This window comes from Pseudochelatococcus sp. B33, assembly GCF_053570585.1.
Map to the genome: position 1 here is coordinate 1 of NZ_JBSEFH010000001.1, position 431,542 is coordinate 431,542.

Here is a 431,542-nt window from a genome sequence, read left to right on the forward strand (position 1 = left end):
GCCGCTTGCCAACGGGCCGTTGTTATGGCATTTTCGCCAAGCCTTGCATTTTGCGCGAGACAGGGAGGGCTGGATGAAAATCATGATTGTCGTCGCCCTCTTCGGACGTTCCTTCCGTTAGGTAGGCCCGTGCCGTGGCCCACCGGGGGCTGCAATCCCGGTTTCTTCCCTTCGTGACAATTTTGACAGGTGGCGCCTTTGTGCGTCCATGCCTTTTTGGAGTCGGTGACCGCGCGTCGCCGAATGATTTTCATGTCCGTTCATCCCACGATCGGGCGGCAGGAGCCGTTCCGGGCCGTTCTCGGCTTCACGTTCCGTCACTGGGCGGGCCGCCCGGTGCTCGTTTCCGCCATCGTCGCGGCCGTCATGCTGATGACGGTCGCCAATCTGTTCGTGCCGGTCTTTTCCGGGCATCTCGTCGACGCGATCGCGCTGGGCGATGCGGACGCCGTTACCCGCGCCGTGCAGGCGCTGGCATCCATCATCGCGGTGGGCGTCGTTGCGGTGCTGTTTCGCCTCGTGGGATACCTCTGCATCACCCACCTGACGCTCGCCACCATGGAACAGGTGGCGCAGGATGCCTTCGCGCGCCTGCAGCGCTTCTCGACCGACTGGCATGCCAACAACTTCGCCGGCTCCACCGTGCGCAAGATCAGCCGCGGCATGTGGGCACTCGATCTGCTGACGGATACGCTGCTGATCGCGCTGCTGCCGTCGCTGGTGGTGCTGTTCGGCACGACGATCCTGCTCGCCTGGCGCTGGCCGATGATGGGGCTCGTCGTCCTCGTCGGCGCGCTGCTCTATGTGGGGGCGACGCTGGCGCTGACGCTGTGGTTCGTCGCGCCGGCGGCGAGGCTCGCCAATGCCTGGGATACGCGGCTCGGCGGCGCGCTCGCGGACGCCATCTCGTGCAACCCCGTCGTCAAGGCCTTCGGCGCCGAGGGGCGGGAGGATGGCCGTCTCGCGCGGGTGCTGACCAAATGGCGCCACCGTACCCGGCGGACATGGGTGCGCGGCACCTTCGCCCATTGCTCGGAGGACGGCGTGCTGCTCGCCCTGCACGCGGCGGTGATCGGCTGCGTGATCTGGCTGTGGACCCAGGGCGAGGCGACGCCCGGCGACGTCACCTTCGTGCTGACGAGCTACGCGCTCGTGCACGGCTATCTCTATGACGTCGGCCAGCACGTCCACAACCTCCAGCGCTCGGTCAACGACATGGAGGAACTCGTGGCCATGCACGCGCTGCCCTTCGGCGTCGAGGACCGCGCCGGGGCGCGCGCCATGCGGGTCGAGCGGGGCGAGATCGTCTTCGACGACGTCACCTTCCATTACCAAGGGCACGATGCGCCGCTCTACCGCGACTTCTCGCTGACCATCGCGGCGGGGGAGAAGGTCGGTCTCGTCGGGCGTTCGGGATCGGGCAAGACGACGTTCATCAAGCTGATCCAGCGCCTTTACGACGTCACCGGCGGCCGTATCCTCATCGACGGCATCGACATCGCAGCGGTGACGCAGGCGAGCCTGCGCGCCAACATCGCCATCGTGCAGCAGGAGCCGGTGCTGTTCCACCGCTCGCTCGCCGAGAACATCGCCTATGCGCGGCCCGGGGCGTCGATGGCAGAGATCGGGCGCGCGGCGCAACTTGCCAACGCGCACGACTTCATCGCCCGCCTGCCCAAGGGCTACGGCACGCTGGTGGGCGAGCGCGGGGTGAAGCTCTCCGGCGGCGAACGCCAGCGCGTGGCGCTGGCGCGCGCCTTCCTCGCCGACGCGCCGATCCTCATTCTGGACGAGGCGACATCGAGCCTCGATTCGGAATCGGAAGCGCTGATCCAGCAGGCGATCGAACGGCTGATGCAGGGCCGCACCACCATCGTCGTCGCGCACCGTCTGTCGACGGTGAGGGCGATGGACCGGATCCTGGTGTTCGACCGCGGCCGCGTGGTCGAGGAGGGCGGCCACGAAGCCCTGCTGGCGAAGCCGGACGGAGCCTACAAGGCCCTGTTCGAGCGGCAGGTGAGCGAACTGGGCAAAAGCCTGGTGGCGTAACGTCGACGCTCGGCGAAACCGCGGCAGCCGGTTCCGCCGAGCGTCCGAAATCCTGCCCTGCGCGGCACGCATGGTTTCTGCCATTGAAGTTTCATCGACCCGCTATATAGTTAGGATAACTAATCGAATGCCGCTGTTTCCCTCGGCCGCCTCAAGCGCTTTCCGATCGAATGGAATCATCTGATCGATCAGGATTCGTCCAAAGGCTGGAGCCGCCGGAAGCGCGCGATACGGACAGGGCCGCATGCCGGAAGAACCGGTGCCGAACGAGCACTTTACCGATGACGCCACGGCGGTCGCCGATCTTCTGCGACCGGCGCTCCTGCGTCTCAACCGCGATCTGCGCCGCGAGATCCGCACGGCGGCGGGATTGTCACCGTTTCAGACGCTCATTCTGGGAACGCTCCAGCAGGAGCCGGGCATCGGCGTCAACGAGCTCGCCGCGCGCGAGCGCATCAGGCCGCCCAGCATGAGCGCGCACATCAAGATGCTCGAGCAGGCGGGTTTTCTCGAACGCATCACAGGCGCGCATGCCGACCGGCGCCGGGTCGGCCTGCGCATCACCCCGGAAGGCGCGCGCAAGCTGGGCGAGGTCAAGCGCCTGCGCACAGCGTGGCTCGCCGGCCGTATCGCCCTGCTGTCGCAGGGCGAGCGCGAGAGCATCCGGCGCGCCATCGATCCGCTGATCAAACTGAGCGAGCCGCCCACATCATGACCTTGTTTCACAAATCGGAAGCGATGGAGCGGATAACGGAGCGCGTGTCGCGCTCGCGGTTCATCGTCCCCTATATCGTCGGTTTCGCGCTGTTCATGCAGCTCCTCGATTCCAACGTGGTGGCGATGGCACTGCCGGAGATGGCGCGCACCTTCGGCGAAGATCCGGTGCGGATGAACATCGTCATCACATCGTATCTGCTGAGCGTGTCGGTGTTCATCCCCGTCTGCGGATGGGTCGCCGACCGGTTCGGCGCGCGCAACGTGTTCGTGGCGGCGATCGCGCTTTTCACCGTCAGTTCCGTGTTCTGCGGTCTCGCCAACTCGCTGGTCGAGCTCGTCGCCGCCCGGCTGCTGCAGGGCCTGGCGGGGGCGATGATGGTGCCGGTGGGGCGCATCGTGATGCTGAAGTCGGTCAGCAAGGCGGACCTCATGCAGGCCATGGCCTTCCTGACCGTCCCCGCGTTGATGGGGCCGGTGCTCGGACCGCCGGTGGGCGGCCTCATCACCTCGCTCGGCTCGTGGCGGTGGATCTTCCTGATGAACGTGCCGGTGGGAATCGTCGGCGTCGTCATGGCCTGCGTGTTCATCAAGAACCTGCGCGAGGAGCGCGTTCCGCCGCTCGACTGGCGCGGCTTCCTGCTCATGGGTACTGCGCTGGCCTGCCTCGTGCTGGGGTTCGAGATGCTGAGCCACGGGGAGGGGTCGTGGCGGGTGAGCACGCTCGTGGTGGTGACGGGGGCGGCGGCGCTGTGGCTCTATGCGCGCCATGCGCGCCGCACGGAAGCGCCGCTGATCGATTTCAGCCTCATGAAGATCAAGACGTTCAGCGCTTCGGTGATGAGCGGCAATCTCTGCCGGTTCGACATCAGCGCCTCGCCGTTTCTGCTGGCGCTGCTGCTTCAGGTGGTGTTCGGCCTCTCGCCGGTCGCGGCGGGCGTGATAACGGCCTCGGGCGCCGTCGGTGCCATCGTCGCCAAGTTCCTCATCACGCCCCTGTTCCAGCACTTCGGGTTCAGGACCGTGCTCGTCGCCGGCGGCATCGCCTCGGGCTTTGCCATTTCGATCAGCGCACTGTTCACGCCGACGACGCCGCATCTCGTGATGATGCTCGTGCTCTTCGTCTCCGGCATATTCCGCTCGACCCAGCTCACGGGCGTCAACACGCTGACCTTCGCGGACATTCCGTCCGAGCGCATGAGCGCGGCCACGACCCTGTCGAGCATGATGCAGCAGCTGGCGTTCAGTGTCGGCGTCGGCATCGCCGCGCTCACCCTCCAGGCCAGCGTGGCCGCCCGCGGCGCCGAGAGCCTGACCATCGGCGACGTGCGCACGGGCATCGTCGTCCTCGCGTTGCTGACGGCGGCGTCCGCGCTGGGCTTCTCGCGCCTTGCGGCGAATGCGGGCGATGAGGTGAGCAAGCATCGCAGCAGGGATGGACGCGGCGGTCTCGACGATCCGGCCTCCGGCGCGCCCCACTGACGTCATCGATCCCGGTCCCCGACCGACGCGGAGTGGGGGTCGACGGATCGAGCCCATCGAGGCCGGGTATAAGGCATTGTCTCGGCGTGATTCCGCTTGAACGGCCGCGTCCCTCGCTTACGATGCGCCAATCAAGACGTTTACGACAGGGCAAGGATATGACGACACATCATCTGGCTGCTGCTTCGGCGATAGATCCCGTCAGGCTCGACAGACTGGCCGAGGTCGCCGTCAAGGTCGGCCTGCAGCTCCAGCCTGGCCAGGATCTGCTCGTGACCGCTCCCGTCGCTGCGTTGCCGCTGGTGCGGCGGGTCGCGGCGCATGCCTACGGCGCGGGCGCGGGCCTCGTCACCCCTTTCTTTTCCGACGAGGAACTGACTCTTTCCCGTTACCGTCTGGCCCCGGACAGCAGTTTCGACAGGGCCGCGGGCTGGCTCTACGAGGGCATGGCCAAGGCGTTCTCGCAGAACACGGCGCGTCTCGCCATCGTCGGCGACGATCCGCTGCTGCTCGCCGACCAGGACCCGGCGAAGGTGGCGCGCGCGAACAAGGCGACATCGGTCGCCTATCAGCCGGCGCTCGAAAAGATCGCCGGCTTCGACATCAACTGGAACATCATCGCCTATCCGGGCACGGCATGGGCGCGGCAGGTGTTCGCCGGCGAAGCGGAGGACGTCGCCGTCGCGAAACTCGCGGATGCGATCTTCGCCGCCTCGCGCGTCGACGCCGAGGATCCGATCGGCGCCTGGTCGGCGCACAACGCCGCCCTGAGGCAGCGCTCGACGTGGCTGAACGAGCAACGCTTTCACGCCCTCCACTTCAGCGGGCCGGGCACGGATCTCGTCGTCGGGCTTGCGGACGGGCACGAGTGGCACGGCGGCGCCTCGACGGCGAAGAACGGCATCACCTGCAACGCCAACATCCCCACCGAGGAAGTGTTCACCACGCCCCACGCGGCGCGGGTGGAGGGGCATGTCGTCAGCACCAAGCCGCTCTCGCACCAGGGCTCGCTCATCGACGGCATCGAGGTGCGGTTCGAGGGCGGCCGCATCGTCGAGGCCAAGGCGTCGCGGGGGCAGGAGGTGCTGACCAAGGTGCTCGATACGGACGAGGGTGCCCGCCGGCTGGGCGAGGTGGCGCTGGTGCCCCATTCCTCGCCGATCTCGAAAAGCGGCATCCTGTTCTACAATACGCTGTTCGACGAAAACGCGTCGTGCCACATCGCGCTCGGCCAGTGCTATTCGAAATGCTTCGTGGATGGCGCGAGCCTGTCGGCGGAGGATATCGCCACCCGCGGCGGCAACAAGAGCTTCATCCATATTGACTGGATGATCGGTTCGGACGAGATCGACATCGACGGAGTTCATGCGGACGGCCGGCGCGTGCCGGTATTCCGCAGCGGCGAGTGGGCCTAGAGCGCTTATCGTTCAAACAGAATGGTTTGAACGATAAGAATTCGCTCAAAATCAACAAGTTAGAGCATGTTGTCGTTTTCGTGAAAAGGCGACATGCTCTGGAGGATTTCGCCGTTTCCGTGAGACGGTGCAATCCTCTCACTTCTTTGTTTCGAGCGAATTCTGCTCGGCACGCGCTCTAGCCGGAAAGCGGTCCGCCATGCCGTGACGGCCGCGAGGACGATTCGCGCGGACAGGCTACCGAATTGTACGCACCGGCACGTCGGATGTGTGCGATGTTGCACTTTTCCATCCGCCCGGAGCACACGAACGACTGGAGAATACCGCGAGTCGCGGCTAGACACGGATTTGCGATCCGGAAAGCAAGCCGCGGGTTGAGATGCATGCGGAAACGATATGCCGGCTCATGCGCGCAAGCAGCCAGGCGGCAGCGTGGCAGCGGCAGGTGTGTGTTCCGCTCGCGGCCGCTGCACAGGCGCGGCATGGCCGGCCGGGGAGACCGTGCCGTAACGATCGGCCCACGAGCTGGGAAACAAGAACCAGAGAAATATGTCTTCAACGGATTGCGACATTCTTATCGTGGGTGGCGGCATCAACGGATGCGGAATCGCGCGGGACGCTGCGGGCCGCGGCTTCTCCGTCGTGCTGGCGGAAAAGGGCGACCTTGCCGGCGGCACGTCCTCGGCCTCGACAAAACTGATTCATGGCGGCCTGCGATATCTCGAGCACTACGAGTTCAGGCTGGTGCGGGAAGCGCTGGCCGAGCGGGAAGTACTGTGGCGCATGGCGCCGCATATCGTCTGGCCGCTGCGTTTCGTGCTGCCCTATCACAAGCAGCGGCGTCCCGCCTGGCTGCTGCGGATGGGACTGTTCCTTTACGATCATATCGGCGGGCGCGACCTCCTGCCGCCCACGCGCACCCTCGACCTGCGCGCGGACCCGGCGGGCGAACCGCTGCGGGGGACGTTCTCGCGGGCCTTCGAATATTCCGACGCGTGGGTGCAGGATTCGCGCCTCGTCGTGCTGAACGCGCGCGACGCCTACAACCGGGGGGCGCAGATATTCACCCGCACCGCCGTGACAGGCGTCCAGCGCCATGACGACCTTTTTCACGTCGACCTGCGCAACGAGTGCACCGGCGTGCGGACCCGCAAGATCGCGCGCCTCATCGTCAACGCTGCCGGCCCATGGGTGGACAACGTGCGCCGCCTGATCCGCGATTCCACCTTCACCCCGCGCGTCAGGCTGGTGCAGGGCAGTCACATCGTGGTGCCGAAGCTGTTCGATCACGGCCGATGCTACATATTCCAGCACGGCGACCAGCGCGTCATCTTCGCGATTCCCTATGAAGGGGACTTCACACTGATCGGCACCACCGATCGCGACTTCAAGGGCGATCCGGGCGACGTGGCGATCACCCCGGAGGAAGTCGCCTATCTGTGCGAGGCGGCGAACGCCTATTTCCGCCGGACGATCGCCCCGGCGGACGTGGTGTGGAGCTACGCCGGCGTCCGGCCGCTCTACGACGACAAGGCCTCGGCTGCGCAGGAGGCGACCCGCGACTACATCCTGGAACGGGATGAGGACGCGGACGGCGGGGTCGCGATCCATGTGTTCGGCGGCAAGATCACCACCTACCGGCGTCTGAGTGAGGCGGTGATGGGCATGGTGGAGAAGACGCTGGGCAAACGGGCGCCCGCCTGGACCGCCGACAGCCAGCTTCCCGGAGGGGACTTCCCGGTGTCCGGATTCGGGCATCTCGTCTCGCGCCTCAAAGGGCAGGCGCCGGATGTGCCGGAGAAGACGCTGGATCGGCTCGCCCGCCACTACGGCACCTTCGCACTGTCGATTCTTCGGAATGGATCGCTCGGGCGCATCTTCGGCGCCGACCTCGGCGAGAACGAGGTGCGCCATCTGGTCGAAAGCGAGTGGGCCATGACCGCCGAGGACATCCTGTGGCGGCGCACAAAACTCGGCTTGCGATTCAACGCCGCGGAAGCGGCCGCCCTCGCGCGCCATATCAAGGACGTCCGCAGAACCACGGCAAGCGATCGGCACGTCAACTTTAAGAGATAACTTTAAATTGTACCGATATTTATCTCTCATATATATAATTTTTCATTACCTGACCTGCCCGATCCATGGGCGCCGCGTCGGACCGGCCTTCCCATTCCTCGATGTCTGCCGACGGATCGCGGCGGCGCGCGGCAACGGCGACGCCACGACGGCCGCACCGCCGGGACCGGCCAGCACGCGCTGGCGTAGCGAAGCATAGAACACCCTGATAACAAATGATATTTTTTCTATGTGCCCTCTATTTTATGGCAATGCGTGTATATTTGCCCCGGTCTGCTGGATTGTTGAATCGAGCTGTTGTTATGATCAACAATGTGCGGTATGAGGCGCAGTCTTGCGTGGATTGTCAGGCTGCTGTCTCGGAAAAAATGCATGCTGGTGAGTGAGGATATGGCGGTTCGCCGGTGAATTGCCGTTTGGACTCACGGGCAGGGCGCGGGCGTGGCCGATGTGATGGATGGCAACCGAAGCGCGTTTCGGCCGGCTTTGGCCCGGACGGGACACGTCAGGCTGGATCGGGGTGATTTTCCGTCGGAAAACCATCCGGATCTTTCCATATTGATTGAGCATAGTGTTTCCCGGAAGGTGACAGCCGTTTTTCGGGATCGTGCTCTGGGGATCGTCGGGGCGACGGCCGATCGTCGATCGGGGCGTTGCTCCAGCAGTACTGGAGTAGGGCAACGTGAGCGAACAGGTGCAGCCGGATGATCTCGACACCTTGATGCAGCGTATCCGCGCCGATGTCGAGGCCCGTAAGGTGAAGGCGGATGCACAGGCGATCGGGACCAACGGCTTGCAGATTCTGCCTCCACCCATCGACTCAGGACGTCTGCAATACACCGCCGCCGAGCTGTTGGCCTTTTACGACGTAGTCTTCCTGCGCGCCGCGCATCTCGCCGTGCTCGGCCGCGAGCCCCGGGGCGAGGGCGCGGCCAAACTGCTGCAGCAACTGCGGCTCGGGCAGATCAGCCGCGTCGACGTCATCGACGCCCTGCGCGCGAGCGACGAGGCGCATGTGCGGGGGGCGCGCATTTCGGGACTGGGGCGGGAGCGCTTCACCGACGGCATCCGCCGCTCGCTGCTCGGGCGCAAGCTCGCCGCGCTCTTGCGCATCTCGCGCAACATTCCCCGGCTGGCGAGCTACATGAAGCAGGTCATTGCCCGCGTGGACACCACCGAGCGCAAGGTGCTGCAGCTCGAAGCGCAGCTCAACGAGGCGCTGGCGGCCCGCGAGGCCGCGGAGGCGCAACTGCTCGAGCGGATCGAAACCCTGTCGCGCCGCGTCGTCGAACTTGAGGGGCGTCCTGACGCCGCCGGACATGCCGGCGAACGATAACGACACGCTGCGCGAGATCGCCCTGCGCGAGCAGTGCGGGGAAGAGGCGCACAGGCGGGAGCGGGAGAACGCATGAAGCCGAAAGTAGCCATTGTCGCAGCGGGTTCCGGCTCCGGCGAAACGGGTGGGGCCGAACGTTTCTTCGTGGGGCTGCGCGACGCGTTGCGGGCGATCGGCCTCGACGTCACCCTGCTGCAGATCCCCTCCAACGAGGCCAATTTCGACACCATCAAGGAAACCTATCTGCGCTTCTACGATCTCGACGTCAGCGCGTATGACGGCGTGATCACGTCGAAGGCCCCCTCCTATGTCGTGCGTCATCCCAACCACGTCTGCTACCTGCAGCATACGATGCGCGTGTTCTACGACATGTTCGAGGTGGAGTTCGGCGCGGGATCGGAGGATCTGATCAAGCAACGGGCGCTCGTTCACGCTCTCGATACCGCCGCCCTGCAGCCGCCGCGCACCCGCAAGCTGTTCGCCATCGGCGAGGAGGTGGCGAGCCGTCTGCGCCAGTACAACGGCCTCGACGCCGAGGTCGTGCGCCACCCGACCAGCCTGACGGGCTTCAGGGAAGGGGCCTTCCGCCATCTGTTCATGCCGGGACGCCTGCATCGCTGGAAGCGGGTGGATCTCGCCATCGAGGCGATGCGCCATGTGAAGGCGCCGGTCGAACTCGTCATCTCGGGCGCCGGCGAGGACGCCGAACGGTTCAAGCAGCTTGCCGCCGGCGATCCGCGCATCCGCTTCACCGGGTGGATCAGCGACGAGGAGCTGATCGCCTGCTATCAGGATGCGCTCGCGGTCCTCTTCGTGCCCTGCCGGGAGGATATGGGGCTCATCACCTACGAGGCCTTTCACGCCGCCAAGCCGGTCATCACCAGCACCGACGCCGGCGAGCCGGCGCGCGTCGTCGAGGACGGACGGACCGGGTTCGTGTGCGAGCCCGACCCGGCCGCCATCGCCGCACGCATCGACCAGCTCGCGGCCGATCCCGCCCTGGCGGCGGCGCTCGGCCGGCGCGGCGCGCAAGTCGCGGCGGAGGTCACATGGGAGAAGGTGGCGGTTGCGCTGGCAACGGCCCTCAATCTGCCGTGCCGGGCATCCGGGCAGGGGGAAGCGGCAGCGGCGCCGGCCGACGCGGACACGCATCCCGCCCTGCCCGAATCGCGGCGGGCGCCCGCCATATGAGTTTGGGGAGCCATACATGGCCGGCTCCCGGATCGCGGAAGTCATCTGTGAGGCAAAAATGGCTGTAACGTTGCATACGACCATTCTGGATATGCAGCCCATTGACCCTCCGGTCGGCGGTGGACGGCTGCGTCTTCTGGGACTGTATCACGGCCTCGGCGCGCCTGCTGCCGGCCAGGATGCTGCAACGAGCGGCGCTTCCGGCGACGGACGGGCGGATGCCTCCGTGCGCCACGCAGCCCACTATGTCGGCACCTACGACTGGCGCGGCCCGGGCCTGCGCCGGCAGCAGCTCACGCCGGTCCTGTTCGAGGAGATCGTGCCGCTCACCGAGGCCCATTTCGCCGCTTCCGACCGGCTGGCCGAGGAACTCGGCGGCAAGAACGTCATCGATACCGCCTTCCACACCATGGCCCACCTGTCGCCGGACTTTGTCGAGGCGGCGCGCAAGGCGGCCGAGCGTGCGGACGTGGTCGTGTTCTCGCATCCCTGGATCTATCCGCTCGTCCGCGACGTGCTGCGCCCCGACCGGCAGCTGATCGTCTACGACGCGCACAATGTCGAGGGGGTGTTGCGCACCGAACTGCTGGACGACGGGGCGGGCGGGTCCGCGGTGGCGCGGGGCGTCGTGGAGGTGGAGAACGCCGTCTGCACCGCCGCCGATCTGGTGCTCGCCTGCTCCCACGAGGACGCCAGCGCCTTCTCCTCGATCTACGGCGTGCCGTTCGACCGGATCAGGGTCATCCCCAACGGCACTTTCACCCGCAAGATCAAGCCGCCGTCCGTCGAGGAAAAGCATCAGGCGCGGCAGCAGCTCGATGTCGAGGGACGGCCGGTCGCCTTCTTCCTCGGCAGCAACTACGGCCCCAATGTCGAGGCGGCGCGCTTCATCACCGATGCGCTCGCCCCTGCGCTGCCGACCGTGCTGTTCGTCGTGGGCGGCGGCGTCGGCGAGGGGCTGGAGCAGGTGACGCCACCCGCGAACGTGCGCATCACCGGCCGCCTCTCCGACGAGGAGCTGCTGTTGTGGCTGCGGGCCTCCGACATCGCGGTCAATCCGATGTTCGGCGGCTCGGGCACCAACATCAAGATGCTCGACTTCATGGCCGCCGGCCTGCCCATCGTCTCGACCGCCGTCGGCGCGAGGGGCATCGCGACCTCCGAGCGGGCCTTTCTCGTGGCGCAGGCTGACAATTTCGCCGAAACCGTCCGCGGCCTGCTGGCGAACGAGGACGAACGCCAGCAGCTCGCCCACGGCGTCCGCACGCAGGCCGACCGCTTCTACTCATGGGAGCGCATTTCCGACTATCTGGGCATTCTGCTGGCGCGCTGGGCGCAGGTCAGGAACGGGAGCGGCGAGGCACCGTTCTTCTCGGTGATCGTGCCCACCTACGAGCGCCACGCGCTGCTGACCCGGCTCACGGATTTCATCGCCGCGCAGACGTGGCGCGATTTCGAGGTGATCGTCGTCGACCAGAGCGCTCAGCCGTGGCCCGACCGCGACCGGGATTTCGGGTTCGACCTGCATTACATCCACACCGACCGCAAGGGCGCGGTGACGGCGCGCAATACCGGCGCGGGGCTGGCGCGCGGCAAGGTCATCGCCTTCACCGACGACGACTGCGAACCGAGCGAGGGCTGGCTCGCCGCCGCCCACAAGGCGTTCACCACCTCGGACATCGTCGGGCTCGAGGGGCTGATCAGGTCCGACCGGGTCGGGGATCCGGACTGGCGCCCGGTGACCAACGACGGCTTCGAGGGCATCGGGTTCATGACCGCCAACCTCTTCGTGAGGTCGGACGTGTTCCAGCAGCTCGACGGATTCGACATCGCGCTGGAGAAGCCGCACTTCCGCGAGGACACGGACCTCGGATGGCGCATGCAGGATCTCGGCGAGATCCCGTTCTCGCGCGATGCGTGGGTGTATCATCCGCCCCATTCGCGCGAGATCGAGCGGGAATCGATCGGCGTGCGCTCCACCTTCTTCCTCAATGATGCGATTCTGCTGCGCAAGCACCCGGAGCGTTACGCCGAACTGCTGCTGCGGGAGGTGCAGTGGCTGCACAACCCGCATTTCTGGGACCAGTTCCTCAAGGGCATCGAACTGCACGGCGTGGAATTGCCGCATCAGATCCGGGAGATCATGCGCGAAAACGCCGGCATCCATTACACCGGCCCGCTGAACAGCGGCGCGAACACCCTGGCGCATGCCGACACGCCCGCCGCGCACCCGCCGGCGCGGACAGGGGAGAGCGCGCATCCCGCCCAGCAGCAGCCGCCGACGTTGCGGGACACCCTGAGACGGTCGGTATCGTGGACGGTGCGGCCGGTCTGGCGCAGGGTATGGGCGCGCATCGAGGGACGCGTTCGCCCCATCGATCAGCGGCTCGACGCGACCCGCGAGGCGCTGCAGGAGCTGCAGCACACGACGGACGCGAGACTGAGCAAAATCGAGGCCGGCATCGAAGCGCTCGACAAGCGGCTGGCAAAGCTGCTCGATGGGGCGGAATTCGACGCCAGCAGGGGCGGCGAGCGGCAGCCGGGCACCGATGAGGTGGTGCGCGCCGCCTTGCTCGTGCTGCGCTATCGCGCCGAGCTGGAGGCGCTGCGCATGCCGCGCAAGGTCGAAGAGCAATCGCGGCGGCAAGCGCGCTCGCCTGCCTGACGGCCGGACCTTTCAAAAATCCGCGAATGTTTTTCCGGCCCGAAACCGTTATCAACCAAACCGATAAGAAACAAACCTCATAAAAATCTGAAATTTTTCGTCCAGTCAATTGATTTACAAATGATTCTTACATCATTCCCTTGCCGAGTGATGCCTTATTCAATGGCCTCGTCCGGGTAGACGCCCCAGAGCCGGTCCTGCTGAATGAAGCCCCGGAGGTTGCGCACCGACACGCGGCACCATGTGCCGTCGCAGGTGTCGATGTTGATGATGACCCCCGGTTGCAGGCGCGCCATCACCTTGACGTTCTCCGATGCCCGCTCGTAGAGCGGATAGGGCTCACCGTCCTTGTTCCGGGCCCACGGCGCGACCAGCGCCGTGCGCCTGCCGGACAGGAGGCTGTGAAGCACCCAGCCCTCGGCTCCCTCCGAATCACGGATGCGCCGCCACGTCGCGAATTCGGCCGTGACCTCGACCGGCAGGCCGGCGCGCTGATAGACCCACAATGTCCGATGGTCCTTGGCGGGGCCGGCGCGCAGGTTCACCCTGTCGGACTTGAGGCTGACGTAGCGCGGCACCGGCAGTCCGCTGCTGGCGCCGACCGTCTGGCCGGCTGTGGACTGCTGGGCGGCTGCAGGCACGGATGACAGAAGCGTGAGGATGGCGGCCAGGGCTGCGGCGGTCTTGAGCATGGCGGGCTTTCCGGTGGGCTTTCGGGCTTGCCTGCGGTAGGGCGCATTCCCGCCGCTTGCGAAGTTGGGGCTTGCGAAGCGGACAGGAATGGTATCATACCGACTGGATATGTTATCTGTTGCTGCAATATACATTGCATATGATATCTACTGCTCTTGTGCCCCAGCGGTCCTTAACGTGGGGTGAAATGGAGCGCCGGGATCGGAACTTTCGTCCATGAAGAAAAAGCCCCTTGTCGTCGTCACCCGCAGATTGCCGGAAAGCGTCGAGACGCGTATGCGCGAGTTGTTCGACGCCCGCCTGAACGTCGACGACAAGCCGCTGACGACGGAACAGCTCATCGAGGCCATGAAAATCGCCGATGTGCTCGTGCCCACTATCACCGACCGCATCGACGCCGAGCTCGTTGCCCAGGCGGGGCCGCAGCTGAAGCTCATCGCCAACTACGGCAACGGCGTGGATAACATCGACGTCGGCGCGGCGCTGGCGCAGGGCATCACCGTTACCAACACGCCGGGCGTGCTGACCGAGGACACGGCCGACATGACGATGGCGCTCATCCTGGCCGTCGCGCGGCGCATCCCCGAAGCGGCGCAGCTCCTGCCGAGCGGCGAGCCGTGGGCGGGATGGTCACCGACGGGCATGCTCGGCCGGCGCATCACCGGCAAGCGCCTGGGCATCGTCGGCATGGGGCGCATCGGGCAGGCGCTGGCGCGCCGGGCCAAGGCGTTCGGGCTGTCGATCCACTATCACAACCGCCGCCACGTCGCGCCGGAGATCGAATCCGCGCTGGAGGCGACGTACTGGGATTCGCTCGACCAGATGCTGGCGCGGATGGACATCGTGTCGGTGAACTGCCCCCACACGCCGGCGACCTATCACCTGCTGTCGGCGCGCCGCCTGCGCCTGCTCAAGCGCGACGCCATCCTGGTCAATACGGCGCGGGGCGAGATCATCGACGAGACCGCCCTGATCGAGATGCTGGAGGCCGGAGAGCTCGGCGGCGCCGGGCTCGATGTGTTCGAGGCGGAGCCCGCGGTCAATCCGCGCCTGCTGAAGCTCGCGCGGCGCAACGCCGTGGTGCTGCTGCCGCATGTGGGATCGGCCACCATCGAAGGCCGGACGGAAGCAGGGGAGAAGGTGATCGTCAACATCAAGACCTTCCTCGACGGCCACCGCCCGCCCAACCGCGTGCTGCCGAGCATGATCTGAGACATATCCGGCATGAACGAAACCGGCGCCCGCGAGAGGTCTTCCGCCATCGCCGTCGTCGTGGCGGCGGCCGTCGGCGCGGCCGGCGACGTGTTGTCGCCGCCGCTGCGCAAGGTGCTGTGGCGCTCGCTCGGCCTGACGCTGCTGCTGCTCTTCGCCATGGGTGTGGCCCTTTCGGCGCTCATCGAATGGCTGGCGGACCAGTCCGTCTGGCTGTCAGGCTACCCCTACGTCGGCACGGTCGCGGTGGTGCTGGCGGCGGCCGGGGTCTTCGTCGGCCTGATATTCCTCATCCCGCCGGTATCGGCGCTCGTCGCGGGCTACTATCTCGACGACGTGGCGGCGGTCGTGGAGGCGCGCTGCGATCCGGGCGGGCAACCGGGCACGCCCATGCCTGCGGGCGAAGCGTTGCTGGCGGGGCTGCGTTTCGCCGCGCTATCGCTCGGCGTCAACTTCCTGGCGCTGCTGTTGCTGCTGGTGCCCGGCGTCAATCTGGTGGCGTTCCTCGCGGCGAACGCCTACCTGTTCGGGCGCGAATATTTCGAGCTCGCGGCCGGACGCTATCGCCCCATCGAGGCGGCGCGGGCGCTGCGCCGCGACAACGGCGGCCTGGCGTTCCTGGGCGGCCTCGTCACGGCGCTGCTGGTGATGGTGCCGTTCGTGAACCTCGTCACGCCGCTGTTCGGCACGGCGCTGATGGTGCGCGTGCACAAGGCCGTCCAACGCAGCGGACGGCCTTCCGGCGGAGTTACGCCCGCACCTCGGTGAACTGGCCGGACTTGCGGAAGCGCCACAGGTAGTCGGACACGATCGCCTCATAGGCCGTCGGGGTGATGCCGAGCCCCTCCAGCGTGCGCCCCTCGGCGATCGCCTCCGCGGACACGACGTTGTCGTGGGCGAGCAGCTTCACCTGATCGCGGGTAATGACGAGCGTGTCCGGCAGCAGGCCGAACGTCAGCTTGTCGACGAACTCGATGACGCCCGCCTGGATGCGCGCCACGCCGAAGGGCAGGGATACGACGGGACGGCTGCGCCCGGTCACGGACTGCACGTAGTCGACGAGCTGGCGCAGCGTCTGCACCTGCGGCCCGCCGAGCTCATAGACGCGTCCGCCAGCCACGTCGCCGTCGACGGCGCGGGCGATCGCCTCCGCGACGTCGCCCACGTAGACCGGCTGAAACTTCGTCTGCCCGCCGACGATCGGCAGGACAGGCAGCGCGCGGGCGAGCGCGGCGAAACGGGTGAAGAAGCCGTCCCCCCGCCCGAAGACGACGGACGGGCGGAAGACGACGGCGTCCGGGACGGCCGCGAACACGGCCTCCTCGCCCAGCGCCTTCGTGCGCGCGTAGAGGGAGTTCGACGCCTTGTCCGCGCCGATGGCGGAGCCGTGGATCAGCCGCGCGCCCTGGGCCGCAGCGGCCTCGGCGATGGCGCGCGCGCCGTGCTGCTGCACCGCGCCGAAGCTCTGCCGTCCCACCTCCTGCAGAATGCCGACGAGGTTGATGACAACATCCGACCCCTCCGCCGCCCGGGCGACGGATTCACGAAAACGGACATTGGCCTGCACCGCGACGATCTGCCCCACCGCGCCGAGCGGCTGAAGATGCCCGGCAAGATCGGGACGGCGCACGGCAGCCCGGACACGGTAGCCCCGCTGCGCCAGCGCGCGCACCACATGGCGGCCCAGGAATCCCGACCCGCCGAAGACCGTCACGAGTTTCGCCGAAGGTGAAAACGCACGCGTCATCGGTATCTCCCACACTGGTCAACGATCGCAGCCAGCTGCCGCGGCACCGGTTGCCGCACGGCCCCTCGACCAAGACGACACGGACCGGCGAACTGCACGCTGAATAGCCAATTCACCGGTCCGTGTATAGATAGTGCAGAATGATTCAAGCCTGCGGCGGACGAAAAGGTCAAGTCGCGGAGAGGGCCGCCGCGCGGCGGCCTCGCGACCCCGGGTGCAGCCGACTGCCAATAATCTTGACTGAGCCGTTTCTGGCGTTATTTCGCCAGAATATCCTCGTACTGATCGTGATGCTTCTTCAGGAAGGAAGAAATGAAGGAGCACTCGGAGCGGATATGCGCACCGGCCTCCCGCACCGCGTCGAGCGCGCCGGACGCCAGCCGGGTGCCGACGCCCCGCCCGCCGAGCTCCGGCGGCACCACCGTATGCTCGAATACATAGACGGCGGCGCCACCGTCTCCCGCCGACTCGATTCGATAATTAATGAAGGCGACATGATCATCTACAGTTAATTCGAACCGCCGATCGGTTGTGTTGTTGGCAACTGATTCTGACATGATAGAATCCTCACGATAACTTGATCATAGCCAATGATGATTGCCGACTGGCCGGAGACGCAGGAGAAATGGTGCCGACGGGTCCCTTATACAAGATACGGATATCGCAAGCGCACTTATTCACAGCTTCATGAAAGAGGAAAGTGGCACTGTCCATCGGACCCATAGAAATGACACGCGTGTCGTCACATAATATTGTGCAGCGCGAAAAGAGGATGGGTTGCATCGCGGTAAAGTTAACATTTCGCGCAACATATCATCAATTGTGGCAATCGGCCTCGTGCCTACGTGATCATCAAACGGCGTGTTTTGCAGGCTGACAATGACATTTTTGTCGGAGCTGGAAGTATACGCGCTTGTACAGCGAGCCGCTTTCACCTTCAAGACATGCCCTTGGCGTCCCGGCTGTCGGGAATGTTCGTCGCTGCCTTGAGTTTGCCGCAAATGAGTATATTTTGGTGTTGCATAACTAATGGATATGAACTAAGAAAACTTGGAAGCAAAGCAATTTACTCTTTTTTATTGAGGATCTCCAGTGACTGACGACACCCAGCAGGCAGATAAGGTGAACTATGTCGAGCTCGCCGCCGACATTGTTTCTGCATATGTCGCGAACAATTCTGTTGCGGCGGTCGAGCTGCCGGCTCTCATCAACGAAGTCCACACCGCTCTGCGGCGCGTTTCCGTCGGCACGAGCGAATCGGCGGCCGAACCGCCGAAGCCGGCAGTAGCGATCAAGAAATCCATCACCCCGGACTATATCATCTGTCTGGAGGATGGTAAGAAGTTCAAGTCGCTCAAGCGTCATCTGCGCACGCAATACGACATGACGCCCGAGCAATACCGTGAGAAGTGGGGTCTTGCGCCCGACTATCCCATGGTCGCGCCCAACTATGCGCTGGCGCGCTCGCAGCTCGCCAAGGAAATGGGCCTCGGGCAGCAGCGCAAGCGCGATGCGGCCGTTGCAGCGCCCGCGCCCGCTCCGGCCAAGCGCACGCGGCGCAAGGCAACGGTCGACTGATCGGCGCGTCGAACGACTGACTGACGCATCAATATAAATTCGATGCGTTAACATAGGAATTCGGGTGGCGGATGGTATTCGTTTTGTCGTCCGCCGCTCGGCGGGTTTTTGCCAGATGAAGTGGCTTGGCCCGCAAGAATTCTCAAGCTCAAGAATTCTCAATCTGTCGGATCGTCGGGGCCATCCCGGCAAAGAGGCCGGAATGCGAAAGGCCGTCAGTGACGACAGTGCGGCGGGCGCGGCTTTTTGAAGCGCTCGTCCTTCAGGCGGAATCGTCCGAGCGGTCGGCATTCGCCCGAGATTGAAGGGCCGCAAATCCCAATCCATGCTTTCCGACAGTCGTTTGTGTCATTCGCCTGTTGCCGGCGTCTGCGCGTTTTTTGGTTTGTGAATTGATGAAGTGATTGTATGAAATCATTGTTCGTCAGGAAAAGCTTCTGCCAAGAAAAGCTTCTGCTTGGCAATTGCGGGGTCTTGGAAAATGAGGAGTCCTGGAAAAGAATAGCGGGAGCATGCAGCAATACTCGCGCGCCCGGGTTGCGGAACCGGACGGGACGCCCAAGCGGAGCGCCGGGGCCTGTCGGGAATGGACCCGAGGCGCAGGCAAATAGAGAGAATGCTTTCCGATTGATGGCCGCGATCCGGTTTATTGATCGATGCTTGTAATGTACCTTGGGCGATGCGGCGAAGCATGTTTGTAGTTGGTGCGCGATGACGGCCGAGTATCCAGAGTTCTCCGGCGACGCGACGGGCGGGGCGGCGCGGCTGCAGGACAGAAGCCGGATCCGGGATCAGAACCCGGCGTCCGGGTGGCGTGAATTGCCGGCCCGGATCGGGCGGGCGCTGCGCAGCATCTTCTCACGCGCTTCATCGAGCCTGACGCGCCGTATCGTGGTGCTCAATCTCGTGGGGCTCGTGGCGCTGCTGCTGGGGCTTCTCTACCTGAACCAGTTTCGCGCCGGGCTGATCGAGTCGCGCACCCAAAGCCTGCTCATCCAGGGCGAGATCATTGCCGGCGCCATCGCCGCCTCGGCGTCGGTGGATACCGATAACATCACCCTCGATCCGGACAAGCTGCTGCAGCTGCAGGCGGGGGAGAGCCTCGGCGTCACCGAGGAGATGTCCCCGCTCGAGTTCTCCATCAATCCCGAACAGGTCGCCCCCGTGCTGCGGCGGCTGGTGACGCCGACGCGCACGCGCGCCCGCATCTATGACCGCGAGGGCATGCTGCTGCTCGACTCGCGGCATTTCTATTCGCGCGGCGACATCCTGCGCTACGATCTGCCGCCCGTGGGCCACCGGCCCGGCGTGCTGGAGAGCGCTCTCGACTGGGTGCGCCGGCAGATTCGCCCCTACAGGTCTCCCCTGACGGAAGAGATCAACACCGTTGCCGGGCGCACGCTTCCCGAAGTCCGCCAGGCGCTGTCGGGAACGGCGGCCAGTACGGCGCGCGTCAACTCCCTGGGGGAGACGATCGTCTATGTGGCGGTGCCGGTCCAACGCCTGCGCACCGTGCGCGGCGCGCTGCTGCTGTCCACCCAGGGCGGCGATATCGATGCGACCATCGCCAGCGAACGCTGGGCGATGCTGCGTGTGTTCGTCGTCGCCGCGATGGTGATGACGGTGCTGTCCGTGCTGCTCGCCGGCACCATCGCCGGTCCCGTCCGCCGGCTGGCGGAGGCGGCCGAGCGGGTGCGCCGGGGCATCAAGTCGCGGCAGGAGATCCCGGATTTCACCGACCGTTCCGACGAGATCGGCCATCTGTCCGGCGCGCTGCGGGACATGACGCGGGCGCTCTACCGGCGCATCGACGCCATCGAGAGCTTCGCCGCCGACGTTGCCCACGAGTTGAAGAACCCGCTGACGTCGCTGCGCAGCGCCGTCGAAACGCTGCCGCTGGCCCGCAACGACGAGGCTCGCGGCCGGCTGCTCGCCGTGATCCAGCAGGATGTCAAGCGCCTCGACCGGCTGATCAGCGATATCTCCGACGCCTCCCGCCTCGATGCGGAACTGGCGCGCATCGAAGCGGAGCCCATCGACATGGTGCAGGTGCTCGAAGCCGTGGCCTCGGTTGCCCGCGGCGTGCACGACAATCAGATCGCCATCACCGTGGAGCCGACCGACGATCCCGGCCGCGACTTTCTGGTCCTCGGCCATGACGGGCGGTTGGGGCAGGTGTTCAACAACCTCGTGGACAACGGACTGTCGTTCTCGCCGCCGGACGGGGAAATCCGCATCGATCTCGGGCGCGAGGGCAACGACGTGGTCGTCACGGTGGAGGACGACGGGCCGGGCATCCCCGAACATGCCCTGGAGCGCGTGTTCGAGCGCTTCTACACCGACCGGCCGGAACAGAAATTCGGCCAGAATTCCGGCCTCGGCCTGTCGATTTCGCGCCAGATCGTGGAGGCGCACCGGGGACACATCAAGGCCTCCAACCGCATCGACGCCGACGGCAAGGTGGCCGGGGCGCGCTTCGAGGTGCGCCTGCCCGCGATCCTGCCCAACGCATGATGCCGCCCCCGAAGGCCGGGCGGCGATGACGCCGGCGCCCAGGGCGCAGCCCAACCGCGGAGAAGCAGCCATGGCGGGGAACGACGGCATCGCGGACGCACCCGGCGTGACCGTTCACGCAACCGCGATCGCCATCGGCGAGACGGGCGTGCTGATCCGCGGCCGGTCGGGCAGCGGCAAATCCACCCTGGCCCGCCAGCTGCTGGAGCGCGCCGCCCGGGCCGGACGGTTCGCCAGCCTTGTCAGCGACGATCGCGTCATCCTGGCGCGTTGCCACGGCCGGCTCGTGGCCCGCGCCGTGCCGGCCATCGCCGGCCTTCTCGAAGTGCGCGGCGCGGGGATCGTCGGGATGCCGTTCCTGCCCGCCGCCGTCGTGGAACTGGTGGTCGACGCGGACGTCAAGCCGGACCGGCTGCCGGAGACCTGCGACAAAATGACCACGATACTCGACACGCGCTTGCCGAGACTCGCCGCCGCGGGCATGACCGACGCGCCCGACGTGGTGTTTTGGCTTATTGCTCAAGGGCAAAGCACGAGTCTGTGATATTTATGGCTATACGATGACAAAATGATCTTAGAACCCTTGCACTTTTCCCCGCAATGCACAAAATGATCTCTCCTGTCATGGATCGTGACGGTGATACAGGGTTCTGAATGATCGGTCTCGTATTGGTGACGCACGGGTGTCTCGCGACGGAATTTCGCGCCGCGCTTGAACACGTGGTAGGTCCGCAGGCACAGCTTGAGACCGTAACAATCGGTCCGGAAGACGATATGGACGGCTGTCGGCAGGACATCCTGCAGGCGGTATGCCGGGCCGATGCCGGCGACGGCGTCGTGGTGCTCACAGACATGTTCGGCGGCACGCCTTCCAATCTGGCTATCTCCTGCATGAACGGCAGCAAGGTAGAGGTGATTGCCGGCATGAACCTGCCGCTGTTGATCAAGCTGGCCTCGGTGAGGGAAGACCACACTCTCGACGAGGCGGTGCTGGAGGCCCAGGAGGCCGGCCGCAAGTACATCAACGTCGCCAGCCACGTGCTTACCGGCCGATGAGTTTTGACGGTTCCGCGACCGGTCTTTACCATTTGGCAGTGAGCGTCTCGCATAGTAATTTGGCCCTCCGGCATTCGCCGGACAGGAGAACGGAAACGTTTTGCCTGTGTGCCGGCGCAAGGCGCGTTTCCCCGGGGCATGCGACGGTCCCGGCGGTTGGGCGCGCCCCTTTGGTATTTCGCGAAAGTGATTGGACGTGATCGACATTGCTGACGACAACGCGTCGCGCGGCGACGACGGATATGGTGGAAGCGCCGATATGATCTCCCACGAGGTGATCTCTCCCGACGCGGCCTCCCTTGCCACGCGTGAGCTGCCGATCATCAACCGGAAGGGATTGCACGCGCGCGCCTCCGCCAAGTTCGTGCAGACCGTCGACCGGTTCGAGGCCGACGTGAAGGTGAGCCGCGCCGGCGAAACGGTGGGCGGACGTTCGATCATGGGCCTGCTGACACTCGCCGCCGCCAAAGGCACCACCATCACCGTCACGGCCTTCGGCCCGCAGGCGAACGACGTGCTCGACGCCGTCGAGGCGCTGCTCGCCGACCGCTTCGGCGAGGACGAATAGAGCGCCGCCGGACCCGGCCATCCGATACATATATAAAGATTTCTTTATATCATTCTTGCCCTGTGCGCCTTACGCTGGTATAGAGCGCAGGCACCGGTGTGCGTTTTTGGCTTTCGGCCGGAACGTCGGGTGGTGCCAAACCCGCGCGGCGCGGGAAGCGCTTCACCATGCGCAGCCTGCCGGGCACCGGTCGAAGAACGGGGCCGATGGTATTATTCTTTCAGGATGGGACAGATGTCGCAGGATTATGTCGTCAAGGACCTCTCGCTGGCCGATTGGGGCCGGAAGGAAATCTCCATCGCCGAAACGGAGATGCCGGGTCTCATCGCCGTGCGCGAGGAGTTCGGCCCCACGCAGCCGCTGAAGGGCGCGCGGATCGCAGGCTCCCTGCACATGACGATCCAGACGGCGGTGCTCATCGAGACGCTGACGGCGCTGGGCGCCGAGGTGCGCTGGGCCTCGTGCAACATCTACTCGACCCAGGACCACGCGGCCGCGGCGATCGCGGCAAGCGGCGTGCCGGTGTTCGCCGTCAAGGGCGAGACGCTGGAGGAATACTGGAACTACACCCGCCGGATTCTGGAATGGGGCGACGGCGGCACGCCGAACCTCATCCTCGATGACGGCGGCGACGCGACGCTGCTGGTGCATCTCGGCCTGCGCGCGGAGCAGGGCGACGCGGCGTTCCTCGAAGATCCTTCCTCCGAGGAGGAAGAGGTGCTGTTCGCGCTGATCAAGCGCACGCTCACCGAAAAGCCCGGCTGGTTCGCGGAACTCGCCGCCAACATCAGGGGCGTTTCCGAGGAGACGACAACGGGCGTGCACCGTCTCTACATCATGGAGCGGGAGGGCAGCCTGCTGTTCCCGGCGATCAACGTCAACGACTCGGTGACGAAGTCGAAGTTCGACAACCTCTACGGCTGCCGCGAGTCGCTCGTCGACGGCATCCGCCGCGGCACCGATGTGATGATGGCCGGCAAGGTCGCCATGGTGGCGGGCTTCGGCGATGTGGGCAAGGGCTCCGCCGCCTCGCTGCGCAACGCGGGCTGCCGCGTGCTCGTGTCCGAGATCGACCCCATCTGCGCCCTGCAGGCGGCGATGGAGGGCTACGAGGTGGTGACCATGGAGCAGGCGGCGCCGCGTGCCGACATCTTCGTCACCGCCACCGGCAACAAGGACATCATCACCATCGAGCACATGCGCGCGATGAAGGACCGCGCCATCGTCTGCAACATCGGCCATTTCGACAACGAGATCCAGGTCGGGGCGCTGCGCAACTACACGTGGACCAACATCAAGCCGCAGGTCGACGAGATCACCTTCCCCGACGGCAAGCGCATCATCCTGCTGTCCGAGGGGCGTCTGGTGAACCTCGGCAACGCCACCGGCCATCCCTCGTTCGTGATGTCGGCATCGTTCACCAACCAGACGCTGGCGCAGATCGAGCTGCACACGAAGCAGGGCGAGTACGAGAAGAAGGTCTACACGCTGCCCAAGCACCTCGACGAAAAGGTCGCGGCGCTGCATCTCGCCAAGATCGGCGTCACCCTGACCAAGCTCACCGAGGAGCAGGCCACCTATATCGGCGTTTCCGCCAACGGGCCGTTCAAGGCCGGCCATTACCGCTACTGAGGCGGCCCCGGATCTGCGGGAAACGACAAGCGCCGGCCGCGCCCGTCCGGCGCGGCCGTTCTCGTGCGGCTGCACCGTCGCAACCCGCAACATAACCATGTCCGGCTATCTTCCTAGGATAGCTGGGGGAATCGGTCGTTTCCTTCCCGTTAACCACTTTCTGATGAACTGTCCGAGGCTGTAGAGTATTGATGATTCGAGGCTCGGTTCTTGCTGGATCGGGTGTCATCGGACTTGGTTTCTCGGGCGGGGTTTCATGAGGGCAAGGGCGCACACGCTTTGGCGTCAATGCGAGACTGTGTTGTCATCGTTTGCCCGGCCCGGTTCGGAAGCTGCAGCCCGCTCCGCCATCGTCTATGCGCCTGCAGGCGCCGGCAGGCCATGCGGCGCACGCGTGAGCCGGCGGATGCTCGCGGCCGGTTCCCTCCTCGCGTGCTGCGTCGCGGGGAGGGCGCACGCGCAGGAAGCGGCGGGCGCGATCACGCCATCCGATCCGTTCGCGGACCTCGGCCTCTCCTTCGCGCCCCATTCCATCATCATTCTGGCCGGGTTCGTCGGCCTGCTGTCGGCTTTCGCGATGGCGGCGCTGGCGCTGGGGCGCGAGAGGGCGAAGGCGCGACGCGCCCGCTCGGCGCTGGCGCACGAGCTCGCGCAGCTTCGCGCTCGCCACGACCGATACGCCACCCTGATCGCCTCCGAACCCCAGATCATCGTCAGTTGGCCGAGCCGCCACGGTGAGCCGGTGATCGAGGGCGACACCGACCTCGTCGCGCCCGGGCAGCCGGCCCGGCGCGCGCTGGCCTTCGGCTCATGGCTCGCGCCCTCGCACGCCCAGGCGCTGGACAATGCGCTCGACGCGCTGAAAAACGGCGGCGAGCGGTTTCATCTCGGGCTGCGCGCCATCGACGGGCGCTATTTCGAGGCCGACGGCCGGGCGATCAGCGGCCAGGCCGTGTTTCGCCTGCGCGAGACCACCGCCGAGCGTCAGGAGCTCGCCCGCGCCCGCGAGGCGCTGGCCGGCGCGCGCGGCGATCTTTCGGCGCTGCGCACGATGCTTGATGCGCTCGCCCAGCCGATCTGGCTGCGCGACCGGGACGGGGCGCTGCTGTGGGTCAACCTCGCCTATGCCGCCGCCGTCGGCGCGGCGGACGCGGCCGAGGTCGTCGCCCGCCAGACGGAGATCCTCGACGCCTCGGCCCGCGCCGCTGCGCGGGACGCCATCGCGCGCGGAACCGTCTATGCCGGGCGGGTGAAATCCGCCGTCCGGGGCGCGGAACTGGTGGTCGACGTGGTGGAGAGCCCCGGCGGCAGCGGCACGGCCGGCATGGCCACCGACGTGACCGCGGTGGAGCTCGCCCGCCGGGACCTCGCGCGGCTGAAACAGGCCCACGCCCGCACGCTTGACCGGCTGCCGACGGCAGTGGCCATCTTCGACGCCGACAAGCGCCTGGTGTTCCACAACGCCGCCTACCGCAAGCTGTGGGGCCTCGACGAGGCGTTCCTCGCCGCCGGCCCGTCGGACGGGGACATCCTCGAGCGCCTGCGCAGCGAGCGCAAGCTGCCGGAACAGGCGGACTTCCGCAAATGGAAGGGCGAGCTGCTGATGGCCTACCGCGCTGCGGAAGCGCAGGATCACTGGTGGTATCTGCCGGACGGCCGCACGCTGCATGTCGTCGTCACGCCCAACACGCCGGCCAAGGGCGGGTCGTCCCCGGGCGGCGTCACCACTGGCGGCGTCACCACCGGAGGCGTCACCTATGTGTTCGACGACGTCACCGAGCGCTTCAGCCTGGAGTCGCGCTACAACGCGCTCATGCGCATCCAGGGCGAGACGCTCGACTCGCTGCGCGAGGGCGTTGCGGTGTTCGGCTCGGACGGGGGCCTGAAGCTGTCGAACCCGGCGTTCTCGGACCTGTGGCAGCTCGACGACGACACGATCGCCGGCCGCCCGCACGTCGACGTCATCGCCGGCCATTGCGCGACGCTCTCGACGGACAAGGGCGTCTGGGCGGATATCCGCATGGCGGTGGCGGGGCTGCACGACAAGCGTACCCGCCACACCTTCCGGGTGACGCGCCTCGACGGCGCAACCCTCGACTGCGCCGCCGCGCCGCTGCCCGACGGTTCCACGCTGCTCACCTTCACCGACATGACGGCAAGCGTGGCCGTCGAGCGGGCGCTGACGGAGCGCAACGAGGCGCTGGAAACGGCCTCGCGCATCCGCGACGACTTCCTGCACCACGTGTCATACGAGTTGCGCTCGCCGCTGACCAGCGCCATCGGCTTCGCCCAGTTGCTGGCGGAGGAGACGGTCGGGCCGCTCAACGCCAAACAGCGCGAATACGCCGATCACATCACCCGCTCGTCCGAGAGCCTGCTGACACTCATCAACGACATCCTCGACCTTGCCACCATCGACAACGGCGGCGTGGAGATGACCTTCGGCGACGTGGACGTGGCGGAGGCCGTGGCGGCGGCCATTCGCGGCATCGAGGACAGGCTCGCCGAGAAGGATGTCCGGCTCCGCGTCGAGGTGCCGGTCGATATCGGCGCCTTCCAGGGCGACGCCAAGCGCGTGCGGCAGGTACTCTACAACCTGCTGTCGAGCGCGCTCGGCACGTCGGAGAACGGCGGCTCCATCACGGTCGTCGCATCGCGCGAGGCCGGGTACGTCCATCTTTCCGTCACCGATACCGGCCGGGGGCTGGCGGAGGCGCAGGTCGAGCGGCTGCTGTCGCGCACCGCCGCGCGGGCCGATGTCGGCCTGTCCGTCGATGTCGGGCTGTCGCTGGTGCGCGCCTTCGTCGAGCTGCACGGCGGCAGGATCGAGGCCTCGTCCGCGGCGGGCGAGGGCACGCGCATCGTCTGCATCTTCCCGGCCGCGCAGCCCGGTCTCGATCGCACGGGAAGCGGCCAAGGAAGCGGCAAGGAGGCTGCGGCATGAGTTCCCTCACATGAGTTCCCTCACATGAGTTCCGCCACATGAGTTCCGCCACCTGGGCCGTCCGGCTCACCGATCAGGCGGCGACGGAGCATCTGGCCGCCGTCCTCGCGCGCGAGGCGCGGCCGGGCGATCTGATCACGCTCTCGGGCGATCTCGGCGCCGGCAAGACCACGTTCGCGCGCGCCTTCGTGCGGGCCTTCGCCGGGGACGGCGAGCTCGACGTGCCGAGCCCGACCTTCACCCTGCTGCAAAGCTACGAATGCGCCCGCGGCACCGTGGTGCACGCCGACCTCTACCGCATCTCCGACCCGCTCGAACTCGATGAACTCGGCTGGGACGAGGCCATCGACGACGCGGTCGCGCTGGTGGAATGGCCGGACAGGGCGGGCGACTCGCTCAGCGAAAGCCGGCTCGACATCAACCTGCGGCTGGTGCCGGGCTTCGAGGGCGAGCGGATCGCCGTCCTCACCGGGCTCGGCGAGCACGCGCGCCGGCTCGCCGAGCTGAAGGCCGTGCGCACGGTGATCGACCGCGCCGGATGGGGCAACGCCGCGCGCGCGCCCATCTACGGCGACGCATCGAGCCGCCTCTACGAGCGGCTCACCCGGCCCAACGGCGAGACCGCCATCCTGATGATCTCGCCGCCGCGGCCGAAGGCGCCGGTGTTCCGCTCCGAAAAGCCCTATCACGTCGTGGCGCGGCTGTCGGATTCGGTCCACGCGTTCGTGGCCGTCGACCGGGGATTGCGGGCGCTGGGGCTGAGCGCGCCGGTCATCTACGGGCAGGACCTCGACGCCGGGCTGCTGCTGGTCGAGGACCTCGGCGGCGAGGGCGTGGTGGATGCGGCGGGCCCGATCCCGGACCGCTACGGGGAGGCTGCGCGGGTACTCGTCAAGCTGCACACTTCGCCCGTGCCGGACAGGCTGCCGGTGGTGGAGGGGGTGGAGCACGTCGTGCCGCCCTATGACGTCGACGCACTGATGATCGAGGTCGGGCTGCTGCTCGAATGGTATCTGCCCCATCGCGCCGGCCGGTTCGTGCCCAATTCGGGCCGGGCAGCGTTCAGCCGCATCTGGAGCGGCCTGCTGCGCGAGGTCAGCGGCGATCCCGACGAGAGCCTGACGCTCCCCCCGCCGGGATCGCGGATATCGGAGCATCAAACATCGGCATCCCGGACACCAATATCCCGGACTTGGGTGCTGCGCGATTTCCACTCGCCGAATCTGATCTGGCGGTCGGATCGCAAGGGGCTCGCCCGCATCGGGCTGATCGACTTCCAGGACGCGGTGATGGGCCATCCCGCCTACGACCTCGCCTCGCTGCTCCAGGACGCGCGTGTGACCGTGCCGCCGGAGCTGGAGCTGCGGCTGCTCGCGCTCTACGCGCGGGAGAGGCGCGCCCGCGATCCGGATTTCGACGTCGAGGCATTCACGCGTGCCTATGCCATCCTGGGCGCACAGCGGGCGACCAAGCTGCTCGGCCTCTTCGTGCGCCTCGACCGGCGCGACGGCAAGCCGGCCTATCTCGCCCATCTGCCGCGCATCGGCGCCTATCTGCTGCGCAACCTGAGACACCCGGCGCTCGCCGAGCTGAGCGGCTGGTTCGGGACCCATATTCCGCAACTGGCGGACGGCGTCGAGGGGTGAATACCCCGGCAGGCACGCGATTCCCGCCACGGTCCCCGGTTTTTCACCGATACTTATTGCTTTGTCATCAGCAGCCCGTAAAAAGGGCTGACGGCGGATTTCGGGAGCGGTAATGGGCCTTTCCCGTCATGTTCCTCATCGGTTGAATCGTCTATCATCGGAATGCGTCTTGCGCACCAGATCAGCAATCCTGTCATGACCGAACGCCCCGAGTTCATTCCCTCTTCCGCGATGGTGCTCGCCGCCGGGCTCGGCAAGCGCATGCGGCCCGTCACCGCAACCCTGCCCAAGCCGCTGGTGCGCATCGCCGGACGCTCGCTGCTCGACCGGGCGCTCGACCGGCTGGCGACGGCAGGCGTCAGGCGGGCCGTGGTCAACGTGCACTATCTGCCCGATCTCGTGGAGCAGCATCTGAGGCACTTCACCGGGCTCGATATCATCATCTCCGACGAGCGCAAGCAGCTCCTGGAGACCGGCGGCGGCACCAAGAAGGCGCTGGAACTGCTGGGGCCCGATCCGTTCTTCATCGTCAATACCGACGCCATGTGGCTGGAAGGCCCGGCATCGAACGTGGAGCGCCTGGCGAGGCGCTGGAACCCGGACGAAATGGACATCCTGCTGCTGCTGGCCAGCGCCACGAGCAGCATCGGCCACGACGGCGACGGCGATTTCAACATGACGCCGGACGGTCGCCTGAGCCGCCGCCCCGAGCGCGAGATCGCGCCCTTCATCTATGCCGGGGTGGGGCTGTTCAAGCCGGCGCTGTTCGAGGACACGCCCGACGGCCCGTTCTCGCTCAACCTGCTGTTCGACCGCGCCATCGCCGCGGACCGTCTCTACGGCCTGCGGCTCGACGGCGAGTGGCTGCATGTCGGCACTCCGGCCGCCATCGTGCAGGCGGAGGAGTACGTCGCGGCGAGCGCCAGGTGATCGCGGGGCAAGAGGTGACGACGGCGCGCCCGCAGGAGGCGAGGCGCGGGCCGCGTCACCCGCGCGTCTTCAATATCGCCACCGGCGTCCCCTTCCTGCCGACGCTCACTGATGCGCTGCTCGCGGGCCGCATCCTGCCGGGGTTTCCCGATGCGGCCGATCCGCTGTCGCTGTCGCGGGCGACGGTCTACCTGCCGACCCGACGCGCCGCCCGCGCCTTCGCCACGCTGCTGGCGGAGCGCTTCGCGCCGGCGCCGGTGCTGCTGCCGCGCCTCGTGCCGCTCGGCGACGTCGACGACGCCGAGCTGGCGCTGTCGGCCGATGGCGAGGCCCATGCGGAATCCGGCATCGCGTCCGATCTCGCCGCCGGCGTCGCGCCCGCGCTCGGGGACACCGAGCGCAGGCTCATCCTGACGCGGCTGGTGCTGGCGTGGGCGCGGGCGGTGGACCGGGCGCTGCTGCACCTCGACGAACGCGAGCCGCTGCTGGTGCCGGCCTCGCCCGCCGACGCGCTGGCGCTCGCCGGCGATCTCGCGCGGCTCATGGACTCGCTCACCACCGAGGACGTGCCGTGGAACGCGCTCAAATCGCTGGTGGAGGAGCGCCACTCCCGCTACTTCGCCATCACGCTGGAGTTCCTGAAGATCGCGGCGGAGCAATGGCCGGGCATTCTGGCCGGGCGCAACGTCAGCGATCCGGTGGCGCGCCACCATCTGCTGACGCTGGCGCAGGCGCAACGCTATCTGGACGAGTCCCCTCCGGAGCCGACGATCGTCGCGGGCTCCACCGGCTCGATCCCGGCGACCGCCAGGCTGATCGCCGCCATCGCCCGCCTGCCGCAAGGGGCGGTCGTGCTGCCGGGGCTCGACGATCTTCTCGACGACGGCACATGGGCGCTGATCGGCGGCGAGGGGGCCGATGATCGAGCTGCCGCAGGCCAACCGGTGGCGAGCCATCCGCAGGCGATCCTGCATCGGCTGCTCGCGACCATCGGCCTCGCCCGCGCCGATGTCGCGCCGCTCGGGGATGTCCCGCCGCGCATCGCGGCGCGCCGGCGTTTCATCAGCGAGGCGCTGCGGCCGGCGGAGACCACCGACCGGTGGCATCGGGAGCGCGCCCGCGTCATGACCGGCGCGGGCGGGGATTCCGGCCCGCTCACGGGCATCGCGCTGATCGAGGCGCCGGACGAGCGGACCGAGGCGCTGGCGGCGGCCATCGCACTGCGCGAGGCGCTGGAGACGGAAGGCCGCACGGCGGCCCTCGTGACGCCCGACCGGGCACTCGCCGAGCGCGTCGGGGCGGAGCTGCTGCGCTGGGGCATCGTGGCGGAAGATTCCGCCGGGGTGCCGCTGTCACGGACCTCTGCCGGGACGCTGGCGCGCCTCGTGGCACAGGTGGCGGTGACGAACGTCGCGCCGGAACCGCTGCTGGCGTTGCTGGCGCATCCGCTGGCGACGTTCGGCCTGCCGCGCGGCGAGGTCGAGCGCATCGCCGCCACGCTGGAGATCGGTCTGCTGCGCGGGCCGGCGCTGCCCGCCGGCATCGGGGGCATGCGGGCCGCGCTGCCCGTGCGCCGCGACGAGGCGGCGGACCGCCACGCCGCGCGCCCGCGCAAGGCGCTGGGCGGCGCGGACTGGCAAGCCGCGGCGGCGTTCCTGGACCGGCTTGCCGATGCCTTCGCCGGCTTCCTGCCGCAGGACCACGCGGATGAGGCCGATATCGATCTCGTCGCCCTGGCCGTCAGCCATGCCGCAGCGGTGGCAAAGGTCGCGGCCCCGGAAACCGGCGCGGCGCTGCCGGCCGGCGAGGGCGGGCCGGAACTTGCCGGGCTGTTCGACGATCTCGCCCTCACCGATGCGGGCGGCGTCAGCGGCCGCTTCGCCGACTATCCGGCTTTCTTCGACGGCCTCGCCGGCGAGCGCGTGGCGCGCCGGGAAACCGGCAAGGCCGCCCATCCGCGCATCAGGATCTGGGGCCTCCTGGAGGCGCGCCTGCTCAACGTCGACCGCATCGTGCTCGGCGGGCTGGACGAAGGCGTCTGGCCGCCGAAATCGCGCACCGACGCCTTTCTCAACCGGCCGATGCGGGCGATGCTCGGCCTCTCCTCGCCGGAGCGGCGCATCGGCCAGACCGCGCACGATTTCACGGAAGCGCTCGGCACCGGTGACGTGGTGATCACGCGCGCGCTCAAGCGCGACGGCGCGCCCACCGTGCCCTCCCGCTTCCTGCAACGCATGAAGGCGCTTGCGGGCGGGGACGCATGGCGCGACGTGACCGCAGCCGGGGAGCGTTACCTCGCGCTGACCGAAGCCGTGGATGCACCGCCGCCCGCGCCCGCCATCAGGCGCCCGGCGCCGAAGCCGCCGCGCGCCCTGCTGCCGAAGGGGCTCAGCGTCACCGCCATCGAGACGCTGGTGCGCGATCCCTATGCCGTCTACGCGCGCCACGTGCTCGGGCTCGATCCGCTCGACGCGATCGCGACCCCGCCCGGCGCCGCCGACCGTGGCACGCTGGTGCACGCGGCGCTCGGCAATTTCGCCATCCGCTGGCCGGACGCGCTGCCGGACGACCCGCTCGGCGAAGCGTTGCGGCTGGGGCGCGAGGCGTTCGCGCCGCTTGCGGTCTATCCCGATGTCACGGCGCTGTGGTGGCCGCGTTTCGAGCAGGTCGCGCGCGCCTTCGTCGGCTGGGAGATCGCCCGGCGGCCGGGCATCGGCAGGCTCACGGCGGAGATCCACGGCCGCCTCGACATTCCCGTGCCCGGCGGCGTGTTCGTGCTCTCGGCCCGCGCCGACCGCATCGAGGAATGGCCGGGAAGGACCGTCATCGTCGATTTCAAGACCGGCGCCGCGCCGAGTACGTCACAGATCTTCGCCGGGTTCTCGCCGCAGATGACCCTCGAGGCGGCCATGCTGAAGCGCGGCGCCTTCCCCGGCATCGCCGCCCCGGACGACATCGCGCTGCTCTACATGCTGGCGAGGGGCGGCCGCGAGCCGCTCACCGAAAAGCCGATCGACCAGCCAAAGAAAGAAACGCGGACGGTGGCGCAGGTGATCGAGGAGCATTTTGCGGGGTTGCAGGCGCTGCTCGGCCGCTATTACGGCGGCGATGCCGGCTTCATCTCGCGCCCCTTCCCGGAATACGCCAAGCACGAGGGGCCCTATGACCATCTGGCACGCGTGCGCGAGTGGTCCGTGCTCGCCGGGGCGGGGGAGGACGCATGAGCCGCTTCGTCGTTCCCCCAAAAACCGTCATCGACCAGCGCCGCGCCGCCGATCCCGCGGCCTCGGCCTGGGTGTCGGCCAACGCCGGCTCCGGCAAGACCAAGGTGCTGGCCGACCGGGTGCTGCGCCTGCTGCTCGACGAGGTGGAGCCGACGCGCATCCTGTGCCTCACCTTCACCAAGGCGGCGGCGGCGAACATGTCGAACCGCGTGTTCGACGAGCTCGGCGCCTGGGTGGTGCTCGACGATGCGGGGCTCGCCGAGAGGCTCACGGCGCTCGACGGCAGGGCGCCGGCGCGGGCCAGGATCGCGGTGGCGCGGCGGCTTTTCGCGCGCGCCGTCGAAACGCCGGGCGGGCTGAAGATCGAAACCATCCACGCCTTCTGCGAGCGTCTGCTGCATCTCTTCCCCTTCGAGGCCAACGTGCCCGCGCGCTTCGAGGTGCTGGACGAGGCGCAGTCGCAGGATCTGCTCGAACAGGCGACGCGCGAGGTGCTGACCGACGCCGCCACCGGCCGCTCCGCGATCGCCGATGCGCTGGATCAGGTGGCACGGGAAGCGGGCGACGAAACCGTCGGCCGTGCGCTGCGGACGGCGCTGCGCCACAAGCCGTTTCTGCGCGCGCATGCCGATCCGGCGGCGCTCGACCGGGTCTTCGCCGCCTTCGCCCGCGCCTGCGGCATCGCGGCGGACGACACGCCCGAGACCCTGCGCCGCGCCGTCATCGCCGGCGGCATCGCCTCCGACGAATGGCCGGCCGTCGCCGAGGCGCTGGAGGCCGGCGCGAAGACGGACAGGGACAAGGCCGGCCTGCTGCGGCGGGCATTTGCGGCCCGCGACGCGCTCGAACGCTTCGCGCTCTACCGCGACGTCTTCTTCACCCAGAAAGGCGAACCGCAAAAAAGGCTGGCGACGAAGGCCATCGACCCGGCGCTGACCGAACGCCTCATCGCTGAACGCGACCGCATCGAGGCGCTGCTCGACCGCATCAGGGCGGCGGAAGCGGTGGCGCGCACCCGGGCGCTGTTCTCGCTGGCGCAGGCGGTGTTCAACCGTCTCGAAAAGCTGAAAAGCGCCCGCGCGGCGCTCGATTTCGACGACCTCATCGCCCGCACCGTGGCGCTGCTCGGCAAGGCGGATGCGGCGTGGATCCTCTACAAGCTCGATGCCGGCATCGACCACGTGCTCGTCGACGAGGCGCAGGACACCTCGCCCGAGCAATGGGCCATCCTGCGCAAGCTGGTGGAGGAATTCACGGCGGGCGAGGGCGCGGGCGCGCGCCGGCGCACGCTGTTCGCGGTGGGCGATCCCAAGCAGTCCATCTACGGCTTCCAGGGCGCGGCGCCGCACGAGTTCGAGGCGAACGGCCATTATTTCCGCGCCCGCGCGCAGGCCGCCGGCATGGCCTTCGAGGACGTGCAGCTCACCGTCTCGTTCCGCTCCGCGCCCGAGGTGCTGTCCGCCGTGGACGCGGTTTTCGCACTGCCGCACCACGCCAAGGGGCTGACGCTGGGCGACACGGCCGCCACCCCGGTGCACGAGAGTGCGCGCCCCTCCTTCCCCGGCGTCGTGGAGATCTGGCCGACGATCTGGAAGGACAAGCCGCCCGAACCCGATGCCTGGAGCCTGCCGCTCGACGAGCCCGACGCCTCGGAGCCCGCCGTGCGGCTCGCCCGCAAGGTGGCGCTCACCGTCCGCCGCTGGATGGAGACCGGCGACGAGACCGGCCGGCGCATTCCGCCGGGCGACGTGCTGGTGCTGGTGCGCAAGCGCCGCACCTTCTTCGAGGCCGTGATCCGCTCCCTCAAGGACGCCGGCGTGCCCGTCGCGGGCGCGGACAGGCTCACCGTCGCCCAGCACATCGCCGTGCGCGATCTCGTCGCCGCCGGCCGCGTGGCCTTGCAGCCGCGCGACGACCTGACGCTGGCCGCAAGCCTCAAGTCCCCGCTCGTCGGCTGGGACGACGACGACCTCATCCGCATCGCCGCACCGCGCGCCGGCGACGTGCCGCTGATCGACGCGGTCGCGAAAGCCGCCGATGCGGGCGCGGGCGATCCCGCCGCAGCCCGCGCGCTCGCGACCGTGTCGTCGTGGCGGACGCTGGCGCGGGCACGCGGGCCGTTCGGGTTCTACGCCACCCTGCTCGGGCCGCAGGCGGGCCGGCGCAGGCTCGTGGCGCGGCTCGGGGCGGAGGCGGGCGACGCCATCGACGCCTTCGTGTCGCAGGCGCTCGCCTACGAGCAGCGCTTCGCGCCCTCGCTCGCCGGCTTCCTCAACGCTTTCGAGGGCACCACCGGCGACATGAAACGCGACATGGACGACACCCGCGACGAGGTCCGCGTCATGACCGTGCACGGCGCCAAGGGGCTGGAGGCGCCGGTGGTCATCCTGGCCGACGGCGGCGAGAAGCCCGACGGCAGCCACGATCCCGACCTGATCGAGGTTCCCCTTACGATCGGCGCGCGGGCGCTCGCAGTGCCGATCTGGTCGCCGGGGCAGCGTTTCGACCCCGCTCCGGTGGCAGAGGCGCGCGCCACGCTGCGCGAGAAGGCGGCGGAGGAGAACGCGCGCCTCCTCTACGTCGCGCTCACCCGCGCCCGCGACCGGCTGATCGTGGCCTCCGCCATCAAACGCGAGCCGAAAGCGGACGGCACGGATGCCGGCGCATCGTCTGCCCGGCCGCCGGACGAAAGCTGGTCCGGCATGGTCATCAACGGCATCGAACAGGCCGTCTCCGACGACGGCGGGCTGCGCGGCCGCCTGACGCGCGTCACGGACGAGACAGGCGGGGAGATCCTGCGCTGGTCGTCGCCGGAGAAGGCCGCTGCAGGGGGCGAGCCCGGCGGCGCATCGCCGCGCCCCGACATCTCCGTGCCCGCCTGGCTGACGGCACCTGTGCTCCCGGAGACGCAGCCCGCGCCGCCGCTTCGCCCTTCGAGCGCGATCGACGCGGCGGACCGGCCGCATCGCCCGGCCGAAGCCTCTGCGGCGGAAAGCGCGCGCCTGCGCGGCCAGCTCGTGCACGCGCTCATCGAACGGCTGCCCGCTCTTGGCCCCGACCGTCGCCGGCAGGCGGCGATCGCCTATATCGACACACGCGCCCCCCGGCTGGCGCCGGACGAGCGCCAGCATATCGTCGACGCCGCCCTCGGCATCGTCGACGCGCCGGCGCTTGCCGGGCTCTTCGGGCCGTCGAGCCGGGCGGAGGTCGCCATTGCCGGCCATATCGCGCTTGCGGACGGACGGACGCTGCCGGTCTCCGGCCGGATAGACCGGCTGGCCATCATCGACGACGAAGTCCACATCGCGGATTTCAAGACCGGCGCTCCCGGCGCGGTGCCGGCCGATGCGCCCGATCACGCCCATCTCGCCCAGCTCGCGCTCTATCGCGCGCTGCTGCGCAAGTTGCTGCCGGGCAGGGACGTGCGGGCTTTCCTCGTCTATACGCGGGGGCCGGTCGTGGTGGAGGCCGAGGGCGCGCAGCTGGACCGGGCGCTGGCGGAGATCGCCCCAGGAATCTAGACGCCTCAGTTCGTCATCCGTGCCGGGATGCGGTACTGCCCCGGCGCGCCGTTCTCGAACGCCTGCGCGACCATCGGGTGGCGGACGGGCTCGCCGGAGGTGTCGGCCACGAGGTTCTGCTCCGAGACATAGGCGATGTACTCGGTTTCCGTGTTCTCGGCGAACAGGTGATAGAACGGCTGATTGCGGTCCGGCCGCCTGTCCTCAGGGATCGCCTGATACCATTCCTCGGTATTGTTGAAGCACGGATCGACGTCGAAGATCACGCCCCGAAACGGATAGATACGGTGCCTGACCACCTGTCCCAGGTCGAATTTCGCCGTCCGCATGCCGGAAAATCGCAGCTTGTCCATCAGTAAATCAAACTGCGGGGACAGGTAGTTGTCAAGCCCGACCCCCGGCGGATGCCTCCGCCCGCCGATCACATCTCCGATGAGATCCAAACCCCCTGCCGATCGGGGCTTCTCCATGGGCTTTCCACCACTGTCCCCTGGCTGGTTCCCCGGCTGTCCTCCTGACTGTGGAAAATTGTTAAGCATTCTGCACAAGGCCACTAGACTCTGAACATTATAAGAACATAATATGATCTTGTTGGAACGAATGGAGGGTATAACGATGTTCAAGGCTGTAATAGAGGATATGGTCGAGCTGACGTCGCTGCTGCTGTTCGTCGCTCTGGTCGGCGTCGTTGCCATGGCCGGCGGCTCCGCGTAGACAAAGCCGGGGATGGGGGAGGCGGGCGCGAGTCCGCATCCCGTTTCGTGTTAGGATTTCGGGTGGATGCAGCGGCGTTTCGATTCGCATGGATCTGGATCTGCAACCGGGGGCGGCCATGGACGGATTGATTGAGAAGGTCGGGTTCGTTCATCTCCACGTGCACTCGTCCTATTCGCTGCTCGAAGGCGCGCTGACCATCGGCGCGCTCGCCAGGCTCGCCCGCGCGGACGGCATGCCCGCGCTGGCGCTCACCGACACCAACAACCTTTTCGGCGCCCTGGAATTTTCGGAGGCACTGCATCAGGCCGGCATCCAGCCGATCGCCGGCTTGCAGATGGCGGTGCGTTTCGAGGCGTCGGAGCCGAATGCGCGCCAAGTCCAGCGCCAGTTCCCGCATGTGGTGCTGCTGGCTGCCGACGCGGCCGGCTACGGCAACCTGATGGCGCTCTCGAGTGCCGCCTTTCTCGGCAACGAGCCGGGGCTGGGGGCGCATGGGGCGCATGTCGACATCGGGCTGCTGGCCGACCACGCCGAGGGCGTCATCGCGCTCACGGGCGGTCCCGGCGGGCCGCTCGACAGCGCACTGGCCGCCGGCCGGCCGGAGCTGGCGGCGGCGCGTTTCGCCCGGCTGATGGACAGCTTCGGCGACCGCCTCTACGTGGAACTGCAAAGGCACAACACGCCCGAGGAGACGCTCACCGAGCCGGAGCTCCTGCGCCTCGCCTATCGGCACGGCGTGCCGCTGGCGGCGGCCAACGAGCCGTTCTTCGCCGCCGCGGACGATTATGAGGCCCATGACGCGCTTCTGGCGATCGCCGAGGGACGGCTGGTGTCCGACGATCAGCGCCGCAAGCTCGCGTCCTCCCATACGTTCCGGTCGCGGGCCGAAATGGCGGCGCTGTTCGCGGATCTGCCCGAGGCGCTCCGCTCCACGGTGGAAATCGCCGTGCGGTGCGGTTTCCGGGTGCCCACCCGCAAGCCCATTCTGCCTCATTTCACCGGCAAGGGCGCCACCGATAAGGGTGCCACCGGCAACAGCGCCGTCCCGGATTCCGCCGGCGCCGATCACGAGGACGACGAGGCGCGGGAGCTGCGCGCCCAGGCGATGGAGGGGCTGGAACAGCGTCTTGCAGCGCACGGTCCGGCGGAGGGTCTAGCGGAGGAGGACTACCGCACGCGGCTCGACTACGAGCTTGGCGTCATCGAGCGGATGAAGTTTCCCGGCTACTTCCTGATCGTTGCCGACTTCATCAAGTGGGCCAAGGCGCGGCGCATTCCGGTGGGGCCGGGGCGCGGTTCGGGCGCGGGGTCGCTCGTCGCCTATTCGCTGACCATCACCGATCTCGATCCGCTGCGTTTCGGCCTGCTGTTCGAGCGCTTCCTCAATCCCGACCGCGTCTCGATGCCGGACTTCGACATCGACTTCTGCCAGGAACGGCGCGAGGAGGTCATCGGCTATGTCCAGCAGCGCTACGGCGAGGACAAGGTGGCGCAGATCATCACCTTCGGCACCTTGCAGGCGCGCGGTGTGATGCGCGACGTCGGCCGGGTGCTGGAAATGCCCTACGGGCAGGTGGACAAGCTCACCAAGCTCGTGCCGCAGAACCCGGCCAATCCGGTGACACTGGCGCGCGCCATCGAGGACGAGCCCAAGCTGCAGGCGGCCGCCGAGGAAGACCCCGTCGTCGCGCGCATGCTGGCGATCGCGCGCAAGCTCGAAGGTCTGCACCGTCATGCCTCTACCCACGCGGCGGGCGTGGTGATCGGCGACCGGTCGCTTGAGAAGCTCGTGCCGCTCTACCGCGATCCGCGCTCCAACATGCGGGTGACGCAGTTCAACATGAAATGGGTCGAGAAGGCCGGGCTGGTCAAGTTCGACTTCCTCGGCCTCAAGACGCTCACCGTGCTCAAGATCGCGGTCGACCACATCCACAAGCGCGACCCCGGCTTCGATCTCGACCGCATTCCCCTCGACGACCCGCTCACCTTCGAGCAGATGGGACGCGGCGAGACGGTGGGCGTGTTCCAGGTGGAAAGTGCCGGCATGCGCAAGGCACTCGTCGACATGCGCCCCGACCGCCTGGAGGACCTGATCGCCCTCGTGGCGCTCTACCGGCCGGGCCCGATGGCCAACATCCCGGTCTACTGCGACCGCAAGAACGGACGCGGCGAGCCCGAGAACACGTGGTATCTGCACGAGGCGCTGGCGCCGATCCTGCGGGAGACCTTCGGCATCATCATCTATCAGGAGCAGGTGATGCAGGTGGCGCAGACGCTCTCGGGCTATTCGCTCGGCGAGGCCGACCTGCTGCGCCGGGCCATGGGCAAGAAGATCAAGGCGGAGATGGACGCCCAGCGCGTCCGTTTCGTCGAGGGAGCCACGGGACACGGCCTCTCGCGCCAGCTGGCCGACGACATCTTCGACCTGCTGGCCAAGTTCGCCGACTACGGCTTCAACAAGAGCCACGCAGCCGCCTATGCGCTCATCGCCTACCAGACGGGCTATCTGAAGGCGAATTTCCCGGTGGAGTTCCTGGCCGCCTCCATGACGCTCGACATGGACAACACCGACAAGCTGGCCGAGTTCCGGCGCGAGGCGCAGCGGCTCGGCATCCGGGTCGATCCCCCCTCGGTGCAGCGCTCGGGCGTGCGCTTCGACGTGGTGTACGAGGCGGACGGCAAGGGCGTGATCCGCTATGCGCTTGCGGCCGTCAAGGGTGTGGGCGAGCAGGCCGTGGCCTCGATCGTGGCCGCACGCGCTGACGGTCCCTTCAACGATCTCGGCGATCTCGCGCGGCGCATCAACCCGCGCCTCGTCAACCGGCGGACGCTGGAGGCGCTGGTGTCGGCCGGCGCGCTCGACGAGCTCGAGCCGGACCGGGCGCGGGCGTTCGCCGCCATCGATGCCGTTCTGGCGGTGGCGAATCAGACGGCGCAGGCCGAGGCGGCCGGGCAGGGCGACATCTTCGGCCTCTCCCTCGCGCCCGATCCGCTGCGCATCCCCGAGCATGAGCCATGGCTGACGTCCGAGCGCCTGCAGCGCGAGTACGACGCCGTGGGCTTTTTCCTCTCGGGCCATCCGCTCGACGAATACGGGCCGCTGCTGGAGCGGCTGAATGTGCAGCGATGGGCGGATTTCGCGCGCGGCGTCAAGCGCGGCGAGAGCATGGGCCAGCTCGCGGCGACCGTGCTCGACCGCACGGAGCGGCGGACCCGCAGCGGCTCCAAGATGGGCATCATCAACCTGTCCGACCAGAGCGGGCATTTCGAGGCCATCGTGTTCTCGGAGGGGCTGGCGCAATACCGCGACCTGCTGGAGCCGGGACAGGCGGTCATGCTGCTGGTGCAGGCGTCGAGCGACGGCGAGGACGTGCGGGCGCGCATCCAGCGCGCCGAGCCGCTCGACGCCGCCGTGGCGCGCCACCAGAAGGGCATGCGCATCACCGTCAACGATCCCCGGCCGATCGACATGATCGCCCGCCAGCTCTCCACCCATGGCGAGGGGACGGTGTCGATCATCGTCGATATCGAGGGCCGGCAGGAAGTGGAGCTCGAACTGCCCGGCCGTTTCGCCACCTCGCCGCAGATCGCCGGCGCGTTGCGCGGCCTGCCGGGTGTCGTGGAGGTGGAGCTGCGATGACGGACGTTTCGATCCCGCGCGGCGCTTTTTCACAGGCGCGGCCGGTGGCTTTCCGGCCGCCGCTTTTAGCCTTGCAATTGTCGGATACGGGTATTATAAGGCGCGCCATTCCACACGCGGAGCGGGCTTATTGGCTTCCGGTGGCCGGGTTTCCGGCCGGAGCTCCGCGGAGGCTTGAACCGGAGAGACATCATTATGGCACTGCCTGAATTTTCCATGCGCGAGCTGCTCGAAGCCGGCGCCCATTTCGGTCACCAGTCGCATCGCTGGAACCCGAAGATGGAACCCTACATCTTCGGCGTCCGCAGCAACATCCACATCATCGACCTCGCCCAGACCGTGCCGGCGCTCTATCGCGCGCTGCAGGCCGTTTCCGACACGGTGGCGGCGGGTGGCCGCGTGCTGTTCGTCGGCACCAAGCGTCAGGCGTCGGATTCGGTCGCCGACGCGGCGCGCCGTTCGGCGCAGTATTTCGTCAATTCCCGCTGGCTCGGCGGCATGCTGACGAACTGGAAGACGATCTCGGGCTCGATCCAGCGTCTGCGCAAGGTAGATGAGACCCTCGCCGGCGGCGCGGCCGGCCTGACGAAGAAGGAACGCCTGCTGCTGCTGCGCGAGCGCGACAAGCTGGAGCGCGCGCTGGGCGGCATCAAGGACATGGGCGGCACGCCCGACCTGCTCTTCGTCATCGACACCAACAAGGAACAGCTTGCGATCAAGGAAGCCCAGCGCCTGGGCATTCCGGTCGCCGCCATCGTCGACACCAACAGCGATCCCGACGGCATCACCTTCCCCGTGCCGGCGAACGACGACGCCGGCCGCGCGATCAAGCTCTACTGCGATCTGGTGGCGCGCGCGGCGATCGACGGCATCTCGCGCGGTCAGGGCGATCTCGGCGTCGATCTCGGCGCGTCGGACGAACCCTTCGCCGAGGATCTTTCGGGTGAGGGCGGTTCCGAGGGCGCTTTCGAGCGTCTGGTCGCCCCGCGCGGCGCGCCCGACGAGCTTTCGGCCCTCGCCGGCGTCGGCCCCGAGGTCGAGAAGAAGCTCAACGAAGCCGGCGTGTTCCACTTCTGGCAGCTTGCGGCGCTGACGCCGGCCGATATCGCGACCCTCGACGCCGAACTCAAGCTCGGTGGCCGCATCGAGCGCGACGGCTGGATCGACCAGGCCCGCGCCCGGCTGGAAGAAGTCGCGATCTGAGCGCTTCCCGGTTCCTGACGGAACCCGGCGCGTAGAGACGTTTACCGGTTGGCCCGGCTCCTCTTGCGGGGATGCCGGGCCTCCCCTGTCCGTAATATGAGGATAACCATGGCGAACATCACCGCTGCTCTCGTGAAGGAGCTCCGCGAAAAATCCGGCGCCGGCATGCTGGACTGCAAGAACGCGCTGACCGAGACGGACGGCGACATCGAGGCGGCGATCGACTGGCTGCGCAAGAAGGGCCTCGCCCGCGCGGCCAAGAAGTCGAGCCGCGTGGCTGCCGAGGGCCTGGTTGCGCTCGCCATCGAGGGCAACAAGGGCGTCGCGGTGGAGCTCAACTCCGAAACCGACTTCGTGTCCCGCAACGAGCAGTTCCAGGCGCTCGCGACCACCATCGCGCAGGTGGCGCTCGGCGTCGGCGGCGACGTCGAGGCGATCAGGGCCGCTGCCTTCCCCCAGGGCGGCACGGTCCAGGAAACCATCACCAGCGCCATCGCCACGATCGGCGAGAACATCGCGCTTCGCCGCGCCGAGACATTGTCCGTCGGCGAGGGCGTGGTGGCGGCCTATGTCCACAACGCCGCCGGCGACAACCTCGGCCGCATCGGTGTGCTGGTCGCGCTCGAATCGGCCGGCAACAAGGACGAACTGACCGTTCTGGCGCGCCAGATCGCCATGCACGTCGCGGCGACGAACCCGGTCGCGCTCGATGCCTCGGGCGTCCCGGCCGAGACCGTTGCGCGCGAAAGGGCGATCCTGCTGGAGAAGAACGCCGGCAAGCCCGAGCACGTGCTGGAGAAGATCGCCGAGAACGGCCTGAAGAGCTACTTCAAGGAAGTGACCCTCGTCGAGCAGCCCTTCATTCACGACACGTCGAAATCGGTCGCGCAGGCGGTGAAGGAATCGGAAGGCAGGGCCGGGGCGCCGATCAGGCTTGCGGGCTATGTCCGGTTCGCCCTTGGCGACGGCATCGAGAAAGAGGAAACCGACTTCGCCAGCGAAGTGGCGGCGGCCGCAGGCGCCGCCTGATCGATCCTCAAGGCGGCGCCAAGGCGCCGCCTTTTTTATGAGATTGGATGGGACGGCGATGGCGACGCCCGTTCGTTCCTGATGTCGGGAGAATTGGAATGCGGTTCAAACGGGTGCTGGTCAAGTTGTCGGGAGAGGCTTTGGCGGGCCCGGGAGGATCGGGCCTGCACGGCGAGACGCTGACTGCGATCGCATCCGACATCGCGGCCGCCGCAAATGCGGGACACGAGATAGCCGTGGTGGTCGGCGGCGGCAACTTCTTCCGCGGCGTACAGGGGCTGAACAAGGGGCTCGACCGGCCCACAGCCGATTCGATCGGGATGCTCGGCACCGTCATGAACGCGCTGGCGCTGGAGCACGCCATCGACACGGCGGGCGTTGCGGCGCGCGCCATGTCGGCGGTGCCGATGCCCTCGCTGTGCGAAAGCTACGCCCGCAAGCGGGCGCTCGACCACATGGCCCACGGCAAGGTGGTGGTGATCGGCGGCGGCACCAGCAATCCCTATTTCACCACCGACACGGGTGCTGCGCTGCGCGCGGCGGAACTCGCCTGCCACGCGCTGCTCAAGGGCACGAACGTGGACGGCGTCTACACCGCCGACCCCAAGGTCGATCCCGAAGCGAGGCGCTACGATCACCTCACCCATGACGAGGCCATCACCCGCAATCTCAAGGTGATGGACACGACGGCGTTTGCACTGGCGCGCGAAGCGGGATTGACGGTGGTGGTATTTTCCGTTTTGGATGCTGGCGCGATCGGTTCCGTTCTGGCGGGAACGGGACGGGCGACGCTCGTGACGCCCTGATCGCGGCGGAGCGCGTGCAGGACCGGTCCACGGCACCGCCCTGGAGCGCGCAGGATGTGACAGCCGAGTGACGGGATTGTGTTTGACGGTTCCCCGCGCTCACCGGGGCGTTCCTCAAACCGGACTGGACGGCGCGACAGAATCGGTATCTTGATCCGGCAAGATCATGATGACAGCGGGTTATAGATAAAAGGCATTGGCAATGGCTGGAAGCTTCGACCTCGACGATATCAAGCGGCGCATGCAGGGAGCGCTCAACGCGCTCAAGCACGATCTCGCCAGTCTGCGCACGGGGCGCGCGTCGCCGAGCATTCTCGACCCCATTCAGGTCGAAGCCTATGGCACGCCGACGCCCATCAGCCAGCTCGCCACCGTCAGCGTGCCCGAGCCGCGCCTGCTCAGCGTGCAGGTGTGGGACCGCGGCGTTGTGGCGTCGGTGGAGAAGGCCATCCGCGAATCCGACCTCGGCCTCAATCCGCAGACCGAGGGCCAGGTGATCCGGCTGCGCATTCCCGAGATGAACGAGCAGCGGCGCAAGGAACTGGTGAAGGTGGCGAACAAGTATGCCGAGGAGGCGCGTGTTGCCGTCCGGCATGTGCGCCGTGACGGTCTCGACACGCTGAAGAAGCTGGAGAAGGACGGGCTGAGCGAGGACGATTCCGCGCGGCACGCCGATCAGGTGCAGAAGGCAACCGATCAGACGATCGCCGAGATTGACCAGACGGTCGCCACCAAGGAAAAAGAGATCCTGCAAGTCTGACGGCCCGAGTTTGACGGCCCGTTTCGGGCGATGTCGACGGCGCGCACAGGGAGAGTGTCGATTGACCATTATACCCCGCCTGCTGGGGAAAGCTGAAACGGCAACGATACCTTCGCCGGCGGGAGAGACTCGCGCCGCGTGTCCGCAGGGCAGGGGCATGGCGCCCCAGGCCGCCCCCGCCCAGACGACGTCCACGCAGACAATGCCCGCCCATGTCGCCATCATCATGGACGGCAACGGACGCTGGGCCAACGCGCGGGGCATGCCGCGCGTCAAGGGGCATCACAGCGGCGTCGAGGCGGTGCGGCGCACCGTCAGGGCCGCGGTCGAGCTCGGCATCCGCTATCTCACCATCTACAGCTTCTCGTCGGAAAACTGGCGCCGGCCCGCCGCCGAGGTAGCGGAGCTGATGGGGCTGCTGAAGCTGTTCATCCGGCGTGATCTGGCCGATCTCATCCGCAACAGCGTGCGTGTGCGCATCATCGGCGACCGCGCCGGCCTGCCGGCTGACATCGCCGCGCTGCTCGACGAGGCCGAGGCGCGCACCGCTGGCAATGCCGGGCTGACGCTGACCGTCGCCTTCAATTACGGCGGACGCGAGGAAATGGTGCGCGCCGCGCGCACGCTGGCGCGCAAGGTGGCCGCGGGAGACATCGCGCCCGACGACATCACCGAGGAGATGCTCGGCCGCCATCTCGACACCGCCGATCTGCCCGATCCCGACCTGTTGATCCGGACCTCCGGCGAGCAGCGTCTGTCGAACTTTCTCCTGTGGCAGGCGGCCTATGCGGAGCTCGTGTTCCTGCCGATCTACTGGCCGGATTTCGACCGCGCCGCGCTCGAAGCCGCCATCGAGGAATTCCGTCAGCGCGAGCGCCGCTTCGGCAGCGTCAAGGCCGACGCGCAGGACCGTGCGGGTTGAAGCGTTCGACATGATCAACCAGCACGAGCAGCCCGGAGCTCCGCCCCGCCGAATGGCGCTGGCCGACCGTTCGGCATTCGCCCGAAACAGGGAAACGCGGAACCCGACACACCCCGGCGTGGCCGGATCGGGCTCCGGCGTCATCGCCCTATGACGGGCTCCCGTCCTGCAGACCCGCCTTCCGTCGGCGACAGACGGCGATCCGAACTGCGCCGGCGCGTCGTATCCGCCGTGACGCTGGCGGCGGCGGCGGTCGCGGCGACATGGTACGGCGGCATTCCGTTCGCCGCGCTATGGGCGGTGGCGGGCACCTGCGTCGTGGCCGAATGGTTCGCGCTGATCGCTCCGAACGCCGACGCCGCATCGGCCGGCGGCGACTGGCGCTCCGGGGCGCCTCGCCTGCGGATATTGCGGTTTCTGACCGCCGCGGCAGTCGGCGCGTTGCCGCTGCTGACGGCGCTCGAACTGCGCACGGCCGCAGCTGTGAGCGCCGCGGCGGCGCTGATCGCGGCCGCCGGCTGGGTCGTGCTCGCCCGCGGGCAGGGCTCTGCCGACGCGAACTGGCGGCAGCGTTTCGGCGATCAGATCGTGGTCTGGGCCCTCAGCGGCCTGCTGTGCGGCGCGCTCGTGGGGCTCGTCCCGGTTCTGGCGCGGGCGACGCCGGCTGGCGCGATCCTGGTCGCCTGGATGTTTGCGGTGGTCTGGACAACGGACATAGCGGCCTATTTCACCGGCCGCGCCATCGGCGGGCCGAAGCTCTGGCCGCGCATCAGCCCCAACAAGACCTGGGCGGGGTTCTGGGGTGGCGCCGTCGGTGGCTCTCTCGCGGGATGGCTCGTTTCGCTGGCCGCCGAGACCGGGACGGGCGGCGCGCCGCTGAGCGCCGGCGGTGTCCTGGCGCTCTCCTTTCTGGCGTCTATCGTCGGGCAGGGAGGCGATCTGGCGGAATCGGCGCTGAAAAGGCGGGCCGGCGTCAAGGATTCAGGCTGGATCATCCCCGGTCACGGCGGCGTACTCGACCGGGTCGACAGTTTTCTCGCCGTTTGCCTGCTTGTGGCGATCGGCCTTGCATCGGGCGTTCCGGTGGCGCACTAATGCATCGAACCAAAAAATGGGACCCATTTTTTGTATAAATTTGGTGCACAAACAAAGAGATAGAGCAAAATGGGATTTGGTGCATTTTGCTCCGGAACGTCATCCTAAAGACGGCGTCGCCTTTGGGACGGGATCATGCGTAAACAAAAGGGCGGAGCGGGATGGTGCAAGCGCAATGCCATTCCGATCCGGACACGGGCGGCCCGGGAGCGGTCATGAAAACGCGTATCGTCATATTGGGAGCGACCGGATCTGTCGGCGGCTCCGTGGCCAGCGTGATCGCGGAGCACCGCGAGCGGTTTCAGGTCGAAGCGGTCGTGGGCGGGTCCAACCCGGTGGCCCTGGCGCGGACGGCGCGCAATGTCGGCGCCCGTTTCGCGGCGATCGCCGATCCGGCGCAGGGCGAGGCGCTGAAAGGCGCGCTCGCGGACATCGGCCTGCGGATCGACAGCGGCGCCGGCACCGCGGCCGTCGATGAAGCGGTCGACCGCGACTGCGAACTCGTCGTGGCCGCCATCGCCGGAACCGCCGGACTGCGCCCGACCCACAGGGCGATCCGGCCCGGCCGGCGCATCGCGCTCGCCAATAAGGAAACCCTGGTCTGCGCCGGCGACGCGTTCATGCGCGACGCGCACGCCGCCGGCGTCACGGTGCTGCCGCTCGATTCCGAGCACAACGCACTTTGGCAGGCGCTGGGCGGCGCATCGGTCGAAGAGATCGAGAGCATGATCCTCACCGCCTCCGGCGGCCCGTTCCTGCACTGGTCGGCCGAGGCCATCGCGGCGGCGACACCGGAACAGGCGCTCAAGCACCCCAACTACGCCATGGGCGCCAAGATCTCGATCGACTCCGCGACCATGATGAACAAGGGCCTTGAGGTGATCGAGGCGCACCATCTGTTCGCAATCGCGCCCACGCGCCTGCAGGTCCTGGTGCATCCGCAGCAGATCGTGCATGGGCTGGTGAGCTTCGCGGACGGCTCCGTCGTTGCCGGCATGGCCGCGCCGGACATGCGCATTCCCGCCGCCCATTGCCTCGGCATCGGCAGCGAGACACCGCCGCGGACGAAGAGCCGGCTTGCAACATCGCTGCCGCGCCTTGACCTAGCCGCAATCGGCAGGCTCGATTTCGCCAGCCCGGATACGAAACGTTTTCCGGCTCTCGCGCTTGCGCTCGACGCTCTGGCGGCGGGAGGCGGCCTGCCGACGGTGCTGAATGCGGCAAATGAAATAGCGGTGGAGGCCTTCCTGCGGCGGCGGATAAACTTCGGCGACATCGTCACGCTGGCGAGGCAGGCTTGCGATTTCTTCACGAAAAATGTGAACAGAGAGCCAGAAAGCATTGAGGCAGCAATTGAAATAGATCAGCAAGTGCGAGACTGGGCGCGCAGCCGCCTGGAGCACGATCCCCAAAAGTGGATACCGCTTTGAAGATTGGTTGCGTGATGGCGTGTGCATAGGGAAGGTACAAGTATGGAACTGCTTGGGGGAATGATCGAGGGCTTCGGCGGGGCGGTCACGGGCTTTGCGTTGACGCTGGTGGCGTTTCTGTTCGTGCTGACGCTGGTGGTTTTCGTTCACGAATACGGGCATTTCATCGTCGCCCGCTGGTGCGGCGTGAAGGTGCGTGTCTTCTCGATCGGATTCGGCAACGAACTGTTCGGCTGGTACGACCGGAAGGGCACGCGCTGGCGCTTTTCCGCCGTTCCCCTCGGCGGGTACGTCAAGTTCGAAGGCGACGCCAATCCCGCAAGCGTGCCCGATTTCGATGCAGTGCACACCATGACCGCAGCCGAGCGCGAGGGCAGCATCTTCCACAAGACGGTGGGGCAGCGGGCGGCCATCGTGGCGGCGGGACCGGCCGCCAACTTCATCATGGCGATCGTCGTGTTCACCGCCATGGCCTACTTCAACGGCCGGCAGATCCTGCTGCCGCGTGTCGAAGCCGTGCAGTCGGCAAGCGCGGCGGAGCGGGCGGGCTTCCAGCCGGGCGACCTGGTGCTTTCCATCGGTGGAAGGAGCATCGACAGTTTCACGGATATGCAGCGCATCGTCAGCATGAACGCCGGCGAGACGCTGACCGTGACCGTCGATCGCGGCGGCACGCGGGTGGAGCTGAAGGCGGTGCCGGACCTGCGGGAAGTGACCTCGCCGCTCGGCGCGCAGCGGGTGGGCGTGCTCGGCGTGCAGGCGGCCAGCGACGCGTCGAGCTGGCGCACCGAATATTATACGCTGCCGGGGGCGCTGCGGGCGGGCGTGGGCGAAACGTGGCAGGTGGTGACGCAGACCTACCATTATCTCGGCCGCCTCGTCACGGGCAAGGAAACGACGGAGCAGCTTTCCGGCCCGATCCGCATCGCGGAAGTCTCCGGCCAGGTCGCGCGGCTCGGTGGGCTCACGGGACTGCTGAACCTCGCGGCGCTGCTATCCGTCTCTATCGGATTGATTAACCTCGTTCCCATTCCGATGCTGGATGGCGGGCACCTGCTGTTCTATGGTATAGAGGCGGCGCGCGGCAGGCCGCTCAGCGAACGGGCGCAGGAGTTCGGCTTTCGGGTCGGGCTTGCGTTCGTTGTCTTGTTAATGGTGCTGGTGACATGGAACGATCTGGTTCATATCGGCGGAAGGCTTGGTCTGGGGAGGTGACGCTCTCCTGCCGGGGCCAAAGGCGTGACCAGAACGCAACGGCGCGTCGGGAAATGGTCTCCCGGCGGGTCTGGGGCGTTTGCACCGGCGCATATTGGCTATAGAACCATGTCCTAATGGGACTTCCGGATGCCGGCGGAATGGCTGGTCTTATCGAGTTCAAGTGAAGGGCGGCACCTGATGACGCGGAGAATGACGAACAGCCGGACCATGGCGCTGGCGGGGGTTTCGACCTGCCTTCTGGCGTTGATGATGACGGCCGGGCCGGCCAGTCAGGCGATTGCCCAGGCTGGCGCGGGGCAAAGCCAGACCCGTTCCGCCGAGGGCGAGCGAATCAACCGCGTGGTGTTCGAGGGCAACAGGAAGCTCAGCAGGGAAGTCCTCGGCGACGTCGTCGCGTCGCAGGCCACCAATCCCTACAACCAGGTGACGGTGAACGCCGACGTCGAGCGCATCCGGGATGCCTACCGCCGGGCCGGCCGGTCCCTGGCCTCGGTCACCCCCCGCACCGTCGAACTGCCCAACGGCACGATCGATGTCGTGTTCTCGATCAACGAAGGCGACAAGACCGGCGTCAAGGAAATCAATTTCGTCGGCAACGAGGCCTATTCGTCCTACAAGCTGCGCAACATGATCTCGACGACGGAGTCCAACTTCCTGTCGTGGCTGAAGTCATCGGACGTCTACGACCCGGCCCGTATCGCCGCGGACGAGGACACCATCCGGCGCTTCTATCTGCGCAACGGTTACGCTGACTTCCAGATTCTCGCGACCGATGTCGTCTTCGACCAGCAGCGCGAGGGCTATATCGTCACCTTCACGCTCTCGGAGGGGCAGCAGTACCGGATCAGCGACGTCACCGTCGATTCGCTGGTCGGGAGCGCGCCGTCCGAAGAGCTTCAGCCCCTGGTGCGCACGCGGGCGGGCGACATCTACGACGTCGAGGCGGTCGAAAAGTCGCTGGAGCGCATCACGACGGAAATCACCAACGAAGGCAACCCCTTCGTGCAGGTGCGGCCGACCGGGCTGCGCAACCCGGAAACAGGCACCGTTTCGCTGCAATACATCGTCGATGACGGACCGCACGTGTACATCGAGCGCATCAACGTGCGCGGCAACAGCCGCACGCGCGATCATGTGGTGCGCCGCGAGTTCGACATCGGCGAGGGCGACGCCTACAACAAGGTGCTGATCGACCGGGCCGAGCGCCGGCTGAACAACCTCGGCTACTTCAAGTCGGTCCGCATCACCAACGAGCCCGGCTCCTCGCCCGACCGCGTGATCGTGAACGTGGACGTCGAGGATCAGTCCACCGGCCAGTTCTCGGTCTCCGGTGGCTACTCCACGTCCGACGGCTTCATCGGCGAGGTGGCGGTGTCCGAGTCGAACTTCCTCGGCCGCGGCCAGTTCGTGCGTCTCGCCGGCTCGTGGGGCCAGTACTCGCAGGGCGTCGACTTCTCGTTCACCGAGCCGTACTTCCTTGGCCAGCGGATGGCGTTCGGCTTCGACGTGTTCTCCAAGTTCACCGACAACAGCCGCTACTCGCGCTACGAGGACAGGGTGACCGGCGGCCAGCTCCGCCTCGGCCTGCCGATCGACGAGGCCACGACGCTGACGCTGCGCTATTCGCTGTATGAGTCGCGCATCAAGGTGCCCAACGACTGGCGCGACCCGTACGGCGACTGCTCGGTGCCGCTGCCGGGCTACACGCTGCTCAACCCCGACGGCAGCGCCACCTATCCGAATTGTACCTTTGACGGCGAGGCGTCGCTGGCGATCAAGGAGGCGGCGGGCACGACGCTGACCTCGCTCGTCGGCGCGACCCTGACCTACAACACGCTCGACAACACGCGCAATCCCACCTCCGGCATCTACGCGGAGTTCAAGCCGGACGTCGCCGGCCTCGGCGGCGACTCCCGCTTCGTCCGCGCCTCGGTCGACGCGCGTTACTATCACGAGCTGTTCGACGAGGTGGTCGGCTTCGTGCGCTTCCAGGGCGGTCACATCCGCTCCTTCGGCGGCAAGGACCTGCGCATCGTCGACAACTACTTCCTCGGCCCGTCGCTGGTGCGCGGCTTCGCGCCCTCCGGCATCGGCCCGCGCGACATGTCGGGCGACTTCCAGAACAACGCACTCGGCGGCACGACCTACTTCGGCGGCACGCTCGAGGTGCAGTTCCCGATCCTGGGCCTGCCGCGCGAGATCGGCCTGAAGGGCGCCGTGTTCGCCGATGCCGGTACGCTGTTCGGCTACGAGGGGCAGAAGGACTTCGCCACAAGCCTCGGCGTGCCCACGAACTGCCTCGGCCTGCCGGGCTACGACCCCGCCCGCCAGCCGACCTGCGTCGACGTCAAGGACGACAAGTCGATCCGCTCGTCGGTGGGTGTCAGCCTGCTGTGGGCGTCGCCGCTCGGCCCGCTGCGCTTCGACTACGCCTTCGTGCTGTCCAAGGTGCGCGGCGACCAGACGCAGGCGTTCCGCTTCTCCGGCGGCACCAGCTTCTGACGGCCCGCCTGTCCGGGCTTGAGCGAAGCCCGCACGCGGCCGGCCGAAGAGCGTCGGTTATTGGGGAGATCGACGGGGATGGCCTTGCGCCGTCCCTGTTTTTTTGCGAAACGGGCGAGCATGAGCGATCCTGTATTCTTTCCCGGCGCCGGCTCGGTCAGTCTCGACGACATTGCGGCATTGGCGGGCATCACGCTGCCGGACGGTGTCGACGGAGCGCGGACCTTCTCGTCCGTCGCGCCGCTCGAGAGCGCCGGTCCCGCGGATCTCGCCTATATGGACAACCCGCGTTACCGTGACGCGCTGGCCGCGACCAAGGCCGGCGCATGCCTCGTGTCGCCGCGTTTTGCCGGCCGGACGCCCCCCTCGACCATCGCGCTCGTGACGGCGCAGCCGTATCACGTCTTCGCGCGGGTGCTGGCGCGCCTCCATCCCGCCGCCGTGCGTCCGCAGCCGCTGTTCTCGGCTTCGGGCGTGTCTCCCGGCGCCGTCGTGCATCCCGATGCGCGGCTGGAGGCCGGTGTCGCGGTCGATCCCGGCGCGGTCATCGGCGCGGGCGCCGAGATCGGCAGCGGCACGGTGATCGGCGCCAACGCGGTGATCGGCGTTGGCGTGCGCATCGGGCGCGATTGCAGCGTCGGGCCCAACGTGTCGCTGTCGCACGCGCTCCTCGGCAACCGCGTGATCATCCATCCCGGCGCGAGCATCGGCCAGGACGGTTTCGGCTTCGCCATGGGCGCGGGCGGGCACGTGAAGGTGCCGCAGATCGGGCGCGTGATCATTCAGGACGACGTCGAGATCGGCGCCAACACGACGATCGACCGCGGCGCGAGCCGCGACACGATCGTGGGCGAGGGCACCAAGATCGACAACCTCGTGCAGATCGCCCACAACGTGGTGATCGGCCGCCATTGCGTGATCGTCTCGCAGGTGGGCATCTCGGGCAGCACCACGCTGGGGGATTTCGTCGTCATCGGCGGACAGAGCGGCGCGATCGGCCACATCCACATCGGCAGCGGCGCGCAGCTCGCGGCGCGCAGCGCCGCTGCGGAGGACGTTCCGCCCGGCGCGAGATGGGCGGGCACGCCGGCCCGGCCGATCAGGGAATGGCTGAAAGAGGTGGCATGGTTGAAGACGATGATCGCCGGCCGTGGCGCGCGCGGTCGCAACCCGGCCTCCGACGAAGGCGACGGCTCGCCGTGACGCGGATCACCTCATGAGCAATCGACAGGGTGATCCTGCCCCCGAATGCGCGGGCGGGATCAAGGGAGCATCTTTTACATGACCGACGCGCCGTCGCATCTGAACACCGCCGACATTCTCCAGATCCTGGGCTATCTGCCGCATCGATATCCGTTCCTGCTGATCGACCGGATCATCGACATGGACGGCGACAACAGTTGTATCGGCATCAAGAATGTGACCTACAACGAGCCGCAATTTCAGGGCCATTTCCCGTCGCGGCCGCTGTTTCCGGGGGTGTTCATGATCGAAGGCATGGCGCAGACTGCAGGCGCGCTGTGCGTCGCCTCCAAGCTCGCCGAGAAGGCGCGCCCCAAGGAAGTGTATTTCATGACCATCGACAAGGTGAAGTTCCGCAGGCCCGTCGAACCGGGCGACGTGGTGCACTATCATATGACGAAGCTCGCGAACCGCCGCAACATGTGGTGGTTTCGCGGCGAGGCGAAGGTGAACGGCGTGCTCGTGTGCGAGGCTGAACTCTCCGCCATGCTCGTGATCGAGTGAACGGGACAATCCTGATGAGCAAGGCGGATACGGCCACGATACATCCCACGGCGGTGGTTGACAGCGGCGCGAGGCTCGGCGCGGGCGCGCGCATCGGGCCATTCTGCGTCGTTGGCGCGGATGTGGAGCTTGGCGATGGCGTTGAGCTCGTGAGCCACGTCGTCGTGGCGGGGCGCACGCGCATCGGCCCGCGCACCCGGCTCTTCCCCTTCGCCTCCATCGGCCACCAGCCGCAGGACCTGAAGTACCATGGCGAGCCGTCGACGCTCGTCATCGGCGCGGAATGCCTCATCCGCGAGGGTGTGACCATCAATCCCGGCACCGAGGGCGGCGGCATGAAGACGGTCATCGGCGACCGCTGCGCCTTTCTCGCCAATTCCCATGTCGGCCACGACTGCCGGGTCGGCAGCAACGTCATCCTGTCCAACAACGTGATGCTGGCAGGGCATGTCACCGTCGGCGACCACGTCATCATTGGCGGCGGCGCAGCGGTCATCCAGTTCGCGCGCGTCGGGCGGCATGCCTTCATCGGCGGCCTGTCGGGGCTGGAGAACGACCTCATTCCCTATGGCATGGCGCTCGGCAACCGCGCCTATCTCGGCGGGCTCAACATCGTCGGCCTGCAGCGGCGGGGCTTTTCGCGCGAGGAGATCCACGTGCTGCGCCGCGCCTACCGGCTGCTGTTCGCGGACGAGGGCACGCTGCTGGAGCGCGTCGACGACGTGGCCGCCGCGTTCCCCGATTCGCCGCTGGTGGACGAGGTGCTGACCTTCATCCGGCATACGGGCAAGCGGTCCATCTGCGTGCCGAAAGACGGGCACGGGCACTGACCGTGGAGCGGCGCGCGCCCGTTGCCGTGCTGGCAGGCGGCGGCGCGCTGCCGGGAATGCTGCTCGACGCGCTGGCCGCACGGGGCGTGGACACGCGGGTGCTGGCGTTTCGCGGCTTCGCCGGCGCGGATATACGCCGGCGCGCCGATGCCACGGTCAGCATGGTCGACGTGCGCCGCGCGCTCGCGCTGCTCGCGCAGTGGCAGCCGGCATGCGTCGTGATGGCGGGGCCGGTGAACCGGCCGCAGCCTTCCGTCGTGCTGAGCGCCTTCGCCGCCTACCGCAACCGGCGCGAGCTTGCGGCGCTGATGGCGCTCGGCGACGACGGCCTGCTCGGCGGCGTGGTGCGGCTGCTGGAGGATCAGGGGCACCGGGTCGTCGGGGTCGACGAGCTGGCGCCGGAACTGCTCGGCAGGGCGGGCGTCCTCACGGCGCGCGCGCCCGATGCAGCGAGTGCCGGCGCCATCGCGATCGGCATGGACCTGCTGCATGCCGTCTCACGTTTCGATGCCGGCCAGGCGGCGGTGGTCGGCGGCCGGCGGGTGGTCGCGCTGGAGGGGCCGGAGGGCACCGACGCCATGCTGCGGCGCGTGCGCTGCATGCGCTTCACCCGGCGCTGGCGGGCGGAGAACCGGGGCGTGCTGGTGAAAACGACCAAGGAAGGGCAGGATTTTCGTATCGACCTGCCGGCGGTCGGCCCCAGGACCGTCAGGAACGCCGCGAAAGCGGGCCTCGACGGCATCGCCTACGGCGCCGGACGCACGCTCGTCATCGACGAGGCCGAAATAGTGCGGGAGGCCGACCGGCGCGGCCTTTTCGTCATTGGCGTGGAACCGGGGCGGCGGAGTTGACGAAGCCATGAGTGACGAAGCCATGAGCGATCAGCGGGAAGCGGGCAGGGCCGTGCATGTTTTTCTGGTGGCGGGCGAGGAATCCGGCGATCAGCTCGGCGCGCGCCTGATGCGCTCCCTGAAGATGCGGGGCGACGTGCGCTTCTCCGGCGTCGGTGGGCACGCCATGGAACGGGAAGGGCTCACGAGCCTGTTCCCGCTGTCCGACATCGCCGTGATGGGGTTCGTCGCCGTCGTGGCGCGGCTGCGCACCATCGTCCGGCGCGTTCACGAGACGGTGGCGGCGGTGCTCGCGGCGGACCCCGACGTGCTGGTGATCATCGACAGCCCCGACTTCACCCACGCGGTCGCCAAGCGGGTGCGCGCCGCGCGGCCCGGCCTGCCCATCGTCGACTACGTCAGCCCGAGCGTCTGGGCGTGGCGGCCGGGCAGGGCGCGCAAGATGCGCGGCTATGTCGACCATCTGCTGGCGCTGCTGCCGTTCGAGCCGGAAGCGCACCGGAGGCTCGGCGGCCCGCCGTGCTCCTATGTCGGCCACCCGCTGATCGAGCGGCTCGACAGGCTGCGCCCCGCTGACGGCGAGCGTGTGCCCTTCGCGGATGCGCAGACGCTCGAGGTGCTCGTGCTGCCCGGCAGCCGCCGCTCGGAGGTCGCGCGCCTGCTGCCGGTGTTCGCCGAGACCTTGCCGCTGCTCGCGGAACAGGCCGGGCGACCGTTGCGGTTCGTGCTGCCCGCGGTGGCGCACGTCGCGCCGATGATCCGCGAGGCGGTGGCGCAGTGGCCGGTGAAGCCCGACATCATCGACGGCGAGGCGGAAAAACATGCCGCCTTCCGGCGCGCGCACGCGGCGCTCGCGGCGTCGGGCACCGTGACGCTGGAGCTCGCGCTTTCCGGCGTGCCGATGGTCGTCGCGTACAAGGTATCGTGGCTCGAATCCCAGGTGCGGCATTTCCTCACGGTGACGACCGTGACCTACGCCAACCTGATTCTTGACGAACATGTGATCCCGGAGCGCCTGCAATGGGACTGCACGCCCGAAAAGCTCGCCGAGGCGCTGCTGCCCCTGCTCGGCGACACACCCGACCGCAACCGACAGGTTGCGGCGTTCCGGCGGTTGGAGGAGGCGATGGCGATCGGCGACGAGGCGCCCAGCGATCGCGCCGCGCGGATTGTCCTTGCCGAAACCGCCGCATCCGGCTGATCGGAAACCGCGGGCAGTCGGCTAATCATATGCAGTGAAAGCTGGGCAATTTCGTGCGCTAACAGGCCGAATACCCGACAAATACCCGACCGGGAAGCGGGATGAAAAATCGTACAGACTTGAACTGTTCATTGTTTTCCAACCCGGTTTTGCTTGCTCCGACCTTCGCCTGATTGACAGCGGAGAAATTCCGGATAATGCTGCCAGCGCATGGCTAGGCAATGTTTACTGCATGTCTAGGTTGCATATGCAATTGTCAGATGTCCGGACCGATCGGGCAAAGCCCGCCACCAACAATCAAAGATACACGCAGGGGGAACGCCGGATGCGCGCCGATGTGATTCTGGCAACACGCGATCTGACAATCGAGTTCAAGGGTTTCAAGGCGGTAGATGGGGTCAATCTGAACATCGAACAGGGCACGATCCATGCCCTCATCGGCCCGAACGGAGCGGGCAAGACGACCTGCTTCAACCTGCTGACCAAGTTCCTGACGCCCACGCGCGGCACGATCACCTACAAGGGCAACGACATCACCGCCATGAAACCGGCCGACATCGCCCGGCTCGGCGTGGTGCGCTCGTTCCAGATTTCCGCAGTCTTCCCGCAGTTCACGGCGCTCGAGAACGTGCGCATCGCGCTGCAGCGCCGGCGCGGGGATTCCTTCGATTTCTGGCGCTCCGAGCGCCTGCTCAGCCGCTACGACCGCGAGGCGAGGGAGCTGCTCGAGGCCGTCGGGCTCGCCGACTATGCGGCGAGGCGGGCAGGCGAACTGCCCTATGGGCGCAAGCGGGCGCTCGAAATCGCAACGACGCTCGCGCTCGATCCGGCGATGCTGCTGCTCGACGAACCGCTCGCGGGCATGGGCCACGAGGACGTCGACCGCATGGCGGCGCTGATACGGCACGTGTCGGCCAATCGCACCATCCTGATGGTGGAACACAATCTTTCCGTCGTCGCTTCGCTGTCCGACCGCATCACGGTGCTGGCGCGCGGCAAGGTGCTGGCCGAAGGCAGCTATGCCACGGTCTCCAGCGACGAGCGGGTGGTGGAAGCTTATATGGGAGGCATGCATGCCTGAGGCGGCTTCGCGCGTCCTCGAAACGCCGGCCGCGGCGACGGCGCTGCTGTCGGTGAGGAACCTGCAGGCGTGGTATGGCGAATCCCATGTCCTGCACGGCATCGACTTCGACGTCGCGCCCGGCGAGGTGGTGACGCTGCTCGGGCGCAACGGCGCGGGCAAGACCACGACCCTGCGTTCGATCATCGGCATCCTGCGCAAGCGCACCGGCTCGATCACGTTCGGCGGCCAGGAGACGATCCGCATGCCGGCGCGCCACATAGCCCGGCTCGGCATCGGCTATGTGCCGGAGGAGCGGGGGATTTTCTCCAGCCTCTCGGTGGCGGAAAATCTCGTGCTCCCGCCCGTGGTGAAGCCCGGCAGCGGCATGACGCAGGAGCAGATCTTCACCCTGTTCCCGAATCTGCGCGAACGCCTGTCCAGCCAGGGCACGAAGCTGTCCGGCGGCGAGCAGCAGATGCTGTCGATCGCGCGCATCCTGCGCACCGGGGCCAACCTCCTGCTGCTCGACGAGCCGACCGAGGGGCTCGCCCCGGTGATCGTGGAGCAGATCGGCCGCACCATCGCCCGTCTCAAGCAGGACGGTTTCACCATCGTGCTGGTGGAACAGAACTTCCGCTTCGCGGCAACCGTCGCCGACCGCCACTACGTGGTCGAACAGGGGCGGGTCATCGACATGATCCGCAACGACGAACTCGACGCCAACATCGACAAGCTGCACGCCTATCTGGGCGTCTAGAGGCTGTTAGTGACCATGGATGGCGTCATGACGACCTTTCCGGCCCGGCCCGCGGCCGGAACAAGAGCAAGAACAAGAACACCGACAATCTCGACTATGGCATCTTGCTTGGTTTGTCTCTTACATAGGGGGATACGATGGGCATCAGAACATGGCTGCTCGCCACTACCTTCGTCCTTGGCGCGCTCAATGCGGCTCAGGCGCAGATCGCCGTCAAGCTCGGCGTGTTGAACGACCGCTCCGGAGTCTACGCCGATCTGTCGGGCGAAGGCTCCGTGCTCGCCGCCCGCATGGCGGTGGAAGATTTCCAGGCGGCCGAAAAGGGCATCAAGGTCGAGATCATCTCCGCCGACCACCAGAACAAGCCGGATGTCGGCTCCAACATCGCGCGGCAATGGTACGATCAGGACGGCGTTGACGTCATTCTGGACGTTCCCACGTCCTCGGTGGCGCTGGCGGTGTCCCAGATCACGCGCGAGAAGAACAAGATCCATATCAATTCGGGCGCCGGCGCCACCGATCTCACCGGCAAGCAGTGCTCGCCGAACACGATCCACTGGACCTACGACACCTATGCGCTCGGCAACGGCACCGGCACGGCCCTGGTCAAGCAGGGCGGCGATACGTGGTACTTCATCACCGCCGACTACGCCTTCGGCCACGCGCTGGAACGCGACACGGCGGAAGTCGTGAAGAGGGCCGGCGGCCAGGTGCTCGGCCAGGTGCGGCATCCGTTCCCCGGCAGCGATTTCTCGTCCTTCCTGCTGCAGGCGCAGGCGTCGCAGGCCAAGGTGATCGGGCTCGCCAACGCGGGCGGCGACACCATCAACACCATCAAGCAAGCGTCGGAATTCGGCATCGTGGCCGGCGGCCAGACGCTCGCGGGGCTCCTCATCTTCCTGTCCGACGTGCACGCCCTCGGCCTCGAGGCGGCGCAGGGACTGGTGCTGACGGAAGCCTTCTACTGGGATCAGAACGACGGCACGCGCGAGTGGTCCGAGCGCTTCGCCGCACGCCATGGCGGCGCCAAGCCGACCATGGTGCACGCCGGCGTCTACTCGGGCACGCTGCACTACCTCAAGGCGGTCGAGGCCGCGAAGTCCAAGGACACGGCCGAGGTGCTCAAGTGGATGCACGAGAACCCCTCCGAGGACCCGCTGCTCGGCAAGGGCGAGATCCGCGTCGATGGCCGCCACGTCCACGACATGTATCTGTTCGAGGTCAAGAAGCCGGCCGACTCGACGGGACCGTGGGACTACTACAACCAGCTGGCGGTCATCCCGGCGGCCGAGGCGTTCCGTTCGCTCGAAGACGGCGGCTGCGATCTGGTGAAGTAACCCTCGCCCCAGTCCGGGCGGCAGGATCCCCCGCCCGGACTGGGGTTTGAAGTCTGCATGTTGATGCGGCATCGTGATGTCTTCGATCATGTTGTCGCACCAACATATTGCAATAGATCATAATTCTGATCTTCATCCGATGCCGTCTGCCGCTGAAAGGCGTATCGATGTTTGAACTTCTCGGCGTTTCGTCGCAGGTCCTGTTCGGCCAGCTTCTGCTCGGGCTGATCAACGGTTCGTTCTACGCCGTGCTCAGCCTCGGGCTCGCGATCATTTTCGGCCTGCTCAACATCATCAATTTCGCCCATGGCGCACAGTACATGATGGGGGCCTTCGTCGCCTGGATGCTGCTGCAATATGCGGGCGTCGGCTACTGGTGGGCGCTGCTGATCGCCCCGCTCATAGTCGGGGTCACGGGCGTGATCATCGAGCGGCTCTTCCTGTCGCGATTGCAGAACGTCGACCATCTCTACGGCCTGCTGCTGACGTTCGGCCTGGCGCTCATCATCCAGGGCGCGTTCCGCAACCAGTACGGCGTCTCGGGTCTTCCCTACGGCATTCCGGCCGAGCTCACGGGCGGGCGCAACCTCGGCTTCATGTTCCTGCCCAATTACCGGGCCTGGGTGGTTGTGGCGGGGCTTACGGTGTGCCTCGGAACGTGGCTCGTGATCGAGCGCACGCGCCTTGGCGCCTATCTGCGGGCGGCGACGGAGAACCCGACGCTCGTCGGCGCCTTCGGCATCAACGTGCCGCTGCTGGTGACGCTCACCTACGGTTTCGGCGTGGCACTCGCCGCCTTCGCCGGCGTGCTGGCGGCGCCGATCTACGCGGTGAACCCCAACATGGGCGCGGACCTGATCATCGTCGTCTTCGCCGTCGTGGTCATCGGCGGCATGGGCTCGATACTGGGGTCGATCGTCACCGGCTTCACGCTCGGCGTCGTCGAGGGGCTGACGAAGGTCTTCTATCCCGAGGCCTCCTCGACCGTCATCTTCGTTATCATGATCCTGGTGCTTCTGGTGAAGCCTGCTGGCCTGTTCGGGAGGGCTGCCTGATGACCATCCATGACCTTGCGGCCCCCAAGGAGAGCGCCGACGCCGACGACATCGTCGACATGGCAGCGCGTTCCTCGTCCCGGCTCTACGGCGTGCTGTTCGCGGCGCTCGTCGTGGTGCTGCTGGTGGCGCCTTATATCCTCTATCCCGTCTTCCTGATGAAGGTCCTGTGCTTTGCGCTGTTCGCCGCCGCGCTGAACCTGCTGCTGGGCTATGGCGGCCTGCTGTCCTTCGGCCATGCGGCCTATTTCGGCTTCGCGAGCTATGTCAGCGCCCATGCGGCCAAGGTTTGGGGGCTGACGCCCGAGTTCGCCATCATCGCGGGCACGGCTTCGGCCGTGGTGCTGGGTGCCGCCTTCGGCGCGCTGGCGATCCGCCGTCAGGGCATCTATTTCGCCATGATCACGCTGGCGCTGGCGCAGCTCGTCTACTTCATCTCGCTGCAGTCGCAGTTCACCGGCGGTGAGGACGGCATCCAGGCGGTGCCGCGCGGCGTCCTGTTCGGCGCGCTGCCGCTCGCCGACGACCGGACGCTCTATTATGTCGTCGCGGCGATCTTCCTGTTCGGCTTTCTGCTGATCTTCCGCATCATCCATTCGCCCTTCGGGCAGGTGCTGCGCGCCATCCGCGACAACGAGCCCCGCGCGATCTCCCTCGGCTACCGCACGTCGCAGTACAAGCTCGCGGTCTTCGTCCTCTCGGCCGGGCTCGCCGGACTGGCCGGCGCCACGAAAGCCATCGTCTTCCAGCTCGCGTCGCTGACCGACGTGCACTGGACCATGTCCGGCGAGGTCGTGCTGATGACGCTGGTGGGGGGCATGGGCACGATCTTCGGCCCCGTCATCGGCGCGACGATCGTGGTGTCGATGCAGAACTATCTGGCGACGTTCGGCGCATGGGTGCCGATCATCCAGGGCATCGTGTTCGTCATCTGCGTGATGCTGTTCCGGGAGGGCATCATCGGCGTTCTCTCGCGGTGGATCAGGCGCCCGCTGTGATGTGACGTTTCGCATCCCGGCGCCACCGGCGACATGATAGCGTTGCATCATCACTCACCCACGCCACACGGGGCAATGTCATGGCGCAGGCAGCGAGCGGCCGGAAACGGATGGACCTGGAACCGATCGACCTCTACTACTGGCCGACGCCCAACGGCTGGAAGATCTCCATCATGCTCGAGGAGGTCGGGTTGCCCTACCGGGTTCACCCGATCAACATCGGCAAGGGAGAGCAGTTCCAGCCGCATTTCCTGGCGATTTCGCCCAACAACCGCATTCCGGCCATCGTCGATCCCGAGGGGCCGGACGGCAAGCCGATCTCGGTTTTCGAGTCGGGCGCGATCCTGCAATATCTCGGCCGCAAGACGGGCAAGCTCTATCCCGGCGACGAACGCCGGCGCATGGAGGTCGAGCAATGGCTGTTCTGGCAGGTCGGCGGCCTCGGACCGATGGCCGGTCAGGCGCATCATTTCCGCATCTTCGCACCCGAAAAGATCGCCTACGGCATCGATCGCTATACGAAGGAAGTGGCGCGGCTCTATGGCGTGCTCGACCGGCGTCTGGCGGACCGGGAGTACATTGCCGGGGAATACTCGATCGCCGATATCGCCAGCATCGGCTGGAGCAAGCATTGGGAACGCCAGGGGCAGGACATCGCGGCCTTTCCCCATTTCAGGCGCTGGCTTGAGACCGTTCTGGCGCGCCCCGCGGTGCAGCGCGGCCTTGCGATCTCGGCGGACCAGCCGCGGGAATGACGCCGGCCGCGCGGTCGGGCCATAAAAAACGTGACAGGAAGGCTACTTTCGCCGTTTCGGCGCACCGGTCGTCTTGTCGCTGACGTCATGTACCGCTATAAGCCGCTCACAATTCGCCAACACAAGGTTTTAGACGGTATCCCATGGCTCTTGAGCGCACTTTTTCCATCATCAAGCCCGACGCAACCGAACGCAATCTCACCGGCGCGATCAACGCCGTCATCGAGCAGGCGGGCCTTCGCATCGTCGCGCAGAAGCGCATCCGCCTGACGCGCGAACAGGCGGAGACGTTCTACGCCGTGCACAGCGCACGTCCGTTCTTCGGCGAACTCGTGGATTTCATGATCTCCGCCCCAGTGGTCGTGCAGGTGCTCGAAGGCGAGGACGCCATCGCGAAGTATCGCGAGGTCATGGGTGCGACCAACCCGGAGAATGCGGCTGACGGCACCATCCGCAAGCTGTTCGCCAAGTCGGTCGGCGAGAACTCGGTGCACGGCTCCGACTCCCCCGAGGCGGCACAGGTGGAAATCGCCCAGTTCTTCGCGGGCAACGAAATCGTCGGCTGAGACGCGAGCGCGGCGGACGGCAACGGGATCGCCGCGCTGTCTTTTTTCCGCATTCCATCTATCCCAAAATACACGCACTTTTCGGTTCGCTGCGTCAACGCCCCACCGATTGAGCGTGGCCTGCAATCGCGGCCGCGCTTTTTCGCGGGCGCGGGCTACAGAGGCATTGCAATGAGCATGTCGGGTCTCATAGAGGTCATTGGCTTGAAAATGACGGATTTGAAGTTTGCCGACTTCAGGCTTGCCGGTCTGGCGGCCGCCGTATCCATCGCACTCGCGGGTGCCTATCCGCTGCCGGTGGTGGCGGGGGCAAGCGCGCCGCAACAGCCCGGCGGCGCCAACCGCGTCGATCTGAGCAACGCCAGCGCCGACGAGATCCGCACCCACATTCTCGACGCCTGCGTGATCCGGCAGTGGGGGACGTCCACCTCGTCGAAGGACAGCTACGCGGAGCGTTGCGGGTGCTATGCGCGGCGGGTCACGCAGACGCTCAGCGACGACGAGCTCGCGGCCTTCCGCCGGTCGGCCGTGTTCAGCGACACGGCGAGGCCCAAGGCCCAGGCCGCGCAGGCCGCCTGCAAGCTGTAGGCCTGCCTTCGCCTCAATCGTCCTTGACGAGTTCCAGCGCCTCGCAGGTGCCGCGTCCGACCGGCACCTGACGGTAGAAGCACGAGCACCGGCCCGTGTGGCAGCAGCCGCCGTCACCGGCGACGCGTACCTTGATCCAGACCGCATCCTGATCGCAGTCGACACGCATCTCCACCACGGTCTGGATCTGCCCCGACGTATCGCCCTTGTGCCACAGGCTTTGGCGCGAGCGGGACCAGTACCACGCCTCGCCGGTTTCGATGGTGCGCCGCAGCGATTCGGCGTTCATATGCGCCACCATGAGCAGACGGCCGGTGTCCGCGTCCGTGGTCACGCAGGTGATCAGTCCGTTGGCATCGAAAGCCGGTGTCAGCGCGAGCCCTTCCTCCACCGTCTGCTTGTCGGCGGGAGGGGCCGGGAAGGGGCCATCACTCACGATAAGAGCCTTTTGATTTTTATCAGGGGGTTATGCCGACATGCTCATGCGTTGCTTCATTCACGCACGAGCATGAAGAAGCGCGCCTGCAGGGCGGGGTCCTCCTGGAACACGCCGCTGAAGCGCGTGGTGATGGTGGTGGCGCCCTGTTTCTGGATGCCGCGCATGGCCATGCACATATGCTCAGCCTCGATCATGATCGCGAGGCCGCGCGGCTGCAGGGCGTCGTTGACGGCATCCGAAATCTGCGCCGTCAGCGCCTCCTGGGTCTGGAGGCGGCGGGCGAACAGCTCGACCACGCGGGCAAGCTTCGACAGGCCGACGACCCCCCGTTCGGGATAGTAGGCGACGTGCGCCCTGCCGATGATCGGCACCATATGGTGCTCGCAATGGGAGAAGAACGAGATATCCCGCACCAGCACGATGTCGGAATAGCCCTCGACCTCCTCGAACACGCGATCGAGCACTTCGATGGGGTTCTCGTTATAGCCGGAAAACAGTTCCTCATAGGCCCGGACGACGCGCTTGGGCGTGTCGACAAGGCCCTCGCGCGAGGGATCCTCGCCGATCCAGCGCAGCAACGTGTGCACGGCGGCTTCGGCCTCCGCTCTCGTGGGTCTATCCTGACCTGGCTTGTCGGCGTTGGCATATTCTGCCTGACGCGCGGACAAGGGCTTAACCACGGCATCCATGTGGTGCCTCCCGCTGTTCGACCGGCCCGGACAAGGACGGCTTTTCGCATTCCTGTATGGGGTCTTCTTCCCGCAAGGATTTACCTTATATAGGAAACGGCCACGACACCACAACGCATGGCCAGACATTGGGGTATTGACATAGGATCATGGAAGAGAACGGCGCGCAGGGACATATGCGACATATTCAGGGTAACCGCGGCATGGGCGCAGGTGGCGGAACCTGTCCCCGCCATTCTCAAGACAAAGAAACGGAGCGTTTCGACGTTTCCATGAAACGATGAAACGCTCTCGTGCGAGAAAGAGATGTTGAACGAGATCTACACCCGCCAAATCCTGGTCCTTGCCAGTGACATTCCGCACCTCGGTCGCCTCGCCAATCCCGATGCGACGGCCACCGCGCACTCGAAGCTGTGCGGATCGACCGTCACCGTCGATCTTGCGGTGTCAGGCGACACGGTGCACGACTTCGCCCATGAGGTGCGCGCCTGTGCGCTCGGCCAGGCTTCCGCTTCGGTGATGGGCCGTCTCGTCATCGGTTCCACCTCGGCGGAGCTGCGGGAGATCCGCGAGATCATGCGGCGCATGCTGAAAGAGGGCGGCGCGCCACCATCGGGGCGGTGGGAAGCGCTTGCCGCGCTGGAGCCGGTGCGCGACTATCCGGCCCGCCACGCCTCCACGATGCTCACGTTCGACGCCGTCGCGGACGCGCTGGCGCAGATCGAAAGACGCCACAGCGCGCCGGCGCAGCGCGGGGGGATCGTCGTTCCCGATTCCCTGTATCGGACACCCGAAGCCGTGGGTCAGTTGACCCCGAAGGAGTAGGCGGCGCTGAGGCCGAAGTTGAACTGGTTTCGGTCTCCGAGCCGGCGCACGATCGGGCTCTTGCCCGCATCCCCGACGAGGCGGTTGTAGGAGGCCTTGGCCGTGGCGCTCCACTGGTCGTTGAACTGGTAAGCGAGAGACGCGGCAGCGCCGCCGCTCTGGATTCCGGCCTGGGGCTTGAAGGCGTAAAGACCGTGCTGCGGGAACACCAGATTGTTCAGCGCCGCCTCGTGTTCGGTGACGCCGAACGTGTTGCGCGCCGTCTTGTCACTCACCCAGCTCACGCGCGGGCCGATGGTGAACGTGAACTGCCCGAAGGACTGCACGAAATCGCCGCCGAAATCGATGACCCAGCCGTCCTCGTCGCGGAACCCGTGGCGCACCTCGGCGCGGGCGCGCAGGTTGTGCGTCGGCCACACCTCCACGAACGCGCCGGCCTCGATGGTCCACGGCAGCTTGCGCAGGCCGAACAGCTTGCGGTCGTCGGCGAAGTAGCGGCCGCTGCGATAGCGGGCCACCGGCCCGAGACTGATGAAATCGTGGTTGAGCAGGTCAAGGCTCGCCCCGTCACCGGGGATGGCGGGACGGCGCGCCTGTCCGCCGCGGCGGATGCCGATCAGCGGGTAGGGGGTGATGGTATATTTGTCGGACCCGCGAAACGAGGGGCCGACGTCGGCATTGGCGCTGACGGTCAGAATCCACCGGGCGGAATCGACGGGCACCGTCGAAAAGTAAGGGAAGGCCGAACCGCTCGCCTCCTGCGCGTAGGGGTCGTACCCCAGGTCCTGGGCGAGGGCCTCTGTCGAGACTCCGGCAACGGCGAGGCCCAGCGCCCCCGATATGGCGGCCAAACCCGGGATGGGACGGGATGTTTTACGCAACACGACATTCCTCCACTCTCTACATGCCTGAACATGCCGCATAAATTTCACCAATTGGTTAGCGCCGCCACGGCGGCCCCAAGGGTACAGCCTCAAGGGTTCGCCAACTCTCCGGGCCTGCCAGCTCCCCCACAGGTTCATGGTATAGTCGATTCGGTAACACGGATATCTTAGGCAGTCAGGTTAAATGTGGTGACGGGCAAGAGTCCGATATCGTCCGCTTTGAGACGTCCCGGCGTGTTCGCGGCGCGTGTGCTGATCCGCACCTATCAGCTCACCCTTTCGGCCGTCTTCGGCCGCCATTGCCGGCATTTGCCGAGCTGCTCCTTTTATACCGATGAGGCGATCGACCGCTATGGCCTGTGGGCTGGCGGCTGGATGGGCGTGGCGCGCATCTGCCGGTGCCATCCGCTGGGGACGCGCGGCCTCGATCTCGTGCCGGACGCGTTGCCCGAAGGCAGCCGATGGTATAAGCCGTGGACCTACGGGCGCTGGCGGGGCACCAACGCGCCGCCCATGGAAGAAACCGCCATGATCTGCGAGGCCGTCGAATCGGATGGCGACGAAGCCTCGAAGCCCGGACTGAACACCGTCCGCTGACCCAGGCCGCCGGCGATACCAAGCCGCGGGCGGCCTCAAGTCGCTTACCTGCGCTGTGTGCAGGAGTGAGCCGGAGACTTTGTTGATGATTACCCTGACATTTCCCGATGGCGCGGCGCGCCAGTACGCCCCCGGCACCAGCGGCCGCGAGGTGGCCGAGAGCATCGCCAAATCGCTCGCCAGGCGCACGGTCGCCATGGCGCTTAACGGCGAGGTGCGCGATCTCACCGACGCGATAGACGCGGATGCCCGCATCGAGTTCATCACCCGCGAGGACCCGCGCGCGCTCGAGCTCATCCGCCACGATTGCGCCCACGTGCTCGCCGAGGCGGTGCAGCGGCTGTGGCCCGGCACGCAGGTGACCATCGGACCCGTCATCGAGAACGGCTTCTACTACGATTTCGCCCGCAACGAGCCGTTCACTCCCGAGGACTTCGCCGCCATCGAGGCGGAGATGAAGAAGATCATCGCCCGCGACGCCCCCTTCACCAAGGAGCTGTGGACGCGCGAGGAAGCCAAGGACTTCTTCCGCGCCAGGGGCGAGCATTTCAAGGTCGAGCTCGTCGACGCCATTCCCGAGGGCGAGGATCTCAAGATCTACCGTCAAGGCGAATGGCTCGACCTGTGCCGCGGCCCGCACATGACGAGCGTCGGCAAGATCGGCAACGCCTTCAAGCTGATGAAGGTCGCGGGCGCCTACTGGCGCGGCGACGCCAACAACCCCATGCTCACCCGCATCTACGGCACCGCCTGGGCGACGCAGGAGGAGCTCGACAATTACCTGCACCAGCTCGAGGAGGCTGAGCGGCGCGACCATCGCCGGCTCGGGCGCGAAATGGACCTGTTCCATTTCCAGGAGGAGGGACCCGGCGTCGTGTTCTGGCACGACAAGGGCTGGACCATGTTCCAGCAGCTCCTCGCCTACATGCGCCGCCGGCTGCATGGCGACTATCGCGAGATCAACACGCCGCAGATCCTCGACAAGGCGATGTGGGAGACCTCCGGTCACTGGGCAATGTACGGCGAAAACATGTTCGTCACCCGGACCGAGGACGAGCGCGTCTTCGCCATCAAGCCGATGAACTGCCCCGGCCATGTGCAGGTGTTCAAGCACGGCCTGAAATCCTACCGCGATCTGCCTATGCGGCTTGCGGAATTCGGTTCCGTCGCACGCTACGAGCCATCGGGCGCGCTGCATGGGCTTTTGCGCGTGCGCGCCTTCACCCAGGACGACGCGCATGTGTTCTGCACCGAGGGCCAGCTTGCCGGCGAGTGCCTGAAGATCAACGACCTGATCCTCTCCACCTATGCGGATTTCGGCTTCGATCTCAACAACATCGTCGTGAAGCTGTCCACGCGGCCCGAAAAGCGTGTCGGCAGCGACGACCTGTGGGACCACGCCGAGGACGTGATGGGCAAGGTGCTGGAGGAAATCCGGGCGCGATCGGGCAACCGCATCCGCACCGAAATTTTCCCGGGCGAGGGCGCCTTCTACGGGCCGAAGTTCGAATACGTGCTGCGCGACGCCATCGGCCGCGACTGGCAGTGCGGCACAACGCAGGTCGACTTCAATCTGCCGGAACGCTTCGGCGCGTTCTTCGTCGACCACGACGGCCAGAAGAAGACGCCGGTCATGGTGCACCGGGCGATCTGCGGCTCGATGGAGCGCTTCCTCGGCATCCTGATCGAGCACTATGCCGGCCATTTCCCGTTGTGGTTCGCGCCGGTGCAGGCGGTGATCGCCACCATCACCTCGGACGCGGACGTCTACGCCCGCGAGGTGGCGGCAGAGGCCGAGAAGCGGGGGCTGCGGGTGGAAACCGACCTGCGCAACGAGAAGATCACCTACAAGGTGCGCGAACACTCGCTTACCAAGACGCCGGTGCTGCTCGTGGTCGGCAAGAAGGAGGGCGAGCAGCGCACCGTCTCGATCCGCCGTCTCGGCTCGCAGGCGCAGCAGCAACTGCCGCTCGACGAAGCGCTCGACGCGCTGGTGGCGGAAAGCCTGCCCCCCGACCAGCGCCGCGCGCCACAGGCCGAGCAGTCGGCCGCATAGAGGATCACCTTAGAGCATGTCGTCTTTTCACGGAAACGACAACATGCTCTAACTTGCTGATTTTGAGCGAATTCTTATCGTTCAACCGATTCCGTTTGAACGGAAAGCGCTCTAGGGCTCCATGACGGGCGTGGCGCTTCCGGCGTCGCGCCCATTTCGCGCCAACCTCTTCGCTCCGACTGCTTCCAAGCCGCGCTCTACGCCTCCAGCCCCTTGGACGGCCGGTCCCCGGCGAGCTTGCGCAGGCGCGTGCGGTTGTGCACCCGCGTGTATTCGGGGCGCGAGCGGTCGAGCGTGGCGATGACGACCGAAGCCATGCGGCGCCGGTTGCGGGCGAGAAAATTGCCGTCCGGCCCGATGACGCCGCCGGGGAGCCCCATGCTGGTCTCGACCGCCGTCGCCAACCCCAGCCAGAGCGCGTTGATCGACGCATGCGCCTGCGCCTCGATGGCGAAGATGGCCTCTTCGGCATAGGACGACAGCAGCACCGCATCCGCCGACAGCCGCTCATAGGCCGCGAACAGTTCAGGATAGTGGACCTCCGTCGACAACGCGCAGCCAAACCGGTAGCCATCGACGACAAAGGTCGTCGACGCGAAACCCGGCGTGTACCACAGGCTGGAGCCGTCGCTGGCGCACAGGCGCTTGTCGTAGCGGGTGACGATCACGCCCTTGTCCGAAATGACGTAGAGGCTGTTGTGCGGCGGGTTCGGCGGCGGCAGGCGGTGATTGCAGCCGACGACCGTCCACAGCCTGAGCCTGCGGGCGAACGCCGCCGTCTCGGTGAGCTCGGCGTCGAGCGCCTCCCAGTCCACGCGGTGCCAGTTGTTGATGTGGTTGCGGGCGCGCCCCGACAGAGCGCATTCGGTGAACTGGATGAGACGCGCGCCCTTGTCGCTCGCGCGCTGCATCAGCGCGCGCACATGCCGGCCATTGGCGTGGATATCGGCGGTTACGTGGCTCTGCGCCACGGCTATGGACAGAGGACTCAGGAGATTCGTCATGGCTGAATCGTGACGTTTTTACGACATCCTGCCAAGCCCATCCGGCGCATGCCACACGAAAAATAATTCATGGCAAAGACAAACATAAAACGCCGAATCAATTGAAATTCAGACACCTCCTGGGAAATTGATACTTTTGCAACTAAAATGTATCTTCGATGAGCGCACAATCATGAAGATGGAGCGGCATTTTCTATTATTATAAGTTTATTTTTCGTCTACATGCCTGACAGGCGCACAATACGGCATGGTACGGCACACCTACCGCCGCGGGGGGCGAGATACGACCGGCGGATCCGCGATCACTGCCGCCCGACGATCTCGATTGCCGCATCGACGCCGCTGTCGACGGTGAACTCGCGCGTGTAGACTTGCCCTTCGTGGCGCGCGACGACGACATAGTCGCCCTCGGCGAGGATCAGCGAGGGGAACGCGCCCACTTCCTCGTGGATGGTGTCGCCGCCCGGCGTCAGCACGCTGAAGGCGGTGCCGGCGAACGCCTCGGCGCCCTCCATGGCGACGAGCTTCAGCGTCACCCTGGCGCCGCGGTGGTTGATGGTGGCGTCGGTCACCTTGCCGACCTCGACGCTGAGATCGGCACGGGATATCGCGTTCGCCGTGCCGTAGCTCGACACGACATGGTAATCGCCCTCCGGCAGCCGCAGGGTCTCGCCCGAGGGGATGTGCGTCGCCACCAGACGGGCCTCGGGGTTGTTGTGCTCCGGCAGATAGACCGAATAGGTCAGATCTTCGTTCGGTACCGGATCGGTGCCGATCACGCCGGTGACGCGCAGCCCGCCCGCCGAGATCGCCAGCCGCGTGACCGAATCGGCGCGCAGCGCCACGCGCGCGATCGCGCTGGCGTAGCCGTACGAGACGTGCACGATGTAGTTGCCCTGCGGCAGGGATTGGCGCGGCGACGCATCGTCGAGCTCCGAGATGAGGGTGGGGTCCCCGTCCGGATTGACGGCGTAGATGCGCCACATCAGCCCCGACTGGATCGGCATCTCGCTGCCGGCCAGCGTCGCCGTGAGCGACAGGGAGTGAACCGTTGCCGCGTTGCCCTGCAACGTCCCCGGCAGCACGCGCGGCGGCTCGCCGAAGGCGCTGCCCTCCATGGGGAGCGCAGGCGTGATGGGAATGGCCCTCGGGGCCTCGTAGCGCTGCTCCTGATCCTGCGCCCGCGCCGGGATCATGGCGACCGCGAGCGCCAGGACGGCCGCCATGGCGGCTTGCACGGCCGCTCGCGGCGATCCCCGGCGCTTCGGCGTTTCAGGGCCGCGCAAGGTCAGTATCCGAACTGGGCGCGCAGGATGCGCTCGTCGAGGCTATGGCCCGGATCATGCAGCATGACGAGGTCCACCGATGGATCGAGGGCGATGTCGACATAGGCAACGGACAGGATTTCGGTGTGGTCGGCAACCGCGCTGACCGGGCGCTTCTGCGCCTCCAGCACGTCGAAGCGCAGCCGGGCGTGGTCGGGCAGCAGCGCGCCGCGCCAGTGGCGGGGGCGGAAGGCCGAGATCGGGGTCAGCGCCAGCAGGGGCGCGTTGAGCGGCAGGATGGGGCCGTTGGCAGAGAGGTTGTAGGCCGTGGAGCCGGCCGGCGTCGCCACCATGATGCCGTCGGCGATGAGTTCGCCGAGGCGCACCTGGCCGTCGACCCAGACGCGGATCTTCGCCGCCTGATAGGTCTGGCGCGACAGGAACACCTCATTAATGCCGTAGGCGCTGAAGGATTGCCCGTGGATGTCGTGCGCCTGCATCAGCAGCGGATGCACCACAGAGCGCTGCGCCAGCGCGACGCGGGCGAGCAGATCGTCCTCGCGGAATTCGTTCATGAGGAAGCCGACGGAGCCGCGGTTCATGCCGTAGATCGGCTTGGCTGCCCCCTTGGCCGTGCCCAGGAAGCGGTGCAGCGTCTGCAGCATGAGCCCGTCACCGCCGAGCGCGACCACAAGGTCCGCGGTTTCGGGATCGCGCGCGCCGTAGCGCGCTTCCAGGCGCTCCTTGGCCGACTGCGCCTCGGGCGTATCGCTGGCGACAAACGCGATGGAAGGAGCTTCGGCGATCGAGGGTGCTTCATTCATGCGGGGAATTTACGTCGCCCGCGCCGCGCTGGCAATCCGCGTTGTCGGCGGATGATCGGGGCTCAGCGCTCTTCCTCACGCCGCCTGTCGGTGATGACGATGTACTCAGCGTCGACGATGTCGTCACCGTCGGAACGGCGCCGGGCCGGGTTGCCGGCCACGGGGGCGCCCCGCCTGTTGCGCCAGCGGGCGACGAGCCCGAGAACGAGGCCGGCGATCAGCACGACGGGGAACAGCAGCAGGAATGCGCCCGCCGCCACGACGACCAGCGTCAGCACCAGCGTGACCGCCAGTGCCGAGATCAGCACCACCTGCCATTTGGGAAGGCGCACGATGCGCACACGCGCGAAGCCGAACGGATCGCGGCGAAAAGGGTCATTCGTCATCCATACCTGCCATTGGCACCCAAAGAAAGCATCCTGGAAAGCATCCTGCGTGAGAACTTGCACGGCGGGCGCATCCGGCTCGCGCCGAAAACCCCCTCCGAAATGGATGTGGTTGCCGGGCGGCGGCTTGACAAGGGCAGGGCGCAAATAGGGGACAGGGCGCGAACGGTGTTCACACGCGCGTCGGCACGGTGCCGTCGTCGCTAGGGAGGATGTCCAGCTCGGGCGCCTTCCCCGCCTGCTTCAACTCGCCCGACTCGAGCGTCTTGCGCCATGCGTCGATAATATCGACACTGGCATTGACGAAATCGTTGAAACGGGCCTGATCGAGCCCGATGAGGGAAATCGAGTTGGCGAAGATCACCGCCCGGTTCTCCCGGTCGAGCCCGATGGAGCCCGAATTGTGCAGGATGCCGACGAGATTGAGCTCCAGCAGGCGGGCGTAGACCTCGATGTCCGGCTCGACCTCGCGATTGACCAGCGGTGAGCTGATCAGGATGATCTTCCGCTCCTCGTCGTGGAGGAAACGCACGGCGATGGCGTCGAACAGCAGCAACGCCTCGCCCTCGTCGTCGAAAGCGACATCCGCAAGCCCGACCGAACGGCCGTAGCCCGCAAGCAATTCTCTGGGATCTGCAACGAAGGACATGACGGATGCCGCCTCATGTTATGGAGATGGCCGGTCAAAGGAGAGCCTTTGACCGGCCATGGTTCACTTAAATATGATCAATCACAAGATCCCGCCCCGCATTACCGGTGTTCGACGTTGGATCCAGCAGATCACAATTATCAAGGCCGGTATTTGCCCGCCGCAGAGAGGGGGGACGGGTCAAACCTGGCTGCGAAGCGGCATTCTCGGCATCGGCTTGCTGTAACCGGCGTATGAAAGTCTCCCGCCGCTGAGGATCTACCTGGAGCACCTTGAGCACCAAGCTGAATGCCGTCCGACTCACAACGCCGCTGTTTCTCAGCATCTTGATCAGCAATCCGCCGGCCTGCTCGGGTGAAGCTGCGTCGACCTGTTCAGGGATGATCTGACGCCCGTCCCCCATGGTCGGCAGTTCGGCAGCCTTCTCCGCCCGCTTCGCGAGAATTTCGCGATTGGCTTTCAGGTGCCCGACGACCCAGCCGATGCACTTGCCGATAGCGCCGAATATGGTGCCAAGAGCCACGCCGCCGGCCAAACCACCGGCAACCGCGCCGGCCACCATGCCGGGAGCGAGACCAGCCACGCCGAAGATAGCGCCCCCGATGGCTCCCAGAGTCGCGCCTACGACCGCTCCGATGCCGGCACCCCACTTGGAATAGTCCTCGCTGAGGGCGTTGCGCCTGTCGCGCCGATACTTCCGCTCGGCTTCCGTATACTCATCGTCCGCCAGCTTGGTGGGGACAGCGAAAACGTCTCTGCCCGACGGATCCCGTCCGCTCGAGGTCGAAGTCCGCCGCCGCGTGAGATCGAGCAGCGCCACATCCTCCGAACCGCCAACAGCAAAAGAATCGCCATCCTGAGAAGGATACGAATCGGCTCTGGTCAGGGGAACCCTCTCAATTTCAATAGCGCTCATAATTTTTTACTCCATCCCGAAAATCCGAAAATCTCAATTATTTTGTGAATACAGATCAATATCTCATCACCATTCACAACGACGGGCCCGCACGTCCACCCGCGCAGCCCGGACAGCAGCCCGCGCGGACAATCGAATCGGCTGCAAAATCAATGACTTTGTGGCCGGAATAGTGAAAGATCGGAGATCCATGTTTACAACCGGCTCCGCGACCATGAGGATACGTTCCGGAACAGCCCCAAGCAATCCTGAAAACGTCTCATAATATGTCTCTAATCAATAACCTAGAATGAATTATGTGACCAAGTATAGCGCAAATCCATGGAATGAAAAGCGGATTCTTCGACCTCCGGAAAAGGCGCCTGCGCCCCCTCTTGCCGGCCTTGGGCGGGGAGGCCGCGCGGGTTCTGGAGGCAAGCGACAGGCAGTATCTCCGGACAGTCCTGTTGAAACGCGCGACGCCGCCCTTATGCAAGAGCGGCGCGAAACGGCCCGCCTGCCTTACCGCATGGCGATCAGCGGCCACGAACCTGCGGGCAGAAGCCGGCGACCGCCAGGAGCCGACCGGCGGCCCCAGCCGCAACGCGGACGGCGTCAGCTTTCATCCGCCGCGATTGTTGCGTCTTTCACGAAATTCCTATGTTTATGCGCAAGTTCGAAAGCACTGTCGGTATCAGGAGAGGAGACGGCAACGGATTGGACAAACAACACGCCCTCATCCCTCAACTTTTGCACCTCCTCCGGCGTCAAAATTCTAATGTTTCCGGCAGGAACGCGCATCGGCGCGTTCCCGGCATTCGTCTGCGCGTTCACCAAAGCCTGTCCGGCACTGCCGAAATTGTTGGCGGTATTGGCCGCAGCATCCGAGCGGTTCTCCCTGGTGGAGCCGAACAGCCAGCGGCCAATTCCGGTGAGTGCGCCGCCGATCGTGCCCAGAATTCCGCCCACCGCGGCGCCCGCCAGGCCGAGAAGCCCCCCGGCGAGGGCAATGACCATGCCCGGGAGGTACGTGATAGTCGTCCCCACGGAGAAGCCTTCCTCGCCTTCCCCCATCAGATTCCGGCTCGCCCAGTCGGCAATTCCGAAGCCGGGAGCCGACCCCAGTTTGGCCCCGCCCGAGGCTCCAGACCCAACGGTTCCCAGGAACGTCACCGACCGGCCTGCGGGATCATGGCCACCGGTGCTGACCTGCGGCCTCTGCGTCTCCCCGCCTTGATCGACGTTTTCCGTCCGGATCGGGGCGTTCGGCCCGATCCATCCTACGCCATCCATCTTCCGCCCTCCATGCCGTCTCGCCGTCTCGCCGTCTCGCCGTTCGTTTCCGTTAAGGCGCACCCGCACCGCACCGCCACACACCTGCCCGCGCCGGCACCGTGACAAGACGAGGCGCCCGTTGGGGGGACCCGAATTGTTGTGCAGACGGCAGGAAATCTGAATAAAAATCACCTGCTACATGCACAATGCGCAGATAAAATGAATAAAAATTCCTGAATTCAAATGAACTATGTAAATAATTCATAATAACCTCTCAAAAAACGGCAGGAAACACACCCTGTATGGAAAGTATAACATAATCATGCAGAATGATAAGCCAATTTTTGCCATCGTTCTGGAGACGGATTCTGCTGCATGACACACGGCGAAGGTGTGTCCGGACGCCTGTGCGCCATGGCATCCGGGCACTGGCGGCCCGGATCGGCCCGTCCCGGCGTTGCTTGAAAATCGCCGCATTTATGACACGATACGGCGCAACGGCGCATGTCATCGTTTCACGGAAGTGCTGAAATGCTCCAACTTTCTGGTTCGGCGCGTTTTCTTCACGCGAACCGGTATCCGCTTCGCTCGAAAACGCTATTGCATCAAACCGAAAAACGGGTACCGTTTTTGGGATAAATTTGATGCATGAACAAAGAGATAGAGCGAAATAGCGATTCGTATTCAATGCATTTTGCTCCATGGCAGGGAGACAGCCTTGACCGACGATCCCATCCGCCCGCGCCCCACCGACAACGCCTTTCTGGGCGACCTGCGCGGCGGATCGCACGAGCCGACCTATTCCGGCGCGCTCTCCTTCATGCGCCGGCGCTTCAGCCGCGACATCGAGGGCGTGGACGTCGTCATCTGGGGCGTGCCTTTCGACGCCGCCACCTCGAACCGGCCCGGCACGCGCTTCGGCCCGCAGGCGTTGCGCCGCGCCTCGGCGATCTTCGACGGCGATCCGCAGTTCCCCTCGGGCCTTGACCCCTTCGACACGCTGACCGCAGTCGACTGGGGCGATTGCTCGTTCGACTACCGCCATCTCGATCAGGTGCCGGGGCTGATCGAGGCCCAGGCGGTCGATATCCTCGCGGCGGGCGCGCATCTCGTCACGCTCGGCGGCGACCATTCGATCACGCTGCCGCTTCTGCGCGCGCATGCCAGCCTGCACGGACCGCTGGCACTGGTGCAGTTCGACGCCCATCAGGACACGTGGGAGGACAACGGCGGCCAGTCGCACGGTGCCTTCGTCACCCAGGCCGAGGCCGAGGGGCTCATCGACACCGGGCGCTCGATCCAGATCGGTATCCGCACCGTGGCCCCGGACGATTTTGGCATCGAGATCATCGACGCCTACGAGGCGCGCGGGCTCGGGGCCCTCGGGCTCGCCGCGCGGGTGCGCGAGCGGGTAGGGGGCGCGCCGGCATACCTGTCGTTCGACATCGACGCGCTCGATCCCGCCTTCGCGCCCGGCACCGGCACGCCCGTCGCCGGCGGGCTCGCGTCCATCGACGCGCTGATCGCCCTGTGGTCGCTGCGCGACCTCGACTGGCGCGGCATGGACATCGTGGAGGTATCGCCGCCCTACGACCACGCCGACATCACGGCGATCGCAGGCTCGGCCCTGGTGCAGCACTACCTGCAGATTCTGGCCGAGAAGGCCCGTTGAAGCTCACCCGTCGACTGAATACTTGACATCGAGCGCAGACGCGCATCAATGCCGTTCGTCGTCTCAACGAGGATAGAGCCATGTCCGGTCAATCAGCCACCATCTCGGGCACGAAGCCCCGCGTCTTCATCGACGGGGAGGCGGGCACGACCGGGCTCGGCATCCGCGCGCGCCTCGACGAACTCGGCCTCGTCGACGTGCTCAGCATCGATCCCGCCCGGCGCAAGGATGCGGACGCGCGGCGCGAACTCATGGCCGCGGCCGACCTGATCATCCTCTGCCTGCCGGACGACGCCGCGCGCGAGGCCGTGGCGCTCGCCGCCTCGCTCGGCGGAGACGCGCCGCGCGTGCTCGACGCCAGCACCGCCCACCGCGTGGCCGAGGGCTGGACCTACGGCTTTCCCGAGCTCGACGCAGGGCAGGCGGAGGCCATCGCCGCCGCATCCCATGTCGCCAACCCCGGCTGCTACGCCACGGGCGCCATCGCCCTGCTGCGGCCGCTGGTGAAGGCGGGGCTCGTGCCGGCCGATTTTCCCGTCAGCATCAATGCGGTCAGCGGCTATTCGGGCGGCGGCAAGTCGATGATCGAGGACTACGAGGCCGGGCGTGCGCCGGCGTTCGAGCTCTACGGCCTCGGCCTTGCGCACAAGCACATCCCCGAGATCGTCGCCTACGGCCTGCTGGCGCGCCGGCCGATCTTCGTGCCCTCCGTGGGCAATTTCCGCCAGGGCATGCTGGTGAGCCTGCCGCTGTTCCTGGACGAACTGCCGGAAAAGCCCGCCGCCGCCGATCTGCATGCCGCGCTCGCGCGCCATTACGGCCAAGGAAGCGCGGCGGACGGCGGCACGGTGACGGTCGCGCCGCTCGACGACCCGCAGACGCCGGGCCGCATAGAGGCACTGGCGCTCAACAACACCAACACGCTCGGCATCCACGTCTTCGCCAACGAGGCGCAGCGGCAGGCCGTGGTGGTGGCGCGCCTCGACAACCTCGGCAAGGGTGCCTCGGGCGCGGCGGTGCAGAACCTGCGGCTGATGCTGGGGGTGTAGGCCATCAGCTAAGCCCGGCGGCCTTTCGCAGCGCCTCGTTGATCCGCGACTGCCAACCCTCGCCCTGCGCCTTGAAGGCGGCGATCACGTCCCGATCGAGGCGGATGCTGATCGCCTGCTTGGGATTGGCCGACGTCGACCGCCCGCCGAGGTTCTTCCGGGTCTCGGCGGCAAGCTCGGGGAACGCCTCGGCGAAGGGGCGGGCCTGGGCAAGCTGTTCGTCCGTCGCTTCCGGGCTGTCAACGGAGTCCCAATCTTCCTTGGTGTAGCCGTGCCCTTCCTCGGAGGCGGCTCTTGTCTTATGCTTCACGGTCATCGAGAAGCCTCCATTCACTTGCACTGGCCAGCCGCATCGAGATCACCGAAATACCCTCGGTGCCGAGAAGGGCGAACACAATGGCAATTGTGCCATCAGCCGGTTCCCGTGACGCCTACGACTGCGCCAGCACGTAAGCGCCCGGCGCGTCGGCGAGGGGCTTGAACTTGCCCTTGGCGGGATCGCGCGCCGGGACGCGCTCGGGCGCCTGCGCCTCGAGCCAGCCGAACCAGTCCGGCCACCACGATCCCGGATGCTCGTTCGCCGACGACAGCCAGCCGTCGAGTTCGCCGTAGAGCGGCAGATCCGACGTCCAGTACTGATACTTGCGGCGGTCGGGCGGGTTGACGACGCCGGCTATGTGCCCCGAGCCCGACAGCACGAACCGGACCGGCCCGCCGAGCAGCTTGGCGCCGATGAACACCGATTCAGCGGGTGCGATATGGTCCTCGCGCGTCGCCAGCTCATAAACCGGAACGGTGATCTTCTTGGGATTGAGCCTGACGCCGCCGATCTTCAGCTCGCCGCGCGCGAAGGCGTTTTCCAGATAGAACTTGCGCAGGTAGTAGGAGTGGTTCGCGCAGGTCATGCGGGTGGAATCGGAATTCCAGTGCAGCAGATCGAAAGGGAAAGGCGACTGGCCCTTGAGGTAGACGTTGATGATGTACGGCCAGATCAGATCGTTGGGGCGCAGCGCATTGAACGCGCCGGCCATGACGATGCCCTCCAGATAGCCGTTCTCGGCCATGCGCTCCTCGAGCCGCATGAGCTGGTCGTCGTCGATGAACACCTTGAGGTCGCCGGCCCGGTTGAAATCGATCTGGGCGGTGAGCAGGGTGAGGCTGTCGATGCGCCGGTCGCCGTTGGTCTGGAGATAGGCCTGGGTCATCGCGAGCAGCGTTCCGCCGACGCAATAGCCGACCGCCGCGAGGCTCTTCTCGCCGGTCGCCTTCAGCACGACGTCGATGGCCTCGAGCAGGCCCTCGCGCATGTAGTCCTCGAAATCCCTCTCGGCGAGCGAGGCGTCCGGGTTGACCCACGAGATGCAGAACAGGGTCGCGCCCTGTTCCACCGTCCATTTGATGAACGATTTCTCCGGGGTGAGGTCGAGGATGTAGTATTTGTTGATCCACGGCGGCACCAGCAGCACCGGGCGCTTGAGCACCTGCGGCGTCGCGGGGGAATACTGGATCAGCTCGAACAGGTCGTTGCGGAAGACGACCTTGCCCGGCGTCGTGGCGAGGTCGGTGCCGACCTTGTAAGCGTTTGGCGGCGTCTGGCGGATCTTGAGCTCGCCGTTGCCGGCCGCGATGTCCTCGGCCAGCATGCGCATGCCGCGCACGAGGTTGGCGCCGTTTTCCTTGATGGTCTCGCGCAGGACGTCGGGATTGGTGGCGAGGAAATTGGTGGGGGAGAGGGCGCTCGAAATCTGCTTCACGTAGAAGCGGGCCTTGCGGCGCGTCTCCTCGTCGAGTCCCACGGCGCCCTCGACGAGGTTGTCGGCCCAGGCGCTGGTGATGAGGTAGACCTGCTTGAGAAAATCGTAGACGGGATGCTCCTGCCAGTCGTCGCTGCGAAAGCGCCTGTCGCCGGGGCGGGGGCTCGCCACCGGCTGGACCTCCTCGCCGTTGAGGCGCTTGAAGGTCGACGCCCACAGATCGATGAAGCCGTTGGCGAGGCTCATCTGCGCCTCTATGATCTTCTCGGGGGACGAGATCCATTGTTCGGCAAGCAACCCCAGCGTCCTGACCATGTCCGAAATGTCGGCCGGGCCCTTGGGCGGCGCGCGCCCGGTCTCGATGGGCTTCAGGAATGCGGCTGTCGCCCTGCCGGTTTCCTCGACGAGCTTGGCCATGTTGTGCGATAACACCTCCAGATCGGGGATCGGAAATTCGGGCTGAGGGTTTGCACTTTTATTGGACATACTATTCGTTTCCTCGTCGAGACCGAAGCGGTCCTCCATCCGTGACAGCGGGAGGATCTTGCCGCCCCCGCCAATCGGAATTTATAGGACACGGGCCTTCTTTTAGGTCATAAGCCTTCTTGGCCTTCGTTGCGATGACCCCGGCGCAACGCTTACCATGAAAGTTGCCGCATTTGACACGAAAGTCACCATCCATGAACGATATCCCGCGCCGATCGTCGCAGGCGGCGGCACTGCTGTTCGTCATGCTGACCTGTGCTGGATGCGCCGCCGACGGGCCGGTGCACGGCGTCGCGAAGGCGACGGGCTTCGCCACCGATACGCCTGAGGCCGCCGACTTCGTCCAGGCCACCCGCGCCGAGCAGCTCGACTACAGGCCGGTCGGCGTCAAGCCGCCGGATCGCGGGCACGCCCCGCTGACGGCGGAAGAAATCGACGCGCTGAAGGCCGACCTCGACCAGAGGCGTGCGCGTAACGAAAGCGAGGCCGCCACCGCCCGGGCGCTGGGCAATACGCCCATGGCCCAGCCGCCCGTCATTCCGCCGCTGCAATAGGAGCGCCCCACCAGGCCGGCGAAAGGCGGATGGCGCGCGGTTGAAATGTCGCGCGCGGGCGGGCGGGGGCGACCGTTTGTTTCGGAAAAACAATCGCAAGAAAACATTTCCAAGAAAACGGCGCCGATGATAAACAGTCCCTTTACGGCTGAGGGCGCACATTGGCGTGACGCACAGGCCGTGAGACAGCACCTCGCAGGCGAGCGAGACGAGCGTTTCCACGGCTGCGGCATCGACGCGGCAGCCCGATCAACCCCGGAATAACAACCCATGACCGAATTTCATCGTATCAAGCGCCTTCCACCCTATGTGTTCGAGCAGGTCAACCGCGCCAAGGCGGCAGCTCGAGCCGCAGGCGCCGATATCGTCGATCTCGGCATGGGCAACCCCGATCTGCCAGCGCCGGCGCATGTCATCGAAAAGCTGGTTGAAACCGTCGGCAAGCCGCGCACAGACCGCTATTCCGCCTCGCGCGGCATCGCCGGCCTGCGTCGCGCCCAGGCGGCGTACTACGACCGCCGCTTCGGCGTGAAGCTGAACCCGGAAACGCAGGTCATCGCGACGCTGGGCTCGAAGGAAGGCTTCGCCAACATGGCGCAGGCCATTACCGCGCCCGGCGACGTGGTGCTGGTGCCCAACCCGAGCTATCCCATCCACGCCTTCGGCTTCCTGATGGCGGGCGGCGTCATCCGCTCCCTCCCGGCGGAGCCGACGCCGGCGTTCTTCCCCACGCTGGAGAGAGCCGTCGCGCATTCGATCCCGAAGCCGATCGCCCTCGTGGTGTGCTACCCCTCGAACCCCACCGCCTATGTCGCCTCGCTCGATTTCTATCGGGATCTGGTGGCCTTCGCGAAGAAGCACGAGCTCATCCTGCTCTCGGACCTCGCCTATGCCGAGGTCTATTTCGACGGCGAGCCGCCGCCCTCCGTACTGCAGGTGCCCGGCGCGGTGGATGTGACGGTCGAGTTCACCTCGATGTCGAAGACCTTTTCGATGGCGGGCTGGCGCATCGGCTTCGCGGTCGGCAACGAGCGGCTGATCGCGGCGCTGGGGCGGGTGAAATCCTACCTCGACTATGGCGCGTTCACGCCCGTTCAGGTGGCGGCGACGGCGGCGCTCAACGGGCCCGACGACTGCATCAACGAGATGCGCGCCACCTACAAGCACCGCCGCGACGTGCTGATCGATTCGTTCGGCCGCGCCGGCTGGCCGATCCCGGTGCCGCGCGCGTCGATGTTCGCATGGGTGAAGATCCCCGAGCCGTTCCGGTCGCTGGGCAGTCTGGAATTCTCCAAGCTGCTCGTCGAAAAGGCCGAGCTCGCAGTGGCTCCCGGCATCGGTTTCGGCGAGCACGGCGACGAGTATGTGCGCATCGCCATGGTCGAGAACGAGCAGCGTATCAGGCAAGCGGCCCGTAATTTGCGACGTTTTCTTGAAACCGCGGATAAAACGTTGCACAACGTGGTTCCGCTCGCAGCTCATCGCTGAGATACGTACTCACTCGCACCCGGTTCTGATATGGCGCAAGTTTTACGGGTCGGCATCGCCGGCCTCGGCACGGTCGGCGCTTCCGTCGTCCGCCTTCTTGGTTCGCAGCGCGAAACCCTGTCTCTCCGGACGGGTCGGCGCATCGAGGTCACCGCGGTCAGCGCCCGCAACAGGAGGCGCGACCGCGGCGTCGACCTCGACGGCGTCGAGTGGTACGATGACCCGGTCGCGCTGGCGCATTCGCCGGACATCGATCTGTTCGTCGAACTGATCGGCGGCGAGAACGGCCCCGCCAAGGCGGCGGTGGAAGCAGCGCTCGCTTCCGGCAAATCCGTGGTGACCGCCAACAAGGCGCTGATCGCCTATCATGGCCGGGCGCTCGCCGGCCTCGCCGAGGAAAAGGGCGTGGCGCTCGCCTTCGAGGCATCGGTCGCCGGGGGCATTCCGGTCATCAAGACGGTGAAGGAAGGGCTTGCCGGCAACAGCATCTCGCGCATCTACGGCATCCTCAACGGCACCTGCAACTACATCCTGACCCGCATGGAGCGGGAAGGGGACAGCTTCGCCAAGTGCCTGAAGCAGGCCCAGAAGCTGGGCTACGCCGAAGCCGACCCCACCTTCGACATCGGCGGCTACGACACCGCGCACAAGCTGACCATCCTCACGGCGCTCGCCTTCGGCGTCGAGGTGAACATCGACGCGGTCTATGTCGAGGGCATCGAATCGATCGACGCCATCGACATCCGCATGGCCAAGAAGCTCGGCTACCGCATCAAGCTGCTGGGCGTCGCGGAGCGCTCCGATTCCGGCATCGAGCAGCGCGTGCATCCCACCATGGTGCCCTCCGACTCGCCGATCGCGCGGGTGATGGGCGTGACGAATGCCGTCACCATCCAGGGCGACGCCGTGGGCGAGCTGACGTTGTCGGGCCCCGGCGCCGGCGGCGACGCGACGGCCTCCGCCGTGCTCGCCGACATCACCGACATCGCGCGCGGCGCCATCAGCCCGCCGTTCGGCAGCCCGGTGGCAACGCTCGGGCGCGCCGTTCAGGAGCCGATCAAGCGGCACGAAGGCGGTTACTACATCCGCCTCACGGTCGCCGACAAGCCGGGCGCGGCGGCGTCCATCGTCACCAGCTTCGCGGATCTGGAGATCTCGCTGGAGAGCATCATCCAGAACCGTTCCGAGAGCGCCGCCCAGCTCGACCCTACCGGGCGATCCGGCGCGCCGGTGCCTGTGGTGGTGATCACCTATGCCACCACCGAGGCCGCCGTCCGCAAGGCGGTTGATAAGGTGATTGCGGAGGGGTATGTCGTCGAAAAGCCACAGGTCATCCGTATCGAACGCGAATAGGTGTTCGCCGTTGCTGGCCAGTGCAACGCCGAGCCTGCCCGTGCCGATCATCCGGATGCAACCCTCAGGAGCGATTTCTCATGTCCAACGAAGGCGGATTGAAAGCCAGCCACTACATCGACCGCATCTTGACGCTGGAGCTCGTTCGTGTGACCGAGCGGGCTGCCGTTTCGGCCGCGCGCCTGAGGGGCAAGGGAGATGAGAAGGCTGCGGACCAGGCGGCGGTGGACGCCATGCGCCGCGAACTGAACCGTCTGTCGATCGACGGCACCGTCGTCATCGGCGAGGGCGAGCGCGACGAGGCGCCGATGCTGTTCATCGGCGAGACGGTCGGCAACAAGTCCGGCCCCAAGGTCGACATCGCCGTCGACCCGCTCGAGGGCACCACGCTGTGCGCCAAGGACATGCCGGGCGCCATCGCCGTGATGGCCATGGCGGAGGGCGGCTCGCTGCTCTATGCGCCCGACGTCTACATGCAGAAGATCGCCATCGGCCCCGGCTACCCGCAGGGCGTCATCGACCTCGACGCCACGCCGGAGCAGAACATCGAAGCGCTGGCGAAGGCCAAGGGCGTCCAGCCCTCCGAGATCACCGCGCTGGTGCTCGACCGACCCCGCCACGCCGAGATCATCGCCGGCGTGCGCCGCACGGGCGCTTCCGTGCGCCTGATCACCGACGGCGATGTCGCGGGCGTGATCTTCACCGCCACCTCGGGCGAGACCGGGGTGGATATCTATATCGGCACCGGCGGCGCGCCCGAGGGCGTGCTCGCGGCGGCGGCGCTGCGCTGTGTCGGCGGCCAGATGCAGACCCGGCTCATTCTCGATACGCCGGAGAAGCGGGAACGCGCGAAGGCGATGGGCATCACCGATCCCAACCGCAAGTATTCCATCGAGGAGCTGGCCGCCGGCGACGTGGTCGTGTCCGCCACGGGCGTGACCGACGGCGCGCTGCTTTCGGGCGTGCGCTTCGGCCAGGAGCTGATCGAGACGGAGACCATCGTCTACCGCTCCGCTACCGGCACCGCACGCCGCATCCGCGCCGAGCACCGCGATTTCTCGAAGTTCCATCTCGACTGATCCGATCAGGAGTGGACAGCGTCTTTCCCGGGGTTGCCGATGCCGGGGCAGGCGCCATAGACTCGTTCAGGATGATGACTGGCGCATGATCCCCGGAAGCGGAGGCAGCTTTCGGGAAAAGATTGCGCGAAAACAAAGAAGTAGGGCAGGATGGCGATTCACTCTGCCACCTTCGTTCTGGTCGGGTTCAGGTGCTTCAAGCCGCTTATTCCGAAACGCATTATTTTCTGGGCGTGAGCCGTTCCGTCCTGGGGCGCGCCTGGCGGGACCGCTGCTCGGATGCGGAACGCGCGGCGGCGCTCGCCATGGTGCAGTTGCACGGCCTGCCCGACATCCTGGCACGGGTGCTCGCCGCGCGCGGCATCGCGCCCGATGACGCCGGGGGCTACCTCGCGCCGCGCCTGCGCGACCTGATGCCCGATCCCGCCGTGCTCGCCGATATGGAAGCCGCGTCCGCCCGCATCGCCGATGCGATCGAGCGCCGGGAAAAGGTCGCGATCTTCGGCGACTACGATGTCGACGGCGCCTGCTCGGCGGCGTTGGTCGGCACCTATCTCACTGCTGCGGGAACGCCGTTCGTCGTGCGTATTCCGGACCGGATCGTGGACGGCTACGGCCCCAACGTCGCCGCCATCCGCGACCTGCACGCGGCCGGCTGCCGGCTTCTGGTGACGGTCGACTGCGGCGTGGCGAGCCATGAGCCGCTCGCGGAAGCCGCCCGGCTCGGCATGGACGCCGTGGTGCTCGACCACCATCAGGCGACGGCGGACTTGCCCGCGGCGCACGCCATCGTCAACCCCAACCGGCAGGACGACCTGTCCGGGCTCGGCTATCTGTGCGCGGCGGGCGTGGTGTTCATGACGCTCGTCGCGGTCCAGCGCGAGCTGCGCCGGCGCGGCTTCTGGAGCGACGCGGCGCGCATGCCCGATCTGCTCGGCGACCTCGATCTGGTCGCGCTGGCGACGGTCGCGGATGTCGTGCCGCTCGTCGGCCTCAACCGCGCCTTCGTGCAGCAGGGGCTTGCGATCATGCGCCAGCGCCGGCGCGTGGGCCTCACCGCGTTGATCGACGCCTCCGGCCTCTCCGGCCCGCCGGAGGCGTGGCATCTCGGCTTCCTGCTCGGGCCGCGCATCAACGCGGGCGGCCGCATCGGCGATTCAGCCCTGGGCGCGAGCCTGCTGATGACCCGCGACACGCTCGAGGCGGCGCGGATCGCGGCCGAACTCAACAATCTCAACAGCGACAGGCAGGTCGTGGAGCGGCTCGCGGTCGAGGAGGCGGTCGCCATGGCCGATCGCCAGCGCGACGAGCGCGATCCGGCCGTGCTGGTCGTCGGCTCGCCTGACTGGCATCCAGGTGTCGTCGGGCTCGTCGCGGCCCGCATGCGCGAGCGCTTCAGCCGCCCCGCTTTCGCCTTTGCGATCAACGATCTGGGCGGCGCCACCGGCTCGGGGCGTTCGGTTCCCGGCGTCGATATCGGCCGGGCCGTGCGCCGGACGGTGGAGGAGGGCGTCGCCGTCAAGGGCGGCGGCCACGCCATGGCGGCGGGCGTCACGCTCGCCCCCGGCGAATTGCAGCGTTTCGCGGACCGGCTCGCCGCCATTCTGGCGGACGATGTGGCGCGGACGGATGTGGGCGAGGCGCTCGGCATCGACGCGGCGCTCACCGCCGGCGGCGCATCGCCGGATCTGGTGGCGAGCGTCACGCGCGCCGGGCCTTTCGGCTCCGCCAATCCCGAGCCCGTGTTCGCCTTCGGCGGCCATTTGCTGACGGAAGCGTCGGTGGTCGGCGCCAACCATGTCCGCATCCGCCTGCGCGCCGGCGACGGCGCGTCGCTCGGCGGCATGGTGTTCCGCGCCGCCGACCAGCCGCTGGGGCAGGCGCTTCTCGCCATGAAGGGGCAGCCCGTGCACGCGGCCGGCACGCTCGCGCTGGACAGCTGGGGCGGCCGCACCCAGGTGAGCCTGCGCCTTCTCGACATCTGCCGCGCGGGCTAGGGGCTGTTAGTGACCATGGATAGGGTCTGGACGTCGGCGATTGGACCCGGAATGTGGAAAACCCCGAAAAACCAAAACACCCCTTGCGGGATCGGACGAACCTCTCTATAGGTCACGCCACTTGCCGGCAACGGTTGTTGCGCCCATCGTCTAGCGGTCTAGGACGTCGCCCTTTCACGGCGAAAACAGGGGTTCGAGTCCCCTTGGGCGCGCCATTTTCAATCATACGCTTAAGGCGTCGATTTTTAGGTAAATCCCGGACGAATTTTCCCGGCGCGTACCTGCATGTGTACCCCAAAACGTACCTGCCGGGTGGCAATATAGCGCGCGCGAAAGATGTTTAGCTCAAATATCATATCATGTAGGTTCCGCCAAAATATCGATATGATCGCTTCCGCGCGCCCGGAAAGCCGACATGATAGCTTCAATATCGCCGTTGTGACTGATCCGTTCCCCATTTGGCGCGACGACCGAAATTGCGTAACCAAGGTCGGCTAGGAAACCGAGATATTCCTCCCCTGTACACCCTGAAAAATAGGGCAGGGCAAGCGGGCTGAACTCGCTGACTATTATCGGCTTATGCAGGGATAAGGTCTCGATCATACCAGAAAGTGCCAATTTCTCCGCACCCTCGACATCGATTTTCACGAAATCAATTCTCCTGGAACGCGGAATCAGATCATCCAGCCGAATTGATGGCACAAGTGTTGCATTTTTAAGTAAATCGGGATTGTTAGATAGAGTAGCCGTTGTGCCATTAGACTCGCCGGCGTTCAAGATCAGGAGCCCGTTTCTATTGCTGGCTGCCATCAGCGCGATCTCCAGATGTTCGAAACCATTGGCCCGCCTGCTGATCTCAAGTAATTTAGCATTTTCCGAGTTCGGCTCTACGGCGAGCACATGTCCCGAGGACCCCACGATGTCAGCGGAAATAATTGAAAAATAGCCAATATTGGCGCCAATATCCACAACGTTCATGCCTTGCTTTACGTATTCCTGGAATAAAGACACGATCTCTGGCTCGTATTGCCCCTCGATCACTGCTTTCCCGATGACAGGATCACGAGGCGGGGCATATATCGTCGTACCGTTGATGGAAGCTGCCTGGATATCCTGAAGGGTTGATTTCTCCACCAGTTGCCGATGAGAAAACTCGAGCGAGCCAAGATAGGATTTGACGACGTCGGCCAAGTTTGCACCGGACCTGGTCATATGGCTTTGCCATTCTTCCGCGCTAGGCAGTCGGCCAAGCAGCAATCTGAAGCACCAGAATATGTCCGCTGGCGTAGCGCAGTCAGTCCAATCCGCGTCGAAAGGAGCACTATTCAAGTCAGTCTGTTTCCGCTGTTCATGCACCGCGAGCAACCGCGCCATCTCCGCCGCCGTGCTTTCAAGCTGGCCGTTCAGCGCTTCAAAACGCGCGAGCTTGTCCTGCAACGCAACGTCAAGCAATCTCCGCAAGTGAGTGGCGAGGTAGGTCTTTGCGGAACTTAGGGCCACGCTCAATCTCCATCGCACACCACGGATGATACAGAATCTTTGTTGGCAATAGGCTCCCGGATACGAACGTCACGGACCTATGTAACCTGTGCGCTACAACAAATCTAGCTAGAATATATACTCTACACTCATTTGCATCTGCCGGTCAGGACATTCTGTATAAGTGATCCTCACGAAACCGCCTAAAGTACTGATACATATGGTTGCGACCACTATGAACCTATTGTCGATATCGCGTCTCGGTTGAGCATGGGACATGCGAAAGCGACAAGATGAATGTCTGCGAGCGTCTCGACTCATCGCTCGCTTGCAGCCACGCTGGCCTTCCGTGCCGGCGTGACAGGCAGCGGCAGCCTTCGCGCGGTAGGGGTGCGCTCTCGGTTCTTCCATGTGCCGCACAGAAACCGGCATGGACAGGCCGGAAGCCGCTCATGCCGCCGGTGCGTGAAGCGCGACGCTGTGCCGATAAGCCACGTTATGGAACGTGATTGGAGATGCGTTTGTGAGGCGGGCGGGCCCGACGGTGGACCGCCGTTGGGACGCTGGGCACTGCCCCGTCCGACTGTCTTCAGGCTACGTCCAACTGACCCCATGATGCAGGCGGGCCATAGACGGGAATGTCGGGGGCAGCCTCGCCCGCGGCCTCCGCGGCCCGGCATGATGGCCGTCCGGTCAGTCCCGCCTGCTCCGCCCGGCGCAGACGCCGAGGAGCGCGATGAGCGCGAGGCCGAGCGAGATCGGCACGTTCCAGCCCGCCAGCGACAGGCCGGCGAAGCGCCAGGCCGCCTCGCTGCAGCTCACGATCTGCACCTTCTGCAGGCGCTGCAGGAACTCGTCGGCGTCGCTCGCAACCGTGAAGGAGCCGGAGCAGCTTTCAGGCCCCGGCCAGAATTGCCACTCCACGCCGGCATGATAGACCGCGACGCCCGCGCCCGCCAGGAAGCCGAGCCCGACGAGGGCGAGCAGGAGCCGCGAGGCGGTGGGCGCGCGCTGATGCGTCCACGCGGCGGCGGCGGATGCGGGGATGGCGGCGTAGAACGGCCAGCGCTGGATGAGGCAGAGCTGGCACGGCGGCAGCTTCAGCACGTATTGGAAATAATACGCGCCCGCGAGCGCCAGAACCGCAGCCGCGAGCACGAGGACCGCGGCCCGGAAACGCCCGGCGTCTCCATTGAGCCACGACAGGCCGTCATCCAGCAAACCCATTGGGCATCACTCTCAAACTACGAATTTCAGAATACGAACTTCACCGCCGCGAAACCGGCCACCACGAAAACCGCCAGCACGCCGATGACAAGGCCGAAATGCCGTTCGACGATCTCGCGGATCGGGTTGCCGTAACGATGCAGCAAGCCGGCCAGAAGATAAAACCGCAGGCCGCGGGTAATCAATGACAACACCGTGAACCAGACGATGTCGTAGCCGGCGAAGCCGGACGTGATCGTCACCAGTTTATAAGGAATCGGCGTCACGCCCTTGATGAGGATGATCCATTCGCCGTACTGCGCGTAGGCCTGCCGGAACGCCTCGACATTGTCGCCATAGCCGTATGCGGCAATCAGCCACTGGCCGAGGGAGTCGTACAGAAGCGCGCCGATCGCGTATCCCGCCACGCCGCCGAGCACCGAGGAGATCGTGCAGACACCGGCATAGAACAGCGCCCGGTCGGGCCGCGACAGCGCCATGGGCAGCAGCAGCACGTCGGGCGGCACGGGAAAGAAGGAGCTCTCCGCAAAGGACACCGCCGCGAGCGCCCACACGGCATGGGGACTGGCGGCGAGAGAGATGATCCAATCATAGAGACGGCGGAACATGACGATCCAATCAGAAACTGCACACCACAGCGCCCGCGTTTCGCGGACATCCGCGATACGTTACGGGCGAATCGTGGATGTCCGGTTTCCGCCGCGACGATATCCGGCTATTTTTGCGCCATGGGTCTCGCATACCTCCCGCGCCAGAACAACCGCCGATTGACGGCAACCCGTCGATTTGACGCACGGCCGGGCAAGACGATATCCAGTCGGCAACGGGCGACCGCCCCAAGGCGGAATGCATTCGACGACGGAATGCGTCGGACGGAACGCGCTGGCTGCTCCCCGGGGGACGGATGAACGAGGAACACGTGACAGCCAAGGACGAGAACGTAAAAACGGACGCCAACGCCCGTGAAGCCAAAGCCCATGAAGCCGGAGATCATGAGGCCGGCACCCATGAGGCCGGCACCCACGAGGCCGGCACCCACGAGGCGAAGCCGCGTGACACCAAGACGCAGGTCCTCCCGATCGGCCGCCAGCAGCGCGCGGCGAGGCGTATTCCGGAGGGCGCGCCGGGCGATCGGTATCACGACATCATTCAGGCAGCGGCCATCCTGTTCGCCGAACGCGGCTACCTCGCCACCTCCATGCGCGACATCGCCGAGCGCGTGGGACTGCTGGGCGGATCGCTCTATCACCACGTCCGCTCCAAGGAGGAGCTGTTCGTCGCGGTGCACGACTTTGCGCTGCAGCATGCCTCCGAGCAGATCGCCGAGGCGATCGTGGGGCTGGACGACCCCTGGACGCGCCTCGAGGCCGCGTGCGTGCGCCAGCTCGAAATCCAGCTCGATCCCGATGTCGTGGCGATACCCTTCCTCACCGATTTCCGCAACGTGCCGCCGGAGATCCTCGAGAAGCTGATCGCGCGGCGCGACGTGTTCGAAAAAGCCTATGTGGAGCTCGTGGACAGCCTGCCCCTGCCCGCCCACATCGACGCATCGCTCTATCGCGTGCTGCTGCTGAGCCTGATCAACTCCGTCAGCGCCTGGTATCGGCCGGGACGCATGACGCCCGCCGAAATCGGCCGCCAGATCGTCGCCATCTTCCGCCATGAAACCGGCGCCGGCCCCGGCCCGGAGTAAGCGTGCCCCGCAAAACCTCGCGGGGCCGGCCGGCTCCTTTGGCACGCTGGGCGCGGCCCAGTGCCGCAACAACGCCCGTGCCCGGCGATTTCGCCGTTGATTCCAATTTGGAATTCATTCAACTTCGTCGCCGACAGGCCCCATCGCAGGGCTTGACGACGCCTCGGGCTTCTGGTTTGACCTAGTCACCAAACAGTTGTTTGGCCACGGTGACCGCTCCGTTATGCCTGCGGCTGGGACGTCGATCCGGGGGACGGATACCGTTTTCCGGATAAATCTGATGCATATACAAAGCGATGGAACGGTGGCGTGACTCCGGTTTTCTGTCCGCCGCTCTATCGCGCGCCTGAGGGTTTGGGAGAGGAAGACGATGACGGATGCGGGCGACAGCCGCGAATCGATGGATTTCGATGTGGTGATCGTGGGCGCCGGGCCGGCGGGTCTGGCTGCGGCGATCCGTATCAGGCAACTCGCCGAGGAAAGCGGTTCCGAGATCAGCGTCGTCGTTGTCGAGAAGGGATCGGAAGTCGGCGCGCATATTCTCTCCGGCGCGGTGATCGACCCCTCCGGCCTCGACGCGCTCCTGCCCGACTGGCGCGAGGCGGCGGACCGCCCGCTGACGACGCAGGTCGAGGCCGACCATTTCTATCTGCTCGGCCCTTCCGGCGGCATCCGGCTGCCCAATATCCTCATGCCGCCTCTGATGCACAACGACGGCAACTTCATCGGCTCGCTCGGCAACGTGACGCGCTTTCTGGCCGCGCGCGCCGAGGCGCTCGGCGTCGAGATCTATCCGGGCTTCGCCGCCGCCGAGGTTCTCTACGGCGACAACGGCGAGGTGGCGGGCATCGCCACCGGCGACATGGGCATCGACCGCCACGGCGAGCACCGCGCCGACTATACGCGCGGCATGGAATTGCGGGGCAAGTACACGCTGTTCGCCGAGGGCGCGCGCGGCAGCCTGACGAAGGAGCTCATCGCCCGCTTCGGGCTCGACGGGAATCGCTCGCCGCAGAAATTCGGCATCGGCCTCAAGGAGCTGTGGCAGGTCGATCCGTCGAGGTTCCGTCCGGGGCTGGTGCAGCACAGCTTCGGCTGGCCGCTCGATGCCGGCACCGGCGGCGGCTCCTTCCTGTATCATTTCGAGGACAATCTGGTTGCCGTGGGCTTCGTCGTCCACCTCGACTACAGCAACCCGACACTGTCGCCCTTCGACGAGTTCCAGCGCTTCAAGACGCATCCGATGATCCGCGAGACGTTCGAGGGCGGCAAGCGCCTGTCCTACGGCGCGCGTGCCATCACCGAGGGCGGCTGGCAGTCGGTGCCGACGCTGGCCTTTCCCGGCGGCGCGCTCGTCGGCTGCGCGGCGGGCTTCGTCAACGTGCCGCGCATCAAGGGCAGCCACAACGCCATCGCCTCGGGCATGCTGGCGGGGGAGTCGGTCGTCGCGGCGCTGGCGGCGGGGCGGGCCAATGACGTGCTGCAGGATTACGAGGACGGCTGGCGCACGTCGAGCATCGGCCGGGACCTCAGGCCGGTGCGCAACGTCAAGCCGCTGTGGTCGCGCTTCGGCACATTCCTCGGCATCGCGCTCGGCGGCATCGACATGTGGATCAACACGCTGACGGGCCTTTCTCCCTTCGGCACGCTGCGCCACAGGAAGCGCGATGCGGATTCGCTCAAGCCCATCGACAAGGTGAAACCCCTCACCTACCCCAAGCCCGACGGCGTCCTGACCTTCGACAAGCTCTCGTCCGTGTTCATCTCGAACACCGCGCACGAGGAGGACCAGCCGGCCCATCTCAAGCTGACCGATCCGTCGATTCCGATCGCCCGCAACCTGCCGCTCTATGGCGAGCCGGCACGGCTCTACTGCCCGGCCGGCGTCTACGAGGTTGTCTACGCCGACGAGGAGACACGCACCGATCCGCGCTTCGTCATCAACGCGCAGAACTGCGTGCACTGCAAGACCTGCGACATCAAGGACCCGGCGCAGAACATCACCTGGGTGCCGCCGGAAGGCGGCGGCGGCCCGAACTATCCGAACATGTAGGCCGCAGGCATCGTATGCGGATGAATTTCCTATAATAAAATGACGACGAATAAAAAGGATCATCCGTAACCGATGCCGACGCTCCATGCGGCACAAACTATTGGTGCATGGGAAAACGCGAATTCACGTGTGCCTCTTCTCCCGTTGCTTGATATGACGCATAGTCGGGAACGGAGGACACCTGCTAATCCATTCCCGAATAATACCGATCAGGAGCGCCTGCCATGTCCGACTATACGCCGCCAATCGACGACATCGCCTTCTTATTGTCCGAGGTGTTCGCCATCGACGACCTGGCTGCCACGCTGCCCGCGTTCGCAGAGGTCGACGCCGGTTTCGCCGCCAGCATTCTGGAGGAGGCGGGCCGGTTCTTCGCCGAAACCATTCAGCCGCTCAACCTGTCCGGCGACGAGGAGGGCAGCCGTCTCGTCAATGGCGCGGTGCACACGCCGAAAGGATTTGCCGAGGCCTATCGCACCTTCGCGGAAGCGGGGTGGTCGGGGTTGTCGGGCGATCCCGCATACGGCGGGCAGGGATTGCCGCGCGTGCTGCAGATCATGGCGGACGAGTTGCTGTCGGCCTCGAACCTGTCGTTCGGCCTGTTCCCCGGGCTGACGCGCGGCGCGACCGAGGCCATCGGCCATCACGCCAGCGACGAGCTGAAGGCGACCTACCTGCCGAAAATGATCAGCGGCGAGTGGACCGGCGCCATGGCGCTCACCGAGGCCGGGGCCGGCACCGATCTGGGGCTCCTCAAGACCCAGGCCGAGCCCCAGGCCGACGGCTCCTACAAGGTGACCGGCAGCAAGATCTTCATCTCGTCGGGCGATCACGACTTCGGTGGCAACATCATCCATCTGGTGCTCGCCCGCCTGCCCGACGCCCCCAGCGGCGTCAAGGGCATCAGCCTGTTCCTGGTGCCGAAGTTCCTCGTCCATGAGGATGGCTCGCTGGCTGAGCGCAACACGTTCTCGGTCGGCTCGCTGGAGAAGAAGATGGGCATCCATGCCCAGCCAACCTGCGTCATGAACTACGACGGCGCCGTCGGCTGGCTGGTGGGCGAGCCCAACAAGGGTCTTGCCGCCATGTTCACCATGATGAACGCGGAGCGGCTCTTCGTCGGCATCCAGGGGCTCGGCATCGCCGACGCCGCCTACCAGAAGGCCGCCCGCTACGCCAGGGAGCGCCTGCAGGGCCGCGCGGCCGACGGCAAGACGCCGCTCGTGCCAATCATCGAGCATGCCGACGTGCGCAAGATGCTGCTCACCGTGCGCTCGTTCGTCGAGGCCGCGCGCGGGCTCGCCATCTGGACGGCGCTGGAGATGGACAAGGCCGCCGGCCTTGCCGACCCGGCGGAGCGCGCCATCGCGGACGGCAACGTCGCGCTGCTGACGCCGGTCGTCAAGGCGGCCTTCACCGATCTCGGCTTCGAGGGCGCGGTGCTGGCGCAGCAGGTGTTCGGCGGCCACGGCTACATTCACGAATGGGGCATGGAACAGTTCGTGCGCGACGCGCGCATCGCCCAGATCTACGAGGGCACCAACGGCGTGCAGGCGGCCGATCTCGTCGGGCGCAAGCTCTCTATCGACGACGGCGCCCTGCCGAAGCACTTCTTCGGCCTGATCGAAGCCGATCTCGCCGCAGCAGACAGCGACATCGCCGATATCGCGGAACCGGTGCGAGAGGCCTTCACCCTGCTGCAACGCGCCACCGAGCGCCTGCATGCGCAGGCCGCCGCCGATCCGGCCGCACCGGGCGCGGCCGCGACCGACTATCTGCGGCTCTTCGCGCTGGTATCGCTCGGCTGGATCTGGGTGCGGATCGCCGGCGTAGCGGCAGCGAAGGCCGAGGCATCGGCGCTGCACCGGAACAAGCTCCAAGTCGCACGCTTCTTCGTAGCGCGCGTCCTGCCGCAGGTCCACGGGCTCGATCGCGCGCTTGCGGCCGGCGCGCAGCCGATCACGGCGCTCCCTTCGGACGCATTCTGAACGACAGCGTTTTTCAAGCGGAGCGGACACCAGTTCGCGTAAGAAAACGCGTTAAAATAAAGAGTTGGCTGCCCGGCAACAAAAAGGAGGGGCAAAGCCCCTCCCCAACATTACCGAACCGGATCCGCCGTCAGGACTTGCGGCCGTCAGGACTTGCGGCGCAGCCGCACGACGACGTCGACGCGGGCAATTTCCATGTCTTCCGGGACATCCGGCAGTTTCTCGAGGGCCAGACCGGAGTGCGGGATATCCACCAGATCGTCCTCGCCTTCGACGAAGAAATGATGATGGTCCGACACGTTGGTATCGAAATAGGTCTTCGACCCGTCCACGGCGAGTTCGCGCAGCAGGCCGGCCTCGGTGAACTGATGCAGCGTGTTGTAGACCGTCGCGAGCGAGACGGGCACGCGCGCGCGCGTCGCCTCCTCGTACAGCATTTCCGCCGTCACGTGGCGATCGCCCTTGGCGAACAGCAGCCACCCCAGCGAGATGCGTTGCCGGGTGGGACGCAGGCCCGCGCGGCGCAGTTCCTCACGCAGTTGGTGAACCGGGCAACCCTTGCTCATCCCCTGCGGAACGCGGCTGCCGACAACCGCGCCCGGAACCGGCGCGTCCTGCTCCGGATCCTCCACTGCGATCGTCCTGACCTGAATATTCGCCACCTTCGCCATCTCCCGCCTGCACGTCACGGATCAAATATTTGACCTATCATAAGAATGGATTGCAATTGCTGCAAGAGCCGAAGCGCCTCGCACGCCCAATACGCTTCATGCCCGCCTGCGCCCCGCGCATGGCGGAGCAATTTCCGGTTGCGGTCTAGGGCGTTGTCATAATACTGAAATGCAGCGCTTGTGCCATGATCTGATGCAACCTAAGAAGGAGGCAGGCATGGGGCGGTTCCGGTACGGGCGAGGAGCATCGGATGGCGCGTCAATCTGACACATTGCTGCTCATCGTCGATGTGCAGAACGATTTCATCGCGCAGGGCAGCCTCGCGGTCGGGGGCGGCGAGGAGATCGTGCCCGTGGTCAACCGCCTGGCGCGCCAGTTCGAGCATGTCGCGCTGACGCAGGACTGGCATCCGGCCGGGCACGCATCGTTTGCCTCATCGCATCCGGGCAAGGTTCCCTACGACACCATCTCCCTACCCTATGGCCCGCAGACGTTGTGGCCGGACCACTGCGTGCAGGGCACCGACGGCGCCGGGTTCCATCCGGCACTCGACGTGCCGCATGCGGAGCTCATCATCCGCAAGGGCTACCACCGCGATATCGACAGCTATTCGGCCTTCTTCGCGGCCGACCGCACCACCCCGACCGGCCTTAACGGCTATCTGCGCGAGCGCGGCTTCGCGCACGTCGTCCTGGCGGGCCTCGCCACGGACTTCTGCGTCGCCTGGAGCGCCCTCGACGCGCGTCGCCTCGGCTTTGCCGTGACGGTGGTGGAGGACGCCTGCCGCGGCATCGATCTCAGCGGCTCCCTCGCCGCCGCGTGGCGGGAGATGGCCGGCGCCGGTGTGGAGCGCATCACGTCGGCGGCAATCGGTTAACTAAATCGTTATGGCATGTTGAAATAGTAGCAGAACTCGTCTTTTCGAGTAGGTTACCGCTCACCATCTTGGACTCGCCTGCCTGCACGGGATCGGTTCAGCAATATGTCCAGACGCCTCATACTGCTTCGTCATACCAAATCGGACTGGCCCGACGGCATCGCCGATCACGAGCGCCCGCTTGGTCGGCGCGGTCTCGCCGACGCGCCGCGCATCGGCGCCTATATCGAATCGCACGGCCTCATCCCCGACTTCGCCGTCGTGTCGACCGCTCGCCGCACGCGCGAGACATGGGATCTGGTCGAGCAGGAGTTCAGCCGTTCGGTGCCCGTGCGCTTCGACAGGCGCATCTACGAGGCCCGGCCCGGCGCCCTGCTCTATATCGTGCGCGAGGTGGAACCCTCCGTCGGCACGCTGCTGCTCGTCGGGCACAATCCCGGCTTCGAGGATCTCGCGCGCTTCCTGATCGGCGGCGGCAACGCGGAGGCACGCCGCCTGCTGGCGGAGAAATATCCGACCGGGGGCCTCGCGGTTATCGATTTCGACATCGAGGACTGGCGGGACATCGAAACGCGCTCGGGCAGCCTCGACCGTTTCGTCACCCCGCGCAGCCTCTCCGACGACGACGATTGACGGTGGCGCTACCGCATCAAACCGGAAAGATGGCGATTCGGATTCAATGCATTTTGCTCTAACGGGACAAAGCGCGTAGTCTGCGCGCTCGCTCTTGAGTTCGGACAGCGCCTGTTGTGAAAGTCCCATCGTCATTCGACTCCACCGTCGATCTGCTGCGCAATCTCGGATCCTATGCCTCCAATGTCGTGTCGCCGCGCGTGCGGCTCGGCGTCACCGGGCTGTCGCGTTCGGGCAAGACGGTGTTCACGACGGCGCTCGTCCACCATCTCGTCGGCGTGACGCCCATGCCGGTGTTCCGGGCCTCCAGCGAGGGACGCATCAAGCGCGCCCTGCTCGACGACCAGCCGGACGACGCCGTGCCGCGCTTCCCCTTCGAGGAGCACCTCGCCATGCTCGGCGGACCGCTCCGGCGCTGGCCCGAGTCGACCACCCGGATCGCGGAGCTGCGCGTCCTCATCGAATACGAGCGCAGGATGGGCTGGCGCTCGGGCCCGGCGAGCCTCGCCATCGATATCGTGGACTATCCGGGCGAATGGCTGGTCGATCTCGCGCTGATCGACAAGAGCTTTTCGAGCTGGTCGCGCGAGACGCTGACCGCGAGCCGCATGCCCCTGCGCGCGGCGAGCGCCGCCCCGTGGCACGCGGCGCTCGCCGAAATCGACCCGCGGGAGCCGGCGAGCGAGCCCGAGATCGCGCGCCTCAGCGCGCTGTTCAAGGATTACCTCGCCGCCCTGCGCGAAGGGCCGGAGCGCGTCGCGACGACACCGCCCGGCCGGTTCCTGATGCCCGGAGACCTCGCGGGGTCTCCCGCCCTCACCTTCTCGCCGCTCGATATCCCGCCGGGGCGGGAGCCCGCGCCCCGCAGCCTGCACGCCCAGATGGAACGGCGCTTCGACGCCTACCGCGCCCATGTCGTGCGTCCCTTTTTCCGCGATCATTTCGCCCACCTCGACCGGCAGATCGTGCTCGTCGACGTGCTCTCGGCGCTCGATTCGGGGCCGCTGGCGCTGGCGGAGCTCGAAGAAGCGCTCGATCAGGTGCTGATCGCCTTTCGCGCCGGCAGCAATTCCCTGCTGAGCCAGCTCTTCGCGCCGCGCATCGACCGTGTGCTGTTCGCCGCCACCAAGGCGGATCACCTGCACCGCACGGACCATGCGCGGCTCGAGGCCATCCTGCGGCTCCTGGTCGATCGCGCCTTGCGGCGCACCCGGGGCGCGGGCGCGCGGGTCGATACGCTGGCGCTCGCCTCGGTGCGCGCCACCCGCGAGGGCAGCGTGCGCGCCGGCCGCGAGACCCTGCCCGCCATCATCGGCACGCCCGAGGCGAATGAGCGCATCGGCGACGACGTGTTCGACGGCAACACGGAGGCCGCCGTCTTCCCGGGCGAGCTGCCGGAGGACCCCCACGCCGTCTTCACCGGTGGCATCGCGCCCGGCGCGCTGCGCTTTCCGCGTTTCCGCCCGCCGCTGCGCACGCCGGACGCGGCCGGCCGGCTGCCGCCGCTGCCGCATATCCGCCTCGATCGCGCGATTGAATTTCTCATCGGCGACCGGCTGTTGTAGGACTTGTCGACCATGAGCCGAGCCCCGCGCGCCTTCCGCCTCGATCCCGCCGACGACCGTCCGCCGGGGCAGGAGCATGCGTCCGAGGACGCGCACGAAACCCGGCTCGACCGGGACACCGTTCTGGTGGAGGAGCCGGACACGCCCTACGAGGAAGCGCTGCCCGCGCCGCCGGCGCGCAAGCTGCGCGCCCCATGGCTCGGCCTGCTCGTGTCGGCGGTCGGCGGGCTGCTGCTGCTGTGGATCGTACTCGGCGTCGAGCGCATGGTGTCCGAGCTTCTCGTCACCGCGCCGGCGCTCGGCTGGGCGGCGCTGGCGCTTGCGGCGATCGCGCTCGTCGCGCTCGTTGCCGTGCTGCTGCGCGAGCTGCGCGGCATCCTGCGCGAGCGGCGCATCGAGGCGCTGCACCGCAAGGCGGTTGCCGCGCGCGAGACCAACGACGACAAGGCCGCCGCCGCCGTGGTCGACAGCCTGCTCGCGATCTATGCCGCGCGCCCCGAAACCGCCCGCGCCCGCGCCGCGCTCGCAGCCATCGGACCGGATACGATCATCGACGCGGCCGACAGACTGACGGTCGCTGAACGGGAATTGCTGGCGCCGCTCGATCGCACGGCCCGCGGCATCGTCGCCACCAGCGCCAAGCATGTGTCGCTGGTGACGGCGGTCAGCCCGCGCGCCATCATCGACGTGGTCTTCGTCATCTATGCCTGCGCGCGGATGGTGCGCCGGATCGCGGCGCTCTACGGCGGCCGGCCGGGCCTGTTCGGCTTCCTGCGCCTGTCCGGCAACGTGCTCTCGCATCTCGCCGTGACGGGCGGCATCGCGGTCGGCGACGACATCATCCAGCAGGTGCTGGGGCTGGGGCTCGCGGCCCGCCTCTCGGCCAAGCTCGGCGAGGGCGTGCTCAACGGACTGCTGACGGCGCGCGTCGGGCTTGCGGCCATCGAGGTCTGCCGCCCCCTGCCCTTCGCGGCGGTTGAGCCGCCGCGCTTCACCGACGTGGCCGCCGGCCTGTTCGACAGCGGCAAGGCCGCGGCGAACGGTTCCACAGCCGCCGGGTAAAATCTATTGCGGCGGCGTGCCGTTGGCAGCCAGCACGTCGCCGGCGAGGTAGAGCGAACCCGCGATCAGCACGCGCGGCGGACGCTCCCAGACCGTGTCATGGATCGAGGCCAGCGCCGCCTCGACGCTGCCGAAATGCGAGGCCTGGAAACCCGCCTTGCGCGCGATCTCCGCGATCTGCTCGGGCGGACGCGCCGCCACCTGCGACAGGATGGGCACCGCCAGCACCTCCTTGACGAGGCCCCGGAACGGTTGCAGAAAGCCGTCCGAATCCTTGGTGCCGAGCGTGCCGCACACCAGCACGAGCGGCGCGGGGTTCCTTTCCTCGATCTCCGCCATGGCCGCCGCCAGCACCCGCCCGCCGTCCGGATTGTGGCCGCCGTCGAGCCACAGGTCCGCGCCCTCCGGCAGCAGCGTGATGAGGCGTCCGCGCGCCAGCCGTTGCAGACGGGCGGGCCAGTCGACCCGCAGCATCCCGGCCTCGAAGGCGCTCACCGGCAGGTTGCCGAACCCGGCCGCCCTGAGCGCGGCAATCGCCGTGCCCGCGTTCACGTGCTGGTGCCGGCCGGAAAGGCGCGGCGTCGGCAGGTCGAGCAGGCCCCGTTCGTCCTGATAGACGAGGCGACCGCTCTCCTCGTGCACGGTGAAATCCTGCCCGCCGACGAACAGGCGCGCGCCGATGCGGTCCGCCTCCGACTCCAGCACGGCGGCGGGCTCCGGGTCCTGCGGCGCGATCACGGCGGGCGCGCCGCGCTTGAAGATGCCGGCCTTTTCCTTGGCGATCAGCGTCACCCTGTCGCCGAGGAAATCGGCGTGGTCGAGCGACACCGGCGTCACCACGGCGGCGGCGGGCTCGGCGATGACGTTGGTCGTGTCGAGGCGCCCGCCGAGCCCCACCTCCAGCAGCAGCACATCGGCGGGATGGGCGGCGAAAAGCACCAGCGCGGCCGCCGTCGTCATCTCGAAGAAGGTGATCGGCTCCCCGGCGTTCACCGCCTCGCAGTGACGGAACGCCTCGACCAGAGCGGTCTCGCCGACGAACCGCCCGCCGCCCGGCCGACCCAGCCGGATGCGTTCATGAAAGCGCACGAGATGCGGCGACGTATAGACATGCACGACGAGCCCCGCCGCTTCGAGGATGGCGCGCATGAAGGCGATGGTCGAGCCCTTGCCGTTGGTGCCGGCGACGTGGATGACCGGCGGCAGCCGCTGCTCGGGATGGCCGAGCTTCGCCAGCAGGCGCTCGATACGCTCCAGCGACAGGTCGATGACTTTGGGGTGCAGCGCGAGGAAGCGCGCCAGCAACGCCTCGGACGATTCCATTCAAACGCCTCCGGCCCGGATCGCGAACACCCCGGCGGCTGGAAAACGCGGCGTGCGCATCATGACGGGCGGCTGTCGGCCGCCGGCAGGGCGGCTTCCAGCTCCGCCTCGACAACGGCCTCGTCGTCGTCCTGCGGCTCGGGCTCCGCGACGACGGGCTTCGGCTGATGGGTGAGCAGCCGGCAAAGGCGCGCGAGGGTCGCTTTCAGCTCATGGCGATGCACCACGAGATCGACCATGCCGTGCTCGTGCAGATATTCGGCGCGCTGGAAGCCTTCCGGCAGCTTCTCGCGGATGGTCTGCTCGATGACGCGCGGGCCGGCGAAGCCGATGAGCGCGCCCGGCTCCGCGATATGCACGTCGCCGAGCATCGCGTAGGAGGCCGTCACGCCGCCGGTGGTCGGGTTGGTCAGCACCACGATGTAGGGCAGGCGCGCCTCGCGCAGACGGTCGACCAGGATGGTGGTGCGCGGCATCTGCATCAGCGAGAGAATGCCCTCCTGCATGCGCGCCCCGCCCGAGGCGGTGAAGATCACGAACGGCGTGCTGCGCTCGATCGCGGTCTCGGCGCCCCTGATGAAGGCCTCGCCCGCGGCAAGGCCGAGCGAGCCGCCGATGAAGTCGATATCCTGCACCGCGACCGTCACGGGCGATCCCTCGATCGCGCCGACGCCGACCTTGATGGCGTCCGCAAGGCCCGTCTTGGCGCGCGCGTCGCGCACACGGTCGGTGTAGCGCTTCTCATCGCGGAACTTCAGCGGGTCGAGCCCCACGTCGGGCACCGCCACGTCCTCCCACACCCCGTCATCGAAGGTGATCTTCAGGCGCTGCAGCGCGCCAAGGCGCATGTGATAGTTCGATCCGGGAATGACGTTGAGGTTGGCCTCGACATCCTTGTGGAACACCATCTGCCCGGTCTCGGGGCACTTGATCCACAGGTTCTCGGGCACCTCGCGGCGAAACAGCGTCTTGATCTTCGGCCGAACGACGTCGGAAATCCAGTTCATCGCAACTCTCTCTCAAGGTGCTTCGGATCAGGCCTTGCGTTTGGAAACGGAACGCACCCCGTCCGCCAGTTCCCGCACCAGCGCCGTGATAGCCGGCACGGTGCCCGCGCCCGCCCGCCCCTCGGCATCGAGCGAGCCGCGCAGCGCATCCACCACCGCCGAGCCGACCACGACGCCGTCCGCGCCGCGCGCGATGGCCACCGCATGCTCGCCGGTGCGCACGCCGAAACCTACCACGACAGGCAAGTCCGTATGACGCTTGATGCGGCCGACGGAAGCCGTGACGGCCTCGAAATCCGGCACCGCCGTCCCCGTCACGCCGGTGATGGAGACGTAATAGACGAAACCGCTCGTGTTGGCGAGCACCGTGGGCAGACGCGCGTCGTCGGTGGTCGGCGTCGCGAGGCGGATGAACGCGAGCCCTGCCCTGAGCGCCGGCAGGCACAGCTCCTCGTCCTCCTCGGGCGGCAGGTCGACGACGATGAAGCCGTCCACGCCCGCCGCCTTCGCGTCGGCCAGGAAGCGCTCGACCCCATATATATAGATCGGATTGTAATATCCCATCAGGATGACCGGCGTTTCGGCGTCGCGCTCGCGCAAGGCGCGCACGAGATCGAGGGTGCGGGCAAGCGTCTGGCCGCCCTTCAGCGCGCGCTGCGCCGCGAGCTGGATCGCCGGCCCGTCCGCCATGGGATCGGTGAACGGCATGCCGAGCTCGATGATGTCCGCGCCCGCCTCCGGCAGCGCCCTGATGGCGGCGAGCGACGTCTCGTAATCCGGATCGCCCGCCGTGATGTAGGTGACGAGCGCGGCGCGCCCTTCCTCGTTGAGCCGCGCGAAACGGCGTTCGATGCGGCTCATGCTCCGGCTCCCTCCCCGGCGGAGGCTGCGAGGCGCTCCGATACCTGGTCGATGTCCTTGTCGCCGCGGCCGGACAGGTTGACCACCATGACGTGCTCCCGCGGGCGCGCGGCCGCGAGATCGGCCGCCCGCGCCAGCGCATGGGACGATTCGAGCGCCGGAATGATGCCCTCGAGCCGCGACAGTTGCTGGAACGCCGCCAGCGCCTCGTCGTCGGTCGCGGACAGATAGGTCACGCGGCCGGTCTCGTGCAGCCAGGCGTGTTCCGGCCCGATGCCGGGATAGTCGAGCCCGGCGGAGATGGAATGCGCTTCGGCGATCTGGCCGTCGTCGTCCATCAGCAGATAGGTGCGGTTGCCGTGCAGCACGCCCGGACGCCCGCCGGCGAGCGAAGCCGCGTGCGCGCCGGAATCGAGCCCGTGCCCCGCCGCCTCGACGCCGAAAATCTCCACCGACGGATCGTCGAGGAAGGGATAGAACAGCCCCATGGCGTTCGAGCCGCCGCCGATGCAGGCGACGAGCGAATCGGGCAACCTGCCCTCCAGCGCCTGCGTCTGCTCGCGCACCTCGCGCCCGATCACCGACTGGAAATCGCGCACCATCGCCGGATAGGGATGCGGCCCCGCCACCGTGCCGATGCAGTAGAACGTGTCCGCGACGTTCGTCACCCAGTCGCGCAGCGCCTCGTTCATCGCGTCCTTGAGGGTGCGCGCGCCCGACTGCACCGGCCGCACCTCGGCGCCGAGGAGCTCCATGCGCACGACGTTCGGCCGCTGCCGCGCGACATCGACCGCGCCCATGTAGACGACGCATTGCAGGCCGAAGCGCGCGCACAGCGTCGCCGTCGCCACGCCGTGCTGGCCGGCGCCGGTTTCGGCGATGATGCGCTTCTTGCCCATGCGCAGCGCCAGCAGGATCTGGCCCAGCACGTTGTTCACCTTGTGCGAGCCGGTATGGTTCAGCTCCTCGCGCTTCAGATAGATCTTGGCGCCCTGCCCCGCCGGTGCGCGGGCGCGGACCTCCTCCGTGAGCCGGTCGGCGTAATAGAGCGGACTGGGGCGGCCGATGTAATGTGTCTGGTGCGCAGCGATCGCCGCGGCGTAGGCCGGATCCGCCTTCGCCTCCTCGTAAGCCTTCTCGAGCGACAAGATGAGCGGCATCAGCGTCTCGGCGACGAAGCGGCCGCCGAAGATGCCAAAATGGCCGTGTTCATCCGGCCCCGCGGTATAGGAATTGGGCTTGTTGCTCACGCTGTCAGATCCTCGGGACGTTTCTGGAGGCTTCATGGCACGGTCACGAAGGGACATACTGTTATTGTCCGGCCGTGTCCAATGCTTCCCGCGCCGCCCTTGCGAAAGCGTGGATCCGTGCGATGTCCTTGACGCCCGGCGCGGACTCCACGCCCGACGACACATCGACCCCGCCGGGCTTCGTCAGTGCGATCGCCGCGGCCACGTTTTCCGGGGTGAGCCCGCCGGAGAGCAGGAACGGCAGCCCGAACCCCTGCCCGGCGATCAGGCGATGGTCGAAGGGCACGCCGTTGCCGCCCGGCAGCAGCGCATCGGGGGCGGGCCTCGCGTCGAGCAGCAGCCTGTCGGCCACGATCCTGTAGTGGCGCGCTTCCTCGATGTCGGACGCATCGCCGATCCCGACGGCCTTCATCACCAGTGCGTCGAACTGCCCCCGCACCAGCGCCGCCCGGGCGGGCGGCTCGCTGCCGTGCAACTGAAACCAGTCCGGCGCGATGCTTTGCGCGACGGCGGTCAATTCGGCGTCGGAGGCGTCGACCGTCAGCGCGACGACGGCCACCGCGGGCGACAGGCGCCGCGCCAGCGCGGCGAGTTCCGCCGCCCGATGATAGGTGACATGGCGCGGGCTTTTCGGAAAGAACACGAAGCCGACCATGTCCGCCCCTGCGGAGACGGCCGCCTCGACGGACTCGGGGGTGCTCAGACCACAAATCTTGATCACGCCCCGCGACGGTGCGCCCGGGCTACCTGGATCAGTGGACATTGGCTCGCGCGGGCGGTGCGAGAACGCCGGCGGACGACGGGCCGGCCGCCGGCCGGATGGCTTGCGACTGGGCCGCCGGCGCCCAGGAGGACTGGCGCTGATGCGCAGCCTCGGCCCGGACGCGGTCGAGTTCCCGCGCCCGCTCGCGCGCCGCGCGACGGTACCTCCCCTGCGACCACCACACGGCGAGCCCGCCCCAGACGACGCCCACCGCCGCCGCAACCAGCAGAACAACGAACAGCGGCGCTGAAAAAGCCACGAGCGGAGCCGCCCCGGAGAACGGGTCGAGAGACACCTGCACCGGCGTCCGGTTCGCCACCGCCAGCAGGATGATCACAAGCGCCAGCGGCAGGACAATCAATACGCGGACCAGTGTCTTCACTTGCTATGCCTCATCTCTCACGCGTGCCGTCACCGGCGTACCCGTCAGTTCCCGGCGGCCTTGCGGCCGGACGCCGCCGAAGCGTCGTCATCAAGGGCGTCGCGCCCGCCGTTCAGCCGCAGCCGCATCTCCTTGCCCGTCTTGAACACGGGGATCATCTTGGCCTCAACCTCCACCGTCTCGCCGGTACGGGGATTACGGCCAACACGCGCATCGCGCTTCTTGACGGAAAAGGCGCCGAATCCACGCAATTCCACCCGGTCGCCACGAGCCAACGCACGTGTGATCTCTTCCAGAATGGCATTGACGATGTTCTCGACGTCACGCTGGTAGAGATGGGGATTTTGCTCCGCAATCCGCAGAACCAGTTCGGATTTGATCATCAACCCCACTCTTTTTGATCGTTTAATTGGATAGGCACGGATATCTACTTGAAAAAATGTTATTTTTCGATCTCAGGGTGCCAGAGCGAAAGCAGGCCGTCAAGCCGGCGGGCGCTCATCCCACCCCCCAGCCGGTCGACCGCCGCCGCCAACCGCTCGAAACCCGCGACCTCGGCGACGAAAGCCGCGCTGCCGATGAGATCGAACCTCTCGCCGCGCGATCTGCGTCTCCACTCGCGCACGGGGAGATCCCGCGCTATCGCGCGCTCGGCCGTCAGCCAGGTCACCGCCTCGCGCTCGCCTCCCAGCTGGTCGACGAGCTTGAGCTCGATCCCCTGGCGGCCGGTGAAGACGCGCCCGTCCGCCACACGCGCGAGTTGCGCATCGTCGAACCCACGCCGTTCGCGCACGAGGCGCTTGAACCAGTCGAAGCTGTCCTGCACCAGGCTTTCGAGAGCCGCGCGCGCCTCGGGCGAGGTGGGCGTGAGGCCGCTCGGCGCCGCCTTCAGGGGGCTCGACTTCACCTCCTCGACATTGACGCCGATGGAGTCGAGCAGCTCGGTCACGTTCGGATACTGGAACAGCACGCCGATGGAGCCGACGAGCGACGTCTCCCGCACCAGGATGCGGTCGGCGCCGAGCGCGGCGATATAGCCGCCGGAAGCGGCGAGCGTATCGACCACCGCCACCACCGGCTTTTCGCCCGCGAGCCGCCGCAGGGCGTCGTGCACCGCCTCGGATCCGGCGGTGGTGCCGCCGGGGCTGTCGATGCGCAGGACGACAGCGCGCACCGCGCTGCTGCGCCTCACGTCATTGATGAGATCAATGGTGCGCTGGTCGCCGGTGATCAGGCCGTCGAGCTTCACGCGGGCGACGTGCGGACGCGAGCGCGACACCCCGTCGCCGAACAGCGCCAGACCGCCGGACACAACCAAGGCGAGCAGCGCCACGAACGCAAGCACACGCCAGACGGTCACGCGCCCGCGCAACCGACGGCGATCAGCGATGAGATCCGCCTCGTAACTCATATCCGTCCTAGCCTGAACCGAGAATCGGCTCTCACTCATGAAGATCCGATCCAACACCGGGCACAGATTAGAGCAATTCCCCCGCTTTTGAAAACCCTATTTTTGATAAGTAATTGATATGCCCCGCCTTCATACAGCTTTTACGTGGATGTGCTTAGCGCAATGAAGCAACGTCCATCCAGCATGTCTCGCACATCACTCCCTCAAGACGGATACCGTGCCTAGGGTCAATTTGATGCGAAAACAAAAAGATAAAGCAGCATACAGAAAAATGGGCACCGCTTTTCGGATAAAGCTCATGCGCAAGACAAGAGACGGCGCGGCGGCACCGATGCATGATTTCCTTCTATCGCGCCAGCGCGCCGGCCGTGGCTTCGGTCCCCTGCCCCGTCAGACATGCATTTCGGCGGGTCTCTCCTTTCGGCAAGCTCCTCGTCGTCCGATCCATCCGCGGCATGGTTCCGACAGTCAATTATGGATAACTCGTTGCTGTAAACTGCAGTACAATTGACGAACTCGTCTCAGTATAGGACAAATCATGCGCAGTCTGCGGCGGGCAACGTGACGCTGCGGTCATGTTCATACAGATGCACGCTGCCATTGCCGTCGAAACAATCCATGGGGACGGAATCGCATATGAGTACGAACGGCATTTCTGCGTGGCGAGGGCGGGACTTCTGGAATCATTCCGGGAATCATATTGCCGTCGTCGCGTTGGCGTGTGCTCTTCTGGCTCCCGCTTCCGCCCGGGCCATCGCGCTGAACGACCTGGCCACCGAAGCCGCGGGGGGAATCGAGAACTTCTGGGATCGGGAGAACGCGCTGCCGGGCGTCGTTTCGCTGGCCTTGCCGGTCGGCAACAACTGTACGGGCACGTTGATCAATTCCCGTACGGTCCTGACAGCCTCGCACTGCATCGTGGCGGATACGAATTCCCTGCAGGCCATTGTCCGCAATAATCAGTACACGATCCGTTTCGCGCCCGACCTGGCGGCCGGAGCGACGGAGCACGACAGGTCCCTGTCCGGCGCGCTGGCGCATCCGGATTATCAAGCCGGTCTTGTCGGCCGGGGCGACATCGCGCTGCTGTCCCTGAGCAGCCCGGTGACCGGGGTTGCGCCGGTGCGCGTCTACCGGCCCGGCGACCCCTTGCCGGAAGTGGGCTCGCTCGTGACCATCGCCGGATACGGCTTCGCCGGCACCGGAACCGAGCCCGCTGCGCTCTATGATAACAAACGGCGCATTGCGCAAACACGCATCGGCGGCGGAACCGACGGCGGCGGGGTCGCCTATCTCGCCCAGTTCAGGGATCCGCTGTCTCCGGACGATCCGGATTTCGCGGATCTGGACGCGCTCGGCTTCCCGGTCCCCTACCTCCAGGGCGAGCCGGGCGCGGGCGACAGCGGCGGGCCGATGTTCCTCGTCACGGAACAGGGGCTGATCCAGATCGGCACCGTCATCGGCGGCAGTGACGGCTATGGATCGTTCAATTTCTGGACACCCATCCCCGATCATGTCGACTGGCTGGCACGGGAAAATCCGCTCCGGGACGTCGTTTCGCTTGAAGGGCGGCACTTCTGGAGCGACGGTCTCGGCTGGTCCGGTGACCCGCCGTCCAACGTCGACGGCAACTTCGACGGCTGGGGCCGCCTCGGACGCTACTACAACGTCACGATCGGCGATCGTTCCGCCGTCACGCTCGATGTCGACCCGGTCATCGATTCGCTCCGGGTGGCGGGCGACGCGGCGCGGCTCGATATCACGGCGGCGCACAGTCTGACCTCGCTTCTCGGCGTCGCCGTGAGCACCGGCACGGTCGTGGTGGATGGCGCGCTGATCGCGGGCGCCGGCGTGCATCTTTCCGGCGGCGAGCTGCACGGGTCCGGCAGGATCGACGCCTTCGGCGGCGTGTTCAACACCGGTGGCATCGTCGCGCCGGGCGGCCCCGACGCGGTGGGCACGCTCACCATCGACGGGTCGTATCGGCAGGGCGCGGCGGGCAGCCTGTCCGTGGATATCATCGGGGGCGAGGCGGACCGCCTCGCCGTCTCCGGCCGGGCGGACCTCGCCGGCACGCTCGCCCTGAACGCCCATATCGACCGGTTCGACCCTGACCGTCGCTACACCCTCGTCTCGGCCGGCAGCGGCGCTCATGGACAATTCACGACGGTTACGGACGACGGCCATGCCTTTATCGCGCCGTTCGTCTCCTATGGCGCGCAGGCCGTCGACGTCCGCTTCGGACGCAACGACGTGGCGTTCGCGAGCATCGCCCTGACCCGCAACGCGCAAGCGGCCGCGCGGGCGCTGGAGAACGTGGACCGGGCGAGCGCCCTCTTTCAATCCGTCGTCCTGACCCGGACCGAAGACGTCGGCGCGCTGCGCCGTTCGCTCGATCTTCTGACCGGCGAGGCGCATGCGTCGGCGGTGTCCGTGGGCTATGGACAGGCTCAGGCGCTGCACGGCGCGCTGCTCGGCCATCTGCGGGGTCCGCTCGCTGCGCCAGCAGCGGACGCGGCGCTCCGCCCCCGCGCCTTTGCCCCGGCGGCGGGCGGTGCGGCCGACAGGATCGATCCGATCGCCGCGGCGCTGGCGCCGCCGGCTCCGCCGCCGCGGTTCGGCTTCTGGGGCACCGGCTTCGGCTCCTGGGGCCAGACGCGCGGCGACGGCAATGCGGCGACGCTCGACACCGCAACCGGCGGCTTCGTCATCGGCGGCGAGGCCGCGCCCGGCGACAACTACCGCCTCGGCGTGGCCGGCGGCTACGAGCGCACGACCTTCGATATCGACAGGCGTCTGTCGTCCGGCGTTGGCGAGGGCGTGTTCGGCGCGCTTTACGGGTCGGCCCGCTGGGGCACGCTGTCCCTGCGCGCCGGCGGCGCCTACAGCTTCAATACCACGCAGGTGCGCCGCAGCGTGCTGCTGCCGGGCTACCGCGACGGCGCCTCCGTCTCCTATGGCGGCAACACCCTGTCGGCATTCGGCGAGATCGGATACCGCATCGCGCTCGCCGGGGGCGAGATCGAGCCCTTCGCCGGCGCGTCGTTCATCCGCCTCCAGACCGACAGCTTCCAGGAGCGCGGCGCCGCCGCCGCACTGTGGGGACCAGCAGGAACCTACGATCTCGGCACGACGACGCTCGGCGTGCGGGCGGAAGCTTCGGTCACTGACGCGGTTCCCCTGCGCGTGCGCGGGCTCATCGGCTGGCGTCACGCCTTCGGCGACGTGAGGCCGGAGGTTCTGCTGTCGCTCGGCGGTATCGGCAACGCCTTCAAGGTCGAGGGCGTGCCGGTGGGCGAGAATGCGCTGGTAGCCGAGGCGGGGTTCGACTGGCAGCCTGTGGAGGCGCTGACGGTTGGCGTGTCGATCAGCGGCCAGATCGGTCCGAAGAGCCAGACCCACACCCTCAAGGGCAATCTCGTCTGGAAGTTCTGACGCTGCGCGGCACTGCCGCCGCGAGCCCAATCGAAAAAGGCCCGCGCGGCGTACCGCGCGGGCCTTCTCCATTTTGCTGCCGGACCGGACCGGGGCTTACTTCTTCTCGGTCGCCTTCTTCAGCGCGGCGCCGAGGATGTCGCCGAGCGACGCGCCCGAGTCGGTCGAGCCGTACTGGGCGATGGCTTCCTTCTCCTCGGCCTTCTCCAGCGCCTTGATGGAGAGCTGGATGCGGCGCGCCTTGCGGTCGAACTGAACGACGCGCGCGTCGACCTTCTCGCCGGGCGAGAAGCGCTCGGGGCGCTGGTCGTTGCGGTCGCCGGCGAGTTCGGCGCGGCGGATGAAGGCGGTGAGGTCGGTGTCGACGATCTTCACCTCGATGCCGGCGTCCTTGACTTCCAGCACCTCGGTGGTGACGGTCGAGCCCTTCTTGATGTCGGAGGCGTCGGCGAAGGGGTCGCCCTCGAGCTGCTTGATGCCGAGCGAGATGCGCTCCTTCTCGACGTCCACGTCGAGCACGACGGCGCGCACGACGTCACCCTTCTTGTACTCCTCGATGACCTGCTCGCCGGGACGGTTCCAGTCGAGGTCGGTGAGGTGCACCATGCCGTCCACGTCGCCGTCGAGGCCGATGAACAGGCCGAACTCGGTCTTGTTCTTGACCTCGCCCTCGACCTCGGTGCCGATCGGGTTCTTCTCGGCGAAGGCTTCCCACGGATTCTGCAAGGTCTGCTTGAGGCCGAGCGAAATGCGGCGCTTGACCGGATCCACCTCGAGGATCTGCACGTCCACCTCCTGCGAGGTGGAGACGATCTTGCCGGGGTGGACGTTCTTCTTGGTCCACGACATCTCGGAGACGTGGATCAGGCCCTCGATGCCGGGCTCGAGCTCCACGAACGCGCCGTAATCGGTGATGTTCGTGACGCGGCCGGTGAAGCGGCTGTCAACCGGATAGCGCTCCGCGATGCCTTCCCACGGATCGGCGAGGAGCTGCTTGATGCCAAGCGAGATGCGGTGCGTCTCGTGGTTGATCTTGACGATCTTGACCTTGACCGGCTGGCCGATGGTGACGACGTCGGTCGGGTGGTTGACGCGCCGCCATGCCATATCGGTGACGTGCAGCAGGCCGTCGATGCCGCCGAGATCGACGAACGCACCGTATTCGGTGATGTTCTTGACCACACCCTCGATGACCTGCCCCTCTTCGAGGTTCGCCACGAGTTCCGAACGGGCCTCGGCGCGCGTCTCCTCCAGCACCGTACGGCGCGAGACGACGATGTTGCCGCGGCGGCGGTCCATCTTGAGGATCTGGAACGGCTGCGGCACGTTCAAGAGCGGGGTGACGTCGCGCACGGGACGGATGTCGACCTGCGAGCGCGGCAGGAACGCCACGGCGCCGTCGAGGTCGACCGTGTAACCGCCCTTCACCTGGTTGAAGATGACGCCGGTCACCTTCTCGTTGTTCTCGAATGCCTTCTCGAGCTTGACCCAGCTCTCCTCGCGGCGTGCCTTGTCGCGCGAGATGACGGCCTCGCCGAGCGCGTTCTCGACACGCTCCAGATAGACCTCGACCTCGTCGCCGACGCTGAGCGTGCTCTCGCGGCCGGGGCCGACGAATTCCTTCAGCGGCACGCGGCCCTCGGTCTTCAGGCCGACGTCGATGACGGCGACGTCCTTCTCGATGGCAACGACAACGCCCTTGACGACGGACCCTTCCTGGGACTCCTGACCGCCGAACGATTCCTCGAGAAGAGCGGCGAAATCCTCACGGGTGGGGGCATGGTTAACGGATACGGACATGAAAACTCCTGACCAACGACGCCGACGGCTCGAAAAACGGGCCGTCCCCGCCTGCCGGCGCCGCGCGGCCTGGCAAGCCCACGCGATCTTCCGCTGAAGCCAGCGGGTCGGCGCCTCGTGGCCGACAGTAGGGAACAGTTCCGGCAGGATGCGGCGGGAGACAGGGGCGCGGGCGCCGTCGGACGACATCCCCACAACACCAATCGCGACCAACACCAAAAGGGCGCGATTGACGCGCCCCACCATCACCAGCGGGCGATGACTGCCAGACGGGGTGAACCTACACGTGAAACGCCCCGTTCACAAGCATTTTCAACGCACCCGCAGCGGATATCGGTTCAGTAGGTGAGCAGCGGCGGCAATGCCTTCGCTTCCTCTATCCACTTCTCGACCACTTTCTCGCTGGGCAGCGCGCGCACGAAATTGCCCTTTTCGTTGGCCTCGGCCAGCGCCTTGGTGAGATTGGCGGCGTTGCGGTGCTTGAGTTCCTTGACGGTGTCGACGCCCGCGGCCTCGAGCAGATCGGAATATTCCTTGCCCACGCCGTGGATGCGCAGCAGATCCGCGATGTTCACCCACCGGAGGATCAGCCCATCGTCGATGCCGGTAGCGGCCACCAGTTCCCTGCGTCCCTTGGGATCGTGCCCACGCTCCAGCAGCGCCTCGGTCGTCGCGACGCCCGCGGCCTTCAGCGCTTCCACGTGGTTTTCTCCGATGCCCTCAATACTGCCGATTGCATATGATGTCACGACTTGCCCCCTTCACATCCGATACCAACAGACGGTTGCACAGAGCGGCAATTTCTCGCGTGAATAACAGTTCGGCTTGCAGAAATCGCCTGCTAGACCATGACGCTATGCCGGCATCAGCTTGGACGCAACAGCAAACAGGGCGAAAGTGCGAGATCCGCTCCAATATTCCCGCCGCATTGGCGGCCCATAACGCAGGCGCCCTCGCCGGGATGCGACCGGGCGGGCCGATGCCGGCGAGACAAAGGGCTGCGGATGAATGCGGATTGGTAGCAGTGGGCAGACTTGAACTGCCGACCTCCGGGTTATGAATCCGGCGCTCTCACCAACTGAGCTACACTGCCGTGGCCGAAAACCGTAAAGACGTTCCGGCCGCGCAACTGCGTCGCGCACCTGACCCCGCGGATATAGGAAATAGCCGCCACGTCTGTCAAGGCGCTTGATGGCTCCGGCCGCAATCTCGGCCCGGATGCCACCAGACATATATTGCTATCGGTTGACCATGCACGGAATGGACGCTCCCTCGCGCAGAACGAGCCCCGCATATTCATAGGGGCGCCGCGCACCGAGGAAGCCGCATCTCGGCACGGTTCACTGTGCCGGGGAAACGCGCAGGATGCGGCCGTCGTCGCTGTCGGTCAGCAGATAGAGATAGCCGTCGGGCCCGGTGCGCACGTCGCGGATGCGCTCGTTCAGCCCGGTGAGCAGGCGCTCCTCGTGGGTGACGGTCTCGTCCGCCACCTCCAGCCGGACCAGCGCCTGCCCGGCCAGCGCGCCGACGAACAGGCTCTCGCGCCAGGGCACGATGCGGCCGCCGCGATGGAACGCCAGGCCGGATGGCGCGATCGACGGCACCCAGTAATAAACGGGCTGCTCCAGCCCCTCCCGCGCCGTGCCGATGCCCACCGGCGCGCCCGAATAGTCCACGCCGTAGGTGATGATCGGCCAGCCGTAGTTGAGCCCCCGGCGGACGATGTTGATCTCGTCGCCGCCGCGCGGGCCGTGATCCGCAATCCACAGCTCGCCGGTGACCGGGTGGAGCGCCGCGCCCTGGGGGTTGCGGTGTCCGATCGACCAGATTTCCGGCAGCGCGTCGTCCTGGCCGACGAAGGGATTGTCGATGGGGACGCTGCCGTCGGTATTGATGCGCAGGACCTTGCCGAGATGGCTGTCGAGATCCTGCGCCTTGTCCCGCGTCGTAAACCGGTCGCCGATGGTGATGAACAGCAGGCCGTCCTCGGCGGGAACCACGCGCACGCCGAAATTGGCCGTGCCGCTGAACGTTTCGTTCTGGCGGTAGATCACCTCCACCTGCGAGAGCGCGCGGCTCGGCAGATCGACGACGGCCCGAATCAGCGCGATCCCGGATCCGCCGTCACGGGGCTCGACATAGGCAATGTACACGACGTTGTTGGCCGCGAATTCCAGATCGAGGGCGATGTCGAGCAAGCCTGCCTGCCCGCGCGCGAAGACCGCCGGCACGCCGGCGAAAGGCGCCGAGAGGCTGCCGTTCGCCTCCACCCGGCGAAGCCGCCCCGGCCGTTCGGTCACCAGAAACGAGCCGTCCGGCAGGAAGGCGATACCCCATGGATGCTCCAGCCCCGAGGCGACGGTCGTGACGGTGATCTCGGCCTTTTCCGTGCGTTCGCCATGCGTTGCGGTTTCCTGCGCACCAGCCGCCGCGACGGCAATGGCCGCCAGCGCCGTCGCAAGCCCGCCCGCAGGCAGCAGGGCGAACGCGCCTGCGACCACACCCCGACGCATGCCGTCGGCAATCTTGCGCAGCGCCATGAAACCCTCTTCGAATATGGCGACGGTCAGGATGCCCGCGGCAGCACCAGAACAGCCGAAGGCGCCTGCGCCTGATGAGGCGGCGTGGACAGCGCACCGGCCGCCACAGCCAGCGTGGCCATGATAATCGCGCCAGCGAGGATCGCCGAGATCCTGAATTGCCGCGCGGCTTCATTCGGCGCGAAGGCTACCACGCGCCTGTGATGATAATCCGACATACGGATCGGATCAGTTTTTCCCATGTCCGGCTCCCGTCGTTTCTATCCGCGCTGTCATCCTGCCCGTGCGGCCACGTGCTGCGCACTCTGGCAGAAATCGCCGCGCGGCGCCTGCTCAGGTTAACGACTGGGTTAACGATAGGTTCCACGGCGGGCGCGGCCCCGCGCGGCGTTTCCGGCTTGCCAGTTCCGGCTGGCGGGACTAGGTTTCACGCCTTGGGAATTCAGCGTTCCCGAAGCGGGCGGCGTTCGCCCGCCATCCAAGCCACTCTCAAGGAGCTTTCGATCATGGCCTTTCTCGCCGATGCTCTGTCACGCATCAAGCCGTCCGCAACCATCACGCTGACGCAGAAAGCCCGCGATCTCAAAGCCCAGGGTCGCGACGTGATCTCGCTGTCGGTCGGCGAGCCCGATTTCGATACGCCGGACAACATCAAGAACGCGGCCATTGAGGCCATCCGGCGTGGCGAGACCAAGTATACCCCCGTGGCCGGCATTCCGCAGCTTCGCGAAGCCATTTCGCGCAAGTTCAAGCGGGAGAACGAGCTTGACTACAAGCCTTCGCAGGTCATTGTGGGAACCGGCGGCAAGCACGTGATCTACAACGCATTTCTTGCCACCCTGAACCCCGGCGACGAGGTGGTGATTCCGGCCCCCTTCTGGGTGAGCTATCCCGAGATCGTGGCGCTGACCGGCGGGACGCCGGTCATTGTCGAGACCCGTATCGACAAGGGCTTCAAGCTGCAGGCGGAAGACCTGGAGCGCGCCATCACGCCCAAGACCAAGTGGGTGGTGCTGAATTCGCCGTCGAACCCCTCCGGCGCCGCCTATACGCGGGACGAGCTGAAGGCCGTGACCGATGTGCTGGTGCGCCATCCCCAAGTCTGGGTGATGACCGACGACATCTACGAACACCTCGTCTATGGCGACTTCGAGTTCGTCACGCCGGCGCAGGTGGAGCCCAATCTCTACGAGCGCACGCTGACCATCAACGGCGTGTCGAAGGCCTATGCCATGACCGGCTGGCGCATCGGCTACGCCGCCGGCGCGGAGACGCTGATCAAGGCCATGGACATGGTGCAGGGGCAGCAGACGTCGGGAACCTCCTCGATCTCGCAATGGGCGGCGGTGGAGGCGCTCGACGGGCCGCAGGATCATCTTGCGGTGTTCAAGAAGGCGTTCGAGGGCCGGCGCGACCTCATCGTCTCGATCCTGAACCAGACGCCGGGCATCACCTGCCCCACACCCGAGGGCGCATTCTACGTCTATCCCTCGGTCGCGCCGCTGATCGGAAAGAGGGCGCCGTCGGGGAAGGTCATCGAGACGGATGAGGACTTCGTGCTCGAACTGCTCGCCGCCGAAGGCGTGGCAACGGTGCACGGTTCGTCGTTCGGCTCCGGCCCGAACTTCCGCGTCAGCTACGCCACGTCGAACGACAAGCTCGAACAGGCCGGCCACCGCATCCAGCAGTTTGTCAACAGCCTGAAATAATCATTTGATTTTCCGATCGTTTCCCGTTGGCAACAGCGGGAAACGATACGGCGAGGCCGTCGCGTGCGACGAACGAGCCGGGCAGCGCGGCGTTCAGCCTGTCGTTGTAGAGCCCGAGACGCTCGTCGTTATGGCGGGGGTGCAGATGGAAGGCCGCCATCGCCTTCGCCTTGGCGGCGTCGCACAGCACGAGCCCCGCCTCGCAGGTCGAATGGCCCCATCCCTTGCAGCGGGCGTACTCCTCGACCTCGTACATCGCGTCGAAGATCACGAGATCGGCATCCGCCACGAAGGCGGTGAGGTCTGCCGGCGGCCAGTTGGTCCCGTGCTCGACGTCGCTCACATAACATACCCGCCGGCCGTGGAAGTCGAAGCGATAGGCGCTTGCCCCGTCCGGATGGAACAGCGGGCAGGTCGCGACCTTGAAGCCGTCATCGAAGTTGAGGGTCTCGCCGGCGCGAAAACCGACATACCGGAACTGCGCCGGCAGATCGTCGAGACGCACGGGAAACAGCGGCGGCGAGAACAGGCGATCGAGCGCCTCCCGCCCATCGGCGCCGCCGAGATTGCCGACATGGAGGCGGATGGTGTTCTGGCGGCCGAGGGCGGGGGCAAAGAACGGCAGGCCGATGACGTGATCGAGATGCAGATGGCTGAGCAGCAGGTCGATGACGCTTCCCGGCTCGTCGTCCGCAGGGCATTTGCCGCCGGTCAGCGCGTTGCCGAGGGGCGCAATGCCGCTGCCGGCGTCGACGACGAACAGCCGCTCGCCGCAACGGACCTCGACACAGCACGTCCTGCCGCCGAAAACGGCGTACTCGGGCCCTGAAACCGGCAACGAGCCGCGTACCCCCCAAAAACGCACCGACAACATATCGGCTGGAGGGTGCTGCACGGCTTGGGCAAGAGAGCCCGCCACAGGTTGCGTCAGTGCACTCATGAAAAGCAGCCTATCAGCATTCGCATCGGCAAGGCGTGCGATACTGCACCCTATAACTGTTCGACAATATAATCGAACCTGTCCACCCTGCGCCGCCGGTTTTTCCCCGGGAACACGGATGCCATGACCGTATCGAAGCAGAAAGCGCGCGCATTGTCCGGTTCGATGCGCAAGGGGAAGACGTGACGCCGGCTCTATGCTCTCGGCTCTGTCCCATAATCCGCCGGAGATCGGAACGTGCCTCGCCGGCCGGTCGTCGGGGGGCAGGCAAAAAACAGCCCGGCAGCCTGAGAACGGGAGGGGGCACCGCGGACGGTCCGCTCTACAGGCTGCCGAGCCAGGCACCGACGTGCATGACACGCCGGCGACAAGGGATCACTGAAACGCGGGGCGCGAGGTACTCGCGCCGAGCGGCTTCACTTCAATGGTCACTGAAGTAGCATTATTGACACGAATCATCAGTGCGTTGCCGCACGTGTCACTTTCACGACATCTGGGGCATGATTCCGCTAAGGAAATCCGCGAGATCGGTCGTGTGGTGCGCCACGTGGACGGCCGTGGACCGCGCCTGTTCGTGGGCTTCCCGGTGCGGATCGAGCGTCGCCGGCAGCACGAGCACCGTCTGCATGCCGAGCTGGTGCGGCACGGCGAGGTTGGCGGAAAGATCCTCGAACATGGCCGAGCGCGTCGGATCGATCCCGAAGCGGTCGAGGAAGCGCGCATAGGTCTGCGCTTCGGGCTTGGGCACGAATTCGGCGTCGACGATATCGAATGTGTCCTCGAACAGCCCGGTGATGCCGAGCCGCGCCACCACCGCGCCGGCATGCCCCCTGGAACCGTTGGTGAGGATGAACCGCCGGCCGGGAAGCCGTGCCACCGCCTGCCCCAGCCGCACATTGTCGGCCAGGGCCGAGTAGTCGATGTCGTGGGCGAAATCGAGGAACGCGTGCGGATCGATGTTGTACTCGTGCATCAGGCCGCGAAGGGTGGTGCCGTAGCGATAATAGTAATACTTCTGCAAGGCGCGCGACGAGATGGCGTCAAGCCCGAGCAGCGCGGCTATATAGAGCGTGATGCGGGTGTCCACCTGCGGCCAGAGGCCCGATTCGTGCGAGTAGAGGGTATTGTCGAGATCGAATATCCAGGTGTCGACATGCGCGAACCTGGCGGCTGCAGAAACGCCGTTTGCCTTCTCCGCCATTCCCGATTTGCGCTCCCTGTTGACGTTTCGGCCGATTCGCCGGGCGAGACCGTGCCCGCCGGGGCCAACCAAGATGATGCAGGCGGGCGACGTTCTCAAGGGCGGCGAGCGGACCGTGGCCGCAACAGCTCCGGCACCCCGCGCAATAGCGGAATCGTGAGCTGAACAGCTTCGCCAAACCTCGATCCCGGCCTTGACCCCGGCCCCGTTTCCGACTCCGATCTTGCAGAATCAAGCCTGTAGGACAACATAAACTCGCCTGCGCCGCTTTCAGGCGGGCGGGCAATATGTTAGGAAGCGCCGAACGAGGCAGCGTGCAAAAAGGCCGGAATCGTCCGGCGCGCCGCTTCTATCGATGCAACAGTTTGAATTCGCGCTGCAATTTCAGATTCGCCGTCAGGTGCCGCTCCAGGGTAGGAGTCAAGGGCATTTGCATTCTGAACGATGACGAAAAGATGAAAGGAACGACCGGGGGACATGGAGCGCCAGTCGAGTTTTGATTATGAGCAGCTTCTCGCTTGTGGGCGGGGAGAACTGTTCGGTGCCGGCAACGCACAACTGCCCCTGCCGCCGATGCTGATGTTCGACCGTATCACCTCCATCACCGAAGATGGCGGCGAGCACGGCAAGGGCGCCGTCACGGCCGAGCTCGACGTGCGGCCGGACCTGTGGTTCTTTTCATGCCACTTCAAGGGCGACCCGGTCATGCCCGGCTGCCTCGGCGTCGACGCTCTCTGGCAGCTCGTCGGCTTCTTCCTCGGCTGGCTCGGCGCGCCCGGGCGCGGGCGGGCGCTCGGCGTGGGCGAAGTGAAGTTCACCGATCAGGTGCTGCCCAACATCCGCAAGGTGGTCTACGGCGTCGACCTCAAGCGGGTTTTCCGCTCCAAGCTGGTTCTGGGCATCGCTGACGGCTGGCTGGAGGCCGACGGCAAGCGCATCTACACGGCCAAGGACCTGCGGGTCGGGCTGTTCACGGCCGACGACACGGCCGCCGCCGGGGCCTGAGCCCGGAAACGCGGCAGGGTGCGGCGACGGATGCGGATTCGGCGTTCCGGAACACATTGAGCCGGAACCATGAGCAACTCCACACCGCGCCGGGTGACTGGACACCGCCCTGCCCCGTCGCCATATGGCGCGATGTGGTTCGCGGCCCGCGACAACACGGATGTGCCGTGCGTGCGCGTCCGCGGTTGCGCACGGCGGCCCGCAGTTTATATGGTTTCAGCAGTTTGCGCCCGCCGCCGACGTCGGGTATCGGGAAAGTGGCCACCGGCTGCAAACGCTTCATAAGGCAATAGAGGGAAATTTCGCGATGAGACGTGTCGTGGTGACCGGGGTGGGGATCGTCTCATCCATCGGCAACAACGCGCAGGAAGTGCTGGGTTCGTTGCGCGAGGCGCGTTCCGGTATCGTTTTCGCGCAGGAATATGCCGATCTGGGTTTCCGCTGCCGGGTGCACGGCGCTCCCACGATCAAGCCCGAGGACTACGTCGACCGGCGCGCCATGCGCTTCCACGGCGGCGGCACGGGCTGGAACCATATCGCCATGGATCAGGCCATCGCCGATTCGGGTCTCGAGACCTCCGATATCTCGAACGAGCGCACCGGAATCATCATGGGTTCGGGCGGTCCGTCGGCGCGCACGCTGGTGGAGGCCGCCGACATCACCCGCACCAAGGGGCCGAAACGCGTCGGCCCCTTCGCCGTGCCGAAGGCGATGTCCTCGACGGCTTCCGCCACGCTCGCCACCTGGTTCAAGATCAAGGGCGTGAACTATTCCATCTCCTCCGCCTGCGCGACGTCCGCCCATTGCATCGGCAACGCCGCCGAGATGATCCAGTTCGGCAAGCAGGACGTCATGTTCGCCGGCGGCTGCGAGGAGCTCGACTGGACGCTCTCGGTGCTCTTCGACGCCATGGGCGCGATGTCCTCGAAGTACAACGACACCCCGCAGATCGCCTCGCGCGCCTATGACCTCAACCGCGACGGCTTCGTCATCGCCGGCGGCGCGGGCGTTCTCGTGCTGGAGGAACTGGAGCACGCCAAGGCGCGCGGGGCCAAGATCTACGCCGAGATCGCCGGCTACGGCGCGACGTCGGACGGCTACGATATGGTCGCGCCCTCGGGCGAAGGCGCGGAGCGCTGCATCCGCCAGGCCCTGGCGACGGTGAAGGTGCCGGTCGACTACATCAACCCGCACGCCACCTCGACGCCCGCCGGCGACGGGCCGGAGATCGACGCCATCCGCCGCGTCTTCGGCGCGGGCGAGGCCTGCCCGCCGATCTCGGCCACCAAGTCCCTCACCGGCCACTCGCTGGGCGCGGCGGGCGTGCAGGAGGCGATCTATTCGCTGCTGATGCTCAACAACGGTTTCATCGCCGAGAGCGCCAACATCGAGGAACTCGATCCCGCCTTCGCGGACATGCCCATCGTCCGCGAGCGGCTCGACAACGTATCGCTCAACTGCGTGATGTCGAACTCCTTCGGCTTCGGCGGGACGAACGCCACGCTCGTCCTCAAGCGTCTCGAAGCCTAGGAGACGCGAACGTGACAACGGGTTTGATGCAGGGAAAGCGTGGCCTCATCATGGGGGTCGCGAACGATCATTCCATTGCCTGGGGCATCGCCAAGGCACTCCATGAGCACGGCGCGGCGCTGGCCTTCACCTATCAGGGGGAGGCGCTGCGCAAGCGCGTCGCGCCGCTCGCCGAACAGGCCGGTTCGGACTTTCTCCTGCCCTGCGACGTGGAGGACCTCGCCTCGGTCGACGCCGTGTTCGCGGCGCTCAAGGAGCGCTGGGGCAGCATCGACTTCCTGGTGCACGCCATCGCCTTCTCCGACAAGGGCGAGCTCAAGGGCCGCTACGCCGACACCACCCGCGAGAACTTTGCCCGCACGATGCTGATCTCGTGCTTCTCCTTCACGGAAGTGACGAAGCGCGCGGCGGCGATCATGCCGGACGGCGGCTCCATCGTGACGCTGACCTACGGCGGCTCCACCCGCGTGATGCCGAACTACAACGTCATGGGCGTGGCCAAGGCGGCGCTCGAGGCGAGCGTGCGCTACCTCGCCAACGATTTCGGCCCCGACGCCATCCGCGTCAACGCGATTTCGGCCGGTCCCGTGCGTACGCTGGCGGGCGCGGGGATTTCGGATGCGCGGCTGATGTTCTCCTACCAGAAGGCGAATTCGCCCCTGCGGCGCACCGTGACCATCGAGGAGATCGGCGGCACGGCGGCCTATCTCCTCTCCGACCTGTCCACGGGCGTGACCGGCGAGGTCCACTACGTGGATTCGGGCTACAACATCATCTCCATGCCGCGCACCGAGACGCTCAAGGCGCTCGACGCGACGGAAGCCGCCACGGAAGCGGCGGGGAAATAGCCCTCTCCCATCGTCGTCAAAGCGCCGGAGCCTTCTCCGGCGCTTTTTTGTCTATACGATTTGCTTGACCCTTGCCATCTGATTGTATATACACATAGGTGTATGGTTTGCTTTCGAAAGAGACGAACGCGATGTCGCAGAACGTGGCATCTCGCTTGCCCGAGCGGTAAGCCAGCGGCGCGCTCACAGGAAGGGAGTTAACCCGCTATGCCCCGGAAAGTGGTCTTTGACGACGACAATCCGGAATGGGCCGAGGAAGACTTCAAACGGGCGCGTTTGCCACATGAGGCCCTGCTGCATGAGGCCCTGCCGCCCGAAAGTCTCGCCGCGTTCCCGAAAACCCGCCGTGGGCCGCAGAAGGCTTTGAGGAAGGTGCCCGTCTCCATCCGGCTGAGTGCGGAGGTGGTTGCGCATTTCAAGGCCACCGGCCCCGGCTGGCAGCGCCGGATCGACGAGGCGCTGAGGCGGGCCGCCGGCCTCGACCGCTGACTGTCTGCGTCGCCCGGCCGCCTGCTTTTCCGCCTCCCGCGCCGCGGGCTTTTTTCCGGGCTGGGCTGTCCCGGACACATCCCGGCCTGTGGGGATGTGCTATTAATCCGGTTCCGGCCACGGCCGGTCTGGCCGATGGCGGGATCTGACCGCCGCCGACGCATGGAGGCCGCATGGGACTGGCGACCCGGTTCATGAAACTGGTCTGGCTGTCGTTTCGCCGGTTCGACGCCCACGACGGCTGGGCCATCGCCAGCCACATCGCGCTGTCGGCCCTGATGTCGCTGTTTCCGTTCGTGATCCTCATCACCGCCATCGCCTCGACCTTCCAGGCGGAGGGCCTGGCCGATTCCGTCACCGAACTGATGCTGGAGGCATGGCCCAAGGAGGTCGCCGGGCCGATCGCCCGCGAGATCCACCAGGTGCTCACCGTCCAGCGCGGCGATCTGCTCACGGTGGGCGCGCTGCTGGCGCTCTACTTCTCGTCGAACGGCGTCGAGGCCCTGCGCGTGGGCCTCAACCGCGCCTATGACGTCACCGAGACGCGCTCCTGGTGGCTGACGCGGCTGGAAGCGTTCGGCTACGTCATCGGCGGCGCGGCGGCGCTGATCGTGTTCTCGTTTCTCGTCGTGCTGGGGCCGCTGCTGTGGCGGACACTCGTGGAATACATCCCGGCGCTTGCCCCCTTGCGCGGGGTCGTGTTCGCGGCGCGCTTCTCGGTGGCGACGCTGGTGATCATCGTCGCGCTTTTCGTCGGCCATCTCTGGCTGCCGAGCGAGCGGGCGCGCGGGCGGGGCAAGCGCATCGGCGGCCGGCGTACGCTGACCGCCGTCCTGCCCGGCGTCGTAGTGACGCTGGTGCTGTGGCTCGTCGGCGGCACGGCGTTCGGCATGTATCTCGACAGCTTCGCCCGCAACTATGTCTCGACCTACGCGGGTCTGGCCTCGGGCATGATCGTGCTGGTGTTCCTGTACATGCTGGCGGCAATCTTCATCTACGGCGCCGAGCTCAACGCCGCCATCATGGTGCTGCGGGGCGAGGCGCGCCGGCCCGCCGGGCCGGAAGCTCACGCGCGCGCGGCCGCCAACATATAGTTCACCGACAGGTCCGCCGCCTGCCGCCACTCGTCGCGCAGCGGGTTGTAGACGACGCCGGCCCTGTCGGTAACGGCGAGCCCGTGGCGGGTGATCGCGGCGGCGAGTTCGTCCGGCGTCACGAACTTGTGCCAGTCGTGCGTGCCGCGCGGCAGCCAGCGCAGGATGTATTCCGCGCCGACGATGGCGAGCGCGAAGGATTTCAGGGTACGGTTCAGCGTCGCCATGACGAGCAGGCCGCCGGGCTTCACCACGGCGCAGCTCGCTCCGACGAAGGCATCGACATCCGCCACGTGCTCGACCACCTCCATCGCCAGCACGATGTCAAAAGCCTCGCCGCGCGCGGCCACGCTTTCGACCGTCTCGGGGCGGTAGTCGACGGAAAGCCCCTGGCTCTCCGCGTGCGCCCGCGCCACGGCGAGGTTCCTCTCGGCCGGATCGAGCCCGGTGACCGAGGCGCCGAGCCGCGCCAGCGGCTCCGACAGCACCCCGCCGCCGCAGCCAATATCGAGCACGGACAATCCGGCGAGCGGAGCCTCGGCGCGGCTGTCGCGCCCGAAACGATTCGCGGCGAGATCGCGGATGAACGCCACCCTGACCGGGTTGAACCGGTGCAGCGGACGCATCGGCCCGCGCTCGTCCCACCACGTCTCCGCCAACCGGTCGAAGCGGGCGACCTCCTCGGCGTCGACCGTGCCGGACACCTTGTGCGGATCGCCTCCCGCCCTCTCCTGATCGCCTGTCATGGGTCCTCCAGCCGACTCGCTCGGCAGTGTCAAGACAAAATGCATTCCAATGCAGCAGTCACCTCGCCCGCGCCATTGACACGGCGGGCCTTGCTCGGCATCTATACACGCCTTTCATGCCGTCTTCATCGGCTGAATGTCAGTTCCCTTCGCCGCATCGCAAGCGGCGGTATTGCTACGGAAAGCGAACCTGAACCCATCATGGCCCGTCTGGTGTTGAAGTTCGGCGGTACGTCCGTCGCCAATATAGATCGCATCCGCAACGTGGCCCGGCATGTGAAACGCGAGGTGGATGCCGGGCATCAGGTCGCGGTGGTCGTATCAGCCATGTCGGGCAAGACCAACGAGCTGGTGGAGTGGTGCCGCGAGGCGTCGGCCATGCATGACGCGCGCGAATATGACGCGGTCGTCGCCTCGGGCGAACAGGTGACGGCGGGGCTGCTGGCGATCACGCTGCAGGCCATGGGCCTCGACGCGCGCTCGTGGCTCGGCTGGCAGATCCCGATCCTGACCGACGGGGCGCACGGCGCCGCCCGCATCACCGGCATCGAGGGCGCAGCACTGATCGAGGCGTTCGAGAAGCATAACCAGGTCGCGGTGATCGCCGGCTTCCAGGGCATCCACGAGACCACGGGGCGCATCACGACGCTGGGGCGCGGCGGCTCCGACACCAGCGCGGTCGCCATCGCCGCCGCCGTCCGCGCCGACAGGTGCGACATCTATACGGACGTGGACGGGGTCTACACCACCGATCCGCGGGTGGTGCCCCACGCCAGCCGGCTGGACCGGGTGTCCTTCGAGGAAATGCTGGAGATGGCGTCGCTCGGCGCCAAGGTGCTCCAGGTGCGCTCCGTCGAGCTGGCGATGATCCACAACGTGCGCACTTTCGTGCGGTCCAGCTTCGACGACCCGGATGCCCCGCGGCCCGGAACCCTGATTTGTGATGAGGAGGATATCTTGGAACAACAGGTCGTAACCGGCATCGCCTTCTCGCGCGATGAAGCGCAGATCACGCTGCGTCGCGTTGCCGACCATCCGGGCATCGCAGCCTCGATCTTCGGCCCGCTCGCGGACGCGAACATCAACGTCGACATGATCATCCAGGTCGCGTCGGACGACACCACCACGACCGACATCACCTTCACGGTGCCGGCATCGAGCTATGAGCGCGCGCGCAGGATCCTCGAGGAGCATCGCGACGTCATCCAATACGCCACGCTTCAGGGGGCCACCGACGTGGTGAAGATCTCCGCCATCGGCATCGGCATGCGCAGCCACGCCGGCGTGGCGGCGAAAGGTTTTCGCGCGCTGGCCGACAAGGGCATCAACATCCGCGCCATCACGACGTCGGAGATCAAGTTCTCGGTGCTCATCGATTCGGAGTATACCGAACTGGCGGTGCGCACGCTGCACTCCCTCTACGGGCTGGACAAGAAGCCGGAAGGCAAGCCCCAGCCAGCGCGGGACAGCGCGGCAGGTTGACGCATACCGCGCACCCTGCCCCGGCGCGTGCCCCGAAAAGGGAATGCCCTTTTCTGAAAAAGATTTGGAAAACAGGACAATGGAGCGGGACGGCTTTCATGCGAAAAACGCCATCCCGGCCCACGCAAGCGGCAGTTGTGCCGGAAGGTTTGCCGGAGCAATATCATCGTCTCATCGGTCATGCGTGTAGTGCCAAGCCGTCAGCATTCCGCGCCGTTGGGATATACTGGGTTACAGGCGGTTCGAAGCAGATCCGGGAAGCACTTGTTGCCGTATATTTGTGAAATTGCAGCAATGCGTTGCCGGGAATTCTTTTCATGCGGCTGCTTGCAGGGTTGCATGAACCTTGGTTATACCCCGAGAAACGAATGCTGGAGGTCCGCGTGGTGAGTCGCGGGTCGGGACCGGCGAATGACGGCCCGGCGTTAACGGGCGGAATGGGAACGGGCTGATGCGGGGAGCGTTGGGGAGCCCACGATTGCTTTTGCGTCGTCTGCGTGAGGTCATGGCGGAACCGGTCAGCGCGCAGGAGCGGCTGGACAAGGTCGTGGTCGTCATTGCGTCCAACATGGTGGCGGAAGTGTGCTCCGTTTACGTGCTGCGCGTCGACGGCACGCTTGAGCTTTACGCGACGGAGGGCCTCAATCCGGAGGCCGTCCACCTGACGACCATGCGGCTCGGCGAGGGCATCGTCGGCACCATCGCGCGCGATGCGGAACCACTGGCGCTCTCCGACGCCCAGCAGCACCCCGCCTTCTCCTACAAGCCGGAGACCGGGGAGGAGATCTACCACAGTTTCCTCGGCGTGCCGATCCTGCGCGCGGGCAACACGCTCGGCGTGCTCGTGGTCCAGAACCGCGCCCAGCGCATCTACACCGAGGAAGAGGTCGAGGCGCTGCAGACCACCGCGATGGTGCTGGCCGAGATGATCGCCTCGGGCGAATTGCAGGCGCTGGCGAAGCCGGGCGCCGATATCGCCGTGCGCCGGTCGCTGCATCTGCACGGCGTTGCGCTGGCCGACGGCGTGGGCCTCGGTCACGTGGTGCTGCACGAGCCGCGCGTGGTGGTGAAGGACATCATCGCCGACGACCCGCAGCGCGAGCTGATCCGCCTCGACGAGGGCATCGCCACCGTGCGCGAGACCATCGACCGGCTGGTGGAGCGCGGCGACATCGCCCACCACGGCGAGCACCGCGACGTGCTCGAGACCGTACGCATGTTCGCCAACGATCAGGGCTGGATACGGCGCGTGCGCGAGGTCGTCACGACCGGCCTCACGGCGGAAGCCGCCGTCAAGCGGGTGCAGTCGGACGTGCGGGCGCGGATGCTGCGCCAGACCGACCCCTACCTGCGCGACCGGCTGCACGATCTCGACGAGCTGTCCGACCGGCTGCTGCATGCGCTTGCCGGCGAGCAGTTCGGCGTCTCGCGCGATAATCTGCCGGAAAACGCCGTGCTGGTCGCCCGCTCCATGGGGCCTGCGGCGCTGCTCGACTACGACCGATCGCGCCTGCGCGGCCTGGTGCTGGAGGAAGGCGGAGCGGGAAGCCACATCGCCATCGTCGCGCGCGCGCTCGGCATCCCGGCGGTGAGCGAGATCGCCGGCATCACCGGGCTCGTGGAATCGGGCGACGCCATCATCGTGGACGGCTCCGCCGCCGATGTGCAGGTGCGTCCCCAGCCGGACGTCGAGGGCGCCTATGCCGAGAAGGCGCGCCTGCGCGCCCGCCGGCAGGAGCAGTACAAGGCCCTGCGCGAACTGCCGGCCGTGACGCTCGACGGCGAGCGCATCTCGCTCAACGTCAACGCCGGACTGCTGGTCGACCTGCCCCACGTGTCGGAGACCAACGCCGACGGCGTGGGCCTGTTCCGCACCGAGTTGCAGTTCATGATCGCCGAGCGCATGCCCTCGACCAGCGAGCAGGAAGCGCTCTACCGGCAGGTGCTCGACGAATTGGCCGGTGCGCCCGTCACCTTCCGCACGCTCGACATCGGCGGCGACAAGGTGCTGCCCTACATGCAGACCGTGGACGAGGAAAACCCGGCGCTGGGGTGGCGGGCGATCCGCATCGGCCTCGACCGTCCCGGCCTGCTGCGGGCGCAGGTCCGGGCGCTGCTGCGCGCCTGCGGCGGGCGGGCGCTGAAGGTGATGTTCCCGATGGTCGCGACCGTCGAGGAATTCATCCGGGCCAAGGCGATCGTGACGCGCGAACTCGCCTACCTGCGCAAGCTCGGCCATGTGGAGCCCGCGTCGATCGCCGTCGGGGTGATGGTGGAGGTGCCCTCGCTCGTGTTCCAGATCGACGAGCTGGTGAGCGTCGCCGACTTCCTTTCCATCGGCTCGAACGATCTCATGCAGTTCCTGTTCGCCGCCGACCGCGACAACCGGCAGGTGGCCGAGCGCTTCGATCCGCTGAGCGCGCCGCTGCTGCGCGCGCTGAGAACCATCCACAACGCCGCCGACACCGCCAACAAGCCGGTGACGCTGTGCGGCGAGATCGGCGGCAGGCCGCTGGAGGCCATGGCCCTGATCGGGCTCGGCTACCGGTCGTTCTCGATGTCGCCGGCCTCCATCGGCCCGGTCAAGGCGATGCTGCTGTCGCTCGACGCCGCCGCCATCTCGGCCGAGATCAACCGGCTGCTGAGCACTGCAGGCGACCGGGGCACGCTGCGTCAGGCGCTCGCCGGCTTCGCCGCCGCCCGGGGCATTCCCGTGTAGCGTGGAACCGGCCGCTTTGCCTCGTCACAGGTTTTTTATCGATCCGCATGTCTGACATCTCCACTCCGCCGCCAGAGCGTCTGGCCGCCATCCTCGATCGCCACGCGGTGCTGACCGCGACGCTGGCGGCGGGCGCCGATTCGGATTCCTTCGTCGTCCTGTCGCGCGAACTCGCGGAACTCGATCCGGTGGTCGAGGCGATTCGCGTCTATCAGGCGGCGGACCGGAACCTCGCGGACATCGAGGCGCTGATCGCCGATCCGCAGACGGACCGGGAACTGCGCGCCTTCGCCGGCGACGAGCGGCCGCAGGCCGTCGAGGAGCTCGCGGCGGCGGCGCGCGAACTGACGATCATGCTGCTGCCCAAGGACGCGGCCGACGAGAAGAGCGCCATCCTGGAAATCCGCGCCGGCACGGGCGGCGACGAGGCCTCCCTCTTCGCCGGCGATCTGCTGCGCATGTACACCCGTTACGCCGCCTCGCGCGGCTGGTCGGTGGAGATCCTGTCGGAAAGTCCCGGCGCCTCGGGCGGCTACAAGGAAGTGATCGCCGAGGTCAGCGGGCGGGGCGTGTTCGCGCGGCTCAAGTTCGAGTCCGGTACGCACCGCGTCCAGCGGGTGCCGGAAACCGAGGCGTCGGGCCGCATCCACACCTCCGCCGCCACGGTCGCCGTGCTGCCCGAGGCCGAGGACGTGGACGTCTCCATCGACGAGTCGGACCTGCGCATCGAGACCATGCGCTCGGGCGGCGCCGGCGGCCAGCACGTCAACAAGACGGAATCAGCCATCCGCATCACCCATGTCCCGACCAACACCGTGGTACTGGTGCAGGACGAACGCTCGCAGCACCGCAACCGCGCCAAGGCGATGGCGATGCTGCGCGCCAGGCTCTACGACGCCGAGCGCAGCCGCGCGGACGCGGCGCGCGCCGAGGACCGCCGGCTGCAGGTCGGCTCCGGCGACCGGTCGGAGCGCATCCGCACCTACAACTTTCCGCAAGGCCGCGTCACCGATCACCGCATCAACCTCACGCTCTACAAGCTCGACGAGGTGATGATGGGGGACCTCGACCAGTTGCTCGACGCGCTGATCGCCGAGCATCAGGCGGCGCTGCTCGCCCGCCAGCATTGAGGGCCGGCGGATGCGCCAGGATGCCGTACCCATATCCCGGCAAGACGCCCTGCGCGACCTGACGGCGCGGCTTGCCATGGCGGGCATCGATACCCCGGCGCTCGACGCGCGCGTGCTGCTGATGCACGCAGCCCGCCTGTCCGCGACGGACCTCTACGCCTGGCCCGACGAGGCGCTGCCGCCCGACGCGCTGGAACGGCTCGCCGCCGCGGCGGCGCGGCGGCTGGCGCGCGAGCCCCTCGCCCGCATTCTCGGCGAACGGGAATTCTGGGGGCTGCCCTTCGCCCTTGCCCCCGCGACGCTCGTGCCCCGGCCGGAGACGGAACTGATCGTCGAGGCGGCCATCGCCGAACATGCCCGTATCGCCGCCACCCGTCCCGGCGAGGCGTTCCGGTTCCTCGACCTTGGGACGGGATCGGGCTGCATTGCGGTCGCACTCATGCACGAGCTGCGCCGGACGGGCAAGGCCGGCGACGCCCGGGGCGTTGCCGTCGATCTGTCGCCCGAAGCGGCGGCGACCGCGCGCCGCAACGCCGACAGAAACGGTGTCGGCGACGGCCTGTCCTGCGTCGTCGGCTCCTGGGGAGCGGCGCTGGCGGGGCGCGGGTTCGACGTCATTCTGTCCAATCCGCCCTATATCGAATCCGCCGCGATCGCCGGCCTCGACGCCGAAGTGCGGGAGCACGATCCCTGCCTCGCCCTCGACGGCGGCGCGGACGGGCTCGACGCCTATCGGGCGATCTTTGCCGAAGCCCCCCGCCTGCTGCGCGCCGATGGCGCGGTGATCGTCGAATTCGGCCGGGGACAGGCGCCGACTGTCGCCGGCATCGCAGCCGCGCACGGCTTCAGCGTGGCCGTGCCGGTCGCCGATCTTGCCGGAACGGAGCGCGTCATTGTTGCCACATTCTCGTGAAAATGATGCGCGTTAGCGCATGGGCCGTAGAAAACGCTTGGCGCGACTGCGGCAAGGCGATAATGTTTCGCTATGAATCAGGCTCGGCTGTCGATCTGAGGCCTTTTAGATGCTTTCGGCATCTTGGGGTGTGGCCGGTTTTCGTCCTCTGTTGAGCTGAACGCATTCGATCGATGAATGTCGCCAGCAGGCCGGAACGTTGCGTGATCAATCGAGGCAACTGTCTGTCGTTGGTATACGCGCCGCCTTTCGGGCAAGCAGCGATAGAATGCGCCTTGCGGGGAGTAGGACGCTCCCGCGGGCGGGGTTGATACACTTTAGTTGCAGTGAGCCTTATTCGCTACCTCTTGAACAGGGTTTTCAGCATGTCTGGAAGTTGTGCGCGCGTGTACCCGGCCAGCGCCCGGTCCTGGGACACGGAAATACTTCGATCGCCGGCTGGTAAATGATGGCCCGGCTGACCATGTAAACCTTGTTCCGGTCCCTGAAGATGGCCTGGATAGTCGGAACTCCTCTTGATCCATCGCTTTCGGAACAGATGCATATCCGACCAGTCCGGACTTCGCCGGTTCGATACGGTCGCCGGCCGTTGCCGGTGGCGCGTCTTTCCAGCCGTCCTCATCGGAACCGTTCATTGGCGCACCGACCCAGGGAATGGATGCCGTTTTCTGGATGAATTCGATGCAGAAACAAAAAGATAGAGCGGGATGGCGGAAGAGCGAAAGGCCGCCTCGCGCGAGGGATGGAAAGACCGTCGCGCCGGTCCGGTATCGCCGGGACAGTGCTGCGGAAATGGAGCGGCGGCATCTGAGAGAAAATGAAGACGTCGCTTTATCTTTCTGATTTGACGCCGGATTTTCCCGAAAGGCGCGAACTGCGCTTCGGTCCGGTGTTCTGGCGGGCACAGGTGTGCCGTATGGGGGCGACGATCCCCCTCAATTGTAGCTCCCGAAGAGATTAATCTTATGAGACCAGGTCAAAACAGGCGTATGCGCAACCGGGGACGGAAGGCCCCCAATCCGCTGACGAAGACGTTCGAGTCGAACGGACCCGACGTCAAGGTTCGCGGCACGGCGCAGCATATCGCGGAAAAATACACGCAGCTTTCGCGCGACGCGCAGGCCTCGGGGGACCGAGTCGCCGCCGAGAACTACCTTCAGCACGCTGAACATTACATACGCATCATCCTCGCCGCCCAGGCGCAGTTCCAGCAGAACTTCGGCTTCCCGCGCCAGTTCGACGACGAGCAGGACGATCTCGTCGAGGAGAACGGCATCGGCTACGGCGTACAGGACTACAGCACGCCCCAGCCGTCCGCGCGCTTCCCGCTCGCCGATGACGAGGCCCAGCCCATCCTGCCCGCGCGCGGCCAGCAGGAGCCCCGATCGCACGAGCCCAGGACGCAGGAGTCCAGGACCCAAGAGCCCAGGACCCAAGAGCCCAGAACGCAGGAGCCGCGCAATGCGGAGCGTTTCGAGCGCCCCGACAGGCAGGAGCGTCCCGACAGGCAGGAGCGGCGCGAGCGTTTCGCAAGGCGGCGCGAGGCCGCCGCGAACCGGTATGCGCAGGCAGCGCCGGCCGATGACGCGGGTTCCGCGCAGCAGCCGATCCTGCCGGCCTTCCTGACCACGCCGGTGCGCACGGTTCCCGGCAGCGACGAGCAGCCGGTCATCCTGGCGCCGGAGCTTCCGGAGGTGAACGAAGAGGCCGCCGTCGAGCCCGTTGCCGCACCCGCCCCTGCCGCACCCGCCCCTGCGGCCGACGACACCGTGGCCACGGAGAAGCCCGCGCCGCGGACACGCCGCCGCCGCACCGTTGCAAGCGCCGCGGAAGGCGACGCCGCAACCGAGGGAACGGAAAACGGAGCCGAACAGCCGGTTCGGAAACCCCGCGTGACGCGCACGCGCCGCAAGAGCGTCGACGACGTCTCGGTCGCCGAGTAGCCGGAGCGCCGCACGGCGGCGCCTCGCTATCTCTTTGCCCACGCATCGGATTCGTCACGGGAACGACGGCCGTTTTCGGTGCGATGCGACCGATATGTGATTGACAAAGCCGCCGAACGCGCCGACATTGTCCCCATTCCGAGGGGTGCCCCGCGAGGGGGCTGAGATTCCGTCGAGGATTGTCCGCAGCTGTTCGATCGCGGGCAATCCGCCATGGTGACCCTTGAACCTGATCCGGGTCATACCGGCGGAGGGACGGGACCATGTCGGCGCCAAAGCCCTATCTTTATCTGCATGCCTGTCAGTCGCCCCGTGCCCGGATTCTCATTTCCGGGAGGAGCGGACGACATGACACCATCGACACAATCCACATCATCGAAACGCCCGCGTGACGGCATCGCCGCCGTGCCGGCCGGCGTCACGACCGGTCCCATCCACGGCTCGCGAAAGATTTACGCCAGTCCCGAGGGCCGGCCCGATATCCGGGTGCCGTTCCGCGAGATCGGGCTCGATCCCGCCTGTGGCGAGGATCCGGTGCGCGTGCCGGACACGTCCGGCCCCTATACGGACGGCGATGCGGCCATCGATCTCGAGCGGGGGCTCGTGCCCGTGCGGGCGGAATGGCTCGTGCGGCGCGGCTTCGATGCGGTCGCCCCGCGCCCCGTGAGGCCGGAGGACAACGGCTTTTCGGGCCCGGACATCCCCTCGGGCCGCCTCGTGCCGGCCTGCCCCGCCGCGCATCCCGTGCTGGAGGGGCGTCACGGGCAGCCCGTGACCCAGCTCGAATTCGCCCGCGCCGGCATCGTCACCGACGAGATGATCTATGTCGCCCACCGGGAGAACCTCGGCCGCGCGACCATGCTGGCGGGGGCCGAGCGGCGGCGCGCCGACGGCGAGGATTTCGGCGCGGCGATCCCCGCCTTCATCACGCCGGAATTCGTGCGCGAGGAGATCGCGCGCGGGCGCGCCATCATCCCGGCCAACATCAACCATCCGGAGCTCGAACCCACGATCATCGGCCGCAACTTCCTGGTGAAGATCAACGCCAATATCGGCAATTCCGCCGTCACCTCAACGGCCGCCGAGGAGGTGGAGAAGCTCGTCTGGGCCATCCGCTGGGGTGCGGACACGGTGATGGATCTCTCCACCGGGCGCAACATCCACAACATCCGCGGCTGGATCATGCGCAACTCGCCGGTGCCCATCGGCACTGTGCCGATCTACCAGGCGCTGGAGAAGGTCGACGGCGAGCCCGACAAGCTCACCTGGGAGGTGTTCCGCGATACCCTCATCGAGCAGGCCGAGCAGGGCGTCGACTATTTCACCATCCATGCCGGCGTGCGGCTCGCCTATGTGCCGCTCACGGCGAGCCGCGTCACGGGAATCGTCTCGCGCGGCGGCTCGATCATGGCGCGCTGGTGCCTGTCGCATCACCGCGAAAGCTTCCTCTACGAGCGCTTTGGCGAGATCTGCGACATCATGCGCCGATACGACGTGTCGTTCTCGCTCGGCGACGGCCTGCGTCCGGGCTCCATCGCCGACGCCAACGACGCCGCCCAGTTCGCCGAACTGGAGACGCTCGGCGAACTGACGCAGATCGCCTGGGAGAAGGGCTGCCAGGTCATGATCGAGGGGCCCGGCCACGTGCCGATGCACAAGATCAAGGCCAACATGGACAAGCAGTTCGCAACCTGCGGCGAAGCGCCTTTCTATACGCTAGGGCCGCTCACGACCGACATCGCGCCGGGCTACGACCACATCACCTCGGCGATCGGCGCGGCGATGATCGGCTGGTTCGGCACGGCGATGCTGTGCTACGTCACGCCGAAGGAGCACCTCGGCCTGCCCAACCGCGACGACGTCAAGACCGGCGTGATCACCTACCGCATCGCGGCGCACGCCGCCGATCTCGCCAAGGGCCATCCGGCCGCGAAGCTGCGCGACGACGCGCTGTCGCGGGCGCGTTTCGACTTCCGCTGGAACGACCAGTTCAACCTCGCGCTCGACCCCGACACCGCCCGCGCATTCCACGACGAGACCCTGCCCAAGGAGGCGCACAAGGTGGCGCATTTCTGCTCCATGTGCGGGCCGAAGTTCTGCTCGATGCGCATCACCCAGGACCTGCGCGCCGAGGCGGAACGGCTTTCGGGGCTTGACGGCAAGGCGCAGGAGTTCAAGGACACCGGCTCGCAGATCTACGTCCCGGCGGCGGAATGACCGGCGCACGTCCCCGGAAGGCGGATGCCGCTTTCCGGGGACGCGACTCGACGAAAAACCGCCCCCCTCCCGCCGGCGGACACACGACCGGAATCCCCTCCGCCACCGGCCCGGTCCGCGGCCGGTGGCGGACCGGGGGACTGATTATGAGTCGTAAGGTGCTGGCGTTTCGTATTCAATGCCTCTATAGTTCCCGCCCGCAGCCCCCTTGCATGTCGGCTAAATGCATCGGGGCCGGATGCATGGCGGCCCGGCCGCTTCTCTCTTGTGATTACGCAGGCCGGTTTCCTGACACGGTCCATAATAAACGAAATACTTCAGAGGGCAGGACGATGACCGACTATTTGCTTTCGCAGCCGCACACCGAGCCCGACCTCGTTCCGCCGATGGCGCAGGCGCTGCTGGAGGCCTTCGGCCGACACATCGGCGTCTCGACGCTGGGTTTCGACGCCAACGGGGAGTGCGGCCTTCAGGCGGGCGAGCACGTCGTCACGATACAGGCCGAGCGCGACAATGAGGCGCTGGTGCTGCGCGCCGAGGTCGCCGAGGCGCCGGCCAAGGCCAGCGAAGCCTTTCTCGCCCGCCTGCTGGTGGGCAATTTCAGCACCGCCTTTGCCGGTTTCGGCACGCTGGCGCTCGACGCCGCACGGCGCAGGGTCGTCCTGCTCAGCCGCCTGCCCCTCTACGGCCTGACGCCCGCCCCCCTGCAGGAGGCGGTCGAACGGCTGGCGACCGGCGCCGGCTTCTGGAAGCGCGAACTGGAGGCCGCACAGGCCGGCTCGCCGGACAACACGCCGGCCTGAGACGGCCCGCCGGCATCCCGACAAACGCTCATCCGTATCGATGCAGGCTGCTGCCGTGGCGCTTGAGCCAGGCTTCCGCCTCGTCGGTGCCGGGGCAGAGCCGGTACGTCAGGCGCCAGAAGCGGTCGGAATGGTTGAGTTCGGCGAGGTGCGCCACCTCGTGCGCCGCCAGATAATCCAGCACCATCGGCGGCGCGAGGATGAGGCGCCACGAAAAGTTCAGCCTTCCCTGGGCGGAGCAGGACCCCCACCGGCTGCGTGTGTCGCGCAGGGTGATGCTGCGGGCCGGCACGCCGAGAGAGGCTGTGTGCCGCGCCACCGCCGCCGACAGATCGCGGCGCGCCTGCCCGAGCAGAAAATCCTTCACACGGCGCGGCACGTGGGGCGCTTCGCCGGCAACGGTGATGATCGGCTGCCCGGCCGCGTCAAGGGCTGCGCCGACGCTGCCGCGCACCGCGCTCCAATGGACGATGCGGTGCGGTTCGCCGCGCAGCGGCACGATCGATCCGGCCTCGAAGGGCACCCGCAGGGGCACACGCTGCATCCGCTGCGCGATCCAGCCGGCATGGGCATCGAGAAACCGGCGTGCGGCCGCCATGTCGCTCTGCTCGGGCATGGTGAGCACCGCCTCGCCCGTCGCCATCGACACCCGCAGTGTAAACCGTCTCGCGCCCGGCCGCGGACGCAGACGCACGCTGAGTGCCTCGCCCTCGTGCACGACGTCGAGGCGTTCCGGCACGGATGGCGCGCGCCTGCGAAACAGAACAAGCGGCATCGTCGGATCCCGAATGAATGATCTTGTCATCAGCGACGATTCAGCGCCGCCTGTCAACCGCCAACCCGCAGGCCGCGCGCCCATCGGCCGGCGGGACCGGCGAAGGCCCTCATGCCGAAGGCCGATGAGCCAGACCCATCGGCCTTCGGTCGAGCCTGCGCGGCGTGGGCGGGATACCCGCCCGGCACCTGTCTGAAGAACGGGGCCGCCGGAATTACGCCACGACGGTGAGATTGCCCCGCGCCGACGACCGGCCCCGGGAGCCTGCCGGCTTCCAGCCCTGCGCCTGCTCTGCGTGATGCGCCTCGACCCTGTCGATGAAGGCGCGGATACGCGGCGCGATCTCGTTGACGAAGCGCCTGCCGTTGAACACGCCGTAGTGGCCCACGCCCTCCTGCAGGTGGTGGTCGCGCAGTTGCTCCGGAATGCGGGAACACAGCTTCTGGGCCGCCCTGGTCTGCCCGACGCCCGAGATGTCGTCGCGCTCGCCCTCGACGGTCATCAGCGCCGTGCGCCTGATGGCGGAGAGATCGACGCGCTCGCCGCGGTGCGTCAGGCCGCCCTTGGGCAGCGCCTGCTCCACGAAGACCTGCTCCACCGTCTGCAGGTAGAACTCGGCCGTGAGGTCCATGACCGCCAGATACTCGTCATAGAAAGCGCGGTGCTTTTCCGCCGAGTCGCCGTCGCCGGCGACGAGGTGCCGGAACATGTCGTGATGGGCGATCAGGTGGCGGTCGAGGTTCATGGCCATGAAGCCCGAGAGCTGCAGGAAGCCCGGATAGACCTCACGCATGAAGCCGGGGCGCGTGAACGGCACCTTGGTGATGCAGTTGCGCTTGAACCAGGCGATGCCCCGCTCCTGCGCCAGATTGTTGACCTCGGTCGGGTTCTCGCGCGTGTCGATCGGCCCGCCCATGAGGATCATCGACCGCGGCGCCGCCGGATCGCCCAGCGCCTCCATGCGCGCGACGGCGGCGATGACCGGAACCGCCGGCTGGCATACGCCCATCACGTGGACGTCGGGCCCGAGCTGGCGCAGCATCGAGATGACGTAGTCGATATAGTCGTCCAGATCGAAGGCGCCGGCCGACAGCGGTACGCCGGAGGCGTCGAGCCAGTCCGTGATGTAGACGTCATGGGTTGGCAGGAACGCCTCGACCGTGCCGCGCAGCAGCGTGGCGTGGTGGCCCGACATCGGCGCCACGATCAAAAGCTTGGGCTGAGATTTCCTCACGCCCGGCCGTTCGAAGCGGATCAGCCGGCAGAAGGGCTCCTCCGACAGGACGCGCTCGCGCACGGTGACCCGGCGCCCGTCGACCTCGATGCAGCCGAATTCGAATGCCGGCTTCGCGTAGCGGCGCGTGGTGCGCTCGAAGAGCTCGCATGCCGCCGATATCGTCCGCCCGTAAGCCGTGTAGCTCAGAGGGTTGGCAGGGATACTGAATGCATATTGCGTGGCGCTCGACACCGTGCGCGCCGGACGCGCGAAAGCGTAAGCAGCCTCATACCAATAGTAGGCGAGATTCATTTATTCCCGACCTCCTTGTTGTAGCGCACCCGGCTCATCGCCCTGGGCGCGCGTCGTCCCCGAAATGGCCCCGGCTCCCTCAACGCTGCCATCGCCCGCCACACAAATTCCCTCCGGACCGCCCGAACAGGGATATGAACGTAGTTGTTCCAATCACAGAAAACAATTTTAGCAATTGCGAAACAAGGATGATATTTCACTGCATGAACAGTTTCACGCGTAACCATTAACAGTGACTTAAGAATATTTCTCTGGAAATCGGCCGTAATGCCCTGTCGATAAGTCCGGCGGATGCGAATTCCGGCCGAATCAGCATCGAAAGCAGACAACGCAGGTGATTCGGGCGTGTTTTTGCCCGATCCCAGCGTCAGGTATCCCTTGGCGGCGTCCGCGCCCGTGACTCGGTCTCGCCATTGCGCGTTCTCCCGCAGGCGGATACACGGAGGGAAGCCCGCATGGCGCGGGCTTGCGACGCAATGTCTGGCGGAGAACGGATTGTTGGCGGAACCGGGGCGCATTCACGCCGAGCGCAACGCCCATCGGCTGCGGGTCGACACGCTGGTGCGGCTGCGGTGGCTCGCCGTGATGGGCCAGAGTGCGACCGTCGCGGGCGTGCATTTCGCGCTCGGCTTCCCGCTTCCCTTCTCCGCGTGTTTTACCGTCATCGCCTGCTCGGCGCTGCTGAACATCGGCCTGCGCATCCGCTATCCCGTCAGCCAGCGGCTCGATCCGGGGCTGGCGGCACTCATTCTGGGCTACGACATCCTGCAGCTGTCGGTGCTGCTGTTCCTGACCGGCGGTCTGCAGAACCCGTTCTCCATTCTCGTCCTCGCGCCGGTGATGATTTCCGCCACCGCCCTGCCGCCGTGGCGCACGCTGTTTCTCGGCGCATTCGCGACGGCGCTCACCACGGTGCTCGCCTTCTTTCACCTGCCGCTGCCGTGGCTGCCGGGCCAGAGCCTCGCGCTGCCGCTGACCTATGTCACCGGCATCTGGTGTGCGATCCAGCTCGGCCTCGGCTTCACGGGCGTCTACGCCTGGCGGGTCGCCAAGGAGGCGCGCCAGCTCGCCAACGCCCTCGCCGCGACCGAACTGGTGCTGGAGCGCGAGCAGCATCTCTCGCAGCTCGACGGGCTCGCGGCCGCGGCGGCGCACGAACTCGGCACGCCGCTCGCGACCATCGCGCTCGTGGTGCGGGAGCTCGACCGCTCGGTCGGCCGGGACCATCCCATGGCGGAGGACCTCACGCTCCTGCGCGAGCAGGTCGCCCGCTGCCGCGAGATCCTCGCCAAGCTGACCTCGCTCGGCACCGACGGCGCGGGGCCGCTCGACCGGCTCACCCTGTCGCATCTCATCGAGGAGGTCGCCGGCCCCCAGCGCGGCTTCGAGGTGCCGATCACCATCAACCGCGAGGGCGAGGGGCCGGAGCCGGTGACCGCCCGTAACCCGGGATTGCTCTACGGGCTCGGCAACATCATCGACAACGCCGTCGATTTCGCCGCCTCGCGCGTCCATATCGAGGCACGATGGAACGCCTCCGCCGTCACGCTCGCCGTGCAGGATGACGGCCCCGGCTTCACGCCCGATATCCTGCTGCGGCTCGGCGATCCCTATGTCACGACGCGCGGCACGGAACGGCGCGGCATCGCCCGGCGCAGCCGCGACGACAATGCCGAGGGACACGGGCTTGGCGTGTTCATCGCCAAGACGTTGATCGAGCGCACCGGGGCGCAGATAACCTGGACGAACGAGCCCGCGCCCGGCAACGGCGCACGAGTAGAGGTATCCTGGACGCGGGAGGCGTTCGAGCAGGGAGCGAGAGGCGGCCCGGCCCCATGACGCCCACACGGAGACGCGCCGGCGGGCATTGGCGCTACCAAATATTGGTATATAATCGGCGGGCAATGAGGCCCGATTCCAATAGGGCTTGGTTCATTGAGGAGACCCGCTCATGGCCAGAAACACCTCCGTTTCTCTCGGCGATCACTTCACTGATTTTATCGATACCCAGGTGCGGACCGGCCGCTACGGCTCGGCGAGCGATGTCGTGCGCGCCGGCCTGCGCCTGCTTGAAGAGCATGAAGCGAAGGTGAAGGCGCTCGAGGCCGCCTTGATCGCCGGCGAGGAATCCGGCCCGCCGCAGCCGTTCGACAATGAGAAATTCTTGAAGAGAATGCGCGACAAATATGTCAGATAAGCAGTCAGTCTATTCGCTGTCGCCGCTGGCTGAGTCGGACCTTGAAGAAATCTGGTCATACAGCTTCAAAACGTGGTCACTGGAACAAGCGAACCGCTATCACGCCGATCTTGTGGCCGCATTTGTCGATCTGGCTACCGGGCAGAGGTCGGGGCGGTCCGTTCACATACGAGATGGCTATTTCAAATACGCTGCGGGCTCCCATTTCATATACTACCGCCGATCCTACCCCGGCATTTTCATCGTCCGCATCCTGCATCAAAAAATGGATGCGGGACGCTACCTTTAGTTCATTTTATGTGACAGTTCTCCCATCGATTGCTACACCATGCCACCTGTCGGCAATGCCGGCCGAGCGTCGGCGCATCGATTGCCATCTCCAGAAGGGAGGAGCACCATGGCGAACGTAGACAATCCGGAAACGGACGCAGCCGAAGACCGCAGCCTCATCATCATCGATGATGATCACGCCTTTCTGAGCCGCCTCGCGCGCGCCATGGAGCAGCGCGGCTACGAGGTCCGCACCGCCGACACGGTGGCCAAGGGCATCGCCCTCATCGAGGAGCGGGCACCCGCCTATGCGGTGATCGACATGCGGCTCACCGACGGCAACGGGCTCGACGCCATCACCCGCCTCAAGGAGCTGCGGCCGGACGCGCGCGGCATCATCCTGACGGGCTACGGCAACATCGCCACCGCCGTTACCGCGGTGAAGCTCGGCGCCTTCGACTATCTCGCCAAGCCGGCCGACGCCGACGAGATCCACGCCGCCCTCCTCGCCAGCGCCGGGGAGCGGGTGGAGGTGCCGGAAAATCCCATGTCCGCCGACCGGGTGCGGTGGGAGCACATCCAGCGCATCTACGAGGCGTGCAACCGCAACGTTTCCGAGACGGCCCGCCGGCTCAACATGCACAGGCGCACGTTGCAGCGGATCCTGGCCAAACGCGCGCCGCGATGAGCCGGCGCGGAGGCCCTCTCCGCTCTAACTTTTTGTTTGCGCATCGTCTTTACCCAAAAGCGGCATCCACTTTCGGGGATCCTGCGCCAGGACCGGACATTGACAATCCGCGCCGGGAGACGGATACCCCCTCGCATGACCAGAACCGCCATCCGCTCCTCGACCGGTTTCAAGAAACTGCTGATCGTCGTTCACGACCTCGTGATGACGGGACTGGCGGTGGCGCTGGCCTTCATCATGCGCTTCGACGGCGTGCGGCTCGCAACGCGCATTGACGCCTTGCCGATGATCCTGCCGGGCTTCGTGCTCTATGCCGGCGTCATCTACTGGATCTTCTCGCTCTACAAATCGCGCTGGCGTTTCGCCTCGCTGCCCGACCTCGCCAACATCATGCGCGCGGTCACAGTGCTGGCGCTGACGCTGCTCGTCGTCGACTATGTGCTGGCGTCGAGCACGTTCTACGGCTTCTTCTTCTTCGGCAAGATCACCATCATCCTCTACTGGATGCTGCAGCTCTTCCTGCTCGGGGGGCCGCGCCTCGCCTATCGCTACCTGAAATATGCCCAGTCGCGCCAGACGCTGGTGCGCGAGGGGGCGGTGCCGGCGCTCATCCTGGGGCGCGGATCGGACGCGGAGGTGCTGCTGCGCGCCATCGAATCGGGGGCGCTGCGCAAGATCGAGGCCAAGGGGATCCTAACCCCGCGCGCCACCGATCTCGGCCAGTCGATTCGCGGCGTGCCGGTGGTCGGCGAATTTGCCGATCTCGAACAGGCGGTGGCGGAATCCACTGAGCGCGGCCACAACATCCGCCGGCTGGTGCTGGCGCCGAGCGCGCTCGGGCAGGAGGCCGAGAGCGAGCACATCCTGGCGCGCGCGCGCAAGCTCGGCCTGCCGCTGTCGCGCATCCAGGGGCTCGACGCCAGCGCCGGCGAGTTTACCGGCGGCATCGCCTCGCTCGCTCCCGTAGAGATCGAGGACCTGCTGCTGCGCCCCACCGTCGAGATCGACCACGAGCGCCTTGCCCGCTTCATCCGCGGCAAGCGCGTGGCCGTGACCGGCGGCGGCGGCTCCATCGGCAGCGAGATCTGCATGCGGGCGGCGGCCTTCGGCGCCTCCGACATTCTGGTCGTCGAGAACTCCGAGCCGGCGCTGCACCAGATCACCGAGGACCTGCGCGCGCTCGACGACGGCCCCGTGGTCCATGGCGCGATCGCCGACGTGCGCGACCGCGGCCGGCTGCACCGGGTGCTGGCGGCGTTCCAGCCGCATCTCGTGTTCCACGCCGCCGCCCTCAAGCACGTGCCCTATCTGGAGCAGGACTGGGCAGAGGGCGTGCGCACCAACGTGTTCGGCTCGGTGAACGCGGCCGATGCGGCGCTCGCGGCAGGCAGCCGCGCCTTCGTGATGATCTCCACCGACAAGGCCATCGAGCCGGTATCGATGCTGGGCGCGACGAAGCGGTTCGCGGAAATGTACGCGCAGGCGCTCGATGCCGAGAACGCGGCCGACCCGCAAGCGCCCCGGCTCATCGCCGTGCGCTTCGGCAACGTGCTCGGCTCAAACGGCTCCGTGGTGCCGAAGTTCAAGGCCCAGATCGCGCGCGGCGGGCCGGTCACCGTGACCCACAAGGACATGGTGCGCTACTTCATGACAGTGCGCGAGGCGTGCAACCTCGTCATCACCGCCGCCTCCCACGCCGATGAGGACATGCGCGCGGGACCGGCGGCGAACCGCCCGGCCGACAAGCCTTCCGTCTACGTGCTCAAGATGGGTCAGCCCGTGCGCATCCACGACATGGCCGAGCGCATGATCCGCCTCGCCGGCTTCGAGCCGGGCACGGACATCGAGATCGCCATCACCGGCGTCCGGCCCGGCGAGCGGCTTCACGAGATCCTGTTCGCCCACGACGAGGCCATCACCGAGACCGGCATCGACGGCGTGATGGCCGCCAAGGCCGTGTTCCCGAGCCGTCTCCAGCTCAATGCCTGGCTGGCGAAGCTGGAGGACGCGGTCAACCGCTACGACCGGGCCGCCGCGGAAGCGGTTCTCGACGCCGCTATTCCCGATTACGCCCGGCGACAGTCACCCCCGCAGCCAGCAGCGCTCCCAACCGCCGAAGCCCCTCCCGGGACGAAACGTTCGGCGTGAAGCCGCTCTCGGCAAGGCGCGTGCCGCCCGCCACCAGCGGACTGTTGAGGCGATCGAGCAGTTCGGCGCGCCCTGCAAGCCGCAGCGCCCCGCGCAGCACCGATACCGGCACCGGCACGAGCCCGGCGCGCCGCCCAAGCCCTTCCCGCAGCGCCGCCAGCATGCCGGCGACGTCGATCGGTTCCGGGTCCGCGACGATGAAAGGCCCCGACAGGGGCCGGCCGGCGGCATCGTCCGTGGTCAGCAGATGCTGCGCGGCGTCCGCCACCGTCTCGACCGCGACCAGCGAGCGCAGGGCGTGCAGTGCCCCGAACGGCAGCGGCACGGGCAGGCGGGCGAGCCGGATCAGCGCCCCCATGTTGCCGCGCACGCTCTCGCCGTAGACGAGCACCGGCCGCAGGGCGGCGGCCGGCAGGTCGTCGATCTCCGCAAGGCCGCGCTCGGCGGCGAGCTTCGAGCGGCCGTAGTCGTCGGTCGGATGCGGCTCGTCCGCTTCCGTCAGCACCGAGGGCGAGGACGGACCCGCCTGGGCGCGCACGGACGACATCAGGACGAACCGCCCCGCCCTGCCCCGCGCCGCATGCGCCAGATGCAGCGTCGCGGCGTGGTTGACCCGGTGATAGTGCTCGCTCGCCACCCCCGGCCCCGCATGCGCGATACCGGCCGCGTGGATCACCGCGTCGACCCCGGCGAGCGCCGCCCGCCAGTCGGGCAAGCCGCCGATATCGCCCACGACGGCGCGCTCCACCGCGCGCCCGGTATCGCCCGCGAGCGGCCGCTCGTCGCGCAGCGCGACCCGCACCGCATGGCCCTGGCGCACCAGCGCCTGTGTCAGGTGGCGGCCGATGAAACCCGTTGCGCCGGTGAGCAGAACGCGCATGTCAGCCTCCTTGCTTCGACACCGGCACAGGGCGGGAAAACCGCATGAGCGTCGCGGCCACAAGCCCGAAACCGGCGAGGACGGCCCCTGCCTGCGCGGGAACTGATGGAAAGGCGAGGCTCGCCGCCGCCAGCGCCGCCAGCGCGACGTTGAGGCCGGCCACCTGCCCGACGACGGCGGGCACGGTCCAGCCGTTATCGGTCGCACGCTGGTAGAAATGGCTGCGATGCGCCTCCCAGACGCGCTCGCCGCGCGCGAGCCGCCGCAGCAGCGTCACGGTAGCGTCGGTCAGATAGTAGAGCGGCAGCAGCACCGCCGCCGCGAGCCCGCTCTCACCCGCGAGCCGATAGAGCAGGAAACCCGCGATCAGCCCGATCGGCAGCGATCCGACATCGCCCAGAAAAAGCCGCGCCACCGGACGGTTGAACGGTGCGAAGCCGACGAGCCCGCCAAGCAGCCCTGCCGCGATCAGGCCGTCTGCGGGATCGAGCCAGCCGGCGAGCGAGAAGAGCACGAGCGCCGCCGTCACCGGCGCCATTTCGGCAACCGTCATCCAGTCGAGGCCGTCCATGAAATTGACGAGATTGACGAACCACACGCCCGCGAGGCCGATCAGCACCCCCTCCACAGCGAAGGGGACAGCGGGAAACAGCCGCCCCACGCCCGCGCCGGCGATCACCGCCGCCACGGCAAGGGCCTGGAACATGAGCCGCAGCACGGGCGGCAGAGGCCGGATATCGTCGATCGCGCCGATCACGCCAAGGCCGACCGCGCCCGCCGCCAGCACGGCGAAGCCGGGCAGCGCGTCGTCGAGGCCGGAGAGCGCCAATCCCGCCGCCGCGCACGGCAGCGCCGCCGCCACGACGGCGATGCCGCCGCCCTGGGGCGTCGGCATCCGGTGGCTCGAGCGCGCGTTGGGCCGCGCCAGCGCATAGCGCTGCAGCAAGGGCTTCAGCAGGACGATAAGCAACGCCGACAGACCCGCGGCGGCAAGCACGACGCTGGTGATGCCCGCCACGCTCATGCCCCGTTGCCGCCGCTCACGCCGTGATAATCGCGATACCAGTCCACGAAGCGGCCGACGCCTTCCGAAAGCGGCGTCACCGGCGAGAAGCCCGTATCGCGCGCCAGATCGGCGATGTCGGCGGCGGTCTCCAGCACGTCGCCGGGCGGCAGCGGGACTTCGGTGCGGCTCGCGGACCGGCCGACCGCCTGCTCGATGAGATCGATCAGCCGGTTGAGCTCCTCGGGGCGGTTGTTGCCGATGTTGTAGACGCGATGCGGGGCGGCGGACGTCGCTGGATCGGGCTTGAGCGCGTCCCAGGCCGGGTCGGGCGCAGCCGGCCTGTCGAGGATGCGCAGCACCCCCTCCACCACGTCGTCGATATAGGTGAAGTCGCGCCACACGCGCCCGCCGTTGGCGACCTTGATCGGCAGCCCGCGCGCGATGGCGTCGGTGAAGATGTAGACGGCCATGTCGGGGCGGCCCCACGGCCCGTAGACGGTGAAGAAGCGCAGGCCCGTGGCGGGCAGGCCGTAGAGATGCGCATAGGCATGGGCCATCAGCTCGTTGGCCTTCTTGGTGGCCGCGTAGAGGCTCACCGGATGGTCGACGTTGTCGCGCTCCGCGAAGGGCACCTTGCGGTTGGAGCCGTAGACCGAGCTCGACGAGGCGTAGACGAGATGGCCGATCCCGCCGTGGCGGCTCGCCTCGAGCACGTTGAGGAAAGCCACGATGTTGCTCTCGACATAGGGGTGGGGCTCGATCAGCGACTGGCGCACGCCGGGCTGGGCCGCCAGATGCACGACGCGCCGCGGCGCGACCTCCCGGAAAACCTCCGCCGTGGCGCGCGCATCGGCGAGATCGATGCGCCGGAACGAAAACCGGGGATCGCGCCGCAGTTGTGCCAGCCGCGCCTCCTTCAGCGCCGGATCGTAATAGGACGTGAGGCTGTCGATGCCGACGACGTCCTCCCCCCGCGCCAGCAGGCGCCGCGCGACATGAAACCCGATGAAGCCGGCGGCCCCCGTCACCACGACGGGCGGAGCAGCACGCGCAACCGGGGCAGGCTCGGAAGAAACGTTCGACAAGGCAACATCCGTTCAGGTCGCGATTGGCGCAGCGTGCAGAAAAGTGGGGACCACTTTTCGTCGACAAAGCTGCGCAAACTCAAGAACCCAGAGCGCAGGTTCCGATTCCGTCGGAACGTCCGGCGCTCTAGATGCCGGGACAATAAAGTATTTTTCGGGGAATGGGAGAGCGAATCCGCCGTTTCGCAGCCATTGCCGCCAGCATCGCACACTTCCCAAGGAACATTTCAGCGCAGGCAGCGTTTTTCGGACGCGCGCACATTCTACCCAGACAATACGAAGGAGAAATTGATGGGTACTGCAGAAAACACATGGGACAGGATTCAGGGCAACTGGAAGCAGTTGACCGGCCAGGTCAAGCAGCAGTGGGGCAAGCTCACCGACGATGACCTGACCGTCATCGACGGCAAGCGCGAGGAACTCGCGGGCAGGTTGCAGGAGCGCTACGGCTATGCCAAGGAGCAGGCCGAGCGCGAAATAGACGAGTGGACCTCGCGTCAATAAGCGCACACCCGTTTCTGCGAACATCTGATAAAGTATTCCGGCGCTTCCCGCACGCACGAACGCCCTCGACGCGTGAGAGAAATGCCCGGAACCCGGCGCCAGTTGCTCCCCCGAGTGCTGGCGCCGGTGCTTGAGCTCCAAACCAGGCAATACGTACCGTATCGGGATCGATCCGACGCGTCGGCAAAGCGATAAAGCGGCGGGGTGACGCCGGCGCGCGATTGCCCCCACTTTTCGACAACATCCGTTTTCTCAAGAGGACACACCGATGGCTGACAAGACCGAAAACAACATCAATTCCGAAATCGAAGCGCTGCGCAGCGAGCTCAAGGGCCTGACGGACTCGGTCGCCGATCTGGTGCGCCGGGAGACGGAGCATGCCCGCGCCAACGTCAAGGGCCTTGCGGACGATCTCGCCGACAACGTTTCCTCGGCCGCCCATTCGGTGGGCGCCACCGGCCAGCGCCTGGCCGCCGATGCCCAGGAGGGCGTGCGCTCGGCGGCGTCCAAGGTCGAGGCCTGCATCGAGAGGAACCCCGTGCAGTCGGTGCTGGTTGCCGCCGGCGTCGGCTTCGTGCTCGGCCTGCTGAGCCGCCGCTGATGTTCGGGCTTCTGCGCGCTCTCATCGGGGCGCAGGTCTTCTCCGCGCAGGTCGGCCGGGTGCGCCGCGAGGCGCGCCAGGCCGTCGCGCGCATCGTGCTCGGGATCGTCGGGGCGTTGCTGGTCATCGCGGCGGCGGGCTTCTTCACCGCGGCCGGCCATGCCACGCTCCACCGCGTCCTCGGCCCGGTCAGCGCGTCGCTCATCGTGGGGGGCGTCTATCTGGCGCTCGCCCTGATCGTCTGGCTTGCCAGCGCGCTTCTCGCGCGCAGGCCGCCCGCCCCGGCCGAGACGCCGGACCTCGCGGCGGCCGCACAGACGGCGCTCTACGGCATAGGCCAGAGCGTGGGAGACGCGGCCCGCAAGATCGATCCGCAGGCGCTGGCCACCGAGGGCGGGCGGAAGCTCGCCCGCACCGTCGGTCCCCTGACTCTGGCGGGGATCGCCGTCGCCGCCGGCTATCTCCTCGCCCGCCGGCTGGATCGTTGAGAGGCCGCGCCGGAGAGGCCCGGCCATCGGCGAAGGGCGGCAGGCGGCCGCCCTTCGGGCCGTTTCCGCCTATCCGGCCGCGGCCAGCGCCGCGCGCGGCTCGGCCCTCTGACCGAAGAACAGCGCCTGGCTGATCACCGCGCGCACGGCCTCGACGCTGAACGGCTTGGTGATCAGGAACGCCGGCTCCGGCCGCTCGCCGGTGAGCAGACGTTCGGGATAGGCGGTGATGAAGATCACCGGGATCAGCGAGTTGGCGAGGATGTCGTTGACCGCGTCGAGCCCCGAACTGCCGTCGGCGAGCTGGATGTCGGCCAGCACGAGCTGCGGCTGATGTTCCGAGACGGCGGCGAGCGCCTCGGCGTGGGTGCGGGCGATCCCGGTGACCTTGTGGCCGAGCCCCTCGACCAACGCCTCGATGTCCATGGCGATGATCGGTTCGTCCTCGATGATCAGCACGTCGGATGCGATCTGCTCGGAGATCTCGCGGCTCGCCTGCTGGACGAGCGCGTCGGCCTCCGCCGCGTCGACGCGGAGAGCCTGACCGATTTCCTCACGCGACAGCCCCTCCACCACTTCGAGAAGGAACGCAGCGCGGGGAAGGAGCTGCAAGGCGGAGAGCGTGCGCTGGGCGTTGCGCTCGGCGCCCGCAACCTCTCCGGCCTCGCCGCCCGGATCGGCTGCCGCGCCATTGCCCGGCACCCGCCGCCAGATGTCGAGCAGCACCCGATAGAGGGCGACGCGGGGCGCGATATCGCGCTGCAGCAACGCTGGATCGGCGACGAGCGCCTCCAGCGTTGCGACGGCGTATGCGTCGCCGCCGGCCTGGCTGCCGGTGAGGGCGCGGGCGAGCCGCCGCAGATATGGCAGATGGGGGGCGACCAGTTGGGAGAGAGACATCGGAAAGACCCTTCTTCGAGCTCACGGACAACATTCCGGCGAGGATATGACATCAGCCAATGCGCGACGATCAAAATCGGAATAGAATTGGATGAGGTTTGCCGGGTGTGCCGGTATCGTTTCCTTAACTTTGAGCAACGGAAAAAGTTCCTCGCGGTGGAACTTCACCCAAGCTCGGGCGTTCCACGGGTGATGCACAAGGCAGTTCAATTTGATAGGGCAACATGCCAGGCGGCGGAAGTCGGCGAAATGAAATCGAATGAATGTCTCCGCGCCGGATATGGCGGCTGATCCGGGGCGTTCGACATTGGAGGCCGTGATGAAGGAAACCGGACGATCTCCGGGCAGGAAAGCGATGACTGGAACAGCGATGCCCGATACCGACGCTGTGCGCGTGGCAGACAGCCAGGTGGCGGACACCCCGCTGGCGGACAGCCAGGTGGCGAACCTCAAGGTCGCGGATGTCGAGGCGAGAGCCGCCGGCATGCCGGGCGCGGATCCCGCCCCGCGGCCCTCACGGCGTGCGGGCCGCGCGGGCAAGCCGTCCCGGCCGGACAGCGCCGCCACCCGAAACAGGAGAGCGGCAGCGGCGCTCACTCCCGAAATCCAGAACCGGATCGGTTCGCAGTTGCAGTCGCTCTATAGCGACCTGCTGGCGGAATCGACGCCCGACCGCTTCCTCAAACTGCTCGAGGACCTCGACCGGAAGTCATAGAGCGTCAAACCGGACACGGATGCCGCCTTGGGAAACCGCCTTGGGACACCATTGGATGCATGGATAGGAGATTGGGCAGCGGCGGGGCTTCGATTGTCTGTCCGCAGCCCTAGCCGCCTCCATCCCGGGCGCATCAACGACCATCGCCCGTCCTCCGCCGGGGAGTGGGCAGGCAGCTCCGCCGAGGCCAGTTGCGTGAGACGATCGAACGGAGTAGCCGCCAGTGAACGAACGACAAGAATCTGTTCGCACGACCCGGACGCTCCCCGCCAGACTGCTCTTGCGCCCCAGGGCGTCCGACCGCACCCGGCAGCGAAGCCGCAGAGGCGGCCTTCGCAGCAAGATCATGGTGGCGCTCGGCATGGTGCTGATCCCCGCCGCCGTGATCGCCTGCATCTGGACCGTCATGCAGGACCGGCATCTTCACGACATCAAGCTCGCAATGGCGGCACGCGCCGCGCAGCAGGCGGCGCAGGACATCAACGTCTTTCTGCGCGATGCGACTCTGGTGGCGTCGACGCAATTCTCGGCCGAGGAGCCTTCCTTGACCGATCCGGAACGGTGCCAGGAACGGATGGGCGACATCCTGCGCGAACGGCGGGACTACGGCTTCGGGGCGCTGGTGGTGGATGACGCCCTCGTCTGCCTCTACGATACCGGCCGCTATCTGCCCACCGGCGAACGGGCGGCGATGGCGGTCGACACCATCCAGGGCGCGATGGCCGATCAGTTCTCGCGCTCCGTCAACCCGGCATTCGCCCTTTCGCCCGACGGCCGCTATCTCCTGCTCGGCGTGGCCCTGCCGCCCAACGGCGGGCAGGTCGCGGGCGAGACCCGGAAGGTGCAGGTCCTGCTCGCCCTGCGCACCGACATTCTCACCTACACCATTGCGGCGACACGGCTCGGCATCGACGGGGGCACGGCGATCGTGACGCGGCAAGGCGAGGTCATCGTCCAGTCCTCCTCCATCGCGTCGACCGCCGACTGGTTTCCGGAGGACGATTCCATTCTGCGCCAGATGCTCTCCGCGCCGTACCTGAGCGAGCCGGTCAGGGCGCAGGCCGGCTCCGGCGCACCGTCCCACTTCTTCGCCGCGGTGACGACCAATCCGGACATGCTGGTGCTCACCGGCTATCCGGACACGCTGCTGTTCGCCACGGAGCGGTCCATCCTGCTGGGCTCGCTGCTGCCGCCGCTGATCATGCTCGTGGCCGCAGCGGCAGGCGCCCTGTGGGCGGTGGAGCGGCTCGTGGTCCGCTGGATCAACTACCTGCAGCGGGTGACGCGCGTCTACGGCAGCGGGCGGCTGTCGGCGCGCGCGCTGCACATCGGCGACGCCCCGGGCGAGATCGCGGAACTCGGCGTGGCCTTCAACCAGATGGCCGACAACATCGCCAATCACGCCCTGCAGCGCGAGCGGGCGGCCGAGGAAAAGGAAACCCTGCTGCGCGAGCTGCACCACCGGGTGAAGAACAATTTCCAGGTCATCGTCAGTCTGCTGAACCTGAAGAAGCGATCCGCCCTGTCGGACGAGGGCGGATGGTCCACCCCCGACGGCGGGCTGCGCTTCATCGAAGACCACGTGCAGGCGATGTCGGTCGCCTACCGCGTCGGCTACAGCTCCGGCGATCTGGGAGACGCGCCCCCGGCCGAGCTGATGCACGACGTCATCGACTGCCTGCGCCGTTCCGCCGGGCTGACGGAAAACGACATCATCGAGGAGCCGCCGGAGGCGGGGCATTCCGTCGATCTCGACCGCGCGATCGGCATCGCGCTCTATTTCGCCGCGGCGCTGCCGGCCTATCTCGACGCGGTCGGGGGCGGAGCGCCGGAAGAGCAGCGCCCGAAAGTGCGGATCAGCGCCGTCGTGAACGCAGCCGGACAGGACCCCGGGACGCTGAGGCTGTCGTTCGCGCTGGTTCCGCCCCGGCAGGTCGAGCCCTCGCCGCTGCAGGACCGGCTGGCACGTGCCTACATCAGGCAGCTCGACGCGAGCCCGGTCCCGGGCGACGTGGAGGGCGAACGCATCATTCTCGTGCCTCTCAACGGCGTGGGCGCGTAACTGGAAGGCCGGAACCGATGGATTTCGAGGAACAATCCGGCCGCTGGCGCGTTCATCGCTCGAACGCAACTGTCAGGCACAAGATCAGGCGAGGCGCCCAGCGCCCTTGTTTGCGAAACACGGTAGTGGCCAAACTCAAGCAATCCGTATCGGCAACGTACGCACCGGCCATGCTGGAACAGAACCTGAAAAACAGGGATAGCAATGATGCCGCAAACGGTTGACATCGGTTATGACGAAGACGCGCCCGCTGCGCCGAGCCAGACGGCGGGTGCGGCCAGCGAACGCGTCCGGCAGGACCTGGTCAGCGCCATCCCCCATCTGCGCGCTTTCGCGATTTCACTGTGCGGCAATGCCGACCGCGCCGACGACCTCGTGCAGGAAACCCTGATCCGGGCATGGTCGAAGCTCTCTTCTTTCACCGAAGGGACCAATATGGTGGCGTGGCTCTACACCATCCTGCGCAACGTGTTCTATTCGGAATACCGCAAACGCCGCCGCGAGGTCGAGGACGTGGAAGGCCGCATCGCCGCACGCCAGGTCGCCCCGCCGGCGCAGGCCGCGCACATGAACATGCGCGATTTTCGCGAGGCGCTGATGCAGCTGCCCCACGACCAGCGGGAAGCGCTCGTGCTCGTGGGCGGCGCGGGCCTTTCCTATGAGGAGGCAGCGGAGGTCTGCGGCTGCGCGCTCGGCACGATCAAGAGCCGCGTCAACCGCGCCCGCAAGCGGCTGGCCCAGCTTCTCTTCATCGACCACGTCAACGAGATCGGCCCCGATCCGCAATGGCAGGGCCTGCTCGAACAGACCGCGAGCCCCGGCGGCGGACGGTAAGGGCGCGATCCGGCCGGACGGATCGCGCCATTGATGGCCGTTTCCGGCCCACATTATGGCGATTGACAGCCAATTGCGGCAAGGCTATGATACGCTATGTAAGGTTGATTATTGTTTCGCGTCGTTTTTGTCGCATGGCGTTTCATATTGTCGTGTTTTGAAAGAATTTGAGTCTGCAATACTGTCGCAAACTTATTTTTTATTCAGGATTTTGATATGATCATTTTATTCGTACGGCGTTCCGCTTTTCGCGGACAGGTCGCCATGGCTGCATTGCTGTTTGCCGCGACTCTTGCTCCTTCCTCCTCATTCTCCCAGGGGCTTCCCTCCGGCGGCGAGGTTGTCGGCGGCGCGGCAGGAATCAGTGCCGCCAACGGCCGGCTGGACGTGAACCAGACGTCGCCGACGGCCATCATTTCCTGGGAAGACTTCTCGGTCGGCGAAGGCGCGCACGCGCATTTCCACAACGGCAACGGCGCCACGCTCAACCGTGTTCGCGGCAACATCGCTTCCCGGATCGACGGCAGGCTCACCGCCACGGGATCGCTGTACCTCGTCAACCCGAACGGTGTCGCCGTGGGTCAGAACGGCACGGTGGAGACCGGCGGCAGTTTCGTCGCCACGACGCTCGACCTGTCGGACGACGAATTCGCCAGAGCGGCCAGGGGCGAGAGCTACACGCTCACCGGCACCAGCAACGCGCGCATCGTCAACGCCGGCAAGATCGGCGCCCTGGGCGGCGACGTCGTGCTGGCGGCACGCGAGGTCGAGAACGGCGGCGACATCGAAGCGAGTGCCGGCGCGGTCGGCCTGCTCGCGGGCAACGAGGTGCTGATCAGGGACCGCGAGAGTTTCGACGGGCGTTTCCTGGTCAAGAGCCGCAGCGCCGACACCAGCGTGAAGAACACCGGCAACATCAAGGCGGTCGAGGTCGAGCTGCGCGCCAACGGCGGCAACGTCTACGCGCTGGCGGGCAACAGGGGCGGCATCGTCACCGCCACCGGCTCCGCGACCCGCAACGGCCGCATCTTCCTGACCGCGGACGAGGACTATGGCGTCGACCGGGGCAAGGTCGAGGTGACCGGCACGCTCAACGCCCGCCAGCCCTCGAAGCGCGCCGGCGCGGCATTCGACGGTGGGCAGATCAGGGTTCAGGGCAGAAGCGTCAAGATCAGCAGCAAGCTGAACGCCCACGGCTCCGTGGCCGCGGCCGCTCCCGAAATGCTGCCCCCGCCACGTCCGGATGATCCGCTGCTGAACGGTGACGGCGGCATGGTCATGGTTTCCGGTCGCTGGGAGGGCTCCGACATCTCAGCCGCGTCCGTCAACGTCGCGGGCGTTACCGCCGGCAATTACCGTATCGCCCTCGAGGATATGCCGCCGGGCGGAGGTGCTTTTCCGCCGCCGCCGCCCGTCGTCATCGAACCGCCGCCGCCCGACGAGGAACCCGCGCCCCTTCCGGAGGAGCCTCCGCCCTCCGTGGAAGAGCCGCCCCCGACCGCCGAGGAGCCCCCTCCTCCGGTCGACGAACCCGCACCCGCCGCGGAAGAGCCTCCGCCACCTGTGAAGGAGCCCGCTCCGCCCACCAAGAAGCCGGTTGTCCCGGCCGAGAAACCCGCGCCCGTTTCGGAAGAGCCTCCGCCGCCGGTGGAGGAACCGGCGCCGCCCGCCGAAAAGCCGCCACCGCCCGCCGACGAGCAGTCGGTCGCCCCGGCCGGCCCGACGCAGCAGGACAAGAGGACTGCGGAGAATGCCGGAACGGTCACGGAGCCCGTCACGGCCGAGCGCGAGGTTGCGGAAGCCCAGCCCGCGGCACAGGAGGCGCCGGCATCCGAAGCCGTTGCTCGTCCGCCGGCCCCGACGCCCGTTCGCGGCGAGTGCGGCATGGCGATGCCGCGCAGTGTCGACATCGGTGCCGGCGGGGCTGTGGCCTCTGTCGACAGGGCATCGGCGGTGACACTCCGCACGGTCTGCGACGTGGATCTGCAACAGATCGTCCGGCAGCATCGGAGCCAGTAGCACGGCGACTGGAGCGCGTTCCGATCGAATGGAATCATTTGATCGATAAGAATTCGATCAAAATCAAAGCGTTAGAGCATATCAGCGTTTCCGTGAAATGATGACATGCTCTATAAGCCCCGGCCTCCCCGCCATCCGTCGAAAACAACCGTTCCGCCGGGGCCCTCCCCGGCGGAATGCCGTTCTCGCGGCTCCCGCTCTCGGCCTCTGGCCTGCCAGACGCCAGAGAAGCAGACAAGAACCTGATCGCGCCGCTGCTCTATCTCTTTGTTTACGCATCAAATTTAACCAAAAAATGATATCCATTTCTGGGTTTGATGCTGTAGAAGGCCGCCATTGCCACGCGTTTCGGGAACGGGATGACTTGTCGTCGAGTCGCCGTCCCGCGCCATCTTTTTGTTTGCGCATGACCTTTTCCCGAAGGCGGTGCCGCATTGGGGGATCGACCATGCGCCAGCCGGGAAAGCGCCGATGTTCTTCGCCCTGTCCAAGGTCGTGTGGTTCTTCACCAGCCCGACCAATTTGCTGATGATGATGCTCATCGCCGCGTGCCTGCTGCTGTTCACGCGGTTCGCGAAGGCGGCGCGGGTGGTGGCGCTCGCCATCGCCGTCGTCCTGTTCGTCGTCGGGGTCTCGCCGTTTTCGCGCTTCTTCGTCCAGACGCTGGAGAACGTCTACCCCGACATTTCGCGCGATCCGGGGCGGGTCGACGGCGTCATCGTGCTGGGCGGCGCGACCAGCTTCGCGCGCGGGCAGTTGCGTATCGGCAATGCCGGATCGCGGCTCGTCGCGGCGCTGGAGCTCGCCCGCGCCCACCCGCAGGCGCCGGTCATCTTTTCCGGCGGCAGCGCGCGCCTGCTGATCGCGGAAGAACGCACCGAGGCCGAGGGCGCGCGCATCTTCTTCGATCTCGCCGGGCTTGCCCCCGACCGTGTCATTTATGAAAATCAGGCGCGCAACACGTTCGAGAACGCCGTCTACGCCAAGCGGCTCGCCGACCCCAAGCCCGGTGAGCGCTGGCTGCTCGTCACCTCGGCGTTCCACATGCCCCGTTCCGTCGAGACGTTTCGCCGCGCCGGCTTCGAGGTCGTGCCCTATCCCGTCGATTTCCGCTCGGACGGGCGGCTCAGCGACGACTTCCGCCCCTTCGCCATCGCGCCCGAGGGGCTGCATCTCGCCGATATCGCCGTCAAGGAATGGGTCGGCCTCATCGTCTACTGGCTGCGCGGATATTCCCGCTCGCCCTTCCCCGGCAACTGACCGTTCGCTTCACGCGGCCTGCACGCTGCGGCGCACGGGCAGTTCCACGACGGCGGCCTCCTCGCCGTGCAGGCGCTGGGCGGAGAGGATGAAGTTCAGCAGGATATCGTCGACTTCCGCCGCCTCGCGGACGATCTCATGCGCCACCCGGAGCGCCGTGCGCGTCGGCCCGCCCGCCGCGCCCAGCGACGAGACCACCCAATGGGCGTCATCGCCGCGCACGACGCCGGTCGGCCGCTCGCCCCACACCACGTAATCGACGAGCAGCGTGATCAGCACGTCCGCCCAGGAACCGCAGGGATTGGGGATATACCGGTCGATCGCAATCAGCGCGTTCGCCTCTTCACGATTTGCGATCCCGTCCGGGAGCACATGACGCAGTAACGTGCGAACGTCCCATTCGGTAATTGCACGATCATCGTAGGCTTTATCGATGAATGCACGCAGTTTACTATTTATCATCTCTCAACGCCCTCCTGACCTTTGCAAGGGTCAGCGATTTACCTTTGATACGTTGAGTATTGCGCGGTCCGCACCACGATCGGGTTAACGGGCAAATCTGAATCCTTGTTCAGGTTAAGCGTTGCTAACCCGGCTTGGTTGATGATTCATAACGAACGGGCGAAACCGCAAGCCTGCCTTGGCCTGCGGCGTTTTCCCGCCTTTCCGCGAGCAGCGCATTTTTACGGTTGGGTGACCATCTTTCATGTCGGAACGCCGCATCATCTGCTTCACGCCGGACCGGAATTTCTTCCCGACGGCCGTTTTCGCCGCCAAAAGGTTACTGGCCGAGGGACTCGACCCGGACATCACGGTCGCCATCGCCTGCACGCCGGACGACATCGACGAAACGGCGCTGCAAGGGGCCGACCCCCGACTGGTAATCCTTTCGTACTCCTTTGATATGGATGGGGAATTGTCTCTTGCGCAGCTCCCGCTCGGCCGCCATCTCACTGCCGCCGCATGGCGGCGCCTGCTGCTGCCGTATATCATGCCGGACGGCTTCGAGCGCATCGTCTACCTCGATTGCGACACGCTGGCCGTGCGGCCGGAGCTCGGGCGGCTGATGACGCTCGATCTCGGCGGCCTGCCGTTCGCGGCCGGGCTCGACATGATCCTGCTGAAGGATTTCGAGGACGGCCCGCTGACGGCGGAGTTCCAGGCCTATCGCGCCGGTCTGGGGTTTGCGCGCGACACGCCCTATTTCAATTCCGGCGTGCTGCTGATCGACCGCAGGCGATGGCTCGAGGCGCGCCTGAGCGAGCGTGCTATCGCCTTCGCCCGCCAATACCCCGGGCAGTGCCGCTTCCAGGACCAGAGCGCGCTCAACGTGGTCGCGCGCGGCGAGTGGGCGGCCCTGTCGCCGCGTTTCAACTTCGTGGGCGACTTCCTGCGGCTCGACCTCATGCGCGAGATCGAGCCGGTGGTGCTGCATTTCGTCAACGATCCGAAACCCTGGCAGCGCAACCGCTGGCGCGGCCCCGCATGGATGCAGGCGCTCTACGACACGCCGCGGGGCGCGCTCCCGGCCCCCGGCGGCGAGCCGCTGACGCTGGCGTTTCAACGCTTCCGGGAGCGGCTGCTGGCGTTTCTCGCCACGCAGCGGTTCGTCGACGGGTTCACGCTTCCCACAGGTGATGCACCAGCGTCGCGGCGGCCGTGAACTCGGTGAAGCGCGCGGCGCGGCGCGCCTGCGCCTCCGCGTCGATGCCCCAGATCTCGGCCTGCACGTCCTCGTCGACATGGGCGGCGCGCCACGCGTCATCGATACCGAGATGGCGATGCGCCAGCGCCAGCGCGATCAGAACGGACCCTGCAAGGCCGGTGAGCACATGCAGCCCGCCGATGACATGGGGCGACGCCTGCGCCGTGACGGCACGGCGCACCGCCTCCACGCTCGCGGGCGGCTGCTCGACGAACATCACCCCCTCCGCCAGGATGAAGCGTGCGCCGAGCCGCTCGTGCGCCCAGTCGAGCACGGGGTCCCACAGATCGGCCTGCCGCTGCACCAGACGCTCCGGATAGCCGGCGCGGTAGCACAGAAGGTCGGAACCGGCGAAACGCACGATCTCCTCCACCACCTCCGCCCGCGTCTGCGACACGCCGTCGATCACGGAATTGACGAGCCGCGTCATCGGCATGGTGGCCGGGTCGATCTCCTCCGCCTGTGCCAGCCATTCCCGCACCAGCGCGTCGGCGATGGCCGGATGGGGCGCGGCGAGAGGATTGCGGCCCGGGGTGCGGGCGGGGCGCCCGTCGAGCAGCAGCGGGTAGACGCCGTCGCTGAACGGCGCTTCCGCCTCGCGGTAGAAGCGCTTCGGCAGCACGGGCTTTTCCGGGCGGATCGCGGGCGGCTGGCGCTCCTCGCGCCCGGCTTCGGGAGAGGCAAACGGCCCCTCCGGCAGATCACGGCTCATGATCGGGCTCCTGTGTCCCCGCCCCCGGCTGCGTTGCGGCGGCGTTCCCTGACGATCAGCATCAGGTTGCGGATGTAGATGAACACGCTCAGCGACTGGCCGAGGATGATCACCGGCTCGCGCTGGTGCAGACCGTAAATCAACGTAATCAGCCCGCCGCCGATGGAAAAGAACCAGAAGGCGATCGGCACCACGCTGCGCCCGGCCCTTTCACTCGCGATCCATTGCACCAGGAAGCGCGCCGCGAACAGCCCCTGCCCGAACAGCCCGAGCGCCAGCCAGATGCTGAACTTCTGGACGAAGACTTCGTAAAGGTAGCCGCCGACGTCCTGCGACAGGGTAATCAACATCAGTGCTCGTCCTCAGTCACGACCGGCAATCCGCCGCGGCGGGCGATCAGCCAGCGCACCCCGGCGAGATCGAGAATGCCCACCCACAGCCGGTCGAAGAATCCGTAGTTCGATACCCCCGTCAGGCGCGGCCGGTCGACCACGTCGACGAGCAGCACCCGGTAGCCCTCGCGCGTCACCAGCGCCGGCATGAAGCGGTGCAGCGCCTTGAAGAACGGCAGCGACAGATAGACGGAGCGGTAGAACACCTTGAGCCCGCAGCCGGTGTCGCGCGTGTCGTCGCGCAGGATGGAGCGGCGCACGCGGTTGGCGATGCGCGACTGCATGCGCTTGAAGCCGGTGTCCTTGCGCCCCAGCCGCTGGCCCTGCACCAGACCGGCGTCGCCGGGCCCATTCTCGAGCACCCGCACCATTTCGGGAATGAAGGCGGGATCGTTCTGGCCGTCGCCATCGAGGGTGGCGATGACGGGCGCGCGCGCCGCGATCACGCCGGAACGCACCGCCACGCTCTGCCCGCAGGAGCGGTCGTGATGCAGCACGCGCAGATGCGGCCTCTCCGCCTGCAGCCGCGCGAGCTCCTCCGCCGTGCCGTCGCCGGAGCCGTCGTTGACGTAGATGATCTCGAACGGGGCGAGCGGCGCGCAGGCGGCCTCGATCTCGGCGACGAGCGGCGCGATGTTGGCGACCTCGTTCCTGACCGGCACGACGACGCTGAGGCGAAACGACACGGCGTCCTGCACAGGATTGTCTTGCTCAGGATTGTCTTGCGCCGGGGCGTCCTGCTGTTGCTGCGATCCCATTACTGACCTTGTGCTGCCGGCGGGACCGTCACCTGCCGGTTGTTCCTGTAAACGCCGATATCAAGCCGGCGGCCGCCGTTGATGTTGAAGCCCTGAACCCGCGTCACCAGCGCGGGCGTCAGGCCGAGCGCAGCCGCGTGCGCCTGGAACGCCTCCCCGTCGGCAAGCTCGACGAAGGCCATGCGGCAGGCGCCCTCGGCGAGAAAGTCGGCGGCGCCCTCGCCGTTTGTCAACACGAGGTCCGTGCGGGTGAGGAAGATGAGGCTCGGCTCCCGGTAGCGGGTGGTGGCCAGACGCGGATCGGCGCAGTCGAGGCTCGCCGCAGCGGCGGCGAGCCTGGGCGAGAGCCGGAGCGAGGGGATGAGCGTATGCGCGACGCCGAACACCGACACCGACAGCACCAGCGAAGCGGCGACGCCGAGCAGCGCCGACGACACGACCCGATCCTGCAGGAACGCGCGCCAGCTCCACAGGGCAAAGCCGATGGAGAGCAGGAACAGCGGGAACGCCGGATAGAGCAGCGCGCCGTCCTGCGTATAGGCGAAGACGCCGAGCCCGATGGCGATGGCAGCTGGCACGAGCGGTATCAGCACCGTCGCCGCTTTCACCAGCGGGCGGCCGGGGTGGATGTCGCCGCTGACGAGCGCCCGGGCGGTGAGGATCGCGATCGCCGGATAGAGCGGCAGCACGTAGTGCGGCAGCTTGGTCGGCAGCGCCTCGAACACGAGCCACGACGGCACGATCCAGGCGAGGCAGAATGCCACCCACGCCACCCGGCGCTCGCGCCAGAACGCGTGCACGCCGATGGCGGTGAGCACCGCGGCGGGCCAGAACGTGCCGAAGAACGCCAGCAGATAGGCTCCGGGCGGTCCCCAGTGGCTCTCCTGCCCGCTGCGCGCCTTGGCCAGCATGTCCTGGCCGACGGCTTCCGCGAAGAACGCCCCGCCCGTCTTGATCCAGATGGCGACGAACCACGGCAGCACCAGCGCCGCGACGATCGCGAGCCCCCACAGCGGCCGCAAGGCGCCGAGCCAGCGGATCGAGCGGTCGCGAATCGCCAGCACCAGCACCGCAAGCCCCGCGACCATCAGCAGCAGCGGCCCCTTGATCAGCACGGAGAGGCCCACCGCGACCCAGAACAGGCCGACGAGCCCCGCAGGCAACGGCCCGTCGCGTTCGAGCCAGGCGCGCGCCAGCACCGCCATGGCGACGACCGAACAGGCGGCGAGCGCGGCATCCGTCTTGGCGAGCCGCGCCTCGACGCCGAGCAGGATCGAGCCCGCCATGAACGCACCGGCGAGGAACGCCACCCGGCGCTCGACCGCCTGCCCGCTGCCGGAGAGAATCACCAGCCCCGCCCAGTAGGTGGCGAGCACCACCGCAACCGCACCGGCGAGCGACGGCAGCCGGTAGAGCCCGATCGACGTGCGCGCGCCCTCGACGCCGAGCTGCTCCGCCGCCGACACGACGGCGGTCTGCAGCCAGTAGATGCCGACGGGCTTCTTGTGCCGCCCCTCGTCCTGAAAGCGGATATCGATGAAATCGCCGCTCTCCAGCATCTGCTTGGAGGCCTGGGCGAAGCGCGGCTCGTCGCGGTCGAACGGCTGCAGCGAGGCGATTCCCGGCACGAATGCCAGCAGCGCCAGCGCCACCAGCACGGCAAGGGCGCGGGCATGGCTTTGCGTCACGAAGGCCAGCAGGCGTTCCCCCCATTCCGGCGAGCGGGCGGGCGGCGGATAGGCTGAGGATGTCATGCGTCAGGGTGTTCCAAATTGCATCGGCTCTCTTACCTCATCCATGCGGGGGTGCACAATCGACAACACCCGCCGCGACAACACCGCCCGCACGGACGATCCGAAAGATCCGCCTGAGGAAAACCTGTCGCCCACCGGCATGAATGGGGCTATCGGCCGGAACACATCTTGCATCCGGGCCGACAACTCACTAGGAGATGGAGAGATAGGGACGGCGGCGCGGGGCATAGCGCAGTCTGGTAGCGCATCTGCTTTGGGAGCAGAGGGTCGCAGGTTCGAATCCTGCTGCCCCGACCATCCGTTCGTATTATAGTCGATGACGGACGCGGGCGGCGGCGCCGTCTTCCGCGGTCCGGCAGCGTCACCCGGTGTTTGGATATCAGAACGATGGCAGCAACCGCACGCATCTACAAGCCGACACGCAACGCCATGCAGTCGGGCACGGCGCGCCAGCGCTGGCTTCTGCAGTTCGAGCCCGCCCGCGCGCGGGAGATCGATCCGCTCATGGGGTGGACGAGCTCCGCCGACACACGCCAGCAGTTGCGGCTGTGGTTCGACACCAAGGAAGAGGCGATCGAATACGCCACCCGCGAGGGCATCCCCTTTCGTGTGGAGGAGCCGAACGAATCCCGCCGGCGCATCATCTCCTATTCCGACAATTTCAAGTTCAACCGCGTCGGCGCGTGGACGCATTGATGGCCCCGGGGACGGCCGGAGGCCGCCCGAATGACAACCCTTGGACGGCCCCGGCCGTCCGCAAGCCTCGCGCGGGTCATCCGTGCCATCATGTCGCAATGATGGAGAGTTCCCGGATGGAGAATTCCCGGATGGAGAGTTCCCGCGCCGGGCGAAATCAGCAACAGGACGTCCCCGGACGTCTTCCGGTTCGGCCCCGTAGCTCAATTGGATAGAGCACTCGCCTTCTAAGCGAGTGGTTGCGTGTTCGAGTCACGCCGGGGTCGCCAACCTCCAAGCCGTTGTCCGCCAAGCCCGTTGTCCGCCAAGCCCGTTGTCCGCCAAGCCCATTGCTCGCCAAGCCGCCGCTTCATGCCGCTGGCAGTCCGTCTCAGCGATCGTTGGAGTCGGTGAGCGACGCCTCGACCTGCGCCATTTCGAGAAAATACGCCACGGTATCGAGCTCGCGGGCGCGGGCCAGCGCGGCGAGTTCGCTGCTCAGGGCGGCGAGATAGGCCGCGACTTCCTTGCGCGACATGTCGCCATCAACCCTTCCGGCTGGGTGGCCGACAGCTTGCCCCATCCCGTCAGCGAGCGGTGCTTCCATTCTGCTAGTGCGGTTCTCAGAAGAAAACGCCATAAAAGCCGCCTGATCAATATTGCCCAACGACACAACCAATGTAGGGAGGGCACAGCGCTATCTCAAGTTGTAGTTCCCGCACTTTTTCTCCTATAAATTGCATCGAGTTCATACGTCCTGCTGTGCGAGGTACGCCAGCCTGTCCAGCACCCCTTGCAGGATATAGGCGGCGGCGAGCTTGTCGACCAATTGCTGCCTGCGTGCGCGCGACGTATCCGCCTCGAGCAGGGTGCGGGTGACGGCGACCGTCGTCAGCCGCTCGTCCCACAGCACGAAGGGCAGCGGAGTCAGCCGCTCCATGTTGCGGACAAAGGCGCGCGTTGCCTGCACGCGCGGCCCTTCGGAACCGTCCATGTTGAGCGGCAGGCCGATGACGAATCCGCCGACGTCATGCTGCTTCACAAGTTCGAGAATTCGCGCCGCATCGTTGGTAAACTTGGTCCGTTTCACCGTTTCCAGTGCGGTGGCGATTCGCCGCTCGATATCGGAGAGTGCAAGCCCGATGGTCTTCGTGCCCAGATCAAGGCCCATCAGCCGTTGGCGGGGCGGTAGCACGCTGAGGGTTTCGAGCGGTACGATGTTTGTCATCGACGTCCCCTAACATGGACGGTCCGGTCCGTCATCTTACTGATCATTCAGGAGAAGCGTTGCGATGAAAATCACCTGGTTCGGCCACTCCGCATTCCGTCTCGACTTCGGCGACAAGGTCGTGCTGATCGATCCCTATCTCTCCGGCAATCCGGCGTTCACGGGGGATCGCGTCGAGGCCGTGCGCGGCGTCACCCATATCCTCGTCACCCACGGCCATGGTGACCATTTCGGCGACACCGTCGCCATCGCCAAGGAGACCGGGGCGACGGTGGCCACGAACGCCGATCTCTCCGCCTGGTTCGCATCCAAGGGCGTCGGGCGCATCGAGCCGATGAACACGGGCGGCACCATCGACGCCGGCGGCTTCTCGGTGACGCTGGTGCGCGCCGACCATTCAGCCGCCACCATCGAGGACGGCGTCAGCCAGGCCCTCGGCAGCGCCAACGGCATCATCGTGAAGGCGAACGGCGAGCCCACCGTCTATCATCTGGGCGACACCGACATCTTCAGCGATCTGGCGCTGATCGCCGAGATCCACAAGCCGGACATCGCCTTCATTCCGATCGGCGACCGCTTCACCATGGGCGCGGACACGGCGGCGCTCGCCGTGCGGCGCTTCCTCAAGACCGAGCGGGTGATCCCGATCCACTACGCTACCTTCCCGCTGCTCGCCCCCAATGCGGACAAGTTCGTCGCCGCCCTCGACGGCGATCCGACGCAGGTGATCGTGCCGGAGAAGAATACCGCGGTGGCGCTTTGAGGCGACAGGGGCCGGATCGCACCGGCCCCGTTCGTCGGCCGCTAGAGCAGAATCCGATCTGATTGGATCGGATTCTATCGATCAAATGATTCCATTTGATCGGAAAGCACTCTACTCGATGCCGAGTTTGGCCTTCAGCACCTCGTTGACGGCCTGCGGGTTGGCCTTGCCGCCCGTCGACTTCATCACCTGTCCCACGAACCAGCCGAGCAGGGTAGGCTTCAGCTTCACCTGCTCCACCTTGTCGGGATTGCCGGCGATGATGGCGTCGACCGCTGCCTCGATGGCGCCCGTGTCGGTCACCTGCTTCAGGCCGCGCTCCTCGACGATGACGCGCGGATCGCCGCCTTCCGACCAGACGATCTCGAACAGGTCCTTGGCGATCTTGCCCGAGATCACCTGCTCGCCGATGAGGTCGATGATGCCGCCGAGCTGCGCCGCCGACACCGGCGAGGCGGCGATGGTGTGGCCTTCCTTGTTGAGGCGGCCGAACAGTTCGTTGATGACCCAGTTCGCCGCAGCCTTGCCGTCACGTCCGCGGGCCACGTCCTCGAAGAAGTCGGCGGTGTCGCGCTCGGCCACCAGCACGTTGGCGTCATAGGCGGACAGGCCGTACTCGGCGATGAAGCGCTCCTTCTTGGCGTCCGGCAGTTCCGGCAGCGCGGCCGCGAGGTCGTCGACGTAGGTCTGGTCGAAGGTGAGCGGCAGGAGGTCGGGATCGGGGAAGTAGCGGTAGTCGTGCGCCTCCTCCTTGGAGCGCATGGAGCGCGTCTCGCCCTTGACGGAATCGAACAGCCGCGTCTCCTGGTCGATGCTGCCGCCGTCCTCCAGGATGCCGATCTGCCGGCGCGCCTCGTATTCGATGGCCTGGCCGATGAAGCGGATGGAGTTGACGTTCTTGATCTCGCAGCGCGTGCCGAGCGGCTCGCCGGGCCGGCGCACGGAGACGTTCACGTCGGCGCGCAGGTTGCCCTTCTCCATGTCGCCGTCGCAGGTGCCGAGATAGCGCAGGATGGTACGCAGCTTGGTCACATAGGCCTTCGCCTCCTCCGACGAGCGCAGGTCGGGCCGCGAGACGATCTCCATCAGCGCCACCCCCGAACGGTTGAGGTCGACATAGCTCGATCCGGGGGAAAGATCGTGGATCGACTTGCCCGCGTCCTGCTCCAGATGCAGGCGCTCGATGCCGACGACGATGCGCCGGCCGTCGAGCAGGTCGACGATCACCTCGCCCTCGCCTACGATCGGATGCTTGTACTGGCTGATCTGGTAGCCCTGCGGCAGGTCGGGATAGAAGTAGTTCTTGCGGTCGAACACCGATTTCAGGTTGATCTGCGCCTTCAAGCCGAGCCCCGTGCGCACGGCCTGGGCGACGCACTCGGCGTTGATTACCGGCAGCATGCCGGGAAACGCCGCGTCCACCAGCGACACGTGGTCGTTGGGCGCGCCGCCGAATTCCGTCGAGGCACCCGAGAACAGCTTCGACTGCGACGATACCTGCGCATGGATCTCCATGCCGACGACGATCTCCCAATCGCCGGTCGCGCCCTTGATGAGATTGTGCGTGGCCACTGGCGCGTTCATCTCGTCTCTCCGTCGTCCGGGACCGCGTTCAGACGCCGGTCCTCGTATGCAATCACCCAATCCATCATCGCCCGCCACACGGTTTCCGCAAGATCGGGCGGGGCGCCGGCTGCCCCGGCACGCCGGCGGACGTGGTCCGCCACCTCCTCCACCCGCTCGGGGATGAGCGCGGGCAGGGCATGCCGCTGCTTGGCGACGATCACCCGGTCCACAACCGTCATGCGCCTCGCGAGCAAGTGCACGATCTCGGCGTCGATGGCATCGATCTCGGCCCGGAAGGCGGCGAGGACGCGCTGGCGGTCATCCGTCACGGCTCACCCCCACCAGCGCGGCGCGTCGAGACGGCCGGCCGCCTGTTCGATGGCCTCGCCGAGCGCGAACAGCGTCTCCTCGTCGAAGGGCCGGCCGATGAGCTGCAGGCCGAGCGGCAGCCCCTCCGCGCCCAGTCCCGCCGGCACGGCAAGGCCCGGCAGGCCCGCCATGTTGACGGTGACGGTGAAGACGTCGTTCAGGTACATCTCGATCGGCGACGCGTTGACCTTCTCGCCGATGCCAAAGGCCGGCGTCGGCGTCGCCGGCGTCAGGATGGCGTCGACACCCGCGGCATAGACGTTCTCGAAATCCTGCCGGATGAGCGTGCGGATCTTCTGCGCCTTGACGTAATAGGCGTCGTAATAGCCGGCCGACAGCACATAGGTGCCGATCAGGATGCGCCGCTTCACCTCGCGGCCGAAACCGGCGGCGCGGGTGTTCTCGTAGAGCTCGGCGATGTCCCGGCCCGGCACGCGCAGGCCATACCGCACGCCGTCATACCGGGCGAGGTTCGAGGACGCCTCCGCCGGGGCGACGATGTAATAGACCGCGAGCGCATAGGACGTGTGCGGCAGCGACACCTCGACCACCTCGGCGCCCGCGTCGCGCAGCCATTCCGCGCCGCGCTGCCACAGGGTATCGATCTCCGCCGACAGGCCCTCGAGGCGGTACTCCTTCGGAATGCCGATCCTGAGCCCCCTGACGGAACGGCCGACGGCGGCCTCGTAGTCGGGCACCGGACGATCGACGGAGGTCGAATCCTTCGGGTCGAAACCGGCCATCGACCGCAGCAGGATGGCGGAATCGCGCACCGTGCGCGTGATCGGCCCCGCCTGATCGAGCGACGAGGCGAAGGCGACCGTGCCCCAGCGCGAGCAGCGCCCGTAGGTGGGCTTGATGCCCACCGTGCCGGTGAAGGCCGCAGGCTGACGGATGGAGCCGCCCGTGTCGGTCGCGGTCGCACCGAGCGCGAGCCCCGCCGCCACCGCCGCCGACGAGCCGCCGGAGGAGCCACCCGGCGTCAGCCGCGCATCCGAGCCCGCCTTCCGCCACGGGTTGATCGCCGGGCCGAAATACGACGTCTCGTTCGACGAGCCCATGGCGAACTCGTCGTTGTTGAGCTTGCCGAGCATCACCGCGCCGTCGCGCCAGAGCTGCGCGGTGACGGTCGATTCATAGGACGGGACGAAGTTTTCGAGGATGCGCGAGCACGCGGTCGTGCGCACGCCGTCGGTCGCGAACAGGTCCTTCACGCCGAGCGGAATGCCCTCGAGCGGCCCGGCCTCGCCTGCGGCGATGCGCGCGTCGGACGCCTTCGCGCCCTCGAGCGCCTTTTCGGGCGTGACCAGCACATAGGCATTGAGCGCCTTCGCTGCCTCGATGGCGTCGAGATGGGCCTGCGCCAGCTCGGCGGCGGAAAAGGCACCGGCCTTCAGGCCGTCGCGCGCCTCGGCCAGGGTGATCCGGGTCAGATCCGTCATCATTCCACCACCTTCGGAACCACGAAATAGTTGTCCTCGGACTGGGGGGCGCTCGCGACGATGCGCGCCGCATAGCCGCCGTCCGTCACCCCGTCCTCGCGCTGGCGCAGCGCCATCGGCAGCACCGACGTCATCGGCTCGACGGCGCTCACGTCCACCTCGTCCAATTGGGCGACGAAATCGAGGATGGCGTTCAGTTCGTTGAGCAGATGCGGGACTTCTTCGTCGGTCACCCTGATGCGCGCCAGATGCGCGATTCGGCGCACGGTGTTTTCGTCAACGGCCATGGAATCCGGTCACTTTCGTTCGTTTCAGGCTTCGTCGTACCAGCCCCGGGCTATAGCATCGACGCGAACAGGGTCGCAAGGTCAAGTGCGCGTCGGCAGCGTCTCGTTCGAATGTCGACCTCAGTGGAAAATCGGACAATTTCCCCTGATTCCGTGGGGGCTTGGCCACTTCACATCGAGGCCGCGAGTTCGACGAGCCTAGCAATCGTGTTCATGTTCCGGGCAGTGCCATTCGCGGCGGCAGGAATCTTGAGCTTCGAACGGCCCATGCCCGCACCGTAAACCACATAAATTTCTCGCTTGCCCAAGCGGACCTCTTCGTCCTCTACACCCTGCAGCATGTCAAGCGTGTCAGCGAGTGGGGGATCATCGAGAAAAATCGCGACGGTCCAGTTTGGCGGAGAGTGGGGGAATGGATTCGATTCCAGAACGCCCGCCATCTCCTCCGCCGTGCGCACGATGACGCCCACCGATTTGCCGGCGAAGACTTTCAGGCGTTTCTCGAGTGCCGTCTTGACCTCCAACTCGGATTGGTCCGTGGAGAAAACCACATTGCCGCTGGCGATATAGGTCTGAACCTTTGCGAAACCCTCGGCAATGCACATCCCCTTCAACTCGGACATCGGCAGCTTTCCCGTCCCGCCGACATTGACGGCGCGCAGCAGTGCAACGTATGAGGGCATCCGGTCTCCTTTGAATTTCGAATCTTGCACGACCGTCGAAAGCGACGGAAACATCGGCTTCGGCCATTCGCGTGGCGGCGTAGAAAAAATGAATGCCTTGTCTGCTATTGGCGCGCATGGCATCCGGGTTGGGTCGAAACCCGACATTCAAGCCGAGACACTACCGGCACGTCAGGACGCAAGCAAGGACACCCGGTTGCCCGGATGGCGGGCGATGCGCCCGGCGAGCTCCAGGTCGAGCAGCGCCATGTGGACGACGCGCACCGACAGGCCGGAGCTGCGCACCAGTTCGTCGATGTCCACCGGAGCGGCACCGAGCAGCCCGGCGACGATCCGCGCTCCCTCGTCCATCTGGGCCGGGAAGCGGCCGCGCTCGTCCGCCGCCCCCTTGCCGCCGTCGTAGAGACCGGGGTCGTAGGCAGCGCGGTGGGCGACCGGCGGCGGCTCGATCTCGGGCCAGTCGAACTCGTCCCACAGGGGTTCACCGGTCTCGTTGACGTCGTCGGCGTCGAACAGCGACTTCTGCGCCGGGCCGCTGTCGACGAGCGGCGCGAGCGCGGTCACGACATCCTCCACCCCCGTGCACAGCGTCGCGCCGTCGCGGATCAGGTCGTTGGGGCCGTGCGCGCGCGGGTCGAGCGGCGAGCCCGGCACAGCGAACACCTCCCGCCCCTGCTCGGCCGCGAAGCGGGCGGTGATCAGCGAGCCGGACTTGCGCGCCGCCTCGACCACCACCGTGCCGAGCGCAAGGCCCGACACCACGCGGTTGCGGCGCGGAAAGTCGCGCCCGCGCGCCGTCCAGCCCATCGGCATCTCACAGATGGCAGCACCCCGCTGGACGATCTGCATGAGGAGCGGCTCGTTCTCCGGCGGATAGACCTTGTCGTGCCCGCCGGCGAGCACGGCGACGGTGCCGGTCGTGAGGCTTGCGGCGTGCGCCCGCGCATCGATGCCGCGCGCGAGCCCGGACACGACGACGAATCCCGCCTCGCCGAGCCCCCGCGCCAGGCGCTCGGTGAAGGTCTGGCCGTTGGCGGAGGCGTTGCGCGAGCCGACGATCGCCACCATCGGTCGCGCCAGCACGGCCAGATCGCCGCGGACGGCGATGATCGGCGGCGCGGAATCGATGGTGCGCAGGGCCGCGGGATAGTCCGGCTCGCCGAGCGCGACGAAGCTCACGCCGAGCCGTTTCGCGGCAGCGATCTCGCGCTCCACCTCCTCGACGGTGGCGATGCGCATAGTGCGCCCGCTCTTGCGCGCAAGCTCCGGCAGGGCGGCGAGCGCAGCGGAGGCGGTGCCGAAGCGGGCGATCAGCGTGCGGAACGTGCGGGGGCCGACGTTGTCGGAACGGATGAGACGCAGCCAGCCAAGCCGCTGCTCGTCGTCGAGCCGCACACCATGTGCCATTCTCACTCCCGCCCTCTCATACCATCGGCCCGGTCTCCGACCGATGCCGAATGGGATTTCGCTCAATCGCCGCATGGGCTTCGCCCATGGCCGACGAGACATGCTCCCCGGCCATGGGGCGTCACTGCCTCTTCTGGCCGATGCGCGGCTCGGTCCTCGCGGCGAGGCGGGCGACGTTCTCCCGGTGCCGGATCCACAGAATCGCGCTGAGCACGCAATAGAGCACGGCAACCTTGCCCTGACCTGTCTGCCACAGCACGATCGGCATCGACGCGCTGGCGACGAGCGCCGCGAGCGACGAGTAGCGGTAGATGGCGGCGGTGATCAGCCAGATGGCGGCGAACAGCAGCGCCGCCACCGGCGCCAGGGCGAGGAGGCAGCCGAGGAAGGTCGCGACCCCCTTGCCGCCCCTGAACCGCAGCCACACCGGAAACACGTGGCCGACGAACGCGCCCAGCGCCGCGTAGAGCGACGCGTCGACGCCGAGGTAGACTTCCGCGACGAGGACGGCGGCCGCACCCTTCAGCATGTCGCCGAGCAGGGTGGAGGCCGCGAGCGCCCGGTTGCCGGTGCGCAGCACGTTGGTGGCGCCGATATTGCCCGAACCGATGGCGCGGATGTCGCCGAGCCCGGCGAAGCGCGTCAGCAGCAGGCCGAAGGGTATCGAGCCGAACAGATAGCCGATGAACAATGCCAGAAGACCTTGCGGCCAGAAGATCGCAAGCACGTCAGCCATGGGAGTTTCCGTCTTATTGTTCGTCTTGTTCGTCGTATTCGTATATGAGGCGGCCGGCGATATAGGTTTTCAGCACCCTGCCGGTGAGACGCGCTTCGTCGAAAGGCGAGTTCTTGCTTTTCGAATGCAGCTTCATCTTGTCTACGACATACGGGAAATCGATGTCGAGAATAATAAGATCGGCCGGCTTGCCGGCGGAAAGCGCGCCACCCTGCAGCCCGATGAGCGAGGCCGGGCGGTGCGACAGCGCGGCCAGGAGGCGCGGGAGGGTCACATGCCCGGATTCCACCAGCCTGAGGCCGGCGGACAGCATGGTCTCCAGCCCGAGCGCGCCGTTCTCCGCCTCCGAGAAGGGCTGGCGCTTGGTTTCCACGTCCTGCGGGTTGTGGTCGGAGACGATGACGTCGATCACGCCCTCGGCCAGCGCCACGATCACCGCCTGCCGATCCGCCTCGTCGCGCAGCGGCGGCGAGAGGCGCAGGAAGGTGCGGTAGTCGCCGATGTCGAGTTCGTTCAGCGTCAGGTTGTTGATCGACACGCCGCATGTCACCGGCAGGCCGCCATCCTTGGCGCGGCGGACGATCTCGACCGAATCGGCGCACGAGATCATCGCCGCGTGATAGCGCGCGCCGGTGAGCCGCGCGAGCCGGATGTCGCGCTCCAGCACCACGGTCTCGGCCTCGCGCGGGATGCCGTGCAGGCCGAGCAGGCTCGCGCGCGCGCCCTCGTTCATCACGCCCTGCCCGACGAGGTCGGGGTCCTCGACGTGATTGACGACGAGCGCGTCGAAATCGCGCGCGTAGGTCAGCGCCCGGCGCAGCACCTGCGCATTGGTGACGGAGCGCGTGCCGTCGGTGAAGGCCACCGCGCCCGCCTCGCGCAGCAGGCCGATCTCGGTGAGTTCCCGCCCGTTCAATTCCTTGGTGAGGGCCGCGGCGGGGTGCACGTGCACGATGGCCGTGTCGCGCGCCCGGCGCAGCACGAAGTCCACGATGGCCGGCTCGTCGATCGGCGGGTTGGTCTCGGGCATGCAGACGATGGTGGTGACGCCGCCCGCCGCCGCCGCCTCGCTCGCGGTCTTCAGCGTCTCGCGGTGCTCGGCCCCAGGCTCGCCGATGAAGGCGCGCAGGTCCACGAGGCCGGGCGCGAGCACGTGGCCGTGGCAGTCCGTCTCCCGCGCGCCCTCCGGCCCGCTGCCGCTGACGACATGCGGCCCGACATCGACGATGAGCCCGGCGCGCACCAGCACGCCGCCGCGCTCGTCCCGGCCCGTGGCCGGATCGACGATGCGCGCGTTGTGGAGCAGGTGCGGCGGTGAGAAAGCGCTCATTTCGGCCCCCGGTTCGGCAGATGCTGCGCCAGCGCCTCGAGCACCGCCATGCGCACGGCAACCCCCATCTCGACCTGCTCGCGGATGAGCGACTGCGCGCCGTCCGCCACGGTCGAGGAAATCTCGACGCCCCGGTTCATCGGGCCGGGATGCATCACGAGCGCGTCCGGTTTCGCATAGCCGAGCTTTTCCTCATCCAGCCCGTAGAAGCGGAAATATTCCTTGACGGAGGGCACGAACGACCCGTTCATGCGCTCGCGCTGCAGGCGCAACATCATAACGATATCAGCGCCTTCGAGGCCGTTCTTCATGTCGGTGAAGGTATCGACGCCAAAGGTTTCGATGCCCGCGGGCAGCAGCGTCGAGGGGCCGACGCAGCGCACCCGCGCCCCCAGCGCCTGCAGCAGGATGATGTTGGAGCGCGCCACGCGCGAATGCAGCACGTCGCCGCAGATGGCCACCGTCAGCCCCTCGATGCGGCCCTTGTTGCGGCGGATGGTGAGCGCGTCGAGCAGGGCCTGGGTCGGGTGCTCGTGCGCGCCGTCGCCGCCGTTGATCACCGAGCAGTCCACCTTGCGCGCCAGCAGGTGCACCGCGCCCGCCGCGTGATGGCGCACCACGATGATGTCCGGGTGCATGGCGTTGAGCGTGATGGCGGTGTCGATCAGCGTCTCGCCCTTCTTCACCGAGGAGGACGACACCGCCATGTTCATGACATCGGCGCCGAGCCGCTTGCCGGCGAGCTCGAACGACGACTGGGTGCGGGTGGAGGGCTCGAAAAACAGGTTGATCTGCGTGCGGCCGCGCAGGGTCGCCCGTTTCTTCTCCACCTGGCGGCTGACCTCGACGGCCTTGTCGGCGAGTTCGAGCAGCGCCTCGATGTCGGGGCGCGACAGGCCTTCGATACCGAGCAGATGCCGGTGCGGAAAGAGGGGGGTGTGATGCTCGCTCATTCTGAAGGCACCCCTATAGAGGATTCTGCGCCGCTTGAAAATCGATCAACGCAGCCGTACAGGCCAAGCCGTGCAGATTTCAGGGGACTATTCGGAGGCGGCGAACCTTCTCGGCGAGAATTGAGAAAAGAGTTATTTATATTTCAATATAATATATGGAAAACATGATCTAACGGATCAACTCCTGCTCGCCCCCAGAATCGTCTCGTAGACCTGGCGCACCCTTGTCCGCGTCTCGTCGAGGTGGAGCGCCAGCACCTTGCCGTCGGGCAGGCCGACGGCGTTGGCGATGCGGGTCACCACGGCCGGCGGCACCTTTTCGGGGTCGAACCGGCCATCGACGGTCAGGCGCTGCCACTGGAACACGTCCGACAACAGCCGATAGCCGGTGCGCAGCGTCTCGGTCGTCTCCTGCGGCACGAGCCCGAGCGCGCCCGCGACGTCGAAGACGCGGGCGGTGCCGACATCGGCCGTCAGTTCCGCGTGATCGGCGGCATGGGCCAGCACCAGATACTGCGCCAGGAATTCGAGATCGAACAGGCCGCCGCGGGCGAGTTTCAGGTCCCAGCCGTCGGCCTGCCCCTTTTCGAATTCGATCAGCGTCCGCATGTCGCTCACCGCCTTGGCGAGCGCGGCCCGGTCGCGCTTCTGGCGCAGCACGCTGCGGATGGCCTCGCCCACCTCGCGGGCAAGGCCGGGATGGCCCGCGACCGCCCGCGCGCGCGTCAGCGCCATGTGCTCCCACACCTCCGCGCGCTGCGCGTAGTAGTCGACGAAGCCGCGGAACTGGGTCGCGACCGGCCCCTGGCTGCCGGAAGGCCGCAGCCGCATGTCGACCTCGTAGAGCCGCCCCCGGCGCGTCGGCACGGTGAGCGCGCTCACGAGCCGCTGGGTCAGGCGGGCGTGATACACCACCGCGTCGAGCGGGCGCTGGCCGTCGCTGCGGCTGTGCTCGGGATCGAAATCGTAGAGCGCGACGAGGTCGAGGTCAGATGCCGCCGTCATCTCGCGCGCGCCGAGCCGCCCCAGTCCGAGCACGACCATGCGCGCGCCCGGCACCGTGCCGTGTTCGGCGGCAAAGGCCCTGTGGACGTTGTCGAGCGTCACGTTGACCAGCGCCCCGGCGATAGCCGCGTAGGCCACGCCTGCGGTCTCGGGCGCGATGATGCCGGAGATGAGCCGCGCGCCGGTGAGAAAGGTCTCCTGCCGGGCGGCGTCGCGCGCCCTGTCGAGGAATTCCTCGAACGCCCCGACCGCGGCTCCCGATTGCCCCACCGCCACGAGGCCGCGCACGCGCTCGCCCACGGTGCGCGCGTCGACGGCGGCGGAGAAGAAGGCCGGGTCGATCACCGCATCGAGCACGTGCGGGCTTTGCGCCACGATATCGGTGAGGCGCGGCGCGGAGCCGAGCAGATCGGCGAACAGCGCCAGCAGCTTGTCGTTGGAGCGCAGGATCGACAGCAGCTCGACCACGGCCGGGATGCGCCCGAACGCCTCGTCGAGCGCCCCGAGCGCCGCATCGGGGGCCGCCGTGCGCCCCAGCGCGGTGAGGAGCGCCGGCGTGATCTCGGTCAGCACCGCGCGGGCGCGGGCACTGGTGACGGCCTTGCGGCGGCCGAAATGCCAGCCGCGCACGGTCTCGGCCACGCGGGACGGCTCGCGGAAGCCAAGGCGCTGCAATGTCTGCAATGTTTCCGGATCGTCCCCCGCGCCGGTGAAGACGAGGCTGCCGGCATCGGCCGCCAGTTCCGGCGCCTCCTCGAACAGGAGCGCGTAGTGCTCCTGCACGATCTGGGCATGATGCGTCAGCGCGGCCGCGAAGGCTTCAAGGGATGCGAAGCCGCAGAAACGGGCGAAACGCTCCAGTTCGGCCGCGTCGGTCGGCAGGCGCTGGGTCTGCTCGTCGGCCACCATCTGTAGGCGATGCTCGATGGTGCGCAGGAAGACATAGGCCGTGGTGAGGTCGTCGCGGGCTTGCGCGGTGATCCAGCCGTCCTCGGTGAGCGCCTTCAGCATGTCGAGCGTGCGCCGGCCGCGCAGCGAGGGACGCCGGCCGCCGAACACGAGCTGCTGGGTCTGGACGAAGAACTCGATCTCGCGGATGCCGCCGCGCCCGAGCTTGATGTCGTGCCCCGCGACCGCGATCTCGCTGTGGCCGCGCACGGCATGGATCTGCCGCTTCATTGCGTGGATGTCGGCAATGGTGGCGAAATCGAAATATTTCCGCCAGATGAAAGGCTTGAGGTCAGACAGGAACCGTTCGGCAAGCGCAAGGTCGCCGGCGATCGCGCGCGCCTTGATGAAGGCGGCGCGCTCCCAGTTCTGCCCCACGGTCTCGTAATAGGTGAAGGCGGTGGGCAGCGCGACGGCAGGAGCGGTCGAGCCGGGGTCGGGCCGCAGGCGCAGGTCCACCCGGAAGACGTAGCCGTCGCCGGTGCGCTCCTGCAGCAGCTTGACGAGATCGCGCGCGAGCTTGACGAAGAACGCCGGCGGCGCATCGCGCCCCGTGACCGGCGCCTCCGGATCGTAGAACAGGACGATGTCGATATCGCTGGAATAGTTGAGCTCCCTCGCCCCGTGCTTGCCGAGCGCCAGCACCACGAGGCCCGAATCCCTTTCGGGATCCTGGCGGTCGGGCGGGCTGAAGCGCCCGGCTTCGACCGCATTGAGCAGGATGAAGCGGACGGCGCTTTTCACCGCCGCATCGGCGAAGGCCGAGAGCGATTCGACCACCGCCTCGAGCGGCCACACGCCGCCGAGATCGGCGAGCGCGACGAGGAGCGCGTGCTCCGCCCGCGCGCGCCGGATGCGGCGCATGAAAGCGGGCGCGTCAGTCTCCGCCGCTGCCTGCGCCACCTCGGCCAGGATGCGGTCGCGGCTGTCCTCGGCGCCCAACGCCAGCAGCCGCTCCAGCCGTGCGCCGTCGTTGACGGCAAGCCGCCACAGAAACGGCGAGTGCTCGCCAAGCCCTGCAATGAGCCTGCGCACCACGGGCGGCCACCGGTCGCTCGCCTCGATCTCGCCGAGATCCGCGAGCGCCCGCGCCTCGTCGGCGAGCACGGGCGCGCGGCCTATCCGCGCGATGAGCGGCTGCAACCCGGATGGCGCTGTCTCCGAAGACGCGGTGTCTGTCACGTGAGGTGCTCCATCGCCGCCTCCCCCGATGCGGGCGGCGGAGCGATCGTGTCAGAAACGGGCGCCAGCGGCAAGGCGAGCACGACGCGCAGTCCCGGCGCGTTGTCCGTCAGCGTCAGCCGCCCCTCGTGCATGCGCACCACGGCGGCGACGAGGCTGAGCCCCAGCCCGAAGCCCGGGCTGGTGCGCGACGATTCGAGCCGCGTGAAACGCTCCAGCACGTGCTCGCGCTCCTCCTCGGGAATGCCTGGCCCGCGATCCGCCACCTCGATCACCGCCATCTCCCGCCCGTCGGCGTCGCGGTCGCGCCGCGCGGCGATGACGATGGGCGGGGTCGGGGTTTCCTCGCACCTGCCGTATTTCAGCGCGTTGTCGACCAGATTGGCGAGCGCCTGGCCCGCGAGCTCGCGGTTGCCCGCGACCGGCAGCGCGAGGTCCGGCGCGATCTCGACCACGACCGGCGTGTGGGCCTCGTCGGCGACGGCCTCGTAGAGCTCGGCGACGGAGCGCGCCGTTTCCGCCAGATCGAACGTCGCGCCGTTGGCGGGGGTGTTGCCCGCCTCGAGGCGCGCGATGGTCAGCAGCGCGTTGAACACGCTGATGAGGCTGTCCGATTCCTCGATCGTATCCTCGAGCGCGCGCACGTATTCCTCGGTCGTGCGGGCGCTGCGCAGGGCCTCCTCGGCGCGGTTGCGCAGACGGGTGAGCGGCGTCTTGAGGTCGTGGGCGATGTTGTCGGACACTTCCTTCATGCCGGTCATCAGCTCGTTGATGCGGTCGAGCATGGCGTTGAGGTTCAGCGCCAGCCGGTCGAGCTCGTCGCCGTTGCCGGCGACCGCGAGCCGCCCGCCGAGATCGCCGGCCATGATGGTGCGCGTCGTCTCCGTCATGGCGTCGACGCGCTTGAGCACGCGGCCCATGATGAACCAGCCGCCGATGCAGGCGAGGATGGTGACGAGCCCGAGCGACAGCAGCAGCGCATCGCGGATGACGTTGTCGATGCGCTCGCGCTCGCCGAGATCCCGCCCCACCAGCAGCCGGAAGCCCCCCGGCAGGATGAAGACGTGGGCCATGGCCTCGCGCGAGCGCGGCTCCAGCTCGTCGCCGGGGCTGTAGAAGGTTTCGTGCACCCCGGGCCGGTCGAGGATGTCGAGCGGCACCGAATCGACATTGCCGGTCAGGTACTCGCCCGCGAAGGTGGTCACCAGATAGAGCGAGGCGCCCGGCTCGCGCGTGCGCCGGTCGATGACCGTGACGAGGCGGCGGATGCCGCCGATGCGGTATTGTTCGGAAAGGCCGCGAATCTCCGCCGCGATGGTGTCACGGATCTGCCCGTCCATCACCTGCCGCGTGTTCCAGCCCACATAGCCGATGACGAAGCCGGCGAAGAGCACGAACAGCAGCAGATACATGGCCGACAGCTTGAACGCCGTCGTGCGGAAAAGCTTACCGAGAGCCGTCACGGATCATGTACCCCGCGCCGCGAACCGTATGGATCAAGGGGGTAGCGTGACCCTTGTCGATCTTGGAGCGCAAGCGCGACACGTGCACGTCGATGACGTTGGTCTGCGGGTCGAAATGGTAGTCCCAGACGTTCTCCAGCAGCATGGTGCGCGTCACTACCTGGCCGGCGTTGCGCATCAGGTATTCGAGCAGGCGGAACTCGCGCGGCTGCAGCACGATCTCCTCGCCCGCGCGTGTCACGTTGTGCGACAGGCGGTCGAGCTCGAGATCGCCGACGCGATAGACGGTGGCCTCGCCGGCCGGGCCGACGCGCCGGCGCGCCAGCGCCTCCACCCGCGCCAGCAGCTCCGAGAAGGAGTAGGGCTTGGCGAGGTAGTCGTCGCCGCCCGCGCGCAGTCCCTTCACCCGGTCGTCGACCTGCCCCAGCGCCGAGAGGATGAGCACCGGCGTCTCCACCTTCTGCTCGCGCAGCGACCGGATCACGGACAGCCCGTCGAGCTTCGGCAGCATGCGGTCGACCACGAGCACGTCGTAATTGCCCTCGCGCGCCAGCGCATAGCCCTCCAGCCCGTCCGCCGCGTGATCGGCGAGATGGCCCGCCTCCCGCAACGCCTTGGTGATGTAGCCCGCAGCGTCAAGATCGTCTTCGATAACAAGAATTCTCACAGTCACGAGAATAGCCCCCCCTTTCTCCAAAGAAAAGCGGCTGCGTCCACTCCGCGGAGAAGACACAGCCGCGATGACAGCATTCTGGATGATAGCGTCTAAGTGCGGATCACCCGCCTGCGGATCACTCGCCCGCGGATCACTCGCCCGCAGATCACTCGCCGACGGGCAGCGCGATGAAGCGCGTGCCTTCCTGCGACTGCACGCGGAACAGCACCGCCCGCTTGCCCTCCTTGCGCACGGCGGCGACCGCCCTGCGCACGTCGGCGGGGCTCTCGACCTTCTGGCCGGAGACCTCCAGGATCACGTCGCCGGTGCGGAAGCCGCGCTCCTCGGCAGCGCTGTCGGGCTCGACGCCGACAACGACGACCCCCTCCTTGCCCGCGCCGCCGACGCTGCCGGCCGGCGCAAGCCGCAGGCCGAGGCTGCCGCCTTCACGCTCCTCGGCAGCGGCGGTGCCGCTGTCGCCGGGCAGTTCGGTGAGCCTCACCTCGAGGGTGCTCTCCTTGCCGTCGCGCCACACCTTCAGCTCCACGGTGGTGCCGGGGTTGAAGCCCGCGATCTCGCGCGACAGCTCGCGCGCGTCCTTCACCGGCTTGCCGTTGACGGCGGTGATGGCGTCGCCGGTTTTGACGCCGGCCTTGTCGGCGGGGCTGTCGTTCTCGACGCGGGCGACGATGGCGCCCTCGGCCCTGGAGAGACCGATGCTCGACGCGATGTCCTCCGTCACCGGCTGGATCTGCACGCCGAGGAAGCCGCGGCGCACGGTGCCGTGTTCGCGGATCTCGCCCACCACCTTCTGCACGGTCTCGGCCGGGATGGCGAAGGCGATGCCGACGCTGCCGCCGGACGGCGAGGCGATGGCCGTGTTCACGCCCACCACGTTGCCGGCGAGGTCGAAGGCGGGGCCGCCCGAGTTGCCCCGGTTGACCGACGCGTCGATCTGGAGGAAGTCGTCATAGGGGCCGGCGCCGATGTCGCGGCCGCGCGCCGAGACGATACCGGCCGTCACCGTGCCGCCGAGGCCGAACGGGTTGCCGACCGCCAGCACCCAGTCGCCGACGCGCGGCAGGCCCTCCGCGAAGGCGACGAAGGGATAGGGCCCCTTCTCGTCCACCTTCAGCAGCGCGATGTCCGTGCGCGGATCGGTGCCGATGACCTTGGCGGTGAGCGTCTTGCCGTCGTCGGTGCGGACCTCGACCTCGGAGCTCTTCTCGACCACATGGTTGTTGGTGACGATGTAGCCGTCTTCCGAGATGAAGAAGCCCGAGCCCTGGGCCTCGCCGAAGCGGCGCGGACTGGGACCGCGGCGGCCGGGGCGCTGCTCCTGATCGGGCGGCGCGCCGAAGCGGCGGAAGAACTCCTCGAACGGGCTGCCGGGCGGGAAGCCGAACTGCTGCAGCGACGGCGTCTGCTCGCTCTGCTCGACGGCGATCTTGACCCGCACCGACACCACGGCCGGCTTCACGCGGTCGACGAGATCGGCGAACGAGGTCTGACCGGGTACGACCACAGGCGCCGAAGGCTCGGCCGTCACGCTCTGGGCGTTGGCGGCGGTCGGCGGCGTGAAGGCGAAGTTGGCCAGCGTGCCGGTGCCCGCGAGCGCCGCAAGCGCAACCGCGCCGAGCAGCATCGAGCGGATGCGGGGGCGCGATGCGGGGGATTTCGTGGTCTTGATATCGGGCATCAATCTCTCCTGACAATCGATTCGGGCGGGGCTACGCGACACACCGAACCCCGCCGTGTTGATGACGACTATGGAGAGGCGACCCTTACGAGGGTATCAACGCAGCATGAAAAATCGGTAAGGTCGCCTTCACTTGCCGCAGGCCCATCCGCCGCAGGCTCACTCGTCGTCCTGGCGCAGTACGGCGTCGAGCTGCGCCTTTTCCTGCGCGCTGAGCGCTGTCGCCTGCCGCCTTCCGCCCTGTCCGGCAGAACGCAGCACGACGAGCGCGCCCAGCAGGAATATCGCGACGGGTCCGAGCCATAACAAGAGCGTGTGCGCACCGAACACCGGCCGCAGCAGCACGAACTCGCCGTAGCGCGCGACGATGAAATCCGTCACCTCTGCGTCGCTGTCGCCGGCCTTGAGCCGGTCGCGCACGAGAAGGCGCAGGTCGCGCGCCAGCGGCGCACTCGAATCGTCGATCGATTCGTTCTGGCAGACGAGGCAGCGCAGCTCCGCCGATATTTTTCGCGCGCGACTCTCGAGGGCAGCGTCCGGCAGCACCTCGTCCGGCTGCACGGCGGCGGCCGGCGCCGCCAGCGCCAGGAACAGGAGGAGGAAAGCCAGCCAGCGCATCGCCCGCCCTCACGAAGCCGCGGATGCGGCGGCGACGGCCGGCTTCACGCGGGCACGGGCCTTCCGGGGCACGCCGATGCGCAGCCGCCGGTCGGTGAGCGAGAGCGCGCCGCCGAACGCCGTTATCAGCGTGCCGATCCAGATCAGCAGCACGTAGGGCTTCCAGTAGAGCCGCACGCCGATGCCGCCGCCCGCATCCGGCTCGCCGAGCCCGACGTAGATCTGGCCGAGGCCGCGCGTCATCAGGCCGGCCTCGGTGGTCGCCATGCCGCGCGTGGCGTAGAAGCGCTTCTCCGCCTCGAGCGGGCCGACGGGAACGCCGCCGCGCAGCACCGAGAAGCGCGCCACCTCGGCCCGGTAGGTATGCTGCGTGCGCGGCGTCACCGCCTCGAGGCGCAGCGTGTAGGGACCGGCGGCGATGGTCTCGCCCGGACGGACGACGGCGAGCGTCTCCACCCCCCAGGCGGTCGCCGATATGCCGAGCACCACGACGCCGATGCCGGCGTGGGCCATCGCCGTGCCCCAGGCGGAACGCGGCAGGCCCCTCGCCCGCCGCCACGCGGTGGCGAGCGGCATGCCCCGCGTCCAGGAGCGCGTGACGATCTCGGAGAGCGAGCCCGCGAGCGCGAAGAACCCCAGTCCGACGCCGACGAGCGCCAGCACCGGCCCGCCGCGGGCCGCGACGAGGACGATCAGCGACAGGACGAGCGCCAGCGCGAGGGCGCCCAGCAGCCGCTGCGCCGCGCCCAGAAGGTCGCCCCGCTTCCAGGCGAGCGTCTGGCCGAGCGGCATGATGGCAACGAGCGGCATCATGATCGGCAGGAAGGTCGCCTCGAAATAGGGCGGCCCGACGGAAATCTTGTCGCCGGTCAGCCCCTCCAGCGCCAGCGGATAGAGCGTGCCGATGAACACCGTGGCGCAGGCGGTGGACAGCAGCAGGTTGTTGAGCACCAACGCCCCCTCGCGCGAGACGGGCGCGAAGATGCCGCCCTGGCGCAGCATGGGCGCGCGCCAAGCGAACAGCGCCAGCGAGCCGCCGATGAAGAACGTCAGGATAGCCAAGATGAACGTGCCGCGCTCAGGATCGGTGGCGAAGGCGTGTACCGAGGTGAGCACGCCCGAGCGCACGAGGAACGTGCCGATCAGCGACAGCGAGAACGTGATGACGGCGAGCAGGATGGTCCACACCTTGAGCGCGTCGCGCTTCTCCATCACCACGGTGGAGTGGATGAGCGCCGTGCCGGCGAGCCACGGCATGAACGAGGCGTTCTCCACCGGGTCCCAGAACCACCAGCCGCCCCAGCCGAGTTCGTAATAGGCCCAGTAGGAGCCCATCGAGATGCCGAGCGTCAGGAACACCCAGGCGGTCAGCGTCCACGGCCGGGCGGCGCGCGCCCACACGGCGTCGATGCGCCCGTCGATGAGCGCGGCGGCGGCGAAGGCGAACGAGATCGAGAAGCCGACATAGCCGAGATAGAGCAGCGGTGGATGGACCGCGAGGCCGATGTCCTGCAGCAGCGGGTTGAGGTCACGCCCCTCGAACGGCGCGGGATCGAGCCGCGCGAACGGGTTCGAGGTCAGCAGGATGAACAGCAGGAACGCGATCGTCACGGACGCCTGCACGCAGAGCGTCAGCGCCTTCAGCCGCTCGGGCAGGGATGGCGACAGCGCCACCAGCGCGCCGAACAGCGCCAGGATCAGCACCCACAGCAGCATGGAGCCCTCGTGATTGCCCCACACGCCGCTGATCTTGTAGATCATCGGCTTCAGTGAATGCGAGTTCTCGACGACGTTCAGCACCGAGAAGTCGGAGACGACATAGGCATAGGTGAGCGCCGAGAACGACAGCAGGAGGGTGGCGAAGGTGGCGATGGCGGCGGGTGCGGCCATGGCCATCAGCGCGCCGTCGCCCGCCCGCGCGCCCCAGAAGGGCAGCACGCACTGCACCAGGGAGAGGCCGAGCGCCAGCGTCAGCGCATAATGTCCAATCTCGACGAGCATTCAGACCCCGATGCCGTTGATGCCAAACGCTGTCCGTGTCACTGCGTCAGGGAGGGAGCGGCGGCATCCGCGACGCCGTCGGCATGCTGCCACAGCCCCTTTTCCTTGAGCGCGTCCGCGACCTCGCGCGGCATGTAGTTCTCGTCGTGGCGGGCGAGCACGCTGTCGGCGGAAAAACTGCCGTCGGGCGTGAGAACGCCCTCCGTTACCACCCCCTGGCCCTCGCGGAACAGGTCGGGCAGCAGGCCGCTGTAGCTCACCGCGATCTCGCCGGCGCCGTCGGTGACGACGAAGTGCACGCTCTGCCCGCCGGGCTTGACGACCGAGCCCTCCTTGACGAGGCCGCCGAGGCGCATGCGCGTGCCGGGCGCGATGCCCATCTCGGCGACGTCCGAGGGCGAGCGGAAGAACACGATGGTGTCGCGCATGGCGAACAGCACCAGCCCCAGCGCCGTCCCCAGCACCGCAAGCCCACCGGCGATCAGCGTCAGTCGGCGCTGCTTTCTCGTCATTGCCCGCTCTCCCCCTCAGGACGTGCGGCCGGCTCCGCCGGCGCCCGCTCATCCGTGATCTGTAGTTCGCCCGCCAGCGTTTCAACCGCGCGCAGGGCCTGCGTGTCCGCGGCAAAACGCGCGCGTGCCGACGCCACGGTGCGCGATGCCCCGGCGCGGTCGCCCAGAACGGCGTAGGATCGTATCAGCTGCAGCCAGTCGTCAAGCGAGGCCCCGTCGTCTGCCTCGACGCGGGCGGCGAGCTGCGCCACCATCCCGCGGATCGCCTGCATGCGCTCCTCCGGCGCGAGACCGGCGATGGCGCGGCCGGCGTCCGTCCGCGTCGGATCCTCGAGGGCCGCGATGCGCGCCGCCACCATGGACCGCCACGGCGCATCGGCCGGCGCGGAGGCCACGAGTTCGCGCAGCCGCGCGAGCGCCCCCGCGCGGTCGCCGTCCTGATCGGCAGCGATGGCGAGATAATAGGCGGCCTTGACGTTGGCGGGGTCGGCCTTGAGCGCGCGGTCGAAAGCCGCGCGCGCATCGGCGGTCACGACGCCATCGCCTGCCATCACCAGCGCCTCGCCCAGATTCGCGAGCCGGTTCGACGTCTCTCCGTTCAGCCGCAGCGCCTCGCCGAAGGCGCGCACCGCATCGTTGAAGCGACCGGCGCGCATGTAGATGGGGGCGAGCACCTCCCAGCCGCGCCCGTCGTCGGGCTGGCGCGCGAGATGCCCCTCCACCCGCGCCACCGCCTCGTTGAGGCCGAGCGCGCGCGGGTCGTCGACCGTCATGCGGCCGGCGAGCGGCGCGTCGGGAACGTCCGGGTGGCCGAGCGCGCCGTAGAGCGTCAGCGCGACGAGCGGAATGGACGAAATCGCGATCGCCGAGGCCGCGCGCCTGCGGCGCAGCGCCGGTTCGCCTTTCTGGTCGCCGTCATCGGGTTCTTCGGAGACGGCGCGCAGCAGACGCCGGGCTGCCTCGGCGCGAGCGGCCTCGCCTTCCGCCGCCGGCATGAGCCCGCGCGCCACCTCGCGCTCGATATCGGCGATCTGGTCGCGGAAGAACGCCGCGTCATCGACGCCGCCGCCCGCCGTCCGCGGCCTGCGCGACAGCGGCAGCAGCACCGCGAGAATGACTGCGCCCGTCATTAGAGCGAATAAAAACCAGATGGTCATGTGCCTTCATATCATCAGCTTCGCGCCCGCGCTGACACGTGTTCGCGGCGACATATGGTCACGGGCGGCCCGCGCGCGTCCGCAGCCGCGCTCCCATCCGCCGCACTCACTGCGGGCTCCGGACGTCGGGGCGAATGTCGAGGGGAGCGGGGATGGTCGGCGCGGGAGGGGAAGGCGCGCCGGTATCCGGCCCGTCCGTGTCTTCAGCCGCGTTTTCGGCCGGGTTTTCGGCCAGGTTTTCGACTGCCTGGGCCGCCAATGCCTCCAGACGCGCCCGCTCGGCCTCGGCGCGCTGTCTTTCCTCCTCCTGCTGCTGCCGTGCCCTCTCCTGCCGTTCCTTCTCCCGCCTTTCCTCCTCCCGTCTCTGTTCTTCCCGCCGCGCCCGCTCCTCCCGCTCGCGACGCGCCTTCTCGACGCGCTCCCGCGCCTCCGCCTCCATCCGCTCGATGCGGTCGAGCTCGCGGGTGAGGCCGATGGCGGCAAGACCGTTGGCGACGCTGCCGGCCTCGACCCGGCGCTCCAGGGCATCGAGCGGCCCGCGCCAGACGACGACCGCCTGCGGCGACGCGCCGCTCCAGCCCTCGGGAACGGCCACGCCGGAAAGGTGGGCGCGGGCGTCGAGCGTCAGGCCGGTGAGGTCGAAGCTGCCGCTCAGCCCGGCCCGCGCCCCGCCGGCTTCGAGCGCCAGGGGGCCGAAACGCAACGTGCCGCTCGCCAGGGTCAGGGGCGCGGCAAGCTCCCCGATCGGCCAGGCGCCCTTGTCGAGCTCTTCGGCCAGATGCGCGGCCACCTGCATGGTGTCGACATCCACCGTCGCGCTGTCGACGAGGGCCACGAGCGTGCGCTCCAGCGCGCTGGCGTCGAAACGCGGCACGGCGGAACCGGTGATGCGCAGTTCGCCGCCGCCGGCCAGATTGCCGACCAGCCCGGCCACGCTCTCGGCGGAGGCGCCGAATTCGAGCTGGCCCGCCGCCTCGCCGGCGATCCGCTCCTGCGTCAGCGCCGGAAGCGCCCTTTGCAGCGCCGTCTGGAGCGCCACTTGCCGCAGCGCGACACTGCCGCGCAGGTTGACCTGCGCGCCGAGGCGCTGCAGCACGATCTCGCCCTGCGCCCGCCCGCCCCCTTCCACGCCGGTGTCGGCGACCGCCACCGTCAGGGCCTCGGGCGAGACGTCGACCCGCAGGGACGCGTCCGTGAGCGCCAGCGCCGAGGTGACGGCGAGATGCCTCGCCTTCAGTCCGAGCGAACCGGTGAGCGTCGGCGCGGCCGTGCCCAGCCGCTGTGAGGACCAGATCTGCCCCGCCTGCGGCCGCGCCCCGGGGCCGAGCCAGAGCGCCAGCACGTCGGCGAGCGCGAGCTGCTCCAGCGCGATCTCGCCCTGAAGGCCGTCGCCCGCCAGCGACAGCCGCCCCGCCACCGGGCTGCCCGCCACGGTGCCCTTGAGGTTCTCGACGGCAAGGGCATCCGGCCGCCATTGCAGCGCGCCACCGAGCGAGGCGGCGACCGGCCCTTCCGTCGCGGGCAGCGGCCGGCGCAGCAGCGCCGCGAGCGCGCCCGCGTCCCCGGTTTCCAGTTGCAGCGGGCCGGACAACGACGCGCCGCTCGCGTCGGTGCGCCATCGCCCGTCGAGCGTCAGACGGCTCGTGCCCGCGGACAGGCTGGCGCGCCCGTCGAGCTGCGCGAACGAATTGCCCCGTGCGGCAATGGCGAGTTCGCCGGCCATGGCTGCGGGCGGCGGGCCGCCGTGCTCCGCGAGTCCGAGCTGCCGCAGCAGACCGCCGGCGTCGGGCGAGGCGAGCCGCAGATCGATGACGGCGCGGTCGCCCGCATCGCCGCCCGGATCGCTGACGATCCGCCCCTCGACGTCCGTGCGGGCGGCGCGGCCCTTCACCACCGCGACGAGCGGGCTGCCGGCGCCGGGGCGCGCGACCGTCGCCTCGAGGTTCAGCGGGCCGATCGCGGGCGCCGCGCGCTCAAATGCTTCCCCCCAGCGGGCGGGCAGGAACGGCCGATAGAACGCGAGCAATGCCGCGGGATTCTCCGCCTCCATGGTGGCGGCGATGCGCCCGCCCTCCTCGCCGATATGGCCGGAAGCCGCAAGCCGCGCGCCGTCGGGGTCCTTCAGCTCGAACCGCTCGATCGTCACCCCGTCCGCCGATGTCGAGAAGCGCGCCGCCATCCGCCGCCCGTCGGAGGCGGGTACCGTGCCGAAGCGCAGCCGCCGCGCCTCCAGCTCGATATCCAGATCCACGCCGCTGTCGATGACCGCCGTCGGATCGAGCTTCGGCAGCGCCGCGAGATCAACGCCCTGCAGGGCGAGCCGCGCATCGGCGCGCGCCCGTCCCCCTTCCGCGGCATGGGTGTAGAGCAGGTCGCCCGACAGCGCGCTCTCGCCCGCCGATACGTCGAGAGCGCGCACGGCGACGCCCGCCGGCGAGACCTCGACATGGCCGCGCAGCACGAGCCCCGGCCAGTACCGCAGGGTCTGGCTGAAACGCATCATCAGGCCGAGCTCGTCCACCGTCGCGGCGTTCGCGGCCGCGTCCTTCACCGCGTTGGCGAGCCTGCCGACGTCCCCGGCGGTGAAGCCGACCGTTCCGACGAAGCCCGATCCGGAGCCGAACGTGCCGTCGACCACCTCCAGCCTGCCGCCGCCCGGCAGCGCGAGATCGACGCGCGGCAGCGACACGCTCATGCCCGCCGGGCGAAGTTCGGTCCGCAGCACAGCCGAGGCGGGGCCGAACTCCTCGCCCGCGTAGGCCACACTGCCCACAGCGAGGGACAGATCGACCGGCAGGCCGCCGAGCAGGCGTTCCGCCGCTCCGGACAAGGCGTCGTCTCCCTGCGTCCACGCCGCCACGAACGGGCGGATGTCGATCCGCCGGCTGTCGAGATCGAGCGCCACGCGCGGCAGTCCGCCATCCCGCAGCACGCCCGCGTCAAAGGCGCCCTCGCCGTTGAGCACCACTGCACCGGCCCCCTCGCCGGAGCGGATTTCGAGATTGGAGGCGGCAAAGCGCCATCCCTCGCTGGCGATATCCGCCGTGGCGGTGAGGCGGTCCGGGTCCGCGCCGGCGGGCCGTGGCAGCGGCAGGGAGAGCGCCAGGCGCCCGGCGACGCCCGGCCGATCGCCCGGCTGCAGATGGCCGTCGAAGTCCGCCTGCGCGCCGATGTCCGCGTCGGAGGCGCGCAGCTTCAGCCGCAGACGCCCGTCCGCGCTCGGCGTGCCGGTGGCGGCATACACGGTGTACGGGCCGTAATGGCCGTCGACGCGCCACGGGCCGAGAAGGGCGGGCGCGCTCGCCGTGGCGTTGACGGGGCCGATGACGTGTTCCGCCGCAGCGCCCTCCGCCGCTCCCATGATGCGGATGGTTCCCTGCTCGACCTCAAGCCGCGCGACGCCGGCGGATTCGATTCCCGAGAGCGGCGCGCCGACCTGCGCCGGCAGGCGCAGCGCGCCGTGTTCGTCGAGGGCGATTCGCAGTTCGGGACGCACGAGCCGGGCGCTGGTCACCTCGATGCGGCCGCTCATGAGCGGCGGCGCTTCCAGCGCCACGTTCAGCCCCTCGGCGGTCAGGAAGGGCGCTTCACCGCCCACCGTGATCCGCTCCAGCTCGAGGCGCGGCGTGGGCAACAGCCGGACGGTGATCGCCCCTTCGGTATGAATGTCGACGCCGAAGGCCCGGCCCAGCGCCGCCTCGACATCTGCCCGCCGGTATTGCCAGTCGACGAAATAGGGCACCGCCAGCGCCGCGCACAGCACGGCAACGAGCAACACCGCGACAACACTGAACAGATCGCGCACCCTTAGCCGACCTATCGTTAGAGCATGATCCCGAAAAGTGGATACCACTTTTGAAAAAGATTATGCGCAAACAAAGCAGCGGAGCGGATGGCTTTTCAATGAAAAATCATCTCGCTCTGGAGACGGGAGATCAGCAGCCCGCCGGCCAATCCGGTCCGGACGGCGTTCCGCCCGCCGGAAATCGTCCTGTCGATGTTTATGCATGCGCACGCTCCGGGGCAATGCCTTTGCTGCGACAGGGCCACAGTTTCGGCTCTCGCGCGCGCACGAATCCGTTACGTCGCGGTAGGCCGGCCCATTCGCCGAATGGCAGCCATCCACCGGCGGTCGTTGCAATGGGGCTGCCGCCGCGCCACCATGGCCCCTATCAGCGACGGAAACGGCGCCGCCGGCCATCCCGCCGCCCGCCCCGATCGCGTCAAGCCTGTTCCCGTGGAGTCCGATTGCATGCGTGCCGAGAACGCCCCCCTCATCCGTCTCGAAGACTACCGGCCGACCGACTACCTGATCGACACCGTCGATCTTACCTTCAGGCTGCATCCGACCGATACCCGTATCGTCTCCCGCCTGTCGCTACGCCCCAATCCCGCCGGCCGGCCGGGTGCGCCGCTCGCGCTCGACGGCGACGAGCTGAAGCTCGTTTCGATCCGCCTCGACGACGCGCCGCTCGCCGCCGGCGCCTACACGGCGGCGCCCGACGGCCTCGTCGTCGCCGCGCCGCCGCAGCGCCCCTTCACGCTGACGGTGGAAACGGCCGTCGATCCGACGGCAAACACCAAGCTGATGGGGCTCTACCGCTCGAACGGGGTCTATTGCACGCAGTGCGAGGCGGACGGCTTCCGCCGCATCACCTATTTCCTCGACCGCCCCGACGTGCTCTCCGTCTACACCACGCGAATCGAGGCCGATGCCGACACGCCGCTGCTGCTCGGCAACGGCAACCCCGTCGAGACCGGCACGCTCGAAGGCGGACGACACTTCGCCGTGTGGCACGACCCCTTCCCCAAGCCGAGCTACCTTTTCGCCGTGGTGGGCGGCGATCTCGACAAGATCGAGGACGTGTTCACCACCGCGAGCGGCCGCGAGGTGACGGTTGCCGTCCACGTCGAGCGCGGCAAGCGCGAGCGCGCGGCTTACGCGCTCGATGCGCTCAAGCGCTCCATGCGCTGGGACGAGGAGGTGTTCGGCCGCGAGTACGACCTGGACGTGTTCAACATCGTCGCCGTGTCGGACTTCAACATGGGCGCGATGGAGAACAAGGGCCTCAACATCTTCAACGACAAATACGTGCTGGCGAGCGAAGACACCGTCACCGACGGCGACTATGCCAATATCGAGGCGGTCATCGCGCACGAATACTTCCACAACTGGACCGGCAACCGCATTACCTGCCGCGACTGGTTCCAGCTCTGCCTCAAGGAAGGGCTCACCGTGTTCCGCGATCAGGAGTTCTCCTCCGACGCCCGCTCGCGCCCGGTGAAGCGCATCGCCGACGTGCGCGTGCTGCGCTCGGCCCAGTTTCCGGAGGATGGCGGCCCGCTCGCCCATCCGGTGCGCCCGCGCGCCTACAGGGAGATCAACAACTTCTACACCGCCACCGTCTACGAGAAGGGCGCGGAGCTGATAAGGGTGCTGAAAACCCTTGTCGGCGCGCAGGACTTCCGCCGCGGCATCGATCTCTACTTCGACCGCCACGACGGCACAGCCGCCACCATCGAGGAGTTCGTCGCCTGCTTCGCGGACGCGAGCGGGCAGGATCTTGCCGCCTTCTCGCAATGGTACGAGCAGGCGGGCACCCCGCGCGTGAGCGCGCGCGGCGCCTATGACGCAGATGCCCGCACCTACCGGCTGACGCTCGCCCAGACGACGGCGCCCACCCCTGGCCAGCCGGAAAAAAGTCCCATGGTGATCCCGGTCGCGCTCGGCCTCATCGGTGACGACGGCCGGGAGATCGCGCTCGACACCGCCGACGGCTCGGTCCGAAACGGCGTGCTGGTGCTGGACGGGGCGGAAAAAACCGTCACCTTCGCCAATGTCGACAGGCCGCCCACGCCCTCGCTGCTGCGGGGCTTTTCGGCGCCGGTCATCCTCGACGCGGATCTCGCGGACGAGGATCTGCTGCTGCTCTTCGCCCACGATACGGACGCCTTCAACCAGTGGCAGGCGGCGCAGACGGTCGCGACCCGCATCATCCTGCGCACCGTCGCAGACGTGCGCGCCGGCCGCGCGCCTGAAGCGCCGGAAAGCCTCGCGCGGGCGCTCAGTGCCTTCCTCGACTCCCGCGCGCCGCAGGACCCAGCCTTCGCCGCCCAGGTGCTGGCGCTGCCGGGCGAGGCCGACATCGCCCGCGAGATCGGCAGCGATATCGACCCGGACGCCATCCACACCGCCCGCAAGGCCGTCCGGCAGACGCTGGGGCAGGCGCTGGCGGACAGGCTCGCCGGGCTATACGAAAAGCTCGCCAGCGACGCGCCCTATAGCCCGGACGCCGGAGAGGCGGGGCGGCGCGCGCTGCGCAACGCCGCCCTCGACCTGCTGACGGCGGGGGACGGGGCGCGCGGCGAGGCGCTGGCGCGGGCGCAGTTCGAGGCCGCCAACAACATGACGGACCGCATCAGTGCGCTCGCCACGCTGTCGCAGGTTCCCGGCGCGGCGCGCGAGGCCGCCTTCGCCGCCTTCGCCGCGCGCTATGCGGAGGATCCCCTCGTGCTCGACAAGTGGTTTTCGCTGCAGGCGACGATCGCGGAGCCGGAGACGCTCGACCGCGTGCGCGGCCTGATGGCGCATCCGGCGTTCTCGCTGTCGAACCCCAACCGCACCCGGGCGCTCATCGGCAGCCTCGCCATGGCCAACCCCACCCAGTTCGCGCGCGCCGACGGCGAGGGCTTCGCCTTCCTCACCGACATCATCATCGGTCTCGACAAGACCAATCCGCAGCTCGCCTCGCGCCTCGCCACCGCCTTCCGCACCTGGAAGATACTGGAGCCCGGCCGCAGGACCCACGCGGAAGCGGCGCTCAAGCGCATCGCCGCCATCACACCGCTGTCGGCGGACGTGGCGGATATCGTCGGCCGGTCGCTGGCGTAGACGACATCGCGGAGCGGGGCCGATGCTCCGCTCTTTTCATGTCATGACAGACGGTTATGCCGATTTCCAGATAATGTGGATGAGAACAGGCCGGCCCTTCACGTCGCAGGCTCCGCGGCGATGGCCGCGGCGTCCCTGCCGACGACGTCAGCGAGTGCGACGTTTTCGCGCTGGAGCCTTTCGAGGAGGCCGCTCTTGATCTCGCCGACGAGGCCCGGCCCCTTGTAGACCAGCGCCGAGTAGAGCTGCACCAGCGTCGCCCCGGCGCGGATCTTGGTCCAGGCCGCCTCGGCGGAATCAATCCCGCCGACGCCCACGATCGGGAACGCCCCCTCGACGCGCAGACAGGCCTGCGCCAGCACCCGTGTCGCGAGCGGGAACAGCGGCCGGCCGGAAAGCCCCCCGGCCTCGCCGGCATAGCGCACGTCGATGAGGCGCGGCCGGCTGACAGTGGTGTTCGAGACGATGAGGCCGTCGATGCCGCGCCGGCGCGCCACCGTCACGATGGCGTCGAGTTCCTCCTCCGTCACGTCGGGGGCGATCTTGAGCAGCAGCGGCCGGCGCGGATGGTCGCGGGACGCCTCGTCGCGGGCCGCGATGGCGCGGGCGATCAGATCGTCGAGCGCCGCCTCCTGCTGCAGGTCGCGCAGGCCGGGCGTGTTGGGCGACGACACGTTGAGGGTGAAATAGCTCGCGACAGCCGCGAAAGCCCGGATGCCGGCCACGTAGTCGGCGGCACGGTCGGTCGAATCCTTGTTGGCGCCGATATTGACGCCGACGATACCCGGCCGCCCTGCCCGGCCCTGGAGCCGCTTCAGCGCCGCCGCGTGGCCTTCATTGTTGAAGCCGAGACGGTTGATCACCGCCTCGTCGCGGACCAGCCGGAAGATGCGCGGGCGCGGATTGCCCGGCTGCGGGCGCGGCGTCACCGTGCCCACCTCCACGAAGCCGAAACCGGCCGTGAGGATCGCGTCGGGCGCTTCCGCGTTCTTGTCGAAGCCGGCGGCGAGGCCGACCGGATTGGGGAAGCGCAGCCCGAACGCCTCGACGTGCAGCACCGGATCGTCGGGCGCGGGCACCGGCAACCGCGCCACAGCGAGGGCACGGATCGTCAGCCGATGCGCCGTCTCCGCGTCGAGCGCGAACAGGATGGGCCGCACGAGCCTCTCCAAACCCCGCATCTGGCAATCTCCCTCGAAAAAGCGTCCGGCGCGGCGATACGCGCCCGCCCCTGTATGATCCGGACCTGCGGCAAAAACAAGCCGCGCGCCCGAAACGGCGTGCGCGGCGGGATATACGGACCGTGAACCGCGTAATATGAAATATGAAGCCCCGCTATGGCAGTTTATCTTGCAGGGAATGCGTTGCGCATACCAATGAAATGAAATATGTCCTGTATTAAGAAAATCATCCTAATATGGTGTTGCGGGATGGGAGCGTGTTTTCCGATGTCGTTCTGCCCGAACACATTCAGGGCGGCGGCTGTCGCGGGGAAGCGCCACCGCGCCGGGCAGTGACGCCTTGCCGGGAACGAGACGGGAATGGAGCGGGGGCATGGATGGAGCGAGGCGTATATGATGCTGTCTCATGACCAGATCTGGTCGGCTCTCGACGCCTTCGCGGCGCGCAGCGGGCTGTCGCCATCGGGGCTTGCCCGCAAGGCGGGGCTCGATCCCACGACCTTCAACCGCTCGAAGCGCCTGGCGCCGGACGGGCGGCCGCGCTGGCCCTCGACGGAATCCATCGCCAAGGTGCTGGAGGCGACCGGCGCCTCGCTCGACGAATTCATGGCGCTCGTCGCCCGGCACGGCAAGTACAGGCCCGCGCGCAACCTGCCGCTGATCGGCTTCGCGCAGGCGGGCAAGGGCGGCTTCTTCGACGACGGCGGCTTTCCGGTCGGTGGCAGCTGGGACGAGGTCGCCTTTCCGGACATGGGCGAGGACAAGGTGTTCGCGCTCGAGATCACCGGCGATTCGATGCTGCCGATCTACCGCGACGGCGACATCATCATCGTCTCCCCCACCGCGACCCTGCGCCGCGGCGACCGGGTGGTGGTGCGCACCGCCCAGGGCGAGGTTCTCGCCAAGGAACTCAAGCGCCGCACCGCGAAGACCGTGGAGCTGCGCTCGCTCAACCCCGAGCACGAGGACCGGGTGCTGGCGGAGCAGGACATCGCCTGGATGGCCCGTATCGTATGGGCGAGCCAGTGAGGATCGCGGCCTCCTTCGAACGCGAGCTGGCGTTGGCCGGCGAGGGCTATGTGTGGATCGCGGGCATCGACGAGGTGGGGCGCGGCCCCATCGCCGGCCCGGTCGTCGCGGCCGCCGTGGTGCTCGATCCGCGCGCCCTGCCCTTGGGCCTCGGCGATTCCAAGATCCTCCCCGAACGCCGGCGCGAGGAGCTGTTCGAAGAGATCGTGCTGAGCGCCCATATCGGCATCGCCAGCGTGCCGGCGGCAGAGATCGACCGCATCAACATCCGCCAGGCGACGCTTGCCGCCATGGTCCGCGCCTTCGCCGCCCTGCCGGCCCCGGCTGGCCTTCCGGCTCACCGGATGATCGCGCTCGTCGACGGCAACGATCCGCCGCCGCTGTCCTGCCCGGTGGAGACCGTCGTGGGGGGCGACGCCCTCATCGCCTCGATCGCGGCCGCGTCCATCGTCGCCAAGGTCACCCGGGACCGGATCATGCGCCGCCTGGGGCTCGACTATCCGGCCTACGGCTTCGCCAGCCATGTCGGCTATCCGACGCCGGCCCACAAGAGCGCGCTCGCGCAGACCGGCCCCTGCCCGTTCCACCGGCTCAGCTTCGCGCCGCTGAAGACGCGATAGCAGGCCCCGGTTACAGATTGTCGAGAATGTTTTCGGCGCTGGCGACCTGCACCTGTCCCGCCGCTTCCTCGATATACAGCGACTCGACCACGCCGTCGTTCGCCACCAGCGCATAGCGCTGCGAGCGCGGGCCGAGGCCGAACCCCGAACCGTCGAACAGCAGGCCGGTGGCACGGGCGAATTCCGCGTTGCCGTCCGACAGGAACTCCACCTTGCCCTCCGCGCCGAGCGCCTTCGCCCAGGCGTCGAGCACGAACACGTCGTTGACGCTGGTGATGGCGACGGCATCGATGCCCTTCGCCTTGAAGGCGTCGACGTTGGTGACGAAGCCGGGCGCGTGGTTGCGGTGACACGTCGGGGTGAATGCGCCCGGAACCCCCACCAGCAGCACCCGCCTGCCTTTGAAGATGTCGTCCGTGGTGCGCGGGGTCGGCCCGTCTGCGGTGGTCACGCGAAAAGTGGTCTGAGGCAAACGATCCCCGACGGCAATGGTCATCTTCATAGTCCCTGATTGTTCCAGTGGGGGTACGATATCACCCGCCGTCGCCATGTTTCAATGGCGGAAGTGGCGGTATCCCGTGAACACCATCGCAAGGCCCGCCTCGTCGGCGGCACGGATGACCTCGTCGTCGCGGATGGAGCCGCCGGGCTGGATCACCGCCGTGGCGCCCGCCGCCGCCGCCGCGAGCAACCCGTCGGCGAAGGGGAAGAACGCGTCCGAAGCCACGACCGCGCCCCTGGCGAAGCTCTCCGCGCTGCCCGCCGCGGTCGCGGCTTCCCGGGCCTTCCAGGCGGCGATGCGCGAGGAATCGACGCGGCTCATCTGGCCCGCGCCGATGCCGACCGTGGCCCCCTCGCGCGCGTAGACGATGGCATTCGACTTCACGTGCTTGGCGACGCGGAACGCGAATCGCAGATCGGCGAGTTCCGCGTCCGTCGGCGCGCGGCGCGTGACCACCCGCAGGTCCATGTCCTCGACGACGGCATTGTCCCGCCCCTGCACGAGGAAGCCGCCCGCGACCGTGCGCACCGTCTGTCCGGGACCGCGCGGATCGGGCAGCCCGCCGGCCACCAGCAGCCGCAGGTTCTTCTTTTCCGCCACGATGGCGATGGCCTCCTCGCTGGCGTCGGGGGCGATGATCACCTCGGTGAAGATGCCCACGATGCGGCGCGCCGCCTCGGCGTCGAGCGTGCGGTTGAGCGCGACGATGCCGCCGAAGGCCGATACCGGGTCGCAGCGCAGCGCCTTGTCGTAGGCCTCGGCCAGCGTCGCGCCCTCGGCGACGCCGCACGGGTTGGCGTGCTTGACGATCACCACCGCCGCCGTGCGTGCGGGGTCGAACTCCGCCACCGCCTCGAAGGCGGCATCGGTGTCGTTGAGATTGTTGTAGGAGAGCTGCTTGCCCTGAAGCTGGCGCGCCGTCGCCACCCCCGGCCGCGTGTCCGCGGTGGCGTAGAAGGCGGCCGTCTGGTGCGGGTTCTCGCCATAGCGCAGATCGAGGCCGCGCTTGCCGCCGATGGCGCGGAACACGGGCGTCTCGATTCCTTCCGCTGCGGCGAACCAGTTGGACACCGCCGCGTCATAGGCGGCGGTGCGCCCGTAGGCCTTCTGCGCCAGGCGCTTGCGCAGCGCCGACGTGGTGGCGCCGTCATGGGCCTCGAGCTCGGCCAGCAGCGCGGCATAGTCCTCGGGATCGACGACGACCGCCACGTCGGCGTGGTTCTTGGCCGCGGCCCGGATCATCGCCGGGCCGCCGATGTCGATGTTCTCGATGCAGTCGTCGAACGACCCGCCGCGCGCCACCGTCGCCTCGAAGGGATAGAGGTTGACCACCACGAGGTCGATGGGCGCGATGCCGTGCGCCAGCATCGCCGCCTGATGCTCGGGATTGGCCCGCACCGCCAGTACGCCGCCGTGGATGGCCGGATGCAGCGTCTTCACACGCCCGTCCATCATCTCGGGGAACTGCGTGACCTCGGAAACGTCCTTCGCCGCAAGCCCCGCCTCGATCAGCGCCTTGTGCGTGCCCCCGGTCGAGACGAGCTCGATGCCCCGCTGGGCAAGCGCCGAGGCGAAGCCGATCAGGCCGGACTTGTCCGACACCGACAGCAGCGCCCGCGTCACCCTCTTGCGGTCGCCGGGCGGCGAGGCGTCCGGCCCCTTCGGCCGGAAAGACGTCACATCGTTGGAGTTCGCATTGTTGGAGTTGGCATCACGCGACATGGCCGGTTCCCGTTTCAGGGTCATCATGCGGACTGTGCCCATACGCGGGACAGGAATCCGCTCCAGCGCGTGCCTAGCCGATTTTGCGGGGCACGAAAACGAAAAAACGGCCCGAAAACCGAAATGCCCCCCGGTATCGGCCGTGGCGGGGAGGACCGAACAGACCTGCGGGGGCGCTTTCCGATCCCATGATTCCATTCGCCCGATCAGAATGCGCTCACAAGAAAGAAGCGGAAAGGTTCGCTGTTTTCATGCAGCGGTGAAACCCTCCAGCCGCGAGAAGCGCCAGCGCAGCAGCCGCACCTCGGTGGGATCGACCCGCACCACGATCTGCTCGCCCCGGCGCGCGCCGTCGGGAGCGGACAGGAACACGCTTTCCTCGACCGACACCTCGCCGTGCTCGGCCTCGAACGACCATCCCTGTCCGTCCGGCAACAGCAGCAGCACGCGGTATCCGTCGCTGGTGTGGCCGGTGCGCACAAGCGGATGCAGATGGAACCGCACCACCGCCGGCAGGCCCTCGGGCGGGGTGTCGACGGCGATGAAGGCGTCCTCGCCGTCGAGCACACCCCGCTCGCCGTCAAGCCGCAGGCGGCGCTGGTGGATGAAGCCGAAGCGCCTGCGATAGCCGTCGTGCGCGCCTCCCAGCGTCTGCACGATGGCGTCGGGTGATCCGCGCGTGACCTCGACGTTCTCGACACCGCCGATGATGGGCGTGCCGAGCCAGCGGCCGAGCCGGCGGTCGAAACGCCCCAGCAGCGACGTGCCACCCCCCGCCCCGGCGAACAGGCACGACGACGCCTCGCCGACGGTGACGGTGCTGTGGGCGGCGGTGGAGCGCGCCGCCAGCGGCGGGATGGCGCTGCCGGTGCGCGGCGTGCCGCAGTTGACGATCAGGCGCGAGCGGCCGACGCTGAGCTCGAACGACAGGCATCCCGCATGCGCCCGGCCGGAATACGCGGGCGGCGGCGGCGGGCCCACATCGGCAATGAGCAGCAGGTCGCCCGCCGAAAGCCGCTCGTAGCCGGAATGCGGCGCATGCTGGATGGCGCGCGAGCGCGTGTCGTCGTAGGCGAGCAGCGTCGCGATCAGATCGACCTGGGTACGGCCCATGCCGTTGAACAGCGCCAGCGACCCCTCGCCGTGGCGGAACATGCGCAGCATCGGCATCATGCGATCGATGGCGCCGAGCAGTTGCGGCGGCGGCGACACCCCGCGCGCGGCATAGACCTGCCGCAGCGGCAGCAGCTCCGTCAGCAGCATCACCACCACCTGGGGATTGCGGCTGATGTGGCCGCCGTCCGGCAGGATCTGGCGCGCCAGTTCCTCGCCAAGCTGCCGGGTGGCGTTGCGCTGCAGGCGCCCGAGATTGTCGAGGCACAGGCCGGCCATGGCCAGCGCGATGAGCGCCAGAAGCCGGTTCTCGCCCTCGAGATCGCCGGCGACCCGGCCCGAAAGCTGCCGGACGCCGCGCGAGAGCGCGCGCATGAAGCGGCGATAGAAGGCGTGGTCCGCCCCCTCCAGCACCAGCGGCGACTGGCTGAGGAAGGCGAGCAGGCGGCGCGCCGCGACCTCCGGGCGCACGGCGATGCCGTGGCGGTCGAGCTTCGCGATCAGGAAATCGTCGACGAGGGCGCGCGCGTTCGCCCGCGCAAGCGCGGAATCGGCCGCGCCGAGATGCCGCAGCCAGGTGAAGCTCGCCAGCGCCCTCGCCCATGCCTCCGACGGCGGGATGACCTCGAAGGGCGAGCGGCCGCGGCAGTCGACGCTCTGCCCGGCGAGCGAGAAATAGCCGGCATAGATATCGGACGCCTCGGTGGGATCGGCCGTGCGCAGGTCCTGCGGCGCGATGACGACGCGCTCGGGAGAGCGGCGGCGCAGCATGGCCAGCACGCTGAGGATGGAGCCGACACAGCCGAGGAGCCGGCGCCCCGCCTGCGCGAGCCCGAGGCCATAGAGCCGCCAACGCTGTTGATCCGCACTCACGGCCTCGAATAGCCCCTTCCATGCACGACACCACCCGGGCAGGCGAGCGCCTGCCGGCTGCGGCGATCCACCCATAGCACCAAACCGAAAAGCGTGCGCACTTTCCGAAAAATTTGATGCGTTAACAAATGGATAGGGCTGCGGTCCGGTTCATGCTCCATGGCCGCGGCCCCAGCGCACACGCCCGCACATGCGCCCCGAGATATGACATTAGGCGAAAAAAGTTAACTGAACCGTACAAGGCTGTTGCAGCTTGTGAATATTGTCGCCGCCGCGCCCGGATGGAGATTCGGCTTGACAAATCCTCTCCACGCTGTAGCAGATACCCTGCCAGGGAGGCGGTGTTCAGGCCACCCCCGGATGGCATGCCGAATCGGCATGCTCGATTGGCGCGTTCAGTCCGGCAGGCAGGCGGATACAGGCGATGGCTCGCATCATTATCAAGAAAGCGAAAACCATCATCGAAGTCGCGACGATAACGACGTCGACGACACGCTGACCCCCTGCGCTCGTTCCCGGACCTCTCTCCCCCAGGCACGAGAGAGGGAAGATGCCCTGAAGGAGTGACGCTCCGGGGCATCGCGATCCGGGAGAGACCGAACAGGAGACACCTCGCAATGGGCTTCAAGATCGCCGTGGTCGGTGCCACCGGTAATGTGGGCCGTGAAATTCTCGACATTCTGGCCGAGCGCGCCTTTCCCGTGGGCGAGGTCGTGCCGCTCGCCTCGCGCCGCAGCCTCGGGCAGGAGGTCTCCTTCGGCGACAAGACGTTGAAGACCCGGGATCTCGCCACCTATGACTTCTCCGACACCGATATCGTGCTGATGTCGGCGGGCGGCGACGTGGCGCGCGAGTGGGCGCCGAAGATCGCCGCGCAGGGCGCCGTGGTCATCGACAACTCCTCCGCCTGGCGCTACGACGCCGACGTGCCGCTGATCGTGCCCGAGGTGAACGCCGATGCGGTCGTCGGCTTCTCGAAGCGCAACATCATCGCCAATCCCAATTGCTCCACGGCCCAGCTCGTCGTCGCGCTCAAGCCCCTGCACGACGCCGCCACCATCCGGCGCGTGGTCGTCGCCACCTATCAGTCGGTGTCGGGCGCGGGCAAGGAGGCCATGGACGAGCTGTTCTCGCAGACGCGGTCCGTGTTCACCACCGGCGAGGTGAAGTCCGAAAAGTTCACCAAGCGCATCGCCTTCAACGTCATCCCCCACATCGACGTGTTCATGGAGGACGGCTACACCAAGGAAGAGTGGAAGATGACGGCCGAGACCAAGAAGATCCTCGACCCGGCCATCAAGCTCACCGCCACCGCCGTGCGCGTGCCGGTGTTCATCTCCCACTCGGAGGCGGTCAACGTCGAGTTCGAGAAGCCGATCACGGCCGACGAGGCGCGCGAGATCCTGCGCCAGTCGCCGGGCCTCATCGTCGTCGACAAGCGCGAGAACGGCGGCTACATCACCCCCCACGAGGCGGCCGGCGAGGATCCCACCTATGTCTCGCGCATCCGCGAGGACCCGACGGTGGACAACGGCCTTTCCTTCTGGGTGGTAGCCGACAACCTGCGCAAGGGCGCAGCGCTGAACGCGGTGCAGATCGCGGAAGTGCTGGTCAACCGCAAGCTCATCAGCCCGCGTGCGCAGGCGGCCTGATTCGGTCCGAGATCCCGAACAGCGGAAGCGCCGTCCCTGTGACGGCGCTTTTTGCTGAGGCGGTACGAGGCGGCTTCCTGAACGCGGACGGCCATCCCGTCAGGTCCGGCCAAGCGGTAAAAGGCGGACCGCGCGCCGCGTTATCCCGCTCTCTTGACGGTCCTTACCTTCTTCAGCGCGTAGCTCTCTGCCACGTGGGCGACCACCGTATCGAACCAGTTCGATGGCAATTGGCCGACTACGCAGGAGTCGCGGGCGGATGGAAGGCTTGAGAGCCAATTTCCGGGCCTGGGATCCGGCCCTGGCCAGACGAGGATGTTGACTTGGTCCGTGTAAACCCATGCGGGTTCCTCGTCGAGCCCCAGCCAACGCTTCAGCTTGCGCGGGATCTCCAATGCCCTTTCGTGATCCAGTGGGGGTTTGTGGGAGACGCCGACGGCATAGGCGAGCGGAGTCGGTCCGACGTCCCGCTTGGCGAGAATGATAGCCATCGGATAGACCTTCTCTCCGTCCTCTCGGACGTGCTCCTTCGAGTGCCATAGGTATTCGTAGGCGATCAGGTGACCGACAGGGGGATCAGCGGGAATTTTCACTACCGAGCCTCAGGTGCGAGGCTTGGAGGGCCTCTCATTCTCTTCAATGTCGGGAATGTCCCCGAGATCGTAAGGCTGATCGGTTGCGACCCTGGATTTACGGATCAGCGCGATATCGCCTTCGCTCAGAGCTTCAACAGGCAGGGCCTGACGGTACGACGACCACAGCTCCTCGAAAAGGCGTGCGGAAACGAGGAAGGCGGTGGTGCGACCGTATCGCGTGATTTCGACCGGCCCCTCATGCGCCCGGTCATGCCATTCGCCAAAGTTCTTCTGAATTTCAGACGCAGGAAGCGATGCCATGGAACAACCCTCAAATCTTCCGTAAATTACGTAAAAATGTTAAGGTGTGGTCCTTGCTACCGGATGCCGCTTTTTCCTCGCAGCCTTTCAGCCGCCTTCTCCTGCTTCGCTCGTGTGGCGTGCCAGCGCCTCCGCCAGCGTCACCAGCAGCGCCAGTTCCTTCTCGGGCAGAGCCTGCGCCACGAATGCGAGCCGGTCGGTATAGTCGGAGCGGAGCGTGGCCGGGCTGTCGTCTAACGACAGACCGAGCAGCCAGTTCGGCGTGGTGCCAAGCGTGCGCGCAATCCGCACCAAGGTGGCGAGATCGGGCTCCCGCCTTCCCGAGATATAATGACCGTAGCGTCGTTCATCGAGGCCACAGCGGCGCGCGGCTTCTGCATTCGATATGCCAAGCTGCCCGGCCCGCTCTTTCAGCCTTGTTCCGAGAATTTCCATAGGAACAATTTGTTCCTGAACGACACCTTTCTTGCTATCGGCGTTATGGTGCTATATTTAACTACGAAACGCCGATAGTCGCCATTCGTAACATTGTGACTCGTTGCATGACATATGAAGAAACCGCCATCTGGATCGTTGCTCTGGCGCCGCCGGGCATCGTGCTGCTGGAGGGCTTCTGGGATTTCCACATCCGCCCGCACCTGATCCCCATGCGCCGCATCGCGGCCATGACCGACCTGATGCTCGCGACCTTCGGCCCCTATGCCGAACATGAGGCATTCCCGCGCCAGCAGGATGCCTGGTATCGTGGTGACCGGCTCGCCCAAGGCGTCTGGATGCGCATCCGCCGGCGCCTGCGGCGCCGCTGGGCGCGGGGCGAGATCGAGCTTTACGATGGAGAGGAAGTCGCCATGCGGCCGCGCCGCGAGGCCGTGTCGTCTCCGCGCGATGCGTAGGAGCTGTTTACAGCTTGACGAGCCGGCGTATCGTGGCCATCGGCAGAAACAGCCGCAACCCGCTTGCCGCGAAAGGAATGAATCCGTATTTTTGATAAAAGGCCGCTGCTGTTTCATCGCGCGCATCGACGATCAGCGCATGGACGGCAATCGTCTGGCTCGCAAGCAGCACCCGATGCAGGGCATCCAGCAGCATGATGCGCCAAGCCCCCTGCCCTTCGCCGCGCCTTCGACAACCAGACGCCCGAGCAGCGCAGCCGGCACGGGATAGCGCGGCAGGCGCTTCGCCTGATCAGCGGGCAGATCATCGCGCTGAAAGCTCGCGGCGCTCACGCTATAATAGCCGCACACCGTCGTCCCGCCCTGAAGCGCGACGAACACGCGGGCAATACCGCCGCGCTTCACACCCTGCGACGCATGCTCCCGGATGTACTGATCGAGCTCGGGAGCACCACTCGAAAAAGTTGTCCGGTCATGCCGACTGCCGTCAGGCGGGGCGATCAGCCACGGCCCAGAGGCCGCGGTCATCCGCCGTCTGCTCGTATTTCGCGAACGCATCACGCAAGGCGGCATTGGGCGCGGGAGGATCGATGAGGGCATCATAGAACGTCTCCCAGTCCGGACTGGACAGGGTAACGGTTTCGTTCTCGCGAATGACCTTTTCCGCCTCCGCCACCGCGGTCGCGAGCAAGAACCGACTGACGGTCTTATGGCGACAGCGCGCAGCCCGCCGCAGCAGATTCTTTGTCTCGGCATCAATGCGGACCTGAAGCCGCTCGCTCCTTGGGCCCGAAATCGGCGCCAAGGCAGGCTCCCGAATTACTTTCGGCACCATATGTACTCACAAACGGAGCACATTCCAACCCATGCCGCGATACCGCGCCCGTCAACCGCCGCGCGTCAGCCCTTCGAACTGCGCCACCACCTGCTCATACACCGGCCGCTTGAAGGGCACGATCAGTTCCGGCAGGCGCAACGCCTCTTCCCAGCGCCAGGCGTCGAACTCGGGCGGGAAGGCGCCGCCGCCGGGATTGAGCACGTCGATTTCCGCCTCGTCCCCGGTGAAGCGCAGGGCGAACCATTTCTGCTTCTGCCCGCGATACTTGCCCTTGAGCGCGACGCCGATCAGGTCGCCGGGCAGGTCGTAGGTCAGCCAGTCCGGCGTTTCGGCCAGCAGGTCCACCGAACGGATGTTGGTTTCCTCGAAGAGCTCGCGCCGGGCCGCCTCCAGCAGATCCTCGCCGTCGTCGACGCCGCCCTGCGGCATCTGCCAGACGTGGTCCGGCGGCAGGCTGCCCTCGTCGTAGTCGTCCTTGCGGCGCGAGCCGATGAACACCCGGCCCGCACCGTTGAGCAGAAACACGCCCACGCAGGCGCGGTACGGCAGATCGTCCGCCCGCACCTTGCCCGCGTCTCTCTGGCCGCGCCCCTTGTCCTTATGCGACATCGCCCCGCCCCGTCAGCGCATCGGCCAGACCACGGCCGGCCGGCTCACCGGGCCGGCTTCTGGTCGGAAGGCTTAGCGTCCGCGTCTTTCCGTTCTGTGACATTGGCGGCGGATTCGGTCTTCGTGCCGGCTTCCGTTTCACTGTCCGCCGCCTTCTTGACAAGGGCGGGGTTCGGATTGCCGCGCAGCAGGTCGAGAGCGGCGTTGAGCTGGGTGTCCTGGGCCGGATCGGTGGGCACGTAGGCGGAAGACCCCTTGGGCTCCTCCTTGTTCCCCTCGCCGGCGGCGGTCGTCTCCTGCGAGGATTCCTCGCCGTTCCTGAGGTGGCCGCGCAGGCCGGCCTCGCCCTGGATCTGGTCCTTGCCCTTGAGCTCGTCGGGAATGACTTCCTCGACCACGAAATCGGGGTCGATGCCCTTGGCCTGGATCGAGCGGCCCGACGGCGTGTAGTAGCGCGCCGTGGTGAGACGCAGCGCGCCGTTCTGGCCGAGCGGGATGATGGTCTGCACCGACCCCTTGCCGAACGAGCGCGTGCCGATCAGGGTCGCGCGCTGGTGATCCTGCAGCGCGCCCGCCACGATCTCGGATGCCGAGGCCGAACCGCCGTTGATCAGCACCACGATCGGCTTGCCCTTGCTGATGTCGCCGGCGCGGGCATTGAAGCGCTGCGCCTCGTCGAGATTGCGCCCGCGGGTGGAGACGATCTCGCCCCGCTCCAGGAACGCGTCCGACACCAGCACGGCCTGATCGAGCACGCCGCCGGGGTTGTTGCGCACGTCGACGATGAAGCCCTTCAGCTTGTCGCCCGGAACCTGCTTGAAGATCTGCTCGACCGCGTTGTTGAGGTTGTCGAAGGTCTGCTCGTTGAACTGGGTGATGCGCAGATAGCCGACATCGTCCTTCACCTCGAAGCGCACCGAGCGGATGCGGATGACGTCGCGCTTGAGGGTGAGCTCGAGCGGATCGGTACGGCCGGCGCGCTGGATCCGCAGCGTCACCTCGGAGCCGACCGCCCCGCGCATCTTCTCGACCGCCTGTTCGAGGGTCAAGCCCTGCACCTGCTCGCCGTCGATGGCGATGATGAGGTCGTTCGCCAGAACGCCGGCGCGGGCGCCGGGGGTCTCGTCGATGGGGCTCACCACCTTGACGAGCCCGTCCTCCATCGTGACCTCCAGGCCGAGGCCGCTGAAGGAGCCGCGCGTCTGCACCTGCATGTCGCGATGGCTCTTGGCGTCCATGTAGCCCGAGTGTGGATCGAGCGACGACACCATGCCGGAGACGGCCGCTTCGATGAGCTTCCTCTCGTCCAGCGTATCGACATAGTCGCTGCGCACCTTGTCGAACACGTCGCCGAAGAACGTCAACTGCCGGTAGGTGTCGACGGAGGCGGCGACGGCGCTGGTGCTCGTCAGCAGCCGAGACTGGGTGCCCACGATCGCCACCCCAGCGCCGATCACCGCACCCACCATAATCAGAGAGAACTTGCGCATTATCCGCGAACCTTTTCGCCTTTGGTCTTCGCCCACCATGGGGACGGATCGATGGAACCGCCGTCCTTGCGAAACTCAACATATAGAATAGGACCGTTCGCGCCACCCGCAAGTGCGGTTGCCGAGAAGGCATTCGCGCCGGATGGTAAAGCCTTGCCCATCAACGCTACCGGTTCGCCGGCGAGCACGAACTGTCCCAATGCTACGTTGATACGCTCCATTCCCGCCAGCAGCACATAGTATCCGTCGCCGGCGTTGATGATCAAGAGTTGTCCGAAGGATCGGAACGGGCCAGAATAGACGATCCAGCCATCGGTGGGCGAGGAGATCACCGCCTCCTCGCGCGCAGCGACGGAGATGCCCTGCGTCGTGCTGCCGAATCCGTCGGGCTCGCCGAAGCGGCGAACGATCTCGCCGCGCACCGGAAACGGCAGCAACCCCAGCGCCTTCGCGAACGACACCTTGGGTTCGAGCCGCGCCGGATCGCCGAGCGGGGCCGCCGCCAGCCGGTCCTCGACCGCCTTTTCTCGCGCGCGGGCGGCCGCCTCGGCCTCCGTGGCGGCACGGCGGGAGGCGGCGATCTCCCGTTCCATCCGCCCGATCAAATCCTTGAGACTTTCGGATTTGCTGGCGAGATCGGCCACGCGCGCGCTTTCGCCGGCGTCCATCTTCTCCACCTCGCCGATGCGCCGCTGCCGCTCCTCGATGAGGGCCGCGAGCCGCTCCTGCTCGCCCTGCAGGGTGGCGATGTCGGTCTTCAGCGCCTCGCGGTCGGCGGCGATCTGCTTGCGCAGGCGCGCGAGCTCCGCGAGGTCGGAGGCCAGCGCCTCGGCCTCCTCGCGCAATTCCGGCACCACCGCGCCGAGCAGGATGGCGCTGCGCAACGCGAGCAGCACGTCCTCCGGCGCGACGAGCACGGCGGGCGGCGGATGGCGGCCCATGCGCTGCAGGGCGGCGAGCACCTCGGCGATGATGTCGCGGCGGCTCTCCAGCGAACGGCGAATCGCCTGCTCGCTGCCGTCGAGCGTCGCGAGGCGCTGTTCGAGGGCGGTGACGCGGTCTTCCGCCGCGCCGATGCGCTCGGTGGTCTCGATGAGGACGCGGTTGAGCTCCGCCCGGTCAGCGCTCAGGCCGTCGATTTCCGCACGCAGAGCCTTGCGCCGCTCCTCGCGGGCGGTGAGATCGGCCTCGACCGCCTTGAGCTCCTGCTGACGCCGGTCGCGGTCGGCCTCGGTCTGCGACAGGGCGGGATCCGGCGGCGGCGCATCCTGCGCGCGCACGCTGTCCACCGTGGCGACGAGCGCCACCAGCGCGACGCTCGCCGCGAGGCGGCACGCCCTGAAATTCCCCGTGAACTGAAAACCAAATGCCATCAGCGCCTGTAGCGTTTTCGAGCGAAGTGGACACCGGTTCGCGTGAAGAAAACGCGTCGAACCAAAGAGCGAGAGCGTTTCAGCGTTTCCGAGAAACGATGAAACGCTCTATAGCGCAAAATGAATGAAACCTGAATCGCTATTTTTCTTTAACCATTTGTTAACGCATCAAATTTCTGGCACGTCCAAAGCCGATCCGGATAACCCGGCCCTCAAACGCGATGGTAGGGATGACCTGCGAGAATCGTCAGGCAACGGTATACCTGCTCAAGCACCAGCGCACGCACAATCTGGTGAGGCATGGTCATCGCCCCGAACGACAGCACCAGCGCCGCCGCCTTGCGCACCTCGGCATCGAGCCCGTCCGGCCCGCCGACGACGAGATTGATCGCCGCCTCGCCGTTGTCCCGCCAGGCGGAAAACCTGTGGGCGACATCCTCGCTGGTGCAGCTTGCGCCGCGCTCGTCGAAGACCACGAGAGGCCCCGGCAGGCAGCGCGCCAGCAGCGCCCGCCCCTCTTCCGCCTTGCGCTGCTCCGGACTGCGGGCGCCGCTCTCGGCGAGTTCCGCCATATCGACGCCGCCGAAACCGAGCGTACGCGCCAGCGGTGCCGCGCGCTCGGCGTAGCGCTCGACCAGAGCCCTCTCGGGGCCGGCCTTCAGCCGCCCCACGGACAGGACAAGAATGCGCACGCCGCTCAGCCGACGAGCTGCTCTTTGGGCCGATCCGGGCTCCAGATCTTCTCAAGATTGTAGAAGCCGCGCACCTCGGGCCGGAAAATGTGGACAATGATGTCGCCCACGTCGATCAGCACCCAGTCGCAAGTCGGCAACCCCTCGACGCGCACGGGCCCGAAGCCGGCCTCCTTGAGCGCCGTGACCACCTTTTCCGCGATGGCACCCACGTGTCTGTCCGACCGCCCGGAGGCGACCAGCATGGTGTCGGCGATCGACGTCCGGCCGACGAGATCGATCTCGACGATGTCCTCGGCTTTCATCTCCTCGAGCTGAAAGCGTGCGATGCCCGCAGCCTGGATGACGGCGGCTTCCGCTCGTGCCTGCGCGGACTGCGTTGCGTCCTCTCCCGTCCGCGCGCCCGGCGCCTTCTGTGCGCCGTATTCCGATAACTGGCTCAGTGCCTGCCCCTTATGGTGCCGGAGCGCCCCATTGCGCTCCTCTGCTGAAGATAGTCGCACAATTTCGACGCTTCAACGACAGCCGTTGTCGAAACAGCCGATTTGGGCAGGAAAATGGAACAATTCCATTGTCATGCGCTATCCGGCCCCCTCCGGATCGTGCCGCACGGTCTGCGCATCGCGGATCTGGGTGGAGGACAGCGGCGAGCGCGGGCCGTGCAGGAAGATCCACGCCGGCCGCGGCGCGGACGCCAGCAATCCGGCATCGGTTTCGGTGAGGCGGCGGCGCGCCAGCACCGTCGCCGTCCGCGAGCGCGCCGCCCTCAGCGTCGAGCCGGGGCGATCGATGATCGCGATCGGCACGAGGTCGGCGATCTCCCGCCAGCGCTGCCAGCGGTGGAAGCCGTTCAGGTTGTCGGCCCCCATGATCCAGACGAAATGAACCTGCGGGCAGCGCCGCTTGAGATAGGCGATGGTGTCGTAGGTGAAATGGGTGTCGATCTCGGCCTCGAAGCCGGTGATGTCGATGCGCGGATGGTGAGCCAGCGCCGCCGCGGCCGCCATGCGCTCGGCCTGCGGCGGCAGGGCCGAATTGTCCTTCAGCGGGTTGCCGGGCGTCACGATCCACCACACGCGGTCGAGCTGCAGCCGCTTCAGCGCGATGAGGCTCGCCAGCCGGTGGCCGGCGTGGGGCGGATTGAACGAACCGCCGAACAAGCCGATGCGCAGGCCCGGAGCGTGCGGAGGCAGAACAGGCACGGGCCGCGTCATCGCGCGGCCTCGAAACCGTTCGACGCGATCAGCCTGCCATCTGCGATCAAGGCCGGGTCTGCCCGTTGCCGTGGATGCGGTACTTGAAGGACGTCAGCTGCTCCACGCCCACCGGCCCGCGCGCGTGCATGCGGCCGGTGGCGATGCCGATCTCGGCCCCGAAGCCGAACTCGCCGCCGTCGGCGAACTGGGTCGAGGCATTATGGGCGACGATGGCGGAATCGACCTCGCGCTGGAAGCGCGCCGCGGCACTCTTGTCGTCGGTGATGATCGAATCGGTGTGGTGCGATCCGTAGGTCTCGATGTGGTCGATGGCGGCCGCGATATCGTCCACCACGCGGGCGGAGATGATGGCGTCCTCGTATTCCGTGCGCCAGTCCTCCTCGACGGCGGGCTTCACGCGCGCGTCGACGGCCTGCGTCGCCTCGTCGCCGCGCACCTCGCAGCCCGCGTCGAGGAGCGCCGTGACCAGCGGCTTCAGATGCGTGTCCGCCACCGCCCTGTCGACGAGCAGCGTCTCGGCCGCGCCGCAGATGCCGGTGCGGCGCATCTTCGCGTTGAGCAGCACCTTGCGCGCCATCTCCAGGTCCGCGTCCTTGTGGACATAGACATGGCAGATGCCGTCGAGGTGGGCGAACACGGGCACGCGCGCCTCGGCCTGCACGCGGCCGACGAGCCCCTTGCCGCCACGCGGCACGATCACGTCGATATTGCCATCGAGCCCGCCGAGCAGCAGCCCCACCGCGTCGCGGTCGCGCACGGGGACGAGCTGCACCGCATCCGCCGGCAGCCCGGCCCGCTCCAGCCCGGCCCGGATCGCGGCCACGAGCCGCACGGCCGAGCGGAAGCTCTCGGAGCCGGCGCGCAGCACGGCGGCGTTGCCCGCCTTCACGCACAGCGAGCCGGCGTCGGCGGCCACATTGGGCCGGCTTTCGAAAATCACGCCGATCACGCCGAGCGGCACGGCAACACGCTCGATAACGAGCCCGTTGGGGCGCTCGAACGTCGCCAGCACGCGCCCGACGGGGTCCGGCAGATCCGCGACCTGCTCCACCGCCTGGGCGATGGCCTCGACGCGCGCGGGCGTCAGTTGCAGCCTGTCGATGAAGGCCTCGATGCGCCCGCCCGCCCGCGCCTCGGCCACGTCCTCGGCATTGGCCTCCAGCAGGCCGGCGACGTCCTCGCGGATGGCCTGCGCCGCGCTTTTCAGCGCAGCGGCGCGCTCGGCATCGGACGTCAACGCCAGCACGCGCGCCGCCTTGCGGGCGCGCCGGCCGATATCGAGCAGCAAATCCTCAAGTGGAAAGGCAGCCCCTGCCCCGTCGCGAGACCCGCCGATGCCGACAGCAGCGCTTGCCATGATCATGCTCCTCCGCCCCGGCAGCCGCCGCAACACAGGGCGGCCGCCATCACTCTATAGTCCATTGACTCCATTTACTACGCATGCGCGCCGCCCGGTCAAGCGGCACCGCCGGTCACGGCTCCTCTGGAGCCTCGCGTCCGAACAGCACGAGGTCGTCGCGGTGCACCATGGTCGCCCGCCCGCCACGGCCCAGCAGCGTCTCGATGTCCTGGGTCGAATGGCCGGCGATCAGCCCCGCCTCGTCAGCGTCGTAGCCGATGAGCCCGCGCCCGATCTCGCGTCCGTCCGGGCCGCGCACCGAAACCGCGTCGCCGCGATGGAAATGGCCCTCGAGCCGCCGGACCCCCGCCGGCAGCAGGCTCGCGCCGCGCCGCAGCGCCCGTTCCGCGCCCGCGTCGATATGCAGGATGCCGTGCGGCTGCAACGTGCCGGCGATCCACTTTTTCCGCGCGGTGACGGGGTTCGAGGGCGACAGGAACCACGTGCAGGGCGCGCCGTTGATCACCGCGGCCACCGGGCCCTCGACCCGCCCGTCGGCGATCAGCATGCAGGCGCCGCCGGCGGTGGCGATCTTGCCCGCCTCCACCTTGGTGCGCATGCCCCCGCGCGAGATCTCCGACGCCGCGCCGCCCGCCATGGCCTCGATGGCCGGCGTGATTTCCTCGACAAGCGGGATGTGGCGTGCGTGCGGATTGCCGTTCGGCGGGGCGGTGTAGAGGCCGTCGACATCCGAGAGCAGGATCAGCAGGTCCGCGCTCACCATGGTGGCGACACGCGCCGCCAGCCGGTCGTTGTCGCCATAGCGGATTTCGCTCGTCGCGACCGTATCGTTCTCGTTGATGATCGGCACGGCCTTGAGTTCCAGCAGCTTGCCGATGGTGGCGCGCGCATGCAGATAGCGCCGGCGCTTCTCGGTGTCCGAAAAGGTCAGCAGGATCTGGCCGGCGATGATCTCGTGCACGGCGAGCGCCTCGGTCCAGCGCCGCGCCAGCGCGATCTGCCCCACGGCCGCCGCCGCCTGGCTCTCCTCCAGCTTCAGCGGGCCTGCGGGCAGTTGCAGCACCGTGCGCCCGAGCGCGATCGCGCCGGACGAGACGACGATCACCTCCGCCCCCCTGTCGTGCAGGCGGGCGATGTCCTGCACCAGTGCCGCGAGCCAGCTGCGCTTCAGCCGCCCGCGCTCGCGGTCCACCAGCAGCGACGAACCGACCTTGATGACGACGCGCCGGAAGCGGCCGAGATCGGGCGCGCGAGCGGATGCAGCGGATGCGACGGGAACGGCGACAACGTCGGTCATGATACTCTGTCAACCGGAAGAAGAAACCACGCCGGATACTTATCCGACATACGCGGGAAGGAAAGCGAAAACTCGCGGTCCGCTCCTCACGGCTGCCATTCGGCCGGCGCGTGCCTGTCCGTTTCCTCGGCCTTCGCGTCATCGATGATGCGCGCGAGGCGGCGCAGCGCCGTCTCGACGCCCTCGCGCGAGGCGGAGGACAACAGCAGCGGCTCCTGCCCCGCCACCGCCGCGAGCGCCGCCGCACGCTCGGCGCGTGTCTCCTCGTCGAGCGCGTCGACCTTGGAGAGCGCCAGCACCTCCGGTTTTTCGGCAAGCCCGCCGCCATAGGCCTCGAGCTCGGCGCGGATGATTTCATACGCGCCTGCGACATCCTCGGACGTCGCGTCGACGAGGTGCAGCAGCACGCGGCAGCGCTCGACGTGGCCGAGGAACCGGTCGCCGAGCCCCGCGCCCTCATGCGCGCCCTCGATCAGCCCGGGAATGTCGGCGAGCACGAACCCGCGCCCGTCGATGCCGACGACGCCGAGATTGGGGTGCAGCGTCGTGAACGGATAATCGGCGATCTTGGGCTTGGCCGCGCTGACCGCCGCCAGGAACGTCGACTTGCCGGCGTTCGGCAGGCCCACGAGCCCCGCGTCGGCGATGAGCTTCAGGCGCAGCCAGATCCACATCTCCGTGCCTTCCTGGCCCGGATTGGCCCGCCGGGGCGCCTGGTTGGTGGAGGACTTGAAATAGGCGTTGCCGAAACCGCCGTTGCCACCCTTCGCCAGCACGACGCGCTGGCCGACCTCGGTCAGGTCCGCGAGCAGCGTCTCGTTGTCCTCGGCGAAGATCTGCGTGCCGGCCGGCACTTTCAGCACCACGTCGGCACCGCGCGCGCCGGTGCGGTTCTTGCCCATGCCGTGCTGGCCGGGGCGGGCGCGGAAATGCTGCTGGTAGCGGTAGTCGATCAGCGTATTGAGGCTGTCGACGCATTCCACCACCACGTCGCCGCCCCGCCCGCCGTCACCGCCGTCCGGGCCGCCGAACTCGATGAATTTCTCGCGACGGAACGACACGCAGCCCGCCCCGCCGTTGCCGGAGCTGACATAAACCTTCGCCTGATCGAGAAACTTCATCGCTGTCCGAACCTGTCATGAAAACGGCGATGAAGCGGGACGCCGGTTCGCATCCCGCTTCATCGGCTTGATGGGACGGGCTTCCGTTAAAACAGCAGCACGTCAGAGCATGTCATCATTTCACGGAAACGATGACATGCTCTAAGTTTTTGATTTCGAGCGAATTCTTGTCGATCGGACGATTTCCGTCTGATCGGAACACGCTCTAGGCGGCGCAGGTCTGTATGCGGCGCTCGCGCCCGAGAACCGTATCGAAGCTAGGCAGCGTGCGGCGCTGGGACTTCGAATACAGCGGCGTCTCCCCCACGACGACGAAGCCGAGCTTCCTCTGCACCCGCAGCGACGCCTCATTGCCCGCGAACGCCCCGGACGTGATGTGCACGACGTCGTTGCAGGCGAAGAACGCGTCGACGAACGCCTCCGCCGCCTCGCTCATGAACCCATTGCCCCAGAAGGGCTCCCCGAGCCAGTAGCCAAAATGCAGCGCGCCGTCCCGGGGATGAAGCGCGATCACGCCGGCAACGGCGCCACCGCGCTCGATGGCATGCACCACGCCCCTGCCTGTTGCGTTCTCGTCACAAGCGCGCCTCGCGAACGCTTCCGTGTCCTCCAGCCTGTTCGGCCAGGGCACCGAAGCCAGCCAGCGCGCCACCTCCCACGTCAGCAGGGAGTTGAGCGTCGGCGCGTCGTCCCCCCGCAACGGCCGCAGGACAAGCCGATCGGTTCTGATCGTTTCATTCAGCATGACCGCCTCCCCGTTCGCGTCGCTGCATAGACCGGGAATGGGGCGCGAGTGAGATCGCGCCCGTCATATCGGTCGAGCGATACGGAAACGGGGAGGTGTTTCGGCCAGCCTCGATGGGCCATGACCGGAGCAAGCTCCCAGATGCGGCCATTGGCGCCGACCGCATCGACACGGGCGGCCCGTTGCACGCGGCCCGCGAGGCGGACGACGGCGTTGGCGGCTTCAGCGATGATGGTGCGAATGGTCATCTTTCTGCTCCGATCCTGCCTGCGCGGGGGCAGGCTCAAACGACAAAAGGGGAAATGGCATCCCATTTCCCCGGTCGGTGGATCGCAAGCCGAAGCACAACGAGCCTCGCCGGGGTATGGAATACCGGCGAAAGCCCTTTGTCGGACTGCTTTCGCCTGTTTATTCTGCTGCTTCCTGTACCGCGTTGACGCGTACATAGGAGCGGTCGTGGCGGGTGAGGAACTCGACATGCCCCTCGACGAGGGCGAAAAGGGTGTGGTCCTTGCCGATGCCGACGTTGTCGCCCGGATGAACCTTCGTGCCGCGTTGGCGCACGATGATGTTACCCGGAATGACACGCTCGCCGCCGTACTTCTTGACGCCGAGGCGGCGGCCGTCCGAGTCGCGCCCGTTGCGGGACGAACCGCCTGACTTTTTATGGGCCATGATAAACTCCCGAAATCCTGAATGTCGCTACCGGCCTTCCGGTTCCACGCTTTCTGCGCGCCTGCCCGGAGGGCCTGAAATCCTGGTGGCCGCGTCGCCGCCTTATTCGGCGGCCTCGGCCTTCGTCTCGTCTTCAGCGGGCCGCGGAAGCGCCTGGCCGCCGAGCAGAATGTCGGTGATGCGCACCACGGTCAGCTCCTGACGGTGGCCGCGCTTGCGCTTCGAGTTCTGGCGGCGACGCTTCTTGAAGGCGATGACCTTCTTGCCGCGGGTCTGCTCGACCACCTCGCCGGCGACCGAAGCGCCAGCGACGACGGGAGCACCGACCTCAATGCCGTCCGCGCCCTTCGAGAGCACGAGCACGTCGTCGAACGTCACCGAAGCGCCCGCCTCGGCGGTGAGCTTCTCGACGGTGATGACGTCGTTGGCGGCAACGGTATACTGCTTGCCGCCAGTCCTGATGACTGCGAAAGTCATGTGTCTGTCCTGTTCACGGTCCTCTCTTGCCGGAGCGCGCCCCGCGGGACGGCCGATCGACAGAGCGGCTTTTTCTCGATTTTTAAGAACCAAAGGGCGCCAGGCAGACAGCGCCGACGCCCACGGTTCCGATGGATGCGGAGTACCCCTGCCGGAATATCCTGCATTGAAGTATTCCGCTTAATCCCGCGCCCCCTGATTGTCAACGAAAATCCGGAAAAAATCGCTTTTCCGCCTCTTGATCTTCGCGGCGACTCGGCTATTAAGGTCACCACCGCGAGCGGAGAGGTGGCAGAGTGGTTGAATGCACCGCACTCGAAATGCGGCATGGGGGCAACTCCATCGGGGGTTCAAATCCCTCCCTCTCCGCCATTTTCCTTGATCTCACGCCAGTTCGCTTCGCTCACCGCTCCGATGGGGTGCGCTGACCGCGCGACGCCTGGTCGGGCTTGCGAAGCCTGCGGGTTCGGGTGACCTCCCGAAGCTGTGAAGCGGCGCAGGGAGACCGGTGACGCTCTCGCCCCCGAAGGGGCGGTTCAGCAGCGCGCGCTGCGGGCGCCGGCCATGATGATCACCTCGGCATCGTTCTCGTCGCCTCCGTATGCTGCTCGTCCAATAAAGCCCGAACCGGAAAGTGCGCCCGCTTTCCGGAAAAATTTGATGTGCAAACATCATGCGGCGGCAGCGATCCGGATCTTCCGTCCGCCGCGCTGGCGGCCGTTTCGATTCGCGCCCGCCCCGGCCGATCGCCCGCGATAGACCAGTATCGGCCGCCCGGCCCTCCTTGCATTCGGACAATTTGACTTCGCCCGAACCCAATCTATGGTCACTAACGGCCTGTAGGTTGCGGTGGCGATTTGGTTTATATCAGATCCGCGCCCCCAGCGCGGGCCGGGATACCCGTCTGGCACGATCGACAACGAGGGGACAACAGCATGGCGCGCCGCCCCGAACGCCTCAGGGCCGCAGGTCCCGCCGGACTGCTGCAGATTCCGCTGATGTGGACGTCGTTCGCGTTCAGCACGGCCGGGAAAATCGCCTCGTCCATGGCGCGAAACCTGTCCTCCGCCCCGAGCGCGCGCCGGAACGACCCGCCGTTGCGCTGGACCACCGAGCACCAAGTGGCGCTCGAACTGGAGGCGGTCACGCTGCGCGACTTCTCCGCCGGCAGGCCGGCCGACGGGGCCACGCTCATCTGCACGCCGCTTGCCTTTCACCGCGCCACGATAGCGGACTTCGCGCCCGGCCACAGCCTCGTCGCGGCTCTGCGTGAAGCGGGAATCGGCAATGTCTTCGTCATCGACTGGCTGCCGGCGACGACCGAGATGCGCTACAAATCGCTCGACAGCTATTTCAGCGATCTGAACGTCCTGGTCGACAGCCTGCCCCAGCCCGTGGACATCGTCGGCCTGTGTCAGGGCGGCTGGATGGCGCTCGCCTATGCGGCGCGGTTTCCGCACAAGGTGCGCAAGCTCGTGCTCGCCGGCGCGCCGGTCGACGTCGAAACGGCCACGAGCTCGCTGTCGGCGCTGGCGTCGCGCGTGCCCGCCGACATGTTCGAGCACTTCGTGGAACTCGGCAACGGCACCATCTCCGGCGCGCGCGTGCTGGACATCCTCGCCCCCGCCGGCATCGACGAAGCCTATATGCTCCACACGCTCCAGATACCGCGCGGCACGCCGCCCCAATGCACCGCCGCCCTGCGCGAGGCCTTCGACATCTGGTTCTGGACCACCATCGACATCCCCGGCAGGTACTATCTCGACGTCGTCAGCCGCATATTCAAGCAGAACCAGCTCGCCACCAACCGGCTCGAGGTGCTGGGACGGATGGCCGTCCTGTCGAGGGTCGAGGCGCCCTTGCTGCTGCTCGCCGCCGAACACGACGAGTTCGTGGCCCCGGAACAGATCTTCGCCGCCGAGCGCCTGACGAGACCCCCGGCCGGCGCCGTTCGCAAGATCACCGTTCCCGGCAACCACCTCGGCCTGTTCCTCGGCGGCAACACCATCCGCAAGACCTGGCCGAAGATCGCGCGCTGGCTTGCCGCCGCGCCGGCGTGAGCCGCGCACCCCGTCCGCCGGGATGCGCCGCCCCGTCGGGACAACCCGCGGCAATCAGAAGTCGCGCTGGAGACGGACCCGGCCGGTTACGGCGTCTTCCGACTTGAGCCCCCTGGCCAGGATCTCGTTCTGGAAGGTCTTGCGCTCCACCTTCGAGTAAAGAACCTCGACGCCGATATCGAAGTCGCTGACCGGCGACCAGATCACGTTCGACCCCACGCTCCAGGCGTCGAAGTTGCGCAGGTCGACATAATCGACCTTGACGGCATTGTCGTAGGAAACGCCCGTGTAGCTGCCGAACAGGCTCTGGCGCACCGAGGGCGTCCAGTAGTGCAGGAAGGCAGCGGTGGCGTTCCAGCCCCTGGTCTTCTTGATGTCGCCGTTGATGATGGCGCCGTCCGTCACGAGGGAGGTGTAGTCGGCATAGGCGACATCGCCGACGCCGAGATAGCTGAGCGCACCGTCGGCATAGGCTGCCTGCAGCCACAGCACGTCGCCCGCGGCGAGCGTGGTGAGATTGAGCTTGACGCCGCCCTGCACGGCCCAGCCGTAGGTCGTGTCGACGCGCTGGCCCCACTGCCCGCCCCAGGGTGCATGGATCGACGCCGAGCTGAGCTGATGCAGCGCGCCGGACAGCTGCGCCGCGCCCCAGTCCTGATCCACGTTCAGGTTGGCGACGATATCGGGCAGGCGCTGGCCGGCGGCATCGTACACGTCGGGATTGACGCGGCGTGCATTGGCATCCTCGATCGACAGCGTCGCCGAGAAGCCCTCGCCGAAAGTCGCCGTATAGGCGAAGACGTTGGTCGAGAGGTCGGAGCCGAACGAGGTCTCGAAGCCGTTGCCCCAGTTCAGGTCGTTGGCGTAGAAATCGAAGAACGACTGGACCTGGCCGGCCGTGATGCCGGCCCACTGGATGTAGGCCTTCTCGAGCAGCGCACCGCTGTCCGTCGCGTCGAATATGCCCGAATTCTTGTCGATCTCATACCGCAGGAAGGCGCGCAGCGTACCGTAGTCTGTCGGCGTGCGCACGTCGACGTCAAGACGTCCGCGCGCGCGGATCCCGGTGACATCCTGACGACGCCCGTCCTTCCATGCCGCCGTGACGTTGCCGAGACTGTCGGTCTCGACGACCGTCCCGCCCTTGGGCTGCTGATAGCCGAATTCAGCCCTGACGCGGCCGCCGATCCTGATGCACGTGTCCGTTCCCGGAACGTAGAAGAACCCCTCGCCATGCGTGCTGCACACGCGCACGTATTCGACCGGGGCGCTCTTCGCGATGGGAAGATCGGCGGCCAGAGCAGCAGGCACCACCACAAGACCGGCGACGCCGCCGATCAGCATCCCTTTTACAGACGTCACCATGCTGCGCTCTCCTATCCTGCTGCGCCATAGCGTCACTGCACCGCTCGTCCCATATGGAAGATCGGGAAATGTATTCATCCCGCCTCTGCTGCGGGCATGCCACCAAACTTAGGCAGCGAATCCAGCTATTTGCAATACGAAATCGCACAAGCCTCACAACGAATATTTATACCTACAGTAAAATAAATTTAAATTTGCCATTTTCTTATTCAAATACATAGCCAATAAGGCATATGCACAAGAATTGGTCAAATTCTGTTTGTCGATGACATCGATAGCAAAACGCGATGGCTCAACGGCCGGCGCGACGCAGACCTGCGCCGGCTCGCGTTTTCCGGCCGATTGCGGCGGGAGGTTACAAATACCTTCACACGGCGGGTGTTATAAGGCGAAGATGGCGTTGTCCTTCGTCAACATTGCTCCAGGGAAGGCGATCCGATCGATGGCGATAACTCACGTGGACTATCTTCTGCTGGGCGGTGGCCTTGCAAGCGCAACCGCCGCCGAGACCCTGCGGCATGAAGGCGCTAAGGGCGAGATTCTCATCCTCTCCGAAGAAAGCATCTCCCCCTACTACCGCCCGTTCCTGTCCAAGGAATATCTCGTCCAGCATCAGGACCGCTCCAAGCTGCAGATCTTCCCCGAGTCCTTCTACGCCCAGCAGGACATCAGGCTGGCGCTCAACACCACGGCGGTGAAGCTCGACACGCAGGCCAGGAATATCGTCACGAGCGCGGGGCAGGTCATCGACTACGACAAGCTGCTCATCGCCACCGGCGCCAAGCCGAAGCCCGTCCGCATTCCGGGCGCGCATCTTGCCGGCATCTATTCCCTGCGCCGGCGCAGCGAGGGCGAGGCCATCCGCCGGGCCGCCGCGAACGCCAAGCGGGCGGTCGTCATGGGCGGCAGCTTTCTGGGCATGGAAATCGCCATGTCGCTGCATCACCTCGGGCTTCATGTCACCATCGTCGAGCTCGGCGACAGGGTGCTGACCCACCTCGAGTCGCCGCGGCTGTCGGAGCATTTCCGGGCCTTCGCGGAACAGCAGGGGCTCACCCTGCACTTCGGCGACTACGTCACAGCCCTTGAGGGTGACGAACACGTCCGGGCGGTCGTCACGCACAACGGCCTCACGATCCCTGCCGATCTCGTCGTGGCCAGCATCGGCGTCGACCCTGCGACCACGTTCCTGCAGGACACCGACATCGAACTTGACAGGGGCCGCGTGCTGGTGAACGAGTTCATGGCCACCAACGTGCCGGGCGTGTTCGCCGCCGGCGACGTCACCACCTTCTACGATCCCGTCTTCCGCACCCGCCGCCATATCGAGCACGCCGACAACGCCATGCGCCAGGGGCGGATCGCCGCGCGCAACATGCTCGGCAAGCGCCAGCGGTACGAGCAGGTGTCCTATTTCTTCTGCGAGGTCGGGGAACTCAGCTTCAGCGCGCTCGGCGTCTCCGAGGAGGCGGACGAGTGGGTCGAGCGCGGCAACCTGGAGGAGCGCTCCTTCGCGATGTTCTATCTGCGCGAGGGCGTGGTGCAGGGCTATTTCTCCATGGGCCGCCCCGCGAGCGAGACGCGCACCGCCGAGGGGCTGATCCGCTACCGCGTCAACGTCTCCGACCGCAAGGAGCGCATCGCCGACGCGAGCACGCCGCTCGACGACATCCCGACGCAGAACGTCTTCGTGCTGCAGGGCGGCGGCGCGCTCGGCGCGTTCGAGACCGGCGTCGTCCGGGCGCTCGAGGAGGACGGCATCTATCCCGATATCGTCGCGGGCGTGTCGATCGGCGCGATCAACGGCGCGGTCATCGCCGGCAACCCGCGCAACCCGACGCGGGCGCTGGAGGCGTTCTGGAAGGACCTCACCGTCGCCGCGCCCAGGCTGCTGCCCGACGACGTGCGGCGCACCGCCGTCTCGCTCCAGATCCTGGCCTTCGGCGTGCCGCAGTTCTTCCGCCCCCGCTGGTTCCCACCCGCGTTCGACCCGCTGCAGCCGCCGCTCAACTGGACGAGCTATTACGACACCTCGCCGATGAAGACCCTGCTCACCAAGTACGTGGACTTTCCGGCGCTGAAGCACAGCCCGGTGCGGCTGCTGGTGAGCGCCGTCAACGTGACCACGGCGGAACTCGAGATCTTCGACAGCTATGTCGACGACCTCACGCCGGACCACATCCTCGCCAGCGGCAGCCTGCCGCCGAGCTTCCCGTGGACCTACATCGACGGCAAGGCCTACTGGGACGGCGGCATCATCAGCAATTCGCCCCTCGACATCGTGCTTGATCGCTGCGGGCCGGAGGGCAAGCAGGTCTATGCGGTCGATCTCTTCGCCTCGGCGAAGCCCCTGCCGCAGAACATGATCGAGGTGCGCTCGCGCCTGAGCGAGATCATCTATTCCGAGCGCGTGCGCAACGACATCCGCATCCGCGAGGTGGTCAGCGCCTATCGCGGGCTGATCGAGCACGTGCTGAGCCATGTCGAGTCGGAAACCGCCGCCCGCATCCGCCAGCGTCCCTACTACATCCAGCTCATGGGTGACGGGGCGCCGATGAAGATCACGCGCTTCCTGCGCATGGGCACGCCCGGCGAGCCGTCATCGCGCGACTACGACTTTTCGGACCTCGGCATCCGGCAAAACCAGAAGGAAGGCTACGAACTCGCCATCCGCACCCTGCGCGAGCAACGCCAGCAGGCTGTGGAGGAAGACGACGTGCCCGAATTCATCGCCGAAGCCTCGGAATGACGGGCAGCCCCGGGACGGGGAGGCCTACTTGCCGGCTCTCACTTGCCGGCTCTCATTTGCCGGCGACGCGCGCCCGCAGCCGGTCGGCCACGCGGGCGGGCACGAAATGCGATACGTCCCCGCCCATCTTCGCGATCTGGCGCACCAGCGTCCCGGTGATCGGACGCATCGCGGGGGACGCGGGCAGGAACACGGTCTGCACATCCGGGGCCATCGCGCCGTTCATGCCGGACATCTGCATCTCGTAGTCGAGGTCGGTGCCGTCGCGCAGGCCGCGAACGAGCAGCGACGCGCCGAGGCGGCGCGCCGCCGACACCACCAGATCGTCGAAGGTCACGACGTCGAACTCGACGCCGGCCGCGGCCGCGAGCGGCGCACATTCCTCGTGCAGCATCACCGCCCGTTCCTGGGCGGTGAACAGCGGCGTCTTGCCCGGGTGGATGCCGATGGCGACGACGAGCTTGTCGGTGAGCAGCACCGCGCCGCGCACGATGTCGATGTGGCCGTTGGTCACCGGATCGAACGTACCTGCGTAGATCGCCACACGCGCCATGCCCGCCTCCTCCGCAAAGCAACTTGCGTTTAATTCGAGACTCGAATTAAACGCAAGTTGCGGTAATACATCAAATCCAGAGCGCTTTCCGTTCAAACGGAATCGTTTGAACGACAAAAATCCGCTCAAAATCAACAAGTTAGAGTATGTTGTCGTTTCCGTGAAAAGACAACATACTCCAAGGCGATTGCACAACGGACCGTGCTTCAGCGACAACGCAAATCGCTTCAGACCCGATCAGACCTCCGGAACCTCCGCCTCATCGCCGTCCTCGCCCTCGTCGCTGATGCGCTCGACCGAGACCACGCGCTCGTCCTCGGAGGTGTTGAACACGATCACGCCCTGGGCCGAGCGGCCGGTCATGCGGATGCCCTCCACTGGCACGCGGATGAGCTGCCCGCCGTCGGTCACCAGCATGATCTGATCCGAGGGCTCGACCGGGAACGAGGCCACGAGCTGGCCATTGCGCCCATTGACCGCCATGGCGACGATGCCCTTGCCGCCGCGCCCGGTCACCCGGTATTCGTAGGCCGAGGTGCGCTTGCCGTAGCCGTTCTCGGAGAGCGTCAGCACGAACTGCTCGTTGGCGCTCAGCTCCGCGTAGCGCTCCTGCCCGAGGACGATCTCGCGGGCGATTTCCTGCCCCGCGTCCTCGCCGTCTACGGCCGCGCCGTTCCCGTTCGTCTCCTCGCCCTCCACCGCATCGCCGTTCAGCGCGCGCCGCGCCGCGTTGGCGAGCTTGAGATAGGTGGCGCGCTCGTCCGGGCTCGCCTCGACGTGGCGCAGGATGGAGAGCGAGATCACCCGGTCGCCGGGGACAAGCGCGATGCCGCGCACGCCGGTGGAATCGCGGCCCTTGAACACGCGCACTTCCGGCGTCGCGAAGCGGATCGCCTGGCCGGAGGCCGTGGTGAGCAGCACGTCGTCGGCCTCGGTGCTGATCTGCACGTCGACGATCTGGTCGCCCTCGTCGAGCTTCATGGCGATCTTGCCGGCGCGGTTCACCTGCACGAAGTCCGAGAGCTTGTTGCGCCGCACGTTGCCCGCGCGGGTAGCGAACATCACGTCGAGGCTGTCCCAGGTGGCTTCGTCCTCGGGCAGCGGCATGATGGTAGTGATGCGCTCGCCCTCGCTGAGCGGCAATATGTTGACGAGCGCCTTGCCGCGCGCGTTGGGCGCGGCCAAGGGCAGACGCCACACCTTCTCCTTGTACACCTGCCCGCGCGAGGAGAAGAACAGCACCGGCGTGTGCGTATTCGCCACGAAAAGCCGGGTGACGAAATCCTCGTCGCGCGTCTGCATGGCCGAGCGGCCCTTGCCGCCGCGCCGCTGCGCCCGGTAGGTCGAGAGCGGCACGCGCTTGATGTAGCCGAGATGCGAGACGGTGATGACCATGTCCTCGCGCTGGATGAGATCCTCGTCCTCGACGTCGGAATCCCAGTCCGCGATCTCGGTGCGGCGCGGGGTGGCGAAGGCGTCGCGCACGGCGATGAGCTCATCGCGCACGATGCCCATGATGCGCACGCGCGATTGCAGGATGTCGAGATAGTCCGCGATCTCGGCCGCGAGCTTGTTGAGTTCGTCGGCGATCTCGTCGCGCCCCAGCGCCGTGAGGCGCTGCAGGCGCAGGTCGAGGATGGCACGCGCCTGCGTCTCCGACAGGCGGTAGGTGCCGTCCGCCTGCACCAGATGGCGCGGATCGGCGATGAGCACGACGAGCGCCTCCACGTCCCGCGCTGGCCAGTCGCGCGCCATCAGCGCCTCGCGGGCGGTGTTGGGATCAGGCGAGGTGCGGATGAGGCGGATCACCTCGTCGATATTGGCCACCGCGATGGCGAGGCCGACCAGCACGTGCGCCCGGTCGCGCGCCTTGTTGAGCAGGAAGCGCGTGCGCCGCGCCACCACCTCCTCGCGGAAATCGACGAAGGCCGAGATCATGTCGCGCAGGGTGAGCTGCTCCGGCCGGCCGCCGTTCAGCGCCACGATATTGGCGCCGAAGCTCGATTGCAGCGCCGTGAAGCGGTAGAGCTGGTTGAGCACCACGTCGCCCACCGCGTCGCGCTTGAGCTCGATGACGATGCGCATGCCCTCGCGGTCGGACTCGTCGCGCAGCTCCGCGATGCCCTCGATCTTCTTCTCGCGAACGAGCTCGCCGATGCGCTCGACCAGCGTCGCCTTGTTCACCTGATAGGGGATTTCGGTGAAGATGATGGCTTCGCGGTCCTTGCGGATCTCCTCGATGCGGCTTTTCGCCCTGAGAATGATGGAGCCCCTGCCCGTGGCGTAGGCCGAGCGGATGCCGGCGCGCCCGAGGATCGTCGCGCCGGTGGGGAAATCCGGCCCCGGCACGATCTCGATGAGCTGCTCCAGCGTGATTTCCGGATCGGCGATATAGGCCACGCAGGCGTCCACGACCTCGCCCAGATTGTGCGGCGGAATGTTCGTCGCCATGCCGACGGCGATGCCGCCGGCGCCGTTGACCAGCAGGTTGGGGAATCGCGCCGGCAGCACGACGGGCTCGAACTTCGACTCGTCGTAGTTGGGGCGGAAATCGACGGTGTCCTTGTCGATATCCTCCAGCAGCGCCATGGCGGATCTGGCCAAGCGCGACTCGGTGTAGCGCATGGCCGCCGCCGGATCGCCGTCGACGGAGCCGAAGTTGCCCTGCCCGTCGACGAGCGGCAGGCGCATGGAGAAGTCCTGCGCCATGCGCACGAGCGCGTCGTAGATGGAGGCGTCGCCGTGGGGGTGATACTGACCCATGACATCGCCGACGATGCGGGCGGATTTGACGTATCTCTTGTCCGGCGTATAGCCGTTCTCGTGCATCGAATAGAGGATGCGCCGGTGCACGGGCTTGAGGCCGTCGCGCAGGTCCGGCAGGGCGCGGCTGACGATCACGCTCATGGCGTAATCGAGATAGCTGCGCTTCATCTCGTCGATGATCGAGACGGGCTTGATATCGCTTTCGGGAACGCCCGAGCCGGAATTGTCCGGGCCGGGCTTGTCCAAGCCGTCGTTGTCGTTGTCGTCTGCCAAGGAAATCGTCCAGATACAGATTAAGGAAAAAGGAAAACCGTCAGATATATATGTCGCGGCAGGCCCGACTGAAACGGGCCCGTTTCCGTCTAAACCATCGCGGCGCAAAATGCCACCGCCGCGGGCGGAAAGACGCAAGTTGCCAACGCAATAGTTGGTGCGCCCCGGCATTCCCGCCGCGCCCCCGCGGCGGACACAGTTTCGCAGGACGGCGGACACGAAAAACGCCGAATCCGTCCCCGCTGTGCCGAATATCACACCCGGAGCTGACAATCCGTGCTTTTGTGAGCGGGAGTGGAATGGTCATACGGGAGGGAATGCCCTCGTCGGTCAGTCTCCCGGATTTATATGAAGCGATACGAGCGGCGATATTTTTCGATTTGTTCTTTGCAGCAGCTTTGAATATATTATAGTTATTCATGGAGATATATTATGGGCGGTATTACACCTCCATTTTTGGACGCGACTCCTTTCTTTTATCTTCCCAAGGTTCCCGAGCGCGTGAACGCGCCCCCGCAGAGTGTTGGCACGCCGCGGGCATACGAGCGCAGAAATGCGGTCCTTGCCAACACGGTGAGCCCTTTCGCCAGCCAGACCGACACGGCGCAGACCGTCAAGCAGCTCGTCGTCGATGTACCCCCCAGCGCGTCGGTGCTTGTGGACGGGACCGGCAGCACGGTGGTCAGGGCCGCGGGTAGCGGCTCCCCCGTCTCGGGGCTCGAAGGGAACGACGACAATCGCATGCCGCCGCCTCCCGGCGTGGGGGCCGATACCGTGATAAAGGACGCGGCCGTTCTGCCCGACCCTGTGCCGAGCGCCGCCGCCCGCAAGGCCACCCTGCTCTCGGCCTCGGCTTTCGATGGCCTGAGAAACCTCGGCTACGGCGGGGTCGCGGGCATATTCTCCGCCAGGACCGCAGAGGAGGCAGCAGGGGCTGTCGGCTGGACGAACAGATTGCTGGACAAGGTGGCCGATGCGGCGAACGACCGTCTTGCCAAGGATTCCGCTTCCCTTCTGGGCCGCTTCCTCAATTTCGTGGTTTCGAAGCTGCGCGACAACAGCGCGAATTCGCAGGAAGCCGCGAAGACGTTTTTCCACGCCGTGCATGGCAAGGGCCGCGTCGAGGCGTTTCAGGCGCTGCGGGAAATGGTCCGGCCGGAGGAACGACATCATTTCAAGCTGAACGTGTTGGAGCACGATACCGGCGAGTGGCAACTTCAGATGCTGGCTGGAGATCTGGAGCTTTTCAAGAGCGGAAGGCTTCCGGCGGAACATCCGGCGCGGCCGCAGATCGAAGACGCGCAGCGGATCGCAGAGGTTTCCAACATGCTGGGCGGGCTCAATCCCCCCGTCGACGCGGAAAAGGAGCTGCGCCTCATGCAGGCAAACGGCGACATCCGGGCGTTCCAGGCATTGCGCGCCCGGCTCGCGCCTGCGGATCAGGCTCTTGCCAAGGTCATCGAGACGTCCGACGCCGCGGGCTGGTACTACACGCTGAAGGTCGGCGGGACGGAAATCTTCAGCAGCACGGCCCTGTTGGACGACACCCTGACGCATGCCGATAAGTCACAATTGACCGGCGCGGGACCGCTGACCGAGGTGCAGACGGAAACGCTGCACCACAAACTGGAAAATGCCGTCTTGGCGACAAGGATCTCCCGCCGGCTTTTCGAGAGCCCCCGTGACGATGGCGCAGTTCCAGACATCGGCGACCTTGAGGCGATTGAACGGGACGTGGCGAAGACCCTCGCCGACAAGACGACGACGTGGGAGAAGTATGCGGCAATTGCGGAATTCGTCGTCGCACGGACGAGCCCGGGGATGTGCATGTCGTCGAAGCAACATCCAGATGCGGTGGAGCTGAAGGTCGAAGCAGGCGCGGCCTATACACTGCTTGTGGACGGACAGCCCATGCACACCGCCATTGCCGGCGACGATGACATGGCGCATATAGCCGCCGCGACGATCCGGATCGACATATGCGGGAAGCTGGCTGCTCGTTTCATCTCCGATGGCCATACCGTGGACAACTTCCGGCAGGCCAATATCCAATGCATGAGCGACGATCAGGCGGTCCGGGATTTCATCAGCGCGAATCTGAATGATGCAACCTATTCGAGCGACCGGTTCCTGAGGATCGAACAGCCGCTCGATGCGGACGGAAACGTGGCGGCTGAATTTTCCGCTGTATTCCGGTCGGATGACGGAAGCGAAAAATCCATCACTTTCGCCAACCGGATGAGCTCCAGAAACGAGTTACGGGGCGGTATCCTGAAAAGGATGCTTGACGACAAAACCGAACCTTATCGCCACTTGGCCGATTTGACGGCGCGCGGGTATATGTCTGCAACGGATAGCGTATTGCTCTATGCGCTAATGCCGGTGACCGGAGTCATCGCCGAGGAGGCCCTGAGGCTCTCCGAGCTCGGCATCGATACCGGGAAAGGCTCGGAATTGCTGCTCGCAACCGGGAAGGTCGCGGTGGGAAATGGGGTGACGGTGGGGGGCATGTTTCCTCACAGCGTGGGCCTCTGAACAGCGGGGGCCTCTGATTAAAAGCCTGTCGCCGGACACGACAGGCCTTCGCTGAACCGCAAGTCCGAGACAAATCTTGGCGGTTCCCGCGCATTGCGCTCCCGCCCCTGACATGCTACGCGCCTGACACGTTTCGTTAACCCCGTGTCCGGTGCGCAGCATGTCTTCGCTTTTGATCGCCCCTTCCATCCTCGCGGCCGACTTCGCGCGTTTCGGGCCGGAGGTCGAGGCCATTGACCGGGCCGGCGCGGACTGGGTGCATGTCGATGTCATGGACGGGCATTTCGTGCCCAACATCAGCTTCGGCCCCGAAGTGGTGCGCGCCATCCGGCCGCTGACGCAAAAGATCCTCGACGTGCATCTGATGATCGCGCCCGTCGATCCCTACCTGCCCGCCTTCGCCGACGCCGGTGCCGATATCATCACCGTCCATGCGGAAGCCGGGCCGCACCTGCACCGCTCGCTCCAGACCATTCGCAATCTCGGCAGGAAGGCCGGCGTCGCCCTCAATCCCGCGACGCCCGCGAGCGCGCTCGAATACGTGCTCGACGATCTCGATCTCATCCTGGTGATGAGCGTCAATCCGGGCTTCGGCGGCCAGTCCTTCATCCCCTCGGCGGTCGACAAGGTGGCGCGGGTGAAGGCGCTCGTCGGCGAGCGGCCGATCGTCATCGAGGTCGACGGCGGCGTGACAGCCGAGACCGCGCCCGCCATCGTCAAGGCCGGCGCGCGGGCGCTCGTCGCGGGCTCGGCCGTGTTCAAGGGCGGCGAGAGCGCCTATGCGCACAACATCGCCGCCATCCGCAGGGCGGGCGAAGCCGCCATCGGTGAATGGGTCTGAGCCGTGCTCATCCCGCCGTCTCCCCGGTCATCGCCGCTATGTCGGCTTTCAGCCCCTTCAGCCGATCGAGCAGGATTGACGTCACGACGGCCACGGCCTCACCCGCCTTCCGATGCCCGCCATACGCAACGCCATCGGCAATGAACCCGAGGGCCTCGGCGAGGCTCACGACCGTGGATAGCTCGTCATAGAGGTCGTGAAGGGACTTGGCGGTCATGCCGCGCCTCCGGTTGTTGCTTTGACATTAGACGAATAATATAAAGTTACACTAACAATAAAGTCAACATCAAAAATGTAAAGTTGCACTTTTAATGTCGATCACAGCTGCCCAATGCCGCGCCGCGCGGGCTCTTATCGCATGGTCGCAGGATGAGCTTTCCGTCGCGTCAAAGGTGGCGAAGGCAACGATCGCCAATTTCGAGGCAGGCAGGAGAGTGCCCTATGATCGAACGCTGAACGACGTCCGCACGGCCCTCGAAGCCGCCGGCGTCATCTTCGTCGATGAAAATGGCGAGGGACCGGGTGTGCGGCTGCGCAAACAGCAGGCTTCGCATGGGGGTTGCTCCGGTTAATATGGAACACGCGATGTGATACGAATTCGATCACTAGATTACATTTGATCACATGTCAATCAAGAGATATGAAATTGATCACAGGTCGTCAAATTGCTGCAGCGCGCGCGCTGTCAAAAATCAGCGCGGAGGAGCTTGCGAAGCTTGCCCAATTGGGGGTCGCAACGGTTCGCAGGGCAGAGGCGGCCGACGGCCAACCCAACATTACCGCGGCGAATCTCGCTGCCATCCGCACGGCCCTTGAAGCCGCCGGTGTCATCTTCGTCGATGAAAATGGCGAGGGGCCGGGTGTGCGGCTGCGGAAACGGGTAGAATGAACACTGCGTTTGCTGATATCGCGATCCAGCACCAAACCGAAAACGGGCACCGTTTTCTGGATAAATTTGATGCACAAACAAAAGGTTAGAGAAAAATAGCGATTCGTGTTCAATGCATTCTGCTCTAACATGACACGTGACAGAGGTTTGAAGAGATGATCCCGCGCTACAGCCGCCCCGAGATGGTCGCCATCTGGTCGCCGGAGACGAAGTTCCGCATCTGGTTCGAGATCGAGGCGCACGCCACCACCGCCCTCGCCAATCTCGGCGTGGTGCCGAGGGAGGCGGCTGAAATCGTCTGGGAAAAGGGCTCCAAGGCCACCTTCGACGTGGAGCGCATCGATGCGATCGAGCGCGAGGTCAAGCACGACGTCATCGCCTTCCTGACGCATCTCGCCGAGATCGTCGGCCCCGAGGCGCGCTTCGTGCATCAGGGCATGACCTCGTCGGACGTGCTCGACACCTGCCTCAACGTGCAGCTCGCGCGCGCCAGCGACATCCTCATCGCCGACATCGACGCGCTGCTCGCGGCCTTGAGGCGCCGGGCGTTCGAGCACAAGCTCACGCCCACCATCGGCCGCTCGCACGGCATCCACGCCGAACCGGTGACGTTCGGCCTCAAGCTGGCGCAGGCCTATGCCGAATTCGCGCGCAACCGCGAGCGGCTGGTGAACGCGCGCAGGGAGATCGCCACCTGCGCCATCTCGGGGGCGGTCGGCACCTTCGCCAACATCGATCCCTCGGTGGAAACCTATGTCGCCGAGAAGCTCGGCCTCGCGGTGGAGCCGGTGTCGACGCAGGTCATCCCGCGCGACCGGCACGCGGCCTATTTCTCGACGCTCGCGGTCATTGCCTCGTCCATCGAGCGGCTGGCGACGGAGATCCGCCACCTGCAGCGCAGCGAGGTCTACGAGGCGGAGGAGTTCTTCTCCGAGGGGCAGAAGGGCTCGTCCGCCATGCCCCACAAGCGCAACCCGGTGCTGACCGAAAACCTCACCGGCCTTGCCCGCATGGTGCGCGCCTACGCCCTGCCGGCGCTGGAGAACGTGGCGCTGTGGCACGAGCGCGACATCTCCCATTCCTCGGTCGAGCGCATGATCGGCCCCGACGCCACGGTAACGCTCGACTTCGCGCTGGCCAGGCTCGCGAACGTCATCGACAAGCTGGTGGTCTACCCGGAGAACATGCGGGCCAATCTGGACAAGCTCGGCGGGCTCGTGCATTCTCAAAGGGTGCTGCTTGCGCTGACGCAGAAAGGCGTTTCGCGCGAGGACGCCTACCGGTTCGTGCAGCGCAACGCCATGCCCGTATGGCGCGGCGAAGGGGATTTTTTGAGTTTGCTCAAGAACGACAAGGATGTTCGCGCCGCGCTGACGGAGGCCGAAATCGAGGAGAACTTCGATCTCGGCTATCACCTCAAGCACGTCGATACCATCTTCGAGCGCGTGTTCGGAAAGGCTGAGCCTTGAGGGAAGCCGATGCGCATCTCCGAATGTGACGTCCTCATTGTCCCGGGCCTCCACAACTCGGACGAGGAGCACTGGCAGTCGCGCTGGGAGAGCCGTCTCGTGTCCGCCTCGCGCGTCGTGCAGGCCGACTGGTCCCGGCCCGATCCCGACGCATGGGCCGGGAGGCTGCGCGAGCGGGTCGAGGCCGCGACGCGGCCTGTCGTGCTGGTGGCGCACAGCCTGGGCGTGCTGACGGTGGTGCGCGCCGCGCCGCTGCTGCCGCCGGGCAGGGTCATCGGCAGCTTCCTGGTCGCGGTGCCCGACCCGGAGAAGACGGACGGCCAGCCGCCGGCGGTCGCCCTGTTCGCGCCGGCGCCGACCGATCCCCTGCCCTTCCCGTCGCTGCTGGTCGCGAGCCGCAACGATCCCCATTGCAGCTTCGAGCGGGCGCAGGCCATCGCGCTCGACTGGGGCGCGGCGCTGGTCGACGCGGGCGAGAGCGGCCACATCAACGCCGCCTCGGGTCATGGCCCGTGGCCCGAGGGCCTGATGCGGCTGGGGCATTTTCTCGGACGCCTCGGGTGAGCGGCGTCATCCACCGCCAGATGAGCGACACCCGGCCTGACGACCGATTAATCGGTTCTCCGGGCGTGCTTTTTTGCCCACCAATCATTACATTGGAATAGCGATTCGGCGGCATGCCGTCGCCTGTTCGTTCCCGGCCCGAGTGCCCCCCGCATGTACTTTAAGGAAGCGTAATGTCCGAACCCGCCCGCGAGCTTCTTCCCGACGAATACGGCGCCGATTCCATCAAGGTGCTGAAAGGGTTGGACGCCGTGCGCAAGCGTCCGGGCATGTACATCGGCGACACCGACGACGGCTCGGGCCTGCATCACATGGTCTATGAGGTGGTCGACAACGCCATCGACGAGGCGCTCGCCGGCCACGCCACCGCCGTGACCGTCACGCTCAACGCCGACGGCTCGTGCACGGTCACGGACAACGGCCGCGGCATCCCCACCGACATCCACCCCGGCGAGGGCGTGTCGGCGGCGGAGGTGATCATGACCCAGCTGCATGCGGGCGGCAAGTTCGACCAGAACTCCTACAAGGTTTCCGGCGGCCTGCACGGCGTGGGCGTGTCGGTCGTCAACGCGCTGTCGTCCTGGCTCAAGCTGCGCATCTGGCGCGGCGGGCGCGAGCATTTCCTGGAATTCCGCCACGGCGAGGCGCAGGCGCCGCTCGCCGTCGTCGGCGACGCGCAGGGCAAGCGCGGCACGGAGGTCACCTTCCTGCCGAGCTCCGAAACCTTTTCGCTGACGGAGTTCGACTACGCCACGCTGGAACACCGGCTGCGCGAGCTCGCCTTCCTCAACTCCGGCGTGCGCATCACGCTCACCGACAACCGCTCGGCCGAACGCAAGGTCGAGGAACTGTTCTACGAGGGCGGCATCGAGGAGTTCGTGCGCTACATCGACCGCGCCAAGCAGGCGCTGATCGCCCGGCCCATCGTGGTGCGCGGCGAGCGCGACGGCATCACCGTCGAGGTGGCGCTGTGGTGGAACAACAGCTACCACGAGAGCGTGCTGCCCTTCACCAACAACATCCCCCAGCGCGACGGCGGCACGCATCTGGCCGGCTTCCGCGCCGCCCTCACCCGGCAGGTGAACGGCTATGCGGAAACGTCCGGCATCGCCAAGAAGGAGAAGGTCTCCCTCACCGGCGACGACTGCCGCGAGGGGCTGACCGCCGTCATCTCGGTGAAGGTGCCGGACCCCAAGTTCTCGTCCCAGACCAAGGACAAGCTCGTGTCGTCCGAAGTGCGCCCGGTGGTCGAGAGCGTGCTCAACGAGACGCTGGCGGCGTGGTTCGAGGAAAACCCGGCCGAGGCGAAGGCCGTCGTCGGCAAGGTGGTGGAGGCGGCGGCGGCGCGCGAGGCGGCGCGGCGGGCGCGCGAGCTCACCCGCCGCAAGGGTGCGCTCGACGTGGCCTCGCTCCCCGGCAAGCTCGCCGATTGTCAGGAGCGCGATCCGGCGAAGTCGGAACTCTTCCTCGTCGAGGGCGACTCGGCCGGCGGCTCGGCGAAGCAGGGCAGGAACAGGGAATATCAGGCGGTTCTGCCGCTGCGCGGCAAAATCCTCAACGTGGAGCGGGCGCGCTTCGACAAGATGCTGTCGAGCCAGGAAATCGGCACGCTGATCACGGCGCTGGGCACCGGCATCGGGCGCGATGACTTCAAGCCGGAGAAGCTGCGCTACCACAAGATCATCATCATGACCGACGCCGATGTGGACGGCAGCCACATCCGCACCCTGCTGCTCACCTTCTTCTTCCGCCAGATGCCGGAGCTGATCGAGGGCGGCCATATCTTCATCGCCCAGCCGCCGCTCTACAAGGTGGCGCGCGGCAAGTCGCAGCAGTACCTCAAGGACGAGCGGGCGCTGGAGGACTACCTGATCGAGGCCGGCACCGAGGGCGCGGTGCTCAAGGTAGCGAGCGGCGAGGAACGGGCGGGCGCGGACCTGCGCACGCTGGTCGAGGAGGCCCGCGTGGTGCGCCACGTCCTCGACCATCTGCACACGCGCTACAACCGGGCGGTGGTCGAGCAGGCGGCCATCGCGGGCGCGCTGCGTCCGCAGATCGCCGACGATCCGCAACACGCACAGGCCACGGCCGACTACATCGCCAGGCGGCTCGATGCCATCTCCGACGAGACCGAGCGCGGCTGGGAAGGGCGCGTGGCGGAGGGCGGCTTCGTGCTGTCGCGTCTGGTGCGCGGCGTCAAGCAGGTCGCGGTGCTCGACACCGCCCTGCTCGAATCCGCCGACGCCCGCCGTCTCGACGAACTCGCCCCCCACCTGCAGGACGCCTACGGCAAGCCCGCAAGCCTCATCCGCAAGGGCGAGACCCTGCCGGTCACCGGCCCCGTGTCGCTGTTCGAGAGCGTCACGACCTCCGGCCGCAAGGGCCTGCAGATGCAGCGCTACAAGGGCCTGGGCGAGATGAACCCGGATCAGCTGTGGGAGACGACGCTCGACCGCGACAACCGCTCGCTGCTGCAGGTGCGCATCCGCGAGGTGGCGGCGGCCGACGACATCTTCGTCAAGCTGATGGGCGACACCGTGGAGCCGCGCCGCGAGTTCATCCAGGACAACGCGCTGAACGTGGCCAATCTGGACGTGTGATGCCGCCAGCGCAGCCGCGCCATGTATGAAGCGCTCTTGCACGCTCGAGCGTCTGACGGCACCCTCCGCGCGCGGCGGCCATCGCCGACTCCGTTGGCATGAGAATTTGATTATGACCTCCGTCCGCACGTCCTCACCCGGGACTGCCGAGCCTGCGCCGCGCGCCTTCGGCCTCGGCACGGTGCTCGCCATGGCGGCGGTCTGCGGCTTTGCGGTGGCCAACAATTACTACAACCAGCCGATGATGGTGCTGATGGCGCTCGACCTCGGCGCGTCGACGGATTCCGCCGGCTTCATCACCACTGCAACGCAGGCGGGCTACACCGTCGGCGTCGCGCTGCTGGCGCCGCTCGGCGACCGTTTCGAGCGGCGCGGCCTCATCCTGCGTGTGACCGGGCTGCTGGTCCTGGCGCTGCTGGCGGCGAGCCTGGCGCCGACGTTTCCGCTGCTGCTGGTGTCGAGCTTCTTCGTCGGCATGTTCTCGATCGTGGCGCAATACACCATTCCCCTCGCCGCCGCGCTCAGCGCGCCCGACAGGCGCGGCAGCGTCATCGGCATTCTCATGGCGGGACTGCTGACCGGCATCCTGGGCGCGCGGGCGCTGGCGGGCTTCGTGGCCGAACATGCCGGATGGCGGGCGATGTTCCTGATTGCGGCCATGATCATGGTGCTGGTCGCGGGGCTCGCGCGCCTCACCTTCCCGAAACTGGCGGCGACGTCCTCGCTCGGCTACGGCGCGCTGCTGCGCTCGCTGCTGCCGCTGTGGCGGGCGGAGCCGGTGCTGCGCGAGGCGACGATCGTCGCCGCCTTCGCCTTTGCCACGTTCAACGTGTTCTGGGCGACGCTCACGCCCCATCTCGCCAGCCCGGAACTCGGCTACGGCCCGACGGTGGCCGGACTGTTCGGCCTCATCGGCCTCGCCGGAGCGCTTACCGCGACCGTTGCCGGGCGCCTCGCCGACCGTTTCGCACCGCGCGCCATCGTCGGCGCGGCGGTGGCGCTGCTGGTGGCCTCCTTCCTGCTGTTCGGCGCGAGCGGACATGTCATTCTGGGCCTCGTCGCCGGCGTCATCGTGCTCGACATCGCGTTGCAGGGGGTGCAGATCGCAAGCCAGACGCGCATTTTCGCGCTCCAGCCGAATGCCCGCAGCCGGATCAACACCATCTTCATGACCGCCTATTTCATCGGCGGCACGTCGGGCTCGTTCATCGGCACGCTGGCCTGGCGGCATGGCGGCTGGGCGGGCGTGTCGCTGGCGGGCACGGGGCTTGCTCTCCTCGGCCTCGCCATTCATCTGCTCGGGCCACGATTGTTCGCCGTTCGCTCTTGACGCTCATCCAGCATCTGCCAAACTCCCTGCAACTGGAAGGAGAGACGCATGCGTGGCAATCTATTTGCGGCGGCCGTCGCAGTTTCGCTGACCATGTTCGCCGGCGCGGCAGACGCCGCCTGCCAGGGTGGGGCCGGTTTCGGATCCTGGCTGCAGGGTGTGCGCAAGGAAGCGCTCGCGGCCGGCATCTCGCCCGCCGCCGTCTCCGCCGGGCTCGACGGCCTGACCTACGATCCGGGTATCGTCAAGCGCGACCGCGGCCAGGGCGTGTTCGGCCAGAGCTTCCTGCAGTTCTCCGACCGCATGGTGTCGAGCGGCCGGCTCCAGCAGGGCCGCAGGCAGATCGGCGCCCATCGCAACACATTCGGCCAGGTCGAGGCGCAATACGGCGTTCCCGCTTCCATCATCGCCGCCTTCTGGGGGCTGGAAACGGATTTCGGCGCCAACAACGGCAAGTTTCCGGCGCTGCGGTCGCTCGCCACCCTGGCCTACGATTGCCGCCGGCCGCAGCTTTTCCGCCCGCAGCTCATCGATGCACTGCGCCTTATCGAGCGCGGCGATCTCGCGCCCTCCCAGTTCGTCGGCGCATGGGCCGGCGAGGTCGGGCAGGTGCAGTTCATGCCCTCGGACTACCTGCGCTACGCAGTCGATTTCAACGGCAACGGCAGGCGCGACCTCATCCGCGACACCGCCGACGCGCTCGGCTCCGCCGGCAATTACCTGGCAAAACTCGGCTGGCGGCGCGGGCAGCCGTGGCTGGAGGAGGTGCGCGTGCCCGCGCAACTGCCGTGGGAGCAGACGGGCCTCGACCGCGCGCAGCCGCGCTCGCGCTGGGCAAGCCTCGGCGTGACCCGGGCCAACGGCTCTCCCCTGCCCGCCGACGGCCTGTCGTCCTCGCTGCTGCTGCCGATGGGCAAGGACGGCCCCGCCTTCCTCGCCTATCCGAATTTCCATGTGCTGCTGAAGTGGAACCAGTCGTTCATCTACGTGATCACGGTCGGCTATTTCGCCAACCGCCTCGACGGCGCCCCGCCGGTGCGGCGCGGCGGCAAGGTCGACCATCTGGGGCCGAAACAGGTGAGCGAGGTGCAGCGCCTGCTCAACGCGCGCGGCTTCGGCGGCGGCAAGGTCGACGGCATCATCGGCGCGGACACGCGGTTGGCGACGCGCGCGGCGCAGCTCAAATACGGCCTGCCCGCCGACGGCTACCCCACGGCCGCGCTGCTCGCGAGGCTGCGCGGCGGATAGGGCCGGCGGCCCAGGCAACTCGCGGCCAAGGCACCCGACAGGCCCTTGCATTACGCGCCGTTTCGCGCGACAAGCGGCCTTCGCCAATTTTCATGCATGCAATGACCGACACAGAAACTCAGCAGGTTCGGACCCCGCAGGCCCGCCGCCGGACCTTCGCCATCATCTCGCACCCCGACGCCGGCAAGACCACGCTGACCGAAAAGATCCTGCTTTTCGGCGGCGCGATCCAGCTTGCCGGCGAGGTCAAGGCCAAGAAGAACCGTGTCCAGACCCGCTCGGACTGGATGGGGATCGAGCGCGAACGCGGCATCTCGGTCGTCACCTCGGTGATGACGTTCGAATACGGCGGCTACGTCTTCAACCTGCTCGACACGCCGGGCCACGAGGACTTTTCGGAAGACACCTACCGCACGCTGACCGCCGTCGATTCGGCGGTGATGGTGATCGACGCCGCCAGGGGCATCGAGGCGCGCACGCGCAAACTGTTCGAGGTGTGCCGGCTGCGCGACATCCCGATCGTCACATTCATCAACAAGCTCGACCGCGAGATTCGCGACCCGTTCGACCTGCTCGACGAAATCGAGAAGACGCTGGCGCTCGACACCGCGCCGATCAACTGGCCGATCAGCCGCGGCAAGTCCTTCGCCGGCACCTACAATCTCGCCGAGAACACGGTGCGCCAGATCGACAGGGACGGCCCCGCCATCGCGGTCGACGGCCCGGACGACCCGACGGTTCTGGCCCTCGTGCCGGAATACGAGCGCGACGCGTGGCTGGAGGAGATCGAGCTCGCCCGCGAGGGCTGCCGGCCGTTCGACCTCGCCGCCTTCCGCGAGGGACACCTGACGCCGGTGTTCTTCGGCAGCGCGCTGCGCAACTTCGGCGTGAAGGACCTCATCGACGCCATGGGCCGGTTCGCGCCCCCGCCGCGCGAGCATGAGGCGCAGACCCGCACCGTGCGGGCGGACGAGCCGAAGATGACCGGCTTCGTGTTCAAGATCCAGGCGAACATGGACCCGAACCACCGCGACCGCATCGCCTTCATGCGCATCTGCTCCGGCAAGCTGTCGCGCGGCATGAAGGCGAAGCTCGTTCGCACCGGCAAGCCCATGAGCCTGTCCGCCCCGCAGTTCTTCTTCGCCCAGGACCGCGCCATCGCCGACGAGGCCTATGCCGGCGACGTCGTCGGCATCCCGAACCACGGCACGCTGCGCATCGGCGACACCCTGACCGAGGGCGAGGACATCGTGTTCCGCGGCGTGCCGAGCTTCGCGCCGGAGATCATGCGCCGCATCAAGCTCACCGACGCCATGAAAGCCAAGAAGCTGCGCGAGGCCCTGCAGCAGATGGCAGAGGAAGGCGTGGTGCAGCTCTTCATCCCGCAGGACGGCTCGGCCCCGATCGTGGGCGTCGTCGGCGCGCTGCAGCTCGACGTGCTGAAAACCCGGCTCATGGGCGAATACGGCCTGCCGATCGACTATGAGACGACGCGCTTTTCGGTGTGCCGCTGGGTCGACAGCGACGACCGGCGGGAGCTGGACAAGTTCATGAACGCCAACGGCTCGGCGCTCGCGGTCGACCTCGACGGCGCGCCGGTGTTCATGGCCTCCACAGCCTTCTCCCTCAACTACGAGGTGGAGCGGTGGCCGGAGATCCGGTTTACGGACATCAAGGATTATCAGGTGGAGCGGACGTGAGGTCCGTGGATGCGGCTGTCGCTCACGCCAGATCGGTGTGGGCGAAATCGTTGCCCTTGTAGAGCAAGGCGACCTTCAACTCTTTGGCACAGGCGTAGGCGAAGCAGTCGCCGAGATTGAGGCTGGCGGCATGTCCGATACTCTTGCCATAGGCCGCGCTTGCCTCAATCGCCCGTCTGCCGATTGAGGCCGAGAGCGCTACTTCCTCGGCATCAATCGCTGCGACAAATTCGTCTACAGCCGCCTGCGCCTGCAACAAAAACTGCGGGATCCGCTTCACAGCCCCTACCTCACCGGCCTTCTGTCGCGCAAGGGCAACGACAGCCTCAAATCTGACCAGCGGCGAGATGAAAAAAGGCCCGTCGGCGTCCTCCAGGCGTTTTCTGATCTCCTCGTAACCCGGCTCGCGCCAGAGGATGGCGACGATGACGGACGCGTCCACAAACATCAGCAGCCCCACATCTCATCCATGTAGGCCTTCATATCGAAGTTGGGATCGCCCGGCCCCATCGCATCGGCGAGCGCGATGGCGCGATCGAGGCGTTCCCGCAACGGCTGTGCACGGCGCGCCTCGGCGAGCTGCGCCTGCAATGCGCGGCGAACGGCCTCCGTCTTGGTTTTCGCCTTGGTAAGCTTGCGGACCTCTTCCGCGAGCGCATCGACCTCAGGATCGCGAATGAACAGCGCCATGAGATATCTCCTTTGGATATTCATATATCACGAAGGAGATATCATGACGAGTCCGCCTTCAATCCCCCGCCATCACCAGCGCCCAGTACACCTTGTATTTCGACCCCGGCGCGTAGGCCGTGGCGATGCCGAAGCGGGTGGCGGATTGTTGCAGCAGCACCCGGTTGTGCTGCGGCGACTCGCGCCAGCCGGAAAACGCCTCGGCCAGCGTCCGGTATCCGGCCGACAGGTTCGCGCCCGGCTCGCGCACCCCCTGCCCCGCGAGGCGGCGCTTGAGCGCGTCGGCGGATGCGGGCCTGTCGGCGCGCGCCGCTGCCGTCGCGCTCGCCGAGGCTTCACCGGCGAGCGCGGGGTCGAAGCGCACCGGCCCGAGCCCGTGGTTGCGGCGATAGGCCGACAGCACTTCCGCCGCGGCATCGGCGTCGACCACCGCGCCGGCGTGGTCGAGCGTGCGGTAGAAGGGCGCCACACCCGTCGCGGGTGGCGTCGAGCAGCCGCCGAGGCCCAGCAGCAGGCAGACCGTGGCCGCGGCCTTGGCCGAAAACAATCCCGCTATCGTCATGGTGTCGTCCCGTCATTGCCCTGATGCAACTGGTGGCTGTGGAGCGCGTCCCCGCCCACCGTCGTACTCCTGCCCGAAGCCCACTCCTCCAGCGCCATGGGCCGCACGGGCACGAGATCCTTGTCGCGCAGCGCGCGCAGCACGGCGAAGCTGAGCTCGCTCGACACCGACAGCCTGCTCTCCACATTGCCGATGAAGCAGCGCAGCTCGAAGCGCAGCATGGCGGGCTCGAAGGCGCGCAGCAGCACCAGCGGCGCCGGCGTTTCCAGCACCTGCGGGTGGTCTTTCGCGCATTTCAGCATCATCTCCCGCACCTCGTCGGGATCGGCCCTGTAGCTCACCCCGACGGATATGATCACCCGGCCTATCCTGTCGCGATGCAGCCAGTTCACCACCGTGCCCGAGACGAGGCTGGAATTGGGCACGATCACCGCCGCCCGGTCGAAGGTCTCGATCTCCGTCGCGCGCACGTTGATGCGCTTCACGTAGCCTTCGTCCTGCCCCACCACCACCCAGTCGCCCACCTTGATCGGCCGCTCCCACAGCAGAATGAGGCCCGAGACGAAGTTGTTGACGATGGATTGCAGGCCGAAACCGATACCGACCGACAGCGCGCCCGCGACGATCGTCAGCCGCTCCAGGCCGAGGCCGAGGCTGGCGCTGGCGAGCCCCGCGGCGAGGAAGAAGGCGAGATAGCCGACGCCGGTCGCGATCGAGTTGCGGATGCCGGGGTCCATGCCGGTTGCCGGCAGAAAACGCGTCGAGAGCCAGCCCTGGATCATGCGGCCGATGGCCAGCGTGACGGCGAAGGTGAACACCGCGCTCAGCAGCGCGACCGGCGACAGGCGCACCTCGCCGATGGAAAACCCGTTCTGGATGAAGTTGAACAATGACAACGAGAACACATCGTTCGACTCAAGCCCCCACGGCGCCAGGATCAGCAGAACGCCGATCGCGAACAGCAGCAGCTTGGCGACGCCGGCGAAGAGAATGCCGATCTGCTCCAGCGTCCGCCGCCTCAGGCCGACGCTGGTCTGCAACACGAGCGACACGCGCGTGTTGCGCTTGGGCATCTCGATCGCGATCTCGTCGACCAGGGTCGCGACGATGAACAACAGGCCGATGACCGACGCGTACCACACCATCTGGTCAACGAGGAACGCGGCGAAGGCGATGAAGCCCGTCAGCACGGCGGCGATGATGACGAGCGTCGCGAGCCAGGCCGCGACGCGCACGAGCGTCCACACCTGCGGATCCGCCGACACATAGGGACCGAAATCGTCCTCGACCGGCCTGACGCGACGGCGCAGCCCCTGCAACGACCAGAACATCACCAGAGCGACCGCAAGCGTCGACAGTCCCTCGACCAGCGCCACCAGCGCCAGACTGGCGTCGATCGCCCCCACGACCACCTGCGCGAGCTCCCCGGCCAGAATGACCAGCGTCAGCCTCACGCTCGAGCGATAGAGGTGCCGGGCGGTGTCGTCGTCCATGGGGAAAAGGCGCCACTGCGGCACGTTGGGCGCGAACAACGCCCGCGCCAGCGCGCGCATGAAGACGACGAAGCCGCCGCTGAAAAGCAGCCAGACGACCACCACCTCCATGCGCCCTTCGGTCAGCCCCTGGGCGTCGAGCCCGGCGAAGACCGCCAGGAAAGCCAGGATGATCGGCAGGGACACGCCCACCATGAGGCTGAGCGCCTTCAGCGCCCGCCGCAACCGTGGCGGATCGGCCTCGTCGCGCGAGCGGTTCGTCATCTGCGGCAGGAACCGGCGCTGCAGGAAGGACAGGCCCGCCCACACGACCAAACCCGAAAGCGACGTCCAGGCCACGCCGTCCCTGGCGCGCTCCTTGGCCTTCACCAGCCATTCACCGAATATCCGCCGGCCGTTCGCAAGGCTCTCGGGCAGGCCGGCGGCCGCGTCCACCCACAGCCGGGGCGACAGCAGGCTGTAGGTGTGCGCGAAAACCTCGTTGGCGAAAGCCTCTCGGCGCTGGTCGTTGATGGCCGTCGCGACCTGGGTCGCCCGCACCAGCGTGGCCTCGGCGAGATTGATGGTGGCCTGCAGCTCCGCCAACGCACGTGTGCGGTCCTCGCGCTCGTGGGCGGTGGCTTCCGCCTCCGGCGGCTCGCCCTCCGCCGGGCGCGGCCCCAGTTGCGCCAGTTGCGCGTTCAGCGCCGCGGCGCGCGGCGACAGTTCGGCGATCAGGCCACGGATCTTCCCGCTGGTGTCGACGACACGGGCGCGCAGCTCGGAAAGCTGCTCCTCGGCCAACGAGCCGGCGGCCATTCGGGCTTCGAGCTGGTCCAGCTCCGAACGCACGTTGTTGAGAATCTCGTGCTGCAGCGCCCGCCGCGATTCGGAGCCGCCATGGACGGCGGGCGGCGCATCGGCGATGTCGCTGCGCGCCGCACCCGGCGCGATGCAGACGGCGAGCAGGACGACCATCAGCAGGCCCGCCACAGCTGCCGGCATGGTCCACAACCGCACCGATTTCCGCATCTCCCCCGCCATCACGCACCGTCGGAAACGAGTTCGTCCCGCAGGAACGCGCGCACGTCATCGCGCGCCACGTCACGGGCGATGAAGCTTTCGCCGATGCCGCGCGCCAGGATGAAGGTCAGCGCGCCGCGGCGCACCTTCTTGTCCTGGGCCATGGCATCGAGCAGGCTGTCCGCGTCGCCGATGTCGCCCGGCACGTCCTGCAGACGCGTCGGCAGGCCCACGGACCGCAGATGCCGCGCCACGCGTTCCGCGTCCTGCCCGGATGCGAGGCCGAGCTTTGCCGAGAAGCGGAAGGCAAGCGCCATGCCGATGGCGACCCCCTCGCCATGCACCAGCCGCGCGCCGTCGTAGCCCACCGCGCGCTCCAGCGCGTGGCCGAAGGTATGGCCGAGGTTGAGCAGCGCCCGGTCGCCGTTCTCGTGCTCGTCGCGCGCCACGACGGCCGCCTTGGCAGCGCAGCTCGTCGCCACCGCATGGGCGCAGGCATCGCCGGCCTCGAACACCGCCGGCCCGTTCGCCTCGCACCATTCAAAGAACGGCCTGTCGTCGATGAGGCCGTATTTCAACACCTCGGCGTAACCGGCGCGGAATTCGCGCTCGCTCAGGGTGTCGAGCAGCGCGAGATCCGCCACCACGAGCGAGGGCTGATGGAAGGCGCCGACGAGGTTCTTGCCGTGGGGCGAGTTGATGCCCGTCTTGCCGCCGACGGAGGAATCGACCTGGGCCAGCAGGGTCGTCGGCCATTGCACGAAACGCACGCCCCGGCGCAGGCTGGCGGCGGCGAACCCGGCGAGATCGCCCACCACGCCGCCGCCCAGCGCCAGCACCAGATCGCCGCGCTCGATGCGGGCGGCGATCAGCTCATCGCACACGCGGGCGAACTCGGCGTAGGATTTCGACCCCTCGCCCGGGGGCACGGCGACGCGCGCCACCCGAAGCCCCGCAGCCTCGAGCGCCGAGACCACCGCCGCGCCGTGCAGATTGCCCACCGTCTCGTCGGTGACGACGGCAACGGCGCCGCCGGGCGCGAGCGCCGCCACGCGGCGCGCGCCTTCGCCCAGGATGCCGCGGCCGATCACAATCTCGTAAGCGCGTTCTCCGAGCCGCACGGGAACGGTGACGAGTCCCGCCTCCGTGTCGGCATGAGCGGGAGCGGGGGAATCGGCGGTCATGGAAAGGCTCCGATCAGGGTCTGGAAACGGTCATATCCTTGAACTAGCCATGGTCCGCGGACACGCATAATGCTGGCTGGGCCTGTCTTTTATAGGTTGGCGTCGAGAAGCGCCACAAGTTCGTCAACGATCAGATCGTGCGGCGCCTCGTGCGACACCAGCGTCAGGTCGGCCTGGGCGTAGACGGGGTAGCGCTCATCCATCAGCCGCCGCAACGTCGCTTCCGGATCCTCGGTCTGAAGCAGGGGGCGGGTCGGGCGCTTGCGCACGCGCCGCAGCAGGGTCTCGACGTCGGCCTTCAGCCACACGGACACGCCGGCCTCGCCGATCCGCGCCCGCGTCTGCGGATTCATGAACGCGCCGCCGCCGGTCGCGAGCACCTGCGGCCCCTCATGCAGCAGACGGTCGATCACCCGCCGCTCGCCCTCGCGGAAATGCGCCTCGCCGTGCACGCTGAAGATATCCGGAATGGCCATGCCCGCGGCGGCCTCGATCTCGTTGTCGGCGTCGACGAACGGCAGGCTGAGGCGCTGGGCGAGCCGGCGGCCGATGGTGCTCTTGCCCGCGCCCATCATGCCGATCAAGCTGATCGTGCGCCGCCCCAGCCGGGAGAGGATCCGTTCCACCACGGCCGGGTCGTCCTGCGCGGGATGAGAAGCCCCGTTGCCGCCGACACCACCGATGCCGGCGGCATTCGCATCGCCGCCATCATCCGCCCCCACCGGTCGTTCCTCCTGCATGCCTTTCCCCGCCGATCCCAAGCCAGCAACATGCGACAGATGCCCGTGCTTGTCGATCATATGCCGTTTACTATCATGGGATAAATGTCAGTCATCGCCCCGGGCCGGTGATACCGTCCGGGCGAAAGGTCTGCCTCCAGGGAGGCGCAAACGCCCCGGACAGGGACCGGCGGCGCCGGAGCGGGAGCACCCGAGCCGTCAGAGAACGCGAGCCGCTGAAAGACTCATGCCGCTGGAAGACTCATGCTGCCGGAGAACCTATGCCGACGCTTTTTCGCCTGCTGATCATCCTGGGCATTCTCGCCGGCCTCGGCTACGCCGGCATGCTCGCCATCGTCACCTTCCTGCCGCCCGAGAGCCGCGAAATCACGGTCACCATTCCGGCCGACCGTCTCCAGCCCTGATACATCCCCGCCGCGCCGGATAACCCCCATGCCGATGCCCCTCTCCCCCGCCAGTCTCTCCGCCGACGATGCGATGGCGCTCTATCTCGACATGCTGGCCTCCGAACGCGGCGCGTCGCGCAACACGCTCGATGCCTATCGTCGCGACCTTGCCGACTATACCGGCTTCCTGCGCGCGCTGCGCAAGACGCCGGACGAGGCCACGTCCGATTCCATCCGCGCCTTCCTCGTCGATCTCGACGAACGCGGGCTCAAGGCGACCTCGGCGGCGCGAAAACTGTCGGCGGTGCGCCAGTTCCACCGCTTTCTCTATACGGAGGGGCATTGCCGCACCGATCCGGCAGCGGCCATCGAGGGGCCGCGGCGCGGGCAGGCCCTGCCCAAGGTGCTGTCCATCGCCGAGGTCGACAACCTGCTGGCGCAGGCGCACGCGGGCGTCGACAACGAAAACCTGCCACTGGCGAAGCGCCTGATCCGCGCCCGCATGGCCTGCCTGCTGGAGACGCTCTACGCCACCGGCCTCAGGGTGTCCGAGCTCATCTCGCTGCCGGTCTCGGCGGCGCGCACCCGCGAGCGCTTCCTGATCGTGCGCGGCAAGGGCGGCAAGGAACGTCTCGTGCCGCTCACCGACGCCGCCCGCGACGCGGCCCGCGCCTTTCTCGCCCTGCGCGAGAGCGGCCCGCTCGAGGCGGCGCGCTCGCCGTGGCTGTTTCACGCCGACAGCGCCTCGGGCCATATCACCCGGCAGGCATTCGCGCGCGATCTCAAGGAGCTTGCCGTGAACGCCGGCATCGCGCCGGGGCGCATCAGCCCGCACGTGCTGCGCCACGCCTTCGCCAGCCATCTGCTCCACAACGGCGCCGATCTCCGGGTGGTGCAGGAGCTGCTCGGCCATGCCGACATCGCCACCACCCAGATCTACACCCACGTGCTCGACGAACGCATGAAGGAGATGGTGCGCGACCTGCACCCGCTGGCCGACGGCCGCGCCGGCGATGCCCGGCCGGAAAATGCATAGCTGACGCTATCTCCCCCCGTCGATATTGCGCACGGTCCCGCCGGCATGCGATGCTACGGATCATCGGGCAGCGGCGGGAACCCACGCATCGGCGTGGCCGGACGGGCGCGGCGGGGCGGGCCAGGGGAGATCATGGCGGGCGTTGAATCGGGGTGGGGCGACGTCGTCGGACTGGCCGCGGTCGTTTTTCTGGTGTTTGCCAACGGATTCTTCGTCGCGGCGGAATTCTCGCTCGTCGCGGTGCGGCGCAGCCGGGTGGCCGAGCTCGTCAAGGCCGGACGGCGCAACGCGGCCACGCTCCAGCGGGCCGTCGAGCATCTCGACGGCAATCTCGCCGCCACCCAGCTCGGCATCACCATCTCGTCGCTGGCGCTCGGATGGATCGGCGAGCCGGCGCTGGCGCATCTCATCGAGCCGTGGCTCTCCGGCCTTCCCGGCAGCCTCGGGACCATCGGCTCGCACACGCTGGCGGTGGCCATCGCTTTCACCTTCATCACGGCACTGCACATCGTGCTCGGCGAGCTCGCGCCGAAAAGCCTCGCCCTGCAGCGCAGCGAGGCGACGGCGCTCGCCGTGGTGCACCCGCTCAACATCTTCCAGTTCTTCTTTCGCCCGGCGATCGTCACCCTCAACGGCATGGGCAACCTCGTCCTGCGGCTCGTGGGCCTGCGTAGCGGCGAGGGCGAAGGGGCGAACTATTCGCCCGAGGAGCTGAAGCTGCTGATGGCCGCGAGCCAGCGCGCCGGCGTGCTGCAGCAGGCGCAGCTCGAGGTGGTGGAGCGCGTCATCAACCTCAGCAACCGCCGCATCGGCGATTTCATGACCCCGCGCCTCGATGTCGAATGGGTCGATGCCGACGACCCGCCCGAGGAGATCCTCGACACCATCCGTGAGTGCCGCCACGCGCAGATGCTGGTGAGCCGGGGCGCGCTCGACGAGGTCATCGGCATCGTGCTGAAGGAGGACCTGCTCGACAGCGTCCTCGACCGCCATCCGCTCGATGTCGCGAAACTCGCCCGCGAGCCGCTGGTGGTGCACGAGGCTACTCCCTTCCTGCGCGTGCTGGAGCAGTTCAAGCAGCGGCCGGTGCGGCTCGCCGTCATCGTCGACGAATACGGCGGTGTGGAGGGCATCGTCACCCAGACGGACCTGCTGGAGGCCATCGCCGGCGAGCTGCCGAGCGTGGACGACGAGGAGCCTTCCGTGGTGGAGCGGGCGGACGGCTCGCTGCTCATCGACGGCATGATGCCCGCCTATGAGGCGTTCGAGCGCCTCGGCCTGCGCGACCCGCCGCCGGGGGGCGACTTCCACACCATCGCCGGCTTCGTGCTGCACGAGCTCGGGCGCATCCCCAATGTCGGCGACGCCGTGGAGTGGCGGAACTGGCGCTTCGAGGTCGTGGACATGGACGGCCGGCGCGTCGACAAGCTGCTTGTCGCCCGCACGGACGTGTAGGACGGTTACGGTTACTCCTTGCGGATCGGGGCGCCGTCGTCGCGGGTCGGCACCTTCCGGCGCACGAAGCTCCTGCCGGTAGGGGCCGGTTCGCCGTTCGCCGCATCGGGATGCGCTTGCGCTTCCGACGCCGGAGGCGCGGACGCAGGCCCCGCCTCTCCCGGCGCCCCGTTCTCGCCGCGCGCGCGGCGTCCGCCCACCGGCAGCGTCACCGCCACCGGCCAGCGCGCCTTCGGGCGGCTGGTGCGGAACTGGCCGTGCGCGATGGCCCAGAAGGCGATGATGGTCACGGCGAGCGTCGTCACCCACCACGGAAAGGCGACGCCAACCCCGAAGCACGACAACGCGAAGGCGCTCGCCACCGTCGCCAGCAGGCCGGGGACGAGCAGGCCCGATCCCGCAGGCCCGCTCGCCAGCCCCGCAAAGCTGCGCACCACGAAATAGAGTGTCAGGGCGGCAAATATCGCGCCGACAGCGCCCAGTTCGAACCACAGCTCGAACGGCAGGCCCTGGGGCGTGTGCGCCGGGATGCTCCCGTCGAGGCGGGCCGGCAGCAGGGTGTCGAGCCCGTGGCCGAGGATGAAGCCGCCGGGTTCGCCAAGGATCAGCGTCTGCCAGGCGGCGAGTCCGCCGCGCAGCGCATGCTCTTCCGCCAGCAGCAGCCCGGCCAGCGGCGACAGCAGCACCGCTATCAGCGGCGCGACGAGCAGGATGCCCGCCGTGCCCCAGGCCACCACCCGGTTGCCGGCCACCGGCCGCCGCAGCGCCAGCGCGTAGATGACGACGCCCGCCGCGAAACCGCCGAGCGGCACCCACAGCCGGGCGGCGATGAAGGCCGCCGCCGTCACCACCGCCAAGGTCGCTGCGAGCCCCCGACGACTGCGCGATTCGAGCCACGCCACCGCCGGCCAGAACGCGACCGTAAGCCCCGTGAGGCCGCGCTCGAAGGTCGCCGTCTCGCCGAGCAGCACCTCGCGCGGGCGGGTGGCGAGCAGCGCCAGCGCCAGCAGCGCGGAGGCGGCGACGCCGATGCTGATGAGATAGAGATTGGACGCGCGCACCCGCTGCGGCAGCAGCGACACCCCGAGCAGCGCCAGCAGGAGGGCCTGCACGATGTTGAACAGCTTGTCGAACGCCTCGCCCCGATCGGGCGCCCAGAATATCGACAGCGCCGTCCACGCCAGCAGCAGCAGCCCGGCTATGCCGGCAGGCCGCGAGAACCACGCGCCGGCGGCGCGCCCCAGCCCGCGCGGCGGCGCCTCGATCACGCTCGAGACGATGAGCAGCGACACCCCGACCGGCGCGAGCACAACCGTCGATCGGCGCGACAGAAACGACGCGAGCGGCAGCAGCACCGTCAGGATCGCGAAGCCCAGGCGGCGCAGCAGGGCGGCTGCGTCGGCTGCCGGATCGAGCGGGGGCGTGCGGGTGTGCGTGACCATACCCAGAAACATTTCCAAAACCGGCGGGCCCGATGCACGCCTCCCTCGTTCACCGTAGCTTGTGCGCGGCGCGGATGCTGTAGGGCGAATGCAACACTGCCGCGGAATGCTGCGCATGCGAGCGGGCGCCGCTTTTCCCAATCGGGCCAGTCCCATGCCGAAGGCACTTCACGCCGGCGGGTGGCCGCGGCGCGGGCGCCGGATACGGCAGCCGGCGCGACATTCATGGAACTGTCACGGGGCGGATGCAAACAGGGCGCTCACGTCCGACTTATTCTCCACCGGAAGATTCGCCGCCGGAAGCGCCACATGGCCATATCGCTCGCCAACGTCAGCCGCCGGTTCGATGCGGTGCTCGCTCTCAACGACGTCAGCCTAAACGTCGAGGACGGCGCGTTTCTCGCCCTGCTCGGTCCCTCGGGCTGCGGCAAGACGACGCTGCTGCGGCTCGTGGCCGGCTTCGAGAAAGTCAGCGCCGGCACGGTGTTCCTGAACGGGCGTCAGGTCGCGGGGCCGGACCTCCACGTGCCGCCGGAGGAGCGGCAGGTGGCGATGGTGTTCCAGTCCTATGCCCTGTGGCCGCACATGAGCGTGGCCGAAAACGTCGCCTTTCCGCTGTCGGTCGCCCGCGTCCCCGGCCCGCAGGCCGAGCAGCGGCTGTCGCAGGCGCTCGAGGCGGTCGGGCTCTCCCACCTGTCGCAGCGCCGGCCGGATGCGTTGTCCGGCGGACAGCGCCAGCGCGTGGCGCTCGCCCGCGCACTCGTGCAGGATGCCCGCATAGTGCTGTGCGACGAACCGCTCGCCAATCTCGATATCCACCTGCGCGCGGCGATGCTCGACGAGTTCCGCCGCCTGCACCGGGAAACAGGGCGCACGTTCGTCTACGTCACCCATGACCAGGCGGAGGCGCTGGCGCTCGCCTCGCAGGTCGCGGTGCTGAACAGCGGCGTTTTGTCGCAGATCGCCTCGCCGCAGGCCATCTACGCCGAACCGGCGAATATCGAGGTGGCGCAATTCGTTGGCGACGGCGTCATCATCGACGCCATGGCCGAAGGTCCCGCGTCGGATGGCAGGGCGACGGTGCGGATCGCGGGCGAGCAGATCCGCGTCCGCGCCCTGCCCCGGGCCATATCCGGTGCCCTTCCCGCTCCCGTTTCCGTGCTGGTGCGGCCGGAGGCCGTGACGCCGGGCGGCAGCCTCGCAGCGCGCGTCACGGGCGCGACCTACCGCGGGCCGGTGCATGCGGTGACGGCCGTGCTCGACGACGGCCAGAGCCTGCAATTCCATCTGCCGCACGCGCCCGCGATCGGCGAAACCGTCCCCGTCGCGATCACCGACGGCTGGGTGATCCCGGCCTGATCCACTCTCGCCGGAAGCCTATTCCCGCCAGGGCAGGATGCCCGGCGGCAGGCGCGGCGCCAGCGCATCGAGGACCGCCATGATGGCAGCAACCGCCGCGACCGCGGTCAGCGCCACGGCGGCGGCGGGCGAGGCGAAGCCGGCCTCCTCCAGGCTGAACAGCACCACGCCGATGGTCTCGGTGCCCGACGACCACAGCAGGGCGGACACGGTCAACTCGTTGAAGGCGAAGAGAAAGACGAGCAGCCCGCCGGCCGTGGCCGCGGGCGCGACGACCGGCACCACGATGGAGCGCAGCCGCCGGGAGAATCGGGCGCCACAGGCCTGTGCCGCTTCCTCCAGCTCGATCGGCAACTGGCCCACCGCCGCCGACGGCGCCTTGAGCGCCACCGGCAGGAACCGCGCCGCATAGGCGAACAGGATGATGAAGGGGGTCGCATAAATGCTGACACCGAGGATCGGCAGCGGACGCAGGAACAGCAGGATGCAGGCAATGGCCAGCACGATGCCGGGCAGCGCGTAGGGTATCTCGATCACCCCCTCCAGCGTGCCCCGGAACCGCCCGACCCGCCGGTCGAGCGCATAGGCGAGCGGCACGGCGATCAGGGCGAGGAACAGTGAGGCGGAAACCGCGAACAGGAAGGAGTTGCGGAAGGCGCGCACGGTCACGTCCTGGCGCATGAGGACCTCGGTGAAATTGTCGAGCGTCACCGTCGCCCATGTCAGCGGCACGCCGTATGAGGGCACCAGCGCCGCGGCGACGAGGGATGTCAGCGGCAGCACCAGCGCGACCGCCACCACAAGCCACAGCAGTGCCTCGACCACGAGCCGACGCTTCGGATGCCAGACGACGCCGATCGGCCGGCCGCGCGAGAAGCGGGCGGAACGTCCCCCGCCCGCCTCGCTGCGCCCTGCCCGCTTCAGCCACCACGCGGCGAGCCAGACGCCCACGCCCGCGATCAGCGCCACGAGCAGCGACAGCGCCGCCGCGTCGGCGATGATCGAGGGGCCGAAGCTCACCATGCGGCGGTAGATGAGCGTCGGCAGCGTCAGGTAGTTGACCGGCACGCCGAGCAGGGCCGGGATGCCGAAATTGCCGATCGCCGCCACGAACGTCAGCGCCAGCGAGGCGATGAGATACGGGCGCAGCAGGGGCAGCATGACGCTGCGCATCACCCGCCAGGGCCGCGCGCCGGCCGCCAGCGCCGCCTCGGCGAGATCCGCCGGCAGGCTTCGCAGGCCGGCCCTGAGCGTCACGAAGGCGAGCGGCGCGTGGTGCAGCGCCAGCACCAGCATGATGCCCTCGCGGCTCATCAGCGGGTTGTTGCTGCCCGGCGGTGGGGCAAGCCCCAGCGCATTGAGCAGCGGCGACGAAGGCCCCGCCAGCGTAAAATACGCCAGCGCAACAACTTGTGGCGCGATCATCATGGAAAGGATGAAGCAGAACGCGATTGTCCGCTTGGCCCGCACGTCGGTGAGCGTCAGCGCGAAGGCGAGCCCCGCGCCCAGCAGCGTCGCCGCGACGGCCGACACCACGCCGGTCTCCAGGCTGTGCCACGTCGCCCGCATCGCGGCGCGGCCGGCAATCTCCGCCAGCATGGGGCCGGGGTTGAGCTGGCCGCCCGGCGCGACGGCGGCCCAGATCAGCCGCCCGAACGGCAGCACCGCGAACAGGGCCGCCGCGAGCAGCAGCACCGCGACGATCCAGGCGCCCTCAGGCAAACGGCGCAGCCTCGCCGCGCCGCCGATGGTTCGCGCGCCGATGACATCCGTCATTCGGTGCCGTCACTGGCCGAAGATGTCGGCGAACGCCTTCTTGTTCTTCTCCTCGTCCGCGAGCGCCTTGGCGGCATCGAAGGCGAGCACCTTGATCACCGAGCGGTCGGGGAAGCCTTCGGGCAGCGCGACCTCGGGATGGGCCGGGATGTAGCCCTGCTGGCGGGCGAGGTCCTGCCCGTCCTTCGACAGGATGAAATCGACGAACGCCCTCGCCGCCTCGGGGTTCTTCGTGCTGCTGAGGATCGCCACCGGCTCGGTGACGGCGGACACGCCCTCGGTGGGGAACACGAACTCGATCGGCGCGCCCTTGGCCTTCTCGCGGATCGGCATGTAGTCGACGATGACGCCGTAGAGCTTCTCGCCGCCCGCGACCGCCTTGAGCACGACGCCGTTGCCGCCCCCGGCGAGCGCGTCGTTCTCCTTCAGCGCCTCGTAATAGCCCCAGCCTTCCGGCAGGTTGCCGGTGAGCGTGGCGGCGTGGATGAGCGCGGCCCCGGAAGCGAGCGGGCTCGGCATGGTGAGCTGGCCCTTGACCTCGGGGCGCTCCAGGTCCGCCCACGACTGCGGCTTGAAGTCGGCCTTGGTGTTGTAGGTGATGCCGGTGGTGATCAGCTTGGTCGCGAACCAGAACTTCTCGGGGTCGTGCGTGCCGGCCGGATAGGCGGAGACGTCCGCCGCCTCATACGCCGCGAGGCGGCCTTCCTTCTTCAGGCCCTCCATCGTCACGCTGTCGGCGATCAGCAGCACGTCAGGCTGCGGCTGGCCGGCCTCGAATTCGGCGCGCAGCTTGGCGAGCAGCGGCGGCGTGCCATCGCGTACAAAGCTGATATCGACGTTCGGATGCTTCGCCTTGAAGGCGTCGATGGTCTGCTGCGCGTCGGTGTTCGGCTGGCTCGTGTAGAGCACAAGCCTGCCCGACACGTCGGCCGCGAACGCGGCGGCGGGCGACAGGACGGCGGCGGAAACAGCGGCAAGAACGAGGGCGGCGACAGGTTTCATCGAAAAGCGCTCCCAAAGTGAGGCGAATACACCGCCGGCAGCCGGCCCACCGGCGGCCGCGGCCTTTTCCGTCAGGAATGATGACCCCGTTGCCTAGACTTCTGCCATGACGCTGATATGACGCATCCGATTCCCGGCGATTCCGGGCGCCCGGCCCGCCACGACGGGTTGCATCCGCCCCGCCGTGGCCTGTACTGGTAATTGAACTTGCACCGGCGCATCGTCCGTGCTCCAACACGGGCGCGGGGCATTGCCTCGGAAACCCGGTGCAAGCCGTTGGAGGACAGGCCACAATGGCCTCGCCGTCAGCATCCGGATTGCCAGCGTAAGGAGCGGCCCGATGGCCTCGAAACTCGATCAGCTCAAAGCCGTTACCGTGGTCGTCGCCGACACCGGCGACATCGAGACCGTCCGCCGTCTGCAGCCGCAGGATTGCACGACCAACCCCACCCTGCTGCTGAAGGCGGTCAAGTCCGGCGACTATGCCGGCATCGTCGACGAGGCGCTGGCGTGGGGCGGCAGGCTCACCGGCGAACGCGACGAGATCATCGCGCGCATTGCCGACAGGCTGGCGGTGAGCTTCGGCGCGGAACTCGCCCGCATCGTGCCGGGCCGCGTCTCGACGGAGGTGGACGCGGACCTGTCCTTCGACACCGGGGCGACGGTGGCCAAGGCCCGCGCGATCATCGCCGACTATGCGGACCGCGGCATCGGGCCCGAGCGCATCCTGATCAAGATCGCCGCCACCTGGGAGGGGATCCGCGCGGCGGAGATCCTGCAGAAGGAGGGCATCGACACCAATCTCACGCTGCTGTTCTCGCTCGCCCAGGCCGCCGCCTGCGCCGACGCCGGCGTGTTCCTGATCTCGCCCTTCGTCGGCCGCATCCTCGACTGGCACGTGAAGAACGGCGGCGGCCCCTACACGGGTGACAGCGACCCGGGCGTGTTTTCCGTGTGCACCATCTATGCCTACTACAAGCGCCACGGCATCGGCACGGTGGTGATGGGCGCCTCCTTCCGCAACGCCGGCCAGATCGAGGCGCTCGCGGGCTGCGACCGGCTCACCATCTCGCCCGCCTTCATCGACGAGCTTTCAGCCGGCGAGGGCGAACTGCCGCGCCGGCTGTCGCCGGGCAATATCGCCAACGCACCGGAGCGGCTTCATCTCGACGAGGCGGCCTTCCGCTTCGCGCTGAACGAGGATGCCATGGCGACCGAGAAGCTCAGCGAGGGCATCCGCGCCTTCGTCAAGGATCTGCGCAGCCTGCGCGCGCTCATCAACGACCGGCTGGAGCGCCAGGCGTTCTGATGGAATCGGAACGTGCGCTCCAGGTTCTTGAGTCTGCGCAGCCTTGTCGACGAAAAGTGGCACCCGCTTTTCCGCACGCTGCGCGAGAATCCGTTGGTAACCATGGATAGGAAGCTCGGCCATGGTCGACATCGCAACACGGGTCTATAACCATAAATGGAAGATCGATCCGATCGTGCGCTCGCTGCTCGACACGGATTTCTACAAGCTGCTGATGGCGCAGATGATCTTCCGCCGCCGGCGGGACGCACGGGTCACGTTCTCGATCATCAATCGCTCGAAGCACATCCGCCTCGCCGATCTCATCGACGCGGGCGAACTGCGCGAGCAGCTCGACCACGTGCGTTCGCTGTCGCTGACGCGCGGCGAGTCGACCTGGCTGCGCGGCAACATGTTCTACGGCCGCCGGCAGATGTTCGAGCCGGAGTTCATCGCCTGGCTCGAGTCCTTCCGCCTGCCGCCCTACGAGCTCGAGGAGAAGGACGGCCAGTACGAACTCACCTTCGACGGGCCGTGGCTGGAGACGACCTTCTGGGAGATCCCGGCGCTCGCGATCCTCACCGAACTGCGCTCCCGCGCCGCGCTCAAGCACATGGGCCGCTTCGAGCTGCAGGTGCTCTACGCCCGCGCCATGGCGCGGCTGTGGGAGAAGGTCGAGGAGCTCAAGACGCTGCCCGATCTCTCCATCGCCGATTTCGGCACCCGCCGGCGCCACGGCTTCCTGTGGCAGGACTGGTGCGTGCAGGCGCTGATGGAGGGGCTCGGGAGTGCCTTCACCGGCACGTCGAACTGCCTCATCGCCCTGCGGCGCGAGCTGGAGGCCGTCGGCACCAACGCCCACGAGCTGCCGATGGTCTACGCCGCGCTGGCGCCCGACGACGCTGATCTGCTGAAGGCCCCCTATAGCGTGTTGGCCGACTGGCAGGAGGACTATGACGGCAATCTGCTCGTCATCCTGCCCGACACCTACGGCACGACGGGGTTCCTGAAGAACGCGCCGCCGTGGCTGTCGCGCTGGACGGGGCTGCGCGTCGATTCCAAGGACCCGATCGAGGGCGGCGAGGAAGCCATCGCCTGGTGGCAGGAGCGCGGCACCGATCCGCGCTGCAAGCTGATCGTGTTTTCCGACGCCCTCGACGTGCCGGCGATCAAGCGGATACACGCCCATTTCACCGGCCGGGTCCGCTTCGCCTTCGGCTGGGGCACGCTGCTGACCAACGATTTCCGCGGCTTCGCTCCCGATGCCCTGCTCGACCCGTTCTCCATCGTCTGCAAGGTGGTGTCGGCGAACGGCGTGCCCACCGTCAAGCTTTCCGACAACCCGGCGAAGGCGCTGGGGCCCCCGGAGGAAATCGAGCGATACAAGCGGGTTTTCGAGGTGGGCGAACAGATCGAGCGTGAAGTGGTGGTGTGATGGCGGACGACAGGCAAAAGACGGGCAAGGATGAGGCCAACGCCAAGGATCAGGCCAACGCGATGTGGGGCGGCCGCTTCGCCGCTTCGCCCGCCGCGCTGATGGAAGCCATCAACGCCTCCATCGGCTTCGACAAGCGACTCGCCGACCAGGACATCCGCGGATCGCTCGCCCACAGCGACATGCTGGCGGCGCAGGGCATCATCGGTGCGGCGGACCACGACGCCATCCACGCCGGCCTTGCCGCCGTCAAGGCCGAGATCGACGCGGGGACGTTCGAATTCAGGACCGCGCTCGAAGACATCCACATGAACGTCGAGCAGCGGCTGAAGGAGATCGCCGGCGAGCCGGCCGGGCGCCTGCACACCGCGCGCAGCCGCAACGATCAGGTCGCGACCGACGTGCGCCTGTGGGTGCGCGAGGCGCACGACCGCGCCATCGGCCAGATCACCGGCCTGATGCGGGCGCTGATCGCCCAGGCCGCGCGCCACACCGACACCGTGATGCCGGGCTTCACGCATCTGCAGAGCGCCCAGCCGGTGACGTTCGGCCACCACCTCCTGGCCTATGTCGAGATGCTCGCCCGCGACCGCGGCCGGTTCCGCGATTCGCGCAGGCGCCTCAACGAATGCCCGCTGGGTGCCGCCGCGCTTGCCGGCACGTCGTTCCCCATTGATCGCCACGCGACCGCGAAAGCGCTCGGCTTCGAGGGGCCGACGCGCAACTCGCTCGATTCGGTGTCCGACCGCGATTTCATTCTGGAGTACCTGTCGGCGGCCTCCATCTGCGCCCTGCACCTGTCGCGCTTCGCCGAGGAGATCGTGCTGTGGATGACGGCGCAGTTCGGCTTCGTGCGCCTCTCCGACCGTTGGACCACGGGCTCCAGCATCATGCCGCAGAAGAAGAACCCCGACGCCGCCGAGCTCGTGCGCGGCAAGACTGGGCGCGTCTACGGCGCGCTCATCGCCCTGCTTGCGGTCATGAAGGGCCTGCCGCTGACCTATTCCAAGGACATGCAGGAGGACAAGGAGCAGCTCTTCGACGCCGCCGACACGCTCGAGCTGGTGCTCGCGGCCACGACCGGCATGGTGGAGGATCTCGAGGCCATACCCGCGCGCATGGCTGATGCGGCGGGCGCGGGCTTCTCAACGGCCACCGATCTGGCAGATTGGCTGGTGCGCAGCCTCAACATGCCGTTCCGCGACGCCCATCACGTCACCGGACGGCTCGTCGCCGAGGCGGAGCGGCGCGGCGTCGGGCTCGAGGATCTGCCCATCGACGCGTTCCAGGCGGTCGAGGCGGGCATCACCTCCGATGTCTATGCCGTACTCGGGGTGCAGAATTCCGTGCGTTCGAGAAAGAGTTTCGGCGGCACCGCGCCCGATCAGGTCGCGGCCCAGATCGCGTGGTGGAAAGACAATCTATGAGCCCCGCACTGGTGCGGGCCGTTCCGGCGGTCTTTGTCGTCATCTGGGCTACCGGATTCGTCGTGGCGCGGCTCGTTGCCCCCCATGCCGACCCGATGACGTTTCTGGCGCTGCGCTGCGCCCTGGCGGCGGTGGTTTTCACGCTGATCGCCTTCGCGGTCGGCGCCAAATGGCCGGCGACCGCGCGCCACTGGTTCAACGCTCTCGTCGCCGGGGTGCTGATGCAGGGCATCTATCTGGGCGCGACCTTCTGGTCCGCCAAGCATGGCCTGCCGGCGGGGATCATCGCGCTGGTCATGGGCTTGCAGCCGCTGCTGACGGGCGTGCTGTCGGTGCCGCTGCTGGGGGAGCGGGTTTCCGGGCAACGCTGGCTCGGCATCGTGCTGGGCTTCGCGGGCGCGCTGCTGGTGCTGTTCCCGCGGATCGGCGAAGCTTCCGCCGCGTTGCCGTTCGCGGCAACCGCCGTGGCGTTCTCCGGCATGATCGCCATGACGCTCGGCACCATCTGGCAGAAGCGCACGGCCTCGGCGTCCGACCTGCGCACGAACGCCGCGGTCCAGTTCTTCGGGGCCGTCGTGGTGCTGGCGCCGCTCGCGCAGCTGACCGAGGACCTCCACCTCGACGGCTCGCTGGAGATGTGGATCGGGCTGGCGTGGGCCGTCCTCGGCCTGTCGCTGGGCGCGATCACGCTGCTGCTCTATCTGATCAGGCAGGGAGCCGTCGCGGGTGTGGCGACGCTGCTTTATCTCGTGCCGCCGGTGTCGGCGATCATGGCGTTCTTCCTGTTCGGCGAGACACTGGCGCCGGTGCAGATGATCGGCATGGCGGTCGCGGCCGTGGGGGTGGCCATCGCCAACCGGCCCTGACCACCGGCACCTCCCGCCATCCGGCCCCGAAGCAATCCGGGCCGCCCGGCCCCATCCTCAATTGGTCGCCGTATCCGAACGCCTGGACTTCGTCCTGATGGGCGCCGCCGTCTCCACCTCCGCGCTGGGCAGGGCCAGGGTGGGAGCGCCTTTTCCGGTGTAGCGCCACATGGTGTTGAAATTCCAGCCGCTGACGTCCTGGAAGACCTCGGGCTCTTCGAATTCTTTCGATTTCAGGCCCTTCAGGTTGATGTTCTCGTTCTGCGCGTCGCTGACGATGCCTTCTTTCTGCAAGGTGGTTTCCGTGTTCCAGAAACTCGAAATCACGACCCCCTCTTCGTCGTAGCCGACGAGGCCCGCGACATCTTCCTTGCCCCGCACGATGCCGGCGGCGTAGGTGTTCTTGATGACGCTCAGCGTGTTCCAGCCGATCAGGCCGCCGACGCTCTCCTCCCCCTTCACGTCGGCATTGGCGAGAGAATCGTTGATCACCGCCCCCTCGTCCGTGTAGCCGGCGAGGCCGCCGATGCCCTTCTCGCCGGAGACCGTTCCCGCCGTCTGCACCTTCTCGATGATGCCGGCGGTCACGAAGCCCACCAGGCCGCCCGCGGCCTCCGCGCCCTTGACGGAGCCTTCGGCGGAGACGTTCTTGATGGTGGTATCGAAGCCGAAACCCAGCACCGGCCCGACGAAACTCCGTCCCACGACGTTCACCCGCGTCATATAGAAGTTCGATATTTTCGCCCCGTCGGCGGCGCCGAACAGGCCGACCGCCCCCTGCTGGGGCCGCGCGATCGTCAGGCCGGATATGGTATAGCCGTTGCCGTCAAAGGAACCCGTGAAGGGTTTCGCCTCGGTCCCTATCGGCTCGAACCCGCGGCCGTCGTCCCATCGGCTCGTCTCCGACGCGTCGATATTGTTGGCGAGGGTGTAGGACCCGTTGAGGTCCAGCGACATCCTTTGCAGCTCCTGCACCGTCGTGATCCTGTAGGCAGGGGTGGCGCCTTCCGGGGCTTGTTGCGCGGGCTGCTGGACGACGCCGGACGGCAGCGCGGACTGCGGCGATGCGACGACGACATACGCCTGCGGGACGGCGCCGCCCGCGGCAGCCGGAGGCGCCTGCCCGGTCACGAGCTGGTTGACGCCGACGACGCCGCGATCGACGAGATCGATCAGTTTCGGATTGAGAACGACAGGTACACCGGCCAGCACAGCGGCGCCCGCGAAGGCGCCCTTCTTCACGATACCGCCGAGAGACATTGGATACGCCTCCAGTCCTACTGGGATGCAAATAAAATCCCATCGATTATGTCGCACGTACAGGAACAAATTCCAAGAAAAAATAGCGCATTTACCCCGCAGACGAGCAACTTATATCTAGCATGCTATCAATATTGCGCTATTTTTTCAACCGTTATAGATTCACTGTTAGAATCATACTTACTTTTTCTGTCTGTATAGACATCTCTTGCTTTCGATGGACATCGAATGCTCCGGCCGGTAATGCAATTCACTCACCCACGGTGCGCCGGACTCGTGACCCCGACTGCGACATAATGCCGCGCACCGCCAGGACTGGCGACGCGGGTCAGGCGGCCGACGTTCCGAATTGCGCGCAACCCGCAACAGGCCGGGACGATTGCAAAACCGCCCCGTCCGTGGGTCGCGCCGCGCTTCCAGGCACGAATTTCACGCCGGCCGTGCCCCGCAACGGGCGCCGGACAGCACCCCCGGCCGGAATATCCTGTGCAGGCAAGCCGGAAACGCACCGGCACCGAGGCCCGCATAAATATTCATGTAATAACCGATAAAAAAATAATAATATGATCATTAATTGATAATAAAAATATAAAAATTAACTATAAAATAATAAAATTAATATAATATTATTATGTATAATATCATAATTTTACTTATATAAAACTTACTTGATAACCAATTAATATTCAATTATGATGTAACAATCTTTCAGTTCTATGTTTAAGGCGTTTGGAGCGTAGACGATGAACAGGCTGTTCTTGGTCGGCTTTCTTGCTGCGACTCTTGGATTGGGCAGTCCGGCCTTTGCTCTCGATTACACGATCATTGCGCCCGCGGCGCGGGGCGGCGGGTGGGACCAGACGGCCCGTTCCCTGCAGAAGGCGCTGAGGGCTTCCGGCATCTCGCGGACGGTCCGTGTTATCAACGAGCGCGGCGCAGGCGGCATCAACGGCCTGAGGAAATTCGCCCTTCTGGCGGAAGGCAACCCCAAGGCCCTGCTTGTCAGCGGCTATGTCATGGTCGGCGCCATCGTCGCCAACAAGTCGGCGATAACGCTCTCCGACGTCACGCCCATCGCCCGCCTCACCGGCGAGCCCGTCGCCATCGTCGTTCAGGCCAACTCCCCGATCCAGAGCATCGCCGATATCGTCGCCAAACTGAAGGAGGACGTCAAATCCATCTCGTGGATCGGCGGCTCGGAAGGCGGGGTGGACCATATCACCGCCGGGCTCATCACCAAATACGCCGGCGCCCCCGCAAGCAAAATACGTTACACCGGCTTTTCGGGCGGCGGCGAGGCCATATCGGCCATTTTCGAGGATCCGAACGCCGTGGCGCTGTCGGGCTACGGAGAGTTTCGCAACGAAATCAACGCCGGACGGCTTCGGCTCCTCGCCGTCTCGGGCGATACGCGCCTCGAGGGCGTCGACGCGCCGACCTTGAAAGAGGCAGGGGTCGATCTTGCCATCGAGAACTGGCGCATGGTCGCAGCGCCCCCCGGCCTCAGCCCCGAAGACGAGACACAGGTCAAGAGCGACATCGAAAGGCTGGTCGCCTCACCGGCATGGCAGAACGAGCTGAAGGAAAACAGCTGGATCGACACCTATCTCCACGGCGAGGAATTCGAAAGGCAACTCGCCATTTCCATCCAGGATACGGAAGCCGTTCTGAAAGACCTGGGCATCGTGCGCGAATGAACCGCCCGCGCGCCGCCAGCCCTGCTGCCACGCGACGCGGACGCCCGGCTGCGACGGGGCGGCCCGGTCATGGCACGGATATCGACTTGACGGAGACCCTGCGCGATCGGACGGATAGATCGGGATGGCTTGCCGAATGCAAGCCGTCCCGATCCGACGCCCCGGCCGTCGGATGACACGTTCTGATCGATCGGAATTGTCGCGCGAGTTCCGGGGAAGCGCTGAGCGCGCTGCCCGCACCTTCCGCCCGCCGCGCCGGAGAACGAGCGGAAAGCGCCCCGGTCGCGAAGCGGGCCTTACACCCCGAGCGGGTTGAACGTCGTGCTCCCGCGGAAGATCTGGTTCAGGAAGCTCTGCTCCGCGCCGCTCGTCGGCGTGGTGCGGCTGATGAAGTCGAACACGACCCCGTCCTTGAGGCCATAGTGGGCGACGCGCTCCACCCTGAACGCCTGGTTGAAATAGACCGCGACGACGCGCTGGTCGACGATTCGCGGCTCGATGAACTGGACGGTGCGCTCCAGCTTCTGGCTGATGTAGTAGAAGGTCTTGTTGCCGACCGTGGAGACGGTCGAGGGCGTGCCCAGGATCTCGAGCACCTGATCGACGCCGGTGCCGGGCGTGATGCGGGCGAGCGCATCCTCATTGATGACATAGCCGCGCGAGATCGTCTCCCGGCTGCCGCACGACGCAAGTCCGAAACCGGTGAACCCGGCCAGCAGGATCGCCGCCACGACGGAGCTTCTGGACGCAGAGCGTTTGGCGCTGGAATTGCTCACCCGATGGTCTCCTGACTATTGCGCGACCGCCGCTGTTGCGCCAACGACGCGCTTGCATAAAACCCCGCACAGGCCTAACCCGCGTTTTGCGGATTTGCAAGGCGCTATGGCAAGGTACTTCGGCGGGCATAACGGAAAAGCACCCCGGAAAGAGCGGAAAAAGATGTTGTTCGGGCTTTTTGGACGCAAACGCGACACGAGCGCCGTCGAGCGGCTCTACAAGCACGTCGCCGCCGCCTCGCGCGCGCCTTTCCTTTATACGCATTTCGAGGTGCCGGACACGCTGCAGGGCCGCTTCGACTCTCTCACCCTGCATGCCATGCTGGTCATGCGCCGCCTGCGCGCCCTGCCGGCGCCCGCCGGCGACGTATCGCAGGATCTTGTTGATATCCTGTTCCGCGAAGTGGACCGCGGCCTGCGCGAGATCGGCATCGGCGATCTCTCCATCCCCAAGAAAATGAAGCTCTTCGCCAAAACTTTCTACGGCCGGGCAAGGCTGTTCGACGAGGCGCTCGACGCCGCCGACGAGGCGCTGCTGTCTGACGCGCTGGCGCGCAATGTCGGCGCCGACGCGCAGCGTCTGTCGCAATTCGCCCGGCATATCCGCCACGTTGATGCAACAATGGCTAACTACGATCTTCAGCGTATTCTGTCCGGGGCGCCCCTGTTTCCGGACGCGCCGCGTGACTGATAACGACACTACCGACGCCGTATGGCGTCTAACCGGCCGTCCAGGCAGCCTTGCTCCAGGCAACCTCGCTCCTGGCAGCCTCGCTCCTGGCGGCCCCATCCGAGGGAGGTCCATCATGACCGAGACCGAATCTTTTCCTCTGCGACACATCTTCAACGTGGCCGACCTGAAGCCCGAAGGCGTGAACGTGACCGTGGAGACCACCCCGGAGGAGCGCGCGGCGCTGGCGAAGTTTCTCGATCTGCCCGCCATCCACCGGCTGGAAGGCACCTTCCGGCTCACCGGCAACGAGCGCAGGGTGACGGTGCGGGGCGACGTGCACGCGGCCATCGTGCAGATCTGCACCGTGTCGCTGGAGCCTTTCGACACCACGGTGCACGAGGAGGTCGAGGTGGTGTTCGAGGACCCCGACGTCGTCTCGCTGGGCTCCCGCGCCAAAGCGTCCGGCGCGGCGGACAGGGCGGACGACGCGCCCGACCTCGAATCAGAGCTCGACGCGCCCGACGACCTGATCGACGGCAAGATCGATCTCGGCGCGCTCACGGCCGAGTTTCTGGCGCTGGGGCTCGACCCCTATCCGCGCAAGCCGGGCGTCGAATTTTCCTACGACGACGGCGCGGCGGCGAGCGAATCGCCCTTCGCCGCCCTCTCCGATCTCAAGGCAGCCAGGCCCGCCGGCAAGAAGTAGCGCAACGGGCGCGCGCGGTCCGAAACCGGCCCGGCGACGTCGGTCGACAGGGCCGCGCGGCCCGGGTTGAGGATGGCTGCACCTGGAATGGGGATACCGTACTTGACAGACGCACGCACGAGAGCGTGTATCTGTTGCATATGATATTCGGATCGCGGCCCGCCGGCGCGCCATCCGCCGGGAGTACGACGCATTCACTATGGCTGCACCGATCACGATTGCGCTTGACGCCATGGGCGGGGATTACGGCGCGTCCGTCGTCGTGCCCGGCGCCGCGATCGCGCTGGAGCGGCGGCCGGATATCCGCTTCATCCTTCACGGCGATGAGAACGTCATCGCGCCCTTGCTGGTGAACCATCCCGCCCTGCGGGCGGTATCCGAGATCCGCCATACCGACGTGTTCGTGAAGATGGACGACAAGCCGAGCCAGGCGCTGCGCTCGGGCCGCTACAAGTCGTCGATGTGGCAGGCGATCGAGGCGGTGAAAACCGGCGATGCGCATGCCGCGGTCTCGGCCGGCAACACCGGCGCGCTGATGGCCATGGCCATGTTCTGCCTCAAGACCATGGCGCCCATCGACCGCCCGGCGATCGCCGGCATCTGGCCGACGCTGCGCGGCGAGAGCATCGTGCTCGACATCGGCGCGACCATCGGCGCGGACGCCACCCAGCTCGTCAACCTGGCCCTGATGGGGGCGGCGCTGGCGCGCGCGGTCTTCGACATCGAACGCCCGAGCGTCGGCCTGCTCAACGTCGGCGTGGAGGAGATCAAGGGCAACGAGGCGGTCAAGGAGGCCGGCCGGCTGCTGCGCGAGAACGAATCGCGGCAATTCATCTACCACGGCTTCGTCGAGGGCGACGATCTTGGCAAGGGCACGGTGGATGTCGTCGTCACCGAGGGTTTCGTCGGCAACATCGCGCTGAAGGCGGCGGAGGGGACGGCGCGGCAGATCGCGAGCTACCTGCGGGCGGCCATCGAGCGCTCGTTCTGGGCGCGCATCGGCTATCTGTTCGCCCGCGGCGCATTCGAGGCGCTGAGGGAGAAGCTCGACCCGCGCCAGGCCAACGGCGGGATCTTTCTCGGCCTCAATGGTATTGTCATCAAGAGTCACGGCGGCACGGACGCCTACGGATTTGCGGCTGCGGTCGAACTCGCCTACGACATGGCGCGTTTCGGTCTCATCGACCGCATTCGCGATGCGCTGCCCCAGTCGCAGCCGTCCGAAGCCGAGGCGGTGTAGCCGGACACGGCCCAGCGCCACAGATCAATTAAGGGGAGTTCATCCTTGCATCTCGCCAATCTGAGATCCGTCGTTCGCGGTTGCGGCGCCTACCTGCCGGAGCGCGTTCTGACGAACGACGAACTGTCCCGCGTCGTCGACACCTCCGATGAATGGATCGTCCAGCGCACCGGCATCCGCCAGCGCCATATCGCGGCGGAGGGGGAGACGACCTCGCAGCTCGGCGTCCGGGCGGCGCAGGCGGCGCTCGACGCGGCCGGGCTGAAGGCCGGCGACATCGATCTCGTCATCTGCGCCACGTCGACGCCCGACTTCACCTTTCCCGCGACCGCCACCATCATCCAGCACGCGCTCGGCATCGCCCACGGCGTGGCCTTCGACCTGCAGGCGGTGTGCTCCGGCTTCGTGTTCGCGCTCACCACCGCCGACAAGTTCCTCACCTCCGGCTCGCACCGGCGGGCGCTGGTGATCGGGGCAGAGACCTTCTCGCGCATCCTCGACTGGGAAGACCGCAGCACCTGCGTGCTGTTCGGCGACGGAGCGGGAGCCGTGGTGCTCGAGGCCCGGCCGGGCACGCAATCGGTGAAGGATCGCGGCGTGCTCACGACCCATCTGCGTTCCGACGGCCAGCACCGCGCCAAGCTTTTCGTGGACGGTGGCCCCGGCTCGACACGCACCGTCGGCCACCTGCGCATGGAAGGGCGCGAGGTGTACCGCTTCGCGGTGGGCATGATCACCGACGTGATCGAGGATGCCCTCAACGCGCTCGGCCTCACGCCCGCGGACATCGACTGGTTCGTGCCCCACCAGGCCAACAAGCGCATCATCGACGCGAGCGCGCAGAAGCTCGGCTTCGCGCCGGAAAAGGTCGTCGTGACCGTGGACAGGCATGGCAACACCTCGGCAGCCTCGATTCCCCTCGCCCTGAGCGTCGCGGCGGCGGACGGGCGCATCGCGCAAGGCGACCTCGTGCTCATCGAATCGCTCGGCGGCGGCTTCACCTGGGGCAGCGCCATCATCCGCTGGTGACGGCAGAGACCATCCTCAGGGCATGCGCAGACGGGTGAATCATAATACTTGCACCATTGACCGCTATTGGTGATCGGAATAGCGTTAATGTTCCGAGCGGACGACGCCGCCAACCATCGGAGAGCATATGCTTTTCGGCCGGGTGGCATTCGGTTCGTACCCGGTGACGCGCATGCGGCGACACGGCCGGGCTCCTTCCGGGAGGCCGGTGCAAAACGGGTGCAAGAGGAACAATCGGGCCGGCAGCGGCCCGCAGCGAGGGGCGCGGTCGCCGCGCGAGTGAGAGACCATGGCAGGACGGACAGTAACACGAGCGGACCTTTGCGAGGTCGTCTACCAGAAGATCGGGCTCTCGCGCACGGAGTCGGCGGCACTGGTGGAATCCGTGCTTTCCGAGATTTCCAACACTCTCGCGCGCGGCGAAACAGTGAAGCTGTCGTCGTTCGGATCCTTCATCATCCGCGACAAGGGCCAGCGCATCGGCCGCAATCCCAAGACCGGCGTCGAGGTGCCGATCGAGCCGCGGCGGGTCATGATCTTCCGCCCCTCCAACGTCCTGCGGGCCCGCATCAACGGCGAGGAACCGACCGCGGAGGACTGAGAGCGCCCGACAAAGCCTCTCGGGATCGACCGGCAAGCGCTTTCAACCTCCGCTCCCGGCCTCCGGCTCCGTGGCCGATCCTCACTGAAGCTGCCGGCATCGATGGCGTCCGGCTCCTTGCGGGAGGACCGCGGTCCCCCGGCCATCCTCGACCCGGCGGTTCGCACGACTGTGGCGCGGCGGTATAAACAAAGAGATAGAGCAAAATGGCGATTCAGATTTAATGCTCTGACGCCGTCTCCCGCCGACGACATCCCCCATCCCGGCTGTAACCGCCCTCGCCCGAATCACGCCAGCGCAAGGTTGGCGTGAGGCGATCGCAGCCCCCATCCAGGGCGACGGGCTGGCCGCGAACGCGGCCTTCGCCGTCCTACCGTGAAAGATTTGCTGTTTTCTTCCCGTATTACGTTAAAAATGACGGCACGGATGACAGCCTGGCGACAGTTTCGCGTGGCATAACAGTTTCACGCAACACCCAACCAGCGCAACGCTGGAGCACGGCGCGGATGCCGCCGCCGGCGAGGGCATGATGCCGGGAAGTAGACGCCACTTTTTGGAAAAATTATGTTCGATCAATGGATAGATCGGGACAGCTTGTCGACGATAGGTTATCCCGATCCGGCGGGCGCGGCGCAGGCAAGTTCGACATGTTGCGTGGAGGAGTGACAGGTGACCAAGGGACCAGACGCCTTTCGCACCATCAGCGAAGTTGCGGAAGAATTGAACGTTCCCCAGCATGTCCTGCGTTTCTGGGAGACGCGCTTTCCGCAGATCAGGCCGCTGAAACGCAGCGGCGGCAGGCGCTTCTACCGGCCGGACGACGTGGCCCTGCTGCGGGGCATCCGACATTTGTTGTACGGCGCGGGCTATACGATCCGCGGCGTACAGCGCATCCTGAAGGAACAGGGCATCGCCCACGTCCAGCGGATAGCGCCGGCATCCGAGGACAAGGCTGACGGGCTGGCCGACATCGCCCAGATCGACATCGCCCAGGCAGACATCGCCCAGGCAGACATCGCCCAGGCAGACATCGCCCAGGCAGACATCGGCCAGACCGACGATCCGGCAGCGGAGGACTTCGACCGCGAAGAACTCCCCGAACGGGAAGAGGACTTCGACGACACGGCAGCCGACCCCGCCGCCATCGCCGACACCACAGCGGAGGACGACGGGCCGGCCGGCAGCGTGGACGACCTCTCGCGCGGCGTCCGCCCCCCGCTCGCCCCCCCCTACGATACTCATGTCCGGCCCGAGTACGATACTCATGTCCGGCCCGAGGCCGTGGCGCGCACCGCGCCCGATACCGCCGCCGGTGATCAGGGATGGAGGGACGCGGGCGCGGGCCGCGAACCGGCGGGCGATGGCGCCCCAAGGTCCGGACAAGCCTCCGGGCATGACTCCGGATATGCCGGCGGATGGGATGCGGGCGCGGACGACAGCGCATCGGCAGACAGCGCCGGACATGCCGCGCCGGCGCCGCAGGCCGGGGCGATCTCGGCCATCGATCCGATGATCAACCGCTATGCGCCTGGGCCGTTGTCCTCGCGCCTGGAGCGGACCGGCGCGTCACGGCCGGAGGCCCCGGACAACCAGATCATCCAGCCCCAGTATCGCCTGACGACCGATACGCGGGAGCATCTGCAAGCCGTTCTCGACGAGATCCGGGAATGCCGGCGCCTCCTGAACAGTGCCCTCAGCCGCCTGCAGGACTGAGGCCGGGAGAAGCCGACGACATTCCGGGAAACCGGCACACCCACCCGGCCCGCTCGCCCGGTCCATTGCCCATGCGCGTCGCCCCGCCTCGCGCGCGGGGGGTGACGAACCTTCCGCAACGCCCCATATTAGTCTCCGACTGTGCGGTCCATGTCGCTTGCAATGCCGGCGGCGTGGGTGACAACAACGGCGGCACGGCAGGTATTGGGAGCAGGATATGGGTGACGTTCCGGCCATTCACACCCCGACATTCGACACGCGCGGCGTGCTGGCGTCGCGCTTCTTCGCCTATCTCGTCGATGCCGTCGTGATCTTCGTGCTCACCTTTTTTCTGGGGTGGATCATCGCCTTCCTCGGCGTGGTGACGTTCGGTCTGGCATGGCTGCTGTTTCCGCTGCTGGCTGGCACCGGCGTCATCTACAGCGCGATCACCGTCGGCGGCGAGGCGCAGGCGACGATCGGCATGCGCTGGCTCGGCCTGCGCGTCGTCGGCCAGGTCGGCGGACGCGTCGACTGGCTGACAGCGGCGGTGCATGCGATCTTCTTCTACATCGCGATCGGCACGTTCATCCTGTTCGTGCTCGACATCATCACCGGCCTCGTCAGAAGCGACCGGCGGCTGCTGCACGACGTGCTGACGGGCCTCACCGTCGTGCGGGCGTGAGCCTTCAAACGCCGGCCTCATAGTCGACGCCGACGAGGTAGAGTCCTTCGGCGGGCGCCATCGGCCCGCAGCGGGAGCGGTCGCGCGCGTCGAGCGCCGCGCGCACGTCCCCGGGCGCCCACTTGCCCGCGCCGGCCAGTTCGAGCGTTCCGACCATCGAGCGCACCTGATGGTGCAGGAAGGAGCGGGCCGAGGCGAAGACGCGGATTTCCTCGCCGATTCGTTCCACATCGAGCCGCTCCAGCGTGCGTATCGGGCTCGACGCCTGGCAGTCGGCGGCGCGGAAGGTGGTGAAGTCGTGCTTGCCGATGAGCGACTGCGCCGCCGCGTGCATCGCCGCCGCATCGAGCCGGCGCGGCACGTGCCAGACGCGGTGGCGCTCCAGCGCCGGTTGCGGCCGGCGGTTGAGGATGCGGTAGAGATAATGCCGCCGTACGGCGGAATGGCGGGCGTCGAACGTGTCGTCCATCACCCGCGCCGCCGTCACGGCCACGCTGTCGCCCTGCAGCTTCAGATGCGCGTTGGCGGCGTCGCGCACCTTGTCCGCCCGCCAGTCGCGCACGAGATCGACATGCGCCACCTGATGCGTGGCGTGGACTCCGGCATCGGTACGCCCGGCGCATTGCACACGCGGGTTCTCGCCGGTGAAGGCGTTGAGCGCCTCCTCCAGCGCCTGCTGCACGGCGCGCCCGTTCTCCTGCCATTGCCAGCCCACATAAGGCGTGCCGTCATATTCGACGGTCAGCTTGTACCGTGGCATTCAGGGGAGTGCTCCGAGCCGCGCGCCCTTCTCCAGCCGCACGCCGTTGAGGAAATCCGCAGCCGTCACCGCCGCCTTGCCGGCGCGCTGCACCTGCAGCAGCCGCACCGCCCCCTCGCCGCAGGCCACCGTCAACTGATCGTCAAGGATCGTGCCGGGCGCGCCGCCGCCCTCGACACGCGCGGTACGCAGCACCTTCAGCCGTTCCTCTCCCTTGCCGAAATCGGCGAGCACGAAAGCCCCCGGAAACGGCGACAGGCCGCGCACATGGTCGTGCACCTTCTGCGCCGGCCATGAAAAGTCGATGCGCGCTTCCTCGTTGGTGATCTTGCCGGCATAGGTCACGCCCTCAAGGGGCTGGGGCGTGAAGGAGAGCGCCCCGCGGGAGAGCGCCGCGAGCGCACGGGCCATCAGGTCCGCGCCGAGCCGCGACAGCCTGTCGTGCAGTTCGCCCGAGGTCTCGTCCGGGCCGATGGCGACGCGCTCCATCATGCCGACAGGCCCCGTGTCGAGGCCCGCCTCCATCTTCATCACCGCGACGCCGGTTTCCGCGTCGCCCGCCATGATCGCCCGCTGGATGGGCGCGGCCCCGCGCCAGCGCGGCAGCAGCGAGGCGTGCAGGTTGAGCGCGCCGAGCGCCGGCGCGTCGAGAACGGCCTGAGGCAGGATCATGCCATAGGCGACGACCACCGCCACATCCGCGCCGAGCGAGCGGAACGTCTCCACCGCCGCCTCGTCGCGCAGCCGGGCAGGCGTGAACACGGGAAACCCGAACCTGTCGGCCATGGCATGCACGGGCGAGGGCTGCTCGGCGAGCCCCCTGCCGCGCCGCGCCGGTGCGCGCGTGTAGACGGCGACGACCTCGTGCCCCTGCCCGACGATTTCCGCGAGCGTGGGCACGGCGAAATCCGGCGTTCCCATAAAGACGATGCGTAGCGACATGACACCCTGACAGCCTTGGTTTCATCACGCTCTTAAAACGTCCACGGCCGAGGCGCAAATCCCGAATGGGCCGGCCATGCGGCACACGATTGCGTGAAGACGCGGATTGAGGGACATCATTGCGCCGTCACGACGTTCGGGTTGCATGGGCGGGCCGTTCAACTGTCCGCTGAATCGGTTTATCTTTTTTCGCCCGCCGCAAGACCTGGCGGAAACCGGCACGACGCAGCCCCGACGATCCAGATCCGCCAAAACCGCGCCGATGAGGTTTCATGGACGCCATCCCACCAGCACAGCCCGTCCCTTCCGATCCCGCCCATCCGCCCCCGTGGCACGCCCTGCCGGCCGACGTCGTGCGGGATGCGCTGGCAACCGGCGACGGCGGCCTCGACGAGGCGCAGGTGGTCGAGCGGCGCGCCGTCTACGGTCCCAACCGGCTCCCGCAGCCGCCGCGCCGCCATCCGGTGCTGCGCTTCCTGGCGCAGTTCCACAGCGCGCTGATCTACGTGCTGCTCGGCGGCGCGGTCGCCGCCGTCGTGCTCGGCCACCTGATCGACGCCGTGGTCATTCTGGCGGTCGTCATCGTGAACGCCGTCGTCGGCTTCGTGCAGGAGGGCAAGGCGGAGGCGGCGCTCAGCGCCATCCGAGACATGATATCGCCGCGGGCGAACGTGATGCGCGCGGGCGAGCGCATCAGCATCCCGGCGGAGGATATCGTGCCCGGCGACATCGTGTGGCTCGAGGCGGGCGACCGGGTGCCGGCGGACCTGCGCCTGACGCGGGCGCGCAACCTGCTGATCGACGAGGCCATCCTCACCGGCGAATCGGTGGCGGCCGAAAAGCACGACGCGCCCGTGGCGGCCGATGCGCCGCTGGGCGATCGCTCCGGCATGGCCTTTTCCGGCACCATGGTGGCGGCCGGACAGGGAACCGGCATCGCCGTGGCGACGGGAACCGGGACCGAGATCGGCCATATCTCGACCCTGCTCGCCACCGTCGAGCCGATGTCGACGCCGCTGTTGCGCCAGATCAACGTCTTCGCCCGGCGGTTCACGGCATGGGCGCTCATCTTTGCCGCCGCGCTGTTCGCCTTTGCCGTGTCCATCCGCGAATACGGCTGGGCCGACGCGCTCATCGCGGTCGTGGCGCTCGCGGTCGGCGTCGTGCCCGAGGGTCTGCCCGCCGTGATGACCATCACGCTCGCCATCGGCGTGCGCCGCATGGCGGCGCGCAACGCCATCATCCGCCGCCTGCCCGCCGTGGAGACGCTGGGCGCGACATCCGTGATCTGCTCCGACAAGACGGGCACCCTCACCCGCAACGAGATGACCGTGCGGCGCATCGTCACCGCCGATGGCGCGCTCAGGGCATTGGGCGCGGGCTACGCGCCCGATGCCGGCACGATCACGCGCCTCGACGGCACCCCGGCCGATCTCGCGGACGACGACACGTCGCCGGCTGCCAGCCTCGTGCGCGCCGGAGCGCTCTGCAACGACGCCCGCCTCTATGTCCGGGACGGCCGATGGGTCGTCGACGGCGATCCCATGGAAGGCGCGCTGCTGACGCTCGCCCGCAAGGCGGACACCGATCCCGCCGAGCTGCGGGAGGCGTGGCCGCGCAGCGACGAGATCCCCTTCGACTCCACCTACCGCCTCATGGCGACGCTGCACCACGCGCCGGACGGCAGCAGCGTGATCTTCGTCAAGGGCGCGCCCGAGCGTCTGCTCGACATGTGCGCCCTCCAGCGCGCCGGAAACGACCTCGACGCCATCGGTCCCGATTACTGGCGGGCGGAGATCGACAAGGCCGCCGGCGACGGCGAGCGCGTGCTCGGCTACGCCATGCGCCGCCTGCCGACGCTGACGAGGCGCCTCACCTTCGACGATCTGCGCGACGATCTCGTGTTCCTGGGCGTGACCGGCTTCATCGATCCGCCGCGCGACGAGGCCATCGCGGCCATCCGCGAATGCCACGCGGCCGGCATAGCGGTGAAGATGATCACCGGCGACCACGGCACGACCGCCGGCGCCATCGCCCGCCAGCTTGGCCTTGCCGAGCACCCCGTCGTCGCGCTGGGGGCGGAGGTCGACAGGGTGGCCGACGACGAGTTGCCGGGGCTTGCCGCGCGCACGGACGTGTTCGCCCGCACGAGCCCCGAGCACAAGCTGCGCATCGTCAAGGCCCTGCAGTCGACCGGCGCGGTGGTGGCGATGACCGGCGACGGCGTCAACGACGCCCCGTCGCTGCGGCAGGCGGATGTCGGCATCGCCATGGGCCGCAAGGGCACGGAGGCCGCCAAGGAGGCATCGCAGATCGTCCTGCTCGACGACAATTTCGCCTCCATCGTCGCCGCCGTGAGCGAAGGCCGCACCGTCTACGACAATATCCGGAAGATGATCGCCTGGACGCTGCCCACCAACGGCGGCGAGCTGCTGGCGGTCGTGTTCGCCATTCTGGTCGGGTTCGCCATGCCGCTGACGCCGGCGCAGATCCTGTGGCTCAACCTCGTCACCACGGCAACGCTGGGTCTCGTGCTGGCGTTCGAGCCGGCGGAGCCGGGCGTGATGGCCCGCAAGCCGCGCGACGCACATGCCTCGCTGCTGTCGCCGTTCATGCTGTGGCGGGTTTTTTTCGTCTCGGTCCTGTTCCTGATCGCGATGCTGATCGTTTTCTTCACCAGCGCCGGGCGCGGTGACGAGCTGGAAATGTCGCGCACCCTTTGTGTCAACATGCTCGTCGTGCTGGAGATCTTCTATCTGTTCAACGTGCGCTATCTCAACATGACCTCGATCACCTGGCGCGGAGCGCTCGGCACGCCGGCCGTGCTCATGGCGATCGTCGCCGTGACGGCGGGGCAGTTCCTGTTCACCTACGCTCCCTTCATGCAGGCCGCCTTCGACACCCGCCCGGTCAATCCGGTCGACGGCGCGATGCTGATACTCCTCGGCGCCGCCATGATGGTCATCCTCGAAATCGAAAAGGCCATCCTGCGGCGGTTCAAGCTGCTCGGCATGGGATGAGATCCGGGCGGCGGCGGGGCTCGTCACCCTTGCATCAGCGTGGAGACATGCGCCGCGACGGAACGCGACAGCCCGACGAGATCGTACCCTCCCTCCAGGATCGACACCACGCGCCCGCCGCAGCAGCGGTTGGCGATGTCGAGCACGGCGCGGGTCGCATGGGCGAAATCGGCTTCGGTCAGGTTGATGTTCGCCAGCGGATCGCGCCAATGGGCGTCGAACCCGGCCGAGATGATGATAAGGTCGGGCGAAAACGCCTCGATGCGCGGCAGCACGCACACCTCCAGCGCCTCGCGGAAGATGCCGCTGCCGTCGCCCGCCTGCAGCGGCACGTTGACGATGGTGTCGTGCTCGCCGGTTTCACGCGCCGCGCCGGTGCCGGGAAACAGCGGCATTTCGTGGGTGGAGACATAGAGCACGCTCTTGTCGGCCCAGAAGATGTCCTGCGTGCCGTTGCCGTGGTGCACGTCCCAGTCGAAGATCGCCACGCGCCCGACGCCGAGTTCCTGCTGGGCGTAGCGGGCGGCGACGGCGGCGTTGTTGAACAGGCAGAAGCCCATCGGCTTGTTCACCTCGGCATGATGGCCGGGCGGGCGGATGGCGCAGAACGCGTTGTCGACCTTGCGGGCCACCACCTCGTCGACGGCGTAGCGGCAGGCGCCGAGCGCCCGCATGGCGGCGTTCCACGATCCCGGCGACAGCACCGTATCGTCCGCGATGTCGACGGTGCCCTCATGCGGCAGCGCCTCATAGAGATCGCGCACGTAATCCTCGGGATGGACGCGCAGCGCCAGCGTTTCGTCCCCGCGCGGCGCCCCCTCGCGCAGCAGATTGCTGAACGCCTCCTGCTCCAGCGCACGTTCGATGACCAGCAGGCGGTCGGCGCGTTCGGGATGTCCGAGCAGGGTCTGATGGTCGAGGCAATCGGGGTGGGAAAGGTAAAGGGTTGTCAACTGGCGTTTCCTGCTTTGGTTCCGGACCGCGAAACCGCAGGCGTTCCTGCAGTCCGAATGCCGCATCGTTTTGTGCGAGCATAGACGGTTTTACACCGGCGGCACGCTCTTTTTAGCCGGAAACAGACCAAATCTCGGCTGCCGGGCGCTGACGATCCGCGGGGGGCGAGGCTCGCCGCCCCGTCAGCCCGCCCGAACGGCGGGCACAGGCCGTCGGGCGCGGGCGGCGTATTCCCTGTCGGAAAGTGCGGGAAAAACAGCACATAGACGCCGGAAACAAGTTCCAGCATGTTTTCGTTTACCATTTCATCTAATTGTCAGCGCTAAAAATATGATTATCGACGCGAAGCCCGAATCATCTGGCCAGGGGGCGGGCCGAGAGAGGGCGGAGCGCCGGTGACGATGCGGGCCGATTCGCCATGTTCCCGCGCCCGGAGCGCGTTCCCACCGACCGGAAAGCGTCTCGGACGGACAGGTGCGCGAGATCGTGGAGGCGGGCCGCACGAAAGCGGATTGTCAACTGTTCCTGATTGCCTCTATCAACCCTCATCTCAAGCGACATGCCGTTCGCCCGGAATCGCGGTCGCGCCCTCTGCGGAAGGACGAAAGAATGGTCTGGTCACGGATTAAGCGCGTGGTTCGCCCGCTGCTGCTCGCTGTGGGCTTGGGCGCGGCGGTTGCCGGCTGTACCTACAAGAGCGTGCCAGACCCCTCCGTCTCGGCGCGCGACGCCGAATGGATGGCGCAGATGCCGAAGGCGGACGTCGATCTGCAGTTCGAGCGCTATCTCACCGACGATCCGACCGGCGAGGCGCCCGGCACGATCGTCGTCGACCAGAGGAACAAGCTGCTCTACTACGTCATGCCCGAGGGCAAGGCCATCCGCTACGGCGTCGCGGTCGGCGACGAGGCCTACGGCTGGACGGGAGAGGCGACCGTACAGCGCAAGGCCGAATGGCCGAACTGGAATCCGCCCGCGGAGATGGTCAAGCGCTGGCCCCATGTCCGTCCGGTGCAGGGCGGGCCGCACAATCCGCTGGGCGCGCGCGCGCTCTACCTCTACGACGCGAACGGCCGTGATACGCTGTACCGGATTCACGGCACGAACGAGCCGGAAAAGATCGGACGCGCCGTTTCCTCGGGTTGCATCCGCATGCGCAACATCGATGCGATCGACCTTTACAACAGGGTCGAGCTCGGTGCCCGCGTGATCGTCAAGTAGAGCCGGGCGGCAGTGCGGATCCGGAAGACGGCGGGCCGTCTTCCAGGGCCTCGGTCAGCTATTGTGCGGCTGACGCAGGAAAGGAGGCAGGTCGCGCGGAGCCTCGGCGGGCTTCTTCTTGGGCACGCTGCGCGTCGCAGCCGCGAGGGCTGGGATACCGAGTGCGCGGAACGGAGGCGTGATCTGCTTCGGCTGCCTGGCGCCGACTTCGACTTGGGCGGCGGGGGTGGCGGCGGGGATGCTGTCGGCCTTGCTTTGCTTGCTGGTCATGATACTCACAACGTGTTGGAAAAGAAAGCTGCTGCCTGTCGTCGGACGACATGATCGCCGACGTCTGTTCACGATGTCCGATAATAACGTCGGAGTGTTGTTAGGTTGATGGCAAAGTCGTGGCGGATCATGCAAAGCGCTAACAATTTTGTCGCCGTCGCTAACGAAGGATTAAAGCGGGGCGCATACAAGGCAGGCCAGCGGTTACCTTATCTCTCTGAGAGAACAGGTTTATTTCGGGTCGTCCAGCCCCGGACGGTGGATCATGCGACGTCTGGTCATTGAAGAGCCCGTCAGCCGGGCGGCGATCTGGGGGCGGCGCGTCGCGCTGTTCAGCGTGCCGGTGTTCGCAGGGGGCATCCTGTTGACGCGCCAAGGCGGTGACGACCTGACGTCGGGCCTTGCCGTCATCTGGGCCGCCGCCCTGCTGGCGGTCGTGGCGCTGGCGCTGGGGGTCGCTGCGCTGGCGCAGATCTGGCGCGAGGGCCGCAGGGGGCTGGAGGGGGCGATCCAGACGCTGCTGATTTCCGCCGCCGTGCTCGTCCTGCCGGGGTTCTTCGCGGTTCGGCTTCTCGCCACGCCCTATTACGCCGACCTGACGACGGACACCGTGAACCCGCCGGCCTTCTCCCGCTCGTCGGCGGCGCTGGCGGCGCGTGGCGGCCTGGCGCCGCCGGCCGTCCCGGCGGGGGCCATCGTCGAGGAACTGGCGGATCTCATGCGGCAGTTGGCGCGCGACCTGCCCCTGCCCGCCTCCGATCCGGCGAGGCTGCGCGACATGCAGCGCCGCGCCCGTCCGGAATTCAGGCCGCTGCGCACCGACCTCCCGCCGGAGGAGGCGTTCAGCCGCGCCCTGAAGACAGCCGAGGCGGAGGGGTGGGCGATCGTCGACCGGATACCGCCGGGCGGCCTTTTCGGCATCGGGCACCTGGACGCCGTCCAGTATACCAGCCTACTGCGGTTGCCCGTCGACGTGACGGTGCGGCTGCGTATCCACGCGGAGGGAACGACCGTCGACGTGCGCAGCGTTCCGCGTTACCGGCTGTTCGACATCGGCACTGGTCCGCGCCGGATCGAGCGCTTTCTGGAGAGCATCGCCCCCGCCGAAGGGTAGCACGTCGGCCGGCATGAACACGCTAAATCAAAAAGATGGAGCGTCCTGTTGATTCAATAGCACAGCATTCTACGCCAACAGCCTTTAGCGGCGCACGAAACGGCCGTCGAGATGCACCGGCCCTTCAGTTTCGACCAGTCCGCCGGCAACCAGGCTTTCGATGTGCGCGAGCACCGACAGGGACGCCCCTCCCCACAGGTCGGGATCGACGCCGGCATAGAGCTTCTCGACGATGGCGGGGATGGTGGCATCGCCCGCCTCGATGCGGGCGAGGATCGCCGCCTCGCGCTGCCGGCGGTGGTTCAGCAGGGCCCGCACGTAGCGGCGCGGGTCGTCGACCGGGCCGCCGTGGCCGGGCCAGTAGATGCGGTCGTCGCGTTCGCGCAGTTTCTCCAGCGCCTCCATGTAGGCGACCATCGAACCATCCGGCGGCGCCACGACCGTCGTGGACCAGGCCATGACGTGGTCGCCCGAGAACAGCGCGCCCGTCTCCTCCAGCGCGAAGGCGAGGTGGTTGGCCGTGTGGCCGGGCGTCGCCACGGCCGTCAGCGTCCAGCCGTCGCCCGCCAAGCGCTCGCCGTCGGCCAGCACCCGGTCGGGCGTGTAGCCGAGATCGGCGGCCGATTCCCTGCGCTCGAACGCGTTGGGCGCGCGGGCGGAAAAGTGCGGCGCACAGCCGACGACCTGCGCCCCCGTGGCGGCCTGCAGCGCACCGATGCCGGCCGTGTGATCGCGGTGGGTGTGGGTAACGACGATATGCGACACGCGTCCGCCGCCCGCCGCGCCGAGCAGCGCCGCCAGATGCGCCGCGTCGTCTGGTCCGGGATCGATGACTGCCACATTTTCGCCACCAACGAGATAGGTGCAGGTCCCCGTATGCGTGTAGGGGCCGGGATTCGGCGCCACGATACGGCGCACCAGCGGCTCGACCTGCACAACCATACCGGGTACCGCCGTCTCATCGCGGGAGAAGGGTATGTCCGACATGCAATCTTGCTCCCCAGAATCTGTCAGTAACGATGGACAGGGTTCGTCCGCCGGCGATTGTGCCCGAGCGCCAAGCGCTTGTCACGGACAGGCGCCCGGCGCGCAGCGCCCCCGTGCGCGGCGCTTTTTCGGCCCGGAGGACCGCTTTTTGGCCCGGAAGGCCGCGTTGCACCCTCCCGTGCGGCATTGCGGGCCGATGAACGTCGGCCGGCGCGCCGCATGGCATAGCACAACGGCCGGCCCGGAGACGGGCATTCGTCGACGCCCGACAGAAAACCACGGGCGGGCCGGCGACGCAACCGGCACGCACCGCAAGCCCCTGGCATGCCCGTCCGATCGAACATATACAATCACAGGTTGTATTTGCTGATAATATGTGTATCGTCGCCGCGACGAAAATGGCACATATCGCCTTTTTTTCGCGGATCGACGCAATTTTTGCCCTTTTTGCGACCAAAATAAGTATCGGGCTAACACGTCGATCATCATGACAAGCAGTGCCCGGCGGAAAAAACCGGATCTGCTGGTCCCAATGAAAGTGTGTGGAAAATGATGGACATGAGCTTAAGTGAGAGACTGGACTACGTCCAAAGCGAATCCAGCAACATATTGATAATCAATAATAACTCTCTCCTCCCCACTGGAAGCCAACTGGCTATGCGGAGCACCGAGCCGGCGGTGTTCAACCGCGTTTGCGGACCGCTGATCTCGGCGACCGCCGATCCCGCCGACCGATCGTTCTCGACGGAGGTTGGCATCTCGGCCGAGATGGTGTCCATTTCTGCCACATTTTCCAGACAGATACGGCATATCGCTGCACCGCACTGCACGAGCAATCCGTCCGTGATCGTGCTTTTCTCCCGTCGCGGAGCGGCATCGCTGCGGGTCGGCGGCACCCTGCATCCGCTGGACGTCGCCATTGTCGGATCGGACGTGGATTTCACCGTCCGGGCGGAAAGGCCGGGCGATGCCTGCGCCATCGGGTGTATCGCCTTGAGAATCATACCCGATCTCGCCGCGCGAATGCCGCGCTCGCTGATCGTCCCCCGGGCCGCGAACGAGGGTGCGCGGGGCGACGGGCTGGAGGGACTGCGCCGCTTCCGCGAGCGCATCATCGAATGGATTCCGCTGTCCGGCACCCACACGCGCGACCCGCTCCAGTTGGGGCACCTGATCCGCGACCAGCTCGCGTTCGGCGAATGGACGGAATACATCGTCTCCGACACGCCGGGGGGCCGCGACGGCGGGCGCGACATCGTGGCCGTGGTGCAGCGCTATCTGCGCCAGTACGCCAGCGACGCGGAACTGACGCCCGACCGCCTCGCCCGTCATTGCGCCGTTTCGGTGCGCAAGCTCTACAACGCCTTTGCCGCGGCGGACATGTCGCTGCGCGCCACGGTGCTGAGCTACAGGCTGGAGGAGGCCCGCCGCCAGCTCCATTCGCGGACCGTGAAGAAGGTCACGTCCATCGCCTACGACACGGGTTTCAGGGATGTATCGACATTCTATCGCAACTTCCGCCGCGAGTTCGGCTTTTCGCCCCGCCACAATGGCGACACCTCCCCCCCTGAGGCCGGCAGCGCCGCCGCCGGGGCCGACAGTCCGCGCGCCGAGGACGTGCATTTACCGTGCGCCGGCGTTCACGGCCTGAACGTTCCGGTAGCCCCGGCCTTCGAGAAGACGCAGCCCCACCAGAGGATCGTCCATGAGGGTTCGGGCCATGATCCCGCGGACGCGATCCGCCTCGGCAGCCCGTACGCCCCGGTGGACAGCATCCCCCTGCCCCGGAACACCCTGTTCCGGCACCATTCGCCCCGCCCCGGACAGACATCACCAGCCCTGAAACGGCAGCCGAAGCGGCAGATGGAAAAGCCGGAGCCGCCGCCGCGCTAGAGCGTGTCGACGTTTCCGTAAAACGACGACACGCTCCATAGAGCGGCGGGCGTTCGACTTGAGTCGTGCCGCCGCCCTAACCATTTGTTGACGCACCAAATTTATCCAAACAATGGCGATTCAGATTGAATGCATTTCGCTCTATTTCTCCAGCACCGTGGTGCGGCTGATGGAGATGCCGAATCCCGACAGGCCGACATAGCCGCGCGCCGAGGTGGCGACGTTGTCGATCGAGGTAACGCCGAGATCGCGCAGGATCTGCGCGCCGAGCCCCACCTCGTGCCACTGCCGGGCGCGCTCGGCCTCGGTGCCTTCCAGCGCGTCCGGGCGCTTGACGGGGACGCCCGCCGTGCCGTCGCGCAGATAGACAAGGATACCGCGTCCTTGCTGGCTGAAATAGTTCAGCGCCCCGTGCAGCGCCCTGCCGCCGAAGATGTCGCTGATGACATCCGCCCGGTGCAGCCGCGCCGGCACATCCTCGCCGTCGCCAACGCCACCATAGACGAAGGCGAAGTGCTGCACGTCGTCGAACGGCGTGATGTAGGCATAACCCGTCAGCTCACCGATCTCCGTCTGCACGGGGAAGGTGTTGACCCGCTCCACGAGCTTTTCGCGCGCCTGCCGGTAGGCGATGAGATCCGCGACCGAAATGCGCCGCAGGTTGTGCTCGCGGGCGAAGGCGTCGATCTGCCCGCCCTTCATCACCGTCCCGTCGTCGTTGGCGAGTTCACAGATCGCGCCCACCGGCGGCAGGCCGGCCAGGCGGCACAGGTCGACCGCGGCCTCGGTATGGCCGGAGCGCATGAGCACGCCGCCGTCGCGCGCGATCAGCGGGAAGATGTGGCCCGGGCGCACGAAATCGTTCGGCCCCATGTTGTGGTTGGCAAGCGCACGCACGGTGTTGGAGCGCTGCTCGGCGGAAATGCCGGTGGTGAGCCCGTGGCGCACGTCGACGGTGACAGTGAAGGCCGTGCCGAGCGGCGCGTCGTTCGAGGCCACCATCGGCTCGAGCCGCAGGCGCCGCGCTTCGTCCACGGAAACCGGCGCGCAGACGATGCCGCAGGTGTGGCGGATGATGAACGCCATCTTTTCCGGCGTGCACAGCGAGGCGGCACAGATGAGGTCGCCCTCGTTCTCCCGGTCGTCGTCGTCGGTCACGATGACGATTTCACCCCGGCCGAAAGCCTCGATGGTCTCTTGAACCGATTGGGACATCAAACTCTCCTGAAGGTCGGACTCCCGCAGCCCGCACGGCGCGCCGAGAAAATCGTTCGGCGTCACGGCGCCACGCGTTTCCCGCAACACCAGTTCCGCCGTCTCGCGCGACAGCCAGCCGGCGCTGTTGTTGCACAACTGCGTCACCGCCGCCGGCGAAACGCCGATGCGTCGCGCGAACTCCACCCGGGAGACGCCATTGGTGTCGAGCCATTTCGCCAGTTTCATGAGAGGATGCTAGATCATGAGCCATTTTAGTTCAACTAAAATGGTTGCAGCGTGCTCGCAACGTGCGTTTAAGCACGATTTAAAGAAACTTCATCGCCCTCGCCGGGATCGGCATTGCCGGGGTCGGTGTGCCCGAATCCCGCGTGAGCAGGCGGCCAGGCCGAGGCTTTCCCCACCTGCGCGCGGTGGCGCAGGTAGTGGTCGGCGATGGCGCAGGCGACCATGGCCTCGCCCACCGGCACGGCCCGGATGCCGACGCAGGGATCGTGCCGGCCCTTGGTGAACACGTCCGTCTCCGCGCCCAACCGGTCGACGCTGCGCCGCGGCGTCAGGATGGACGACGTCGGCTTCACCGCGAACCGCGCCACGATCGGCTGGCCGGTGGAGATGCCGCCGAGGATGCCGCCGGCGTGGTTCGACAGGAAGGTGGGCGCGCCGTCGTTGCCGGCCCGCATCTCGTCGGCGTTCTCCTCGCCGGTGAGCGCCGCGGCGGCGAAGCCTGCGCCGATTTCCACCCCCTTGACGGCGTTGATGCTCATGAGAAGCGCCGCGATGTCGGCATCGAGCTTGCCGTAGAGCGGCGCGCCGAGGCCGGCGGGCACGCCCTCGGCCACGATCTCGATGACCGCGCCGATGGAGGAACCGCTCTTGCGGATGCCGTCGAGATAGGCAGCGAACGTCTCGGCCGCGACCGGATCGGGCGAGAAGAACGGATTGCGCACCACCTCGTCCCAGTCGAACCGGCTGCGGTCGATGGTGTGGGGGCCGATCTGCACCAGCGCCCCGCGCACCCGCAAGCCCGGCACGACCTTGCGCGCGATGGCGCCCGCCGCAACCCGCATCGCCGTCTCGCGCGCCGACGAGCGGCCGCCGCCGCGATAGTCGCGGATGCCGTATTTCGCGTCATACGTATAGTCCGCATGCCCGGGCCTGTAGGTGTTGCGGATGTCGCCGTAATCCTTCGAGCGCTGGTCGACGTTCTCGATCACGAGGCCGATGGGCGTGCCTGTCGTCACCTGCTCCCCGGTTTCGGGGTCCGCGAACACGCCCGAGACGATGCGTACCCGGTCGGGCTCCTGCCGCTGGGTCGTGTAGCGCGACTGGCCGGGGCGCCGGCGGTCGAGATCGGCCTGGATGTCCGCCTCGGTGAGCGGAATGCGCGGCGGCACGCCGTCCACCACGGCGCCGATCATGGGACCATGGCTCTCGCCGAAAGTGGTGACGCGGAACAGATGCCCGAAAGTGTTATGCGACATGACGACCAACCCACACGAACCTTGCCCTCCATAGACGATGCTGCTCGCCGACGATAGATCTGCCGGCGGAACGGCGCAATTTTTGTTGGTCCGCGGGGACTAGGACACGCCCCCTTCCGGAAGGCCGCGCGCTGCGAGACCGGGGAGGCCGGCGACACAACAGCGCCATTGGCGCAAAATGCAGCAATATTGCCTGTCGAAACTATCGAAACGCGTCAATCTGCCGCCCTTGTAATCAGCCCCCGGCATGCCGCCGATGCATAATGCGGCAATTGCGACAGGAACCATGTCCTATCAGTAAATCCAACCCATACAACGATTCCGGCGTGAGCGTGGCGGAAGCGGGAAACAAACACGACTTTTTCGTCGCCAGGACGCAATCGAGGTATTCGAAATTTGCATGCACAACCCCTTGCTATATTCCCCAATCCGGGTATTGTTGCATTGCGACATGGCGTTGCCTGTCGCTGCCCTTCTTGGGCGTTTCCTCCCTAGACTTGGGCCGCATGTTCCGCATGTGGCCCTTTTTTCTTGTCTACCCGTCATCCGGCCGGTTCGGGCAGGGCCTCGATGATGACGAAAGCCTGCGCCAGCGGCGGATCGTCGGTGAGGGAAACGTGCACCACCGCGCGGTGTGCCTCCGGCAGCAGCGCCGCTAGCCGCGCGGCCGCGCCGCCCGTCAGCCGCATCGTCGGCTTGCCGCCGGGCAGGTTGACCACTTCCATATCCCGCCAGAACACGCCGTGCGACATGCCGGTGCCCAGCGCCTTGGCGCAGGCCTCCTTGGCGGCGAAGCGACGCGCGTAGGAAGGCGCGCGCGCGGCGCGCCGGTCGGACCGCGCCCGCTCGCCCTCCGTGAATACGCGATGGGTGAAGCGCTCGCCGAACCGCTCCAGCGTCCGGGTGATGCGGTTGATGTCGCACAGGTCGGATCCGATGCCGACGATCATGGGGCGTGTTCCTCTTCGTCGCCGTGTGTCTGTCGCTCTTCTATATATGGAGTGCGCTTGTATACCTGCCGGACGCAGGCGAACACCCCTGCCGCCCCTCTCTGCCGAACACCCCTGCCCGCCGGCGGGAAAAGGCGCCGCGCGGCAAATTGCCCGCGAGTAAGGCTTGCCACGCGCCATCGCGTCGTGTATGAGGCCGTCTTCGCGTTCTCTCCGGCTGGGGGCTGAACGGACGGTGCCGTTTCGGCATGAGGGCTTCGGCCCTGTCGTCCCGTGTCTCCGCCTTCGACGCAACACCGCTCGGGCCTTGGTGACGGGGCTCGGAGGGCTTTGCGCCGGAAGGACGTTCCGTTCTAGATTGAAAGGCCACGAATGTCTCTTTACGAGCATATTTTTCTGGCGCGCCAGGATGTGACGGCGCAGCAGGTCGAGGCGCTTGTCGAGCAGTACAAGGGCGTCATCGAAACCCACGGCGGCAAGGTCACCAAGATCGAGCCGTGGGGCATCAGGTCCCTCGCCTACCGGATCCGCAAGAACCGCAAGGCGCATTTCACCCTCCTCAACATCGACGCTCCCGCCGCCGCGGTGGCGGAGGTCGAGCGCCTGCAGCGCCTCAACGAGGACGTGCTGCGCTCGCTCACCATCCGCGTCGAGGAACTCGAGGACGGCCCGTCCGTCGTGCTGCAGAAGCGTGACCGCGACGACCGCCGCGACCGTGAGGGCGGCGGCTTCGAGCGTGGTGGTGGCCGCTTCGACCGTGGCGATCGCGGCCCCGGTGACCGTGGGCCCGGCGATCGTGGCCCTGGTGACCGCGGCCCGCGCCGCGAGGCCGCCCGTGACGACGCCGACGCCGACGATTCCGAGGAGAACTGAGCATGACCACTGGAGCCGCCCCGCGCCGCCCCTTCTTCCGCCGCCGCAAGACCTGCCCGTTCTCGGGCGCGAACGCCCCGAAGATCGACTACAAGGACACGCGCCTGCTGTCCCGCTACATCTCGGAGCGCGGCAAGATCGTTCCCTCGCGCATCACGGCCGTTTCGGCCAGGAAGCAGCGGGAGCTGGCGCGCGCCATCAAGCGCGCCCGCTTCCTCGGCCTGCTGCCCTACGTGATCGCCTGATCATCAAACGATGACGGCCGCGCCATGGCGCGGCCTCGCACCCATGAACAGTCGCCCTTCCGTGCGCACACCGTGAACGGCAGGAAGGGCTTGTTGGGGCGCCGGAGCGGTTTTCGATCGCGCGTGATCGGAAAATGTCCGAGCGGCCTCTAACCCTGCGAACGCAGCGGGACAGCGCGACGATGGCAACGATCTTCCTTATCGGCTCGGGGGCGGGCCTCGTTTCCGCCCTTCTGTTCGGCATCCCGATCTGGTTGCCGGTGGAACAGTTGCTCGCCTTTGCGGACCAGCTCCCCAGAGGGTTTGCGACTCTCCTGGTCGTCGCGCTCTTTATCGCGTCCTATTTCGCTCCGATTCCCGTCCTGATCGCCGCGATTCGCTGGAATCACCGGTCCGGCCTCGTCGCTGCCGTCGTCGGTGCGCTCGTCAGCACCACCTGGGCGGCGCCGTCGGCGGGCGCGGTCTTCGCCGTGGCGGTGGCGCTGCCGGCATGGTGGCTCGCCTATCTGGCGCTGCTCGGGCGCAGCGACGAGGCGGGACGGATGGAGTGGTACCCGCTCGGCCGCATCCTGTTGTGGATCGCGGTCATGGCGGCGCTCATCACCCTGATCGGGGCGATCGCGTTCGGCCCCTCCTATACGGACTACCGGGCCGCGATGGAGGAGCTGATCCGCGCCATGATCGGGGAGGAACCGATCGCGGCCCTGCCGGATCAGACCGAGGCGGAGCGGTTCGTGCGCGTTGTCGCGGCCGCCGTGCCGGTCGTGGCCGCCGTGACCATCGTCTACATGCTCACGGTCAACCTGTGGATTGCCGGCCTCGTGTTGCGCGCGTCGAAGCGGCTGCCGCGGGAATGGCCCTCGATCCCCGACACGATGATGCCGCGGGTGTCGCTGCTCGTCGCCGGCCTCGCCGCCATCGGAACCGCCATGCTGCCCGAATACCCGGGCCTTGCCGCCGCCGCCCTGCTGGGCGCCATGGGAACGGCGCTGTCGCTGCAGGGGCTCGCCGCGATCCACGTCGCTACGCGCGGCAACCGGGTGCGCCCGCTCCTGCTCGCCCTGCTCTACACCTCGCTGCTGCTGCTGTCGGTATGGGCTCTCGCGATTCTCGCCGTCGTGGGCGCCGTCGCGATCGCCTGGCAGCCCCGCCCCGGCGGGCCGCCGCAACCCGGATGAATCAACCTCGCACCCACTTGAATCTGCATATGGAACTAAGGAGAAATACAATGGAAGTCATCCTTCTCGAACGTGTGGCCCGTCTCGGCCAGATCGGCGATACCGTCCGCGTCAGGGACGGATACGCCCGCAATTTCCTGCTGCCGCGCGGCAAGGCGCTGCGCGCCACCGAGGCCAACAAGCAGCGCTTCGAGAACCAGCGCGCCCAGCTCGAGGCCCGCAACCTCGAACAGCGCAAGGAAGCGGAGGCCGTCGGCGAGAAGCTCGACGGGCAGAGCTTCGTGCTCATCCGCCAGGCGGGCGAGTCGGGCGTGCTCTACGGTTCGGTCGCGACGCGCGACGTGGCCGAGGCGCTGACCGCCGGCGGCTTCACCGTCAACCGCCAGCAGATCGTGCTGCACACGCCGATCAAGACGCTCGGCCTGCACACCGTGCCGGTGGCGCTGCACCCCGAGGTCGAGGTCTCGGTGACCCTCAACGTCGCCCGCAGCCCCGAGGAAGCCGAGCGCCAGGACCGCGGCGAGGAGATCGTCACCCGCGAGGAGCTCGACCTCGACGAACTCGGCCTCGAAGTCGGCGCGGCGCTGGCCGACGCCGCGGGCGAAGGCGAGGAAATCTGATCCGACCGCTTCGCAGGTCAGGTTCGGCGACCGACCCCGGCGGTCAAATACGATCCGCGGGATCGCCAGTATTCGATACCGACAGGGGACGCGACAGCGTCCCCTGTTGTTTTTTGTTGCAATGGCATTACCTTGATGACTGAGGGGGTATTGAGGAGGGACTCCAGTATTGACTGGCGTCCCTAGCGGAGAAACAACTGAATCATTCGGGGTCGCCCATGGACAAGTGGTTGCGGTTCGCTCTCAGTCGTTTGATCAGGCAAGGATCTCTCACGGTCACGGTGGCCGACGGACCGCCCTTTTCGGTGGGCGACGGTTCCGGACCGCCCCTCTCCCTGCATTTCCGCGACAAGCGCGCGGCGCGGCGCCTGCTGCTCAACCCGGATCTGGCGCTGGGCGAGCTCTACATGGACGGCGAGGTCGAGATGACGGCGGGCGACATCGGCGAGCTGCTGGCGCTTGCCATGCGCAACGTCAATGCCGGCGACTCCTTCACCCCCATCCGGCTGCGGCGGCTGTGGCGGCGGCTGTTCCGGGTGTTCGGCCAGCTCAATGTCAAGAGCCGCGCGCGTCGCAACGTCGCCCACCACTACGACCTCGACGGGCGGCTCTACCGGCTGTTTCTCGACCCGGACCTGCAATATTCCTGTGCCTATTTCGATTTCCCCGTCGATAACCGCGCCGGCGGCGTGTGCACGCTGGCGAGCCGCGACGGCGCCGCGCTGACGCCCGTTTCCCCCGCTGACGGGCTCGACGCGGCGCAGCTCGCCAAGAAGCGCCATATCGCCGCCAAGCTGCTCGTCGAGCCGGACCACAAGGTGCTCGACATCGGCAGCGGCTGGGGCGGGCTCGGGCTCTACCTGGCGCAGAACTGCGACGCGGACGTCACCGGCGTGACGCTGTCGCAGGAGCAGCTCGCCGTCTCGAACGAGCGGGCCTCCGCGCTCGGGCTCTCCGAGCGGGTGCAGTTCTCGCTCACCGATTACCGCAGCCTTTCCGGCCGCTTCGACCGCATCGTGTCCGTGGGCATGTTCGAGCATGTCGGGGTGCCGTATTTCCAGGCCTATTTCGACAAGGCGGCGAGCCTGCTCGCGGACGACGGCGTGATGCTGCTGCACGCCATCGGCCGCACGGACGGGCCGGGCAGCACCAACGAGTGGATCGCCAAATACATCTTTCCCGGCGGCTACATCCCGGCCCTGTCGGAAGTCCTGCCCGCCATCGAGCGTTCGGGCCTCGTCGTCACCGATATCGAGATCCTGCGGCTGCACTACGCCGAGACCCTGAAGGCGTGGCGGGCGCGCTTCCACGCCCGGCGCGACGAGGTCGAGGCGCTCTACGACGCACGCTTCTTCCGCATGTTCGACTTCTACCTCGCCGCCTCCGAGATGTCCTTCCGCCACGACGGGCTGATGGTGTTCCAGATCCAGCTCGCGAAGCAGCAGGACGCCGTGCCGCTGACGCGCGACTACATGCCCCGCCGCGAGGAGGCGCTGCGCCGGCGGGAGACCGCCCTGCCGGCCCCGGCGGAGAAGGCGACGCGCAGTGCAAAGCGGGGATAGATTATCCGCCGATCGCGAATCGCATGCGCCGTGTGTAAGGATCTGTTTACTATCGGAGGAACGGCGCCGGCTGCATCGAGCCGGTGGTCGCTGGGGGATTCATGAGCATCGTCAATACGCTCGCTGGCCGGCTTGAGACGGCGTCCGAGCCTCGATACCGGCAGGCGCCGCACAACATCGACGCCGAGCAGGCCTTGCTCGGCGCGATCCTCGTCAACAACGACGCCTATTTCCGTGTCTCCGACTTTCTCGAGGCGGCGCACTTCCAGGAGGACATCCACCGGCGCATCTTCGAGGTCGCCTCGGCCCTGATCAAGGCCGGCAAGGTGGCGACGCCGATCACGCTGAAGACCTTTCTCGGGGAGCACGACCTCGGCGGCATCACCATTCCGCAGTACCTCGCCCGGCTCGCCGCCGAGGCGACGACCGTCATCAACGCCGAGGACTACGGCCGCACCATCCACGATCTCGCGGTGCGCCGCGAGCTGATCGCGATCGGCGAGGACATCGTCAACACGGCCTACGACGCGCCGGTCGACGCAAGCCCGCGCGACCAGATCGAGGAGGCCGAGCAGCGCCTCTACAAGCTCGCTGAAACCGGCCGCTACGACGGCGGCTTCCTGCGCTTTTCCGATGCGCTCACCTCGGCGATCAACGTCGCCGCCGCCGCCTACAAGCGCGACGGCAACCTCTCCGGCCTCGCCACCGGCCTCACCGACGTCGACCGCACCATGGGCGGCCTGCAGTCCTCCGACCTCGTCATCCTCGCCGGGCGTCCCGGCATGGGCAAGACGGCGCTCGCCACCAACATCGCCTTCAACGTGGCCCGGGCGTACCGGGGCGAGAAGCAGCCGGATGGCTCGGTGAAGACAGTCAACGGCGGCATCGTCGGCTTCTTCTCGCTGGAAATGTCGGCCGAGCAACTCGCCACCCGCATCATCGCCGAGCAGTCCGGCGTGCCGTCCTACAAGATCCGGCGCGGCGACATCGCCGAGGAGGAGTTCTACCGCGTCTCGGACGTGGCGCGCGAGATGCAGATGCTGCCCTTCTACATCGACCAGACCGGCGGCATCTCCATCGCCCAGCTCGCGGCGCGCGCGCGCCGCCTCAAGCGCCAGCGCGGGCTCGATTTGCTGGTCGTCGACTATCTGCAGCTCCTCTCCGGCTCGTCGAAGCGCGGCGACAACCGCGTGCAGGAGCTGACCGAGATCACCACCGGCCTCAAGGCGCTCGCCAAGGAGCTCGCGGTGCCGATCATGGCGCTCTCCCAGCTCTCGCGTCAGGTGGAAGCACGCGACGACAAGCGGCCGCAACTGTCGGACCTGCGCGAATCGGGCTCCATCGAGCAGGACGCGGACGTGGTGCTGTTCGTGTTCCGCGAGGAATACTACCTCAAGAACAAAGAGCCCAAGATGGGCACCGAGGAATATTTCAAGTGGCAGGCGGAGATGGACCAGGCCCACGGCACGGCCGAGCTCATCATCGGCAAGCAGCGCCACGGCCCCACGGGCACGGTGCGCCTCGCCTTCCAGGCGGACGTGACCCGCTTCGGCAACCTCGCCAGCGACGACCACCTGCCGGACCACATATAACGGATTGCTCTTTTGGCGAAGTCCCCCTCCTACATCTGCCAGAGCTGCGGCGCGGTGCACACGCGCTGGCAGGGCAAATGCGACGCCTGCGGCGCGTGGAACACGCTGGCGCAGGAGGCGGCGGCCGCGCCCGTGGCCGGGGCGAAGCCGAGCGCACGCGGCAAGGGGCGCGTGTTCGCGCTCGAAGGGCTCGCGGGCGCGAGCCGCGAGACGCCGCGCATGGTCTCCGGCATCGCCGAACTGGATCGCGTCACCGGCGGCGGCTTCGTGTCGGGATCGGTGATCCTGATCGGCGGCGATCCGGGCATCGGCAAGTCCACCCTTCTCACCCAGACCTGCGCGGCGCTCGCCGCGCGCGGCAGCCGCGTCGTCTACATCTCGGGCGAGGAGGCGGTGGCGCAGGTGCGCCTGCGCGCCGAACGTCTCGGGCTGACGCGCGCGCCGGTGGAGCTTGCGGCGGAGACCAACGTCGAGGACATCGTCGCGACCCTTGCCGCCGGCGCGCCGCCGGGCCTCGTGGTGATCGACTCGATCCAGACCATGTGGAGCAGCGCCATCGAGGCGGCGCCAGGCACGGTGACCCAGGTGCGCGGCAGCGCGCAGTCGCTGATCCGCTTCGCCAAGACCACGGGCGCCACCGTGATCCTCGTCGGCCACGTCACGAAGGACGGCCAGATCGCGGGTCCCCGTGTGGTCGAGCACATGGTGGACGCGGTCGTCTCCTTCGAGGGCGACAGCGGCCACCATTTCCGCATCCTGCGCGCGGTGAAGAACCGCTTCGGCCCCACCGACGAGATCGGCGTGTTCGAGATGACCGGCCAGGGCCTTGCGGAAGTCGCCAATCCGTCGGCGCTGTTCCTCGCCGGGCGTGACCTTTCCGCACCGGGGGCGGCTGTGTTCGCCGGCATGGAGGGCACGCGCCCGCTGCTCGTCGAGATCCAGGCGCTCGTCGCGCCCTCGTCGCTCGGCACGCCCCGGCGGGCGGTGGTGGGGTGGGACCCCGCGCGCCTCTCCATGGTGCTCGCCGTGCTGGAGGCGCGCGGCGGCCTCAAGCTCGGGAGCCACGACGTCTATCTCAACGTCGCCGGCGGCCTCAGGGTCAACGAGCCCGCGGCCGACCTCGCGGCGGCGGCGGCGCTGATATCCTCGCTCGCCGGCGCGCCGCTGTCGCCGGAGACGGTCTATTTCGGCGAGATCGGCCTTTCGGGCGCGGTGCGCCCGGTGGCGCAGGCCCCGGCGCGGCTGAAGGAAGCCGGCAAGCTCGGCTTCTCGCGCGCCGTCGTGCCCGCGAATCTCAAGGATGCAGCTGACGGTGCGCCGCTCGCGCTCGCGAGCGTCGGCCATATCGCCGATCTGGTGGCGACGATCGCGGCACGGCGTCCACAGGTGGCGCGAGAAAGGCGCGTCCCGGCCCTCGACAGGTGACGCGGGCCGATTATGCCGCTATACACACCGTCGTTTTCGGTTCACTCTCTGCCCCCAATGTCTCAAGGTGCCGGCCCATGCCCATCGCTCTGCTTGATCTGATCGTCATCGGCATCGTGCTGATCTCGTCGCTGCTCGCCTCCGTGCGGGGCCTGACGCGCGAGGTGCTTGCGATAGCCTCATGGGTCGCGGCCGCCTTCGCCGCCTTCTACCTGCATCCCTTCGTGCTGCCGCATCTCGCGCCCTACATCTCCAACGCCACCGTGGCGCAGGTGGCCTCGATCGCCGCCGTGTTCATCGTCACGCTGGTGCTGGTGTCGTTCGTCACCGTGCAGATTTCCGACCTCATTCTCGATTCGCGCATCGGCGCGGTGGACCGGTCGCTGGGCTTCGTGTTCGGCGCGTTTCGCGGCATCCTGATCTGCGCCATCGCCCTGCTGTTCCTCAACTGGCTGGTGAAGCCCGAGACGCAGCCCGAGTGGGCGCGCGACGCCAAGTCGCGGCCGCTGCTAGAGAGCACCGGCAACCAGCTTCTCGCACTGCTGCCGGCCGATTTCGGCGACAAGATCATGCAGAGAGTCTCGCCCCAGCGCACGGGCGACGACGCCGCGCCCGCCGATACCGACCCCGGCCAGCGCGACGGCGCGGGCGACTCCATCCAGAACCTGCTCAACGCGCCGGCCGACCCGCAATGAGGCGGCAGGCGCGCGGCCGAGAACCCGAGAAATAGGTGTCGCGCGCGTGCCCGTATGCTGTATGACAATCCGGTGAAGCAGGTCTGTCTTGCGCCGGGGGACTGGCAATTTGGCCGCATATCGCGCACATGAGGCTGGCGCATATGGGCTGTCGCGAACGAGCCGGGCGGCGGGGGCGATGCGCGCCTTTCCGGTGTCCCGCAGGGGTGACGCCGTGCGCAAGCATGTCAACGGGCAGTTGCTGCCGGGGGAAATGCAATGGTCAATTGTCGATCCGCGGATCTGCATTCCGATTACTGTTTCGATCTCGATGGCGATACGCTGCATGAGGAGTGCGGCGTTTTCGGCATAACGGGCCACCCCGAGGCCGCCACCGTCACGGCTCTCGGCCTGCACGCCTTGCAGCACCGGGGCCAGGAAGCGACGGGCATCGTCTCCTTCGACGGCGACCGCTTTCATTCCGAGCGCTATCTGGGGCTCGTCGGCGACAACTTTTCGGACCCCGGCGTGATCGCCCGGCTCACGGGCAACTCGGCCATCGGCCATGTGCGCTACGCCACCACCGGCGAGACGATGCTGCGCAATGTCCAGCCCCTGTTCGCGGAACTGTCGGGCGGCGGCTTCGCGGTGGCGCACAACGGCAACCTGACGAACGGCCTCACCCTGCGCCGCGAACTCGTGAACCAGGGCGCGATCTGCCAGTCGACCAGCGACACCGAGGTCATCCTGCACCTCGTCGCCAGAAACCGGCACAAGCGTTTCGTCGACCGGTTCATCGACGCGCTGCTGCAGGTCGAGGGGGCGTATTCCTTCGTCGGCCTGACCAACAAGAAGCTCATCGGCGCGCGCGACCCGCTCGGCATCCGGCCGCTCGTGCTCGGCCGGCTCGACGGGCGCTACATTCTGGCCTCCGAGACCTGCGCCCTCGACATCATCGGCGCGCATTTCGTCCGCGACATCGAGAACGGCGAGGTCGTGGTCATCGACGAGAACGGCATCGAATCGATCAAGCCGTTCGTGCCGCAGCCCATGCGCCCCTGCATCTTCGAGTACATCTACTTCGCGCGGCCCGATTCGATCGTCCACGGGCGCAGCGTCTATGACGTGCGCAAGAAGATGGGCGCCCAGCTCGCCCTCGAGGCGCCGGCGGATGCCGACGTGGTGGTGCCGGTGCCCGATTCCGGCGTGCCCGCCGCCATCGGCTACGCGCGCACCTGCGACATTCCCTACGAACTCGGCATCATCCGCAATCACTATGTCGGGCGCACCTTCATCCAGCCGACGCAATCGGTGCGGGAGCTCGGCGTGCGCATGAAGCACTCGGCCAACCGGGGTGCGGTCGAGGGCAAGCGCATCGTGCTTGTCGACGATTCCATCGTGCGCGGCACGACCTCGAAGAAGATCGTGCAGATGATGCGCGACGCGGGCGCGCGCGAGGTGCACTTCCGCATCGCCAGTCCGCCGATCACCCATCCGGACTACTACGGCATCGACACGCCCGAGCGCGACAAGCTGCTCGCCGCGACGCACACCGTCGAGGAAATGCGCGCAATCATCGGCGCCGACTCGCTGGCTTTCCTGTCGGTGGACGGGATATACCGCGCCTGCGGCTATCAGGGGCGCAACCCGGTGATGCCGCAGTTCACCGATCACTGCTTCACCGGCGACTATCCGACACCCCTGACCGATATCGAGGGCGAGGCGCCCCGCCGCGCGGCGCTGCTCGCCGAAGCCGGCTAGCTTGGCATTGATGGGAACGAGATGACTGGAGCCGCCTCCGACAGATCGTTGACCGACCGCGTGGTGCTGGTCACCGGCGCGTCTCGCGGCATCGGCCGGGCGGCGGCGCTGGCGCTCGCCCGCGCGGGTGCGCATGTGATCGCGCTGGCGCGCACCACCGGCGCGCTGGAGGAGCTCGACGACGCCGTCCGGGAAGCCGGCGGCTCGGCCACGCTGGTGCCCGTGGACATCAAGGACTACGATGCGCTCGACCGGCTCGGCGGTGCTATTTTCGAGCGCTGGGGCCGGCTCGACGGCCTGCTGGCGAACGCCGGCGTGCTCGGCACCATGACGCCGCTGGCGCATCACGAGCCCAAGCGCTGGGACGAGGTGATCGCCGTCAACGTCACTGCCAACTGGCGGCTCATCCGCTCGCTCGACCCGCTGCTGCGCGCTTCCGACGCAGGGCGGGCGGTGTTCGTGACATCCGGGGCTGCCCACAAGTTCCGCGCCTTCTGGGGCTCCTACGCGGTCTCGAAGGCGGCGCTGGAGGCGTTGGCGCTCACCTATGCGTCGGAGACGCAGACGACGCCGGTGCGCGTGTCGCTCGTCAACCCCGGCCCGCTGCGCACCCGCATGCGTGCCACCGCCATGCCCGGCGAGGACCCGCTGACGCTGCGCACGCCCGAGGAGCTCGCGCCCCACCTCGTGCGGCTGCTGTCGCCTTCCTGGACAACGACGGGCGCGATCTACGATTTCCCGCAGGACAAGCTGCTGTGGCCGTCCCCGCCCTCCGAGACCCAAACCTCGCTGCCCGTGGCCTGACCCCGTTCAACCGACAAAGACCGGACACATGACCGAAGCATCCCACGACAAGATCCTCATCGTCGATTTCGGCAGCCAGGTGACGCAGCTCATCGCCCGGCGCGTGCGGGAGGAGCGGGTGTATTCGGAAGTCGTGCCCTACACGCGCGCGGCGGAGGCGTTCCGCTCCCTGAGGCCCAGGGGCGTCATCCTGTCCGGCGGCCCCTCCTCCGTCACAGAGGATTTCAGCCCGCGCGCGCCGCAGGCAATTTTCGACGCCGGCGTGCCGGTGCTCGGCATCTGCTATGGCCAGCAGACCATGGTGGCGCAGCTCGGCGGCGGGGTGGAGAGCGGCCATCACCGCGAATTCGGCCGGGCGGAGGTCGACGTCAAGGCGAAAAGCGCGCTCTACGCGGACGTCTGGCGCGTCGATGAGGCCTATCCGGTGTGGATGAGCCACGGCGACCGCGTCACCCGGCTGCCGGAGGGCTTTTCGGTCGTCGCGACGTCCCAGAACGCGCCGTTCGCGGTCATCGCCGACGAGACGCGGCGGTTCTACGGCGTGCAGTTCCATCCGGAGGTGGTGCACACGCCCCACGGGGCAGGCCTCATCCGCAATTTCGTGCGCCGCATCGCCGGCTGCACGGGCGACTGGACGATGGCCGCCTTCCGCAACGAGGCGACGGCGCGCATCCGCGAGGAGGTCGGCGCGGGCCGGGTGATCTGCGCGCTGTCGGGCGGCGTGGATTCGGCGGTGGCGGCGGTGCTGATCCATGAGGCGATCGGCGACCAGCTCACCTGCGTCTTCGTCGACCACGGCCTGCTGCGGCTCGGCGAGGCCGAGCGCGTGGTGCAGCTTTTCCGCGATGCGTACAACATCCCGCTGGTTCATGTGGAGGCGCAGCAACTGTTCCTCGACGCGCTCAAGGGCGTCACGGACCCGGAGGTGAAGCGCAAGACCATCGGCAAGCTCTTCATCGACGTGTTCGACGCCGAGGCGCAGAAGCTCGAGGAGCGCGACGGCAAGCCGGTGGAGTATCTTGCCCAGGGCACGCTCTACCCCGACGTCATCGAGAGCGTGAGCTTCACGGGCGGCCCGTCGGTGACGATCAAGAGTCATCACAACGTCGGCGGCCTGCCCGAGCGCATGCACATGAAGCTCGTGGAGCCGCTGCGGGAGCTGTTCAAGGACGAGGTGCGCAACCTCGGCCGCGAGCTCGGCCTGCCGGAAGTGTTCGTCGGCCGCCACCCCTTCCCCGGCCCGGGCCTCGCGATCCGCTGCCCGGGCGAGATCACGGCGGAGAAGCTCGACATCCTGCGCCATGCCGACGCGGTATATCTGGAGGAGATCCGCCGCGCGGGCCTCTACGACGACATCTGGCAGGCCTTCGCAGTGCTGCTGCCGGTGCGCACGGTCGGCGTGATGGGCGACGGACGCACCTACGAGCACGTGCTGGCGCTGCGCGCCGTGACATCGGTGGACGGCATGACCGCCGACTTCTACCCCTTCGACATGGGGTTCATCGGCCGTGTGGCGACCCGCATCATCAACGAGGTGAAGGGCATCAACCGCGTCACCTACGACATCACCTCCAAGCCCCCCGGAACGATCGAGTGGGAGTGATTCAGGCCCGTCTTTGGCGAGTTCGGGGAGAAGTGGCTGGCCAACGGCCCGATGGCGGACAGCACGAGAGCGATGCGCCGCTCGATCTTCGAGCGTGAGCTACTGCCCGTATTCTTCAGGGATACTCTCAAGCAGATTTACGGCTTTGCGATCCTGCACGGGGAGAAGGCGGCGAAACCGGCAAGAAAGCCCCATCCGAGCTATAGGATTGGGGCATAGAATCAATATAGCACCCTCGCGGGATCGGCAGCCAGCATAAGGAAGGATTATCAGTTCTTCGAGGCGCCGTTGCCTGCCGGTGCCGGCCAGGTCTATTCCAAATGAAGGGGGGCCGGTGGGCCGAGGAAGTTCTGGTCGATCGCAGTCGCCTCGCTCCTGCGGCCCCTGAGCCGCCCTTCTGCAATGGCGAGATCGACGTGCTCCTTCAGCATTCTGGTCAGCTCGACCATCGCAGGCGTGATCGGGCGGCTGCGTGCATAGGCGATCATGAAGCGGAGTACGACGTCCGGAGCGGTGACCCGCCGGATGACGAAGGCGGGATCGTCGAATTCGGTGAGGATGGCGCCGTGCGGTAGCACCGTAGAGCCGACGCCGGAGCGGACCAGCTCCTTTACGACGCTCAACGAGTCCACTTCCACGAAGACATCCAACTTCAGGCCTTGCTCGCGAGCGACGGTCTCCATTTCGCGTCGAAGCCCGTGATGTCGCCCGGGCAGCATCAAACGGTCGGCGGCAACCTCATCGAAGGCGACCACGCCCTCATCCTGCCCACAAGGAGGCACGCATTTTCTGCTGGCGATATGGAAGACGTCGAGCTCCAGCAGCGGGTCCATGTATATCTGGGCTGACCGCCTGGCATTGTTGATGACCGCCACGTCGAACCGGCCGTCGACCAACAGCTCGTTGAGATAGCCGCTGAAGGCGCTGATTATGTGCAGGACGACGTCCGGAAACCGGTCGAGGAACGACCTGATCAGGCGCGCGCCGATAAGCGCGCTGATCGAGGGCGGCATACCAAAGGAAAGCGGGCCTGCCAGGGCAGTCTCGTTCGCGAGATCGGCCCTCGCCCGCAACAGGTCATGGATGAGCGGAGCGATCGCCTCGCGAAACCGCAGCCCCTCGCTCGTGAGCCGGATCCCGCGTCCATGCCGATAGAAAAGCGGCTTGCCGAGTTCCTTCTCGAGCCGCTGCAACTGCCGGCTGAGAGCCGGCTGGGCGACGCCGAGCACGCTTGAAGCCTTGGACAGGCTGGTGGTACTGGCAATGGCGAGAAAATACTGAAGCTGGCGCAGTTCCATCACCGTCCTGCCAGGGCATCCGCCCGTTTTCGAGCCCTCTGATATACCGACTTAGTATAGCTGTAAGGCCATGTTACATATAGCACGCCGCGTGCATGAGGGCTATGATCTTGAAAACGTGCATCGATCTCAAGCTGAGATAGAGGCAGAAAAACAAGAAGCGTAAAATATACCGCGAGGTATATTGCAATATTAATTGCAAAAAAACTTACATACCTTATCCGAAAAGAGAAAAAAACATGAATGGGAAGAAAAGTTTCAAGGAGAGGCTTTGGGGAGGAGATATCGTCCTCGGAACTCATACCTATTCTGCGAGCCCGGCGAATGTAGAGATCATTGGCAGGGCAGGTTTCGATTGGGTGATGATCGATTGCGAACATGCACCCGTCGGCCCGTACGACACTCTGCTTCTCGAAAACCTGCTGCGCGCAGCGGAACTGTCCGGCGCCACACCGCTCGTGCGGGTTCCCGAGAACAACGAGACGATGATCATGAAGGTCCTCGACTCTGGTGCCGCCGGCGTCGTGGTGCCGCATGTGAGTACGGCGGAGGCAGCGCGTCGTGCGGTTGCTGCGACACGCTACGGACCGGACGGTACCCGTGGCTGTTGCAGCAACACGCGCGCTACCGGCTACTATTCCAGGCTGATGGAACAGGGACGCGCATTCTGGAAGACCGCGAATGACAGCGTCGTGACCATCATTCTCGTTGAGGAATACGAGGCGGTGGAGAACATCGAGGCCATTGTCGAGGTGCCGGGCATCGACGCCGTCTATATTGGTCCCCGCGACATGGCGATGACGATGGGCGAGGAGGATATAAACGCCCCACGCGTCAAGGAGGCCATCGCTCACCTGACGCGGGTGATCTCGTCCAAGGGCATCGCAATCGGGCGTCCGTTCTACTACCCGGATCTCAACTCCGCGGCCGATCTGGTTAAGGAGGGGGTGACCTTCCTCGCCTGCACATCGGACATCCGGATCTTCTTCACCGCATGCTCGCAGATCACGGGCGGCGTGAAGGATGCCCTCTCGAAAGAGACCGGCAGCTTCCGGTCGGCGGCCAAGAATTCTGCCTGAGAATAATGTTCATGAGGGAGGTGATTCCGTGGATAGCGCTACAGATTCCGCAACGCATACCATGGCGGGAACGATCGACTCGGTCGTCTATGTCCGCCTCGGCCCGCAGGCTGATCTCTACAAGGAGCTCAAGCGCGCCTGCGTGGAGAACGACATCAAGACCGGGGTGGTGATGACCATCACCGGCGGGCTGGAGCGTGCCAGGCTGCAGTTGCTGACGACCGGAAAGGTCAAGACCGGCACGCCGGAGATCGTCGAGTTTGAAGGTCCGTTCGAGGCCAGCGGGCACGGGCTGATCGGGCGGATGGCCCAGGGCGACAGCGGCGGCATCTTTGCGGGAGAGGAGGCCGGCAGCCCCTACATCCACGTTCACCTCACCGTGACCGTGGGGTCGGGCGACCAGACCCGCACCGTATGCGGCCATCTGATGGAGGGATGCACGGTGCGCTCCAACCATCCGATTTCGCATTTCACCGTTGTCCTCGCAAAGGTCGGCGGCATGCACCTCAATCTGGTAGCGGACAAGAGCCACAGCCGGCCCGGCTACAAGGACGGGTTGCGCTACCACACACTGACGCCGGCCTGACCGGCAACGATTCAAAATTATATCCAAGGTCAATTAATCCAAGGTCAAGAAAATGGGGACGTAAACGTCCCCGAAACGGGGGGAATACAATGTCCGGACGAAAGAGCCGCTTTAGATTGTCGTTTGTCGCTTCGTGTCTGGTTGCCGCGAATGCGCTCCTTGTCGCGCCCGCCCTGTCGCAGTCGGACCAGGTGGTCGTCGCCATCCGCGGCGGAATACTGGGCGATTACTACATCAACGTTCTAGGACCGATGTTCCAGCAGAAGTTTGGCCCGGCGGTGCGCTTCATAGTCGATACTTCCGGCCCGGCGCTGGCAAAAGTTCGCGTCGAGGCGAAGAACCCCCAAACCGACGTGTTGTGGACGGTACCATCGATTCAGTTCGAAGGTCAGGAACTCGACCTCTACGAGAAGATGGACTACTCGAAGATCCCGAATGTGGCCGACATCGACCCATCGCTGGTGGATCCCGACGGCTACTTCATCGCCAAGACGGTGCAGGCAATCGGTATCGCCTACAACACCAAGGTGTTTGAGGCGCGCGGCATCGAGCCGCCGACGTCGTGGCGAGATCTGTTCAAGCCGGAGTTCCGCGGCCGTGTCGCCATCGAGACGCCTGCCGACAGCTTCGGCCAGGCGACGATCGGCGGGCTCGCCACCGTCATCGCCGGTGGGCAGAACGACGAGGCAGCGGATGTCATCCTCCAGCAACTCGTCGATGCCGGCAACGACATCCTGTGGGCGACGTCTCCGTCCCACATGGCGCAGCTTCTGACGCAACAGGATGTTTGGATTGCCGCGTTCGGCGATTCACGCACCTGGGATCTGATCGACCAGGGCGCGCCGTTCGAGTTCATCATTCCGGAGGAAGGCGCCTTCCCAATCCCATCCTACTGGGCGCTGATCAAGAACTCGCCCAACCCAGAAGCTGCCTATCAGTGGATCAACTGGCAGTTGAGCCCGGAAATTCAGGCGCTGGAGGCCAAGGAAGCGTTCCGTTTTCCGGTCAACAAGAAGACCGCCGCCCTGCTCCAGAGCGCAGGCGGGGCTGACTCGCTGGTCGCCAAGCGCGTCGGCGGTGAAGTTCCCATGGTCAGCGTGGACTGGGAGTGGGTGAACGCGGCCTATCCCGGCTGGGTGCGCCGCCTGCAACTCGGACAGTGAAGGGGCAGGCAGGTGCTCGATACCGCAGCAGACACCGTCAACACCCGGGCCCCCGCGAGGCCCGGGAACAATCCGGCCAGCCTCGAGCTGGTCGGCTTGAACAAGCGCTTCGGAAATCGCTGGGCAGCCCGCGATTTCAACCTCGTCCTGCCGGCAGGCAAGCTCCTCGTCCTGCTCGGGCCGTCTGGGTCCGGGAAGACCACGACCCTCAACATGATTGCCGGTTTCATATCGCCAGATCGTGGAAGTATCCTGCTTGACGGCAGCGACGTGACCCCGATACCGACCCACCGGCGCAATTTCGGCATGGTCTTTCAGGCGAGCACGCTGTTTCCGCATCTCACGGTCGCCGAAAACATCTGCTACGGCCTCAAGCTCCGCAAGGTTCCGAGCGAGATGCAGAAGCGCAAGCTCGCCGAGATGCTCACGCTGATCGATCTGCCCGGCCGCGAAGATGCCTATCCGGCCCAGCTTTCAGGCGGCGAACAGCAGCGCGTCGGGCTGGCGCGCGCCCTTACGCTGGAGCCGCGGCTGCTCTTGCTGGACGAACCGCTCAGCAGCCTTGACGCCAAGCTGAGGCGTCAGATTAGGGAGGAGATCAGGTCGATTCAGCTCCGTCACGGCATCACGACAGTGATGGTGACGCACGACCAGGAGGAAGCGCTGGCAGTCGGCGATGTGGTCGCCGTCATCGATCAGGGGGCTCTGCAGCAGGCTGACACGCCCGAGAACGTCTACCGGGATCCCGCGAACGCGTTCGTTGCCGGCTTCGTGGGTGAGAACAACCTGCTCCCCGGCGTCATTGCCGCCGTGGAACCGCACACGGTAAAGGTCACCGTCGACGGCGGCTACGTCGTGACAGCGGCACGTCCCTCCTCACATGCAGGCCAGGGAGACAAGGTGCTCGTGGTCGTCAGACCCGAGAACATGACGACGCGTTCGTTGAACGGCGCCAATGCCGCGACTGGGAAGCCCGGCGAGAACGTCGTCACCGGCACCGTCCGGGTCGCCCAGTTTCTCGGCACCAGGAAACGGTGCGTGGTCAACCTCGATGGCGGGGGTCCAAACCTCAACGTCGACGCGCCGCCCTATGCCGACATCCATCCCGGCTCGAAGGCCGAGATCAGCTGGCGCGGCGACGATTCGCGCGTCGTCACTAGGTGAGGTGGCTTCGATGCTTAGAGACCGGCTGCTACTCCTCGCCACTCCGTTGACAGTTTTCAACGTGCTCGTTTTCGTGGCGGCAATGAGCTACGTGTTCATGCTGAGCCTCGTGGGCGCAGAGTATTTCCTTGGCAATTATGTCGAGGTTCTTTCTGATCCGCTCTTCCAGAGCGTGCTCGGCAGGACCCTCTGGATCAGCACCATCAGCGCGCTCATCTCGGTCGTCCTCGGCTACATCGTCGCATATCATATGTGGGTCAGCCCCGGGCGCATGCGCGCCTATCTGACGCTGATCGTCGTATCCCCCCTTCTCATCAGCGTGGTCGTGCGTACGTTCGGATGGATCGTGCTGCTTGGCGGGTCCGGACCGCTCGCGTCGACGCTCGAATTGCTCGGGCTGCCGCCAATCAGGCTCCTTTATACGACCTCGGGCGTCATTATCGCGCTGGTGCACATCCATCTGCCCTATGCGGTCATCGGCATACTTGCGGCGCTGGACGGCATCAATCCGCTGCTCCTGCGCGCGTCGAACAGCCTCGGAGCCCGTCCGCATACGGTCTTCACGACGGTGGTGCTGCCCTTGTCCATTCCGGGTGTCGTCGTCGGCGGGCTGCTCGCCTTCGTGCTGAACCTGGGCAGCTTTGTAACGCCGCTTCTGATCGGCGGGCCGAGGCAGCTCACGCTGGGCGGCTACGTCCACCAGGAGGTGATGCTCTTTTTCAACGAGGGAGTCGGCTATGCGAGCTCGGTGATCGTGCTCGTGCTGGCCGTCGCCCTGACGCTCGGCGCATCGCAACTCGGCAGGCGACGCGCCTGGCAGACGGCGACATTCGGATAGGTGCCATATGCGATTGCTGAACATTAGTGCGTGGGCCATCTACATCTTTCTGCTGGCGCCCATTATCGTCGTTCTGGGTGCCTCGCTGACGGCAGGAAACTTCGTCGGTTTCCCGCCGCAGGGCCTCAGCTTAAGGTGGTACATCCGCGCGTTGGAACACCCGCAGTTCCTGGCGTCCTTGCGCCTGTCCCTGATCGAAGCGAGCCTCGTCACACTCCTCACCCTGATGCTCGTGATTCCAGCCGTGGTCAGCATGACCAGGGGCAACTACCGCGGTCAGGCTGCGCTCGGCGTGTTCTTCCGTCTGCCCCTCTATGCGCCGCGCGTGGTGGTGGCGGCTGCGTTGCTCGGCTTCTTCGTGCTTGTGCCACTGCGCGGAACCCTGGCGGGCCTCGTCCTCGGTCACACTCTGATCGCCTGCCCGCTTGCCTTCTGGATCCTGATGGCCGCCTTCGCCGGCCAGACGCAGAATCTCGAACGCGCTGCAATCGTGCTCGGTGCGCCACCGGCATGGGCGTTCTTCACGATTACGCTGCGGCTGGCGCTGCCCGCCATTATCGGGGCTGCCACCATCGCCTTCATGGAAGCGTTCGACGACGTTCCGATCGCCCTGTTCCTTTCGTCCCCGGAAGTCGTGACGCTGCCCGTGCGCATCTACACCTTCGTTGACCAGTCGCTGACTCCGCTCGTGCCGGCGGCGAGTTCGATCCTGGTGCTGATCGTCACCATCGCGATGGTGGTGATCGACAGGGCGGTCGGCCTCAGCCGCGTGTTCGGCATCAAACCACCCACCTGAGGGCATTTCACTCATGCAAGGAACGAGGTCGCCATGACTGCAGCAGATGCGGGATCCACCCGACAGCCGCTCGACGTAATGGGCATCTTCCCGGAGATCGCGCAGATCACGGACGAGGGTCTGCGGCGTGCCGTGATCGAGGTCTGGGAAGAGCTCTGGGCGATGTCGCCCTGGCACGACATCGATGAGGTTCCTACCAACGTTGACATCCCCTATCCGACCCGCCCGCACAACCAGTGCGTCATGTCGATGGCGCTGGCGGTCGCCGACGCGATCGAGCGGCACCACGGCATTAGCGTCAATCGCGACCATCTCATCGCCGCCGCCGCTCTCCAGGATGCGAGCAAGGTCGTGGAATATCAGCCACCCGAACTTGGCGGGCGCCACACCGAGCTCGGCAAGACCTATCCGCATGCGTTCTGGGCCGCGCATCTTGCGCTCAGCAAGGGAGTGCCGGACGCGGTCGTGCACATCATCCTCACCCATACGCCGCAGTCGCCAACCTTCCCGACGTCCCTGGAAGGCAAGATCCTCTACTACGTCGACCAGATCGACGTGCTGGCGATCCACAAGGACAGATGGCGCAAGGAACTCTTCATCACGAAGTAGGAGCCGCAATGGCGCGTTCCATGTTCAGCCTCGGCCACCGGCGGTGGCTCCTTCAATCCTAATCCTGGTCCGAAGAGGATATCGTCCATGAGTCCCTGCATACCGACCACGTTGATCATGGGCGACGGGATCGGCCCCCAGGTGGTTGGAGCCGCCGTCGAGGTGCTGGAAGCGCTGGGCGCGCCGTTCGAGTGGGATCTGCAGGAGGCAGGTCTGGGAGCATTCGAGCGGACCGGCGATGCCTTGCCGCAGCCGACGATCGACAGTATCCGCCGCAACCGTTTGGCTCTCAAGGGGCCGCTGACGACGCCGATCGGCGGAGGCTTCAGGTCGGCAACGGTGAGGATGCGGCAGGCGCTCGACCTGTTCGCCAACGTCCGACCGACCCGCACGCTGGTGCCCGGCCGCTACGACAAGGTCGACATCGTCGTCATCCGCGAGAATCTGGAAGGTCTGTACGCCGCCTCCGAAAGGTACGTACCCGAAGCGATGGACCCGGGGGCCGTTGCCATCGCCACGGCCTTCAACTCCCGCGCCGAATGCCATCGGGTCATGAGATTCGCGTTCGATTACGCGGTCAGGCATGGACGCAGGAAGATCACCGTCGTCCACAAGGCCAACATTCTCAAGGCGTTCACCGGAATTCTTCTGGAGGCAGGGCGTGCTGTCGCAGACGAGTACAGAGGCAGGGTCGAGCTCGACGACCTCATCGTGGACGCCTGCGCCATGCATCTCGTTCTTGATCCGCAGCGGTTCGACATGATCGTTACGACCAACCTGTTCGGGGATATCTTGTCGGATCTCACCGCCGGCCTCGTCGGCGGACTGGGGCTCGCTGCGGGTGCGAACATGGGTGAAGGCGTTGCGGTGTTCGAGGCAATCCACGGTTCTGCTCCCAGCCTCGCGGGAACGGGCAAGGCGAATCCGGTCGCCCTGCTGCTGGCGGCGCAGGCCATGCTCGATCATGTCGGGGAAAGCGAACGCGCGGAGCGGCTCGGCAGGGCAATCACCTTCGTCCTCAACGAGGAGCGTGTGCTGACGCCCGATCTTGGCGGCAGCGCCAGGACCGAGGACGTGACCCTCGCCGTCAAGCGCAGGCTGTAGCGATCGCAGCAGTTCGGGAAACGGAACGCGGGGCCGCGGCCGCGCCGGCGAGGCATGGCTGCGAGGCGCAGAGATGGATGTGAAAGCACAGAGCAGGGTCGTCGAAACCTGCATGCATTGAGTGGGGTTCTTCATGCCGACCGTCGGTGAATTCATTGTCAACAGCCTCGTAGCCAATGGCATCAACAGACTCTTCTGCGTGCCGGGCGAAAGCCATCTTGCGCTTCTCGACGCCATGCACGGACGCGACGATTTCGACACCGTCGTCTGCCGGCACGAAGCCAGCGCGGGCTTCATGGCGCTCGCAGATGCGCGCCTGACGGGTCGCCCCGGCGTCGCCCTCGTCAGCCGGGGGCCAGGTGCCTGCAACGCCGCGATCGCGATGCATTGCGCGCAACAGGATGCAGTGCCCTTCATCCTGCTGATCGGGCAGGTGCCGATCTCCGATTTGCGTCGCGACGCTTTTCAGGAGATTGACTACGGCCAGATGTTCGGCCGGATTGCCAAATGGACCTTCGAACTGACCAATCCGCAGCGGGCGCCGGAGATGATGCTCCGCGCCATCCAGGTTGGGCGGACCGGCATCCCTGGACCGGTGGCGATCGCGCTGCCGGAGGACGTGCTGCCGCAGGCTGTGGCCGCTTCGGCCGTGCTGCCTCAATCCCCGATCCGCGCCGCGCCCGACCCGCGTCAACTCGAGACCCTGCGGCAATGGCTGGCGACGTCGGAACGCCCGCTGATCATCGCGGGCAGCGGCTTCGAGCGAACAGGCGGGAGCGCGGCGCTCATGGCGATGGCGGAGAGCTGGAATGTGCCGGCGGTGACCTCGTTCCGACGCCAGGACATGTTCCCAAACCGACATCCCCTCTATGCCGGGCATATGGGCCTGGCGAATCCCGAGCATCAGATGGCAGCGTTTCGCGATGCCGATCTGCTCGTCGTGCTCGGCGCGCGGTTGAGCGATATCACCACTCAAAACTACACCTTCCCGCATCTCGTACAGCCGGAGATGAGACTGGTTCACGTGCATTCCGATCCGGGCGTCATAGGTCTGCACTTCGCTGCCACGCTAGCGGTTGCCTGCGATCCGATCACCTTGTGCGAAGCTCTAGGCACCCCGCAGCAACGTCCCTCGCGGGACGGCTGGATCCGGCGGCTGCAGCAGATACGTGAGGAAATTGCCCGCCCTCATGTCCATGCGGTCGACGACGGCGTGCCGTTCGAGACCGTCGTCGACGTGGTCGGCCGCAACCTTCCGGCCGATGCAATCGTCACCGTCGACGCCGGCACCTTCGCCGCGCCCGTCTACCGCATCATCCCGTTCAGGCCGCCGCAGCGACTGCTGGCGCCCATATCAGGGGCGATGGGCTACGGCGTTCCGGCTGCCGTGGCCGCATCCCTGCGCTGGCCGGACCGGCTGGTCGTCTGCTTCGTCGGAGACGGGGGGTTCCTCATGACCGGCAATGAACTGACGGTGGCCAAAGAGCGCAAGCTGCCACTCAAGGTCATCGTCTCGGAAAACGGCTCCTATGCGTCGATCCGCATTCAACAGGAGCTTCACTATCCCGGACGGCCTTCCGGGACGCATGTGACGAACCCGGACTTTGATGTGCTGGGGCGCGCCTACGGCTTTGGTGTGCATCGCATCCGTACGATCGCGGACCTCGATCGCATGGCCGAAATACTAAAGGCCCCGGGGCCGGAATTCATCGTTGTCGATACCAGCCTGAAAGCCGTGCTTCCACGGCATTTGGAGGCAATCCCAGCATAACCTTGATTGCGCATGACTCCTGGGTGCCTTTCTGTCCGCCATTGCCTGCGGCTTGCTGTCCGTCGTCGGATGATTTGAGACTCTGGCAGCCGTTTTGGAAGAGAGGCCCGGCTCGTCAGGAGTTAATGCCAAGCCGCATTTGTGGCGTGTTTCAATCGGCGCTTCCTAGAGGTGCGTCCAGTCGCCGGCCTGAGGAGCGCGTCAGACCGTAACGCCGAACAGGTCCGGCCTGAAGTTGTAGACGGCGAAAAGCACGAGGATCAGGATCAGCGCCCCGTACACGAGGCCGGCCCAGAAGCGGACGGTGTGGTAATCAGCGATGCTGTTCCTGATCGGCTGCTCGCTGAATTCCTCGATTTCCGACGGGGTAAGGACCACGTTCAGCGCCTGGCGCCACACCCGGCGCGCAGCGTCCTGGTTCCTGAAGAACTTGCGATTGATGAAGATCTGGGTGCCGTAGGAGAAGGCGACCAGCAAAGCGGCCGCGACCGCCATGGCGCCGGCGATATAGCGGTTCTGCGCCCGCGCGGTATCCGGGAGCAGCTTCAGGACGAACGGAACCGCAGCCACGGCGGCATCCTTCCACAGACCTGTCGCGAGATCCTGGGCTTTCTGGCTGGTCTTCTGGGCTTCGTCGATCACCGCCTTGCGCAGTTCCGCCAGTGCCTTCAGCGTCTCGCGGCTGCTCGCCTTCACGTAGGCGGCGTAGGCGTTTTTTGCCGATTCGAGACTTCCGCCGCCGAAGTGGTCGAAAACGCTGCTGCGATGGCTGCGCGCCAGTTCGTGGGCGAACAGGAGGTGGCGGGTGTCGGTATCGCGCCCTTCCGTGAAAACCCACTTCGCCCCCTCGTTCAGGTGCCCGAAAACGGTGAGGATCTCCTCGACCGACGGGCTGATGACGCGGGACGGCGGGCCGCTGAAATGATAGCCGACGCCTTGCGGCAATTCCGACACACGGTTGGCGAGCGCGGCAAGGAGGCGCGGACCCGAGAGCCGCGTCCAGGCCTCGTAGGCCGGCCCCCTCCCCCTCGGCGCATCGCGTTGCAGCCAGGGGCGCAGATCGTCGGGCACGAGATGCTGCCGCGTGAAGTCGGTCGACAGGCTGCGCGGGTCAGGCAGGGGCTCGGACGGCGCGTAGGGCTCTGCCGGCTCGCCGCTCCAGAGCTGAAACCGGCTGCGAAACGAGGCGAACGTCTGGTCCTCCCCCATGTCGGCGATCTGCACGCAGCCGACATGGGGGAGTTCGGCAACCGCGTTGGCGAGCGAGCGCCCGAGGAACAGGCGAAGCTCGCCGTCGACCGCAACCGTTTCGACGACGATCCGGAAACGGATGTCCGATACCGGTTCGTCCTCCTCCAGGGGCGTGTCCGAGCCGGCCTCCGTGATGGTGACCGAGACGATGAACGCCGGCGGCGTCCGGCGCAGCGCAAGCCACTGGTTCCGGATATCCGCGTCCGACAGCGCCGCCTGCAGGATCGCAAGTCCCGGCCGCTCGTCGATATCGGACCGCGCCGCGGTGCGGGTGATGAGTTCAGCGACGCGTGTCGGTGTCATCATACTGTTCTTCGAGCACGTCGTTGATGATGATCCGGTTCTTCTCGACGACGACAACCTTCTTCAGCTCGGCGGGCACGCGGATCTGAATGCCGTTGACGGTGTCATAGCGCAACACGGACGGCGGACTGACGTTGCTCACGTCGAACTTGATCGGCGTCCCGTCGAGCCGATGCTTGCGCAGCGCGCTCTGAAACTTGTCCACCAGGGGATGGTCGGGCGGCAAAGCCTGGCCGACCACAGTGTCGAGGAAGGATTTCTGATCGTCCACCCCGACCTGACCGCCCGCGGCCGCGGCCTCGAAAGCGCGTTTCGTCACCTCCTGATACACCCGGAGCGGAACGAGATCCTTGTTCTCCCGAATGACCCGCCGCGTCACGTCGACCATCTTCCGGGTCGCCTCCGCATCGTCGAAGCGGCGCACGGCATCGAGGAAATTCTCGAAATAGCGGGCGACGTTCTGCTGATTGCGGCGATCGAGGACCGTCAGTTCGCCGCCTTCATCGGTCAGCTTGACCAGCGCGGATTTCTGCAGCGCATCGCGATTCTGGACGAAAGTGCGCTCCAGCGCATCGAGGCTCACCCTCTTGCGGCCGTCCCTCCCCTCCGCGAGCTCATAGGCGAGGACGGTCTCATCGTCATATTTCAGCAAGGCGAAAAATTGCTCCCCCGCGACATCGAGCAGGAAAACCAGAAAGGCCCCGGCCGCCGCGCTGCCGCCATGCAGCCGCTGGAAATCCTCGGCCAGCCGTTCACTTTCCACCTGGAAAAGCGTCGTGTCCTCGGCGATCCGCCGCAAACGCTCGCGCGTCGACGAAGCATCGGAAAAGACATAGGGCAAACCATTGTTGACGGAGCGGATGCGGTCGATGAAGAAGCTCGAAAAAGGACCTGGATGTATCTCCTCCAGCCGGACCATATCCTCAGGTCTTGGCCCAACGAGATGAAAGACCATCCGTGTGATGGACAATGCTTGTGCCTGATGTTCCTGGAAGAACGCCACCGTGATTCCCCCGATGAAAGCTATGTTTACGATAGCAGAAAATCGGGTTGCTTGAATTCAAAACAATAACACGACGATACCGCCCCCGCAGCACGGCGGCCTGGCTCGATCCGCCATCGGCAAAATACGACGGCCCGCTGTTCCGCGGTTTGCGCTCTTGACGCCCTGATATTCTAGAGACATAATCTTGGAATATCAGAGAGGCGGATTTCGCATGAGCTTGATACGCAACCAGGTGTTCGAGAGGATCCGAAGGGACATCCTTTCCTGCGCCCTGATGCCGGGTGTCGAGCTGCGCGAGGCGGATCTGGCGAAACGTTTCGGTGTCTCGAAATCACCGGTGCGCGACGCCATGCAGAAGCTGGAGTTCGAGGGGCTGGTGGAGATCGAGCCCCGGCGCGGACACCGGGTGCGGCCGATCTCCCTGAAGGATGCGGAAGACATTCTGGATCTGCGGCTCATCCTCGACATGGGGGTGGTGCGTCTGATCGTCGACAATTGCAGCGATCAGGAGCTGTCGGAACTCGACCGCTTCAGGACCGCCGACATGAGCTCGAAGACGGCCTTCGCCGCCTATAATTACGAATTCCATACATTCCTCGCCCTCATGACGAAGAACCGCCGGTTGACGGAGGAATGCCGGCGCGTGATGGCGTTCTATGATCGCCTCTGCATCATCTCGCTGTCCGCGCTGACGAACGGCACGGGCTTCGAGGGGCCGCTCGCCGACCACATCGCAATCATCGACGCCTTGCAGGCCAGGAAGGCGGGCCTCGCCTCGACCCTGCTGCGTCGGCACATCGGAAGATCGCGCACGCAGATCATGCGGGCGCTGGAAAACAGGCCGGTGGTTGCCTGATCCCGCCCTCGCGGGGGGCGCAGGGCTCGAGTCCGGCTGAAGATCGGGAATGGTTTCCGTTGCGCTGCGGGCAAACGCGGATATGGCCTTCGCGTTTCGAAAGCGCCCTCGAATAAGAACGTCGCCGCCTCGATGTTGCCGCTCAGCGTCGATGGGGTCGCGAGAAGCCATACCCGGAAAGAAAAACGCCGCCGCAGGTGCCTTGCAGCTCGAAGCTCCCCGCTTCGCGCGCAGGCGGGACGGACAGGCATTCGGGAGGAAACAGATGAATTCGATTGCAGTCGATCTGCCGAATACCTTGCATCCAGAACCGATCATATCGAAACGTTCCTATATTTCCGGCCGAGGCCTCACGAAGATATACGGTGACGGGGCCGTTGTCGCGCTCGAGGGTGCCGATTTCGATATCGAGGAAGGGGAGTTCGTCTCGCTCGTCGGGCCGTCCGGTTGCGGCAAGTCGACCCTTCTGCGCATCCTCGCCGGCCTCCTGCCGAGGAGCGCCGGCAGCCTCAAGGTCAAGGGCGAGGAAGTGGTCGAGCCGCGGGCGGACATCGGCATGATGTTTCAGAAGGCGACGCTTCTGGACTGGCTGACCGCGGCGGAGAACGTGCTGCTGCCCACCGAGCTGATCCGCAAGCCGCGGCCGGAAGACCGCCGCCGGGCCATCGACCTGCTCCACATGGTGGGCCTCAGGGATTTCGAGTTCGCCTTCCCGCGCCAGCTCTCGGGCGGCATGCAGCAGCGTGTCGCGCTCGCGCGTCTGCTCCAGACCGGGGCGGACATCCTGCTGCTCGATGAGCCGTTCGGGGCGCTCGACGAGTTCACGCGCGAGCGTCTGAACGTCGAGCTGATGCGCGTCGTCAGCGAGGTGCACAAGACTACGCTCTTCGTCACGCACAATATCGCCGAGGCGATTTTCCTCGCCGATCGGGTGATGGTGATGACCCCCCGACCGGGGCGGCTCGCGGCCATCGTGGACATCCCGCTGCCGCGTCCCCGCGACGTCTCGATCCAGCAGACACCGGAATTCAACGACCTCGTCGGCGAGGTTCGCGAGATTCTGGGAGGGCACTGATGACGGCGATCAACGAAACCGTCGCTGTCCGGCGGCCTTCTCCCCGTTCCCGCGGCAGGCTCAGGTTCGGGCGGGCGATCAACCATGTGGCGATCCTGATCGCGCTGCTGCTGGTATGGGAACTTTCCGCCCGCACCGGTGTCGTCGACGAGCTGACGCTGCCCGCGCCCAGCGCGATCGTGCTCGCCTTCTACCGCCTCTACGTCCTGCAGGGCAACATCTACTTCCACCTCGGCATCACGCTGGGCGAGGTCGCGGCCGGCTTCCTCGCCGGCTCGCTGCTCGGCATCGGCCTTGCCGTCGCCATCGGTCTCAACGAGGCGGCCCGGCCGCTGCTGAAGCCCTACATCATCGTTCTCGAAGCAACCCCGCGCATCGCCGTCGGGCCGCTGATCATCGCATGGCTCGGCTTCGGCTGGAGTTCGAAGATCACCATCGTGATGCTGGTGTGCTTTTTCGCGCCGTTCGTCAACACGCTGAGCGGCATGCTGAACGTCGACATCGAGGCGCATCAGATGTTCCGGTCGCTGCGCGCCAGCAAATGGCAGACTTTCACCAGGCTCATGCTGCCGGATGCCATGCCGGTCATCATGGCCGGGCTGCGGCTCGCGATGGCGTCGGCGCTGGGAGGCGCGCTGGTGGCGGAGTTCATCGCCGCCAACGAGGGGATGGGCGTGCTGCTGAAAACCTATACCGGCACGCTCAACATGCCGGCCGCCTTCGCCTGCCTCCTGACCCTGACGGCGCTCGGCTTCTTCATCTTCCGGACGATGGAAGCGATCGACCGGCATGTCGTCTTCTGGCGCGGCGGAGAGCGCATGGATGCAGTCGCACGAAGACGCGCCCGGCGCTGGCGCCGGGCGTCCGCCAGCGGGAGTGACGTCCGATGAGCACGATCTCCATGCGCGCCGGCGGCGGCCGCCGTTTCCCCGTGGGCCTCGCGCTGCGGCGCTTTCTGCCCCACCTGCTGCTGTTCACGGCGCTCGTCGGTCTGTGGGAAGCGGCGGGGCTCATGGGGCTTCTCAACGAGTTCCTGGTGCCCCGGCCAAGCGCCGTGATGCAGTCGATCGGCAAGCTCTATGTCGTAGACGGCACGATCTACCGGCATTTCTTCGTCACGCTCTACGAGGCGGTCGCGGGCTTCGCCATCGGCGCCGCCGTCGGCATCGCGCTCGCCGTCGCGTCGGCGCTGAACGACGGCTTCAAGCGTTACGTCGCTCCCTATGCGGTCGTCCTCAACGTCACGCCGGGACTGGCGCTGACCCCGATCGTCATCGCCTGGTTCGGTTTCGGCTGGAGCTCGAAGATAGCGCTCGCCGCGATCATCTCCTTCTTCCCGGTCTTCGTGAACACGCTGGCCGGCCTCTCGCACACCGACGAGGATCGCCTGGAGATGTTCCGGTCGCTGCGCGCCACACGCCTCCAGACATTCATGCGATTGAGGCTGCCCGGCGCGGTGCCCGTCGCCTTCGCGGGCATGAAGGTCGGCATGACCACGGCGCTCGTGGGCGCGATCGTGGCCGAGTTCGCCCAGGCGAGCGAGGGAGTCGGCGTGCTCATGCAGCGTTACTCGTTCGCGCTCGACATGAGCGCGGCCATTGCGACGCTTCTCAGCATGTCGGTGATGGGCCTCTTCCTCTTCACCCTGATGGAATTCCTCGACGACCGTATCGTCTTCTGGCGTCACGACGGGCGGCTGGCGGCGAAGGCGCGTCGGCGCGCACGCATCTGGAAAAAGGCCGAGGGCCGCGGGTCCGGAGCGTGTTCCGATCGGACGGAATCGTCTGATCGATAAGAATTCGCTCAAAATCAAAAACTTAGGGCATGTCACCGTCTCCGTGAAATGATGACATGCTCTAAGCCGATCAACGGTAAGCAACGATAAAGAAAGTGGAGGAAACGATGAAGATTCTGATCAGCTCGCTCCTTGTGGCGGCAATGGCAATGCCCGCTTCTGCAGCCGTTGCCCAGGAGGTCAAAACCCTCAATATCATCATGCCGCTGCCGCGTTCGGCCAACTTCTATCCGCTGATCGTCGGCGAGGCGCTCGGCTACTTCGAGGAGGAGGGTGTGAGCGTCAATCTCCTGCCCTCCTCGACGACCATTCCCTATGTCGCCTTCGTCCAGAACAGGCAGGCCGATCTTGCGATGCTGGATCCGCCGCAGACGTTCCAGGCCGTATCGGCAGGCGCTGACGTCAAGGTCGTCTACGAGGCCATGCAGCGGGCGCCGGAAGGGATCGCCGTTTCCGGCGACAGCCCGATCCAGAACGTCTCGGAACTCAAGGGACAGACGATCGGGCTCGTTTCCGACCGCGACCGGGTCACGCTCGCCATCGCCCTGGGCACGGCGGGCCTGACGCTCGACGACGTGACGACCGTGGTGGTCGGCGAGGCGGGACCGACGCTGGCCAATGCCTTCCGCAACCAGACCGTGTCGGCCATTGCCGGCGCCGTTCCCGACTGGCTGGCGATCCAGGCGGCGGGGATCCCTATCCGCCTCATCACCCCGCCGGAGCTCGAGGATCAGCCGGCCAACGTGTTCGTCGCCGCAACCGGGCGGCTGGACGAACTGGCGGCCCCGCTGGAAGGCTTCTTCCGCGCCTGGTCGAAGGGCATGCGGGTGGCCGAGTTCGCCCCGGACGTTGTCGCCGCCATGTCGAAGGCAGCGGTGCCGGAGGAATGGGAGAACGAGGAGTTCGGTCAGGAGTTCCTCGATGCTTCGATCCCGATGAACGTCTCGGTGACCGAGCGGGCGGGCGACCTTCAGCCCGGTGTCTGGGCCAAGGTGCAGCCGCCGATGGTCGAGCATGGCGCCATCGCGCGCGAGGTCGACCCCGCGACATTCCTCGACGACCGGTTCATCGCGGCGGCGAACGACTGGGATCTGGATGAGGTCAAGGCCGAGGTCGCCGCCTGGAAGGAGAAAAACCTCCCGACAACCGCGCAATGACCCGCGGCCGCGACATCCGGCAAGGCGGCCGGAAACCCCTTTCACTCCGTTCGACAGGATAGCTTTATGGCTCATTCAGCAATTGATACCACCGCGCTTGGAGATGACCTCAACCGCTACGGTCCGACTGCCGCGCGCGGCGTCGGACCGGGCACCGGCCGGCCCCGCACCCGGACGGTCGATGTCCATTCGCACATCGCGGTCCCGGAAGCCGCGGCATATGTCGCGCCGCACCTTGATCCTGCCGATATCGCGATGGTGAAATATTCCAGCGATGAAACGAGGGCGATCAACCAGAAGCAGGACGAGGACCGCAAGCTGGCGATGGTCGACCTCGAGGATCGTTTGTGGGTGCTCGACAAGCTGCGCATCGACTTCCAGCTCGTCGCCCCCCCGCCCTTTCATTGCTACTACACCTTGCCGCCCGAGTATGCGGTTCCGGCGAGCCGGATGGTCAACGACGGCGTCGCGGCCTCCGTGGCGAGGCGTCCCGACCGCTTTGCCGGCCTCGGGACGGTCGCGCTGCAGGACCCCGGCGAGGCGGTTTCGGAGCTCGAGCGCGGGGTGCGCGAGCTGGGCCTGAAGGGCGTGCAGGTGCTCACCAACGTCAACGGCGAGGAGCTGGCCGAGGCGAAGTACGAGCCGTTCTGGAGCAAGGCCGAGGAGCTCGGCGCGCTGGTCATGATCCACCCGAACGGATTCACGGACGGGGACCGGTTCCGGAATTTCTATTTCTCCAACGTCATCGGAAACCCGCTGGAGACGACGGTCGCCCTGCATCATCTGATCTTCGGCGGCGTGCTGGAGCGCCATCCCGAGCTGAAGATACTGGCCGTGCACGGCGGCGGCTTCCTGCCGGCCTATTCCGGCCGCATAGACCATGCCTGGGGCGCCCGGCGCGACAGCCATGCCGGCCTGCCCAGGCCGCCCACGGAATACCTGCGCAAGATCTACTTCGACAGCGTGGTCTTCACCCCGCACCAGCTCGCGTATCTCGTGAAAGTCTATGGCGCCGACAAGATCGTGATGGGCACGGACTATCCCTATGACATGGCGGACTACGACCCGGTCGGCCATGTGCTCGGCACGGCCGGCCTTTCCGAGGAGGAGGTCGCGAAGGTCTCCGGACTGACGGCATCGAAACTGCTCGGCCTCGACACCTGACCGCGGGTGGAACCGGCGGTGCCCGAGACGGTCTCCCCGCGCTGCCTTGCAGCTTGGGGAGACCGCCCTGCCCTTCTTTCTAGAGCGCCGATTGCGAGGTCGGCAAACGCCGCGAGCGTGTCTCGGAGGCCGCACGCGCAGGCATCCAGCCGGCTTGCTGACGCGGGAATTTCTCCAGGCGTTCCAGCTCCCTCTCCACCAGGACCCGATAGGGACCGTCCACCTGCATCAGATCGTCCGGAGGACCGTCCTGAACGATCTTGCCGTCGTGCATGACAAGCATGCGGTCGTAGTTGCGCAGTGTCGACAGGCGATGCGCGATCGTGATCACGGTCCGTCCTTTCATCAGCCGCTCCAGGGCGTCGCGGATGAGCTCTTCCGATTCGGAATCGAGGGCGGAGGTGGCTTCGTCCAGGATGAGAATCGGGGCATCCTTGAGAAAGGCGCGCGCGATGGCGATGCGCTGGCGCTGGCCGCCCGACAGCTTGAAGCCGCGGTCGCCGACAAGGGTATCGAGGCCTTCCGGCAGATTTTCCACGAAGCGCTCGCAATGCGCGGCTCTCACGGCGTAGTTGACTTCGTCGATCGTGGCGTCCGGCCGGCCATAGCGGATGTTTTCGAGCAGGGTGCGGTTGAAGAGAGCGGTATCCTGCGGGACCGCCGTGATGACCGCCCGCAGGCTTTCGTCCGTCACCCGGGCGATATCCTGCCCGTCGATGAGGATACGCCCGCCCTGGCCGTCGTGAAAGCGCTGGAGCAAGGCCACGAGCGTCGACTTGCCGCCGCCCGATTCGCCGACCACGCCCACACGTTGGCCGGGCTTGATGTCCAGATTGAGGTGCTCGAAGACCGGGCGCCCGGTCGGATATCGAAACGAGACATCGTCGAAAGTCACGCTGACGCCGGACGGCACGAGAGCGGATGCTTCCGGATGGTCGCGCAGTTCGTGCGGCGTGAGCAGCGTCAGCAGCGATTCGGAAAGCCGCGCCATGTGTTGGGTGACATCGACCAGCGCGATGGCCAGATCGCGCGTCGCACTGAGAACGGCAGTGCCCAGGGTGCAGACCAGGACCACATCCCCGATCGTCGCCCGCCCTTCCCGCCAAAGCCAGATGGACCAGCCCAGCAGCCCGATGGTGATCGTGACCACGATCATGGCGTGCGTCAGACGCAGTCTTTCCAGGTAGAGCAAGCTGCTGCGGCGCGCATCCATCTCCGAAACGAGGCTGGTATCGAAACGCCGATGCTCGCGCGAGATGCCCGCGAAAGCCTTCACCAGCGGCATATTGCCGATGACATCCAGCATTTCGCCATCCACGGCGGCCGCCTTGGCCGCGAACTCGTGATGCAGCGGGCGGCCGGCCGCCGCCATCCTGAACATGAGAACGATGACGAAGCCGGAAATCACGGCGAGCGTCATGGCCACGGGCACGCTGACCGCCGTCAAGAAAAGGATGGCGCCGACTGTCGCGGCACAAGGCGGCAACACATTCCAGCAGAACATGTTTTCCATCTGGAACATGGCGTTCGAGGTCGCCGTGACCCGGCTCGTCAATACCCCCGGCAGGCGATCGGAGAAGTAGCTCGGAGCGTGTCCCGTCAAGTGCCGGAAAAGGTCGGATCTGAGATCGCCCGTCACCCCCACGAAGGCATAGCTCGCCACGAAGGTCGCGACCCGCCAGAGAAGATTGTCCGCGGCAATGAAGGAGACGAGAACAGCAAAGGCCACCCACGGACCGGCATCACTCCCGCCGGCGGAACCGGAGAGCGTATCGACAAGAAATTTCACCCCGTACTGGGTGCTGATAGAACAGGCGACCGCGCCCAATACGCAAACGACAATAATCGAATGCATAAGCGGGCGACGACGAATATATCGGAACAGGAAATCTACGGGTCGATCTGCGTAAAAGAAAAGAGATTTGTCCCCCATATGATCTGGCCCTCTTCCAGCTTTTGAAGGAGTGCAGTCAGCGCGAGCGGAATGACGCATTACTAAAGAATCCTTTGTTCACACTCACATCTGACACATTTATGTGGCCAGAAATTGGAGCCTCGCTTCACAGAAGCAGCTTTCAACCCACGAACACGGATCAAGAAGGACAGTGGCCGATGAGAATTGCTCAAATTGCCCCCCTAACTGAAGCCGTGCCCCCGACCTTTTATGGAGGCACAGAGCGCGTGGTGTCATGGTTGACGGAAGAGCTCGTTGCGATGGGCCATGACGTGACACTCTTCGCCAGCGGTGACTCCAAAACGGCGGCGACGCTGGAAGCGGTCTGGCCGCGGGCACTGCGTCTCGACGGCACGGTCCGGGACGCCAACGCGCTGCACATGGCAATGATCGAACAGGTATTTCGCAGGTCGGACGAGTTCGACGTCCTCCATTTTCATCTGGACTACTACCCGTTCTCGCTCATGATGAGGCAGTCGACGCCTTTCTTGACCACACTGCATGGCAGGCTCGACCTGCCGGAGCATCAGACACTCTTCCGCGTCTTCGACAAACCGGGCATGATCTCGATATCGGACGCGCAGCGATCGCTGGTGCCAAGGGCCAACTGGCTCGCGACCGTGCATCACGGGGTACCGCAGGATCTTCTGCGCCCCGTGGACACGCAGCCGCGCTATCTCGCGTTCCTCGGCCGCATCTCGCCCGAGAAGCGCGTCGACCGGGCGATCCGGATCGCGGAGAAAAGCGGCATGCCCATCAAGATCGCCGCCAAGGTCGACCGCGTGGATCAGGACTACTTCGAGGAGGCCATCCGACCGCTTCTCTCCTTGCCGCATGTCGAGTTCATCGGTGAGATCGCCGATGACGGGAAGGCGGAGTTCCTCAGCGGGGCAGCCGCCCTGCTTTTCCCCATCGACTGGCCCGAGCCGTTCGGCCTGGTCATGATCGAGGCGATGGCCTGCGGCACCCCCGTCATTGCTTTCAACCGCGCCTCGGTTCCGGAGATCGTGGAACACGGGGTCACCGGCTTCATCGTGGAGAACGCCGATGCAGCGGCCGCGAAGGTGCGCGATATTGGCCGCCTCTCCCGAAAAACCATCCGCCGCCGGTTCGAGGAGCGTTTTACCTCCCGTATCATGGCGGAGAACTATCTCATGATTTATGAGGAGCTGACTGCCAGGAGACGACCCGGCTTGCGCATCAGAACGGCCTGACTGCCGGGGCATGATCGCGGATGTGCAGCGGGGGCTGCATCCGCCATTGGCGGACGGGGGTCGGGTCCACGTCATCCGCGATGAAAGCGCCTCCATCATGTGCATCAGGAACTCTTCGACTGTCCGGGGCCACGACTGTCCAAGGCCACGACTGTCCGAGGCCCCGCGGATCGTAGCCGCGCCTAAACCGCTCGCTCGATGCGGGACTTCGGAAGCGATTGACGGCGCGGCCAAGGCTCGCGGGCTGGCTCGCTGTGCGTTCCTCGCGAACGCAGCACGCAAAAATGTGCGTCCCACCGAACGCAGGCGCCGGATTTTCCGCCACAATCGCGGGCGACAAATAGAATCTCGGCATGTTTGCATGGGAGGCATTGAGCGATGATTACGCGTCGCGTGCTGTTTGCAACGCTGCTTGGCGCCGTTGCCACTCCGCTTACCCTTTCCCGGGAGGACACGGCCTCTGCCCAGCACTACCCTCCGCGACCAGGTCCGCGGCGGCGCGGGCGCCCACCGCCGCCTCGACCTCGGTACGAGCGCAGGCCACGGCCTAGAGCGGGATGGGTATGGGTCCCCGGCAGATGGGTATGGGCCGGACCGCGCAGAGGGTATGTGTGGCGGGGCGGGCATTGGGCCAGACGCCGGCGCCGGTGAGGCCGCGCCCAAGATCGCGTCGAACGCCTCCGGCGGAATCAGGTAGGGCTGGGCGCCTGGAGCGCCGGACGTTCCGATGGAATCGGAACGTGCGCTCCGGATTTTAATCCGGTTCGGCCAAGGGGTGCTCGGCCAAGGGATGCTGAGTGTGTAGATCCTGCGTTCTCAAGCTGGCTGGTCCCTGGTCTATTCCGTCTGGCGATCCTGCCGCCCGGATCGGCCCGGACGGCAACCGCCTGCTCGGCCTCGCTCCGGTCCGGCTGTTCATTCGCATCGTTATAGCCCGCATAGTCGTCGTCCCCCGTCGCTTGCACGATCAGGTGGTGGCGACGCGATAACAGACCGACATTGTTGCAATAGAAGCCCAAACGGATGTCCGGCTGCGGAACCAGCCAAGCCAGTGGCCCGCGCACCGGAATGACGGAGGCGTCCTGCCACAGGTCACGGGCCCCATGCCCGGTCGCGTCGATGACGGACGGACTATGCCATCGCGGCGACATCGTTTCCGACAGCTTTGCCGGCTCGGGCCCCGCCGCACTGGCAGCGGGAAAGGTAGAACTCGCACCCGAAGATCATCCGCATAAGCCCGCGCCATCGCCGTGTCCCCTTAATGAGAGGGCGAATCGTGAAACAGCTCCTCATGTCACCTTGCTCGCGACCCGGTGTTCAACGGACACACTCTATATTAACGTGGAAGGTGTCGCATGCGGGCATTCAGCCATGGCGAACCATATGAATATCCTCTCAGTTTGCCGAAGAGGGCGGCAAAGCGATGCCGCCTTCCGGACCTTCTGGTTGTAGCCGCCAGCCTGACCGAGGTTCGGCTTTTTGGGGAGAAGAGCATGAACCTGCGGCACCTTGAGGTAATACGGGCGGTGATGCGCGCGCGTTCAACAGTTGGCGCAGCGCACGATCTGGGCATGTCTCAGCCTGCGGTCAGCAATGCGATCAAGGCTGCGGAGACAAATCTGGGGTTCGCTCTTTTCCGGCGACAGAACAGGCGACTGATCCCCACGGACGAGGCTTACGTTCTGATGGCCGAGGCCGAACCGCTTTTCCTTATCAAGGAGTCAATCAGCCAGATCGCGACGAGGCTGAAGGCCGGGCGGAGGGGCTCCGTAAAAATAGTCGCGACGTCGGAGCTTTCCGATTCGCTGCTTCCGGCAACTCTGGCGCGCTTTCTGAGCAAGTACCAGGGCATCGAGATAACGCTGGAAACCCTCCCCGTCGAAACGCTGCTCGAATACGTCGCGATAGGCGCCTGCGACGTGGGTTTCGCCATGCGCCCGCCGGATCGGCACAATCTCGAATTCGTCCACCTTGCCGACCTCAACATGGTATGCGCCTTTCACCAGTCCAGCCCGCTGGTCGGGCGTGAATACGTGACACCGGCCGACCTTCTCGACCTGCCTCTCATAAGCACGAGGGGCATGGCCAGGAAATTGATCGAGGATGCCTTCATTGCGGCCTCGGTTCCTTTCCTCTCGATGATCGATGTGCGATTCATGAATATTGCCGCGAATCTGTCCGAACAGGGCCTCGGAACGACCTTCATGGACGCGCTTACAGCGTCCGGAAAGCTGCGGACAAAGCTGCGCAGCGCACCATTCAGGCCCATGATAACCATTCCCCTGAAAGCGATCGTCTCCAGCGAAAGCAGTCAAAAGAAGCTTATCGCCGAGCTTATCAATTGCGCAAAGGAAGAAGTAAAGCTGATAATCGACGATCCCCAAACAAGACAATGAAAAATATCTCGATAAACCCGCAAGTGAACAGAGTCAAAGAATAGGATAACGGGCAATGTACGAGAAATTTGCCGGAATTTACGCCTCCACCATCGTGCCGATGGACGATCGCGAGCGGATCGATCGGGAGGCCCTGGCGCGGCACATGGCGGACGTGGCATCGACTACCGGAATTCGCGGTCTTCTGATCAATGGCCATGCGGGAGAGAACGCCACCTTGACTGCGGCGGAGAAACAGATCGTCGTTGAGATCGCTCGCGAGGCCGTCGGCGACGGCGTCATCCTGATATCGGGCGTCAATGCCGAGGCGAGCGCCCAGGCCGCGGCGGATGCCGCGGCAGCGGAGGCTGCCGGAGCCGATTCCTTGCTGGTCTTCCCGCCTTTTTCCTGGGCACTGCCGCAAGGCCCCGACGTGGCGCTCATCCATCACAAGGCTGTGCTGGCGGCGACCGAACTGCCCATTATGCTCTATCAGGCGTCGATCGGAGCGGGATCTCTCGCCTATTCTCCCGACACCCTGAAGCAGCTGCTCGCGCTCGGGCGCATTGCGGCGATCAAGGACGGAAGCTGGGAAACGTCCCGCTACGAAGCCAATTACAGGTTGGTCAGCCGCTGCGCTCCCGAGGTGTTGATGATGCCTTCCGGCGACGAGCACCTGCTGACGACTTTCATTCTCGGTGGCAAAGGAAGTCAGGTCAGCATCGCGGCAATCATCCCCGAGACGGTCGTTGCCTTGCGGGATGCCGTCGCCACGGGGGACCTCGCAGCAGCGCGCAACGCTCACGAGCGGATCTATCCGCTGGCAAAGGCGGTCTACGGGACTGCCCCGGCCAGCAGAGCCACGGCCAGGATAAAAGCCTGTCTGCACATTCTGGGACGCATCCCGACGTCAAGAACGCGCGCGCCTATTTCCTGCGCCGGCGAGGAGGAAACCGCCATGCTGGAAAAGGCGCTTGAGGAGAGCGGGATTTCGGCCTGAAAGGGCGACTTTTGCGCGTCCGGGAACCTTGCTTTCTCCGCCGTTCTCCGCTCCTGCCGACCAACAGACGTTGCCGCGAAACGCCGGTTCAGAAGGATCCGGTTTTCCGGGACCACAGCAGCCAGTCGCCCAGGGCGATTGACAAGCAATAAAGCGATGGAGAGAGTGGGGGTTGTCGATCCGGTCTAGGGTCGCGTTAACCCGGTCGAGGATGCGTCGAAGCACGCGCATCCGCGTCGTACGGCGGTGTGGACACCCGGGGGATATCGACGTTATTGCGCCGATGGCGAGCTTCAATGAAGAGGAAACCCCGACTTTCCGGGCCGTTGCCGCTCCCGGCCCTGTTTCCGCGCACTGCGGAAGGCGCTCGGGAATCCCGCCCAGTGCCGATCGCGTGGGCAGGAACCAATATCGGGGGAATGACAGAGGTGGGAAGTCAGGCGATGACAGTATATGACACGACGCGCGCCTATCGCGTGCTCATTTGCGATCTGACCGGTCCGCGGCTCGACGAATCCGGTCAACCGGACTGCAGCGAGGTCCGGGCGCATATCGTCGACGCGGGCGAGATATTTCGTTCCGGGCCGTTCCGGGACCAGGAACCCGCTCTGCGGCCCGGTGTGGCAGGCGGGGTGGCGCCCGCGGTTGTCGGGGCCGGTCTGGCGGAAGGTGTAGCATGAGCGCTGCATCCGCACCTGCCCGATCGATCGTCGTCGAGCCGCTCACCGGCGACGCGTTCGCCCCGTTCGGTCAAGTTATCGAAATCCCGACGAGCGGCGGCAAGAGCGCGAACGACGGTACGGCGATGCGGTTCGACGACGTCGCTGCACTCGACCTGTCGCAAGAAGGAGGTCGGCCGCTCCTCAGCCTGTTCCGCGCCGATCCCTGCCGGCTTCCTCTGACAGTCGGTGTGCTGGAACGCCATCCCCTGTCGTCCCAGGCATTCCTGCCCCTGAATGGCCGGCCATTCCTCATCGTGGTGGCGCCGCCCGGCGACGCGGTTTCGCCAACCGATATCCGTGCCTTCCGGGCAACGCCCGGCCAGGGCGTGAATTACGCGCCCGGCGTCTGGCATCATGCCCTGCTCGCGCTGGAAGACGTATCCGACTTCGCCGTCATCGGCCGTGCGGCGCCTGATACGAACTGCGACTTTCTCCGCCTCGACGGGCCGGTCGTCGTGACGGCGGCAGCCTCGCTGGAGCCACCCGCGCCGTAGAGGGGCGTGAAGCCATATCGATCGCTTCTGCGGAATCGCTGTCCTCGGCGAAGCAATGTGCAGCGGCCCTTCTGCCGGGGCGGCTGATGTGTGCTGCGCCGAACCGTTCCTGCTGTCGCAGACAATGTATCATTTTTGATTATTAAATATGCGAATAAATAATAATCGGCTATCTTGTTTTCCGATGCAAGACGGACGTACAGTCTTAGCAAGCACCGGCTGTCAAATGCCGGGCAAGAAGAATGCAAAACATACAGAACCTTCCAGAGAGGTCTCAATCGATGAGTGCTTGTCACTTCCAAACGTAAGGGCGCGTGCTACGCGTTCCGCCGTGTTATCGCCTCCACTATCGCCTGCGCCTGGCGACGGCGCCGTGCAGGGCTGAGATACTTGTGCCCCGGAAATCGATGCTCACCGGTGGGGATAATCACCTGTGGGCTGACCACGCGGGGAATATGTATTGATGCATCACGACATCGGTTTCAGACCACGATGAGGGGATTAAATGGTCTGTTTTTGAGCGATCGGTGTATTCCATGCGGTTGAACATACGCGTCATCAGCTTTTGTCATTACCTCCAGGGGCCTGCCTGCAGCCAATACTTGGCGGACATGGGGGCAGACGTCATCAAAATCGAACCGTTACAGGGCGCTTTCGAGCGACACTGGTCTGGCGGAAAATCGACCGTCAACGGCGTCAGCGCCTTCTCGTTGGCCGTCAACCGGAACAAGAGGAGCATCGCGATCGACCTCAAGCACCCCGAAGGGCTGGAGATCGCCCGCGATCTGATCCGCGACGCTGATGTGCTTGTCGAGAACTATCGACCGGGCGTGCTCGAACGGCTTGGATTGGGCTACGAGGCCGTCAAGGCTACCAATCCCGCTATCATCTATGCATCGGCGTCGGGTCTGGGTATCGATGGTCCCGATGCCGCACGTCCGGGGCAGGATCTGCTCATGCAGGCGCGCTCCGGCCTGATCGCTGCGACGGGCGGCGGCGACAAGGGCCCCTGCGTGGTGGGCGCGGCGGTCGTCGACCAGCACGGCGGGGCATTGTTGGCAATGGGCATTCTCGGCGCTCTGCTGCGCAGGCAGCAGACCGGCAAAGGCGCACGCGTCGACACCAGTCTCTTCGCCGCGGCGATCGATCTGCAGGTTGAGGCCTTGACGAAGTACTACGCCGCGCCGGACCGCCGGTCGCGCATGCAGAGGGGCCCCGATCTCGGCAGCTGGTATCATGACGCCCCATACGGAATTTACCGGGTCGCGGACGCTCACCTCGTTCTGTCGATGAACGACGCCGGGCGCCTTGCGGAAGCACTCGATAGCGACGAATTGCGCGCTCTGAAGGATATCGATCGCTATAGCGAGCGGGAGCGATATGCGGAGGTGGTGGCGCGTCTGTTGCGACCGCGGCGTTTTGCGGAACTGGCAGAGCGCTTCGACGCCCATTCCATCTGGTATGAGCGCGTGCGCGACTATGAGGACCTGTACCAGGACCCGCAGGCCATTCACAACGGCGTTTTCGGATCAATCGACGTGAACGGTCGCCCGGCCACGTTGATCTCCCACCCGTTGCGCTACGACGGAAAGCTGCCCGGCTGTGTCAGGATGCCGCTCGCGCCGGGCGCGGACAGCAAGGACATTCTTACCGAACGCGGCATGCCCGCGGACAGGATAGCGGATCTCGTCGCACGCAAGGTCATCGGGACGGGCGACAACCCGGCGACACGCAGCCCTGCAACTGCGACGGAGAACATGGAATAGCAACATGATTGATTTCTCGATCCCCGAAGAAACACGGCTACTGACGGAGACCGTCAGGAAATTCATCGAAACGGAAGTCCTGCCGCTTGAAGACGAGGTAGAGCGAACCGGCCAGGTCCCCCCCAAGGCATTGGCTATCGCGAAGAACAAGGCGCGTGCGCTCGGCCTGTTTGCCATGAACATGCCGGCGGATGTCGGCGGCGGCGGACTGACATGCGTCGAGCACTGCCTCGTCGAGGAGGAACTCGGCAGAACGTCCGATGCGCTGATCCGCCGTATCTTCGGCCAGGTCTATCCGATGCTGATGGCATGCAGCGGATCGCAGATCGACGCCTACCTCCTGCCGACCATCAGGGGCGAGAAGATCTGCGCCATGGCGATCACCGAACCCGGCGCGGGCTCCGACGCTGCCTCGATCAGCACGACGGCGCGCAAAGAGGGCGACACCTGGGTTCTCAACGGCACGAAGCATTTCATCAGTGACGGCGACATCGCGGACTATGCGATCGTCCTCGCGGTGACCGATGCGGAAAAGCGGGCGCGGGGCGGCATCACGACGTTTCTTGTCGACAGGGGAATGCCCGGATTTTCGGTGGCGCGCACACAGCCGATGATGGGGCATCGCGGTTACGGTCATGCCGAGCTCGTCTTCGATGATTGCAGGATCCCCGCCAACGCGGTGCTCGGCGAGGTTGGTGAAGGCTTCAGGCTGATCATGCGCAGCATTTCAAACGTGCGTCTGGCGCATATCGGCGCGCGGGCGGTCGGGATGGCGCGGCGGGCCTTCGAGATGATGCGCCTTTACGCCACGGAGCGGCGCCAGTTCGGCCAGCCGATCGGCGACTTCCAGATGGTTCAGAAGCTCATCGCGGATTCCGCGACGGACATCTTCGGCGTTCGGATGATGGTTCTCAACGCCGCATGGGAGGTCGATCAGGGCCTCGATCCCCGCACCAAGGTGTCAATGATCAAGGTCGCGGCCTCCGAAATGCAGGGGCGGGTCGTCGACAGGGCGATCCAGGTGTTCGGCGGCATGGGCTTCAGCAAGGATCTTCCGCTCGAGCGGATGTACCGCGATGCACGCGTGACCCGCATCTATGACGGGACGTCAGAGGTTCACCGCATGCTCATCGCCCGCGCGACAATGCGCGAAGGCTTGACGATATAGGAGAATGAAAATGCCGCAATCGGCTCCATCCGAGCTCACAGTTGGCCGCACCCTCTCGTTCCGCAAGACCATGACCGTCGCCGAACAGGCGATGTTCACGGGCATAAGCGGCAATATGGGCGGGCTCTATGTGGATGCAAAGCGCGCGAAAGGCGCGGGCCTGCCGGGCATGGTCGTCTTCGAGCTGGCACTCGGCGCGCTGGTGACCACCTGCCTGTGGCACCTCGGCGGCCCGGGGCGGCGCATCGGGGAAATCCAGCTCGAATTCCCCGAACCGGTGTTCGTGGGCGAATCAGTGGAAGCGCAGGCGGAAGTGATCGCGCTGAGCGGTGAGACGGTCCAATGCCGCATTGTATGCGTGCGTACGCTGCCGACGGAGGGGGGGGTGATCGCGCAAGGCCACGCCACTCTGGTTCCGGTGCGGGAGGATGCCGGGGATGTATGATCTCAAGCCTTTCGAGTCTCTCAGCGTCGGCGACAGAGCGATCATCTCGAAAACGATCACCGAGGCCGATGGTGCCCTGTTCATCGCCGCGGTGGGGGATTTCGGTCCCGTCCACATCGATGAGGCCTTTGCACGTACGACGCGCTTCGGGCGGCGCCTTGCACCCGGGATTATGATCGCGGGCATATGCACGAGCGTGCTCACGAGCGAGCTCGTGGGCATTGTCGGCGTGTCGATCGAGGACCGGTTCTGGTTCACCGGCCCGGTCTTCTACGGAGACACGATTGTATTCGAGGTCTGGATCGCCGAATGCCACGCGGAGAACCGCACGATTGTCTGGGAGGCGAGCGCCCGAAACGAGGATGGCAACGAAGTTCTCAAGGCGAGAGCCACGCTCAAATTTCCGCGTCGCAAACCCGTATGAGGCCGAAGATGAAGAAAGTGGATTTAAGAGGCGTTACGGTTGCTACTGTTTTGCCTTTCGACCGCGACTTGAAGATCGACTGGGACGGTTACAAGCGCCTCCTGGACTACTGCGCAATGCCCGAAGGGATTGCCGCGGTGTTCGTCAATGGTCATGCTGGAGAAGGCGCGACGCTCACGGACGAGGAACGCGGCGAGGTCATTGAGCGCACACGTCGTCACATCGGCAGCAAGCCGTTGCTCTCGGGCATCATCGCCAACTCGACCGATGAAGCCATCCGTCAGTGCGAGCTTGCGCGCCAGGCTGGTGCCGACTGCGCCGTTCTGTTTCCGCCCTCGTCTCTGGGAGGCGGGGCTTCCGCATCAGCCAGGGCACCGGTGGATTTCGTGCGGCGTATCGCGGAGGCGACCCACATGCCTCTGTCGATCTTCCAGTATCCCGTGCCGTCCGGGTTCGGTTTCACGACTGAGGCGCTTGTCGAGATCTCTGGCATCGAAGAAGTCCTGGCGATCAAGGAAGGCAGCGATCTCATGCTTTCCTATGAGGAGAACTGGAGGGCGGTGAAAGCCGCGAACCCGGACGTTCTGATCCTGCCATCGAATTACAACTGGTTCCTGCCTCAACTCGCGGTGGGCGGCGATGGCATATTGTCCGGCCTCGTCAGCCTGGTGCCACACCTTTTCATCGAGCTGTGGGACGCAGCCTGCGCGACTGATCTCAGCGCGATGCGCAGCGCCAGCGACCGGCTCCATCCGATCGTGCGCCGCATTTATGGCGAGGCGCCTCTCGTCGACATGCACACGCGCATCAAGGGTGCGCTGAAGGCGCTCGCCATCATCGAGAACGCCGATCCGAGGTCGCCGTTGATGCCCTTGCTGCCCGAGGTTGCGCGAAAGGTCGGTGAGCTCGCGATCGCCGCGCGCGACAATGGAAGTATAAAATTGGCTAGATGAAGATTGTGGAACATAGAGACGATGGAAGCGAATATCATTCATATTGTCCGTCTGAATATAGATCCGGCTTATGAGAAGGAATTCAACGAATGGTATGACAGCAAGCACTTGCCGGATATCCTGTCCTGCCCTGGATGGCTCTCAGGACAGCGTTTCCAGACACTTGGCGAGGGACCCAAATATGCCGCGATCTATGAGGTTGCAGGAGACTGGGCCTTCGATACTCCGGAATACCATCGAGTGACCGGGTTCTTCGAATTCACGCCGCATGTGCGTGACTTCTCCCGTATCCAATTGCGGCCACTCAATGGCAAGAAAGTCGAAGCAGAGGAGACAGATTCGTAACTTATAACAAATAATATGAAAGGGAGATATAACTAATGCGGAAGGGAACTTTGCACTTTTGTGCAACAATTATCGGGAGAAATTCAACATGAAAATGATATACACTATCGCAGTGGCTCTTGCGGCATATGTGTCCCCGTCGATTGCCCTCGCCTGTACACCGGCTATCAGCGACAGCGACCTGATAAGCCCCGGCAAGGTCCAATTGTCCATCAATCCGACCAATCCGCCGGCCCAGTTCGTGGACAAGGATGGCAGGCTGCAGGGTTTGAACGTTGAACTCGCCGCTGCACTCAGCGAAAAATTGTGTCTGGACATCGAGTTGGTCCGCATGGATTTCCCCGCCATGATTCCGGCCGTCACCGCTGGCCGGCTCGACGGCATGAACACCGGCATGTTCTGGACGGAGGAACGGTCGAAGATTCTTTATATGGTGCCGTACGGGACCGTTGCCGTTGGCATCTTCGTGCCGCCGAACAGTACTTTTGCGCCTGCCAGTGTTGAAGATCTCGCCGGCAAGTCGGTAGGCGGGGAACTGAATGGTGCCCAGACGAACTGGCTGATGGCTCGCGACAAGGAGCAAGTCGCCAAGGGCTTGCCCGCAATGAATATCCGCACGTTCACGACCGCGACGAACGTTGTTGCAGCAACCCTTGCGGGGCAGGTAGATGCCGGCGCCGTCACGGACTTCACCGCTCGAATCATGGAATCCGAGGGCAGGGTGAAGGTTGTGCTCAATGATCTCGGCCCGACGCCTATGGCCATGGCGTTCGGAAAGAGAGCTGTGGCTGATGCCTTCGTCAAGGCACTGAACGAGGTCCGCGAGGACGGCAGCTATGACGAACTTTTCAAGAAGTTCAAGATGACGCCGCTGCAGGCCGATCAGGTCATCGCCATTCGTGGGCCCGGTCCGAAATAGTCGCCCCTGCTTCCCATCCGTTTGGAGATAAGCTCGTGGCACATTTCGATACTACGGCTTTCATAGGCTACCTGTTCAATGCATTCCTGCTGGGCGGAATCCCCGTCACTGTAGGGTTGACGGCCGCTGCCATCGTCGGCGGGCTTATCCTCGGCATGATACTTGCGTTCATGCGTTCTTCTCGGAACCGATTGTTATCGGGGTTTGCGAAGTTCTATATCTGGTTCTTTCGTGGAACCCCGCTTCTTATCCAGCTTATAATAATCTACTCGGGCCTTCCCGTGATCGGCCTGAGGATGAACGTTCTCACCTGCGCCCTTGTAGGCCTTGTGCTCAACGAGGGCGCCTATCTTGCCGAGATCGTGCGTAGCGGATTCCTCGCCGTTCCCAGCGGGCAGAGGGAGGCGGCGTGGGCCTTGGGGCTGTCCAGGTCCAAGACTTTCTCCAGCGTGACGTTTCCCCAGGCCTTCCGCCTGATGATCCCTCCGCTGGGGAACTCGATCAACGGTCTTCTGAAGGCAACATCGCTGGCATCCGTCATATCCGTCGAGGAAATACTGCGAAGAAGCGAGATGCTCATGCAGCAGGATTTCCAGATTCTGGAAGTATACGCTGCAGCTACCGTCTATTATCTTGCTCTCACTTCCATCTGGGATCTGTGCCAGGAACGCCTGGAGCGGCATTTCGGGCGCTCCCAGCTTGCCGGAAAGGCGACAGACAGTCACCGATGAGCCGATCCACCAAGCTGTTCCCTCGTTCTGACCTGTCAGGAGAAATCGATGGCCAAACCTGAAAAATCCGTCGATGGCGGCGCAGCTGGCGAACGCCCTGCCGTCTTGATGGAGGGCGTTTGCAAGCGGTTCGGCAACTTTACTGCACTGGAAGGCATCAATCTTTCCATCGCCAACAAAGAACGGGTCGTGATCTGCGGCCCGTCAGGATCGGGAAAGTCCACGCTGATCCGTTGTATCAACCACATCGAAAAGCACGATGAAGGTGTGATTGTCGTCGGCGGGGTTCCACTCGACGAAAAGCCCAGGAACATCGATATAGTACGGCGCAGCACCGGGATGGTGTTCCAGAGCTTCAATCTTTTCCCGCACAAGACCATTCTCGAGAACTGCACGATGGCACCCATGTCCGTGCTTGGCCTGAGCGCAGCCCAGGCCAAGGAACGGGCGATGCATTTTCTGACCAAGGTCAAGATTCCGGAGCAGGCCGAGAAATATCCCGGCTATCTCTCCGGCGGCCAGCAGCAGCGTGTGGCGATCGCGCGGGCCTTGTGCATGAAACCGTCGATAATGCTCTTCGACGAACCGACTTCGGCTCTTGATCCCGAGATGGTTCAGGAGGTTCTCGACACGATGATGGAGCTTGCCGAGGAAGGCATGACCATGATCTGCGTGACGCACGAGATGGGCTTCGCCCGCGCGGTGGCCGACCGCGTGGTGTTCATGGACAGGGGCAGGATCGTGGATGGGGGAAGCCCGCAGGAATTCTTCCGCAACCCCAGCTCCGAAAGGGCGCGCGAGTTCCTGAGAAAGATCATTCATTAGAGCGCGCAGGTATTCGAACAGAGTCGTGCCGCCGGTTCAGGGGCCCTGCGGGGACAGGGCGCAAATCCATAACAATGGGGGTTGAGATGTCCAAGGTTATCTCCGCAGCAGAGGTTGCGGCGCAGATTGGCGATGGTGCGACGATCACGTTGCCGGGCAACGCCAGCTTCATGGTCGTCGACTGCCTGTTACAGGCGCTGGAGGAGCGGTTCCGAAACGAAGGAGGACCGAAGCAGATCACCGCCTTCGTCCCCTGCAATGCGGGGCTGGGACCGGGCACCGGCGTCGACCGCCTGGCGCACAAGGGGCTGCTCAAGCGCTATATCGCCTCGGCGTTTCCAATCTACGACGGCTCCTCGCTCGCCGCGATGATCCTGAATGGCGATGTGGAAGCCTATAACTTCCCCATGGGGGTCCTTTATGCGTTGCTGCGCGAAAGCGGCGCCCGCCGCCCGGGGTTGGTGACGGAAGTCGGAGTGGGAACCTATGTCGACCCTCGCCAGCAGGGCGGCAAAATGAACGCTCGGACGACCGAAGACCTGGTCGAGCCCATTTCCATCGGCGGCAGTCCATATCTGTTCTACAAGGCGCCGGCGATCGATGTCGCCCTGTTGAAAGCCACCTCCTCCGACGACAAGGGCAATCTCAGCCTGGAGAACGAGCCACTCACCCTCGGCTCCCTCGCCCTCGCGATTGCCGCCAAGGCGAGTGGCGGCAAGGTTTTCGCCCAGGTGGAGCGGCTGGTGGAGCGCCACTCCCGTTCGCCGAAAACCATTGTCGTGCCGGAGCACCTCGTCGACGGGGTGGTGCTTGCGCCCGATGCGCCGCAGTCGGCAGCTTCCCGATTCGATGCACGCCTCACCGGAGAAATACGGCCGCCCAGGAGCAGGGACGCAGCCCCCCATGGCTCGGCTAGGGTCATCCTGCTCAGGGCAGCCGCGCAGTTGCGCCGCAGTTGGCTGGTGAACCTGGGGGTGGGCCTACCCGCTGGCCTGCCTTCGCTGCTGGCATCGCTGCATCTCGAAGACGAACTGACGATCAGCACCGAACACGGAGGGATCAACGGCGATCTGGAAGCACCGATTTTCGGAGCGCACGTCGGTGCGGACGCGATCCTCGATCCGCCAAGCGTGTTCGACATGTACGACGGAGGACTGCTGGACGCGACGCTGCTCGGGCTGGCCCAGACCGACGGACAGGGCAACGTCAATGTCAGCAAGTTCGGCGGGCGGTTAATGGGGTGCGGGGGCTTCATCAATATTTCCGCTCGGGCCGGAACGATCCTTTTCTGCACGACGCTGACAGCCGGCGGCACGGATGTTGGGGTGGAAAACGGCCGCGTTGTCGTTCGCCGGGAAGGGCGTGCTCGCAAGTTCGTCGAGACGATCGAACACCAGACATTCAACGGGCGTCAGGCCCTCGAGCGCGGCCAGAAAGTGAATATCGTGACGGAAAGAGGGCTTTTCACGCTCGATCAGGAAGGATGGCTCCTGACAGAAGTGGCCCCAGGGATCGTACCTGAGCGCGATATTGCGCCTGTCGTAGGCTTCCCGCTCCGTGTGGCGGAGAATTGTCGGCCATACGCACCGGAAATCCTGGCAGATGACGCTGCCGCGACAAAGGAATGGTTGTCCGCGTCTCTGGCGAGCCGTTGAGCGTAGCCGGAACAAGCATGACAGGGAGGTTGGTGGTAATGAGCCTGCTTTATTTCGAGGATCTTGTCGTCGGAACCGAATATCGCAGCCGGGGCCGAACGATAACTGATGCCGATATTCGCCTGTTCATCGGAGCGACCGGCGACGACCATCCTCATCACACCGATGCGGAATATTGCAAACGTCACCCGGTGTTCGAGCGCCCCTGCGCTCAGGGTGTCCTCGTCCTGAGCGTCAGCGATACCTTCTTTGCCTATGAGATCGGTTTCAAGCTGGCCTTCAGCCTCAATTATGGGCATGACAGGATCCGTTATCTTAAGCCGGTCTATGACGGCGACACCGTTCATTCGCGCATGCGGCTGCTCGACTGCAGGCCGCGCGACGCGACGTGGGGCATGGTCACGGTCGAATGCCATGTCTTCAACCAGGCGGACGAACTCGTGCTCGTGAACCATCAGGTGATCCTGGCTGGGCGCCGCGATGCGCCCACGCACGCCTGATCCGCACATGGCCCATTGCCGGTGCGGCGCCAGCTACCGCCCGGAACGATGCTTTCGCTTGGCGCGGCATCGCCTGGCAAGCTGACTTCGAAGGATGAAAGCAGATGAGTTCCTATGTGGTCGTTTCACGCCCGGCGGAGAGGGTCGTCCTCATGACCCTCAACCGGCCGGAAAAGCTCAATGCGCTGAGCATGGCCGTGGTTGCCGAACTTGCAGCGCGGTTGAGGGAGGTGGAGGCCGACGACACCACCGGGTGTGTCGTCCTCACAGGAAATGAGCGGGCCTTCTCGGCCGGCGCGGATATCGCCGATCAGCATCAGTATGGAGAGATGGTCCCCTTCAATCCGGACCGTCTGGCCGACTGGGGGGCGATCGAACGCTTCAGCAAGCCGCTGGTGGCGGCGGTCAATGGCTACGCCCTCGGAGGTGGCAATGAGCTGGCAATGATTGCGGATATCATCATCGCTTCGGAGAAGGCACTCTTCGGACAGCCTGAAATCAGGATCGGCATTTTCCCGGGCGACGGCGGCACCCAGCGCCTGGTACGCGCGGTCGGGAAGTCGATGGCTATGCAGATGATCCTCGGCGGGCAGACCATCGATGCTTCGACCGCGCAGCGGGCGGGGCTGGTCTCCGAGGTAGTTGCACACGACCAGTTGCTGGAGCGCGCGCTGGCCGTTGCCTCGGGTATCGCCGCGCATTCGCTCGTCGCGCTGAAAGCCGCGAAGAAGGCGGTGCTGCAATCGTTCGAGATGAGCCTTTCGGCGGGCTTGGCTTATGAGCGCGAGGCGCTCCGCCTGCCCTTCGCTTCGGACGATCGGAAGGAAGGAATGGCGGCATTCCTCGAACGGCGGCCCCCCTCTTTCAAGGGACGGTGAGCCAAGGGACGGTGAGCCGCGGCCGCGCTGTGGCCTGTCGGATCCGGTTCGTTTCCACCCGGCCCGTCAGTGATGCAGGCCAGCGCTGTTTGCACAACTGTTGAAGCAGAGCATGTTGTGCAAATAGCTAAAATCTCCATATTCTCCAATATCTTGCATTTGATCTGATGCTCAGATTAAACGCAGGCTGTTTCAGGCCCTTGCCTTGAGGCCCTACAGGATAGCCAACCCATGGCGAGCGGTCAGACAGCATATTCAAGCTCCGGTTCCGGGCGCAGGATCGCTCTTGCCATCGGGTTGATGATTGGTGCCGTCGGCTTGTTCTCGGTGCTGGATTCGATCGCCAAGTTCCTTGTGCAAAGCGGCTATCCCGTCCTGCAAACGGTGTGGGCGCGATACTTCTTCCACTTCCTTCCGATGGTCGCAGTGCTGCCGCTCACCGGCTGGAGACGCCAGCTCCACTCCGCCAGGCCCTGGTTCCAGACGGCCAGGGCTCTGCTGCTGCTCTGCGGTACCGTGATGTTCGTGGCCGCCCTGCGGCGGCTGCCGCTGGCGGAAGCCTATACCATCAGCTACGTGTCGCCGCTGATCGTGACGCTTCTGGCGGCGATCTTCTTGCGCGAGCGCGTCGACCTCTTTCATTGGGTAGCGATATTCGTTGGCGTGCTGGGGGTCGTGATCGTCATGCAGCCGGGAGGAGCCGCCTTCCAATGGGCCATGGTGCTGCCGCTGGGCATGGCGTTCACCTGGGCCCTTTTTCAGGTTTCGACGCGCGTGATCAACCAGTCCGATCCGCCGATGGTCACCCTGTTCTATACGGGGTTTGCAGGCACTGTCGCATCCGGCCTGTTCCTCCCGTTTTCTTGGGTGACCCCGACGCTAGCGCATGCGCCACTCTTCATGGTGCTTGGTGTTCTCGGGCTGGGAAGCCATCTCTTGCTCGTATATGCTTATCGCTTTGCGAAAGCCTCGACTCTTGCCCCGTTTTCCTACACACAGCTACCGATTGCCATTTTCACCGGATATGTCGTCTTTTCAGACCTTCCTGAGCTGCACGTGCTCGGTGGGGCAAGCTTGATTATCTCCAGCGGGATTTTCATTTTCTTGCGAGAGACGCGTGGGGTCAAGGCGAGTGGAGATCGATCGCAGAACGCACCGTGAAGCATCGCTCGCAACCATCGTCGTGGGGGCTGGCGCAACGTTCGGCAAGCAGGTTGGTCTCTGAAACGCCATGGGCGAGCTGGCCGTGGGACGGACATGAAGGTCAGAAATCTGCGCGATCAGCATGTCGTGCTTCCTGCTGAAGTTCGATGTTGGCCTGCAAGTCGTGTCGATGGCAATACACCTCCCCTAAGTGAAGGAAAGGCCGCGGAGGGCAGATCGGCTCGCAGCCCCCTCCCCTTTTCGGAAACGTTTCGGTATTGAACCTCACGCTCCGGACGCGAAAGAGGCCGCCCAAGGTTGGTTTCCGGGGCGGCCTCTCGTTGTCTGCGCCGCTCCGGAGGGATCATCCGGGCAGGAAGTCGTTCGTCGAGAGCGTTGCCGTCCTTCCCGATAACGGCTGTTCGTGTTTGCCGCAGCGAAATTTGCGCGGAAGCGCCGGCGATGCGGAGCTTTGCGGACGTTGGCGGGCAAGACTGCACATCGCAAGACTGCACATCGCTTGCGGCTTCCCGATACTCACGCTAGATTTGGGCAATGATGTTCATGTCCACATTCTTCCCGCTGATCTGAACGGCCCTGTCGCCCGGCGCATACGCGCCGTCAGATCAACGCGGCGCCTCCGATGCAGGTGCCGAATGGAGAATGCATCATGTCCAGTTCCCTTCCTTCCGGCCTGACTCCGCGTCAGGTCCAGAGATTTATCGACGACGGTTTCGTCAGGATCGACGGCGCCTTTCCGGCCGATCTCGCAAGGCAATGCAGAGACGAATTATGGGCCGCGATGGGTCTTTCGCCCGACAGGCCCGAGGACTGGACGCGACCTGTCATCCGGATCGCGTCCCTCGCCACGCCCCCCTTCGTTCAGGCTGCCAACACCCCGCTCCTTCATCAAGCCTACGACCAGTTGGCCGGGCCGGGCCGTTGGCTCGCGCCACAGGGACTGGGAAGCTTCCCGATCCGTTTCCCCTCACCGGATGAACCCGGCGATGATGGTTGGCATGTCGACATGAGCTTCGGCGACAGCGCGGATTTCATGGAGTGGCGGGCCAACGTGAAAAGCAGTCGCCGCGCTTTGCTGATGCTGTTCCTCTTCTCGGATGTCGGACCCGATGACGCGCCGACCCGGATCAGGAAAGGCTCGCATGCGGCCATTGCGCGTGAGCTCCTTCCTTACGGCGAGGGCGGTGCAACCCTGCGGCAAATTTCGGCGGGCGGTTATGCCTCGACCGACGAATGCCCGCAGGAGCTTGCGACGGGCGCGGCGGGCACGGTCTATCTGTGCCATCCGTTCCTGGTTCATGCAGCGCAGCCGCACCGAGGGACAAGGCCACGCTTCATGGCGCAACCGCCATTGCTGCCCAGGGAGGAATTCGACCCGGCGTTGCCGCCATCGCCTGTCCAGATCGCGATCCGCAAAGCCTGCGGACTGACGTTCTGAGATCTTAAATGCCGGGGCCGATCGACGGCTCCGGAACCCCGCTGCTGGTGACTGCAATGGGCTTGAAGGATCAGGCAGCAACGTGGTCTGGCTCATGTCGCCCCCTGCGTCGAGATAATAGGTGACTTCCGTAACCCATATCGACCGGATCGCCTCCGCAGCCGATTTGCCCTGCGCCGTCAGCACTTCAACCTGCCGAAGCTTGGCAACGATCTCTCCCGCTCTGTGCCTCTTGCCATCTCGTCGTCCTCCTATTCTTCCGAAGACATACGTAAAGGTGGGCCAGTTCAATGGCGCAGGCCAAGGCCGGCAAAAGCCCCGTCGCCGTTCTGCCGGTCGCATGCTCTGCCCTGCAATGTGCGGGTCATTCGACGTGGCCAGGTGTCAATCCCAAATCCATGGGGTGGTGGACAGGCACCACCCGGGCTACATGTCAACCTCGAGCCGAAGGGGGTGTACAGCGTTGGGTTGCAGGAGCCCTTTCCCTTCGACGGTGTCCGGGAAGCAGAAAAATAGGCCAGATCCCGCGTCGGGGACCGGCTGTTTACTTCACCGCAGGGGTATGATTCATGTCAATCTATTACACCGAACTCGCCGAACCCCTTCTGCAGTTCCTGCTCCGGAACAACCTGTCGGCCACGGCATCTTCTCCCGCGCTCAATCAGTCCATCCATCTGGGAGCCGACTGGTACGGATCGCAACCGCGCATCATCACGGCGAACTACGGCTTCGACGGCTACATGGGCGTCCCGGGGCTGGACGGTACCGACGAGGCTTCCCGCGAGGCAGCCGAAGCCGGCAACGTGGCCTGGCAGACGCTCGACCCCGCGCTGCAGGCAGCCGCCCGTGCCTATTATTCCGCCGTGAGCTACGACAATTTTCTCGCCCTCTACGGCGTTGCCGCACTGCAGGCCGACACCATTCCCGTGGTTTTCAGCCATCCGGTGCTCGGCGACACGGTTGACCCGGCGGCCTTCCGCATCACGCTCAACACCGGCGATACGGTCACGCCGCTGGCGGCGAGCTTGGTGCCCAACAGCGAATACAACGAGCGGCAGACCGTTGTGCTGACCGGCTATTGGGGCAATCGTCTGAGCCCGGATAATCCCGATGCACTCTACCCCGTCCATGTCGATATCGTCGCCACCGATACGCCGCTGACACTGGTAACGGCCGATGGTCTGGTGTTGGCGACGGGGTTGGGCATCGACAGCCAAAATCCTTACGTGGCCGGCAACGGCCCGAAACTGGTGGCCGCCAACCTTGACCATATCAGTGATCTCGGCGAAGGCGCGCCGCTTTGGCTGCAGGCGTCCAACCAGAACAGTGGCATCGACCTCTTCGGCAGCGAAGCGGAGTATCGCTTGCGGCTGTATACCAGCGCCGGATTTTCGCCCGACGGCATCGCCAGCATCCTGCCCACCGATTTCGAACGCTATTTCCTGCTTGAAGCCGTCGACGAGCAGGGCCGGACCGTCTGGATCCGCGAAGCCGGGACCGACGTCACGATCGGAGGCCTCGGCTCCGTCCGTGTGCTCGGCATTGCCGATACGGGGCCGGCGCAGGACAGCTATGATCTCTCCTATGTCGAGGATCACGACAACCAGTACGATATCATCCTGGCCGGCGACGCCGCGGCCGTTGCGTCCATCACGCGCGTCCATCTGCCGTCTTCCGGAGACTACTCGCCTGTCTACAACCCGGGCGGCCCCGGCAACGATCCGGCCGGCGGTCCCCAAGGGCCGTTCACCGTTCCAAGCTCACCGATGAGCATCGAGGTCGCCAATCTGATCAGACAGGACCCCTATGTGTCATATGTGGAGATCGACGGCCGGGTCTACCGCGACCCAGCTACCGGCCAGCCGATCGGCGCGTACAGAGGGCTTGCGGTGCACGACACGCAGACCGGGCACGAGATCTACCAGTACGTCGATCCCGACGGCAAGCTCTTCTACGCCTCCTTCGCGGTCGACGCACACTACGCCATTGACTTCGCTGCCGGCCAGACCCACGCGGAAACGCGGGCCACGGACGATCAGATCCGGGGCAATGTGGAGATCAACTGGGTCAGTTACCACGGCCTCCGCTCGTCGTATGAACTGCGTTGGCAAGCCGATGCTCTGCTCGTTGATGATCTCCTTCCGGGACGCGACGGCAACGACCAGCTTCGGGATATCGAACGCCTGCTTTTCAGCGACGGCGCGCTGGCGTTCGATCTCGACGGCCACGCCGGCCTTGCATACCGGCTCTATGGGTCGCTCGGCCGCGCGCCGGATGACGCGGGCCTCGGTTACTGGATCGCCCGGCTCGATGCCGGAGACGGCGCCCGCACTGTGGCGGGCGGCTTCATCGACAGTAACGAATTTCAGGCCGGCATCGGCCCGTCTTCCACGGAGCCTGACGACGCCCGCACATGGGTCAGCCAGCTGTACGGGTATTTCTTCGACCGCGCGGCCGACACGGAGGGTCTGGATTACTGGGTCAACGCCCTCACCGGGCAGAGCCTGGATGACGCGGATGTGGTGCTGGGCTTCGCCAATTCGGACGAAGCGCACAATCTGATGATACAGACAGTGGGAGACAGGGTGAATTTCGAGGTATGGGATCTGTCTTGATCGCCAGCCAGCATGAGGGTCTGCTCCTCTGGGTGGCGTTGATGAGTTTTGTTAGTCCTGCTTTGGCACGAGGTGTCAAAGCAGGAGACCACCATGAACGAGTTTCGGTTCGACTTGCCAAATTTGAGGCCGAAGCGACAGCTCCCCCCTTTGCGCTTACAGCTTCCGACTCCCAAGGCAACATTCGAACGCGTACTTTCAGCGACTCTGCGGAGACTGCGAACGTCTGCTCCCCGCCCCAGGCCGATCCGTGAACCATGCAAGGCTATCGAGGTTGGTCCGGTCGCTGTGGAGGTTTGGCCTGCCCTTACGGCCATGTGAGCGTCTCCGGAATATGGCCCATGACGGCCAGTTTGGGGCGCACGAGGTGTATAGCTCGTTGTTCATACATTTCAGCAGTAAGATGAGCGCGGGCCTTATCCATCAGTGATCTAGGAACATAGCCATTTGCTTGTTCGTCCAGATCTTGCTGCGTCGGGGTGACGCCGATATCGATCCATAATCGGTCACTAAGTAACCACTCTAGTTGATCGACAAAACGGATGCCGAAAGCAGCTTTCAGACCGGCATTGATATCGTTGACAGTTCGCCTACGAGCATCGCTGTAGCCGCCATCGGGAAAAAGTCCCATAATGATGGCTTGGCTTTTGTAAGGAGAGAACCAACTATCGATCTTGAGGATGTCACGCAGGATGTCAGGTGCAGCGCGCCCTGCCGACACATCGTTTTTACCGATCTCTAGTATAAAAACACTATCCCGGTAACGAAGATGTCTTGAGGTAAACGGACTGCCGTCAGGCAGCGGTACTGCATTTCCATCAGCCGACCGTCTAAACAACAGTGGTTTTCCCGCACCAGCCTGTGATAGTACTCCCACAACACCAGCTAAAGTTCCGGGGATACCAGGGACATTAGGATGCCACAAGTCAGGAGTGGTTACCTCCACCGCTCCCGATGCAGGGATTTGTCCAGTCGTCGATGTGATCCGAGGGGAGATGACGCCAAGCTGCGCCATCGTGTAGGCAGCGACGGTACCACCATAGCCCAGCGGCCCAAATCCAGCCCCCATCTCGCTCGCCAGATGCTGATAGTACGTGTGGCTATACTGGACTGACGACGACCCCGCCGCGGCCAGGGAGGACGTATCCGCCGCGTAGGGCACCCGGTCACCGGACGGATGCAGCCACGTGCCATCGGCAGTGGCGATCGCGCTCACACCGATTCGGAGTAACCATCGATTTAGCACCCATTGTGGCACCGATCCGTCCTCCTCCCGAGCGCACAGCTCAATCGCCCTCTCCTCTCCCGCCTCATCGACCTGCGTGATGATCGCCCCATAGCCGGTCGCGGAAATCAGGGATGGAATCGACCGGTCGCCCCGCGCAGCAACCGATACCAATGGAATGTGGCCGCCATCAGCATGACGGTTGTACGTGAGGTCCTCGGCCGAATTGCTCTGCTCCAGGCTGCCGATGGCGGATCCCAAAGCCCCAGTTCCGTATCGGAAACCGCGCCGAGTGCCCCGCCTGTCGGCGATGCGTCGCGCATTGCCTGCAAGCGGTCAAAGCTCGCGTTCCCCTTGATGGTGTTGAGAAGATTTCCGAGCCGGCTCGCCGGGGTGCCGCCGATGCCCCGCGTCTACTGACCAAGAACGCCGGTCGAGAACCATGGGGACTCCTCGATGACAGAAAGCGCGCGGCCGATATCTTCGACAACGACGTTGCCGTAGCTCCCCAAGCCGTGGTTATCAGCGTACCGGGACGAAGAGCCATCGCGTAGACGAAGACCGCTGACATCCGCTGCCGGACACGTTTGGCCGTTTCGATCGCCGGCCGATCCTCGATCTCGCGCAGCACATCGAGCACTGCCGGCGCTGTTACCGAAGCGATGTAGCGGTCGCCAAGCTTCGGGAAGACATCCCGTTCGAGTGACCGTAGGACGTCATAGGCGTGCGTCTTCTCTGTCCAAATGGCGTGGTTCTTCCCCTACCACTCCCGCGCAATCGCCTCGAAGGTCAGCGGCCATGCCCCAATCCCTCCGATGCCCGCATTTCGTTCTCCGGTACCCGCAAAATGCCCACAAATATCGTGGGCATAATCTGGAACAGATTGAACAAAATAAGAACAAATGAGATAATCTATCTCACGGAACGCGTTGCAAATCAACGTGTCTGGGAGTGCTTAGGGGTTAGCGGGATGAGAACATGGCGGGCGGAAGCCGATGAAACGGAGAACTACGTCTACGCTATAGCCCTCCAAAGTTGAGGCACGAGCGAATGGCTAGAATGGGTGAAATTCGGACCGGCGGCTTCTGGATGGACCTGCTGGGATTGCGGACATTTTTCCGCTTGCGCGCGTACATCCGATTGCCGATGATAGTGCATGACTGCATTTGCCGACCATGATGCCTACATCGCTGCGGCACCGGAAGCGCTCCGGCCGCTGCTAACGCTCGTGCGCGCCCGGCTTGCGCAAACGCTCCCTGACGTGGAAGAGGTCATCAGATACGACATGCCGGGGTTCGGTTCAGCGGATTTAATCATCGCGGGCTATGCGGCATTCAGCAAACAGTGCGGTCTGTACGTTAGCAAGGGCGCGATCAGCGCTTATTCGGACGACATTGCCGCAGCCGGGCTCAAAGCATCGAAGACTGGTGTCACATTCTCGCCGAGCAAGCCCATTCCGGACGAACTCATCGTTGCACTCGCCCTTGCTTCGCGAAAGGAGCTAGGGGTGTGAATGGCCGATGCGGCGGTGTCTGCCAGTAGGGGCGTGGAACCGATATTGCTGCGCCACCGCTATCGGCAGCCTTCAAAATGCTGCGCGTAGAGCTTGAAAGGCAGTGATGGGGCCCGCTTGCTGACGCTGCTGATCTTCAAGACATTCCGGGCCGAAGCGTAGAATCGGCGGTTCTCAGAATCGCTTGATACGAGAGTGCTGTGATCGGCGCAATATCGCGCCATAGAGGGCAATCGGCGGTGTTTGGCGGAGACGGAGGGATTCGAACCCTCGATAGGGTTATAAACCCTATAACGGTTTAGCAAACCGCCGCCTTCAGCCACTCGGCCACGTCTCCATGGGACGTCTTCTTTGCAGATTAGCTGAACCGGGTCAACGCGGATCGTGAAATAAAGGTGGAAAAAGGCGCGCCCGCGCCGACACGTCGGCAGCGGTGCGCCCTTGCTTGCGACAGCACCTCTTGCAGCCGTACCGCAATTCTTCGCCTTGCCCCATGGAACGCGCAGCCGCCACAAGGCGTTGTTGCAGCGTCCAAGAACGGAACGCAACCGACCGATGGAGGCATGCAATGTTGAGAGGCGCCCTGCTCTGGCTTATCGGGATACCGATCCCGATCATCCTGATCCTGCTGTTGCTCGGCTACCTGTAATGCCGGATGGATGCGCGCGGCAACGGGCAGGGAAGCGGCCGATGAGGCGGGCGTCAATCCTGCCGGGAGGGCGGCGGCGGGCGTGAGCGGTCGGGCAGGACGTCCGCCAGCTTCGCACGCGCCGAGCCGGGACGAAGCGGCTTCTGCTGGCTCTCGTGCGGCGCCCAGCCCGACAGCCAGAGCACGTCGAACGTCGCGGGAAGCCGCCCGTCGGTGCCGGCGAACCGCTCCACGTAGATCTCGCAGGCGCGCATCAGCGTCGCGCGGCGCAGCGGCCGGCGGCTGCGCTCGGAAAGCGCGTTGGCCAGCCCCATGGCGCGCAGGTCGCGCATCAGCGAAACCGGGTCGCCATAGCGCACGGACACCCGGTCGACATCCGTCACCGGCAGCGCGAACCCTGCCCGCTGCAGCAGCCCGCCCAGATCGCGCAGATCCACGAAAGGCGCCACGCGCGGGCTGACGCCGCCCTCCAGCTCCGCCTCGGCATGCGCGAAGGACTGGCGCAGCTCCGTCAATGTCTCGCCGCCGAGGAGAGCCGCCAGAAACAACCCGTCCGGCTTCAGGATGCGGCACACCTGCACCAGCGCGCCGGGCAGGTCGTTGACGTTCTGCAGCGCCAGGGCCGAGACGGCGAGATCGAACTTCCCTTCCGCGAGCGGCAACAGTTCCTCGTCCGCAGCGAGATCGCCCCCCCCCTCCGCCCCGGCGACGGGCGCGGCGCGCACGAGGCGCTCGACGGCGCCGGTCGCGGCCAGCGCCGCGGCGGCGGCCGGCGTGGGCGTGCCGAGATCGAGCGCGAGGCCGAAGTGGCGCTTGACCGCTGCGAGCCGGTCGACGAGATCCTCGACCGCGCGGGCAAGCAGGAAATCGCCGTAGCCGGCCTCACCCCGCAGCGCCCGCGTCAGGCGGCGGCGCTGCAACGGGCGGTCGAACAGGCGGGGCGCTGATGTCATGCCCGCTATGTAGCGCATCGGCGCATAAAGGCCAACACGCGGCAAGGCAGACGTGCCGCCATGCAGACGCGCGGCGCGGGGAGGACGCGACAGCCCGGCGCAAGCCGCGCCGCATAGGCTGGCGGCGGTCACTTCCGGCTCGCGCGCATCGGCATTCCGCCATGAACTTCGCCTCCCATCACCATTCCGATCGCGACGCTGAAACCAACACCCGCGCCGATGCACCACCGGCACGGGCGCGTTTCGTCGGCGGCATCGGGCGCTCCATCGCCGGCGGCTGGCGCCGGGCGCTCGACCTGCTCTATCCGCCCACCTGCCCGCTCTGCCTCGCCGCCACCGCCGAGCACGATGCGCTGTGCGCGCGATGCTGGAGCGGCCTTTCCCTGCTCGACCGCCCGTTCTGCGAGCGGCTCGGCCTGCCGTTCGCCGTCGATCTGGGCGGGCCGCTGCTGTCGGTGGAGGCGATGGCCAATCCGCCCGTCTTCCAGCGCGCGCGGGCGGCGGTTCGATACGAGGGCGGCGCGCGTACCCTCGCCCACCGGCTCAAGTACGGCGACAGGGCCGAGCTCGCGCGGCTGATGGCGCGCATGATGGTGCGCGCCGGGCGCGATCTGCTGCCCGATGCCCAGTTGATCGTGCCCGTGCCGCTGCACTACGGCAGGCTCTGGGCGCGGCGCTTCAACCAGGCAGCGGCCCTCTCGGTGGAACTTTCGCGCCTCGGCGGCGTTCCCTGGGACCCGCTGGCGCTGGTGCGGCGCAAGCGCACCCGTCCGCAGGTCGGCCTGTCACGGGCGGAACGGGCGGGCAACCTGCAGGGCGCGTTCCACGTGCCCGTGCCCCGCCACCCGACCGTGGAAGGACGGCGGGTGCTGCTCGTCGACGATGTGCTGACCACGGGCGCGACCGCCAACGCCTGCGCCCGCGCACTGCTTCGCGCCGGAGCGGCCGACGTCGATGTGCTTGTGTTTGCAAGAGTGGTGATGACAAGCTAACACTTGACAAGGAAAAGACGTCACCCCGGCGCTTCCCGCCGGGCGGGGACAATGCGCCATTCAGCACATGCCATGAAGGAGAACAGGATGCCGGACATCACGATCTACACGAAATCGTGGTGCCCCTATTGCGTCAGGGCAAAGGCTCTGCTGTCGTCGAAGGGGGCTTCGTTCGAGGAAATAGACATCGGGAAGCACCCGGACGCCCGCCCGGCGATGATCGAGCGCGCCGGCGGCCGCACCACCGTGCCGCAGATCTTCATCGGCGGCCGGCATGTCGGCGGCGCCGACGATCTCGACGCCCTCGACGCGAAGGGCGAGCTGGACGCCCTGCTGCACGCCGCGGCCTGAACGTGCCAACCCTTCCCAGCCGGGAGCTGCCGCCATGCCGGAAAACGCCGCTTCGTTCACGGTCGCCTGCCTCCAGATGCGCTCGTCGCGCGATCCGGCCGTGAACCGGGAAACGGCTCTCGCGGGCATTCGCGAGGCTGCCGACGCCGGCGCCGTCTATGTCCAGACGCCGGAGATGACGTCGCTGCTGGTGCGCGACCGTAAGGAACTGTTCGCCAAGGTTTCGGACCAGGCGCACGATCCGCTGATCGCCGCGGCGCGAGAGCTGGCGCGGGAGCGGCGCATCACCGTGCACCTCGGGTCCCTGCCGCTGCGCGAGGGCGACCGCATCGCCAACCGCGCCATCGTCATCGACCGCCAGGGCGAGATCGCGGCAACCTACGACAAGATCCACCTGTTCGACGTCGATCTGCCCAACGGCGAAAGCTGGCGCGAGTCGGCGACCTATGCGGGCGGCCACCAGGCGGTGACCGCGCCGCTCGGGGTCGGCAACAAAACCTATACGCTCGGCCTCACCATCTGCTACGACCTGCGCTTTCCCTATCTCTACCGGGCGCTGGCGGAGGTCGGGGCCGAGATTCTGACCGTCCCTGCCTGCTTCACCCGGCAGACCGGCGAGGCGCACTGGCAGGTGCTGCAACGCGCCCGCGCCATCGAGAACGGCGCGTTCGTCATCGCCGCCGCCCAGGGCGGCACCCATGAGGACGGCCGCCAGACCTACGGCCATTCCATCATCATCGATCCCTGGGGACGGGTGCTGGCGGAAGCGGGGTCGGAGCCCGGCCTGCTGCTGGCGACGGTCAATCCGGCGCTCGTCACGCAGGCGCGCACGCAGATCCCCTCCCTGCGGCACACGCGGCTGTTCTCCCTGCCGTGCGGCGGCACACAGCCGTAACGAAGGATTCACCACGACCCGGAATTGTGCGGCCCTGCGTGCGGGTTGACACAGATTTTCACCGCAATTGCAGGCATATTATTCCTGCATTCGCAATTCGCGGGTGCTTTCCTTTTCCAACCCCGGCGCAAGACTGGTAATCGGTATCCGTTTTACCGGAAGAGCGCGTCTATTGTGCCGCCACGGCTCAGCCGAACCGCCCAAGGATATTCTTGTGCGGGCGATGAAACCTGTGTGGCCGCAATCCAAGGTTGTTCCGCGATGCCCGCCATCGCGAAACAAACTCACTACGGCATCAAACCAGAAAGTGTGCGCACGTTTTGGAAAAATTTGATGCATTAACAAATGGATAGAGAAAACAGCGATTCAGATTCAATGCATTTTTTCTCTATCGAACGCCGGTGAATATCATGCAGACAGTGGTCACCATCATTGCAGTCGTTGCTGTGCTCAGCATCTTCCTCATGCTGCATCAGGTGCGGCCGCGCTGACGGATTTCCCGTCCGGGCGCGGCCGTCCGCCGCCTCATCGGGGCGGATCGAGGCGCACCCGCGTTTCGACCGCGCCCGTGCTTCCCGCGAGCGTGACGGTGAGTTCCACCGGCGCGTCGAAGTCCGGATGCCGGACGGGGACGACGAACGCCGCCCCGCCGGGGCCCTGCTCCCGCTGCGGCCGGCCGAATTGCCATCCGGCCGGTCCCTCGATGAAAACATCACCCCCCTCCCCGATATCGCCGGTGACGGCGAGCCGCAGATCCCCGCCGGAAAGGGTCGCGTCGCCGATGCCGAGGCCGGTGGCCGCGCCGCCGGGTTCCGCCTCTGCCGGCAGCAGGGCGACGGCGTCCTCCCACAGCCCCGCAATCTGCGCGACGTCCGAGAGGCTCGCCGCGACCGTCACCTGTTCGGGAATGCAGATCTCCCGGCATACGCCGAAGGCGATGTCGAGGTGCAACTCGGCCGGCCGGTCACCCGCGAGCGGCGCGATCTCGAGCGGAAACCGCACCGTGCGCAGATAGCCGATGGCATGGCCGACGCCGTCGAAGAAGCGCACCGGCGTCGGATAGCGCACCCGCACGTCGGCCACGTTGCCGGAAGCGCTCCAGTCGAACGTCGTCGGCACGCCGGAATCGCCCGGCTCGCGCCAATAGGTCTTGTAGCCCTCGGCGAGCGCGATCTCGACCACGGCCCGGTAACGGCCGGCGGCGGCGTCCCGGCCGGCCGGGAACAGTCGCACCTGCGCCGGCGCGTCGCCCACCGCCTTCTGCGGCAGGCCGGAGGACAGCGGCGGCGCGGCTCCCGCGGCGGCCATGCAGACGCACCAGGTCGCAAAGGCCAGCACGGCCGGCCGGCGGAGCCCGGATGCGAACTGTCCCCAACATTCAGAAATCATGGCGCATCTTCCTGTGCAAGACGGCGGGAAAACACCGGCGGTATCCCCAATTCGGCCCAAAGGCAAAAAACGGATTCCATTCAACGCCGTTCTCGCATAGCATGGAAGACGTTAGGAGAACATCATGCGTCGCGGCCACGCCCATACAGGTTCGGATCAATATCTCGACGGCCAGTTGCTTGTCGCCATGCCGGGCATGGCCGACGACAATTTCGCGCGCACCGTCATCTATCTCTGCGCCCACTCCGAAGACGGCGCCATGGGCATCGTCATCAACAAGCGGGCCGTCGACCTGCAGTTCGCCGATCTCCTGGTGCAGCTCGATATCATCGGCGCCGAGGAGGCCATCCGGCTGCCGACGCGTATCGGCAGCGTCGACGTGCTGCGCGGCGGGCCGGTCGAGGCCGGACGCGGCTTCGTGCTGCATACGCCTGACTTCGTCGTGAACAATTCCACGCTGTCGATGAACAACGGCGTCTGTCTCACCGCCACCGTCGATATTCTGCGCGCCATCGCCGCCGGCCACGGGCCGGCCAACGCGCTGTTCGCGCTGGGCTATGCGGGCTGGGCCGCCGGCCAGCTCGAAACCGAGATCCAGGCCAACGGCTGGCTGCACTGCCCGGCCAACGCCACGCTGCTGTTCGACACGGCGGTGGAACACAGGTACGAGATGGCGCTGCGCAGCCTGGGGGCGGACATCGCCACGCTCTCCGGACAAGCCGGCCACGCCTGAGGCGCGCTTTGACGCTCCCCCGGACAGGGAGTGTCACGCCGCCGCCGACGTCGCCCCGAGGAAGCGGCGCGCGTCGTGCGAGGTCATCGCATTGCCGAACGCGAAGCCCTGCGCATAGCGGCAGCCGAGGCTCGCCAGCGACGAGGCACCGGCCTCGTTCTCGACGCCGTCGGCGATGATGTCCATGTCGAGGTCCTGTGCCAGCGTGATGATGGAGCGCAGCACGCCCGGCCGCGAACGGTCGCCGAGATCGCGCACGAACACCCTGTCGACGCGCAGCGTGTCGAACGGCAGATAGCGCATCTGCGACAGGGCGAAATAGCCGGTGCCGAAACCGTCGAGCACGAGCCCCGCGCCGAGCTGGCGCAGGCGGATCAGCATCTGGGCGGCGAATTCGGGGTTTTCGGTCAGCATGGCCTCGCGGAAACCGAGCTTGAGCGACTGCGGCCGCACGGACGTGGCCGAGAGCACGCGCTTGACGTCGGCGATGAGCTCGTGCCGCAGCAGCCGCGGGCTGAACAGCGTGAGCGTGGCGAAGATCGGCGGCTCGACCTCCAGCGCCATCTGCCACGCGGCGAGCTCGCGCGCCGTGCGCTCCAGCGCATACTGGCCGATTTCCGCGATGATGCCGATGTCCTCGGCCACGGGCACGAACTCGTCGGCCTCGATGCGCCCGAGCCGCGGATGGTCCCAGTAGGGCCGCACGTCGAAGCCGGCGATGGTGCGGTCGTCGAGGCTGACGATCGGCTGGAAGATGAGGCGGATCTCGCCCCGGTCCACCGCGCGCCGCAGGTCGCCCTCAAGCGCGAGCCGCGCGAGGCGCTGGGCGCTCATGCCGGGCCGGAACACCTCGATGCGGTCGCCGCCCTGCTGCTTGGCGTTCAGCATGGCGATCTCGGCGTTCTTCAGCATGCCGCCCTCGGCCGAGGACGACTGCGCGTCGTAGAGCGCGATGCCGATGGAGGTCTTGAGGAAGATCTCCCTGTCGGCGAAGCTGACCGGCGTCGAGATGGCGCGCCGGATCATGTCGGCGAAGGCGATGATCCGCTCCGGCTCGTGCTCGGACATGAGGATCAGCCCCCATTCGTCGCCGACGAACCGCGCGATCGTGTCCTGCGGCCGCAGCAGCCGCCCGAGCCGGCGCGACAGCGTCAGCATGATCGAGTCGGCGACCGTCGGCCCCACCGAATCCACCACCTCCCGGAACCCGTCGAGATCGACATAGATGACAGTCGGGCGCATGGCCGGATTCTGGGCCGCGAACACCAGCGCCGTGTCCAGCCGGTCCTGCAGGAGCTGGCGGTTGGGCAGGCCGGTCAGTGAATCGTGCACCGCGTCGAACAGCAGCCGCTCCTCGGTGTTGCGCGCGTCGGTCACGTCGCCGAGCACGCCGACGACGCGGATCACCTCGCCGTTCGCCGCCACCACCGGGCGCGCCCGCAGGTTGAACCAGAAATACTGGCCGTCGGCGGCACGCAGCCGGAAATCGAGCGACAGGCGCCCGCGCCGCTGCTCCAGCACCGTGTCGAGGGTCGCGCGGTAGCGGTCCCGGTCGAAGGGGTGGATGGCGTCGAGCCACCTGCCGATGGAGCCCTCCAGCGCGCCGCGCGGCAGCAGGAGCTGGCTCTCCACCTCCTCGCCGACATGGATGCGGTCGGCGCTCACGTCCCAGTCGAACACCACATCGCCCGATCCCGCGAGCGCGAGCGCCTTGCGCTCGGTGTCCGACACCAGCCCCTGCGCCAGCGCGCCGCCGGCGAAGGCATGCTGCACCACGGTGAAGCCGATGAGCAGCACGATGAGCACCAGCCCGCCCATCAGGGCGGAGGGCACCAGATCGCGCGTCAGTTGCCCGTTGATGGTGAAGCCCGCGGCCGTCACCCAGACGAGCAGCAGGAACCATGTCGGGATCAGCATCACCGCCCGGTCATAACCGTGGCTCGCCAGATGCACGACGAGCAGGAAGCCGATGCCCGCTACCACCGCGATGGAGATGCGCGCCACGCCCGCCGCCACGGGCGCGTCGAACGCCGCAAGCCCCACCAGCGCGCCGAGGAACACGAGCCACGCCAGGGTGAAATGGCTGTAGCGCACATGCCAGCGGCTGAGATTGAGATAGGCGAACAGGAACACCAGCAGCGTCGCCGCCAGCACCGCCTCGGCGGCGGCGCGGTAGACGCGGTTCGTCGACAGCGCGATCGGGAAGAGCTGCTGGAAGAAGCCGAAATCGATGCAGGCATAGGCCAGCACCGCCCACGCCAGCGCCGCCGCGGCCGGGAAGATCACCGCCCCCTTGACCACGAACACCACGGTGAGGAACAGCGCCAGCAGGCCGGCGATGCCGATGATGATGCCCTTGTAGAGCGTCAGCCCGTTCGTCTTCGCCTTGTAAGCCTCCGGCTCCCAGAGATAGAGCTGGGGCAGGCCGGGCGTGCGCAGCTCGGCGATGAAGGTCACGGTCGACCCCGGATCGAGGGTGATGTTGAAGATGTCCGCGCCGGCGGCGTCCTCCCGCTCGGGCCGGATGCCCTGGCTCGCAGTGATCGCCGCGATGCGCGACGACCCGAGATCGGGCCAGATGACGCCGGAGCCCACCAGCCGGTAATGGGGCGCGACCAGGAGGCGCTCTAGCTGCTCGTCGGTATCGTTGGTGAGGGCGAACACGATCCAGTCCGGCCGCGTCCCTCCCTCGCGCGCCCGCACGGCCACGCGTCGCACGATCCCGTCCGACCCCGGCGCGGTCGATATCTGGATGAGATCGCCCTCGGACCGGTAATGCTCGACGACGGAGGTAAGGTCGATGGCGAGCGCATCCGGCGCCACCCGCACGGCCTCGACCGCCGAAGCCCGGTGCATGAGGCCGGGGGCGAGAAAAACCATTGTCGCCAGAAGAAGAACGCGGATCACAAGCAACGCACAGGTCTCGTTCTCAGTGAATCACGACCCGCTGCCGCGGACCGATTGGCGCGGGGGTGCGCCGATTGGAATTTTCGAACCAACAGGCACCCTCCCCCAGGGACGACGCCGGCCATGCAACAGCCCATCTGCCAAAGGCGTAAGCCCGACCGTTAGCACGGCAGGGGCCGACAGGCTACCGCCTTTCCATCCTTTCGACCGACGCCTCCGGGCCTTCGACCCGAGCGCTTCATCCAAACCGTCCCCCGGCTCATATCTTGTAGCGGCGCGTAAACTCGTCCTTCAACATTGCGTAGAGGAAATGGTCTTCCCACACGCCGGCAATGCAAAGATACTCTCTAGCATATCCTTCCCGCACGAACCCGACTTTTTCGAGGAGGCCGATGGAGGGAACGTTGATCGGCAGACACGACGCCTCGATGCGGCGCAAGCCCAGGGTGTTGAAGACGAAATAGGACGCCGCCACCACCGCCTTGCTCATGTATCCCTGCCGGGCGTAGCGCTCGCCCATCCAGTAGCCGAGCGTGCAGGCCTGTACCACGCCGCGGCGGACGGGGCCGAGCGTCAGCCCGCCCATGAGCGCGCCGTCCTCCTCGCGAAACAGGAAGAAGGGATAGGACGCGTCGCGCGCCACGTCCTCGTCGTACCAGGCGATACGCCGGCGAAACGCCGGGCGGGTGAGATCGTCGGTGGGCCAGGTCGGCTCCCACCGTTCGAGGAACGAGCGGCTTTCCTCCCGGATGGCGGCCCACGCCTCGAAGTCGCGCATCTGCGGCACGCGCAGGTGGATGCCGCCGCCGCGAATATAGGGTGCGGTGCTGCCGGGAGGAGAAAACCGAAACTGCGTCATGCGTCAGCCACCCCGCATCACGCGAGAGATCACGCCCGCCCTTTTCAACGGGCCTGAGGTCGGACCAATGGCCACGAAGGTGGGCTCGGATCTCATCAACGCGCTTCCCACGAATCGAACATCGCTGCTGGTTACCGCGTCAAGTTTGGCAACAACCTCATCATGCGGCAAGACCCTGCCCAAGGAAAGTACTTGCCGCGCAATCTGATCCGCGCGCGCCACCGGAGATTCGAGCGCCGACAGATGTGACATCTTCAGCTGCGCGCGCGCCCGCGCCACCTCCGTGTCGCCCGCGTCGCTCCCGGCGGCGCGCAGGCAGCCGAGCATCACCGGCAGCAGTTCGCCCACGTCGCCGGGGGCGGTTCCCGCCGCCATGCCGAACACGCCGGCATCGGAAAATCCCCAGTGAAAAGCGTCGATGGAATAGGCGAGCCCCCGCTCTTCGCGCACCTCCTGGAACAACCGCGACGACATGCCGCCGCCGAGCAGATGCGCGAACACCTGCATGGCGTAGGCCTCGCCGGCCGCGAAGGGCACGCCGCGATAACCGATGAGCAGGTGCGTCTGTTCGAGATCGCGCCCGAGGCGCTTCTCGCCGCCGCCGTAGCGCGCCGCGGCCGGCGGCTCGGGCGCCCCCTGGGGGATCGGCGCGAACAGGCGCCGCGCCAGCGCGAGCACGGTCTCGTGCTCGACCGCGCCCGCGGCCGCGATCACCATGCGCGGCGCGCGATAGTTGCGCGCCAGATAGCCGACGATCGCCTCACGCCCGAAAGCGGCAACCGACTCCGGCGTGCCGAGGATGCTGCGCCCCAGCGCCTGCCCCGGAAACGCCGCCTCCAGGAAGAGGTCGGTGGCGAGCTCATCGGGCGTATCCTCGATGGAGCCGATCTCCTGCAGGATGACGTTCTTCTCGCGCGAGAGCTCGTCCGGATCGAAGACGGAATCGGTGAGGATGTCGGCGAGGATCTCCAGCCCGAGCGCGATATCCTCGCCCATGAGGCGCACGGTGTAGGAGGTGTGCTCCACGCCGGTCTCGGCGTTGAGGTCGCCGCCGACCGACTCGATCGCCTCGACGATGGCGCGCGCGTCGCGCCCGGCCGTGCCCTTGAAGGCCATGTGCTCGAGCAGATGCGACAGCCCGTGCTCGCCGGGGAGCTCGTGGCGCGCGCCCGCGCCCACCCACACGCCGAGCGCCACTGTGGCGACATGGGGCATGGTCTCGGTGACGATCCTCAACCCGCTGTCGAGCGCCGTCAGGCGAACGCGCCCGTTACCGTCATGCATGCTTCGTCTACTGGCCCGCGCGCGCATGTTTGCGAATGTAGCTTTCCACCGTCGCCTGATTGTTGGGCAGGATGACCGTGCGCTCCGGCCGCTCGAACAGGTCCGCGAGATGCGTCGGCAGGTGGGGGTGAACGCCCGTCGCCCGCTCCACCACCGGCGGGAACTTGGCCGGATGGGCGGTCGCCAGCGCCACAACGGGCGTTGCCGGATCGCGCGCGAGCGCCTGCCTGCCGGCGCGCACCGCGATGGCGCTGTGGGGATCGAGCACATAACCCGTGCCGCGGAAGGTCGCCCCGATCTCGTCCTCGGTCTCCTGCTGCGACACGGCGGAGGCGTCGAACTCCGCGCGGATGCGCTTGAGCGGCTCATCCTCGATGGTGAAGGCGTGCGACTGGCGCAGATGCTCCATCAGGCGGCGCACGGCCGTGCCGTCGCGCCCGTAGGCGTCGAACAGCAGCCGCTCGAAGTTGGAGGAAATCTGCACGTCCATCGACGGTGCCGAGGTCGGCACGACCTGGCGCAGGTCGTAACGGCCGGTGTCGAGCGCGCGCACGAGGATGTCGTTGACGTTGGTCGCGACATGCAGCCGATCTACGGCCAAGCCCATGCGCTTCGCCACATAGCCGGCGAGCACGTCGCCGAAATTGCCGGTCGGCACCGCGAACGACACCGGCCGGTGCGGGCCGCCGAGCGAAATGGCAGCCGTGAAGTAATAGACGGTCTGGGCGATGATGCGGGCCCAGTTGATCGAGTTGACGCCCGACAGCGACAGTTCGTCGCGCACGGCGTGATCATTGAACAGCGCCTTGAGCATGTTCTGGCAGTCGTCGAACGTGCCCTCGAGCGCGATGGCGTGGACGTTGGGCGCGTCGACGGTGGTCATCTGCCGGCGCTGCACCTCGGAGACGCGGTTCAGCGGATAGAAGATGAAGATGTCGACCTGATCGAGCCCGCGGAACGCCTCGATGGCGGCGCTGCCGGTATCGCCCGAGGTGGCGCCGACGATGGTGGCGCGCGCGCCGCGCTCCTTCAGCGCGTGGTCCATGAGGCGGCCGAGCAGTTGCATCGCCACGTCCTTGAAGGCGAGCGTCGGGCCGTGGAACAGCTCCAGCAGGAACAGGTTGTCGTCGAGCTGCACCAACGGGCACACGGCATCGTGCCGGAAGGTGGCGTAGGCCTCGCGGATCATGACACCAAGCGTGTCGGGCGCGATCTCGCCCCCGGTCAGCGCGCCGACGACGCGGTTCGCGATCTCCTCATAGCTCTGCCCCGCCCAGCCGGCGATGGTGGCGGCGTCGAACACCGGGAACGCGCGCGGCACATAGAGCCCACCGTCGCGCGCCAGCCCGGTGAGCATGGCGTCGGTGAAGCCGATCTCCGGCGCTTCTCCGCGTGTCGAAATGTGCAGCAAGGAACCCTCCCCGATCGTGCATCGCGAGGGTGCGGTGCACCGCACCCTCTCCGATCTTCATCTACGCCGACCCGCCAATCGTGACAAGGACTGTCTTTGCCGGGGAACATGGCGGCGCGCGCCGTCCCCTCAGGGCGTGCGTCCGGCGAGATGCACGCGCGTCGGCTCCTCGACCACCTCCTCCGGCGCGTCGGGGCCGGGATCGTCGGGCGCGTGCGCCAGCGGGAACACCACGGTCTGCCCGTTGCGCGCCTGCCCGTCGCGGTCCCCTTCCCCGGCAGGCTTGGTGTCGGAGGGGGGCTTGGTGTCGGCGGCCGCTTTCACGTCGTCGGCGACGGTCTGCGTCTCCGCCTCCGGCACGGGCGGTTCTGGAGCCGCCGTATCGGCCGCCGCGGGCGGCGCCTGTTCGGCAACGGCGGGGGCCTCGGCTGCGGGCAACGCCTCGGCCGCAGGTTGCTCGGCCTGCGGCGCCGGCGCGGGCTCCGCTTCCGCAGGCACGTCCGGGGCCGGCGGCGGCACCGGCAGCGGGGGCGCGGAGATCGGCGCGGGCTCGCCCGCCGGTTCGGCCTCCTGCGCCGGGGCGCCCTCGCCTATCTGCTCGGCCGGCGCGGTCCATTTGAAAGCATCGATGCGGCCTGTGACCGGCGACACCGGCGCCCAGCTGTCGGCAATCACGCCATCGGCGATCCAGGCCGGATCCCGCCTTGCGCGCGAGGCGCGGCCGATCCACTCGCGCCACTCGCCGGCCGTGCCGTGCTCGGCCTCGGCGATGTCCGCCATCAGCAGGCAGGTGCGCACCGTCGGATATTCATCGAGCAGCGGCGCGATGGCGGTGCGGGCCTTCTCGAAGTCCTTGATCTCCAGCGCCGCCGCAGCCCTGACGAACCGTGATTCCGGATGGTGCGGCACGAGACGCGCCAGGGTCTGCGCGCGTTCATACCGGTCGCGGGCCGAATCGCCGGGACGCAGATCGATGTAGGCGTCGGCGATGTCAGGATGCGGCGACAGCTTCCACGCAGCCTCCAGAATCTTCGCCGCCTTGCGCAGGTTGCCCTCGTGCGACAGCAGGCGCCCGGCGAGAACGGACGCAGGCACGAGATCGGGCGCGAGCTTCACCGCCTCGCGCGCCTCGCGCAGCGCCTCCTCCGGCTCCTGCTGCTGGCGCGACAGTGCATCGGCGGTCAGCAGTACGGCGCGCAGGCGCCGCGCGGTGTCGCGGTTGATGGCCTTCTGCCGTGCCTGCCGCTCCAGCGTGGCGAGCGCGCCGCGCCAGTCCCGGTCCGCCGACTGGTATTCGAGCACGGCCTCGCTGGCCCACGCGACCTTGGGCGCGAGCTCGCTGGCGCGCTGGGCATAGGCGCGCGCGGCCTCCACATCGCCCTTGCGCCGTGCCTCGACGAACAGGCCGCGCAGGCCGAGCACGCGCGTCTCGGAGGTTTCCAGCATCTCGTTGAAGGCCGTCTCGGCGCCGGCCCTGTCGCCGGACATCTGCGCCGCCTGCGCCTTGAGCAGCAGGGTCAGCGGCTCGCGGCCGAGCAGCCGCTCGGCCTCGCCGGCATGGCGGCTGGCGCTGACGGTATCGCCGGTGCCCACCGCGATCAGCCCGCGCGACACCGAGGCGAACCCCTTCGCCTGGCGGCGCGCCCGCGACGACAGCGAGATCGCCCCCGGCAGGCCGAACACATAACGCAGCACCGCCCAGATCAGGGCAAGCGCCAGCGTCGTCGCCGCCACGGCCGCCAGCGCGACGACCACCGACGTCTCGATGCGATAGCCCTGCCAGACGACCGAGACGTCGCCGGGCCGGTCCGCCAGCCAGCCGATACCCAGCGCGAGGAGGCCGACGACAATGATGAATCCGACGATGCGCACCATGGCACTAGCCCCCTTGCCCGGCGGCGGGCAGCGCTTCGAGCGCCTGGATCTGCGCCTGCGTCAGCGCGGCGAGCGCCGCCTCGGCGTCGACGCGCCGCTGCAGCGTCTCGGCCAGCGCGCCGGTCTGCGCCCGCGCCTTCTCGGGGAGGCGGCGCCATGCGGCGAGCGCCGCCTCGGCATCATTGCGGCGCAGGAACGTCTCGACCTGCCCGGCGACGTCGGACGGGTCCGGCTCGCCGTCGACGGGGCGGATGCGCACGATCCGCGACGCGCTCGCCGCCAGCCGGTCGACGATGCCGGCATCGGCCGGCAGGTCCTCCACCTCGAAGGCGGCGGCGGAATTCGCGAAGGAGGCGGCCAGCGACGCCGGGGTCGCGACGCCGCCCGCGGCGGCGTTCAGGGGCGCGAGCGGCGTGGCGTCGACGCCGAGCCGCGACAGCGTATCGATCTCGGCCGGGAAGGCCTGCCCGCGCGCCAGCGCACCGCCGAGCCGCTCCAGGACGGCAAGGCGGGCCACGACGACGACGCGCTCGCCGGTCGCGGCAGTGGCGGCGAGCGCCCGGCGTTCCGTTTCCGTCACCGCGCCCTCGGCGGCGGTGACGCGGGTGGCAAGACGCGCGATCTCGCCCGCCTGCGTGTCGGCGGCGGCGGCAAGACGCGCAAGATCGATCTGGCCGAGCTTGTCCCGCACCGTCTCCTCCAGCCCGGCCAGGCGCTGGTTCAGGCCCGGGCGCTCCTCCAGCACCTCCCGGACGCCCGCCGGGTCGAGCGCGGCGACGGTCTCCTCGACGCCGCCGACCTGCCCGGCGACGGCCGCGACCCTGCGCCCGACCTCGGCGATCTCGCCTCCCGAGGCGGCCAATGTCTCGTTGATGCGCCCGATCTCGGCGCGCAGCTCGTCGAGGGCCGCTTCGGACACGGCGCCAGCGGCGTTCTCCGGGGGCTCGGGCGCGGCGTCGAGCTTCTGGGCCAGTTGCGCGACGCGCTCCTCCACCGCCGCGACGCGCTGGGCGACGGCGGCGTTCTGGCTGCCCGCCTCCTCGGCCGCCTGCGCGGCGGTCTCCACGTCGGTGCGGCTCGCGGCGGCGGCGACGGATCGCTCCAGCGCGGCGAAGCGCTGCTCGCTCCCCCGGTCCGCATTCAGCAGGAACGGCAGGCCAGCGCTCACGGCAGCGCCCGCAATGCCGCCGGCGAGCAGGGCGACCACCAACGCGCCCGACCGGCCCTGCGCAGCCGGCGCGGGCGGCTCCTCGGGTCTCTCTTCCTCGGCGGCAGCGGGCCGCTCGTCGACAGGCTGCTCCGCGGCGGCAGGCGGCTCCTCGGCGGCAGCAGGCTGCGCCGCCTGCGAAGGCACCTCCTCCTGCGGGGGCTGCGTGTCCTGCGCGGCAACATCGTCGGAAGCCGGCGTCGCCTGGAACGGCCCATCGGATCCTGTGAGCGTATCGGCGGGCTGCGCCTCAGCCGCGGGCTGATCCTCCACCGGCTGTTCCGCCTCGACCTTCGCCGTTTCAGGAGCCGGATCGGCCGCCGGCTCGATGGTGACGGAGAGCGGCTTCTGCTCCAGCGTCACGGGCTCGCGGCGTGACCTGGAACGACCGGTTGGGCGGTCGTTGGCGTTGCCGCCAGGCTTGTCGTCGGTCATGAGGCTGTTCCTCCGTGCAGTCTTGTCGGGGGCGCGCAAGGTCGGCCAGATGTAGCCGAGCCCCATGGCACGACAGTGAAGCCGTCATGCCCGCGTCGTCGCCCCGTTCTTACCATCGCGCCCCGGCTCATGGCGAGCCTTGCGGCCGATCAATTCCGGTGAAAAGCGCCAGCAGCGCGTCCTCGTGCGGCCGCTCGGCCACCAGAACCCTTGCCACGCCAAGGTCTTTCAGCGGTGCGGCGACGTCGTCGGAAAGCGCGTAGTGCGCCAGCGCGGCGAATGCGGGCCACAGCCCCGCCGCCGCGACGAGGTCGCACGCGGTGGCGGCGCTGCGGCGCGAATAATGCACGACCGCGTCGACGGTTCCCTCCGCCAGCGCCGCGCGCGCCGGCTCCGGCAGCGCCTGCGCCGCCCTGGCGGCGTAGACGATCCACGGCACGGGCTCGATCCCCGCTGCAGCGAGCAGCGCCGGGGTGTCGGGCTTGTGGTCGTGCCCGAGCGCCAGCAGCAGCCGCGGGCGTGGCTTCCCGCCGGACACCTCCCCCCCGAACACCTGCCCGCCGAGCACCTGCCCGCCGAGCACCTGCCCGCCGAACAGGTTCCGCGCCAGCGCCGCCAGCGAATGGCGCTCGCCGTCCGCCGCGTGCACGTGGGCGAAGCCGGCCTCGCGCGCCAGCAGGGCCGTGCGCTCGCCGACCGCGAGCAGCGGCAGCGCCTTCATCGCCTGCGGCAGACGGCCGACGCGATGCAGCGCGGCGGCGCTGGTCACGCCGATGGCGTTGAACGGCCCTTCGGGCATGGGCGCGTCGGTCGGCTCGATGCGCAGGATCGGCGCGGTCACGGCCTCCAGGCCGAACGACGCCAGCCGCGCGGCGGTGCGCAGGCCGGGCGCCCGCGGACGCAGGACGAGGACGCGCGCCACCGTCATCCGCGTCACGCCTTCCCGCCGGCGCGGTGGGGCAGCAGCGCCGGGCCGGCGCGGGCGACGACCTCGCGGCCCGCGTCCTCGCCCAATGCCCGCGCCTCGTCGAGCGCGCCGGTGCGGTCCACCGCCACCGCCTCGCTGCCATCCTCGGCGAGCAGCAGGCCGCTGAAATGGAGGCTGCCCTCCACGATCCGCGCGTAACCGGCGATGGGCGTGCGGCACGAGCCGTCGAGCACGCGCAGGAACGCCCGCTCGACCTCGAGCGCAATGCCGGTGGGCGCATGGGCAATGGCGGCCACCGCCGCGCGCACGGCCTCGTCCTGCGCACGCGTGACGACGGCGATCGCGCCCTGGCCGATGGCGGGCAGCATCGTTTCGACCGGGATCGGCGCGGCCGCCCTGTGGGCGAGGCCGAGGCGGTTGAGGCCGGCCATGGCGAGCAGCGTGGCGTCGATCTCGCCCGCCTCGATGCGTTGCAGGCGGGTGCCGACATTGCCGCGCAGCAGCGTGATGCGCAGGTCCGGCCGCAGCCGCAGCACCTGCGCCTGCCGCCGCAGCGAGGCGGTGCCGACCACTGCGCCGGCGGGAAGCCCGGCGAGCGACGTCGCCGTGAGACTGATGAAGGCGTCGCGCACGTCCTCGCGCGGCAGACAACCGGCGATGACGAGGCCCTCCGGCAGGTCGGTCGGCAGATCCTTGGCGGAGTGCACGGCGAGATGCGCGCGCCCGTCGATGAGCGCGGCGTCGAGCTCCCTGGTGAACAGCCCCTTGCCGCCGGCTTCCGACAGCGCCCGGTCCTGGATCAGGTCGCCGGTGGTCTTGATCGCCTCGATCGCGATTCCGTGCACCGCGCCCTGCGGCGCTTCGCCGGCGGCCTCGCCGGCGTTTGCCGCCACCTCGTCTCCCGTCAGACGGGCGAAGAGCCGCCAGGCCACCTGCCGCGCCTGTGCCAGCGCCAGCGGGCTGCCGCGCGTGCCGATCACGAGCGGGGCCGGCAGGAGGTGTGGCGGCAGAACGTTCGGCGGGAGATGCGACGACACGGCGATTCGTTCCTTTCCGGGCTGGCCAGTCCATACGCGAGCGGTTTACGCCGCCACGGTCCGCGCCGCTACCGGCAATGTCGCGGCGGCGGGATTGCCGCCGTTTGCCGACGACTATAGGGTGAGGTAAACGGAAAGCGAAATCCATGCGCGGCATCGCCGCGCAAAACGACAAAATGGCGGCGATGCCGCGCGAGACGAAGACGATTGGTGAAACCCGTATATGCGTGTCCTTGGCATTGAATCCACCTGCGACGAAACCGCAGCCGCCGTCGTCGAGGCGGATGACAACGGCCGCGGCCACATCCTGTCCAATGCCGTCCTGAGCCAGATCGCCCAGCACGCGGCCTATGGCGGCGTCGTGCCGGAGCTTGCCGCGCGCGCCCATGTCGAGGTGATCGACCACATCGTCGCCCGCGCCCTGAACGAGGCCGGCGTGAGGCTCGCCGACATCGACGGCGTCGCGGCCGCCGCCGGGCCGGGGCTCATCGGCGGGGTGATCGTCGGGCTGACGACCGCCAAGGCGCTGGCGCTCGTCACCGGCAAGCCGTTCATCGCCGTCAACCATCTGGAAGGGCATGCGCTGACGCCCCGCCTCACCGACAACGTGGCCTTCCCCTATCTGCTGCTGCTGGTGTCGGGCGGGCACACCCAGCTCGTCGCGGTGCGCGGCGTCGGCGACTACGTGCGGCTCGGCACGACCATCGACGACGCCATCGGCGAGGCCTTCGACAAGACCGCCAAGATGCTGGGCCTCCCCTATCCCGGCGGGCCGGAGGTGGAGAAGCAGGCGCTGAGGGGCGACGGCGAGCGATTCGCCCTGCCCCGGCCACTGAAGGGCCGCGCGGCGCCGGATTTCTCGTTGTCCGGGCTCAAGACCGCGGTGCGCATCGAGGGCGAGCGGGTGTCGCCGCTGAGCAGCACCGACATCGCCGACCTGTGCGCGTCCTTCCAGGCGGCGATCGTCGACATCGTCATCGACCGCACCCGCGCCGGGCTGCGCGCTTTCGAGGCCGTGGCGGGGCGGCCCAACGCGCTCGTGGTCGCGGGGGGCGTCGCCGCCAACGGCGCGATCCGGGCGGCGCTGCACCAGCTCGCCACCGAGACCGGCATCAGGCTCGTCACGCCGCCACCGGCGCTGTGCACGGACAACGGCGCGATGATCGCCTGGGCGGGGCTCGAGCGTCTGCGCCTCGGCGTCACCGACGATCTCGCGACACCCGCCCGCGCCCGCTGGCCGCTCGACAGCGTCAAGGCGCAAGTGGTGGGGGAAGCGGCGGCGGCGGAAGTGGCGGCGGGGGTTGCGCCCGCACCTGGCAAGGCGGTCGCGGCATTGGCCCAGGAGCTGCCCGCATGAGCATTCTCGGCCGCCCCATCGCGGTGCTGGGCGCCGGCGCCTGGGGCACGGCGCTGGCCAATTCCATCGCCCACAAGGGCCACGCGGCGGTGCTCATCGACCGGGACGCCGCACGCGCCCGCACGATCGGGCAGACGCGCGAGAACGTGCGCGCCCTGCCCGGCATCCTGCTGTCGCCCAATGTCGAGGTGACGGCGGACGTGTCGTCGCTGTCCATCGCCGCGGCGGTGCTGCTCGCCGTGCCGGCCCAGCAGATGCGCGCCGCGCTGCAATCGGTCGCGCGCGTCGTGCCCTTCGGCACGCCGCTCATCGTCTGCGCCAAGGGCATCGAGCGCGAGACCGGCCTGTTCATGACCGATGTCGTGGCCGCTACGGTGCCCGCCGCCATCCCCGGCATCCTGTCGGGGCCGAGCTTCGCCGCCGACGTGGCGCGCGGCCTGCCCACCGCCGTCATCCTGGCGAGCCGCGACCTGCCGCTGGCGGCCTCCCTGGCACACGACCTGTCGAGCACGACGCTGCGCGTCTATCACGGCGCGGACGTGCGCGGCGTGGAGATCGGCGGCGCGGCCAAGAACGTGCTCGCCATCGCCTGCGGCATCGTCAACGGCCGCCGGCTCGGCGAGAGCGCGCGTGCCGCGCTGGTGGCGCGGGGCTTCGCCGAGATCACCCGTTTCGCGCGGGCGATGGGCGCGCGCGCCGAGACGCTGATGGGCCTGTCCGGCCTCGGCGACACGGTGCTGACGTGCGGGTCGAGCCAGTCGCGCAACTTCGCCTTCGGCGAGGCGCTCGGGCGCGGCGTCCCTCCGTCGCAGGCGGCCGGGGGCAAGCTGGTGGAAGGGGCGCTCACGGCCTCCGCCCTCATCGCCAAGGCGCGGTCGGTCGGGGTCGAGATGCCGGTCAGCGAGGCCGTCGAGGCCGTGGTGGACGACCGCCTTACCGTCGATCAGGCGATCGAGGCGCTGATGACGCGCCCGCTCAAACCGGAGGCATGAAATGGCGCACTGGCTCTACAAATCCGAACCCGACGCCTGGTCGTGGGACCAGCAGGTGGCGCGCGGCGCGACAGGCGAACCGTGGAACGGCGTGCGCAATTTCCTCGCCCGCAAGCATCTGCAGGCGATGAGGACCGGCGACCAGGGGTTCTTCTACCACTCCAACCACGGCAAGGCGATCGTCGGCATCGTCGAGGTGATCCGGGAATACTACCCCGACCACACCGACGAAACCGGGCGCTTCGGCATGGTGGACCTCAGGGCGGTGCGGCCGCTCGAGCGCCCGGTGACGCTCGACGAGATCAAGAAGGAGCCCCGCCTCGCGGACATGGTGCTGGTCAACAACTCCCGTCTGTCGGTCCAGCCGGTGACGGACGAGGAGTGGGCCGTCGTGCTCGAACTCTCCGAAAAATAATTCCCATTGCAGCAGGCGCCTTAGCACAAAGTGGAATCCCTCAAAGGCTTGCGGCGAGGCGGTTTCTGCGCCTACATTCCGACCACGGATCCGGAAAAGGATCATGATCAATAATCCGCGGAGCGATAATCGCACTGAGCTTATTGCGGACGGGCGGGAGAGAAGCGATGACAGAGAATATCCACAAAGTCACCGAGGAGTGGGCAAAGCGGGCGCTCATCGACGAGAAGACCTACCACGAGTGGTATGCGCAGTCGATCGACGACCCGGAAGGCTTCTGGGGTGAGCACGGCAAGCGGCTCGACTGGTTCACGCCCTATACGACAGTCAAGAATACGTCTTTCGAGCCGGGCAACATCTCGATCCGCTGGTTCGAGGACGGCACCCTCAACGTCGCGTACAACTGCATCGACCGCCATCTGCCCCATCGCGCCAACCAGACGGCGATCATCTGGGAAGGCGACGATCCGTCGGAGTCGCGCCACATCACCTATCAGGAGCTGCACGACCGCGTGGCGGAACTCGCCAACGTGCTGCGCAACCGCGGCGTGGAGAAGGGCGACCGGGTCACCATCTATCTGCCGATGATCCCCGAGGCGGCCTTCGCCATGCTGGCCTGCGCGCGCATCGGCGCCATCCATACCATCGTCTTCGCCGGCTTCTCGCCCGACTCTCTCGCCAGCCGCATCGAAGACGCCGGCTCCAAGTTCGTCATCACGGCCGACGAGGGCCTGCGCGGCGGCCGCAAGGTGCCGCTGAAGGCCAACGTCGACGCGGCGCTGAAGCGCGTCTCCGGCGTCGACCATGTCGTCGTGGTGCGCCGCACCGGCGGCGACGTCAACATGGAGCCGGGCCGCGACGTCTGGTATCACGAGGCCGTCGAGCAGGTCACGACCGAGTGCCCGCCGGTCGAGGTCAACGCGGAAGACCCGCTGTTCATCCTCTACACCTCCGGCTCCACCGGCAAGCCGAAGGGCGTGCTGCACACCACCGGCGGCTATCTCGTCTTCGCCTCCATCACCCATCAGTACGTCTTCGACTACCACGAGGGCGACATCTACTGGTGCACGGCGGACGTGGGCTGGGTGACGGGCCACAGCTACATCGTCTACGGCCCTCTCGCCAACGGCGCCACCACGCTGATCTTCGAGGGCGTGCCGACCTATCCGGACATCTCCCGCTTCTGGCAGGTGGTGGACAAGCACAAGGTCAACATCTTCTACACCGCGCCCACCGCCATCCGCTCGCTGATGCAGGCGGGCGAGGAGCCGGTGAAGAAGACCTCGCGCGCTTCCCTGCGGCTGCTCGGCTCGGTCGGCGAGCCGATCAACCCCGAGGCGTGGGAATGGTACTATCGCGTCGTGGGCGACAGCCGCTGCCCGGTCGTCGACACCTGGTGGCAGACGGAGACCGGCGGCATCCTGATCACGCCCCTGCCCGGCGCCATCGCCCAGAAGCCCGGTTCCGCGACGCTGCCGTTCTTCGGCGTGAAGCCCGCCATCGTCGACAACGAGGGCAAGGTGCTCGACGGCGCGGCCGAGGGCAACCTCGTGATCACCGACAGCTGGCCGGGCCAGATGCGCTCCGTCTACGGCGATCACAAGCGCTTCGAGGAAACCTATTTCTCCACCTATCCCGGCGTCTACTTCACCGGCGACGGCGCGCGGCGCGACGCGGACGGCTACTACTGGATCACCGGGCGCGTCGACGACGTCATCAACGTCTCCGGCCACCGCATGGGCACGGCGGAGGTCGAATCCGCGCTCGTCGCCCATCCCAAGGTGTCGGAAGCGGCTGTGGTCGGCTATCCGCACGACATCAAGGGCCAGGGCATCTACGCCTATGTCACGCTGATGGAGGGCGAGGAATCGACAGACGAACTGCGCAAGGAGCTCGTCGCCTGGGTGCGCAGGGAGATCGGCCCCATCGCCTCGCCGGACCTCATCCAGTTCGCGCCCGGCCTGCCCAAGACCCGTTCGGGCAAGATCATGCGCCGCATCCTGCGCAAGATCGCCGAGGACGAGTTCGGCAATCTCGGCGACACCTCGACGCTGGCCGATCCGACCGTGGTCGACGATCTGGTCAACAACCGCCAGAACCGCCACGACTGAGGCGATCTGTCGCCAAAGACAACCCCGGCGTTTGCGGACGCCGGGGGATGTCCACCATGCGCAGGGTAACACGTGCGCGGGGTAGGAAAGCCGCTCTTTCTCCTGGTCGGAAAAGGGGGCTATAGTTAATTATGACTAGTTTGTTTGAACATGCCATTGAGCGCGTGCGCGCTCTCCCCCCGACGTACAGGACGATTTCGCCCGTGTCCTGCTGAGGCTCGCGGGGGATGACGGGCCTACCTGTCAACTCACGCACGAGGAAGAAGCCTCGCTTGCGGGGATCGCTGTCGCAAGCGGAGCGAGGCGAGTTCGCGACTGACGAACAGATACGGGCAATTGGGGTGAAGCACGGCCTTTAAAAATTCGCTTTACCCGTAAAGCCGCAGAGGAACTGGACAAGGTGCTTGCCGGCATTGCCGGGCACGCGCCGCGCAGCCCGCAAGCCGTCTCCGATGCCGGGGCAGCCGCGATAGAGCGGCGGACGGGTTCTCCATCTACTATGTTACCGGCCGATCAGAAATCGCTCGCGATGCCCTTGACTTCCCAATCGTCATAGCGCACCGGTTCCAGTCCGCCGCGACCGTTGATCTCGCGATGCCGGGCGAGTTCGTTCGCCTTGCCGTCGATCTCGGCCCGACGCTTGGCGGCTTCCGCCAGCGCGCGCTCGGCCGCGGGCGTCAGCCGCTTGCGGGCCGCGGGCTGGTCTGCGGGCGGCTTGTCCGACGGTTTGTCCAGCGGCGATGCCATGGTGCCTCCTGACCGGCGAATGGGATGGATCACCGCGTATATTAAGGAAACATCTGCGTGCAACGCAACCGGCCGCGTGACGGCGTCTCCCCGAACACGAATTCCCGCCATGGCGTTTCACACCATGCCGTCGACGGCCGGCGCGCGCCGCCCGTGCCGCGCGGGCTCGCGCCGCGCCGCGTCGCGGCCTTCATCCTGCGCGACGTCACCGAGGCGCGCCTGCCCCTCGACGAGGCGCTCGACCGGCAGTTCAGCGAGGGCGAGGGCGCGGCGCTCGACGAGCGCGACCGGGCGCTGGCCCGCGCCATCGTCACCGCCGCGCTGCGCCGGCTCGGCACCATCCACGCGGCGCTCGACGAACGCATGCCGAAGGGCATTCCGCCCAAATCGGGCTGGCTTGCGGAGATCCTGATCGTCGGCGCGGCGCAGATCCTGCTGCTCGACATTCCCGACCGCGCCGCCGTCGATCTCGCCGTGCATCACGCGCGGGCGGACCGGCGCGCCTTCCCCTATGCCAAGCTGGTGAATGCCGTGCTGCGCCGGGTGGCGGAAGCGCGCGAGGCGATCCTGGCCGATACGGACGTCGTCGACACGCCCCGCTGGCTGTTCGAACGCTGGCAGCGGATCTATGGCGAGGCGACCGCGCGGGCGATCGCCGAGGCGCAGAGGCGCGAGCCCGGCATCGACATCAGCGTGAAATCCGACGCGCCCGGCTGGGCCGAGCGCCTCAGCGGCGTGCTGCTGCCGACCGGCGCCGTCCGCCTCGTCGACCGGGCGCGCGTGTCGACGCTGCCGGGCTACGATGAGGGCGCGTGGTGGGTGCAGGACGCCGCCGCGAGCCTCCCCGCGCTGCTCATCGGCGCGCGGGCGGGCGAGCGCGTGCTCGACCTGTGCGCGGCGCCCGGCGGCAAGACGGCGCAGCTCGCGGCCGCCGGCGCGGCGGTGACGGCCGTGGACCGCTCGCCGGAACGGCTGGAGCGTCTGCAGGAGAACCTGCGCCGCCTCGGCCTGCAGGCGAAGGTCGTCGCGGCCGACGCGCGCGATTTCTCGGATACGCCCTTCGACGCCGTGCTGCTCGACGCGCCCTGCTCCGCCACCGGCACCATCCGCCGTCATCCGGACGTCGCCTGGATCAGGGGACCGCAGGAGATCGCGAGCCTCGCCACGCTGCAAACCGCCCTGCTCGACCACGCCGCGACCCTTGTGGCCAGGGGCGGGCGGCTCGTCTACAGCACCTGCTCGCTCGAGCCGGAGGAAGGCGAGGAACAGATCGTAGCCTTTCTCGCCCGCCATCCCGATTTCGCCCGCTCGCCCGTCGGCGCGAGCGAGATCGGCGGGTTGAGCGAGGCCATCACCCCCGCCGGCGAGCTGCGCACGCTGCCCCACCACCTGCCCCACGAGACGGCGCGCCTCGCCGGCCTCGACGGCTTCTTCGCCGCGCGGCTCGTGCGCGAGGTGGGCTGAACCCCTGAAGAGCGGTCGCCGCGCAGCAGGGAATAAACAGGTGCAGAACCTGTGAATTCGCTGTGGATAACACAGTGCGTTAACCCGTCATTAATGGTGCTTGGCGGAAATTTTCGCGCCGCCATCCCGAACCTCGCGTCCCGGTGTAGAATGGCCCCGTTGGCCAAACGATCACTGGCCGAACATCGCCCAGGGAATGAGTATTGACGGGGTCCGGCATGGCCTTTATGGCATCTGGAGAGCATCACGGCTATTCTCATGACGCCGGCGAGACGCAGCCGCGGCACGAGACCAAAAAGCGTGCGCGCCGGCGGTCGGCGCGGCACCTGTCCCTGCTGTCGTTCGCGCTGAGCGCCATCCTGTTCGTCGGCCTTGCCGCGATCGTGCTGCTCGACATCGCGCCCGCTGAGCGTGAGACGCGGGCGGCACGGCCGGGGGCCCTCACCTACGCCGCTCCGCCGACGCCGGCCATCGACGGGCTGACGCAAAAGCCGGACATCTGGACCGAGGTTGCCGATCCTGTGCCGCTGTTCAAGGTGCGCTCGCTCGAAGTCGTCGACCTTCCCGCGAGCTACGGCGTGCGCGAGCACGGCCGCGGCGGGCGGCTCGACCTGTTGAGCTTCGGCGATTTCGCCGGCCCCGGCCTGCATCTGCATCTCGTCGTCTACCGCATGGGGGGCGAGGCGGCGCCGCCCTCGACGCTCTTTGTCGATCTGGCGCGCCGAGCGGCGGAATCGGGCGTGGGCGTGACCGGAATCGGCACCACGATCACCCACGACACCAAGTTCGGCACGGCCGAGATCGCCGGCGTCGAGCTCAGCCTCGACGGCCGCGAGCGCGCCTGCCAGGCTTTTCGCGTTGACGTCGCCGCCACCGACGCGACGCGTCAGATCCTCGGCTGGACATGCGACGACGAGCCCGTGACCGCACCCGAGATCGCCTGCTTCATCGACCATCTCGCCCTGACCGAAGCGGCGACCGAGCCGCGGCTCGTGGCCCTGTTCGAGACCGCCGCCCGGCGGCAGCGGCCGGAATGCGGCGGCGTGCCGCTGCCCGTGCCGCCGAAGGGTGCGTGAGATCCCGGCCCAGAGCGCGTTCCGATCAAATGGAATCATTTGATCGATAAGAATTCGCTCAAAATCAAAAAGTTAGATCGTGTCGGCGTTTCCATGAAACGCCGACACGATCTAATGCGTCAGGGTTTCCAGCTCGCGGATGACGGCGTCGCCCACCTCGCCGGTGCTCACCGCGTTGGCGCCGGGGGCCGCGATATCCTTGGTGCGAACGCCCGCCGCCAGCACGTTGGCGACGGCCTTCTCCACGAGGTCCGCCTCCTGCTTGAGCCCGAACGAGTAGCGCAGCGCCATGGCGAAGGAGCCGATCATGGCGAGCGGATTGGCGAGCCCCTGCCCTGCGATGTCGGGCGCGGAGCCGTGCACCGGCTCGTAGAGCGCGCGGCGCGTGCCGGTGACCGGGTCTTCCGCCCCGAGCGACGCCGAGGGCAACATGCCGAGCGAGCCGGTGAGCATCGCCGCCACGTCCGACAGGAGGTCGCCGAACAGGTTGTCGGTGACGATGACGTCGAACTGCTTCGGGTTGCGCACGAGCTGCATGCCGCAGTTGTCGGCGAGGATGTGCTCCAGCGCGACGTCCTGATAGTCCTTGTGCACCTCGGTGACGACCTGATGCCACAGCACGCCGGTCTTCATGACGTTGCGCTTCTCGGCCGAGGCCACGCGGCCCTCCCGCTGGCGCGCCAGCTCGAACGCCACGCGCGCGATGCGCTCGATCTCGTGGGTGGTGTAGATCTGCGTATCGACGGCCCGCTTCTCGCCGTTCTCCAGCGTGACAATCTCCTTGGGCTCGCCGAAATAGACGCCGCCCGTGAGCTCGCGCACGATGACGAGGTTGAGTCCGTCGACATATTCGCGCTTGAGCGCGGACGCCTCCGACAGCGCCGGGTAGCAGATCGCCGGGCGCAGATTGGCGAAGAGCCCGAGGTCCTTGCGCAGCCGCAGCAGGCCCGCTTCCGGACGCTCGTTGTAGGGCACGCCATCCCACTTGGGCCCGCCGACCGAGCCGAACAGCACCGCGTCCGCCGCGAGCGCCCGGTCCATGGTAGCGTCCGTGACCGGCACGCCGTGCGCGTCATAGGCCGCGCCGCCGACGAGGTCCTTCTCGATCTCGAACTGCGCCAGGCCGCGTTTCGAGAACCACGCCACCAGCTTCTCGACTTCGCCCGCCACCTCGGGGCCGATGCCGTCGCCCGGCAGGATCAACAGATTATGGGATGTCATCGATCGACGCCTCGTTCATTTGTTTTCTCACCGGCGCAGGCGAGTCGCCCCGCCCCGCTCCCCTCTGTTACACCTTCCGGCGCCGACAGAGCAGCGAATCCAAATTCGCTGCGCTATCTTTTTGTTTGAGCATCAAACCCGTCCGGAAAACGGGATCGTTTTCCGGTTTGAGCTGGGCCCATTGCCTAAACCCACGGACGCTCCACGGCGTTGTGCGCTTCGTAGTTCGCGATCTGCTGCGTCTTCTCCATGGTCAGGCCGATGTCGTCGAGACCGTTGAGCAGGCAGTGCTTGCGGAAGGCGTCGATGTCGAAGGGGATCACCTCGCCGTCGGCGGCCGAGATCGTCTGCGCCTCGAGATCGACGGTGAGGCGAGCGTTTCCGCCCCGGCGCGCGTTCTCCAGCAGCAGGTCGAGCTGTTCGGGCGTGACCCGGATCGGCAGGATGCCGTTCTTGAAGCAGTTGTTGTAGAAAATGTCGGCGAACGACGTCGAGATGACGCAGCGGATGCCGAAGTCGAGCAGCGCCCAGGGCGCATGCTCGCGCGAGGAACCGCAGCCGAAATTGTCGCCCGCGACCAGGATCTCCGCGTTGCGGTAGGCCGGCTTGTTGAGCACGAAATCCGGATTCTCGGAGCCGTCCTCGTTGAAGCGCAGCTCGGCGAACAGGCCGCGCGAGAGGCCGGTGCGCTTGATCGTCTTCAGAAACTGTTTCGGAATGATCATGTCGGTGTCGACGTTGACGATCTCCAGCGGCGCCGCCACGCTCGTCAACTGGGTGAATTTTTCCATGGTCGAAATCCTGTGTGTCGAAATCCTGCCGGCCGGCGCCGTTCCGCCGGCCCTGTGAAATCAGTCGCTCACGCGTCGCCGTCCGCTTCCGCCTGGCTCTCGATGGCTTCCATGTCCTCGTCCGAGAGGCCGAAGTGGTGGCCGATCTCGTGCACGAGCACATGGGTGATGAGGCCGCCCAGCGTTTCCTCATGATCGGCCCAGTAGTCGAGAATGGGCCGGCGGTAGAGGAAGATCGTGTTGGGCATCTGCCCGGTCCACAGGTTGCCGCCGCCTTGCGCCAGCCCGCTGCCGTGGAACAGGCCGAGCAGGTCGAACGGCGACTCGCACTCCATGATGTCGAGCGTCTCGTCGTCGGGAAAATCCTCGATGCGGATGACGACGTCGCGCGCCATGTCCCGGAACGCCTGCGGCAGGGAGGCGAAGGCGGCGGCCGCCAGATCCTCGAACACGTCGAGGCCCGGCGCCATCACCTCACGCCAGCGCATCGCACCCGAGCGGCTCGCATCCGACCGGCTCATGGCTCACCCCGCAATTGCAGCAGGAGAAGCAGGAGCAGGACGGCCGCCGCGAGGAAGCCAAGCGCCCGGCCGATGCGCCTGCCCCACAACTCGATCGGATCGGGCGCCTCGCCTGCCATCGTCAGCGCCAGTCGCGCACGTCCACGAAGCGCCCGGCAATCGCGGCGGCTGCCGCCATCGCCGGCGAGACGAGGTGCGTGCGGCCCTTGAAGCCCTGCCGGCCCTCGAAATTGCGGTTCGATGTCGAGGCGCAGCGCTCGCCCGGCTCCAGCTTGTCGGCGTTCATGGCAAGGCACATCGAGCAGCCCGGCTCGCGCCATTCGATGCCCGCATCAATGAAGACGCGGTCGAGCCCCTCGGCCTCCGCCTGCAGCTTGACGAGGCCCGAGCCGGGCACGACCATGGCCTTGACCCGCTCGTTCACCCGGTGCCCGGCGACGATGCGCGCCGCCGTGCGGATGTCCTCGATGCGGCCGTTGGTGCAGGAGCCGATGAACACGCGGTCGATCCCGATATCGGTGATCTTCGTGCCCGGCGTCAGGCCGATGTAGTCGAGCGCGCGCCACTTCGCCTGCCGCTTCATCTCGTCCGCGATCTCGTCGGGGTTCGGCACCACGCCCGTGACCGACACCACGTCCTCCGGGCTCGTGCCCCAGGTGACGATGGGCGGCAGGCGCGCGCCGTCGAGCTTGACCTCGCGGTCGAAGAACGCGCCTTCGTCCGTGCGCAGGCTGTCCCAGTAGCGCACGGCCGCGTCCCACGCATCCCCGCGCGGGGCCTTTGGGCGATCCTTGAGATATGCGTAGACCTTCTCGTCCGGCGCCACCATGCCGGCGCGCGCACCGCCCTCGATGGTCATGTTGCACACGGTCATGCGCCCCTCGACCGACAGCGAGCGGATCGCCTCGCCGGCGAACTCGACGACGTGGCCGGTGCCGCCCGAGGTGCCGATCTCGCCGATGATGGCGAGCACCACGTCCTTGGCCGACACGCCCTCGGGCAACTTGCCGTCGACGGTGACACGCATGTTGCGCGCCTTCGTCTGGATCAGCGTCTGGGTGGCGAGCACGTGCTCCACCTCGGAAGTGCCGATGCCGTGGGCCAGCGCGCCGAACGCGCCGTGGGTCGAGGTGTGGCTGTCGCCGCAGACGATGGTCGTGCCCGGCAGCGTGAAGCCCTGCTCGGGGCCGACGACGTGGACGATGCCCTGGCGCTTGTCCAGCTCGTTGTAATATTCGAGGCCGAAGTCCCTGGCGTTCACCGCCAGCGCCTCGACCTGCTGGGCGCTTTCGGGATCGTCGATGCCCTTGGAGCGGTCTGTCGTGGGCACGTTGTGATCCACCACCGCGAGTGTGCGGCCAGGCGCACGCACCTTGCGGCCCGCGACCCTGAGCCCCTCGAAGGCCTGCGGGCTCGTGACCTCGTGCACGAGATGGCGGTCGATGTAGAGCAGGCAGGTGCCGTCCTCCTGCTCGGAAATGACGTGGTCGTCCCAGATCTTGTCGTAAAGCGTGCGGGGTTTTTTGTGGTTCTGGCTGGCGCTCATGGCCTTACCTTCAATATCGCGCGACTGCCGCCGGAGGGGCGCATCGTCTTGAAAAAAGCGAGAGAGAGTTCAAAAAATGGACCGCGCGTCGGGTCAACGCGGCCGACACTGACGCCGGTCCTTCCGGCGTCAGCGAATAAGGCCCGCGGCAAGCGACGCGGTAAAACGCCCGAAGAACCGCCACGGCAGACGGGCGTGATCGTGCAATGCGGCAAACTCCTGCGTCGTCGGCCACTTGCGCCGAGCAACGTTGCGCGCCAGCGGGCGAACCACCGATTTTTCAGGCACAGGCGTCGTCATGAGAATTGTTCTTATCACAGCCCCGATGCGGTAACAAATGCTTTTATACAGGCCGGAAAAACGCAACAAAAAAACAAAAAGGGCAGCGCCGCTCACGCGGGCCGCCCCTCGATACACGCCTGCCGCCGGCGTCTTACTCCGCCGCGGGAGCCGCATCCTTGTTCTCGCTCTTCTTGGCGAGACGGTTGCGGTCGACGCGCTCGGCGATACGGGCGGACTTGCCGCGACGGTCGCGCAGGTAATACAGCTTGGCGCGACGCACGCGGCCGCGGCGCACGACCTTGATCGAATCGATGATCGGCGAGTAGATCGGGAACACGCGCTCCACGCCCTCGCCATAGGAAATCTTGCGCACGGTGAAGCTCTCGTGCAGGCCGGAACCGCCGCGGGCGATGACGACGCCCTCATAGGCCTGAACGCGGGAGCGCTCGCCTTCCTTCACGCGGACGTTCACGATGACCGTGTCGCCGGGCTGGAACTCGGGGATCGCACGGGCTGCGGAAAGCTTTTCAATCTGCTCTTTCTCGAGCTGTTCGATGATGTTGCTCATTGGTCCTTGACTCCTGCCGACGCACCTTGCGGTGCAGCGTTTCGGCGCGCTGTTTTCAGTTGATTCCCCCACGGGCCGCCGAACAGCAAGCCGACGCGGAGGATGGTGGCCTATACACGAGCGTGGCGCGGTTGTCGAGGTGCTTACATATTCTTCCCGCGACAGCCGCCACTCGCGCCCGCCGACCGGATGGGGTAGAATGATCACAAAATAGGAAAGTCCATCATGAGCAACGTCAACGGCGACCTGATACTGGAACATTTGAAGCGGATTCAGGCGAAGCTCGATGCCTTGCAGGAAGGGCAGAACGACCTGAAAGTGCGCCTGTCCGAATTGTCGGAGCGCACCGCCGCCCAATGGGCCGCCGACGCATGACAGGATGGACGCGCGGATCGCCTCGAAGCGCGCTTGCAGCGGATCGAGGCACGGCTGGATCTGATTAGCTGAGCTCCAACGTGCGGCCATCGTGCCTGCAATCAGCGATTGTCGCTATCTTTACGGAAACTCGGGAATAAATCCGGCCGTCTCTCGCGCGTGATCCGTTCCGCTTCCTCGCGCCGGAAGCGGGCGACGGCGGCATGGTTGCCCGACAGCAGCACGTCGGGGATCGCCCGCCCCTCCCATTCGCGCGGGCGGGTATAGTGGGGGTATTCGAGCAGGCCGGCCTCGAAGCTCTCCTCCGTGCCGGACTGGTCATGGCCCATGACGCCCGGCAGCAGCCGCACACAGGCGTCGAGCAGCACCATGGCGGCAAGCTCGCCGCCCGAGAGCACGTAGTCGCCGATTGACACCTCCTCAAGGCCGCGCCCGGCGATCACCCGCTCGTCGACGCCCTCGAAACGCCCGCAGACGACGACGACGCCCGGCCCCTCGACGAGTTCGCGCACACGCGCCTGCGTCAGCGGCCGGCCGCGCGGGCTCATCAGCAGGCGCGGCCGTGGATCGCCGGCGGGGCTCACCGCATCGACGGCCGCCGCCAGCACGTCGGCGCGCAGCACCATGCCGGGACCGCCGCCCGCCGGCGTGTCGTCCACGCTGCGGTGGCGGCCGAGGCCGTGATGGCGGATGTCATAGGCATCGAGCGCCCAGTCGCCGCGCCGCAGCGCCTCGCCGGAGAGGCTGATGCCGAGCGGCCCCGGAAACATCTCCGGAAACAGCGTCAGCACGCTGGCCCGCCAGCCGGCGGCGTCACTCGCGGGGTGCGTCATCGTCGCCATCGCTGAACAGCCCTTCCGCCGCCACCACGATGCGGCCCCCGGCGACGTCCACCACCGGCACGAAGGCCTTGGTGAACGGCAGCAGCGCATTGGGCCGGCGCCCGAGGGCGGGCACGGGCGCGATCTCGATCACGTCGCCGCCGCCGAAATCGTGGAACGCCACCAGACGCCCGATGACGGCGCCCGCCTCGTCCTCGACGCGCGCGCCGATGACGTCGGCCTGCAGGAATTCGTCTTCCTCGAGTTCCACCTGCAGCCGCTCGCGCGGCACGTAGAGGCGCACGCGGTTCAGCGCCTCCGCCGCCTCGCGGCTCGCGACCCCCTCGACCCGGGCGACGAACATGTCGTGCGTGCCCGAAACCGGCCGCAGGCCGAGAAGGACGACAGGCGCGCCGCTCTCCGTCTCCAGGGGGTTGTAGGTGACGATGGCGGCGGGATCGCCGGTATGCGACTTCAGACGCACCTCGCCACGGACGCCATGGGCGCGGCCGAACTCGCCAACAAGGATGCGATCCTGGACGCGGCCGCGCTTGGTCTCAGCCATGATCCGCGTCCGTCACGCTCACGCTTCCGCGGCTTCTTCCGCGGGGGCGGCCGCAGCAGCGGCCCGCTCGGCGCGCTCGGCCGCGCGCTCCTGCGCCTTCTTGCCGGGCTCGGCCTTCTTCGGGTTGCTGCGGGTCGGGCGGGTCGCCACGCCGGCGCCATCGAGGAAGCGCAGCACGCGGTCGGTCGGCTGCGCGCCCTTCGCCAGCCACTCCCTGGCCTTCTCGGCGTCGAGCGTGATACGGGCCGGATCGTCCTTCGCCTTCAGCGGATCATAGGAGCCGATGCGGTCGATGAAACGGCCGTCACGCGGCGCGCGCGCATCCGCAACCACGATACGGTAATAGGGGCGCTTCTTGGCGCCGCCACGGGCGAGACGAATCTTGAGAGCCATATTGAATTTTTCCCTTTAACTGACTGATATATAAAACGATACTGCTACTTCTTCTTGCCGAATGGATTGCCGAACAGCCCCGCCGGCGGTTTTCCGGCAATCGGCTTGCCGAGGCCAGGCAGGCCCGTCGGCAAACCGCCGCCCGGCCGGCCGAGCCCCGGAAGGCCACCGCCCGGCGGCAGGGACGGCAACCCGCCCGGGGCGCCGCCGCCGGGGATGCCTCCGGGCATGCCGCCGGCGAGCCCCGCCGGCAACTGCTTCTTCATTTCCTCCAGAGCCTCCGGCGTGATCCTGGAAGGATCGATCTGCGGCATGCCGCCGCCGAGCCCGAACATGTTGCCGAGCGCGCCGGCGATGCCACCACGCCCGCCCTTGCCCATGGCCTTCATCATGTCCGCCATCTGGCGGTGCATCTTGAGGAGCTTGTTGACGTCCTCGACCCTCGTGCCAGAACCCGCCGCTATCCTCTTCTTGCGGCTCGCCTTCAGGATATCGGGCGAACGCCTTTCCTTCGGCGTCATGGAATCGATGATCGCCTTCTGGCGCTTGAGCACCCGCTCGTCGAGATTGGCGTTGTCGATCTGGTTCTTGAGCTTGCCCACGCCCGGCATCATGCCGAGCACGCCCTTCATGCCGCCGATGCGCTCCATCTGGTTGATCTGGTCGCGCAGGTCGTTGAGGTCGAACTGGCCCTTGCGCATCTTCTCGGCCATGCGCAGGGCCTTTTCGGCGTCGATGTTCTCGGCCGCCTTCTCGACCAGCGAGACGATGTCGCCCATGCCCAGAATGCGGTTGGCGACCCGCTGCGGATGGAAGTCCTCCAGCGCGTCGATCTTCTCGCCGGTGCCCACGAGCTTGATCGGCTTGCCGGTGACGGCGCGCATGGAGAGCGCCGCGCCGCCGCGGCCGTCGCCGTCCATGCGGGTGAGCACGATGCCGGTGATGCCGACGCGCTCATCGAAGGCGCGGGCGGTGTTGACCGCGTCCTGGCCGGTGAGGCTGTCGGCGACGAGCAGCACCTCGTGCGGGTCGGTGAGCGCCTTGACCTCGGCGACCTCGGCCATCAGCGCCTCGTCGATGGTGACGCGGCCGGCGGTGTCGAGCATTACGACGTCGTAACCGCCGAGACGCGCCGCCTCCAGCGCGCGCCGCGCGATCTGCGCCGCCGACTGGCCCGCGACGATGGGCAGGGAATCGACGCCGACCTGTTTCGCGAGCACCGCGAGCTGCTCCATCGCCGCCGGCCGGCGGGTGTCGAGCGACGCGAGCAGCACCTTGCGCTTTTCCTTGTCGGCAAACCGGCGGGCGATCTTGGCCGTGGTCGTCGTCTTGCCCGAGCCCTGGAGGCCGACCATCAGGACGGCGACCGGCGGCAGCGCATCGAGGCTGATGGTGACGGCATCCTTGCCCAGCATCTCGACGAGCTGGTCGTGGACGATCTTCACCACCATCTGGCCGGGGGTCACCGACTTGACGATATTGGCGCCGACGGCGGCCTCCCTCACCTTGTCGGTGAAGCCGCGCACCACTTCGAGCGCCACATCGGCCTCAAGCAGCGCGCGGCGGACCTCGCGCAGCGCCGCGTTGACGTCCGCCTCGGTCAGCGCGCCCCGGCGCGTCAGCGTCTCGAGAATGCCGGAAAGCTTGTCGGAAAGGCTTTGGAACATGGCTGTCTCCGATTATCCGTTGCTGGATATGGGCGCGCGAACGGCCGGCGCGCAACCCCGCAATGCGACGCGCACCCCCATGAAAGCCCGGACCAGACCCGGCCGCAACACCCCGTCGCGGCCCGTTTCACCAACCATGCGGTTCTCTCCACCATCCGCCCGGCGACAAGTCCTCGTGTTCGCGGCGCGCAAAGCCTGAACGCGCCCGAGGGCGCAACGCGCTGTCGGACGTTGACCTCCGGCCGGGATAGCCCGGACACGGTCGGCGGCTCGCGAACAAGGGTTCGGGCAGATATCCGGGCCTTATGCGGCGGGTCCGGCCCGCGAGTCAAGCGAAAACCCGTGCGGGGGATGCATTCATTGAAACGCGGCCAGGATTGGCATATACATGGCATATACATGACTGTTCAAACATGGAGGTGCGTCATGTCGCAGCCTATCCGTACACCCCCGGCGCGCACCCCGTCGACGACGAAAGAGGTCAAGCTCTTTCGCAACAACCGCAGCCAGGCCATCCGCATCCCAGCCGAGTTCCAACTGCCGAGTTCCAACTGCCCGGCGACCGCGCGCTGATCACCCGCGAGGGCGACCGCCTGATCATCGAGCCGGTCAAGAAAAGCCTGCTGGAGATCCTCTCCACCCTCGAACCGCTCGGACCGGAAGACGACTTTCCCGACATAGACGAGAGCCTGCTGCCGCTCGAAGACGATGTCGACCTATGACGAGGCCACGCTTCCTGCTGGACACCAACATCGTCTCCGACCTCGTCCGCAGCCCCCATGAGGGAAAGGCGGCCAGACATATAGCAAAAATCGGCGACCACCTGCTGGCGACGAGCATCATCGTCGTCGCCGAGCTGCGGTTCGGGTGCGCGAAACGTCGTTCCCGGAAGCTGGAGCGGCAGGTCGAGGCCGTACTGAAGGGGCTGCACATCCTCCCCCTCGACATCCCCGCCGATGCCGCCTATGCGGCCATTCGCGCGGAACTGGAAGCCGGCAAGCCGATCGACGCGCACGATCTGCTCATCGCCGCCCATGCCCGGGCGCTCGACATGACGTTGGTGACAGCCAACACCGGCGAGTTCACCCGCATCAAGGGACTGAAGGTCGAGAACTGGCTGGCGTAAACGCCGCAAATCCGGCTACTCCGGCACGTCCTTCCCGGCCGGCGGCGCATCCGCATCGGCAGCCGGGGGCAGCGTAGCGGGGCCGGCGCCGTTTTTCGGCTGCGACGGCCCGCCTCCCGGTTCGACCGGCTGCACGTAGATATACACTTCGAGGGACTCGTCCGTGGGCACGGTGAGGTCGGTGACGTATTCCTCGATGAAGGCGTCGCGGACGATGATGTTCTTGCTGTCGAGATAGGTCGTGATCGCCTCATAGGCGGCGTCGATGTCGTCATAGGCCGAAGCGTGGATGAAGCGGAACGCCTTGCCCGAGGGGCTGACCCCGAGCCGGACGTCCGGCGCGGGACCGGCGGACATATCCGTCTTGTCCGCTTTCTCCCTGTCCGCTTTCGCCGCGGCATGCTCCACCACCGCCTGGCGCAGCGCTTCCTGCGCCTCGCCCTCGGCCCCGTCAACGGCGACGGGCAGCATGGCGTCGAACTTGAAGCCCGTATCCTCCGTCTGCGTGAAGACGGCCAACGGCCGTCCCCTGACGTCGAAACCCGCCGCCATCACGATCTCGTCAAGCGCCCGGAACGTGGCGGCGAGAGCGTCGAACCCCTTCTCCCAGGTGCTTTGCGACGACAGCACCACCGTCCGGCGCGGCGCGATATCCACGTCGTCGACGCCGCCGATCTCGGCGGGTGGCGGGGCGAGCGTGGTGCGGGACGGATCCATGGTTGCGCCGGGCGCGGCATCGTCCGGCGACAGCGACAACCGGCTGGCATAGGGTATGAAGGGCGCGGGAGGCGTGACGGGCGTCGCCGTCTCCTGCCCGGCGCCGGCGGGCGGCAGCGGGGTCGCGCGCGCCGTTGCCGCCACCGCGACGGACGCCGCGAGGGCGATCGCCGCGACGAACGCCGGCCTGCGGACCGAAGCCAGCAGACCGTTCAGGGCATCCCTTGCGCGCATCAAGTGATCTCCGGCATGTGACTTCCCATATGTGACTTCCCATGGGCGGCCGCAGAACACGGACAACCGGCACGGGCCATCCGCTAGGCCCTCCCGGAATGAGTGCATCGATTGTCGGCGTATCCACGATGACCATCAAGCCACACCGGCGGCAAAATTGAAAGACTCGCCATTTTCCCCAAGTTGCATCATATGTGCGTTACCTGACAGGCGCAGTCTGTCGATACATCTGGAACGCCCCAACCGGAAACGACGCATCGGAACAGCCCAGTTGAACACGCTCGCCAATCTGCCCTTCCTGAAGATGAACGGTCTCGGCAACGAGATCGTGGTGCTTGACCTGCGCGGCACGTCCCATGTCGTGACGGCGGGCGAGGCGCGGGCCATCGCAGGGTTCGAGCGGGCGAAGTTCGACCAGCTCATGGTGCTGCATGATCCGGTCTCGGAAGGCACCGACGCCTTCGTGCGCATCTACAACGCCGACGGGTCGGAGGCGGGCGCCTGCGGCAACGGCACGCGCTGCGTGGCATGGGCGATCCTGCACGGCACGGACCGGGACACGACTACCGTCGAGACCGCCGCCGGCCTCCTCGCCTGCCGGCGCCTCGGCAACGACGTGTTCAGCGTCGACATATTCAGCGTCGACATGGGCACGCCGCGCGTCGGCTGGCGCGACATCCCCCTCGCCCACGCGGTGCCGGACACGGACGCGCTGCCCCTCCACCGGGACGTGCCGGACCTGCCGGCGCTCGATGCGCCGGTCGGGGTGAGCATGGGCAACCCGCATGCGGTGTTCTTCGTCACCGACGCCGCGGCCTACGACCTCGCCGCCATCGGCCCCGCGCTGGAGCACGATGCGCTGTTTCCCGAGCGCGCCAACATATCGCTGGCCGAGGTGGTGGACCGGGAGCACGTCGTCCTGCGCGTCTGGGAGCGCGGCGCGGGCGAAACGCTTGCCTGCGGCTCGGGCGCCTGTGCCGCGGCGGTCGCCGCCGTCCGGCGCGGCCTGACGGAGCGGCGCGTCGAGGTGCGCCTGCCTGGCGGCCCGCTCGTCATCGAATGGCGGGACGACGGCCACGTGCTGATGACCGGCCCGGCCGAATTCGAATGGGCCGACAGCCTGCCCCCCGCCCTTTTCCGCACTGCCGCCGCCTGATGAGCGTCGAGGTCGTCACCTTCGGCTGCCGGCTCAACATCGCCGAATCCGAGGCGCTGCGCCGCCATGCGGAAGCGGCCGGCCGGCAGGACGTCGTCATCGTCAACACCTGCGCGGTGACGGCGGAGGCGACCCGCCACGCGCGCCAGAGCATCCGCCGCATCAAGCGCGAGCGCCCGGGCGCCGAGATCGTCGTCACCGGCTGCGCGGCGCAGATCGAGCCCGGGCGCTTCGCCGCCATGCCCGAGGTGGCGCGCGTCATCGGCAACGCCGAAAAGATGCGCCCGGAAAGCTGGACCCTCACGCAGACGGAACGCGTCTCGGTGAGCGACATCATGACCGTCCGCGACACCGCGCCGCAGATGGCCGACGCCTTCGAGGGCCACACCCGCGCCTTCGTGCAGGTCCAGAACGGCTGTGACCACCGCTGCACCTTCTGCGTCATTCCCTATGGCCGGGGTCCGTCGCGCTCGGTGCCGATGGGCGCGGTGGTCGACGGCATCAGGCGCCTCGTCGACAACGGCTATCGCGAGGCGGTCGTCACCGGCGTCGACATCACGAGCTACGGCGCGGATCTGCCGGGGCGGCCGACGCTCGGCCTCCTGGTGAAGAACATCCTGCGCCACGTGCCGGACCTCGCGCGCCTGCGGCTCTCCTCCATCGACTCAGTGGAGGCCGACGAGCACCTCATGGAGGCGATCGCCACCGACGCGCGGCTGATGCCGCATCTGCATCTCTCCCTGCAATCGGGCGACGACCTCATCCTGAAGCGCATGAAGCGCCGCCATTCCCACGCGGACACGCTGCAATTCATCGAGACGGTGCGCGGCCTGCGCCCGGAGATGGTGTTCGGCGCGGATGTCATCGCCGGCTTCCCGACCGAGACGGACGAGATGTTCGCCCGCACATGCGAGGCGATCCTCGCCTATGGGCTGACGCACCTGCACGTGTTCCCGTTCTCGCCCCGCCCCGGCACGCCGGCGGCGCGCATGCCGCAGGTGGCGCGCGAGGCGGTGAAGGAACGTGCCGCCCGCCTGCGCGATCTCGGCGCCCGCCTGCTGGAACGCCACCTCGCCGGCGAGGTAGGGCGCGAGCACATCGTGCTGACGGAGCGAGGCGGCATCGGCCGCACGGAGGCGTTCACGCCGGTGCGCCTTGCCGCTTCATCCGCCCCCGGGCAGCTCCTGCCGGTCGGCATCGCCGGGCACGACGGGCGGCATTTGATCGCGGCCTGACGACGGCCGCATGCCAAGGCCGAGGCGGGCAAGCGTTGCCGCCATATGGGCGGGCGGCGGCGCCTCCACGCGGATCGGCTCGCGTTTGGGATAGAGCGGCAGCGTGATCACCCGCGCGTGCAGATGCAGCCCCGGACCGCCCACGCCCGGTCCACTTTGGCGCGGCGCATTGCCGTAGATCGGATCGCCGAGGATCGGAAAGCCGCTCGCCGCGCAGTGGACGCGCAACTGGTGCGTGCGGCCGGTCACGGGTTCGAGCGCGAGCCACGCGAGACCGTCCGCCCGCGCGAGCACCCGCCAGCGGGTGAGCGCCGGCTGGCCGGCCGGATCGACCTTCATCCACCAGCCCCGATCCGGATCGCGCGGGCCGAGCGGCAGATCGATCTCGCCGCAATCGGCCTGCGGGCCGCCCTCGACGACGGCCCAATAGACCTTCTCCACCTGATTGCCGCTGAACAGCTTGCCGAGCCGCTCCAGCGCCTTGCGGTGGCGGCCGAGCACGAGGCAGCCCGAGGTGTCGCGGTCGAGGCGGTGGACGAGTTCCGGCACGCGCGGCAGGCCGAAGCGCAGCGCCGGCAGAAAATCCGTCAGCGTCGCGTCCCGGCCGGAGGATCGAAAGCCGATCTGACTGGATCGGTTTTCGATCTGCGATTCTTTATTTGGAGCGAATTCTGATCGATCAGATGATCTCATCTGATCGGAAAGCGCTCTAGCATTGCGCGAGGCGGCGTTGCGCGGCCCCGGATGTACCGGCAGCCCGGCCGGCTTGTCGATGACGAGCATCAGCGCGTCGCGATAGAGCACGCGGCGCATTATATCCGCTTCTGTGACTTCCCCGTTCATGCCGTTCGGGCTATCGAGGACGGCGACCATTGGCAAGCCCCATGTTGACGAGCCCCGTCTGCTGTGAATCCGGCCGGGCCAGAAACAAGCACACGAACGGACGACAGAGATGACCACCGACGACGACCGGCAGGAAGAGCGGCAGGACGGCAGGAAGCGTGGCCTGTTCTCCCGCCTCTTCGGCCGCAGGCAAGACGAGCAGCCGGAAAGCCCGCTGCCGGAGGGCGAGGACGTTGCACCGCCCCCGCCGCCGGAGGCAGGCGGCAACGTCCCGCCGGAATCGGTCGCGCCGGCCCCGCCGGACGAATGGGCGCCGCCCCCCGTCGCAGCCGCAGACGCCCCCGAACCGGCGTTGGCCGCAGGGCCCGAACCGCACGAGCCGGAGCCCACACCCGAGGCGGAGGCGGAGCCGGAACCCGAGCCCAAGACCGGCTGGTGGCGGCGGCTCAAGGACGGCCTGTCGCGCACGTCCTCCAGCATCGGCTCGGGGATCGTCGGCATCTTCACCAAGCGCAAGCTCGACATCACGACGCTGGAGGAGCTGGAGGACGTCCTCATCCAGGCCGATCTCGGCGTCGCCATGGCCACCCGCGTCACCGAGGCGGTGGGCAAGGGCCGCTACGAGAAATCCATCGAGCCCGAGGAGGTCAAGGCCATCCTCGCCAGCGAGGTCGGCGCAGTGCTGGAGCCGGTGGCGAAGCCGCTCGTCATCGATGCGGCGAAGAAACCGTTCGTGATCCTGATGATCGGCGTCAACGGCGCGGGCAAGACGACGACCATCGGCAAGCTGGCGCACAAGTTCCGGGCCGAGGGCCGCTCGGTGATGCTCGCCGCCGGCGACACCTTTCGCGCCGCCGCCATCGAGCAGCTTTCGGTATGGGGCGAGCGCACCGGCGCGCGCGTCATCCGCCGCGAGCAGGGCGCGGATGCGGCGGGCCTCGCCTTCGACGCGCTGAAGGAGGCCGAGGCAACCGGCACCGACGTGCTGCTCATCGATACCGCCGGGCGCCTGCAGAACAAGGCGGGGCTGATGGCGGAACTCGAAAAGGTCATCCGCGTCATCAAGAAGCGCGACGAGACCGCCCCCCACGCCGTGCTGCTGGTGCTCGATGCCACGACGGGGCAGAATGCCGTCAACCAGGTGGAGATCTTCGGTGAGGTCGCGGGCGTCACCGGGCTCGTGATGACCAAGCTCGACGGCACGGCGCGCGGCGGCATCCTGGTGGCGATCGCCGACAAGTTCGGACTGCCGGTGCATTTCATCGGCGTCGGCGAGGGCGTCGAGGATCTGGAGCCCTTCGCGGCGGACGAATTCGCCCGCGCCATCGCGGGACTTGAGGAAGCTTGAGAGCATGACACAGAAAATCGAGACAGGGCATTCGGGCCTGCCGCCCGTCACCAAGCTGCTGCTGGAGATGGGGCCGCTGATCCTGTTCTTCGTGGCGAACGCCCGTCCGGCCTATTTCACGCCGCTGATCGGCCCGCTGCTGCCGGCGGACATGAGCGCCGACCATGTCGGCATCTTCGCCGCCACCGCGGTGTTCATGCTGGCGACGGTGGCGGCGCTCGCCGTCAACTACGGGCTGGAACGGCGTCTGCCGATCATGCCGCTGGTCTCGGGGATCGTCGTGGTGACCTTCGGCGCCATGACGCTGTGGCTCAACGACGACCTGTTCATCAAGCTGAAGCCCACCATCGTCAACTGCCTGTTCGGCAGCATTCTGCTCGGCGGCCTCTTCCTGTTCGACAAGCCGCTGCTGCCGATCATCTTCAGCAGCGTGTTCCAGCTCGACGACGAGGGCTGGCGCAAGCTCACCTTCCGCTGGGGCGCGTTCTTCTTCGTGCTCGCGGCCATCAACGAGATCGTCTGGCGCACCCAGAGCACGGACTTCTGGGTGAGCTTCAAGGTGTTCGGCATGATGCCGATCACGCTCGCCTTCGCCGTCGCCCAGACACGGCTCATCCTGAAACACTCCCTGCCGGAGGAGGCGCAGGGCTGAGCGTCTATCGGGAAGCCGCCGCCTCCGCGATGGCGGTCTCCAGCGTCGTGGCGAGGGCTTCGGGCGTCAGCGGACCGATGTGCTTGTGGCGGATCGTGCCGTCCCCCGCCACCACGAAGGTCTCCGGCACGCCGTAGACACCCCAGTCGATGCCGACGCGCCCGCTCTCGTCCGCACCGACGCGCGTGAACGGATTGCCGAGCGCGCCCAGAAACCGGCGGGCGTTCTCCGGCGCGTCCTTGTAGTTGATGCCGACCACCTCCACGCGCGGATCCGAGGCGAGCCGCACCAGCAACGGATGCTCCTGCCGGCAGGGCACGCACCACGACGCCCAGACGTTGACGATCGTCACCTTTCCCGTCTTGAGGTCCGCGGTCGCGAGGCCGGGCACCGGCGCGCCGTCGCGCGTCAGCCCGTCGAGCGGCGGCAGGTCGAAGGCGGGCACCGCGCGCCCGATCAGCGCCGAGGGCACGCGCGAGGGATCGCCGTCCACGAGGCGGGTGAAGAACAGCGCCGCCAGCGCGCCGAAGACGACGAGCGGCAGCAGCACCAGCAGGCGGCGGTGCGGTTTCGGGGAGGCCGGGGATTCGACCGTGTCACTCATGCCGCGCCCTTCATGCCGCGCTTTTGCGCCGCGACCGGCGATGGACCCCGCGTGCCTCGAGCGCCGCCAGCGCCCGCACCTGCGCCCGGTGGTCGAGCACCGCCCGCAGGATCAGCCCGCCGACGACGAGAACGGCGAAGGCATAGGCCGCTAGGATGTAGCCGAAATAGGGACCGCTCATCGCAAACCTCTTATGGCACACCTCTCACGGCGTCACCTCCACCGGCGTGACGGCGGGCGTGGACGAACGCTCACGCCGCTGCGCTTCCTGTTGCTGCGCCTCTTGCAGGCTCAGCGCGCGCACCCGCCGGCGCAGGATCTCGGTGCGCATGCCCGACAGATGCAGCGCCACGGCGAGCAGCGAGAAGCCCGCCGCCGTCACCAGAAGAGGCCAGAGCATGGAGGCGTCGATGGTCGAGCCGCCGAGCCGGAAGACGGAAGCCGGCTGATGCAGGGTGTTCCACCAGTCGACCGAGAACTTGACGATGGGAATGTTGACGAAACCTACCAGCGTCATGATGGCGACGGCGCGCGCCGCGACGGCGGGCTCCTCGAAGGCGCGCCACAGGCCCATGATGCCGAGATAGATCAAGAGCAGCACGAGCTCCGACGTGAGCCGCGCGTCCCACACCCACCACGTGCCCCACATCGGCTTGCCCCAGATGGAGCCGGTGACGAGGCACAGGAACGTGAACGCCGCCCCGATGGGCGCGGCCGCCTTCTGCGCCACGTCGGCGAGCGGATGGCGCCACACCAGCGTGCCGATGGCCGAGCCCGTCATCATGGCATAGAGGAACAGCGACAGCCACGCGGCCGGCACGTGGATATACATGATGCGCACGGTCGCGCCCTGCTGGTAGTCGTCCGGCGCGTGGAAGAACACCAGCCAGAAGCCGACGGCAAGCAGCACCGCCGCCGAGCCCGCGAGCCAGGGCAGCACGCGCCCTGAAAGCGACAGGAAGCGGGTCGGATTGGCGAGTGCCGTGAGCATGGTCCCGGGAAATCTCCTGAACAGTCGGCGCGTCACGCCACTTCTTCGATATAGGGTGTTGCGCCAATTTAGAACAACGACAGTTTCATCTACCTCTAACCGCGCGCGCGGCGCGCGACAATGCGATAATATGCCCCTGACGATATCGGACCTCTGCACGGACGGGCCGGCCTCGCTCACCCCTCCGCCCTCAGCGCCACCGCTGCCGATACCGCGCCGGTGACGATGGCGAACAGGCTGATCGCGCACAGGATCAGGAACGGCGACAGGAACGGCACCGTCCCGCCCGTCGCCGCCTGGGCAGCGGAGACGCCGAAGATCAGCGTCGGCACCATCAGCGGCATCACCAGGATCGACAGGATGAGCCCGCCGCGCCGCAGCCGCGCGGTGAGCGCCGCGCCCACCATGCCGGTGAAGGTCAGCGCCGGCGTGCCCACGAAGAGCGTCACCGCAACCGCCAGCATGGCGTCGGGCGTCAACGCCAGCAGCAACCCGAACAGCGGCGCGAACAGGGCGAGCGGCAGGCCGGTCGCTAGCCAGTGCGCGATCCCCTTGGCAATGACCGCAAGCTCCAGCGGCAGATCACCGGCCAGGATGATGTCGAGCGAGCCGTCCTCCTCGTCGGCCTGGAACAGCCTGTCGAGCCCGATGAGCGTGGCGAGCACCGCCGCGAGCCACAGGATGGCCGGGCCGATGCGCGACAGCAGGTTGAGGTCCGGGCCGATGGCGAAGGGAATGAGCGTCACCAACATCAGGAAGAACACCAGCGGCAGCCCGCCCGCGCCGCCGATCCGCCCCGCGATCGCGAGGTCGCGCCGGACGATGGCCCAAAACGCCCCCATCACCACGCCTCTCCGTCCTCATCGGTTTCGACCGGCGGCACGATGCGCAGCACATCCTCGCCGTCGAGCCCGAGCGGCTGGTGCGTCGCCGCGACGATGATGCCGCCTCCCGAAAGATGCTCCCGCATCAGCCGCGTCAGCAGCGCCGAGGACGCCGCGTCGAGCGCCGACGTCGGCTCGTCGAGCAGCCAGATCGGCCGGGATGCGACAAAAAGTCGCGCCAGCGCCACCCGCCGCCGCTGACCGGCCGAGAGATACGCCACCGGCAGTTGCGCGAGATGCGCGACGTCGAATTTCTCCAGCGCCGCTTCCGGCGACAGCGCCCCTCCGCCCAGCATCTCACGCGCGAAGGCGAGGTTTTCGTGTGCCGTCAGCATCGCCTTGAGGCCCTCGCGGTGGCCGACGAAGTTGATCGCCTCGGGCAACGGGCGCTCGTCCGCGAACGTGAGCGCGACCGTTCCGGCGGCGGGTTTCAGGCGCCCGCGCAGGATGGCGAGCAGGCTCGACTTGCCCGCGCCGTTGGCGCCGGTGACGACGAGTGCCCGGCCGCCGCCGAGCGAGAAACGAAGCCCTGAAAACAGCAGCCGCCCGGAACGGCGGCAGGCGAGATCGGTCGCGGAAAGGTGCAGATGAGGGCTGGAAGACAAAATTGGAATAATTCCTCTTTGGGCAATTGCGTTCGTGCGTCTAGCTCTTTAGAACCACTATCAACGGTCTAGCGCACCGACGCGAAACTGACTATATAGCACGCAGGCTGCGCCGCGCGCGTGACGCGCGGGGACCTGGGCACTCCCGGGGCGGCGCGCGCGTTCGGCGCTTCCAGGCTTGGCATTCGTGTCTCACATCCCCGCAAGGATCACGCAATGACAACTTCCAACGACAGTTTCAAATCCCGCAGCACCCTTCAGGTGGGCGACAAGTCGTACACCTATTTCTCGATCCCCGAGGCCGAGAAGAACGGCCTTGACGGCGCCTCCCGCCTCCCCTTCTCCACCCGCGTGCTGCTCGAGAACCTGCTGCGGTTCGAGGACGAGCGGACCGTCAAGCGCGACGACATCGTCGCCGTCGTGGACTGGCTCGACAACAAGGGCAAGGTGGAGAAGGAAATCGCCTTCCGCCCCGCCCGCGTGCTGATGCAGGACTTCACCGGCGTCCCCGGCGTCGTGGATCTGGCGGCCATGCGCGACGCCATGAACCGGCTCGGCGGCGATCCGCAGAAGATCAACCCGCTGGTGCCCGTCGACCTCGTCATCGACCACTCGGTGATCGTCGACGAGTTCGGCACGCCGCGCGCCTTCCATGACAACGTCGAGAAGGAATACGAGCGCAACGGCGAGCGTTACCGCTTCCTGCGCTGGGGCCAGGACGCCTTCGACAATTTTCGCGTCGTGCCCCCCGGCACCGGCATCTGCCACCAGGTGAACCTGGAATACCTGTCGCAGACCGTCTGGACGCGGACGGAGAACGGCGAGACCGTCGCCTATCCCGACTCGCTCGTCGGCACCGACTCGCACACCACCATGGTCAACGGCCTCTCGGTGCTCGGCTGGGGCGTGGGCGGCATCGAGGCGGAGGCGGCAATGCTCGGCCAGCCGCTCTCCATGCTTATTCCGGAAGTCATCGGCTTCAAGCTCACCGGCAAGCTGAAGGAAGGCGTCACCGCCACCGACCTCGTGCTCACCGTCACCCAGGCGCTGCGCAAGAAGGGCGTGGTCGGCAAGTTCGTCGAGTTCTACGGCCCGGGCCTCGACGCGCTGACCATCGAGGACCGCGCCACCATCGGCAACATGGCGCCGGAATATGGCGCGACCTGCGGCTTCTTCCCCGTCGACGACGCGACGTTGCGCTACCTGCGCAAGACCGGCCGCGCCGACGACCGCGTGGCGCTGGTCGAGGCCTACGCCAAGGCGCAGGGCACGTTCCGCACCGCCGATACGCCCGATCCCGAGTTCACCGACACGCTGTCGCTCGATCTCGGCGACGTCGTGCCCTCGATGGCCGGCCCCAAGCGCCCGCAGGACCGGATCCTGCTGTCGGGCACGAAGCAGGGCTTCATCGACGCGATGGACACGGAGTTCAAGAAGGCGGCCGACATCGCCAATCGCTACAAGGTCGAGGGCAAGAACTTCGACCTCGGCCACGGCGACGTGGTGATTGCCGCCATCACCTCGTGCACCAACACCTCGAACCCCAGCGTGATGATCGGCGCGGGCCTCCTGGCGCGCAACGCCGTCGCCAAGGGCCTGAAGTCGAAGCCGTGGGTCAAGACCTCGGTCGCGCCCGGCTCGCAGGTGGCGGGTGAATATCTGGAGAAGTCCGGCCTGCAGAAGGATCTCGACGCGCTCGGCTTCAACATCGTCGGCTACGGCTGCACGACCTGCATCGGCAACTCGGGTCCGCTCGCCGAGGAGATCTCCAAGGCGATCAACGACAACGGCATCGTCGCCGCCGCCGTGCTGTCGGGCAACCGCAACTTCGAGGGCCGCATCAGTCCCGACGTGCGCGCCAACTACCTCGCCTCGCCGCCGCTCGTCGTCGCCTACGCGATCGCGGGCTCGATGCAGATCGACCTGACGACCGAGCCGCTCGGCATCGGCTCGGACGGCCAGCCGGTGTTTCTCAAGGACATCTGGCCCTCCTCGCAGGAGATCCAGGAGTTCATCGACAGGAACATCACGCAGGAGCTGTTCCGCCGCCGGTACGGGGACGTGTTCACCGGCGACGACAACTGGAAGGGCATCACCGTGTCGGGCGGCCTCACCTACCAGTGGGACGCATCGTCCACCTACGTGCAGAACCCGCCCTACTTCGAGGGCATCACCAAGACGCCGGAGCCGGTCGAGGACATCGTCGACGCCCGCATTCTCGGCCTCTTCCTCGATTCGATCACGACGGACCACATCTCGCCCGCCGGTTCGATCAAGGAGGCGAGCCCCGCCGGCCGCTACCTGCGCGAGCATCAGGTGCGCCCGCAGGACTTCAACCAGTACGGCACGCGCCGCGGCAACCATGAAGTCATGATGCGCGGCACCTTCGCCAACATCCGCCTGAAGAACCAGGTGGTGCGCGATGAGGCCGGCAACGTCGTCGAGGGCGGCTGGGCCGTGCACTTCCCCTCCGGCGAGCGGCTCGCGATCTACGACGCGGCCGAGCGCTACAAGGCGGAGGGCGTGCCGCTCGTCGTGTTCGCCGGGCGCGAGTACGGCACGGGCTCGTCGCGCGACTGGGCGGCCAAGGGCACCAAGCTCCTCGGCATCCGCGCCGTCGTTGCGCAGAGCTTCGAGCGCATCCACCGCTCCAACCTCGTCGGCATGGGCATCCTGCCGCTCGTGTTCGAGGAAGGCACGTCGTGGGAGACGCTCGGCCTCAAGGGCGACGAGCAGGTGACCATCCGCGGCCTCGGCGAGGAGCTGCAGCCGCGCCAGAAGATCGAGGCGCAGATCACCTTCGCCGACGGCCGGGTCGAGACGGTGCCCCTCGTTGTGCGCATCGACACGCTGGACGAGCTGGAGTACTTCCGCAACGGCGGTATCCTGCACTACGTTCTGCGTCAGCTCGCGGCGTGATGCCAACGGCCAGCCCACGCGGCGCTTGAGCGACACCCGTTCGGCGCCGGTCGCAGACCGGGCCGGCGGCAAGACGCCGGCGATTTCGGCTCCGCCGCACGCGTTGCGGGGTGGAAATCGTGTCACGCAATTGTAAAACGGGGAGCGCCGGCGCTTGGATAAGCGCCGGCGCTCATGTATAGGGAATCATCCCGGATCGACGTGCCCCGGAGCAGTCCGGCGCAAGCCTTTGTATTTGCCGCTTTCCATGGCATGCGGCCGCAGAATCAGGAGTACCGCGATGGCATCCACCTTCGAGACCGTCGCCGATATCATCGCCGAAACGTCGGATATCCCGCGCGACCAGATCACGCCGGAAAGCCACGCCATCGACGACCTCGGCGTAGACTCGCTCGCCTTCCTCGACATCGCCTTCGCCATCGACAAGGCGTTCGGCATCAAGCTGCCGCTGGAGCAGTGGACGCAGGAAGTCAACGACGGCAAGGTTCCGGCCGAGCAGTATTTCGTCCTCAAGAACCTCGCCGCGCGCATCGACGAACTCGTCGCCGCCAAGGGCTGAGGCGGCACCGGCCGGACGCCTGCGCGCCCGGCATCCCCGAACTCCCGCAAGTGAAACCTGCAAGTGGACCCTGCAAGTGAGTGAAACCTGCAATTGAAAGAATCATTCGCTATGATCATGCAGCCTTCGCTTGTCGCCCTGCCCCTCCCGGCTGCCCGCCCCCCTGCGGAGCGCTTCGGGGGCCGGCGGGCTGCACGGTAAATAGCCATCCATGCGCCTCGAATACTTTCAGATGATCGACCGGGTCACCTCCTTCGACGAGGAGGGCGAGCGGCTCGAAGCCCATTCGACCGTGCCGCTCGACAGCCCGGTATTCGAGGGGCATTTCCCCGGCCACCCGCTGATGCCCGGCGTGCTGCTGACGGAGACCATGGCGCAGGCGTCCGGCTACCTCATTCTCGGTCTTCTGCGGTTCACCCACATGCCGTTTCTCGCCAGCGTCGAGAAGGCGAAGTTCCGCTCGTTCGTCGGCCCCGGCGCGCCGCTCGTCATCGGCACGGCGCGCACGCACCAGGGCTCGGGCTACGCGGTGACGCGCGCCCGCATCGCGAGCGAGGGCAAGACCATCTGCGACGCGGAGCTGATGTTCCGGCTGCTGCCCTTCCCCGATGGCCTGTCGGCCCGCATGCGGTCCCAGGCGGCGGATATCGGTCTCGTTCTGGAGAACGCCTGATATGCCAAACAGCCCAGTGCGCGAACACGCCCGTGACGTCTGGATCACCGGCATCGGCCTCGTCTCGAATCTCGGCGAGGGCCGCCAGGCGCATCTCGCGGCGCTCGACGGCGACAGCGACCCGCAGGTCGATACCGACACCTTTGCCCCCTACCCCGTCCACCCCGTCGTGCCGCTGGAGTGGGAACGGCAAATTCCGAAGAAGGCCGACCAGCGCCAGATGGAGAACTGGCAGAAGCTCGGTGTCTACGCCGCCGGGCTCGCGCTGGACGATGCCGGGCTCGCACGCGACAATCCCTTGCGGCAGAACGTGCACATGATCGTGTCGGCCGGCGGCGGCGAGCGCGACTATGCGGTGGATGGGCAGATCCTGTCCGGCATCGCCACCGCCGACAGCCCCGACGCCTTCCTCAACGAGCGGCTGATGAGCGACCTGCGGCCGACGCTGTTTCTGGCGCAGCTGTCGAACCTGCTCGCCGGCAACATCGCCATCGTCCACGGCGTCACGGGCGCGTCGCGCACCTTCATGGGCGAGGAGCAGGCGGGCGTCGATGCCGTGCGCGTTGCGCACGCCCGCGTCACCGCCGGCCAGGGCGACATCTTCCTCGTCGGCGGGGCCTACAACGCCGAGCGGCCCGACGCGCTGCTGATCTACGAGCTCGGCGGCTACCTGTGGACGGAGCATTATGCCTCCGTGTGGGACCGGCCCGGCGAGGGCGGCGGCTTCATTCTCGGCAGCGGCGCCGCCTTCCTGGTGCTGGAAGCGCGCGAGCACGCCGAGGCGCGCGGCGCCAAGCCGCTCGCCGTGCTGCGCGCGGTGGCGTCCGACCAGCCGCGCCGCCAGCCAGGGTCTGTGGGCAGCTCTGTTGAAAAGCTGTGGATGGAAAGTGCAAGATCGTTCCGCGGCATCGGCGGCGCGGTCTTCTCGGGCGCGACCGGCGTCGCCGGCATCACCGAGGAGGAGCGCGGCTCCCTGACGAAGCTCGTGCCGCAGATCCCGGTCCACGCCACCGGTGACCTCTTCGGCAACACGCTGGAGGCGCAGTTTCCGCTCGGCCTCGCGCTCGCCACCACGGCGCTGGAGGCGGGGCGCCTGCATCAGGCCGTGGTCACCAGCGTCGGCCACAAGCGCGGCGAGGGCGTCGCCCTGCTCGAAGCCGTGCCGAACGGAGGCAGGTCAGCATGACGACGACAGCGTCCACCACCCGCGACAAGCTCGGCCGGCCGCTCGTGGCGATCACCGGCGCCGGCATCGTGACCTCGCTCGGCCAGGGCAAGGCCGACAACTGGTCGGCCCTGACGCAGGGGCGCTCCGGCGTTCACCGCATCACCCGCTTCGACACGAGTAACCTGCGCACCACCATTGCCGCGACCGTCGATTTCCTGCCCGACGCGTTCTCCAGCGCCCCGGTGCTGTCCGAGCGGCTCGCCGTGCTCGCCGCCGAGGAGGCGATTGCCCAGGCCGGCATCGGCAGCCTCCCCGCGAAGGGCGCGGCGGGGGTGTTTCCGGGCGCGCTTTTCCTCGCGGTCCCGCCCGTCGAGATGGAATGGCCGCAGCGCATCGCGCTGGCGCGCGCATCAGCCAAGACGGACGCCGTGTCCTACGCGGATCTGCTGCGCGCGGCCGCGTCCGGCGCGTTCACCGAGTGGCACGATCTGTTCCTGTTCGGCACCGTGGCCGATCATCTGTCCGCGCATTTCGGCATCGAGGGCTCGCCGATCTCGCTGTCGACGGCCTGTTCGTCCGGCGCAACCGCGATCCAGCTCGGGGCCGAGGCCATCCGCCGGGGCGAGACGCAGGCGGCGCTCGCCATCGGCACGGACGGCTCGGTGCATGTCGAGGCGCTGGTGCGCTTCTCGCTGCTCTCGGCGCTCTCCACCAACAACGCCGAGCCGGAGCGCGCGTCACGTCCCTTCTCCAAGAACCGCGACGGCTTCGTCATGGGCGAGGGCGCGGGCGCCATGGTGCTGGAGGACTACGACGCCGCGAAGGCACGCGGCGCGACCGTCCTCGGGTTCGTTGCCGGCTGCGGCGAGCACGGCGACGGCTTCCACCGCACCCGCACGAGCCCGGACGGCGCGCCGGCGATCGCCGCGATCCGGCAGGCCATCGAAGACGCGGGCCTGACGCCCGACGATATCGACTACATCAACGCCCACGGCACCAGCACGCCCGAGAACGACAAGATGGAGGCGCTCGCCTGCAACGCCGTGTTCGGCGAGCGCACGGGCGAGGTGCCGATTTCCTCCAACAAGTCCATGGTCGGCCACACGCTGAGCGCCGCCGGCGCGGTGGAGGCGGTGTTCTCGCTGCTGACGCTCATCAACGGCCGCCTGCCGCCGACCATCAACTACGAGATCCCGGACCCGGCGATCGCGCTCGATGTGGTGCCCAACACCGCTCGCGACGCCGCGGTGACGCGCGTGCTGTCGAACTCGTTCGGCTTCGGCGGGCAGAACACCTGCCTTGTCCTCGCATCGGAACCTTCGGTATGAGCAGCCCGGACACGAGCGGCGAAACGCGCAGGCGTGTCCTCGTCACCGGTGGGGCGAAGGGGCTGGGTGCCGCCATCGTCGAGACGCTGGTCGCCCAGGGCTTCGACGTCGATTTCACCTACCGCTCGTCGGGCGATGCGGCGGGTGCGGCAGCGGCGCGGCTGTCGGAGACCGGCGCGGACGTGCGCGCCTTCGCCCTCGACCTCGCCGACCGGCCGGCGCTCGACGCGTTCTGCAGCAAGGTGGCGGACGAAACCTATTTCGGCTTCATCCACAATGCCGGCCAGTCCTATGACACGCTCGCCGCCGTGATGGCGCAGGACCAGGCGCAGGCGGTGATGCAGGTCAATTTCTGGTCCTTCACGCAACTGGTGAAGACGCTGGTGCGGCCGATGATCCGCGCGCGCAGCGGTCGCATCGTGGCCATCGGCTCGGTCGCGGCGCTCCACGGCAACCCCGGCAACAGCGCCTATGCGGCCTCGAAAGGCGCGCTGCTCAGCTACCTGCGCACGCTGACCGTGGAGACGGCGCGGCGCGGCGTCACCGCCAACTACATCGCGCCGGGCTTCATCGACACCGAGATGCTCGCTCCCTACGCCGCCTATCGCGCCGACGTGGAGAAGCAGATCCCGGCGGGCCGCTTCGCCCATGTCGAGGAAGTCGCGGGGCTCGCCGCCTTCCTGCTCTCGGACGCCGCCGCCTATATCACCGGCGCGGTGCTGCCCATCGACGGCGGGCTCACCGCCCACATCGGCATCCATCGCTGATGTAGAGAGATTTGCATTGCAAACCTCTCTACCATTTATAGTTTTCCGCAACTTGCGTTTGATTTGATGCTCAAATCAAACGCAAGCCGCTTTCGTTGAGGAATTGCCCATGCGTGCCCTGCAGCTTTTCGGTGACCGCGATCTGCGCCTCGTGGACGTCGTCGCGCCGCCGCCGCCGGGCCCCGGGGAGGTGCAGGTGCGCATCCGCGCCGTCGGCCTCAATCACATCGACGTGTGGGGTTTTCGCGGCATGGCCTTCGCCAAGCGCAAGCTGCCGCTGACCGTGGGCGCGGAAGCCGCGGGCGAGATCGCGGCGGTTGGCGCGGGCGTCGACGCGTTCGCCGTGGGCGACCGGGTGGCGCTCTACGGCGCCAAGACCTGCGGCGTGTGTCGCGCCTGCCGCGAGGGGCGCGACAACCTGTGCGAGAACGTCGCCGGCATCATGGGTTTTCACGTTGACGGCTTCACCTGCGAGTTCGTCAACATGCAGGCGCGGCTCGCGGTCAAGGTGCCCGGCGGCGTGAGTTTCGAGGAAGCCGCCTGCGCGCCCATCGCCTTCGGCACCGTGCAGCACATGCTGTTCGACAACGCCAGGCTGGAGGCGGGCGAAACGGTGCTCGTGCACGCGGGCGGGTCCGGCATCGGCACGGCGGCGATCCGCATGGCCAAGGCCATCGGCTGCACGGTCATCACCACCGTGGGCGACGACGAGAAGGGCGAGAAGGCGAAGGCGCTCGGCGCCGATCACGTCATCAACTACCGCACCGATCGGTTCGAGGGCGTCGTGCGCAAGCTGACCGGGCGCAAGGGCGTGGACGTGGTGTTCGAGCACGTGGGCGCGGATACGTGGAACGGCTCGCTGCTCAGCCTCAAGCGCGGCGGACGCCTCGTCACCTGCGGCTCGACCTCGGGTGTGTCGACGACGATGAACCTGATGCAACTCTTCCAGCAGCAGTACAAGATATTCGGCTCCTTCGGCTGCAGCATCCGCAATATCCGCGAAGCGCTCGACAAGATGGCAGCGGGTATCCGGCCCGTCATCGACACGGTCTACACGCTCGACAATTTTCGCGATGGCCTCGACCGCCTGGAAGGGCGCAAGGTTTTTGGCAAGATCATCGTCACCGTCTGATCGCTCGCCGGGCGCTGTTTCCCGATTGTCGTTTCTCCCGAACCGTGCCAACATGGATTAATCGGAGGCTGCTTCGGGAGATGTCCAGATGACCGAACTTACCCGGTTTCTCGCCCTTCACGCGCTGATCGGCTTCGCCGTCGCCGGTCTTTTCGCGGGCCTGCTGTTCGGGCTCGATGTCGCGGGTCTTCGCAGCCTCGTCGCCCAGTCGCAGGCCGGGTGGATCGCAGCCGGCGCGCTGACGTTCCTGCTTTGCCTTACCTTCGGCAGCGTTCAGATGGGAATCGCGGTCATGCAGCTCGGGGCGGACGAGAGGCCGCGCGGATCGCGGCGGCGCGTCTCCCCCGCCCGGGCCTTCGGGCCTGTGCCGCAGGCGGTGCCCGTGCGCGTCTGCTCGCGCTGATCTATAGCGTCAAACCAAAAAGTGTGGGCACTTTTTGGAGAAATTTGATGCGTTAACAAAAGGATAGAGCGGCGGCGCGATTCTGCTCGAATGTCCGCCGCTTTAGCCGCCGTTCAAGCCATTCTGCTGTAGCAACTGTGAATGACATAACCCTTGCGCGGCCCATCGACCGCGTGAACGATCTCGAACGTCAGCGGCATCGCGAACCGGTAGCGTGATCGGTAGGTGTCGGGCGCGCAGAAGTGCTGCGCCTCGCCTTCGAGCCCGCCATCCGCCGCCTTCAGCGCCACGCGCTGGAACGGACGCCGTTCCTCGTCGTCGAAACGGATGTCGAGGCCCTGCTCCCATACGCCATAGACATAGCCGCGCGAGAACGCGATCGTCTCCCCTGCCCGGCCGGCCATGGTCAGCTCTCCCTCTTCGAGATAGCGGTAAAGGCCGGCGGCCTCTGGCGAGAAAACGGCATGCCCCGCCATATGCGCCATCAGACCCCCGGAAGCCGCGAAGGTCTCCGGCGCGGCGCTCACTTCCCGAACGAGCCGCCAGCGGCCGGCGAGGCCGCGCAGCAAGTCAGCGTAGGCCATCGGCGGTGCCGGACAGCGCGCCGCCCAATCCCTCCACCTGGCCGCCGAAGTTGTCGCGCGTGTTCGGATCGATGACGGCGACGGGAGCGGCGAGCACCAGGCCGGCCGCGGTGCCGACGGAAGCCGCAGCACCCGAGGTAATCTGGATGATGTGGTCGCCGAGCCCGGCGCGCGAATCGGTCAGCGTCTGGCCGCCGGCGACGCGCATGCCGATGAGCTGCACGACCTCGGGGCTTTCGGCAAAGGTGCCATGGCGGAGCCTGTCGGCCGTGCGCACGCCGGTCATGTCGACCACGGTCACGTTCCGGCGGTTGAATTCCGACTTGAAGGGCTCGACGCCGGGATCGATCGCCCCGAGCCGCACCGTGCTGCCCCATACCCGCCGCGAAACGGCGAGCGCCCTGTCGTCGCGCGACGTGAACAGCACGAAGTTCGCCGGCTTGCCCGGCCGGCCGGACTGGCGGATCTGCGCCACCTGCGTGCGGAAAACGTCGATATCGACGTCGGGTGCGGCCAGCATGACATTGGCGATCTTCGGCTCCAGACGGCCGTTGTTGCGGATCGCCATCTGGCGCAGGGCCTCGAGCGTCACCCAGTTGCCCATCGAGTGGGCCAGGATCGAAATCTCCCCGACGCTCCTGTCGCGCGAGAGGGAGGTCAGCAGGTTCTCAAGGCTGTCGCGCGAGAAATTGGAGCTCTCGCGGTCATAGCCGTAGGCGAGCAGGCTGCCGCGCGACGGCCAGGTGAACAGCACCGGCGCGACCTTCGCGCCCGAATCGTTGACGATCTGCGCAAACCGGAAGACGGCGTCCTCGAAGCGGTTGTTGTAGCCGTGGACGAACACCAGCACGCTGCGCTGCGGCGTGCCGGAGACAATGCGCCGGAAACGGCGCAGCGCTTCGTCCTGATCAAGGAAATCGGCCCGCAGGGCGACGAAATCGGTCGCGGGATTGCCGGGCAGCCGGCGCGGCCATTGCACCTCGCCCTGCGTGCGGGCGCTCGCAGGCGGGATCGACACGGCGATATCGGCAAAGGCGGGCTGCTCGGCGCGCGCGCCGGAGAACATCTCGGCCCGGTTGGCGGCCTTTTCGCGCGTGGTCGCGACCAGCATCTCGACCTGGGTCGCACCCGGCGCGGTCTCCGCCACCGGGGTGAGCACGCCGCGGGGATTGCCCGCGCACGAGGCAAGCGCAAGCGCCGCCAGGCCCAGCACCGCCAGACGTAACCGGGAAGGAACCACGCTGCCTGCCTGAACGGGATACTTCATCGACCTGCCCCCGCGCAATCACCACAACTGCGCCGTCAGCATAGCCGGACGACGAAGAGAAAGAACACTTTCCGGCCCGGTATAACCCGCATGAAAGGACCCGTCATGACAGAAACCGGCGATATGTCACCGGTTTGCATCAGTCAGTGGATCTGCGCCCGCACTTCCTTCAGGCTGTCCTCGAAGATCCGATCCGCGGTCTTGCCCTTCAGGCTGCTGCGCAGGATCTCTTCCGCCGCCCGGACGGCGGCGTCGGCTGCGGCAGCCCGGACATCGGCAGTGGCCTGGGTTTCGGCCTGGGCGATCTTGGCCTCGGCGGCGGCCTTGCGCCGCGCGACGAACTCGGTCAGACGCGCATGGGCCTCGTCGGCGGCGCGCTCGGCGTCGGCACGGGCGTTGTCGACGATGGCCTGCGCCTCCTGCTCGGCCGCCACGCGCTTGGCCTCGTAGGCCTTGAGCAGCGCCTCGGCCTCGTCGCGGAACCGGCGGGCCTCAGCCAGATCGTTGGCGATCTTCTTGGTGCGCTTGTCGAGCGCATCGACGATCAGCCTGCCGGCACCGAGCTTGAGCACGAGGCCGAGAAAGATGAAGAACGCGACGGCAACCCAGAATTCAGCTTCCAGCAACATGGCCGTCTCCTATCGATCAAGCGCGGACTTGACCGCCTTTTCCACCTCGCCCGCGGGGGGCGCGCTGCCGAGCAGACGCTCCACGATGGTGGACGCCGCCTCGGTGGCGATCTCGCCGACATGGCTCAGCGCCTGGGTCTTGGTTTCGGCAATCGCCGTCTCGGCGCTGGCGATCTTGGCCGACAACTCCTGCTCCAGCACCTTGCGCCGCGCCTCGCTCTCGCCGGCAAGACGCGCCCGCGTCTCCTCGGCGATCGTCTGGGCGTTGCTCTTGGCGGCCGCGAGGCCGGTTTCATAGGCCTTGAAGGCCTCGTCCGCCTGGGCCTTCAGCGTCGCCGCATCGGCCAGATCCGTGTCGATCCGCTGCCGGCGCTCCTCGATCACGGAACCGATGCGCGGCAGGGCGATCTTCGAGACGAACCAGTAGAGAAATGCGAAAGTCAGCGCCAGCCAGAACAGCTGCGACGCATAGGTTTCGGCGTTAAACGGAGGAAAGCCGACTTCGTGCGCGACTTCAGCCCCGGTTTTGATCGCTTCAGCCATCTGTCAACCCCTCCTGCATGAGGACCCGGCACCCAACCGGCGGACGCGGACCGATACGGGCGGCAAATGCCCCGCTCCGCCGCCGTCCGGATGCCCAAACAGACAGACGGGCCCGCGGCGCCCTGGAGCCTTTTTCGATTTCACGAAATCGCAAAAGGCTCCGCAATTCTTCAATTGGAACGAATTCCGATCGATCAAATGATTCCATTTGATCGGAAAGCGCTCCCTGGCGGCTGCGGGACCCATCGCGGCGGAACCGCCTTCGGGACAACGCCCGAAGGCAAAACCGCCGTCACCCTGCGGGAACGATCAGACGGCGAACAGCAGCAGCAGCGCGATCAGCAGCGAGAAGATGCCAAGCGCTTCCGTGAGAGCGAAGCCGAGAACCAGCGTGCCGCGCTGGGAGTCGGCCGCGGCCGGGTTGCGGAAGGCACCGGCGAAAAACTGGCCGAACAGGTTGCCCAGACCAAGAGCAGCGCCGGCAAGACCGAACGTGGCAAGACCGGCACCGATGTACTTGGCGGCAGCAGCGAGAGCATCAGCGAGTTCCATGGAAAGCTCCTTGACAATAACACTCTGAGGTGATGACGGAATAACCGGCCGGTGGACCTACGCGATCAGTGGCCGGGATGCAGGGCGTCGTGCAGATAGAGAGAGGTCAGCACGGCGAAGACGTAAGCCTGAAGCACCGCGACCAGAACCTCCAGCGCGACGATGGCGACAGTGAACACAAGCGGCAGCGGCGAGATCACGGCGGCCACGCCGCCGGCCAGCAGGGCCGCGACGAAACCGGCGAAGATCTTGAGCGCGATGTGGCCGGCGAGCATGTTGGCGAAAAGACGGACGGCAAGGCTGATCGGACGCGAGACGAAGGACACGACCTCGATCGCCACGATGAGCGGCAGCAGCCAGCCCGGCACGCCCGAAGGCACGAAAACGTTGAGGAACCCGGCCCCGTGCTTGGCGACGCCGTAGCCGATCACCGTCAGGATCACCAGCATCGACAGCCCTGCCGTGACGATGATATGGCTCGTCGCCGTGAACGCATAGGGCAGCATCCCCAGGAGGTTGGCGACGAGAATGAAGGTGAAGAGCGAGAACACCAGCGGAAAGAAGACGAGGCCTTCCCTGCCCGCCGATTGTTTGAGCGTGTCGGCGACGAACTCGTATAGCAGCTCGCCGGCATTCTGCCATCGCCCGGGAACGATCGAGCGGGAGGACGTCGCCAGCAGCAGGAAGCCGGAGATCACCAAGACCGTCAGCACCATGAACAGCGCCGAGTTGGTGAAGGTGATGGGCGAGTTGCCGATATGGAAAAACGGATCGGAAAAGTGCCGAATCTCGAACTGTTCGGTAGGACTTGCCATGGCCGCCTCTTTCCGCTCCTCTGACGGCGGCCATCTTCCGGCCGCCCCCGATGCCCGACCTCCCGGCGCGGCGCGCCGTTCGGCAATTCGATCAACGCTCTTGGCTCAACGTCCCCCGCGACCCCTGTCGCGGGACGTCTTCAAGTAGCCCGCTGCCCGTAGCACGTTCCAGACACCTGTCAAGAAGCCCAGCAGCAAAAAAAAGATCAGTCCCCAGGGCGACACACCCAGATAGGTGTCGACGGCCCAACCGATGCCCCCGCCGGCCACAACGCCGGCGATGAACTCGCCCGACATCCGCAAGGCGCTGGAGATGGTCGACGCGTCGCCTTCTCCCAGGGGCTCCTGCGCCCGACGGGCGGCAAGGGCCTCCTCCTCCTTCGCGGACAGCCGGCGACCGAGATCATCAAGCCTTCTGGCGAGATCGCGATCTTCGGACTGCCTGCCCTCCCCGTCGCTTTCGGACATGTCAAAACTCCCAGCCATAGCGCGTATTCGGCGCACCATCACTGAATAACACGCATGCGCCGACACGTACGCAAGCGCCAAGACATGAACCGGCTGCAACACAGGACGACATCCTCAAGAACTCCCGGCCGGCGCAGGCACCATAACCGTTCAATCCCAAGGAATGCGGCGCAACATAGTGACAGCCGCCGCCAGTGTCAACTTTGCCGCAACCAGATATAAGATATTGGGAAATATGCTGAAAACACCTCTTCCAGTATTTTTGCCGCCTCTCGCCGCAGATTTCCGGCCACGTGGTCATTCCGGCAACACCTGTGTGGTCTCAGACCGGCTGGGGCGCGCCGGCCTTCGGTATCACCCGACGTCGAGAATGCGCTCGGCCACCGCCAGATCGACCGAGACGAGCTGCGATATGCCTTTTTCCGCCATGGTCACGCCGAACAGCCTGTCCATGGCGGCCATGGTGATCGGATTGTGCGTAACGACGATGAAGCGCGTCTGCGTTTGGCTCACCATGTTGCGCAGCAGCGCGCAGTAGCGCTCGACATTGGCGTCATCGAGCGGCGCGTCGACCTCGTCGAGCACGCAGACCGGCGAGGGATTGGTGAGGAACACCGCGAAGATCAGCGCAATCGCCGTCAGCGCCTGCTCGCCGCCGGACAGCAGGGTGAGCACCTGCGGCTTCTTGCCCGGCGGACGGGCATAGATTTCGAGCCCCGCCTCCAGCGGATCGTCCGCGTCGATCAGCGACAGTTCGGCCGTCCCGCCGCCGAAAAGCAGCGTGAACAGCCGCCGGAAGTGGTCGTTGACGACGGAGAACGCCGCCATCAGGCGCTCGCGCCCCTCGCGGTTGAGGTTGCCGATCGCCGTGCGCAGACGACGAATCGCCTCGGTCAACTCCTCATGCTCGGCGCCGATGCCGTCGCGCTTGCCCTGCATCTGCGCCAGTTCCTCCTCCGCCCGCAGGTTCACCGGGCCAAGGCGCTCCCGGTCCTGACGCAGCCGCGCGAGTTCCTCCTCGATCGCGTCAGCGGCCGGGATCGAGCCCTCCTCGTCGAGCCCCGCGTGGGCGCGCAGTTCCTCCGGCGCGATGCCGAGCGTATCCGCGATGCGGTGGGTGATGCGGGCGAGATTTTCCTGCGCCGACTCGGCGACGACCTGCGAGCGCGCCCGCGCCTCCCGCGCGGCGGAGAGCGCATCGAGCGCCGCGCGCGCCGCCGCTTCCGCCGCATCGAGCGCGGTCTCGGCCGCGCGGCGCTGCTCCGCCGCCTGGACGACGGACGCCTCGGCCTGCGCCACGGCGGCCGCCGAATCGGCATGCCTGAGGGCGAGTTCCTCGGCCGCCTCGGTCTGTTCGACCTGTGTCTCGCGCGTGGCCGCGAGCCGCTCGCCGATGTCCTCGAGCACGCCGGCGGCACGGGCGGCGCGTTCGTCCCATGCGCGCCATTCGGCGGCGATCGCCTCCCGGCGCCGGCGGCGGGCGGCGACGTCGCGCTGCACGTTCTGCAACGACCGCTCGGCTTCGCCGTGGGCGGCGCGGGCGGCCGAAGCGGCGGCGCGGGCGCGCTCGGCGGCACCCTCGTCGACCTGCGGCAAGCCGGCAAGCTCCGATGCGGCGGCCTCGACACCCGCCTGCGCCTGATCCAGCGCGGCCGCGAGGCGGGACAGCGCCTCCTCCAGCGCGGCACGGCGGGTGGCGGTCGCGGCCCTCGCGCGCTCGGCGGCGGCGAGCGCGGCGCGGGCTTCCTCCAGCATCCGGCGGGCGGCGTGGCGGGCATCGAGCGCCTGCGTCTCGGCCTCGCCCGCCGTGGCGATCCGCGCCTGCGCGGCGTCGAGCGCGTCACGGTGCGCGCCGGCGATGTCGCGCGCTTCCTCGGCCTCGCGTTCGAGATCGGCGAGGCGATTGCGCTCTTCCAGACGACGCGAGGCGGCCGAGGGCGCGTCAGCCGCGCTGGTGAAGCCGTCCCACCGCCACACGTCGCCCTCGCGCGTCACCAGTCGCTGGCCGGGGGCGAGGAAGGTCTGCAGCCGCGCGCCCGCCTCGCGGTCGACGACGCCGGTCATCCGCAGCCGGCGCTCCAGCGCCGCGGGACCCGTCACCACCGCTGCAAGCGCCGGGACGCCCGCCGGCAGCGCGGCGTCACCCGCTTCCCGATCGTCCGGCCCGTGATCGCGCGGTTCCTGCCACGGCGCGCGCCAGTGCGCCGGCGCCGCCTCGTCGAGCGCGGCGAGCAGGTCGTCGCCGAGCGCCGCGCCCAGCGCCTTCTCGAAACCCTTTTCGACATGCAGTGCATCGAGCACCGGCGCGAACCCGCCGGGCGCGTCGGGCGCGGCGAGCCGCTGCAGCGCGGCGATTTCCGCCTCGATGCGCTGCACCTTGCCGTCCGCCTCCGCTGCCGGCCGGCGCAGCGCCGCCTCGGCCGTACGCGCTTCCGCGAGGGCGGCGCGGGCCGCATCCGCGCGCGCTTCCGCCTCCTCGTAGAGCGCCTCGCATTGCACCGCCCGCTCGCCGAGCATCTCGATGTCACCGCCCTCGGCCCCCTCGTTCAGCGCCGCGAGATCGGCCGCGACGCGCGCGTGCTCGCGCCCGTGTTCCGCGAGGCGCTCCTCCTCACGCGCGAGGCGGCGGGAGAGCTCGGCCCGGCGCGCCGCCGCGTCGGCGCTCTCCGCCTGCACGCGCGCCAGTTCGGCGTCCGCCTCCTCCAGCGCCGCGAAGGTGACGGCCACGACTTCGGCCGCTTCCGCCAGGTCGGCCTCCGCGCCCTCAAGCCGTGCCGCGATGGCCGCGTCCTCGTCGCGCAGCCGGGCGATGGTGCCGCCGGCGTCCTGCGCCTGCGCCTTCTCGCGCGCCAGATCGCGCTCCAGCTCACCGAGGCGCCGCGCGGCATCGGCGGCGCGCTCGCGGGCGCGCCTTTCCTCGGCTTCGAGCTGCGCGCGCTGCTGCACGAGGCGCTGATAGTCCTGACCGGCCGCCTCCTCGGCGGTGCGTGCCTGCCCCAGCACGTGGGCGGCGAGGCCCTGGGCGTAGGCGCTCCCGGCCTGCCGTTCGCCGCACGCGGCGACGGCCGCCTCGTCGGCCTGACAGGCGGCGGCGGAGCGCGCCACCTGCGCCTTCGCCTCGTGCCACGCGATGAGCAGCATCACCGCCTCGAGCCGGCGGATCTCGGCCGACAGCGCCCGGTAGCGGCCGGCCTGGCGCGCCTGCCGCCGCAGGCCGTCGACCTGGCCGTCGATCTCGTGCAGGACGTCCTCCAGGCGGCGCAGGTTGTCCTCGGCCGCGCGCAGGCGCAGCTCGGCCTCGTGGCGGCGGCTGTGGAGGCCGGCGATGCCGGCGGCGTCCTCCAGAATGCGCCGGCGCGCCTGCGGCTTGGCGGCGATGATCTCGCCGATCTGCCCCTGGCGTACCATGGCGTGCGAGCGCGCGCCGGTCGCCGCATCCGCGAACAGGAGTTGCACGTCGCGCGCCCGCGCCTCGCGGCCGTTGACGCGATAGACCGATCCACCGTCGCGGGTGATTTTCCGCGAGACCTCGAGCGTGTCCGAATCGTTGAAGAAGCTCGGCGCGCTGCGGGCGGAATTGTCGATGGACAGCATGACCTCGGCGCTGTTGCGCGCCGGGCGCGTGGCGGAACCGCCGAAGATCACGTCGTCCATGCCGGAAGCGCGCAGGGACTTGTAGGAGCTCTCCCCCATCACCCAGCGCAGCGCCTCGACGAGATTGGACTTGCCGCAGCCGTTCGGCCCCACCACGCCGGTGAGGCCGGGCTCGATGAGGAACTCGCTCGGTTCGACGAAAGTCTTGAAGCCGACGATTCGCAGCCGGTTGAGCTTCAATGCGTTCCCTCAGAGGTTGCGATCCGGCGACCGGCCCTGGAAGATGTCCCCGTTTCACGGAAACGATGGAATCTTCTCAGTATCCTGATCTGGAGCGAGTTCTGATCGATCAGATGATTCCATCTGATCGGAAAGCGCTCAGAGCAAGGGCTCGATGGCCTTGTCCAGATCCCCGATCGTCAGCGCGCCGGGATGGCGCTTGCCGTTGATGAAGAAGGTGGGCGTGGCGTTGACGCCGAAGTTCTGCGCCGCCGCGTCGCGCACCGCGACCACGCCGTCGTAGATCCTGCGGTCCTGGATGGTGGCGTTGAAGTCCTCTTGCGTGATGCCGGCCTGGCGCACCGTCGCCAGCAGCGAATCGAGCGGCTTGTCGTCGCCGGGCCTCGCCCATGTCTTGCCGAGCTGCTCGAACAGCAGGCTGGTGACCGGATAGTAATGGTCGTTGCCCTTGAAGCGGGCCAGCATGAAGCCGAGCAGCGCCAGATCGTCGAGCGGGAACTCGCGCAGGATGAAGCGCACCTTGCCGGTGTCGATGTACTTCTCCTTGAAGGCGTCGAAGGTCTCGTTGTGGAACGCGGCACAGTGGCTGCAGGTCAGCGACGCGTATTCGATCACCGTCACCTTGGCGTCGTCCGGCCCGAGCGCGACATCGCCAAGCGGGCCGGGCGCCGCCAGCGCGACGACGGACACGTCCTGCGCCGCGGCGGAACGCGGCCCCAAACCGAGCAGTCCGGCGGCGGCCCCTGCGGCCATAGCCGTCATCACATGTCGACGCGTCGTCATCTGTCCTGATCTCCTATGGCATCGAACCAAAAAACGGGTACCGTTTTTTGGTTAAATTTGATGCATAAACAAAAAGTTAGAGCGAAATAGCGATTCGTGTCTGATGCATTTTGCTCTAAAACCAAGGCGTGGCCTCTTCGCCACCCGCACGCGCAAGGTGGGCCGCCTCGCGACGCGAAGCAAGGGCGCCGGCCAGCCGATCACGAATTTATCAGCGCATGGGCAACGGCGGATCGTGGCGCCTCACGACTGGCTGATGCGCTCGATCCGCGCACCGCACTGGCCGAGCTTCAGTTCCAGCGCCTCGAAGCCGCGGTCGAGATGGTAGACGCGGTTGACCGTCGTCTCGCCCTCCGCCACGAGCGCCGCGATCACCAGCGACACGGAGGCGCGCAGGTCGGTGGCCATCACCGGCGCGCCGGTCAGCCGCTCCACACCTTCGACATAGGCGAGATCGCCGTCAAGGCGGATGCGCGCGCCGAGCCGCGCCAGCTCCTGCACGTGCATGAATCTGTTCTCGAAGATCGTCTCGCGGATGCGCGAGGTGCCAGCCGCCTTCGTCATCAGCGCCATGAACTGCGCCTGCAGATCGGTCGGGAAGCCGGGGAACGGCTCCGTCGTCACGTCCACCGCGCTGATGCCGTGGCCGTTGCGGCGCACGCGGATGCCCTCGTTGGTGGCGGAGATATCCACGCCCGCCTGGGTCAGGGTGTCGAGCGCCTCCTGCAGCAGATCGGCGCGCGCGCCCTCCAGCATGACATCGCCGCCCGTCATCGCCACCGCCATGGCGTAGGTGCCGGTCTCGATGCGGTCGGGCAGCACGGTGTGCTCCGTGCCATGCAGGCGCGCCACCCCGTCGACGACGATGCGCGACGTGCCGGCGCCCGAAATCCGCGCGCCCATGGCGTTGAGGCACGTGGCGAGATCGACCACCTCGGGCTCGCGCGCGGCATTCTCGATCACGGTCGTGCCATCGGCGAGGGTTGCCGCCATCAGCGCCGTGTGCGTGCCGCCGACCGTCACCTTGGGAAAGGGGATGTCGTTGCCCTTGAGGCCCTTGGGCGCGCGGGCGACGGCATAGCCGCCCTCGATGTCGATGCGCGCGCCGAGGCGCTCCAGCGCCATCAGCAGCAGGTCGACCGGACGCGTGCCGATGGCGCAGCCGCCGGGCAGCGACACGCGCGCCTCGCCCATGCGTGCGAGCAGCGGCGCGATCACCCAGAAGCTCGCCCGCATCTTCGACACGAGGTCGTAGGGCGCGGTGGTGTCGATGATGTGGCGGGCGCGCAGCCGCACGCTCTGGCCGGTCACCGCCGTCTGGCCCGGACGCTTGCCGGCGACGCCATGGTCGACGCCGTGATTGCCGAGAATGCGCAGCAGCAGCGCCACGTCCGCGAGACGGGGCACGTTGTGCAGCTGCAGGGTCTCGTCCGTCAGGAGGCTGGCGATCATCAGGGGCAGCGCCGCGTTCTTCGCGCCCGAGATCTGGATGGCACCGTTCAGTTCCTCACCGCCGACAATCCGAATCCGGTCCATTCAGTCACTTCCCTTCAGGTCTTCCGGCCGCTCCGGGGCGTTTGCCTGGGCGGTCTGCACATCGTCCTGCGCACGGTCACGCGCCGGCTGGGCGGCCTCCCGCACGCGCTCGCGGGTCTGGCGCTTGCGGCGCTTCAGATTCTCGCGCAAGGCGGCCGCGAGTCGCGATTGGCGGTCTTGAGCGGTTGCGTTCATGACAGATCCGGCCAGCACCAAGGAAACCCAGCACCAGGAAACGTTATCAAGGAAACGTTATCAAGGAAACGTTATCAAGGAATACCGGACCGCGCACGGCCCGGCGCACCAGGAGCGAAAAGCGTTAACCACCAGCATCGCCACACGCAACAGAATAATGCCGCCGATCCCGCCGCCGCCTGCGGCGAGACGACCACTTGCACGGATTAAGCTGGCGTGGGAAGTCTTGATTTATCGTTGATTGGAACGATACTGAATTGTCAACAATGCGCGACAGCCTCAGATCCGCCGGGATGGAAGCCTGAACGCCCTCTGGAAAGCCGCAGCCGCAGACGACGTCCGCTCGCCCTGCCCTGCCGTTGATGGACAGCCGATGGATTACGATCACTACTTCGACGCCGCCCTCGATACCCTGCATCAGGAGCGGCGCTACCGCGTTTTCGTCACGCTGGAGAAGGATGCGGCGCGCTTTCCGCATGCCGTCCGGCAAACGGAGGCGGGCACGTCCGACGTGGTGGTGTGGTGCTCGAACGACTATCTCGGCATGAGCATGCATCCGGACACGGTCAACGCCATGGTGGAGACCGCGCGGCGCATGGGCGTGGGCGCGGGCGGCACGCGCAACATCTCCGGCACCAGCGGCCCCATCGTCGCGCTGGAGCGGGCACTTGCCGATCTGCACAGGAAGCAGTCCGCGCTCGTGTTCACGTCCGGCTATGTCTCGAACGAGACCGGCATCGCCACCATCGCCCGGCTCCTGCCCGACTGCCTGCTGCTGTCGGACGAGTGGAACCACAACTCCATGATCCAGGGCGTGCGCCGCTCGGGAGCGGAGAAGGTGGTCTTCCGGCACAACGACCTCGATCACCTTGAGGACCTGCTCAGGGCGGCCGGGCCCGAGCGTCCGAAGATGATCGTCTTCGAGAGCATCTACTCGATGGACGGCGACGTGTCCCCCATCCACGCCATCTGCGATCTCGCGGAGCGCTACCGCGCCCTCACCTATATCGACGAGGTGCACGCGGTCGGCCTCTACGGCGCGCGCGGGGGCGGCTATGCCGAGGAAGTCGGGGCGCAGGACCGGCTCGACATCATCGAGGCGACGCTCGCCAAGGGGTTCGGCTGCATCGGCGGCTATATCGCGGCGAAGTCCGCCATCGTCGACGCCGTGCGCTCGAATGCCCACGGCTTCATCTTTACCACGGCGCTGCCGCCGGCGGTGGCGGCCTCGGCGCTGGCCTCGGTCGAGCATCTGGCGCGCAGCGACGCCGAGCGCACGGCCCACCGCCGGCAGGTGCGGCGCGCCAAGGACGTGCTCACCAAGGCCGGCCTGCCGGTGCGCGACAACCCGACTCACATCGTCCCGGTGATGATCGGCGATCCGGAGCGCACCAAGCTCGCCAGCGACCTGCTGCTCGACGAGCACGGCATCTATGTGCAGCCGATCAATTACCCGACGGTTCCGCGCGGCACGGAGCGGCTGCGCATCACGCCGACGCCCTACCACACCGATGCGCTGATCGACGAACTGGCGGACGCGCTGGTCGCCGTGTGGCGCAAGCTCGGCCTGCCGCTGCACGCCTCGCGGGCGGCGGCCTGATCCCGGCGGTGAAAAACCCGCAATCCGTCATGCCGGGGGGTTGACGGGCGCGCGGCACCTGCTATGGGTGTGCGCGCGGTTCGGGACCGTCCGCTGCTTCGCTTGTGGACAGGGCCCTGAAGATCTTGCCGGCCGGCGTTCGTGCCGGCAATGTCCGCCCGGTTCTCGGGCGCGACGGATCACCGCCCGGACGCTGCGGTAGCTCAGTGGTAGAGCACTCCCTTGGTAAGGGAGAGGTCGAGAGTTCAATCCTCTCTCGCAGCACCAGCCGTTCGCAATTCTCCCCGTGAGTTGACACCGCCGCCGCGCATCAGGCGGGAACGAGGCCGTACCGGAGCATGATTTCCTTGATTCGGGCGAGGTCCGGCTTGCCGGGCACGTTCACTTCCGCCGCGATCTCCTCGAAGTAACGTTTGCCGATCGATCCCGGCGTCATCACGACGAGCGAGCGAGCGGTCTTGTCATGCAGATTCTCGTGCGTATGAACGCTGCCCCGGGGGATGAACAGGCTCTGCCCGGCCCGCAATTCATGCCGCTGCCCGTCGATGGTCGAGGTCGTCACGCCTTCCAGGGCGTAAATCAGCTCATCGACCGCCTCGTGAAAGTGCGGCGCCGGAACGCGCGCGTCGGGCGGAACGACGAACTCGAAGGAAACAAGGCTTCCGGGACCCGTGGTCTCGTCGACCAGAAAACGGAGTTCCAGTGTCCCGATCCGAACGACATCGCGACCATCCGTCGTCATCTTACATCCCCCCTTGAAAGAAAATAGGCTTACGTCTTTCACAACATCTCCACAACCAAGAATATGTAACAGGCAGATTATGACAGTAAAACGCTGACGAAGTACCGTTTCGCACTATTCGTTACATGTCGAATAGGCGCGATACCCCTGCGGCCGGAGAGGTCGCGCGCTCACTCCTCCCCGGCGACGCCGGCCGTCTCGACCCGCCGCTTGCGTGCCTCCAGCACCGCCGCGTGGGCGTCGGCCTCACCGGCGCCGTACATGGGGTCGGGGCCTGCGGGGCCGATGTCGCGGGCGGTGGCGAGCAGCAGCTCCCGCAGAGCCTCGGGGGTGAGGTCCGGATTGACCTGCAGGACGAGGGCCGCGACGCCGGCGATATGGGCGGAGGCCATCGAGGTTCCCGACACCATCTGGTAGCCCTTGTCGACGGTGGGTGCCAGCAGTTCGACCCCGGGGGCCGCGAGCGCGACGTGTGGGCCATGCGTGGCCTTTTCATAGAGGGCGCCTCGGGCATCCACCGCCGTGACGCCCAACACGTCGGGATGGTCCGCCGGATAGGGCGCGGCCGCATCCGCGCCGCCGTTCCCCGCGGCCGCGACGAGGACGACGCCGCGCAGCGTCAACGCGCGCAGGGTGCGCGCCAGCAGATCGTCCCTCGGACCGGCGAAGCTCAGGTTGGCGATGCGCGCGTCGTGCTTCGCCGCCCGTTCGAGGCCGCGCAGGATGTCGAGGGTGCTGCCGATCTCCCGGCCTTCCCGGTCGGTGAACGCGTCGATGGCCAGGATCCGGCTGCCGGGCGCGATCCCGGTCAGGCGCTCGCGGGCGGCGATGATGCCGGCAACGGCCGTGCCGTGCGCCGACGACGCGCGGGACACGGAGCCTTCGAGCAGGCGGCCGGCGATCTCGGGGTGGTCCGTCTCGACGCCGGAATCGATCACCGCGATGCGCACGCCCTCGCCCGTGGCCAGCGCATGCGATTGCGGCACCTTCAATTGCGCCGGCGCGTATTGCGCCGAGGCCATGCTGCCGGCGCCGGCGGCCTCCCCAGACTCGGCCTCCCCAGCCTCGGCCTTCTGCGGCGCAGCCTTCTCTGGCGCGGCCTTCTCCGGCTGCTCCTCGTCCGGCTTCTTCCCGGCCGGCTCCGGATCGGCGGTCCCATCCTGCTGCGCGGCGAAGAGGTGATTGAGCTGCGCGCTCTCGACGCGGGGATCGCCGGCGAGCGCCAGCACCGTCTCGGGCGCGCTGCGCCCCTCGCCGACGCGTGCCCGCACCACCGAGACGCCGATCAGCGCCAGCGGGGTGGTGTCGACCAGGGTCAGCGCGAACGCATCCGCCACCGCCTGCTCCTGTGTGAGAGGAAGATCGGGACGCAGCACGAACAGAATCTCGTCCGGCACATGCTCCGTCTCGGCCGCGAGCAGGGCACGCGGCGGGGGCAGAACCGCCGGAGGCGGCGGCGGAACGGGTGTGGCCTGTCGCGGCGGCTGGGGCCTTGACGGCTGGGGCTTTGGCGGCTGCGCTTTCGGCGGCGGCGTCCGGGCGGGCTGGGTCTCGCGCCGCGGCTGCCTTGGCCGCTGCCGCGGCGGCTCCGGATCGACGGGATAGAAGCCGGGCGGCGGCGGGCCGCCATAGGGAGGGACCGGCACGACGATGACGCCGGGCGGCGGGTAATAGACGGGCGGCGGATAGCCCGGCGGCACACGGGAGGGCGGCCGGCGCGGCCGCTCCTGCCATTGCCCCGTCTCTCCCCGGGGCGGACGCGGCCGGGTTCGCCGGGGCGATTCGTCCGGCGGGGCCATTTCCAGCGGATAGGCCTGAGCGAGTGCCCGGGCAGAATGGGCGGCGTGCATCATGTCGCCGGCGACCATCAGGCCGACGACGAGCGGCAGTGACGTCGCAAGGGGCAGGCGGCCCTGTCTGAATATCGCAAGCATGATCTTTCGCTCCTCCTTTTCAGGCGGGCGGCGCGTCACGGCCCCGGCGCGGGGGCCACGAACCGGATGAGCGGGTGGCTTTCCAGGGCCGCGGTGGCGCGTTCCGCGTCGCCGGGCGAGGCGGCGGCGATCCGCAGCCTGAAAACGCCGCCCGGCAGCGGCCCCTCGACAATCCGCGCCCCCTGCGCGTCGAGCATTTGCGTCACCGCCTCGAAGGTCGCCGTGGGCTGGAAGCCGACCAGCACGAAGACGCCCGGCGTTTCCGCCCGCTCTCCCGATGCGGTCTGATAGGTGCCCTGCGTGGCCCGATCGAGGGTGATGAGCCCGAAAATGCCCGCCTGCAGGCCGATCACGGCCAGCGCCGCCGCGCCCGCAAGCCCGAGGCCGGCGGGGGAGAGGCCGGCGAGCCACTCCCCGAACCGTGCCAGCCACGACGGCTGCTGTCCCGCCGCAGGCCGGGCTGCGGCGGCGGGCGTTTCCCGCCCGATCGCCTCGAACACCCGGTCCGCGAGCTGCCGGGACGGCGCCGCGATGTGCTCGTTCGCGTGGACGATCTCGTCGCGCTCCTCCCCGATGAGGGCGAGATGGGCGCGCAGCTCGGGATCGCCGGCGAGCGCCTCGTCGACGGCCCGCTTCTCGTCCGCCGAAAGCGTGCCGGCCGCATACCAGGGCAGCAGGGCCTCGATGGAATCCGGATCGAACCTGTCGTCGGGATCGGGTGTCGTCCTGGAGGCGTTCATGGCCATCCCCTGTCGAGCCCGGCCTCCCTGCACAGTTCGGCAAGGCGCTTGCGGGCGTGAAACATGCGCGTTTTGACGGTGTTTTCCGGTATGCCCAGAATGCGGCCAACGTCGCTGACGGATCGTTCCTGATAATAGACGAGTTCCATCACCTCGCGTTGCTCCGTGGTCAGGCGCCGCAGGCAGGCCCGCAGCACCTCCGCCTTGTTCGCCTTCTGAACCGTGACCTCGGGCGTATCGCCGAGATCGACGACCGTTTGGGCGAAGTCGTCGTCGAGCGGCGCCTCCTGGCGCTTGCGCAACGCCGACAGCGCCTTGTTGCGGGCGATGGCGATGAGCCATGTCGCGAGGCTGGAGCGCCCCTCGAAATCGGCCGCCTGCCGCCACACGTCGACGAACACCTCGGCAGTCACGTCCTCGGCGATGTCGGGCCGCTGCACAAGGCGCAGGACGAAGCGGTAGACACGCAGATGATGCGCCGTGAACAGCGCCTTCATCGCCTGCCGGTCGCCCGCCCTCAGCCGGGCCAGCCATTGCTGGTCTGCCTGGCGGTTGTCCGGCGCTGGCTCCATGTCGGCCGGTGCTCCTGGTTGTCGTCAGCGCTGTTTCCCGAAGGCGCGAGCCCGGCGGGATGCTTCCGAAAGCATCAGGAGCAAGGTGTCATGCGCACCCGCTCCCGGTCAACAGGAGGCGGCGCGCCGTGGCCGGAAGGGCGGTCTCGTTCCCCTCCGGCCACCGCCGGCGACGGTCAGTCGCACACGGTCACCGGGCGCCACACACGGCCGACGCCGCGCACGTGGACCTTCTCCTTGACGACATAGCACTGCGGCTGGACCGTATAGGACACGATACCGAGCGAGAACGGCACGAGGCCGGCGGCGTATCCGGGACCCCAGTGACGCGGGGGACGCGGGCGGTGGTGGCCGTGGCCGTGGCCATGGCCGGGCTTCTTCCAGTGGGGACCGTGCCCGCCGGGCGCGGCCTGCGCAGCGGTGGTGGATATCATGGTCGTTGCCGTCATGCTGGCGATGCCGAGCGCCACGGCGGCGAGGGCGCCCTTGAGAGAATTGCGGCCGGTGAAGCTGTTGCGCGTGGTCATGATCGTGTTCCTTTCCGTTGTCCGGAGCGGCCCATCGCTGCCCCTATGCCCATTGGTCGCGGCGACACGCAAAAAGGTTCACGGAGGTGGGAAAAAATTTTTATTTTTTATTCTGCCACGCAGGCGCGGTTCGCACGCCACGGAATGTAGATCTTCCAGAAATCGACGGCCCGGTTGGGCGGATTGACGACCACGAGGCCCTGCGGATCGATGGTGGCGAGAAGGGCCGCCTCGTCGTTCGCCAGTCCGGGCGCGGAGCAGGCGAGCGCATCGGCGCGCTGCCACACGGCGTGGACCTGGCGCATGTCGCGCGCCTTGCCGGCGTTGTAGACCGACACCAGCGCGGCCATGACGCCGAGCGCCGCGCATGCGCCCACCAGCACGCGCCGCGCGCCGGCATGCCGCCAGAGCGCCGCCAGCGCGCCCATCAGCGCCACCGTCACCGCGAGATAGGACATCCTGCTGTCGATATAGGCGCATGCGCCCCGGTCCGCGCAGGCTTCCTGATACTTGGTGCTGACGGCGATCGGCAGGGTCACGTAGGCCGCCAGCACCAGCGCCGTGACGGCGGTGGCGACGGGGGCGCCGATGCGCCGCACGGGCGAGGCCGTCCGGTAGAGAACGAGGGCAACCAGCACCCCCGTGACGAGCGCCGCCAGCAGCACGGCGGGCGAGGCCGAGGACAGCCCGCCGCCCAGACGCGGAAAGGCCGTGCCGTCGCGGACATGGCCGAAGACGGTAATGGCGATGCGGCCGATGTCCGACAGGCCGCCGGCGGAATTGCCCTCGTACACGCCGGGATGCGCCCATCGGAAGAGACTGTAGGGGACCAGCACGGCGAGCACCGCGAGAGCGTCCGCGGCGACGAATCGGGGAGCGAAGGCGGCGCGGATCGCGGCGCGCAGGGCTTCGCCGTCCTCTCGCGCCCCATCCTCTCGCCCCCCGTTCTCTCGCCCCCCGTTCTCTCGCGCCCCGTTCTCTCGCGCCCCGTTCTCTCGCGCCCATTGCAGACGCGCGAGATATTCCGCGACCAGCAGCGCGGTACCGAAAGCCACTGCAAATTCGCTGACGAGCATGCCGAGGGCGAACAGCGCCTGCGCCGCGGCAGCGCGCCAGCCCGCGGGACCTCCGCGCGAGCGCAGGTCGACGATGGCGAGCCGCGACAGGAGAATGACGATGAAGGGAACCGTGTTCTGCAGCGGATAGGCGTTCGGCGGCAGGAAGGCGAAGGCCAGCGGATGCAGCGCCACCAGCTGCATGAGCAGGAAGGGTCCCACCTCGCGCCGCAGCAGCCGCGCGACGAAGACCGCGAACAGCAGCAGTTGCAGCACGTAGGCCGCCAGCAGGACGACGCGCCACAGCGGATCGCCGGCGAGATACGCCCCCAGCACGTTGAGGGGCACCATCAGCACCTGTCCGATGCGCCCCTGGTCCTGCGCCACATGGAGGGCGTTGGCGCGCACGGTCTCGCTCCCCTCGATGGCGAGGGTGAGGAACCAGACGTCGTCGCCCGACAGCCGATAGCCGTAATAATAGGGCTGCATCGTCACGAGCACGACGGCCGCGATCAGCGCCAGCGTCCACCATCCGGCCGGCGTTTCCGGAGACGGGGCCGTGTGTGCGCGATCGGTGCCGGACATGGGTTTCCTCCAGAACCGGGGATGGCTCCTTGAAAAAAGGGCGCCCGACGGGCGCCCTCCTCGTTATCGTCACAAAGCCCGGAAGCGTTATACCATCGACCCCCGGTCTTCGACCGATGCCGAGTGGCCTTCGCTCAGGCGCCGCGCGGGCTTGACCAATGGCCGGCCATTGGTATTACCGCCCCCGCACCGGCTTCATGAAGGACTTGTCGGCGAGGCTGTCATAACCGTGACGCTCCTGGCCGCCCTGCCCGCGCCCGTTGCGGCGCTGGCCGGCGTCGGCATGGCCGGCACCGTGGCCTCCCCCATGGCCTCCTCGGCCCTGCCCCTGCTCCTGGCGCGGGCCGCGCTGCCGGCCACGGCCGGCGGCGTCGGCGCGCGCGCCGTGGGCTGCGGGCTTCTGCCCGGGCCGGCCCGCAGCAGGCTTGCCCGCTGCCGGCTTGCCGGAGCGCGCCGGGGAACGAACCTCGGCCTCCGCCGCGATGGTGGCCGGCAGGCGCCGGTCCTCGCTCGGAATGCTCTGGCGCGTCAGCTTCTCGATGTCGCGCAGGTATGCGCGCTCCTCGGCGTCGCAGAACGAGATGGCGGAACCGTCCGCCCCCGCGCGCGCCGTGCGGCCGATGCGGTGGACATAGGATTCCGGCACGTTCGGCAGGTCGAAGTTCACCACGTGCGTCACGCCGTCGACGTCGATGCCGCGCGCGGCGATATCGGTGGCGACGAGGATCTTGCGCCGGCCGGCGCGAAAGTCCGCGAGCGCCTTCTCACGCTGGCCCTGGCTCTTGTTGCCGTGGATGGCGGCGGAGGGAATGTTCGCCTCCTCCAGATGGCGCACGATGCGGTCGGCGCCGTGCTTGGTGCGGCTGAACACGAGCGTGCGGCCCATGGAAGACCCCTCGCCGTCGTCGCGCAGGATGTCGACCAGCAGGCCGCGCTTGCGCGCCGTCTCGACGAACAGCACCTTCTGGGCGATGCGCTCGGCCGTGGTGGCCACCGGCGTCACCGACACCTCGACCGGGTCGCGCAGCAGTTCACCCGCGAGCAGCCCGATCTCCTTCGGCATGGTGGCCGAGAAGAACAGGTTCTGGCGCACCTTGGGCAGGCGCGGCACGATGCGGCGGATGGCGTGGATGAAGCCCATGTCGAGCATCTGGTCCGCCTCGTCGAGCACGAACACCTCGACATGGTCGAGCGTCACCGCGCGCCCGTCGAGATGGTCGATGAGACGGCCGGGCGTCGCCACGAGGATGTCGACGCCGCGCGCCAGTTCCTGCGCCTGCGGGCGGGCGGAGACGCCGCCGAACACGACGGTGACGCGCAGCCGCAGATTGCGGCCGTAAACACGAAAACTCTCGGCGATCTGGCTGGCGAGTTCGCGCGTCGGGCTCAGCACCAGCGCCCGGCAGCCGTGGCGCGGGGCGGGCTTGCGCTCGCGCGACAGACGCTCGAGGATCGGCAGCGCGAAGGCTGCCGTCTTGCCGGTGCCGGTCTGGGCGATGCCGAGCAGGTCCCGGCCCTGCAGCAGATGGGGAATGGCCTGCCCCTGAATGGGGGTCGGCTTTTCGTATCCTTCGGCCGCCAGCGCCGACAGGATCGGAGCGGGGAGACCAAGGTCCTTGAATGAAGTCAAAATCAGATCTTTCGCATAAAGCGCCGCCGGCGCCCGTCAGGCGGGCGCAGCGATCGCGGGGTGATGGAAGCCCCGCGTGATCCGGGCTGTTCCTGAAAATACCGTGTCCGGCAGGACGATTCCTTCGGAACCGCTCACGCGACCTGAACACCAAAAGGCGCCCGAACGGGCGCACGGCAAAGCATATGAGCCCTTCCGGCCGGCAAGTCAAGTCCGGCGGCGGCGGGCGCGTCCCGCACGGGTGCGCAGCCGGGCATCCGATAACCGGTAAAGAACTGTAAAAATTCACGATTGGACTTTGCTGCTATGCAACATAAGCAATCGAGCGTAGACTGAGAAGCAGTACATTTCGCATTCCGGCCGGGCATGGAAGGAGATCGTCATGCCGACATCAGTTGAACAGACATCGCTTGATCCCAATCGCGCGGGCGCCATCAACGCGCTGGCGGAGGACGTACGCTCCAAGTGGATATGGTTTCTCCTGCTCGGCATCGTGCTGATCGTTCTCGGCGGCATCGCGCTCGGCAACCTGCTGGTGGCGACCATCGCGACCGTCTACTACATCGGCGCGCTGATTCTCATCGCCGGCGTGGTGCAGATCGTGCACGCCTTTCAGGTGAAGGAATGGGGCAACTTCTTCATCTGGCTGCTGAGCGGCGCTTTCTACGCCATCGCCGGCTTCTTCGCCTTCTACAATCCGGTGCTCACCTCCGCCGCGCTGACGCTGGTGCTGGCGGTCTCGCTCATCGTCGCCGGCATCCTGCGCATCTGGACGGGCCTTTCCGCGCGTCCGCGCTCGGGCTGGGGCTGGCTCGTCGCCGCCGGCGTGGTGGCGCTGGTGGTCGGCCTCATCATCGCCGCGCGCTGGCCGGCGAACACCGTCTACCTGATCGGGCTCATCCTCGCCATCGAGCTGATCTTCGAGGGCTGGTCGTTCGTCGCCGTGTCGCTGGCGCTCAGGGCGCGCAAGGGCACGCCGGTCGCGTGATCATGATAGCGTTATTCAGTGATGGTAGGGGTCGGCGGCGTCCCTGAGGCCGTCGCCGACGAAGTTGAACGCCAGCACGACGAGCACCACGGGCGCGATCGGCCACAGCAGCCACGGCTGCAGGTTGACCGCGGCGAGGTTCTGCGCCTCGTTCAGGAGCACGCCCCAGCTCGTCACCGGCGGCCGCAGGCCGAGCCCGAGGAACGACAGCGCCGTCTCGCCCAGGATCATCGACGGGATCGACAGCGTGGCGGAGGCGATCAGGTGACTCATGAAATTGGGAATGAGATGGCGCGCGATGATGCGTGAGCGCGACGCGCCCATCAGCTCCGCCGCCTTGACGAAATCCTCCTCGCGCAGCGCCAGCAGCTTGGAGCGCACCGCCCGCGCCAGGCCCGGCCAGTCGAGCAGACCGAGGATGATGGTGATGCCGAAGAATACGCCGATCGGCGACCAGTTGGCCGGCAGCGCGGCGGAGAGCGCGAGCCACAGCGGCAGCTCCGGCAGCGAGCGCACGATCTCGATCAGCCGCTGGATGGCGTTGTCGACCCAGCCGCCGAGATAGCCGGCGACGCCGCCGAAGAAGAGGCCGAGCGCGAACGACACCGCGATGCCGACAAGGCCGATGGTCAGCGATATGCGCGCGCCGTAGACGATGCGCGACAAAAGGTCCCGCCCCAGCCTGTCGGTGCCGAGCAGGAAGAACGTCCCGTCCTCGGGCGGGCACACGAGGCGGAAACGGGCTTCCCAACCCCCCCAGAACAGATAGGGCGAGCCCTGGCAGAAGAAGCGCAGGCGCTGGGGCGTCGTGCGGTCCACCACGTAGTCGCGGGTGAACGTCTCCTTGTTGAAGGTGAAGCTGTAGGGATAGACGAACGGCCCCACGAACGCGCCCTCGTGGAAGAGGTGCACCGGCTGCGGCGGCGCGTAGAGGAAATCGCCGTTGCGTTCCGACTGCCCGTGGGGCGCGATCACCTCCACGAAGGGAACCGCGGCATAGAACAGCAGCAGCACGAGCATGGATGCCACTGCCAGCCGGTTGCGGCGGAACTTGCGCCAGATCAGCGCCAGGGACGAAGCGCGATTCAGCCGCTCGTCGGCGTGGCGGCCGGGGTCGGACGCGCCCGGATCGAAGGGCGCGGGATCGACGTAGTGGGAGGGCGCGGGGGCGTTGCTCACGGTTCAGCGCTCCCCGAGGCGGATGCGCGGGTCGAGCCACGCCAGCAGCAGGTCGGAAATCAGCATGCCCACGACGGTGAGCAGCGCCACGAACATCAGGATGAAGCCGGCGAGATACTGATCCTGCGATTTCAGCGCCGCGAGCAGGATCGGCCCCACCGTCGGCAGGCTCATGACGAGCGACACCAGCACCGATCCCGACACAAGCTGCGGCAGCAGGTTGCCGATATCGGCGATGAAGGGGTTGAGCGCCATGCGGAACGGGTATTTCATCAGCGCCCGGCGCTCCGGCAGGCCCTTGGCGCGGGCGGTGATGTAATATTGCTTGCCGAGCTCGTCGAGCAGGTTGGCGCGCATGCGCCGGATCATCGCCGCCGTGCCGCCGAGCCCGATGACGATGGTGGGCACGATGAGATGCTCGCCAAGCGAGCGGATCTTGGCCCATGTCCACGGCTCGCCGGCGAATTCCGGGTCGTAGAGGCCACCGATCGAGATGCCGAACCACAGGTTCATGTAGTAGAGCAGGATGAGCGCCAGCAGGAAGCTCGGCGTCGCGAGCCCGATGTAGCCGAACAGCGTCGCCAGATAGTCGCCGAACGAGTACTGGCGGCGCGCCGAATAGATGGCGATGGGGATCGCCACGACGTGCACGAAGAGCACCGTGGTGAGGTTGAGCACCAGCGTCAGCCACAGCGCGTCGCCCAGCACGTCGGCCACCGGGCGGTCGTATTCGAACGACCAGCCCCAGTTGCCCTGCAGCAGGCCGGAATAGGTGCCGGCAGTCCCCGGCCACAGGCCGACCCAGGCGAGATACTGCTCCCACACCGGCCGGTCGAGGCCGTATTGGGTGATCAGGAATTCGGCCCGCGCGGCGGCCGAGGCATCCCCCTGCGCCTTCAGCTCGGCGATCTGGTTGGTGAGATAGTCGCCCGGCGGCAGCTTGATGATGACGAACACCACCGCGCTGATGACGAGGAGCGTAACGGCCATGGTCGCGAGACGCCCGGCGAGATAACGGATCATGAGCGTGTCGCTCCGCGTTTCTCCGGCGTGTCCCAGAACAGCGCGTCCATGCGGTAGATGCCGAACAGCGCCGTCGGCTCCCAGCTGTAGACCGCCTCGTGCGGCATGTTGCGCAGCCCGTTCCTGATCACGATGGGCTGCAACGCGCCCGCAACGGTGCCGATGATCCATTGCTGGTCGGCATGCAGATCGAGCATCGCACGCCAGATCTGCGCCTTGCGCGTGCCATCGGCCTGCGCCAGCCACTCGTCGTAGAGCGCGAGCAGCCGGCGCGGCACTTCCATGTCGCAGGCTTCGCCGGCCTTGCCGCCGGTCTCGACGTACTGCCCCCATCGGGGCCAGGCGTAATTGTCCTGATACACCGGGGCGAGGCCCGTCGGCACCATCTCGCCGGTGGGCACCGCGTTCTCCAGGCCGGGGGCTGCGATCATCGCCGGCAGGCCGGAATAGGCGCGGTTGCGCAGCACGGTCCTGTCCTGGGGCTTGATGAAGAGCTTGATGCCGATATCGCGCCAGAACTCGGCGATGAGCTGCAGCGCATCGACGGCGGCGGCGAAATCGCCTTCCACCTCGACGACGATCTCGAGGATGCGTCCGTCCGCGAGCAGGCGCACGCCCCCGGCCCCGCGCGCGTCGAGGCCGGCCTCGTCCAGGAAGGCGCTCGCCCGGGCCGGATCGTATTGCGCGTACCGGCTGCGGTAGTGCGGCTCGAACAGGGCCGAGCCCTCGCGCACCGTGTTGTTGCCCTCGGTGCCGAGGCCGAAGAAGAGCGCGTTGTTCACCGTCTTGCGGTCGATGCCGAGCGACAGCGCGCGCCGGAAGCGCACGTCGCGGTTGAGCTCCCGCCAGACCGGATCGATGGCGGTGAGATTGGGATAGAGCGCCACCTCCGAGCCGCGCGCGATGGGCCACGTCAGCGTGCGATACCCTTGCGCCTTCTCGCCCTGCTTGAGCACCGGGATATCCGCCATGGCGAGGCCGCGCGACATCAGGTCCGTCTCGCCGGCGTTGGCCTTGGCTGCGAAGAGCCCCGGCGCGGCGAGGTCGATGACGATCTCGTCCACGTAGGGGAGCCGATGGCCCTTGGGGTCGACGCGGTGATAGTGCGGGTTGCGCACGAAAACGAAGCGGTTCGCCTGCCCGCGCGTGATCACGCGCCAGGGATAGACGGTGGGCATGTCCGGGTTGGCGTCGTCGCCCATGCTGTCATGGCGGTTGTGCAGCGCCGCCCACGAGCGCGCGCCCGCCGCCGCCACGCGCGCGGCGAGTTCGGCGGCAGCGGCGTGCCGGGCGTGGAAGTCGCGCATGTAGTGGGCCGGGGTGTAGATCAGCGGATCGCGCGGGCCCGCCAGCGACGGCAGGAAACGCGGGTTGGGCGCCTCCCAGGTGTAGCGCACGCGCTTCGCATCCAGCACGTCGAACACGGGCGGCTGGCCCTGCACCAGCATGAACTGCGGCGGGCCGGCCGGGTTGAGCTCCGGATGCAGCGCCACGTCCTCCCACCAGTAGCGAAAATCCTCGGCCGTGAAGGGCGCCCCGTCCGACCACCGGTGCCCGGCGCGCAGGTGGAAGGTGAAGCGGCGCCCCTCCTCGACATCGACGGCGCGCAGCAGGTCGGGCTGCGGGCGCAGGTGACGGTCGTAGCCGACGAGCCGCGTATAGGACATGGTGGCGAGATAGCGGATGTCGCGGGCGCGCGGCGCCAGCGTCACGATCCGCCCGCCCGGCACGCCGATCTCGCCGCCCTCGATGCGCGGATCGTAGACGAGCGGTTCGTCCGGCAGGCCATTCCCCGGCTGCGCCGGCCTCTCGGCCGCCCGGCAGGCGTCGACGGAAAGAACCTCGCGCCCGGTCAGTGCCGCCGCCGCGCCGCCGAGGAGGAGAAGAGCCCGCCGCCGGTCCAGCATCACGCCGCCTCCCCCACCGCATGCACGCCCGTGCGCACCAGATGCCCGCCGCCGAGATCCTGCATCGCCCCCGCCTGCCCGCCGACGAGGCGGAACGGCAGCGGCCACGATGCCGGATCGGAAAAGCCGCCGCTGCGCAGCGCGGCGAAATCGAGCGGCCGGTCGAGATCGGGGCTCGGCACCGCCGCGAGCAGCGCCTGGGTGTAGGGATGATGCGGGTGGGCGAACAGCAGGCGCTTGGGCGCCTGCTCCACGATATAGCCGCGGCACATCACGGCGATCTCGTCGGCGATATAATCCACCACGGCGAGATTGTGCGACACGAACAGGTAGGAGAGCCCGATGGCCGCCTGCAGATCCTTGAGCAGGTTGAGCACCTGCGCCTGCACCGACACGTCGAGCGCCGACACGGGCTCGTCGCACAGCAGCACCTTCGGTTCGAGCGCCAGCGCCCGCGCGATGCCGAGCCGCTGGCGCTGGCCGCCGGAGAACGAATGCGGATAGCGCTTGAGGTGCGATCGCTCCAGCCCCACCAGCCCCATCAGCTCGCCCGCGCGTGCCGAGCGCGCCCGCTCGTCCCCGACGCCGTGGATGCGCAGCGGCTCGGTCAGGATCTCGTAGGCGGTCATGCGTGGGTTGAGCGAGGAGAACGGGTCCTGGAACACGAACTGGACATGGCGGCGGAAGGCCATCAGGTCGTCGCCCGCGAGGTCCGCTATGTCGCATTCCCCGCTGCCGCCGTCGAAGAACACGCGCCCCTCCGTCGGCGCGATGGCGCGCATGACGATCTTCGACAGCGTGGTCTTGCCGCAGCCCGATTCGCCGACGAGGCCGAGCGTCGTGCCCCGCCGCACCGCCAGGCTGACGTTCGCGACCGCCCGCACCTCCCCCACCTTCCGGCGCATGAAGCCGGCGCGGCGGGCGAACACCTTCGACACCTCCTCGATGCGCAGTACCGTTCCGTTCCGGGGGATGGCCTGATGCGCCGGCGCGGCGGGGATGGGGGCGATCTCGCGCAGGGGCGTCAGGCGCTCGTGCGGTTTCATGGCGAAGCGCGGCACGGCGTTGAGCAGCGCCCGCAGATACGGATGGCGCGGATCGCGAAACAGCGCGTCGCGCGTGCCCGATTCCACGATGCGGCCGCGATACATCACCGCCATGGCATCCGCCATGTTGGCGACGACGCCGAGATCGTGGGTGATCAGCAGGATCGCCATGCCGGTTTCGCGCTGGAGATCCTGCATCAGATCGAGGATCTGCGCCTGGGTGGTCACGTCAAGCGCCGTCGTCGGCTCGTCGGCGATCAGCAGCGCCGGGCGGCAGACGAGCGCCATGGCGATCATCGCCCGCTGGCGCATGCCCCCCGACAGCTCGAACGGATAGGTGTCGAACACCCGCGCCGGATCGGAAAAGCCGACGCGCGCGAACACCGCTTCCGACTGTTCGCGCGCCTGCGCCCGGCTGACGCGGCGGTGCAGCCGCACCGCCTCCGCCACCTGATCGCCCACCGTGTGCAGCGGCGACAGCGACGTCATCGGTTCCTGGAAGATCATGGCGATGCGCCCGCCGCGCAGGTCGCGCATGATGGCGCTCTCGCCGTCGAGGCTCGCGATCTCGGCCCGCTTGCCGTTCTGCGGGTCGAGGAAGGTGATGGCGCCGCCGGCGATGCGCGCCGATTTCGGCAGGATGCGCAGGATCGCCTGCGCCGTCACGGACTTGCCGGACCCCGATTCGCCGACGAGCGCCAGCGTCTGGCCGGGAAAGACGTCAAACGATACGCCGTGGAGCGCGCGGAAAGGCTCGCCCTCGCCGGCGAACTCGATGGCGAGATTGCGCACCGCCAGCAAAGGCGACGATCGAAACGCCGGTTTCGGCGTTATGGAAAGCTGTCCCGCCACGAAGCCCCACTCCCACCGGTCGGTATACCGGCAACGACCGTATGCATCGACGCAATGAATAAGGCCTTTTACATGATATCATTGTGTCTTCGCATGTAAAAACAGTCCGCGCGCGTCGGAACGCGTAACCGCCCGGTGGCCCAGCAGAAAAGCCAGCAGCCCGTCGACCCAGGTCCAGGTGTCCTCGTCCTGGGCGAGGTGATGGGTCAAGAGGCCGAGGACGACGGGTCCCCCGCCGGCCGTCTGCGCCCGCACGGCGGCCGTGGCCTGCGCGTCGATGCGCGCGCGCTCCGCGAGCCCGCCGCCCGCGTGCCACGCGACCGGATCGACGTGGGTGTTGGCGACGGCAAGCCCCGGCGCTTCCGGCGCGGCCTGCCATGCGCGGCCGAAGGTGGAGAGGCCGCGATAGCCGCAGCCGGCGAGGCGGCCGGCAAGCCCGCTGTCGATCCGGTTCCACGGCGGCACGAACACCGGCAGCAACGCGTCGCCGAAACGCGCCGCCGCCAGCCGCAGCGCCTCTCCTGCATCGCGCTCCGACGCCTCAGGCGGCCGGTGTGGGCCAAACTCGGCCTTCTTCTCGCCTGCCGGCGCGTGGTTGGCGTGCGAGAGGCCGTGGACCAGCACCGAGGCCAGCGGCTCTGCGGCGAGACGCGCGGCGAGCGGCCCATCGGCCCGCGCCGGGATGGCGGCGATGGCGACGGGCATCGCGTGCCGGCGCGCCAGCGCCAGCAGGCGGTCGAGGGCAGGCGTAGGCGTCACCGCATCGTCGTCCCGCCACCACAGGGCGACCTCGCGGCCTGCGGCCGCCGTCTCGTCAAGGACCTTGGCGAGCCGGGGCAGCGGCGCGGCGCCGTAGCGCCCGATGATGGCGACGCTGCGGGCGATGCCGTCGCGGCCGATCGCAGGCGCCTCCGGCAGCGGCCGCGCAAGGGCCTCCCGCACGGCCCGCGCCAGCGTTTCGGGAGAGAGCGTGTCCTCGCCGACGACGCCGAACGGCCACACGCCCGCCCGCGACAGCCCCTCGGCGCGCAGGCGCTGCTCGGTCTCATGGCCCGCCTCGAACGGCACCAGCACCGAGCGCACGCGCGCATTGAGCACGTCGACCACCGTGTTGTACCCCGCCTGGCTGACGGAAACCGCCGCCCGCGCCAGCAATGAGGAAAAATCCGCCCGCGTGCGCTCCACCGTCACGTGGCCGGGCGCGGCCTCTCCCAGCGCCGCGAACGCATCCGCCGCGACGCCGCGCCCGACGAGAAGCCGCCAGCGACGCTCCGTCACGCGATCCGCCGCCCCCAGCGCCGCCCGGAACAGCGGCAGGGACGCCGCGCTGCCGCCGCCCGAGACGACGATCTCGCCGCAACCGTCCGTCCCGTCATCGACGGCGCGCGCCGCCGTGTCGTCCACATAGCCGGTATAGTCCAGCAGCGGCGCGATTTCGGGCGTCACCGGCCAGGAGCACTCCAGCGGCAGCACCTCATCATCGCCGTGCACCAGCACGCCGTCGTAATGGGCGAGAAGCCGGGCGTGGGCTTGCGTCACGCGCCCCTCGCGGGCGGGGGCGACCAGCACGTCGCGGATGGAACTCAGCACCACGGGCTGCGGCCGTTGCCGGCGCGCCGCCTCGATGAGCGCCAGAAATTCGTCCGCCAGCGCCCGCCGGCCGAAGGGAAACAGCTCCGTGACGACGACATGCGGCCGTGTCCGCGCCAGGACCTCCAGCAGCAGCCCGCGCCGTTCCGCCCGCAGCGCCTGCCCGGCGGGCTCGCCGTCCTCGCCGAGCAGCGCCGAGAAGGCCGTGCCCACGATATGCACCGGCGGCAGCTGGATGAAGCGGATGCCCGTAGTGGCCACCAGCGGCGCAGGGTTGCCCCCCGACACCAGCGTCACCTCGTGTCCGGCCCGCGCGAGGCCGCGCGCGATCGCCGCCGCCCGCGCCAGATGGCCGACACCGAGCAGATGCGTCACCGCGATCAGCACCCGCAGGCTCATGCCGGTCCCCCGCCGATTGCCGGTCCCCCGCTGATTGCCAGTCCCCTGCCGATGAGGGGCGTGAGCGCATCGCGCAGGATCCGCGCCGCGCCGGCGAGATTGCGCCCGCCGCGCACCAGCGCGTGTGCCCGCTCGCCCAATGTCCGGCGGGCAGCGGGGTCGCCGGCGAGCCGTTCCAGCGCCCGGGCGAAGGCGTCGACGTCGCCCGGCGGCACCAGCACGCCGGTCTCGCCGTCGATGACGACGCTCGCGACGCCGCCGTAAGAGCCGGCGAGCGCCGGGCAGCCGTGCGCCGCCGCCTCCAGAAAGGCCATGCCGTAGGCTTCGTTGACCGCCGGCCACACCAGCAGGTCGGCCGCCTCGTAGAGCGCGCCGAGCGCCTGCGGGTCGGCCACCAGACCGGCGAAGCGCACGCGGCCCCCGAAGGCTGCGAAAAGGCCCTCCACCTCGGCGCGCGCCGGGCCGTCGCCGGCGATGGCGAGCCGCCACGGCCGCTCCACCAGCGCCAGCGCCCGCGCGAGCTGCCGGTAGCTCGCCAGCTTGTCGCCACGGCGCATCATCGCCACCGCCAGCAGGTGGATCTCCTCCCGGCGCGGGCGCGGGCAGAATGGCGCATCTGCCGCCTCCACGAAGGGCGGCAGGTCGATGAGGCGCTGATGGGCCGGGCGGCCGCACTGCAGCGCCGGGCGGTCCTTCGCGGTCATGACGAAGATCGCGTCGGCCGCGTCGAGCGCCGTCTCGTTCAGCGCATGCGCCGCCGCGAACGGCCCCCTGGCGCGGGAGGGCGCGCGGGACGCCTCGGCGACGCAGTAGGGAATGCCGAGCGCGCGCGCCACCGCCGGCCCCAGCCCGTCCACGGCCTTGTAATAGCAGTGATAGGTGAACCACAGGCGTGGCGGCGTTTGCGCGCCGGCGCGGTAGCCGTCGAGCAGCCGCGCTGCTTCCGCGTGGGCGGCCGCGTCGACGGCGGCCCGCGCTCCCGGTTCACCGGTGGGCTCGTAGGCGCGCAGCCGGCTCTCCAGCCGCGGCGCGAAGCCAGCGCTTTCCAGGGCGGCGAACAGCAGCCGGGCCATGCGCCGATCGCCCGAGGCCACCGGATGATCGGGCGCCTTCAGCGGCGCGTAGAACGCGATCACGCCACGGGGTCCCGCTGCACCGGGGCGAAGGAGGCCGCGACGCCGAGCGCTGCCCGCAGCCGCGCCTCGATGATGTCGATGCCCGTCTCCATGGCGAAGTCCTCGCGCAGGCGGTCGGCGGCGGCGAAGCCGAGCAGCGCGCGCCGTTCGGGATCGCGGGCGAGCATGTTGATGGCGTTGGCGAGCAGGTCCCACCGCGCCGGCGGCACGAGCACGCCCTCCTTTCCGTCGCGGATGAACTCGGGGATGCCGGCAAAGTCGGTGGCTACGATGGCGAGGCTCTGGCTCGCCGCCTCCATGATGACGTTGGGCAGGCCGTCGCGGTCGCCCGCCTCGCCTTCCTTGGAGGGCAGCACGAACAGGTCCGCCTCGCGGATCAGCGAGATGACACCCGGCTGCGGCCGCGAGCCGAGGAACACGACCTTGTCGCCGATGCCCTCGCGCACGGCCTGCGCCTTCAGCTCATCGAGCAGCGCGCCGCCGCCGATGTGGGCGAAGCGCCAGTGCAGGCCTTCCGGCAGCGCGGCAAGGGCCGAGAGCAGATCGTCGAACCCCTTCTTCGCCACCGCGCGGCCGACGGAAACGATCCGTACTGGATCGGCGGGGTCGGAGCCGTCGCGCCCGGAAGGTTCCGGCGGCGCCGGGAACCGGCACAGGTCGAGCCCGTGATAGGCGAGCGCGACGTGATCGCGGCGCGGCGCGCGTTCGGTGAGGTGCTCCCACCCCGCCTGCGTGCATGTGACGCCCCAGAGCGAATCGGCGAGCTTTTCGCGCTTTTCCCAATCCGGTGTGGTCCAGATGTCCTTGGCGTGCGCCGAGAAGCTCCAGGTGATGCCGCGCAGCATCGCCGCATAGCGGGCGACGGAGGCCGGCGTGTGCAGGAAATGCGCGTGCAGATGCCCGATGTCGGCCGGCAGCTCCCGCGCCATGACGAACGCCTGCCCCAGCCGGCGGATGCGGTTCAGCGTGCGGTCGCGGGCGAAGTCGCGCCGGAACTGCCGCATCGCCGCCGGAAAGCCGGCGAGGCCGAGGCTCGCCAGAAACCCGCGCAGCACCCTGAGCGGCGCGTGGTGCAGGTATTCCGGCAGGTAGGTGACGCGGGCGGTGATCACCTGATGGACGGGATGGACGGCCTTGTCGGTCGGCCGGCGCAGGGACCATATCTCGAACGGCAGATCGCGCTGCTGCAGGGCGAGCAGTTCCTGGGCGATGAAGGTTTCGGACAATCGCGGATAGCCCTTGACCACCACCGCGATGCGGCGGGACGGCTTCTTTCTGCTTTTGTCGATCGATGGCGCTTCGGTCATTCAGTGGTCATTCAGCCGCCTGTATAGGAATTTCCTCGGGATGGTGCTCCTCCTTTCGGAAGGATGCAAGCCGATCCTTGACGACCTCGAGTCCGTCGAGCAGGCCCGGAATGACGACGTCCGACGGCCGGCCCTGGCCCGGCAGGTTCCGAATCGCCGCCGCCATGCGGGCCGGATCGCGCGCGCCGCCCTCTTCCGAGAGCATCCGCACGAGGCCGATCTGTTCCGCCGCCACGGCGCGGATGTGCTGTTCGAGGCGCGGGCGCGTGCGCGGCACGATGAGCGCCCGCTTGTCGAACGACAGCAGCTCGCAGAACGTGTTGTAGCCCCCCATGGCGACGACGCCGGCGGCGCGGTCCATCAGGACTTCGAGCTTGGCGTCGAAGCCGATCGCGTCGAGCTGCGGGATGGCGGCGATGCGTGCCATGAAGCCGCTGCGCCGGTCCCGGTTGATGAACGGCCCGAACACGATGAGCGCCGGAATCGCGGGCGCGTCCGCGCTCTCGTAGGCGGATATCACCCAGTCGATGACGTCCTCGCCGTCGCCGCCGCCGCCGGTCGTCACCAGCACGAACGAATCGTGGGTGATGTCGGGATAGCGGGAGAAGCACGATTCGCGCGGCAGCTCGCGGCGCAGATAGCCCGTATAGACGATCCGGCGCGCCACGTCGGGCGCGAGATCGAACGCCGCCAGCGGCTCGTGCACCTGCGGCAGACCGTAGATCCAGATCTCGTCGTAGTAGCGGTCGAGCGCCTGGATGGCGCTCTTGCGCTCCCATTCGACGGCGAGCGCATCCGGGTCGTCGAGAACGTCGCGGATGCCGAGCACGAGCTTCGCCCCCCGCGCGCGCAGCAGCTCCAGCGCCGGCAGCACCTCGCCGCGAAACCCCGTCGGCTCCTTGTCGACGATGAACAGGCCGGGCCGGAAAGTCTCCGCCGTGCGCGTGATGATATCGGCCCGCAGCCCGACCGCCTCGTCGAGGTCGAGGTTGAGATTGAGGCTGCGGTAGCCGCCGTCCGGCTGCTTGACGACGCCCGGGATGCGCACGTAGTCGACGCCGGGGCCGAATTCGTAGTTGCCGATGACGGGCGAGCCGGAGACGATCAGCACGGAGACGGCGGGATCGTCGGCCACCAGCGCGTTGGCGATGGCGCAGGCGCGCCGCAGATGCCCGAGGCCGAACGTGTCGTGACTGTAGATCATCACGCGCTGCCGCAGGCATTGTCCCGCACCGTCGTCGGTGCGGGAATATAAAACAACGCCATTCACCGCTACCATCGAGGACAGCCTCCCGATATCGTGATGATATGTAATGATATTATTCAAGGCACCCGGACCGGCGCCCCAGCAGGCCGCCCATCCGCAGCATGAACGGGAACTCGGGTCCAGGCAATCGTTCCATCGGACGGTAGGCAGATAAAATTTCAGCAGCGGCAAAGCAACGGATTTCTGCTGGAGGACGGTCCTTCCGTGCGAGCGGCCGGGCGCTGTCGGAACGCCTCCCGGCGGAGCCGCCCGGCCGGGCGCCGGGGAGACGGCGAGCCGGGCCCCCAGCGGGGCGCATGGCGGATCCCGGCGGCAACGCCTTGCACCGACGCGGGGAATGGGCCTATTCGTAACAATCGCAAGGTGCGTCCGTCCGCATTGCAGGATCGGGGAGACTATCTTGGAAAGATCGCTGTTCCGCTACATCTGGCGTCATTCCCGGCAGGACCAGATCGCGATCTTCATCGTCGTCATCGCCTCGCTGCCGTTCTACTTCCTGTCGCTCGACCTGCCGAAGCGCATCGTCAACGATGCCATCATGGGCGGCGCCTTCGCCGGCGGGGAGCGCGAGGTCCGGTTTCTCGACCTCAGCTTCACGTTGCCGGACTTCTTGGGCGGCGAGACGGTGACGCTGTTTCCGGGTATCTTCGTGGGGCAGGTCGGGCTGCTTTTCGGCCTGTCGTTCCTGTTTCTCGCCTTCGTGTGCATCAACGGCGGCTTCAAGTACTGGATCAACATCGCCAAGGGCGCGTTGGGCGAGCGCATGCTGCGGCGGCTGCGCTTCGATCTCTTCACCGCCACCCTGCGCTTCACCCCCGAGACGCTGCGCACCACCAAGGCCTCCGAGACCGCCACCATCATCAAGGACGAGGTGGAGCCGATCGGCGGCTTCATCGGCGACGCCTTCGTGCAGCCGCTGATGCTGTCCAGCCAGGCGCTGACGGCGATGACCTTCATCCTGATGCAGAGCGTGCCGCTCGGGCTGCTGGTGCTGTTCATCGTCGGCATCCAGTTCACCGTCATTCCGCGGCTGCGGCGCGTCCAGCTGCGGCTCGGCAAGGAGCGCCAGCTCGCCTCGCGGCTCCTGGCCGGGCGCATCGGCGAGGTCGTCGAGGGCATGGACGCCGTCCACACCAACGGCACCGGGCGGTGGGAGAGATCCGAGATCGGCGAACGCCTCTACGGCCTGTTCGACCTGCGCTTCCGCATCTACAAGTGGAAGTTCATGGTGAAGTTCCTGAACAACTTCCTGTCGCAGCTCACGCCGTTCTTCTTCTATTCGGTCGGCGGCTATCTGGCGCTGACCGGACGCCTCGACATCGGCCAGCTCGTCGCCGTGATCGCGGCCTACCGCGACCTGCCGCCGCCGCTCAAGGAACTCATCGACTGGGACCAGCAGCGCCTCGACGTGCAGATCAAATACGATCAGATCATCCAGCAGTTCATGCCCGAGCGCCTGCTGCCGGACGACGTGCCGACCACGCCGGAGCTCGCCGCCGTCCGCCTCGCCGGCCCGGTCGAGATCGAGAAATTGCGCGTGCAGGACCAGCACGGCACAGTGCTGATCGACGACGCTACCCTCGGCTGGTCCTATCCCGGCTTCGTCGCCCTCGTCGCCGGGCGCAGCGCCGAAGCCCGGGCCGCTCCCCACGCCGTTGCCGACGTGCTGGCGCGGCGCGTCCTGCCGGTCAGCGGGCATGTCACGGTTGCCGGCGAAGACTATCTCGCCCTGCCGGAAGACGTCACCGGCCGGCGCATCGCCTATGCCGGCGTGCAGGCGCGCCTGTTTCCCGGCAGCCTGCGCCACAACCTGCTCTACGGCGTGTTCCACAAGACGGCGCAGACCGATCCCGGGCGGAATGCGACGCTCAGCGACCTCGACAGGACGCGCGTGGCGGAGGCGCAGCGCACCGGCAATCCCCTCGACAGCCCTGCCGACGACTGGATCGACCGTTCCGCCATCGGCCTGCTTTCCCCCTCCGAACTCGACGCCGTGCTGCTGCGCAACCTCGCCCTGGCCGGCCTTGAGGACGACGTGTTCCATTTCGGCATCAACGGCCGGGTGGACACGGTGCGCTATCCGGAACTGGGAGAACGCATCGTGGAGGCGCGCCGGCATCTGCGCACACGCCTTGCGGCATGCGGCATGGCCGAGTTCATTGAGACATTCGATGAAAAACGCTACATAACCGTTTCCAGTATCGGCGAAAATCTGCTCTTCGGTGCATCGCGTAGCCCCCTCTTCAACGGGCTGGGCCGGGCGCGCAACCCGCTGATCCTGCGGACGCTCGACGCCGAGGGCCTGACCGGCGACCTGATCGCCATCGGCGCCGGCATCGCCTCGACCATGATGGAGATCTTTTCCGAGTTGCCGCACGGCCATCCGCTCGTGGCCCAGTTCTCGTTCCTGGCCTCGGACGAGACGGAGGAATACTCGGGCACGCTTCGCCGCTATCGGGCGCGGGGCGTGCGCGGCCTGAAGGCGGAGGAGCGCGCGCGTCTGCTGGCGCCCGCCTTCGACTATATCGAGCCGCGCCACCGCCTCGGCCTCCTCGACGACCGCATGCGGGAGCGCATCCTGCAGGCGCGCTGGCGCCTGCGCCGCGAGATCGAGCACGCCGGCACTCCCCACGATCTCGAACCCTATCGTGCCGATGCCCTGTGCCACAATGCGATGCTGCGCGACAACCTGCTGTTCGGCCGTGTCGATTTCGGCATCGCCAACGCGCGTCAGAACGTCATCGGGGTGGTGACCGACGTCATCGAGGACCTCGATCTGCGGCCGGCGGTCAGTGCGGTCGGCCTCGACTACGAGGTCGGGCCGGGCGGGCGCCTCCTCACCCTGCGGCAGCGGGCGGGGGTCGAGCTGGCACGCAGCATGGTCAAGCAGCCCGACATCCTGATTCTCGACGGCGGCCTCGCCGCCTATCCCGATTCCGAGGCGCCGGTCATCCTCGATCGCCTGTTCGACCTGATGCGCGACCGGAGCCTGATCGTGGTGACGGAGGAGGACGCAGATCTGGAGCGCTTCGACACCCTCGTCACCTTCCACGATACGGGCTCGGTCACGGTCGCCGACCGGCGCCGCGATCGCACCGTCGCGCGGCAGGCGGGCGAATGAACGTCGCCGCGCGACACGACCGCGCGGCGGAAACGCTTTATTTGTCGCCGTCACGCGCCTATCGTTCTCCGACGATCGATCTGGAGTTCCGGCATGAACCTCAACGCTGAAGCACAGGCCCTGCGGCAGGTTCCGATGTTTCGGAACATCGACATGAGCCGCCTCAAGCTGCTCGCCTTCACCAGCGAGCGGGTGCGCGTGCCCGCCGGGCATGTCCTCTTCAGGCGGGGCGACGCCTCCGACGCCGCCTACGTCATTCTGGAAGGCGAGGCCGAGGTGTTCATCGACACGCCGGCCGGACCTCTCAAGGTGACGGAATTCCACCCCCACGACATCATGGGCGAGATGGGCGTTCTGGCGGAAACGTCCCGCTCCGCCTCTGTCCGCGCCAAGACCGATCTTCTGGCGCTGCGCATCGACAAGCAGGTGTTCCTCGACCTGCTGCAGCAGTTCCCCCAGATCGCGATCGACGTCATGCGCGAACTCGCCCACCGGCTGGAGCGCACCACCGACCGCCTCGCCGCCACGGCACGGCCAGGCGGCCCGGCAACCGGCCCGGCATAGGCCGGCGTCCCCAAGCAAAACGCCCTCCAGCTCGAGAACCGGAGAGCGCCATTCGAGGTGTTATCCCGGAATGCGGCCGTCCGGGCGAGCCGGACGGCGGGATCATGCCGATCAGAAGTCGCGCTGCAGGCGCAGGCGGGTCTGGATCTGATCTTCCGAACGCTTGACGTAGTAGGGCTGGTTGTAGTCAACCACGTTGAAGCGGCTGCGCTCCAGACGGCCGTACAGCACTTCCACACCGATGTCGAACTTCGAAACCGGCGACCAGATCAGGGCCGTACCGGCCTGCCAGATGCTGAAATCGCGGAAGAGGGCGTTATCGAGCTTGACCGAGGAGTTGTAGCTCACGTCGGTGTAAGAGCCCCACAGGGTCGAACGAACGCTCGGGTTCCAGTAGTGCACGCCGGCGGCAATGACGTTCCAGCCGGAAGAGGTCTTGATGTCACCGTCGATCAGATAACCATCGGCAACGGCGTTGGTGATACGGCCAGCCGTGGTGCTTTCGGCAAGGCCGAGGTAGTTGAGAGCGCCGTCGGCATAGGCAGCCTGCAGCCACAGCACGTCACCCGCGCCGAGAGCCGGCAGCTTGACCCGCACACCGCCCTGGACGGCCCAGCCGTAGGTCGTGTCGACGCGCGAGCCCCAGCTGGCGCCCCACGGGGTGTAGATCGTACCGGAGTTGAGCTGGTGCACGGCGCCCGAGAGCTGCGCGCTACCCCAGTCCTGATCGGCGCGCAGGTTGGCGACGACGTCGGGCATACGCTGACCGGCAACGTCGTAGAAGCGTGCGTTGAGCTGACGGGCGTTGCGGTCTTCGAGCGAGATCGTGGCCGAGAAGCCCGCGCCGAACGACGCCGTGTAGGCCAACAGGTTGGTGGAAACGTCCGAGCCGGGCGAGCCGCCGAAGCTGCCCCAGTTCAGGTCGGAGGCGAAGAAGTCGAAGAACGACTGCGTCTGACCGGCGGTGATGCCGGCCCACTGGATGTAGGCCTTGTCGAGCAGCGCGCCGTTGCTGGTGCCCTGGTTGCCGCTGTTCCTGTCGATCTGGTAGCGCAAGTACGCACGCAGCGTGCCGAACTCGGTGGGCGTGCGGACGTCGACGTTCAGACGGGCGCGCGCCTTGACGCCTGTGGCGTCCCTGTAGCGGCCGTTGCCGGCGGCTAATACGTCCGCGTTGGTGTTCCGCGGCTCGATATAGACATAGTCGGCACGAAGGCGGCCAGAAAACTGGATGCAGGTATCGGTGCCGGGAACGTAGAAGAAGCCGGCTCCATGCGTCGAGCACACGCGGACATATTCGACCGGATCAGCCTTGGCGACCGGCAGATCAGCCGCCTGCGCGCCGGATATCGCAGCGAAACCGGCCGCAGTTCCCAGAAGAAGGCTCTTTGCGATCTTCATAATTGTTGTTCTCCAAAGGCAATGTCTATTCTGACGAAAACCCTGCTCGCCAGCGGAAGCACGCAGGGCAAATCGCAATTGCAGCCTCTCATTTGCTTCCAAGAATCAACGAGAGCAGCGCAACTTCTGCTCCGCAAGTTGTTTCATTCTGTGGCTGGACACAAGCCCGCTTCATGACATATTTGTCATTTTAAGATCAATTATAATCGCATGTTGCACAAATGACGCTAAATTGCGACGTTTCGGTCGCACAAGGACGGCGGATCTGCCGTTTCCGGCGGTGCAGACAAGACAGTGTCCCGCGCGCGTGCCCGGGCCGGGACAAGGGCGCCCGGAAGGTTATCGTAAAGATAGAATTAATAATGGAATCCGGCGTTGAAGCGTCCCCATTCCAAGTCCTCTCACAGCATCATCTCTCCCGCGCGCCGGTATTGCGCGAGCAACGGCTGATCGAACGGAACTCGCCTCGGAGAAAAAGCCGCCCGCCCGTCCCCGGCGAACGGACGCGCCGAGACCGCGACGGGCGCTCGGTCAGCCGGCCGGCAGGGGATGGATGAAGCGGAGGAGGCCGCGGGATATCCGGCGCGGCTTCATGAGAGGTGCAGGCCCCGGGGCGGGCCTGGTGGTGGGCGTAGTCCTGCGAGTACCGGTCTCTGCACAGGATTTCCCTGCTTTCCGGGAAGAAACAGGGAAATTTCGACGAAGTGGGCTGCCGAGTGCCATTTTTGAGGGAAATTACCCAGTGGGTTCTATGGCTTACGGCGAATTTCCCTAAACAGCAGAACAGGGAATTTTCTCGTGCCGGCAGGGAACGGGCCAGTGAGAGCAGGGTATCTGGCTATTAAGAACGCCTAACAAAACCTCCGGGGTGAGGATGCCGAGGGATTTTGGTCATTCTGCAAGGAGCCGAACGCAGTCGATGCTGGTTGCATCGGCGAGGATCGGCGACGTGGCAGGGGGCAAAAATCACCGGCCAGCCGACCCCGCGAGGTTTTGTTAGGCGTTCTAAGTTTAAGCGAGATGACCGAGGCGCCTTTAGGGTTGAGCCTCAACGTAGCCAGCATGTGACGAGCGCAGCGAGGCATAGAGAGGCGAGATAGTTTCTGGCCAGCTTGTCATATCTGGTTGCGATGCGCCTGAAGTCCTTGAGGCGGCAGAACATGCGCTCAATGGCATTGCGTTTTTTGTAGCGCTTTTTATCAAATGGGTGCAGATACTTGCGGTCATCCTTGTTAGGGATGACCGCCCGTGTCCCCCGGTTTTCCAGTTCCTCGCGCAACCAGTCGCTGTCATAGGCCTTGTCGGCCAACAGTTCATTGGCGGGCGGTACGGCATCCAGCATGACGGGCAGCATCTTGATGTCGGCGGCCTGCCCGGGAGTGAGCGCAAGGACGAGAGGCCGGCCTTTGCCGTCGCTCAGGGCATGGATCTTAGTCGTTCGACCACCGCGGGAGCGACCAATCGCCTGACATTGCTCCCCCTTTTTTCGGCGCCGGCCGCCGAGCGGTGCGCCTTGATGTGGGTGCTGTCGGCCAGAAGCTGACGTGGGGTGCGCTGGTCGCCGGTCAGGGCAGCGTAGAT

At 66.9% G+C, this 431,542-nt stretch carries 377 protein-coding genes, 7 tRNA genes, 6 pseudogenes and 1 riboswitch; of the genes and pseudogenes, 212 read left to right on the top strand and 178 right to left on the bottom strand.

Annotation, left to right across the window (positions count from 1 at the left end; translation table 11 throughout):
* The first annotated feature begins 252 nt into the window (after positions 1-252).
* The 8 genes from ACUSIJ_RS00005 to ACUSIJ_RS00040 all read left to right on the top strand — a co-directional run bounded on the left by ACUSIJ_RS00005 (position 253) and on the right by ACUSIJ_RS00040 (position 12,928).
* Complete coding sequence (locus ACUSIJ_RS00005) at positions 253-2,049, top strand: ABC transporter ATP-binding protein (RefSeq protein ID WP_449306297.1); 1,797 nt, start codon at positions 253-255, stop codon at positions 2,047-2,049.
* Between the two features lie 244 nt (positions 2,050-2,293).
* On the top strand, positions 2,294-2,764 hold the full coding sequence (locus tag ACUSIJ_RS00010) for a MarR family winged helix-turn-helix transcriptional regulator (RefSeq protein ID WP_449306298.1): 471 nt from the start codon (positions 2,294-2,296) through the stop codon (positions 2,762-2,764).
* Positions 2,761-4,245 carry a DHA2 family efflux MFS transporter permease subunit gene (locus tag ACUSIJ_RS00015; protein ID WP_449306299.1) on the top strand — a complete coding sequence of 495 codons (1,485 nt, stop codon included), beginning with the start codon at positions 2,761-2,763 and terminating at the stop codon, positions 4,243-4,245. Before ACUSIJ_RS00010 ends, ACUSIJ_RS00015 begins: the two co-directional genes overlap by 4 nt.
* Before the next feature lie 158 nt (positions 4,246-4,403).
* The gene (locus tag ACUSIJ_RS00020) at positions 4,404-5,660 is read left to right on the top strand and encodes an aminopeptidase (RefSeq protein ID WP_449306300.1); all 1,257 of its coding nucleotides are present in this window, start codon (positions 4,404-4,406) and stop codon (positions 5,658-5,660) included.
* Between the two features lie 549 nt (positions 5,661-6,209).
* The gene (gene glpD / locus ACUSIJ_RS00025) at positions 6,210-7,736 is read left to right on the top strand and encodes a glycerol-3-phosphate dehydrogenase (protein WP_449306301.1); all 1,527 of its coding nucleotides are present in this window, start codon (positions 6,210-6,212) and stop codon (positions 7,734-7,736) included.
* A 682-nt stretch (positions 7,737-8,418) separates the two neighbouring features.
* On the top strand, positions 8,419-9,072 hold the full coding sequence (locus ACUSIJ_RS00030) for a hypothetical protein (protein WP_449306302.1): 654 nt from the start codon (positions 8,419-8,421) through the stop codon (positions 9,070-9,072).
* 72 nt (positions 9,073-9,144) lie between these two features.
* Positions 9,145-10,263 carry a glycosyltransferase family 4 protein gene (locus ACUSIJ_RS00035; RefSeq protein WP_449306303.1) on the top strand — a complete coding sequence of 373 codons (1,119 nt, stop codon included), beginning with the start codon at positions 9,145-9,147 and terminating at the stop codon, positions 10,261-10,263.
* 58 nt (positions 10,264-10,321) lie between these two features.
* Positions 10,322-12,928 carry a glycosyltransferase gene (locus ACUSIJ_RS00040; protein ID WP_449306304.1) on the top strand — a complete coding sequence of 869 codons (2,607 nt, stop codon included), beginning with the start codon at positions 10,322-10,324 and terminating at the stop codon, positions 12,926-12,928.
* A 155-nt stretch (positions 12,929-13,083) separates the two neighbouring features.
* Here the strand turns inward: ACUSIJ_RS00040 and ACUSIJ_RS00045 are convergent, their stop codons facing one another.
* Positions 13,084-13,620, bottom strand: coding sequence for an SH3 domain-containing protein (locus ACUSIJ_RS00045; RefSeq protein ID WP_449306305.1), 537 nt, complete (start codon positions 13,618-13,620; stop codon positions 13,084-13,086).
* 217 nt (positions 13,621-13,837) lie between these two features.
* Between ACUSIJ_RS00045 and ACUSIJ_RS00050 the strand changes: the two genes are divergently transcribed.
* Positions 13,838-14,833: a 2-hydroxyacid dehydrogenase gene (locus tag ACUSIJ_RS00050; RefSeq protein WP_449306306.1), complete on the top strand. Its 996-nt coding sequence runs from the start codon at positions 13,838-13,840 to the stop codon at positions 14,831-14,833.
* A gap of 12 nt (positions 14,834-14,845) precedes the next feature.
* On the top strand, positions 14,846-15,601 hold the full coding sequence (locus ACUSIJ_RS00055) for a sulfate transporter family protein (protein WP_449306307.1): 756 nt from the start codon (positions 14,846-14,848) through the stop codon (positions 15,599-15,601).
* Here the strand turns inward: ACUSIJ_RS00055 and ACUSIJ_RS00060 are convergent.
* Complete coding sequence (locus ACUSIJ_RS00060; protein WP_449306308.1) at positions 15,582-16,580, bottom strand: complex I NDUFA9 subunit family protein; 999 nt, start codon at positions 16,578-16,580, stop codon at positions 15,582-15,584. The two genes, ACUSIJ_RS00055 and ACUSIJ_RS00060, sit on opposite strands and share 20 nt — an antisense overlap.
* Before the next feature lie 257 nt (positions 16,581-16,837).
* A complete protein-coding gene (locus ACUSIJ_RS00065) occupies positions 16,838-17,137 on the bottom strand; it encodes a GNAT family N-acetyltransferase (RefSeq protein ID WP_449306309.1) in 300 nt (99 codons plus the stop codon).
* 535 nt (positions 17,138-17,672) lie between these two features.
* Here ACUSIJ_RS00065 and ACUSIJ_RS00070 point away from each other — a divergent pair.
* The 12 genes from ACUSIJ_RS00070 (at position 17,673) to addA (ending at position 36,193) form a co-directional block, all read left to right on the top strand.
* Positions 17,673-18,158, top strand: a complete 486-nt coding sequence (locus tag ACUSIJ_RS00070) for a MucR family transcriptional regulator (RefSeq protein WP_449306310.1) — start codon at positions 17,673-17,675, stop codon at positions 18,156-18,158.
* A gap of 64 nt (positions 18,159-18,222) precedes the next feature.
* Positions 18,223-18,408, top strand: coding sequence for a hypothetical protein (locus ACUSIJ_RS00075; RefSeq protein ID WP_449306311.1), 186 nt, complete (start codon positions 18,223-18,225; stop codon positions 18,406-18,408).
* A 461-nt stretch (positions 18,409-18,869) separates the two neighbouring features.
* Positions 18,870-20,672 carry a stimulus-sensing domain-containing protein gene (locus ACUSIJ_RS00080; RefSeq protein ID WP_449306312.1) on the top strand — a complete coding sequence of 601 codons (1,803 nt, stop codon included), beginning with the start codon at positions 18,870-18,872 and terminating at the stop codon, positions 20,670-20,672.
* 70 nt (positions 20,673-20,742) lie between these two features.
* Positions 20,743-21,216 carry an HPr kinase/phosphorylase gene (locus tag ACUSIJ_RS00085; RefSeq protein ID WP_449306313.1) on the top strand — a complete coding sequence of 158 codons (474 nt, stop codon included), beginning with the start codon at positions 20,743-20,745 and terminating at the stop codon, positions 21,214-21,216.
* Positions 21,217-21,326: 110 nt separating this feature from the next.
* Complete coding sequence (locus ACUSIJ_RS00090; RefSeq protein ID WP_449306314.1) at positions 21,327-21,728, top strand: PTS sugar transporter subunit IIA; 402 nt, start codon at positions 21,327-21,329, stop codon at positions 21,726-21,728.
* A gap of 259 nt (positions 21,729-21,987) precedes the next feature.
* The gene (locus ACUSIJ_RS00095; RefSeq protein ID WP_449306654.1) at positions 21,988-22,296 is read left to right on the top strand and encodes an HPr family phosphocarrier protein; all 309 of its coding nucleotides are present in this window, start codon (positions 21,988-21,990) and stop codon (positions 22,294-22,296) included.
* 234 nt (positions 22,297-22,530) lie between these two features.
* A complete protein-coding gene (ahcY, locus tag ACUSIJ_RS00100) occupies positions 22,531-23,928 on the top strand; it encodes an adenosylhomocysteinase (protein ID WP_449306315.1) in 1,398 nt (465 codons plus the stop codon).
* Between the two features lie 301 nt (positions 23,929-24,229).
* The gene (locus ACUSIJ_RS00105; protein ID WP_449306316.1) at positions 24,230-26,872 is read left to right on the top strand and encodes a PAS-domain containing protein; all 2,643 of its coding nucleotides are present in this window, start codon (positions 24,230-24,232) and stop codon (positions 26,870-26,872) included.
* A 38-nt stretch (positions 26,873-26,910) separates the two neighbouring features.
* Positions 26,911-28,518 (top strand): tRNA (adenosine(37)-N6)-threonylcarbamoyltransferase complex ATPase subunit type 1 TsaE, encoded by a 1,608-nt coding sequence (tsaE, locus tag ACUSIJ_RS00110; protein WP_449306317.1) that lies wholly within the window; start codon positions 26,911-26,913, stop codon positions 28,516-28,518.
* Between the two features lie 195 nt (positions 28,519-28,713).
* Positions 28,714-29,448: a nucleotidyltransferase family protein gene (locus ACUSIJ_RS00115; RefSeq protein ID WP_449306318.1), complete on the top strand. Its 735-nt coding sequence runs from the start codon at positions 28,714-28,716 to the stop codon at positions 29,446-29,448.
* Positions 29,448-32,672 carry a double-strand break repair protein AddB gene (addB, locus tag ACUSIJ_RS00120; protein ID WP_449306655.1) on the top strand — a complete coding sequence of 1,075 codons (3,225 nt, stop codon included), beginning with the start codon at positions 29,448-29,450 and terminating at the stop codon, positions 32,670-32,672. Before ACUSIJ_RS00115 ends, addB begins: the two co-directional genes overlap by 1 nt.
* Positions 32,669-36,193 carry a double-strand break repair helicase AddA gene (gene addA / locus ACUSIJ_RS00125; RefSeq protein WP_449306319.1) on the top strand — a complete coding sequence of 1,175 codons (3,525 nt, stop codon included), beginning with the start codon at positions 32,669-32,671 and terminating at the stop codon, positions 36,191-36,193. The genes addB and addA overlap by 4 nt, the downstream gene beginning before the upstream one ends.
* 5 nt (positions 36,194-36,198) lie before the next feature.
* Here addA and hspQ read toward each other — a convergent pair whose 3' ends face one another.
* Positions 36,199-36,546 carry a heat shock protein HspQ gene (gene hspQ, locus ACUSIJ_RS00130; protein ID WP_449306320.1) on the bottom strand — a complete coding sequence of 116 codons (348 nt, stop codon included), beginning with the start codon at positions 36,544-36,546 and terminating at the stop codon, positions 36,199-36,201.
* A gap of 479 nt (positions 36,547-37,025) precedes the next feature.
* On the opposite strand from hspQ, the gene dnaE reads away from it, so the two are divergent.
* The 23 genes from dnaE to ACUSIJ_RS00245 all read left to right on the top strand — a co-directional run bounded on the left by dnaE (position 37,026) and on the right by ACUSIJ_RS00245 (position 63,262).
* Positions 37,026-40,550 (top strand): DNA polymerase III subunit alpha, encoded by a 3,525-nt coding sequence (gene dnaE, locus ACUSIJ_RS00135; RefSeq protein WP_449306321.1) that lies wholly within the window; start codon positions 37,026-37,028, stop codon positions 40,548-40,550.
* A gap of 195 nt (positions 40,551-40,745) precedes the next feature.
* Complete coding sequence (locus ACUSIJ_RS00140) at positions 40,746-41,753, top strand: 30S ribosomal protein S2 (protein ID WP_449306322.1); 1,008 nt, start codon at positions 40,746-40,748, stop codon at positions 41,751-41,753.
* A gap of 108 nt (positions 41,754-41,861) precedes the next feature.
* Positions 41,862-42,782, top strand: a complete 921-nt coding sequence (gene tsf / locus ACUSIJ_RS00145) for a translation elongation factor Ts (protein WP_449306323.1) — start codon at positions 41,862-41,864, stop codon at positions 42,780-42,782.
* Positions 42,783-42,880: 98 nt separating this feature from the next.
* On the top strand, positions 42,881-43,588 hold the full coding sequence (pyrH, locus tag ACUSIJ_RS00150) for a UMP kinase (protein ID WP_449306324.1): 708 nt from the start codon (positions 42,881-42,883) through the stop codon (positions 43,586-43,588).
* 202 nt (positions 43,589-43,790) lie between these two features.
* The gene (gene frr, locus ACUSIJ_RS00155; RefSeq protein WP_449306325.1) at positions 43,791-44,348 is read left to right on the top strand and encodes a ribosome recycling factor; all 558 of its coding nucleotides are present in this window, start codon (positions 43,791-43,793) and stop codon (positions 44,346-44,348) included.
* 157 nt (positions 44,349-44,505) lie between these two features.
* Complete coding sequence (locus tag ACUSIJ_RS00160) at positions 44,506-45,270, top strand: isoprenyl transferase (protein WP_449306326.1); 765 nt, start codon at positions 44,506-44,508, stop codon at positions 45,268-45,270.
* A gap of 150 nt (positions 45,271-45,420) precedes the next feature.
* Positions 45,421-46,365, top strand: a complete 945-nt coding sequence (locus ACUSIJ_RS00165; protein ID WP_449306327.1) for a phosphatidate cytidylyltransferase — start codon at positions 45,421-45,423, stop codon at positions 46,363-46,365.
* Positions 46,366-46,580: 215 nt separating this feature from the next.
* Positions 46,581-47,795 (top strand): 1-deoxy-D-xylulose-5-phosphate reductoisomerase, encoded by a 1,215-nt coding sequence (dxr, locus tag ACUSIJ_RS00170; RefSeq protein WP_449306328.1) that lies wholly within the window; start codon positions 46,581-46,583, stop codon positions 47,793-47,795.
* A 42-nt stretch (positions 47,796-47,837) separates the two neighbouring features.
* Complete coding sequence (gene rseP / locus ACUSIJ_RS00175) at positions 47,838-49,010, top strand: RIP metalloprotease RseP (RefSeq protein ID WP_449306329.1); 1,173 nt, start codon at positions 47,838-47,840, stop codon at positions 49,008-49,010.
* Positions 49,011-49,202: 192 nt separating this feature from the next.
* Positions 49,203-51,515: an outer membrane protein assembly factor BamA gene (gene bamA / locus ACUSIJ_RS00180; RefSeq protein ID WP_449306330.1), complete on the top strand. Its 2,313-nt coding sequence runs from the start codon at positions 49,203-49,205 to the stop codon at positions 51,513-51,515.
* A 120-nt stretch (positions 51,516-51,635) separates the two neighbouring features.
* Positions 51,636-52,718 (top strand): UDP-3-O-(3-hydroxymyristoyl)glucosamine N-acyltransferase, encoded by a 1,083-nt coding sequence (gene lpxD, locus ACUSIJ_RS00185; RefSeq protein WP_449306331.1) that lies wholly within the window; start codon positions 51,636-51,638, stop codon positions 52,716-52,718.
* 78 nt (positions 52,719-52,796) lie between these two features.
* Complete coding sequence (gene fabZ, locus ACUSIJ_RS00190) at positions 52,797-53,261, top strand: 3-hydroxyacyl-ACP dehydratase FabZ (RefSeq protein WP_449306332.1); 465 nt, start codon at positions 52,797-52,799, stop codon at positions 53,259-53,261.
* Positions 53,262-53,275: 14 nt separating this feature from the next.
* Positions 53,276-54,091 carry an acyl-ACP--UDP-N-acetylglucosamine O-acyltransferase gene (gene lpxA / locus ACUSIJ_RS00195; protein ID WP_449306333.1) on the top strand — a complete coding sequence of 272 codons (816 nt, stop codon included), beginning with the start codon at positions 53,276-53,278 and terminating at the stop codon, positions 54,089-54,091.
* Positions 54,088-54,942, top strand: a complete 855-nt coding sequence (locus ACUSIJ_RS00200) for an LpxI family protein (RefSeq protein WP_449306656.1) — start codon at positions 54,088-54,090, stop codon at positions 54,940-54,942. Before lpxA ends, ACUSIJ_RS00200 begins: the two co-directional genes overlap by 4 nt.
* A 7-nt stretch (positions 54,943-54,949) precedes the next feature.
* Positions 54,950-56,143 carry a lipid-A-disaccharide synthase gene (lpxB, locus tag ACUSIJ_RS00205; RefSeq protein WP_449306334.1) on the top strand — a complete coding sequence of 398 codons (1,194 nt, stop codon included), beginning with the start codon at positions 54,950-54,952 and terminating at the stop codon, positions 56,141-56,143.
* A gap of 325 nt (positions 56,144-56,468) precedes the next feature.
* Positions 56,469-57,224: an ABC transporter ATP-binding protein gene (locus tag ACUSIJ_RS00210; RefSeq protein WP_449306335.1), complete on the top strand. Its 756-nt coding sequence runs from the start codon at positions 56,469-56,471 to the stop codon at positions 57,222-57,224.
* The gene (locus tag ACUSIJ_RS00215) at positions 57,217-57,963 is read left to right on the top strand and encodes an ABC transporter ATP-binding protein (RefSeq protein WP_449306336.1); all 747 of its coding nucleotides are present in this window, start codon (positions 57,217-57,219) and stop codon (positions 57,961-57,963) included. Before ACUSIJ_RS00210 ends, ACUSIJ_RS00215 begins: the two co-directional genes overlap by 8 nt.
* 137 nt (positions 57,964-58,100) lie before the next feature.
* The gene (locus tag ACUSIJ_RS00220) at positions 58,101-59,300 is read left to right on the top strand and encodes an ABC transporter substrate-binding protein (protein ID WP_449306337.1); all 1,200 of its coding nucleotides are present in this window, start codon (positions 58,101-58,103) and stop codon (positions 59,298-59,300) included.
* A gap of 167 nt (positions 59,301-59,467) precedes the next feature.
* Positions 59,468-60,355 carry a branched-chain amino acid ABC transporter permease gene (locus tag ACUSIJ_RS00225; protein WP_449306338.1) on the top strand — a complete coding sequence of 296 codons (888 nt, stop codon included), beginning with the start codon at positions 59,468-59,470 and terminating at the stop codon, positions 60,353-60,355.
* A 59-nt stretch (positions 60,356-60,414) separates the two neighbouring features.
* Positions 60,415-61,353: a branched-chain amino acid ABC transporter permease gene (locus tag ACUSIJ_RS00230; protein WP_449306657.1), complete on the top strand. Its 939-nt coding sequence runs from the start codon at positions 60,415-60,417 to the stop codon at positions 61,351-61,353.
* A 110-nt stretch (positions 61,354-61,463) separates the two neighbouring features.
* The gene (locus ACUSIJ_RS00235) at positions 61,464-62,108 is read left to right on the top strand and encodes a glutathione S-transferase N-terminal domain-containing protein (protein ID WP_449306339.1); all 645 of its coding nucleotides are present in this window, start codon (positions 61,464-61,466) and stop codon (positions 62,106-62,108) included.
* A 143-nt stretch (positions 62,109-62,251) separates the two neighbouring features.
* Positions 62,252-62,674, top strand: coding sequence for a nucleoside-diphosphate kinase (ndk, locus tag ACUSIJ_RS00240; RefSeq protein ID WP_449306340.1), 423 nt, complete (start codon positions 62,252-62,254; stop codon positions 62,672-62,674).
* Positions 62,675-62,884: 210 nt separating this feature from the next.
* Positions 62,885-63,262 (top strand): hypothetical protein, encoded by a 378-nt coding sequence (locus ACUSIJ_RS00245; protein WP_449306341.1) that lies wholly within the window; start codon positions 62,885-62,887, stop codon positions 63,260-63,262.
* A gap of 13 nt (positions 63,263-63,275) precedes the next feature.
* Here the strand turns inward: ACUSIJ_RS00245 and hisI are convergent, their stop codons facing one another.
* Both hisI and folE read right to left on the bottom strand, forming a co-directional pair.
* The gene (gene hisI / locus ACUSIJ_RS00250) at positions 63,276-63,698 is read right to left on the bottom strand and encodes a phosphoribosyl-AMP cyclohydrolase (protein ID WP_449306342.1); all 423 of its coding nucleotides are present in this window, start codon (positions 63,696-63,698) and stop codon (positions 63,276-63,278) included.
* Between the two features lie 56 nt (positions 63,699-63,754).
* Positions 63,755-64,390, bottom strand: coding sequence for a GTP cyclohydrolase I FolE (gene folE / locus ACUSIJ_RS00255; RefSeq protein WP_449306343.1), 636 nt, complete (start codon positions 64,388-64,390; stop codon positions 63,755-63,757).
* Positions 64,391-64,696: 306 nt separating this feature from the next.
* On the opposite strand from folE, the gene ACUSIJ_RS00260 reads away from it, so the two are divergent.
* Complete coding sequence (locus ACUSIJ_RS00260) at positions 64,697-65,215, top strand: iron-sulfur cluster assembly scaffold protein (protein WP_449306344.1); 519 nt, start codon at positions 64,697-64,699, stop codon at positions 65,213-65,215.
* On the opposite strand, the gene ACUSIJ_RS00265 is transcribed toward ACUSIJ_RS00260, so the two are convergent.
* Entirely contained in the window at positions 65,194-66,096 is a 903-nt protein-coding gene (locus tag ACUSIJ_RS00265; protein WP_449306345.1) for a MipA/OmpV family protein, read from the bottom strand. The two genes, ACUSIJ_RS00260 and ACUSIJ_RS00265, sit on opposite strands and share 22 nt — an antisense overlap.
* A gap of 192 nt (positions 66,097-66,288) precedes the next feature.
* Between ACUSIJ_RS00265 and yidD the strand changes: the two genes are divergently transcribed.
* Together yidD and thrS are read left to right on the top strand one after the other, a co-directional pair.
* Complete coding sequence (yidD, locus tag ACUSIJ_RS00270; protein WP_449306346.1) at positions 66,289-66,696, top strand: membrane protein insertion efficiency factor YidD; 408 nt, start codon at positions 66,289-66,291, stop codon at positions 66,694-66,696.
* A gap of 85 nt (positions 66,697-66,781) precedes the next feature.
* Complete coding sequence (gene thrS, locus ACUSIJ_RS00275; RefSeq protein ID WP_449306347.1) at positions 66,782-68,752, top strand: threonine--tRNA ligase; 1,971 nt, start codon at positions 66,782-66,784, stop codon at positions 68,750-68,752.
* Positions 68,753-68,949: 197 nt separating this feature from the next.
* On the opposite strand, the gene ACUSIJ_RS00280 is transcribed toward thrS, so the two are convergent.
* The 8 genes from ACUSIJ_RS00280 to ACUSIJ_RS00315 all read right to left on the bottom strand — a co-directional run bounded on the left by ACUSIJ_RS00280 (position 68,950) and on the right by ACUSIJ_RS00315 (position 75,753).
* Positions 68,950-69,756, bottom strand: coding sequence for a carbon-nitrogen hydrolase family protein (locus tag ACUSIJ_RS00280; RefSeq protein WP_449306348.1), 807 nt, complete (start codon positions 69,754-69,756; stop codon positions 68,950-68,952).
* A 302-nt stretch (positions 69,757-70,058) separates the two neighbouring features.
* Positions 70,059-70,982, bottom strand: coding sequence for a hypothetical protein (locus ACUSIJ_RS00285; RefSeq protein WP_449306349.1), 924 nt, complete (start codon positions 70,980-70,982; stop codon positions 70,059-70,061).
* Between the two features lie 62 nt (positions 70,983-71,044).
* Positions 71,045-71,845, bottom strand: coding sequence for an NAD kinase (locus tag ACUSIJ_RS00290; protein WP_449306350.1), 801 nt, complete (start codon positions 71,843-71,845; stop codon positions 71,045-71,047).
* Positions 71,846-71,907: 62 nt separating this feature from the next.
* Positions 71,908-72,231, bottom strand: coding sequence for a hypothetical protein (locus ACUSIJ_RS00295; RefSeq protein ID WP_449306351.1), 324 nt, complete (start codon positions 72,229-72,231; stop codon positions 71,908-71,910).
* 172 nt (positions 72,232-72,403) lie between these two features.
* The gene (locus ACUSIJ_RS00300) at positions 72,404-72,880 is read right to left on the bottom strand and encodes a type III secretion system chaperone (protein ID WP_449306353.1); all 477 of its coding nucleotides are present in this window, start codon (positions 72,878-72,880) and stop codon (positions 72,404-72,406) included.
* 67 nt (positions 72,881-72,947) lie between these two features.
* Entirely contained in the window at positions 72,948-73,796 is an 849-nt protein-coding gene (locus ACUSIJ_RS00305; protein ID WP_449306354.1) for a hypothetical protein, read from the bottom strand.
* 594 nt (positions 73,797-74,390) lie between these two features.
* Positions 74,391-75,068 (bottom strand): hypothetical protein, encoded by a 678-nt coding sequence (locus tag ACUSIJ_RS00310; RefSeq protein ID WP_449306355.1) that lies wholly within the window; start codon positions 75,066-75,068, stop codon positions 74,391-74,393.
* Positions 75,069-75,324: 256 nt separating this feature from the next.
* Positions 75,325-75,753, bottom strand: coding sequence for a hypothetical protein (locus ACUSIJ_RS00315; protein WP_449306356.1), 429 nt, complete (start codon positions 75,751-75,753; stop codon positions 75,325-75,327).
* 15 nt (positions 75,754-75,768) lie between these two features.
* Here ACUSIJ_RS00315 and speB point away from each other — a divergent pair, with 15 nt between their 5' ends.
* The gene (speB, locus tag ACUSIJ_RS00320; protein WP_449306357.1) at positions 75,769-76,722 is read left to right on the top strand and encodes an agmatinase; all 954 of its coding nucleotides are present in this window, start codon (positions 75,769-75,771) and stop codon (positions 76,720-76,722) included.
* Positions 76,723-76,802: 80 nt separating this feature from the next.
* Positions 76,803-77,771 (top strand): N-acetyl-gamma-glutamyl-phosphate reductase, encoded by a 969-nt coding sequence (argC, locus tag ACUSIJ_RS00325; RefSeq protein WP_449306358.1) that lies wholly within the window; start codon positions 76,803-76,805, stop codon positions 77,769-77,771.
* 4 nt (positions 77,772-77,775) lie between these two features.
* Here the strand turns inward: argC and ACUSIJ_RS00330 are convergent, their stop codons facing one another.
* Positions 77,776-78,087: a BrnA antitoxin family protein gene (locus ACUSIJ_RS00330; protein ID WP_449306359.1), complete on the bottom strand. Its 312-nt coding sequence runs from the start codon at positions 78,085-78,087 to the stop codon at positions 77,776-77,778.
* Positions 78,088-78,202: 115 nt separating this feature from the next.
* Complete coding sequence (gene phaC / locus ACUSIJ_RS00335; protein ID WP_449306360.1) at positions 78,203-80,011, bottom strand: class I poly(R)-hydroxyalkanoic acid synthase; 1,809 nt, start codon at positions 80,009-80,011, stop codon at positions 78,203-78,205.
* A 194-nt stretch (positions 80,012-80,205) separates the two neighbouring features.
* Here phaC and ACUSIJ_RS00340 point away from each other — a divergent pair, with 194 nt between their 5' ends.
* The 6 genes from ACUSIJ_RS00340 (at position 80,206) to ACUSIJ_RS00365 (ending at position 86,697) form a co-directional block, all read left to right on the top strand.
* Positions 80,206-80,565, top strand: a complete 360-nt coding sequence (locus ACUSIJ_RS00340; protein ID WP_449306361.1) for a hypothetical protein — start codon at positions 80,206-80,208, stop codon at positions 80,563-80,565.
* Between the two features lie 270 nt (positions 80,566-80,835).
* Positions 80,836-82,053, top strand: coding sequence for an LL-diaminopimelate aminotransferase (locus ACUSIJ_RS00345; RefSeq protein ID WP_449306362.1), 1,218 nt, complete (start codon positions 80,836-80,838; stop codon positions 82,051-82,053).
* Positions 82,054-82,083: 30 nt separating this feature from the next.
* Positions 82,084-83,406, top strand: coding sequence for a homoserine dehydrogenase (locus tag ACUSIJ_RS00350; protein WP_449306363.1), 1,323 nt, complete (start codon positions 82,084-82,086; stop codon positions 83,404-83,406).
* Positions 83,407-83,486: 80 nt separating this feature from the next.
* Positions 83,487-84,485 carry a class II fructose-bisphosphatase gene (gene glpX / locus ACUSIJ_RS00355; RefSeq protein ID WP_449306364.1) on the top strand — a complete coding sequence of 333 codons (999 nt, stop codon included), beginning with the start codon at positions 83,487-83,489 and terminating at the stop codon, positions 84,483-84,485.
* A 305-nt stretch (positions 84,486-84,790) separates the two neighbouring features.
* Positions 84,791-86,482 carry a single-stranded-DNA-specific exonuclease RecJ gene (gene recJ, locus ACUSIJ_RS00360; RefSeq protein ID WP_449306658.1) on the top strand — a complete coding sequence of 564 codons (1,692 nt, stop codon included), beginning with the start codon at positions 84,791-84,793 and terminating at the stop codon, positions 86,480-86,482.
* A gap of 139 nt (positions 86,483-86,621) precedes the next feature.
* A tRNA-Glu gene (locus tag ACUSIJ_RS00365) sits at positions 86,622-86,697 on the top strand.
* A gap of 142 nt (positions 86,698-86,839) precedes the next feature.
* Here ACUSIJ_RS00365 and ACUSIJ_RS00370 read toward each other — a convergent pair.
* From ACUSIJ_RS00370 to ACUSIJ_RS00380, 3 genes are all read right to left on the bottom strand, one after another.
* Entirely contained in the window at positions 86,840-87,982 is a 1,143-nt protein-coding gene (locus ACUSIJ_RS00370; protein WP_449306365.1) for an FkbM family methyltransferase, read from the bottom strand.
* A 672-nt stretch (positions 87,983-88,654) separates the two neighbouring features.
* Positions 88,655-89,188: a disulfide bond formation protein B gene (locus ACUSIJ_RS00375; RefSeq protein WP_449306366.1), complete on the bottom strand. Its 534-nt coding sequence runs from the start codon at positions 89,186-89,188 to the stop codon at positions 88,655-88,657.
* 26 nt (positions 89,189-89,214) lie between these two features.
* A complete protein-coding gene (locus ACUSIJ_RS00380; protein WP_449306367.1) occupies positions 89,215-89,796 on the bottom strand; it encodes a YqaA family protein in 582 nt (193 codons plus the stop codon).
* Positions 89,797-90,092: 296 nt separating this feature from the next.
* Here ACUSIJ_RS00380 and ACUSIJ_RS00385 point away from each other — a divergent pair, with 296 nt between their 5' ends.
* The 3 genes from ACUSIJ_RS00385 to ACUSIJ_RS00395 all read left to right on the top strand — a co-directional run bounded on the left by ACUSIJ_RS00385 (position 90,093) and on the right by ACUSIJ_RS00395 (position 94,922).
* Entirely contained in the window at positions 90,093-90,881 is a 789-nt protein-coding gene (locus ACUSIJ_RS00385; RefSeq protein ID WP_449306368.1) for a TetR/AcrR family transcriptional regulator, read from the top strand.
* A 370-nt stretch (positions 90,882-91,251) separates the two neighbouring features.
* Positions 91,252-92,934, top strand: coding sequence for an electron transfer flavoprotein-ubiquinone oxidoreductase (locus ACUSIJ_RS00390; RefSeq protein WP_449306369.1), 1,683 nt, complete (start codon positions 91,252-91,254; stop codon positions 92,932-92,934).
* Between the two features lie 224 nt (positions 92,935-93,158).
* The gene (locus tag ACUSIJ_RS00395; protein ID WP_449306370.1) at positions 93,159-94,922 is read left to right on the top strand and encodes an acyl-CoA dehydrogenase C-terminal domain-containing protein; all 1,764 of its coding nucleotides are present in this window, start codon (positions 93,159-93,161) and stop codon (positions 94,920-94,922) included.
* A gap of 146 nt (positions 94,923-95,068) precedes the next feature.
* Here ACUSIJ_RS00395 and irrA read toward each other — a convergent pair whose 3' ends face one another.
* The gene (gene irrA / locus ACUSIJ_RS00400; RefSeq protein ID WP_449306659.1) at positions 95,069-95,488 is read right to left on the bottom strand and encodes an iron response transcriptional regulator IrrA; all 420 of its coding nucleotides are present in this window, start codon (positions 95,486-95,488) and stop codon (positions 95,069-95,071) included.
* 356 nt (positions 95,489-95,844) lie between these two features.
* On the opposite strand from irrA, the gene pncA reads away from it, so the two are divergent.
* The 4 genes from pncA (at position 95,845) to ACUSIJ_RS00420 (ending at position 99,731) form a co-directional block, all read left to right on the top strand.
* On the top strand, positions 95,845-96,471 hold the full coding sequence (gene pncA / locus ACUSIJ_RS00405; RefSeq protein WP_449306371.1) for a bifunctional nicotinamidase/pyrazinamidase: 627 nt from the start codon (positions 95,845-95,847) through the stop codon (positions 96,469-96,471).
* Between the two features lie 105 nt (positions 96,472-96,576).
* Positions 96,577-97,104, top strand: a complete 528-nt coding sequence (locus ACUSIJ_RS00410; RefSeq protein WP_449306372.1) for a SixA phosphatase family protein — start codon at positions 96,577-96,579, stop codon at positions 97,102-97,104.
* Positions 97,105-97,256: 152 nt separating this feature from the next.
* Positions 97,257-98,669: a YcjX family protein gene (locus ACUSIJ_RS00415; RefSeq protein WP_449306660.1), complete on the top strand. Its 1,413-nt coding sequence runs from the start codon at positions 97,257-97,259 to the stop codon at positions 98,667-98,669.
* Between the two features lie 12 nt (positions 98,670-98,681).
* Positions 98,682-99,731, top strand: coding sequence for a YcjF family protein (locus tag ACUSIJ_RS00420; protein ID WP_449306373.1), 1,050 nt, complete (start codon positions 98,682-98,684; stop codon positions 99,729-99,731).
* A gap of 3 nt (positions 99,732-99,734) precedes the next feature.
* Here the strand turns inward: ACUSIJ_RS00420 and ACUSIJ_RS00425 are convergent, their stop codons facing one another.
* The 8 genes from ACUSIJ_RS00425 to sppA are packed head-to-tail and all read right to left on the bottom strand — an operon-like array spanning position 99,735 to position 106,767.
* Positions 99,735-101,054: a bifunctional folylpolyglutamate synthase/dihydrofolate synthase gene (locus ACUSIJ_RS00425; protein WP_449306374.1), complete on the bottom strand. Its 1,320-nt coding sequence runs from the start codon at positions 101,052-101,054 to the stop codon at positions 99,735-99,737.
* Positions 101,055-101,113: 59 nt separating this feature from the next.
* The gene (gene accD, locus ACUSIJ_RS00430; RefSeq protein ID WP_449306375.1) at positions 101,114-102,061 is read right to left on the bottom strand and encodes an acetyl-CoA carboxylase, carboxyltransferase subunit beta; all 948 of its coding nucleotides are present in this window, start codon (positions 102,059-102,061) and stop codon (positions 101,114-101,116) included.
* Positions 102,062-102,088: 27 nt separating this feature from the next.
* Complete coding sequence (trpA, locus tag ACUSIJ_RS00435) at positions 102,089-102,922, bottom strand: tryptophan synthase subunit alpha (RefSeq protein ID WP_449306376.1); 834 nt, start codon at positions 102,920-102,922, stop codon at positions 102,089-102,091.
* Positions 102,919-104,208: a tryptophan synthase subunit beta gene (gene trpB / locus ACUSIJ_RS00440; protein ID WP_449306661.1), complete on the bottom strand. Its 1,290-nt coding sequence runs from the start codon at positions 104,206-104,208 to the stop codon at positions 102,919-102,921. Before trpB ends, trpA begins: the two co-directional genes overlap by 4 nt.
* 25 nt (positions 104,209-104,233) lie before the next feature.
* Positions 104,234-104,935, bottom strand: coding sequence for a phosphoribosylanthranilate isomerase (locus ACUSIJ_RS00445; protein ID WP_449306377.1), 702 nt, complete (start codon positions 104,933-104,935; stop codon positions 104,234-104,236).
* Entirely contained in the window at positions 104,925-105,317 is a 393-nt protein-coding gene (locus ACUSIJ_RS00450; protein WP_449306378.1) for a lipopolysaccharide assembly protein LapA domain-containing protein, read from the bottom strand. The genes ACUSIJ_RS00445 and ACUSIJ_RS00450 overlap by 11 nt, the downstream gene beginning before the upstream one ends.
* A gap of 44 nt (positions 105,318-105,361) precedes the next feature.
* A complete protein-coding gene (gene ihfB / locus ACUSIJ_RS00455; protein ID WP_449306379.1) occupies positions 105,362-105,700 on the bottom strand; it encodes an integration host factor subunit beta in 339 nt (112 codons plus the stop codon).
* Positions 105,701-105,759: 59 nt separating this feature from the next.
* Positions 105,760-106,767 (bottom strand): signal peptide peptidase SppA, encoded by a 1,008-nt coding sequence (sppA, locus tag ACUSIJ_RS00460; protein WP_449306380.1) that lies wholly within the window; start codon positions 106,765-106,767, stop codon positions 105,760-105,762.
* Positions 106,768-107,364: 597 nt separating this feature from the next.
* On the opposite strand from sppA, the gene ACUSIJ_RS00465 reads away from it, so the two are divergent.
* Positions 107,365-110,163, top strand: coding sequence for an autotransporter domain-containing protein (locus ACUSIJ_RS00465; RefSeq protein ID WP_449306381.1), 2,799 nt, complete (start codon positions 107,365-107,367; stop codon positions 110,161-110,163).
* A gap of 96 nt (positions 110,164-110,259) precedes the next feature.
* Here ACUSIJ_RS00465 and rpsA read toward each other — a convergent pair whose 3' ends face one another.
* The 5 genes from rpsA to ACUSIJ_RS00490 form a co-directional block, all read right to left on the bottom strand.
* Positions 110,260-111,963 (bottom strand): 30S ribosomal protein S1, encoded by a 1,704-nt coding sequence (gene rpsA / locus ACUSIJ_RS00470; protein WP_449306382.1) that lies wholly within the window; start codon positions 111,961-111,963, stop codon positions 110,260-110,262.
* A 338-nt stretch (positions 111,964-112,301) separates the two neighbouring features.
* Positions 112,302-112,712 (bottom strand): DUF4332 domain-containing protein, encoded by a 411-nt coding sequence (locus tag ACUSIJ_RS00475; RefSeq protein ID WP_449306383.1) that lies wholly within the window; start codon positions 112,710-112,712, stop codon positions 112,302-112,304.
* Positions 112,713-112,979: 267 nt separating this feature from the next.
* A tRNA-Met gene (locus tag ACUSIJ_RS00480) sits at positions 112,980-113,056 on the bottom strand.
* A 247-nt stretch (positions 113,057-113,303) separates the two neighbouring features.
* Positions 113,304-114,503, bottom strand: coding sequence for a PQQ-dependent sugar dehydrogenase (locus ACUSIJ_RS00485; RefSeq protein WP_449306384.1), 1,200 nt, complete (start codon positions 114,501-114,503; stop codon positions 113,304-113,306).
* 26 nt (positions 114,504-114,529) lie between these two features.
* Positions 114,530-114,745, bottom strand: a complete 216-nt coding sequence (locus ACUSIJ_RS00490) for a hypothetical protein (RefSeq protein ID WP_449306385.1) — start codon at positions 114,743-114,745, stop codon at positions 114,530-114,532.
* Between the two features lie 264 nt (positions 114,746-115,009).
* On the opposite strand from ACUSIJ_RS00490, the gene ACUSIJ_RS00495 reads away from it, so the two are divergent.
* Positions 115,010-116,212 (top strand): pyridoxal phosphate-dependent aminotransferase, encoded by a 1,203-nt coding sequence (locus tag ACUSIJ_RS00495; RefSeq protein WP_449306386.1) that lies wholly within the window; start codon positions 115,010-115,012, stop codon positions 116,210-116,212.
* On the opposite strand, the gene ACUSIJ_RS00500 is transcribed toward ACUSIJ_RS00495, so the two are convergent.
* Together ACUSIJ_RS00500 and ACUSIJ_RS00505 are read right to left on the bottom strand one after the other, a co-directional pair.
* Positions 116,196-117,050 (bottom strand): MBL fold metallo-hydrolase, encoded by an 855-nt coding sequence (locus ACUSIJ_RS00500; protein ID WP_449306387.1) that lies wholly within the window; start codon positions 117,048-117,050, stop codon positions 116,196-116,198. The genes ACUSIJ_RS00495 and ACUSIJ_RS00500 overlap by 17 nt on opposite strands.
* 586 nt (positions 117,051-117,636) lie before the next feature.
* On the bottom strand, positions 117,637-118,353 hold the full coding sequence (locus ACUSIJ_RS00505) for a pyrimidine 5'-nucleotidase (RefSeq protein ID WP_449306388.1): 717 nt from the start codon (positions 118,351-118,353) through the stop codon (positions 117,637-117,639).
* Positions 118,354-118,830: 477 nt separating this feature from the next.
* Between ACUSIJ_RS00505 and fabA the strand changes: the two genes are divergently transcribed.
* The 5 genes from fabA (at position 118,831) to ACUSIJ_RS00530 (ending at position 123,320) form a co-directional block, all read left to right on the top strand.
* Positions 118,831-119,358, top strand: a complete 528-nt coding sequence (fabA, locus tag ACUSIJ_RS00510) for a 3-hydroxyacyl-[acyl-carrier-protein] dehydratase FabA (RefSeq protein WP_449306389.1) — start codon at positions 118,831-118,833, stop codon at positions 119,356-119,358.
* Between the two features lie 307 nt (positions 119,359-119,665).
* Positions 119,666-120,889, top strand: a complete 1,224-nt coding sequence (gene fabB, locus ACUSIJ_RS00515; RefSeq protein ID WP_449306390.1) for a beta-ketoacyl-ACP synthase I — start codon at positions 119,666-119,668, stop codon at positions 120,887-120,889.
* A 26-nt stretch (positions 120,890-120,915) separates the two neighbouring features.
* Positions 120,916-121,737, top strand: coding sequence for an enoyl-ACP reductase FabI (gene fabI / locus ACUSIJ_RS00520; protein WP_449306662.1), 822 nt, complete (start codon positions 120,916-120,918; stop codon positions 121,735-121,737).
* 207 nt (positions 121,738-121,944) lie between these two features.
* Positions 121,945-122,226 carry a BrnA antitoxin family protein gene (locus ACUSIJ_RS00525; RefSeq protein ID WP_449306391.1) on the top strand — a complete coding sequence of 94 codons (282 nt, stop codon included), beginning with the start codon at positions 121,945-121,947 and terminating at the stop codon, positions 122,224-122,226.
* A gap of 173 nt (positions 122,227-122,399) precedes the next feature.
* A complete protein-coding gene (locus ACUSIJ_RS00530; protein ID WP_449306392.1) occupies positions 122,400-123,320 on the top strand; it encodes a YihY/virulence factor BrkB family protein in 921 nt (306 codons plus the stop codon).
* Here ACUSIJ_RS00530 and ubiG read toward each other — a convergent pair.
* Positions 123,293-124,066, bottom strand: coding sequence for a bifunctional 2-polyprenyl-6-hydroxyphenol methylase/3-demethylubiquinol 3-O-methyltransferase UbiG (gene ubiG / locus ACUSIJ_RS00535; RefSeq protein ID WP_449306393.1), 774 nt, complete (start codon positions 124,064-124,066; stop codon positions 123,293-123,295). The two genes, ACUSIJ_RS00530 and ubiG, sit on opposite strands and share 28 nt — an antisense overlap.
* A 201-nt stretch (positions 124,067-124,267) precedes the next feature.
* Here ubiG and ACUSIJ_RS00540 point away from each other — a divergent pair, with 201 nt between their 5' ends.
* The 7 genes from ACUSIJ_RS00540 (at position 124,268) to ACUSIJ_RS00570 (ending at position 135,273) form a co-directional block, all read left to right on the top strand.
* Positions 124,268-125,548 carry an aspartate kinase gene (locus tag ACUSIJ_RS00540; protein WP_449306394.1) on the top strand — a complete coding sequence of 427 codons (1,281 nt, stop codon included), beginning with the start codon at positions 124,268-124,270 and terminating at the stop codon, positions 125,546-125,548.
* A gap of 451 nt (positions 125,549-125,999) precedes the next feature.
* Positions 126,000-128,267, top strand: a complete 2,268-nt coding sequence (gene ptsP / locus ACUSIJ_RS00545) for a phosphoenolpyruvate--protein phosphotransferase (RefSeq protein ID WP_449306395.1) — start codon at positions 126,000-126,002, stop codon at positions 128,265-128,267.
* 47 nt (positions 128,268-128,314) lie between these two features.
* Positions 128,315-129,397 carry a peptide chain release factor 1 gene (gene prfA / locus ACUSIJ_RS00550; protein ID WP_449306396.1) on the top strand — a complete coding sequence of 361 codons (1,083 nt, stop codon included), beginning with the start codon at positions 128,315-128,317 and terminating at the stop codon, positions 129,395-129,397.
* A gap of 10 nt (positions 129,398-129,407) precedes the next feature.
* The gene (prmC, locus tag ACUSIJ_RS00555; RefSeq protein WP_449306397.1) at positions 129,408-130,310 is read left to right on the top strand and encodes a peptide chain release factor N(5)-glutamine methyltransferase; all 903 of its coding nucleotides are present in this window, start codon (positions 129,408-129,410) and stop codon (positions 130,308-130,310) included.
* 965 nt (positions 130,311-131,275) lie between these two features.
* Positions 131,276-132,253, top strand: coding sequence for a DUF4167 domain-containing protein (locus tag ACUSIJ_RS00560; protein WP_449306398.1), 978 nt, complete (start codon positions 131,276-131,278; stop codon positions 132,251-132,253).
* A gap of 131 nt (positions 132,254-132,384) precedes the next feature.
* Positions 132,385-132,526: riboswitch (TPP riboswitch) on the top strand.
* A gap of 75 nt (positions 132,527-132,601) precedes the next feature.
* On the top strand, positions 132,602-134,470 hold the full coding sequence (gene thiC, locus ACUSIJ_RS00565) for a phosphomethylpyrimidine synthase ThiC (protein ID WP_449306399.1): 1,869 nt from the start codon (positions 132,602-132,604) through the stop codon (positions 134,468-134,470).
* A gap of 332 nt (positions 134,471-134,802) precedes the next feature.
* Positions 134,803-135,273, top strand: coding sequence for a type III secretion system chaperone (locus ACUSIJ_RS00570; RefSeq protein ID WP_449306400.1), 471 nt, complete (start codon positions 134,803-134,805; stop codon positions 135,271-135,273).
* A 28-nt stretch (positions 135,274-135,301) separates the two neighbouring features.
* Here the strand turns inward: ACUSIJ_RS00570 and ACUSIJ_RS00575 are convergent, their stop codons facing one another.
* Together ACUSIJ_RS00575 and ACUSIJ_RS00580 are read right to left on the bottom strand one after the other, a co-directional pair.
* Positions 135,302-136,048, bottom strand: coding sequence for a M48 family metallopeptidase (locus ACUSIJ_RS00575; protein ID WP_449306401.1), 747 nt, complete (start codon positions 136,046-136,048; stop codon positions 135,302-135,304).
* A 214-nt stretch (positions 136,049-136,262) separates the two neighbouring features.
* Positions 136,263-137,576: a polyhydroxyalkanoate depolymerase gene (locus ACUSIJ_RS00580; RefSeq protein WP_449306402.1), complete on the bottom strand. Its 1,314-nt coding sequence runs from the start codon at positions 137,574-137,576 to the stop codon at positions 136,263-136,265.
* 495 nt (positions 137,577-138,071) lie between these two features.
* Between ACUSIJ_RS00580 and ACUSIJ_RS00585 the strand changes: the two genes are divergently transcribed.
* From ACUSIJ_RS00585 to ACUSIJ_RS00605, 5 genes are all read left to right on the top strand, one after another.
* Complete coding sequence (locus ACUSIJ_RS00585; RefSeq protein WP_449306403.1) at positions 138,072-139,415, top strand: ActS/PrrB/RegB family redox-sensitive histidine kinase; 1,344 nt, start codon at positions 138,072-138,074, stop codon at positions 139,413-139,415.
* A gap of 112 nt (positions 139,416-139,527) precedes the next feature.
* A complete protein-coding gene (locus tag ACUSIJ_RS00590; RefSeq protein ID WP_449306404.1) occupies positions 139,528-139,773 on the top strand; it encodes a type II toxin-antitoxin system ParD family antitoxin in 246 nt (81 codons plus the stop codon).
* Entirely contained in the window at positions 139,763-140,062 is a 300-nt protein-coding gene (locus ACUSIJ_RS00595) for a type II toxin-antitoxin system RelE/ParE family toxin (protein ID WP_449306405.1), read from the top strand. The genes ACUSIJ_RS00590 and ACUSIJ_RS00595 overlap by 11 nt, the downstream gene beginning before the upstream one ends.
* Positions 140,063-140,170: 108 nt before the next feature.
* On the top strand, positions 140,171-140,731 hold the full coding sequence (locus ACUSIJ_RS00600; protein ID WP_449306406.1) for an ActR/PrrA/RegA family redox response regulator transcription factor: 561 nt from the start codon (positions 140,171-140,173) through the stop codon (positions 140,729-140,731).
* Between the two features lie 135 nt (positions 140,732-140,866).
* Positions 140,867-142,879 carry an SDR family NAD(P)-dependent oxidoreductase gene (locus tag ACUSIJ_RS00605; protein WP_449306407.1) on the top strand — a complete coding sequence of 671 codons (2,013 nt, stop codon included), beginning with the start codon at positions 140,867-140,869 and terminating at the stop codon, positions 142,877-142,879.
* Here the strand turns inward: ACUSIJ_RS00605 and ACUSIJ_RS00610 are convergent.
* Genes ACUSIJ_RS00610 through ACUSIJ_RS00620 form a run of 3 tightly spaced genes read right to left on the bottom strand, consistent with a single transcriptional unit; the run spans position 142,788 to position 145,850 of the window.
* On the bottom strand, positions 142,788-143,759 hold the full coding sequence (locus ACUSIJ_RS00610) for an NAD-dependent epimerase/dehydratase family protein (RefSeq protein ID WP_449306408.1): 972 nt from the start codon (positions 143,757-143,759) through the stop codon (positions 142,788-142,790). The genes ACUSIJ_RS00605 and ACUSIJ_RS00610 overlap by 92 nt on opposite strands.
* A 1-nt stretch (position 143,760) precedes the next feature.
* Entirely contained in the window at positions 143,761-144,783 is a 1,023-nt protein-coding gene (locus ACUSIJ_RS00615) for an MraY family glycosyltransferase (protein WP_449306409.1), read from the bottom strand.
* Positions 144,780-145,850 carry an NAD-dependent epimerase gene (locus ACUSIJ_RS00620; RefSeq protein ID WP_449306410.1) on the bottom strand — a complete coding sequence of 357 codons (1,071 nt, stop codon included), beginning with the start codon at positions 145,848-145,850 and terminating at the stop codon, positions 144,780-144,782. The genes ACUSIJ_RS00615 and ACUSIJ_RS00620 overlap by 4 nt, the downstream gene beginning before the upstream one ends.
* 291 nt (positions 145,851-146,141) lie before the next feature.
* Here ACUSIJ_RS00620 and ACUSIJ_RS00625 point away from each other — a divergent pair, with 291 nt between their 5' ends.
* The 3 genes from ACUSIJ_RS00625 to ACUSIJ_RS00635 all read left to right on the top strand — a co-directional run bounded on the left by ACUSIJ_RS00625 (position 146,142) and on the right by ACUSIJ_RS00635 (position 147,443).
* Positions 146,142-146,354: a CsbD family protein gene (locus ACUSIJ_RS00625; RefSeq protein WP_449306411.1), complete on the top strand. Its 213-nt coding sequence runs from the start codon at positions 146,142-146,144 to the stop codon at positions 146,352-146,354.
* A 268-nt stretch (positions 146,355-146,622) separates the two neighbouring features.
* The gene (locus tag ACUSIJ_RS00630; protein WP_449306412.1) at positions 146,623-146,955 is read left to right on the top strand and encodes a DUF883 family protein; all 333 of its coding nucleotides are present in this window, start codon (positions 146,623-146,625) and stop codon (positions 146,953-146,955) included.
* On the top strand, positions 146,955-147,443 hold the full coding sequence (locus ACUSIJ_RS00635) for a hypothetical protein (RefSeq protein ID WP_449306413.1): 489 nt from the start codon (positions 146,955-146,957) through the stop codon (positions 147,441-147,443). Before ACUSIJ_RS00630 ends, ACUSIJ_RS00635 begins: the two co-directional genes overlap by 1 nt.
* Before the next feature lie 69 nt (positions 147,444-147,512).
* Here ACUSIJ_RS00635 and ACUSIJ_RS00640 read toward each other — a convergent pair whose 3' ends face one another.
* A complete protein-coding gene (locus ACUSIJ_RS00640; protein ID WP_449306414.1) occupies positions 147,513-148,343 on the bottom strand; it encodes a response regulator in 831 nt (276 codons plus the stop codon).
* A gap of 355 nt (positions 148,344-148,698) precedes the next feature.
* Here ACUSIJ_RS00640 and ACUSIJ_RS00645 point away from each other — a divergent pair, with 355 nt between their 5' ends.
* From ACUSIJ_RS00645 to ACUSIJ_RS00665, 5 genes are all read left to right on the top strand, one after another.
* A complete protein-coding gene (locus ACUSIJ_RS00645; protein ID WP_449306415.1) occupies positions 148,699-149,058 on the top strand; it encodes a NepR family anti-sigma factor in 360 nt (119 codons plus the stop codon).
* Between the two features lie 223 nt (positions 149,059-149,281).
* Complete coding sequence (locus ACUSIJ_RS00650) at positions 149,282-151,120, top strand: histidine kinase dimerization/phosphoacceptor domain -containing protein (RefSeq protein WP_449306416.1); 1,839 nt, start codon at positions 149,282-149,284, stop codon at positions 151,118-151,120.
* Positions 151,121-151,327: 207 nt separating this feature from the next.
* Entirely contained in the window at positions 151,328-151,954 is a 627-nt protein-coding gene (locus ACUSIJ_RS00655; protein ID WP_449306417.1) for a sigma-70 family RNA polymerase sigma factor, read from the top strand.
* Between the two features lie 264 nt (positions 151,955-152,218).
* A complete protein-coding gene (locus ACUSIJ_RS00660) occupies positions 152,219-153,973 on the top strand; it encodes a two-partner secretion domain-containing protein (protein ID WP_449306418.1) in 1,755 nt (584 codons plus the stop codon).
* Positions 153,974-154,444: 471 nt separating this feature from the next.
* On the top strand, positions 154,445-155,233 hold the full coding sequence (locus tag ACUSIJ_RS00665; protein ID WP_449306419.1) for a YdcF family protein: 789 nt from the start codon (positions 154,445-154,447) through the stop codon (positions 155,231-155,233).
* Positions 155,234-155,242: 9 nt separating this feature from the next.
* Here ACUSIJ_RS00665 and ACUSIJ_RS00670 read toward each other — a convergent pair whose 3' ends face one another.
* A complete protein-coding gene (locus ACUSIJ_RS00670; RefSeq protein ID WP_449306420.1) occupies positions 155,243-155,695 on the bottom strand; it encodes a hypothetical protein in 453 nt (150 codons plus the stop codon).
* A 244-nt stretch (positions 155,696-155,939) separates the two neighbouring features.
* Here ACUSIJ_RS00670 and ACUSIJ_RS00675 point away from each other — a divergent pair, with 244 nt between their 5' ends.
* Entirely contained in the window at positions 155,940-156,896 is a 957-nt protein-coding gene (locus ACUSIJ_RS00675) for a glycosyltransferase family 8 protein (protein ID WP_449306421.1), read from the top strand.
* Here the strand turns inward: ACUSIJ_RS00675 and ACUSIJ_RS00680 are convergent.
* The 4 genes from ACUSIJ_RS00680 to ACUSIJ_RS00695 form a co-directional block, all read right to left on the bottom strand.
* On the bottom strand, positions 156,853-157,650 hold the full coding sequence (locus ACUSIJ_RS00680) for an ATP12 family chaperone protein (RefSeq protein WP_449306422.1): 798 nt from the start codon (positions 157,648-157,650) through the stop codon (positions 156,853-156,855). The genes ACUSIJ_RS00675 and ACUSIJ_RS00680 overlap by 44 nt on opposite strands.
* Entirely contained in the window at positions 157,647-158,000 is a 354-nt protein-coding gene (locus tag ACUSIJ_RS00685) for a lipid-A-disaccharide synthase N-terminal domain-containing protein (RefSeq protein ID WP_449306423.1), read from the bottom strand. The genes ACUSIJ_RS00680 and ACUSIJ_RS00685 overlap by 4 nt, the downstream gene beginning before the upstream one ends.
* On the bottom strand, positions 158,000-158,728 hold the full coding sequence (locus tag ACUSIJ_RS00690) for a glycosyltransferase family 2 protein (protein WP_449306424.1): 729 nt from the start codon (positions 158,726-158,728) through the stop codon (positions 158,000-158,002). The genes ACUSIJ_RS00685 and ACUSIJ_RS00690 overlap by 1 nt, the downstream gene beginning before the upstream one ends.
* Before the next feature lie 71 nt (positions 158,729-158,799).
* Positions 158,800-160,554, bottom strand: a complete 1,755-nt coding sequence (locus tag ACUSIJ_RS00695) for an ArnT family glycosyltransferase (RefSeq protein WP_449306425.1) — start codon at positions 160,552-160,554, stop codon at positions 158,800-158,802.
* Between the two features lie 220 nt (positions 160,555-160,774).
* Here ACUSIJ_RS00695 and ACUSIJ_RS00700 point away from each other — a divergent pair.
* The 3 genes from ACUSIJ_RS00700 to ACUSIJ_RS00710 all read left to right on the top strand — a co-directional run bounded on the left by ACUSIJ_RS00700 (position 160,775) and on the right by ACUSIJ_RS00710 (position 161,519).
* Positions 160,775-160,851 (top strand) — tRNA-Pro (locus tag ACUSIJ_RS00700).
* Between the two features lie 90 nt (positions 160,852-160,941).
* The gene (locus ACUSIJ_RS00705) at positions 160,942-161,250 is read left to right on the top strand and encodes an ETC complex I subunit (RefSeq protein WP_449306426.1); all 309 of its coding nucleotides are present in this window, start codon (positions 160,942-160,944) and stop codon (positions 161,248-161,250) included.
* A 192-nt stretch (positions 161,251-161,442) separates the two neighbouring features.
* A tRNA-Arg gene (locus tag ACUSIJ_RS00710) sits at positions 161,443-161,519 on the top strand.
* A 101-nt stretch (positions 161,520-161,620) separates the two neighbouring features.
* On the opposite strand, the gene ACUSIJ_RS00715 is transcribed toward ACUSIJ_RS00710, so the two are convergent.
* Positions 161,621-161,767, bottom strand: coding sequence for a hypothetical protein (locus ACUSIJ_RS00715; RefSeq protein WP_449306427.1), 147 nt, complete (start codon positions 161,765-161,767; stop codon positions 161,621-161,623).
* 210 nt (positions 161,768-161,977) lie between these two features.
* Entirely contained in the window at positions 161,978-162,457 is a 480-nt protein-coding gene (gene ruvX / locus ACUSIJ_RS00720; RefSeq protein WP_449306428.1) for a Holliday junction resolvase RuvX, read from the bottom strand.
* Positions 162,458-162,521: 64 nt separating this feature from the next.
* On the opposite strand from ruvX, the gene ACUSIJ_RS00725 reads away from it, so the two are divergent.
* Positions 162,522-163,220, top strand: coding sequence for a metal-dependent hydrolase (locus ACUSIJ_RS00725; protein WP_449306429.1), 699 nt, complete (start codon positions 162,522-162,524; stop codon positions 163,218-163,220).
* A gap of 111 nt (positions 163,221-163,331) precedes the next feature.
* On the opposite strand, the gene gatB is transcribed toward ACUSIJ_RS00725, so the two are convergent.
* The 18 genes from gatB to ACUSIJ_RS00815 form a co-directional block, all read right to left on the bottom strand.
* Positions 163,332-164,804, bottom strand: a complete 1,473-nt coding sequence (gene gatB, locus ACUSIJ_RS00730; RefSeq protein WP_449306430.1) for an Asp-tRNA(Asn)/Glu-tRNA(Gln) amidotransferase subunit GatB — start codon at positions 164,802-164,804, stop codon at positions 163,332-163,334.
* Positions 164,801-165,115 carry a chorismate mutase gene (locus ACUSIJ_RS00735; protein ID WP_449306431.1) on the bottom strand — a complete coding sequence of 105 codons (315 nt, stop codon included), beginning with the start codon at positions 165,113-165,115 and terminating at the stop codon, positions 164,801-164,803. Before ACUSIJ_RS00735 ends, gatB begins: the two co-directional genes overlap by 4 nt.
* 3 nt (positions 165,116-165,118) lie before the next feature.
* A complete protein-coding gene (gene gatA / locus ACUSIJ_RS00740) occupies positions 165,119-166,597 on the bottom strand; it encodes an Asp-tRNA(Asn)/Glu-tRNA(Gln) amidotransferase subunit GatA (RefSeq protein ID WP_449306663.1) in 1,479 nt (492 codons plus the stop codon).
* Positions 166,597-166,884: an Asp-tRNA(Asn)/Glu-tRNA(Gln) amidotransferase subunit GatC gene (gatC, locus tag ACUSIJ_RS00745; RefSeq protein WP_449306432.1), complete on the bottom strand. Its 288-nt coding sequence runs from the start codon at positions 166,882-166,884 to the stop codon at positions 166,597-166,599. Before gatC ends, gatA begins: the two co-directional genes overlap by 1 nt.
* Positions 166,885-167,054: 170 nt before the next feature.
* Positions 167,055-167,567, bottom strand: a complete 513-nt coding sequence (locus ACUSIJ_RS00750; RefSeq protein WP_449306433.1) for a DUF1697 domain-containing protein — start codon at positions 167,565-167,567, stop codon at positions 167,055-167,057.
* Positions 167,568-167,738: 171 nt separating this feature from the next.
* Entirely contained in the window at positions 167,739-168,962 is a 1,224-nt protein-coding gene (gene dprA / locus ACUSIJ_RS00755) for a DNA-processing protein DprA (RefSeq protein WP_449306664.1), read from the bottom strand.
* 133 nt (positions 168,963-169,095) lie between these two features.
* Positions 169,096-169,710 (bottom strand): glycerol-3-phosphate 1-O-acyltransferase PlsY, encoded by a 615-nt coding sequence (gene plsY / locus ACUSIJ_RS00760; RefSeq protein ID WP_449306434.1) that lies wholly within the window; start codon positions 169,708-169,710, stop codon positions 169,096-169,098.
* Between the two features lie 13 nt (positions 169,711-169,723).
* The gene (locus tag ACUSIJ_RS00765) at positions 169,724-171,040 is read right to left on the bottom strand and encodes a dihydroorotase (protein WP_449306435.1); all 1,317 of its coding nucleotides are present in this window, start codon (positions 171,038-171,040) and stop codon (positions 169,724-169,726) included.
* Complete coding sequence (locus ACUSIJ_RS00770) at positions 171,037-171,993, bottom strand: aspartate carbamoyltransferase catalytic subunit (protein WP_449306436.1); 957 nt, start codon at positions 171,991-171,993, stop codon at positions 171,037-171,039. Before ACUSIJ_RS00770 ends, ACUSIJ_RS00765 begins: the two co-directional genes overlap by 4 nt.
* Before the next feature lie 177 nt (positions 171,994-172,170).
* Positions 172,171-175,128 carry a bifunctional [glutamine synthetase] adenylyltransferase/[glutamine synthetase]-adenylyl-L-tyrosine phosphorylase gene (locus tag ACUSIJ_RS00775; RefSeq protein ID WP_449306437.1) on the bottom strand — a complete coding sequence of 986 codons (2,958 nt, stop codon included), beginning with the start codon at positions 175,126-175,128 and terminating at the stop codon, positions 172,171-172,173.
* Complete coding sequence (locus ACUSIJ_RS00780; protein ID WP_449306665.1) at positions 175,125-176,540, bottom strand: ATP-binding protein; 1,416 nt, start codon at positions 176,538-176,540, stop codon at positions 175,125-175,127. Before ACUSIJ_RS00780 ends, ACUSIJ_RS00775 begins: the two co-directional genes overlap by 4 nt.
* 34 nt (positions 176,541-176,574) lie before the next feature.
* Positions 176,575-177,258: a response regulator transcription factor gene (locus ACUSIJ_RS00785; protein ID WP_449306666.1), complete on the bottom strand. Its 684-nt coding sequence runs from the start codon at positions 177,256-177,258 to the stop codon at positions 176,575-176,577.
* 154 nt (positions 177,259-177,412) lie between these two features.
* Complete coding sequence (locus ACUSIJ_RS00790; protein ID WP_449306438.1) at positions 177,413-178,945, bottom strand: Do family serine endopeptidase; 1,533 nt, start codon at positions 178,943-178,945, stop codon at positions 177,413-177,415.
* A gap of 159 nt (positions 178,946-179,104) precedes the next feature.
* On the bottom strand, positions 179,105-179,563 hold the full coding sequence (locus ACUSIJ_RS00795) for a cytochrome c-type biogenesis protein (RefSeq protein WP_449306439.1): 459 nt from the start codon (positions 179,561-179,563) through the stop codon (positions 179,105-179,107).
* A 9-nt stretch (positions 179,564-179,572) separates the two neighbouring features.
* A complete protein-coding gene (locus ACUSIJ_RS00800; RefSeq protein ID WP_449306440.1) occupies positions 179,573-181,564 on the bottom strand; it encodes a heme lyase CcmF/NrfE family subunit in 1,992 nt (663 codons plus the stop codon).
* A 38-nt stretch (positions 181,565-181,602) separates the two neighbouring features.
* Entirely contained in the window at positions 181,603-182,076 is a 474-nt protein-coding gene (gene ccmE, locus ACUSIJ_RS00805) for a cytochrome c maturation protein CcmE (RefSeq protein ID WP_449306441.1), read from the bottom strand.
* Positions 182,073-183,233 carry a c-type cytochrome biogenesis protein CcmI gene (ccmI, locus tag ACUSIJ_RS00810; RefSeq protein ID WP_449306442.1) on the bottom strand — a complete coding sequence of 387 codons (1,161 nt, stop codon included), beginning with the start codon at positions 183,231-183,233 and terminating at the stop codon, positions 182,073-182,075. The genes ccmE and ccmI overlap by 4 nt, the downstream gene beginning before the upstream one ends.
* A gap of 106 nt (positions 183,234-183,339) precedes the next feature.
* Positions 183,340-187,038: an AsmA family protein gene (locus ACUSIJ_RS00815; protein ID WP_449306443.1), complete on the bottom strand. Its 3,699-nt coding sequence runs from the start codon at positions 187,036-187,038 to the stop codon at positions 183,340-183,342.
* 447 nt (positions 187,039-187,485) lie between these two features.
* Here ACUSIJ_RS00815 and pepN point away from each other — a divergent pair, with 447 nt between their 5' ends.
* Complete coding sequence (pepN, locus tag ACUSIJ_RS00820; RefSeq protein ID WP_449306444.1) at positions 187,486-190,125, top strand: aminopeptidase N; 2,640 nt, start codon at positions 187,486-187,488, stop codon at positions 190,123-190,125.
* 98 nt (positions 190,126-190,223) lie between these two features.
* Here pepN and ACUSIJ_RS00825 read toward each other — a convergent pair whose 3' ends face one another.
* A complete protein-coding gene (locus ACUSIJ_RS00825; RefSeq protein WP_449306445.1) occupies positions 190,224-191,306 on the bottom strand; it encodes a quinone-dependent dihydroorotate dehydrogenase in 1,083 nt (360 codons plus the stop codon).
* Positions 191,307-191,702: 396 nt separating this feature from the next.
* Here ACUSIJ_RS00825 and ACUSIJ_RS00830 point away from each other — a divergent pair, with 396 nt between their 5' ends.
* Together ACUSIJ_RS00830 and ACUSIJ_RS00835 are read left to right on the top strand one after the other, a co-directional pair.
* Positions 191,703-192,335, top strand: coding sequence for a S24 family peptidase (locus tag ACUSIJ_RS00830; protein ID WP_449306668.1), 633 nt, complete (start codon positions 191,703-191,705; stop codon positions 192,333-192,335).
* The gene (locus tag ACUSIJ_RS00835) at positions 192,320-192,955 is read left to right on the top strand and encodes a ribonuclease HII (RefSeq protein WP_449306446.1); all 636 of its coding nucleotides are present in this window, start codon (positions 192,320-192,322) and stop codon (positions 192,953-192,955) included. Before ACUSIJ_RS00830 ends, ACUSIJ_RS00835 begins: the two co-directional genes overlap by 16 nt.
* A 10-nt stretch (positions 192,956-192,965) precedes the next feature.
* Here ACUSIJ_RS00835 and ACUSIJ_RS00840 read toward each other — a convergent pair whose 3' ends face one another.
* The 3 genes from ACUSIJ_RS00840 to ACUSIJ_RS00850 all read right to left on the bottom strand — a co-directional run bounded on the left by ACUSIJ_RS00840 (position 192,966) and on the right by ACUSIJ_RS00850 (position 197,165).
* A complete protein-coding gene (locus ACUSIJ_RS00840) occupies positions 192,966-193,451 on the bottom strand; it encodes a redoxin family protein (RefSeq protein ID WP_449306447.1) in 486 nt (161 codons plus the stop codon).
* 57 nt (positions 193,452-193,508) lie between these two features.
* The gene (gene purH, locus ACUSIJ_RS00845; protein ID WP_449306448.1) at positions 193,509-195,179 is read right to left on the bottom strand and encodes a bifunctional phosphoribosylaminoimidazolecarboxamide formyltransferase/IMP cyclohydrolase; all 1,671 of its coding nucleotides are present in this window, start codon (positions 195,177-195,179) and stop codon (positions 193,509-193,511) included.
* Positions 195,180-195,428: 249 nt separating this feature from the next.
* Complete coding sequence (locus ACUSIJ_RS00850) at positions 195,429-197,165, bottom strand: heparinase II/III family protein (RefSeq protein WP_449306449.1); 1,737 nt, start codon at positions 197,163-197,165, stop codon at positions 195,429-195,431.
* Between the two features lie 617 nt (positions 197,166-197,782).
* Between ACUSIJ_RS00850 and ACUSIJ_RS00855 the strand changes: the two genes are divergently transcribed.
* Positions 197,783-198,817, top strand: coding sequence for an aspartate-semialdehyde dehydrogenase (locus tag ACUSIJ_RS00855; RefSeq protein WP_449306450.1), 1,035 nt, complete (start codon positions 197,783-197,785; stop codon positions 198,815-198,817).
* Between the two features lie 140 nt (positions 198,818-198,957).
* On the opposite strand, the gene ACUSIJ_RS00860 is transcribed toward ACUSIJ_RS00855, so the two are convergent.
* The 3 genes from ACUSIJ_RS00860 to ACUSIJ_RS00870 form a co-directional block, all read right to left on the bottom strand.
* Positions 198,958-199,410, bottom strand: coding sequence for a hypothetical protein (locus ACUSIJ_RS00860; protein ID WP_449306451.1), 453 nt, complete (start codon positions 199,408-199,410; stop codon positions 198,958-198,960).
* A gap of 9 nt (positions 199,411-199,419) precedes the next feature.
* Positions 199,420-199,713 (bottom strand): type II toxin-antitoxin system prevent-host-death family antitoxin, encoded by a 294-nt coding sequence (locus ACUSIJ_RS00865; protein WP_449306452.1) that lies wholly within the window; start codon positions 199,711-199,713, stop codon positions 199,420-199,422.
* An 87-nt stretch (positions 199,714-199,800) separates the two neighbouring features.
* A complete protein-coding gene (locus ACUSIJ_RS00870; protein WP_449306453.1) occupies positions 199,801-200,148 on the bottom strand; it encodes a helix-turn-helix domain-containing protein in 348 nt (115 codons plus the stop codon).
* A gap of 107 nt (positions 200,149-200,255) precedes the next feature.
* On the opposite strand from ACUSIJ_RS00870, the gene ACUSIJ_RS00875 reads away from it, so the two are divergent.
* The gene (locus tag ACUSIJ_RS00875) at positions 200,256-200,606 is read left to right on the top strand and encodes a hypothetical protein (protein ID WP_449306454.1); all 351 of its coding nucleotides are present in this window, start codon (positions 200,256-200,258) and stop codon (positions 200,604-200,606) included.
* Between the two features lie 7 nt (positions 200,607-200,613).
* On the opposite strand, the gene ACUSIJ_RS00880 is transcribed toward ACUSIJ_RS00875, so the two are convergent.
* From ACUSIJ_RS00880 to rplU, 15 genes are all read right to left on the bottom strand, one after another.
* The gene (locus ACUSIJ_RS00880) at positions 200,614-200,802 is read right to left on the bottom strand and encodes a hypothetical protein (protein ID WP_449306455.1); all 189 of its coding nucleotides are present in this window, start codon (positions 200,800-200,802) and stop codon (positions 200,614-200,616) included.
* Between the two features lie 291 nt (positions 200,803-201,093).
* Positions 201,094-201,411: a type II toxin-antitoxin system TacA family antitoxin gene (locus tag ACUSIJ_RS00885; RefSeq protein WP_449306456.1), complete on the bottom strand. Its 318-nt coding sequence runs from the start codon at positions 201,409-201,411 to the stop codon at positions 201,094-201,096.
* An 81-nt stretch (positions 201,412-201,492) separates the two neighbouring features.
* Entirely contained in the window at positions 201,493-202,053 is a 561-nt protein-coding gene (locus tag ACUSIJ_RS00890; RefSeq protein ID WP_449306457.1) for an RNA pyrophosphohydrolase, read from the bottom strand.
* Between the two features lie 44 nt (positions 202,054-202,097).
* Positions 202,098-203,543, bottom strand: a complete 1,446-nt coding sequence (locus tag ACUSIJ_RS00895; RefSeq protein WP_449306458.1) for a S41 family peptidase — start codon at positions 203,541-203,543, stop codon at positions 202,098-202,100.
* On the bottom strand, positions 203,543-204,916 hold the full coding sequence (locus tag ACUSIJ_RS00900; protein WP_449306459.1) for a murein hydrolase activator EnvC family protein: 1,374 nt from the start codon (positions 204,914-204,916) through the stop codon (positions 203,543-203,545). The genes ACUSIJ_RS00895 and ACUSIJ_RS00900 overlap by 1 nt, the downstream gene beginning before the upstream one ends.
* Positions 204,917-205,128: 212 nt before the next feature.
* The gene (rlmH, locus tag ACUSIJ_RS00905; RefSeq protein WP_449306460.1) at positions 205,129-205,608 is read right to left on the bottom strand and encodes a 23S rRNA (pseudouridine(1915)-N(3))-methyltransferase RlmH; all 480 of its coding nucleotides are present in this window, start codon (positions 205,606-205,608) and stop codon (positions 205,129-205,131) included.
* 5 nt (positions 205,609-205,613) lie between these two features.
* Positions 205,614-206,111, bottom strand: a complete 498-nt coding sequence (rsfS, locus tag ACUSIJ_RS00910) for a ribosome silencing factor (RefSeq protein WP_449306461.1) — start codon at positions 206,109-206,111, stop codon at positions 205,614-205,616.
* 78 nt (positions 206,112-206,189) lie between these two features.
* Positions 206,190-206,822, bottom strand: a complete 633-nt coding sequence (locus ACUSIJ_RS00915; RefSeq protein ID WP_449306462.1) for a nicotinate-nucleotide adenylyltransferase — start codon at positions 206,820-206,822, stop codon at positions 206,190-206,192.
* 46 nt (positions 206,823-206,868) lie between these two features.
* The gene (locus tag ACUSIJ_RS00920) at positions 206,869-208,182 is read right to left on the bottom strand and encodes a glutamate-5-semialdehyde dehydrogenase (RefSeq protein ID WP_449306463.1); all 1,314 of its coding nucleotides are present in this window, start codon (positions 208,180-208,182) and stop codon (positions 206,869-206,871) included.
* A 115-nt stretch (positions 208,183-208,297) separates the two neighbouring features.
* The gene (proB, locus tag ACUSIJ_RS00925; protein ID WP_449306464.1) at positions 208,298-209,482 is read right to left on the bottom strand and encodes a glutamate 5-kinase; all 1,185 of its coding nucleotides are present in this window, start codon (positions 209,480-209,482) and stop codon (positions 208,298-208,300) included.
* An 86-nt stretch (positions 209,483-209,568) separates the two neighbouring features.
* The gene (gene obgE / locus ACUSIJ_RS00930; protein ID WP_449306465.1) at positions 209,569-210,603 is read right to left on the bottom strand and encodes a GTPase ObgE; all 1,035 of its coding nucleotides are present in this window, start codon (positions 210,601-210,603) and stop codon (positions 209,569-209,571) included.
* Between the two features lie 205 nt (positions 210,604-210,808).
* Complete coding sequence (locus tag ACUSIJ_RS00935) at positions 210,809-211,348, bottom strand: GNAT family N-acetyltransferase (protein ID WP_449306466.1); 540 nt, start codon at positions 211,346-211,348, stop codon at positions 210,809-210,811.
* On the bottom strand, positions 211,342-211,596 hold the full coding sequence (locus ACUSIJ_RS00940; protein ID WP_449306467.1) for a hypothetical protein: 255 nt from the start codon (positions 211,594-211,596) through the stop codon (positions 211,342-211,344). Before ACUSIJ_RS00940 ends, ACUSIJ_RS00935 begins: the two co-directional genes overlap by 7 nt.
* 160 nt (positions 211,597-211,756) lie before the next feature.
* A complete protein-coding gene (gene rpmA, locus ACUSIJ_RS00945) occupies positions 211,757-212,023 on the bottom strand; it encodes a 50S ribosomal protein L27 (RefSeq protein ID WP_449306468.1) in 267 nt (88 codons plus the stop codon).
* 102 nt (positions 212,024-212,125) lie between these two features.
* Complete coding sequence (gene rplU, locus ACUSIJ_RS00950) at positions 212,126-212,500, bottom strand: 50S ribosomal protein L21 (RefSeq protein ID WP_449306469.1); 375 nt, start codon at positions 212,498-212,500, stop codon at positions 212,126-212,128.
* Positions 212,501-212,782: 282 nt separating this feature from the next.
* Here rplU and ACUSIJ_RS00955 point away from each other — a divergent pair.
* A tRNA-Ser gene (locus tag ACUSIJ_RS00955) sits at positions 212,783-212,872 on the top strand.
* A 563-nt stretch (positions 212,873-213,435) separates the two neighbouring features.
* On the top strand, positions 213,436-214,560 hold the full coding sequence (locus tag ACUSIJ_RS00960) for an alpha/beta fold hydrolase (RefSeq protein ID WP_449306470.1): 1,125 nt from the start codon (positions 213,436-213,438) through the stop codon (positions 214,558-214,560).
* Positions 214,561-214,614: 54 nt separating this feature from the next.
* Here the strand turns inward: ACUSIJ_RS00960 and ACUSIJ_RS00965 are convergent, their stop codons facing one another.
* Entirely contained in the window at positions 214,615-215,925 is a 1,311-nt protein-coding gene (locus ACUSIJ_RS00965; RefSeq protein WP_449306471.1) for a porin, read from the bottom strand.
* 442 nt (positions 215,926-216,367) lie between these two features.
* On the opposite strand from ACUSIJ_RS00965, the gene ACUSIJ_RS00970 reads away from it, so the two are divergent.
* Positions 216,368-218,674: an FAD-dependent oxidoreductase gene (locus ACUSIJ_RS00970; protein WP_449306472.1), complete on the top strand. Its 2,307-nt coding sequence runs from the start codon at positions 216,368-216,370 to the stop codon at positions 218,672-218,674.
* Positions 218,675-218,726: 52 nt separating this feature from the next.
* Here the strand turns inward: ACUSIJ_RS00970 and coaD are convergent, their stop codons facing one another.
* Complete coding sequence (coaD, locus tag ACUSIJ_RS00975; RefSeq protein WP_449306473.1) at positions 218,727-219,227, bottom strand: pantetheine-phosphate adenylyltransferase; 501 nt, start codon at positions 219,225-219,227, stop codon at positions 218,727-218,729.
* Positions 219,228-219,464: 237 nt separating this feature from the next.
* On the bottom strand, positions 219,465-222,161 hold the full coding sequence (gene gyrA, locus ACUSIJ_RS00980) for a DNA gyrase subunit A (protein WP_449306669.1): 2,697 nt from the start codon (positions 222,159-222,161) through the stop codon (positions 219,465-219,467).
* A 537-nt stretch (positions 222,162-222,698) separates the two neighbouring features.
* Between gyrA and ACUSIJ_RS00985 the strand changes: the two genes are divergently transcribed.
* Positions 222,699-224,801 carry a hypothetical protein gene (locus tag ACUSIJ_RS00985; protein ID WP_449306474.1) on the top strand — a complete coding sequence of 701 codons (2,103 nt, stop codon included), beginning with the start codon at positions 222,699-222,701 and terminating at the stop codon, positions 224,799-224,801.
* A 160-nt stretch (positions 224,802-224,961) separates the two neighbouring features.
* Positions 224,962-225,642, top strand: a complete 681-nt coding sequence (rpe, locus tag ACUSIJ_RS00990; protein WP_449306475.1) for a ribulose-phosphate 3-epimerase — start codon at positions 224,962-224,964, stop codon at positions 225,640-225,642.
* Positions 225,643-225,649: 7 nt separating this feature from the next.
* On the opposite strand, the gene ACUSIJ_RS00995 is transcribed toward rpe, so the two are convergent.
* A complete protein-coding gene (locus tag ACUSIJ_RS00995) occupies positions 225,650-225,859 on the bottom strand; it encodes a hypothetical protein (RefSeq protein ID WP_449306476.1) in 210 nt (69 codons plus the stop codon).
* Between the two features lie 94 nt (positions 225,860-225,953).
* Here ACUSIJ_RS00995 and ACUSIJ_RS01000 point away from each other — a divergent pair.
* The 8 genes and pseudogenes from ACUSIJ_RS01000 to ACUSIJ_RS01035 form a co-directional block, all read left to right on the top strand.
* Positions 225,954-226,184: pseudogene (locus ACUSIJ_RS01000) on the top strand (helix-turn-helix domain-containing protein); the annotation flags it as partial.
* A 98-nt stretch (positions 226,185-226,282) separates the two neighbouring features.
* A complete protein-coding gene (locus ACUSIJ_RS01005; RefSeq protein WP_449306477.1) occupies positions 226,283-226,531 on the top strand; it encodes a transcriptional regulator in 249 nt (82 codons plus the stop codon).
* Between the two features lie 155 nt (positions 226,532-226,686).
* Complete coding sequence (gene purB / locus ACUSIJ_RS01010) at positions 226,687-228,000, top strand: adenylosuccinate lyase (RefSeq protein WP_449306478.1); 1,314 nt, start codon at positions 226,687-226,689, stop codon at positions 227,998-228,000.
* Positions 228,001-228,009: 9 nt separating this feature from the next.
* Complete coding sequence (locus ACUSIJ_RS01015) at positions 228,010-228,564, top strand: RBBP9/YdeN family alpha/beta hydrolase (RefSeq protein ID WP_449306479.1); 555 nt, start codon at positions 228,010-228,012, stop codon at positions 228,562-228,564.
* 173 nt (positions 228,565-228,737) lie between these two features.
* A complete protein-coding gene (gene gyrB / locus ACUSIJ_RS01020; RefSeq protein ID WP_449306480.1) occupies positions 228,738-231,164 on the top strand; it encodes a DNA topoisomerase (ATP-hydrolyzing) subunit B in 2,427 nt (808 codons plus the stop codon).
* Between the two features lie 112 nt (positions 231,165-231,276).
* Positions 231,277-232,494 (top strand): MFS transporter, encoded by a 1,218-nt coding sequence (locus ACUSIJ_RS01025; RefSeq protein ID WP_449306481.1) that lies wholly within the window; start codon positions 231,277-231,279, stop codon positions 232,492-232,494.
* 48 nt (positions 232,495-232,542) lie between these two features.
* Complete coding sequence (locus ACUSIJ_RS01030) at positions 232,543-233,742, top strand: lytic murein transglycosylase (RefSeq protein ID WP_449306483.1); 1,200 nt, start codon at positions 232,543-232,545, stop codon at positions 233,740-233,742.
* A 92-nt stretch (positions 233,743-233,834) separates the two neighbouring features.
* Complete coding sequence (locus ACUSIJ_RS01035; RefSeq protein ID WP_449306484.1) at positions 233,835-235,442, top strand: peptide chain release factor 3; 1,608 nt, start codon at positions 233,835-233,837, stop codon at positions 235,440-235,442.
* A 22-nt stretch (positions 235,443-235,464) separates the two neighbouring features.
* On the opposite strand, the gene ACUSIJ_RS01040 is transcribed toward ACUSIJ_RS01035, so the two are convergent.
* The 6 genes from ACUSIJ_RS01040 to ACUSIJ_RS01065 form a co-directional block, all read right to left on the bottom strand.
* Positions 235,465-235,893 (bottom strand): type II toxin-antitoxin system VapC family toxin, encoded by a 429-nt coding sequence (locus ACUSIJ_RS01040; protein WP_449306670.1) that lies wholly within the window; start codon positions 235,891-235,893, stop codon positions 235,465-235,467.
* Positions 235,890-236,132, bottom strand: coding sequence for a type II toxin-antitoxin system VapB family antitoxin (locus tag ACUSIJ_RS01045; protein WP_449306485.1), 243 nt, complete (start codon positions 236,130-236,132; stop codon positions 235,890-235,892). Before ACUSIJ_RS01045 ends, ACUSIJ_RS01040 begins: the two co-directional genes overlap by 4 nt.
* A gap of 58 nt (positions 236,133-236,190) precedes the next feature.
* Positions 236,191-236,694 carry a CAP domain-containing protein gene (locus tag ACUSIJ_RS01050; RefSeq protein WP_449306486.1) on the bottom strand — a complete coding sequence of 168 codons (504 nt, stop codon included), beginning with the start codon at positions 236,692-236,694 and terminating at the stop codon, positions 236,191-236,193.
* Positions 236,691-239,171: a DUF3772 domain-containing protein gene (locus ACUSIJ_RS01055; protein ID WP_449306487.1), complete on the bottom strand. Its 2,481-nt coding sequence runs from the start codon at positions 239,169-239,171 to the stop codon at positions 236,691-236,693. The genes ACUSIJ_RS01050 and ACUSIJ_RS01055 overlap by 4 nt, the downstream gene beginning before the upstream one ends.
* 38 nt (positions 239,172-239,209) lie before the next feature.
* Positions 239,210-240,373: a 3-dehydroquinate synthase gene (gene aroB / locus ACUSIJ_RS01060; RefSeq protein ID WP_449306488.1), complete on the bottom strand. Its 1,164-nt coding sequence runs from the start codon at positions 240,371-240,373 to the stop codon at positions 239,210-239,212.
* Between the two features lie 89 nt (positions 240,374-240,462).
* A complete protein-coding gene (locus ACUSIJ_RS01065) occupies positions 240,463-241,113 on the bottom strand; it encodes a shikimate kinase (RefSeq protein ID WP_449306489.1) in 651 nt (216 codons plus the stop codon).
* 260 nt (positions 241,114-241,373) lie between these two features.
* On the opposite strand from ACUSIJ_RS01065, the gene ACUSIJ_RS01070 reads away from it, so the two are divergent.
* The 3 genes from ACUSIJ_RS01070 (at position 241,374) to ACUSIJ_RS01080 (ending at position 243,990) form a co-directional block, all read left to right on the top strand.
* A complete protein-coding gene (locus ACUSIJ_RS01070) occupies positions 241,374-241,517 on the top strand; it encodes a histidine kinase (protein ID WP_449306490.1) in 144 nt (47 codons plus the stop codon).
* Between the two features lie 28 nt (positions 241,518-241,545).
* Positions 241,546-242,535 (top strand): site-specific tyrosine recombinase XerD, encoded by a 990-nt coding sequence (locus ACUSIJ_RS01075; RefSeq protein WP_449306491.1) that lies wholly within the window; start codon positions 241,546-241,548, stop codon positions 242,533-242,535.
* A gap of 132 nt (positions 242,536-242,667) precedes the next feature.
* On the top strand, positions 242,668-243,990 hold the full coding sequence (locus ACUSIJ_RS01080; RefSeq protein WP_449306492.1) for a hemolysin family protein: 1,323 nt from the start codon (positions 242,668-242,670) through the stop codon (positions 243,988-243,990).
* 11 nt (positions 243,991-244,001) lie between these two features.
* Here ACUSIJ_RS01080 and ACUSIJ_RS01085 read toward each other — a convergent pair whose 3' ends face one another.
* Complete coding sequence (locus ACUSIJ_RS01085; protein WP_449306493.1) at positions 244,002-245,432, bottom strand: peptide ABC transporter permease; 1,431 nt, start codon at positions 245,430-245,432, stop codon at positions 244,002-244,004.
* 309 nt (positions 245,433-245,741) lie between these two features.
* On the opposite strand from ACUSIJ_RS01085, the gene ACUSIJ_RS01090 reads away from it, so the two are divergent.
* Positions 245,742-246,791 (top strand): ABC transporter ATP-binding protein, encoded by a 1,050-nt coding sequence (locus ACUSIJ_RS01090; protein WP_449306494.1) that lies wholly within the window; start codon positions 245,742-245,744, stop codon positions 246,789-246,791.
* Positions 246,792-246,809: 18 nt separating this feature from the next.
* Here the strand turns inward: ACUSIJ_RS01090 and ACUSIJ_RS01095 are convergent, their stop codons facing one another.
* Both ACUSIJ_RS01095 and ACUSIJ_RS01100 read right to left on the bottom strand, forming a co-directional pair.
* On the bottom strand, positions 246,810-248,567 hold the full coding sequence (locus ACUSIJ_RS01095) for an ABC transporter permease (protein ID WP_449306495.1): 1,758 nt from the start codon (positions 248,565-248,567) through the stop codon (positions 246,810-246,812).
* 9 nt (positions 248,568-248,576) lie between these two features.
* Entirely contained in the window at positions 248,577-249,569 is a 993-nt protein-coding gene (locus ACUSIJ_RS01100; RefSeq protein ID WP_449306496.1) for an ABC transporter substrate-binding protein, read from the bottom strand.
* Positions 249,570-249,909: 340 nt separating this feature from the next.
* Here ACUSIJ_RS01100 and tal point away from each other — a divergent pair, with 340 nt between their 5' ends.
* From tal to ACUSIJ_RS01120, 4 genes are all read left to right on the top strand, one after another.
* A complete protein-coding gene (gene tal, locus ACUSIJ_RS01105; protein WP_449306497.1) occupies positions 249,910-250,878 on the top strand; it encodes a transaldolase in 969 nt (322 codons plus the stop codon).
* A gap of 121 nt (positions 250,879-250,999) precedes the next feature.
* Positions 251,000-252,292, top strand: a complete 1,293-nt coding sequence (gene pncB / locus ACUSIJ_RS01110; RefSeq protein ID WP_449306498.1) for a nicotinate phosphoribosyltransferase — start codon at positions 251,000-251,002, stop codon at positions 252,290-252,292.
* Positions 252,292-253,719: an argininosuccinate lyase gene (gene argH / locus ACUSIJ_RS01115; RefSeq protein ID WP_449306499.1), complete on the top strand. Its 1,428-nt coding sequence runs from the start codon at positions 252,292-252,294 to the stop codon at positions 253,717-253,719. Before pncB ends, argH begins: the two co-directional genes overlap by 1 nt.
* Positions 253,716-254,585, top strand: coding sequence for a DMT family transporter (locus tag ACUSIJ_RS01120; RefSeq protein ID WP_449306500.1), 870 nt, complete (start codon positions 253,716-253,718; stop codon positions 254,583-254,585). The genes argH and ACUSIJ_RS01120 overlap by 4 nt, the downstream gene beginning before the upstream one ends.
* Before the next feature lie 57 nt (positions 254,586-254,642).
* On the opposite strand, the gene ACUSIJ_RS01125 is transcribed toward ACUSIJ_RS01120, so the two are convergent.
* A complete protein-coding gene (locus tag ACUSIJ_RS01125) occupies positions 254,643-255,845 on the bottom strand; it encodes a hypothetical protein (protein WP_449306501.1) in 1,203 nt (400 codons plus the stop codon).
* Between the two features lie 743 nt (positions 255,846-256,588).
* Between ACUSIJ_RS01125 and ACUSIJ_RS01130 the strand changes: the two genes are divergently transcribed.
* A complete protein-coding gene (locus tag ACUSIJ_RS01130; protein WP_449306502.1) occupies positions 256,589-257,542 on the top strand; it encodes a Bug family tripartite tricarboxylate transporter substrate binding protein in 954 nt (317 codons plus the stop codon).
* 296 nt (positions 257,543-257,838) lie between these two features.
* Here ACUSIJ_RS01130 and ACUSIJ_RS01135 read toward each other — a convergent pair whose 3' ends face one another.
* Positions 257,839-258,318, bottom strand: coding sequence for an outer membrane protein assembly factor BamE (locus ACUSIJ_RS01135; protein ID WP_449306503.1), 480 nt, complete (start codon positions 258,316-258,318; stop codon positions 257,839-257,841).
* Between ACUSIJ_RS01135 and ACUSIJ_RS01140 the strand changes: the two genes are divergently transcribed.
* The 7 genes and pseudogenes from ACUSIJ_RS01140 (at position 258,299) to ACUSIJ_RS01170 (ending at position 264,944) form a co-directional block, all read left to right on the top strand.
* Positions 258,299-259,009: a ubiquinol-cytochrome C chaperone family protein gene (locus tag ACUSIJ_RS01140; RefSeq protein ID WP_449306504.1), complete on the top strand. Its 711-nt coding sequence runs from the start codon at positions 258,299-258,301 to the stop codon at positions 259,007-259,009. The two genes, ACUSIJ_RS01135 and ACUSIJ_RS01140, sit on opposite strands and share 20 nt — an antisense overlap.
* 115 nt (positions 259,010-259,124) lie before the next feature.
* Entirely contained in the window at positions 259,125-259,697 is a 573-nt protein-coding gene (locus ACUSIJ_RS01145) for a YceD family protein (RefSeq protein WP_449306505.1), read from the top strand.
* 199 nt (positions 259,698-259,896) lie between these two features.
* The gene (gene plsX / locus ACUSIJ_RS01150; protein WP_449306506.1) at positions 259,897-260,937 is read left to right on the top strand and encodes a phosphate acyltransferase PlsX; all 1,041 of its coding nucleotides are present in this window, start codon (positions 259,897-259,899) and stop codon (positions 260,935-260,937) included.
* Positions 260,938-260,982: 45 nt separating this feature from the next.
* Complete coding sequence (locus tag ACUSIJ_RS01155) at positions 260,983-261,966, top strand: beta-ketoacyl-ACP synthase III (RefSeq protein WP_449306507.1); 984 nt, start codon at positions 260,983-260,985, stop codon at positions 261,964-261,966.
* 289 nt (positions 261,967-262,255) lie between these two features.
* Positions 262,256-262,567 (top strand): integration host factor subunit alpha, encoded by a 312-nt coding sequence (locus ACUSIJ_RS01160; protein WP_449306508.1) that lies wholly within the window; start codon positions 262,256-262,258, stop codon positions 262,565-262,567.
* Positions 262,568-263,236: 669 nt separating this feature from the next.
* Positions 263,237-263,492, top strand: a pseudogene (locus tag ACUSIJ_RS01165) (MerR family transcriptional regulator); the annotation flags it as partial.
* 1,005 nt (positions 263,493-264,497) lie between these two features.
* Entirely contained in the window at positions 264,498-264,944 is a 447-nt protein-coding gene (locus tag ACUSIJ_RS01170) for an RDD family protein (protein ID WP_449306509.1), read from the top strand.
* A gap of 4 nt (positions 264,945-264,948) precedes the next feature.
* Here ACUSIJ_RS01170 and truA read toward each other — a convergent pair whose 3' ends face one another.
* Both truA and fmt read right to left on the bottom strand, forming a co-directional pair.
* Positions 264,949-265,704: a tRNA pseudouridine(38-40) synthase TruA gene (truA, locus tag ACUSIJ_RS01175; RefSeq protein WP_449306510.1), complete on the bottom strand. Its 756-nt coding sequence runs from the start codon at positions 265,702-265,704 to the stop codon at positions 264,949-264,951.
* Positions 265,705-266,646 carry a methionyl-tRNA formyltransferase gene (gene fmt, locus ACUSIJ_RS01180; RefSeq protein ID WP_449306512.1) on the bottom strand — a complete coding sequence of 314 codons (942 nt, stop codon included), beginning with the start codon at positions 266,644-266,646 and terminating at the stop codon, positions 265,705-265,707. It abuts the gene before it with no gap.
* A gap of 272 nt (positions 266,647-266,918) precedes the next feature.
* Here fmt and ACUSIJ_RS01185 point away from each other — a divergent pair, with 272 nt between their 5' ends.
* Positions 266,919-269,666 carry an HAD-IC family P-type ATPase gene (locus tag ACUSIJ_RS01185; protein WP_449306513.1) on the top strand — a complete coding sequence of 916 codons (2,748 nt, stop codon included), beginning with the start codon at positions 266,919-266,921 and terminating at the stop codon, positions 269,664-269,666.
* A 23-nt stretch (positions 269,667-269,689) separates the two neighbouring features.
* Here the strand turns inward: ACUSIJ_RS01185 and ACUSIJ_RS01190 are convergent, their stop codons facing one another.
* Complete coding sequence (locus ACUSIJ_RS01190; protein ID WP_449306514.1) at positions 269,690-270,619, bottom strand: histone deacetylase family protein; 930 nt, start codon at positions 270,617-270,619, stop codon at positions 269,690-269,692.
* 610 nt (positions 270,620-271,229) lie between these two features.
* On the opposite strand from ACUSIJ_RS01190, the gene ACUSIJ_RS01195 reads away from it, so the two are divergent.
* Positions 271,230-271,841 (top strand): L,D-transpeptidase, encoded by a 612-nt coding sequence (locus tag ACUSIJ_RS01195; protein ID WP_449306515.1) that lies wholly within the window; start codon positions 271,230-271,232, stop codon positions 271,839-271,841.
* Positions 271,842-271,895: 54 nt separating this feature from the next.
* On the opposite strand, the gene ACUSIJ_RS01200 is transcribed toward ACUSIJ_RS01195, so the two are convergent.
* Positions 271,896-272,111, bottom strand: coding sequence for a hypothetical protein (locus ACUSIJ_RS01200; protein ID WP_449306516.1), 216 nt, complete (start codon positions 272,109-272,111; stop codon positions 271,896-271,898).
* Positions 272,112-272,376: 265 nt separating this feature from the next.
* On the opposite strand from ACUSIJ_RS01200, the gene ACUSIJ_RS01205 reads away from it, so the two are divergent.
* A complete protein-coding gene (locus ACUSIJ_RS01205; protein ID WP_449306517.1) occupies positions 272,377-273,225 on the top strand; it encodes a DUF1499 domain-containing protein in 849 nt (282 codons plus the stop codon).
* Between the two features lie 84 nt (positions 273,226-273,309).
* Here the strand turns inward: ACUSIJ_RS01205 and ACUSIJ_RS01210 are convergent, their stop codons facing one another.
* Positions 273,310-274,212, bottom strand: a complete 903-nt coding sequence (locus ACUSIJ_RS01210) for an MBL fold metallo-hydrolase (RefSeq protein WP_449306518.1) — start codon at positions 274,210-274,212, stop codon at positions 273,310-273,312.
* A 657-nt stretch (positions 274,213-274,869) separates the two neighbouring features.
* Between ACUSIJ_RS01210 and ACUSIJ_RS01215 the strand changes: the two genes are divergently transcribed.
* The gene (locus ACUSIJ_RS01215; RefSeq protein WP_449306519.1) at positions 274,870-276,105 is read left to right on the top strand and encodes a helix-turn-helix transcriptional regulator; all 1,236 of its coding nucleotides are present in this window, start codon (positions 274,870-274,872) and stop codon (positions 276,103-276,105) included.
* A gap of 141 nt (positions 276,106-276,246) precedes the next feature.
* On the opposite strand, the gene ribB is transcribed toward ACUSIJ_RS01215, so the two are convergent.
* The 3 genes from ribB to acpS all read right to left on the bottom strand — a co-directional run bounded on the left by ribB (position 276,247) and on the right by acpS (position 279,754).
* Complete coding sequence (gene ribB / locus ACUSIJ_RS01220) at positions 276,247-277,548, bottom strand: 3,4-dihydroxy-2-butanone-4-phosphate synthase (RefSeq protein WP_449306520.1); 1,302 nt, start codon at positions 277,546-277,548, stop codon at positions 276,247-276,249.
* Positions 277,549-277,616: 68 nt separating this feature from the next.
* Positions 277,617-278,804: a chorismate synthase gene (gene aroC, locus ACUSIJ_RS01225; RefSeq protein ID WP_449306521.1), complete on the bottom strand. Its 1,188-nt coding sequence runs from the start codon at positions 278,802-278,804 to the stop codon at positions 277,617-277,619.
* A 542-nt stretch (positions 278,805-279,346) separates the two neighbouring features.
* A complete protein-coding gene (gene acpS / locus ACUSIJ_RS01230) occupies positions 279,347-279,754 on the bottom strand; it encodes a holo-ACP synthase (RefSeq protein WP_449306522.1) in 408 nt (135 codons plus the stop codon).
* 372 nt (positions 279,755-280,126) lie between these two features.
* Between acpS and rpsF the strand changes: the two genes are divergently transcribed.
* The 12 genes and pseudogenes from rpsF to ACUSIJ_RS01290 all read left to right on the top strand — a co-directional run.
* Positions 280,127-280,627, top strand: a complete 501-nt coding sequence (gene rpsF / locus ACUSIJ_RS01235) for a 30S ribosomal protein S6 (protein WP_449306523.1) — start codon at positions 280,127-280,129, stop codon at positions 280,625-280,627.
* Between the two features lie 2 nt (positions 280,628-280,629).
* Positions 280,630-280,872, top strand: coding sequence for a 30S ribosomal protein S18 (gene rpsR, locus ACUSIJ_RS01240; protein ID WP_449306524.1), 243 nt, complete (start codon positions 280,630-280,632; stop codon positions 280,870-280,872).
* 182 nt (positions 280,873-281,054) lie between these two features.
* Positions 281,055-282,050, top strand: coding sequence for a DUF2232 domain-containing protein (locus tag ACUSIJ_RS01245; protein ID WP_449306525.1), 996 nt, complete (start codon positions 281,055-281,057; stop codon positions 282,048-282,050).
* Between the two features lie 50 nt (positions 282,051-282,100).
* Positions 282,101-282,670, top strand: coding sequence for a 50S ribosomal protein L9 (rplI, locus tag ACUSIJ_RS01250; protein ID WP_449306526.1), 570 nt, complete (start codon positions 282,101-282,103; stop codon positions 282,668-282,670).
* Positions 282,671-282,888: 218 nt separating this feature from the next.
* Positions 282,889-284,232: a class I SAM-dependent methyltransferase gene (locus ACUSIJ_RS01255; RefSeq protein WP_449306527.1), complete on the top strand. Its 1,344-nt coding sequence runs from the start codon at positions 282,889-282,891 to the stop codon at positions 284,230-284,232.
* A gap of 101 nt (positions 284,233-284,333) precedes the next feature.
* Positions 284,334-285,824 (top strand): replicative DNA helicase, encoded by a 1,491-nt coding sequence (locus ACUSIJ_RS01260; protein ID WP_449306528.1) that lies wholly within the window; start codon positions 284,334-284,336, stop codon positions 285,822-285,824.
* A 12-nt stretch (positions 285,825-285,836) separates the two neighbouring features.
* A complete protein-coding gene (gene radA, locus ACUSIJ_RS01265) occupies positions 285,837-287,249 on the top strand; it encodes a DNA repair protein RadA (protein ID WP_449306529.1) in 1,413 nt (470 codons plus the stop codon).
* Positions 287,250-287,326: 77 nt separating this feature from the next.
* Positions 287,327-287,944 carry a CvpA family protein gene (locus ACUSIJ_RS01270; protein ID WP_449306530.1) on the top strand — a complete coding sequence of 206 codons (618 nt, stop codon included), beginning with the start codon at positions 287,327-287,329 and terminating at the stop codon, positions 287,942-287,944.
* 258 nt (positions 287,945-288,202) lie between these two features.
* Positions 288,203-289,684, top strand: a complete 1,482-nt coding sequence (gene purF, locus ACUSIJ_RS01275) for an amidophosphoribosyltransferase (protein ID WP_449306531.1) — start codon at positions 288,203-288,205, stop codon at positions 289,682-289,684.
* A gap of 21 nt (positions 289,685-289,705) precedes the next feature.
* Positions 289,706-290,488, top strand: coding sequence for an SDR family NAD(P)-dependent oxidoreductase (locus ACUSIJ_RS01280; RefSeq protein WP_449306532.1), 783 nt, complete (start codon positions 289,706-289,708; stop codon positions 290,486-290,488).
* Between the two features lie 28 nt (positions 290,489-290,516).
* The gene (gene guaA / locus ACUSIJ_RS01285; RefSeq protein WP_449306533.1) at positions 290,517-292,091 is read left to right on the top strand and encodes a glutamine-hydrolyzing GMP synthase; all 1,575 of its coding nucleotides are present in this window, start codon (positions 290,517-290,519) and stop codon (positions 292,089-292,091) included.
* 12 nt (positions 292,092-292,103) lie between these two features.
* Positions 292,104-292,292 (top strand): annotated as a pseudogene (locus tag ACUSIJ_RS01290) (tyrosine-type recombinase/integrase); the annotation flags it as partial.
* 110 nt (positions 292,293-292,402) lie between these two features.
* On the opposite strand, the gene ACUSIJ_RS01295 reads toward ACUSIJ_RS01290, so the two are convergent.
* Positions 292,403-293,389: a LysR family transcriptional regulator gene (locus ACUSIJ_RS01295; RefSeq protein WP_449306534.1), complete on the bottom strand. Its 987-nt coding sequence runs from the start codon at positions 293,387-293,389 to the stop codon at positions 292,403-292,405.
* A gap of 239 nt (positions 293,390-293,628) precedes the next feature.
* On the opposite strand from ACUSIJ_RS01295, the gene ACUSIJ_RS01300 reads away from it, so the two are divergent.
* From ACUSIJ_RS01300 to ACUSIJ_RS01340, 9 genes are all read left to right on the top strand, one after another.
* Positions 293,629-294,468, top strand: coding sequence for an HpcH/HpaI aldolase family protein (locus ACUSIJ_RS01300; protein ID WP_449306536.1), 840 nt, complete (start codon positions 293,629-293,631; stop codon positions 294,466-294,468).
* 28 nt (positions 294,469-294,496) lie between these two features.
* A complete protein-coding gene (locus tag ACUSIJ_RS01305; protein ID WP_449306537.1) occupies positions 294,497-295,054 on the top strand; it encodes a PCC domain-containing protein in 558 nt (185 codons plus the stop codon).
* An 89-nt stretch (positions 295,055-295,143) separates the two neighbouring features.
* The gene (locus ACUSIJ_RS01310; protein WP_449306538.1) at positions 295,144-296,217 is read left to right on the top strand and encodes an extracellular solute-binding protein; all 1,074 of its coding nucleotides are present in this window, start codon (positions 295,144-295,146) and stop codon (positions 296,215-296,217) included.
* A 12-nt stretch (positions 296,218-296,229) separates the two neighbouring features.
* Entirely contained in the window at positions 296,230-297,381 is a 1,152-nt protein-coding gene (locus ACUSIJ_RS01315) for an ABC transporter ATP-binding protein (RefSeq protein ID WP_449306539.1), read from the top strand.
* Positions 297,382-297,391: 10 nt separating this feature from the next.
* Positions 297,392-298,219 (top strand): ABC transporter permease, encoded by an 828-nt coding sequence (locus tag ACUSIJ_RS01320; protein WP_449306540.1) that lies wholly within the window; start codon positions 297,392-297,394, stop codon positions 298,217-298,219.
* Between the two features lie 7 nt (positions 298,220-298,226).
* Positions 298,227-299,015 carry an ABC transporter permease gene (locus ACUSIJ_RS01325; protein WP_449306541.1) on the top strand — a complete coding sequence of 263 codons (789 nt, stop codon included), beginning with the start codon at positions 298,227-298,229 and terminating at the stop codon, positions 299,013-299,015.
* A gap of 33 nt (positions 299,016-299,048) precedes the next feature.
* A complete protein-coding gene (locus ACUSIJ_RS01330; RefSeq protein WP_449306542.1) occupies positions 299,049-299,624 on the top strand; it encodes a hypothetical protein in 576 nt (191 codons plus the stop codon).
* Between the two features lie 87 nt (positions 299,625-299,711).
* A complete protein-coding gene (locus ACUSIJ_RS01335) occupies positions 299,712-300,728 on the top strand; it encodes an isocitrate/isopropylmalate dehydrogenase family protein (RefSeq protein ID WP_449306543.1) in 1,017 nt (338 codons plus the stop codon).
* Positions 300,729-300,861: 133 nt separating this feature from the next.
* Positions 300,862-302,499 (top strand): thiamine pyrophosphate-binding protein, encoded by a 1,638-nt coding sequence (locus tag ACUSIJ_RS01340; protein ID WP_449306544.1) that lies wholly within the window; start codon positions 300,862-300,864, stop codon positions 302,497-302,499.
* 201 nt (positions 302,500-302,700) lie between these two features.
* On the opposite strand, the gene ACUSIJ_RS01345 is transcribed toward ACUSIJ_RS01340, so the two are convergent.
* Positions 302,701-304,056, bottom strand: a complete 1,356-nt coding sequence (locus ACUSIJ_RS01345) for a hypothetical protein (protein ID WP_449306545.1) — start codon at positions 304,054-304,056, stop codon at positions 302,701-302,703.
* Entirely contained in the window at positions 304,031-304,972 is a 942-nt protein-coding gene (locus tag ACUSIJ_RS01350) for a nucleoid-associated protein (protein WP_449306546.1), read from the bottom strand. Before ACUSIJ_RS01350 ends, ACUSIJ_RS01345 begins: the two co-directional genes overlap by 26 nt.
* A 298-nt stretch (positions 304,973-305,270) precedes the next feature.
* On the opposite strand from ACUSIJ_RS01350, the gene ACUSIJ_RS01355 reads away from it, so the two are divergent.
* From ACUSIJ_RS01355 to ACUSIJ_RS01380, 6 genes are all read left to right on the top strand, one after another.
* Positions 305,271-305,915, top strand: coding sequence for a GntR family transcriptional regulator (locus ACUSIJ_RS01355; RefSeq protein ID WP_449306547.1), 645 nt, complete (start codon positions 305,271-305,273; stop codon positions 305,913-305,915).
* Between the two features lie 265 nt (positions 305,916-306,180).
* Entirely contained in the window at positions 306,181-306,990 is an 810-nt protein-coding gene (locus ACUSIJ_RS01360) for an ABC transporter ATP-binding protein (RefSeq protein ID WP_449306548.1), read from the top strand.
* A complete protein-coding gene (locus tag ACUSIJ_RS01365; protein WP_449306549.1) occupies positions 306,990-307,880 on the top strand; it encodes an ABC transporter permease in 891 nt (296 codons plus the stop codon). The genes ACUSIJ_RS01360 and ACUSIJ_RS01365 overlap by 1 nt, the downstream gene beginning before the upstream one ends.
* Entirely contained in the window at positions 307,877-308,785 is a 909-nt protein-coding gene (locus tag ACUSIJ_RS01370) for an ABC transporter permease (protein WP_449306550.1), read from the top strand. Before ACUSIJ_RS01365 ends, ACUSIJ_RS01370 begins: the two co-directional genes overlap by 4 nt.
* A gap of 107 nt (positions 308,786-308,892) precedes the next feature.
* Positions 308,893-309,942: an ABC transporter substrate-binding protein gene (locus ACUSIJ_RS01375; protein WP_449306551.1), complete on the top strand. Its 1,050-nt coding sequence runs from the start codon at positions 308,893-308,895 to the stop codon at positions 309,940-309,942.
* A 66-nt stretch (positions 309,943-310,008) separates the two neighbouring features.
* Complete coding sequence (locus tag ACUSIJ_RS01380; RefSeq protein ID WP_449306552.1) at positions 310,009-311,106, top strand: amidohydrolase family protein; 1,098 nt, start codon at positions 310,009-310,011, stop codon at positions 311,104-311,106.
* A 79-nt stretch (positions 311,107-311,185) separates the two neighbouring features.
* Here ACUSIJ_RS01380 and ACUSIJ_RS01385 read toward each other — a convergent pair whose 3' ends face one another.
* The gene (locus tag ACUSIJ_RS01385) at positions 311,186-313,039 is read right to left on the bottom strand and encodes an ABC transporter ATP-binding protein (RefSeq protein WP_449306553.1); all 1,854 of its coding nucleotides are present in this window, start codon (positions 313,037-313,039) and stop codon (positions 311,186-311,188) included.
* A 179-nt stretch (positions 313,040-313,218) separates the two neighbouring features.
* On the opposite strand from ACUSIJ_RS01385, the gene ACUSIJ_RS01390 reads away from it, so the two are divergent.
* The 19 genes from ACUSIJ_RS01390 to ACUSIJ_RS01480 all read left to right on the top strand — a co-directional run bounded on the left by ACUSIJ_RS01390 (position 313,219) and on the right by ACUSIJ_RS01480 (position 332,076).
* Positions 313,219-314,274, top strand: coding sequence for a glycosyltransferase family 4 protein (locus tag ACUSIJ_RS01390; protein WP_449306671.1), 1,056 nt, complete (start codon positions 313,219-313,221; stop codon positions 314,272-314,274).
* Positions 314,275-315,767: 1,493 nt separating this feature from the next.
* Positions 315,768-316,670: a LysR family transcriptional regulator gene (locus ACUSIJ_RS01395; RefSeq protein WP_449306554.1), complete on the top strand. Its 903-nt coding sequence runs from the start codon at positions 315,768-315,770 to the stop codon at positions 316,668-316,670.
* A gap of 55 nt (positions 316,671-316,725) precedes the next feature.
* Complete coding sequence (locus ACUSIJ_RS01400) at positions 316,726-317,649, top strand: dihydrodipicolinate synthase family protein (RefSeq protein WP_449306555.1); 924 nt, start codon at positions 316,726-316,728, stop codon at positions 317,647-317,649.
* Between the two features lie 443 nt (positions 317,650-318,092).
* The gene (locus ACUSIJ_RS01405) at positions 318,093-318,329 is read left to right on the top strand and encodes a hypothetical protein (protein ID WP_449306556.1); all 237 of its coding nucleotides are present in this window, start codon (positions 318,093-318,095) and stop codon (positions 318,327-318,329) included.
* Positions 318,326-318,865, top strand: coding sequence for an ureidoglycolate lyase (locus ACUSIJ_RS01410; protein WP_449306557.1), 540 nt, complete (start codon positions 318,326-318,328; stop codon positions 318,863-318,865). The genes ACUSIJ_RS01405 and ACUSIJ_RS01410 overlap by 4 nt, the downstream gene beginning before the upstream one ends.
* A 536-nt stretch (positions 318,866-319,401) precedes the next feature.
* A complete protein-coding gene (locus tag ACUSIJ_RS01415) occupies positions 319,402-320,631 on the top strand; it encodes a CaiB/BaiF CoA transferase family protein (RefSeq protein ID WP_449306558.1) in 1,230 nt (409 codons plus the stop codon).
* A 4-nt stretch (positions 320,632-320,635) separates the two neighbouring features.
* Positions 320,636-321,799: an acyl-CoA dehydrogenase family protein gene (locus tag ACUSIJ_RS01420; protein ID WP_449306559.1), complete on the top strand. Its 1,164-nt coding sequence runs from the start codon at positions 320,636-320,638 to the stop codon at positions 321,797-321,799.
* 10 nt (positions 321,800-321,809) lie between these two features.
* Entirely contained in the window at positions 321,810-322,244 is a 435-nt protein-coding gene (locus tag ACUSIJ_RS01425) for a MaoC/PaaZ C-terminal domain-containing protein (protein WP_449306560.1), read from the top strand.
* Positions 322,237-322,668, top strand: coding sequence for a MaoC family dehydratase (locus ACUSIJ_RS01430; protein WP_449306561.1), 432 nt, complete (start codon positions 322,237-322,239; stop codon positions 322,666-322,668). The genes ACUSIJ_RS01425 and ACUSIJ_RS01430 overlap by 8 nt, the downstream gene beginning before the upstream one ends.
* A gap of 8 nt (positions 322,669-322,676) precedes the next feature.
* Entirely contained in the window at positions 322,677-323,621 is a 945-nt protein-coding gene (locus ACUSIJ_RS01435) for a dihydrodipicolinate synthase family protein (protein ID WP_449306562.1), read from the top strand.
* Between the two features lie 21 nt (positions 323,622-323,642).
* Complete coding sequence (locus ACUSIJ_RS01440) at positions 323,643-323,966, top strand: hypothetical protein (protein WP_449306563.1); 324 nt, start codon at positions 323,643-323,645, stop codon at positions 323,964-323,966.
* Between the two features lie 88 nt (positions 323,967-324,054).
* Positions 324,055-324,885, top strand: a complete 831-nt coding sequence (locus ACUSIJ_RS01445) for a transporter substrate-binding domain-containing protein (protein ID WP_449306564.1) — start codon at positions 324,055-324,057, stop codon at positions 324,883-324,885.
* Between the two features lie 35 nt (positions 324,886-324,920).
* A complete protein-coding gene (locus ACUSIJ_RS01450; RefSeq protein ID WP_449306565.1) occupies positions 324,921-325,616 on the top strand; it encodes an amino acid ABC transporter permease in 696 nt (231 codons plus the stop codon).
* A gap of 48 nt (positions 325,617-325,664) precedes the next feature.
* Positions 325,665-326,441 (top strand): amino acid ABC transporter ATP-binding protein, encoded by a 777-nt coding sequence (locus ACUSIJ_RS01455; RefSeq protein ID WP_449306566.1) that lies wholly within the window; start codon positions 325,665-325,667, stop codon positions 326,439-326,441.
* Positions 326,442-326,527: 86 nt separating this feature from the next.
* Positions 326,528-328,096, top strand: a complete 1,569-nt coding sequence (locus tag ACUSIJ_RS01460) for a CoA-transferase (protein ID WP_449306567.1) — start codon at positions 326,528-326,530, stop codon at positions 328,094-328,096.
* Between the two features lie 38 nt (positions 328,097-328,134).
* A complete protein-coding gene (locus ACUSIJ_RS01465; protein ID WP_449306568.1) occupies positions 328,135-328,596 on the top strand; it encodes a MaoC family dehydratase in 462 nt (153 codons plus the stop codon).
* Between the two features lie 104 nt (positions 328,597-328,700).
* Positions 328,701-329,474 (top strand): enoyl-CoA hydratase-related protein, encoded by a 774-nt coding sequence (locus ACUSIJ_RS01470; RefSeq protein ID WP_449306569.1) that lies wholly within the window; start codon positions 328,701-328,703, stop codon positions 329,472-329,474.
* Between the two features lie 231 nt (positions 329,475-329,705).
* Complete coding sequence (locus ACUSIJ_RS01475) at positions 329,706-330,635, top strand: DMT family transporter (RefSeq protein ID WP_449306570.1); 930 nt, start codon at positions 329,706-329,708, stop codon at positions 330,633-330,635.
* Between the two features lie 652 nt (positions 330,636-331,287).
* Positions 331,288-332,076, top strand: a complete 789-nt coding sequence (locus ACUSIJ_RS01480) for a phytanoyl-CoA dioxygenase family protein (RefSeq protein ID WP_449306571.1) — start codon at positions 331,288-331,290, stop codon at positions 332,074-332,076.
* Between the two features lie 114 nt (positions 332,077-332,190).
* Here the strand turns inward: ACUSIJ_RS01480 and ACUSIJ_RS01485 are convergent.
* A pseudogene (locus tag ACUSIJ_RS01485) lies at positions 332,191-332,331 on the bottom strand (IS3 family transposase); the annotation flags it as partial.
* 314 nt (positions 332,332-332,645) lie between these two features.
* Between ACUSIJ_RS01485 and ACUSIJ_RS01490 the strand changes: the two are divergent.
* Complete coding sequence (locus ACUSIJ_RS01490; protein ID WP_449306572.1) at positions 332,646-334,691, top strand: DUF4214 domain-containing protein; 2,046 nt, start codon at positions 332,646-332,648, stop codon at positions 334,689-334,691.
* Between the two features lie 307 nt (positions 334,692-334,998).
* Here ACUSIJ_RS01490 and ACUSIJ_RS01495 read toward each other — a convergent pair whose 3' ends face one another.
* A complete protein-coding gene (locus tag ACUSIJ_RS01495; RefSeq protein WP_449306573.1) occupies positions 334,999-336,177 on the bottom strand; it encodes a hypothetical protein in 1,179 nt (392 codons plus the stop codon).
* Positions 336,107-336,661 (bottom strand): phage integrase central domain-containing protein, encoded by a 555-nt coding sequence (locus tag ACUSIJ_RS01500; RefSeq protein ID WP_449306672.1) that lies wholly within the window; start codon positions 336,659-336,661, stop codon positions 336,107-336,109. The genes ACUSIJ_RS01495 and ACUSIJ_RS01500 overlap by 71 nt, the downstream gene beginning before the upstream one ends.
* A gap of 411 nt (positions 336,662-337,072) precedes the next feature.
* Between ACUSIJ_RS01500 and ACUSIJ_RS01505 the strand changes: the two genes are divergently transcribed.
* The gene (locus tag ACUSIJ_RS01505) at positions 337,073-337,429 is read left to right on the top strand and encodes an iron chaperone (protein ID WP_449306574.1); all 357 of its coding nucleotides are present in this window, start codon (positions 337,073-337,075) and stop codon (positions 337,427-337,429) included.
* 244 nt (positions 337,430-337,673) lie between these two features.
* Here the strand turns inward: ACUSIJ_RS01505 and ACUSIJ_RS01510 are convergent.
* A tRNA-Ser gene (locus ACUSIJ_RS01510) sits at positions 337,674-337,766 on the bottom strand.
* Between the two features lie 365 nt (positions 337,767-338,131).
* Positions 338,132-339,031 (bottom strand): methyltransferase domain-containing protein, encoded by a 900-nt coding sequence (locus ACUSIJ_RS01515; protein WP_449306575.1) that lies wholly within the window; start codon positions 339,029-339,031, stop codon positions 338,132-338,134.
* Positions 339,032-339,192: 161 nt separating this feature from the next.
* On the opposite strand from ACUSIJ_RS01515, the gene ACUSIJ_RS01520 reads away from it, so the two are divergent.
* From ACUSIJ_RS01520 to ACUSIJ_RS01530, 3 genes are all read left to right on the top strand, one after another.
* Positions 339,193-340,023 carry a ComF family protein gene (locus tag ACUSIJ_RS01520; protein ID WP_449306576.1) on the top strand — a complete coding sequence of 277 codons (831 nt, stop codon included), beginning with the start codon at positions 339,193-339,195 and terminating at the stop codon, positions 340,021-340,023.
* 87 nt (positions 340,024-340,110) lie between these two features.
* On the top strand, positions 340,111-340,374 hold the full coding sequence (gene grxC, locus ACUSIJ_RS01525) for a glutaredoxin 3 (RefSeq protein WP_449306577.1): 264 nt from the start codon (positions 340,111-340,113) through the stop codon (positions 340,372-340,374).
* A gap of 34 nt (positions 340,375-340,408) precedes the next feature.
* Entirely contained in the window at positions 340,409-341,269 is an 861-nt protein-coding gene (locus ACUSIJ_RS01530; RefSeq protein WP_449306578.1) for a carbon-nitrogen hydrolase family protein, read from the top strand.
* A gap of 525 nt (positions 341,270-341,794) precedes the next feature.
* On the opposite strand, the gene ACUSIJ_RS01535 is transcribed toward ACUSIJ_RS01530, so the two are convergent.
* Entirely contained in the window at positions 341,795-342,658 is an 864-nt protein-coding gene (locus ACUSIJ_RS01535) for a protein-disulfide reductase DsbD domain-containing protein (RefSeq protein ID WP_449306579.1), read from the bottom strand.
* Positions 342,659-342,782: 124 nt separating this feature from the next.
* Here ACUSIJ_RS01535 and ACUSIJ_RS01540 point away from each other — a divergent pair, with 124 nt between their 5' ends.
* Positions 342,783-343,391, top strand: coding sequence for a YqgE/AlgH family protein (locus ACUSIJ_RS01540; protein WP_449306580.1), 609 nt, complete (start codon positions 342,783-342,785; stop codon positions 343,389-343,391).
* A gap of 33 nt (positions 343,392-343,424) precedes the next feature.
* Here the strand turns inward: ACUSIJ_RS01540 and ACUSIJ_RS01545 are convergent, their stop codons facing one another.
* From ACUSIJ_RS01545 to hemC, 8 genes are all read right to left on the bottom strand, one after another.
* Entirely contained in the window at positions 343,425-346,271 is a 2,847-nt protein-coding gene (locus ACUSIJ_RS01545; RefSeq protein ID WP_449306673.1) for an EAL domain-containing protein, read from the bottom strand.
* Positions 346,272-346,557: 286 nt separating this feature from the next.
* Complete coding sequence (locus tag ACUSIJ_RS01550; RefSeq protein ID WP_449306581.1) at positions 346,558-347,157, bottom strand: GNAT family N-acetyltransferase; 600 nt, start codon at positions 347,155-347,157, stop codon at positions 346,558-346,560.
* A 3-nt stretch (positions 347,158-347,160) separates the two neighbouring features.
* Entirely contained in the window at positions 347,161-348,441 is a 1,281-nt protein-coding gene (locus ACUSIJ_RS01555) for a M16 family metallopeptidase (RefSeq protein ID WP_449306582.1), read from the bottom strand.
* A gap of 7 nt (positions 348,442-348,448) precedes the next feature.
* Positions 348,449-349,852 carry a threonine synthase gene (thrC, locus tag ACUSIJ_RS01560; RefSeq protein ID WP_449306583.1) on the bottom strand — a complete coding sequence of 468 codons (1,404 nt, stop codon included), beginning with the start codon at positions 349,850-349,852 and terminating at the stop codon, positions 348,449-348,451.
* Positions 349,853-349,981: 129 nt separating this feature from the next.
* Positions 349,982-351,727 (bottom strand): heme biosynthesis HemY N-terminal domain-containing protein, encoded by a 1,746-nt coding sequence (locus tag ACUSIJ_RS01565; RefSeq protein WP_449306584.1) that lies wholly within the window; start codon positions 351,725-351,727, stop codon positions 349,982-349,984.
* Positions 351,728-351,731: 4 nt separating this feature from the next.
* A complete protein-coding gene (locus ACUSIJ_RS01570) occupies positions 351,732-353,369 on the bottom strand; it encodes a hypothetical protein (protein ID WP_449306585.1) in 1,638 nt (545 codons plus the stop codon).
* A 127-nt stretch (positions 353,370-353,496) separates the two neighbouring features.
* Complete coding sequence (locus tag ACUSIJ_RS01575; protein ID WP_449306586.1) at positions 353,497-354,297, bottom strand: uroporphyrinogen-III synthase; 801 nt, start codon at positions 354,295-354,297, stop codon at positions 353,497-353,499.
* Between the two features lie 5 nt (positions 354,298-354,302).
* Positions 354,303-355,307, bottom strand: coding sequence for a hydroxymethylbilane synthase (gene hemC, locus ACUSIJ_RS01580; protein WP_449306674.1), 1,005 nt, complete (start codon positions 355,305-355,307; stop codon positions 354,303-354,305).
* A 250-nt stretch (positions 355,308-355,557) separates the two neighbouring features.
* Here hemC and tsaD point away from each other — a divergent pair, with 250 nt between their 5' ends.
* The 4 genes from tsaD (at position 355,558) to acs (ending at position 360,209) form a co-directional block, all read left to right on the top strand.
* The gene (gene tsaD / locus ACUSIJ_RS01585) at positions 355,558-356,691 is read left to right on the top strand and encodes a tRNA (adenosine(37)-N6)-threonylcarbamoyltransferase complex transferase subunit TsaD (RefSeq protein ID WP_449306587.1); all 1,134 of its coding nucleotides are present in this window, start codon (positions 355,558-355,560) and stop codon (positions 356,689-356,691) included.
* Positions 356,688-357,683: an NAD(P)H-dependent glycerol-3-phosphate dehydrogenase gene (locus ACUSIJ_RS01590; RefSeq protein WP_449306588.1), complete on the top strand. Its 996-nt coding sequence runs from the start codon at positions 356,688-356,690 to the stop codon at positions 357,681-357,683. Before tsaD ends, ACUSIJ_RS01590 begins: the two co-directional genes overlap by 4 nt.
* 1 nt (position 357,684) lies before the next feature.
* Positions 357,685-358,098 carry an EVE domain-containing protein gene (locus ACUSIJ_RS01595; protein WP_449306589.1) on the top strand — a complete coding sequence of 138 codons (414 nt, stop codon included), beginning with the start codon at positions 357,685-357,687 and terminating at the stop codon, positions 358,096-358,098.
* A 167-nt stretch (positions 358,099-358,265) separates the two neighbouring features.
* Entirely contained in the window at positions 358,266-360,209 is a 1,944-nt protein-coding gene (gene acs / locus ACUSIJ_RS01600; protein ID WP_449306590.1) for an acetate--CoA ligase, read from the top strand.
* A gap of 513 nt (positions 360,210-360,722) precedes the next feature.
* Here the strand turns inward: acs and ACUSIJ_RS01605 are convergent.
* Complete coding sequence (locus ACUSIJ_RS01605) at positions 360,723-360,956, bottom strand: DUF1674 domain-containing protein (RefSeq protein WP_449306591.1); 234 nt, start codon at positions 360,954-360,956, stop codon at positions 360,723-360,725.
* A gap of 57 nt (positions 360,957-361,013) precedes the next feature.
* Between ACUSIJ_RS01605 and ACUSIJ_RS01610 the strand changes: the two genes are divergently transcribed.
* Together ACUSIJ_RS01610 and ACUSIJ_RS01615 are read left to right on the top strand one after the other, a co-directional pair.
* On the top strand, positions 361,014-362,420 hold the full coding sequence (locus ACUSIJ_RS01610; RefSeq protein WP_449306592.1) for an RsmB/NOP family class I SAM-dependent RNA methyltransferase: 1,407 nt from the start codon (positions 361,014-361,016) through the stop codon (positions 362,418-362,420).
* A 218-nt stretch (positions 362,421-362,638) separates the two neighbouring features.
* Positions 362,639-363,496 carry a hypothetical protein gene (locus ACUSIJ_RS01615; RefSeq protein ID WP_449306593.1) on the top strand — a complete coding sequence of 286 codons (858 nt, stop codon included), beginning with the start codon at positions 362,639-362,641 and terminating at the stop codon, positions 363,494-363,496.
* Between the two features lie 111 nt (positions 363,497-363,607).
* Here the strand turns inward: ACUSIJ_RS01615 and leuB are convergent, their stop codons facing one another.
* The 7 genes from leuB to rplS all read right to left on the bottom strand — a co-directional run bounded on the left by leuB (position 363,608) and on the right by rplS (position 368,425).
* Positions 363,608-364,717 (bottom strand): 3-isopropylmalate dehydrogenase, encoded by a 1,110-nt coding sequence (leuB, locus tag ACUSIJ_RS01620; RefSeq protein ID WP_449306594.1) that lies wholly within the window; start codon positions 364,715-364,717, stop codon positions 363,608-363,610.
* 185 nt (positions 364,718-364,902) lie between these two features.
* Positions 364,903-365,508, bottom strand: a complete 606-nt coding sequence (gene leuD / locus ACUSIJ_RS01625) for a 3-isopropylmalate dehydratase small subunit (protein ID WP_449306595.1) — start codon at positions 365,506-365,508, stop codon at positions 364,903-364,905.
* A gap of 68 nt (positions 365,509-365,576) precedes the next feature.
* Positions 365,577-366,029, bottom strand: coding sequence for a metallopeptidase family protein (locus tag ACUSIJ_RS01630; protein ID WP_449306596.1), 453 nt, complete (start codon positions 366,027-366,029; stop codon positions 365,577-365,579).
* Positions 366,026-366,148 (bottom strand): hypothetical protein, encoded by a 123-nt coding sequence (locus tag ACUSIJ_RS01635; RefSeq protein WP_449306597.1) that lies wholly within the window; start codon positions 366,146-366,148, stop codon positions 366,026-366,028. Before ACUSIJ_RS01635 ends, ACUSIJ_RS01630 begins: the two co-directional genes overlap by 4 nt.
* A gap of 2 nt (positions 366,149-366,150) precedes the next feature.
* Entirely contained in the window at positions 366,151-367,575 is a 1,425-nt protein-coding gene (leuC, locus tag ACUSIJ_RS01640; protein WP_449306598.1) for a 3-isopropylmalate dehydratase large subunit, read from the bottom strand.
* 129 nt (positions 367,576-367,704) lie between these two features.
* Positions 367,705-367,971: a hypothetical protein gene (locus tag ACUSIJ_RS01645; protein WP_449306599.1), complete on the bottom strand. Its 267-nt coding sequence runs from the start codon at positions 367,969-367,971 to the stop codon at positions 367,705-367,707.
* A gap of 37 nt (positions 367,972-368,008) precedes the next feature.
* Entirely contained in the window at positions 368,009-368,425 is a 417-nt protein-coding gene (gene rplS, locus ACUSIJ_RS01650) for a 50S ribosomal protein L19 (protein ID WP_449306600.1), read from the bottom strand.
* Positions 368,426-368,650: 225 nt separating this feature from the next.
* On the opposite strand from rplS, the gene ACUSIJ_RS01655 reads away from it, so the two are divergent.
* Positions 368,651-368,800, top strand: a complete 150-nt coding sequence (locus ACUSIJ_RS01655; protein WP_449306601.1) for a hypothetical protein — start codon at positions 368,651-368,653, stop codon at positions 368,798-368,800.
* Positions 368,801-368,901: 101 nt separating this feature from the next.
* On the opposite strand, the gene trmD is transcribed toward ACUSIJ_RS01655, so the two are convergent.
* From trmD to ffh, 4 genes are read right to left on the bottom strand one after another with little or no spacing between them, the layout of a single operon-like run.
* Positions 368,902-369,642 carry a tRNA (guanosine(37)-N1)-methyltransferase TrmD gene (gene trmD, locus ACUSIJ_RS01660; protein WP_449306602.1) on the bottom strand — a complete coding sequence of 247 codons (741 nt, stop codon included), beginning with the start codon at positions 369,640-369,642 and terminating at the stop codon, positions 368,902-368,904.
* A complete protein-coding gene (gene rimM, locus ACUSIJ_RS01665) occupies positions 369,614-370,186 on the bottom strand; it encodes a ribosome maturation factor RimM (RefSeq protein ID WP_449306603.1) in 573 nt (190 codons plus the stop codon). Before rimM ends, trmD begins: the two co-directional genes overlap by 29 nt.
* Positions 370,187-370,204: 18 nt before the next feature.
* A complete protein-coding gene (gene rpsP, locus ACUSIJ_RS01670; protein WP_449306604.1) occupies positions 370,205-370,579 on the bottom strand; it encodes a 30S ribosomal protein S16 in 375 nt (124 codons plus the stop codon).
* A gap of 44 nt (positions 370,580-370,623) precedes the next feature.
* On the bottom strand, positions 370,624-372,246 hold the full coding sequence (gene ffh, locus ACUSIJ_RS01675) for a signal recognition particle protein (RefSeq protein WP_449306605.1): 1,623 nt from the start codon (positions 372,244-372,246) through the stop codon (positions 370,624-370,626).
* Positions 372,247-372,672: 426 nt separating this feature from the next.
* Here ffh and ACUSIJ_RS01680 point away from each other — a divergent pair.
* Together ACUSIJ_RS01680 and ACUSIJ_RS01685 are read left to right on the top strand one after the other, a co-directional pair.
* Positions 372,673-372,968 (top strand): annotated as a pseudogene (locus ACUSIJ_RS01680) (antitoxin).
* Positions 372,965-373,372: a PIN domain-containing protein gene (locus ACUSIJ_RS01685; protein WP_449306606.1), complete on the top strand. Its 408-nt coding sequence runs from the start codon at positions 372,965-372,967 to the stop codon at positions 373,370-373,372. The pseudogene ACUSIJ_RS01680 and the gene ACUSIJ_RS01685 overlap by 4 nt, the downstream one beginning before the upstream one ends.
* A 15-nt stretch (positions 373,373-373,387) precedes the next feature.
* On the opposite strand, the gene ACUSIJ_RS01690 is transcribed toward ACUSIJ_RS01685, so the two are convergent.
* Positions 373,388-374,323, bottom strand: a complete 936-nt coding sequence (locus ACUSIJ_RS01690; protein ID WP_449306607.1) for a hypothetical protein — start codon at positions 374,321-374,323, stop codon at positions 373,388-373,390.
* 271 nt (positions 374,324-374,594) lie between these two features.
* On the opposite strand from ACUSIJ_RS01690, the gene dapF reads away from it, so the two are divergent.
* Both dapF and mtaB read left to right on the top strand, forming a co-directional pair.
* A complete protein-coding gene (dapF, locus tag ACUSIJ_RS01695) occupies positions 374,595-375,479 on the top strand; it encodes a diaminopimelate epimerase (protein WP_449306608.1) in 885 nt (294 codons plus the stop codon).
* Positions 375,479-376,714, top strand: a complete 1,236-nt coding sequence (gene mtaB, locus ACUSIJ_RS01700) for a tRNA (N(6)-L-threonylcarbamoyladenosine(37)-C(2))-methylthiotransferase MtaB (RefSeq protein ID WP_449306609.1) — start codon at positions 375,479-375,481, stop codon at positions 376,712-376,714. The genes dapF and mtaB overlap by 1 nt, the downstream gene beginning before the upstream one ends.
* Here mtaB and ACUSIJ_RS01705 read toward each other — a convergent pair.
* A complete protein-coding gene (locus ACUSIJ_RS01705) occupies positions 376,643-377,557 on the bottom strand; it encodes an RluA family pseudouridine synthase (RefSeq protein ID WP_449306675.1) in 915 nt (304 codons plus the stop codon). The genes mtaB and ACUSIJ_RS01705 overlap by 72 nt on opposite strands.
* 109 nt (positions 377,558-377,666) lie before the next feature.
* On the opposite strand from ACUSIJ_RS01705, the gene ftsY reads away from it, so the two are divergent.
* Positions 377,667-378,905, top strand: a complete 1,239-nt coding sequence (gene ftsY / locus ACUSIJ_RS01710; protein WP_449306610.1) for a signal recognition particle-docking protein FtsY — start codon at positions 377,667-377,669, stop codon at positions 378,903-378,905.
* A 4-nt stretch (positions 378,906-378,909) separates the two neighbouring features.
* Positions 378,910-379,557, top strand: coding sequence for a septation protein A (locus ACUSIJ_RS01715; protein ID WP_449306611.1), 648 nt, complete (start codon positions 378,910-378,912; stop codon positions 379,555-379,557).
* A 4-nt stretch (positions 379,558-379,561) separates the two neighbouring features.
* On the opposite strand, the gene ACUSIJ_RS01720 is transcribed toward ACUSIJ_RS01715, so the two are convergent.
* From ACUSIJ_RS01720 to ccmA, 5 genes are all read right to left on the bottom strand, one after another.
* Positions 379,562-380,161 carry a DsbE family thiol:disulfide interchange protein gene (locus tag ACUSIJ_RS01720; protein WP_449306612.1) on the bottom strand — a complete coding sequence of 200 codons (600 nt, stop codon included), beginning with the start codon at positions 380,159-380,161 and terminating at the stop codon, positions 379,562-379,564.
* Between the two features lie 10 nt (positions 380,162-380,171).
* A complete protein-coding gene (gene ccmD, locus ACUSIJ_RS01725) occupies positions 380,172-380,342 on the bottom strand; it encodes a heme exporter protein CcmD (protein WP_449306613.1) in 171 nt (56 codons plus the stop codon).
* Between the two features lie 24 nt (positions 380,343-380,366).
* On the bottom strand, positions 380,367-381,152 hold the full coding sequence (locus ACUSIJ_RS01730; protein WP_449306614.1) for a heme ABC transporter permease: 786 nt from the start codon (positions 381,150-381,152) through the stop codon (positions 380,367-380,369).
* A gap of 176 nt (positions 381,153-381,328) precedes the next feature.
* Complete coding sequence (gene ccmB, locus ACUSIJ_RS01735; RefSeq protein ID WP_449306676.1) at positions 381,329-381,994, bottom strand: heme exporter protein CcmB; 666 nt, start codon at positions 381,992-381,994, stop codon at positions 381,329-381,331.
* A complete protein-coding gene (ccmA, locus tag ACUSIJ_RS01740) occupies positions 381,994-382,623 on the bottom strand; it encodes a heme ABC exporter ATP-binding protein CcmA (RefSeq protein WP_449306678.1) in 630 nt (209 codons plus the stop codon). Before ccmA ends, ccmB begins: the two co-directional genes overlap by 1 nt.
* A 234-nt stretch (positions 382,624-382,857) precedes the next feature.
* Here ccmA and acnA point away from each other — a divergent pair, with 234 nt between their 5' ends.
* From acnA to ACUSIJ_RS01780, 8 genes are all read left to right on the top strand, one after another.
* Entirely contained in the window at positions 382,858-385,560 is a 2,703-nt protein-coding gene (acnA, locus tag ACUSIJ_RS01745) for an aconitate hydratase AcnA (RefSeq protein WP_449306615.1), read from the top strand.
* Between the two features lie 280 nt (positions 385,561-385,840).
* Positions 385,841-386,119 (top strand): acyl carrier protein, encoded by a 279-nt coding sequence (locus tag ACUSIJ_RS01750; protein WP_449306616.1) that lies wholly within the window; start codon positions 385,841-385,843, stop codon positions 386,117-386,119.
* A 211-nt stretch (positions 386,120-386,330) separates the two neighbouring features.
* Positions 386,331-386,792 (top strand): 3-hydroxyacyl-ACP dehydratase FabZ family protein, encoded by a 462-nt coding sequence (locus ACUSIJ_RS01755; RefSeq protein WP_449306617.1) that lies wholly within the window; start codon positions 386,331-386,333, stop codon positions 386,790-386,792.
* A gap of 1 nt (position 386,793) precedes the next feature.
* On the top strand, positions 386,794-387,978 hold the full coding sequence (locus tag ACUSIJ_RS01760) for a beta-ketoacyl-ACP synthase (protein ID WP_449306618.1): 1,185 nt from the start codon (positions 386,794-386,796) through the stop codon (positions 387,976-387,978).
* Complete coding sequence (locus ACUSIJ_RS01765) at positions 387,975-389,288, top strand: beta-ketoacyl-ACP synthase (RefSeq protein WP_449306619.1); 1,314 nt, start codon at positions 387,975-387,977, stop codon at positions 389,286-389,288. The genes ACUSIJ_RS01760 and ACUSIJ_RS01765 overlap by 4 nt, the downstream gene beginning before the upstream one ends.
* Complete coding sequence (locus ACUSIJ_RS01770; RefSeq protein ID WP_449306620.1) at positions 389,285-390,055, top strand: SDR family oxidoreductase; 771 nt, start codon at positions 389,285-389,287, stop codon at positions 390,053-390,055. The genes ACUSIJ_RS01765 and ACUSIJ_RS01770 overlap by 4 nt, the downstream gene beginning before the upstream one ends.
* Positions 390,056-390,164: 109 nt before the next feature.
* Positions 390,165-391,187, top strand: a complete 1,023-nt coding sequence (locus ACUSIJ_RS01775; RefSeq protein WP_449306621.1) for a zinc-binding dehydrogenase — start codon at positions 390,165-390,167, stop codon at positions 391,185-391,187.
* An 88-nt stretch (positions 391,188-391,275) separates the two neighbouring features.
* On the top strand, positions 391,276-391,590 hold the full coding sequence (locus ACUSIJ_RS01780) for a hypothetical protein (protein ID WP_449306622.1): 315 nt from the start codon (positions 391,276-391,278) through the stop codon (positions 391,588-391,590).
* Between the two features lie 113 nt (positions 391,591-391,703).
* Here ACUSIJ_RS01780 and ACUSIJ_RS01785 read toward each other — a convergent pair whose 3' ends face one another.
* The 11 genes from ACUSIJ_RS01785 to ACUSIJ_RS01835 form a co-directional block, all read right to left on the bottom strand.
* Positions 391,704-392,174 carry a DUF6314 family protein gene (locus ACUSIJ_RS01785; protein ID WP_449306623.1) on the bottom strand — a complete coding sequence of 157 codons (471 nt, stop codon included), beginning with the start codon at positions 392,172-392,174 and terminating at the stop codon, positions 391,704-391,706.
* On the bottom strand, positions 392,161-393,441 hold the full coding sequence (locus ACUSIJ_RS01790) for an alpha/beta hydrolase (protein WP_449306624.1): 1,281 nt from the start codon (positions 393,439-393,441) through the stop codon (positions 392,161-392,163). The genes ACUSIJ_RS01785 and ACUSIJ_RS01790 overlap by 14 nt, the downstream gene beginning before the upstream one ends.
* Positions 393,442-393,584: 143 nt before the next feature.
* A complete protein-coding gene (locus ACUSIJ_RS01795) occupies positions 393,585-394,067 on the bottom strand; it encodes a F0F1 ATP synthase subunit B family protein (protein ID WP_449306679.1) in 483 nt (160 codons plus the stop codon).
* Between the two features lie 12 nt (positions 394,068-394,079).
* Positions 394,080-394,613, bottom strand: coding sequence for a F0F1 ATP synthase subunit B (locus ACUSIJ_RS01800; RefSeq protein ID WP_449306625.1), 534 nt, complete (start codon positions 394,611-394,613; stop codon positions 394,080-394,082).
* Between the two features lie 309 nt (positions 394,614-394,922).
* Positions 394,923-395,165 (bottom strand): F0F1 ATP synthase subunit C, encoded by a 243-nt coding sequence (locus tag ACUSIJ_RS01805; protein ID WP_449306626.1) that lies wholly within the window; start codon positions 395,163-395,165, stop codon positions 394,923-394,925.
* 65 nt (positions 395,166-395,230) lie between these two features.
* Positions 395,231-395,980, bottom strand: a complete 750-nt coding sequence (locus tag ACUSIJ_RS01810; protein WP_449306627.1) for a F0F1 ATP synthase subunit A — start codon at positions 395,978-395,980, stop codon at positions 395,231-395,233.
* A gap of 105 nt (positions 395,981-396,085) precedes the next feature.
* On the bottom strand, positions 396,086-396,448 hold the full coding sequence (locus ACUSIJ_RS01815) for an AtpZ/AtpI family protein (RefSeq protein WP_449306628.1): 363 nt from the start codon (positions 396,446-396,448) through the stop codon (positions 396,086-396,088).
* Positions 396,449-396,802: 354 nt separating this feature from the next.
* The gene (smc, locus tag ACUSIJ_RS01820) at positions 396,803-400,282 is read right to left on the bottom strand and encodes a chromosome segregation protein SMC (RefSeq protein WP_449306629.1); all 3,480 of its coding nucleotides are present in this window, start codon (positions 400,280-400,282) and stop codon (positions 396,803-396,805) included.
* A 138-nt stretch (positions 400,283-400,420) separates the two neighbouring features.
* The gene (locus ACUSIJ_RS01825) at positions 400,421-401,065 is read right to left on the bottom strand and encodes a DsbA family protein (RefSeq protein WP_449306630.1); all 645 of its coding nucleotides are present in this window, start codon (positions 401,063-401,065) and stop codon (positions 400,421-400,423) included.
* Between the two features lie 243 nt (positions 401,066-401,308).
* On the bottom strand, positions 401,309-402,601 hold the full coding sequence (gene murA, locus ACUSIJ_RS01830; RefSeq protein ID WP_449306631.1) for a UDP-N-acetylglucosamine 1-carboxyvinyltransferase: 1,293 nt from the start codon (positions 402,599-402,601) through the stop codon (positions 401,309-401,311).
* Positions 402,602-402,796 (bottom strand): hypothetical protein, encoded by a 195-nt coding sequence (locus tag ACUSIJ_RS01835; protein WP_449306632.1) that lies wholly within the window; start codon positions 402,794-402,796, stop codon positions 402,602-402,604. It lies immediately after the preceding gene.
* On the opposite strand from ACUSIJ_RS01835, the gene ACUSIJ_RS01840 reads away from it, so the two are divergent.
* The 3 genes from ACUSIJ_RS01840 to ACUSIJ_RS01850 all read left to right on the top strand — a co-directional run bounded on the left by ACUSIJ_RS01840 (position 402,795) and on the right by ACUSIJ_RS01850 (position 404,663).
* Positions 402,795-403,037, top strand: coding sequence for a hypothetical protein (locus tag ACUSIJ_RS01840; RefSeq protein ID WP_449306633.1), 243 nt, complete (start codon positions 402,795-402,797; stop codon positions 403,035-403,037). The genes ACUSIJ_RS01835 and ACUSIJ_RS01840 overlap by 2 nt on opposite strands.
* A gap of 132 nt (positions 403,038-403,169) precedes the next feature.
* Complete coding sequence (gene hemA, locus ACUSIJ_RS01845) at positions 403,170-404,396, top strand: 5-aminolevulinate synthase (protein ID WP_449306634.1); 1,227 nt, start codon at positions 403,170-403,172, stop codon at positions 404,394-404,396.
* Positions 404,397-404,588: 192 nt separating this feature from the next.
* A tRNA-Thr gene (locus tag ACUSIJ_RS01850) sits at positions 404,589-404,663 on the top strand.
* Between the two features lie 43 nt (positions 404,664-404,706).
* Here ACUSIJ_RS01850 and ACUSIJ_RS01855 read toward each other — a convergent pair.
* The 7 genes from ACUSIJ_RS01855 to ACUSIJ_RS01885 form a co-directional block, all read right to left on the bottom strand.
* A complete protein-coding gene (locus ACUSIJ_RS01855; RefSeq protein ID WP_449306635.1) occupies positions 404,707-405,138 on the bottom strand; it encodes a cupin domain-containing protein in 432 nt (143 codons plus the stop codon).
* Positions 405,139-405,308: 170 nt separating this feature from the next.
* The gene (locus ACUSIJ_RS01860; RefSeq protein ID WP_449306636.1) at positions 405,309-407,072 is read right to left on the bottom strand and encodes a S8 family peptidase; all 1,764 of its coding nucleotides are present in this window, start codon (positions 407,070-407,072) and stop codon (positions 405,309-405,311) included.
* A gap of 35 nt (positions 407,073-407,107) precedes the next feature.
* Entirely contained in the window at positions 407,108-407,812 is a 705-nt protein-coding gene (locus tag ACUSIJ_RS01865) for an anti-sigma factor family protein (RefSeq protein ID WP_449306637.1), read from the bottom strand.
* Positions 407,809-408,384, bottom strand: coding sequence for a sigma-70 family RNA polymerase sigma factor (locus ACUSIJ_RS01870; protein WP_449306638.1), 576 nt, complete (start codon positions 408,382-408,384; stop codon positions 407,809-407,811). The genes ACUSIJ_RS01865 and ACUSIJ_RS01870 overlap by 4 nt, the downstream gene beginning before the upstream one ends.
* Before the next feature lie 176 nt (positions 408,385-408,560).
* On the bottom strand, positions 408,561-408,911 hold the full coding sequence (locus tag ACUSIJ_RS01875; RefSeq protein ID WP_449306639.1) for a hypothetical protein: 351 nt from the start codon (positions 408,909-408,911) through the stop codon (positions 408,561-408,563).
* Between the two features lie 107 nt (positions 408,912-409,018).
* Positions 409,019-410,551, bottom strand: coding sequence for a hypothetical protein (locus ACUSIJ_RS01880; protein ID WP_449306640.1), 1,533 nt, complete (start codon positions 410,549-410,551; stop codon positions 409,019-409,021).
* A gap of 175 nt (positions 410,552-410,726) precedes the next feature.
* Entirely contained in the window at positions 410,727-412,181 is a 1,455-nt protein-coding gene (locus tag ACUSIJ_RS01885) for a DEAD/DEAH box helicase (RefSeq protein ID WP_449306641.1), read from the bottom strand.
* 382 nt (positions 412,182-412,563) lie between these two features.
* Here ACUSIJ_RS01885 and ACUSIJ_RS01890 point away from each other — a divergent pair, with 382 nt between their 5' ends.
* A complete protein-coding gene (locus ACUSIJ_RS01890) occupies positions 412,564-413,169 on the top strand; it encodes an HdeD family acid-resistance protein (protein WP_449306642.1) in 606 nt (201 codons plus the stop codon).
* A 15-nt stretch (positions 413,170-413,184) separates the two neighbouring features.
* On the opposite strand, the gene ACUSIJ_RS01895 is transcribed toward ACUSIJ_RS01890, so the two are convergent.
* From ACUSIJ_RS01895 to ACUSIJ_RS01930, 8 genes are all read right to left on the bottom strand, one after another.
* A complete protein-coding gene (locus tag ACUSIJ_RS01895; protein WP_449306643.1) occupies positions 413,185-414,348 on the bottom strand; it encodes an ABC transporter permease in 1,164 nt (387 codons plus the stop codon).
* Positions 414,349-414,351: 3 nt separating this feature from the next.
* Complete coding sequence (locus ACUSIJ_RS01900; RefSeq protein WP_449306644.1) at positions 414,352-415,371, bottom strand: ABC transporter permease; 1,020 nt, start codon at positions 415,369-415,371, stop codon at positions 414,352-414,354.
* Entirely contained in the window at positions 415,368-417,278 is a 1,911-nt protein-coding gene (locus tag ACUSIJ_RS01905) for an ABC transporter substrate-binding protein (protein WP_449306645.1), read from the bottom strand. Before ACUSIJ_RS01905 ends, ACUSIJ_RS01900 begins: the two co-directional genes overlap by 4 nt.
* Positions 417,278-419,176, bottom strand: a complete 1,899-nt coding sequence (locus ACUSIJ_RS01910; protein WP_449306646.1) for an ABC transporter ATP-binding protein — start codon at positions 419,174-419,176, stop codon at positions 417,278-417,280. The genes ACUSIJ_RS01905 and ACUSIJ_RS01910 overlap by 1 nt, the downstream gene beginning before the upstream one ends.
* A gap of 78 nt (positions 419,177-419,254) precedes the next feature.
* Positions 419,255-421,165, bottom strand: coding sequence for a glycosyltransferase (locus ACUSIJ_RS01915; RefSeq protein WP_449306647.1), 1,911 nt, complete (start codon positions 421,163-421,165; stop codon positions 419,255-419,257).
* Positions 421,162-422,301: a glycosyltransferase family 4 protein gene (locus tag ACUSIJ_RS01920; protein ID WP_449306648.1), complete on the bottom strand. Its 1,140-nt coding sequence runs from the start codon at positions 422,299-422,301 to the stop codon at positions 421,162-421,164. Before ACUSIJ_RS01920 ends, ACUSIJ_RS01915 begins: the two co-directional genes overlap by 4 nt.
* Entirely contained in the window at positions 422,298-423,608 is a 1,311-nt protein-coding gene (locus tag ACUSIJ_RS01925) for a glycosyltransferase family 4 protein (RefSeq protein WP_449306649.1), read from the bottom strand. Before ACUSIJ_RS01925 ends, ACUSIJ_RS01920 begins: the two co-directional genes overlap by 4 nt.
* A 7-nt stretch (positions 423,609-423,615) precedes the next feature.
* Positions 423,616-424,812 (bottom strand): glycosyltransferase family protein, encoded by a 1,197-nt coding sequence (locus tag ACUSIJ_RS01930; protein WP_449306650.1) that lies wholly within the window; start codon positions 424,810-424,812, stop codon positions 423,616-423,618.
* A 463-nt stretch (positions 424,813-425,275) separates the two neighbouring features.
* On the opposite strand from ACUSIJ_RS01930, the gene ACUSIJ_RS01935 reads away from it, so the two are divergent.
* Both ACUSIJ_RS01935 and ACUSIJ_RS01940 read left to right on the top strand, forming a co-directional pair.
* Positions 425,276-427,996 carry an ABC transporter transmembrane domain-containing protein gene (locus tag ACUSIJ_RS01935; RefSeq protein ID WP_449306651.1) on the top strand — a complete coding sequence of 907 codons (2,721 nt, stop codon included), beginning with the start codon at positions 425,276-425,278 and terminating at the stop codon, positions 427,994-427,996.
* Positions 427,997-428,089: 93 nt separating this feature from the next.
* Positions 428,090-428,560 (top strand): cyclic nucleotide-binding domain-containing protein, encoded by a 471-nt coding sequence (locus ACUSIJ_RS01940; protein WP_449306652.1) that lies wholly within the window; start codon positions 428,090-428,092, stop codon positions 428,558-428,560.
* Positions 428,561-428,671: 111 nt separating this feature from the next.
* Here ACUSIJ_RS01940 and ACUSIJ_RS01945 read toward each other — a convergent pair whose 3' ends face one another.
* The gene (locus ACUSIJ_RS01945; protein ID WP_449306653.1) at positions 428,672-429,961 is read right to left on the bottom strand and encodes a porin; all 1,290 of its coding nucleotides are present in this window, start codon (positions 429,959-429,961) and stop codon (positions 428,672-428,674) included.
* 1,048 nt (positions 429,962-431,009) lie between these two features.
* A pseudogene (locus tag ACUSIJ_RS01950) lies at positions 431,010-431,542 on the bottom strand (IS5 family transposase); the annotation flags it as partial.

Excerpts from the sequence above, each read along its gene's own strand:
- ACUSIJ_RS00005 (WP_449306297.1), top strand. The coding sequence starts at position 253 with ATGTCCGTTCATCCCACGATCGGGCGGCAGGAGCCGTTCCGGGCCGTT.
- ACUSIJ_RS00010 (WP_449306298.1), top strand. The coding sequence starts at position 2,294 with ATGCCGGAAGAACCGGTGCCGAACGAGCACTTTACCGATGACGCCACG.
- ACUSIJ_RS00015 (WP_449306299.1), top strand. The coding sequence starts at position 2,761 with ATGACCTTGTTTCACAAATCGGAAGCGATGGAGCGGATAACGGAGCGC.
- ACUSIJ_RS00020 (WP_449306300.1), top strand. The coding sequence starts at position 4,404 with ATGACGACACATCATCTGGCTGCTGCTTCGGCGATAGATCCCGTCAGG.
- glpD (WP_449306301.1), top strand. The coding sequence starts at position 6,210 with ATGTCTTCAACGGATTGCGACATTCTTATCGTGGGTGGCGGCATCAAC.
- ACUSIJ_RS00035 (WP_449306303.1), top strand. The coding sequence starts at position 9,145 with ATGAAGCCGAAAGTAGCCATTGTCGCAGCGGGTTCCGGCTCCGGCGAA.
- ACUSIJ_RS00040 (WP_449306304.1), top strand. The coding sequence starts at position 10,322 with ATGGCTGTAACGTTGCATACGACCATTCTGGATATGCAGCCCATTGAC.
- ACUSIJ_RS00045 (WP_449306305.1), bottom strand. The coding sequence starts at position 13,620 with ATGCTCAAGACCGCCGCAGCCCTGGCCGCCATCCTCACGCTTCTGTCA.
- ACUSIJ_RS00050 (WP_449306306.1), top strand. The coding sequence starts at position 13,838 with ATGAAGAAAAAGCCCCTTGTCGTCGTCACCCGCAGATTGCCGGAAAGC.
- ACUSIJ_RS00055 (WP_449306307.1), top strand. The coding sequence starts at position 14,846 with ATGAACGAAACCGGCGCCCGCGAGAGGTCTTCCGCCATCGCCGTCGTC.
- ACUSIJ_RS00060 (WP_449306308.1), bottom strand. The coding sequence starts at position 16,580 with ATGACGCGTGCGTTTTCACCTTCGGCGAAACTCGTGACGGTCTTCGGC.
- ACUSIJ_RS00065 (WP_449306309.1), bottom strand. The coding sequence starts at position 17,137 with ATGTCAGAATCAGTTGCCAACAACACAACCGATCGGCGGTTCGAATTA.
- ACUSIJ_RS00080 (WP_449306312.1), top strand. The coding sequence starts at position 18,870 with ATGACGGCCGAGTATCCAGAGTTCTCCGGCGACGCGACGGGCGGGGCG.
- ACUSIJ_RS00085 (WP_449306313.1), top strand. The coding sequence starts at position 20,743 with ATGGCGGGGAACGACGGCATCGCGGACGCACCCGGCGTGACCGTTCAC.
- ACUSIJ_RS00090 (WP_449306314.1), top strand. The coding sequence starts at position 21,327 with ATGATCGGTCTCGTATTGGTGACGCACGGGTGTCTCGCGACGGAATTT.
- ACUSIJ_RS00095 (WP_449306654.1), top strand. The coding sequence starts at position 21,988 with ATGATCTCCCACGAGGTGATCTCTCCCGACGCGGCCTCCCTTGCCACG.
- ahcY (WP_449306315.1), top strand. The coding sequence starts at position 22,531 with ATGTCGCAGGATTATGTCGTCAAGGACCTCTCGCTGGCCGATTGGGGC.
- tsaE (WP_449306317.1), top strand. The coding sequence starts at position 26,911 with ATGAGTTCCGCCACCTGGGCCGTCCGGCTCACCGATCAGGCGGCGACG.
- ACUSIJ_RS00115 (WP_449306318.1), top strand. The coding sequence starts at position 28,714 with ATGACCGAACGCCCCGAGTTCATTCCCTCTTCCGCGATGGTGCTCGCC.
- addA (WP_449306319.1), top strand. The coding sequence starts at position 32,669 with ATGAGCCGCTTCGTCGTTCCCCCAAAAACCGTCATCGACCAGCGCCGC.
- hspQ (WP_449306320.1), bottom strand. The coding sequence starts at position 36,546 with ATGGACAAGCTGCGATTTTCCGGCATGCGGACGGCGAAATTCGACCTG.
- dnaE (WP_449306321.1), top strand. The coding sequence starts at position 37,026 with ATGGACGGATTGATTGAGAAGGTCGGGTTCGTTCATCTCCACGTGCAC.
- ACUSIJ_RS00140 (WP_449306322.1), top strand. The coding sequence starts at position 40,746 with ATGGCACTGCCTGAATTTTCCATGCGCGAGCTGCTCGAAGCCGGCGCC.
- tsf (WP_449306323.1), top strand. The coding sequence starts at position 41,862 with ATGGCGAACATCACCGCTGCTCTCGTGAAGGAGCTCCGCGAAAAATCC.
- pyrH (WP_449306324.1), top strand. The coding sequence starts at position 42,881 with ATGCGGTTCAAACGGGTGCTGGTCAAGTTGTCGGGAGAGGCTTTGGCG.
- frr (WP_449306325.1), top strand. The coding sequence starts at position 43,791 with ATGGCTGGAAGCTTCGACCTCGACGATATCAAGCGGCGCATGCAGGGA.
- ACUSIJ_RS00160 (WP_449306326.1), top strand. The coding sequence starts at position 44,506 with ATGGCGCCCCAGGCCGCCCCCGCCCAGACGACGTCCACGCAGACAATG.
- ACUSIJ_RS00165 (WP_449306327.1), top strand. The coding sequence starts at position 45,421 with ATGACGGGCTCCCGTCCTGCAGACCCGCCTTCCGTCGGCGACAGACGG.
- dxr (WP_449306328.1), top strand. The coding sequence starts at position 46,581 with ATGAAAACGCGTATCGTCATATTGGGAGCGACCGGATCTGTCGGCGGC.
- rseP (WP_449306329.1), top strand. The coding sequence starts at position 47,838 with ATGGAACTGCTTGGGGGAATGATCGAGGGCTTCGGCGGGGCGGTCACG.
- bamA (WP_449306330.1), top strand. The coding sequence starts at position 49,203 with ATGACGAACAGCCGGACCATGGCGCTGGCGGGGGTTTCGACCTGCCTT.
- lpxD (WP_449306331.1), top strand. The coding sequence starts at position 51,636 with ATGAGCGATCCTGTATTCTTTCCCGGCGCCGGCTCGGTCAGTCTCGAC.
- fabZ (WP_449306332.1), top strand. The coding sequence starts at position 52,797 with ATGACCGACGCGCCGTCGCATCTGAACACCGCCGACATTCTCCAGATC.
- lpxA (WP_449306333.1), top strand. The coding sequence starts at position 53,276 with ATGAGCAAGGCGGATACGGCCACGATACATCCCACGGCGGTGGTTGAC.
- lpxB (WP_449306334.1), top strand. The coding sequence starts at position 54,950 with ATGAGTGACGAAGCCATGAGCGATCAGCGGGAAGCGGGCAGGGCCGTG.
- ACUSIJ_RS00210 (WP_449306335.1), top strand. The coding sequence starts at position 56,469 with ATGCGCGCCGATGTGATTCTGGCAACACGCGATCTGACAATCGAGTTC.
- ACUSIJ_RS00215 (WP_449306336.1), top strand. The coding sequence starts at position 57,217 with ATGCCTGAGGCGGCTTCGCGCGTCCTCGAAACGCCGGCCGCGGCGACG.
- ACUSIJ_RS00220 (WP_449306337.1), top strand. The coding sequence starts at position 58,101 with ATGGGCATCAGAACATGGCTGCTCGCCACTACCTTCGTCCTTGGCGCG.
- ACUSIJ_RS00225 (WP_449306338.1), top strand. The coding sequence starts at position 59,468 with ATGTTTGAACTTCTCGGCGTTTCGTCGCAGGTCCTGTTCGGCCAGCTT.
- ACUSIJ_RS00230 (WP_449306657.1), top strand. The coding sequence starts at position 60,415 with ATGGCAGCGCGTTCCTCGTCCCGGCTCTACGGCGTGCTGTTCGCGGCG.
- ACUSIJ_RS00235 (WP_449306339.1), top strand. The coding sequence starts at position 61,464 with ATGGACCTGGAACCGATCGACCTCTACTACTGGCCGACGCCCAACGGC.
- ndk (WP_449306340.1), top strand. The coding sequence starts at position 62,252 with ATGGCTCTTGAGCGCACTTTTTCCATCATCAAGCCCGACGCAACCGAA.
- ACUSIJ_RS00245 (WP_449306341.1), top strand. The coding sequence starts at position 62,885 with ATGACGGATTTGAAGTTTGCCGACTTCAGGCTTGCCGGTCTGGCGGCC.
- folE (WP_449306343.1), bottom strand. The coding sequence starts at position 64,390 with ATGGATGCCGTGGTTAAGCCCTTGTCCGCGCGTCAGGCAGAATATGCC.
- ACUSIJ_RS00260 (WP_449306344.1), top strand. The coding sequence starts at position 64,697 with ATGTTGAACGAGATCTACACCCGCCAAATCCTGGTCCTTGCCAGTGAC.
- thrS (WP_449306347.1), top strand. The coding sequence starts at position 66,782 with ATGATTACCCTGACATTTCCCGATGGCGCGGCGCGCCAGTACGCCCCC.
- ACUSIJ_RS00280 (WP_449306348.1), bottom strand. The coding sequence starts at position 69,756 with ATGACGAATCTCCTGAGTCCTCTGTCCATAGCCGTGGCGCAGAGCCAC.
- ACUSIJ_RS00285 (WP_449306349.1), bottom strand. The coding sequence starts at position 70,982 with ATGGCGGCCGTCCTGGCGCTCGCGGTCGCCATGATCCCGGCGCGGGCG.
- ACUSIJ_RS00290 (WP_449306350.1), bottom strand. The coding sequence starts at position 71,845 with ATGAATGAAGCACCCTCGATCGCCGAAGCTCCTTCCATCGCGTTTGTC.
- ACUSIJ_RS00295 (WP_449306351.1), bottom strand. The coding sequence starts at position 72,231 with ATGACGAATGACCCTTTTCGCCGCGATCCGTTCGGCTTCGCGCGTGTG.
- ACUSIJ_RS00300 (WP_449306353.1), bottom strand. The coding sequence starts at position 72,880 with ATGTCCTTCGTTGCAGATCCCAGAGAATTGCTTGCGGGCTACGGCCGT.
- ACUSIJ_RS00305 (WP_449306354.1), bottom strand. The coding sequence starts at position 73,796 with ATGAGCGCTATTGAAATTGAGAGGGTTCCCCTGACCAGAGCCGATTCG.
- ACUSIJ_RS00310 (WP_449306355.1), bottom strand. The coding sequence starts at position 75,068 with ATGGATGGCGTAGGATGGATCGGGCCGAACGCCCCGATCCGGACGGAA.
- ACUSIJ_RS00315 (WP_449306356.1), bottom strand. The coding sequence starts at position 75,753 with ATGGAGCAAAATGCATTGAATACGAATCGCTATTTCGCTCTATCTCTT.
- argC (WP_449306358.1), top strand. The coding sequence starts at position 76,803 with ATGTCCGGTCAATCAGCCACCATCTCGGGCACGAAGCCCCGCGTCTTC.
- ACUSIJ_RS00330 (WP_449306359.1), bottom strand. The coding sequence starts at position 78,087 with ATGACCGTGAAGCATAAGACAAGAGCCGCCTCCGAGGAAGGGCACGGC.
- phaC (WP_449306360.1), bottom strand. The coding sequence starts at position 80,011 with ATGTCCAATAAAAGTGCAAACCCTCAGCCCGAATTTCCGATCCCCGAT.
- ACUSIJ_RS00340 (WP_449306361.1), top strand. The coding sequence starts at position 80,206 with ATGAACGATATCCCGCGCCGATCGTCGCAGGCGGCGGCACTGCTGTTC.
- ACUSIJ_RS00345 (WP_449306362.1), top strand. The coding sequence starts at position 80,836 with ATGACCGAATTTCATCGTATCAAGCGCCTTCCACCCTATGTGTTCGAG.
- ACUSIJ_RS00350 (WP_449306363.1), top strand. The coding sequence starts at position 82,084 with ATGGCGCAAGTTTTACGGGTCGGCATCGCCGGCCTCGGCACGGTCGGC.
- glpX (WP_449306364.1), top strand. The coding sequence starts at position 83,487 with ATGTCCAACGAAGGCGGATTGAAAGCCAGCCACTACATCGACCGCATC.
- recJ (WP_449306658.1), top strand. The coding sequence starts at position 84,791 with ATGGTGCAGTTGCACGGCCTGCCCGACATCCTGGCACGGGTGCTCGCC.
- ACUSIJ_RS00375 (WP_449306366.1), bottom strand. The coding sequence starts at position 89,188 with ATGGGTTTGCTGGATGACGGCCTGTCGTGGCTCAATGGAGACGCCGGG.
- ACUSIJ_RS00380 (WP_449306367.1), bottom strand. The coding sequence starts at position 89,796 with ATGTTCCGCCGTCTCTATGATTGGATCATCTCTCTCGCCGCCAGTCCC.
- ACUSIJ_RS00385 (WP_449306368.1), top strand. The coding sequence starts at position 90,093 with ATGAACGAGGAACACGTGACAGCCAAGGACGAGAACGTAAAAACGGAC.
- ACUSIJ_RS00390 (WP_449306369.1), top strand. The coding sequence starts at position 91,252 with ATGACGGATGCGGGCGACAGCCGCGAATCGATGGATTTCGATGTGGTG.
- ACUSIJ_RS00395 (WP_449306370.1), top strand. The coding sequence starts at position 93,159 with ATGTCCGACTATACGCCGCCAATCGACGACATCGCCTTCTTATTGTCC.
- irrA (WP_449306659.1), bottom strand. The coding sequence starts at position 95,488 with ATGAGCAAGGGTTGCCCGGTTCACCAACTGCGTGAGGAACTGCGCCGC.
- pncA (WP_449306371.1), top strand. The coding sequence starts at position 95,845 with ATGGCGCGTCAATCTGACACATTGCTGCTCATCGTCGATGTGCAGAAC.
- ACUSIJ_RS00410 (WP_449306372.1), top strand. The coding sequence starts at position 96,577 with ATGTCCAGACGCCTCATACTGCTTCGTCATACCAAATCGGACTGGCCC.
- ACUSIJ_RS00420 (WP_449306373.1), top strand. The coding sequence starts at position 98,682 with ATGAGCCGAGCCCCGCGCGCCTTCCGCCTCGATCCCGCCGACGACCGT.
- ACUSIJ_RS00425 (WP_449306374.1), bottom strand. The coding sequence starts at position 101,054 with ATGGAATCGTCCGAGGCGTTGCTGGCGCGCTTCCTCGCGCTGCACCCC.
- accD (WP_449306375.1), bottom strand. The coding sequence starts at position 102,061 with ATGAACTGGATTTCCGACGTCGTTCGGCCGAAGATCAAGACGCTGTTT.
- trpA (WP_449306376.1), bottom strand. The coding sequence starts at position 102,922 with ATGAGCCGCATCGAACGCCGTTTCGCGCGGCTCAACGAGGAAGGGCGC.
- trpB (WP_449306661.1), bottom strand. The coding sequence starts at position 104,208 with ATGAAGCCTCCAGAAACGTCCCGAGGATCTGACAGCGTGAGCAACAAG.
- ACUSIJ_RS00445 (WP_449306377.1), bottom strand. The coding sequence starts at position 104,935 with ATGTCCACTGATCCAGGTAGCCCGGGCGCACCGTCGCGGGGCGTGATC.
- ihfB (WP_449306379.1), bottom strand. The coding sequence starts at position 105,700 with ATGATCAAATCCGAACTGGTTCTGCGGATTGCGGAGCAAAATCCCCAT.
- sppA (WP_449306380.1), bottom strand. The coding sequence starts at position 106,767 with ATGAGTGAGAGCCGATTCTCGGTTCAGGCTAGGACGGATATGAGTTAC.
- ACUSIJ_RS00465 (WP_449306381.1), top strand. The coding sequence starts at position 107,365 with ATGAGTACGAACGGCATTTCTGCGTGGCGAGGGCGGGACTTCTGGAAT.
- rpsA (WP_449306382.1), bottom strand. The coding sequence starts at position 111,963 with ATGTCCGTATCCGTTAACCATGCCCCCACCCGTGAGGATTTCGCCGCT.
- ACUSIJ_RS00485 (WP_449306384.1), bottom strand. The coding sequence starts at position 114,503 with ATGGCGCTGCGCAAGATTGCCGACGGCATGCGTCGGGGTGTGGTCGCA.
- ACUSIJ_RS00490 (WP_449306385.1), bottom strand. The coding sequence starts at position 114,745 with ATGGGAAAAACTGATCCGATCCGTATGTCGGATTATCATCACAGGCGC.
- ACUSIJ_RS00495 (WP_449306386.1), top strand. The coding sequence starts at position 115,010 with ATGGCCTTTCTCGCCGATGCTCTGTCACGCATCAAGCCGTCCGCAACC.
- ACUSIJ_RS00505 (WP_449306388.1), bottom strand. The coding sequence starts at position 118,353 with ATGGCGGAGAAGGCAAACGGCGTTTCTGCAGCCGCCAGGTTCGCGCAT.
- fabA (WP_449306389.1), top strand. The coding sequence starts at position 118,831 with ATGGAGCGCCAGTCGAGTTTTGATTATGAGCAGCTTCTCGCTTGTGGG.
- fabB (WP_449306390.1), top strand. The coding sequence starts at position 119,666 with ATGAGACGTGTCGTGGTGACCGGGGTGGGGATCGTCTCATCCATCGGC.
- fabI (WP_449306662.1), top strand. The coding sequence starts at position 120,916 with ATGCAGGGAAAGCGTGGCCTCATCATGGGGGTCGCGAACGATCATTCC.
- ACUSIJ_RS00525 (WP_449306391.1), top strand. The coding sequence starts at position 121,945 with ATGCCCCGGAAAGTGGTCTTTGACGACGACAATCCGGAATGGGCCGAG.
- ACUSIJ_RS00530 (WP_449306392.1), top strand. The coding sequence starts at position 122,400 with ATGGGACTGGCGACCCGGTTCATGAAACTGGTCTGGCTGTCGTTTCGC.
- ubiG (WP_449306393.1), bottom strand. The coding sequence starts at position 124,066 with ATGACAGGCGATCAGGAGAGGGCGGGAGGCGATCCGCACAAGGTGTCC.
- ACUSIJ_RS00540 (WP_449306394.1), top strand. The coding sequence starts at position 124,268 with ATGGCCCGTCTGGTGTTGAAGTTCGGCGGTACGTCCGTCGCCAATATA.
- ptsP (WP_449306395.1), top strand. The coding sequence starts at position 126,000 with ATGCGGGGAGCGTTGGGGAGCCCACGATTGCTTTTGCGTCGTCTGCGT.
- prfA (WP_449306396.1), top strand. The coding sequence starts at position 128,315 with ATGTCTGACATCTCCACTCCGCCGCCAGAGCGTCTGGCCGCCATCCTC.
- prmC (WP_449306397.1), top strand. The coding sequence starts at position 129,408 with ATGCGCCAGGATGCCGTACCCATATCCCGGCAAGACGCCCTGCGCGAC.
- ACUSIJ_RS00560 (WP_449306398.1), top strand. The coding sequence starts at position 131,276 with ATGAGACCAGGTCAAAACAGGCGTATGCGCAACCGGGGACGGAAGGCC.
- thiC (WP_449306399.1), top strand. The coding sequence starts at position 132,602 with ATGACACCATCGACACAATCCACATCATCGAAACGCCCGCGTGACGGC.
- ACUSIJ_RS00570 (WP_449306400.1), top strand. The coding sequence starts at position 134,803 with ATGACCGACTATTTGCTTTCGCAGCCGCACACCGAGCCCGACCTCGTT.
- ACUSIJ_RS00575 (WP_449306401.1), bottom strand. The coding sequence starts at position 136,048 with ATGCCGCTTGTTCTGTTTCGCAGGCGCGCGCCATCCGTGCCGGAACGC.
- ACUSIJ_RS00580 (WP_449306402.1), bottom strand. The coding sequence starts at position 137,576 with ATGAATCTCGCCTACTATTGGTATGAGGCTGCTTACGCTTTCGCGCGT.
- ACUSIJ_RS00590 (WP_449306404.1), top strand. The coding sequence starts at position 139,528 with ATGGCCAGAAACACCTCCGTTTCTCTCGGCGATCACTTCACTGATTTT.
- ACUSIJ_RS00595 (WP_449306405.1), top strand. The coding sequence starts at position 139,763 with ATGTCAGATAAGCAGTCAGTCTATTCGCTGTCGCCGCTGGCTGAGTCG.
- ACUSIJ_RS00600 (WP_449306406.1), top strand. The coding sequence starts at position 140,171 with ATGGCGAACGTAGACAATCCGGAAACGGACGCAGCCGAAGACCGCAGC.
- ACUSIJ_RS00605 (WP_449306407.1), top strand. The coding sequence starts at position 140,867 with ATGACCAGAACCGCCATCCGCTCCTCGACCGGTTTCAAGAAACTGCTG.
- ACUSIJ_RS00610 (WP_449306408.1), bottom strand. The coding sequence starts at position 143,759 with ATGCGCGTTCTGCTCACCGGCGCAACGGGTTTCATCGGCCGCCACCTG.
- ACUSIJ_RS00615 (WP_449306409.1), bottom strand. The coding sequence starts at position 144,783 with ATGAGCGTGGCGGGCATCACCAGCGTCGTGCTTGCCGCCGCGGGTCTG.
- ACUSIJ_RS00625 (WP_449306411.1), top strand. The coding sequence starts at position 146,142 with ATGGGTACTGCAGAAAACACATGGGACAGGATTCAGGGCAACTGGAAG.
- ACUSIJ_RS00630 (WP_449306412.1), top strand. The coding sequence starts at position 146,623 with ATGGCTGACAAGACCGAAAACAACATCAATTCCGAAATCGAAGCGCTG.
- ACUSIJ_RS00635 (WP_449306413.1), top strand. The coding sequence starts at position 146,955 with ATGTTCGGGCTTCTGCGCGCTCTCATCGGGGCGCAGGTCTTCTCCGCG.
- ACUSIJ_RS00640 (WP_449306414.1), bottom strand. The coding sequence starts at position 148,343 with ATGTCTCTCTCCCAACTGGTCGCCCCCCATCTGCCATATCTGCGGCGG.
- ACUSIJ_RS00645 (WP_449306415.1), top strand. The coding sequence starts at position 148,699 with ATGACTGGAACAGCGATGCCCGATACCGACGCTGTGCGCGTGGCAGAC.
- ACUSIJ_RS00655 (WP_449306417.1), top strand. The coding sequence starts at position 151,328 with ATGCCGCAAACGGTTGACATCGGTTATGACGAAGACGCGCCCGCTGCG.
- ACUSIJ_RS00660 (WP_449306418.1), top strand. The coding sequence starts at position 152,219 with ATGGCTGCATTGCTGTTTGCCGCGACTCTTGCTCCTTCCTCCTCATTC.
- ACUSIJ_RS00665 (WP_449306419.1), top strand. The coding sequence starts at position 154,445 with ATGTTCTTCGCCCTGTCCAAGGTCGTGTGGTTCTTCACCAGCCCGACC.
- ACUSIJ_RS00670 (WP_449306420.1), bottom strand. The coding sequence starts at position 155,695 with ATGATAAATAGTAAACTGCGTGCATTCATCGATAAAGCCTACGATGAT.
- ACUSIJ_RS00675 (WP_449306421.1), top strand. The coding sequence starts at position 155,940 with ATGTCGGAACGCCGCATCATCTGCTTCACGCCGGACCGGAATTTCTTC.
- ACUSIJ_RS00680 (WP_449306422.1), bottom strand. The coding sequence starts at position 157,650 with ATGAGCCGTGATCTGCCGGAGGGGCCGTTTGCCTCTCCCGAAGCCGGG.
- ACUSIJ_RS00685 (WP_449306423.1), bottom strand. The coding sequence starts at position 158,000 with ATGTTGATTACCCTGTCGCAGGACGTCGGCGGCTACCTTTACGAAGTC.
- ACUSIJ_RS00695 (WP_449306425.1), bottom strand. The coding sequence starts at position 160,554 with ATGACATCCTCAGCCTATCCGCCGCCCGCCCGCTCGCCGGAATGGGGG.
- ACUSIJ_RS00705 (WP_449306426.1), top strand. The coding sequence starts at position 160,942 with ATGGCAGCAACCGCACGCATCTACAAGCCGACACGCAACGCCATGCAG.
- ACUSIJ_RS00715 (WP_449306427.1), bottom strand. The coding sequence starts at position 161,767 with ATGTCGCGCAAGGAAGTCGCGGCCTATCTCGCCGCCCTGAGCAGCGAA.
- ruvX (WP_449306428.1), bottom strand. The coding sequence starts at position 162,457 with ATGACAAACATCGTACCGCTCGAAACCCTCAGCGTGCTACCGCCCCGC.
- ACUSIJ_RS00725 (WP_449306429.1), top strand. The coding sequence starts at position 162,522 with ATGAAAATCACCTGGTTCGGCCACTCCGCATTCCGTCTCGACTTCGGC.
- gatB (WP_449306430.1), bottom strand. The coding sequence starts at position 164,804 with ATGAACGCGCCAGTGGCCACGCACAATCTCATCAAGGGCGCGACCGGC.
- gatA (WP_449306663.1), bottom strand. The coding sequence starts at position 166,597 with ATGACGGATCTGACCCGGATCACCCTGGCCGAGGCGCGCGACGGCCTG.
- gatC (WP_449306432.1), bottom strand. The coding sequence starts at position 166,884 with ATGGCCGTTGACGAAAACACCGTGCGCCGAATCGCGCATCTGGCGCGC.
- ACUSIJ_RS00750 (WP_449306433.1), bottom strand. The coding sequence starts at position 167,567 with ATGCCCTCATACGTTGCACTGCTGCGCGCCGTCAATGTCGGCGGGACG.
- plsY (WP_449306434.1), bottom strand. The coding sequence starts at position 169,710 with ATGGCTGACGTGCTTGCGATCTTCTGGCCGCAAGGTCTTCTGGCATTG.
- ACUSIJ_RS00765 (WP_449306435.1), bottom strand. The coding sequence starts at position 171,040 with ATGAGCGCTTTCTCACCGCCGCACCTGCTCCACAACGCGCGCATCGTC.
- ACUSIJ_RS00770 (WP_449306436.1), bottom strand. The coding sequence starts at position 171,993 with ATGAGCGAGCATCACACCCCCCTCTTTCCGCACCGGCATCTGCTCGGT.
- ACUSIJ_RS00780 (WP_449306665.1), bottom strand. The coding sequence starts at position 176,540 with ATGTATCTGCTGCTGTTCGTGCTCTTCGCCGGCTTCGTCATCGGCTAT.
- ACUSIJ_RS00790 (WP_449306438.1), bottom strand. The coding sequence starts at position 178,945 with ATGCCCGATATCAAGACCACGAAATCCCCCGCATCGCGCCCCCGCATC.
- ACUSIJ_RS00795 (WP_449306439.1), bottom strand. The coding sequence starts at position 179,563 with ATGCGCTGGCTGGCTTTCCTCCTCCTGTTCCTGGCGCTGGCGGCGCCG.
- ACUSIJ_RS00800 (WP_449306440.1), bottom strand. The coding sequence starts at position 181,564 with ATGCTCGTCGAGATTGGACATTATGCGCTGACGCTGGCGCTCGGCCTC.
- ccmE (WP_449306441.1), bottom strand. The coding sequence starts at position 182,076 with ATGACGAGAAAGCAGCGCCGACTGACGCTGATCGCCGGTGGGCTTGCG.
- ccmI (WP_449306442.1), bottom strand. The coding sequence starts at position 183,233 with ATGACCATCTGGTTTTTATTCGCTCTAATGACGGGCGCAGTCATTCTC.
- pepN (WP_449306444.1), top strand. The coding sequence starts at position 187,486 with ATGCGTGCCGAGAACGCCCCCCTCATCCGTCTCGAAGACTACCGGCCG.
- ACUSIJ_RS00825 (WP_449306445.1), bottom strand. The coding sequence starts at position 191,306 with ATGCGGGGTTTGGAGAGGCTCGTGCGGCCCATCCTGTTCGCGCTCGAC.
- ACUSIJ_RS00830 (WP_449306668.1), top strand. The coding sequence starts at position 191,703 with ATGCTGTCTCATGACCAGATCTGGTCGGCTCTCGACGCCTTCGCGGCG.
- ACUSIJ_RS00835 (WP_449306446.1), top strand. The coding sequence starts at position 192,320 with ATGGGCGAGCCAGTGAGGATCGCGGCCTCCTTCGAACGCGAGCTGGCG.
- ACUSIJ_RS00840 (WP_449306447.1), bottom strand. The coding sequence starts at position 193,451 with ATGACCATTGCCGTCGGGGATCGTTTGCCTCAGACCACTTTTCGCGTG.
- purH (WP_449306448.1), bottom strand. The coding sequence starts at position 195,179 with ATGTCGCGTGATGCCAACTCCAACAATGCGAACTCCAACGATGTGACG.
- ACUSIJ_RS00855 (WP_449306450.1), top strand. The coding sequence starts at position 197,783 with ATGGGCTTCAAGATCGCCGTGGTCGGTGCCACCGGTAATGTGGGCCGT.
- ACUSIJ_RS00865 (WP_449306452.1), bottom strand. The coding sequence starts at position 199,713 with ATGGCATCGCTTCCTGCGTCTGAAATTCAGAAGAACTTTGGCGAATGG.
- ACUSIJ_RS00870 (WP_449306453.1), bottom strand. The coding sequence starts at position 200,148 with ATGGAAATTCTCGGAACAAGGCTGAAAGAGCGGGCCGGGCAGCTTGGC.
- ACUSIJ_RS00875 (WP_449306454.1), top strand. The coding sequence starts at position 200,256 with ATGACATATGAAGAAACCGCCATCTGGATCGTTGCTCTGGCGCCGCCG.
- ACUSIJ_RS00880 (WP_449306455.1), bottom strand. The coding sequence starts at position 200,802 with ATGCTGCTGGATGCCCTGCATCGGGTGCTGCTTGCGAGCCAGACGATT.
- ACUSIJ_RS00890 (WP_449306457.1), bottom strand. The coding sequence starts at position 202,053 with ATGTCGCATAAGGACAAGGGGCGCGGCCAGAGAGACGCGGGCAAGGTG.
- ACUSIJ_RS00895 (WP_449306458.1), bottom strand. The coding sequence starts at position 203,543 with ATGCGCAAGTTCTCTCTGATTATGGTGGGTGCGGTGATCGGCGCTGGG.
- ACUSIJ_RS00900 (WP_449306459.1), bottom strand. The coding sequence starts at position 204,916 with ATGGCATTTGGTTTTCAGTTCACGGGGAATTTCAGGGCGTGCCGCCTC.
- ACUSIJ_RS00915 (WP_449306462.1), bottom strand. The coding sequence starts at position 206,822 with ATGACGCGGCCCGTGCCTGTTCTGCCTCCGCACGCTCCGGGCCTGCGC.
- ACUSIJ_RS00920 (WP_449306463.1), bottom strand. The coding sequence starts at position 208,182 with ATGGCAAGCGCTGCTGTCGGCATCGGCGGGTCTCGCGACGGGGCAGGG.
- proB (WP_449306464.1), bottom strand. The coding sequence starts at position 209,482 with ATGACCGACGTTGTCGCCGTTCCCGTCGCATCCGCTGCATCCGCTCGC.
- obgE (WP_449306465.1), bottom strand. The coding sequence starts at position 210,603 with ATGAAGTTTCTCGATCAGGCGAAGGTTTATGTCAGCTCCGGCAACGGC.
- ACUSIJ_RS00935 (WP_449306466.1), bottom strand. The coding sequence starts at position 211,348 with ATGCTGAATGAAACGATCAGAACCGATCGGCTTGTCCTGCGGCCGTTG.
- ACUSIJ_RS00940 (WP_449306467.1), bottom strand. The coding sequence starts at position 211,596 with ATGACCATTCGCACCATCATCGCTGAAGCCGCCAACGCCGTCGTCCGC.
- rpmA (WP_449306468.1), bottom strand. The coding sequence starts at position 212,023 with ATGGCCCATAAAAAGTCAGGCGGTTCGTCCCGCAACGGGCGCGACTCG.
- rplU (WP_449306469.1), bottom strand. The coding sequence starts at position 212,500 with ATGACTTTCGCAGTCATCAGGACTGGCGGCAAGCAGTATACCGTTGCC.
- ACUSIJ_RS00960 (WP_449306470.1), top strand. The coding sequence starts at position 213,436 with ATGGCGCGCCGCCCCGAACGCCTCAGGGCCGCAGGTCCCGCCGGACTG.
- ACUSIJ_RS00965 (WP_449306471.1), bottom strand. The coding sequence starts at position 215,925 with ATGGTGACGTCTGTAAAAGGGATGCTGATCGGCGGCGTCGCCGGTCTT.
- ACUSIJ_RS00970 (WP_449306472.1), top strand. The coding sequence starts at position 216,368 with ATGGCGATAACTCACGTGGACTATCTTCTGCTGGGCGGTGGCCTTGCA.
- coaD (WP_449306473.1), bottom strand. The coding sequence starts at position 219,227 with ATGGCGCGTGTGGCGATCTACGCAGGTACGTTCGATCCGGTGACCAAC.
- gyrA (WP_449306669.1), bottom strand. The coding sequence starts at position 222,161 with ATGAAGCGCAGCTATCTCGATTACGCCATGAGCGTGATCGTCAGCCGC.
- ACUSIJ_RS00985 (WP_449306474.1), top strand. The coding sequence starts at position 222,699 with ATGGGCGGTATTACACCTCCATTTTTGGACGCGACTCCTTTCTTTTAT.
- rpe (WP_449306475.1), top strand. The coding sequence starts at position 224,962 with ATGTCTTCGCTTTTGATCGCCCCTTCCATCCTCGCGGCCGACTTCGCG.
- ACUSIJ_RS00995 (WP_449306476.1), bottom strand. The coding sequence starts at position 225,859 with ATGACCGCCAAGTCCCTTCACGACCTCTATGACGAGCTATCCACGGTC.
- ACUSIJ_RS01005 (WP_449306477.1), top strand. The coding sequence starts at position 226,283 with ATGAAATTGATCACAGGTCGTCAAATTGCTGCAGCGCGCGCGCTGTCA.
- purB (WP_449306478.1), top strand. The coding sequence starts at position 226,687 with ATGATCCCGCGCTACAGCCGCCCCGAGATGGTCGCCATCTGGTCGCCG.
- ACUSIJ_RS01015 (WP_449306479.1), top strand. The coding sequence starts at position 228,010 with ATGCGCATCTCCGAATGTGACGTCCTCATTGTCCCGGGCCTCCACAAC.
- gyrB (WP_449306480.1), top strand. The coding sequence starts at position 228,738 with ATGTCCGAACCCGCCCGCGAGCTTCTTCCCGACGAATACGGCGCCGAT.
- ACUSIJ_RS01025 (WP_449306481.1), top strand. The coding sequence starts at position 231,277 with ATGACCTCCGTCCGCACGTCCTCACCCGGGACTGCCGAGCCTGCGCCG.
- ACUSIJ_RS01030 (WP_449306483.1), top strand. The coding sequence starts at position 232,543 with ATGCGTGGCAATCTATTTGCGGCGGCCGTCGCAGTTTCGCTGACCATG.
- ACUSIJ_RS01035 (WP_449306484.1), top strand. The coding sequence starts at position 233,835 with ATGCATGCAATGACCGACACAGAAACTCAGCAGGTTCGGACCCCGCAG.
- ACUSIJ_RS01045 (WP_449306485.1), bottom strand. The coding sequence starts at position 236,132 with ATGGCGCTGTTCATTCGCGATCCTGAGGTCGATGCGCTCGCGGAAGAG.
- ACUSIJ_RS01050 (WP_449306486.1), bottom strand. The coding sequence starts at position 236,694 with ATGACGATAGCGGGATTGTTTTCGGCCAAGGCCGCGGCCACGGTCTGC.
- ACUSIJ_RS01055 (WP_449306487.1), bottom strand. The coding sequence starts at position 239,171 with ATGCCGGCAGCTGTGGCGGGCCTGCTGATGGTCGTCCTGCTCGCCGTC.
- aroB (WP_449306488.1), bottom strand. The coding sequence starts at position 240,373 with ATGACCGCCGATTCCCCCGCTCCCGCTCATGCCGACACGGAGGCGGGA.
- ACUSIJ_RS01065 (WP_449306489.1), bottom strand. The coding sequence starts at position 241,113 with ATGCAGGAGGAACGACCGGTGGGGGCGGATGATGGCGGCGATGCGAAT.
- ACUSIJ_RS01070 (WP_449306490.1), top strand. The coding sequence starts at position 241,374 with ATGCCGACGCTTTTTCGCCTGCTGATCATCCTGGGCATTCTCGCCGGC.
- ACUSIJ_RS01075 (WP_449306491.1), top strand. The coding sequence starts at position 241,546 with ATGCCGATGCCCCTCTCCCCCGCCAGTCTCTCCGCCGACGATGCGATG.
- ACUSIJ_RS01080 (WP_449306492.1), top strand. The coding sequence starts at position 242,668 with ATGGCGGGCGTTGAATCGGGGTGGGGCGACGTCGTCGGACTGGCCGCG.
- ACUSIJ_RS01085 (WP_449306493.1), bottom strand. The coding sequence starts at position 245,432 with ATGGTCACGCACACCCGCACGCCCCCGCTCGATCCGGCAGCCGACGCA.
- ACUSIJ_RS01090 (WP_449306494.1), top strand. The coding sequence starts at position 245,742 with ATGGCCATATCGCTCGCCAACGTCAGCCGCCGGTTCGATGCGGTGCTC.
- ACUSIJ_RS01095 (WP_449306495.1), bottom strand. The coding sequence starts at position 248,567 with ATGACGGATGTCATCGGCGCGCGAACCATCGGCGGCGCGGCGAGGCTG.
- ACUSIJ_RS01100 (WP_449306496.1), bottom strand. The coding sequence starts at position 249,569 with ATGAAACCTGTCGCCGCCCTCGTTCTTGCCGCTGTTTCCGCCGCCGTC.
- tal (WP_449306497.1), top strand. The coding sequence starts at position 249,910 with ATGGCCTCGAAACTCGATCAGCTCAAAGCCGTTACCGTGGTCGTCGCC.
- pncB (WP_449306498.1), top strand. The coding sequence starts at position 251,000 with ATGGTCGACATCGCAACACGGGTCTATAACCATAAATGGAAGATCGAT.
- argH (WP_449306499.1), top strand. The coding sequence starts at position 252,292 with ATGGCGGACGACAGGCAAAAGACGGGCAAGGATGAGGCCAACGCCAAG.
- ACUSIJ_RS01120 (WP_449306500.1), top strand. The coding sequence starts at position 253,716 with ATGAGCCCCGCACTGGTGCGGGCCGTTCCGGCGGTCTTTGTCGTCATC.
- ACUSIJ_RS01125 (WP_449306501.1), bottom strand. The coding sequence starts at position 255,845 with ATGTCTCTCGGCGGTATCGTGAAGAAGGGCGCCTTCGCGGGCGCCGCT.
- ACUSIJ_RS01130 (WP_449306502.1), top strand. The coding sequence starts at position 256,589 with ATGAACAGGCTGTTCTTGGTCGGCTTTCTTGCTGCGACTCTTGGATTG.
- ACUSIJ_RS01145 (WP_449306505.1), top strand. The coding sequence starts at position 259,125 with ATGACCGAGACCGAATCTTTTCCTCTGCGACACATCTTCAACGTGGCC.
- plsX (WP_449306506.1), top strand. The coding sequence starts at position 259,897 with ATGGCTGCACCGATCACGATTGCGCTTGACGCCATGGGCGGGGATTAC.
- ACUSIJ_RS01160 (WP_449306508.1), top strand. The coding sequence starts at position 262,256 with ATGGCAGGACGGACAGTAACACGAGCGGACCTTTGCGAGGTCGTCTAC.
- ACUSIJ_RS01170 (WP_449306509.1), top strand. The coding sequence starts at position 264,498 with ATGGGTGACGTTCCGGCCATTCACACCCCGACATTCGACACGCGCGGC.
- truA (WP_449306510.1), bottom strand. The coding sequence starts at position 265,704 with ATGCCACGGTACAAGCTGACCGTCGAATATGACGGCACGCCTTATGTG.
- fmt (WP_449306512.1), bottom strand. The coding sequence starts at position 266,646 with ATGTCGCTACGCATCGTCTTTATGGGAACGCCGGATTTCGCCGTGCCC.
- ACUSIJ_RS01185 (WP_449306513.1), top strand. The coding sequence starts at position 266,919 with ATGGACGCCATCCCACCAGCACAGCCCGTCCCTTCCGATCCCGCCCAT.
- ACUSIJ_RS01195 (WP_449306515.1), top strand. The coding sequence starts at position 271,230 with ATGGTCTGGTCACGGATTAAGCGCGTGGTTCGCCCGCTGCTGCTCGCT.
- ACUSIJ_RS01200 (WP_449306516.1), bottom strand. The coding sequence starts at position 272,111 with ATGACCAGCAAGCAAAGCAAGGCCGACAGCATCCCCGCCGCCACCCCC.
- ACUSIJ_RS01205 (WP_449306517.1), top strand. The coding sequence starts at position 272,377 with ATGCGACGTCTGGTCATTGAAGAGCCCGTCAGCCGGGCGGCGATCTGG.
- ACUSIJ_RS01210 (WP_449306518.1), bottom strand. The coding sequence starts at position 274,212 with ATGTCGGACATACCCTTCTCCCGCGATGAGACGGCGGTACCCGGTATG.
- ACUSIJ_RS01215 (WP_449306519.1), top strand. The coding sequence starts at position 274,870 with ATGCGGAGCACCGAGCCGGCGGTGTTCAACCGCGTTTGCGGACCGCTG.
- ribB (WP_449306520.1), bottom strand. The coding sequence starts at position 277,548 with ATGAAACTGGCGAAATGGCTCGACACCAATGGCGTCTCCCGGGTGGAG.
- aroC (WP_449306521.1), bottom strand. The coding sequence starts at position 278,804 with ATGTCGCATAACACTTTCGGGCATCTGTTCCGCGTCACCACTTTCGGC.
- acpS (WP_449306522.1), bottom strand. The coding sequence starts at position 279,754 with ATGATCGTCGGCATCGGATCCGACCTGTGCGACATCAACCGCATCACC.
- rpsF (WP_449306523.1), top strand. The coding sequence starts at position 280,127 with ATGTCTCTTTACGAGCATATTTTTCTGGCGCGCCAGGATGTGACGGCG.
- rpsR (WP_449306524.1), top strand. The coding sequence starts at position 280,630 with ATGACCACTGGAGCCGCCCCGCGCCGCCCCTTCTTCCGCCGCCGCAAG.
- ACUSIJ_RS01245 (WP_449306525.1), top strand. The coding sequence starts at position 281,055 with ATGGCAACGATCTTCCTTATCGGCTCGGGGGCGGGCCTCGTTTCCGCC.
- rplI (WP_449306526.1), top strand. The coding sequence starts at position 282,101 with ATGGAAGTCATCCTTCTCGAACGTGTGGCCCGTCTCGGCCAGATCGGC.
- ACUSIJ_RS01255 (WP_449306527.1), top strand. The coding sequence starts at position 282,889 with ATGGACAAGTGGTTGCGGTTCGCTCTCAGTCGTTTGATCAGGCAAGGA.
- ACUSIJ_RS01260 (WP_449306528.1), top strand. The coding sequence starts at position 284,334 with ATGAGCATCGTCAATACGCTCGCTGGCCGGCTTGAGACGGCGTCCGAG.
- ACUSIJ_RS01270 (WP_449306530.1), top strand. The coding sequence starts at position 287,327 with ATGCCCATCGCTCTGCTTGATCTGATCGTCATCGGCATCGTGCTGATC.
- purF (WP_449306531.1), top strand. The coding sequence starts at position 288,203 with ATGGTCAATTGTCGATCCGCGGATCTGCATTCCGATTACTGTTTCGAT.
- ACUSIJ_RS01280 (WP_449306532.1), top strand. The coding sequence starts at position 289,706 with ATGACTGGAGCCGCCTCCGACAGATCGTTGACCGACCGCGTGGTGCTG.
- guaA (WP_449306533.1), top strand. The coding sequence starts at position 290,517 with ATGACCGAAGCATCCCACGACAAGATCCTCATCGTCGATTTCGGCAGC.
- ACUSIJ_RS01295 (WP_449306534.1), bottom strand. The coding sequence starts at position 293,389 with ATGGAACTGCGCCAGCTTCAGTATTTTCTCGCCATTGCCAGTACCACC.
- ACUSIJ_RS01300 (WP_449306536.1), top strand. The coding sequence starts at position 293,629 with ATGAATGGGAAGAAAAGTTTCAAGGAGAGGCTTTGGGGAGGAGATATC.
- ACUSIJ_RS01310 (WP_449306538.1), top strand. The coding sequence starts at position 295,144 with ATGTCCGGACGAAAGAGCCGCTTTAGATTGTCGTTTGTCGCTTCGTGT.
- ACUSIJ_RS01320 (WP_449306540.1), top strand. The coding sequence starts at position 297,392 with ATGCTTAGAGACCGGCTGCTACTCCTCGCCACTCCGTTGACAGTTTTC.
- ACUSIJ_RS01325 (WP_449306541.1), top strand. The coding sequence starts at position 298,227 with ATGCGATTGCTGAACATTAGTGCGTGGGCCATCTACATCTTTCTGCTG.
- ACUSIJ_RS01330 (WP_449306542.1), top strand. The coding sequence starts at position 299,049 with ATGACTGCAGCAGATGCGGGATCCACCCGACAGCCGCTCGACGTAATG.
- ACUSIJ_RS01335 (WP_449306543.1), top strand. The coding sequence starts at position 299,712 with ATGAGTCCCTGCATACCGACCACGTTGATCATGGGCGACGGGATCGGC.
- ACUSIJ_RS01340 (WP_449306544.1), top strand. The coding sequence starts at position 300,862 with ATGCCGACCGTCGGTGAATTCATTGTCAACAGCCTCGTAGCCAATGGC.
- ACUSIJ_RS01345 (WP_449306545.1), bottom strand. The coding sequence starts at position 304,056 with ATGATGACACCGACACGCGTCGCTGAACTCATCACCCGCACCGCGGCG.
- ACUSIJ_RS01350 (WP_449306546.1), bottom strand. The coding sequence starts at position 304,972 with ATGGTCCGGCTGGAGGAGATACATCCAGGTCCTTTTTCGAGCTTCTTC.
- ACUSIJ_RS01355 (WP_449306547.1), top strand. The coding sequence starts at position 305,271 with ATGAGCTTGATACGCAACCAGGTGTTCGAGAGGATCCGAAGGGACATC.
- ACUSIJ_RS01360 (WP_449306548.1), top strand. The coding sequence starts at position 306,181 with ATGAATTCGATTGCAGTCGATCTGCCGAATACCTTGCATCCAGAACCG.
- ACUSIJ_RS01365 (WP_449306549.1), top strand. The coding sequence starts at position 306,990 with ATGACGGCGATCAACGAAACCGTCGCTGTCCGGCGGCCTTCTCCCCGT.
- ACUSIJ_RS01370 (WP_449306550.1), top strand. The coding sequence starts at position 307,877 with ATGAGCACGATCTCCATGCGCGCCGGCGGCGGCCGCCGTTTCCCCGTG.
- ACUSIJ_RS01375 (WP_449306551.1), top strand. The coding sequence starts at position 308,893 with ATGAAGATTCTGATCAGCTCGCTCCTTGTGGCGGCAATGGCAATGCCC.
- ACUSIJ_RS01380 (WP_449306552.1), top strand. The coding sequence starts at position 310,009 with ATGGCTCATTCAGCAATTGATACCACCGCGCTTGGAGATGACCTCAAC.
- ACUSIJ_RS01385 (WP_449306553.1), bottom strand. The coding sequence starts at position 313,039 with ATGGGGGACAAATCTCTTTTCTTTTACGCAGATCGACCCGTAGATTTC.
- ACUSIJ_RS01390 (WP_449306671.1), top strand. The coding sequence starts at position 313,219 with ATGAGAATTGCTCAAATTGCCCCCCTAACTGAAGCCGTGCCCCCGACC.
- ACUSIJ_RS01395 (WP_449306554.1), top strand. The coding sequence starts at position 315,768 with ATGAACCTGCGGCACCTTGAGGTAATACGGGCGGTGATGCGCGCGCGT.
- ACUSIJ_RS01400 (WP_449306555.1), top strand. The coding sequence starts at position 316,726 with ATGTACGAGAAATTTGCCGGAATTTACGCCTCCACCATCGTGCCGATG.
- ACUSIJ_RS01405 (WP_449306556.1), top strand. The coding sequence starts at position 318,093 with ATGACAGTATATGACACGACGCGCGCCTATCGCGTGCTCATTTGCGAT.
- ACUSIJ_RS01410 (WP_449306557.1), top strand. The coding sequence starts at position 318,326 with ATGAGCGCTGCATCCGCACCTGCCCGATCGATCGTCGTCGAGCCGCTC.
- ACUSIJ_RS01415 (WP_449306558.1), top strand. The coding sequence starts at position 319,402 with ATGCGGTTGAACATACGCGTCATCAGCTTTTGTCATTACCTCCAGGGG.
- ACUSIJ_RS01420 (WP_449306559.1), top strand. The coding sequence starts at position 320,636 with ATGATTGATTTCTCGATCCCCGAAGAAACACGGCTACTGACGGAGACC.
- ACUSIJ_RS01425 (WP_449306560.1), top strand. The coding sequence starts at position 321,810 with ATGCCGCAATCGGCTCCATCCGAGCTCACAGTTGGCCGCACCCTCTCG.
- ACUSIJ_RS01430 (WP_449306561.1), top strand. The coding sequence starts at position 322,237 with ATGTATGATCTCAAGCCTTTCGAGTCTCTCAGCGTCGGCGACAGAGCG.
- ACUSIJ_RS01435 (WP_449306562.1), top strand. The coding sequence starts at position 322,677 with ATGAAGAAAGTGGATTTAAGAGGCGTTACGGTTGCTACTGTTTTGCCT.
- ACUSIJ_RS01440 (WP_449306563.1), top strand. The coding sequence starts at position 323,643 with ATGGAAGCGAATATCATTCATATTGTCCGTCTGAATATAGATCCGGCT.
- ACUSIJ_RS01445 (WP_449306564.1), top strand. The coding sequence starts at position 324,055 with ATGAAAATGATATACACTATCGCAGTGGCTCTTGCGGCATATGTGTCC.
- ACUSIJ_RS01455 (WP_449306566.1), top strand. The coding sequence starts at position 325,665 with ATGGCCAAACCTGAAAAATCCGTCGATGGCGGCGCAGCTGGCGAACGC.
- ACUSIJ_RS01460 (WP_449306567.1), top strand. The coding sequence starts at position 326,528 with ATGTCCAAGGTTATCTCCGCAGCAGAGGTTGCGGCGCAGATTGGCGAT.
- ACUSIJ_RS01465 (WP_449306568.1), top strand. The coding sequence starts at position 328,135 with ATGAGCCTGCTTTATTTCGAGGATCTTGTCGTCGGAACCGAATATCGC.
- ACUSIJ_RS01470 (WP_449306569.1), top strand. The coding sequence starts at position 328,701 with ATGAGTTCCTATGTGGTCGTTTCACGCCCGGCGGAGAGGGTCGTCCTC.
- ACUSIJ_RS01475 (WP_449306570.1), top strand. The coding sequence starts at position 329,706 with ATGGCGAGCGGTCAGACAGCATATTCAAGCTCCGGTTCCGGGCGCAGG.
- ACUSIJ_RS01480 (WP_449306571.1), top strand. The coding sequence starts at position 331,288 with ATGTCCAGTTCCCTTCCTTCCGGCCTGACTCCGCGTCAGGTCCAGAGA.
- ACUSIJ_RS01490 (WP_449306572.1), top strand. The coding sequence starts at position 332,646 with ATGTCAATCTATTACACCGAACTCGCCGAACCCCTTCTGCAGTTCCTG.
- ACUSIJ_RS01505 (WP_449306574.1), top strand. The coding sequence starts at position 337,073 with ATGACTGCATTTGCCGACCATGATGCCTACATCGCTGCGGCACCGGAA.
- ACUSIJ_RS01515 (WP_449306575.1), bottom strand. The coding sequence starts at position 339,031 with ATGACATCAGCGCCCCGCCTGTTCGACCGCCCGTTGCAGCGCCGCCGC.
- ACUSIJ_RS01520 (WP_449306576.1), top strand. The coding sequence starts at position 339,193 with ATGAACTTCGCCTCCCATCACCATTCCGATCGCGACGCTGAAACCAAC.
- grxC (WP_449306577.1), top strand. The coding sequence starts at position 340,111 with ATGCCGGACATCACGATCTACACGAAATCGTGGTGCCCCTATTGCGTC.
- ACUSIJ_RS01530 (WP_449306578.1), top strand. The coding sequence starts at position 340,409 with ATGCCGGAAAACGCCGCTTCGTTCACGGTCGCCTGCCTCCAGATGCGC.
- ACUSIJ_RS01535 (WP_449306579.1), bottom strand. The coding sequence starts at position 342,658 with ATGATTTCTGAATGTTGGGGACAGTTCGCATCCGGGCTCCGCCGGCCG.
- ACUSIJ_RS01540 (WP_449306580.1), top strand. The coding sequence starts at position 342,783 with ATGCGTCGCGGCCACGCCCATACAGGTTCGGATCAATATCTCGACGGC.
- ACUSIJ_RS01545 (WP_449306673.1), bottom strand. The coding sequence starts at position 346,271 with ATGGTTTTTCTCGCCCCCGGCCTCATGCACCGGGCTTCGGCGGTCGAG.
- ACUSIJ_RS01550 (WP_449306581.1), bottom strand. The coding sequence starts at position 347,157 with ATGACGCAGTTTCGGTTTTCTCCTCCCGGCAGCACCGCACCCTATATT.
- ACUSIJ_RS01555 (WP_449306582.1), bottom strand. The coding sequence starts at position 348,441 with ATGCATGACGGTAACGGGCGCGTTCGCCTGACGGCGCTCGACAGCGGG.
- ACUSIJ_RS01565 (WP_449306584.1), bottom strand. The coding sequence starts at position 351,727 with ATGGTGCGCATCGTCGGATTCATCATTGTCGTCGGCCTCCTCGCGCTG.
- ACUSIJ_RS01570 (WP_449306585.1), bottom strand. The coding sequence starts at position 353,369 with ATGACCGACGACAAGCCTGGCGGCAACGCCAACGACCGCCCAACCGGT.
- ACUSIJ_RS01575 (WP_449306586.1), bottom strand. The coding sequence starts at position 354,297 with ATGACGGTGGCGCGCGTCCTCGTCCTGCGTCCGCGGGCGCCCGGCCTG.
- tsaD (WP_449306587.1), top strand. The coding sequence starts at position 355,558 with ATGCGTGTCCTTGGCATTGAATCCACCTGCGACGAAACCGCAGCCGCC.
- ACUSIJ_RS01590 (WP_449306588.1), top strand. The coding sequence starts at position 356,688 with ATGAGCATTCTCGGCCGCCCCATCGCGGTGCTGGGCGCCGGCGCCTGG.
- ACUSIJ_RS01595 (WP_449306589.1), top strand. The coding sequence starts at position 357,685 with ATGGCGCACTGGCTCTACAAATCCGAACCCGACGCCTGGTCGTGGGAC.
- acs (WP_449306590.1), top strand. The coding sequence starts at position 358,266 with ATGACAGAGAATATCCACAAAGTCACCGAGGAGTGGGCAAAGCGGGCG.
- ACUSIJ_RS01605 (WP_449306591.1), bottom strand. The coding sequence starts at position 360,956 with ATGGCATCGCCGCTGGACAAACCGTCGGACAAGCCGCCCGCAGACCAG.
- ACUSIJ_RS01615 (WP_449306593.1), top strand. The coding sequence starts at position 362,639 with ATGGCCTTTATGGCATCTGGAGAGCATCACGGCTATTCTCATGACGCC.
- leuB (WP_449306594.1), bottom strand. The coding sequence starts at position 364,717 with ATGACATCCCATAATCTGTTGATCCTGCCGGGCGACGGCATCGGCCCC.
- leuD (WP_449306595.1), bottom strand. The coding sequence starts at position 365,508 with ATGGAAAAATTCACCCAGTTGACGAGCGTGGCGGCGCCGCTGGAGATC.
- ACUSIJ_RS01630 (WP_449306596.1), bottom strand. The coding sequence starts at position 366,029 with ATGAGCCGGTCGGATGCGAGCCGCTCGGGTGCGATGCGCTGGCGTGAG.
- ACUSIJ_RS01635 (WP_449306597.1), bottom strand. The coding sequence starts at position 366,148 with ATGGCAGGCGAGGCGCCCGATCCGATCGAGTTGTGGGGCAGGCGCATC.
- leuC (WP_449306598.1), bottom strand. The coding sequence starts at position 367,575 with ATGAGCGCCAGCCAGAACCACAAAAAACCCCGCACGCTTTACGACAAG.
- rplS (WP_449306600.1), bottom strand. The coding sequence starts at position 368,425 with ATGAGCAACATCATCGAACAGCTCGAGAAAGAGCAGATTGAAAAGCTT.
- ACUSIJ_RS01655 (WP_449306601.1), top strand. The coding sequence starts at position 368,651 with ATGAGCAACGTCAACGGCGACCTGATACTGGAACATTTGAAGCGGATT.
- trmD (WP_449306602.1), bottom strand. The coding sequence starts at position 369,642 with ATGGCGACGATGACGCACCCCGCGAGTGACGCCGCCGGCTGGCGGGCC.
- rimM (WP_449306603.1), bottom strand. The coding sequence starts at position 370,186 with ATGGCTGAGACCAAGCGCGGCCGCGTCCAGGATCGCATCCTTGTTGGC.
- rpsP (WP_449306604.1), bottom strand. The coding sequence starts at position 370,579 with ATGGCTCTCAAGATTCGTCTCGCCCGTGGCGGCGCCAAGAAGCGCCCC.
- ffh (WP_449306605.1), bottom strand. The coding sequence starts at position 372,246 with ATGTTCCAAAGCCTTTCCGACAAGCTTTCCGGCATTCTCGAGACGCTG.
- ACUSIJ_RS01685 (WP_449306606.1), top strand. The coding sequence starts at position 372,965 with ATGACGAGGCCACGCTTCCTGCTGGACACCAACATCGTCTCCGACCTC.
- ACUSIJ_RS01690 (WP_449306607.1), bottom strand. The coding sequence starts at position 374,323 with ATGCGCGCAAGGGATGCCCTGAACGGTCTGCTGGCTTCGGTCCGCAGG.
- mtaB (WP_449306609.1), top strand. The coding sequence starts at position 375,479 with ATGAGCGTCGAGGTCGTCACCTTCGGCTGCCGGCTCAACATCGCCGAA.
- ACUSIJ_RS01705 (WP_449306675.1), bottom strand. The coding sequence starts at position 377,557 with ATGAACGGGGAAGTCACAGAAGCGGATATAATGCGCCGCGTGCTCTAT.
- ftsY (WP_449306610.1), top strand. The coding sequence starts at position 377,667 with ATGACCACCGACGACGACCGGCAGGAAGAGCGGCAGGACGGCAGGAAG.
- ACUSIJ_RS01715 (WP_449306611.1), top strand. The coding sequence starts at position 378,910 with ATGACACAGAAAATCGAGACAGGGCATTCGGGCCTGCCGCCCGTCACC.
- ACUSIJ_RS01720 (WP_449306612.1), bottom strand. The coding sequence starts at position 380,161 with ATGAGTGACACGGTCGAATCCCCGGCCTCCCCGAAACCGCACCGCCGC.
- ccmD (WP_449306613.1), bottom strand. The coding sequence starts at position 380,342 with ATGAGCGGTCCCTATTTCGGCTACATCCTAGCGGCCTATGCCTTCGCC.
- ACUSIJ_RS01730 (WP_449306614.1), bottom strand. The coding sequence starts at position 381,152 with ATGCTCACGGCACTCGCCAATCCGACCCGCTTCCTGTCGCTTTCAGGG.
- ccmB (WP_449306676.1), bottom strand. The coding sequence starts at position 381,994 with ATGGGGGCGTTTTGGGCCATCGTCCGGCGCGACCTCGCGATCGCGGGG.
- acnA (WP_449306615.1), top strand. The coding sequence starts at position 382,858 with ATGACAACTTCCAACGACAGTTTCAAATCCCGCAGCACCCTTCAGGTG.
- ACUSIJ_RS01750 (WP_449306616.1), top strand. The coding sequence starts at position 385,841 with ATGGCATCCACCTTCGAGACCGTCGCCGATATCATCGCCGAAACGTCG.
- ACUSIJ_RS01755 (WP_449306617.1), top strand. The coding sequence starts at position 386,331 with ATGCGCCTCGAATACTTTCAGATGATCGACCGGGTCACCTCCTTCGAC.
- ACUSIJ_RS01760 (WP_449306618.1), top strand. The coding sequence starts at position 386,794 with ATGCCAAACAGCCCAGTGCGCGAACACGCCCGTGACGTCTGGATCACC.
- ACUSIJ_RS01765 (WP_449306619.1), top strand. The coding sequence starts at position 387,975 with ATGACGACGACAGCGTCCACCACCCGCGACAAGCTCGGCCGGCCGCTC.
- ACUSIJ_RS01770 (WP_449306620.1), top strand. The coding sequence starts at position 389,285 with ATGAGCAGCCCGGACACGAGCGGCGAAACGCGCAGGCGTGTCCTCGTC.
- ACUSIJ_RS01775 (WP_449306621.1), top strand. The coding sequence starts at position 390,165 with ATGCGTGCCCTGCAGCTTTTCGGTGACCGCGATCTGCGCCTCGTGGAC.
- ACUSIJ_RS01780 (WP_449306622.1), top strand. The coding sequence starts at position 391,276 with ATGACCGAACTTACCCGGTTTCTCGCCCTTCACGCGCTGATCGGCTTC.
- ACUSIJ_RS01785 (WP_449306623.1), bottom strand. The coding sequence starts at position 392,174 with ATGGCCTACGCTGACTTGCTGCGCGGCCTCGCCGGCCGCTGGCGGCTC.
- ACUSIJ_RS01790 (WP_449306624.1), bottom strand. The coding sequence starts at position 393,441 with ATGAAGTATCCCGTTCAGGCAGGCAGCGTGGTTCCTTCCCGGTTACGT.
- ACUSIJ_RS01800 (WP_449306625.1), bottom strand. The coding sequence starts at position 394,613 with ATGGCTGAAGCGATCAAAACCGGGGCTGAAGTCGCGCACGAAGTCGGC.
- ACUSIJ_RS01805 (WP_449306626.1), bottom strand. The coding sequence starts at position 395,165 with ATGGAACTCGCTGATGCTCTCGCTGCTGCCGCCAAGTACATCGGTGCC.
- ACUSIJ_RS01810 (WP_449306627.1), bottom strand. The coding sequence starts at position 395,980 with ATGGCAAGTCCTACCGAACAGTTCGAGATTCGGCACTTTTCCGATCCG.
- ACUSIJ_RS01815 (WP_449306628.1), bottom strand. The coding sequence starts at position 396,448 with ATGTCCGAAAGCGACGGGGAGGGCAGGCAGTCCGAAGATCGCGATCTC.
- ACUSIJ_RS01825 (WP_449306630.1), bottom strand. The coding sequence starts at position 401,065 with ATGACGACGCGTCGACATGTGATGACGGCTATGGCCGCAGGGGCCGCC.
- murA (WP_449306631.1), bottom strand. The coding sequence starts at position 402,601 with ATGGACCGGATTCGGATTGTCGGCGGTGAGGAACTGAACGGTGCCATC.
- ACUSIJ_RS01840 (WP_449306633.1), top strand. The coding sequence starts at position 402,795 with ATGACAGATCCGGCCAGCACCAAGGAAACCCAGCACCAGGAAACGTTA.
- ACUSIJ_RS01835 (WP_449306632.1), bottom strand. The coding sequence starts at position 402,796 with ATGAACGCAACCGCTCAAGACCGCCAATCGCGACTCGCGGCCGCCTTG.
- hemA (WP_449306634.1), top strand. The coding sequence starts at position 403,170 with ATGGATTACGATCACTACTTCGACGCCGCCCTCGATACCCTGCATCAG.
- ACUSIJ_RS01855 (WP_449306635.1), bottom strand. The coding sequence starts at position 405,138 with ATGACGACGGATGGTCGCGATGTCGTTCGGATCGGGACACTGGAACTC.
- ACUSIJ_RS01860 (WP_449306636.1), bottom strand. The coding sequence starts at position 407,072 with ATGCTTGCGATATTCAGACAGGGCCGCCTGCCCCTTGCGACGTCACTG.
- ACUSIJ_RS01865 (WP_449306637.1), bottom strand. The coding sequence starts at position 407,812 with ATGAACGCCTCCAGGACGACACCCGATCCCGACGACAGGTTCGATCCG.
- ACUSIJ_RS01870 (WP_449306638.1), bottom strand. The coding sequence starts at position 408,384 with ATGGAGCCAGCGCCGGACAACCGCCAGGCAGACCAGCAATGGCTGGCC.
- ACUSIJ_RS01875 (WP_449306639.1), bottom strand. The coding sequence starts at position 408,911 with ATGACCACGCGCAACAGCTTCACCGGCCGCAATTCTCTCAAGGGCGCC.
- ACUSIJ_RS01880 (WP_449306640.1), bottom strand. The coding sequence starts at position 410,551 with ATGTCCGGCACCGATCGCGCACACACGGCCCCGTCTCCGGAAACGCCG.
- ACUSIJ_RS01890 (WP_449306642.1), top strand. The coding sequence starts at position 412,564 with ATGCCGACATCAGTTGAACAGACATCGCTTGATCCCAATCGCGCGGGC.
- ACUSIJ_RS01900 (WP_449306644.1), bottom strand. The coding sequence starts at position 415,371 with ATGATCCGTTATCTCGCCGGGCGTCTCGCGACCATGGCCGTTACGCTC.
- ACUSIJ_RS01905 (WP_449306645.1), bottom strand. The coding sequence starts at position 417,278 with ATGCTGGACCGGCGGCGGGCTCTTCTCCTCCTCGGCGGCGCGGCGGCG.
- ACUSIJ_RS01915 (WP_449306647.1), bottom strand. The coding sequence starts at position 421,165 with ATGAGCCTGCGGGTGCTGATCGCGGTGACGCATCTGCTCGGTGTCGGC.
- ACUSIJ_RS01925 (WP_449306649.1), bottom strand. The coding sequence starts at position 423,608 with ATGACCGAAGCGCCATCGATCGACAAAAGCAGAAAGAAGCCGTCCCGC.
- ACUSIJ_RS01930 (WP_449306650.1), bottom strand. The coding sequence starts at position 424,812 with ATGATCTACAGTCACGACACGTTCGGCCTCGGGCATCTGCGGCGCGCC.
- ACUSIJ_RS01940 (WP_449306652.1), top strand. The coding sequence starts at position 428,090 with ATGAACCTCAACGCTGAAGCACAGGCCCTGCGGCAGGTTCCGATGTTT.
- ACUSIJ_RS01945 (WP_449306653.1), bottom strand. The coding sequence starts at position 429,961 with ATGAAGATCGCAAAGAGCCTTCTTCTGGGAACTGCGGCCGGTTTCGCT.